A 461,373-nucleotide genomic window follows, 5' to 3' on the forward strand; every position below is an offset into this window, starting at 1 on the left:
TCGCTAGTAATCGCGAATCAGCATGTCGCGGTGAATACGTTCCCGGGCCTTGTACACACCGCCCGTCACACCATGGGAGTGGGTTGCACCAGAAGTAGATAGTCTAACCTTTGGGGGGACGTTTACCACGGTGTGGTTCATGACTGGGGTGAAGTCGTAACAAGGTAGCCGTAGGGGAACCTGCGGCTGGATCACCTCCTTAAATAGAAAGGCACAGAAGGAACTAGAGTGCCCACACAGTTTGTTTTCAAGAATCGGAACGCGGTCCAAGATTGGGGTCGTAGCTCAGCTGGGAGAGCACCTGCCTTGCACGCAGGGGGTCAGGAGTTCGATCCTCCTCGGCTCCACCAATAGATTGAGGGGATTGACCAGAACAAAGTGTTTTTGCGAGAGAGCATTTTATTCTGGTATAGCCGGAGTTCATTAACAAGATGGTAAAGAAGAAGAGGTAACACAAGCGATTGGTATATGCATCATATGATTTTGAGGTGATTGAGGTTATATGGTCAAGAAGAGAAGCGCAAACGGTGGATGCCTTGGCAGTAAGAGGCGAAGAAGGACGTGGAATCCTGCGAAAAGCTATGGGGAGCTGGAAACGAGCGTTGAGCCATAGATGTCCGAATGGGGGAACCCGGCTGCAGCGATGCGGTCATTTGCATTTGAATACATAGGATGCAAAGGCGAACTCGGGGAACTGAAACATCTAAGTACCCGAAGGAAAAGAAATCAAGAGAGATTCTCCAAGTAGCGGCGAGCGAACGGGGAGGAGCCTGGCGTGATTTATTATTGAATTGAGTAGAACAACTTGGGAAGGTTGGCCATAGAGGGTGAAAGCCCCGTATACGAAGGTTTGATGAGGAACTAGGCACGCGAGCAAGTAGGCCGGGACACGTGAAATCCTGGTTGAAGATGGGTGGACCATCATCCAAGGCTAAATACTACTTACTGACCGATAGTGAACCAGTACCGTGAGGGAAAGGTGAAAAGAACCCCGGAGAGGGGAGTGAAATAGAATCTGAAACCGTTTGCGTACAAGCAGTGGGAGCATTTCTTCGGAGGTGTGACTGCGTACCTTTTGTATAATGGGTCAGCGAGTTACTTTCAGTGGCGAGGTTAACTGAATAAGGGAGCCGTAGAGAAATCGAGTCTGAATAGGGCGATAGTCGCTGGGAGTAGACCCGAAACCGGGCGATCTAGCCATGTGCAGGATGAAGGTTGGGTAACACCAACTGGAGGTCCGAACCGGGTAATGTTGAAAAATTATCGGATGACGTGTGGCTAGGAGTGAAAGGCTAATCAAGCCCGGAGATAGCTGGTTCTCCCCGAAAGCTATTTAGGTAGCGCCTCGTGAATGATTACTGGGGGTAGAGCACTGTTTCGGCTAGGGGGCTGTCATGGCTTACCAAACCGATGCAAACTCCGAATACCGGCTAATTGAATCACGGGAGACACACGGCGGGTGCTAACGTCCGTCGTGAAGAGGGAAACAACCCAGACCGCCAGCTAAGGTCCCCAAGTACTAGTTAAGTGGGAAACGATGTGGGAAGGCATAGACAGCCAGGAGGTTGGCTTAGAAGCAGCCACCCTTTAAAGAAAGCGTAATAGCTCACTGGTCGAGTCGGCCTGCGCGGAAGATGTAACGGGGCTAAAACTAGTCACCGAAGCTGCGGATGTGCGCGAAGGCGCACGTGGTAGGGGAGCGTTCTGTAGGCTGAAGAAGGTGGATTGAGAAGTCTGCTGGAGGTATCAGAAGTGCGAATGCTGACATGAGTAACGATAATGTGGGTGAAAAGCCCACACGCCGGAAGTCCCAGGTTTCCTGCACGACGTTAATCGGAGCAGGGTGAGTCGGCCCCTAAGGCGAGGCTGAAGAGCGTAGTCGATGGGAACCAGGTTAATATTCCTGGACTTTTTATAAGTGGTGAAGTGGGGACGAAGAAGGCTAGGTGAGCCAGGCGTTGGTTGTCCTGGTACTTGCATGTAGGGGGGAAGACTTGGCAAATCCGGTTTTCCATAACTCTGAGGTGCGAAGTGGTTCTGACCTTTTGGTACAGAGAAGTCATTGATGCCCGGCTTCCAGGAAAAGCTGCTAGCCATAACTTATAGAGAACCGTACCGCAAACCGACACAGGTGGACAGGTAGAGAATACTAAGGCGCTTGAGAGAACTCGGGTGAAGGAACTAGGCAAAATGGTACCGTAACTTCGGGAGAAGGTACGCCCTTTCTGGTGATGGGATTTACTTTCAGAGCTGGAGAGGGCCGCAGAGACCAGGTGGCTGCGACTGTTTATTAAAAACACAGCACTCTGCAAATTCGTAAGAAGACGTATAGGGTGTGACGCCTGCCCGGTGCCGGAAGGTTAATTGATGGGGTTATCTTCGGAGAAGCTCTTGATCGAAGCCCCGGTAAACGGCGGCCGTAACTATAACGGTCCTAAGGTAGCGAAATTCCTTGTCGGGTAAGTTCCGACCTGCACGAATGGCGTAACGATGGCCACACTGTCTCCACCCGAGACTCAGTGAAATTGAAATCGCTGTGAAGATGCAGTGTACCCGCGGCTAGACGGAAAGACCCCGTGAACCTTTACTATAGTTTTGCACTGGACTTTGATGATGACTGTGTAGGATAGGTGGGAGGCTGTGAAGTGAGGACGCTAGTTCTCATGGAGCCGCCCTTGAAATACCACCCTGTTGTTATTGAGGTTCTAACTTGGTCCAGTAATCCTGGATGAGGACAGTGTATGATGGGTAGTTTGACTGGGGCGGTCTCCTCCCAAAGAGTAACGGAGGAGCACAAAGGTACCCTCGGTACGGTCGGACATCGTACCAAGAGTGTAAAGGCAAAAGGGTGCTTGACTGCGAGAGTGACGGCTCGAGCAGGAACGAAAGTTGGTCTTAGTGATCCGGTGGTTCTGAATGGAAGGGCCATCGCTCAACGGATAAAAGGTACTCCGGGGATAACAGGCTGATACCGCCCAAGAGTTCATATCGACGGCGGTGTTTGGCACCTCGATGTCGGCTCATCACATCCTGGGGCTGAAGCAGGTCCCAAGGGTATGGCTGTTCGCCATTTAAAGTGGTACGCGAGCTGGGTTTAGAACGTCGTGAGACAGTTCGGTCCCTATCTGCCGTGGGCGTAGGAAAATTGAGAGGAGCTGCTCCTAGTACGAGAGGACCGGAGTGGACGAACCTCTGGTGCACCGGTTGTCACGCCAGTGGCATGGCCGGGTAGCTAAGTTCGGACGGGATAACCGCTGAAAGCATCTAAGCGGGAAGCCTCCCTCAAGATGAGTTTTCCCATGAAGCCCGTTGAAGACTACGACGTTGATAGGCAAGGTGTGGAAGCGCAGTAATGTGTGAAGCTAACTTGTACTAATTGGCTGATTGTCTTGACCATATAATCTGAGTCACTTCAGAATATAAAATTGAATTGAATGCGTACAACGCATCGTGTAAACTCGGACTCTTTACCAAACCTGTGGCTTAATCGATAGCAATCAAAGCCTCAGGTAAACCAGTTTTCCTGGCGACTATAGCGATTTGGAACCACCTGATACCATCTCGAACTCAGAAGTGAAACATTTCCGCGCCAATGATAGTGTGAGGCTTCCTCATGTGAAAGTAGGTCATCGCCAGGGTTTTATTCTTTATAGCGGCTTACATGCCGCTTTTTTTTTATATACTTTCAAGTTTATCATTCTTAATGTTATCAATTGAGTCTAAATGAAAGGCTTCTTTTGCCTTGCGAGAAAAGGCCCAGAAAATGGCTTTGCAAGGCATGACGACATAAGGAGAAGCAAATCACGAGCAGACTAAAAAATAGAGATGCATGCAAGCTAAGGCCGTTCTAGGCAGTTAAAACTACTTTTTACAACTTCGGTAGATTATTGGTATACAAAAGCAGAAGTTTAAATGCATATTTTTGCTCTGGCAGAAATATTATGGGCGGCAATATCAAATTAATTGATAATGCCCTTTTTACAAATACTGAATTATCTGGCAGTGATTTTAAAGAAGCGTTCGGCAGTGAAACTTGAATACAAAGAACATCATCAGATTATGTAAAATATCTATCCTTTAATCTTATATAATGCCCGGCAGAATATTCAATGTGTTCTATCTCTTTTGTGGTCAGTTTTCTGATGGCTTGAGCGGGGCTTCCCAAATACAAATATCCACTTTTGAGTATTTTTCCCGGGGGCACAATGCTTCCTGCAGCCACCATGACATGTTTTTGTATGTGTACGGAGTCTAAAATTATAGAACCCATCCCAACGAGGCAGTAATTATCAATAGTGCAGGCATGTAAGACAGCTTTGTGTCCTACTGTGATTCCATGACCTAAAATTAATGGCCTACCACCAGGAGTGTAAGGGCCATCATGAGTGACATGAAGCACCGCACCATCTTGAATGCTGCAGGAGTGGTCTATTTGAATATAATTCACATCACCACGTATAACAGCCATAGGCCATACGGATACGTCATCTCCCAGGGTGACGTCGCCAATAACAGTGGATTGCGGATCAATATAAACTCGTTCACCTAATTTGGGGTGCTTGTCTTCAAATTTTCGAATAGAATCACTCATGTTTGTTTACACCATAGTTACAAATTCTTCAGCGCTGGTTGGATGAATGGCTACTGTATTATCAAAGTCTTTTTTACATGCGCCCATTTTTATGGCGACCCCAAAACCTTGCAACATTTCATCGGCGCTGTATCCGACGACATGCAAACCAATAATTTTCTCTTTTTTACCCAAGGTAACTAATTTCATAGCAGTAGGAGTTTTATCAATACTTAATGCATCATACATAGGGATAAAGCGGGTTTGATATATTTTAATTCTATTCATGCCATATTTTTCAATGGCCTCATGCTCGGTTAAACCAACAGAACCTGCTGGAGGATGGGAGAATACTACTGAACAAATATTATCATAATTTAAACAGGCATCAGGTTGATTCCCAAAAATTCGGTCTGCTAAACGTCTCCCTGCCGCTATTGCAACAGGAGTCAATGCGGGAGCATTAGTGACATCCCCAATTGCATAAACACCTTTAACGGAAGTATTTTGGAAAGCATCAACCAGGATCAATCCTTTGTCATCCATGTTAACTTTTATTTTATCAAGATTTAAATTGCCAGTTCTCGGCTTTCGACCTACAGCAGAAATAATGACATCAATATTTTCAATAACAGAGCCACTTTGGCACAAAATATTTTTTCTACCGTCGCTGTGCAGATGGATCCCTTGGGCTTTATGGTTTTGATGAATATAGATTCCTTGTTTTTGCATAATTTCCATTAAGGTATCACCAATCATATGATCAAAGCGACTCAGAGGTCGCGTGCCTCTCATTAGCAAGTGAGTTTCACTGCCGAGTGAGTTTAGGATTCCTGCTAATTCAACACCAATATAACCGCTACCAATAACCGCTACTTTAGCTGGTAATTTAGTTAATGAAAAAAAACCATCGGAATCAATAGCATGCTTTATGCCATTAATTGCCGGTAGAGCTGGCTCACCGCCAGTTGCAATAATAATGTGTTCTGCTTGATAAATAGTATGATCTATCGTGATAGAACTTTGATCGTGGAAAATACCTTTGCCTTGAATCAGAGTAATTTTGTGCTGTGAAAATCGTTTCGCATAATTTTCTCTTAACCGCTCAATATACGCATTACGTTTATTCACCAGTCGTTTCCAATCTAACTTGGCATTGTTTTCCAGGAAAAACCCATAATCAGGGGACTTATGGAGTGTTTCTGCAATGGATGAAGCATTGTACATAATTTTTTTAGGTACACACCCTAAATTAACGCAGGTCCCTCCTAAGTGGTTTTGCTCAATAACAGCTACTTTGGCTCCATACTGGGCAGCACGAACAGCACTGGCTATTCCGCCACTTCCTCCTCCAAGAACTATAAGGTCAAAATGTTTTGTTTTCATAGCTAATTAATAGGAAAATAAAATAATAGTATCAGGTCGTCCTTGGCCAACCAAGAGATTAATAAAATGAGTTTTATAAAAATCTAAAATATTTTTCAACTTCAACTGGATGGTTTTAGTTATGGTTGGTGTTGAAATCATGTATCAAGCACCAACTTGCCCAGATGTAACAGCAGCCTTATAGCCTCAAGTCAGCAAGGTATAGTACTGACAATAGAAATATAATGGTGAGATTATTGCTCTAATTTTAATAAAAGTTCCTTCCTGGTTTTTTCATCAACAAAAGCAGCCTCAATAGCCATACGGGTAATATCATTCATTGTGTCATCGCTATAACCATAAGATTTTTGAACCCTTTTGTATTCTTGAGCAAGTGTAGTACTCATAAAAGGAGGATCATCAGAGTTAATACTCACCTTAATTCCTGCTTCATAAAGTTTAGGGAAAGGATGACTATTCATGTCTTTGAATAACCCCAAAAATATGTTACTCGTGGGGCACACTTCCAATGCAATACCCCTATCTTTAACCATGGACATGATATCAGGGGAATCAATTACTCTAACCCCATGTCCAATTCTTTTTATTGGCAAGGTTTTCATTGCCTCCTCCATTCCTTTGGCAGAATCAAATTCGCCAGCGTGGACAGTGCATTCCAGTCCGGAATCTGCTGCTATCTGGTAAGCTTTGGTAAATAATTGAGGAGGAAATTTTGCCTCATCCCCACCTAATCCAAATCCTGTTACACAAGGAAACTTATCTATTGAAGCTTGCTTTGCCACGCGTTCGCATGCCTCTACACCAAAATGGCGTACGGCAGTAACAATAATTCTTCCAACAATATCAAATTGACTTTTAGCATCATCAATCGCTTGTTGAATTGCAGCTAAATGTTCCTTAGAGGGAATCCCACTGGATTGCTCTGCATGATCCGGGGAGTACATCATTTCAATATAGATGGCGTGTTCTTGAGCATTCGATTTAAGATAATCAAAGGTAATATCATAATAATCTTGTGGATTTTTAATGACGGATGCCAAGGTATCATACACCTTAAGAAAATCGAGAAAGTCTTTTGATAAGTAACTTTTTTCATCTGCCGCAATAAGACCATTAGGGAGAGTTAATTGGTTTCTTTTTGCCAGTTTTTTAGCCAGGTCAGGAGAAATAGTCCCTTCCAAATGCACATGTAATTCCGCTTTTTTCAAATTCATGATGTAACCTATTATTGTACTTGCAAGAAGAACAATGGTAACTTAGATAAAAAAACGATAAAATATATTTTTTTAAATAAAGTTATTTTGGATTGAGTATGAATACAGATGATATAAATAAAGCTTATGTCAGTCCTTACGATAAGTTTTTATATGAATTTGATGCAACCCATAAAAAATCAGCATCGCAACTGCAAGAAATTAAAAAGCATGAGCGTCTATTCAAAATGAGAGACGACAAAGACTATAAGATCGATCAAAGTGACATTTGGGAAGGGTTTTAAGCTTCCCAATTTAACAATCCTCATCGTTTAAAACAAAATTGCCATGCCAAATACTGATTCTCTCGGGAAATTGTATTCTGTGATCGAAGTAAGAAAAACCCATGAGTTGTCCGAGAGCTTTAGTTTAAAATCTATCCAACTAACTTTCTTATTTTGCTGTTGGAGTTGCACTTACATGGGTCTTTTCAGTTATTAGCTTTTTTGGATTACCCCAACAAAGCATGCAAAAGTTTATAGGATAAAATTGTTAAAATTGAGGCAGCGGGTAATGTCAGAACCCATGACATAAAGATATTACGGATGACAATGAGATTTAAAGCACCGATACCTCTTGCCAAACCTACGCCTAAAACAGCACCAACCAATGTTTGAGTGGCCGAAACTGGTATTCCTGTGCTAGTTGCAACTACTACTGTAGTTGCTGCAGAAAGTGTTGCGGCAAAAGCACGGCTGGGTGTTAAAGCGGTAATGGAACTTCCTACAGTTTCGATGACTTTTCTTCCATACATGAGAAAGCCAATTACTACCCCTAGGCAGCCTAATAAAATAATCCAGGAAGGATAATTATCTGCATCAAATATTTGATTGGAATGCATGACCAGACTATGGACAATACTTAACGGTCCAACCGCCAAGGCGACGTCATTGGAGCCATGGGCGAAAGCCATAGCGCACGCCGTCATTGCCATAAGCACAGCAAAATATTTTTCTACCTGAATAAATCGCTCCCTGCGCCTTATTTTATGATATTCAGGAATACGTTTAATAAAGATCATGCCCAGAATAGTAATTACTATACTGGTTGCCAGAGTTACTGCTAAATCCTGTTTTAAATTCAAGTGAATATCAAAATGGTTAAGTCCTTTAAATACAGTGATAAACGATAAGATAAAACCAATTAAAAAAAGATAAATAGGGATATATAGCTTGGCTTTAGTCAAGGGATTGCTTTTTACGAATATCGTTTGCTGTATACTAATGAACAAGGCGTAGGCTGTAATTCCAGAAATCAAGGGGGATGAAACCCATCCAATAGCGATTCGAGCCACTTGATTCCAATGTATTGCATCTGGACCCAAAACTATAGTACCAAAGCCAACCATGGAACCTACCAATGCGTTAGTTATCGAAACAGGAACTCCCAGGTAACTGGCAAGATTCATCCATATTGTACAGGCGAACAAAACGCATAACATGCCTTCGATGAGGATTAAAGGTTCATTAGAAAGCTGACTGGTATTGATAATCCCATCACGCATGGTTTCAGTGACTCCTTCACCTCCTAAAAAAGCGCCTGCAAATTCGAAAATAATAGCGATAAGCATGGCTTGACGGACGGTTACTGCCTTTGAGCCCATAGTGGTACTCATGACATTAGCCAAATCGTTGGCGCCGACCCCCCAGGTCATAAGAAAACAAAGAATAAGAGCAGCAAAAAGTAGGTAAATTGAATAATCCATGAGTGATAACTACCGGGCAATAAGAATTTGAAGTCGACCACCAACTGTCTGGGCATGGTCAGCCAATTCGCCAATCCATTGGACCAGTTTGTATAGAAAGATGACATCTATAGCAGGGAGTTCCTTTTCTAATTCAAAGATTTTATGCCTAATATCGGCAAGTTTTTCATCGCAGTCATGCTCGATTTCGTCTAATTTTACTATCATTTCTTCAACGATTTTGACTTCACTGCCTCTGAATCCGGTTTCAAGCAATTCATCCAATTCATTAATTGCTGTGCAGGCCTGTTTCGAGGCATCAAGACATCGACTTAAAAAAGGCATAAAAGACGGGATTAATTTTTTAGGTATGTCCATTTGCCTGCTTATAATTAAGCCAGCAATATCTTCTGCTTTATTGGCAATTCTATCTTGAGCGCTGAGCAACTCTAATATATCTGTGCGAGCAACTGGTAAAAATAAGCCAGTAGGTAGATGAAGACGCAAATCACGTTTAATCAGGTCTGCTTCTTTTTCAATAGTGATGATTTTATCCTTGATCTTGTTTGCAGTATCCCAATCATTTTTGAGCACTGCTTCAAAAAAAGGGTACAACTGTTTGGCACACTGATGTGCTTTGCGTATGTGTTGTTCAATGGGCTTTATTGGAGAAGGCCCGAACATATTGAATATACTACCCATAAATTTTGATCTCGGATAACAGAGTTTGAGGATTATACCTAAACTTTTTGAGGAACAAAACTACTACTTATCTATAGTGAGTACAGATTAAGAATTAAAGGCGGGACATTTATAATCTTGTGAGTCTATCCATTAGTGCTACAATTCAATAAAGGATTGTATAATTAAACTGGAACAACAGGAGTGTTTCTATGATTAAGCGGTGGCTATTAGTGATATTGTTAATCTCTGGCAACGCTTTTTCCCAACAGATGATAACCAAGGTCATCGAATTGAATTATTTGCAAGCAGATAAAGTTATTCAATTAATCCAGCCATTATTGCAGACTGATGAGAAAGTGAGTGGCTCGGGGCAAACATTAATTGTCAATGTAAGTCCTCAAACTTTAACACAAATCAGAAATGTATTACATAAGATAGACGTCCCGCCCGTTGTTTTTAACATAACTGTTTACCAAGGGGATCCCGAATGGTTAAGCTCACAAGATGGCAATGATGTTGTTTATAGCACACAACCACAATATGAGGTGCAGCGTAGTCAATCCGTTAAAGTCATGAGTGGGGAATCCGCTTTTGTCGCTACCGGTGAACAAGTGCCAGTAGTCACTTCAGTTGGTGTTGGTCTTTTAGCCACAGGAGTGTCTTACGAGCAGCATAATATTCAAAATGGTTTATTAGTACACCCTGTTTTGCAAGGTTCACAGGTCAAATTGACCGTGAGGAAAGTGCGAGAACAGGAAAATGTGGAGAGTGATCAACAATTTGATAATCAACAAATAGATACTACGATCATGGCACCATTGAATAAATGGGTTCCATTAGGTACAGCAGAAGGGGTTCAAAATACAGATTCTTCTTCTACTTCTTATACCGCTGGAAGACCTTTTTCGCAAAACTCAACTTTGTACATTAAGATATCAGTTGTCAAATCCATCCCTTCTGGAGCTACCAAATAAAATCATAGATTTCCTATTTCATAATAATTTTCAATATACAAGTTCTGTTAGCCATGAAATTCATAGTGGTTCAGTATTCTGGGCATATGCTCGTCCATATCGGTTTAAATTAAAATCAAAATGTAAAAATTAAAATCACACATGGTATATAATTAAAGTGAGCGGAGAGAATTTTGGGGGGCTTCTTATGGCAATTATCAGTTCACTAGCCAATCACTTATTGATTGCCATGCCTTCTTTAAAAGATCCAAATTTTGAAAGGTCCGTAGTCTATTTATGCGAACATAACGAGCAGGGGTCAGTAGGTTTAATGATTAACAGACCTTTACAGTTTCCATTATCTATTGTTTTTGAGCAATTGCAAATCGAACCTATTCGAGTAGAAAAAAATGGATTGCCTTTATTGTTTGGCGGACCTGTTCAACCAGAAAGAGGATTTGTTATTCATAAGCAAATGGGCGGATGGCGCTCCAGCTTGTTTTTGCAAGATGAGGTGACGGTTACCACCTCAAATGATATTATTCGTGCCATAGCTTATGACGAAGGGCCTAAAGATGTATTAATTACTTTAGGTTATGCCGCCTGGACAGAGCAGCAACTGGAAAGAGAAATTATGAGTAACACGTGGTTGGTTTGCCCTTATAAATCTGAAATTCTTTATGAAGTGCCCTTTGAAGACCGCTGGGAATATGCTGGATTAACACTGGGTGTCAAAATGAATCAACTTTCTTCTGATGCTGGCCATGCCTAAAGGTGTGTATTTAGGTTTTGATTTCGGTTATAAACGCATAGGAGTTGCTGTAGGGCAGCGGCTAACTTGTAGTGCCTCTCCCTTATCTACTATAGAAGCCAAGGCCGGAATCCCTGATTGGAATGCCATTCAGAAAGTGATAACCCAATGGAATCCACAAGCTTTAATTGTAGGTCTTCCTACCTGTATTGATGACAGTGAATTATACACAACATCAGCCGCTCGTCGTTTTGCAAAACAATTACATAAACGATTTACTTTACCTGTGCATTTGGTCGATGAACGACTATCGACAGTGGAGGCCAGAGGGTATTTGTTTGAGCAGGGAGGGTACCGTCGGATTAAAAAAGCTGAGGTAGATAGTATAGCAGCTTGTGTTATACTAGAGCAGTGGTTGCAACAATCAGAATAACTCAAAGAGTCTTATTCTTTTGAGCTAAAATAAAATTTGGCGGGGGAACATGAAGCATTTTCTTGAAATTAGTCAATTGTCATCTGAACAAATTGAATCCTTATTGCAACGAGCTTTATATTTTAAACATACAAAGCAATACCCTTCTTATTCCCAAAGTATTATTGCTAATTTATTTTATGAAAACAGTACCAGAACCCGGGTAAGCTTTGAGTTAGCAGAACGTCACCTGTCAATGTCTGTTGTGAATCTGGAGCTTCAGACTTCATCAGAAACTAAAGGCGAAGCGATTGAAGATACCATTAGAACGTTGGCTGCTATGGGTATCCAATATTTCGTAATTCGCCATAAGCAAGATGGGCTGCAGCAAAATTTAGCCAATAAGTTAGGTGATACAGTTCATATAATAAATGCTGGTGATGGAACTCATGCTCATCCAAGCCAAGCGATACTGGATATGGTGACAATAATCGAACAAAGGCCGCAACTAGATAAATTAAAAATTGCTATTTTGGGAAATATTAAACATTCACGCGTTGCTAACTCTTTCCAATGCATTTGCAGTAAATTGGGGATTGGTGAGTTAGTTCTGATTTCTCCAGAGATTTGGCAACCATCACAAATCCACTTTGGACGAGTAACTGATAATCTCAAAGAAGGTCTAGCGGATGCGGATGTGATAATTTGTCTGCGAGTTCAAAAGGAACGTTTGCTGGAAGATGATCATTTGGATTTGAATTTATATAGAGATAATTTTGCCCTTACTCAAAAAAGCCTGTCTTATGCAAAACCTGATGCTATGGTTATGCACCCTGGGCCTATGAATCGTGGAGTTGAAATTGATAGTGAAGTCGCTGATGGCAGCCAATCCTGCATTTTACAACAAGTTACTAACGGTGTTTATGCAAGGATGTCTATTCTTGAGTCGCTGATAGTGGGTTAAATATCTCTATATCCTGTCATGTGTTTTGTTTGGTTTCTCACAAGTTAGTGATTAATTAAAAAAAACCTTCAATCGACAATTCTTGTTCAGGAGTAAGTGGTTTACCTATATCAGCAGCACAAGCGTTTATTTTTAATTTTTCCCCTGCAGTGCCGACGCAATAAAGCATAGCTCCTTTAGCATTTATAATAAAGACTGTTATTTTCCCATGATCAGATTTTTTTGTTTTCGTAGCATGTACGCTAATTTTATAATTTAAAGGATTGGGGATTTTGTTTAGTTTTTCATTAAAGCAATGAGTAATATTTGAATTGATTTCTTCTGATGCATCATAGCATTGTGATAACAGCGATAACGCAGTATCTGTATATTGATCTGCCATTGCAGATTGCCACGGATAAAATACTAAAAACAGGAAATAAATTAGTCTTGCTATTCGCATGAAATTGTACTTTATTTAATTTATATGGTTAATTATAGATCTTATCTGGATATATTGGATAATAATTTTTTAAATTATTAATTTAAGCCGTCTCTATTGATTTGATAAATTTGTATCGGTGTATTTCCAGAGTAATATTTTTTCCGTTTGATAAAGCATTTTTTCTGTATTAAAAGACCTCACGTTTAACTATTATTGTATGTGACAGGAAACATCAAAATTATTTCATGTAGGTCTATTAAGGTAGGTCTATTAAGGTAGATCTATAGATAAAATTTGTCCTTGCGTCAGTGGTTTTCCTTGTTCTCCAGCACAGGCATTTATTATTAAAGTTTGTCCTGTGGTTACTATGCAGTAATGCATATATCCTGTTTTATCGACCATAAAGACTGGTATTCGCTCATTGGTGCCTTTTTCGTCAGTTTTAAAATTCATGATTAATTGAAAATCTTCTGCATTAGGCATAGCCTTAAGTTTATTGGTAACGCACGGGGTGAAGTCTTTACTAAGGTTTGCTGTTTCATCGTAGCATGATTTTATAATCGCTAGCGCATTATCTGTAGGCCTATTAGCTGCTGCAAATTGCCATGGTAACATTAATAAAATGCAATGAAATAGGAATCGGATGCTTCTCATAATGGCCCCGTAATTTATATTTATGTATAATTATAGGACAACTTTTTGGGTATGCGATTAATACTAAATTTTTTTTTATACCCAATCATTTAAGAAGAAATTCTATTTGGGCAAATGCAAGATTTGTTTATAGGATAAAGCCTGTTGCAGGTGTATTAGCCTGACTTTATTACATTCATTCATATCAGCAATGGTCCTTCCTACTTTTAGCAAACGATGATAACCACGAGCCGACAGTTTTAGTTTACTCATGACGTCTCTAAGAAACTGTTGCTCTTCTGATCCCAATTCGCAAACCATTTCGCATGTTTTAGAGTTTAAATTGGCATTGAGACTATTTTGTCGTGTTATTTGTATTTCATGCATTTTTATTACCTTTTCTCTGATAGCAGGACTTTGTTTTTCTGTATGAGAGTTTGGTTTAATTAACTCTTCTTGAGATAATGCGTGAATGGTAACCTGCATATCGATTCTATCTAATAATGGAGCAGATAGTTTTGCCAAATATCGGCTGATTCTATCAGGGGTACATAAGCAATTGGCTTGTGAGTTACCCCATTGACCACAAGGACAAGGATTCATTGCTGCGATTAATTGAAATTTGGCCGGAAACTCTATTTGTGCAGCTGCCCTTGAGATGCAAATATGCCCTGACTCCAAAGGCTCTCTAAGTGTCTCCAGTACTTGCCGGTTAAATTCGGGTAATTCATCTAAAAACAATACACCGTGATGAGCCAATGAAATTTCACCAGGTTTAGGCGGGTTGCCCCCTCCAACTAATGAGATAGGGGAAGCCGTATGATGTGGTGCGCGAAAAGGAGGTAAACGCCATTCTCTGAAATCAGGTAATTTGCCTCGAATTGAATTGATAGCCGCACATTCGAGAGCTTGTGTTTCGGATAGCTCGGGGAGCAAGGTACTAAATCTTCTTGCCATCATCGTTTTTCCACTGCCTGGTGCGCCACTTAGCAGAATACTGTGTCCTCCACAGGCAGCAATGACCATAGCATTTTTTGCATGATGTTGTCCCTTAATATCAGACCAATCCAATTCATGGTTATTTAATACAAGATCTGGTTTGCGGGGTAAGTTCTGTAAAGGAGTACCTTGGCATAGATAATCGCAAACTTCGCGTAAACTATTGGCAGTATAGACTTTGGGATGCCCGGTTAAAGAAGCTTCGGCAGCATTGGCATTCGCTATAATCAGATGTTGATTGTCTTTATGAGCTGCAAGAACAGCAGGAATAATGGCAGAAACCCCTCTAAGCTCGCCACTTAAAGCCAATTCTCCAATAAATTCGTGATTGGCAAGATTGGTAAGAGGAATTTGCTCTGATGCTGCGAGTATTCCTAATGCAATAGGCAAGTCAAAACCACTTCCTGTTTTAGGTAAATTGGCAGGACCAAGATTAACAGTAATTTTACGACACGGAAATTCGAATTGGCTATTTATAATGGCGCTGCGCACTCTGTCTTTACTTTCTTTCACGGCAGTTTCAGCAAGTCCTACCATAGTAAAACTTGGCAAGCCATTTGATAAATGGACTTCGACAGATACTGGTTGTGCGACAATACCAATAGTACTTCGCGTTTTGGTAAATGCGAGATTCATAAGATTTTTTCCTTATTATGTTGGACTTAAGTCAGCCAAATTTCCTATTGACGACTAATGGTTATTATTTTTTAATCTCTTGCTGCTCAATGAAACCTTCAAGCTGATGCTGCAATTGTTCCAATTTTTCTCGAGTTCTGGCAAGTACCTTACATTGCACATCAAATTCCTCACGAGTAACAAGGTCCATTCGGCTGAATGTTGATTGCAGTACTTCTTTAAATTTTTGTTGAATGTCTTTTTCAAAATTTTGTAGACTGGTAGGTAAGGTAGCGAAAAGCTTATTGGCTAATTCATCAAATTGCTTGGGGTCGAACATAGTGGCTCCGATTATTTTTGAATACAGTCTAGCAAAACTGTTGAATTACAACTATACCCAAGATGTTTTGAAAAGCAATAACATAAAAATTGCATACCACTAATATCATGGGTGTCTCTGCATTTAACGCGATGGAAAAAATATGAAAATGATCACTGCAATTATCAAACCATTTAAACTTGATGATGTACATGAATCTTTAATGGAAATAGGAGTGCCAGGAATTACCATATCGGAAACTCGAGGATTTGGGCGTCAAAAAGGTCATACCGAATTATATCGAGGTGCGGAGTACGTGGTAGACTTCCTCCCCAAAATTAAAATTGAGTTGGCATTGCCAGATAATATGGTTGAAGCAGCCATAGAAGCCATTTGCAAGTCTGCCTACACTGGTAAAATTGGTGATGGCAAGATTTTTGTTTATGCCTTGGAACAGGTAGTGAGGGTTAGAACAGGGGAAGTCGGTACAGACGCTCTCTAGAAGGTCATTTTAGGCCACGGGATTTCGCCAATAAATAGCTTTTTGGGTTATCACGGCATCAAGGGGGACATCCCAAGGTCGTGATTCAATATAATCAACTCGTTGAAATTGATAGGCGACACCTAACAGATGCGCTTTTGATTTATTAGCCAAGGTACGATCATAGTATCCTGCCCCCATTCCCAAGCGGGTACAGTAGGCATCGAAAGCAACCAGTGGCATGATAATCAAATCCAACTCGTCAACAGGTAAGGCTAATGCAATATCGACATCAGGTTCAGGGATATCGTACCTGTTCATTTTAAATGACGTGTTGGGATTAGCCGGTAAAAATGAAAGAGTAGAATCTTTATTTAATACCGGGAAATAACAATATTTACCCTGAAGAGGTGCGCTTTTCCAGAGAGACGTTAAATCAACTTCTCCATTAATTGCAAAGTACAAGGCTATTCGCTTTGCTTGCCGGTATTGTTCCAGCGAGCGGATACGAGTACAAATTTGATTGGAAGATGAGGTTCTGTAGGATACAGAAAGCTTGGATCTTACCTGTTTTATGGTATTTCTTAGAGCAATTTTATATTGGTCTGACATGATTTAGTATCGCTAATATTCTTTTTTATTATTAGATGGATTGGGCTTAAAGTTCAAGTGTTTATAGGTATCAATACGTTGTATTGTGCATTGAGTGATTGTAAATGCGCGATGTGATAAGTTTATAGCAAAAAATAATTAAAAACTACTAGGCAAAAAATTGAAAATGAGGTATATAGCCGTCCTGGAATCCTGTTCCATTTGAGCAATTATTTAATGTTACTTTTAATTCTTTGAGGGAATGTTATGAGTGACTTGTTTGAAGAAGATGAAGAAGAAGTAATCGAAGTTGTCGACGATTTTGATGATGTTGAAGTGGATACTGAAATTATAGAGGCTCCTGGTGTCAGTTTGGATGCACGCAGGCGACTGGAAAATATGTTGGAGGAAAAGCGATTGCGAGACGAATTGGATGATTTTGTAGATTATTAATTATGAGATCATAATGCCTACTCGTGTTATCGAAGAAAAAGGAGACGTGACGCCATCATTTGGAATTGATGATCGCATTTTTTTAGGTGAGGGATTATTTGAAACAATTAGAGTCAATAGTTCCAAGCCTTCCTATGCTTATAGGCATTGGGAGCGACTGGGCAATTCAGCTCGTCAATTAGGTATTCCTTTTGAAATTTCATTTGATGATTGGTTTGAGCACCTTATTCAAAAAATCCAAAAAGATAACTTGTATCATGGTGGGATTAAAGCCATTTTGAGTGGTGGTCCTGCCTCCAGGGGGTTGGCAGAACGAGGACAAGTCAGTCAATTAATTTTTCAGACTTTTAATTATTCAATACAAAAGCATCCTGTTCGGTTAATCAGCGTTAATTGGTTGAGGGATAAGGCTAATCCGCTTTATCGATTAAAATCAGTGAATTATTTAGAGGCAATTATTGCTCAACGCCAAGCGGTTGCTGTTGGAGCAGATGATGCCTTATTTTTCAATACAGAGAGTCATGTTACTGAAACAACTTGTGCCAATTTGTTCTTGATTGAAAATAACGTTTTGTATACTCCGCAAATAGAGGATGGTGTTTTACCCGGTATTACCAGGTCACTCCTCATTTCCCTTTGCCAGCAACACAACATTCCAGTGCAGGAAATATCACTAACGAAAAAAAGGGTTGAAGAAGCTGATGCTGTTATTTTAACCAATAGCCTGCAGGGTATCAGAAGGGTGCTTTCTCTGGATAGCATTGTTTTTGAAGTCAATCATCCAATTATCGATAAATTGGTTTTTTTATTAAACCAGGATGAATCTTGGTAAACCTCTCCTAGTTAAAAAAGACGGCTACCTTTTTTTCATTATTCTGATAACAAATAAGAAGAAAATCGCTAATCCGGTGAGAAAAACCCCGCCATTTCTATAAAAATGGCCTGGTCTTGTCAGGGCATCCATGCCGGCATAGCCGAAATAGGTATAAATAATTTCTGCAGGAATTAGAAAAATAAAAGTAGTAATCAAATAAAGACGAAATGATATTCCAGTTACTCCCAGACCATAATTGACCAGATTAAAGGGTACTATTGGAAATAATCGCAAGAAAGCCACAAAAACCCAGCCTTTTTCGTCTACTCCGGCAATCAATTTATTTAGTTTTTCACCCTTTTTGGTTGAGAACCAATCGTAAACCAAATGTCTTGTGATTAGAAATGCAAACGCAGCGCCACTGGTGGCTCCCAATAAATTAAGCAAGGTACCAAATACAGGTCCAAACACAGCTCCCCCTGCGAGAGTTAATACCATTGTGGGTAAAAGAAACAAAGTTGCGAGACAGTAGGTAATCAAGAAAAGAACAGGGGCAAGCCAACCCAGATCGTCTATATAATCAATGATCTCTAACGAATGATTATGAAAGACCACTGCGAAAATAATTAAAACTAATATGGCTAAAATGAAACAGAATGTCTTAATGGTTTTTTGTGTTAAAGTTAAGATGCCCTTCACTTTATTACAGGAATTAAGGACTCGCAAGCCTTCTCTCAATATTCTGAGTAAATTATCATAAAAACAGATATTGTTTTTCACTTAAATTTTTTTAAATAACATTAACATGATTTCATAAACCCATCTATTCAAATCGTTTTGAATCTTGCAGAATAAAAGTCAATATAGAGATAACTGATACAACACAATGACAAAAACAAATGAGGAAGGTTTAACCTGGAAGGAAAAACAAAAACAGCGGGCTAGAAAATGGATAAAAGCTTTTCTGGTAAAATGGTTTAAAGTGGAGGTTAAAGGACAGTATCAGCCCAATATTCATTCGGTCATTATTGCCAACAGAACTTCGGTCATTGATGTATTACTCCTGTCTGTATTTTTACCCGAACGATTAACGTTAGCTTTACACCCTAGTATGTTTAAAAAAATATGGGTAAAAACCTTATTGCTTTTTGCTGATGTCATAGTGGTTGATCCAGGCAGCGCTCGAGCTACAAGAATTTTAATCAGGGCAATACGGGCTGGCAAGCGTTGTCTTCTTTTTCCACAGGGATTGTTAAAACAGCAAGAAGATAGCCTAAAGGTATTTGAAGGGCCTGGATTGGTACTCCAAAAGGCAGGTGCCGAGGTAGTTCCGGTTCGTATTGAAGGGGCTGAGCGCAGTATTTTTTCTAATAGCAAAAATAAACATCGAATACGCTTATTTCCGAAAATTACTCTTCATATATTACCAGCTCAACAATTTGGTCAAGCTGAAAATACAGGTGTCGACAGAGAAGGTATCAGTTTACGTTTATTCCGACTAATAAGCGATTTGTCGTTTGCCAACAGTTTCAAGCCATATGTATTGTTTTCGGCTTTAATTGAAGGAGTGAGTATAGGAACTAAAAACAAAACTAAAATAGAAGATAATAGTCGTACTCCTTTAACTTATAGACAGTTCCTTGCTCGTTGTTTTATTCTGGGGCGCCAAATTAAAAAGCAAACGGCTATAGGCGAAACTGTTGGAGTAATGATGCCGACTACTATAGCTGGCATGGTCACTTTTTTTGCTTTACAAGCTTATAGACGAATACCTGCCATGTTAAATTTTAGCATGGGCTTTTATAACTTATATTCAGCTTGTAATACAGCAAGAATTAAATCAATTTATACCGCAAGACAATTCATAGAAACCGCCAAATTAGAACCCTTGGTAGAAGAGTTACAACAGGCGGGTATAAGAATTCATTATTTAGAAAATTTTAAATCAACCATTCATTTAGGTAACAAGCTGTCCGGGGTATTCAAAGGCTTCTTTCCCACTCTAAGCTACCGTTTTCTTGGTGACAAAATATCCCCTGATACAACAGGCATAATCCTGTTTACTTCTGGTTCTGAGGGAAAACCCAAAGGGGTTGCTCTTAGTCATGCCAATATATTGGCTAATTGTTGGCAAATGACTTCCAGAGTCGACTTTACTCCACGAGATGTTTTATTTAATTCCTTACCTATATTCCATTGTTTTGGCCTTACAGCAGGAAGTGTGCTTCCTTTGGTTAATGGTTTGAATTGTTTTTTCTACCCTTCCCCTCTTCATTATAAGGTAATTCCTGGATTGGTTTATCAAACAGGGGCTACTATTTTGTTTGGCACAGATACTTTTTTAACGGGTTATGCAAGGGCCGCGGGCAAACATGATTTCAACAGCGTCCGCTATATCTTTGCTGGCGCCGAGAAAGTGAAACCGGAAACCATTAGACACTGGAGCGAAGCGTTTAGGGCAAGAATTTATGAAGGCTATGGTGCTACCGAGGCATCGCCAGTCATATCGCTTAATTGTCCGTTGGCATCAGTACCGGGTAGTGTCGGAATGATTTTACCTTTTATGGATTTTAAAGTAGAACCAGTAGAGGGAATTGTACAAGGCGGGCGTTTAAAATTATGCGGACCCAATATCATGTTAGGTTATCTTGATGAGGATAAACCTGGGGTAATTATAGAACCTGAAGATGGTTGGCATGATACGGGAGATATCGTCACCGTGAATGCGGATGGATTCATTACTATAGCAGGTCGTGCCAAACGTTTTGCCAAGATTGCTGGTGAAATGGTATCTCTTACAGCGGTGGAAGGAATTGCAGCTTCAATTTGGCCTGAATTATTACATGCCGCTGTTGTGCAAAAATCGCCAAGAAAGGGGGAGCAAATTTTCTTATTTACTGAAGCAGAGTATGCAGATAAAGTATCATTTATAAAAAAGGTTAAGGAGAGAGGACAATCAGAGCTGCTTGTTCCTCATACTATTTATCCGGCATGCCAAATTCCTGTCTTGCCTTCAGGAAAAATTGATTATGTAACGCTTGAAAAGCAATTTTTAGAACAGAAAGAAACCATGGAAACAGTATAAATGAAATTGATATGTATAGTATTAGCCCTTATTTTAACCCTTATTGTCATTCTGTATTTATTTCCTCAAATCAACTTTCGAGAAATGCCAAAGGGATTAGTTGAGGGGCAATTGCCTGATGATAAGCCAAACTGGGTAAGTAGTTTGGTTAATGAATCGGACTCTCACTATATTGTTCCCTTGAAGGTTGAGAGCATGTCTGAATTGGCAGCATGCATTGAAAGTAAGGTTCCAGAATTGAAGATTCAGAAACAGGACGCTTCTCTTTTGATAGGGTATAGACAAAGCCGCATTTTCCATTTTGTTGATTGGTTATGCATCCATGCGGATGGGAATGTTATTTCAAGTGCAACCATGGGGTATTCTGATTTTGGCAAGAACAGAGAGTTGGTGGAGAAAATCAGATCCCAGTGTTCATAATTTATCTCAATCAGTCCATTTTAATAAATCTTTACCTGGTTATTGCAGTGTGCTTTAACCAGGACATCGGCGGGGAGAAAATCGAATTATCTTTTATAGATTTCAGCCACAGTTTTGGATAAACGTTGAGCAGAATAATTCAGCCAACGAGATTGAGCGATATATTGTATCCCTTCATTCAAGTTAAAGCGTCCAGTCGCAATTCTTGCTTTTATACTGTCAACCCCAAAAACAATTTCACAATCAGCAGGAGCATTTGCGCAAGCCGCTTCTACGATATCGAAGTTAATACGAATCGAATTATCAGGGGGAATAGCGCAACTGGAGGTCATTTCACAGGAATAGGAACCTATTGTCACAAATCCCAGATCATCGGAAGTATTAACAACGGTCAAATCTTGAGAAGCAAAGGCATTCAGGCTGCCTAAAGAGAATAAACTTGCCAAAAGTATCATGTTTTTTTTTCTCACAATACAACTCCTTTTTGTTTTAATGTATGGTTATTGAGTTCAAAATATTATTTTTTTAGTACATAACTCCCCGGGGCATCGATTATAGGTGTGAAATGCAAGTGATTAATATCAGGGGAATTAATGAGTCTTCCTGAATGCAATTTAAGCCAACTTAACCATTCTGGCCACCATGAACCTGAGTGTTCTTTGGATTTTTCAAACCATTCCTCAGCAGATAAATCCATGCTGTTATTGGTTCTGTAACCATATTTTTGCATGGTTGGTGGATTGATAATTCCTGCGATATGTCCAGATCCACCTAAAACGAAGCGTTTTGGCCCCTTCATTAATTCAAATCCTTTATAAGTTGTTTTCCAGGGGGCGATATGATCTTTTTGAGTGGATAGAAAGAAAGTGGGTGTGTCGATATTGGTCACGTCAATGGGGGTATGATTAAGACGAATTTTTCCAGGTTTGATCAAATTATTATGCAAATACATCCAGCGTAGATATTGAGAATGCATGGTTGCGGGCATATTAGTGGAATCGGCATTCCAATAAAGTATGTCAAAAGGAACCGGGTTTTTACCACGCAAGTAATTTTTGATGAAAAATGACCATATTAAGTCATTTGCCCTTAGGGAATTAAAGCTGGATGCCATAAATTTTCCAGCCAGATAACCCTTGGATTTCATTTCTTCCTCAAGTTTATTAATCTGCTGCTCGTCAATAAAAACAGCAATGTCTCCAGGATCACTAAAATCAATCATTGCAGCTAAAAAGGTTGCACTTCGAATGGAAAGATCCTCATTTGCCTTGTTGTAAGCTAAAAGAGTAGCTAGCAGTGTCCCACCTATACAAAATCCCAGTGTATTGACTTGTTTGACACGCAATTGTTTTCGGATTACTGAAATGGCTTCTCTGGGGCCCTCATTTAAATAATCATAGAAACTTTTATTGGCATACGCTTCATTAGGGTTAACCCAGGAAATAATAAAAACAGTAATGCCTTGTTCAACCAACCAGCGTATTAATGAATTATGCGGGCTTAAGTCTAAAATGTAGTATTTATTAATCCAGGGAGGAATGATAAGCAATGGTACGGATTTTACTTTCGCTGTTCGGGGGCAATATTGAATTAACTCCATCATGGAATTGCGAAATATCACTTTACCAGGTGTTGTAGCCAGGTTCTCACCGATTTTAAATGCTTCCGTATCCGTCATCTTAATAATTAATCTGGAAGATCCTGCTTCTACATCCGAAAGTAAATTATGCAATCCACGTAATAGGTTTTTACCATGGCTTTGTAATGTTTCTGCCATGAGCTGAGGATTCGTGTGGATAAAGTTAGCTGGAGATAGAGCATCAAGGTACTGCCTGGTAAAAAAACGTATGCGTTTGGCAAGATTTTCATCACCGTATTCCATATTCTCCAGTAATGAATTGATATGTTCATTGGCCAAAAGATAATGTTGGCTTAGTAAGTTAAAAAATGGATTGTTTATCCAATCTTCTCCATTAAAACGTTGATCGTTAATCGGAAGGGGTTTTCCTTCAAGCCAATAATTAAATTGTGCCTGAGCCAGGCTCAAGGCGTCTTCCAGGTAATTTAATTGCATTTGCCATACTTTTTCAGGATTTTTCAGAATGACAGCAATCAAGTTTTGGAAATGCTCCGTCAGATCAATGTATTGACTGATCAGCGATGAAAGCGGGATTGGTTTTTCTTTGAAGTCCGACATAATCTGCAGGCTTTTTTTAGCTACAGCCTGCATCAGTTCGCTTAGTTCAGTATCGTGAGTCATCCTGGCTCCTGAAAGCAAATAATCGAATCGCTTATTTTTATGGGTTTGTTTGTGTTTATCAAGAGTATTCTATATTAAATCCATAACGCATTATACACGGATGATGTGTTTATAAGACTATTCTACTTGTCACTAACTTATTGTAAAAAATATTAAAACGCTTGAAATCGTCAAGATAGAATAGAAGATTTTATTTGCTTCTTTCCTTGTCAATAAGGTAAAATCTTACTTTTATTGAATATAGAACTAAATTAGTACTATATTTATAATAAGGTAATAGAATTTTGCTTTCGATGATGGTATCAGAAAAACTCATTGAGATGATCAGGTGATATTGACTCACTAAGCAATTGTCAAATCCTTGTTCTTAATGAAGATATTCTTTTGCTCTATCTGAAAATAAGACTTATTTGGTACTAGATTATTCGTGTGGGGGGTGTTATGCTGCGCGTCAGTAAGTTAGCCGATTATGGAACAGTTGTAATGGTTTATCTAGCCAAGCATCCGCAGGAATTGTGCAACGCGCGAGATATCGCTTTACATACGCATTTAACGGTACCAACTGTTAGTAAGATTCTAAAACGTCTGACTAGTGCAGGGTTGTTAACTTCAGTTCGTGGTGTGTCGGGCGGATATAGACTGCAAAGACCGGCGGCTGAAATATCTGTGTCTCAAATCATATTTGCTTTGGAAGAGCACAGAGGTTTCACAGAATGTAGTATGCAACCTAATGATTGTTTTTTACAGGGAGTATGTACCATTCAGGGAAATTGGCGCTTAATAAGCCATGCGATAGAAACTGCTCTTGATAGTGTCAGTTTGGAAGCATTGGCAAAACCAACTCTTCCAACAAGGGATGTTGAGCGAGTTCGGCAATTAGCAAGTGGAGTAAATCGTGGCTAAAAGCAGTGAGCAACTAAATTCTCTGCTCGATAGAGAATATCAACATGGTTTTGTAACTGACATAGAAGTTGAAACTTTTCCTCCTGGATTGGATGAGGATGTCATTCGTCGTTTGTCTGCAATTAAAGGTGAACCTGAGTTTTTGCTTGAGTGGCGGTTGAAAGCATTTCGGCACTGGCTCACTATGCCTCACCCTGAATGGTCAAGCGTGCACTATGCTCCAATTGATTATCAGTCAATTTCCTATTACTCAGCACCTAAAAGTAAAAAGGATGCTCCTAAAAGTCTCGATGAGGTTGATCCTGAATTGTTAAAAACCTATGAGAAATTAGGTATCCCTTTAAGAGAACAGGAAATGCTGGCAGGCGTTGCTGTTGATGCCGTGTTTGATAGTGTTTCCGTTGCGACTACCTTTAAAGCGAAATTAGCTGAAAAAGGAGTGATTTTTTGTCCATTATCGGAAGCGGTACATCAATATCCTGATTTGGTCAAAAAATATCTGGGCTCAGTTGTCCCTTACAGGGATAATTTTTATGCCGCTTTGAATTCTGCTGTGTTTAGTGACGGATCATTTGTTTATGTCCCTAAAGGGGTGAGATGTCCCATGGAGCTATCTACCTATTTCAGGATCAATGCTGCTTCAACTGGACAATTTGAGAGGACACTTATTATTGCTGATGTTGACAGCTATGTGTCCTACCTGGAAGGGTGCACTGCTCCGATGCGAGATGAAAATCAATTGCATGCTGCAGTCGTCGAATTGATCGCGTTAGATGGGGCTCAAATAAAATATTCAACGGTACAAAACTGGTATCCTGGGGATAAAGAAGGTAAAGGGGGGATATACAATTTTGTGACCAAGCGTGGAGCTTGTCGGGGTAAGAAATCGAAAATTTCCTGGACACAAATTGAAACAGGTTCAGCCATTACCTGGAAATATCCCAGTGTGATTTTGCAAGGTGATGATTCTGTTGGAGAATTTTATTCTGTTGCCTTAACCAATAATTTTCAACAAGCTGATACAGGCACCAAAATGATTCATTTAGGGAAAAATACGCGCTCAACAATTATTTCGAAAGGGATAAGCGCCGGCCGTGCCCATAATGCTTATCGTGGATTGGTGCGTATCGCGCCAACAGCTACAAACGCACGTAATTATACTCAGTGCGATTCCATGTTAATGGGTAGTCAGTGTTCAGCGCATACCTTTCCTTATATAGAAGTCAAAAACCCAACGGCACAAGTAGAGCATGAAGCAACTACTTCAAAAATTAGTGAAGAGCAATTGTTTTATTGCCAGCAACGCGGTATCGATACAGAAGACGCGGTTTCCATGATCGTGAACGGATTTTGTAAGCAAGTTTTAAAAGAATTACCTATGGAATTTGCCGTGGAAGCAACGAAATTATTAGGTATAAGCTTAGAAGGGGCAGTAGGTTAATATGTTAAAAATTAAAGAACTCAATGTTGCTGTCAATGGGCAGTCTATTTTAAAAGGTATTAATCTTGAGGTTAAACCAGGAGAGGTTCATGCGATTATGGGACCTAATGGTTCTGGGAAAAGTACTCTCTCCAAGGTATTGGCCGGGCATCCTTCTTATGAAATAACTCGTGGTGAAATATCCTATTTGGGACAAAATTTGTTGCCCATGTCCCCGGAGGAGAGAGCACGGGCCGGTATTTTTATGTCTTTTCAATATCCGGTAGAAATTCCTGGTGTAACCAATATCAACTTCCTTAAGGCCTCAGTGAATGCGGTTCGCAAAGGGCAAGGGAGAAATACCCTTGATGCCATAGAATTTTTAAGTTTTATTCGAGAAAAATGCCAGCTTCTGGATATGGACGAAAGCTTTTTATACCGAAGTATTAATGAAGGATTTTCAGGCGGGGAAAAGAAACGTAATGAAATATTACAAATGGCCGCTTTGGAACCCAAGCTAGCCATTCTTGATGAAACCGATTCTGGCTTGGATATCGACGCATTACGAATTATTTCTCAAGGGGTTAATGCGATGCGTTCTCCTGAGCGCTCTATTATTTTAGTGACCCATTATCAGCGTTTACTGGATTATATTGAGCCTGATTTTATTCATGTATTGGCAAGTGGCCGTATTATTACATCAGGAGATAAATCTTTGGCGCTGGAACTGGAGAAAAAAGGTTATAGCTGGCTTGAAGAAGTGGAGCAGTTATGAGTGATATTTTGGATTATTATCAACAGCAAGCTCAATCAGGTGTATCGCAAATACCTTGGCTTGCGCAGTTGCAGTCTAAAGCATTAACTGATTTGAAGCGTCGTGGTTTTCCCAGTCGGTATGACGAGGAATGGAAGTATACTCTCGTTGACCCACTATTAAAGCAGTATTTTGTACAACCTGCTTCTACAGTAAAACCTGTTCTTAAAACTGTCTTTGACGATTCACCAGTCAAAAACCAGTTTTTAATACAAAATGGATTCATTTCCCAAGAGAATGAGTGGATTAACGCTCTGCCTGAGGGCGTGTTAATTCTGCCTTTATCTCTTGCTTTAATACATTATGCTGATTTGATTAAGCCCCACCTTGGAAAGATTTTAGAGCAGGAACATGGCTTTCATTATTTAAATACAGCGATGATCCAATGTGGAGTCTTTATTTATATTCCTGCGGGAATTTGCCTGGAACAACCCATCGTTTTAAAGCATAGGCAAGATCAAATGAACCAGGCTGTGCATTTAAGACATTTGATTCTTATGGAAAAAGAATCTCAGGCTACTCTTATTGAAGAATATCATGGCGAAGAAAACATTTGCTATTTCACTAACAGTATTACGGAAGTGTTTCTGGGAGCAGATGCGAAACTTAATCATTATAAAATTCAAAGAGAAAGTAAATCAGCTTACCATTTAGGCCATTTATCGGTTAAGCAATCCGCATCCAGTCAATTTTCCAGCCACTCTTTAAGTTTGGGAGGGAAGTTAGTACGTAGTGATATAAGCGTATCTATGCACGAAGAACATGCTCAATGCCTTATGAATGGAATTTACGCGCCAGGAGATGGGCAACATGTCGATCATCATACTGTGGTGCATCATTTGGTGCCTAATTGTCGAAGCGAGCAAGATTACAAAGGGATTTTAAAGGGGCATTCCAGAGCGGTATTTAATGGCAAGGTTATTGTAGCCAAAAATGCGCAACATACCGATGCCAAACAACAAAATAAAAATTTGCTTCTCTCCGCAAACGCAGAAATTGATACTAAACCGCAACTAGAGATTTTCGCTGATGATGTTTTATGTTCGCATGGCGCTACGGTTGGGCAACTCGATGAAGAAGCAATATTTTATTTGGCAACACGTGGTATTAGCAGAGACGAGGCTTCTCATTATTTAATCCAGGCGTTTGCCAATGATAATTTGCGCCTTATTCCAAATCGTGATTTGGCTGATTGGATGGGTCATTTATTAACTCAACAGTTGGGGTACGCAAATGAGTACTAATCTGTCATTAATGACATCTTTTGATGTCAACAAAATCAGGAAAGATTTTCCTATTTTGCACCAAAAAATCAATGAGTATGATTTGGTGTATTTTGATAACGCAGCGACGACTCAAAAACCCAAGACTGTGATTGATGCTATTGCTCAATTTTATGAGAATGATAATTCAAACGTACATCGTGGAGTTCATGCCTTGAGTGTCAGGGCTACGGAAATGTATGAGGCAGCCAGAGCGAAAGTAAAACGATTTATTAATGCCAGAACACCGAGAGAATGTATCTTTGTACGCGGTACAACGGAAGCCATTAACTTAGTGGCCCAGAGCCTTGTAGCCCCTCGTATATTACCCGATGAAGAAATTTTGATAACGCATATGGAACATCATTCCAATATAGTGCCCTGGCAAATGGTCTGTAAGAAAATGGGTTGCAAACTGCAAGTTGCCCCTATTTCTTTAAATGGCGAGGTAATACTTGAAGAATTTGAAAGAAAGTTAAATGAAAATACTAAAATGGTTGCAATTAATTACGCCTCCAATTCTTTAGGGACCATTAATCCTGTAAAAACAATGATTAAAATGGCACATGAAGTAGGGGCTAAAGTGTTGCTCGATGGGGCACAGGCAACGGCTCACTTGATTGTGGACGTTCAAGATTTGGATTGTGATTTTTATGCTTTTTCCGGACATAAAATGTATGGTCCCACAGGGATAGGTGTTTTATGGGGAAAAGAAGAATTATTAAATAGCATGACCCCTTATCAAGGCGGGGGTGAAATGATCAACTCCGTAAGTTTTGACGCAACAGAATACGCGGCCATCCCCCAAAAATTTGAAGCAGGCACTCCGAATATTGCAGGGGCAATTGGTTTGGCTGCTGCAATTGATTATATTTGGTCATTGGATTTGGATGCGATAGCCGAATATGAAGCACAATTATTAAACTATGCTACCAAGGCCATTGAATCAGTAAAAGGGTACAATATTATTGGAACGGCTGCCAACAAAGTACCCATTATCTCTTTTGTCCATGGAAAAATTCATGCCCATGATATTGGGACCATTCTGGATAGTGAAGGTATAGCGATACGCAGCGGACATCACTGTACTATGCCTTTGATGGATTTCTACGATGTTGCTGCGACTTCTCGTATTTCTATGTCCTTTTATAATACGTTTAAAGAAATTGATTATTGTATGGAAGCCTTACAACGAGTGAAAGAGGTATTTGCATGAGTATGGAGTTGCGGGAACTTTACCAGGAAATCATTATCGATCACAATCGTAATCCTCGTAACCATCATGCGATGGAGGATGCGACCACCGAAGCGAAAGGGTTTAATCCTTTATGCGGAGATAAACTAACGGTTTACCTCAAATTACAGGGTGATTTGATTAGTGATCTAAGTTTTGTAGGATGTGGCTGTGCTATCTCCCAAGCTTCTGCATCGTTAATGACTGATGCGTTAAAGGGCAAATCAATCAAAGATGCTCATGAGCTATTTCATCGTGTTCATCGAATGCTGACACAAGATGAAGAAGATTATTTGGTTTCCATGGATAAATTAACAGTTCTTGCTGGGGTTAAAGCATTCCCTGCCCGTGTTAAATGCGCTACTTTGGCTTGGCATACTTTGGAAGCGGCTTTAAATAAAGAAACAGAAGTGGTGAAGACAGAATAATTTTATGGCGATACGGTCGGCTCATGAAAGAATTTGTCTGTCTACCGCAGAATAGACCAGAGGCAACTCATGTTTGGTTTTAAGAAAAAACAGAGTAACGAATCAATAAAGGAAAGCGTTATCACAGCGTTGAGAGGAGTTTATGATCCCGAAATTCCTGTCAATATTTATGATCTGGGCTTGATTTATGATATTGCCGTTAATGACGAAGGCCATGTTCATATTCAGATGACGCTAACGACCCCGGGCTGCCCTGTGGCGCAAACCTTTCCAGGTACGGTGGAGCAGGCAGTCAATCAGGTTGAAGGAGTCAGCGATTGCACCGTTGAGCTCGTGTGGGAACCACCCTGGTCCCAAGACCGCATGACAGAGGCTGCTCGCCTGGAATTGGGAATCTTTTATTGATCATGTCTGATAACTCCTGGCTGCCTTCTGCTTCCATTCAATTATTACGTGCGCGAGCGGGGTTAATAGGTCAAATCCGTCAATTCTTTAATGAACGCCACTATCTGGAAGTGGAAACTCCTGTGATGGCGCGTCATGGGGTTACTGATATTTACCTGAGCAATATCAAAGCGATTTTCAGAGGTGAAACATACTATTTACAAACTTCCCCTGAATACCATATGAAACGGCTGTTAGCCGCAGGCAGTGGGCCTATTTTTCAATTGGCGCGAGTTTTTCGCGATGACGAGCTGGGGCGTTGGCATAATCCTGAATTTACTTTACTTGAATGGTATCAATTAAACATCGATCATCATGTTTTGATGGATGAAGTGGATTTATTGTTGCAAATTATTCTTAAATCTCAGCCCATGACCAGAAAAACCTATCAACAGGTTTTTGAAGAGGCTTGCGGCATTGATCCTTTTTCAACCTCAATAGAGCAATTAAACAAGATATTAGTACAGCATGATTTGGATGGAGTCTTATTTCCTCAAGAACAAGACAGGGATCAATATCTGTTTTTATTAATGAGTCATGTTGTGGAGCCTTTTTTGGCACAAGAGTCAAGCCCTGTTGCTGTGTATCACTTCCCTGCCTCCCAGGCTGCCCTGGCACAAGTCAACGAGAGTGTGGCTGAGCGCTTTGAAGTGTACTATCAGGGGGTTGAATTAGCTAATGGTTTTCATGAATTGACCGATGTTGAAGCGCAAAAAAAACGTTTTATGCTGGATCAGCAACACAGAAAGCAAAAAGGACTGACAGCAATGGAAGCCGATGCCTATCTTTTGGAAGCTCTGGATCATGGGTTACCACCGTGCAGCGGGGTTGCTCTAGGGGTTGATCGATTGTTGGCGCTTGCCTTAAAGCAGTCAAGCATAGAGAAAGTTCTCTCATTTGATTTTTCAAGAGCTTAAGCCAGAGACAATTAAGTATTAGTTCATCATTTTGGTTTTTTCACCCTAATGACTAAGTCTTAGGGGTGTTTATACTGGATAAAAAAAAGTGACTTCATGTTTGTTATAAAATAGATTGATCACTTTGGAATTAGGTATGGACTGAAAAGGTTTGATTGCCTTTAAGTCCGTTTTTCCTTGTAGTTTGATGGTAAAAATCAAATGTTTTGCTTTTTTTGATGCTATCCATTTTTTGATGAGGTTATAGGCTCTGTCAGGATAGCAGGCAACATCGGAAAGTACCCAGTCATAAGGTTCTTTGAGTTGTTCGGGCTCCAGGGCAAAGGCACTTTGCTTTAAAAATGTAACGCCAGGTAGGGTCATGATTTTCACATCCAGTTCCGCTTTATCGACGGAAGTGATTTGGGTTCCAAGAGATTGCATCACGTAAGTCCAACCTCCAGGGGATGCTCCCAAATCTAAAACTGTTTCACCGGGCTTGGGGTATTTATTTAACAGAAACAAGGCTTCCCATAATTTTAAATAAGCCCTGTTTGGAGGATTGACTTTGTCTTCGATAAAATAACATTGTCCATCCGGCCATTTTTTTAGTCGTTTGGCACTAAAGAGTAGTGTATTTCTATCAAGAAGACTAAATACACCTATGGGTGGAATGTCATGGGCAACCGGAAAGTGGGACATGAGTGATGTGCACTTGCGAAGTTGTTCCTCAATCAATCGCGATCGGCGAATTTCAGCAATAGGGTGCAAATACCAGAATTTTCCTGCTTGCCTCAATATTTTTGCTGCTTCTGAAATGGATTGAAATGGTATTATCTGAGGCTCAAGCCATACATCCAGTGCAAAACAAACATCAAGCTTCTGATGAGGAGAAAAAATCAGAGAGCCTATCCTGGTAGACACTTCACCTAATTCCTCAGAAAGTGCTTCTATAAATTCCGGTTTTGTCACATAGACAGTAGAGAAATGATTGGGCAGTTCCATGATAAATAGTGCTCACAGGTTAATAGCGACAAAGTCAAATGGGGTAATTTAGGCGATTTTTTATTCTTTTTCTATATTTTTGTCTGTATTGGCGTTTTACCCAGCCTCTTGCATAAGCAGCCTTTTCCATTTTACTGTCGCGATGTAAACGTTTCAGCAAAGCTCATTTACAACATGTAAACTTAGCTCCCAAAACATTCGCGCCTTGCCCTAAAGCAAAACAATCAGCTTATGCATGAGGTGTATTATTTACTATCATCCATCAGGGTTATTTCAATGCGCTCAATGGATTTGCCAGGATGCGAGCGTTTGAGACGAATAAAGCCCACTTCCGAAGTGGAATGAACGTGTGTTCCCCCGCAAGGTACTTCGGCAAAACCGTCTATTTTCCAAAACCGCCGTTGAGTTCTCACATCATGGTATCCTTTATGGATAACCAGATCTTGTCTAATGATTGCATTATATTCATCAAGCAGCTGGTCAAAAATAGAAGCGATATTAAAATTTGCTTTAAAATCTATTCGAGCTTTGAACTCCGAGATGTGGGCTCCAACTTTTTCAAGCATACTGGTTCTGGTGACAAGCTCCAGAACCAGTTCTGCCGCAAAATGAAGACGCATCAGCCGGTACCTTCGAGGCCAATCTATAGTCATAGTGATTGCATCATTGGGTGCAAGATTATGGCCATCGGGCAAGGTGTAATAAATAAGATTTCCATCTATTCGTGAACTGAGTACTTCAAAGCCATTGATGAACGTTCTATCGCTTTCCTGTCCTCCTGAAAATGAATACGCGATGGTTTTTTCTAATAGAATCTCGTTGTCATTAATTGAGATTACTTTTGTACCGAGTGTATACTGATAGGGGTTTGACCAAAAAATTTTTTCCATAGTTAAACTCCAGTCAATGAAGTCTTTTGCATAAACCCTGGAGTCGCATAAGCTCTTGTTTTGATATGAATCAATACAATAAGCAAACTGCCACATAAGGCACAGAATGGAATGAGTGACAAAGCCCATTGATACGAGTTGATTTCATATAATTTAAGTCCATTAGCGCTCATTTGTCCGCTCCAACTGCTATCCATTAATTTACCAATCAAAGTATGAAAAAAAGACCCTCCTAACATATTGATGCAGTTCAAGAAGGCGATGGTGACGCCTAAATACTCATAGGGAACCAAGGTAGAACCTGCGGCAAATACAATAACCTGATAGCAACACAACAGCCCAATTGCAAAGAAGAGCGTTCCCAGTTGCCACCAGTGAGGGATCGAGGAGTAAAGAAGTATCAGGAATAGAAATGCCAAACCAGCACCACAGGCTGCAATTACAAAGTAGTTACCAATTTTTTGACTGAGGAAGGCGAGCAATGGACCACCAAATATCATCCCTATAAAAATAAACGAGATGAGAAAGGCTGCGTCAGCTTTATTCAATCCATATTTGGCGATAAGATAAGGCACGCCCCATACGTCTGCGAATCCTTCCAAGGCTCCAACCATTAATAAATTAGCAAGAGCAAGGGCCCAGATGACCCATGAAGAAAATAAAAAGGAACATTGAGATAAATTTATTGTTTTTCTTTCTACTTGGGCACTATTTTGGGGGGAGCGCAAGATCAAAAGAGCACAGAATCCTAAGGTGATGGAGAAAATTGCCAAAGCAAGGCCAACCTGTTGTCCATTAAAACTCTGTATCAGGTGGGCAAGTGGTTTCCCTCCATAGATTGCTCCCAATAAGCCCACACTAAAGGAAAGCCCGATCATTTTGGAATACTGTGAATGGCTGAACCATTCTGATACCACTTTGGAGACGCCCAGGAAGCCAGCTGCAGAGCCTATGCCTATCAAAAACCTGCCTAAAAGGGCCCAGTAAAAATTATTGGTACCTATGAAAAGTAAAGTTCCAATGCCACATAATAGTGCAAAGGCAAATACAATGAAGCGAGCCCCAAATTTATCCAGCAGCAAGGCTACCGGGATTTGCATTCCAGCATATCCATAATAATAGAATGCGGCTATAAGACCAAAGCTTGCGGCATCAATTGAAAATTGCGCCATAATGTCTTGCATGGTTAACCCAGGCCAAAGACGTAATAAGAACTGAAAAGTAAAAAAAGATAATGGCAATGCCCACATCACCAACGAGACGTAAATATTCCTTGGTTTGAAACAGTTTTGATTCATGATGCCCTCCAGTTGAAACCAGTTAGTGCTAACTCTTTGGAAGCCTCCCTAGAGAGGCAGAGAATTAGCAATAGCTGACCGCTCTAGGGTAAAGAGGGCAAGATAATAATAATGATTGAAAGATTATCGGTAGACACAGAATCACCGCACAGCAAAACATTGGCATAAGAATTTGCAAAAAATTCATGGTATGTTTTATTGACTGGATGATTCATAATCTTTTCAGGTTGAGTTAATTTCATCTCTTGATGAATTAAATTAACAAATTGTGTTTCCATTTGTCAATAGGAGCGCTGCTGTTTTCAGGTATTGGATGTCATTTTAAACTCGCCAGGACTGAGGTATTCTATTAACATAAAGGATTCAATCACATTTTTTAGTGAAGGTACGACCGAATAGGAAACAGGACTTACGAAAAATCCCAAGGTTAAGGCAAAAAATATTTCTAATGAGGGAGTTTAGATAAACTAAATGACCAAATTATAAATATTTTTTAACGAAGAGATTGGGATTTTTCGTAAGTCCTATGAAATTAAATCATAAAATGGAATATTTTTAATGTATAACATCCTGTTAATTTTTATTGCATTCCTGTTGGTGCTTCTCAATGCCTTTTTTGTATCGGCCGAATTTGGGATGGTTAAACTCAGAACCACGCGAATTCAATCCATTAAAGAAAGTTACGGATTAAGAGGCCGTATTCTTGAGCAAGTTCATCAAAATCTGGATGCGTATTTATCAGCCTGTCAGTTGGGCATTACTCTTGCCTCATTAGGATTGGGTTGGATTGGAGAGCCTGCCTTTGCGGAGTTATTGGAGCCATTATTTATTGCTTTGGGCATTTCATCGGTTCATATCGTTACTATATCCTCTTTTTTTATTGCATTTTTTCTTATCTCTTTTCTTCATATTGTAATCGGTGAGCTCATGCCCAAATCCATTGCGATTCGGCAATCTGAATTGATTTCAATATGGACGGCAGTTCCTTTGTATTGGTTTTATTGGATAATGTATCCCGCCATTTGGTTGTTAAATAACTGTTCCAATTTTTTTCTCAAACTGTCTGGCATGGATGTAAAAAACGAATATGAAGGTTTTTATTCCAGTGAAGAGCTTAAATTAATTTTAAGTGGGCAGCATCTTCAATCGGAATTAAAGGAAGACGAACGTGAAATCCTGGAGCATACTCTCGATTTGGCCGAGTTAAATGTCACTGAGGTGATGCGTCCTGAAGATGAAATGATCATAATAGATATCAATGATCCATTCGAAACGATTAAAAATAAAATTTTAAAATATCGTTACAGTCGTTATCCTGTGTATGATTCCAAGGCTAAGGAAATGATTGGTGTAATCCATGTTAAGGATTTATTTGCCGATCTATTGCTCCAGAAAGACATTAATACCTTAAAACCTTATGTACGACCAGTACTTAAAGTCAGTCATAAATTACCCGCTATGGATTTGCTTCGTAAGTTCCGGGCCGGTATGCCTCATTTTGCTTTGGTATATAAACACAAATCGAGTTTACTTGGATTTGTAACTTTGGATAATTTGCTCCATGTACTGATTGGACGGATTAAAGACGAGTTTCATAAAACCCATGAAGATTGGGTAAAAAATGCGGACGGGACTATAACGACAAAAGGAGATTGCTCCCTTTATTCTTTAGAGCGGGCTCTTGATTGCGATATTACTTTATCGCCGGATGAAGAAGAACTGAATACACTATATGGACTTATCATTACGCGCCGAGGAAAATTACCAACCGAAGGTGAAATGATTCAATTTGTTGAATTTGATGCCTTGATTGAAAAAATACAAGATTCTTTTATAACCAAAATTAAAGTTTTCCCCAAGATCAAAAACCAGGAATAATATTTGCTCCGTGGTATAAAAGGTCAACTGGCAGCCTTTTATACCGAGCTCATTTAATCCAAAGTTGACATATCGATAACAAATCGATATTTCACATCTCCTTTTAGCAGTCTTTCATAGGCAGAATTTACTTCATGCATTTTTATTAATTCTATGTCTGCGGTGATCCCATGTGTCGCGCAAAAATCCAAAACTTCTTGTGTCTCTTTAATTCCACCAATCAATGAGCCGTTAATGCTCAGTCTTTTTAAAATAACAGGAAACATGGGAACTTCAAGCGGATCCGGCGGGAGTCCAACCTGGGTTAGTTTCCCATCTACTTTAAGAAGGTTTAAATATTGACCAAGATCATGTTTGGCTGAAACAGTATCAAGAATAAAATCGTATTGATTGACAAGTGCTTGCATGGCACTGCTGTCGGTAGACAAGACAACATTATTGGCGCCCAAATCCTTTGCTGCGTTTATTTTATTTTCCGAAGTTGTAAAAACTGTCACAAAAGCTCCCATGGCACGGGCTAATTTAACAGCCATATGACCTAGTCCTCCCAAACCGACGATGCCTACTTTACTCATTTTACCTACTTTAGCCCTTTTCAAGGGGGAGTATGTTGTTATTCCCGCACAGAGTAATGGCGCCGCAGCAGCCGGGTCGAGAGATTCATCAATTTTTAATACAAAATCGTCTTTAACGACAACATATTTGGAATAACCACCGTAGGTTACACCACCTAGATGATTGTCTTGACTATTATAGGTAAAAGTCGCCCCGGATTTACAATATTGTTCTTCATTCTGATGGCAATAGGAGCATTGACGGCAGGAATCAACCATGCAGCCAACGCCCACCAGATCTCCTGCTTTGAACCGGTGGACTTGATGTCCTACTTCCTTGACTCGCCCAATGATTTCATGTCCCGGGACCATAGGATAAAATGCTCCTCCCCAGTCATCATTGACTTGATGCAAGTCTGAATGGCAGATACCACAAAATAAAATATCTATTGCTACGTCCTTTATGCCAACAGGACGGCGTTCAAAAGTGAAAGGCTTTAAAGGAGCTCTCGCCTTGTAGGCAGCGTACCCAATAGTTTCCGACATTTTTGTCCTTAAAAAAATTATAATCTCTCCTCCTAATAATAGGCGAAGTCCCAAAAGCATTAGTTGATTGGTTTTTAATTTATCTGCAAAATTGTTCTAACCAACATTGTCCATAAGGATCACAAACTTCCATTTCTTCACAGGACGGCACATAATACCTTTGAACGGGTACGTTGATCACAACATTTGGTACAATCACATTGGGAACGATAATGTTTCTTCCTCCATTATAGTAATAAGTTCTATCGTAGTAGCCATATCCCCATGGATTATACACTCTGATATCATCTCCGTAATAGTGAACATTTCCTCGAGGAACACCGATAGTGATTCCTGGCCCATACCAGGCATGATTGGTGGTGTTGGCAAACAGTCCTAAAACTAATAAAAATATCTTGACTATATTATTCTTGTTCTTGTGCATTTTTCTATCTCACCAGGGACTGAAATGAAAGTTATTATCATAATGAAATTGTTGAGTTTTGCCAAATGAATTGATTTTTTTTTAACACGTGAGGTCGAAATTTCTTCAATGCTTGTTTTGATTAATAATTGCACATTATATTCTATAATTTTATATATATAATATAGTAGTAGAAGACTGGAAATAAAATGCACAAGTTAATTGAACTGGAAGGCATAGGCCCAAAATACGCTGAAATGTTAAAGCGAGTGGGGATTGAAAGTCAGGACGATTTGTTACGTGTTTGCAGTAGTCGCAGAGGACGTTTTAGGGTAGCTGAGCAAACAGGAATCAGTCATAAATTGATTTTAAAATGGACCAACCAAGCTGATCTTGCGCGCGTGAATGGCATTAATGAAGAATATGCCGAACTTCTGGAGCAGGCTGGTATTGACTCCATTCCTGAGTTAGCACATTGTAACCCTGAACAACTTTATAGCTCATTGAAAGAGAAAAATGAAAAATGTCATTTGGCGCTACACATACCTGGATTATCTCAAGTAGTCACCTGGGTTGAACAAGCAAAAAAATTACCAAGAGCAGTTTATCATTAAAGCCAATTCATATAGGATAAACTGGATAAGCCTTGTTATTTTTTAAGTTTTTTTGCCATGATTTGATCAAATAATTTTCGTTTTTCTTCAGTCAACTCGGCACGACGAATAGTCATCATTTCTTCAATACTCCCTTGCACACAATCGGGAGTTAAACGATCGGTGATTAACACTCCATTGAGATGATCAATTTCATGTTGCAAAACACGGGCATAAAAGCCATTTTCGATTTGTTGATGAACTGTCCCTTCTTCATCATAGTACTTTAGTTGAATTTCATCGTATCTTGGTACTTTGCCTGCTTTACTGGACACTGAATAACAACCCTCAAAATCACTAATAATACGAGTGTTTGGCAGAGGTTCGTAATTCGGATTGATTAAGATATGCATCGGATAAAGTTTTGCATTATTACGCAAAAGCTGAGCTTCTTCAGGGATATAAACTGCGATAATTTGTTTGGCAGAATTGACCTGTGGTGCTGCCAAACCAACTCCTCCCAATGTATATAATTTTTTTTTCATTGCTTCAATTAATTCTTTATCTTCTTGATTCAAGGGAAATTGAATATTTTCAGCCCGGGTTTTTAGCATGTGATGGTTTTCTTTTTTTTCTATAGTAATAATTTCTAAAGCCATGACTTGTGACATCCCTAATAAAAAGCTTATTAACATAAGAAATTGTTGCGATTTCTTTTTTATTTTCATTAATTTGGTGGGTAGCAAATACACTATTTCTCAGTTTTGGAGTGATAATGCCAATTATGCTTAAAACAGTAAAAAGCACCCGTCAAGACAATACGTTAGCATTTGCTTGCGCTGTGATACTGCTGGTTATTTTAACCCATAATCTAAAATTGTTTCCAGTGTTAGCCACATTGACCTTTGGACTGGTTTCCCGCCATGGGTGAATGGTATTCAATCCTTCACAACCAGGATTTGGCACATTAGGTGATTTGTTATTAGTACTATTGTTTGTATTTATTGCAGCAACCATAGAATGGCAAAGGGTTGTAACAGGTTTCTGGATAGGATTATCAATTATAACGATAAGGTTCATAGCAAAAATTGCAGGGATTAGTTTATTTGCTCATATCAGTGATATTTCATTTAGGAAGGGCGTCTTGACTGGTTTGGCTATGACACCTATCTCTGTTTTCGTCATTTTGATTCTTGAACAGAGTCGATATATTGGTATTAATTTGGTAGATACTTTGGCCCCACTGGCTATGGTTGCCCTAATTTTAGAAATATTGGGTCCAATAATGGTTCAACGCGCTTTAATTAAAGCGAACGAGATCCCTGCAATGAAGGAGTTTTGAAATGCGGGTGTGTGATAGTCCCCTTACGGTTGAGCGGGCAGCTGCTCTAGCTTGTTATATGCAAGCCCTTTGCAGTTATTTATTGGAAAATAAAGAACCTCCTCCTCATGAAGATGATTATCTTGTGTACAATTACAATCGTTTTCAAGCCTGTCGATTTGGTCTGGATGGAACTTTGGTGCATCCCAAAACTTATGAGCAAATTTTGCTTCGAGAAGATATTTTAACGACACTACGTCGATTAAAGCCTTATGCTAATCGCTTAAACAGTACTTTGGCTTTAGACCATATTTATGAAATCACTCACAAAGGCAGTGATGCCAGTTTTTTGAGAGAAAAATATACAGAAAATAGAACTCTTGAAAGTGTTGTCAATGAATCATTAAAGCAATTCAGAGATCCTAAATAATCGACTAGAATTGTAAAAAATCAAATAAGCTATTTTAGGCTACAAAATAGCTTATTGTTTTTCCCTAATCTTCTTTATACCCCATGGCGACTAATATACAAGCTCCTCCGGAAATGACATTAAGCTTGTGATCCAAACAATATTGAATGGCTGAGACACTCTCTGCTCCCGGTTGCATCCATATGTGTTTAATTCCTTTTTTGACTGCTTCCTTTACGACTTTTTCAGTGATGGATGGAGGAGTAATAATAGAAATACTTTGCACATCATCAGGTAAATCGTTTACTGAATGGGTAACAGGCAAGCTTTCAATCAGCGTTTCATGTGGATTGACAGGATAGACTTTTTTGCCATTCTGAAGATAGCATCGCAATACTTTGTTGCCGTATTTTGCTCTATTGGAGGAGGCGCCAACTACAGCAAAAGCAGGGGATTTCAAGAATACTTCTATCTGTTGATTAATCATGGGTAAATGGACTCCTTTAAATGGTATTTCCAGTATCTCTCATTAAACCAGGACTTTCGAAACACCCCAATCTCTTTGTTAAAAAAGTTTTTAAATCGGTCATTTAGTATATCTAAACTCCCCATTAAAAACATTTTTTGCCTCGACCTTGGGGTTTTTCGTTAGTCTTGTAAATATAGTTTATTTCATTTTTTTAATAAAATATTGACCCTCACGTAACGTGATAGATTATAATCATTTTGTTTTTTAGAGTTACAAAATGAAATTTTATAAGATTAAAGAAATCAGCAAACTGACTTCATTAAGTATTCGTACCTTACAATATTATGATGAAATTAATTTACTAAAGCCATCAAAACGGTCAGAGTCGGATTACCGACTGTATTCATCTGATGATTTATTACGTTTGCAGCAAATAACTACCCTGCGGTTCCTGGGGTGTTCACTTGCTTCAATCAAAAAAATTATCCAGCATCCTGATTTTAATCTGAAAAATTCACTTGCTCTACAGGCTGACGCTTTGGAGAAAAAAGCGGCGCAAATTAAGGAAGCGTCTACTTTGTTAAACTATATTGCAATGCAAATTGAAGCCGGGCAAGCAATCAATTGGTATAGCACAGCGCAAATTATTACTATTTTGGAGGCATCAATAATGAATAAGGAACTTGAAAGTACTTATCAGAATATAGCAAATCAGTCGGAGCTGGGGCAAACTTCAAATTATGATGATCACTACAATCCTGAAAGACTGTATCCTATCCCCAGGGCTCCAAAACGCCAGGAAATTAATTTAGATCCCAATTCCATCACTTTCCATGGTTTTGATTGTTGGAATCATTATGAGGTGTCCTGGTTAAACTCCAAAGGGAAACCTGTTGTTGCTATGGCTGTTATTTCTTATGATTGTCATTCTCCTTGGATTATTGAATCAAAATCATTAAAACTCTATTTTAACTCATTGAATAACACGACTTTCCCTAATGTTGAAACTGTTGTTCAAACTATCAGCAAAGATTTGAGTCAGTGTATTGGCTCTGAAGTGGCTGTTAATGTGTACCCCTTGTCAGAAATCGCTAATCAAACTATTTATGCTGCATTCAGCGGTATTTGCCTTGATGGGCTTGATATTGAATGCTCTGTGTATCATGTGACCCCTGGTTTTCTTTCAACTTCAACTGAAATAGTTGAAGAAGTACTGTATTCTGATTTATTGAAGTCAAACTGTCTGGTCACTAATCAACCGGATTGGGGAAGCGTTCAAATTGCCTATAAAGGTAAAAAAATAAATCATGAGGGCTTGCTTAAGTATCTGATTTCATTCAGAAATCATAATGAATTTCATGAGCAATGCATTGAACGGATATTTGCCGACATTATGCGATTTTGTCAACCTGAATCATTGACTGTTTATGGACGATATACAAGAAGAGGAGGCCTGGATATTAATCCCATCAGGTCAACAGAGCCTTGTTTTTTTGATGGGAGAAACATTCGTTTAATACGTCAGTAAAAGATAGTCACTATGTCCTCCATCGAGATAAGGAAATCCTCTGTGAGTAAATGATGAGGTATGATTATCATGTATAGAAAATATGTTATTATCAAGGCACAAGAAGATAAAAAGAGCCTCAATATGATTAATAAAGACATAGTTTTCATAGAAAATCCTACTGAAGACGATCACGGCGCAATCATTGATGGTATCAACCACTATGCCTCACAACGTGGTTTGCCAAGTACCGGAGGATATTTTTTTGCCATCTATGATACCAAGCAAAGCATCATTGCCGCTATATCAGGTTTTGACAATTTTGGACCCGCAGAAATTGGAGGATTATGGGTTGCGGAATCTTATAGAAACCAGGGATATGGAAAGGCTTTAGTCCAAAAAGCTGAGGAATGGGCAATGAAAAAAGGGTGTCAATCCATGACTGTTTTTACCCTTAAGGATTGGCCAGTTTGCTCATGGTATCAAAAATTGGGATTTACAATAGAATTTGAACGTACTGGTCACAGGAATCATTTGACAGGGTGCTATCTTATAAAAACAATCAATTAATCATGATAAAGATTAGGGGCTGTTGACAATTTTCCCCACCACCCTATGTGCCGCGGCTTGTCCGCGGCATCCAAACGATCTTGCTTACCGGCAAATATCTTCGTATAAATCACGCCATTCTGAATTTACCTGCTCGATTAAGTTTATTTTCCATTGACGAGGCCAATTTTTGAAACGTTTTTCACGTCTAGCAGCCTCAACGTAGCTTTGGTGTACTTCATAAAAGACTAGCATGTGTATATCGTAAGTGGCCGTGAATCCGGGGGCCACATTATTTTTATGTTCCCAAACACGCTTGATCAAATCGACTGTAGAACCGACGTACAGTGTCCCATTGCGCTTGCTTGCCATGATATAAACGTAAAATGATTTCACCCTGCTTCCTTGTTTAATATTGGACTCACAGGAATAATATCACCAGATATCGTTATTACACAGGTAGCCACATGATGAATTTTTGTTGTGTTTCCGCCTCTGGATTTGCCAATAGCTTCGTTCTCGATACTGCAAGTACCTGTACTGTGCTGATGAGCACAAACAATGCCCCCATCAATGAACTCCCATTCAAGATCTGGTTCTTGCACAAGTGCTTTAAAAAATTTCAACAATTTGTTTTTTAGTGACCAACGATTGAACTGTTGATAGATTGAATTCCAGCATCTAAATTCTTCTGGTAGATCTCGCCATGGGCAGTCAACACGCATACGGTATAACATGCCCTCAACCATCATTCGTAGATTGGGCTTGTCATAAATCCTGCGCTGCAACATCATATCCCTTAGCTTCGACCATAGCTCATCATTGAGCATAAGTCTTGGCATCGCAAACTCTTTTATGACCGGTTAGGACCGTTATAATATGAGTTTGCACCTCTTAATCAATAGGTTACAAAATAATTTAAACGCGGGCGTTATGCTGAACATCGTCTGGATGCCGAGGACAAGCCGCGGCACGTGGGGTGAATTGTCAACAGCCCCTAATGTATGTTTACAATTTAATAATTAATTTTCAATACATTACATTTTTCTTATGCTAAGATTGCCTGGAAATTTGTACCAATTCAGGCATAAATCTTAAATTTAATTCCACAGATTTACTCATCGCTGTTCGGTTGGTTCATCGCTGAAATCCATAGATTAAATAATAGAAACTTGGTTTTAAAGTTTATTTTGATTGATAGAAATCATGCATTAGGGAGGATTCATTAAATATGAAGAAATATCATCAATTATTTATGGGAATTACTTTACTGTTGTTTGGTGTATGCAATTATGCCGGCAGTGCAGGAACAGTTGAAAACAATGACCTTTTCCGAGTGTTCATTCCTAATTTAAAACCGGGATATGAATTTTCTGCGACAGCTTTTTATCTGCAACCGGGAGCGAATAATTTAGGTTGGGGAGTGATTACTACAGTACTGCCAATACCATCGCCTAATTGGCAGGTCGTTACTTTTAATCCAGATTATCAAGTGGGGTTTAATTTGGCAGGGCGTTATGTATTTGCCAATTCTGGAAGCGATTTGCAGTTAAACTGGTCACATCTGCGGACCAATGATACTGATAATGTCTTTGTGAATCCTACATCGCAATGGATCTCTCCTTTTTCTCAGACTGGTACTCCTCCTACTCCCTCTGGTCAAATAACAGGAGTAGCTTTATTAAAGCTTGCACATGCCAGTCTTGACTTTAATTATGACGCGGTTAATCTCGATGTAGGAAAATTTATTAACTTCGGTTCCAAATTACAGACAAGACTTTTTACAGGATTAAGCAGTGCCTGGATAAAAGAAGAGCTGATATCAACTTTTCGGGGCTTTTCACTCCCTATACTTTCGTTAAATAATACATCCACTTACAAAGGTGTTGGACCGAGATTAGGATTCAATAATAGTTATAATATTTCTCATGGGTTAAATTTGGTTGGACAACTCGCTGGCTCGGTCTTGTATGGCAGAATGCAACCAGCTCAATACCAATTCACAGGAACTTCTCAGCAATTGATTATCGCTGGAATCTATGTAAATCGTGAAGGGCTTGCTAATCCCAGTGTCAATCAACTGGTTCCAGCCCTGGATGCCAAAATTGGGTTAAGTTACCTTTACTCCTTGAAACAAAATTGGGATTTGAATTTTGAAGCCGGCTATATGGGAGCCTTGTATTTTAATCCTTTATCCAGTTATGAAACAAATACCAATGTCATTGCTTTGGATACCGGTTCTTTGTCTACATCGAGCGCCAAACACACACAGAGTAATTTTTCTGTAGGTGGTCCTTATATTACCGTCAGCTTAAGAACCTAAACGGAATTGTTTCAGTATCATGGCTTGATCTAACAACATATTGAAAACTGGATTTCCAATTTATGTAACCGTTGACACCATTGCGTGAACAGTTACCAATTTATTGTTAGATCAGGGGATGAACGATAATTGGTTTTTAGAAACATTTTCAGGAGTTTTTATTCTTCTTATTTGGCCCGAAAACAGGTGACGATGTGATCATTCACCATACCAATCGCTTGCATGTAAGCGTAGATGATGGTTGAGCCAACAAAGCTCATCCCTCGTTTTTTTAGATCTTTGGATAACGCATCTGATTCTTTGCTGGTTGCTGGTATCGCTCGTATGCTTTCAGGACGATTTATGATAGGCGTTCCATTAACAAATTGCCAAACGTAAGAATCAAATGATCCATATTCTTGCTGAATAGACAGAAAAACGTTCGCATTTTTTCTGGTAGAAAAAATTTTAAGTCGGTTACGGATAATTTCAGGATTAGTTAGTAAGGCACTTAATTCATCATCTGTCATTTGGGCTACGGCTTGCGGATTAAATTGTTTGAAAGCTTTCCGGTATCCATCGCGTTTTTTTAGTATAGTTTCCCAATTTAACCCCGCTTGAGCACCTTCCAGAATAAGCATCTCGAAATGTTTTTCATCATCATGAACAGGAATTCCCCATTCAGTATCATGGTATAGTTCATAATGGGGTTTGTTTTGTCCCACCCACTCGCATCGGTTTATAATGATATTTTGACTCATAACGTAATTTTTAAATTGGGTTAAAACTATTTAATCCTGGTAATGGTGGCATTTATAGCATTGGTCTACTATTCTTTGAGAACTATTCATTATGTTGTATTCGTTGTCAAGTAATGAAAGTTGTGAGGAAGTAGCTGCTTAACAGTATCAGGCCTTCTAAATAACTTCAATGCAACTTATTGATTTTAAGATTGAAGTTATTTAGAAGGCCTGAGTATAAATCAAATTGTTCTAAAAAAATCAAATTATAGGAGATTCTTATGACACAAGCTGCGTTTGGAGAATTTTGTTGGAATGAATTAGCTACTTCAGATGTTAAAAAAGCAAAGGATTTTTATGGTAAAGTCTTTGGTTGGCAATTTAGAGAGATTGAGTCAAAGGAAATGACCTACACTCTAATTCAGTGCAATGATAAGGAAATGGCTGGTATATGGCAAATTCCCAAAGATCAACAAAGTCAAATCCCCCCTCACTGGATGGCTTATATTTATGTCCAGGATGTATCAGAGGCTTTAAAAAAAGCAAAACAACATGGTGCTCAGGAAGTGAAAGGAATAACCCAGGCTGGTGAAATGGGACGTTTTGCTATTATAGTCGACCCGACCGGCGCACATGTCGCCCTATGGGAGTCCTTTGAATAATACAAAATAGACCGGTTATGCGAGAGGTCTATTGTAGTTTGTAGCGAATTCTCAGAGATTAAAAATTGTAAAAGCCATTGGGTTTATAATGTGATGTTTCTTGGTGCAATTACTTGCAATCCAATGGTTTTATGAAAAGGGATTACTATTGATTGCCTGATCTCGGTTAGTTTTTGGAAGTTTGTCAGGAGCCTCTGTCAGGATTTTATCCAATCCCCCATGTTTATTAATAATCTCCCCCAAGCGACCATCGGAAAGCGCTTTTCTTTCGGATGGATTTAGATTGCATCGTTCATGGCATGTGGGATCAAGGATTTTTTGTAACTTGCTTGCCGCACTTAATTTGACTTGGCGAGCTTTATGATTGAAATGATCCGTTCCAAAAATTAAATCCTGTATGAAATAAACGAAAGCCACTATACCTAGAAAATTATAATGATAACCCCATTCATTTTCTCTTTTGCTTATATATTGAGTAAGTTCCTTAAGGATAGGATGGGCAGTATTCGGTTTGGGCCGTTTGGGTGAAAAGATAGTCACTTGGGGAGGTTGACTTGATTTTTCTGTTGTCTTTTTCACAGGAGAATTTGATTGATGTTTGACCAACAACTCAGTTTGTTGACATGGAGAATAACCCTGTGGAGCAATTTGTTTAAAAACTCTATTACAAGTCTCATAAAGTTCATGATACTTGTTTTGAGAATCCGTATCTTTTGAACTCAGGTAATTGGAAGTGGCTTGGAACAAGGTCACACTTGAGATGAATTTACGATCATCAGGAAAACTACCCATCAGATGAGATAGAGGAATGTTCTTTAATTTTTCCTCTATGAGTTTTATTAACTCAAAATAGCGCTTAAACAGCGCAGGATCTTTTAAATAATCACATGCTTCATTAAAATCTTTAATTCCATATAGCTTGGCAGATGGGCTTTTACCTAAATTTTCCAATTGAGGAAAAATATACCATATCCAATGGCTTCTTTTTCTTCCGTCTCGTATTTCGCTGAATGCTTGATCGTAGCCACAAGTATTACTATTTTGAGCATTATGAAAACGATCGAGTCTTTTATTTCTGGCCATGAATTTTTCTCTTGATTTCATTAATTTTTATATTCACGAATCAGGTATTATGCATAAACTGCCTATTTATAAATCAATTATAACAAAGTTATAAAAAATTGTTATATTTGTTAACGAGTTGGTTTGGATATGGAATCAAAAGTTGTAGGTGCTTTTTCATTAGTTGTATCAGTGGTTTTCTGTTCTGCTATTTTTGTGTGCTCTCGAGAAGATGAGCCAAATAAAGTAAATCTGGAATCTAATGAGCTTACAGTACTTTCAGTTGGTGACAAAGCAGGCTCTTTATCGTGAACTGTTAATATATTTTTCACCTGTCTCGCAGGGTTTGAAGGACTGACTAACTCAAGATTTAATTGTTGCTCATAAACGTTTAATGCTTCATCCAAAACGGCGTCTTGGTGTTTCGCAGTTTCTTCTGCTTTTAATTGAGCATCCTCTATTTCAACCATTTTTTCAGCGGTCCACTTGATTAAACCTATAACCGCCATAACACTACCTACTGCAAACATGATAGGAACCATAATTGGAGGGGCGGCAATCACTCCAGCTACCACAAGTAAACCAGCGATTGATATTAAAGTACTGGCCGCTGCTATAGCAAAGGTACTGTAACTTAATGGCAAATTAATGGTAGATTTCAAATTGTCTCGTTCTATTTTAGCAAGCGGAGCTATGATTTCTTCTATGCTATCGTCGGTTTTGGTTATTTCTTTTTGTAATGATTTGATTTCGCTTAAAAGTTTGTTTTGCTCAGCTCTCTTTCCAGTTGGATTGATTAAAGCAATTTTATCTACAAGGGTTTTTAATTGCTCAGCGCGTTTAGCATAGAGTTGGTTTAGTTTGTAAGCGTCATTCTCTTTATTGTTTCCCGGGGTGATATTTTTTTTCTTAAGTACCGCATTAATGAAATTCAACTCTTCTTTTAATTGTTGCTGTTCCATTTTATTGGGATAAGACTTCTCAAGTTCATGTTGGAGTTCTATGGCACGAATTTCGAATAAGTCATTATATTTATCATTGTTTGGCTCTATACGTTTCGCTACAAGATCTATAAATTCTTTTTTCATTTTGTAGGAATTTGCCAATTGAAATTTTTCAGCAATTTTCCCAAAAAATCCCAATCCTTCCATGATAGTGACTGCGGAGGCGATTACTGTTCCAATAATTGCGGCAGCCAGTCCACCGAGCGTGATCGCTGTAATAGAAAGAGCGATAATAGCAGCGATTAGAAGGGATGATACAATTTTTTCAGCTATCGGTTTTTCCGGATCACTCACAATGGAGATTGATTTGGCTAGTGTGGCTACTAGTTGCATTATTCCACCCACGAGTGGAATTTGTCGGTAGTTGCTTAAAAAGGAAGCAATGACATTAAACACATGGCTAATCCCCGTTGTTATGGTTGATGCTGTGGTCGTTCCAGCATGAATTTGCTCGCCTAACGATTTGGATTGTGTAAGTTGCTCCTGAAGATTCTTTTTAAGAGTAATCATCTTGTCTGACAATGGGATGGGAGTTCGGCGGTTTTTGGTCATAAAAAGAACCCTAAAAGCATATAAAAAACTATATGAGTTATTTTAGTACATAATTTTACTTGTTAATTTCCCTTTTGGGAAGATATTTGTTTGGAATTTAAACAAAAAACCAGCTAAGAAGACCTTGGTATACTATTTTTATTGCCTCATCCATGTTGTTTTAATTATCGCTGGCAAAAGTTTTATAATGAATAGTATATTTTGTTTGCCAGTGCGAGGAAGGCACTTGTTTTGAATTAATGGAAAATGAAATAACTTTTTTACCTGCCAGGTAATTATTCTGGCTAAATAACAATCCAAATTCAGCGCTGTTTTCTATGAAAGGCGATAATAGAAAACCGGATTTTGCCATATTGGCAATGAGCCTGTATTGTCTTATGGTACCATTTTTTAATTCCAAATTGGCTTCAAGCTGATGAGGCTTGAAAAAGGTAGTCGCTAACATACCCCAGAACGTTGGTTGAATATCTATTTCGACAAAAAGAGGAATATCGGTATCGGGTATTTTAACTTGTTCTCCAATAGTATGAATTTCTGTTTTTAATGGCACTAAAGGCGTTACAGGTTTGTTAACTATTTTTTTCCTTAAAAATAAAAAATCATTTTCTAAGCGTACTGGTTGATAATGATTAATCAGCGTCGGCCAACTCATACCGTCTTCCATTGAAGGAATTCTATTGTCAATTGGTTCTACTTTAAAAATGATGTTATCCGGTTTGTTCTCACTCAAAAGGTAATTCTTATTGATTTTTGCCATGTTTGCAGTAAAAACGGAATAACTCTGAAAGATTGGCCTTGGTGACCATTGCATTCCTGATGCGATTAATGACGTTTGATTGTAGGAATAAATGTCGGTAGTACCTGGCAATATGGGAAAATTATCACGGGCTTTCAAATAATTCATAGTTAATGAAAAATTTTCTTTTAACCAGTTCTTGTTCTGGATTCTGTTTTTAAGACCATAATAAGCGGCGGTATAGGTGGAAATGACATTATCGCGAACGGATATTTTGGTATAGTGACCGTTGATATAACTCGCTGTATAAAGGGATAGAGCTAATAATGGGACTATTACTTTGTTGTTGGAATTGAAATACGGCAATAAAAAAGAGGCAAGCAAAACAGAGGTACCAGCGATAAAGGCATGGCCAAAATGTCTTGTGAATCCCATTTTATAAGACAGGAAAAGAACAACAAAATAGATACAAAATAGAAAGGCTTTGGATAATGGTGAGACCTTTTTTTGCAGGAGGATTGATAAGAGAATGCAAAAAGAGGTAATCCCAAATACTATTAGTTCTTTATTGTCTCCTTCGGTTGCCATGGCTTCAGTAAAACCAGAGGCAAGCGAGATAGTGTTACTGATATAAGCTGGCAAATGGAAAATAGACTGCCCGGATGCTATCCAAAAAAACAACATGGAAACTAGTGGAGAGGCCAGACAGAGCACAGCAAGAGTTCGCTGTTTATAAAGGCTCAAAAAGAAAGAACATAAGAGTATGGTAATAATACTTAATATCAAAAGAGAGCCCTTGATCAGCGGAAATAAACCGAATGGAGTGAAAAGTAAAGCAAATAAAATGAAGAAATTGCTTTTTAAGAATGTTTCTTTTCCAGAAATTTCTTTATGAATGAGCAAGCCAGTGATTAATGAATAGGAAAAGAACAAAGAATCCCGAGCATAAATCATACTGAAGAGAAGTATTGCAAAAGCAATACTCCAACGCCATTTAACGTCTTGCATTAAAAGAATAATAGCTATCCAGTAACACAAAGCCAAATACAAACTTCCCCCAACCATCATGAAATCTGTAGAAGGGTGGTAGAATTTGGTATAGATGGAAGAATAAGGTCCTAAGGTAAAGAAAATGTCTTTACCAAAAGCCAAACCTTGAGCAACCGCTTGATTGAGGCCTACTGCCCAAGAGGCATCAAGCCCGGGAGCTGGCATTTTCGGGGAGAGTGGAATAAAAACTGCGATTATAATAATGAGCAAAGCAAATTTTAATAACCAGTTCAAAGCGAGTGGAATTATTTTGAGGTTTGAAAAAGTCGTCGTTTGATAAGGATGAGCTTGGGTTCTAGTCATTTTGTTATAGGTGTATCATATTAAGCATCATATCATAGCATTCCTTACTGTTGAATTGACAAGGACTTTATCGCTTCCTTTTCTTCCCTATAAACAAAATGAGTCACAGTACCCACTAACTCTTCGTTTATCTCAAATAAACATAATAGACATTAAATAACAGGAACAAACCAAAAATAAAGAATATTACAGCTGCTATTTTTAGTCTCATTGGATTATCGACAAAGGATTGGCCTACTTTAACTGCAGTATCTGGACATAAAAATCTGATTAAACCACCGAGCAAGACTAACCATGCAAAAAGAGTAATAACAACAGGCCAGCCCATTACCCAGATATTATGACTGACTACTAAAAGCAAACCTGTAATCAAGGTTACTATAGCCATAATCAATTGCGCTCCGCGATGAGCTATAATCTCTGCCATAGCTGATTTTGCATGCTCATTATGGAATAATAAGAATAAGCTTACTATGATTAAATACCAGCCAATCACTGTGGCTAGAAATGTAGTTAACATATTCAAACTCCTTACAATGACCTCCTACTATAATTATAGCAATTTTGTGAGCTATGTGTCGGAAAGTTAAAGGAAAATTGAGGAATTAGCGGAATGATACGGTTTTGTTTTATTTGAAAATGGAGAGTAATCTAACATGATGAAAAAAATTAATTTATTCAAATTGCTTATGAGCTTTATTCTGGGGACAAGCACACTTCAGGCCGCTGGATTATCAACCCAACGTATTGAGCAATTATCTAATGACAGGGTAACGGTGTGGAAAACAATTATCTATCCCTCTTCAAAACAAGTTTTGCCCATGCATAGACATGATAACGATCGGGTTTTGGTCGCATTGACGGATGGGACATTGAAAATTACAAACAACAAAGGGCAAGTACACTATTTAAAATTAAAGAAAGGTAAGGCGTATTATCTCACCAAAGACGTTCCTAACGAATTACACAATGATGAAAACGTAACTAAACATCCAATTCAGGTGATGGTAATTCAATTAAATGATAAAGCCTGATTCAGGGTAAATGGGGAATCTGATGTTGTAATAGTATTTAGTTAGGAAAAACAATTTTAGTAAGAGTACTTGGATCTTACCGATGCGATCGTGATATCAGATCACATTATCAGCTAATTGGAGACTTACTTCCGTCCTTGTTGCTTATTATTTGTGCTATTATTTGATCATTGATTCATTCAGTGACAGGATTTCGAGAATGCATACTCAACGTGGATTGAAAGTAACGACAGACTCCATAGAGGTAGTAGATAGTATCAATTATTTTCACGAACAAGTATTAAGTTCCGGTCAAAATGCAATCCAAATTCTGGATGCGGCAAAAAAGCATAATGACAATTTATTAATTCAAACTTATGCGGCTGCTTTTTATTTGTATGCACAAGAAGATGCAGCGAATGAACAAGCCAGCAATTATTTGCAATCAGCATCCAGGTTATTAACATCAGCAAATCAACGGGAAAAATTAATTTTTGAAGCGGTAACTAGTTGGTCAAAGCGAGATTATGCCAATGCCATTAGCCTGTTAGTGACTGTGCTTGAAAAGTATCCCAGGGATACTCTGGCTCTTAAATTCGCAGAATGGCTTTTTTATTGTACAGGACAGGCTTTTAATGCGGAGTATTTTCTTAAAGTATGTGATAAGTGTGCTCAGGAGAATCAGGATGAATCGCATTTTTTAGCGATACATTCTTTTGCCTTGGAACTGTGCGGCCAATATTCCAAAGCCAGGGAAATGGCTGAAGAGGCAATTACAATGAATTTGTATACTCCTTGGGCACATCATACTTTAGCTCATGTATATTTATTAACAAATGATATCACTGGAGGTATCAATAGACTTCGAAATTTACAAACAACCTGGGAGGAAATTTTACCCTTGTTGAAAGGCCATAATACCTGGCATTTGGCATTATTTCATTTAGCGAATCGTAATGAAGAGGAAGTTAAAAAATTATACCCCCATATTGCAGGGGCAATGCCTGATACTGTACTTGAGCAGTTGGATACTATTTCCCTGTTATGGCGTATGGATATGGCAGGTTTACCGCAGGACAAATTATTAAATCAGACAGTAGAGCATCTGGGGACCCATCCTTTGGAATATTATACCGGGTTTACTAATGCTCATTTTATTTATGGTCTGGTAAGGGCAGGTTATAAAAACGAAGCGGATGAGTCTTTGAAAAGAATGAAGTCCTATGCTTGCTCGCCTTCTTCTGATGCTTTATGGGGTGATGTCGTTTTACCTTTGTGCCAGGGGATTTATGCTTTTGCCGATGCGGATTACAAGACTGCTTTGATGTTGATGGAGCCAGTGATTGGTGAGTGCACGCAATTGGGTGGAAGTGATGCACAGATAGAGCTTTTTTTTCAGACTTACTTGCTCGTATTGATGCATACTAAACAAGAAAATAAAGCGTTACAGTTTTTTTCTGAACATTTAAAGCATTATAATAATACGCTATTGAGTGACTGGTGGTTCCAATCGGCTAATAAAAATTAGATACATCGTGCTTAAGATTAAGATGTACATAATTATTGAGCATTCAATGCCGCTACTGATTTAGCCTGCATACAGGTCGGTTTGTTAATTTTCCCGGATGAAGGTAATTTGATTCTTGCCATGCCGCATTCGTCTGTTCTGAAAAAAGTGATACCTAATGTTTTCATGCTTTGCAACGTTTTGGAGTGTGGAAATTTGAAGCGATTATCAAATCCCAAAGATGCAATGGCATAAAGCGGGTTTACTTCCAGTAAAAATCGATAAGATGAGGAAGTCTTACTCCCATGATGAGGAACAACTAAAATTTCAGATGCCAACTGACTGCCATAGTTTCTTATCAGGTAGTCTTCAGCCGCTTTTTCAATATCTCCCGTTAATAAAACTCTGCCAGTCGAATTACTTACTTGTAAAATACAAGAGTTATTATTTTTTTTAGTGAAAGACTCCCTGATCGGTAAAAAACGAAAACTCACCCCATCCCATTGCCATTGAGGATATGAGTGACAATTACTTCCACGTTTATAAAAATGGGGATCATTCACTATTAATTGATTGACTTGCATCTCTTTTTCAATGGAGTTTAAGCCACCCTTATGATCTTTATCAGGATGGCTTATCACAATGTTATCAATGGTTTTTATTCCAGATGACCTAAAAAAAGGTATTATTGCCATTTGCCCTAAATCACTGCCTTGAAAAAATGAATCTCCCGTATCGTAGAGTAAAACATGGTGTTGTGTTTGTATCGCAACAGCCAGCCCTTGCCCAACATCCAAAATATTAATTAATGCTTCCCCCTGGTAAATTGCAGTATGAGGCGGAAATAAGGGAATGATAATCCAAAGGATCGCCAAGTGTTTGAATGGCTTGACAGGTAATAATACTCTTAAAAACAGACCTGCTGTCATAGCAAGCATCATTGTTACTGAGGTGATGGACAAGGTGATATTGATTCCTGCTATTTGCTCAACATACGTCAACCCTTTAAGTAACAGGGCAACAAACACGGCCAATGGTTTCATTAATATCCAGGACCAATCAAATGAACTCATAATCATAGTCATTAAAGCCAAGGGTACTATCAGAAAGCTGACTAAAGGTATGGCAAATAAATTGGCAAGAAATCCATTGATAGAGCCATAGGAGTACCAATGGAGAGTTAAAGGCATCAATCCAATGAGGCAGCTTAATTGTAATGCAAGTGTCTTTTTGTAGTTTTTCAGTGGCCAACGTTGGTGAGTCAATAGTAGACAGGCCACCGCAAGAAATGAAAAATAAAATCCTTGCAGGAATACAGCGTGGGGTTCAATGCACAAGACTAAAAATAAGGCATATCTCCATATTTGCCATTGGCTAAAACGTTGTTTTCCAATGGCGTATATTGTGTAAAGTACACAACCAATTAAAGCACGCTGTACAGGGGGTTCAAATCCGGCTAAAAAGGCATAGGGCAAGGCAGCCAATAATCCACCGATACTCGCTATGGTATTGGCTGGTAAGAATAAACAACAACGATAGCTCATTGACCAAAGCCATCTTATAACGATAAAGAAAACTCCAGAAACCAAAGCGATGTGCTCTCCTGATATCCCGAATAAATGCACTGTTCCTGTTCTTCGGAACAAATTCCAATGTTCGGGACTGATATGATGAGTGATATTTATCGTCAATGCTTCAATGATGCCTGCTGTTTCTGTATCAGGGGCCAGTTTTGTCAGCGCATCCGCTATTTTTTCACGTACAGTTAACCAACTGAAAGTGGAGGGGTGATTGCTAATTAGCTTATTATTCCCATAACGAATATAACCCGCCCAATGGATATGACGAGTTGCCAGGTAGCGTACATAATTAAAACCTCCCGGGTTGCGGAAATTACGAGGTTTTTTTAGTTTCACTGAAAGTTGCCATTGCTGACCAGCTCGTAAGGCCGGTGGTTTGTTGTACCAGGTCAATTGGATTAAGCCTTGAGCAGGTTTATTATTAATTTTTTCAATTGCAAAATGGAATTGAGTTTTGTTGGGACGTTGCATGGGGATGGAAGCAATTGTTCCTTCCAATTGTGCTTGAGTGATTACTTGCGTATCAGGCATTCTCTTGGGTGATACAATCCACTGGTGAATCAGGGCAAAGCCCCACCCGGCAAGGAAGAACAGGACAATCGGATATCTTGGTGTGATGTAAAAGAGTAAAGGAACTGCAAGAGTTAGATAAATATTATAGGTATAGGCATAAAGGATGCCTGTTAAAAAGCAAAAAATTTCCATTTCAAATTAAGTTGGACTTTCCATTACTGGCCAATCTACTCGAAATGAATCGTTTGTGTAAAGAGTTTTTTACAGAATTAACTGGGATTCCAGCATTCTGGTTGGGCATTAGCAGAGGAATCTACCGCTGTTTTTACATTGGCTTGATTGATTGACATGCTGGCGCACTTGGTATCAGTGGCTTGGGTTCCGACAGGGGTTGCGGTTAAGGTATAGGTTGTGGCTGTCAGGTTTGAAATATTGATAGTATAGTATCCATTCTGCGTTGTTTGCGGAAATGCTGGTAAGGCACCACACGCTGCAGCATAGGAAAAATTCTGTGAGTAACAGCGTTCTAAAATGATTTGATCTTGTGTCAATGTAGCATGAGCATCGGCACGACGGGACTTTTGGATATATTGTAAATAGGATGGATAGGCAATTGAAACCAGAATTCCCATAATGACCATGCTGATCAGAACTTCAACCAGGGTAAACGCAGATTGTCTCATGCGGTTATTCTTCATACAATGTCGATTACTAAGCATTTGGGTATCCTCTATTGAATTTGCCACCAGCCTATTTTTCTTGGTGTAATGTTAGGAGCAATAACCGTAGTTTGTGTTCCATCCGATTGTGTGATCAGAATGACCAGATTGTTATCTTTGTTAGGCCCTAGCACAGTGGGTGAGTTGGCATAACTGTTGGACAAGCCAATTCCAACTGGGTAGGCTCCATTATACTGATCGGCAATATCAAAACCTCCATCGCCGGAAATATCAAATCGCGCATATTGGAAAGCCCCGCCGTTTAAGAAATTCAGTTCCAGAAGCATGGATGTGAATCCAAAGCCGCACGAATTTAGAGGAGGAGTGTTTATTGTTGCAATGAATGCCCCGTTAATTAGTTCAGGTGTAGTAATTAGTCTTTGTCCTGCTATAGGCAGATCGGCAAACCACCCCACTTTGTTACTCCAATTGATGGTATTAGCAGTGGCTGTGATAATGTTTGTGGATAAACCTGAGGTAGCCGAGTTAACCAAAGTCAAAGTTTGTTGTTGGAGATTGGCACGAACATAAGGTACTGATGAAAGCGGCTTATCCCATACTCCATAAATGGTTTGTGTTTGGGTAGTAACTAAATCGGCTGTTGTCAGAAGTTGCCCGGTACCAAACACAACAAAAAGGCCTGGATTGCGAGGATAATTGGGATTCAATGTCACTAAAGGAGGTGTAGTGATAGGTTGCGGTGTACCAGAAGAGTCTCTTGCTTGAAATAATACGCGAGCACTCCAATTGGCAGGATCGGCGGAGGAAACATCGATTGCCCATAGATTGCCTTGTAAATCACCGGCATAAACTACAGTGATAGGATCGGCTTGTAGTCCATCTTTTTGTCCTAAAGCGACAGTTGACAATCCCTGGGGTAAATTGACATTACAAGCTGAGGGGACTGCCGCACAAAGATCAATTTTTCTTAGCAGGGTTCCCGTTTGAGGATCAATAGCATAAAATACGGATGTATTGTTAGTACTGTTGTATCCATTGCCAAAAAAGACCGCAAAACTTAATGAAGATGGACTTCCAGATCGAATTTGGCCTATTTGAGGTTTGCTATAAGTTAACCCTAAATCAGTATCTGTAAATTCCCATAGCACAGCATTGGCCACTCCTGGTTCAGAACTCAGGTTTGTCGGATTAGTGATGTCCAGGGCAAAGATGCTTTTACCACCCGCATTTTCACCTCCCACGAGAATTGTATGCCAGGAGCCATCCGAAAATTGTACATCAGCGCTTTCTGGAGATCCGTTAACAAAGAATAAATGATTTTGGTTGTAGAGAGGGGAGGTGAGTTGATGGAGATTATTAAACACAGCATTGGGAACAAAGGCAAAAAACTCTTCTCCGGTAGTCGCATTAAAGGCGTGGAGCATTCCATCATTTGCTCCTACATATAATATGGGTTGTCGATTGGCATTGGCTTTTGCAAAGTTAATGTAACTGGTTGTTAAATAAGGAGCGCTTGGGGAGCCAACGTAAATAACCTGGCTATCAATAATGTCTCCCAATACATGCGAGCGGTCACGGAATGTTCCTCCGTTTCGCTTTTCCAGAGCAGCATTGCCACGCAGATACTCTAATCGGTTTTCCCCTAACAGGTCATTTGGTTGTAGTTGTGCTTGTTGGGTTGCATTAATGTTTGCCCAGCGAAACGGTATTCCATCCGTCGCTACGGGATCCCAAGTTGCTATCTTTCGGTTAGTCGACCATCCCGTTCCTGATACTAAGGAATCAAGTGTCGATTGGGCTGACCATTGTATGGAGTTGGTTGGTTCTCCGGTATCTTCATCGAGTTCAATGGCTGTCAAATTACCTGTCCAATCCTGATAAGGGGTGTCTCTGGTTATAAAGTTGGCTTGATATTCCACGGTACTGCTGTCGATACGAGTTGAGCTGATGGCTGCAGCAGAAGTTGAAAAAGAGCCGTTTTGAATATTGGAGAGAATGGCATTCAAACTGCTTACCAGAGCTTCAGGGCTCGTTGCCGGGTAATAGTTTTCGGTTCCTCCGGCAACGGCCATTGCCCTAAGGGTTGCTGCTGCTTCTGGATTGATGTTAGGGTCCACACCAGCCCCCATGCCTATGACAAAAGTAAGCACACCATCGTTTTTTAAAGCCTTTATTTCATTGATTGCATCGGATAAGGCTTGACTGTTCGTGCTGTTCAGTGAGCCATCGGCATTAAATGTTGCGGTGACCCCATAACCGGTGGCAGCGGCACTGCCTAGTGGGGGCCAATACCTTGATTGGAGGTCTTGAGTTGGCAGGCCATCAGAAATTAATATGATGTATTGTTTTTGTGGGCAATTGCCACTGGTTGTCCCGACAGTCTTCATAAAACTTCGAGATCTGGTCAATAGTCCCGCAAGAGGGGATTGTACAGCAGCAGCTTTAATTTCAGTCGTGGATGTAGAGTTGGTTTCAGGTCGAAGATGAGGTAAAAACGCATTAATGGCATTAGTAACACTGGTCGTGGTTGGATTTGTTCCGGCTGTAGTCATATTGACTCGCATATTACCCGTGTTAAAAGATTGATTACTGTAGTAGCCAAAACCACGTTGTACATACATAACCTGCTGTGAAAAAGGGACAAAACCGGCGTTAGTGGGGGAGGAGGAAAAATTACCGATAGAGGGTCTTGTGTTCGCATAGGAAATTCTGATATTACCTTGGTTATAATTAGATATCGTATAGTTAGGAGGAAAAGGACTGGATGGTGTCGGTCCATTATAACTCACAAAAATCCCAGGAAACCCACTTCCAGCATAGAGTACGTCATTAATATCCGGATCATCACTGGAGTCACCAATTTGCAGATACTGGCTTGAAGAAACTAAAGTAGTACCATACAAGCTGCCAATGGATGAGCAGTTACTGGAAACAGTAGACGACGCGGAACCGTAATTATAACAAGGGTTAATTACATATCGATTTCCTGCTACTGGGGTGTTCGTGAATACAAAATCACTGCCGGGTGGCGACATGTAATAAACCCAAGTGTTATACGAGCTGATGTTACTTGTACTGTAGGTGCCCAATGCAAAGTCGGTGGTAGGCATGTAATTTTCAATAATGGCTTTGACTCCAGCTTTGGCCACATTGAGTCGGCTTGCACTGTTATCCACTTTATTCCCTCCCTGGATGACAGTATAAGGAGCCAAGCCGCTGGCATCAGGGCCTTGTACTGGCGGAGTGAAACCAGCGGGTACGGTATAATTCACAGGTGAACTGGAATTGTAAAGCGAACTTAAACCGGTTGACAGAGAGCCGGATCCAGTCATGATTGCCCCGCTCAAATTACCATCCATGGATTGAGAGTTACCTATGAGTATTAGCACTTGAGGATGAACCGGGCTGGCAATGATTAGAGGTATTTGTGGAATTGTTAATGGAACAGCATAAAGAGAAACAGAGGCAGACAATAAAATAGCTATAAATGTTCGGGGTAGAACTTTAATTGCTTTCTGACTTCCCTTTCTGATTAAATTCGAAAATTTTAAAGCGTCCATGATAGCCAAAACCTACTGTTGAATTTGAATTGTACTTTGTATGAGTACGGAACTATCCCCACTTGCTCCTGCTGATCGGGCAGTTATTCTGTAGACATTACTTGGTTTTTTCATATTCTGACCTGGCATAATAACGGATGGCAGTTTTTCAAGAAAATAGCTGGCTTGTGCCCCTGTATTGCCTTGAAAGCTGTTAATGACTGCCGAACCACTGGACCAGTTAATCGTTTTCCAAAGTGGAGTACTAGCGCTTTGGTCAAATAAATACATTCCATTATTAGTAGCGAGAAAACTCTGAGGATTATACGTACCATTGATGACCAGGTTAATGGCTTCATTAACGGCGCCTTCGGTTTTCTCAAAACTGATTTCGGAGTCGGTTGCATTGGTCGCAATCCGAGTTTGGGACGTGTTCTGTGATATCTGGGTCAGGGCCAAAACAGTAAGCATTGACATAAGCACAAGAGAAGTTATCAGGACATAACCCTGTTGTTTTGAATATTGACTTGTGGAGGTTACGTTCATGATATCGAGTTCCTCAAGTTGATGGTCAATTCAAACACATGCCTTAAGCGGTTATCAGCAGGTACTGTAACTTGTGTATCCAAAACGTTGTATTGTCTGGTAGTTAAGCTTCCTGAGCCGAGCTGACCTGCTATCAAAAATCCCAAGCGAATGGCATAGACCTGTGCCCAATTGGTAACAGCATTGGCAGAAACGTATCGAGTAATGACACCATTGTTACCAATGCCATACTGGACTTTCATTATTTCCACACCAGGAACCAATGGCTGTATAGTCCAGCTGTTGCCAACAAGAGAGGCGCGCATTAAAGCACTTTGCCCTCCTTGACCTTGACCCACAAAAAATGCAGTTTGTTGGATGGGAATGAATTGGGAGCCGGTTTGAAAATTGACAGGGAAAGCACTGCTTGCATTTTGCAGTACTCCAGCACCTGCATCATGAGTAATCGTGGTTCCTGCTACTCCAGTAATTTGAAATATTACGGTTTTACCACAATCAGAGACCGCTCCAAACATTCCAGAGGTAAGGGACATCCCACTAGTGCCTTGCACTACAAAGGTATTGCTGCCGGGATCAATCGTGGTTATTCCTGTTGGATAGCTATCTGGGGTGGAACCTATTACCACCAACACATCACTACCTTGTTGGGCATTACCAACAAGGGTGGAATCTAATGCGGGTGACCAATGACTGGCATTGGTGCTATTCGCAGAATTACTTTGAGTTATTGTGAAGCTCGCTCCGCTGCCATTATAACCCATAAGAATGGTTGGTGTTGTATTCAATATTCCCAATGGCCTTGGGCCACCAGCATTTAGACTGGAAACTGCTGTGATGATGGATCCACAGCCGGCAAATCCAGCCGATCTGATCATGGGTATGAGTAAATTGGATATCGCATTTTCAGTACTTTGAATCAGATCCTGAGAGTTCGATGCTTTGTAGAGTTGGGTTTGGGCGAGGTATATTTGTAAAATAGAATATGTGAGTATCAGCCCAACCAGGGTGGCTATCATCAACTCGACTAATGAAAATCCTTGTTGTAGTCTGTAGTTAATATTCATATCTGACTCTGTACTCTGAATTGAACGAAATTAGCAGTTCCTGATGAAGCGCTGCTAGCCCCTAACTCATTTTGCGCTTTACTATCATCCCATTGTACAGTGACCGTAATCACGGTATTCCCCGCCACACCCGAAAGAGCGGAGGTAATTGAACCACTTCCATTAGGCAGTTGCGACACCACTCTGGTGAGCCAATACCAGGTATCATATTGTGCCAGTTGATTTGGATTGCACACCGTTGCATTGCATAATACCGAAGGAGCACTGACAGGCGTGGGATATCCGTTACTGCCAATATTACTGACATTATAACTCCCATTAGATGCTGCTTCTGAATTCGCTCGAATTCTGTCAAAAATATCATAGATCGCCTGTACGGCTTGAAGTTTTGCATAACTGGAATTATTCGCTTTGTTGCTGACTATCAACATGCTGGCAATCCCTAACATACCAATGGCTAATATGACAACAGAAATCAATACTTCCAGCAAAGTCATTCCTTTGTATTTTGCGAATGTATCCATTCTGTTCATCATATTCTATCTCCATCAAGGGCAGTTTAGAGCCCCATTATTCCAGACAGCCTGGCCGGGTGTTGCTCCAGATTGGACAAATCCGGTAGCCAAAACCATTGCAGATCGGGCAAACGCATTTCCTCGGTTATCACACATAGTAAAGTTACTTTGGGTAGTTGATAATCCATGCGGGTCAAAAACAACACTGGATACATTAGATGTGATAACAGGGTCATTCACTGAGGTTTGGTGAGTTTTTAAAAGAGTGGGTGTGCCGGCTTCGGGTTGGGTCACTACTATCCATCCTGAGCTCCAGTTGGCGCCACATGCTGTTGAACCTGGTGAGCCTAACGGACATACTGCTACATTGACGGCCCGATCAAGTGCCACTCCGCGTGCATAATTTAATGAGCTTACCAATGAATCAATGTTTGAAGTCAAACGGTTATTCAAAATCATTGTCCTTAATGAAGGTACAATTAGAGTTAAGATGATGGCGAAAACAGATAGGGTGACTAATAACTCAACCAGTGTGAATCCTGCTATAGAAAGAGGGCTACTGTTAAGGGGGATTTCAGTATCAAAGCTGTCTTTGCAAAGGTGATTGTATATTATTTTTGTTTCTTTATTTTGTGCTATATTAGATTTTGTGGGCAACACACTTGTGTCCACACAAAATAATAAAGTAGCGACATTGCGCACAGTGAACCTTTGTGATTCCCTTATCACTTTGTTCAAAGCCTTATCCCTATCGTTTGATCAAACCCATCACATTGTAAATTATAGTACAAATTAGTTGATTTTTTTACACCTAGCTGTCGTGATTGTCGTAATGTTGGTTATCTTAATTTTAAGGATTGCATGTATACCGATGTTAAAGAGAGAGAATCATATAGCAGCTGGGGCAAGTAAACTGGCAGAAACTTTTTACAGCTCGAAGACTTCAAGGTGATTATGAATCCCAATCCATAAATGATTCTATATTTAAATCCGTTTCTTCTTCGACAGGTTTTTTTGTAAGCATTCGAGTTTTATGACAATGATAGTTGTCTTTGAATGTTTTTAGGGCGTCTTCCAGGTTCACAAAAGTGTAACCATTTTGTTTGTATAAATTAATAATATCAGGCAGGACATAGGCATTGAGTAAGTTAGCATGGATTAAGAGGATTTGAGCCTGGTCTGGATTGTGGTGATATTGTGTATGTTCTTCAGCTTTTAAAGTTTGTTGCCATATAAAGTCAAGATAAAATGGCTTCAATTCATCCAGGTAAGCTCGCCTTCCCAGTTCAGGGACAGATAATAAGCGTTGATTAAAGACAAAATCTTTGCTGTCAATAGTAATCGGAGCAACACGATAGTGATGTTTTTCAAGATAGCAGAGGATTTTATTTTTTTTATTTCCAGAGCTCATTGCCAAATAGGGATAGCGAAAATACTTGGGTTCAGTAAGGACAGGCGTTAAAAGAGAGTCTGCTTCTTTAATTTCCTGGATATATTCTTTTGCTTTAAGTTTGTTTAAATTCGCATGAGAGAAGGTATGATTGCCCAGTCCGAAACCTGCATCACGGAATTTATGGAGTATTTCCCAATTATCAGGCCTTACTTCTTTGGCAATGATAAAACCTGTTGCTGGCACTTTTTCATCTTTCATCGTATTCATCATCATATTCAGATGAAAGTTTCGGTATTCACCAACAAAGGGCAAATCATCAATAGTGATTGCTATGGCTTTTTTTTGAGCAAATACGTTGTTAAATCCTATCAGGAAAAATATTGAGAACAGTAGTAAATATCTCGTAACAGTCTTGATTTTCATGCGAAATTTAATATGTGTAAGGTCAATTGAGAAAAATATTGTCACTATTGTAACAAAAATTACGATGAATAGCTTATATTTAAGAATTTATTAAAATAAGAAATACAAATAAACAGCCTTGTTTTAAGAGTAAGGCTGTTTATGATAGAGAAGCGATGTTAATTTTTCAAATTAACTATACTGTCAGTTTACCACTTTCTTCCGCAGTATTTTGATCTTTTAAGTCATCCTCTTCGTCTTCCTCGGAAGTGGTTGGTGCCTTTTTAAACCAGCTACCTACATATCCAGTGACTGAACTCGCAATGGAATAACCCTCTTTTTTAGGTTTTAATGCTTCCAGCTCTTCTCTACGTTTGGTGACACAAGCTTCAATGGCATCAGTTCGACATGTTTTAATCATGTTTTGTATTAACGTCAAGACAGAAACCAATTGGAACCCAGCGATGTCTGAAAACATGTTGTTTTCTCGAATGGCTTCCTTGGTGATTTTTTTATTTGACTGTTCAGGACGTTCAATGACCATATGACGAATAAACTTATTGGCAGCAGCAATCAGTACTTCCTTGTCTTCACAACAATCTGCGTTGGCATGAAGTATCGTACTTAAACCAGTATGAATCACAGTAGCACTGATTTTATCGTTGCTTAATGGATCTTTTCCATACTCCTGGGCTATTTGGCCACGAACGATATACATTGCTCCAGCAAGAATTGCCATTTTCTCAGACGACTCAAGAGATTGGCCAGGGATCTTGTCCAGTTGTTCTGCCATCGTTTGTAAGAACTTCAGTTGTGCAGAGCGGGCTTGACTTAAAGCAGAAATTTTAGCCACGTTCTTATCAGAAAGTTCATCAAGAATTAATTGATGAAGAGCGCCTTTCATCTCATCCCATGATTTGAATTGCTCAACAATGGATGGGTCAATTTGTTTTTCCACATGGAAGCTATTCGCATTGGCTTTGGTTTTTCCATCAGAGGTTAATTTTGCCAAAGCACTATTTTCTACTGCTTCTTCTTGCTCATAACTCAATTTGGCTAAAGAGTATATCTTTTTTAATGAAAGGACTTGCAGGAAATGTTCCTTTTTTAAGCCTTTACGAGAATCGTTGTTTTCATAAATGAAATTTAAGAATTTGTTTAATCCTCTGTAAAACATAATGTTTTGTTCGGACGTTGGTATATTTTCATCAGTAATACCCATTCCATCCATTAAGCGAGTAAACAGTAAGCTGTTTTCTTTCTTTTCCATCACCCGCAGGTTATTTTCAACGTCTTTACAAACAAGCAGCATAGCGCCATAAAACACATGGACATAGCTGGACAATGAACGTGGTTTCAGTTCATCAATTTTTGCTTCCAATTGATTGAGAACAGCAGTCAGAAATTGAAGCTCTTCTTTTCTGGGGTTGGGAAGGTCTTCAATTTTGTCCTTTTTTTCGCGTTGAAGGATGATTTTAACGGTGTCGTTAAAATGACTTTTTAGTACATCAAATTCCTTTAAAACAAACGTCATGTTAGTCTCCAAAAATCCAAGTAAGATTAATGTAAGAAATACTTACAGTGGCCAGTGTAAACTAAACTTAAGCTGACGTCATGTATTTTCATTATACAATTTAAAAATATATAATAACCTTTCAAATTGGACGTGAAGGTCTATCAAAGGGGAAGGGTAGCTTAGGAAATAATTGGTTTTATGGAATTTATTCCTGGGAGCATTATATCTAAGGTAACCAGTGGCACACTCCAATTCTCCACTGAATGGTACTCGGATTTAGTGATTTAGATAACAGAGGTATATTTTGAGTTTCCAAATAGAAAAAGAAATCCAGCAAAAGTTCTTTAATTACACCTTGTTTGTATTGGTTTTTCTGCTGATATGTCGATTGGTTGCCAATTATTTTTTTCCTTTGTTTGATACGACCGAATCCCGCTACGCTGAAATTGCACGCAAAATGTTGGAAACAGGGAACTGGGTGACTTTGCAGGAGGATTATGGCGTTCCATTTTGGGCTAAACCGCCTTTATCCACCTGGCTGTCTGCTTTTTGTATGCAACTATTAGGTGTCAATGAATTTGCAGTCCGCTTGCCGGGTCTTTTACTGTCTATTGGTGTTTTATGGTTGATTTGGGGGCTGGCAAAAAAACAGAGTGGCTCAATGGCTGCCCTCTTGTCCTTATTAATACTGGCAGGGTCGCTTTATTTTTTCCTTGATGCAGGGACAGTGATGACTGATCCAGCATTACTTTTTTGTATCACGCTTGCCAGCGTCTCTTTTTGGCATGCGATGGTTTATGAAAACAAAATCTGGTCTTATGCATTTTTCGCAGGATTGGGCCTGGGTTTATTAGCAAAAGGGCCAATTGCTGTGGTATTGGTCGGAATGACTGTATTTTTCTGGGTTCTGCTACGTAATGATTGGATTAATCTATGGCAGAGATTCCCATGGATTAAAGGGACATTTATTCTTTTGTTAATTGCTATGCCCTGGTATGTTCTGTCTGAATTACGAACTCCGGGATTTTTAAATTACTTTATCTTGGGAGAGCATTTTCATCGATTTTTAACACCTGGCTGGTCTGGTGATAAATACGGGATAGTACATCATGTACCAAAAGGAACGATATGGTTATATGCTATAGCCGGTATCTTTCCGTGGAATATTATAGCAGGCAGATGGCTGGTGACACATGGAAAAAAACTACCCTCTCTATGCCAAAGTAAAGACGGATGGTTAAGTTATTTAATTCTTTGGATGATCACGCCACTTCTTTTTTTCACTTTTGCCAGCAATATTATATACCCCTATGTGTTTCCTTCTCTACCCGCATTTGCTTTGTTTTTTGCGGAAATTCTCAATCGTTTGAATTTGAGTCTGGAAAATTTGAAATGGGTATTAATTGCATCATTACTCTGTGGAGTTCTATTTTTGGCAGGAGCTTTTGTGCTTGGTGTAAAACCAGATCTGGTACCTAATACGCATAAACCAATTATTACTACTTGGTTAAATGAGAGGCCAACTGCAGGCAGCCATCTGGTTTATTGGGGATACAAGACGGATTTCTCTGCTGAGTTTTACTCGGGTGGTCAAGTGAAATCGGTTAAAAACCCAAGCGAATTATGTCAATTACTCTCTAACCATTTGGAAAACTATTTGGTTATCAATAGCAAAGAAACTCAGCAGATTCCCCGGGAATTAATTGCAAAATTGACACCCATCAACACATTCAGAGTTCATCAGGATACGTTGATATTGTTCTATTCTCCTGTGCTGACTTGTTGAGCAGTGGTTTCTAATTCCATCTCATAGTAAAGTAAAGCAAACGAAGCTGAAAATAATAAGTCTATGGCAAAATTATATTTCTACTATGCGGCTATGAACGCAGGTAAAAGTACCGTCTTACTACAGTCCAGTTATAACTACAGAGAGCGAGGTATGCAAACTCTGTTATTTACCCCAGCCATTGATACACGTTACCAATATGGAACTATCAGTTCACGAATCGGTTTAACTGAGCAGGCTTATGCTTTTAACAATACGGATAATCTCTATGTTTTAACTCAAGAATTTCAACTACAAGCCCAAAAATACTCGTGTGTCCTGATTGACGAGGCTCAATTTTTAACTCGAGAGCAAGTGTATCAATTAACTGAAATAACCGATCAAATGTCTATTCCCGTATTGGCTTATGGCTTGCGTACTGACTTTAGAGGTGAATTATTTCCAGGGAGTCAATTTTTACTCGCATGGGCAGACGAGTTAATTGAATTAAAGACAATCTGTCATTGTGGCCGTAAAGCAATTATGAACATGAGAATTGATGAAAATGGGGAAGCTGTTGTTGAGGGTGAGCAGGTATTAATAGGCGGCAATGAATCCTATGTTGCTACCTGTCGGTTGCATTATAAACGAAGTGAAGCAGGGATGACGTTTCCACGAAATAAATTGTTCAATAAAGATACCAATGTTTTTTAAGTTTTGTTATAATTTGTCGCAATTTTCAGACCTTAAATAAAGGAGAGATGGTGTCGCATTCTGTCGCAGTGGAATCGAGAGCTTTTGTTCCTCGTGGTGACTTTATGGCTTGGGTAGTTTGTCTTTCTGCTGGTCTTTTCTTTTTATACGAGTTTTTTCAACTCAATATTTTTGATGTCATTAATCAGTCGCTTCGAGAAGATTTCCATATAGATGCCACCCAATTAAGCTGGATGTCCAGTACTTATTTATGGGCTGATATCCTTTTTCTTTTACCAGCCGGTCTTATTCTCGATAGATTTTCAACCAGAAAAGTTATTCTGACCGCGATGTTTGTTTGTGTTGTTGGAACCATAGGATTTGCAATTACAGAATCATTTTTTCTCGCCTCGTTTTTCCATTTTCTCTCAGGAATAGGTAATGCCTTCTGTTTTTTATCTTGTGTTGTTCTGGTCTCTCATTGGTTTCCTCCCAGAAGGCAGGCGTTAGTCATTGGTTCATTAGTGACTATGGCCTTTATTGGTGGCATGATGGCACACACGCCTTTTGCGTACTTGAATGATTTGTTTGGCTGGCGGCGCGCATTGTTAATTGATGGGATTGTAGGAGCTTTCTTAATAGTATGGATATACATGATTGTGCGAGACAGACCTGAAGAGTCGCCAGCACATAAGTTAACCAATGAAGGTCAAGTACTATCGAGTTTCATGAAAGCTTTATCCAATAAGCAAAATTGGCTGGCAGGCTTGTATACCTCGCTACTTAATTTACCCATTATGGTTTTGTGCGCCCTATGGGGTGCGAGCTACCTGCAAGTGGCTCATCATTTGTCTGATATTGCGGCTAGCAATGTTGTCAGCCTTATCTTCATGGGTAGCGTTGTCGGTTGCCCATTGGTTGGTTGGTTATCTGATACTCAAGGGCGTCGTAAACCCTTAATGATTTTCGGAGCGATAGCTACTTTAATTACTACTATTCCCCTATTTATCAATGTGGTTCTGACTCAAATGAGTCTCAGTATTCTCTTTTTTGCTTTGGGATTATTTACCAGCACCCAAGTGATTTCTTACCCCTTGGTTGCTGAAAGCAATCAGCCAGAAAATACTGGTGCTGCAACTGGAATCGCCTCTGTCATTATCATGGGTGGGGGCGGCGTTGCTCAAGTTCTGTTTGGCTGGCTTATGACACATCACGCGGGAACAAATGTTACGGCGTATACGGTCAGCGATTTTCAATTTGCCATGTGGATGTTCCCTGTTGCCGCAATCGCAGGACTAGTTGCTGTCCTCATGACTCGTGAAACATACTGCAAGCGATAGAGAGGAGAAATAATGCAGGTAGTGGATGAATTTAAAGGATACGATATCAAAGCATCGTTAATGCCCTGGCTGGTTTGTTTTGCAGCGACCATGTTTTTCTTTTACGAATTTATTCAAGGAAATATGTTTGCTTCCATTGCAGCAAATATTATGCAGGATTTTCATATTCAAGCCGATAAAATGGCTTATTTATCGAGCATCTATTACTTGGCAAATGTCATTTTTTTGTTTATTGCCGGAATGGTTTTGGATCGGTTTTCAATTAAAAACACCATTTTAATTGCTATGTTTCTCTGTGTGGTCAGTACCTTTATCCTTTCTTATTCAGATTCTTTTTACGTGGCTTTATTTTGCAGGTTTGTGACTGGCATAGGGAGCGCATTTTGCTTTTTAGGCCCCGTGCGTTTGGCATCTCATTGGTTTCCACCTCAGCGTATGGCGTTAGTGACTGGCGCTATTGTAACCGTTGCAATGACAGGTGGAATGCTGGCGCAGTATCCTTTAACAAAACTGGTTCTATATGTTGGTTGGCGTCAAGCAGTTCAGGACGTAGGGATATTGGGTCTGGCCATGTTGGTTCTTATGTTTTTTTGGATTAAAGAAAGGCCTCAAGTCGCAGTCAAGAAAGAAGGAAAACCTATCAATGTGCTTGTGGCTGCAAGAAAAGCCTACTTAAATGCTCAAAATCTGCGTGCCGCCTTATACACTAGCCTTATGAACATGGCCATTGCGGTATTTGGTGCTATGATGGGGACTTTATATCTTGAACAGAGATTAGGTATTAGCCCTGACCAGGCAGCTATGATCAACGGTATGTTGTTTTTTGGAGCCATTATAGGTTCACCTTTGATGGGGTGGATATCTGATAAGGTAGGATTGCGTGTGCTGCCCATGAAAGGAGGGGTTCTTGCCTCTTTACTCACTTTGCTAGGGGTACTTTATTTACCTGTTTCAGTAACAATGATGGCTATATTGTTCTTTTTATTAGGATTGTTTACTTCAGCTCAAGTCATCAGCTATGCCTTGGTTGCTGAAAGTAGCCCCCCTATGATGACTGCAACGGCCGTCAGTGTCGTGTCCATATTAACTCAAGGCGGATATCTTATTTATCAAAACCTGTTTAGTACTTTATTGACGAATTATGGTGATGTTCGTTTGATTAATGGTGTGCCAGTCTATTTACTCGAAGCTTATCAGCATGCAGCAATCATTTTACCCATAGGGTTATTGATCGCGTTATTTTTACTATTCGGATTAAAAGAAACTCGTTGCCAACAAGTTGAGCATACAGTATGACCGGGCGAGTTTGTGTATTGGTAATGGATTCCTTTGGAATCGGAGCCAGCCTTGATGCTGCCCGTTATGGAGATGCTGGAGCTAACACCTTGGTTCATATTTATGAAGCCTGTATGCGAGGCGAATGTGATATTAATGGGGTTCGTCAAGGTCCTTTAATGCTTCCAAATCTTGCAGGCAAGGGGCTTTACCATGCAGCCATGGCAAGTTCGGGATTGCCTTTTATTGATTTGGCTACTTTAGCTATTCCCTCTGGATATTATGGATATGCAGTGGAGCAAAGCTTGGGTAAGGATACTCCAAGCGGTCATTGGGAAATGGCTGGAGTGCCTGTGACTTTTGAGTGGGGGTATTTCCCGGATAAACCTAACTGCTTCCCTAAAGAATTAATTTCAGAATTTATTAAGCAGTGCAATTTGCCAGGAGTTTTGGGAGAAAAGCATGCTTCAGGAACCACTATTATAGACGAGTTGGGTGAGGAGCATATTCGTACTGGTAAGCCGATTGTGTACACTTCTGCCGACAGCGTGTTTCAAGTCGCCGCACATGAAGAAGCATTTGGTTTGCAGCGTTTGTATGATATCTGCAAGATAGCTCGAAACTTGGTAGATCAATATCAAATTGGTCGAGTGATTGCTCGTCCCTTTATAGGTAATCCGGGATCATTTAAGAGAACGGGCAATAGAAAAGATTATGCTACTCCTCCTCCGGAAAAGACATTGCTTGACTTTCTAAAGGAAGTTGGCCGGGAAGTGATTGCTATAGGAAAGATTGCAGACATCTATGCGCATCAAGGGGTCACACAAGAAATCAAAGCAGATGGCAATATGGCTTTGTTTGATGCCACTTTATCCGCAATGAAAACAGCACCACAAGGTAGCCTGGTATTTACTAATTTTGTTGATTTTGATTCTTCTTATGGGCATAGGCGTAATGTAGCTGGTTATGCGCATGCATTAGAAGAATTCGATGCGCGACTGCCAGAATTAGATGCTCTATTACAACCTGATGACATGGTTTTTATCGCAGCAGATCACGGATGTGATCCGACTTTCCCAGGATCTGATCATACCCGAGAGCATATCCCAGTATTAGTGTATAGCCCCCAAGTAAATAGCAAATTTATTGGACGCAGAGATAGTTTCTCGGATATCGGTCAGAGTATTGCGGAGCATTTGCAATTATTATCCCCGCTCTCCCATGGCGTTTCTTTTTTGTAAAAACTCATGTTTTTTATATCTACTCCCTTATGGTCGTGGCTCGGATTATCGTTCAAACCGAGCCACGACCATAAGGGAATGGATATGAGATTAATATTTTGAGATATTAAGAACACTTAATTTTTCTCCCAATCCCCATTGATTTTTTACGTATCATCCCCATTTATCTCGTTTCTGCAATGTGATTGAGGATTATATTTTGGAACAATTTCATGGGACAACAATACTTTCAGTACGACGTGGTAATCAGGTGGTCATAGGCGGTGATGGGCAGGTTACTCTTGGCAATACCGTGATGAAAGGTAATGCACGCAAAGTTCGGAGATTGTATAAAGATAAAGTGATTGCTGGTTTTGCAGGAGGTACCGCTGACGCCTTTACTCTTTTCGAACGGTTTGAAGCAAAACTGGAAATGCATCAGGGGCACCTGATTAGAGCAGCTGTTGAATTGGCTAAAGATTGGCGAACGGATAGAATTCTGCGTCGATTAGAAGCAGTGCTGGCAGTAGCAGATAGTAAGGCTTCTTTAATTATTACCGGTAATGGTGATGTGATTGAACCTGAAGAAAGTTTAATTGCAATTGGCTCCGGTGGTCCCTTTGCTCAAGCTGCAGCAAGAGCTCTTATGGAAAACACACAGTTATCTGCCAAGGAGATTGTCCAGAAAGCTTTAACAATCGCTGGTGACATTTGTATTTACACTAACAACAATTTAACCATAGAAGAATTAAATGATGAAGGCAAATAACATGGTCATGACTCCTCGAGAGATAGTACAGGAATTAGATAAGCACATTATTGGTCAAGATGATGCAAAACGTGCCGTAGCGATTGCATTACGAAATCGTTGGCGTCGAATGAAAATCAAAGATCCAGTATTGCGCAATGAGATAATGCCTAAAAATATTTTAATGATAGGCCCTACTGGTGTTGGTAAAACGGAGATTGCAAGACGTTTGGCTAATTTAGCTAAAGCACCATTTATTAAAGTAGAAGCAACCAAATTCACGGAAGTGGGATATGTAGGGCGCGACGTCGATTCGATCATTCGTGATTTAACGGATATCGCAATCAAGCAAGAGCGTGAATTCGCTATGAAAAAAGTGGAGCATTTGGCAGAAGATGCGGCCGAAGAGCGAATCCTGGATGTTTTACTCCCTCCTGCTCGAGGGGCATTAACTCCCAGTGAGAAAAACACCACCGCTCGTCAAGTGTTTCGTAAACAATTGCGGGAAGGTGAGCTCAATGATAATGAAATAGAAATTGAAGTAGCCGCAACACCTGTTGGCATTGAAATTATGGCTCCTCCAGGTATGGAAGAGATGACCAGCCAATTGCAATCCATGTTTCAACAAGTTGGAAGTTATAGAACGAAAACTCGAAAAATGACCGTTGCCAAGGCAATGAAAATTTTGAGAGAGGAAGAAGCAGCAAAATTAATTAACGAAGAAGATATTAAGTTAAAAGCGATTGAAAGTGTTGAGCAAAATGGAATAGTGTTCATTGATGAGCTGGATAAAATCGCCAAACGTTCTGATTCTGTTGGTGGGGGAGATGTATCTCGTGAGGGTGTTCAGCGAGATTTATTGCCCTTGGTCGAAGGAACAACAGTATCGACAAAATACGGTATGGTAAAATCCGATCACATTTTATTCATTGCTTCGGGCGCTTTTCATGTGGCTAAGCCCTCTGATTTAATCGCTGAATTGCAAGGGCGTTTGCCTATACGTGTTGAGTTGTCAGCTCTCTCGGTGGAAGATTTTGTACGAATCCTTACTGAGCCAACTGCCTCTTTGACTTTACAGTATTCTGCATTGATGGAAACCGAAGGGTTAACTCTTACCTTTGATGAAACGGGTATTCGACGTATTGCGGAAGTAGCCTGGCAAGTAAATGAGCGTACGGAAAACATTGGAGCAAGAAGATTATATACTGTTATGGAACGTTTATTGGAAGTGGTGTCATTTGAAGCGACTGATAAAGCTGGTGAAACTGTACATGTCGATAAAACCTACGTAGATAAGAATTTAGGTCAACTAATCGCTGATGAGGATTTGGCTCGATATATTTTGTAAACTAAAACAGTTAAACTGAAATTAAGCATTAAATCTTTTTAACATATCAACTCGTTCTGGGATGATATTTCTTGAAGAAGGAAGTATCTCTCAAACGAGTCTAATTCCCTAATTAAACTATTTAAACATAAAACAAGATACTACGTTTATTATGTTCTGATATCATTATATACATGATGGCTGCTTTTATAAAAAATGTATGAAAACCAAGCGAATTATCCATCCCAATATTGATATTAGAAAATTTCCTGAAGTTACAGCAGACTTTTCCATGACCGATATTAGCATGGGAGATTTGCACGCGAATGCCTTGCTTTTTCTCAATATCCTTGTTCGCCAGGGAATAATTGATATTTCTCCTGAAAACTATGCCAAATTTGCTGAAATTTATACATTGCCAGAGCTTCAGGCAGATTTCTGGGGAACGGAAGCACCTATCTTTGCTGCTGAAAATAAAAAGGAGCGCTTGGAAGAAATCAAGAAACAATACAATGCATTAATTGCGCAAATCAAAATTATTAATACTAAAAAATTGGTTCGCTTAATAGGTGATGAATTAGTCGATCGCGGAGTTTTTGATTATTTCATCTTAAAATTATTACAAGCTTTGCATGATCAAGGCGCTGATTTTGAAATATTACTATCAAATCATGGAATTGAGTTTGTAGAGGCATGTGAACTATTCAAGGAAAATGGAAGCAAATTAGTCGCAAAACGATTGGGAAATATTCAGCATGGTAATTCATTTCATGCTTTGCAAGAAGCGATAGCAGCAGGTGCGATTTCAAATGAAGAAGTATTAAATATTTACCACCAAGTTTACAAAAAACACTTGAAAATCATTTCTTATTCATTGGATCCTGATGCAAATGAAATTAAAGTGTTTAGTCATGCTGGTATCGGTTTAAATCATATTCGAGGGCTTGCCCTAAAATTTAAAGTACCCTATTCAGAAGAGTCGGCTGTTGATTTGGCTAAAACAATTGATGCGATTAACAAAAAATTCGCAGAAAAAGCATCTGTGGGAGAAATTCACACGCTTTATACCCATGATATGATGTATAGAGGTTATGCTGGCGAATATTTAAATGCAACAGATGAAGTGGTTGCCGCAACGGTCTGGGGACGTGAATATGGAGATTTGATTCGAACATCTAAAAAATTTAAAGTCACATTTATTCATGGTCACGATAGTTACGATCCTGAAAAAGTAGAACATGTCACTTTAAATAATCAATTAGGCCAATTCCAAAATAATACAGGTGATTTATATCTGTATGCCACCAATGGCCTGAAAGCGGTTCTAACACAATATTTCAAACCAGATAATAAAGTTCAGAGCTCAAGGGAAAAAAATCAACCAGCTAAACCCAATGATTATGTTGTAAAAATCCACCATACAACACCATCATTTTTTAAAACTACTAATCCCAAGATGACATTCCCGGACAGCTACAAACAAATATGGGATAGTACAAAAGGGCGGTCCAATATCACCAGGATTAAGGCATTACTTAAAGATTATACTAAGGAAGACAGTATCTTTGGCTCGTTCTGGGGGTTAATATTCACATTGCACTGGGGAAGACATCATGTCAAATCCGTGCATCAGATTGCGCAAGCCAGATACAAATCTGTCGAAGCAATTCTCTCTGATTTGAAAGCACTTAAGCCAAGAGAAGGCGGTTCACTGGATAAACGTATTAAGTTTATTGAATCACAAATTATGGCTCAGAGACGTGATAATCCAGGTTCACAATTCAATTTGTAGTAGGTTTTTGTGTTGCCCAATTGCTTAAGTTATCATTCAGGTCTTAGAAGCCACCGATACAGGTTTCACATTGCATTGCAGGGGTATCTTGGCTCCTTTAATTGCCTGAAATCATTACATGAGGTTATTTGAGTACTGTTCCTGTCTTCTTGAATAATTCTTCCAGGTTAATATCCAGGGATTTTTTCAATTCTTCATTATGCCTTTTAAAGGCGGCTCTCCATTGTTCAGCCAGTGACGCTTTTGAATATTGCAGTTCCAGATGAGTTGGCAAGCGATAGGGTAACAATTGAGTTAAATCATAAAGAGTAACGTGATTGAGATCACGACTTAACATGTAATGCCCATCTGCGGTAGCATGGATTAGCTCATGATAAATCAGGGCATTGATCATCTCATCCACGTCCACAGCGAAAGGTTGTTTACTGGCATCCACCAGATCATTAAAGCTTAATCCTTTTCCATGTTGTTGCGCTAACCATAACTGATGCAGCCAAAGCAACGCATGTGAAAAGCCATCAAGGGATTTTCCGCCTCGACGCTGATGATGTACTGAAAAGGCATAACTGATTTCAGCACCTAACAAAGTTATAATCCATACCCAATAAACCCAAATGAAAAATATAGGCACTGTGGCAAATGCCCCATACAACAATTCATAGGTATTGTAGCGTATTAAATAGTAAGCAAATGCGTGCTTGGCTGATTCAAACAAGATAGCGGCAACTAAGCCACCCCAAAAAGCATGGCGGATCTTGACAGGGCAATTAGGGACTACCACGTACAAAAAAGTAAAGCCAATCAGTGAAAGAAAAAATGGGGAGTAGTGAAGAATGGTGTAAGGGGCTCCATGATCTGCCAGTATTGGCATGGAGAATAAGTAAGAGCTTGCTGCCAGACTCAAACCTAATAAAACCGGGGCAAGAGAGATGATAGCCCAATACAGTAAAAAGGCAGAGACACCATGTCGAGATGAACTCACTCTCCAGATTTTATTCATTGCTCGTTCAATAGTGAACATAACCAATAAAGCAGTACAAATTAGAAAAACTATACCCCAAATTGAGAGTTTTGATACCTGGGATGTAAATTGTTGCAAATAGCTTTGCACAATTTTGCCTGTAGCTGGAACGAAATTGTCAAAAATAAAATTCTGTACCGGCTCTGCCAAACCTTTAAATACAGGGAATGAAGAAAAAATCGCCAACCCCACAGACATCAATGGCACAACCGCCAGTAGGCTGGTAAAGGCCAATGCCGAAGCAATATAGGTACAATCGTCTTGTATGAAATGTTGGATAACAAACCGCACAAAGCGATCGCAGGAGTAGAATTTAGTTTTTACTTTATCTTTCCAATTCATGGATTAAATACAAGATTTTTATTGCATAACTATATCGTTTTATGCCTGTTTTTGTATAGACAGGATTTACGTAAAACTCAATCTTTTTGTTAAAAAAGTTTTTAAATCGGTCATATAGTTTGTCTAAACTCTCATGAACAAATCAAATGAATAAAAGGTTATTTATCTAATCATACAATTTAGCAATAACATAATACTTCTTTACAATTTTGTGATCATTCAATTTCTCTATCCAATCCAAGCAAGTCAATGGCATATATCAAAACTGTTAAAACAAAAAAACCTATAAAAACAATATATAATTATATCAATATGATTCAAATGTTTACATTTTTGTTACATTTATACCACACAGAAGCATAATCATTGAACTATTATTAATATGAATAATAGTAAACTTTGAGGACAGAACATGTTAGTTGAATCTGTTATCGGTATAGTGAGAGCCGTCAATGGATTGCTTGAAAAAGTAAATGCGCAAGGACAAGCAAGCCTGGTAAAGTCAGGTGCTCGATTAGAGGAAGGGGATGTACTTACTTTATTAAGTGGTGAGGCTTACATACAATTTATTCATGGGTTTCCTGAAGCACTTGCTTTGGGAAAACCGGTCAAGTTGGATGGTATTTCCCCAACACTGCAGTATGGTGTGGAAGATTTAAATGAACAACTAGTCCAGGAAGCGATAGCCAAAGGTATTGATCCTTCAGTCATACTTGATGTTCTCGGTTCAGCAGCAGCAGGTGCTGTAGCTGTAGGTTCAGGTGGTGATGCTTTTATTATCGATCCTTTGTTTGGTTTCGGACAGGTCACTGCAGGATATCCTACCGGTCCTATTTCCTTTGCTTATGAGGCAGATACTCAGCAATTATTTTGGTTTGTGCCAGAAGAGACAGGAGTGATTACAGAATCCGAATTGACTAGCGAACCTGAATCTATCCCGCAAATTCCTCAATTCACCACAAATCAAGCAGTGTTAACAGTCTTTGAGGATGCTTTGCCAAGTGGTATTCCTGATTCAGCAGGACAAGCAAGAATAGCAAGTTCTTCTTTAAGTTCTTTGCTCACATCTTCACCAGACGTTGCAGCTTCCTTTGCTTTTAACACGAATTACGGTGCGCTTCCTAAATTAACATCAGACGGCATAGATCTTGTCTATAGTCTATCGGCTAATAATCGTACCTTATCCGCGTCAATTCCTAATAATGGTCCAACCGTTATGCAATTTGAGTTGACAGCAGATGGACAATTAACTCAAACATTAATGGACTCGATTGATCACCCAACAGCTGATAGCGATGACAGCGAATGGATGAGATTAGACCTTTCACCTTTAATTGATGTGACTTTCACAAGAACAAGTGATGGCACAGTTTTAGAGTCAAGAACACTGCCAGCCAATGCAGTCATAGCCGGAATTCAAGATGATGTTCCTTTGGTCTCTGCTACCCAAATGACGAGCCTAGTGGATGAAGACGGCTTAGCAGGCGGCATTGCCGGTGGGGTTGGTGATGTGGCCGGTCAGGCGGTAGCGGCTTCAGGCAATGTGGCTGCCTTATTCCAAAGTGGCGCGGATGCCCCGCTGAGCTATTCTTTAAACCCCAACACCAGCGGCTTGCCGGCTTTAAGTTCCGGTGGTGTGGCTCTGACTTACGCGGTGTCCGGCAATACGCTGACGGCGTCTGCGAATGGCACCGACGTCTTTACTTTTACTCTGGGCAGCAACGGCAATTACACGTTCACCTTGCTGGCGAAGCTCGATCACCCTGCTGGGGCAGATGAAAACGACATTCTCATTAATTTAGGCTCTGTCATTAGGGCAACAGACAGCGACGGGGATACGGTAGTGGCTGCGGCCGATGGGCTTGTGGTTACAGTGGACGACGACACGCCGATTGCGAGCACGAACAAACTGACCGGTGTGGTGGATGAAGACGGCTTAGCCGGTGGCCTTGCCGGTGGGGTTGGTGATGTGGCCGGTCAGGCGGTAGCGGCTTCAGGCAATGTGGCTGCCTTATTCCAAAGTGGCGCGGATGCCCCGCTGAGCTATTCTTTAAACCCCAACACCAGCGGCTTGCCGGCTTTAAGTTCCGGTGGTGTGGCTCTGACTTACGCGGTGTCCGGCAATACGCTGACGGCGTCTGCGAATGGCACCGACGTCTTTACTTTTACTCTGGGCAGCAACGGCAATTACACGTTCACCTTGCTGGCGAAGCTCGATCACCCTGCTGGGGCAGATGAAAACGACATTCTCATTAATTTAGGCTCTGTCATTAGGGCAACAGACAGCGACGGGGACACGGTAGTGGCTGCGGCCGATGGGCTTGTGGTTACGGTGGACGACGACACGCCGATTGCGAGTGCAACGAAACTGACTGGCGTGGTGGATGAAGACGGCTTAGCCGGTGGCCTTGCCGGTGGCACAGGCGATGTGGCCGGTCAGGCGGTAGCGGCTTCAGGCAATGTGGCTGCCTTATTCCAAAGTGGCGCGGATGCCCCGCTGAGCTATTCTTTAAACCCCAACACCAGCGGCTTGCCGGCTTTAAGTTCCGGTGGTGTGGCTCTGACTTACGCGGTGTCCGGCAATACGCTGACGGCGTCTGCGAATGGCACCGACGTCTTTACTTTTACTCTGGGCAGCAACGGCAATTACACGTTCACCTTGCTGGCGAAGCTCGATCACCCTGCTGGGGCAGATGAAAACGACATTCTCATTAATTTAGGCTCTGTCATTAGGGCAACAGACAGCGACGGGGATACGGTAGTGGCTGCGGCCGATGGGCTTGTGGTTACAGTGGACGACGACACGCCGATTGCGAGCACGAACAAACTGACCGGTGTGGTGGATGAAGACGGCTTAGCCGGTGGCCTTGCCGGTGGGGTTGGTGATGTGGCCGGTCAGGCGGTAGCGGCTTCAGGCAATGTGGCTGCCTTATTCCAAAGTGGCGCGGATGCCCCGCTGAGCTATTCTTTAAACCCCAACACCAGCGGCTTGCCGGCTTTAAGTTCCGGTGGTGTGGCTCTGACTTACGCGGTGTCCGGCAATACGCTGACGGCGTCTGCGAATGGCACCGACGTCTTTACTTTTACTCTGGGCAGCAACGGCAATTACACGTTCACCTTGCTGGCGAAGCTCGATCACCCTGCTGGGGCAGATGAAAACGACATTCTCATTAATTTAGGCTCTGTCATTAGGGCAACAGACAGCGACGGGGATACGGTAGTGGCTGCGGCCGATGGGCTTGTGGTTACAGTGGACGACGACACGCCGATTGCGAGCACGAACAAACTGACTGGTGTGGTGGATGAAGACGGCTTAGCCGGTGGCCTTGCCGGTGGGGTTGGTGATGTGGCCGGTCAGGCGGTAGCGGCTTCAGGCAATGTGGCTGCCTTATTCCAAAGTGGCGCGGATGCCCCGCTGAGCTATTCTTTAAACCCCAACACCAGCGGCTTGCCGGCTTTAAGTTCCGGTGGTGTGGCTCTGACTTACGCGGTGTCCGGCAATACGCTGACGGCGTCTGCGAATGGCACCGACGTCTTTACTTTTACTCTGGGCAGCAACGGCAATTACACGTTCACCTTGCTGGCGAAGCTCGATCACCCTGCTGGGGCAGATGAAAACGACATTCTCATTAATTTAGGCTCTGTCATTAGGGCAACAGACAGCGACGGGGATACGGTAGTGGCTGCGGCCGATGGGCTTGTGGTTACAGTGGACGACGACACGCCGATTGCGAGTGCAACGAAACTGACCGGTGTGGTGGATGAAGACGGCTTAGCCGGTGGCCTTGCCGGTGGGGTTGGTGATGTGGCCGGTCAGGCGGTAGCGGCTTCAGGCAATGTGGCTGCCTTATTCCAAAGTGGCGCGGATGCCCCGCTGAGCTATTCTTTAAACCCCAACACCAGCGGCTTGCCGGCTTTAAGCTCCGGCGGTGTGGCTCTGACTTATGCGGTGTCTGGTAATACGCTGACGGCGTCTGCAGGCAGCACGCAGGTCTTTACCTTTACGCTCAACGCCAACGGCAATTACACGTTCACCTTGCTGGCGAAGCTCGATCACCCTGCTGGGGCAGATGAAAACGACATTCTCATTAATTTAGGCTCTGTCATTAGGGCAACAGACAGCGACGGGGATACGGTAGTGGCTGCGGCCGATGGGCTTGTGGTTACAGTGGACGACGACACGCCGATTGCGAGTGCAACGAAACTGACCGGTGTGGTGGATGAAGACGGCTTAGCCGGTGGCCTTGCCGGTGGGGTTGGTGATGTGGCCGGTCAGGCGGTAGCGGCTTCAGGCAATGTGGCTGCCTTATTCCAAAGTGGCGCGGATGCCCCGCTGAGCTATTCTTTAAACCCCAACACCAGCGGCTTGCCGGCTTTAAGCTCCGGCGGTGTGGCTCTGACTTATGCGGTGTCCGGCAATACGCTGACGGCGTCTGCGAATGGCACCGACGTCTTTACTTTTACTCTGGGCAGCAACGGCAATTACACGTTCACCTTGCTGGCGAAGCTCGATCACCCTGCTGGGGCAGATGAAAACGACATTCTCATTAATTTAGGCTCTGTCATTAGGGCAACAGACAGCGACGGGGATACGGTAGTGGCTGCGGCCGATGGGCTTGTGGTTACAGTGGACGACGACACGCCGATTGCGAGTGCAACGAAACTGACCGGTGTGGTGGATGAAGACGGCTTAGCCGGTGGCCTTGCCGGTGGGGTTGGTGATGTGGCCGGTCAGGCGGTAGCGGCTTCAGGCAATGTGGCTGCCTTATTCCAAAGTGGCGCGGATGCCCCGCTGAGCTATTCTTTAAACCCCAACACCAGCGGCTTGCCGGCTTTAAGTTCCGGTGGTGTGGCTCTGACTTACGCGGTGTCCGGCAATACGCTGACGGCGTCTGCGAATGGCACCGACGTCTTTACTTTTACTCTGGGCAGCAACGGCAATTACACGTTCACCTTGCTGGCGAAGCTCGATCACCCTGCTGGGGCAGATGAAAACGACATTCTCATTAATTTAGGCTCTGTCATTAGGGCAACAGACAGCGACGGGGATACGGTAGTGGCTGCGGCCGATGGGCTTGTGGTTACAGTGGACGACGACACGCCGATTGCGAGTGCAACGAAACTGACTGGCGTGGTGGATGAAGACGGCTTAGCCGGTGGCCTTGCCGGTGGCACAGGCGATGTGGCCGGTCAGGCGGTAGCGGCTTCAGGCAATGTGGCTGCCTTATTCCAAAGTGGCGCGGATGCCCCGCTGAGCTATTCTTTAAACCCCAACACCAGCGGCTTGCCGGCTTTAAGTTCCGGTGGTGTGGCTCTGACTTACGCGGTGTCCGGCAATACGCTGACGGCGTCTGCGAATGGCACCGACGTCTTTACTTTTACTCTGGGCAGCAACGGCAATTACACGTTCACCTTGCTGGCGAAGCTCGATCACCCTGCTGGGGCAGATGAAAACGACATTCTCATTAATTTAGGCTCTGTCATTAGGGCAACAGACAGCGACGGGGATACGGTAGTGGCTGCGGCCGATGGGCTTGTGGTTACAGTGGACGACGACACGCCGATTGCGAGCACGAACAAACTGACCGGTGTGGTGGATGAAGACGGCTTAGCCGGTGGCCTTGCCGGTGGGGTTGGTGATGTGGCCGGTCAGGCGGTAGCGGCTTCAGGCAATGTGGCTGCCTTATTCCAAAGTGGCGCGGATGCCCCGCTGAGCTATTCTTTAAACCCCAACACCAGCGGCTTGCCGGCTTTAAGTTCCGGTGGCGTGGCTCTGACTTATGCGGTGTCCGGCAATACGCTGACGGCGTCTGCGAATGGCACTGACGTCTTTACTTTTACTCTGGGCAGCAACGGCAATTACACGTTCACCTTGCTGGCGAAGCTCGATCACCCTGCTGGGGCAGATGAAAACGACATTCTCATTAATTTAGGCTCTGTCATTAGGGCAACAGACAGCGACGGGGATACGGTAGTGGCTGCGGCCGATGGGCTTGTGGTTACAGTGGACGACGACACGCCGATTGCGAGCACGAACAAACTGACCGGTGTGGTGGATGAAGACGGCTTAGCCGGTGGCCTTGCCGGTGGGGTTGGTGATGTGGCCGGTCAGGCGGTAGCGGCTTCAGGCAATGTGGCTGCCTTATTCCAAAGTGGCGCGGATGCCCCGCTGAGCTATTCTTTAAACCCCAACACCAGCGGCTTGCCGGCTTTAAGCTCCGGCGGTGTGGCTCTGACTTATGCGGTGTCCGGCAATACGCTGACGGCGTCTGCAGGCAGCACGCAGGTCTTTACCTTTACGCTCAACGCCAACGGCAACTACACGTTCACCTTGCTGGCGAAGCTCGATCACCCTGCTGGGGCAGATGAAAACGACATTCTCATTAATTTAGGCTCTGTCATTAGGGCAACAGACAGCGACGGGGATACGGTAGTGGCTGCGGCCGATGGGCTTGTGGTTACAGTGGACGACGACACGCCGATTGCGAGTGCAACGAAACTGACTGGCGTGGTGGATGAAGACGGCTTAGCCGGTGGCCTTGCCGGTGGCACAGGCGATGTGGCCGGTCAGGCGGTAGCGGCTTCAGGCAATGTGGCTGCCTTATTCCAAAGTGGCGCGGATGCCCCGCTGAGCTATTCTTTAAACCCCAACACCAGCGGCTTGCCGGCTTTAAGTTCCGGTGGTGTGGCTCTGACTTACGCGGTGTCCGGCAATACGCTGACGGCGTCTGCGAATGGCACTGACGTCTTTACTTTTACTCTGGGCAGCAACGGCAATTACACGTTCACCTTGCTGGCGAAGCTCGATCACCCTGCTGGGGCAGATGAAAACGACATTCTCATTAATTTAGGCTCTGTCATTAGGGCAACAGACAGCGACGGGGACACGGTAGTGGCTGCGGCCGATGGGCTTGTGGTTACGGTGGACGACGACACGCCGATTGCGAGCACGAACAAACTGACCGGTGTGGTGGATGAAGACGGCTTAGCCGGTGGCCTTGCCGGTGGGGTTGGTGATGTGGCCGGTCAGGCGGTAGCGGCTTCAGGCAATGTGGCTGCCTTATTCCAAAGTGGCGCGGATGCCCCGCTGAGCTATTCTTTAAACCCCAACACCAGCGGCTTGCCGGCTTTAAGTTCCGGTGGTGTGGCTCTGACTTACGCGGTGTCCGGCAATACGCTGACGGCGTCTGCGAATGGCACCGACGTCTTTACTTTTACTCTGGGCAGCAACGGCAATTACACGTTCACCTTGCTGGCGAAGCTCGATCACCCTGCTGGGGCAGATGAAAACGACATTCTCATTAATTTAGGCTCTGTCATTAGGGCAACAGACAGCGACGGGGATACGGTAGTGGCTGCGGCCGATGGGCTTGTGGTTACAGTGGACGACGACACGCCGATTGCGAGTGCAACGAAACTGACCGGTGTGGTGGATGAAGACGGCTTAGCCGGTGGCCTTGCCGGTGGGGTTGGTGATGTGGCCGGTCAGGCGGTAGCGGCTTCAGGCAATGTGGCTGCCTTATTCCAAAGTGGCGCGGATGCCCCGCTGAGCTATTCTTTAAACCCCAACACCAGCGGCTTGCCGGCTTTAAGCTCCGGCGGTGTGGCTCTGACTTATGCGGTGTCTGGTAATACGCTGACGGCGTCTGCAGGCAGCACGCCAGTCTTTACCTTTACGCTCAACGCCAACGGCAATTACACGTTCACCTTGCTGGCGAAGCTCGATCACCCTGCTGGGGCAGATGAAAACGACATTCTCATTAATTTAGGCTCTGTCATTAGGGCAACAGACAGCGACGGGGATACGGTAGTGGCTGCGGCCGATGGGCTTGTGGTTACAGTGGACGACGACACGCCGATTGCGAGTGCAACGAAACTGACCGGTGTGGTGGATGAAGACGGCTTAGCCGGTGGCCTTGCCGGTGGGGTTGGTGATGTGGCCGGTCAGGCGGTAGCGGCTTCAGGCAATGTGGCTGCCTTATTCCAAAGTGGCGCGGATGCCCCGCTGAGCTATTCTTTAAACCCCAACACCAGCGGCTTGCCGGCTTTAAGCTCCGGCGGTGTGGCTCTGACTTATGCGGTGTCCGGCAATACGCTGACGGCGTCTGCAGGCAGCACGCAGGTCTTTACCTTTACGCTCAACGCCAACGGCAACTACACGTTCACCTTGCTGGCGAAGCTCGATCACCCTGCTGGGGCAGATGAAAACGACATTCTCATTAATTTAGGCTCTGTCATTAGGGCAACAGACAGCGACGGGGATACGGTAGTGGCTGCGGCCGATGGGCTTGTGGTTACAGTGGACGACGACACGCCGATTGCGAGTGCAACGAAACTGACTGGCGTGGTGGATGAAGACGGCTTAGCCGGTGGCCTTGCCGGTGGCACAGGCGATGTGGCCGGTCAGGCGGTAGCGGCTTCAGGCAATGTGGCTGCCTTATTCCAAAGTGGCGCGGATGCCCCGCTGAGCTATTCTTTAAACCCCAACACCAGCGGCTTGCCGGCTTTAAGTTCCGGTGGTGTGGCTCTGACTTACGCGGTGTCCGGCAATACGCTGACGGCGTCTGCGAATGGCACCGACGTCTTTACTTTTACTCTGGGCAGCAACGGCAATTACACGTTCACCTTGCTGGCGAAGCTCGATCACCCTGCTGGGGCAGATGAAAACGACATTCTCATTAATTTAGGCTCTGTCATTAGGGCAACAGACAGCGACGGGGATACGGTAGTGGCTGCGGCCGATGGGCTTGTGGTTACAGTGGACGACGACACGCCGATTGCGAGTGCAACGAAACTGACTGGCGTGGTGGATGAAGACGGCTTAGCCGGTGGCCTTGCCGGTGGCACAGGCGATGTGGCCGGTCAGGCGGTAGCGGCTTCAGGCAATGTGGCTGCCTTATTCCAAAGTGGCGCGGATGCCCCGCTGAGCTATTCTTTAAACCCCAACACCAGCGGCTTGCCGGCTTTAAGTTCCGGTGGTGTGGCTCTGACTTACGCGGTGTCCGGCAATACGCTGACGGCGTCTGCGAATGGCACCGACGTCTTTACTTTTACTCTGGGCAGCAACGGCAATTACACGTTCACCTTGCTGGCGAAGCTCGATCACCCTGCTGGGGCAGATGAAAACGACATTCTCATTAATTTAGGCTCTGTCATTAGGGCAACAGACAGCGACGGGGATACGGTAGTGGCTGCGGCCGATGGGCTTGTGGTTACAGTGGACGACGACACGCCGATTGCGAGCACGAACAAACTGACCGGTGTGGTGGATGAAGACGGCTTAGCCGGTGGCCTTGCCGGTGGGGTTGGTGATGTGGCCGGTCAGGCGGTAGCGGCTTCAGGCAATGTGGCTGCCTTATTCCAAAGTGGCGCGGATGCCCCGCTGAGCTATTCTTTAAACCCCAACACCAGCGGCTTGCCGGCTTTAAGTTCCGGTGGCGTGGCTCTGACTTATGCGGTGTCCGGCAATACGCTGACGGCGTCTGCGAATGGCACTGACGTCTTTACTTTTACTCTGGGCAGCAACGGCAATTACACGTTCACCTTGCTGGCGAAGCTCGATCACCCTGCTGGGGCAGATGAAAACGACATTCTCATTAATTTAGGCTCTGTCATTAGGGCAACAGACAGCGACGGGGATACGGTAGTGGCTGCGGCCGATGGGCTTGTGGTTACAGTGGACGACGACACGCCGATTGCGAGCACGAACAAACTGACCGGTGTGGTGGATGAAGACGGCTTAGCCGGTGGCCTTGCCGGTGGGGTTGGTGATGTGGCCGGTCAGGCGGTAGCGGCTTCAGGCAATGTGGCTGCCTTATTCCAAAGTGGCGCGGATGCCCCGCTGAGCTATTCTTTAAACCCCAACACCAGCGGCTTGCCGGCTTTAAGCTCCGGCGGTGTGGCTCTGACTTATGCGGTGTCCGGCAATACGCTGACGGCGTCTGCAGGCAGCACGCAGGTCTTTACCTTTACGCTCAACGCCAACGGCAACTACACGTTCACCTTGCTGGCGAAGCTCGATCACCCTGCTGGGGCAGATGAAAACGACATTCTCATTAATTTAGGCTCTGTCATTAGGGCAACAGACAGCGACGGGGATACGGTAGTGGCTGCGGCCGATGGGCTTGTGGTTACAGTGGACGACGACACGCCGATTGCGAGTGCAACGAAACTGACCGGTGTGGTGGATGAAGACGGCTTAGCCGGTGGCCTTGCCGGTGGGGTTGGTGATGTGGCCGGTCAGGCGGTAGCGGCTTCAGGCAATGTGGCTGCCTTATTCCAAAGTGGCGCGGATGCCCCGCTGAGCTATTCTTTAAACCCCAACACCAGCGGCTTGCCGGCTTTAAGTTCCGGTGGTGTGGCTCTGACTTACGCGGTGTCCGGCAATACGCTGACGGCGTCTGCGAATGGCACCGACGTCTTTACTTTTACTCTGGGCAGCAACGGCAATTACACGTTCACCTTGCTGGCGAAGCTCGATCACCCTGCTGGGGCAGATGAAAACGACATTCTCATTAATTTAGGCTCTGTCATTAGGGCAACAGACAGCGACGGGGATACGGTAGTGGCTGCGGCCGATGGGCTTGTGGTTACAGTGGACGACGACACGCCGATTGCGAGTGCAACGAAACTGACCGGTGTGGTGGATGAAGACGGCTTAGCCGGTGGCCTTGCCGGTGGGGTTGGTGATGTGGCCGGTCAGGCGGTAGCGGCTTCAGGCAATGTGGCTGCCTTATTCCAAAGTGGCGCGGATGCCCCGCTGAGCTATTCTTTAAACCCCAACACCAGCGGCTTGCCGGCTTTAAGTTCCGGTGGTGTGGCTCTGACTTACGCGGTGTCTGGTAATACGCTGACGGCGTCTGCAGGCAGCACGCAGGTCTTTACCTTTACGCTCAACGCCAACGGCAATTACACGTTCACCTTGCTGGCGAAGCTCGATCACCCTGCTGGGGCAGATGAAAACGACATTCTCATTAATTTAGGCTCTGTCATTAGGGCAACAGACAGCGACGGGGATACGGTAGTGGCTGCGGCCGATGGGCTTGTGGTTACAGTGGACGACGACACGCCGATTGCGAGCACGAACAAACTGACCGGTGTGGTGGATGAAGACGGCTTAGCCGGTGGCCTTGCCGGTGGGGTTGGTGATGTGGCCGGTCAGGCGGTAGCGGCTTCAGGCAATGTGGCTGCCTTATTCCAAAGTGGCGCGGATGCCCCGCTGAGCTATTCTTTAAACCCCAACACCAGCGGCTTGCCGGCTTTAAGCTCCGGCGGTGTGGCTCTGACTTATGCGGTGTCCGGCAATACGCTGACGGCGTCTGCAGGCAGCACGCAGGTCTTTACCTTTACGCTCAACGCCAACGGCAACTACACGTTCACCTTGCTGGCGAAGCTCGATCACCCTGCTGGGGCAGATGAAAACGACATTCTCATTAATTTAGGCTCTGTCATTAGGGCAACAGACAGCGACGGGGATACGGTAGTGGCTGCGGCCGATGGGCTTGTGGTTACAGTGGACGACGACACGCCGATTGCGAGTGCAACGAAACTGACTGGCGTGGTGGATGAAGACGGCTTAGCCGGTGGCCTTGCCGGTGGCACAGGCGATGTGGCCGGTCAGGCGGTAGCGGCTTCAGGCAATGTGGCTGCCTTATTCCAAAGTGGCGCGGATGCCCCGCTGAGCTATTCTTTAAACCCCAACACCAGCGGCTTGCCGGCTTTAAGTTCCGGTGGTGTGGCTCTGACTTACGCGGTGTCCGGCAATACGCTGACGGCGTCTGCGAATGGCACTGACGTCTTTACTTTTACTCTGGGCAGCAACGGCAATTACACGTTCACCTTGCTGGCGAAGCTCGATCACCCTGCTGGGGCAGATGAAAACGACATTCTCATTAATTTAGGCTCTGTCATTAGGGCAACAGACAGCGACGGGGACACGGTAGTGGCTGCGGCCGATGGGCTTGTGGTTACGGTGGACGACGACACGCCGATTGCGAGCACGAACAAACTGACCGGTGTGGTGGATGAAGACGGCTTAGCCGGTGGCCTTGCCGGTGGGGTTGGTGATGTGGCCGGTCAGGCGGTAGCGGCTTCAGGCAATGTGGCTGCCTTATTCCAAAGTGGCGCGGATGCCCCGCTGAGCTATTCTTTAAACCCCAACACCAGCGGCTTGCCGGCTTTAAGTTCCGGTGGTGTGGCTCTGACTTACGCGGTGTCCGGCAATACGCTGACGGCGTCTGCGAATGGCACCGACGTCTTTACTTTTACTCTGGGCAGCAACGGCAATTACACGTTCACCTTGCTGGCGAAGCTCGATCACCCTGCTGGGGCAGATGAAAACGACATTCTCATTAATTTAGGCTCTGTCATTAGGGCAACAGACAGCGACGGGGATACGGTAGTGGCTGCGGCCGATGGGCTTGTGGTTACAGTGGACGACGACACGCCGATTGCGAGTGCAACGAAACTGACCGGTGTGGTGGATGAAGACGGCTTAGCCGGTGGCCTTGCCGGTGGGGTTGGTGATGTGGCCGGTCAGGCGGTAGCGGCTTCAGGCAATGTGGCTGCCTTATTCCAAAGTGGCGCGGATGCCCCGCTGAGCTATTCTTTAAACCCCAACACCAGCGGCTTGCCGGCTTTAAGCTCCGGCGGTGTGGCTCTGACTTACGCGGTGTCCGGCAATACGCTGACGGCGTCTGCGAATGGCACCGACGTCTTTACTTTTACTCTGGGCAGCAACGGCAATTACACGTTCACCTTGCTGGCGAAGCTCGATCACCCTGCTGGGGCAGATGAAAACGACATTCTCATTAATTTAGGCTCTGTCATTAGGGCAACGGACAGCGACGGGGATACGGTAGTGGCTGCGGCCGATGGGCTTGTGGTTACAGTGGACGACGACACGCCGGTTGCGAGTGCAACGAAACTGACCGGTGTGGTGGATGAAGACGGCTTAGCCGGTGGCCTTGCCGGTGGCACAGGCGATGTGGCCGGTCAGGCGGTAGCGGCTTCAGGCAATGTGGCTGCCTTATTCCAAAGTGGCGCGGATGCCCCGCTGAGCTATTCTTTAAACCCCAACACCAGCGGCTTGCCGGCTTTAAGCTCCGGCGGTGTGGCTCTGACTTATGCGGTGTCTGGTAATACGCTGACGGCGTCTGCAGGCAGCACGCCAGTCTTTACCTTCACGCTCAACGCCAACGGCAATTACACGTTCACCTTGCTGGCGAAGCTCGATCACCCTGCTGGGGCAGATGAAAACGACATTCTCATTAATTTAGGCTCTGTCATTAGGGCAACAGACAGCGACGGGGACACGGTAGTGGCTGCGGCCGATGGGCTTGTGGTTACGGTGGACGACGACACGCCGATTGCGAGTGCAACGAAACTGACCGGTGTGGTGGATGAAGACGGCTTAGCCGGTGGCCTTGCCGGTGGGGTTGGTGATGTGGCCGGTCAGGCGGTAGCGGCTTCAGGCAATGTGGCTGCTTTATTCCAAAGTGGCGCGGATGCCCCACTGAGCTATTCTTTAAACCCCAACACCAGCGGCTTGCCGGCTTTAAGCTCCGGCGGTGTGGCTCTGACTTATGCGGTGTCTGGTAATACGCTGACGGCGTCTGCAGGCAGCACGCCAGTCTTTACCTTTACGCTCAACGCCAACGGCAACTACACGTTCACCTTGCTGGCGAAGCTCGATCACCCTGCTGGGGCAGATGAAAACGACATTCTCATTAATTTAGGCTCTGTCATTAGGGCAACGGACAGCGACGGGGACACGGTAGTGGCTGCGGCCGATGGGCTTGTGGTTACAGTAGACGACGACACGCCGATTGCGAGTGCAACGAAACTGACCGGTGTGGTGGATGAAGACGGCTTAGCCGGCGGCCTTGCCGGTGGGGTTGGTGATGTGGCCGGTCAGGCGGTAGCGGCTTCAGGCAATGTGGCTGCTTTATTCCAAAGTGGCGCGGATGCCCCACTGAGCTATTCTTTAAACCCCAACACCAGCGGCTTGCCGGTTTTAAGCTCCGGCGGTGTGGCTCTGACTTATGCGGTGTCTGGTAATACGCTGACGGCGTCTGCGGGCAGCACGCAGGTCTTTACTTTCACGCTCAACGCCAACGGCAATTACACGTTCACCTTGCTGGCGAAGCTCGATCACCCTGCTGGGGCAGATGAAAACGACATTCTCATTAATTTAGGCTCTGTCATTAGGGCAACGGACAGCGACGGGGATACGGTAGTGGCTGCGGCCGATGGGCTTGTGGTTACAGTAGACGACGACACGCCGATTGCTGGTGCCATAAGCGTAGTAGCTGATGAGGACAACTTGCCGAGAGGTAATAATGATACAGCTTCAGGAGATGCTGCTCAAAGCAATTTAACTGGTACATTGCCTGTTAATTTTGGTGCTGATGGTGCTGGTAGTATTGATTTCCAAGGCATGCATGGTACAACAGCTGTTATAGGTAATACCAATATTACCTATAACTGGAATTCCGGAACTAATACATTGACAGCGTATAAAACGGGTGGTGCTCTCGGTATTGATGATGTGTTTAAGATAGTTGTAAATCCGAATACTGGAGCTTACACGTTTACGCTATTGGCTGCTATTAATCATCATGCTGTTGCAGATAATACCGAAGGATTGGTTGATCCATTTGTAAATCTTAATTACCGGGTTATTGATGGCGATGGGGATACTGCAATTGGAACTCTAAAAGTAACGATTGATGATGATATGCCTAAAGCATTTACACCGGAAGAAGGTTTTGTAACGAATCAAGCTGGTATTGTAAGAACATTTGATCTGGATTTTGATGCCAATATTGATAATAACGTCGGTGCTGATCAACCAGGTACAATTGCTTTTTCAGGTATCACTAACGGGCAACTTGTTACAGGGACAGTTGATGGTGTTCCTAATCAGACTTTAACCTCTGGAGGGTCTGCCATTCACTATTACGTGAGTGGTAATAATGTGGTTGAAGGCTGGATTAATGGTGGGCCTGGTGACGTGGGTTCCACAATTGTGTTTAGGACTACTTTGCAGCCGGATATGAACTATAACGCAAGTAATGACACCTATAAATTTGAAATCTTCCAGCCTATTAGTACATCAACGAATGTGAGCATTACAAATTTTAATGGGGTTAATGCAACTAGTAGAGAGTTCATATATCTTGAGAATGCTAGTGCCCCCGGAGAAGATATATTATTTTCTGCTTACATACGAAACGATAATGGCAGCTTTACTGATGCTACTGTTAATACAAGTACTCAAGGTATAGGCGTCAATAATCAAAATATGAATGATCGCGAGAATTTGCGCCTTGATTTTGTCAGGAATGCCTCTACTAATGGCACAACCTCCAATATGACTTATGAATACGATGATCATTATACCGTTAATAACTTTAGTTTTAAAATTGTTCAGGTTACAGGAAATCCTCCGGCAGGATCAATAGAAGTATGGGTTCGTGCTTATAATGCGGATGATGATGATCCAACTAACAATACAGTTAGTTCTGCAAATAATTTAGCGCATCAAGATGCATTGAGAGATGATCCGCAAGTAGCGCTCACACAAATTTTAGTGAATGGTGTGCCGGTTACTCCAACTGCGGTTAATGCTAGTGGTGGGTATTTAATTAGCGGCTTAAATTTAAATGATACGATAACACTTAGATCAGCTAATGGATATGATCGCGTAGAGATAGAAAACGCACGTTCGGGAGCTCATGGAGTTTCAAACTCCAGTTTAAATGGTGAAACATTTGATATTGGTTTATTCTCATACAATACAATTAAAACGACTCCTTCTGAAATCAATATTAATATGGGTCTCTCATTGACAGACTCAGATGGTGATAAAATAACTTCTTCAATAGAAATTAATCTGGCTCCTTCAGTATTTAAGGTCGGAGAAAATGTCGATGATACTTCCAGCTCTAATATTCTTCACCGCGTAGGAGGTGACACTGGTGTTGTCGATGGTTCTGGTGGTGCAGACATTTTGGTTGGTGATGTTGGCGGTGTAGAGATTATAGGTACTACTGCTCGAATTGCATTTATCTTGGATGAATCAGGTAGTATGGGTCAAAATTTCGGAGGAACAACTCGTTTAGAAGTGCTAAAACAAACAATGACTGATATATTGACAGAGTTAAGTAATACGCCTAATGCCAGTATTACAGTTCATTTAGTCAAATTTGCATCAGTAGTTAATGGTACAGGCACTTTTGAAATTACTGGTGGAGAATTGCAACAGGCTTTAGACTTTATATCTGGATTACAGATACAACAAGGTTTATTAGCTGGAACAAACTATGAGGCTGCTTTGGGGCAAACCATACAATGGTATAATAGTCAGTCTGGGACAGTAGATGTGCAACAAACTCTATTTTTTACTGATGGCGCCCCTACTTTTTATATGGATGGGAATAGTACTGAATATACGAATATTGCTCGTGTCTATGGAAATGGAAGCCAAACAGAGGAAGTTCTCTGGGAAAATCTGTTTGGTGAACATGCTGGAAATGAAGCAACATGGGATCGATTCAATCATCTTGGAGAATCTCATGATAGAGATTTAGATGGTCAGCAAAATTATTATGTTGACACAGATGGCGATGGCGATTTTGAGATTCCACAGACTCTTCCAAATGACCTGGTCAAAAGTGTTGCAGATACTTTCAATGAAGTAGACGCTTTGCAAGCGTATGGTCCTTTGCGTGCGGTTTCCATAGCGGATAATTTTAGCGTTTATTTACAAGAAATAGATAGTACAGGCCAACCTTATGTTGCTGACTCTCCTGAAGTGTTACAAGATATACTGGATGAATTAAATCCATTTAATGTTTTGCTTGCAGCGGGTAGTGATACCATTCAAGCTAATGAGGAAAATGATTTAATCTTTGGGGATGCGTTATTCACTGATAAACTGGCTGAAGATGAAGGTCTTGATTTACCTAAAGGATCAGGATGGGCAGTATTTGAAGAGTTGGAAGCTAATCATGGATGGAGTAGGCAAGATACTTTAGATTATATAAAAAATCATGCTGATGAACTTGGTAGAGAAACAGTACTTTCTAGTGGTAGTAAACGTTCTGGTGGACATGACACCATTAGCGGAGGTCAAGGAGATGACAGAATATACGGGCAGGAAGGCAATGATATCATTGACGCTGGTTCTGGTGATGATGTCATTGTGGGTGGAACAGGCAATGATACGCTCACCGGTGGCTCAGGCGCTGATCAATTCATACTTGTGAAAGGACAAGGAGGCGCCAGTGCAGGCGCAGCTCCGATCGACACTATTACAGACTTTGAAGTGAATATTGATAAGATTGTTATTAACGGTAATAACATTACTGGTGTCAGTGTATCTACCCCTGTCTCTAACACTTATACCATTACGGTTAATTATTCTGATGCTGCTACAGAACACTTTAAGGTGACATTGTCCAATGGCGCAGTTTTAAATGACTCTGGAAAGACTCATTTGAACGGCGTGGTTATAAGCGGTGGAACAGCTACTATTGATGGAACAATCGTTGGCGCTGTTTTGTATCTGGATTTGAATGCCAATAATCAGGAAGATGAAGGGGAAAGACTGGGTATCACCAATCAATATGGTCATGTGGAATGGTTCGTTGATCTCTCTAAATTCGATGTCAACGGTGATGGTCAGTATGTTATAGGCGAGGCTCGTGCTGTTCAAACGGGTGGTTTTGATATAGATACAGGTCTTAGCTATGAAATTAATCTTTACGGGCCAGTAGGTTCAGCAGTCATATCACCACTGACAAGCCTCTTGCAAGCGCAGTTAGAAGCTGGTATGGATTATGAGACAGCTAATGCTGCTTTGGTTGTGCGCTTGGGACTGCCTGAGGGAACACAAATTATCAGTTTCAATCCCATTACTGGCAGTGGTGAAGTCTTGGCTCAAAACGCAGGTGTAATGACTGCTGCCATTCAGTTTGCTGAAATAGCCGCAATACACTATTCAACTGATGAAAGCCATGTTTCATTCGCTGTCTTTGAGGCCATTAGTAAAGCATTACTTGATCTTCCGGAAGGGATAGTCGCTGATTTTAGCGATCGGGGTTTCTTACAGTCTATCTCACATCATCTGGGATTAGATGCTCAGGTTACATCGGATATCATTGATTATATGGCGACCAGCCAGAAAGCGTTAGAGAGCAGTATTTTGACTCTTGCGCCTGGTGAAGATGCTCTGACTGCCATCAGTAAGATACAGCATGTGACTCAAGGTATATATGCCCAAGCTATTGAAATGGCATTGATAGGATATTTACCATTAGATGCTCTTAAAAATATGAGTGCCGTTCTTAATGCTTATGCTGATGGAGATATTACGGATGAACAACTCAATTCCTTTGAAGATAAGCTTTCCGCTGTGGTTGTGAATTGGGAAGATAACAATGTTACAGACACATCTCATCAGGCTTCATTGCAAACAGAACATAATGTTGATGATTCTTCAGCAAAATCAGAGGTTAATGATGAATTAGCGCAAGAAGTTAATACCGTGATCACTGATTTTATGGATGAACATAATATTCCTGTGAACTATTATAATCAACAAGCTCAAATGGCTCAGGAAACACAAGAAGAACAACAGCCAACAGAGGCTCAGGCTGAAGAGACTACAATGCATGACGACGTTGTTCAAGATTTGTTGCTTGATGATCATAGCCTTACCATGCTGGCTAATAACCCCGAATTAAATGGTGGTAATGGCAATGATGTGCTGCATGGTACTACCGGAAATGATTTTATAAGAGGCGGCCAAGGAAATGATATGATGACAGGTGGCGGCGGTGTTGATACGTTTTTCTGGTTAAGTGGCGATGAAGATGGTGGTGTGGATACCATTACTGACTTCAAGGCCAATCCTGTTGATCAATCATCAGATGCCAGCGTCCTTAATTTAAGTGATTTGCTATCCGACGCGGATCTGGAAACCAATAGTTTGGATAATTATTTGAATGTTTCTACCACAGAAGAGGGTGACACAGCCATTAAAGTAGATCCTAATGGCAATGGAAACTTTGATGCTCCAGCGCAAACTATTATATTAGAAGACGTCGATTTAACAGCTGTTTTTGCTACCAACAATTCGCATGATATTGTGAATCAAATGATCGCTAATGGAAACTTGATAGTAGAACAGTAAGATGAGCTCATTGCATTGGTGAATAGGAAGTTCACCAATGTTTATAAAGTGGAAAATATCCTCGCGCCATTTTTCTCGCTGCTATATACTCATACGTTCATTCAATAATAAGCCTTGAAATTTATTTCGCGTTGTTAACATGATAAAAAAGGCAAGAAGCGCTATGGAGCAGTATTATGTCTAATCCTTATGTCTTGGTTTTATACTATTCCCGCACTGGAGCAACGGCACAATTAGCACAATATATCGCTCGTGGAGTGGAAAGTGTGTCTGGGATTGAAGCCAGGTTACGTACCGTGCCTCCTGTTTCTACCACCTGTGAAGCAGTGGATAAACCTGTTCCTGACTCTGGTGCAATTTATGTTTCTTTGGATGATTTGCGTCATTGTCATGGTCTGGCTTTAGGTAGCCCGACTCGCTTTGGTAATATGGCTGCTCCCATGAAGTATTTTTGGGATGGAACTACTTCTTTGTGGCTGGGAGGGGATTTGGTAAACAAACCGGCTTGTGTGTTTTCCTCTTCGGCAAGTATGCACGGTGGACAGGAGACGACTTTGATCTCCATGATGATTCCTTTGTTACATCATGGCATGATTTTATTGGGTGTTCCCTATACTGAAGCTACCCTAACCAGTACGAAGTCTGGTGGCACGCCTTATGGAGTAACTCATGTGGCTGGTGCTGATAACGATAATCCAATAAGTCAAGATGAGATCACGTTGGCTAAGGCTTTGGGGGAAAGACTGGGACGTGTAGCAATGAGACTGAAGGTTTGAGAGGGTTTGGCTGTTTATTTCCCCTCTCCCCAAAGGGGCGAGGGGATCCTTAATGAAACTAAAGCTTTCTTAAAGTTGATGGTTATGTGAGTTGATTGATACTGATATTTAAACAAAAACTCCCTCTCCCGCGAAAGAAATTGTATAAAAAATTAGGTTATGATTCGCGGGAGAGGGGTGGGGAGAGGGAAATAAGTGGTTCCAACTGATGCTAAATTATTGAAACAAGCAAAATCTCTCCGACAAAGGAGCACTGATGCTGAAAAATGTTTATGGTACTGTCTAAGAGCGCATCGATTAAAAGGATATAAATTTAAAAGACAAGTTCCTATTGGAAATTATATTGTCGATTTTGTTTGTATTCAGAGAAAACTGATTGTTGAATTGGATGGTGGGCAACATCTTTTAAATATAGAGTATGATCAAGACAGGAGTGCCTATTTTAGTTCATTGGGCTATAAGGTTTTGCGGTTTTGGAATGATGACGTGTTATTGAGAACAGGGGATGCACTTGAGAGTATTGTCAGATGTTTAGAAGAATCCTAAATTTGGTAAAATTAATATTTAACCGTTCAGTAATGACAGCGGAGTACCCTAAGTAATGAAAGTAATTAGTTTTAACGCCAATGGTATACGCTCTTCTGCTCGTAATGGGTTTTATGATTGGCTTGCGGGGCTGGATGCCGATTTTGTTTGTATTCAAGAAACGAAATCACAAGTCGAGCAATTAATTCCGGAAGAACTCTATTTCCCACGGGATTATTTTTGTGATTATTTTGATGCCGAAAAGAAAGGTTACAGTGGGGTAGCCATTTATTCCAAATATAAACCTGTGCGTATTGTGAAGGGGCTAGGGTTTGATTATTGTGATAAAGAGGGGCGTTATATCCAATTTGATTACCCTAAATTAAGTGTGGTTTCACTTTATTTGCCTTCTGGAACAAGTGGTGAGGATCGACAAGAAGTGAAATATGATTTTCTGGAGCAATTTGCCAGACACTTGATGAATTTAAAAAATGAAGGCCGAGAATTAATTATTTGTGGTGATTACAATATTGCCCATAAAAAGATAGATTTAAAAAATTGGCGGGGAAATCAGAAAAACTCGGGATTTTTACCCGAAGAGCGTGCCTGGATGGATGAGTTGTTTGGTACTATGGGGTTTGTAGACGCCTTTAGGGTACATAATCAGGAAGAAGAGCAATATACCTGGTGGTCTTATCGAGCTAGAGCCTGGGAAAAGAATGTCGGGTGGCGGATTGATTATCAGGTGATTACGCCTGGTCTGACGGAATATGTCGCGGACAGCCGAATTTTTCGCGAAGCACGTTTTTCGGATCATGCCCCTTTAATGATTGAATACAAGGGAGACTGGTGTGTTTAAACTCGCTAGCTGGAATGTTAATTCATTAAAAGTCCGTCTGGAACAGGTTTTGCAATGGCTTGAGTCTTCACAAGTTGATGTGCTTGCCATGCAAGAGACTAAGTTGACTGATGAGAATTTTCCAGCTGCTTCATTCACAGACAAAGGATATCAAGTCATTTTTTCAGGTCAGAAAACTTATAATGGGGTGGCTATTGTTAGTCGACATCCTCTGACAGATATTCAAACGGATATTCCAGAACTGGAAGATCCTCAGCGGCGTATCCTCGCTGCTACGGTAAAAGGAATAAGATTGATTAACCTCTATGTCCCTAATGGAGGAGAACTGACCTCAGACAAGTACCAATATAAACTGGATTGGTTAAAGAAAGTAACTTGTTTTATTCAACATCAGTTAAGCATTTATTCCAAAGTAGCAGTTGTGGGTGATTTTAATATTGCGCCTGAAAACCGGGATGTCCATGATCCAGTCGAGTGGGAGGGGTGTGTTTTGGTTAGTCCTGCTGAAAGACAAGCATTCATGAAGATACTTGATTTGGGTTTTCATGACAGTTTCCGTAATTTTGCTCAGGAAGAAAAGGCGTTTAGCTGGTGGGATTATAGAGCCGCAGCATTTCGACGTAATCGTGGTTTGCGCATTGATCATGTGTTATTGAGCCATGAATTAAATGCTTTATGTCGACAATCCAAAATTGATAAAGAGCCAAGAAAAGTAGAGAGGCCTTCAGATCATGCACCGGTTTGGGTTGAGTTAGAATTATAAATGTCTGAGCTGTTTGAGAAAAAATTGCTTTATGAGATCATTTCTGCTATTGTTTTGACTGATTTGTGTAGAGTATGGTGCTTGGCAATAGAGTCCAGGTGGCGATACTTATTTGAAACTAAAAGAGAGTGGTATTATGAAAGCATCAGTTCATCCTGATTATCAAACAGTTAAAGTAACATGCAGCTGTGGTGAAGTATTTGAAACTCGTTCTACTTTGTGTAAAGATTTGAACATAGAAGTCTGTTCAATGTGCCATCCTTTTTATACAGGCAAACAAAAGTTGGTTGATACTGGTGGCCGTGTTCAGAAATTCCGTGACAGGTATAATATGCGTACTGGACAAGCCAAATCAAAAGAATAATATTTTAATTCTTGAATTTTTAATAAAGGCACAAATTTTTTGTGCCTTTTCTCTAAGAGAGGATTAAAAATTCAAATTTTTAATATGATGTTTTCACCGCGTGATCTGAAATAGAGAGTATGCACTTTGGATAATGAAGTAATAAAGCAGCGGGCATTGGATTATCATGAGTTCCCTGTTCCTGGGAAACTCTCTGTTCATCTTACAAAATCGACTAATTCTCAAGATGATTTGTCTTTGGCCTATACGCCGGGTGTCGCTGCGCCAGTTTTAGCTATAGCGGAAGCGCCCGAAAATGCTTATCGTTTTACCAGCAAAGGCAATCTGGTTGCAGTGATGACCAATGGTACTGCAGTGCTAGGTTTGGGAAATCTTGGACCTTTAGCGAGTAAGCCTGTGATGGAAGGCAAAGCGGTATTATTTAAACGATTTGCCGATCTGGATGTCTTTGATATAGAAATCGATGCCGAGGATCCACAGTCTTTTATTGCTACAGCAAAGCGCATTGCCCCGACTTTCGGAGGCATAAATCTGGAAGACATCAAAGCTCCAGAGTGTTTTGAAATAGAACAGGCTTTGATCGAGCAGTTGAATATTCCTGTATTCCATGATGATCAACATGGTACTGCCATTGTAGTTGCAGCAGGCTTGTTAAACGCTTTGGAACTACAGAACAAGAAATTAAGCGACATTAAAATTGTCTGCATGGGCGCTGGAGCTGCTGGTATTGCTTCTATGCGACTTCTTGTGGCATTAGGGGCTCTAAAAAGTAATATGCTTCTTCTGGATACTAAGGGAGTTATTCATTCGGGCCGTGAGGATTTAAATCCCTATAAGTTTGCTTTTGCCAGAAATACTTCCTGTCGTACACTTGAAGATGCTTTGATTGATGCTGATGTGTTCATTGGCGTTGCTAGGCCAGATTTGCTGAATGCCCATTTATTAAGTTTGATGGCACCCAATCCAGTGATTTTTGCGTTATCTAACCCTGATCCTGAAATCAAACCCGAATTGGCTCATAGTGTGCGTAAGGATCTGGTGATGGCAACAGGACGAAGTGATTATCCTAATCAAGTTAATAATGTATTATGTTTTCCCTATATTTTTCGTGGTGCATTAGATGTACGTGCCACATGTATTAACCAGGCCATGCAAATTGCAGCTGTTGAAGCTATTCGTCAATTGGTACATGAGCCTGTTCCTCAGGTAGTGAAGGACAATTACCCAGGAGTTGTGAATTGGGATTTTGGACCTGACTATATTATTCCAAAGCCTATCGATCCTCGCCTTAAAGAGAGGGTCCCTGCTGCTGTAGCGAAAGCTGCGATAGCGAGTGGCGCGAGTCAATTTAAAAATTTATAAGGTAATAAATTCACCTTATAGAAGTAAGCAGTTTAGGTCTTATTAGCGTTTAAACAAAGGATATCTTGGAAAATTCTTTGAAAGCCATCGCTGGTTTTCTGGAAGACTGCAGGATGAGCTTTTGTGCGCTTATAAGATATGCTGGGATGCAGAAATGGGAAATAAAATTGGATTTAAAAATACTTGACTAATTGTTAAGGAGATAATTTTGCATACTGAAAACCGAACTAACTATGCAATGATAGGATGGCTACTTTGTGGGCTGGGGGCAATATTTTATAGTTATGAGTATTTGTTACGCATTGCACCAAGTGTAATGGAAAACGCTTTGAGGACTCATTTTAATTTATCGGCGTCTGGTTTTGGCTTCCTTTCTTCAATTTATTATGTAGCTTATGTTCCTATGCAATTGCCAGTTGGGGTTCTATTGGACAGGTATGGGCCGAAGAGACTGTTAACAATGGCCTGTTTGGTATGCGTTATTGGAACGTATATGTTTACTGGGACAACTATTTTCTGGGTGGCTGCAACAGGTCGCTTTTTAGTTGGATTTGGCTCCGCTTTCGCCTTCGTTGGGGTGTTAAAGATCGCTACTCTTTGGTTACCTGAAAACCGACTGGCTATGATATCTGGTCTGACGTCCGCATTAGGCCCTATAGGTGCTATGCTGGGCGATAACTTTCTGGAATTGTTCATCGTTAAAATGGGTTGGGTTAAGACACTTAACATGACCGCAGCTTTCGGTATTGTATTGACTTTAGTCTTGTGGGTTGGGATCAAGGATAGGAAGGGTCAGCACAGGCAAAGCGGAACAGTTCCCACTCTTAAGAAAGGGTTAGTTGATCTGGGAATTATTATTACCAGCCGGCAGATATGGGTCAATGGAATGTATGGTTGTTTAGTTTACCTGCCTACTACGGTCTTTGCAGAATTATGGGGTATTCCCTATTTACACCATGCCCATGGTTTAACTACCCAAGCGGCAGGATTAGCTAATTCCATACTGTTTTTGGGATTTATTATTGGTGCCCCAATAATGGGATATATTTCAGATCGCTTGTATCGACGTAAATTCCCAATGCTAATTGGTGCTAGTGGCGCAGCAATTGTCATGATGATGATTTTATATTTGCCCGGGTTAAATGAATCCAATATTCAGGCTTTAATGTTTTTACTAGGATTGCTTTATAGTGCCCAAGCTATAGTTTTTGCCGTGGGTAGAGAGTTGAGCCCTGGTGAAGCGGCTGGAACAGCAATGGCGGTGACTAATATGATAGTCATGCTCGGCGCAATGTTTTTGCAACCATTGGTAGGACATTTATTAGACTTCAGCTTATCAACTCATTTAAGTGATACTACTGGCATTGCAGTGGATAACATGAGTAAACTATATACTGTTGATGATTATCAGTTTGCCTTATCTATTATTCCATTAGGTATATTGATAGCAGCCATTTTAACTTTCTTTTTAAAAGAAACTCATGCAAAAGCACCTAAATAATATGACTACTAAAAAACAAATTTCATATGGTGTCCTGGTTTGTTTTATCGGGGCTGTTTTTTACTGTTATGAATTTATTCTCAGAATTGTTCCGGGGGCTTTGCAAACGGAGTTAAGTACGGCTTTAGGGCATATTTCTGCAACCACTTTTGGGCAGATTTCAGCCCTGTATTATTTTGCATATTCACCTATGCAAATGCCCGTAGGGATGTTAATGGATCGTTATGGGCCGAGACGACTTTTGACTTTTGCCTGTTTGTGTTGTGCCTTGGGCTCCTGGATGTTTACTTTGACCTGGTCGATTGTACTGGTGGGTATTGGTCGATTTCTGGTCGGATTTGGATCTTCCTTCGCTTTTGTTGGTGTTTTATCACTGGCTTTGCATTGGCTGCCCCGTCGTTATTTTTCTTTAGTTGCTGGTTTGATTACTACGCTAGGTATGTTAGGACTGGTTTATGGTGAAATCAAAATAACAGAATGGTCCGAGATCATAGGTTGGGATCATGTTTTAATGTACATTGCTATGATTGGTTCTGCACTATGTATCTTGACATTCTTTGTTGTTAGAGATGGTCCAGAAGGATATCAGCCTAATAAATATCCTTGGCCTGAGTTTTTTCATAATGTACTTAAAGTACTTATGTCTCATGAAGTGTGGCTTATTGGATTTGTTGGGGCCTGCCTTTATACTTCATTATCAGTATTTGGAGAGTTATGGGGTAAAACTTATTTGGAACAAGCTCATCATTTAACCAAAGTTGAAGCCGCAAAAACTGTTTCTGCTGTTTTTCTGGGATGGGCAGTAGGGGCTCCTTTGGCTGGGTACATATCTGATATCACGCGCAGGCGATTATTGCCTTTGGTGATTGGTGCGATAGTATCATTGGTATGCATTAGCTTTGTTTTGTATTGGCCTGGCCTATCCTATCTTACCTTGAACATATTGCTATTCTTGTATGGCGTTTTCAGTGCGACTGAAATTATAGTTTTTATTATGGCTAAGGAATGCAGCGGTGCCAAATTATCAGGGACAGTTTTTGCGGTAACCAATATGATTATTTCTCTTGCTGGTGCTGTTTTTCAACCACTCGTGGGAAAGTTACTGGATACATTTGGCGATAGCGGTATAGTGGCAGGTGAACATATCTATACTGTTGATGATTATCAAGTCGCACTTTCAATATTACCCATTTCATTACTTTTGGTAACTATTTTGGCTTTCTTTATTAAAGATAAGGACCACTCCAGTAATTCTTAATCTTAATTTTGGCAAAGGTCATCCTTGGCCTTTGTCAGTATGGGTGGTTGAATATCGCAACCAGCTCTTTGACGGGTAGCCGTAACTGACTTCTGCAGCTTATCCAGCGCGGCACATAAAAACTCTTTATCTGTGCCTTTTTGTAATAATGTCGTGTAAATTCAGTGTCATGATTCGATATGATGACAGGAATCCCTTTGGAGGCTGTTTCCCGAGCTAATTCGGCCAGTTCAATTTGATCTTCTAAAGAAAATATTTTTTGGTTATAGGGTAATGTTTGATTGTTTGCGGTTAGTGGCACGTAGGGTGGGTCACAGTAAATGACATCACCAGGTTCAGCTAAAGCAAAAGTGTTTCTAAAATCCCCGTGAATGAACTGGGCTGAAGAGCATTTTTTATAGAACAGCATCATTTCCTTGCGTGGAAAATAAGGTTTTTCGTAAAGACCAAAAGGAACATTGTATTTTCCTTTTGAATTGTATCGGCACAAACCATTATATCCATGCCGATTAAGATAGAGAAAAACTGCTGATTTTTGATTTGAATCCATTAAATTATTAAACTCACTTCGCAACTCATAATATTTTTCTTTGCAATTGGCTTCGGGAGTAAAATATTGTTGACAATAGTTTATAAAGGATTCGCCATTTATTTGCAGAACTTTGTAAATATTAACCAGGTCAGAATTGCTTTCGGCCAGTAGGTAGGATGAATAGCTGGTGTTCATAAAAACCACACCGGAACCGGCAAATGGCTCTATCAAACGCTGACCAGTTGGCAATGACGAGATAATTTCATTTAAACAATTGTATTTACTTCCTGCCCATTTCAGAAAAGGTCTGATTTTTGCCATAACTTATAGAATCAATATTTTAGAATGAAGTATCTCTTATTTTCAGGATAAATAACAGAATAATGAACACAGGTTCCTCATCTTGGATGAGGATTAATCCTTTAACTAGTTAATTTTGTTTTATAGCTTGCCAAATTTATATTGCTTAAAGTGATACCCAGGCTTTAAATTAATACATTATTGCAATAATGAGCAAGCCAATGGCAATGAAACCTATAAGTACTAAGGCTGTATTTCCTCCGGGAACCAAATGAGTTTCTGATGGCAATTGGCTACAGGTTTGCCTTCCTTTCCACGCCATGATAGCAGGTAATAACAGCAGTAAGATGACACAACAAACCCCAGCATAACTTAATGCATGCAGATAGATGCCTGGGTTAAACAACACAACTGCCAATGGGGGTAGAAATGTGAGAGCCAAGGTATACTTGCCTTGATTGCCAGATTTTTTAAGCTTTAATCCATCAGCAAGAAAATCAAATAATCCTAATGAAACTCCCAGAAATGCGGTAACCATACAGATAGAAGTGAAAAAACCAAAAAAACCACTGATCCACTGACTGCTTACCGATTGGCTAAGCGCCTCTGTGAGACCACTGGTTGCATGATCCGAGTTCATTAAGGACAATAAACCATTTTCTCCCTCGCGTGATATAACGCCCATAATCACAGCATCCCACACGATGTAGCAGAATAATGGGATAAGCGAGCCAAACAAAATAACCCGACGCAGACTACGAATATCATCTTTAAAATAATCACGTAAACTGGGCACAATGGACGCAAATCCAAAAGAGGTAACCAAGATCATGAGAGTACCAGTAAAGGCTTTCGCCGATCCACCTGTTAATCCGGCTGTTGATACATGCGGGCTGATAATGATAACCAATAAAACATAGACGCCTAGCTTGCCAAACATAAGCCCACGATTAACGTAGTCTACCGAGCGTATGCCACTATATACAATTAAACTGAACAAGGCAGTAAATATTACCGAGGTTATCCAATTGGGTAAGTTAATATGGGCCTTGTGCAGTAAACTGCTGAATACATCGCTTCCACCTGAAATATAGGCTGCCAGCAAGGTGTATAGAAGCAGAAGATACGTTATCCAGGCAATCACCTGGCCTGGTAGGCCCAAGGTTGATTTCGCCATTGAAATCATATTGCTGCCTGCCGGAAGCCGCAGATTTACCTCAAGAATTAACAAAGCTCCTGCGGTCATCACAAACCAGCAAAAAACCAGGAAAAATAATGAGTTTGCGAATCCCACCTCGGCTGTAGAGACAGGTAGTGCAAGCATACCACCACCAATCGAAGTGCCTACTATTAGTAATATACCGCCAATTAATTTTGAATTGATCACGAAGTATAACCCAAAAAACAGTACAAATATAGAACAAAATGATACTTTGTTCCTCAACAAAAGTCAACTTCCTTATCGCAGACATTAGCCATTTTCTCAGCTCAAATGGCCTAAACGTTCAATTTATGCATCCTGTCTATTAAGTTTTAATGTTTTACCTGCTAAAAAAGTAAAAAAGCCAGTAATAACATTAATCCATTTATTTAAAAAGTGTAATAAATTCATGTGTCAACAACGCTACAGAAACAATAATCACTGAGAACTGTGATATTTTACCCCCGGGAACCAAAAAGGGCGATTTGTAACGCTTTCTGCCAAAGTAACACATTAGGGCTGGCAATAATAGTAGTAATATGATGCAAAATATGCCGGCGTAGCGCAAAGCATAAATATAAGCCCCGGGATAATAAATGACGATGAGTAAAGGCGGCAAAAAAGTCAAAACAAATAAACCAAATCCATGGCGGCCTCGCTCACGCAATTTTAAGCCATCGGCAAGAAAACTAAATAAACAAAGTGATACACCTAAAAAGGCAGTTAACATACAAATAGAGGTAAAAAAATTAAAGAGGGCGCTGATTGTGGTATTTTCAACTTTATCAGTCAACAAACTGGCTAACGCGCTGGTTGTACGCGGATTTTGCATTAGACTTTCAAGTCCGCTAGTGCCTGCTGAAGGGAGCGAACCAATAATTACGGCATCCCAGGCTATGTAACATATCAAAGGTATTAATGATCCAATAAAAATGACTTTTTTTAATGTCTTAATGTCATCATCAAAATAATCTCTCAGATTTGGCACGATAATAGCAAAACCAAAGGAAGTAATTAAAATCATAATTGCGCCACCAATTTGTCGATAATCACCATGTTGAAAATAGTGAAATTCGATGTGTGGGGTAATCAGGATAACAAGTATGCAGTAAACGGCTAATTTACCGAACATGAGAGCGCGGTTAGCAACATCGACGGAATGGATGCCACCATATACCACCAGGCCAAAAATTAAAGTAAATAACGAACTTGCCTGCCAATCACTCAGATGCCAATTGACTTTGGACAATAGACTGTTCAATACATCAGCGCCGCCGGAAATGTAAGCGGAAAGCAAGGTATACAATAAGAAAAGGTAACTAATCCAGGCAGTAAGTAACCCATAATCGCCCAGAGTTGCCTTGGCCATGGAAACCATGTGTTTTCCTCTGGACAAATAGAGATTTGCTTCCAGGATGAAAAAGGCACCAAAGGTCATAAAGGCCCAGCAGATCAGAAGAAACAGAGAAGATTGCCAAAAACCGGTTGCTGCATTAGCTACTGGTAGAGCCAACATCCCTCCACCAATGGAGGTACCAACTATCAATAAGATGCCGCCTATAAATCTTGAACGCATTAATAAACCTTTATTTTACATAAGCCATTTGTGGTTGTGGTGGTTGAGCAGGACTTGTAAACCACTGGATCTCGATTCTTCTGTTCTGAGCGCTTCCATGAATAATAGCATTGTCAGAAATCGCATTCTTATCTCCATAGCCTTCTGCTTTTAGTCTTTTGGCTGCAATACCATTAGCCCAGAGAAAAGTCATCATTGTTTCAGCTTGCGCTTGAGAAAGTTTTCTCTTATGGCTGCGTGATCCGACATTATCAGTAAATCCGGCAACATAAATCGTACTTTGAGGATAAAAATTTAACAGCCTGATGACATTGTTTAAGCCAGGATAGCATATTTCATTAAGGCGGGGGCTGCTAAACATGAAATATTTGTCTGTAGGAATAATTAATGTTCTGGTATCCCCATATTCAACATACTGAATATCCTGTTTTTGCAGATCTCTGATAATTTTGCGTTTGCTGTCTCTGTAGATACTCGCAACCAGGCCTACGGTACCGCCAGCTGCTGCTCCAATAAGCGTTCCTGAAGCGGTACCACTGGCGATTACGCCAGCTACAGCTCCAATCCCTGTATCTACTCCAACTCTTTTAACAGATCGGCGATCGGGTTGAAAATTGTTATAAGGAGGATGAAAGCAGCCCGCAAGAAAGCAAATCATTAATCCATAACCAAGGATTCGTGTTTTAGCTAATTTGCGTGACATATCCACTCCTATAATCAATAATTTAATCATTATTAAGCATCTCATTAAATTTCGCAATCCAACGCTTTATATTTTTACAGGGCATATTAAAAAATGCCATTGCCAATCGAGAAAAATATTACTGTTCTTTAATTATTAACAACGATAAGAAATTAATCTTAAATGATCTTGAAAATCCCAATTATTTGTTGTGCGCATGTAGAATCATGTGATTTATCTTAAGAATTTGCCGTTTCTGATTGTATAGAGGTGTCTCTGGATGAATTTTGTTTTTATACCTCGCTACTTCGGTTTATTAACCAGGTTTTCTTTCTCAAAGAGCCTTAGCTTAAAACTATTTTTAAATGGTAAATTATGGCATTATGAGTTTTTATTTATACTTTCTTGATAAAAAATATAATGCGGGCAAAGGGTTAGTACGCCAAGTAATTCATGGAGAACTATATGAGTAAAAAAGCGATAGCAATAAGCATCGTCATCGCACTTTTTTTCATCACAGCAATTTGGTTCGCGTACGGCTTTGTCAAACAAGAAGAAAATCAAAATTGGCTTACCCTTTACGGAAATGTTGATATACGTGACGTCTCATTATCCTTTCGTGTCTCAGGACGTATTCTGTCTATGGCTGTTGATGAAGGAGCTCATGTTAAGAAGGGGCAAGTACTCGCCAGGCTTGATAAAGATACTTTCATAGCTAATCTGGAAATGGCGAAAGCACAATTGGAACAAGCGATTGCCAATCAAAAAAATGCAAGCAGAACTTATAAAAGACGTGAGCAATTGGTTGATAACGGCGCTGTTTCAAAAGCGCTTTTTGATGATTCTGTTGCGATGAAGGATTCGAGTAGCGCCGAAGTTTCTGTGGCTAAAGCGAATCTTGAGAAAGCTCAAATATCACTTAACGATACAGAAATTCATGCTCCTACTCACGGGACGATACTCACCAGAATTCAGGAACCAGGAGCCATTGTTAATGTTGCGGAGCCAGTTTATACCCTGGCTATTGATAATCCGGTATGGGTAAGAACTTACATTGATGAACCTTTTTTAGGTAAAGTTTATCCGGGACAGGACGCCTTGGTTTACACGGATTCCAATCCAGAAAAACCCTATAAGGGGCATATTGGTTTTATCTCTCCACAGGCAGAGTTCACGCCAAAAATTGTTGAAACAACTCAATTGCGAACTGATCTTGTCTATCGTATAAGAGTAGTCATTGATCAACCTGATAATGGATTACGGCAAGGAATGCCTGTTACAGTGAAAATCCATTTAAAAGCGAACTCATAGTAATGAATAGCTCAAAGCCACTTGTAAGTATTAATGGAGTCAGTAAATATTTTCCCGGAAACCTTGATCCTGCGTTAGATAATGTTTCTGCAACAATTTTTGAGGGGCAAATCACGGGTTTGGTTGGACCGGATGGGGCTGGAAAATCAACTCTTATGCGTCTTATATGCAGCCTGATGATGCCTACGCAAGGAACAATTACAGTAGATAATCTGAATACCCAAACGGACTCGGAAAAAATTCATGCGATTACCGGCTATATGCCGCAAAAATTTGGTTTGTACGAAGATTTGACCATTATAGAAAATTTGAGGCTTTATGCTGAACTTAGGAATCTGCATGGAGAGAAACGTGAAGAGCAATTTAGAACATTACTTAAATTTACAGCACTGGAGCCTTTTCAGAAACGTCTGGCAGGCAATCTCTCAGGAGGAATGAAGCAAAAGTTAGGACTGGCTTGTGCCTTAATGGGTGAACCTAAGCTCCTATTACTTGATGAGCCGAGTGTTGGCGTTGACCCAATCTCCAGAAGGGAGTTGTGGACTATGGTCCAGGGACTACTTGGAAAGGGTATGGGTGTTGTTTGGTCAACAGCTTATCTTGATGAGGCGGAAAAGTGTGATCAAATTCTTTTACTTAATGCTGGAAAGCCAATATACCATGGAAAACCGGGAGATTTTTTGCAAAAAACCAAAGACCGGACTTTTCAAATTTGCGGTGTTTCCCTGTTAAATCGTCGCCAAGCTCTAATGAATGCCCTTAATACTCCTGAAGTCATTGATGGTGTCATTCAAGGTAAGAATATTCGTATTGTCATTAGTGATAAAAAAATAAAGCCAAGTTTGGATGGTATAACTCGGGAACCTGGAGTTACCTTTCAAGATGTTGAACCGCGTTTTGAAGACGCTTTTATTGATAGTCTGAAAACTAAAATAAGCGGTCGCTCTTTATTAGCCGAGCATATTACTGAAAAGCCTCATAGTGACAAGCCTATCATCGAGGCTCGGAGCTTAACCAAACGTTTTGGCAGTTTTACTGCCGTTTCGAATAATGAATTTACAATCAAACGTGGTGAAATTTTCGGTTTATTAGGTCCTAATGGAGCCGGTAAATCAACCACATTTAAAATGATGTGCGGCTTATTGCAACCTACTCAAGGACAAGCTTTTGTGATGGGGCTTGATCTGAAAACTTCATCCTCAGAAGCAAGAAGCCGCATTGGGTATATGGCTCAGAAATTTTCACTATACAGTCACCTGGATGCGTTGCAGAACATGCGCTTTTTTTCTGGCTTATATGGGTTATCCGGAAAAAGGCAGGACGCACAGATTAACAGCATGATTGAAATCTTTGATCTTAAAAAACACTTAAAGCAAAATTCGGGCGAGCTTCCATTAGGATTTAAACAGCGTCTCGCCCTGGCTTGTGCCGTAATGCATGAGCCTGATGTGTTATTTCTTGACGAGCCGACCTCGGGAGTAGATCCATTGACCCGACGCGAGTTTTGGACACATATTAATGGTATGGTGAATAAAGGTGTGACTGTGATGGTAACCACTCATTTTATGGATGAAGCGGAATATTGCGATCGTATCGCTCTTATTTACAGGGGGAAAAATATTGCCACAGGAACACCTGATGATTTAAAAGATAAAGTACGTAGCTCTACATTACCCAATCCTACTTTAGAAGACGCTTTTATCGAGTTAATCCGATTGGATGAGTTGCAAGAGCCAGTACACTAACACAGGGAGAACAGTGGTTGAATATTCGCTTTCTAAAGGCTTTGGTCATTAAGGAAACTCTGCAAATTATCCGTGATCCCAGTACTATATTAATTGCCTTTGTATTGCCTTTAATTTTGCTTTTTATTTTCGGTTATGGTGTTAACCTGGACACTGATCAAGTCAAGTTTGGCCTGGCTTTAGAAAGTTACGATTCTTCGACAGTTAGTCTCTCTCAATCTTTTAGCAGTTCCCGATTTTTGGATGTATCCATTTCAACAAACAGACAAGAGTTTAGTCATGGCTTGGTTAATGGGGCAATTCGTGGTTTTATTGATATCCCTCAACGGTTTACTGCCAATAGCCTGAGTGGAAATCCCAAGCCAACTCTGCAAACTATAGTTGATGGCTCTTATCCGCAAGTTGCCGGTTTTGCAGAAAATTATGCGCTTGGGGCTTTGCAAACCTGGATTAGCTCTCAAGCTTATGAACATGGTCAACTGACGGTTAAGTCTGGTATTAATCTGGAGCCGAGATATTGGTACAACCAGGAGCTGAAAAGCAGAAACTTTCTTATTCCTGGCTCAATTGTTATTGTTATGACTTTGATTGGAACATTGCTCACCTCATTGGTCATAGCTCGTGAGTGGGAAAGAGGAACGATGGAGGCGATGATGGCAACACCAATTTCTATTGTTGACATCATCTTGGGAAAATTAATCCCCTATTTTGTGTTAGGGATGGGCTCGATGTTTTTATGCACCATTATTGCAACATTGTATTATGGAGTGCCTTTCCAAGGCACTCTTTTGGCGTTGACATTAGTATCAGCTGTTTTTTTAGTCGCGGCCCTGGGACAGGGATTATTAATTTCAACCCTTGCAAAAGACCAGTTTGTGGCTTCGCAATTGGCTTTAATGTCTGCTTTTTTGCCTTCATTTATTCTTTCCGGGTTTATATTTGAAATCAATTCGATGCCAAAATGGATACAACTACTCACTCATTTGTTTGCAGCACGTTATTTTGTGACAAGCCTGCAAACCTTGTTTTTAACAGGTAACATTTGGACTCTTTTGGTTCGTTGTCTCTTTGCGATTGCACTGATTGGATTTGCATTCTTTTTTATTACCGCGCATAAAACCAGAAAAAGGCTTGACTAATGGCAAGATTATCTCCAACAACAAGAATTATTGCTCTTGTCATTAAGGAAATATTGACTTTATTTAAAGATCCCAAGGGGCGAATTGTATTGATAGCTCCTCCACTCCTCCAGTTATTGATTTTTTCTTTTGCAGCGACTATGGAAATCAAAAATATTTCTATAGGCATCTTGAATCAGGATTCTGGAAAGCATGGTTATGAAGTGATTCAACGCTTTATAGGCTCACCAACTTTTTCGAAGGTGTTTTTTATTCAAAAACAGTCTGATATCAGGCCTATTATTGATAACCAGGAAGCAATGGTTGTAATGACTATCCCCCAAGATTTTTCTCGTAAAATTGAATCCCATTCACAAGCGAATATTCAGTTAATTTTGGATGGTCGACGTTCCAACGCAACGCAAATTGTAAATGGTTATATAAATAGTATTATTGAAAATTATGATCAGGAAATTCAAAAAACGAGTGGTTCAATCAAGACCCCTCCGGTGATGGTGACTCGTAGTTGGTTTAACGAAAATTTACTTTATCTTTGGTTTACCGTTCCTTCATTAATTTGCATATTATCCATGCTGATTTCTCTTGTTGTTACCGCTTTATCCGTAGCCAGAGAAAGAGAATTGGGGACTTTTGATCAATTATTAGTGTCACCTCTTACCCCCTATGAAATTCTTATCGGCAAGACCATTCCTGCCATTATTATTGGGTTGGCAGAAGGTTTTTTGATGTGGATTGCTGCGGTTTGGCTATTTGATGTTCCTTTTTATGGTTCGTCATTATTGATGATTTATGTTTTATTTATTTTTATTATGTCAACAGTGGGTGTTGGCCTATTCATTTCTTCTATGTGTAAAACCCAGCAGCAAGCTATTTTAGGCGTATTTATCTACATGGTGCCTGTTGTGACGCTTTCTGGTTACGCTTCGCCGGTTGAAAACATGCCGGAGTGGCTTCAGGATTTAACATGGTTTAATCCATTAAAATTCACCTTAATTGCAGTAATTGGTATTTTCTTAAAAGGTATGTCGGCTTTAGAGGTTTTTATCACAACGTGGCCACTTCTATTGGTAGCGGCTGTTACATTATTTATTGCGGGCTGGTTTTTTAAACAGCGTATGGAGTAAGAAACAGTATGGACAGAAAATTAGTGCTACTATTCAGTATTTCTTTTTTATTTGGCTGTACTGTCGGCCCTAATTATCAACGCCCCGACATTAAAATTCAGGAAAAATGGCCAACAAGCAAGGTGGAGAAAAAAAATTCCAGTGGGGCCCCTATTAATTTAACTTGGTGGAAATCATTCCGCGACCCCCTGCTTGACCGATATATTAATGAAGCAGCCACTAATAATCTTGATATCAAAATAGCAGAGGCTCGTATCCGTCAAGCTCGGGCAATGAAGCAAATATCCATTGCCAATTTTTACCCGCAGATCAATGGGTCGGCAATTACTAATTCTTTGCAAATCAGTAAAGGCACATTGGAGGGTATTTTTGCCGATTCTCCAACGTACACGCTTATTGATAGAAATCAATGGATATATAATTTAGGTTTTGATGCGCAATGGGAATTGGATTTATTTGGTAAAACAAGAAGAAAGGTTCAAGCAAGTAAAGCCAGCCTGGAAGAGGCTTATGAATCGCGCCGCACTATTTTATTATCTACGATAGCCGAGATCGCACGAAGTTATGTAGAATTACGCGGCGCGCAACAATTGTATGGTATTGCGCAAAAAAATGTGGAATTGCAAAGAAAAACGCTAACTCTTGTTCGTCAACGCTATACGGCAGGAGTTAGTAGTGAAGTCGATGTCTCTTTGGCAGAAGGCCAGTTAAAAAATACAGAATCTGTTTTACCTAATTATATTGCTCAAATACAGGCGAACGCTTATCAAATTGCGGTTATGCTAGGTAAAGATCCACAAGCAATTCTCAAAGATATTGCAAAACCCCAATCCTTACCCAAACCACCCCGTAAAGTACCTTTGGGATTACGTTCAGATATTCTGCGCCAGCGCCCAGACATAAGAGCGACAGAGAGGCAATTAGCGTCTGCTGTTGCTGAAATTGGCGTAGCAGTTGCTGACTTTTTCCCGCAATTTAATCTTTCTATTTCCAATCTTGCTTTTCAGAGTACCTCTGTTGATACCTTATTTCAATCCAGTAGTGGATTTTGGCTCATGGGCCCACAAGTCAGTTTACCAATATTTCATGGTGGTCAGATTAGAGCTAATGTTGAGAGTAAGAAGGCGGCTGCTCAGCAAGCAGCAATCCAATACAAAAAAGTTATCCTTGAGGCATTGCAAGAGGTTCAAAGCGCTCTTGTCCGTTATAGCCAATCGCTTGATACAAGCAATAGTTTGCATTCTGCAATCATCGCGAATGAAAGAGCGGTTCAATTTGCAAAAAAACGGTTTCAATATGGTGAAGATGATTATCTGGCGCTACTGCAATCAGAGGCTGCCCTTCTGAATGCTGAGACTCAGGAAATCAATTCAGAAGTGTCTTCATTGACCGCGTTAATCAGTCTATATAAAGCGCTTGGTGGAGGCTGGGAAAGTTTTGAGGTTTAAAGTCGGCTTAAACATCCGCGCATGCTCTAAAATCAGGAACTTTATCAATAAATTAATGTAATAAGTTATGGATATGGTAGGTCATTATCTTGAATCGTTCGGGCTGAAGAGGCATTTATGCCGTCTCGAAGCCTTGTATGGAATTTAATGTTTCGTACCAAGGCTTCGAGACGATGCTTACTCATCTCCTCAGCCCAAACGGACTCTGGATATCGACAGCTTCTTATATAATCCTTGTCCATTACGTTAAATTAGCAAAAGTCAGACGCGTAGCTCGCAAACGTAGAGCTGGCTATAGAACGATTTACGTTTACTACCATGAAAATATCTCTTACAAAGGTGTTAGAAACCTATTCATATCAGGCTGTTGGTTTAAACGGTACTGATAAACGATATAAAAGGCCATTACATTTTTTAGATAGTTTCTTGTTTCTTGCCAGGGGAGTGTTTCAATCCAGATATCGATTTCTTTTGGCGGATGATTTTTAAGCCAATAGACTACTTGTCTCGGACCCGCATTGTAAGCGGCAGCCACAAGAACAGGATGGTTGCTGAAACGTTTGGTTAAGTGCTGTAAGTAAGCAATCCCTATATTGATATTCTTTTGGGATAAAAACAATTGTTTATGATCCGAGTAGGGTATTTTGCTGGTTTTGGAAATAGCACTGGCCGTTTGCGGCATGACTTGCATTAGCCCTTTAGCACCAGCAGAGGATGTTACATCTTCTCTAAAACCACTTTCCTGACGAATAATAGCATATACAAGCTCAGGTGGTATGGCGTATTTGGATGCATATAGTTTTATTGTGTCTTTGTAGGCTAATGGAAATCTCAAGTCCAATTGATTATTGAGGGTGTCATTATTGCTTAAGTAAACTGATTTTCCGTGCCATTTTAGTTCGGTGGCTATCCAATAGACTAGAGCACTTGCTTCTTCTTTGGGTAGTTCACTAATAAAATCATTCAATAACCTTGATGCCTGTAGTAGTTGTTTGGAGTTGTAAAGATTTTTAACTTGCGCTATGACAGGCTGATAGGGTTTGAGAATCTCTTTGTTGGTAGTGGGTTTTTCATTATCAAAGCTGGGCCTTTTTTTCAAACGTTTGCTGGCCAGGAAACCATAATAATGTCTGTTTTTAGCCAGTGGCTCATAAATTTTAATCGCTTCTGCTTTTTTCCCTTGTTCTTCCAGGGAACGAGCTAACCAATATTGCCAACAAGGCATCTCTTTATTTGGCGCATTGTTAATTAATTTCTCAACTTGTTTCCAGTTGTTATTTTTCAGAGCAAAGCGTATTTGCCAATCGACTAACACATCGGTGTAGTATTCAGGTTTGATTTTGGCAAACCATTCTTGTGCATCAGCATGATTCCTCATGGCCTTATATAAAGCCAAATGCGCAAGAAAAGCTTGTTTTTGCTGCTCATTTAGCATGATTTTAGTTTTTTTCTCTTGCCATAATTTCAGCGCTTTATCCATGTTGATGGATACTAACCTTTTTAATCCATAAAGATAAAAGTAATCGTTTAATTTACCAGGGTTTAATTTGGAGATATTGGAAGGGTTTTCGTAAACACTGGTTAAATTTTTTATTTCTAAGTCGTGAGGTGTTTTATATTGTTTTAACAGATAACGAGCCAGATGAACATTACGGTTGTCCAGTGCCAGTGTTATACGTTGCGTAATGAATTTTTGATCAAAGTTATCTTGCTTTAACAGCAAAGCAAATAGGGTATTGCACGCTTGGGGTCTGGACTCTCCAGTTAACCAGATCGGAATAGAGCCTGCTATGGCTTCCTTATATAATCCTAAATTAAATTTGGCAATTTGAGCAAAGCATCTGAGGTTTATGTCGTTGGTGGGTTGATAATACTTATTATAATTTTCCCAATCCTTTATTCTAGCCAGTTCATATAACCATTTGTCGCGCAATTTATTCGCAAGGGGTGTGCTCTCTTTTACAAATTCCAAAAATTGTGGTGAGGGGTTGATAGGAAGCTGTTCATACCATGCAAGATAGCGATTAAATCTGTCCATGTAGGCTTGTCCAGATAAAGCAAACAAGTTTAAAGAACAGAGAAGCCCACATAAAAAAATTAATAATCTTTTCATAATTCCTCTTAATAAGTCTTGAGGGCAATTATTTGGCACTTTTAAATGCTTGCTAATTGTTCACGCATTAGATTAATGGTTTCACTATAGTTACTGCTATTGAATATAGCAGAACCTGCAACAAATTGGTTAGCTCCGGCCTGTGCTAATGAAGCAATATTTAGAGGTGTGACTCCGCCATCAACACAAAGATCGAGGTTTGGATGGTTTTGCCGAATTTTGGAGAGCTTGGGTATAACCTCAGGGATAAGTTTTTGACCTCCAAATCCTGGGTTCACTGTCATTACCAAAACAAATTTTAGATTATGGGCACACCAGGTTAGTATGTCGATTGGGGTAGCTGGATTAAACACTAAACCAGCTTCACATCCAAGGCTATTGATTAATTGCAAACTCCTGTCTAAATGAATGGTAGCATCTGGATGAATACTAATACGTTTTGCCCCTGCCTTGGCAAATGCTTCGATGAGCGTATCAACCGGGGTTGTCATCAAATGTACATCAATAGGCAAATTTGGAAATTTTTTGATTAAAGCGTCACAGAAAGCGGGGCCAAAGGTCAGGTTTGGTACATAATGGTTATCCATGACATCAAAATGAATAAAGTCAGCGCCGGCTTTCATAACGGCATCTACTTCCTCTCCTAAACGGGTCATATCCGCTGACAGTAAAGAGGGTAAAATTTGGAATGTCATGATTTAGTAATTCAATGGTTTGTTTTTATATATAATAAGCTGACTTTGGTAAACATTCCAGCATTACGATTTGGATTCTGATTGAGTTTTATTGTTTTAATCCTGGATTTGGACTGGAGCAAATCAAGATAACAAAATTCCATCCTCTCTGATTCGTTAGAGAGAGGATGGTATAGAATGCTTGATGTTTCGTGCTATGGAGTTTAAAGATTCAATTAATTATCTAATTTCAAATAAAATCGTCTGATTAAATAATCAATTGATAATTTTCCTGGGCCGGTGCATAAAAGCATTAAAATCATGATTCCCCATTGCATGTGATCGGTAAGCCCAACTGCACCATCCGGTGTCCACAAGAATTGATAAGAGAAAACTGCAAATAAGTTAAATAGAAAAAGTCCAAATAAAACAAGTCTGGATCCAATTCCCAAGGTAATCAGTACAGGAAAACCCAGTTCACAAGCTGTTCCCAGATACGCGGCAAAAGTAGGCGACATGACAGGAACCATGTATTCATTTTGGAATAAAGAGAGAGTTGCCTGCCAATTACTGATTTTGGTTAAGCCAGATAGAAAAAAGACTTGTGCGAGATAAAGGCGGGTTATAAGGATAAAAATTGGGGCAAGGAAATCAAAAATTTTATCAGCCAGCAGATAGGTTTTTGCTATAAGTGCTTTCATATAGCCTCCAGTGAAAAATGATTAATCCATTGATAACGAAGAGCCTTAGTTAGAATGTCACCAATTTTTTCTTCGTGAATCCATTTACTTAATTCTGTTACCACTTTTTGCCATGGTCTCTGGTTTCCAGAGGATAAATGTTCCAGAAAAAGATATTCCTCCTCACTAATTAGCATAATACAAGGTAAATCATTATGCTGATAAATAACAACTTTTTCAGGACAACCTGATATTTGTATTTGTTTATCCTGCTGAAAATAGTTCATAGCCCAAATTTGGTAAATAGGGTATTGAGAATGAAGTATTTTTAAATTGGGAGTCAGATGAAAACATAAAGCTTGAAAACTAATCTCGTCTAGGCAAGCAAAAGATTCAAAATCAAAAGATTTGGGCGGTGAGGCAAGTTTTAATGTGTGCCAATGCCATTCAATAAAGCATAACTCCTGTAAATAAGGCAGCTCTTTAGCAGGTTCAAAATTCGCAATAAATTGAGGAAGGCTATCTCCGTACTGATTAATGTCATATTGAGTGGATTCGCAATTATTGATATAGCGATGCAATAAAGCGTACCAGAAGTTTTCCCCGACCAAACGCATACAGAGAGGAAAAGTTGATTTCAAATGATTAAATAAAGTAGCATGGTGGCTTTCCATGTAGACACTAATACCATCAAAATTAGAAAGAGCGAGCCTGTTGTTTAAGGGATTTGATAGGGATTCCTCTCTGAATTGTGCTATCCATTCGTTTTGAATTGTTTCAAGCAGAGTATTATGCATAATGATTTATACCCCTCTCTGCTACACGTTTTATTATCGTTTTTGCTTTACGCATTTCCTCATACAGGAGTGAAAAATCAGGCAAGTCATTATCCCACTCTATAACTGTTGGCGTGTTTACAAAGAGATTTTGAGCCTTTTCATAAAGCTGCCAAACGTCTTGATATACTTTATCACTATGGCTATCCAGCAAATATCCTTCTTGTTTTGAAAATCCCCCTAGATGCATCTGCCATACGTTTTTGGTATTCATCGAATGAAGATACTTATCCGGGTCATCACCATGATTATACCAATTCACGTATAAATTATTGATATCCAATAAGATACCACAACCTGTAGCAGCGCTTAACTCATTGAGAAACTCGGCTTCAGATAATGTATTTTGTCGATAAGTGACGTACCTTGATACGTTCTCGTACATTATTGGCTGGTTTAGGTATTCCTGAACGCGGTTTGTTTTTTCAATAATGAATGAGAGCGTTTCTTCAGTATAGGGAAACGGTATCAATTCATGGGTAAAAAATTGATTGGCATGGGTCCAGCATAAATGATCTGATATTAGCTTGGAGTTTAAACAATGCGCCAAATCTTTTATTTGTTGCAAATATTGGTAATCAGGTTCAGAGGATGTGGCAATAGACAAACCGACACTATGCAAGCTCATTGGATAAAGTTCTGCAATTTTGAGCAATTGTTTAAATTGAATTCCTGATTGTTTCATGTAGTTATCAGCCAGGACTTCAAAATAGTCGACAGAGGGATGCTCTTTTAAAATATCGTCGATATGCTCAAGCCGCAATCCAATGCCTGAGCATCCAGAAAAAGGTGCGGCTTGATTAATAGAATTATTTGAATACATTCTAATTAGCTTTTAACTGTACCGTTAACAAGCTTTTCACAAGTACCTTTGGGTAGATAAATCCAGTCAGTTGTTGAACCATCTGTTTTAGATTGGCCAGCACAGGCATGTTGAGCTGTACCACAATCATTTTTTCCAGCTTTGGCCACGCCTTGGCATTTTTCCATATCATTTGGAGTATCTGCATTAGCAGGTATGGTAGCCATTGAAAGTCCAGCAGCCATCACGGCAGCCATTGTTATTTTAGAAATATTATTCATGATACCTATCCTTTGTTATATGTGATTAATCCATATGTTATTTAATAAACCCCTTGCCTAACCGGGCTCTTTCATTGTATTCCTGCATGCAAACACAGCTCCTCAAAATGCTTGTTTCTTGCTCTAAAAAATTAATCAGGTTAGGCAAGAGGTCTAATAAAATAACGTAGTTAGTATAGTACCATTTTTCGATTTGTGACAGGACATCAACTTATTTCTCAAAGATGAAAAAATATTTAACATGGTTTGTTTTTATTCCAAATAGGATAGAAAACATTTCTTGCATCTTTGCCTTATACTTAATAAATCACAGCAAAAGGAACAGGAGTATTGTATCATGGCAAAGGATATCAAAATGATTAATCTTGCTTTACAAGGAGGTGGTGCTCATGGAGCTCTTGCGTGGGGTATTATTGACAGACTTCTTGAAGATGGCCGTATTAATTTTGATGCCATTTCTGCAACGAGTGCTGGTGCTATGAATGCTGCTGTACTTGCCTATGGATTTGCAACCGGTGGAAAGGAGGGGGCTCGAGAAGCTCTGCATCAATTTTGGAAAATGGTGAGCGATGCCGGGCAGATATACAACCCACTTAAAAAAACTCCTTTGGAAGAACTATTGGGCATAGGGATTGAAAATTCAATGTCCTTTTTTATGTTTGATTTGATGACCAAAATTCTTTCTCCCTATCAATTTAATCCCTTAAACTTTAACCCACTTAAGGAAATATTAGAGAAAATTGTAGATTTTGAAAAAATTAAATCCTGTAAAAGCATTAAAATATTTATCTCAGCTACTAATGTTCGCACAGGTAAAATCAATGTATTTGATAATAAGAAAATTTCTGCTGATGCGGTTATGGCCTCTGCTTGCCTGCCTTTCATGTTTCAGGCAGTGAATATTGGCGAGGATTATTTTTGGGATGGTGGTTATATGGGGAATCCAGCTATTTTCCCTCTGATTTATAATTCCGAGTGCAGGGATATTTTAATTCTTCATATCAATCCTATTTATAGAGAGCATGTCCCGGATACTGCAGCCGAAATTCTAAATCGAGTGAATGAGATCAGTTTTAATTCTTCATTAATGCGGGAAATGCGGGCGATTGCTTTTGTTACCAAATTGATAGACAGTGGTTGGATTAAGGATGAATACAAAAACAACCTCAGGAAACTTTATTTACATGCCATTCGCGCAGATGTATCAATGGAATCCGCCTCAGTAGCCAGTAAGCTTAACCCCGAGTGGTCTTTTATTAGCCATCTTTATGAAGAAGGGCGCAAAAAGGGAGAAGAATGGTTGAAGAATAATTTTAAACATCTTGGAAAAGTGACCACTATTGATCTGGATGAATATTTATAATTTTATTATCAGAATGATAGTCCACAACATAATTTGAAATTTGCAGCTATAATTAAATCCAAAGTTATTAGAAATACAAAGATATTTTAAAAACTTTCTTGAAAGGGATTTTGATATGCAGCAAGAAGATCAGGCACAGATACCTCAAAACAGTCGTTCGTTTTCAAGAAACACGGCGAGGTGTTTCGACACTTTTATGGACACTGTTGACTTTCTTGGCCGGATTGGATGGCCTGTTATTGATTTGGCATTTCGAATATGGATAGCCCAGCAATTATTAGTTTCCGCAATACTTCTAACCAACCACTGGGATACTGCTGTCTATTTAGCTAAAAATGAATACCCGGTTCCATGGCTATCACCTGAATGGGAAGCTTTGTTAGGCATATTGGCACAGTTTGTAGGGGGGATTTCCCTGCTTTTGGGTTTGTTTACCCGATGCGGGGCGGCAGTTATTGTTGGATTCGCTGTCATGACTCAAGTCTATTACCAGCCTATCGATCTTAATTTGCTTTGGATTGCATTAATGTTGGGTTATGTGTTGCGAGGCCCAGGTCCACTTTCTCTTGATAATTTGTTTGAGCATGGGTTTAGTCGCAGTCCTTTGCCGTTTGCAATGTTGATTGTGACATTTGTAGATAAAACAAGAGAATTTTTTTCAAGCTTGTATTTATTTTCTTTACGTCTATGGTTAATGATTTCACTTTTACTCATTAATCAACACATACAAATAATTTCTCCTGATAAACTTCAGTCGTTGATGTCATGGTTGCCTCTAAGTTCAGCTTCCATCGTTTTTAACCATTTTTCACTATTCATGGCTATTTTTCTGGGGATTGGCTTAGCGACTCGAGTTGTTGCAATTCTTGGATTAATAGTGGTTCTATTGAGTTTTACTCCGGGAGTAACCGGTTTTTATTTATACTGGATGATGGTAATGGCTATCTTATTTATTTCGGGTCCTGGAATCTTGTCATTAGATCATTTGATCTTTCACACTTTGAAAAAACATTATCCCCAGCTTTCTGGAAAACCGGCATTTAGCCTGGATGGTTTACCTCGAGTAGTCATTATAGGTGCAGGTTTTGGAGGGATTGCCTGTGCTAAGGCACTACGCCATATGCCAGTCAAGATCACCTTGATTGATAGACACAATTATCATCTTTTTCAACCTTTTTTATACCAGATTGCCACCGGAAGTTTATCACCTGCCGATATCGCTATTTCAATTCGCTCTATATTTTTAGAACAATTTAATGCGGAAATATTGTTGGGTAATGTGACAGATATTAATAAAGAGGAACGCCTTGTCATAGCTGATAATTTCACAATTCCATATGATTATCTGGTGATAGCGACAGGAGCAACGCATAGCTATTTTGGCAAAGACAATTGGGCTCCTTATGCTCCGGGGTTAAAAACAATTAATGATGGAACCTCTGTTCGTAGCCGTATAATAAAATCTTTTGAACTGGCCGAGATCGCGGAAAGTGATGAAGAACGTAGACAATTGTTAAATTTCGTCATTGTAGGCGCTGGGCCTACTGGAGTTGAACTGGCAGGTGCCATAGCGGAACTAGCCCGCTTTGGGATAGTAAAAGAGTTTCGTCATTTTGATCCAGCATCAGCAAATATTATTCTGGTTCAGGCAGCACCACGGATTTTACCTACCTTTTCAGAACAAATATCGCAAAAAGCACAACGCTATTTGGAAAGTATGGGGGTTAAAGTTCTGGTGAATAGCATGGTTGAGCAAATTGATAACGATGGTGTGATTATTAATAAAGAAAGAATTTATTCAAAATCAGTTTTTTGGGCCGCAGGAGTTGCGGCTTCCCCTGCATCAAAATGGCTTCAAGTCGAAGCAGATCCGGCGGGTCGTGTGAAAGTGAATGACGATCTCACAGTCGCCAGGTACTCCAATATTTTTGTCATTGGAGATACGGCTGCTTCGAATGCCTGGAATGGCAAGCCGGTACCAGGTATTGCACCAGCCGCAAAACAAGGCGGTGCTTATGTAGCTAAAGTCATAACGAAAAGAGTTTATAATAACAACTCAAGATATAAACCATTTAAATATATTCATTACGGTAGTTTGGCTACAGTAGGTCGTAAAGCCGCTGTTGCAGAATTTGATCATTTTAAAATCAGTGGAGAACTGGCATGGTGGTTTTGGGGTGGGGTCCATGTCTTTTTTCTGGTTGGTTCTCGAAATCGTTTAAGTGTCATTTTAAATTGGCTTTGGTCTTATTACACTTTTCGTGCCAATAATTTGCTGATTACCGATGATTCATTGAATAAAAAAAACAAATCCGGGATGAGTGAGGTATAGGGCTCATTGAATATAATAAGGAAATACAAAGGGAGTGATTAATGGATAAGTATCTTTCAGCAAATTCTCTAGAAGGTGTTATCGATAATGAATTTAATATGCCAGCACCACGTTGGTTAAATACTTACCCGGCTGGACCATATCGATTTATTAATCGTGAATTTTTTATTATTGCCTATGAAACTGATCCAGAGCTTTTGCAAGCTATACTGCCTCCTGATATGGAGTTATTGGAGCCGGTAGTCAAATTTGAATTTATACGCATGCCTGATTCAACAGGATTTGGTGATTACACCGAGTCAGGGCAAGTGGTTCCGGTGAGATATAAAGGAGAAGAGGGTGGATTCACCATTTCAATGTTTCTTGATTGCCACGCCCCAATTGCTGGTGGTCGGGAAATATGGGGTTTTCCAAAGAAACTGGCCAAACCCAAATTGTTTGTTGAAGAAGACACGCTCATTGGTATTCTTAAGTATGGAAGTATTGATATTGCCATTGCAACTATGGGATATAAACATCGCCCGCTGGATACGGAAAAAGTATTGGAGTCAGTAAAAAAACCTGTATTTTTGCTTAAGAACATTCCTAATGTTGATGGTACTCCCTTAGTTAATCAATTGACCAAAACCTATATGACTGATGTTACAGTGAAAGGAGCATGGACCGGACCAGGTAGTCTTGAGCTTCATCCTCATGCATTAGCCCCTATCTCCAATCTTTATATTAAAAAGATTGTATCCGTTTCACATTTTATTACGGATTTGACCTTACCTTATGGAGAAGTGGTTGCAGATTATTTGGCCTAGAATAAGAAGCTATTCCTAAAATAGTGGAAAATCATATGAATAAACGTCCGATACAAAACACGGCCGTCATAGCAGCTGCTTTAGGAGCTGCTATTGCTTCTATATACGCCTATACTGATTGGCTTTCATCAGATGATATCACAGTAAAAAGAGAGCGTTGTTATAATGTGGCAAGAGCAGGGAAAAACGATTGCGCTACTTCCCAACATTCTTGTGCTGCGCAATCAACAGTAGATCGTGATCCAGAAGCATTTATCATGTTACCTAAAGGATTGTGTGAACGCATAGTGGGGGGAAGGAGTGGCTAGTTACTCTAAGTTACCTCTTCGTATCAGGAAAGAGATAGAAGCCCAACAATATACTGGTGAATTATTGGTTGCTGGTGTGCAGTTGGGTGTCATTATATTATTAAGCATTATTAATTTTTTTTCTTCGGCTGGCTATTCACCTGGCGCACCGGTGCAATCTTCATCCCTCGGTTTGTGGCTATTTGCTATTTTGGTATTGGTACGATTATGGTTTGTTTACACTAATCAATTAAATCCAATCTTTCTGGGATTTTTTATTGTTGCCGAAATGGCTTTGTTATTATTTATTATTTGGACTTATTATTTACAGTTTGAAACCACACCAACGATTAATCTTAAAAATCCGCATATTAACTATGTTTATATTTTAATTGCTTTGCGTGCGCTTCGATTTGAGCCTGGATGGGTAATCCTTTCAGGCTTTACTGCAGCTCTTGGCTGGGGGATTATTGCTTGGCAAACTTTATCCAGTTCGGGTATGAATGTGATTACATGGGATTATGTGACATTCGCATCAACACGGAGTGTCTATTTGGGAGCTGTATTTGATGTCATATTGTCTGTTTTACTGGTTACTACCATCATTGCCTTGGTGTTGACGCGTGCGAAACACACTCTTTTTCAAGCAGTGGAACAAACTAGCGCCGCAAAAGATTTATCACGTTTTTTTGATACAAGTGTGGTCGAAAAGATAACAACATCTGAAAAGTCATTGCAAGCTGGCTATGGCGAGCTCCGTCAAGCAGCGATTATGTTCATTGATATGCGAGGATTTACCAAAGCATCAGTGAAACTGTCTCCTAGTGAATTAATCGGACTGTTAGCGGAATACCAACGTTTACTGGTTCCGATTATTCAAAAGAATAATGGCAGCATTGATAAGTTCATGGGAGATGGTATTTTGGCAAGTTTTGGCGCTGTGACCCCTTCAACTACTTATGCGGCAGATGCATTAAGGACTGTGGATGAAATTGTAGCATCAGTAGATGTATGGAGTGAAAATCGCCGTAAAAAAGAACAGATAGTGGTTGGTGTAGGAATCGGTCTTGCTTCGGGTGAAGTAGTCGTTGGTGTCATAGGTTATGAAAATCGTTTGGAATATACCGTAATTGGAGAAGCTGCCAATTTGGCTGCCAAGCTTGAAAAACATAATAAAGAAGAAAAAACACAAGCTTTGACTACCCGGGATACATTTTTAGAAGCGGTAAAACAAGGTTATGAGAACAAGATACCTAAAAAGGAATTGAATGCAAGAAATGTAGGTGGTGTGGGAGAACCATTGGATTTAGTGGTTTTGGCAAAATAATGTGTGCTTATCATCACTGTCATTCAGGACAATTGTTAGTGTGATGATTAGAATTAATAAAAGAATGTTCCAATAATTCATTTTTTAGTAAAAATTGTAATGCAGTGAGCAAATCAAAATCGGAGTTATTTTCCAAAGCATTTTCGTAGGCGCACCCAAGTGAGGTTCCTGCTTTTATATGGCATAAGAATTGAAACAAGTCTTGAGTAATCCAATGAGTAATTATTTGATCATTTTGACGAGATATCACTGCGTAACTTGGTATTTGTTGAAAATCAATGGAATCTGTTTCCTGGGGATTTTCTATCAGATTAAAAATATTCTTTAAATAATAAGGGGATGAATATAAAAATACGGAAGGATTAAATAGCAAAGTCAATTTTTCTACTCGCTCATTTAAGTGGTTTTGCAGTATTCTGGGATCAAAAACAAGATAATCCCGCGAACAATAGCTTAAATGTTTTAACCATTCTATTTCTGCAATATCTTTCAGATAAAGAAGGTGACTAACGGTTGGATTATTTTTTAAAAACAGAGGAAATTTTTCGCCCCAATCATCTAAACAATTGGTTGTTGGCAAATTATTTTTATCCTGGACAAAGAGTAATGCCAAACCATCCGCACATTCTTTTCCAACCAATTTCCAAATGGCTGGAAAAGTAATTTCCAGGGAATGACGCAGATTCTGCAAAATGGTATTACGATAAATGTTGAAACGGAATTCATTAGTAATTTCGTTAGGGCAAAAGTACGCAAAAATGGCAGTATTTTGTTGATTTAATACCGTGTTTAGAAAAAATTCCTGTATTTGTTTAATTGTAGGCATAACAGGCAGATTTCCTGGCTTCATTTAATAAAACCTCTAACGAGGGGATTTCTGTATCCCATTCTAACAAAGTGGGAACAAGACCTGTGTAATTTATTGCATATCGATATAAATCCCACACTTCGGGACACACATAATTATTGTGTGTGTCTATCCGCAAGAAATTCACGTTGTCCTGATAGGCAATAGAATGGCCTGCCAGATGAATTTCTTGTACTGCCTCATGTGGAATTTTTTGGATATATTGATAAGGATCCCAATTGTGATTTGAACAGGAAACATAGATATTATTTATATCCAATAAGAGTTTAGCCTCAGTACGCTTGATTATTTCTGCCAAAAAATCTGGCTCTGAATACGATGAAGTCTGATATTCCAAATAAGAAGCGGGATTTTCAATTAATAAGGTTCTCTTTAAACAATTTTGTACTCTATCAATGTTATTGCTAATAATGGTCAAACTTTCCTCATTATAGGGAATAGGTAATAAATCTGGTAAATAAGTATTCGCTACGGTACTCCAGGACAAATGATCGGAAAGTAAAACAGGTTGAAAGCGGTCAATGAGAGTTTTAATTCGATTTAAATGTGCCATACAGGCTCCCTCTGCAGACCCTAAAGAGAGCCCAATTCCATGGAAGCTAAGTGGATAATGTTGACTGATAGAAAATAGAAGCTCTAACAAGGGTCCTCCCTCGAGCAGGAAATTTTCTGTGTGTACTTCCAGCCAATCAATATCAGGTTTTTCTTCTAATATTTGCGTATAATGCGGCGCTCTTAAACCAATACCTATCATAGCGCCATTTATGATTTTATGCATGATGTATCTTCATCCGATTCGAAGTCGTATTGAGTATATGCAAAACTATGTCAAGGATTTGATGACACACTCAGGGCAAAATCATAGTAAATAATGACAAAAATATGTGCAAATTTATAGAGTATTACGGCTCATAATCAATTTAAATTGTTATGATCTTGCTCTGTTAACGGATTAATGTACTCTTGAGGCGTTTCGAACGCAATGGTCTTGGTGAAAGCTATTTTCAATGGGCGTTTTAAATCATAAATGTTTTTTAATTCAGTGTAAAAATTAACCGCAATATTGAGTATTTAATCACTTTATGAGATAATACTTATTTATTTCGCAACTTGCAATTTTAAAAATTGCCTCCATGTTGTAGAAGTAATAACAGTCTTGCTCATGTTTTTAGGGAGTGTCTTATGAGTCAAAATTGGCCTACCAGAGATAAAGATTTGCAAACGGCGCGAGTCATAATGGAAGAGTATGCTAATGAACGTGACAGTGATTCATTAGGTCTTTTCGAGATTGTCGTTGATCAAAATGAAAAACGCATGAATTTCCGTTTATCCGGTTGGGTAGTTATTTTGGCAAAACATTTTACTTCTTTATATGGAGCTAGTCAGGGTGATTATGTTACAAGGCAGGTTATTAGTCGCTGCATTACTCAAGGCCAAACTCTGCATTAAAAGTTAAAGATCAGCCCTCTAACTGGAACGGCCGTATTTGGTTCATCTTGAACGAAAATAATCCTTCAAAAGGCTCACATAGCCATCTATGCTGTGCTTTTTCAGGATTATTTTGGCTCTTCCCCAAATCCGACCGTTAGATGATAGTTAAACATGAGGGTACTAATCTATTACGCGTTAATGTGATTATTCAGCTAGTAATGAATGATTAAGAGCAATTTTTGCGGCAATTGCCATACATTTTACTCTTAAAAATTCATCATGTACTTGTTATAATTTTCTTTGTATTTATCCGAGCGCTGGTATTTTATCAATGCGTCATTTAGCGATTTGAGTAATTCAGAGTTTTCCCGATTTACTGCAATTCCCAAACCATAACCAATCAGCATAGGACTGCCAATTACCAGAAGCCTTCCTGATGAATTGGCAGACCAGTATAAAGCAGCAGGATTGTCCATCAAAACAAAATCTATTTCATTTGCGCTCAATGACTCAAGCATTTCTTCCGTTCTGTCAAACTCTACTATGACGGGGTCTATTATCCCCATCCTTCTAATCTCCTGACTAAAGACCGTATTTTCTTCTACACCGATTCGTTTACCTTTTAAGAGCATTAAACTAAACGGTTGATGAGTATTGTGTATATTATTTGTAAGAAATCTGGAGTAACTCAATAAATAGGGCATGCTGAAATTAACCAGGCTTGAACGTTCGGCAGTAATAGACATCGCGCTGATCGCTACATCAATTTGTTTGTTAGTCAGGGCAGGAATTAATTGTCTGAATCTCATGACTTGAAAATTACAAGAACGTTTCATTATCTTGCATAGCTCGTTCATGGTTGCAATATCATAACCAAAGAGTTCATTATTGGTTCCTTGCATGATAAAGGGAGGGTAAAAGCCTCCTACACCTACTCTTAAAGGCTCGTCTTGAGCGTGGAGAGGTGAAATCAGGAAAATGAAAAAAAACAATAATCCCTTAATAAATTTCATTGGTATCTTCACTAAAATATTATTAGAGTCTTTCATAAGAGTATAACGTCCAATAGGAGTTTTAAAGTATTAAATGTAAAATAAATTGATTAATCCTATGATATGGTTAGATTTTTACATTAAGAGTAGTATATTTTATGTCCCAACAGAGTGATATTGAAACATTGATTTCTACAAAATCCTGGTTGCTTGAAAAATATGTTGCTCCTTTGCACCATCCGTTGAGAGAAAGTGTCGAAAAGTTGATACTTGTAAGTGATTATGCCTGCAGACAAATTAAATTATTGATCACTCTTTTAGAAAGTGATTCCTGTCGTTCCCTATGGTCTCGAGAAAACTACTTTTATGCAATTCAGCAAATAAGTCTGGAATTATCTCAAGCCCAGTATATGCAGGAATTGCGTCGGTTTCGTCATACCCATTTTTTGCGCTTGTTATTACTTGAAATAGCTGGTTTGAGTTCTACTGAAGAGGTTATGCAATCCTGGTCGGATCTTGCAGATTCTATCATCTTGCGTACTTTAAAATATATTGAATCTTCCTTGTTGAGTCGTTACGGGGTACCCAGAAACAATGAGGGTAGAGAGATACAATTGTATACTCTCGCCATGGGAAAACTGGGTGGAAGAGAGCTTAATTATTCGTCTGATATTGATTTGATTTTTGCCTACAATGAGGTGGGTAGTACTGATGGTGAGGAGCAGATTGCCAATCAGCACTATTTTAGCAAGATGGTGCAAACATTTGTTCATTTATTACAGAGTGTAACGCCTGATGGTTTTGTATTTAGAGTGGATTTAAGATTACGACCCAATGGAGATAGTGGCCCTTTGGTTTCCAGTTTTGCAGCCATGGAAACCTATTACCAGGAGCAGGGGCGTGATTGGGAACGTTATGCCATGGTTAAAGCGCGAGTTGTTGCTGAAGATTTGAATGAATCATTTCCATGGTTTGATCGTTTAATCATCCCGTTTGTTTACAGGAGGTATGTGGACTTTGGTGTGATTGAGTCTTTGCGAGGGATGAAGGCTATGATAGAACGCGAGGTGCAACTTAACCCTCTATTGAATGATATTAAACGAGGCCGGGGTGGTATTCGGGAGATAGAATTTATTATTCAGAACATTCAATTAATTCGCGGAGGAAGATTACCTCAGTTGCAAGTTCAAAATGCTATGTTAGCGCTTAGGGTTATAAAAAAGGAAAAGTTATTACCCCGGTGCGATGCTTTAAAACAAGCATATCTTTTTTTGAGAAAATTGGAAAATGTTCTGCAGAGTTTGAACGATCAACAAACTCATTCCATACCTGAAGATCAGTTAAAAAAAGTACAGATAGTTTATGCCATGGGATTTACTGACTGGGAACAATTTTCCAATAAATTACAACAATATCAACGAATCGTTAGTAATTTCTTTCATTCCATTCTTGGCAAGGTCGATGATTATGAAGACGAAAAGAGACTGTTAAGTAATCAATTATTTAGCCTTTGGCAAGGTCATGTTGAAAGTAATATGGCAGTGAATTTATTGATTAGTTTAGGGTATGAAAATGCACAACATTGTTACCAAATGCTCCATGCTTTCCGACATGGGCCACGTTGCAGAAGATTACCACAGGGAGCCCGCATTCGCCTTGATCGTTTTATGGTTTTATTACTTACAGAATTGACTTATTGCTCCAAAACAGATGAGGTTTTATTACAAGTAATTCATTTGCTTGAAAATATTGTGGGAAGAAGCGCTTACCTTGCGTTACTTACTGAAAATCCCCATGCGCTAAGGGAATTATTATTTTGGTTTGTGAATAGTCCTTTTATTTCTTCCCTGTTTGTTAGCCAACCTTTTTTATTGGAAATCTTGTTGGATCAGGAAAAGGATTGGCATCCTGATTCATTATCTCAACTGGAGCAGATAATAGCTGAAAAATTAGAGCATACTAATGATGTGGAGTTGCATGAGGAAATACTGCGTCAGTTTAAATTAACGAATTGGATGGTCGCTGCCAGGGCGGAATTGTACGGATTATGCGACGCTGTGCGCATAGGAAAATTTCTGTCTGATGTAGCTCAAGTGATTGTCAATCAAGTTTTAATTATGGCAAGCAAACAGTTATGTGATCGTCATCCTGAAATGGCTCGAATTCAATCACGGTTTGCCATTATAGCTTATGGAAAACTGGGCAGTCGGGAGATGAGTTATGCCTCAGATCTCGATTTGGTTTTTTTGCATACTGCCAAACCATCTGAAGAAGCGTTAGTTACCCGATTAACTCAAAAAATATTGCATATGCTAACTACTCGTACTCAAATGGGGGTTTTGTATCATGTTGATACGCGTTTAAGACCTTCCGGGGCAGCAGGCTTGTTAGTCAGTCATGTTGATGCTTTTGTTGAGTATCAAAAAAACCAGGCCTGGACATGGGAACATCAAGCTTTGTTAAAGGCGAGGATATTATCGGGAAATTCAAGAATCAAAAATCGGTTTACCCAACTAAAAAAATCAGTCTTGATACTAGAGAGAGACAGTAAGCTATTGCAACAGGACGTATTAACCATGAGAGCTAAAATCGATCAATTTCAAGAATCAGATGAGGTAAAGCTTGCTCGGGGTGGATTATTGGATCTGGAGTTTTTGGTTCAATTTCTTGTATTGAATCATGGGGATCCCAAGTTTTCAAGTTATACTAATACTTTAAGCCAACTTAAACATTTATTTTTATCGGATGTGTTAACGAAATCTCAATTTATAACTTTAAAGAAGGCGTATCAGTATTTTCATTATTTGATGCATCAGAAAATTGTACAACCAGTTGTTATTAATGATGACGAAATGCAAAACGCAGTGTCTTCACTTTGCAAAGAGCTTTATCGGTATTAGAGCGTGTTGTGACAATTCAATCTATAAATAAATCATAATAAGACCTCTTGCCTAACCTGATTATTTTGTTTTAGGGCAAGGCGCTAATGTATTGAGGAGCGAAGTTTACATGCAGTAAATGAGCGCCGCAGAAACGTTTGCAACTCAGCAATAAAATGAAAGAGGCAGGTTAGGCAAGAGGTCTAATACAGATCCACTGGTAATATGCTCTGGCACATAGTAATAAATTCTACTTTCAGTTACTCTTTAATTTTCAGGGAATTTTTTTACTATTATGCAAGCTAATTATTATGATACTTATCAAAAAACAGGAGTTTTCAGTGACGAATTTTTCGGACAGTTTTTAAGAACTCTTGGTAAATGTTATGTGCAGTGTGCTGATGTTGGTGAATGTTATGCAACAATGTCCAAAATAACTGATAAGGATGGGGAAAGTTGGTATAAGGCATGGTATGAAATGGCTAATATACTTAAGACCAAAGCTAATACCAGTTGGGAGGCTAATCACTTTTTAACGGCAGCATATACTTACCTGCGTGCCACAGAATATTACCGGACAAGCGAGTTTTTTTTACGAGCCAATCCTGATGATCCACGCGTGATTCCTTGTTTTGATCAATTGCAATTTTGTTTTGAACGAGCAATGTCTCGCTTGCATCCCGCATCTAAAAAAGTATGGATACCTTATGATGATCATACATTAGGTGGTTATTTATTTTTCAGCGATCAATCTCCTAAAGCAACTTTGATAGTACCAGGAGGATACGATAGTACTTTTGAGGAAAGTTATGCTCTCGTTCCTGCTGCACTTTTACATGGATATCATATTTTGATTTTTGATGGTCCGGGACAAGGGCATGCTTTGCGTCGGCAAAAGCTGTATATGAGAGCAGATTTCGAACATGTTATTTCTCAGGTTTTGGACTGGCTAGATGAGCAAAATGGACTAGGGACTTCCAATTATGTACTCATTGGCAGGAGTTTTGGCGGTTATCTTGCACCAAGGGCGGCCTGTAGTGAAAAACGATTGGCCGCATTAATCTGTGATCTAGGGCAAATGGATATTGCAGGCTCACTGAATAAAATGTTACCTCCAAACCTCATGATGTTATTAAAAGAAGGAAGAGCTGAAGAACTTAATGCCTGCTTTTATCAATTGTTCTTGGAAAATCCAATGAAAGAATTTTATTTCAAATCAAGAATGTATACACACGGTTTGACTTCTTCTTTTGACTATTTGCAGGCATTATCCGCCTACACTTTTGTTGATAGGGTACAAGAGATCACATGTCCCACACTGGTCTGTGATAATCCCAGCGACAGGATATCCAATCGTGGGAATACACTATACGAAGCTTTGCGTTGTGAAAAAACCTATGTGATGTTTGAAGCCAAATTGGGGGCAGGTATGCATTGTGAAGCAGATGCCAATGGCCAGTTTCAACAAGTTATTTTTGATTGGCTGGATGAGAGATTTACCAATTAGTGGATATCCCAATCGTTATTGCTTTGCCGATAGGATGACTAATACTGATGACAAAAGGATAAGAGGTATGAGAATAGGGATCGCAATCCTGGTTGTATTAGTTTGTTGTACATTGCAGAGTTGTAAAAAAGAAAAATCACCGTATCAAACTACAAGCTATGTTGAGTCTCAGTTATTTATTGTATCAAGTCCGGATGGTGGATATATAAAAGAATGGTATGCTAATGAAGGTCAATTATTGCATAAAGAGGATAAAATTTTAACCCTTGATGGCATAAATTCAATCAAAGCGCCCGCAGACGCTGTTGTGACTGAGCGTTATTACTTAAAGGATGAATACGTACCTCCTAATTTCCCCATTGCGAGTCTTTCTCTGCCCTCTCAAATGAAAATCCTGTTTTATGTTCCCGAAAGCCATTTGGACAAAATTAAATTAGGTAAAAAAGTTCAAATTTTGCTTAATGAAAAAAAATATTCAGGCAAAATAAGCTTTATATCCAATCAGGCTGAATATACTCCTGATGCTGTTTTTAGTGACAAAAATCGTTATAAATTAGTATACAAAATCAAGGCGGATCTATCTCACGGATTAAGGGATTTATTAAAAATAGGTCAGCCTGTGGAAGTCAATTATGAGTAAATGGGGCTCAAAGCAAATCATTATCGATGTATTCGGATTAGCTAAATCATTTAATGGCATCAACGCAGTAGTGAACTTGAATTTACAAATCCAGGAAGGAACAATTTTTGGTTTTTTAGGGCCAAACGGTAGTGGGAAAACGACCAGTTTACGATTATTAAGTGGATTAGTAGTTCCTGATAAAGGCCAAGGTAAATGTCTTAATCTGGATTTAATGACACAAACCAAGTTGATCCAGGCTCAAATTGGTTATATGCCACAGAATTTTTGCCTTTATCAAAATCTGACTGTTTATGAAAATCTGGATTTTATCGCAAGAATATATCAATTAAAAAACAGGAAAGAGAGACTGAAGGAAATCATTGAATTACTGGCCTTAAGTGACAACCAGAAGCGTATTACTGCTACTTTATCAGGAGGTTGGAAGCAACGGGTTGCTTTGGCCGCTGCTTTATTGCATAAGCCTCGTATACTTTTGTTAGACGAGCCAACTTCAGGTATTGATCCTCAATCGCGTTTGTTAATTTGGGATCATATACAAAGTATAGTATCCAAAGGAGTTACTGTTTTACTCAGCACACAGCATATGGATGAGGCAGAAAGATGCCATCAATTGGTTTATATGTCTGCCGGAGAAATCATAGCACGTGGATCAGTTATTGAAATTATTCAATCGACAGGCATACACTCCTGGGTTGTTAAAGGTGAGAATTTCTCCAGATTAAAGGACATATTAGTAAATAACCCCGCAATTCAAATGATTGAAAAGGGTAATGAAATGCGCATCAGCTCAATAGTTGATGATATACATCAAGTATTGGATCCTTCCGTGTTGAACAATTATGAAATCGAAAAAGCAGATACTACTTTAGAAGACGCTTTCATTTATAAAATTATGAAAGAAGGGAGTCCAAAGTGAAGAGTCATTTTTCAATGCAACGTTTGTGGGCTATCATCCGCAAAGAATTCCTATTGATGAAACGTGATCCTGCTACTATCGTGATTATGGCTATCTTACCTTTGATTTTAGTCTGTATTGCCGGATATGCCATAAATACCTACCCCCAAAAAGTTCCCACAGTTTTGATCAATTTTGATAATACTGATGTAACGCGTGAACTGATTCGAGAGATACAAAATACAGGGTATTTTTCATTTGTGGCTTCAATGAACGATTCAGAGTCAGCCCATCATTTCTTGAAGACAGGAAAGGCGCTCCTGGTATTGACTATTCCTGCGAATTTTACCAAAGCACTTCGCCGAAACCAAAAACCGGCTCTTTTATTGGAGGACGGCAGTATCGATGCTCTTGCTTCAGGTAGGGCTATCATTGCCTTAGCGGGATTGAAATCATCGTTTTTAGAGAAAATTGGTCAAAAGGGTATAAATATTCCCCTGCAGAGGCCGGATTTTCAAATCATAAACCACCGATTATATGATCCGGATCGTGTGACTCAATTTTATGTGGTTCCCGGGATGATCGGTTTGGTGCTCATGTTAACGATGTTGCTGATAACTGTAGTTGTGGCATTTAGAGATGTTCAGGGCGGTACGATTGAATATTTATTAGCATCACCGACTCGCCCATCAGAAATTTTATTAGGAGAAATTCTTTCCTATATTATCATTGGTTATTTACAATTAAGTTTTGGTCTTATCTTGTCTTATTATTTATTCCATGTTCCGTTTATTGGCGCTCCTTTCCTTTTATATTTATGCACCTTACCTTATATTATTGCGGAGTTATCGTTGGGTTTAACTATAGCAACTTTTTGTACATCCCAATTTGAAGCGGTGCAAGTGATCAATGTTTTCATTGCCTTTTCTATTTTGTTAACCGGGTTTACCTTTCCGATATTTGGAATGCCTGAATGGGCACAATATTTAGGATTATTTTTACCATTGACGCATTTTTTTAAGATTATGTTTGGCATTATGTTAAAAGGAAACAATTTTGGTGAAATTTGGGCTAATTTATGGCCACTACTAGCGTATTGCCTTGCAATGATCTCTTTGGCAACATGGCGATTTAAGAGGCATTTTGTGCGATAGAAGATACATCGAGAATCATATTGACAAATGGTTGATTCATAATCTGAGCCGCGACCGTGAGGAAGCGGACAGATGAAACATCTTTTCAGAGATAAAAAATTTTAATTTAATGCAATTTCCTCAGACTAAAGAAGCATATAAATCATAATCGTCGCTGTCAGTGATAACAACTTCAGCGAAAGATCCTACAGTAATCCCGGATATTTTAGGCAAATAAACCAGACCATCGATTTCAGGAGCATCGCTTTTACTTCGAGCTATGATTTGATCGTTGTTTATCTCATCAATTAAAACGGTTTGAGTACTACCAATTTTATTTTTTAATTTATTACGGCTAATTTCTGCTTGCACTTGCATAAAACGATGATAACGTTCTTCTTTAATGTCTTCAGAAACAGGATTATCCAAATCATTGGCTTTGGCTCCCTCAACGGGTGAGTATTTGAAACAACCGACCCTGTCTAATTGTGCCTCTTTAAGGAAGGCTAGTAATTCGGAAAACTCCTCTTCTGTTTCACCAGGGAAACCTACAATGAATGTGGAGCGTAATGTAATATCAGGGCAAATTTCTCTCCATGAAGCAATCCGCAATAAGGTATTTTCACTACTTGCGGGTCTTTTCATCGCTTTTAATATGCGTGAATTGGCATGTTGTAATGGTATGTCCAGGTAAGGCAAAATCAGGCCATCGCGCATTAGAGGAACAATATCATCAACATGGGGATAGGGATAAACATAATGGAGTCTCACCCAAATTCCTAATTCGCCTAATTGTTCGCATAGATCGTAAAAACGGGTATTGACTGTTTTTCCTTGCCATTCGACTTGCTGATAACGTGTATCCACGCCATAAGCACTGGTGTCTTGTGAGATAACCAGTAATTCTTTAACTCCGGCTTGTTTTAATTTTTTGGCTTCAGTAAGAATTTGAGCCATTGGATAACTTTGCAATTTCCCTCTCATCGTAGGGATAATGCAAAAAGTACATTTTTGGTTGCATCCCTCTGATATTTTTAAATAAGCATAATGGCGAGGTGTCAGTTTTATTCCCTGTGGGGGAATGAGTTGTGTAAATGGGTCTGCAGGAGGAGGCAAGTGTTGGTGTACCGCATTGACTACTTCTTCGTAGGCATGTGCGCCACTGATATGCAGGACATCAGGACAGGCATTTTTAATTACATCCGCTTTAGCTCCTAAACATCCAGTAACGATCACTCGCCCGTTTTCAGCCATCGCTTCTTTAATCGTGTCCAGTGATTCTTGAACAGCGCTGTCAATGAAGCCGCACGTATTAATTACAACGACTCCAGCATCCTGATAAGTGGGGACTAACTCATAGCCTTGCGCTTTAAGTTGAGTAATGATTCGCTCTGAATCGACCAATGCTTTGGGGCATCCTAAACTTACAAATCCTACTTTATGATTCATAAACTTCTATCTGTAAAAAAAATGAACTAATTATACTGCCTAATCGTTTAAGTGTCGACTGATTTCATACAAAAGTATCAACGATTCCTTTAGTTCGCATCAATGTTTTTTATTGTTTGCATGAATTCATCGGCGTTAAACTCACCAACTTTTTTCAAATTATTGAGTTGTACGCCCTGAGCATTAAAAAAGATAAAGGTCGGAGGGGCTACTACACGGAAATGCTGCATTAATGCTCTATCATTTTGATTATTGGCAGTCACATCCACTTTTATAACGATAAAATGGCTCAATGCTTTTTGTACACGAGGGTCTTTGAACGTGGTGTTTTCCATCACTTTACATGAGGCACACCAGTCAGCATAAAAATCAAGCATCACTGGTTTTCCAAACGCTTGTTTTATAGCCAGTTCAACACTTTTAACAGATTGGGCTCTAGCCGATTCAAAAGCGTTGGTTGCAGTAGGAGCTGCTTGCAAATTGGCTAAAGGCTGTAAAGGGTTCGAAGATCCCATACTAGCCCCAATGAGAATTAGCAATCCATAGGTTAATAAAATGATCCCAATGCCTTGGCATAGCTTTTCCTGATTTGTGTTGGCTTTGGTTAAAGCGCCTGAGTAAATACCAGAAAAAATCAGGAGACAAGCCCATAGTCCCATGACCAGACCTGCTGGTAAAATGCGTGCCATCAGATAAATAGCGACAGCAAGTAGTAATATGCCAAAAAAAGCTTTAACAGCATTCATCCAGCTTCCTGATTCGGGTAGCCATTTACCAGCAGAAGTTCCTATCAACAGTAATGGAGTACCCATGCCGAGGCTTAAGGTAAACAGAGTGACACTGCCGAGTAATACATTTCCGGTTTGTGCTATGTAGGTTAATACTCCAATTAATGGTGCTGTGACGCATGGTGACAGAATGAGAGTGGACAAACATCCCATGATGGCTGCACCAAGATAGTGCCCGCCTCGTTGTTCACGACTTGAACCCACTATTTTGCTTTGCCACGCATCAGGTAGTTTGAATTCATAAAAGCCAAACATGGACAAGGCCAGTAAAACGAATATCAGACTGAACAGACTGATAGCCCATGGTGACTGCATACTGATTTGTAAATTGGCTCCAAGCAGAGCAACGACAGCGCCCACAACGGCATAAGTGACGGACATGCTGAGCACGTAGCTTAATGACAGGAAAAACGCTTTTTTCGTGGTTGCAGTTTTTCCATGACCAACAATAATACCTGAAAGGACAGGAACCATGGGAAGTATACAAGGCGTGAAAGACAGGAGCAGACCAAACCCGTAAAATATAAGCAGAATCATTATCCAATTATGATTCGCAAAAATATCAGCAATGTCTTGTTCCGATTTTTCAGGTTTTTCAAGGGTGGTTTCCTCTGGTGCCTTCAATGTTTCCAAATCAACTTGGGAAAGGGCCAGTTTATCGTCAATTGTCAGTTTGATTTGTTTTACTTCGGGGGGATAACAAAAACCATCATCAGCACATCCTTGAAAACGCAAATTGACTATTGTTTCCCCAGGGGTAATGCCCAGTACTCCCACAGGAAGAGTGAGTTGATTGCGATAAACCTTAAAGGTTCGTCCTTGTTTATCCGTTTTGGTTAAGGGGGTGGGGAAGCGAAGAGTTCCAAGCTGTGCTATGTCATCATTATCGGAATTTAATTGAATACGGTCGCTATATAAAAAATACTTGGGCAAGATATCCCATTGTATGGCAAAGGTATTAGGATCTATTTTTTTTACATTAACCTTAAATACTTCAGCGGCTGGCAAGGGCTCGGCATGAACAAAAAAGGAAGTTAAAAATAATAGGGATAATAAGGGCCATTTTTTCATTCGATATCTTTTACTGTTACTAATAAACATTATTGTAGACTCTGTAATCCCAAATCCAAAATTTTTTTTGATTTTACCCTTGAAAGTTTGTTTCTTGTCCCCATATCGCTGTCATCGGTATTGTTTGTCCTAAGGAAAGCAATACTTAAATGATTTAAAGTTTAATTTAATCAGGAGAGAAAAGTATGAAAATTCGTCCTTTACACGATCGCGTTGTTGTTCGTCGTATGGAAGAAGAGCGTACCACTGCTGGTGGTATTGTTATTCCAGACAGTGCTACCGAGAAACCTATGCGTGGCGAGATCATTGCAGTTGGCGCTGGCAAAGTATTAGAAAACGGTGATGTTCGTGCTTTAGCAGTTAAAGTAGGTGATGTGGTATTGTTTGGCAAGTACTCTGGTACTGAAGTTAAAGTTGATGGAAAAGAATTAGTTGTGATGCGCGAAGACGACATCATGGGTGTAATCGAGAAGTAATCTAATTGTTTAAAGGAGACAATGATAATGGCTAAAGAATTACGTTTTGGTGATGACGCTCGCCTACAAATGCTTGCTGGCGTCAATGCATTAGCAGATGCAGTTCAAGTTACTATGGGTCCACGTGGCCGTAATGTTGTATTGGAAAAATCTTATGGCGCTCCTACTGTAACCAAAGACGGTGTGTCTGTTGCCAAAGAAATTGAGTTTGAGCATCGCTTCATGAACATGGGCGCTCAAATGGTTAAAGAAGTGGCTTCTAAAACTTCTGATACCGCTGGTGATGGTACTACTACTGCAACAGTATTGGCTCGTTCTATTCTTGTTGAAGGTCACAAGGCAGTTGCTGCTGGAATGAACCCAATGGATCTCAAACGCGGTATTGACAAGGCAGTATTAGCAGTTACCAAAAAATTACAAGCTATGTCTAAGCCATGCAAAGACAGCAAGGCTATCGCTCAAGTTGGAACTATTTCTGCTAATTCTGATGAAGCGATTGGTGCTATCATTGCTGAAGCAATGGAAAAAGTTGGTAAAGAGGGTGTTATTACCGTTGAAGATGGTAATGGATTGGAAAATGAGCTTTCTGTTGTTGAAGGTATGCAATTTGATCGCGGTTACATTTCTCCATACTTCATCAACAACCAACAAAACATGAGCTGCGAACTTGAGCATCCATTCATTTTATTGGTTGACAAAAAAGTTTCCAGCATTCGTGAAATGTTGTCAGTACTTGAGGGTGTTGCCAAATCTGGACGTCCTTTATTGATCATTGCAGAAGATGTTGAAGGCGAAGCTTTAGCTACTCTGGTAGTTAACAATATGCGCGGTATTGTAAAAGTGTGTGCTGTCAAAGCGCCTGGTTTTGGCGATCGTCGCAAAGCGATGCTGCAAGACATTGCTATTTTGACTAAGGGTCAAGTTATTTCTGAAGAAATTGGCAAGAGCCTGGAAGGTGCTACTCTGGAAGATCTTGGTAGTGCTAAGCGAATCGTTGTTACCAAAGAAAACACTACTATCATTGATGGTGAAGGTAAAGCAGCTGAAATTAATGCTCGTATTGCTCAAATTCGTGCACAAATGGAAGAAACCACTTCTGATTATGATAGAGAAAAATTACAAGAGCGCGTTGCTAAATTAGCTGGTGGTGTTGCTGTTATCAAAGTTGGCGCTGCTACAGAAGTTGAAATGAAAGAGAAGAAAGCTCGTGTTGAAGATGCTCTTCATGCTACTCGCGCTGCAGTAGAAGAAGGTATTGTTGCTGGTGGTGGTGTTGCCTTGATTCGTGCTCAGAAAGCTCTTGATGCATTGAAAGGCGATAACGACGATCAAAATATGGGTATCAATATTTTACGTCGTGCTATTGAATCTCCAATGCGCCAGATTGTTACTAACGCAGGATACGAAGCTTCTGTTGTAGTAAACAAGGTAGCTGAACATAAAGACAACTACGGTTTCAATGCTGCAACTGGTGAATACGGTGATATGGTTGAGATGGGTATTCTTGATCCAACCAAAGTAACCCGTATGGCTCTGCAAAATGCTGCGTCTGTAGCTAGCCTGATGTTGACTACTGAGTGTATGGTTGCTGACCTGCCTAAGAAAGACGAAGGTGTTGGTGCCGGAGATATGGGCGGCATGGGCGGAATGGGTGGCATGGGCGGAATGATGTAATTTTCTCCCGGTTATCCAATAAAAACCCGCTGTAAAGGCGGGTTTTTTATTGATGTCAATTTTGTTCTTTAACTATTTTGAACTATTCTTAATAACGTGAATAAATAACAAGGAAAGAATAATGAGTAAAGTAATTAAAAAGCTGGAAGTTGCGCTTGCTGATACTTATGCGTTGTACCTGAAAACACAAAATTACCATTGGCACGTTACCGGACCTCAATTTAAAAGTTTGCATGAATTATTTGAGATGCAATATAAAGAACTGGCGGAAGCAGTGGACCAAATTGCAGAACGCATTCGAATTATGGGTCATAAGGCTCCCGCAACCTTTACTGAGTTTAATCAATTGAAAACGATTAAAGATGGTGATTCCGGATTGAGTGCTAATGAGATGGTCAGTGAGTTAGCAAAAGATAATATGATGATAGTAAAAGATTTGAATCAGGCAATTAAAATTGCTCAGGAAAATGAAGACGAAGGTACTGTGACTATACTAAGTGATCGGGTTGCTGCTCATGAGAAAGCTCATTGGATGTTATCAGCCTCAAAGGAAAAGAAATAAAATATTCATTTTTACTATTTGCATGTAAGTATCAGCTGATATGGAATCAGTGCCTGTCTTCAAGTAATGGGATGTTTACAAAAAACTTCAAAAGCCATAAATGGATTTTATACGCTGCCAATATGGAACAATTTGTGTTTGTTAAACATCCTCATTCATTAAGTTTCCAAATTATCTTCCAGAGTAATAATTCATTCTTGTATGAATGAGAGCGTAGTCGTAAAATGATCGACTCATTCATTTGGCAGCACCATTGGCTAAGGATTGCTTTGTGTTTCGATTTTTATTTCCTCTCAGTCTTTTTATAAGTTCGATTCTTCTATTCAGTATCCAACCCATGGTTGCAAAAACAATACTTCCAATTTATGGGGGAACACCAGGTGTGTGGACAGTTTGTGTGCTTTTTTTTCAATTTATTCTGCTTATTGCATATGGCTATGTATGGCTTTTAAGCCAGATTAAGAGGCCAGCCATTTGGCGTTTAATCCATATGGTTGTGGTTGTTTTAAGTTTTACTGCATTTCCATTGCTGTTTCATCCTGCCACGAGCGATGGACAACCTGAATGGGTGATTCTAAATAATTTGTTAATGCAACTGGGTTTACCTTTGTTAGTGATTGGGGCTTCTGCTCCTCTATTACAATTTGCCTATAGCCAGACAAAAAGCAAAGGAGCTTCAGACCCTTATTATTTGTATATATCCAGTAATCTTGGAAGCTTGAGTGCCTTACTTTTTTATCCATGGGTTATCGAGCGATTTATTGGTTTGACTCATCAATTTTATTTCTGGAACTTTGGATTTGGTATTTATTTGCTACTTTTGGTGACGGTCTTATTTTTTACAAAATACCAACCCTCCATGTTAGCTGAAAAAAAAGAAGTGGATTTTTTGTCTTGGCAAGAGATAGCCTATTGGATTTTTTTGAGTTTTGTCCCGTGTAGTTTGATGCTAGGGGTTACTTTATATATCACTACTGATGTTGCTGCAACTCCCTTATTTTGGGTTTTGCCTTTAGCGCTTTACCTTTTGTCATTTGTCTTTACCTTTACAGCCAACCCCCTTATTTCACAAAAATGGCTTTCTCGTAATTGCCTGTTTTTTCTGATTTTTACAATTCTTGGGTTCATTTTTGGGGTTAGTCAAATCAGAGTGTGGCAATTGGTGCTATTTAATTTATTAAGTTTTTTTATTTTGGCTTTGCTGTGTCATGGCCAGTTGTTTGCACGAAGACCTAAACCACACAAACTCACTTTGTTTTATTTTTGCTTGTCCATCGGAGGAGTTTTAGCCGGGATATTTAATGGAATTTTAGCGCCAAATTGGTTTAATTATGTTTACGAGTACCCTTTAGCCATTTTATTAAGTTTATTTGCTCTTCCACTGCCAAAAACTAACCGAGGATGGTGGGTGCCATTAGTTGTTTTGGGTTTGCTGTCTCTGCATTATTTCATTCCTACCGTTCCCTGGTTTAAAAGTATTACAACTTTTCACATCCTTGCTATTTTGGCGCTTGGAATTATTGTGATTTGGCATCGCAATAAAATGAATCTTGTACTATCCATGCTCATTTTATTTGTTTTCCTTTATTTTCCTCCGTTGCAAGACAAACAGATTTTGCTCAAAGAAAGAAATTTTTACGGTGTCAAGCAAGTCTTCAAAAAGGATGATGTGCATGCATTAATAAGCCAATCAACCCTGCATGGGATGCAAGTAATGAATGGGGAAAGATCAAGTTATGGAACAAGCTCCTATTATGGAGCCATAGCCCCGATTGTCGATATTCTGAAGAAGGAGTTTCATCCGCTTTCTGTGACGATTATGGGATTGGGGGCAGGAACGCTGTTGTGCCAATTTCGGGCAACAGATTCCGTAAAGGTTATTGAGATTGATCAACAAGTAATTGATTTAGCTAAAAATAATAAATTATTCACATACATACGTGACTGTTCTCCATCAGCCGAGATTATTAAACAGGATGGTCGATTGGCCTTGGTGAATATGCCAGATGCTTCGCAGAATTTACTAATTTTGGATGCGTTTAATTCAGATGCTATTCCTGTCCATCTGATGACACTTGAAGCATTCACCTTATATAAGAGGAAAATTGTCGACAATGGAGTTATTTTGGTTAATCTAAGTAACAGACATCTGCAAATGCTCCCGGTAATTAATGCAATTGGACGTTCTTTGGATATGATAACTTTATTTTTAGCGCATAAGGGCGATAAGAAATTGGGGCAATTTAACTCAGAATGGGCTTTGCTTACCTCGAATCAATCCTTGGCGTTTCAAGTAATGAAAGGAACGAACTGGAAATTTGTGGCAAATGATGATCTGTTTTTATGGACTGATGATTACTCTAATATTATTCCCTTGTTGAAATGGTAAAGTAAAAAGATAAACTATCCAATTCATTTGTAGTCTTGACCTATAGTGATGCGGCTATCTATATTACCAATTGCCAACACACGCTTGGCTTATATTTCAGCAAGGTTTCCTTTTGTCTCTAGCCAGACTTTTCTATCTGCCGCTCGTTTTTTGTTGAGCATCATATCCATAATGGCTTCCGTTTGCTCTTCATCATCAAGAGTCAGTTGTACCAGACGTCTTGTATTGGGATCCATTGTGGTTTCTCTAAGCTGAATGGGATTCATTTCACCTAATCCTTTGAATCGTTGAACATTCACTTTTGATTTTGTGGTTTGAGTGAGATGTTGAACGATTCTATTTTTTTCCTCATCATCCAGGGCATAGTGAATCAGCTTTCCTGCATCGATTCGATAGAGAGGGGGCATGGCTACAAAAACGTGACCTGCTTTAACCAGAGGTTTGAAGTGCTTTAAAAACAAAGCGCATATTAATGTGGCAATATGAGCTCCATCAGAGTCTGCATCGGCAAGAATACATATTTTCCCATAGCGAAGACCTTCAAGATCACTGGAGCCAGGGTCTACGCCTATAGCAACAGAAATATCATGAATTTCCTGGGAAGCCAGCACTTGTGAAGAATCCACTTCCCATGAGTTAAGTATTTTTCCACGTAGGGGTAAAATGGCCTGATAATCTTTATTACGGGCTTGTTTGGCCGAACCACCTGCGGAGTCTCCTTCAACCAGGAACAGTTCTGCTTGACTTAAATCCGTTTGCAAGCAATCGGCTAATTTCCCAGGTAAAGCAGGTCCCTGGCTGACGCGTTTGCGTGCAACTTGTTTGGCTTGTTTTAGTCGTTTCTGTGCGCGTTCTATTGCCAGGGCTGCTATGGCTTCGCCTTGATTGCGATGCTGGTTCAACCAAATTGCGAAAGCGTCTTTTATGACATTACTGACGAGTCCTGAGGTTTGACGTGAGCTCAATCGCTCTTTGGTTTGCCCTGCAAATTGTGGCTCTTTCATTTTGACTGACAAAACGTATTGGCATGATTCCCATAGATCATCCGCGGTCAATTTTACTCCACGAGGAAGAAGGTTTCTCAGCTCACAAAATTCAGACAGGGCTTCAAATAATCCTGAACGTAATCCATTGACGTGCGTGCCGCCTTGTATTGTCGGGATTAAATTCACATAACTTTCATTTAAATTGCCATTGGCAGAGTCTGACCAGGCTAAAGCCCAATCAACGGTTGCTTCATCACTTTTGAATTCGCCGGCAAAAGGTTCTTCAGGCAAATAATCCTCAGGCAAGGTTTGCCTCAAATAATCAGTTAAACCTTGTTCATAACACCAGTTCATTTCCTCATTGGTGATTTTATTGATAAAGGTCATGGACAAGCCACTACATAATACCGCTTTTGCTCTCAATACGTGAGTCAGGTGTTTTACAGAAATTTTTGTGGTATCAAAATATTTGCCATTAGGCCAAAAACGTATAACAGTACCGGTATCTCTTTTTTTTGTAACCCCGGTCTCATTTAATTCACATAATTTGTCACCATTAGCAAAGGTCATTTGATAAATAATCCCATTGCGCTTTATGGTAACGTCAAGTCGTTCTGACAGGGCATTTACCACGGACACACCAACACCATGCAAGCCACCAGAAAAGCTGTAATTTTTATCTGAAAACTTACCTCCGGCATGAAGTCGGGTCATAATAACCTCGACACCACTTAAGCCTAGTTGAGGATGCAAATCGACGGGCATACCTCGGCCATCATCCTCGACTTCAATGGAACCATCTTCATGTAATGTAACAATAATACGGCTGGCAAATCCTGCAAGGACTTCATCCACGCTATTATCAATCACTTCCTGAGCCAAATGGTTAGGACGTGTCGTGTCGGTATACATACCGGGACGTCGTTGAACAGGCTCAAGACCACTTAAGACTTCAATCGCTTCCGCAGTGTAGTTTTCTGACATGGGTATTCACTCAAATATTAATTGTACTTATTCTATCATAAACATTCTTTTGCTCAGAGTGGTATGGTATTTTTATTGCTACTATCACCCTTATCTTGTTAGAGTGTAGTTATCATTATTTGTGGCAAATTCCATGCAAAATACCGCTGAAATTACTCAACTGTCAGTTGCTTTTAAAAGCCCTGATAAAACAGTTCTTGCTTTGGATAAATTAAGTTTTAGTCTAAATCCAGGGGAGACTTTGGTTTTATTGGGAGAATCCGGGTGTGGCAAATCATTAACTTCATTGGCCATGATGAGATTGCTGCCCAGAGCGGGAGTCTACGGGATTGACAGTCAAATCAATATTCACGGCGAAGATATCTTAAACTTACCTGAGAAAATGATGAGGGAGTTAAGGGGGCGCAGGCTTGCGATGATTTTTCAAGAGCCAATGACTGCTTTAAATCCCGTACTAACGATTGGAGAGCAGATAGCTGAGGTTTTAAAAAGGCATCAGTCATTGACAAAAGATCAAATAAGAGAACGAGTGATATTGTTATTGAATGAGGTAGAAATGCCTCAACCGCAAATCAGAGTTTATCAATATCCGCATCAATTGTCTGGCGGGCAAAAACAGCGTGTAGTTATTGCCATGGCGTTGGCTTGTGAGCCAGATATCCTTGTTGCTGATGAACCTACTACGGCTTTGGATGTGACTATCCAGGCTCAAATACTGGCGTTACTAAAAAAAATACAAAAGAAACATCATATGAGTTTGTTATTAATTACTCATGATTTGGGTGTGGCTAAAACTATGGCTGATAGGATTTGTGTGATGTATGCAGGGCAGGTAGTAGAACAAGCGTCAGTAAACGATTTTTTTTCAAAAGTGAGTCATCCCTACGTTCAGCAACTTTTGGCATCCTTACCTTCATTTGCAAAAAGAAATGAGAAACTGTCTATTATTACCGGTACGGTACCTTCTTTAGAATCCATGCCTTCAGGTTGTCGTTTCCATACGCGTTGTATTTATGCTTTTGAACGATGTCGCCATGAGGAACCTCAATTACAAGAAGTGGAACACCGTGTATTGAGGTGTCATTTGTATCCTGATATTAAAGAATTGCCATTACTGGATAAAAATAAAATCAGCTGGGTTCCTTCTGTTGAAAAAGAAGAGGTCGTGTTCACAGTAGATGATTTATCAGTTCATTTTATACATAAACAAGGATTTTTGAGTCGTAAGAGAAACATTTTCAAAGCGGTTAATGGTTTGTCGTTTACCCTGTCCAGAGGTAAAACCTTGGCCTTGGTTGGAGAGTCGGGCTGCGGGAAAACAACAGCATGCCGTGCCTTGCTGAGGTTATTGCCGGTTGCAGGAGGAAAAATTCGTTATAAGGATAGAGATGTATTGTCTATGACAGGAAGTGCGTTAAGAAGATACAGAAAAAAAGTACAGATTATTTTTCAAGATCCCTTTTCTTCTATGAATCCACGCATGACTGTTGGAGAGATCATCGCTGAAGGGATGTATGCACAAGGGATGAAGCCTTCTTACATCAGGAAACAACAAAAATCCCTAATTGAGCAAGTTAACTTACCAAGTACCAGTTTGCATCGATACCCCCATCAGTTTTCCGGTGGACAAAGACAACGGATCTGCATTGCGAGAGCTTTGGCGACAGAGCCTGATATTTTAATCTGTGATGAGCCAACCAGTGCCCTTGATGTATCGGTTCAGGCACAAATTCTTAATTTATTAAAGGAATTGCAACAACAAAGAGGTATTTCCTATTTGTTTATAACCCATAACATGGGGGTCGTCTCTTATATCGCTGACGATGTATTAGTCATGAAAGACGGCTTGGCTGTCGAATATGGTTCATGCGAGAAAGTACTTCGGCAACCCGTACATCCTTATACCAGGCAGCTATTAAATGCTGTTTTGGACATTGAGTAATATTTCAAATTTTCTTTCACATTTATCTGCTACATTTTATGCAGCTTATATATAATGAGGGCATTCTATTTTTCAGGGAATTCAGGGCATGAAAGTCACTCGAAATCAATTAAATTTCAAAGGTGTAAAGGAATTTACTGGTAATTCAACAAGAAATGATGATAAAGTTGAGTTCATTAATAAAGAGCTCAAACTCTTAAAGGAGTTAATCGAGTTCAATATCCTGAAGGGAATCGATGAAAACAAATCACAATCCTTATTTGATGCAGTGATTGCGGCAGTGGAAAAGGCTGGTTTGGATGTCGAACATGAATTGCTCATACAATTTATTCGAGCCACATCAGCGATTATCGACTCCAAAGCGACTGACCTTCCTGAGTTGGTTTCCTTATTAACGGTACTCATCAAATCGAGTAATAATTGCGACAAATCAGAATTGATTAGATATTGCTGTCTTATCAATAAGTTTGAAAAAACGGATGACAAAACTTTAGCGCAATGGATAAAAATTCTGACTGCGCTTGGGGAAAATGTTGAGGCTGAAAAAGCCAACTTATTATTCGATGTTCAGTCTCGGCTTGAGATCCATAGTGTCTTATTAGAAGATATTTCTTCTTTATTTAACTATCCTCCTTACCCTACATTAGATGTTTTTTCCGAGAAATTGCATGAATATTCGAGAGAATTAAAATTATATATTGATTCATTTGATAGAGATCCAGCCGAAACCAGGGCTTCCAAAGTAAATCAAGAAGGCATTCTGCTTAAAACGAGAGAGCAAATTCTTAATGAGCAATTTGATACAAGTCAAATTCAAGAAGTTGTTGCCAAGATTCAAAATGTTGATAATGGTGCGGGTTTATCTTGTAAAGAACAATCTGAATTGGCTCAACAAGTCGTGTTTATCAATGCGATAGGCAAGGATTTCCCTCTAAAAGTAGCGAATGCAAATTACACTGATTTAACCCAATTAAGCAGGAATAAGTTACGGGAATTGTCTGATTTGTTAATTACGGAGATGAGAAGGCTGGATATTAGCAAAGAGGATAAATTGCGAACTCAATTGAAGTTAGTCGCAGTGATGCGAGAGCAGTATTTTCGCAGTACCGGCTTATTTTTTGATACTACACAAATTATTTCTCTTTTATTGTCTTTACATCATCAAGAACAAAATGTGTTGATGGAAGTCAGTCGTAATGAAAACTCAAGTGCTCCACCTGCAGCAGTCCTTGCTGCTATGCAATGGGTCCTTGCGGAAGGTGGTACAGTCGACGTGTGTTTTGCAAATCACGTATTAATAGCTCATGATTATCTTGAAACAGGTGATAGAGATTTCTTTACCTATTTAGGTATCCCTTCCTCTGTGGTAGAGGCGAATTCTGAGTTTGGTACTTACCAGGTTGGTGGTATTAATTACTCCACTCTTTCTGATTTGACTTCCTATCGTTCTCACGCAGCGATAGAGGATGAGGAACTGTCTATAGATAGATACGGCTATCCTGTTTCCAGCCACCTCATTCTTAATGACATTGATTTTTCTAATGTAGACGATAGAACTTTATCTTATTCTTCTTCACTGCTTGATGATTATAAAGGAAAAGGACGTGTCCTTAGGATTACAGAAATAGATGAAATCGCTGGTGAAGTGGTTGGGCAAACCAGCCGATTCGATATGGCTGTGGGTTATCGGATTTTTCCTGCCAGGAAGAATTTGCGAGAAGAATTAAATACGCAAAATTTAGCTGATGCACGAAGAGAAGAAGCAGTTAAACAGTATGTCATTCAATCTGTTTCTAATATTCAACAAGTGGTATTAAATCAATTGGAAGAATGGCAAGCATTTTTGCATTTAATTTACCCCAAGTCAGAATGGAGACAGCTGAATAATGAATTATTTGTGCAAAGAAACGATTTGATTGATTCGCTAAAGAAGCAATGGACAAAATGTTTGGAAGATTCTGATCCTAAAAAAATATATCCAAACCCCTATGTTCGCAGGGATGTTTTTCAGCGCATACAAACCAGGGAATTGGAAAAGGCAATTCAAGTCTATGAGAAATCCGTTTCCAGCATTTGGAGTCTAAACCGAGAGCAGTTGAAAGCAAAAACAGAAAATAGATTCTCCAATGACTCTGTCAATGCATTACGTTGTAAATATTTGCAAGAGGTCGATTTAAGTGAACAAATAAAGTGGAGTAAATTATCAGCTCGCTTAAAGAAAAAAGAAGCAGCACAAGAGAAAAAGCGCAGTCATCGTCACCTTGAGTCCGCAGTAGAAGTAACTGGTGCTATGTTAAGCTACCATGATGGTGATTTAGAACCCTACCGATTAGCTTTTGTGAACAGCCAACTGAACTTGTGGATCAGGGATATTAGCAAAGAAATCAATAACTCCTCGTTGCCTGGCAGTGTTAAACAAGGGCTAATAGAGAGGACTAATAATGCAGATAACTTTCTTGCTCTCGAGTTGTTATTAATTGATTATGAAAGCAAATGGTTAGACAAGGAGAAATTGAGCGAAAAATTCCGCATGCAACCAATTATCAGTGACATGCTGAGAGTGTATCAGCTAGCAGGATTTGAAGAACATAAAGAACTTCAGATTTTAAAAGAAACATATCTAGATAATACAGCAGCACAAATCATTCATCATCTTGATATGACATTGGCTTGGGCTAAGCCTGAAAACAGAGGGCCTGAGTATTGGATTGAGCGGACAGCAGTAAAAAAAGCAGCGAATGAAATACTGGCTCAGGCCAATGAAGTAAAACAAGCGAGAGATTCTTTTTCCAAACAGGCAGCTATCAAAAAACTATATAGGGCCTTATGCAAACATCAAGCTCAATTGGAAGACGTTTGGATTTTTTCATTTGGTCACAAAAATACACGTGATTTGATCAATCAAACATTAAATACCATGGATGGTTTGACTGTCCTCGGTAGAGAGGAAGGGGCGCTGGATGTTAATTTTATTCAGGAGTGTAAAGAAGAGGCACAATACTATTTATTGCAAGAGAAATACAACTCTATTTTAGAAGAGTTTGAAAAGAATAACAGTCAGATTTTAAATGCCAATTCTGACTGGCGAGCGGTTAAAAGGCAACTTCAGCAAACGCAAAATGGGAATTGCAAGGTTTATACATTGAATGAAATGTATTATGTTCTTTGTAAAAAAATCAGTGAATTATCCATTTCATATTCCTTATTGCGTGAGCCTTTGGTGCAATTACGAGGGATGATTCGTACTCTTTGGAATAGTTTTCAGGAAAAACACCAGGATATCATTGATGAATCAAAATATTTTGCTTTTAAAGCGCAAAAAATTAAGGAAGAGTTAGAGGGAGTTGAAGGATATTCCGTCTTTAACGTGAAAATAAAAAAAGGATATACAGGATTTAATGAGTATGTGGAGTTAATTATTGAAGGAGAGGGGACATCCCCATTATTCGAAGGATTTATGCAATATAAATCCCGGTTAACAGAATTAACACAGGCGTATCGGCAGTTAGAGTTTTCTCTTAAGCAAAATAAATTAGAGATTCGGAATCTGAATAGAATTCATGCCAAACAGTTACCTTTATTGAAAGAGTACACCAGGAGCAATATCGAAGTAGACTTGTTTCCAGAGCAATGCCGAAGCAAGGTGAAGGAGATTCTAGCATTAAAGGAGTGGATTAATGGCCAAATACCTGAAGACCTCAGCCAATTTCCTGAAGACATGCAAAATCATTTTCTTGACAGAAATAGCTTAAAAACTATGGATAGAACCACGATGACTATGGAACAAATTGATGAGATAAAGGATGGGCAATTAAAAGCCGATCTCGCAGAATTATACAATAAAATGCACAAGATAAATGTGGAAGAATCGAAATCATGGCTTTCTGCTGTGGCCAACAGGATTGTTGATTTGATTCCCAGTTTTTTCAGGCAAGAAGAGACAGAGGATGATTGGAGATATCAATTTAATGAATTACAAGGACGTTCGGATAGCATTTTGCAATCCTTGTTGACTAAAAAAATAATGGCAAAATATGATGCCTTGATTAAGGAATTGGTTTTAATTCAACGCAATCTGGTACAGCAGCTGGACTCTGGTAACAAAAAAATTCAATTTTTAAGAGATAAGATTCTTGAAGAAGAAAGGAAAACCAATGCCATTATCAAGCGTTTTGATAACCTCAATGATTTTTATGATTTTGAGGCTAAACTAAAACGTTTTAAAGCCGTACCACCAACAAATCCAGTAAATCAGGCTCCAATAGAGTCTAAAAATATATCGTCTTCTTACGATGAGAAGGAATTTCCCAATCCTGAAGCAGAGTTTCAGGAGGATACTTTAATGCAACCTCTAATGGTTTTTAATATGTAATGTGAGTGATGGATAAGATCGGTTGTTATCCCGAACCGTTGAGGCTGAGGAGATGCCTAAGCATTATCTCTAAGCCTTGGCCACAACATTAAATCCCATACAAGGCTTCGACACCTAAGCTTGAACGAAGCCGGGATATCCACTGGTTCTTATACAATCCTTATCCATAAGTCCTGTATTATTGGCATATCTTTAATGCGGTTCGGGTTAATTTTTAATCCGAACCGCATTGTTAAAATACAGATAATGCAGGGGGAGTAGAGTGAAAAATATTATTTATTATTAATTAATTCAATAATAAAGTTAATTGCCTCATTCAGATTAATTAGTTGCGTTTCGCTTGAAGTTCGAGCTTTGTACTCAACACAACCTTGCTCCAGATTTCTCTCACTGACCACTAATCGGTGAGGGATTCCTATTAAGTCATTATCAGCGAATAATACACCAGCTCTTTCATTACGATCATCAAGTAATACATCAATACCATGAGATTTGAGTTGCTGATAAAGTAACTCTGCTTGTTCTTTAACTGCCTGTGATCTCGCACCATTAAGAGGAATAATATTGACTTGGAAAGGCGCTAAAGCTTGAGGCCAGATGATTCCATGTTCATCATGGTGTTGTTCAATCGCAGCAGCAACTACACGAGTGATCCCTAATCCATAGCAGCCCATGATCATGGTTTGTAATTGTCCTTGCTCATTGATAACAGATGCATTCATGGCTTTGGCGTATTTATCACCTAATTGGAAAACGTGCCCTACCTCTATTCCACGACAACAGCGAAGTGTTCCTTTCCCATCAGGGCTTGGATCACCTTCCTTAACATTGCGTAAATCATAGGCATCATCGTATTTTGCATCTCGCTCCCATGCGGCATTGATAAAGTGTTTATCTGCCTGATTGGCACCGCAGACAAATGCAGACATGGCCAAGGCATGATGGTCAGCAATGACAGGAATATTTAACTTGATTGGCCCTATGGAACCCAAGGGAGTTTTTAGCGTTTTTAAAATCAGTTCTTCATCAATAAAAGACAAGGGAGAGTAGACTAAGGGATGCTTTGTCGCTTTGACCTCATTGAGTTCATCGTCTCCTCTCAAGACCAGAGCCACCATAGGATGTTCCTTGCCTTTGACAATCAAGGTTTTGATGGTTTGATTATTCGCGATACCAAGGAAGTTGGCCACCTCATCGATTGTTTTTTGATTTGGGGTATCGACTAATGTGATTGTTTCAACACATGGTTTGTTCGCTTTGGGTGGTTTTAAGCTGGTCGCTTGTTCAATATTCGCGGCATAGTCACTGGAGTCACTATAAAAAATCAGATCTTCACCTGATTCGGCCAATACCTGAAACTCATGAGAAGCAGATCCGCCAATTGCTCCTGTATCGGCTTCAACTGCCCGATATTTGAGTCCCATTCTATCAAAAATCCTGCAATAGGCTTGATACATATCCTTATAGGTTTCTTGCAGGCTTTCAAGACTGAGGTGGAAGGAGTAAGCATCTTTCATAATAAACTCACGGGCCCGCATTACCCCGAATCGTGGCCTGATTTCATCGCGAAATTTGGTTTGAATTTGATAAAAATTGACTGGCAATTGTTTATAGGATTGCAATTCATTACGCATAATATCGGTAATGACTTCTTCATGGGTAGGCCCAAAGCAATACTCTCTTTGATTACTGTCTTTCATGGTTAGTAGTTGACCACCAAAGGACTCCCAACGTCCTGTCTCTTGCCATAATTCAGCAGGCTGTACAGATGGCATAAGCAGTTCCATTGCGTGAGTTTTGTTCATCTCTTCCCGAACTATATTTTCAACTTTACGAAGTACTCTAAGGCCAAGTGGCATCCAGGTATAAAGTCCTGAGCCAAGCTTACGAATCATTCCTGATCTTAACATTAATTGATGGGATGCTATTTCTGCATCGTTGGGAGTTTCTTTTTGAGTGACCAAAAACCATTGAGATGCGCGCATATCTATTCCTGGATTTCTATAAATAATCAAGGTGGATATTATATACTTATCACCATTCAATTTGCGATATGTTTAGTTTAAGTCCTTAGTTTCTCCGCCTTTCTTAAAAGACCATATTTGAGTCACACTGTTCTATAATTATTAGTAAAACAGTACTTTTAATTGGTAAAAATCATGCCAAATCTACCTGGTTTATATTTTCTTCAAGCTTATCCACGTGAAGAAATATGGAGATTATTTGTTGATGGACGTTTCTGGTCAAAAGAAAATGGGTGGAAGGGCTATGAATCACGAGAACCAGGATGCCTTAATGCCGCTCTGGAGAGTTTGTGCTCTATTGCATTGCAAGTTGAGAAATCAGATGAGGAATTTGAATTAAGCGTTGATTTAATAAAGAAGATACACAAGAAGTGTGGAAAAAAGGTGGAGGAATTACAGGAAAAAAATCCAGGTGAAATCAGAACAGATGAACCTGTTTCATTTGGTATTCCAGCTGGCCGGGCTTCAATTAAGGGTATTGAAGAATTCCTGAGCTTTGCCTTTCTTACAGAAGGCGAAGCTGAATTTGGCCCGGGCAAAGCTGGTCCATTTGGCCCAAGCTTTAATAAGAACTATTTTAAAAATCTGAATCGAGAGCAAATACCCGAACTTGCCAAACAAATCTATGTCGATATGTGCAAATATGGGCATAGTAATACCAATCATTTCTATCTTGCGGTAATGAAAAATGTGGATCTCTACCTGGAAAAAATTACTCAATCTTACAATCAGGAAATAAAAACCGCTGAAACGCTTGATGAAAAACTTAAAATTATCGTTAAGCACATTCGAATGTATGAAGTATTGCATCCCTTTAGAGACGCTAATGGCCGAACTTTTGTCAATAATTTATTAAATATTCTTTTAATGCAACAAGGTTTACCGCCAGCAACGTTTTATGAACCTAATGTTTTTGATTTATATAGCGCGGATGAATTAGTGGTTGTTGTGAAGGAAGCCATTTTTAATACGGTAGAAATTATTGAAAAAAGTAAAAAAAAGGATCCTGTTTTTTTATATGGTTATCATTCAAGCCTGGAAGATCAAACCAAATTTCGTGACATGCTGGATAGTCCAGCGTACGAAAAAATAAGACATATGGATTTTTCAGATTTAAATCCGGAGAAGCTGCAATCGAATGCTCAAAAATGTTTATCGTCATTAAATGAGCAATATCCATTACATAGAGGCGCAATCTATCTTAGTGATCCCAGTGATATAAAATTATTATTATCACATTGCAATGAATCTGAAATTAATCAACGCATAGAGCAAGGAGCGCCACCTCTTTATGTAGGCAAAACTCCTGCTCATTTAGCTGTGCTCTCAGGGAATATGGCAATGATTGATGAGCTTATTGCAAAAAAAGCGGATTTATCTCTTCAGGATTATGACGGTAAAACTGCACTTCACTATGCCGCAGAGTCTGGAAATATGCAAATCATGGGCAAAGTACTAAAAGTCGTGTTAAGCCAGGAAAATGCCATCAAGGTATTAAACATCAAGGATAATCATGGCAAAACAGCATTCCATTATGCTGCTGAATATGGAACTCCCGAGTTAGTATCAGCTTTGACAACCACAGAGGTTATTCAGATCAATGAACCCGATAACAGCGGTACTTCAGCAATAACCTTGGCATATAAAAATCATAAATTGAAAATTTTTGATGAACTATTAAACTCAGGGGCCGATATTAGTAATGAACTTTTAGAGGCAGTATGGGCTAGAAAGGATAAAGAAACATTAGGTAAAATTATTGCTAAAAATGAGAAAATTCTTTCGAACAAAGAAGCTTTCAGAATCGCTATTTCTTTAGGAAGCATAAATCTGGTTAAAAAATTCTTACATGCCGGGGTAGATATCGATATACCTTTGACTAAAGAAAAAGCAACGCCGCTAATGTTATCTATAAATTCCGGTAATCCGAAATTGGTCAGTTATTTATTGAAAAAGGGAGCTAATACGCGTTTAACCGATACCAGTGGCAATACTGTCCTGCATTATGTTTTTTATTCAAAAGCAGAAAACAGAGAAGCTTTAGCGAGTATCATAACAGAGAAAGATAAGGAGTTAATTAATCAGCCAAATACTAATGGAAATCCACCTCTTTATAATGCCGTGGTAGTTAATGATTTGAAAATGGCAACAATTTTACTAGAACAGGGGGCAAAGGTCGATTTCGAAGATAGGCTTGGAAATAATATTTTGCATAGTGCGATGCGAAGATGTGATTTGCCGATCATACTGGATATTGTCAAGAAAGACAGTAGCTTACTTCATAAAAGAAACTCTGAAGGAAGAAATCCCTTTCACCAGGCATTGCATGAGATGCATACGTTTCCATCGTCAAAAGAAACAGAAGAAATCCACTTTATGAATTTAAGTGATTTTCTTTTAAAAGAAAAAGTGGATTTAAATAAAAAAGATATTCAGGGAAAAACAATATTAGATATTGCGTTATCCAAGCAGTATTTTCACTTAGCTGTCAAACTGATGAAGGCGGGTGCTCATACCAATATCTCTTCCCCATCAAAATTTCTTAAAAATTCCGATGCCAATTCTATTTTGGAACGTCCTTTTAAATTTAAGAACGATTTAAAGAAAGAACTCGATAAAAATTCGCTAATTGCTATGTCACAAATTAATGATTTGTACGTCCAAATCAAAAATAACAGGATTAGGACTCCCACAGGCTATGCCCCGAAAGAAGGAGTGTCTTTTTTTAAAGGAAAATCAAACGATGCCAAAGCACGTGATGAGGTTTTATCGGTTTTAAAGGAACTCTACGATAGTAAACTTACAGAGATACTCGGTAATCTTCCTGGCGAAGGAGTGGAGGAAATCAAAAGAAGTCAGAAACTTTTTGACACTGAACTAAAATTATTAATTAAAAATCAGGACATTTCGAGGAAAGTCGATAAAAAATCCATTCAGGAAGCAGTTGGTACATCCTTGAAAATAAAATGGTAAGAACTGCTATTTGAATGCCTTTTTATTATCTATTTCGCTCTCCAATAATTGCAACTCGATTTTTCTGTGAAATGCCTTGTATAATTTATTTTGGTTTTCCCCAAACAATGTTTGGAAAACTCCGGTTTTTGGTTTTATTTCACTATCCAGCATAGATAATAGCAATTTAATATCATTTTTTTCCAGAGAGGATTCCTTGAATAAATAAGAACTCAGATCATCTAAGCGTTCCTGATAACTCTTTTTACTATCTAAACCTGTGGAAATACGAAAATAGTGAGTTAAGACAGCCTGAGTTTTATCAAGGGTTTCTTTTTTAAAAGCTCGTTCAAAATGAGCTTCAGAAATTGGGCACTCGATTTCAGGTTGTACCATTTCAAGTGACAGACGATAAAATGCTTCTTCTAAATCAGTCTCAGATTTTATCGTTGCTTTAAATAGTGGCGCCAGGATTTGATGTTTCTCAGGGTAATTGATAAAACCTCGTATGAGCTCATCTAAATGATAGGGAATGCGCGTTACATTGATGGTTGAACAATCCCCAACGGTACGACTTTTTAAATCTTGCATTACCATCTCCAGGGGGATTTCAATGTTTTCAAAATAAGTGATTCCATCGCTCAAACCGTCTTCAAAGAGAATTGCTTTTAATGTCCGTGCTGTTTCCGTATTGCCTGTCTTGATAAAATGTTCCAGGACTTCATTAACAGTTTTGACAGATTTTTCCTGGAAGTGTTGTTGTTCTATTTCATGAATTAATTTTATTAATGTATTTCTGCGCTCCAAACTGCGGGACATAGCACGATGGGTAATGATACGAGCAATATCAAATGAGGAGGGGTAGGGGATATCTATCAATTCGTCAAATAGCGTTTTGAAATATTCTTTATCTACTCCTATATCCCGACGGTCATTGGTTTGAGAAATCAAACTGGTTTTCAACTCCCCCCAAATCCCATCAGTCATGGATACTATAATATCACCTTCAGCGAGTTGGAATGTTTTCCTGACAAGCAGTGTGTCTTTATCCGCAGTTTTTGCCAGGGCTTGCAGGGATGGTGGAGTCCAGGTACCAAATCCTCTATATATGTGGCATGCGGATACCATATGTTTTATCTTAAAACGTTTATCCAGGATAATAATTAGTCCATCACCAATATTTGCAAATTCGCCAACGTATCCCTTTCCCTGATTATATTGATAGATAAAAGCAGCCATCGAAGCTTCCGAGTTTTGCAATTTTTTCGGTGCTGTTTGATTTTTTTCGGAGGCTTTTGGTTGGGTAATCAAGTGTAGCGTTGCATCGATATTTTGCTCACAATTCAAAAAATCCTCACAACTGGAATGAGATACACTGTGTATATTATCGTCTTCCTCCTGATCACCATTTCCGCCACCCAGACCATCAGTAATTGCGACTCTTGCACCGTTAATAATACCCGTTGCATCAGTAGTCACTAACACGCCTGAGGAATCGAGTATGGCATCATGCTCAATGTCTTTCTCTTGATGAGAAAGGCTGGAACCAATAATAATGGCATGATTATGACTTTGATTTACAGAATAAAACCGTTCTGATAAAAAGCTTGATAAATCTTTTGTTTGGTCTTTTGCAATGGATTGTGAAAAAATAATTTTTTTCCCGGTGATAATTTTATCTCTCATATTGCAACTCGTAAAAACAAGCTTATTCTCATTAATAATATAGCGTAACTTCATATGCCAGGCTTAATGGCTTGCAGAAAATCTTATGCCTGGCTTGAGAAATGTATTTCTTTCCAGTGTTTTTACAATTTCAAAAAAGTTTAACTTGCTTTGGCTTCCAAAAGAATAGTTTCAAATTTTTGAGCCAGGAGCTTATTTTCGTCTCCATCCAAAGTAGATAGCTCTTCGGTATATGTTTTACAGATAACCTTTCCGCTACTTACATCATAAATAGCACCAACCATCCCTATCTCATTGCTGTTTATCATAGTCCGTAAAATATCACTTTTTTTATAAATGTTCTGTAAGGTATTCGCAACATTTAATTCAGTGACATGATTTACAAAAGTTTGATTTTTTCCGTTACGTTCTGTTGTAGTTTCTTTTTCTGCATTAACTGCAGGTTTTATTTTAGAGAGTAATTGGGTGATATGACCCTTTTCAATACCATCGCAGGCAGATTGAATGGCCCCGCATCGGGTGTGTCCCAGGACCATGATAAGCTTCGCGCCAACTACATTACAGGCATATTCTATGCTGGCCAAAATATCATCATTAATCACATTGCCTGCTATACGTACACAAAAAAGATCACCGAAGCTCATATCAAAGATGGTTTCTACAGGAACTCTTGAGTCAATACAGGCCAAAACAACAGCAATTGGATGTTGTGTTTTTGCAGTATATTTTATATCGATTTGGTTTGATCGATGAATCCGGTTATCGCTTAAAAAGCGTTGATTTCCTTCAAGCAGTATATTTAATACTTGTGCTGGTGTCAGGTTAGACTGAACGTCATAGGTTGTAACTGTAATGAAATCGATGTAGTTATGAATTTTATAGTGTTCCTGAAATCCGGTGAAATTTAAAGAAATTTGTTTACTGCCTGCTAACTCTTCTTTCAATTCATTAAATAACTCCAGAATTTCCTTATCAATGTATTGAGAATAACGTGCGTCTATAATCAATTGAGAGTGTCTGGGTAATGTATCCAATTCAGCGACCAGTGCGGCTTTGTTAAGAAAAGTCATTTGCTGGGGAAGCATCAAACGGTATGTCGAACCATTTGGATAAATTTCCTTAATGATATCAATACGAGCTTGACTATTGGATTTTAATATATAAAAGAGGCTGATGGCCAAACCGATTAATATACCTGCAAGAAGATTGAAGGCAATAATACTGATCACGGTCACGATGAAGGGAATAAATCGATCGCTGCCTTGTGAAAAGATATTAATATAGATGGCAGGTTTGTTTAATTTATAACCAGTGTAAATTAAAATCGCAGCGAGAGAAGATAAAGGGATTTTATTCAATGCGCCAGGTATCAACATGACAGCAAACAAGATAAAGAAACCATGGAGTATGGCTGAAAATTTGGTTTTTGAACCGGCGTGGATATTGATGGAGGTTCTGACAATGACTGATGTAACAGGAATACCTCCTACCAAACCTACTGTTAAATTACCTAAACCTTGAGCAACCAATTCCTGATTAGTTGGACTGTGCCTTCTTTTTTTATCTAACCTTTCTGACGCTTTGAGATTAAGCAGCGTTTCCAAAGAAGCAACGATACATATGACTAGCGCATAGAGATAGACTTTAGGATTAGTCCAGGCGGACCAGTCAGGGTACTCAAGATGACTGAAAAATTGGAAAAAACCATTAGTATCAGGGATGTTAACCAGTTGAGGCGAGTTTTGCACTAGGCTGGAGTTTGTCCAGATGAACAGCTCATTTAATAGTATTCCTGCCAGTACCACAAGGATAGGGGCGGGGATTTCTTTCAGAATTTTATTCTTGGTCATATCAAAGTAGATTAAAATAGCCAATGAAAGCGTAGTAATGATTAGTGCGCCTTCATTAATATGCTGAGATAAAGCCAACAAGGGACTTACTGTAAATCCTTCTGTTGTTTCCAATAAATGCGTTTTAAGTTCATCAAAATCTGATGAGAGGGTGAATGCGAGGGGTAATTGCTTAATGATTAGCAGAATCCCAATAGAGCATAGTAGTCCTTGGACCACATTGGAAGGAACGTAATCTGCAACAAATCCTGCTCTTAATGCGCCTATAATCAGTTGTAAAACGCCCGCGATGGTAAGAGCCAATAAAAAGGTATTAAAATCACCAAGTTGTGAGATCGCCGCCAATACGACGGCTGCCATACCCGCTGCAGGTCCGCTGACACTAACCTGTGAGCCGCTGAATATACCCACAACAATACCGCCAATAATTCCACTTAATATGCCAGAAAAAAGCGGCGCGCCGGAAGCCAGAGCAATACCTAAACATAAAGGAATCGCCACGAGGAAAACAACTATTGCGGCAACAAAATCAAATTTTAAATAACGTTTAGAGTAGATACGAAATAGACGCAAGTTAACTGTATTTCTGTTAATCATAATCTAAAAGTTCCTTTATTTTGAATTCAGCATCAGGTTAATAATACAAAACCACGGGTAATCTGATAATTTGAAAGCCTATTTTTGTATATTTCACGCCATTTGTCAAAATAATAAGCTTGTTTTGTGTGCCAATTATTTCATTATATTGCAAAAATGAAAAGAAATATTAGATAATAATTTTCATAAGTCAAATTTTTTCATTCTCCAATTCAAATTCCTGAGCATTAAAAACTTCTTCATATTGGATTGGCAGAGCAGTTTCAAGGCCAGCTTCCAAATTTTTAAAATTCCAAAGATTTTGATCCATTAATTGACTTGGCTTCAAACTTTGCAGCGCATGAAGCATGTTACTGGGGACTTTTGGGTTTTCAATCGCCAGTTGATCAATGAGTGAGGCAACTTTTTTGCGCATCAGATTTTCTTGAGATCCACAAAGATTACATGGGATAATTGGAAAGGCTTGTTCTGATGCAAACGTCATAATATCTTTTTCCTGTACATAACACAGTGGTCGTATGACTATATGCTTTTTATTATCACTTAACAATTTGGGCGGCATGGAACGTATATCGCCATTATATAGAATGGACATCATCAATGTACGAATCAGATCATCACGATGGTGCCCCAATGCTATTTTATTAAATCCGTGCTCTTCAGCATATCTATAGATGATTCCACGTCTCAAACGGGAACACAAAGAACAGTAGGTTTTGCCTTCAGGAATTTTTTCCTTCACGATACTGTATGTGTCTCGGGTTAGTATTTCATGAGGAATGGATTTTTCAGTTAACCATTGACGTAAACAGGCATCATTCCATCCTGGTTGGGCTTGATCCAGAGTAAAAGCAAAAATTTCAAATTTGTTTCCTGATTTGATCCTGAGCTGGTTAAGAATTGTTAATAGTGTGAATGAATCTTTTCCACCAGACAGGCATACCATCACTCTGTCACCACGCTGGATCATATTAAAATCAGCTATGGCTTTACCTGCATAATGAAGTATTTTTTTTTCAACTAAAGAAGGATTGGAAGACATAAAACAACCTAAATTTGTTATTTGGAGGTTTTGTTATCTACTGGTGAAAATCCATTGACACGTGTAGTTGCTAACCATGAGTTAATCTGTTCGAGATCATTAACGTTTAAAGTCCCTGCAAGGTATTTCAGGGTAAGTATGGAATTAATCAAGTCGTATTGATCTCGGGCTAATTGTTCCTGTGCTTCAAACAATCTTTGTTGGGCATTGACCACATCCACCATGGTTCGAGTGCCTACTTCAAATTGAGCCTCGGTACTTTGCAAAGAATTTTGCACAGAAATAACTGTTTGTCTGTCCGCCTTTACCTTACTTATCCCATCAGTGATGGTATTGAAGGCGATGCGGCTGTTTACAATGACGTCCCGATACGTTTGTTCCAGTTTTTCACTCGTTGACTGAAAGTTATATTGAGCTTGACGAGTCTGCGCTTGAACCAAGCCTCCTTGAAAAACAGGAAAATTCATCGCGATTGCAATATTAGCCTGGGTTTGCTTTGATGGAATAAAAACAGTATTGCCGGATGCATTATTATGTATTTGGCTTGCGTTGCTCTGTAGTGAAAAAACTGGCCAGTTACCCGCAGAGATTGCTTTTACATTGTCTTTTGCCACCTCAAGATTATATTTTGCAGCATATAATTTATAGTTTTGTTTAAGTCCAGTATCTATCCATTGATTCACGTCATTTGGTTCTGGCTTAACGAGTGGAATTTTACTGTCTTTGAGTGGCGCGAGTGTTTCATATACGTGATTGGTTAGTTTTCGCAAATTTTCACTCTGGTTAATCTGATTATTGCGGGCAGCGATAACTGTCGCTATGGATTGATCGTACGCCGCCTTTGCTTCATAGACAGAAGTGATGGCATCAAGGCCAACTTGAAAACGTTGAGTTGCTTGATCATATTGTCTTTTGTTCGCCCGTTTTTTTGCTTCGGCAAAGTCTAATGTATCTTTGGCAAACAGGACATCAAAATAGGCTTTGGCTGTTCTTAGAATTAAATTCTGTGCTGCATCATTGAAACTGGCTTGTGCTGCTTTAACAGACGCTTTGGCCTGGGCTACTTTGGCCCATGCCTGATAGTTAAACAGCGCCTGAGAAGCATTGACTTGCCACAAATAACTTCCATAGTATTGATTGGCACTAAACGCTCCGGCAACCGCATCCTGATAATTGCGGCCAGCTTGTGAACCAAGGCCGACTTGAGGGTAAAGAGCCGCACGAGCTTGAGGAATGGCTTCGGTGCTGGACATATAGTTATCATATGCCTCTTTAAAGATTGTATCGTTCTCCAGGGCTTGTTGATAGATATCCATTAGGTCTGTTGCAAACACATGGGTTGAAACACCTAACGTTAAAATCCAACAAAACAGAGACTTTCTCATTCGAGTTTTCCCTAGAAAACAAATTCTTTCGGTTTCAACTGATCTACCAGAGGAGGTATATCCGTTTCAAAAAGCATGGATTCTGTCCAGATTGCATTATGATCCAACTGAAAAAGATAAGCTTTCATTACAGGGGATTTACCAAGGATTGCGAACAACTTGCCACCAGGTAAAATTTGTAGTTTATGGGTATCTGTCAGTTTTTCCATGGCACCAGTGAATACGATAACATCGTATGGTGCGCTTTCCAACCATCCACGACAAGCATCTCCTGTAATTAATTCAACATTAAGACAATTATGTTCTTTGAGTTTGCGTTTTGCATTGGCAGTGAATTCAGAATAATAGTCAATACTGATTACTTTTTTACATAATTTACTCAGTAAAGCCGTCATAAAACCGGTCCCTGTTCCCACTTCCAGCACAGTTTCATGGCCTTTAAGATCAAGCGCTTGTAAAATTGTTCCTTCTTCCAGTGGAGTTAACATCCTTTGACCATGGGCCAAGGGAATTTGCATGTCTGAATAAGCAAAGTGAGAGAAAGGTTCAGGAACAAACTCATGTCGTAAGATCTCATCGTATAAGTCGAGGATGGATTCATTTAATACATCACCAGTTCGTAACTGTTGTTTGATCATGTTTATGCGTGCACTGTGATTCATTTGCTCTACCGTCTTAATAATCATTGGATAGGTTAAAACTTTGAAGCAATTTTAGCAAGAATTCAGCTTATGTCTAAGCATTAATGTTTGAAAGTGAAATTTTCTTGAAAATATCTCATGGTGAGAATGTTTAAAATTTGGTATTATTTATGAATTTATCCAGACATACAGGAGATTATAGTGCTTGAGCGATTCATTAATTATTTGCAAAATGAACTTGAAACACTCAAGGCGGAGGGCTTGTACAAATCAGAGCGTGTTATTTCCAGCCAGCAGCAAGCTGATGTGAAAGTTAACGAAAGAGAAGTTATTAATCTTTGTGCAAATAACTACCTGGGTTTGGCCAATGATCCTGAGTTAATAGCTGAGGGGCAGGCTGCTTTAGCCAAGTATGGGTATGGCATGGCTTCTGTTCGTTTTATTTGTGGAACACAAACCCCGCATAAACAACTGGAACAAAAAATCAGCCATTTTTTAAGTAAAGAAGACACTATATTGTATTCTTCCTGTTTTGATGCCAACACTGGGTTGTTTGAGACATTACTGACAGAAGAGGACGCTATTATCAGCGACGCTCTCAATCATGCGAGTATTATTGATGGAGTCAGGCTGTGTAAGGCAGCCCGGTATCGCTATGCCAATAATGACATGAAGGCTCTGGAAGAGCAGTTAATTGCAGCAAAAAATGCGAGATTTCGTTTGATTGCAACGGATGGTGTTTTTTCAATGGACGGTATATTGGCTAACTTACCTGCCATTTGTGAACTGGCTGACAAGTATGACGCCATGGTGATGGTTGATGATTCCCATGCCGTTGGTTTCATGGGCAAGACGGGTAGAGGAACACCGGAGCATTTTGGAGTTAGTGATAGAGTCGATATTATAACGGGTACGCTTGGTAAAGCCTTAGGGGGTGCATCAGGAGGATACACTTCGTCGAATCAAGTCGTTATTGATTGGTTGCGCCAACGATCCAGGCCTTATTTATTTTCCAATACATTGGCACCCGTTATTGCTCATACTTCTTGTGTGGTACTCGATAAATTGTCTACAAATAACTCCCTTGCTGAAAAATTAAAGCGCAATAGTCATTATTTCCGTGAAGGAATGACACAGTTAGGTTTTGAGTTAATCCCGGGTGAACATCCTATTATTCCCGTCATGTTAGGAGATGCCAGTTTGGCCGGGCGAATCTCTAATCGCTTATTGGAGTTGGGCGTCTATGTTGTAGGGTTTTCCTACCCAGTGGTACCAAAAGGTTTGGCTCGGATTCGTACCCAAATGTCTGCAGCCCTTGAATTGCATCATTTGGATAAAGCCTTGAAGGCGTTTGAAAAGGTTGGTAAGGAATTTTCTGTAATCTAGAACCACATTACTTTACATTTCACAACCTGATATTTTTTAGGATGAATTGCGAAATGGTGGTATTACCTAATTAATTTGAGGTATGACAATGAAATCATTGGTTAAAGCAAAAAAAGAGCCTGGAATTTGGATGCAAGACATTCCTGTTCCTGAGTACGGGGTAAATGATGTTTTAATAAAAATTAAAAAGACTGCAATTTGTGGTACAGATATCCATATTTATTCCTGGGATGAGTGGGCGCAAGCGACAATTCCTGTTCCTATGACGGTAGGTCATGAATTTTATGGTGAAATAGTAGAGATAGGAAAAGAAGTCCAAGGTTTGAAAGTTGGACAAAGAGTTTCTGGTGAAGGTCATATTACCTGTGGTTTTTGCAGAAATTGTCGTGCCGGCAAGCGTCATTTATGTCGTAATACCCTGGGAGTGGGGGTGAATCGACCAGGATGCTTTGCTGAGTATCTGGCGCTGCCTGCGACCAATGTCATTGCTCTCCCCGATAACATTACGGAAGAGCAAGCGGCTGTTCTCGATCCTTTTGGAAATGCTGCTCATTGTGCATTGGCATTTGATGTTGTAGGTGAAGACGTTTTGATTACTGGGGCAGGCCCCATAGGCATAATGGCTGCAGCCATTGTAAGGCATATTGGTGCACGACATGTTGTTATCACCGATGTTAACGATCATCGATTGGAACTGGCCAGGCAAATGGGTGTTAGCCGAGCGGTCAATGTCAAATACCAAAAATTAAGTGATGTGGCTAATGAGCTGGGAATGCTTGAGGGGTTTGATGTTGGTCTGGAAATGTCCGGGAATCCTATGGCATTAAACGACATGATGAAAGCGATGAATCATGGTGGACACGTGGCTTTATTGGGTATTCCACCACAAGAAACCCCTATAGATTGGAACCAGGTTATTTTTAAAGGATTGGTTATTAAGGGTATTTATGGTCGAGAAATGTTTGAAACTTGGTATAAGATGATTGCCATGTTACAAAGTGGTTTAAATATTTCTCCTGTTATTACTCATAATTTCCCAGTAGATGAATATCAGCACGCTTTTCAAATTATGGCATCCGGCCAGTCAGGGAAAGTCATACTGAACTGGTAGTATTGTCTGATAAAAGGCTGATTATAGAGAGTTGGAGCGATTATGGCGCAGTATATTTTCACTATGAATAGAGTGAGCAAGATTGTTGAGAACCAAAGATTTATTTTAAAAGATATTTCATTAAGTTTTTTTCCCGGGGCAAAAATTGGTGTATTAGGACTAAATGGTTCTGGAAAATCTACCTTATTGCGGATTATGGCTGGTGTTGATACGCAATACGAAGGCGAAGCAAGGCCTCAACCAGGAATTAAAATTGGATATCTTGCTCAAGAACCCGAGCTTGACTTAAATAAAACTGTGCGCGAAGTAGTCGAGGAAGGTGTTGCAGAAATTAAGGAGAAACTGTCTCGTTTTGATGCAATTAGCATGCGTTTTGCAGAACCAATGAGCGATGATGAAATGAATGCCTTGTTAACAGAGCAAGGTGAATTGCAAAATGAAATAGAAGCTTGTGGTGGCTGGGATTTGGAGAGAAAGCTTGATGTCGCTGCTGATGCATTAAGATTACCAGAGTGGGATGCCATAATAGGAAAACTATCCGGCGGTGAACGCAGACGTGTTGCTCTTTGCAGATTGTTGCTATCAAGTCCTGACATGTTGCTTCTTGATGAACCTACCAACCATTTGGATGCAGAAAGTGTTGCCTGGTTAGAACATTTCCTGGAAGAGTTTCCTGGCACTGTGGTTGCAATTACCCATGACAGGTATTTCCTGGATAATGCGGCGGAGTGGATTTTAGAATTGGATCGGGGTGAAGGTATCCCTTATAAGGGGAACTACAGTTCTTGGCTCGAACAAAAAGAAGCACGGTTGAGTATGGAGAAAAAGCAGGAGGATGCTTTGCAACGTGCTATTAAAGCGGAATTGGAATGGGTTAGAACCTCGCCCAAAGGACGTCATGCTAAAAATAAAGCCCGCTTGGCTCGGTTTGAAGAAATGAATTCTAAAGAATTCCAAAAGCGTAATGAAACCAATGAAATATATATCCCACCCGGTGAGCGCTTAGGCGATTTGGTTCTGGAAGGTGAAAAAATATGCAAATCCTACGGTGACAGGATATTAATAGATAATTTTGATTTCAAACTTCCCAAAGGTGGTGTTTTAGGCATTATTGGCCCCAATGGAGCAGGTAAGTCTACTTTCTTAAAAATGTTAACAGGGCAGGAAGAGCCAGACAAAGGTGTCATTCGTATTGGAGAAACAGTGAAGTTGGCTTATGTTGATCAGATGCGGGACAATCTAAATCCCAATAATTCGGTGTGGCAAGAAATTTCAGACGGCCATGACATTATGCAGATAGGTAATTTCCAAATGCCTTCACGAGCTTATGTTGGGCGTTTTAATTTTAAAGGGACGGATCAACAAAAGAAAATTTCTCAATTGTCTGGAGGAGAGCGTAACCGGGTTCATTTGGCAAAATTATTGAAAAGTGGCGGGAATGTTTTGCTACTTGATGAACCCAGTAATGATTTGGATGTTGAGACATTGAGAGCTTTGGAAGAGGCCATTCTTAATTTTCCAGGTTGTGCTATAGTGATTTCTCACGATAGATGGTTTTTAGATAGAATTTGTACCCATTTGATGGCTTTTGAAGGAGATTCACAAATAACCTTTTTCGAAGGTAATTACAGCGAGTACGAAGCGGATAGAAAGCGTCGATTAGGTGATGAGGCTAACAGACCATCACGAATTAAATATCGAAAATTAAGTGATTAATTAGGGCCACCAGCTTTTACTATTGTGGAGATAAAATTTAAATGAAAAAAATTTATTGGGCAGTTATTTTAATGTGCCTCGGATTAACTTCGTGTGTTGAGTTTGATGAGTCAACCTTAATTACTGATGATGCCGGTTATGTACACAGAACCGTTCATTATTTAAGGGATAAAAGAGGACGTAATTATTTCCCAATGCAAATTAAAGCGCCAGGCGAAAGATTATTTGTTTTTGATCCTAAAGCATCTGCCTGGGCGGCCTACGATGAAGAAGGTCAGCGTGTCATGACAGGAGCTGGTTCTGGCGGAATAGATATTTGTGAAGAAAATCCAAATCAATCTTGCAGGACGATAACCGGAACATTCAGGATTTATAACAAACGAGGTATTGATTGTCGTTCGGGTGAATACCCTGTCGATACGAAGGGCGGGGCTAAAATGCCTTACTGCATGTATTTTTACAGAGGATTCACTATTCATGCGGCTTATGAAGTTCCAGAGCACCCATCAAGTCATGGTTGTGTCAGGGTTTTCCCCAGCGCCGCCAAATGGTTGAACGAAGAGTTTATGCGAGTTGGAACGAAAGTAATCGTATTAGCCTACCCAGATCAGAATGGGGTGAAAACTATGTCCTCATTGGAAAAAGTAAATTAAAATTTGGATGGTTCTTGTTATAAATACATGACTATCTGAGAGAGACACTTTAATTTTTAAAGTGTCTCAGTTGAATTGCTTGTCATTGTAAATGGAATGGAAATTTAAGTAATGGATTATATAACCTCTTTTACTCCCTACCTAAGCGCCATTGGTGGATTACTGATTGGCCTAAGTGCTGTCCTTTTTTTGTGGTTGAACGGTCGTATAGCAGGTATCAGTGGAATGATACACGGAATTTTTCCACCTGAAAAACCATTCCCAGTATGGCGTATTGCCTTTTTACTTGGTTTAGCAGCTGCCGGATTGTTCTATTTCGTGAGCCCTGCCATTCAGTTTCCTTTAAGGACACATTATCCTGTTTTCCTATTATTAATTGGTGGATTTTTGGTGGGTTTTGGAACCCGAATGGGACAAGGTTGTACTTCTGGGCACGGGGTATGTGGACTGGCCAGATTTTCCAGGCGTTCTTTCATAGCGACATTGCTTTTTATCTTATCGGCAGTGATTACTGTTTATCTGATAAGACATGTGGGAGGATTATATTAATGTATAACATCATGTCATTTCTATGTGGTTTGTTATTTGGAGCCGGGTTGACTATTTCAAATATGATCAATCCTAACAAGGTATTAAATTTTCTTGATATCAATGGATTTTGGGATCCGAGTTTACTGATTGTAATGGCTGTTGCTGTCACCGTAACTTTTTTGGGGTACAAACTGATAAACAAATTTGATAAACCAATATTGTGTAATCAATTTTATTTACCCGAGAAGAAAAGCATTGAGAAAAAATTAATCTTGGGAAGTATCATTTTTGGAATTGGTTGGGGTGTGGCTGGATACTGCCCAGGCCCATCCATTACTGCCTTGGCTACCTTTAATTCAGATCCGGTTTATTTTGTGATTGGGCTAATAGCAGGATCATGGTCTTATTACTGGTTATTTAAAAAGAAAAATATTCAAAAATAAAACTCTGAAATTTAATACTCTCAGAGCGTACGAAAAACCACATCTCTTTGTTTAAAAATGTTTTTAACTCAGTCATTTAGTTTATCTGAACATACTCATTAAAAACAGTTTTTGCCTTGACCTTGGGTTTTTGGTACGTCCTGACTCTTATATTCCAGCTTTTGTTTACTAGAGCAAGTCTCTCGTATCTACACCTGGAAGATCACCCCTCGATTTTAACTTTAAGATCCAAAACATTGGCATTAATTGTCACCCGGCCTGTAGTAAAGGGAACGGGTACATTGTTTACCTTGGCTTTGTTTTGGATGCTGGGATTAGAATACACATGTCCCAAGATAAGTTCCATGGAAGCATGTTCCGTAAAACGGTAGTCACCAATCAATCCAAGAAAATATTGAGTATCGGAAGGGAAAACGATGGTTCTAAGGCCATCTTCTTCAGGACCATCATCGATCATGCCTGCCAGCGCAATGCCTAATTTATCAGAGACTTGTTTACGTATCGCGGCAAGATAAGCATAAGAGGTATCGAAATGCATATCAAAAATAAAATTGGTAAATGGAGGTGGTGCTGCTGTGTTATAAAGTCTCACTTTTTGATTGGCGTTCCATTCGCTTTGAAAAACCTGTAGGTTGATGAGCCATTTGGGATTAAAAATATGGACATAACTGGCAACCGTTGTTGCTGGCATATAAAAACCGAATTGGAAATCAGGGTTGGCAGCTAATCCCAGATAACTGGTTCCGGAAGTATTTTGGCGAATTCTTGAATAATAAGTGATACCAAGGAAATTGGTATCATTCACTGCATAATTAATCCCCAAATTATAACCCACACCAAAACTAGAGGATCGGTTAATTAAATTCGCATAAGTGGATTGGCCAGTAGGAAAAGCCCAATTGACTTCATTCTTTAGCAGTACATTAAAGTTTATGCCACCACCAATTTGTAATTTTTTGCTAATCGCATAGGATATTTTGGGGCTTAGATCCACATCGGTCAGGTAATTTTGGGTCGCAGCATATCTTGTAAAAGCGTCGTTTCCCCAATCAAGATTGGAATTAAAAGGTTCGGTAAGATCTACTGCAACTACAGTCTTATCATTGAGGCGCTTGGCAACTCGACCATATGGCCAAACAATATAAGTACGCGAGTGATTAACTCCTGAGTCGTATTGAAACGTATTAAAATTTAAGGCGCTTCCCTTAAATTGCAAGTCAGCATAAGAACCGGTTCCTCCAATAAGCAAGATACCATTTTTTACTTTGAATAAGTCAGCAGGGTTGTTATAACTAATTCCTGCAAAATACTGTATCACATTCGCCTGGGCATTGAGAGTCAACAGGCATAATACTCCTGTAAATATTAATCGCATGATATTTCCGTGATTTTGGCAGCATTCTTAATGGAATGCTGCACTAATTGTTGAATTTAATTCTGGGTATTTGTTGTAGAGTCACTCGGAGGTGAGTTGGTTGATGTCCCAGTCTGTATTTCTGTATTGGTTTTGTTGGCATTATTTGTTGTATCACCAGGTGTTTGAGTTTGAGGAGTTGAGGTATTTGTAGTTGATGGAGTTGTATTAGTCGATGAATTGGTTTGTGGAGTATTAGCTGCTGTGCGTGGCATAGCAATCATTTGGTTGATGCCCAAATCACCGCTAATTTTTCGCCCTACAGTTAGATTGACGTTAAGTAATTGGGTTACCTTTTCCTTATCATTTTGATAGACAACTTGTAATGGTATAGTAATTTTCCATTGATTTTCTATAGCTTCAGTAACCTGTGGTTGACCATCAATTTGGCTGCTAACATGCAATTTTTGTGATTTAATGGCATCGAGATTACCTGATTTCTGTAATGCTGAATTAAAACTTAGCCATCCTTGATCTGTAAAGCAGGTTTGTAATCTTTGCAATTGAGCATCTACAGTAGCCGGGTCAAAATCAAATGACTGGATTATTGCTTTCTCTGCCCAGGTTAAAACTAGAGATTGATCTATTGTTTTTGTTTCGGCGGATATTTTGTAATCACAATTAATAACAGGTGCTGTTTGTTGTGAGGGAATTTGCTGTTGAGTAGGCTGCTGTGTCGTTTGTTGCTGTGTTGGTTGATTTTGCGAATTATTCTGGGTATTGGGGTTAGATTGTGGTTCACCGGACTGGGTCGATTGATTTGGTTGATTGTTTTGAATAGCTTGAGTCGGTTGTTGCCCGTTTGACTGCACGGGTTGGTTCACCTGATTTTGTTGAGAGTTTTGATTTGTGGCAGGAACCTGATTCGTTGACTCGGAAACTACATTAGTGCCAGTGGAGGATGAATTTTGAGATGATATCTCTTGTTGAGTTGCTTCAGAGTTCGCTTGAGTAGTGATTAGAGCAAATAAAGCACCCCACAGCACAGTTTTCTTCATGAAATATACTCCTCAATTAGTATCTAACAATTCTGCGATAATAAGTGCCGCTAGTCTAGCAGTTTTTTGTTCTGAATCTAGTGGCGGCGAAAGTTCTGCTATATCTAAACTTATTACTTTGCCACTTTGTATGAGGTATTTCAACAGGGGCATTATTTGCCAGGGAGAAAGACCCAGTGCTTGTGGGGCGCTTACACCTGGGGCGTAGCATTCGGCGAGAACATCCAGGCATATCGTTAAGTAAATGTAATCCAGATTGAGGATAAAATCATCAAGAAACGCAATTTGCCATGCCTGACTTTGCTCATAAATGTCTTCTGCTGACAGATAGCTCACATTTAATTCTTTCGCTTTTTCAAAAAGAGAAGGGGTGTTGCCAAATTTTTGAACACCAATGCAGCAATAATGAAAAGGCATTTTTTTTTCTTCGCAATAGGTGGCAATTTGAGAGAAAGGGGTACCTGAGTTTCCTAACTCTCCTTTTCTATAAGGGCGTATATCAAAATGGGCATCAAAGTTGATAATCCCTAATTTGGGATAGAGTGAGGACAATCCTTGATAGTGTGCCCAGGCTATTTCATGCCCTCCTCCAAAGGCACAGATCTGATGACCATTTTGATGGCAAAAATGAATTATTTGAGCAAATTGAGATTGTGCCAGTTCCAATTCATCGTTTTCACATACAATGTTTCCCAGATCTACATAATGCTTGTTATTATGGCATGGTAATTTGGCAAGTTGAGTTTTAATTTGATCGGGACCTAATTTTGCCCCTGTTCTGCCTAAATTACGTTTAATTCCGGCATCACTGGCAAATCCAAGAAATAGGGTTTTCTTGTCTTTGGTTACTAATTCATTTTGATTGTCAATAAAAGTAATTTTTTGAAAAAAACGTTCCTGATTGGCTGTGTCCTTTCTGCCTTGCCAAAGAGCAGGATTGGCGGGTCGATAGTTACTTAAATTATCAAACATCAAGTTCTCCTTTTTATGATATGGCTAGTTTCCAAGAGAAATACTAAATTCTCAAGATCTTCATTCATTTTTAATAAATTAGGGTATGACCTCGAATTAATGTACTGTTTATTTCTTATGGATAACAGCACAATGACACAGGCTATTGTAAATGTTTCTAACACGGAGCAAGTTGAGAAAAACCTATCCAAACTGTTTGTGGCAATGCTATTTTGGCAACCAGAAAAGCAACCTCTGTTGCAAAGACACATTACTCCTCATGCAAGAACATTGTGCAAAGCGCGCGAGCAAGTTAAATGGATGGTCAAAGATGGGGGTTTCTCCCCGGCACATCATCAGTTACTTGCATCGATGGTGTCTGTGGTGGATGAGAACAGCAGCACACTGGTTATACCAGGACTTGCTTTTATGGTTTTAGGCTCATGCTGGGATGAGCATGTGGCGGCTTACGCCGCCCAGCTTCTTCATCAACATGATGTCAATTCGGTCAAATCTGAGACACTTGCTGATGATTATCTAGCGTCATCTGGTCTTCAAGTTGCGATTTGAGATCGATAAAATCGTTTGTTCTTACTTTACATAATGCTGTCATGGCAACCAAATCGAGCGACGCGCGGCCATCCCGAGGCAATCCACCCACCATGAGGCCCGCCAACGGCGACCGGGCCTTTATATATCGCAAAATCAACCGACAACTTAGAAACCCCATTAAACCAATTTTCATCTTTTCCAGTAGTCCAATTATAGAATTGTTTTGATGAATTTGGCTGTGAGATAAACTTAGGAACAGGGTAAAATGGTTCATTAGAACAGTATTCATCTACAACATGCATAGGTAGTCGTTTTTGCGCAGCTCCAACACCTTCTCGCCATTGCTTATCAATGGTCTCCCAATTTTTAGCTCCTGGTTCGTTTATCGAATCCACTTGCGTTTGCAGCTCTTTGATGATGGTATTATTGAAATCAAAATGCGTTTCAGTGATTGCTTTCCCATTAAGCCTATAAGTGACACCAATTGTGTTCACTTTGTTGTATTGAGCAAGCAATTTTTCGAATACCTTTTTGCCTTGTTTCTATTCACTTAGGATAATTTATGAAGGGATTGTACGCGAAACAATTGAAAGACTAAATGGCTAAGTGATTTTAATTTGGACATAAAGAGAGCGCGATCAGAACTATTCTTACATTAATTCGAGGTCACACCTTAAAATTGGGCAGTTCAGAAGATCTTTCCTTGCTCTAAAATAAAACGTGCAGGTTATGCAAGAAGTCTAATGTCTGGTATTATTTCACCTATTGTTTTCTATATTGATGAGGAAATTGTGTATCTCATTACTGGTGGGGGTAGTGGCATAGGAAAAGCTTTGGCGTTTGCTTTGGCAAAGCGCAATAAACAGGTGTTCATTGTGGGGCGCAGGGAAAATGTACTGCAAGAAACCGCTTCTTTGTCTTCAAATATTCATTATTTATGTGCGGACGTATCCACTCCTCAAGGCAGAGAGTTAATCAAATCCAGTTTAAGTGCTACTCCTCAAATTAATGGTTTGATAAACAATGCAGGAACTCTGGAACCCACCCTTCTTTTAAAAGATGTTCCTTTTGCAAAGTGGCATCAGGCATTAAATACCAATATAGACACGGCACTTTTCCTGCCACAACTCTTGTATGATAAATTGTCAGGCGGCCGAGTGTTAAATGTTGGATCAGGTGCTGCTTATTTTCCTATCAAAGGATGGGGAGCCTATTGTGTATCTAAAGCGGCCTTGTCTATGTTAACGCGATGCTGGCAGATTGAATCCGATTCACTTGCCTTTGCCAGCGTGATGCCTGGAATTATCGATACTCATATGCAGGCGATAGCTAGAAATGGACTCAACCTTGATCCAGAGCAGGTCAATTTTTACAGACGCTTAAAAGAACATAATCGTTTGATATCACCCGAGACAGTAGCAGAATTTTTTATTTGGCTGCTGTTGGATATTGATAAAGAAACGTATGTATCCAAAGAGTGGGATATATATGACACAACTCACCATTCTGCCTGGTTGAAACCTCCTCACCAAGTACTTCATTGGGAATTTTAATGTTTGCCTGTGATGAATTATTGTTAAATGCAAGCACAATTGATGCCAAAGGGTTACAACTTTCTAATCAGGCCATTGCTATAAGAAAAGGCAGGATAGAATGGTGTGGCTCTCAGGATCATTTACCTGTCCATTTTCAGGAACGTGCCAAATCAAGAAAGGATTGTCACGGCCAATTAATTACCCCGGGATTAATTGATTGTCATACTCATTTGGTTTATGCAGGCCATAGGGCGGCAGAATTTCGATTAAAATTGGAAGGAGTTACTTACGCTGATATTGCCAAATCAGGTGGCGGTATATTATCAACAGTGAAAATGACACGAGATGCCTCTGAAGAAGAGTTAATTGGCCAATCATTACCAAGACTTCTCGCCCTAAAAAATGAAGGGGTAATGACTGTTGAAATTAAGTCAGGCTACGGCCTTGATTTGCAGAATGAATTGAAAATGCTCAGAGTTGCCAGGCAGTTAGGGCAAATGACAGGAATCAGGGTGAAAACAACGTTTCTGGGAGCGCATGCTGTAGGGCCTGAATTTAAAGGAAATAGCCAGGCTTATGTCGATTTTCTTTGTAATGAGATGTTGCCAGCAGCTAAAAATATGGATTTGGTGGATGCCGTGGATGTTTTTTGTGAATCCATAGCTTTTTCCTTAAGACAGACCGAGCAAATTTTTCAAGTCGCCAAGGATTTAAATTTGCCAATAAAATGCCATGCTGAACAATTATCTAATATGGGAGCCAGTTCTTTGGCTGCTGATTATGGCGCATTATCCTGTGATCATCTGGAGTTTTTGGATGAAAAAGGCGCATTAAGTATGGCAAAAGCTAATACGGTCGCTGTTTTACTTCCAGGTGCTTTTTATTTCCTTAGAGAAAAACAAAAACCACCCGTTGAGATATTGCGAGGGGTTGGTGTTGGTATGGCTATTGCCACGGATTCAAACCCGGGTTCTTCTCCAACGACTTCCTTGTTATTAATGATGAGTATGGCCTGTCAATTTTTCTCTATGTCTATTCCTGAAGTGTTATCTGCAGTAACCTATCAGGCTTCCAGAGCTTTAGGGTTAGAAAGGGATATTGGGAGTATTGAGGTGGGCAAGATTGCTGATTTGGTTTTATGGTCTATAAAAGATAGTGCTGCACTATGTTATTATTTTGCTTATCCATTACCACATCAAACGATGGTGGCTGGTCAGTGGATATCCTGAGAGGATACTTGATTGGAGATAAACAATGCCGATACAAATGAATTTATTCAATAAAATTGGTCTGATGTTTGGACTATTATGTTATTCGTTTCTTGCCTCAGCGATTACAACAGAGGTTATTAAAAAAGAAACAGCGGAGTATTTGTTAGATGTAAAATATCCTCAGGGATTTCAAAATAACGGAGTAAATCAGGCGGTAAAAGAATTTATTATTAATCAGCAAAAAAGTTTTATGAATGAATTATCTGAAGATGCTGATACGCCAGCGGATGCTCCAGGTAAAACCGGTTTAAATATTACTTATGCAATTCCTTATCAATCAGCTAATGCTCTAAGTGTTCGGTTTAATATTTCCATCTATCATCGTGGCGCTGCTCATCCCTCAAATACCGTAAAGGTACTCAACTTTATCAAGAGTCAACCTGTACAGTTGTCTGATTTGTTTGTGCCGGGTTCAGATTATTTGCAGCCAATCGCTAACCTTGCTAAAAAAGAAATCACAGCCAAGAAAATTTCAGATGAAAACTGGATTAAAGAAGGAACTAAACCTACGCAGGAAAATTATAGTATTTGGCATTTTACCAAAAACGGGATTGCAATTGTTTTTAATACATACCAGGTGGCAGCTTATGTTTACGGAGAGCAAACAGTGGATGTCCCATTGTCACTAATTTCTGCTATGGTAAAACCGGAAATTTCCAAAGCAGTGTGGGGTAATTGATGTCTGATACTCCATTTATTGCAGCGAATAAAAAAGTAGCTGAACTCACTTTAAGAGTCATTATCCTGGCGATAATTTTGACAGTTTTACTGGCCATGTCCAATGCTTATCTGGCGCTTAAGCTCGGTATATTAACCTCCGCTTCAATTCCTGCCGCTATTATTTCCATGGGGATTTTGAGATTCTTTAAAAATTCAACCATTCTTGAAAACAATGCGGTTCAAACGGCAGCCTCTGCGGGTGAAGCTGTTGCAGGTGGTATTGTTTATACCATTCCAGCACTTATTATCATTGGGTTTTGGAACCACTTTGATTACGTCACTAACTTTTTTATTGCTGTTTGTGGTGGCATCCTGGGCGTTTTGTTTTCTATTCCTTTGCGCCGCATTCTCGTTAATGACCAAAGTCTGAAGTTTCCTGAAGGAAGGGCAATTGCGGAAGTTTTGAAATCTTCAGCAGACAAGGTTGGTATTAAAGACATTTTTCTTGGCGGGGTTGTAGGCGGACTTATCGAGTTATTGCAAGTTGGTTTCAAAGTCATTGCGAGCAGCTGGAACTATTGGTTTGTTGTAAAACGCTCTCTGTTTGGTTTAGGTGCTGGTTTCTCTGCAACTATGATAGGTGCCGGGTATCTTGTCGGCCATGATATGGCGATCAGCATTTTTCTTGGGGCAGTCATATCGTGGTTGATTGCTTTACCCATAACCAGTCAGTTTTACCCTGATTTTTTAAACGAATATCCCGCAGAACAAGCGACCACTTTGTTATGGAACAGTGAAATGCGCTATTTAGGGATAGGGGCCATGTTGTTTGCCGGTATTTGGACCTTTATAAAATTAGTGAAGCCACTCACCAGAAGTGTCAAGACATCATTTAGAACTTATATGTCCAAGAGCAAGTTCAGAGAACAATATCCTCGCACTGAAAAAGATATTCCCATGCCATTTATATTGATGGGAATTGGATTGATGGCAGGAATACTTTTCTTGTTCTTTCAAATCATTTTTCCATTAGGGCAGGTGGGACTGGAGAATGATTTTTCACCTACCATTGTGTTTATTGGTGTTATTTATGTTTTAGTTGTAGGTTTTTTATTCTCAGTAATTACAGCCTATTTTTCCGGAATGGTAGGAGTTACTGCAAGTCCTGGAAGTTCAGTGGTTATCTCAGGTATGCTTTTTGCCGCATGGTTGTTGCTTTCAGCAATTAATCACCTATTGCCTCTTCCATTAAGTGCACATCAAATTCAAGCTGCAGAAGCCATTACTATTATTATTGGTGCGGTAGTTACGGGTATCGCTGCTATCGCTAATGACAACACACAAGATTTAAAAGTGGGACAATTAGTTGGGGCTACTCCATGGAAACAGGAGGTCATGTTGCTGTTAGGGGTTGTTATTTCTGCTTTGGTTATTCCTCCAGTCATGCAGATTTTATTTAATGTCTATGGTATAGCAGGAGTAATGCCTCGTGCTGGAATGGATATAACCCAATCGTTACCCGCTCCGACAGCCGCATTAATGGCAGCTATCACCGAAGCCGTATTTAGAAACTCATTGCCCTGGAATATGATGTTGGCTGGCTCATGCATTATTTTGTTGGTTATTTTTCTTAATCGAATTTTGAATATAAAACGCTTTCTTAATGTATCTATTTTAGGTATTGCCATTGGTATGTACTTACCTCTTTCCTCATCAGTCCCTTTATTTATTGGAGGAATGATCGCCTTATTTGTTCAAAATCGTTTAGGACGAGTGAAAATTAACTCAGAAGAATCTACCAGTAGAAAGCAAAAGGGTACTCTTATTGCCTGTGGCCTGGTAGCTGGGTCAGCGATTATGGATGTGCTACTGGCTATACCGTTTTCTATTTTTCATAGCCCTGATGCGTTACAACTGGTAGGGCCATCGTGGAAACAATATGGAGTGTATTTAGGAGTCTTTTCTACTTTTCTTTTGGCATGGTGGATAAGTCATCGTGTCTGTAGAAGCAAAATTTGAGCTCAATGAAGAGGTCATTTTGACCATTTTATATCTTTTCTTTTAGGTTGTGCCACGCGAGCAGCCAACCTTAAAGGTGTTGTTTTTTGGATGTTTATTGAATCCCAAACCATCCGCCGGTATCTCCGCCTGCCCAACAACTGTTATTTTGACAGGCAGGAATCTTTTCAGCACAAAGCTGTTTGAATTGATAAGCAGCACTGATGTCTTGATTTTTATATCCATCAGGCTGGCAAATTCGGGCATCATATTGTCCTTTGACTCGAATTTGTCCCATGACAGAAATGGTTGGAGAAATGGCGTAGACACCAGTGTTATGTGAATAACAAGCAATATAGCATCCTGGATAATCTGCATAGCTGTTGTCGGTTGGTAAGAGTACCTTTTTTGCTCCCGGGTAAGGATGATTGACAACTCCAGCGCCCTCAATGACGTAAACAGGAAACGGTGAAGGGAGCAGCTCTTTATTGGAGTTGGGAATATTCTCAGATAGATCAATAGCGAAAGAGCTCGTAGTTAATAAAATACCAGGAATAATATACAGTATTTTTTTCATTACTATTCCCTCCAAAGGCAATGCCTTAATATTGATCATTCAGGGTTATAAAAGTTAAATATGTGCTTTTTGTATTAAACATATCTTACATTATAGGTTATTTTCATGTGAGGGTCTGAGGAACCAATTTTTACCTTCGACCAGGCGTGCAATCATCATACTGCAAGCACTATTACTTGTTACGTTGACCATTGTCGCTATGGGATCAATGATAATACTGATGGCAGCAACAGCAATTAAAACAGAAGGCGGAAAACCATATACTGATAAAATTAACAATTCTCCCAGCATCCCCCCGCTAGGAATTGCTCCCATCACTGTGCCCACCAACAAAGAAACCCCCAACGCCATCAAAAGAACGGGCAAGCTGGTAAAAGGTAAATGAAATATCCCGAATAAAAAGGCAATTTTAAAAATACCACCCATGACTGATCCATCTTTATGAATTATGGAGCCTAAGGGTATTGATGTTTCATAGATTTCAGCAGGAATTCGCATGGATTTGGTTGCCATTAAATTGGCAGGAATACTGGCGGCACTACTACAAGTTGCTATTGAGGTCGCTACAGGAAGGAAAATATTTCTCCAGAATAGCCGGATACCCTGAAATTTTCCCGCCAAATAAGCATACGCAGTTAACGCGAAGAAAAAGTAGAACACGGAAGCCGTATAGTAGAGTATGGCAATGCGTAAATAATTTCCCATTAATTGGGGGCCAATTTCACTTACTATTACTGCAAAATAGGCAAAAAAACCAATAGGAGCATAATACATAATCAAGCGAAATACTGACATGAATACTTCTTCTCCTGCTTTTAAGAAGGAATTGAAAATTGCTCCTTTTTCTTTGGAATAAACTACAGCTAATCCTACTAAAATTGAAAACAGTATTAATGCCAGAATATGCTCATGGGAAAATAATTTTGAAAATTCAGGTACAGTAAAAATCTCTATCAATCGATCAGAGATATTTGTCGGGGAGAGTTGCTTTGAACTTTCCAAGAGGACAGGCATGTTTTGCGCTGGAGGGAAAAGTAATACTATGAAAAGGGCATAAACTGCAGCGACTATTCCTGTAAATAAGAATACCACTGCCATTGAGTAGAATATTTTACCTAATTTGCCAATGGAGCCAGTTCTTGCAATGGCTGAGGATACACTAAAAAAAATAAGAGGAACGATAGTAGTAAAAATCAAATTAAGAAAAATATCGCCAAAGGGTTTTAACCAGGCAACGTTTTGATTGAAGGCATATCCTGTTAAGCCACCAAGTAGAATAGATAACAGCAAAATGATGGGAAAAATATAGGATTTAAGCGTATTGAATTGAGTTGCCACGAGAAGACATCCTTTCTTTAAAATAATCGGGTTTACGCCATTTGTTCCTTACAGTCACGTATAGAATAATGATTTAAGTTGAACCATGACTGTAAGGAGGAGGCTATTAGAGAACATTAAGTCATAATGATTCAATCCTGATTTTATGTTGCAACAGTTTATCTTTAGCCTGTTGAGCCTGAGCTAATTTTTCCTTTTCTTTGGCAATGATTTCTTCAGGTGCTTTATCAGTGAATTTAGGGTTATTTAATTTACCCTGAGCCAGATCGATATCTTTATTCAATTTGGCAAGTTCTTTATTCAGTCTTGATAACTCTGATTCCTTATCAATCAAATCTGCCATTGGAATCAACAGCTCAATTTCACCTAATACCGCAGTGGCTGAAACAGGAACTTTCTCATCAGGAGCAAGATAATTAATATTATCTATCTTGCTCAGCGTTTTGAGTATTTTTTCATACTTTGCGACACGCTCCTTTAATTCAGGAGTGATATTGCGTATATATAAAGGTATTAACTTGGCGGGTGAGATAGACATTTCACTGCGTATGGTTCGTAGTGACTGAATGGCTGACTTTAACCAATCCAATTCTTCCTCAATAGCGGGATTTATGAATTCCTCATTGACTTTGGGATAAGTGCTTAGCATGATACTGACCCCATTTTCACTGGTAAATTTGGTGGTTTTTTGCCAAATCTCTTCTGTAATAAATGGCATCAAAGGATGAAGAAGCTTCAATATTTGATCAAGAACATGAATTAAAGTTCTTCGCGTCCCTCTTTTCATTGCACTTAAAGCCTGTTCATCTTGTAGTATGGGCTTGGATAACTCCAGATACCAGTCGCAGTACTCGTGCCAGACAAATTCGTATAGCGTATTAGCCAGGAGATCAAACCGGTAGGTTTCAAAATAGTGATGCACCTTACTCACTGTATTTTGTAGACGGGATAGTATCCATTGATCAGCTGGGCTGTATTGAAATGCGCCATCTCCGAAATCAATTTGCTCTTCGTCTGTATTTAATAAGACATAGCGAGCTGCATTCCATAATTTATTGCAAAAATTTCTATAGCCTTCGACTCGTCCTAAATCAAAGCGCACATTACGTCCAGTTGATGCAAGAGAGCAGTAAGTGAATCGCAGTGCGTCTGTTCCATAAGCACTGATTCCTTCGGGGAATTCCTTACGAGTAGCTTTTGTAATTCTGTCACGAACCGAGTTTAACATCAGATTAGAAGTTCGTTTGGCTATTAAAGAATCCAGATCAATTCCATCTACAATATCCAGTGGATCCAGTACATTCCCTTTGGATTTAGACATCTTGTGCCCCTCACTGTCGCGAATCAAACCAGTTATAAAGACTTCTTTAAAAGGAATTTTTCCAGTGAACTTTAGCCCCATCATGATCATACGGGCAACCCAGAAAAATATAATATCAAATCCGGTGACAAGGACAGAAGTAGGATAAAATTGTTCTAATTCGGGAGTACGCTCAGGCCAGCCTAATGTTGAAAAAGGCCATAGTGCTGATGAAAACCAGGTGTCAAGAACATCTTCATCTTGCTTCAGGGGGGTAGATTGTTCAATTTTATATTTAAAACGAACGTCATTTTCACTGTAGCCTACATAAATATTACCATGATTATCATACCACGCAGGAATTCTATGTCCCCACCATAGTTGGCGGCTGATACACCAGTCTTCGATATTATCCATCCATTGGAAATAGGTTTTATCCCAAGTCTCGGGAATAAAGCGAATGTCTCCTTTTTTTACAGCGGCGATAGCAGGTTCTGCCAATGGCTTGGTTTTGACATACCATTGATCAGTTAATAAAGGCTCGATGATGACATTCGATTTTTCACCTCGAGGTACCTTTAATTTATGAGGTTCAGTTTTGGCCAGTAAACCTTCCTTTTCCAAATCTTTGATGATTTGTTCACGGGCAACAAATCTATCCATCCCTTGATATTTTAAGGGGGCGTTTTTATTAATTGTCCCTTTCTTGGTTAAAATATTGATTTGGGGTAATTGATGACGTTTGCCTACTTCATGATCGTTAAAATCATGAGCAGGGGTAATTTTTACACATCCACTCCCAAATTCCTTGTCGACGTATTCATCCGCAATAACGGGTATTGTTCTATCACATAATGGCAGATGAACTTGTTTTCCAATAAGATGTTTGAAACGTGGATCATCGGGGTGGACGGCAACAGCGGAATCACCAAGTAAGGTTTCCGGGCGTGTGGTAGCAACTATCAGAAATTCTTCGGAATCAACAACAGGATAGCGAATGTGCCAAAGAAAACCATCTTCTTCTTCAGAGAGAACTTCAAGATCTGAAACAGCAGTGCCCAGTTTGGGATCCCAATTCACCAGGCGGGTTCCTCGGTAAATAAGTCCTTCTTCGTAAAGCTGTACAAATACCTTTTGTACAGCAGCGGACAATCCTTCATCCATAGTGAAACGTTCTCTGTTCCAATCGACTGAAGCACCTAAACGTCTCATTTGTTGCGTGATGGTATTACCGGATTCTTCTTTCCATTGCCACACTTTATCCAGAAATTGTTCACGAGTGAGATCTTTTCTTGATAGACCTTCAGCTTCCAGTTGACGTTCAACAACAAGTTGAGTTGAGATGCCGGCATGATCAGTACCTGGCTGCCATAAAGTCCTATCACCAAGCATGCGATGATATCTGGTTAATGCATCCATTATAGTGTGTTGAAAACCATGCCCCATATGGAGGCTTCCTGTTACATTAGGCGGCGGAAGCATAATACAAAATCGTTTACCCTCACCACGTGGTTGAAAGTAATGATGACTTTCCCATTTTTTATAAATGGCTTGTTCTATTGCTTCCGGAGAGTAAGTTTTATCCATCATCGTATAGCCTGTACTGGTAAAAACTTACAATTTTATCATAGAGTATGGGAATTTAGCCATTTTAAAAAAACAGGAACTCAGGAAAAAATCATTATAGTCCCACGAGTTTTAAAGGACCGCTTCCCTACTTACCGCTGCTTATCAGCAGTATCACAAAGGGCGACTGGAGGCTTCGGACAGGCCGAAGCACGTAGGCTGTTTGATGAATTATTTAAAGATCAATAGGATTTATTACGCAAAAGTCGAATGTCGAATTACTGTATCTCCACAGGTTCGTTTGGTTTGTGTCGATGATCTTCCGCTAAATAGGTATATAAAGTAGGTACTACAAACAGGGTAAAACAGGTACCTATTAATAAACCTGTGGAGATAACGAGCCCTATGTCGAATCGACTTGCAGCTCCAGCGCCACTGGCAATAAGAAGAGGAATTACCCCAAATACCATGGCAGCTGTGGTCATTAATATAGGTCGTAATCGAATTCCAGCGGCTTCTTCAACAGCAGCTCGTTTATCAAGATTTTTTTCACGTTGCAAATGATTGGCAAAATCTACTATCAATATTCCATGTTTACTGATGAGTCCGATTAAAGTAATCAAACCAACCTGGGTATAGATATTAATTGTAGCTACTCCCAGGTTAAGCGGGATAAGAGCACCACAGATGGACATGGGTACGCTAATCAGGACAATTAAAGGATCGCGAAAACTCTCATACTGTGCTGCCAGCACTAAAAAGATAACAACAATAGCAAAAAGGAATGCAAAGATGAGAGCACTTCCTTCTTGCATAAATTGCCTGGACTCTCCTCCATAATCATAAGTAAATCCTTTGGGCAAGACTTCCTGGGCTGCTTTTTGTAAAAATTCCAAACCTTGGCCCAATGTCTTGCCTGGCGTCATCACCGCCTGAATTGTTGCAGAGTTGAGTTGTTGGAAATGGGTCGCTGCATTGGGTTGAGTTTTTTCGGTTGGGGTTACTACTGTGGATAATGGAACCATAGTGCCGTTCAGCGTTTTCACATAAATTTGGCCTAATTGTTCTATAGTAAGGCGGAATTTGCGTGCCAGTTGTGGGATTACCTGGTAGCTTCGACCTTCCAGATTGAAGTAATTGATGTAGTTTCCGGATAGGGCACTTGTCAGGCTGCTTCCAAGCGCTCTCATATCCAGACCCATTTCGGAAGCTTTTGCTCGATTGATGCTAAACTCCACCTGTGGTTGATTAAATTTAAGGGAATTGTCTATGTAAATGAACAGCCCGCTACTCCTGGCTTTTTCAGTTAGCTTGTTTGACACATCCATTAAACTCTGGAAATCATTAGTTGTCTTAATCACAAATTGTACGGCAGGACCGCCACCGCCGCCAGGAAGGGGAGGTGGGACAATAGCGAAAGCATTAAGTCCTGCAATTTTAGATAACTCTTTCTGTAAAGGTTCTTTTAGAGCAAACTGACTTTTTTTCCTTTGATCCCATGGTTTCAAAACCATTCCTGAAATAGGTTGGCTCATGTTAACCGTAAAATAGTTTTCTGTTTCAGGAAAACTTTTATAAATGGCATCAAAGGGTTTTGTAAAGGCTTCTATATAATTCAGGGTAGCGTATTGTGGTGCAGTGGCCATTACAAAAAAGAAGCCCTGATCTTCATCCGGTGCGGTTTCAGCGGCTGTGTTCGAATATAAATAGGGCAACATTAAAATCACCACCCCGGCTAACAGCAACATCATTTCTCGAGTGTTCAATAAGCTATGAAGTGTATTCTGGTAAACGCGTTTCAATTTGTTAAAAAACTCATCCAGAAAAATAGCAAATTTTCCACTAGTGGCTTCTGCGGATAAAATCTTGGAGCACATCATGGGAGACAGCGTTAAGGCAATAACCCCTGAAATAATAACCGCACTTGCCAGAGTAAAGGCAAACTCCTTGAACAAAGCACCAGTTAATCCGCTCATAAATCCTATCGGTGCGTAAACAGCCGCAAGGGTAATCGTCATTGCGATAACCGGGGTAGCAATTTCTCGGGCGCCTATTATTGCGGCTTCAAAAGGAGTTTTCCCTTCTTCCAAATGGCGATGCACATTTTCTACCACTACAATGGCGTCATCCACTACCAATCCTATTGCCAAGACAAAAGCAAGAAGGGTAAGCAAGTTGATACTGTAGCCTAGTATGAGCATCAAAGTACAAACACCAACCAATGACAGCGGAATGGTTACTACAGGAATAAGCACTGAACGAACGGAGCCTAAAAATAAAAAGATAACGATGATAACAATGACTGCGGCTTCAATGATGGTTTCCATTACTTCATGGATAGATGCTCTAATGAATGCTGTTGCATCGTAGACTATTGTGCCAGTTAGTGACGGCGGGAATTCTCTGACTATCGAAGGAAACAATTTTCTTGCGTCGTTGATTACTGTGAGTGGGTTAGCCGTTGGTGTTGGAGTGATCGAAATAAAGACTGCTTTTTTACTGTTGAAAGTCACTGAGCTATCATAATTTTGTGAACCCAGCTCCACTTTAGCGATGTCCCTAAGCCTGATTATTGACCCCTTATCACTTTTTACGATCAATCTTTCGAATTCGTCGACATTATTCAAATCAGTTTTAGCCGTCACATTGATGGCTACGTATTCACTTTTAGTATTTCCGGCTGCGGTTAGGAAATTGTTGCTGGCTAAAACAGCAGATACATCTGCTGGAGTGACGTTAAGTGCTGCCATTTTAATTGGATCCATGAATATTCGCATGGAGTAGGTTTGGCCACCTAAAATATCAGCTTTGGCTACTCCATCCACTGTTTGCAGCTGGGGTTGAACGACGCGGGTAGCATAGTCAGTAATTTGTTGAGGAGTCATATCCTTACTGTCCAGACTAATGTACATCAATGCCGTTGACGAATCTGATTTTTTCAAGATAACGGGTTGTTGTGACTCTTTAGGTAATTGATTAAGAGTTTGTTGCACTTTACTCATGACATCCGTAAAAGCAATTTGAGGATCGAAATTAAGCTTGATATTGAGGGTAATTGTGCTAAGGCCTTGTTGGCTGGATGAGGTCATATAATCTATTCCTTCAGCACTAGCAACGGCGCTTTCAAGAGGAGTCGTGATAAATCCAGCTATGAGTTCAGCGTCAGCGCCAGGATAACCGGTCATTATGGTTATTACTGTATTCTCCATTTTAGGGTATTGGCGAATTTGCATTTTATAGATGGAATTTATCCCGAATAGAAAAATCAACATACTGACCACTATGGAGAGAACCGGGCGCTTGATGAATAGATCTGTGAATTTCATAAGTTATCCTGCACAAAACTGACCATGATCTTAGTCGGTGGTAAAGAACAATAAGCCATATTATTAGGGCATGCCACTATTACAAAATATTTTATATGCTGAATTACCAACACGATCTATTGCCCCATTTGATTGGGGTCAATGTCTGTATCGAGTTTAACACTGTTGTTAATAACAACAGGTGTACCATTTTGTAATTTCAAGTCACCGGTGCTTACGACCAATTGACCTGCTTTAATGCCTTTCCTGATAACCGTGTAATTTCCCTGTTGCTCTCCGGTAGTTACGAATACCCGGTTTACAATCAACTGGTCGGTACCATCCTTATTTTTCTTCCCTTCTTTGCTTTTTTCAATGACATAGACAGCATTTCCATAGAGACTATACGAAATTGCTGTGGAAGGAACGATGATTGTATGGGGCTCTGCGGGTTGATCCACTTCAATAGAAGCAAACATGCCAGGTATAAATACAAAATTTCGTATTTTATTTTGTTTGTTTAATTCTGAACTACAGGCCACAATCAGCTTATCCCCTCTGACTTGTTTACGTGTTTTGACAAGTGGGGATTTGGTCGGATCTTGTATTGCATCAGCAGGGCAGTTCGGTAATAGAGCTTGTACTTGAACATTATGGGTAGTCAGGTCTACTTTAGAGTTTATTGCATGGATGATTCCCTCAAAGAGAATATTGGGAAATTCCTCGACACGGAAGGTCACAGGCTGGTTAAGATGAATTCTTTTGTAATATTGCTCTGGCAAGTAAAATTCCAGGTAAAGAGGATCCAGTGATTGTAAAGAAACTATGGAGGTTTGCCCGGGAGTGACGTATTGCCCCAGGTTTACCTGGCGGATACCCAGCCGACCAGAAAAAGGAGCTCCTATGTGTTTTTGTTTAATTTGTGCCTGAATCTGCTCCACTTTTGCTTGAGCCTGTTGTAAGTTGGCTTTGGCTTCATCAACACTTGAGCTTGGTGTAGCTCCGCGCTTAAACAGGTCGGTTTGTCGTTTGTAACTGAGCTCTTTAAGGGTCAATTCTGACTGGTTAAATTTGAGCAGGGCTTGATCGATGCTGTCATCAATAGTAATTAACGGCGCGTCTTTTTCTACATATTGTCCTGATTCAAAATGAATTTGAACTACATTACCAGAAGCTTCTGAGTTGACATCAACTCCGTTGATCGCAACGAAATTACCTACGGCGTCTATGGTTGGCTTCCAATCCACTTCTTGAGCAACGGCAGAAGAAACACTAACAGCAGGAGGCGCATAACTGGCGAAGAATTGTTTAATCATGTAAGCCTTAATTAGATTAAAAGCTATGATTCCACCGAAAACTACCAACAAGATTATTCCCATGATAGTCAGTCGCTTATTCATTATCTTCCCCTGTTAATGCTTGAAAAAATTATAATTTAGCAAATATAACATAAACATGTACTTTATCATCTTATTGTTTAAGATGACTTGTTATTTTTAATATTTTCTTAGTGGTTTACCCTTCTTCCCTAATCAAATTAAACTGTAATGAACTTTGGTTTTATGGGTACAAAAAAATCCTATTGACTAAATTGAATACTTTGGTACTATGCAGCTTCCATCTTACTAAGGGGAAGCTCATGAAGTTAAAGTCATTGTTATTTGTTGTATGTTTCAGTTTATTTTCTAACGTGTTTGCTGCAAATCTTCACTTACATCCCAAGGCTGATAATGCAGACAAGAAATCAATACAAAAGAGCGTAACTTATCCTGGTTACTGCCAAATTGAAATCATTAACCAAAGCTTCACAGATGTCCGTGTATTTGGTACGTTTGATGATGGCACAACTATAGATTTCAATATCTATCGTTATGAGTCACCTCATTACATAAGCTTGTTCTATAATTTCTATTGCCATAGTGGTATGTACATTACTATTACATCACCTTATTACACTATTTATTCCGGTTGGACCAATGTAAATAGCACCATCCGTGTTGTTCCTTACTTGAAAGAAGCTAAGGCTGAGTTGTCAACCAGATAATTCATAAAAATTCGGGAAAGCTCAATGATTCGGGAGCTTTCCCTTCCTTTGAGGAGTTGTACATGAAATACCTCATTCCCTGCGTTTTATTGTTTCCTTTACTTAGTTCCTGCACTGTTATCCAAGAAGATTTTTATCAGCCAGAATATTTAGGGCCTGCTCCTCGCGTAGAGGTGACTCCTTCTTATCCCCAGGGACATTATCATCGACATTACAATCAGCGATATCATAGTAATAATCGATACTATAGTGCGCCAAGAGGGAAGGTTTATTATGAGCATGCAAAATCTCAAGGACATGCTGTGGTAGTCACTCCACCCCCACCACAAGCCAGAGTTGAAGTTCAGAACAATGTTCACGGACATAATGCGAATAATGGTCAGGTGCATGGACATACCCAAGATAATGGTAATGCGCAAAGCCATCCTGATTCTTCTAATGTTCATGGACACGATAGTTCCAGTCCTGAGGAACAGAAAAAAATTCATGGCCATGGTTAACAATTTAAACTACTGAATACAGGACACTTTTTTCTTCCAAGAACTAAAATTGTACTATTATCTTCTTCGTATCCAGGTAATTTTTGTGATACTCTAATAACGTTTTTATCTTTAAGGAGCCTCTATGCGCGACTCACTTAAGATGTTATTAGTGGGATCCATATCGATGATAATTATTGCGTGTGCCGCTTCTCCTTTGTCGGAAAGTACAGGGGAATATCTTGATAGTTCAACGACTACTGCCAAAGTGAAGGCCAGTTTGGTCGATGAATTGGGGACTACAGGATTTGCAGTAAAAGTAAAAACATATAAAGATCAAGTGCAATTAAGCGGTTTTGTCGATTCTCAAAGAATAAAACAAAGAGCCGGAATTATTGCAGCTGGCGTAGATGGTGTAAAGAGTGTTCGTAATGACCTTATTATAAAAACAAGGTAAAGATAACCTTCCAACCAAGGAACATTCATGTTTGACGAAAGTTATACTATAAAAAATTTTGATGATGTTCTTTTTAAAGCAATTTCTGATGAAAAACGACGCCAAGAAGAACACATTGAATTAATAGCGTCTGAAAATTATGTCAGCCCGAGAGTATTGGAGGCTCAGGGTTCAGTGTTAACCAACAAGTATGCTGAAGGATATCCAGGCAAGCGATATTATGGAGGTTGCGAGTTTGTTGATATCGCTGAAGATTTAGCTATTTCAAGGGCAAAATTACTTTTTGGTGCTCATTATGTCAATGTGCAACCCCATTCAGGATCACAAGCAAACGCAGCGGTTATGATGGCATTATTGTCTCCAGGTGATACTTTTATGGGCATGGCTTTACCTCATGGTGGGCACTTGACTCATGGATCAAAGGTTAATTTTTCAGGTAAATTGTATCATTCTGTCGAGTATGGTGTTGATAGCAATACGGGATTAATCGATTATGATGCTGTGGAGAAACTTGCCCTTCAACACAAACCCAAATTGATCATCGCTGGTTTTTCAGCTTATTCCAGGATTCTGGATTGGGCCCGATTCAGAGAAATTGCCGATAAGGTCGGCGCTTATTTAATGGCGGATATCGCTCATGTGGCGGGTCTGGTAGCGGTAGGATTATATCCTTCCCCTGTTCCTTATGCTGATGTTGTGACGACAACAACTCATAAAACCTTAAGAGGACCTCGTGGTGGTTTAATTCTTTGCAAGGAAAATGAGGAAATTGAGAAAAAGTTAAATTCTTCTGTGTTTCCTGGTATGCAAGGCGGGCCATTAATGCATGTTATTGCAGCCAAAGCAGTGGCTTTTGCAGAAGCTTTATTACCTGAATTTAAAACCTATCAACAACAGGTTTTAGTCAATGCCAGAACCATGTGTACTGTGTTGCAAAGCAGGGGATATGATATTGTTTCTGGTGGTACTGATAATCATCTTTTGCTAGTGGATTTGATTAATAAAGAAATAACAGGTAAAGAAGCTGATGCTGCTTTAGGCAGGGCTAATATAACAGTCAATAAAAATTCGGTTCCCAATGATCCTCGCTCACCTTTTGTAACGAGTGGTTTACGCCTGGGTACTCCTGCTGCAACCACAAGGGGCTTTAAAGAAAGAGAAATTACTTTATTATCTAACTGGGTAGCGGATGTCCTTGATAATGTTCATGATGATACCAATATTTCAAGAGTGAAAACCCAGGTATTGCTTCTCTGTCGTGAATTTCCGGTTTATGCCTAATCATGTATTGTCCATTTTGCCATGCGGAAGAAACAAAAGTAGTGGATTCACGTCTGGTTGCGGATGGTGCTCAAGTTCGCAGAAGACGTGAATGTTTGGAATGTCATGAGCGGTTTACTACTTTTGAAACCGCCGAATTGATTATGCCATTGATTATAAAGCGTGATGGAAGAAGAGAACCATTTCATATTGATAACTTACGTTCCGGCATGTTGAGAGCTTTGGAAAAACGGCCTGTCAGTGTTGATGATTTGGAAAAGGCAATTATTTCTATTACTGAGGAAATTCGAAGAAGAGGTGAGCGAGAGATCGATTCCCAAGTGGTTGGCGAGTTGGTCATGAAGGAATTGTTCAGGCTTGATCATGTAGCCTATGTGCGTTTTGCATCTGTATATAAACGCTTTAAAGATGTTAGTGATTTTAGACAAACAATTGATCAAATGAAAAATGAAGATAAGGAAAAATCTTAGATAAAATAATGTGAAGGGCTCACTTTTCTTGTTGTTAGTAGAATAATATGAGGTAATTGTGGAAAAACAATCAATTCGTGGTAAAAGACGAGCTCGAAAATTTGCATTGCAAGCCCTTTATCAATGGCTAATGTCTGGTACAGATCTTCATGAAATTGAAGCTCAATTCAGAACAATTAATAATATGGATAAAGTAGATGGAGAGTATTTCTGCCGCTTGCTCTATGGCATTCCTGCCCATGTAGAGGCTTTGGAGGCCAGTTTAATACCTTATTTGGACAGAGAAATCAATGCATTGAATCCTATAGAGCATACTGTATTGAGAATCGGGTCTTTTGAATTGTTTTATTGCCCTGAGATACCTTATAAGGTCATTCTTGATGAATCAGTATCATTGACCAAAGAGTTTGGTTCACAAGAGGGATATCGTTACGTTAATGGAGTACTGAATAATTTGGCAAGACAGGTTCGGTCTGTTGAAATCAGTCTTGATAATGAATGAATTTACCCTGATTGATCATTATTTTAAATCCATTCCAATCAAGAGAAATGATGTTCTTTATGGGATAGGAGATGATGCTGCTTGCTTGCAGATTCCCGAGAGAATGCATTTCTTAGTCAGCACTGATACGTTGGTTTCAGGCATTCATTTTCTTCCGCAGTGGGATCCCTATGATATAGCCTGCAAAGCGGTAATGGTCAACATTAGCGACATGGCTGCCATGGGCGCACAGCCTTGTTGGGTAACCCTTGCATTGACCTTGCCGGAATTGAATCAAAGCTGGCTTGATCCCTTCGCAAGAGGAATAAAAGATTCCCTCAGTTTATATAATGTGGATTTGATTGGTGGAGACACGACTAAAGGCCCGTTATCAATCACCTTGACTATCATGGGGCTCACACCTCAGGGGCAATCAATCAGGCGCTGTGGGGCACAAGCAGGTGATGTCATTATGGTTTCAGGACAATTGGGGGCTGCCGGACTAGCTGTAAAATTGCTGGATGGGCATAAAAAAGTGAATGCAAAAGATAAAATAGAATTAATGAATAAGCTATTGCATCCGAAACCACGTGTGGATTTATGCTATTTGCTTAGAAAATATGCTACTTCAGCAATTGATATCTCAGATGGACTAAGCTCTGATTTAAATCATATTTGTGTGGCAAGTGGTGTAGGAGCCAATTTGTTTGAAGAAGCAATTCCCATGCATCCTTTATTAAATCAATATTGTCCTGAACAAGCCCTTGACTTGGCTCTTTCCGGAGGTGATGATTACGAATTATGTTTTACCGTTTCAGCACAACAGCTGGATTCTTTTAATCGGGAGCTTAAAAAGGAAAATCTGGTTTGTTTTCCCATCGGTGTAATAGAGGAGAAACCAGGATTAAGAATACAATCGGCTGGTAGTCCAAGTAAAGAGTTGCAACCTGGAGGCTATTCACATTTTTAAATCCTGCCTCTATAGTATGATAATAAAAATTAAAGACAAAATTCGATTCTAAAACGATGTGATAGCGATATTTAGGTTGAGGAGCAAACATGAACCAAGTCAATTTGGCAAATCGAGTATGGCAAGATCCCATTTACTTTATCGCTTTTGGTTTTGGTAGCGGATTGATGTCAATTGCTCCAGGCACATGGGGGACGTTAGCTGCGGTTCCGCTCTATTTGTTAATGATAAATGCCCACTGGAGCGTTTATCTGTTATGGACTGCCCTGGCGTTTGTTCTGGGGGTTTGGGTCAGTGATAAAGTGACAGAAGATCTTGGGGTACATGATTACAAAGGTATTGTGTGGGATGAGGTAGTTGGCTATTTATTAACTATGTTTTTAGCTCCCAAAGGAATATCATGGATGTTAACCGGTTTTATTCTGTTCCGTATTTTTGATATTTGGAAACCCCAACCGATACGTGCTATCGATCAAAAAGTCCAGGGTGGATTAGGTATCATGCTGGACGATGTTTTAGCGGCAGTTCCTGCCTGGTGCATCATGCAAATCCTGGTTTGGAGCTTTGCTTGATGAACGACAATCATAAAGAGCTGATTAGCATAGGGTTAACAGTCAGTATCGTTCTATTCTCGCTTTATATTGTTCATAAATTCATTCCTTCCATGATATGGGCTGCTATTATTGTTATAGCCACTTATCCTTTGTATACCAGATGGCGTAAATTATTTGGTAACAAACACAACACATCCGCATTCTTATTTACAACACTGATGGGCTTGCTGTTCCTGATTCCCTTGAGTTGGCTAATAGGGATCCTTATCAAAGAGTCTCAATTATTTATCAATTTTTTGCAGCATATTAACAAGGAAGGTGGAGCAGCACCTGAGTTTTTTAAAAATATCCCTTTGGTTGGGGATGATTTGATTCAATATTGGGATGTGAATATTGGTAAGCCGGGAAGCATCAAGGAATTTTTATCGAATTTGCATTTAACGTTAACCCCTACCAGTTATTACATCAAGCAAATTGGAGTCAATTTGGCTCATCGCAGTTTTCAAGTAGGATTTACCCTTTTAACGCTCTTTTTCTTCTATCGTGATGGGGATAAATTACTATTACAAATTCAGCATATAGGAGAATATTGTTTAGGTGACCGATGGTTCCGTTATTCCGACAGGCTTCCCAGCGCATTGCGAGGTACTGTGAATGGAACTATTGTTGTGGGTATAGGAGTAGGGATATTAATGGGTGTTTGTTATGCCTTGGTTGGGTTTCCAGCTCCCACATTGACTGGATTTATTACCGCATTGGCGGCGATGATACCTTTTGTTGTTCCCATTGTTTTTATAATAGTCGCTTTGATTTTACTTTCCGTTGGCAGTTTGATTGGAGGGATCATTGTTCTTGTTTGGGGAACTTTGGTTATGTTTGTTGCTGATCATTTTGTAAAGCCAGTTCTTATCGGTGGGGCGATACAATTACCTTTCCTGGCTGTTTTGTTTGGTATTTTGGGAGGAGTGGAAACTTTGGGTTTGCTTGGCCTGTTTCTAGGGCCTATGGTGATGGTTTTATTTGTGACCTTGTGGCAGGAGCCCCAAGGCCACAAGAGAACATCAGGTTGACTTGTCAAAGGTAAAGTTGACACCCACATTAAATGTGCTGAGTGTATATCGGCTGTTGTTAAAGTCAGACAGACTACTGGTCGTGAGAAAGCGGAAGTCCATAGCAAACCAGGCAAAATCATCCATCAGATACCCTACTCCTACAATGCCCTGTCCAGCTCCTGAGACCATGGTAGTGCTAAATCCAGCAGAAGCTGGCAGATTGCGGGGTGTTGTTTTTACAAAATTATTTCTGTTTTGAATACGTACCTGTCCTGCGCCTATTCCAATATAAGGTACATAAGTACTTTCCTGTACAGAACTGAAAAAATCATAATACAAATTGAGCAAGCCATAGAGTGCGGCACTGCTTCCATCATAACCTAGTCGATTTACTTCAAAAGCTGAAGGACAAACACCTGTTGGAGTTAGAACATTAGGACTTTGTAAAGTACAGGAACTTATTGTGAAAGGACCAGTTGAAATTCTGTTATAGAGTACCTCACCCTCTATGCGGTAGTGACTTATTTTATAACCTAAAACAGCGCCTCCTCCTCCAGAAACAGGACTATATTCCACATTGGCAGTAATGGTTCGATTGGGCTCGATAAATATGAGATCTTCACCAGAAGGGCCATGACTGATTTCACCAAATATTCCAACGTAGAAGCCTTGGGGCTGGTTGAAAGCAAAAGTTGAACCGCTTAATAACAAACCGGATAATACCGAGAGTTGAATTAACTTCTTCATTGTGCATCCTTACTTATAATTTCCTTGATCAAAACGGTATATTGCTCCCACGCTGGCTAAATGAGCCTGGTAGGTTTTTCCAAAATTACTCGAATTATCGGTTGCGATATAGCGGTAAGCCAAATTTGCTGCGTAATTTTCGGAGAAATTATAAGTTAATCCTACAGTTCCCTGGTAGGCAAAGGCACTGTCGTTGGTGGTAAAGTAAGACGGTCTAAAAGGACCTATGCTGTCAAGCTCTGCTCTAAGAGAGGCATAGCCGATTCCCAATCCAATAAATGGTGCTATGGCTGGTAACATATCAGGGCAATCATAGTAAATATTGGCCATGATAGTGTTGGCGGAAGTAAAACCGGTAACACCAAGCTGTGTGATAAAGTTAAGATTAAACTTTCTGGCTTCACCTCTGAGATAGGTGTATTCTACTTCATAGCGGATTGGGTTACTTTGATATCCTACTCGTCCCCCGGCGTTATAGCCGTTATTGTATCCCACTTCATCACGGAATACCCCATAGGCGAAATTGTATATGTTTGGGGTGATATAGGTATAACCCCCAAATGCGCTGGCATACCACCCGTCTACAGGTACTGCAGCAGAAGCAATACCAGTAGCTAATATAGCTGTTGTAAGTAATGTGATTCTCATGACATCCCTTTTTATTATTATTATTTTTTAACTGAATCATGTTAGCGGTTTGTCTTAAATTTGCAAGTTTTCTATTGTGCTTTATTGAGCAATTTAAATTTTAAATTTCAGTTAGTTCAATGATTTTGTTGCTTGTATAAAATTCTGATTAAGGTAAGATGAAATTTGGACAAGGAACAAGGAGCGTATATGCCACCAAAGGATGGAAAAGAATTATTGGATATAATCGACAATTTAAACGAATTTGCCGAAAAATTATTAAGTCGCATTGCTGATGAATCCGATGAAGGATGTAAGCAATTAGTTCATGTCTTAGAATCTGCCCGGGCACGATATAACAAACCCATTGAATCATGGCTTAAAGGTTGGTTTTACCAGTTTACCAGAAAACGCGGACAAGAAATTGATATGGCCATTAAAGGCATGGAAGCTTTCCCTGATGCCTACACTCGCTTGCAGGAGTTTAAGTTATTGGTTGGGAAAGGAGAGTGGGAACATGGATCGTTTAATTATTATTTATTTGATGAGCTTATCAAGTCAGTTCCAGGCTATAAACCATTAGAAAGTGAGTTAGTCCATCCAATTATTTTGAAGCTCAGACAAAAAATAAATAAAAGAATTGACGAGTTTATGTCGCAGTATCTGGCTACGCAAAAATTAATAGAAGCTCGAAAACAGGAACTGTTACAGACACATCAAAGTGCTCACAAATTTATCGATAATGTTTCAATTACCAATGACCTGGAAGCAGCTAAAAAAACAGCCAAAGAAAATAAGAGTGTTATACAATTTTGTTTGATTTTTGAAAGCAATATTTGGAAGCTTTCCTGGATAGATGCAACAGGGAAAGTGTATGCTTTGGAGCCTGGAGAAGAATTAATCCAAATTCTAATAGATGGAAAGATTAAGGATATCGTTAAGGATAATAATCTAAGTGCCTTGCATTTGAAGCATCTTAAACAGGAATGTATAAAAGCCAGAGAAATGCTTTTAGGACGAGTTCAACTACTCATTAATCCGAAAGATCTGAGAACTCAAGTTGAGTTGACTAATGATATGTTAAAAGAAAATGGTACTTCTGCTACATTTGTTTTGCGCGGTAAACCTAATGAGTATTCGCTCTGGTGGATAAATACATTAGGTCTTGCACATGAAATTTCATTAGAATCCTATGCATCAATGAAAACATGGTTAAATGATCAAAGTCATCCATTAAAGGAAGAACACATTTCTCAACTTAAGACTTATTTATTGAGTGTAAATACTATCAAGTCCATTGATGTCAAGGAAGACATGAAGGAATTTAAAGCTCAATTGCAAGAGTGTTTAGCTGCTGGACCAAAATCTAAAAAAATATCTCCTGTCAGTAGCGCAAGCAAAACGACCAATGCCAAAAAACTTGATTTGCGTTTATTTGGAGACGTTGAACGTTGTTTGAAGAATCAGTTAACTGAAAGGCAAGAAGAAAGGGTTGCTACACAAGAACCTGGTAAAATTAATTTAGATAAATATGAGAATATTGCTACTTTGTTTGGTAATAGAGCTAAAAACATGGAGCAACACGAAGGACAACCATCAAAACCAAATGATAATCCATATATAAGATCTATTTGATGTATAACTGTCAGTAGCTGCCTTGAATTTTATTTCAAGGCAGTTCAAATTCATTGATTAAAACCATTGGTGATAGGGTATCTCCAGTCTTTACCAAAGGCCAGATTACTTATCTTTATTCCTGGCGCAGCCTGACGTCTCTTGTATTCGTTACGTTTAATCAATTGAATGATTTTATTGACCACTTGAGGTTTAAATCCTTTGGCAATGATTTCAGAAGGGCTTAAATTCTGTTCCATATAAGCCATGATAATGGCATCCAGTTCACTGTATTCGGGTAAACTGTCCTGATCAGTCTGGTTTGGTTTTAATTCAGCAGAAGGAGGTCTGGTAATAACTCGCTTGGGAATAATCAATGATATCTTGTTTCTATATCTCACTAATTCATACACTTGGGTTTTTAGCACATCTTTTAATACGGCAAATCCACCCGCCATATCTCCATATAAAGTGGCATATCCTACAGCCGTTTCACTCTTGTTGCTGGTTGTAAGCACCATTTTTCCTGTTTTATTTGACAAAGCCATAAGCAGCATCCCACGTATTCTTGCCTGAATATTTTCTTCTGTGGTATCTGGTGACAACCCTTTAAAAACAGGATGAAGTGTTTCAATCATGGATTGAAACACAGGTTCAATCGGTATAATGGAATGTGCAACTTTAAGATTGCTTAATTGTTCCAATGCATCTTCATTGCTAATTGACGCGGTATATCGCGAAGGCATCAGAACAGCATGGACTTGCTCGGCTCCGAGCGCATCGACCGCTATTGCTAAAGTCAAGGCAGAATCAATACCACCTGAGAGCCCAAGCAGTACACCCGGGAAATTGTTTTTCCTGACGTAATCTCTGGTACCACAAACCAGTGCCTTATATATGAGCGCTTCTTTGTCGAGATATGGGGTGATTGATCCGTTTACTTTGTTACCGTCTATATGGACAGTGCATAAGCTTTCTTCAAAGGCGGGAGACAGGGCACGGATGGTGCCTTGATTGTCCATAGCCAAGGATTGCCCATCAAAAAGCAAATCGTCCTGACCACCTATTTGATTGACATAAATAATGGAAATACCCTGTTGCGCATAGGATTTTAAAAGCTCTTCTCTCAGCTGGTATTTACGATAATCAAAGGGGGAGGCGTTTAGACTGACTAAAATGGAAATACCACTTTTAAGTAAATCGTCTACAGGGCCTTTTTGCCATAAATCTTCGCAGATACAGAATCCTAACTTGTGATTTTTAATTGATAAAACACAGGGATCTTTTTTACCAGGAGTAAAATATCTTGCTTCATCAAAAACTCCATAATTTGGCAATTTTTGCTTATGATATTCTCTAATTTTTTGTCCTTGATAAAAAATGCTGAAGCTATTGTAGCAATCATCTGTGTGCATCATTGGATGTCCGACAATGACATAACAATTCTTGACGCTATCCTGAATATTCTGGAGATTGAGCATTATTTTATCATGGTATTCTTTACGAAAAAGCAAATCTTCTGCCGGGTAACCGGATAGAGTTAATTCGGGAAAAATAATCACATCATGGTTTGCCTGATGGTTTTGGATGACATCAATAATTTTTTTTGCATTCGCGTCAATAGCTCCAACTGTCGGATTAATTTGAGCCATCAGTACTGTCAAAGGTGCGTTCATGAAAATCTGTCAAGTAATTTGTATATTGGAATTGTAGCTTAGGGGACCTTGATATGGCTACAGATTAAGATGATGGTATTCACGTTAATTGACGAATTGTTTTTTCCGCTCCCTGATGGTCGAGGCTCGGATTATAGCTCATTCTGAGTCAGAGAGGGCTATAGTTCAAACCGAGCCGCGACCATCAGAGAGCGGGATAGCACAAACGCAATGCGAATAATAGAATCAACTCTTTATGACAGGATTAATATTCTATAATTGTCAAAAAGCGTAAAAAATGACTACAATATACGATTTTTCCTGGACAAACCCGCAGCATGTTAAATGAAGCAATATCAAAAATGCCAGAGGCTTTTGAAGCTAAAATATTGCTTCGTGGTGAAGAATACTTTCAAAAAGGCCAGGTGCTGAATATTCGCTTAAGTGACGGCTTGTTGAAAGGAAGAGTGAAGGGAAGCTCGAGTCAGATTTATGATGTCCATATGGATTTAAAATGGTGGCCTTCAAAACCTTCTCGATGTTCATGTTCTTATCAATATAATTGTAAACACGCTGCAGCTTGCCTTTTTGCATTACGAGACAGAGAAAAAATAAATCTGGAGTCACTGCCTTCTAATAAGCTAGACAGGAAATTGGATGTTTGGTTAAAAAATTTACGAGCGCAAGAAGCATCGGAAATAAAAAAGGAAGAGGCAACACACCATCTGACTTATTTGATTGATCTCAAATTGCGGGGTCATGAGCACAAGGTAAGCATTAAATTAGCTTTAGCCAAGTTATTAAAACGAGGCGGTTATGGAAAAAAAATAATCTTTAATACTCTGGCTAATTCAAAAAAACAACATTTTATGGGCGATGATAATGACATTGTGGCTCAATTGTTATTTAAATGTCATGTATCCGGCTGGTTTGATAATCTTTTAATTCGAAACACTGAGCTTCTTGATAAGATCATTGCAACCGGAAGGGCATTTTTTATTGAAAATGAAGATACCTCGATACAAAAGGGAGAGACTCTGACTGGTGAATGTCAATGGATTTTATCCTGGAATGGCAATCAGATTTTAAAGTTAAGGCATGATAATCAGAATATTGAGCCATTATTATTGGATGAAAGTTGGTATTTTGATATTAAAAATGCCGTCATGGGTCACTTAAATTCTCCCTATCCCATCAAACAACTCCGCCATTTGTTGGAAGCACCGCCTATTCCTCTTGATCAAGCCGAGTTATTGGCTAAAAAAATGTCTAAAAATTGCCCTGAATTCCCCATGCCCAATGTGTACAATCAAAAGGAAACGAAACAACTACAACCAGTTCCTGTTTTAATTCTCGATGCAGCAACCGAAGGGGAAGAAGACAGATGGATTGATGATGGAGAGGCAAATAATTCTCTTTATATAGCAAAAATCTTTTTTGATTATGAAGGATTACTTGTTCCCTTTGCAGAAGAGTGTGAAAAAGTTGTGTCTTTAAAAGGAGATGTATTAGTTGAATACCAACGTGATCAGGAATTTGAGGATTTAAAAATTGAAGAGTTGAAAAACTCTATTGATTTGAGACCATTTCATCAATGGGAAAAATATCATTGGAATTTACCCGACCACTCTTTTTTTATTTTAAAGGATGTACAAATCGTTTCAGACTTGGAAAGCCTTTACCATCAATCCTTACCCTACTTAAAAGTTCATGGATGGCGTGTAGAGTTTGCAAGCCCTTTTTATCAAGAGATTGTTTCTGCTGACGAAGTGGAGTGGTATTCCGATATACAGGAAAGTACAACCGATTTTTTTTCTTATCAATTGGGTATTTTGGTTGAAGGCAAACCAGTGAGTATTGTCCCGCTGGTTGCGGATTTGATTCAACGTTATAAAGGGAGTGATTTAGATAATTTGCCTGATGAACAGCTGGTCAAACTTCCATTGTTGGATGGTCGTTTATTGCAATTACCTATGGGGCGAATTAAGCCATTGGTGCGTTTGTTATTACAGTTTGGCTTGCGTCAAATTGATCAAAATCAGCAATTGCAGATTAATAAATATCAACTGGTGTTAATGCAGGAAGCTGAATTGGCTATTGCTGCAACCAAATCACGTTGGCAAGGTGCTGAATCATTAAGAGAAGAACTAAGGAAGCTCGTCAGATTAAATGATCTGCCAGAAATAAAAGTTCCAGCTGGTCTTCAAGCTCATTTGAGGGATTATCAACACTACGGGTTAAATTGGTTACAATTTTTGCGGACTAGTCGTTTTAATGGTGTATTAGCCGATGATATGGGGCTTGGCAAAACAGTGCAGACTCTTGCTCATTTACAATATGAGAAGGAACAATCTAGGTTAACTAGAGCCAGTTTAATCATAGCGCCTACCAGCCTTGTTGGTAACTGGTTTGCTGAAGCCAAGCGATTTACGCCGGAGATCAGAGTATTGATTTACCATGGAAGTGACAGACATCAGGATCATTTTGATGACTATGACTTAATTATTTCTACCTATGGATTAATCCAAAGGGACAAAGAAAAATTTGTTGGTTATCCTTTTTATTATCTCATTTTGGACGAAGCGCAATTCATTAAAAATGCACGGACAAAAACGACACAAATCATTCAGCAATTAAAAGCTTCGCACCGTTTATGTCTTACTGGAACTCCGCTGGAGAATAATTTAGGCGAACTCTGGTCTTTATTTCATTTTTTAATGCCGGGGTTATTGGGTGATGCCAAGCAATTCAGGCTTTGGTTCAGAACGCCTATAGAAAAATATGCCGATATGGGAAGAAGGGATTTGTTAGCAAAAAGAGTGCAACCTTTTTTACTACGCCGGACCAAAAATCAGGTAGCTAATGAACTACCACCCAAAACGGAGATAACTCGTACTATAGAGTTGGTTGGTGCTCAGCGAGATCTTTATGAGGCTATCCGCATGAGTATGGAGAAAAAGGTGAGAGATGCCATAGCAAGGCAGGGATTGGGGAAAAGTCATATATTATTACTTGATGCCTTATTGAAATTACGACAAGTGTGTTGTGATCCAAGATTGTTATCTATGTCTGAAGCGGAGATCGCTCACGGTACTTCATGCAAGCTCGATGCATTGATGGAATTACTTAATAATTTGGTTGAGGAAGGAAGGCGAGTGCTGGTATTTTCACAATTTACGTCGATGCTCAAGCTTATTGAGGAATTATTAATAGTCAAGCAATATGATTATTTGAAATTGACGGGACAGACACAAAACAGACAAGCGCTGGTCGAGCAATTTCAGCAAGGTGATACGCCAATATTTTTAATTAGTTTGAAAGCAGGAGGCACAGGACTTAATCTGACTCGTGCTGATACAGTGATTCATTATGATCCCTGGTGGAACCCTTCTGTTGAAGACCAGGCTACTGACAGAACTCATCGAATAGGCCAGGAAAGCCCTGTGTTTGTTTATAAGTTGATTACATCAGGTACTGTAGAAGAGGCGATTCTTGGTATGCAAGAGAAGAAAAGACAATTAGTGGAAGGGATCTTGTCCGCGGATGCTTCCAGGTCAATGATTTTGAGTGAAGAAGATTTAAATCAATTTTTTATGCCTTTATGAATAAAAATAACGGTTGATTATCCGCTCCCTTATGGTCGCGGCTCGGTTTGAACTAAAACCCGACCTGGTTCGAAGTGAGCCATAATCTGAGCCGCGACCATAAGGTCATACTCTTATACATAAGTATTAATCCATGTAAAATTCATATTTTTTATATGGAACTTACATGGCTAGTTGTGAATGGATTATTAATGAATCCAAGGAAGCGAACTTCGGTGATAAGCGGTTAGATAAGCGTTATGGAGATATCTTAAGCGGGTTACTTGGCTCACCAAATGCAAGCATTCCAACTACATTTCAAAGTTGGAATGAAACACTGGCAGCCTACCGGTTTTTTAACCATGTGAATGTAAATCCGGAATCAATTCTTTTACCCCATTCTGAAGCGACACTAGAACGTATAAAAGCAGAAAAGATAGTGTTAATTCCCCAAGACACAACAGAGGTAGAGTTTACAGGTAGAAAATCATTGTCAGGCATGGGTTATCTCTCCAACGAGAGAAGCCAGGGATTATATTTACATCCAAGCATTGCATTTACGCCAGAACGAGTTTGTTTGGGCGTAGTAGAAATGCAGCATTGGATAAGAAAAGAGATTGGTACGAGGAATAGTAGAAAGGGAAAGTCAATTGAGGAAAAGGAAACCTATTGTTGGCTTAAGGGCTATAATGCAGCGAATAAAATTGCACTGGCAGTACCCAATACAATGGTTGTCAGTATTTCCGATAGAGAGGGAGATATTTATGAGGTTCTTGAAAAACTTCCCTCCGAAGAAAATAAAGCCTATTGGCTTATACGTTGTCAGCATGATAGAGCTGTTTTGAATGAAGAAACAAATCAATTCGAGTTACTTCTTAAAAAAGAAGTTAGCAAAGCTTGTGTTCTTGGCACCATAGAGTTTGAAATTCCCGCAGGCACTTCCTATAGAAATTGCAAAAAAAGACATACTCGAAAAGCCCGTAGCGTTAGACAGGAGATTCGTATATGTAGTGTTTCTTTAAGGCCTCCTCGCCGAAAAAGCAAAAAATTGAACGCCATTGAAATTCAGGTTGTACACTGCAAAGAAATAAATACACCAGAAGGGGAGCAACCCGTTGAATGGTTTCTAATCACAAGTGTACCGATAAAAACACTGGATCGGGCAGTCGAAATTGTTAATTGGTATTTATGTAGGTGGTTAATAGAAATGTACATAAAAATTTTAAAGAGTGGATGCAAGATAGAGGAATTACGATTTGAAACTTACGAGGCTACTCTTAATTGCATCGCTTTTTATATGATAGTGGCATGGCGGGTATTTTATTTAACAATGTTGGGACGAACTTGCCCTGATATAGACTGTACAACAGTCTTTGAAGATAACGAATGGCAAGCCACTTATGCTATGGCAACAAAGAAAAAACCACCAAAAAAACCACCTAAACTTTATGAAATTATTTTAATGATCGCAAAATTTGGAGGACATTTAGGAAGAGGCTCTGATGGCTTCCCTGGAACAAAAGTCATGTGGATTGGTCTACAACGCATGAAAGATTTTACTTTGGCTTGGGAAACCTTTCATACATTGAGTTAGAATAACTTAGGTATAAGAGTATGACCATAAGGGAGCGGATAATGAATCTCAATGTTCACCACAAATATTTATTTAAAGATTTCTGTAGCAAAGTTATCTGTCATGGCTTATGCTTTATTACAAGCTCTTGTATAACTTGAACTTTGTATCCCGACAGGATGCACAGTTAATACAAGAAGCATACTGATTCAATCACGGAGATTAATTATGAAATTATGGAAAGTGTTATGTAGTTTTGTAATTGCTGTATGTTATTTACCATTAGCCTTTGCAGCATCACAGTCTCCTGCAGGTACATGGACAACCATTGATGATAAAACAGGAGCGAAAAGAGCTGTAGTCAGCCTTAAGGTAACAAATGGTACTTTAAGTGGTACTATCGTTAAAGTATATCCACAACCAGGTGATACCGGAATTTGCTCTAAGTGCCCTGGTGCATTTAAGGACAAAAAAATTCAAGGTTTGACTTTTGTTTGGGGATTAAAAGATGAAGGCAATGGTGTTTGGAGTGGTGGCTCTATCCTCGATCCCAAAACAGGAAAAATTTATAAAGCCAAAATGACAATGCAGGGCAATAAACTGTATGTCAGAGGGTATTTTGGAGTATCTGCTCTGGGACGTACTCAAACCTGGATTCGATAAGTAGTTTTTAAGAATGATTTTATATATAATGCGGGGTAGCGCTTTCTCTCGCTTTTGAGGCGATGAGCACTATCCTGCATTTTGTTTTTAGTGTTATTATCATTTGAAATTAGATTAAGAATGTCTTTAAATAGATTGTCTTCCCAATAAATAATTTCTCAAATAAATTGTTATTACCATGCTTGATTTGCAAATATCTAAAAAAACGGTCGATCCACTAAAACGTCCCCCACATTCTGTAGAGGCTGAGCAATCCATCATTGGTGGTTTGATGCTCGATAATCAAGTTTGGGATAAGGTAAGCAATAAATTATGTGAAACCGATTTTTATCGTACCGAGCATCGAATTCTTTTTAGAGCCATTTCTGCTTTAGCCAAAAAAGATCAACCCTTTGATGTGGTGACGCTTCTTGACGCTTTGAAAACGCATAACGAGTTAGATGATGCTGGTGGAGAAGCTTATTTATTTGAGTTAGCTAATAACACTCCAAGTGTAGCGAATGTGACTGCTTATGCGGATATTGTGCGGGAAAAGTCAGTCCAGAGGCAACTGATAGCGGTAGCAACAGAAATTGCCGATTCCGCTTATAATCCTGCCGGAAGAGAAGTGCCTGAGCTATTGGATATGGCCGAAACCAAAGTATTTGCCATTGGTGAGCAAACTGCTAGTGATGGCGGACCAGAAAATATTAAATCCATCCTGGTACGGGCAGTAGAGAAAATAGATGCTCTCTATCATAATGGTGATGCGATTACAGGTCTTGCTACAGGCTTATCTGATTTGGATGAAATGACATCGGGTTTGCAGCCTTCTGACCTGATTATTGTTGCTGGCCGCCCATCGATGGGAAAAACAACTCTGGTGATGAACATGGCAGAACATGCGGCAATTAAAGCCGGTAAACCAGTATTGGTTTTCTCTATGGAAATGCCAGCAGATTCTCTGGCAATGAGAATGATGTCTTCCTTAGGGCGAATTGATCAGCATCGGATTCGTACAGGTAAATTAGATGATAATGATTGGCCACGAGTGACTTCCGCTGTGCATATGCTTTCTGAGGCCCCTTTGTTCATAGACGATACTCCTGCTTTAAGTCCCGGAGAAATGAGGGCCCGTGCCAGACGTTTAGCAAAGGAACACGGTTCGTTGGGGCTTATTGTTGTCGATTATTTACAATTAATGAAAGTCCCTGGGTTTAATGCAGACAATAGAACAGCGGAAATCTCCGAAATTTCTCGCAGTCTTAAATCACTGGCAAAAGAGTTGCAGGTTCCGGTAATTGCATTATCTCAGTTAAATAGAAGCCTGGAGCAGCGAGCAGATAAGCGGCCTGTGATGTCAGATTTGCGAGAATCAGGAGCAATTGAGCAAGATGCTGACTTAATCTGTTTTATTTATAGAGATGAAGTATATAATGAGGACAGTCCTGATAAAGGTACTGCTGAAATCATTGTTGCCAAGCAAAGAAATGGACCCATAGGCAAAGTCAGGGTGGCCTTTTTGGGTAAATACACACGATTTGAAGATTTGGCATTTAATGGTTATCAAGGGGTAGAATAGGGTGTCAAGACCTACACGTTTAGTGATAGAGCCCAGTGCTTTATTGCATAATTTATCTCAAATAAAGCATTTGGCTCAAGGCAAAAAAGTTATTGCTATGGTAAAGGCCAATGCCTACGGATGTGGCGTCAGGGAAGTTGCTCCTGTTCTTGATGGGCGTATTGAGGCTTTTGGAGTAGCTTGTCTTGAGGAGGCCCTTGCTATTCGAGCTTTAGGCGTTGAAACCCCGTGCATTCTCTTTCAGGGAGTATTTAGCTCCGATGAGTTGTTAGTAGCCGTTGAGAACAATTTCGCCTGTGTTCTTCATCACCCACAGCAGCTCGAGTGGCTAATCAATACTCCGTTGCCTCAACCGATAAAAGTATGGGTTAAGGTAAATACGGGCATGCACAGACTTGGATTTAAAATCCATGAATTGCAAACAGTCATGGATGCATTACAAACTTGTATTTGGGTTGATAAAAACATAGGGTTAATGACTCATTTGGCTTGTGCAGATGAGCCCCACCGCCCTGAGAATCGTCAACAGATCTCTTTGTTTCAAGAGATATCCATACCTGGATTTCACCAACGCAGTATCGCTAATTCGGCCGCGATTATTTCATTCCCTGATTCCCAGGCTGATGTGGTGAGGCCAGGGATTATGTTGTATGGCGTTTCCCCATTTGCCAATCAAAATGCTCGGGATTTAGGTTTAATCCCTGTTATGCGTTTTATGTCAGCTATCAGCGCGATTCATGATAACCCATCTTTTGCTCAGGTTGGCTATGGTGGAACTTGGAAAAGCGATAAACCTTCAAGAATCGGTATTGTTGCAGCAGGTTATGGTGATGGGTACCCAAGACATATTTCCGAAAAAACGCCGGTTTGGGTGAGGGGGAGGGAAGTGTGTGTTGTTGGCCGGGTTTCTATGGATATGCTGACTATCGATTTGACAGAGCATCCTGATATTGAGATCGGCGATGCGGTTGAGCTTTGGGGGACACATGTTTTAGTGGAGCGTATTGCCAAATCAGCAGGTACAGTTGGATACGAATTATTATGTCAAATTTCGGAGAGAGTCCGTTACAAATAAGTTATGGATAATAACTGTTCGTGATGGTAGAATGACAACCGATTTTGTAACTCTTTAAACAGGTGAACTGTAATGAAAAAATTGATTGTTGCATCATTATCCCTATCATTTATGCTAGGTGGCTGTGCCTCAATGAACAAAGAAGGTGTAGGTACAATTACAGGCGGTGTGGTAGGTGGATTACTTGGTAGCCAGTTTGGTGGTGGTTCAGGTAAGGTTGCAGCTGCAGGAGCAGGAGCATTATTAGGAGCTTACCTGGGTGGTCAAATTGGAAAAACAATGGATAAGGTAGACCGACTTGAAATGCAAAGAGCACTTGAAACAGCTCCAACAGGTAAAGCAGTTGCATGGTCAAATCCGGACACTGGATACCGTTATACTGTCCAGCCAACGAGAACGTATTATAACGCCCAACAACCTTGCCGTGAGTACATTACCAAAGCCATGATTGGTGGTAAAACCCAACAGATTTATGGTAAGGCCTGTCGTCAAGCTGATGGTTCCTGGCGTGTTGTGAATTGATGAATTGATTAAGATTGTTGGGTTATGCCCAACAATCTTATTTTAATAATCAAATGTGATAATCTTTTATAATAGCTTTCTTAGTCCCATTCGGTGAGCTTAATACTCTCTTTTTGTGCTATATTTATACAGCGAGTTACTAATTTAGTATTAATCAGGGAGAGTGAAATGGCTCACTTAATTCATAGCGTACTGCCGGTCCCACCAAGGAAAATCGCTTATATTCATCCTGATGATAGTGTCAAAGAATGTATTAAACAGATGGTTGAAAAAGATATAGGTGCTTTAGTCGTTTTCGATAATGATACCAACCTGATTGGTATAGTGAGTGAAAGAGACATACTTCGTGGTTATTTTCATAAGAATCTAAGTTTGGAAACTGCAAAAGTATCTGATGTTGTTTATACCAACGTCACGATCTTAAGTCCACATGATTCAGTAGAGAAAGCCATGCAAGTGATAACTGAAACGAAAAGAAGACATGTATTAATACAGGAAGGGAGTGAGTTATTAGCTATATTGTCCATAGGGGATTTGCTGTACCACGTATTGGAAGATAAATTGCGAGTGATAGAGCATTTGGAAAATTATATTCATTCCTGATGTTGAATCTCTTATTTCAAGTTTACATTTTATTACTCTAAACGAGGTAGACTTGTTTGTACTATTTCATACAATCGATCCTAAGTGCTATAGTATTCATTTAAAAGAAATATAATGAAAACCATGAAGCCAATGATTCGATTGACGGTGTTATTTCTGATGCTCAATTTTAATTTATGGGCAGTAAATTACTCATCTCCCTGGTATACAGAAGAAAAAGGTAAAGGGCTTGTAATTAATGTGGAGTTATATCTTTCTTCTACTTGTCCTCATTGTCATAAGGCCGATGAATTTTTCAAAGAAATTGAAAAACATTATCCCTGGCTGCATGTACAGCGTTATATTATTGATAAAGATAAAAACGCTTTGAAACGTTTTGGCGATTTATTGACAGAGCTTAACCGATATGATTTTGCGGTTCCATCTATATTTTTTTGTAATTCTCGTTGGGTAGGGTTTGCCTCTGCACAGACAACCGGAAAGGATCTGCTCAATGGCATAAATTATTGTAAAGAAGCAATCATTAAAAATGGAAGATTGACTCCTGCGACCGAGAGTGTTTTAAACAGATGGGGAAATGCTAACTTGTTTGATGCGAATATCACAGGAAGCCCTTCCTCAAATACATTTATTTTTGCTGTAGCCTTAATCGATGCGATCAGTCCATGTGCTTTATTTACTATTGCTGCATTTTTTGGTCTTTTATTTATGATAGAAAAGCGAAAACTGCAATTTATTAGCGGTTCCCTATTTATTTTAACCGTTGCTGGTGTTCATTATTTTCAACAAGTTTATCCTACCCTGTTTTTTGAGTCGCTTTCATGGTTTCGTATTCCGGCTGCATTGGTAGGGCTTTTTGCTTTTTACTTCGCTGGTCAATATTATAAAAAACGTTCTATCCAACCATTATTTATTGTTTTGGCCTTTTTATTGGCATTTACAGTTCCAATGTTTCAACAAACCTGTTTGATGAATTGGTCTTATGTTTTTGAACAATGGCTACATAACCAAAATCTATCAGGAGTACAGATGGCGTTATATCAATTTGCTTATCAACTTATCTATATCCTTCCTTTAATTATCCTGATGTTCCTCTATTGGGTTCTAATGAAAATTCGTTTTTTCGAAAAATTGAAGGCAAAATTACCTACTATAGGTTTCTTATATATTTTAGCTATCGCACTCTTGTTAATCATTTATCCCTATGCCCTGTCTAATTTGGCATTATCATTGTTTTTAATTGTTTCGTTAGGTATTTCTGGTTTGTTACTGAATTGGTTTAATGCTTCTAAAATGACATGAGGAGCGAATCGGCATAAAATAAATTATAAATTCTGAATATCTTCATTTTATGACATACAATTAAGTTAGGTTAGGTTTTGAAGCTAATCGCTTATGGAGAAGTTCTCATCATGGATGATAATAATTCAGAATATAAGCATTTATTTCCGATTGTTGTGGAAGTAGCGGAAGGAAAGACTTACAAATGGTGTGGTTGTGGCAAAAGCAAAACTCAACCTTTCTGTGATAAAGAGAATTGTGGAGATAAAGCGGTCTCTTTCATAGCAGATTTGACTGAAGAGGTTTGTTTTTGCAATTGCAAACAAACCAAAAACCCTCCTTTTTGTGATGGATCGCATGCAAAGGTTTTGCTTGAAGTGGTTAAAAACAGGCAAAATAAATGAACAGGAAAGGACGTCTTAAATGATAGATCATGAATTAAAGAAAAAAATTGTTAATACAATCAGCCAATATGAGCATAAATGTGACAAGATGCAAAGTCAAATTAATACGCTCAGAAGTGTAATTAATCAATTGATTATTAATCCTATTGGAATCAATTATGAGTTAGACGATCGCCTTTCACAATTAAGAAATTATTTGGATACTGAATTTGAACCCGCTGTCATAGAAAAAAAAGTGAAACGTTTGGCAGAAATGCTTTCTAAAATACAAAAGAAAAAAATGGAAAACTCTCGTTTGGTCAATGGACTAATCAAACAGGGGGTTGAATCGATTGGTCGTATTGCCAATAAATCTCAGGATAAGAGAGCCGTTACAAAATTACAAAAAATGCTGGATACCGAGATGGAAAGCCATGCCATTTTGGTTCATTTTAATCAAGTTTTAACTCAATGCGTTTCTTCCGTGATTAAGGAACTGGAGGAGTTGCCGCAAATTACAAATGTCGATAGCTCCAAAAAAAAATTTCAATATGAGATTAGTTTAAAAGTAAATGACAGCTTGCAACAATTACTTAACCATTTATCCATCCCTCAGGATTTGGACTCCAAGAGAGGAAGCATAAAAACGAATTTGGAACATGCACTCACTGATGAAGAGCTCAGTACCATTATTGACAGTTTGACGGAATTAGTCGTTGAGTCATTTAATGTTGAGCAAAACCGATTCAAAGGTTTTCTTCAACAGTTAACCAATCAGTTAAATGATTTCGATCTCTACTTAAGAGCAACAGATAATACTCGCAAGAAGGCCTCTGAAGACAGTCGGCAATTAGAATTCGGAATTCAGGATAACCTCGATCAAATCAAAAACCATCTTGATACCTCGAAAACGATTGAAGAATTGTCCTTAAAGGTAAGTCAAAATATAAAAATGATTGGTGATCGCTTAAAAGAGTATCGGCATAATGAAGAAATGAGGGAGAAAGAGTATGCAAAACAAGTATCTGAGTTACAAGCAAGATTGCAGGAATCTGAGCAAAATGCTGAAGAAATAAAAAATTTGCTGTCTTTTCAGAAATACAGAATTAACCACGACAGTTTAACAGGCTTGCCGAACAGGGAATCTTATGATGAGCATATCCTGGATTCATTCCAGCGCTGGAAACGAAGTTCAAGCGTGTTATCTCTTGCTGTGTGTGATATCGATCATTTTAAACGTATTAATGATAATTTTGGCCATCTTGCAGGAGACAAAGTTCTTAAAAAGGTTGCTATGATTTTTAAATCGTCAATCAGGACTGTTGATTTTATCGCTCGAATAGGTGGTGAGGAATTTGTATTTATCTTTGAACGAACCAACAGTAAAGAAGCCCTGGGAACTTTGGAGAAATTACGTAAATTAGTTGAAGATTGTTTGTTTTATTATCGCGACAAAAAGGTAGATGTCACCGTTTCTTTTGGGTTAACTACGGTAACCGAAGGTGATGATATTGAATCTTTGTTTATGCGGGCAGACAATGCCATGTATAAAGCTAAAAATGCAGGAAGAAACAGGATTGAAGTACTATAGAGGAATATATTTCCAACTATTTTTTATTATACTATTTTCAGGGCAAATTCAGTTCAAAAAATGATTTTGCTCTGATACCAATTTTAAATGAACTTGATCTTATCTTTATGATTTGGGATCATCATAACTCTTTGTATTTCGGATGGCATCATGAGCAAATTGATCGATATTCCAATCGTTGTGGAAAGTGGACAAAAATATAAGACATCTCAGGGTGTGACAGCTATTAAAGATGGAATAAAATCATCAGGTCAAAATCATGAACGACTGCCAAAACCAAAATGGCTACGCATAGTCAATCATACAACTCCAGCTTATAGCCAGGTTAAAGAGCAAGTGCAAAAACATCGCTTGGCAACAGTTTGTGAAGAAGCGAAATGCCCAAATATCTCAGAATGTTGGTCTCATGGGACTGCGACTATCATGTTAATGGGGGCAGTATGTACCCGGGCTTGCCGATTTTGTTCTGTGGATACAGGAAATCCACATGGCTGGCTCGATGCGCAAGAACCCGAGAATACCGCGGAAACTGTTGCCTTAATGAACCTGGATTATGTGGTTTTAACTTCAGTTAATCGGGATGATTTACCTGATGGAGGGGCGAATCATTATGCCAAAACCATTAGAGCAATCAAAAAACGTTCTCCCCGAACTAAAGTCGAGGCGTTAACACCGGATTTTCAAGGCAGTGAAAGAGATGTTGCTGTCTTGCTGGATAGCGGTGTTGATGTTTTTGCCCAAAACGTAGAAACTGTTGAGCGCTTGACTCACCCAGTAAGAGACAATCGAGCAGGCTATCAGCAAACCTTAAATGTTCTGGCTTTTGCCAAGCAATATCGACCTGATGTTCTCACCAAAACCAGTTTGATGTTGGGATTAGGTGAAACGGATGAGGAAATTGTACAAACCATGGATGATCTACGTGCCCATCATGTGGATATTTTGACTTTGGGTCAATATTTGCAACCGACTAAGAATCATTTACCTATAGCGCGTTATGTAACTCCTGAAACTTTTTCTGAATTAAGGCAAATTGGATTGAAAAAAGGCTTTTTTGAAGTGGCTTCTGGCCCACTGGTTCGATCAAGCTATAGGGCTGACCGAGTGTTCAAACGGGATAATTTGGGACTTGATGTTTGAGATTAGTGCGCTGTTTGTGTTTTTCTAATTCTATTAAACCGTACATGCTGATGAGGTGCGAAGCACCGTCTCGAAGCATACTCGAATGCCACAACGTCTATTAATGTTACGCTAACTCAATACCCCGTTTTTTCATGATCTTATGTAAATAATAAGCCAGGAAATACATCAGAATACCAAGCCCCAAAGCACTAATACCCATAATCAAATAATAATTTTTATAATAAGGCAAACTTTCAAGAGCAGAATTAATATTCTCTGGGATGGCGACCCAACCTGCAATTCGTCCTGAAATAGCATTGGACATGGAGCTGGCTAAGTACCATACGCCCATAGCAAAGGCAATCGCACGCCCATCACAATACAAGCCAATCATGCTAAGGCCGATCGCACTGACCCATAATTCGGCAATTGAGATTAAAATGTAGGTCAAAGCGATGTAGTTACCATCCACTAATCCATTGATTGCATTTTGGGCAGCAAAGGCCATAATCAGCAGGGCGATGCCAGAGAGAATCGTGCCAGCGGCAAATTGATAGGGAATCGTAAAACGCGAAAAAAACCTGTAGAAACGAGGGAGTTGACTTCCAATTAATAAAATGAGCAAAGGATTTAGCATTTGGTATTGAGCAGGAGAAATTTTAAACCAAAGAAAACTCAGATCAGAATTGTTTTCTGCAAATAATACCAAAGTACTGTTCATTTGATTGTATATGATAAAAAATACGATGGCTTCTATTATCAGCAATACGGCGATCATTTGTTTACTGCGAGTTTCGCCTTTAAGCATAATGGTTTTAATTAAAAACCAGAGAATTCCTATAGCACATCCTGCGCCTATTAGTGTGCTGGCGATATAAACATGAGTATAGGCATATAAAGTAAGAGAATAGATAGCTGCTATATAGGCAATGAGTCGCACTATACCCTGATTGGAAAATTTGGATTTATCCATTCCCCAAATAACATTACTATAAATGGAGTAACGTTTCGCAAAATTCAAGGCAGCGATGGATTTGCCAATAAAAGTCAAGGTGAGTACTGAAAGTGGGCCATAACGACTTTCCAGGAGAACTGGCGCGATCATGGTTGCCAGCAGTGCCCCCACATTAATGGCCATATAATAATAAGTCATAGCGGATTTGGCTTTGATGGCATCATCCGAATAAATGTGAGAAACCATACTCGATGCTGTTCCCATTAATAGGGAGTTTGTAGCAGGAATAAAAGCAAAAGCCATGATAAATAATTGATCCCCAAGAGAACTAATTGTGTACCCACTTAACATGACCAGTAAATAAGCACACGCCAGCATGATGCTGCCCAAGAGAATAGATCTTCTGACACCAATAATATTATCGGCCATATACCCGCCTAAAATAGGCATCAGGTAGCCTGTGGCTTGAGTTACACCAATGAAAGCGTAGGCTTTGGCTTGACTGTAACCCAACCCCTGGGCGATCAAGGGTCGAGTTAAAAATAAAACCAGAATTGTATTCAGAGCATAGACAGAAAACTGGCTCCAAAAAGTAATAAAAATAATATTATTGGTTTGTTTTTGACGAAGACTTAGTTCTGGAAGATAATTTTTAACTGCTTGAGAAATCAATTTCACACCTCATTCCGTTTTTTCTAACCTACGGTTCAAGATTATCACTTCTTGGCAAGAACTACATCAATAATATGAGTGTCATGGTAGGGAAAAGTAAATATCCTACTGAAAAGCCGTTTAAGACGCTGAATTAAAAAATATTTTGGCAGCATACGTATTGATAGAGTATTAAGAAACCAGGTGCCTTCTATTCCAAACAGTGCCAATTCATCAATGTTATTAAGGGTAATGGGTATTTCAATACGTTGATGATCCAAAATATTAAATTGATGTTGCTTAAATGCCAGCAAGAGTTCGTCGAGATTGGCAGCAACGGTCGTATTTTTGACTATGGATTTATAGTAGTGACCAACAACTCTGCTTAAAATAGTATCCTGAGCAATAAAGTTAGCCAGTTGTTGTTGTGCTACAGGAAAAGAATCGTAGGTTGTTGTGATTAGAGAAAAGTGGCCGTTGGCACGCGTTAAGTATTTGGCTTCATCAAAGAGCACATTAATGGGGATATAAGCATTAATAAAATGAGCCAGAACCAAGTCCTGGCTATGTGCAGGCAAAAATTTGTTGGCTTCTGCAGCGCTACCTTCGATGGTCGTTAAAGGAAGTGCTTCACTTGCTCGTTTTAACATTTCTGATGAAACATCAATGCCCGTGAAATCAGCGGTTGGCATTAAGTGATGTAATTTTTGCAAAAAAGATCCATTGCCAACACCCAGATCAAGGATTTTATAATGAGGCTTGAGCCCCAAATGAAATTTCCTCATCTGTTCTATGGCAACGTGATGGCTTTCGCTAATTGAACCAAAACGATTAGCTGTCGCGTAATTTTCAGCGATTTGGTTATACATGGCCTTCAAGGACATGCAAAATTCCTATTTAATACGATTTATCAAGTATATCCTTAAATGGGGGCAATTGGCGACTGTTGATTTTGACAAATCTTTTGTTGTTATTAAGATTTATACAACGAAAAGTAGGATTTGTTTAATACCTGGTATTTTTATTGTATACTGCCCTTTTTTATATGATATTTTAATAGTTGGGATTGTAATTGATATGAGCAAAATTTACGCACCAAAACCTATAGACATGGCAGATTTCCAGCTTCCAGCAGAGAAGCTTAATGCTAAATATGGGTTACCCAATAAGGTGGAATTTTGCAAAAGCTGTGTCATCTCAAATCAAAGACCTAATTCTGCTGTTGAATATGAGCATAAGAAAGAATCAAAAAAGAACACTATTCATTTTGATGAACATGGTATTTGTGATGCCTGTCGAGTTGCTGAACGTAAAAAATCAACTATTAATTGGGAAGAGAGAGACAGGCAATTGAGAGAGCTTTGCGATCGGTTTAGAAGCAAAGATGGTTCCTATGATTGCGTTGTTCCCGGTTCTGGAGGAAAGGACAGTTTTTATGCTGCTCACATTTTAAAGTATAAATACGGGATGAACCCCTTGACTGTGACTTGGGCTCCCCATATGTACACACCTTGGGGGTGGAAAAATTTTCAATCCTGGATACATGCTGGCTTTGATAACTATTTATTCACTCCCAACGGAAAAGTACACAGATTATTAACCAGACTGGCCGTTGAAAATTTATTCCATCCTTTTCAACCTTTTATGATTGGTCAAAAGGCTTATGCTCCCAAAATGGCTTTATTGCATAAAATTAAACTGGTTGTTTATGGAGAAAATGAAGCAGAATATGGTAATCCAATAGGGGATACTGAATCTGCGAAAAGAGACTGGAAATATTTTACCGCACAAGATAAAAGCAAAATCTTTTTAGGCGGTACTTCTGTACAAGAGCTAAAAAGTGATTTCGGTTTAAATGATAATGATTTGGATGCTTATTTACCCGCTGATCCACAACAAATTGAAGAGCAACAGGTAGAGGTTCATTACTTAGGATATTACCTGAAATGGCATCCACAAAGTTGTTATTATTATGCTGTGGAACATGGCGGTTTCGAAGCTTCTCCCGAACGAACTCCTGGAACTTACAGTAAATACAATAGTATTGATGACAAAATTGATGATTTTCATTACTACACCACTTTAACCAAGTTTGGTATAGGAAGAGCAACCTACGATGCTTCCCAGGAAATACGTTCTGGAGATATTACTCGTGAAGAGGGAGTTGCCTTGGTCAAACGTTTTGATCAAGAGTTTCCTGAGCGTTTTGCTGAAGAAATTTTTAAATACTTGAGTATTAATCCTAAAGAATTTCCAATTGCTTCTCAAATGTTTGAGCAGCCGATTATAGACAGAGCTTATTTTATGGCTTTGGCTGATACCTTCAGATCTCCTCATTTATGGAAAAAGGAAGGCAAGCAATGGATATTGAGACATCAAGTAACTAATTACGAAAAACAAACTAGAGATTATCTGGAGACAGTTTAATGGGTAATATCCGTTTAATTGCAAGACTTGATATCAAAGGTCCTAATCTAATTAAGGGAGTGCATTTAGAGGGTCTAAGGGTTGTCGGAAATCCCAATGAATATGCTATGTCATATTATGCACAAGGCGCTGATGAATTGATCTATATGGATACTGTTGCTTCCTTGTATGGGCGTAATAATTTGTCAGAAATTGTAAAAAATACGGCTGAAAATGTGTTTGTACCTATCACTGTTGGAGGAGGTATTCGCAGTGTCGATGATGTAAAGCAATTGTTGCGTTGTGGTGCAGACAAAGTGGCCGTTAATACCGCCGCAACCAAAAATCCTGCTCTCATATCTGACATCGCTAGAAGATTTGGCTCGCAATGTATGGTCTTATCAATCGAGGCTAAGCGAGATACAAATGGAAGATGGGAAGTCATGACAGATAATGGTCGTGAACACACGGGAATGGATGTTGTCGATTGGGCTCGTAATGGAGAGGAGTTTGGGGCTGGTGAAATTCTCCTCACTTCTATTGATCAGGAAGGCACTCGTAAAGGCTTTGATCTGGAATTAGTGAAACAAGTTTCTGAAGCGGTTTCAATTCCAGTGATTGCCAGTGGTGGAATGGGATGTTTGGACGATTTAGTTGATGTTGTTCGTAGTGCTAACGCTGATGCAGTTGCGATGGCGGATGTATTGCATTATAAGCGACTTAGTTTGTCAGAGATACGAAATTATGCATTGGCCAAAGGTATTCATGTGAGAACAATATGAGTTCAGTTTCAATTGTAGATTATGGTATTGGTAATTTATTAAGCGTAGCAAGAGCATTCCATTATTTTGATACCCCAGTTCATTTTGTAAGTACTCCGGAAGAAATTATGAAGGCTGAGCGATTGGTCTTGCCGGGAGTGGGCGCATTTGCGGATGGAATGAAAGGATTAACCGATTTAGGTTTTGTAGAACCTATTAAACAATTTGCACTTAGTGGTAAGCCTTTTTTAGGAATTTGTCTTGGTATGCAATTGATGTTGACTAAAAGCATGGAGTTTGGTGAACACGAAGGACTTGATTTAATCAATGGAGAAGTAGTCTGTATTCCATTACATGGAGTTGATGGACAGCGACATAAAATTCCACATATTGGTTGGAATGAATTGGTTACAACTCCTTATGGTGGAGATTGGTCTGATACTATTTTAAACAATCTACCAATAAATTCATCAGTATATTTCGTCCATTCCTATATGGCTGTGCCAAGTAATCCAAACACAAGATTGGCAGATACTTTATACGATGGTCAGCCTATTAGTGCTGTTATAAACGATGGCAATATTTATGGATGTCAATTCCATCCAGAAAAAAGTGGAGAAGTAGGATTAAAGATCATCCAGCAGTTTTTACAAATTTAGGACGCAAGAAGTGAGAGTTTTAGCGATAATACCAGCAAGAGCTGGATCCAAAAGGCTACCAGGAAAAAATATAAGATTACTTGCTGGTAAACCACTTATCGCTCATACTATAAATGCGGCTCTACAATCCAATTGCTGCGAACAAATCGTAGTTTCAACTGATTGTCGAGAAATAGCTGATATCGCAATTCAATATGGAGCCTCTGTGCCATGGCTAAGGCCACACTCCTTAGCTGATGATTCATCAGATGTAGTATACGCCGTTATTGACTTGTTGAATAATTATAAGAAAATCAACGTGTTTTTTGACAGCGTTTTACTTCTGCAACCTACCTCCCCTTTTAGAAAACCTGAGACAATTAGAAAGGCCGTTCTAATGCATAGAGACATTGGTAATAGTGTTGTATCTATCAATAAAGTTAGCTTTAAACCTTCTTGGTATAGGACAGTAGATGATCTAGGTAACTTATGTTCCCCTAATATTTTTAGAAATTCTGATGATTCTGAAGAAGGTGAACCCATTTATAAACTAAATGGTGCAATTTATATAGCTACTACCGAACAGATCATATCTAATAAGTCATTTTATAGTAATCCAACAAAGGCGCTGCTTATGGATAGTCCAAGTGAATCTATAGATATAGATACTCCAATGGATTGGGCATTAGTAGAAAAATTAATTGAACTAAAAGAAGAGATACTATTATGAGTTGTTTTATAATTGCAGAGGCAGGGGTAAATCATAATGGTGATCTTCAATTGGCTAAAGAATTAATTTATGCAGCCAAAGAGTCAGGAGCTGATGCGGTAAAATTTCAGACTTTCAAAGCTGACTCCCTGGTCAATAAAACAGTAGAAAAAGCGGAATACCAAAAAAATAATGCTCCAGAATCGACTACTCAGTATGAGATGCTTAAAGCTCTGGAGCTTACAGAAGAGGATCATTATTTATTAAGTGAATTAGCTAATTCACTGAGCATTGAATTCATGTCAACTGGTTTTGATGAACAAAGCATCGATTTTCTTATTTCCCTAGGGGTAAAACGATTAAAAATCCCTTCTGGTGAAATTACTAACATCCCATATTTACAGCATTGCGCCAGTAAAAAATTACCCTTAATCATTTCAACAGGGATGTGTGATTTGGAAGAAGTAAGAGCGGCCATAGACACAGTAAAACCCTACTATGGAAACTCTTTAGCGGATTATCTGGTTTTGTTGCATTGCACCTCTAATTATCCGGCTGCTTATCAGGACGTGAATTTGAAAGCCATGCAGACATTAGCTGACGAATTTCAATTGCCTGTGGGTTATTCTGATCATACTTTAGGTATTTTGGTGCCAACACTAGCAGTTGGAATGGGCGCTTGTGTGATCGAAAAACACTTTACAATGGATAAATCTCTTCCTGGTCCGGACCATCTTGCTTCTATGAATCCAGAGGAAATGAAGAGTTTAGTGCAATCCATCAGAGACGCTGAAACAGTTTTGGGAAGTGGTGAAAAAAAACCGTCGGATAATGAGTTGCCGATAAGAGCTTTGGTCAGAAGAAGTGTGACTTTAAAACGTGATTTGGTTAAAGGAGCTCAAATCAGTAAAGAGGATTTGATCCTGCTAAGACCTGGTACTGGAATAGCACCGTCAGAAATATCAAAAATTGTAGGCTCTCGATTAAGTATGAATTTGTCTGCGGGTACTACTTTGTTATGGGAACATATTGAAGCGTGATGACCAGAAAAATAATTTATGTTACAGGTACTCGCGCTGATTATGGACTGATGCGGGAAGTACTAAAAAGATTGCACCATTCAGCAGACATTGACTTATCGATTTGTGTCACTGGTATGCATCTTGATGCTTTGTATGGGGATACAATCAACGAAATTAAAGCAGATCAATTCTCAATCTGCGGCATTATTCCTGTTGATCTTGCCAATACCCAGCATGGTTCTATGGCAAAAGCTATCGGTCATGAGCTATTGGGATTCACCGAGGTATTTGAACGTGAAAATCCTGATGTCGTTTTATTGCTGGGAGATAGGGGTGAGATGTTGGCTGCAGCCATAGCCGCTGTACATTTAAATATCCCTGTTGTACATCTGCATGGAGGAGAGCGTTCTGGAACTGTTGATGAAATGGTAAGGCATGCGATTTCCAAATTATCTCATTATCATTTTGTCGCAACAGAGGCATCCAAACAACGCTTGATTAGAATGGGTGAGAAAGAGGAAACCATCTTTCTAGTTGGTGCTCCGGGTTTGGATGAAATCATGCAGTATAAAACGTCTGCACGTGATGTGTTTAATCAAAATTATAGATTTGATCCTGACAAAAAAATCTGCTTATTAATTTATCACCCAGTTATTCAAGAAGTTGACTCAATTAAAATCCAATTTCAAAATGTGATTCAGGCAGCACTTGCATCTAATTTACAAATTATTTGCCTTGAGCCGAATTCAGATACGGGTGGCCATTTCATTAGAGAAGTGATTCAGGAATATACTCATCATCCTGATGTTAGAATTATCAAGCATTTGCATCGCCCAGAATTTATTGATTGTCTTGCAAATTCTGATGTGATGCTGGGAAATTCCAGTAGTGGCATAATAGAAGCAGCTTCATTTAACTTGATAGTAGTTAATGTTGGAAGCAGGCAAAATTTAAGAGAGCGCAGCGACAATGTCATTGATGTTGGTATCACTTATGATGCTATTTTGACGGGGCTAAGAGAGGCGTTAAGTAAACCTGAAAAGAAATACTCGAATTGTTATGGGGATGGAAAAACAAGTGAAAGGTGTTATCAACTATTAAAAACTATCCCTTTGCATTCACAAATATTGAATAAATGCAATGCATACTAAATTAAAAATAATAGGATGTGGTGGACACTGCAAAGTGGTGATTGATGCCCTATCACTGACTAGGCACTCTTTACAAATTTCACTTTGCGATAGTAATAAGAGTTTGTTGGGTCAAGAAGTGTGTGGAGTATTGGTTGATTCGACGATGGATAGTTTAGCTGACTATGTCGGCTATGTTCACGTCAGCATTGGAAACAATCAGGTCAGAAAGAATGTTATAGATTTGATGAATTCCAAAGCAAACTTGTTTACAATTATTCATCCGGCTGCCATTATTGCGAGCTCAGCGAGTCTCGGTCTTGGTTCCTTTATCGCAGCACAGGCAATACTCGGTCCTGATTGTGAGGTGGGTGAGGGATGCATCATTAACCACAGCGCTGTTGTGGATCATGAAGTGATAGTTGGTTCCTATTCCCATATCGCGCCTAATAGCACCTTAGGCGGGCGAGTCAGGGTTGGTGAGAGAGTTCTGGTTGGGGCTGGAGCAGTTGTTTTGCCTGGTGTGACTATAGGTGATGGTGCAACAATTGGGGCTGGCTCAGTCGTTGTAAAGGATGTAAAAGAGAATACTGTTGTAAAAGGCGTACCCGCAGTCTAAAAGGAATAAAATGATTACTATCAAAGAATTATACATAAATAAACAAGAAAGCCTGAAAACTGCCTTGAGTAAGCTGGATGCTACGGCTCAAGGTGTGTTATTTCTGGTAGATAGTGATGAGTGTTTGATAAGAACGGTTACAGATGGTGACATTCGAAGATTACTATTAAAAGGATTCACATTAGATTCTACATTAGAGGAATTATCAGAGCATTCATCAAAAGCTTTACCTGTTTCTGCTACAATTCAGGATGCTTACCATTTAATGCAGGAATATGAACTAGATCATATCCCGGTTATTGATGAGAGCAATCGCCCCATACGCTTAATCCACAGGAGAGAACTCTCTTCCAATATTCTGCTTTCCTCGCCTCATATCGGTGAGCATGAACAGCAATACGTGCGGGAAGCTTTTGCAACCAACTGGGTCGCTCCTTTAGGGCCTAATGTAGATTCTTTTGAGAAAGAAGTTGCGGAATACATTAATACAAAATCGGCTGTGGCTTTAAGCTCAGGAACAGCGGCTATTCATCTGGCACTGGTATTACTCGATGTGAAGCCAGGGGATATTGTGTTCGCATCCAGCTTTACTTTTGTAGCGACAGTGAATCCTATTTTGTACCAAGGTGCGACCCCGGTATTTATTGATTCTGATTTGGATACCTGGAATATGTCTCCAATTGCTCTTGAGCGAGCATTACGAGAATGTAAAGCAAAAAATCAAATGCCGAAAGCAGTTATTATTGTTAATTTATATGGGCAAAGTGCTAATTACGATGCCTTATGCCAATTATGCAATGAATACAATGTGCCAATTATAGAAGATGCAGCGGAGTCTTTGGGGGCTACTTATAACAACAAGCACAGCGGGACTTTCGGCAAGTTAGGTGTGTTTTCATTTAATGGCAATAAAATCATTACTACTTCTGGTGGTGGCATGTTGGTGTCTGAAGACGAGAATCTGATACAAAGAGCAAGATTTTTATCAACTCAGGCTCGCGAACCAGTGCCTCATTATGAGCATACTGTGGTTGGGTATAATTACAGGATGAGTAATGTGCTTGCCGGCATAGGCAGAGGGCAACTAAAAGTATTAGAAAAACGGGTTAAGGCAAGACGAGCTATTTTTGATCGATATAAGCAAGCCTTGGAATCTTATCCATTTATTAACATGATGCCAGAGATAAATAATGGGTATAGTACTCGTTGGTTATCGACATTGGTTATCAAACCAACACCAAACAAGATAAGACCGGAAGAAGTCATCGAACAACTAAAACCATTTAATATCGAAGCAAGGAGAACATGGAAGCCTATGCATAGACAGCCTTTATTTGCAGGCTCTAAATACTATCCTCATGATGAACAATTTAGTGTTTCAGATTACTTGTTTGATCATGGTATTTGCCTTCCTTCCGGGTCAAATTTGAGTTCTAGAGATATCGATAGAGTGATTCATTGTTTGTCTGATATTTTCAAATCCAAACAAAATGTCGCAGAGGTTGTATAGCTATTATGAATGAAAATAAAGTATTAAATGAAACTGTTATTAAGGCTGGCGATATCCAGCCACTCAAAACTTATTTAAAAGATCTATGGCATTACAGGATGTTGTTATGGGTTTTCACTGCACGGGATATTAAGGTTAGGTATTCACAAACTATCTTAGGCCTTGGATGGATAGTTTTATCTCCATTAATTACTGTAGGTGTTTTTACCTTTGTATTTGGATTTATGATAAAAATTCCTACAGATGGTTTGCCATATCTTTTATTTTATTTGGTTGCTATTATTCCCTGGTATGCTTTTATGGCAATGATAAACTTAACCATGGGGTCGGTAGAAGGTAATGCAGGCTTGGTCTGTAAAATTTATTTCCCAAGGTTATTGCTAGGCGGCACATACACTTTATCAGCGGGTGTTGATTATCTTGTTGGTTTTGGCTTAATCATACTTTGTGCTAGTATTTATCACATACTGAATTATCATTTATTTGTATTATTTCCATTGCTATTTTTCATTCAAGCGATGTTTGCAATGGGATTAGGGCTGATGCTCGCTCCCTTTAGTACTCGATATCGTGATTTGAAATTATTTGTACCACTGGCATTACAATTCTATTATTTCGCAAATCCAATTCTGTATCCTATATCTGCTTCTCCCCCTTGGTTACGTTTTTGGTATGAGTTCAATCCTATGAGTATGGTGATTTGTGCATATAGAGATGGTTTAAAGGGGAATTGGCCTAATCCTGAACAATTTATTTTTGGTTTTTCAGTTGCAATTATAGTATTTGTAGTTGGATTTAACATTTTTCGAAAACATGAACAATCTTTAGTAGATGCATTATGAACTGGATTTTAAGAGTAGATAATTTAAGTAAGGTATATAGGTTAGGTGCCGGCGCTACACAGCATGGTACTATATATGAACAAATATCCAAAAAGGTGAAAAGGTTATTGCCTCGCAAAAATAATAAAGCAAGCCTTGATGATGAGAATACTCAAAAATCCTCAGCCAAGGTGGTTGTTTCAGATTCGCAAACTGAAGGATTACCTCCTGGTTTTTTTTGGGCGTTAAAGGATATTAATTTCCAAATATCACCTGGCGAACGCATAGGTTTAATAGGACAAAATGGTTCAGGAAAGAGTACTTTACTGAAAATTTTATCCAGAATAACTACTCCGACTTATGGTGAATTTAGATATAAAGGCCATTTAATCAGTTTGCTTGAAGTGGGGACTGGTTTTCATCCAGAATTGTCTGGGCGTGAAAACATCTACTTAAATGCGGCCATTAATGGCATGACCAGGCAGCAAATTAATCTTCGTTTTAAGGATATAGTTGAATTTTCAGAATTAGGTAGCCAGATAGAGACCCCGGTAAAACGCTATTCTTCAGGAATGTATATGCGACTTGCATTCTCTGTAGCCGCTTTTCTTGAATCTGAGATATTGCTTATTGATGAAGTCCTGGCGGTAGGTGACCAGGATTTTCAGAAGAAATGCAAGGAAAAAATGCTGGAAGTTGCAAATGATGGCCGGACAGTTATTTTTGTAAGTCATGACATGAATGCAGTAGAGTCTATTTGCAAAAAAATTATAAAACTGTCTCATGGGACAATTGTTGAATTTAAAGACATCGAAACTAATAAAGCTGATAATTCAAATTCAGATAAAAATAATAATTTACCAGTTCAAAATGAAACTACACAAACGTCATCAATAATATTGAGCTCAGCTCCTTTAGGAAAGGGGGTGTTATGCGCAGAGCAAAATTGGCGTGATAATTTAATTAGTGCTCCTCAAATAAAAGATAGAGTTCAAATTTATTCTTTAAAACTTTTGAATAATTCAGGGAGTATTCAAGATAAATTTACTGTAAACGAAGAAATTATTGTTCAAATTCAATTTGAAGTGAAACAGAAGAGTTCCAGAGTTTGTGTAAGGCTGGATTTATCTTCGGTGGAAGGGGTTAAATTATTTTCAACAATGGATAGTTTATCAAATTCATCAGACTGCAGGAGAGAATTGGGGGTTTATACTGAAACGTTAGTTATTCCTAAAGAATTCTTAAATGAAGGTCAATTCTTAATATCAATTATCATTACAGATTTGGATACCATCGATCAAGAAATTAGGTGTCTGGATTGTTTATCTATGAAAATAATAGATGATCAAATGCCGTTTGGAGTGAGGGGTAACTGGTCAGGTCCGTGGCCCAGTAGTTTATTAAGACCAAATTTGGTTTGGAATGTTGAGTTGCAGAAATCTCTTGAAGACCTTGCCTCTGAAGAAGAGAATAATCAAGAATTATTAGTAGTAGATTAAGGGTAATTATATTGAATATAAGCGAATACAAAACTTCATTGATTTGTTTATTTTTGATCTTACCAGATAGTGATATCTCGAATGGATAAAATTGAGCTACAAAGAAATACTTTGTTATTTGTGCATGTCTCGACTCATTTTAAAGAAATGATACGTGTTGCTCGATTGATGAAACAAAATGGTACTTATAATCCGTATATATTTTTTTATGTAAAGTATGAAGGGGTCAAAAGAGATATCGAGCAATGTCAATCTGAAGGCGTTAGTTTTATTACTTACTTTGATTTAAATGCTTCCAGGCAATCCGGTTTTAATTTGAAACTTCAACTGTTGAGATTTTTTTTAAAGTTATCGTTAAAATTTTTGGAAGTCATTAGTTATATTTTAAAGCCATTTGTTTTTCTTTTTAAGTGTTTATTTTATTTTCCTGGAAAATTTATTAGCACTGAGAAAAATCAATTAACTTTCAAAAAAAATAAGAGATTAGAAGCCTTATTAATATTTTGTTATAAAATGGCTTGGTATAAGTTCCCCTTTTTTTTACCACCAATTTCTCGAGCAGCATACGATTATAGTAAATACATGGATAGAGTATTAGGACAATATCAAGTTAAGTTGTTAGTATTTCCTGAACATAATTTATTTTATTTTACCCAGCTCATTGTTTATATTGGAAAAAAATATAAGATTCCTTCTATTATTGTCCCATTTACTATTGCAAATACAAAAGAATGGGCGGAAACTTTCTACAACAAACCATCTCTATCTTTATCGAAAATTTATAATAAAGTGTTGTCTATTGCGTTCCCACATTGGGTTTATTGCTATAAGAACAGACAAATGATTTTGCCAGTTGATTTGATATTACTACATGAGATGTTTCGCATTACACCTAAAAACCCGTGGTTGTTGAATAGTGGGGAGATTGATTTTCTTGCTTTAGAAAGCGATGCAATGAAGGACTATTATATATCAGCAGGTTTGGAAGAAAAATATTTGAAAGCTACGGGAGCCTTATATAATGATGAATTGTTTAGGAAATTACAAGATGCTGATTCACATAGAATAGATTTATACCACTTTCTTGATATGTGCCCTTCCAAGCCTATGATTCTGTGCGCATTACCCCCAAATCAATGTGATTCCAGACAAAATGTTATTGAGTTTTTAGATTATACAGAAATTGTAAAATACTTATTAGAACAACTATCTCATTACGCCAAAGAATATAACATAATCATTAATTTGCATCCGCGTATCAACTTTTCCTCAGTAGAATTCATAAAGGATTACCCGGTAAAAATATTTTATGGTGATATTGCTGAAATAATTCCTTTAAGTGCTATTTATGTGTCAGTTTGTTCAGCAACTATTAGAATGGCGATTAGCTGTGGCATACCAGTTATTAATTATGATCTGTATCGATATGAATACGATGATTATGATGATCTGAAAGGGGTTATTACAGTGTATAATCGCGCTGAATTTTCAAGTATTTTGGAAAAACTGGCTAAAGAACCAGGCTTCTATGCTCAAATAAAAGAAGCGCAATTGAGGGACAGTGAAAAGTGGGGGCAATTAGATGGAAAGGCAGGACGAAATTTATTAAACGAAATTAATCTCCTTTGGGCATGAATGTTTTTTATTTTTACTTTTTGGTGGCCGTATGAATGTAATGGACACAAGAATACCTGAGGTTAAAATTATTGAACCAAAGATTTATGGTGATGAAAGGGGTTTTTTTTATGAGTCTTTTCAAGCCAAACGATATGGGGAGTTATTAGGAATAACCGATCATTTTGTACAAGATAATTTTTCAAGATCGCAAAAAGGGGTGCTAAGAGGTCTGCATTATCAAAGTCAACAAACCCAGGGAAAACTGGTTTCAGTTTTAGCTGGTGAAGTGTTTGATGTTGCCGTGGATATTAGGTTAGGCTCGCCTACTTTTGGGCAATGGGTTGGAGTGATACTTTCTGGGGAAAACAAAAGGCAATTTTGGATTCCTAAAGGGTTTGCTCATGGGTTTTATGTTTTGAGTGCGGTGGCTGATTTTGCTTATAAATGCACAGATTATTACCATCCTGAAAGTGAATTTTCCATTCATTATCTTGACCCGCAATTAGCTATTGATTGGCCGTTAGGGGATCAGGTTCAATTGTCCTCAAAAGACGCTGCAGGCAAGCTTTTAAGTGTAATAGATACTCAACTTTTACCGAGATATCAATCGTAAATGAAAATACTGGTTACAGGTGCTAAAGGGCAAGTTGGTACCGAGATTGTCAAATATTTTTCTTCTTCTGAGCACGAAGTGTATGCTTGTACCAGAGATATTCTTGATTGTTGCAAGCTTGATCAGGTTCATGATGTTTTATTGGAAATCGAACCGGATCTTATCATTAATGCAGCAGCGTATACGGCAGTGGATATGGCAGAGGACGAGTCTGATTTGGCTCATATCGTGAACGCTGAGTTTGTAAGTCGACTGGTGAATTATTGTAGCTTGAAAAATATCCCTTTGCTCCATTTATCAACTGATTATGTATTTGATGGAGAAAAGAATGGGTCTTATCATGAAACCGATAATCCAAACCCATTAAGTGCCTATGGGCGTACCAAATGGGAAGGGGAACAGGCGATTTTGTCCCAGCTAAAACAGTATATTATTTTACGAGTTAGCTGGGTATTTGGTAAGCAGGGGAAAAATTTTGTAAAAACAATTTTAAGTTTGGCTTCCAGCAGAAAAGAATTGAATATTGTTGCAGATCAATGGGGAAGACCTACTTCAGCTCGCGATATAGCAAGAGTACTATTTGAAATAGTACAGAAAATCAGCCATTCTTCCTTTGAATATTGGGGCATATACCATTATGCGGGACAGGGTGTCACAAATTGGTATGAGTTTGCCAATGCATTTCTTAAGATAGCAAAAGAGAAGCGGCTTCTCTTGACCTTAAACAATCTAAATCCGATTAAGACAGAAGAATATCCTACAAAGGCAATAAGACCAAAAAATTCAGTACTTGATACAACAAAGATAGAAACAATATTGGGTATAAAAAGTTGTAGTTGGAAAAATGATTTGCCAGATGTCATCGACAATTTTACTAAAAAATAAGAATCACACTATGAAAAATCGAATTAACAATCTTTTGGTAACTGGAGCTGCAGGCTTTATAGGAAGTAATTTTGTTAAATTTATGATCGGTAAATATCCGGCGATCAAGATAGTTAGTCTGGATAAATTAACCTATGCAGGAAATAAAGCCAATTTGAGCGGAATAGAAGAATGTCAAAATCACCTTTTTGTGCAAGGAGACATATTGGACAAAAATCTGGTGTTGTCCTTATTAAGGGAACATGAGATAGATACTCTTGTACATTTCGCAGCGGAATCCCATGTGGATAATTCCATTGATAATCCGCAAATATTTCTTGAAACCAATGTGATTGGAACTTTTACTCTGTTAGAAGCGGCAAGAATTTATTGGTTGAATGAAAGACAATGGGATAAATCAAAGTGTCGGTTTCATCATGTATCCACCGATGAAGTGTATGGTTCATTAGAAAAAGAAGAGCCTGCATTCACTGAAAAAAATTCTTATCAACCCAATTCCCCCTATTCAGCTTCCAAAGCAAGTTCTGATCATATAGTCAGAGCTTATCTTCATACTTATGGATTACCTGTTACTACTTCCAATTGTTCGAATAATTACGGGCCTAATCAACACAAAGAGAAGTTGATTCCTAAAGTAGTACAGGCTTGTGTGAATCAGCTCCCTATTACTGTCTATGGCAATGGATCAAATGTTCGCGATTGGTTGTACGTCATGGATCATTGCGAAGCAATTGATGCAGTTATTCAAAAGGGAATGGTTGGGGAAGTTTATAATATAGGTGGTAATAACGAACTGGATAATTTAAGTTTGATAAAAATGATTTGTCAGATGATGGATGATTTTAAGCCTATGGAAAAACCATATGACTCATTGATTACCTTTGTTGAAGACAGAAAGGGTCATGACAAGCGATATGCCATAGACAATAGTAAAATTCAAAAGGAATTGGGTTGGGCTCCACAAGGTGATTTTATGCACAAATTATCAAATACAATTAAATATTACTTAACTCGGTATGAGCAGGAAATTAGTGTTTAATAAATTGAAAATAATCAGGTAACATATACTTTATTTTAATCATTAGAAACAGCATGAAGCGTCAGACAGAATTATTATCATGGAATTTGCTTCAAAAGGAAGCAAATAGAGTTCGTTCAAATTCCAGTTCCCAACCATACTTTGTTGTGGACTCTAACAATTTTGAATCCAGGAAACAGCTCAATGGTATTGAGTACGACTATTCCAGACAGCGAGTAAATAGAGCTATCATTGATTTACTTATCAATTTGGCAGATGAAGTTAAATTATCAGAAAAAATTGATAACTTGATCAAGGGTAAGAAGGTTAATACTAGCGAAAACAGGGCGGCTCTGCATACTGCACTGAGAGATTTAGGTAGTAAATCAATACTGATTGACGGACTGGATATCATGTCCGACGTGATCAATTCGCGTGAAAAAATTAAAATCGTGTCTAATCAGATTAGGAAAAAGAAGTGGCTGGGTTATTCAGGGTTACCAATAACTGATATTGTAAATATAGGCATTGGCGGCTCAGATTTAGGTCCTCGTGTATGTATCCACGCCCTATCTAATTATATTTCCAAAGAGTTTAATTACCATTTTATCTCAGATGTTGACCCGGCTAGTTTCAACGATGTTATTGCAAAAATTAATCCTCAAACCACCTTATTCATTGTTTCCTCCAAATCATTTACTACAAAAGAAACGCTATTAAATGCCAGAAAAGCTTTTGCATTGTATGAGGATATGACTTCTATCGATCAACATTTTATAGCTGTAACAGCTCATCCGGAAAGAGCTTATCAAATGGGTATTAGAACTGTGTTACCGATTTGGGATTGGGTTGGTGGTCGGTTTTCTTTTTGTTCCGCAGTGAATTTAATTACTGCCATTGCAATTGGTTATGAACAATTTGTTGAATTGCTGGCGGGTGCCCATGATGTTGATACTCATGTCCAGTTTACTGATTTTAAAAATAATATACCTGTGCTTATGGCTTTAATCGGTGTATGGAATAACAATTTTTTGAATATTCATAATTTACTTATCCTTACCTATTCCAAAAAACTGGAATACTTTGTTCCTTATGTGCAACAGCTGGATATGGAGAGTAATGGGAAATCCATTGATGTGAATGGAAGAATGGTAGATTACGCCACTGGACCTATCGTTTGGGGTGGATTAGGTAATCAGGCACAGCATAGCTATTTTCAATTATTATGTCAGGGTACGCATCGATGTGTTGGCGATTTTATTACTTTGAAAACTAATGATGAGCATGAGATTAATTCCATGTGTCATTATAAAATGAAAGTGTTAAGTGAGGGAATTCAAACAAATGAAAATCCTTATGGATATATTCCAGGCAACATGCCAATGAATCATCTTATTTTGTCAGATTGTTCTCCTTATACATTAGGGGCGTTGGTAGCACTCTATGAACATAAAATCTTTGTACAAAGTGTGATATGGAATATCAACCCGTTCGATCAGCCAGGTATTGAAAGCGCAAAGGGTGCTCACAGAGAAATCACATTATCAAGCGAATCATAAAGGGGCGATAAATGCTATAAAATAGGTTAATTATTAAACAAAATTTTATATTTTGTTCACTATATCAACGTATTCTAATGTATTACCGCAATAAACTTGATAATATTTAAGGCTATTATTTGTTCGAAGAAAAAGAGAGAGTAGGCGCTATATAATGAAAGGTATTATCCTGGCAGGTGGTTTTGGCACAAGACTTTATCCTCTGACAAAGTCTATTAGTAAGCATATGATTCCGGTTTATGATAAACCAATGATTTATTATGCCATCTCTACATTAATGTTGGCTAATATCAGGGAAATACTGATTATTTCAACGGAAGAGCATCTTCCACTGTATCAAAATTTATTAAATGATGGCACCCAGTGGGGTGTTTCATTTAACTACATTGTGCAAAATGAACCAAAAGGGATTGCGGAAGCATTCATTTTAGGCGAAAAATTTATTGGTAATGATTCTGTTTGCCTGGTTTTGGGAGATAATATCCACCAAGGCAGAGGTTTTTCTGAATTATTAGAAAATGCAAAGTCAAAATTAAATGGTGCAACTGTTTTTGCCTATTATGTCGATAAACCCCAAGCCTATGGTGTGGTGGAGTTCAATGAGAAGCAACAAGTCCTATCCATAGTGGAAAAACCAGCACAGCCCAAATCCAACTACGCGGTAACCGGATTATATTTTTATGATAATCAAGTCATAGAAATTGCCAAGAGTTTAAAGCCCTCTGGCAGAGGGGAGCTTGAAATAACCGATATCAATCAGTTTTATTTATATGAAAACAAACTGGATGTTCAGATTTTGGGAAGAGGTTTTGTCTGGCTGGATATGGGTACACCAGAAACCCTGTTATCAGCAAGTAACTATATCTGTACTATCGAACAGCGACAAGGTTTGAAGATTGGATGCCCTGAAGAAATTGCGTGGCGTATGAAGTTTATTAGTGATGATGAGTTACTGTGCAGGGCTAGAGAGCTAAATAAAAGTAGTTATGGTCAATATCTTGCAGAACTGCTCAATCATAAACGATTTTAAAAGCCATAGGTAATATAGTGACAAAAATATTAGTGACAGGCGCAACAGGTTTTATAGGCAGTAGCTTGGTTCCTGCTCTTATTGCTGCAGGCTATGAGGTTCGTTGTGCTGTGTGGCAAAAAAATCAATACATGCCTGTTGAGCAAGTTGAAATTGATAAGCTGGAGCAAGTAACGGATTGGTCAGAGGCTTTGGATGGAATTGATATCGTTATACATCTGGCTGCGCGAGTCCATATTATGAAAGAGGATACATCCTCCTCTCTGGAGGAGTATTGCAAAATAAACAGTATCGCCACAAAGAATTTTGCTGAACAAGCTGCAAAACATAAAGTAAAGCGATTTGTATTTTTAAGTACGATTAAGGTAAATGGCGAGGTGAGTTCGCCAGAGAATCCATTTTCTGAGAAAAGTTCTGTCCAACCAAAAGATTCCTATGCTCAAAGCAAGCTGGAAGCAGAACTCTATTTACAAGAGATTAGTGAACATAGTGAAATGGAAGTGGTTATCTTGAGACCACCACTGGTGTATGGACCAGGAGTAAAAGCCAATTTTTTAAAATTATTGAGTATGGTACAAAAAGGATGGCCATTGCCTTTTGCCAGTGTAAATAACAAGAGAAGTTTTATTTTTATTGATAATTTAATTTCGGCTATTCTAATGGTAATGACACATCCTAAAGCAGCAAACCAACTTTATCTTGTGGCAGATAATGAATCTTGGTCTTTAGCTGATTTATTGTCTATTCTGGCGCAAAACATGAAAATCAATTTAAGATTGTATCGTTTACCTACAACTTTATTAGCTGCTCTGTTCAAAATTTTAGGCATGAGTAATTTAAATACTCGCTTGTTGAGTTCTCTGGAAATTGATAATTCGAAAATTATTTCAGAGTTAGGTTGGGTGCCACCAGTCGACTCATGTGAAGGCTTAAAAAAAACAGCAGTTTGGTATCAATATGAATATAATGCTTAGTGTTATTTTTATACTGTCATCTATTGTCTGTACCAAACTATTTTGTGGTATTGCACAAAACTCAAAGTTAATCGATAAACCCAATGACAGAACTCTACATTTGAAACCAACGGTGAGAGGTGGGGGCATTGTATTTATTGGTTTGTCTTTATTAATTTTGCCTGTTATTTGGTACTTTACAGGTACGTTTTATAAAGAGTCGGTGTTTTTATTGCTGTGCATTCTTTTAATAGCCGGGGTCAGTTTTTTTGATGATATATATGATCTCCCTATCAAGATTAGGCTGGGAGTGCAATGCATTGTCGCTTTCATTTTGGCTGTATTCATGAGGCCAGAAAAACTGGATTTTATACTTTTTTCATTGAATCATGACTATATAATAATTCCGTTCATTTTTTTTATGGTTATTTGGGCCATAAATCATTTTAATTTTATGGATGGTCTGGATGGTTTTTGCACATTACAGGCTATTTATTTGTTGGCTTGCTATTTTATTTTATTCAATGTACATCATGCTCTCGCTTACCAGGAGTTTTGTTGGGTATTGATATGCAGTTTGGCAGGATTTTTATTTTTTAATTTCCCTCCAGCGAAGATATTTATGGGGGACGTAGGCAGTGCCTCATTAGGATTAATTATTTTTTCAATGGCATTAATTGCTCAGCAAAAATATCAAATTCCCGTGATTTATTGGTTTATGTTGAATAGTCTGTTTCTCTTTGATTCATCAGTGACTTTACTACGAAGAATGATGAATAAGGAGCGATGGTTCGCTCCACACAAAAAGCATGCGTATCAACGATTGAAACAATATGGAATAGATACACGTTTCATATTGTTAATACAGCTTACTGTAAATGGCGTGATTGGGGTAATAGTACTATTAAGTTGGATACAGAAAATTACCGAACCATTTGCACTGCTCTTATTGATTATATGTTTGATTAGTTACTATCTGTGGATTGAAAAATTGTACCCTATGAATGCTAAATTTACCTAGCTAGCTTAGATGAAAACATATTTTTAATATTGTAGAGGACACTTTACAATATTTGAAAAATATGAAATTATGCCGAGTTATTTTTATCCTATAAGTCTTGATTGATATGAATGTGCTCCCAGTTGAATCATTCAAAATATTATTCGTTGTCCAGCGCTTATCCGATTTTGTGGAAATGAAGAGGGCTGCAGTTAGCCTGAAAAAATTTGGCTATAAGTGCTATATTCTTTTTTGCGGTGTTGATTCTCCGCCACATGATTTAATAGTCCTAAAGGAAATTGAAAAAAGCATTGATAACGATGAAATTGATGGCGTTGAGGTTACTAATAAAGAGCTGGTAAAGGATTCTGAGGAATCAAATTGTACAGTTCCGGAAAAGAAGATCAAATCAAGCTCAAAATCTAATTTAAGAGAGATTCTAAAATGGATAAAAGATTGGTATAAGAAATACACAACAAAGCTGTCTCAATTAAAAATTAAAAAACCTAGAGCATTAAGACCCCCTATTACCTTCATTGGTAGATTGTGTCATTATTTTAAATATCTACAATTTCTGGTGGGGTCAATAATCTATGTTGTGGTTCATTTCAGTTTATCTTTAATGTATCTTCCAATATTTTATGTACCAGTAATTTATAGATTTAATTATTCGCAGTTTAGAAAAATTGTCAAATCAGGCCAATATAAATTAATTATTTTGCCAGAAGACATTGTTGGGAAAGTAACTCCTTTGATAATCAAATCTGGCCATTCATTAAAAATCCCCAGTATCATACTTCCATATACCATTGCAAATCAAACAGAAGCATTTCAAGCACTGAAAGACCGAGAAGAGTTTCAAGTAAAGCATCATTTTTTTAATAAAGTAATTGGAAAATTATGTCGTTCATGGGTAATGAAGGATGAAACTCGGCGAGTATTAAGATTACCTGCTGAACATGTAATTGGCCATCTGATAACCAGATCCTCACCACCAGATCCCTGGATGATGAATAGTGGTTATGCTAATGTGATAGCGATTGAAAATGAGAAAATGTTTGAATACTATCGTAATAGTGGTATACCTGCTTCAAAAATGAAAATTACAGGGGCTTGTTATGATGATAATTTGGCCTATTATTGCTTGAACAAAGAAAGTGAAAGAAATAAGTTGTATCAAGAGTTGGGTATAAAAAGTAATAAACCTCTTTTCCTGATAGGGGGGTTCCCAAATCAAATTACCGCAAATCCTCCGGGTTTTGATTTTGAAGACGCAGATGATGCAGTGAATTTTATTGTTGAATGTCTTGATGTATTTAAAAAGGATTATGAAATTATTTTTCGACCTCATCCAAATTTTTTAGAATTATCTGATTATTTTAAGAAAAAGAATATTTTAGTCACCCAAATAGATACTGCGCGTTTAGTCGCATTATCTGATATTTATTTAGCTTTCGCTTCTGCAACGATTCGTTGGGCAATCTCGTGCGGTGTTCCAACGATTAATTATGATATGTTTTACTATGATTTTTCAGATTATAAAGAAGTCAATGGTGTGCTTAATGTTTGTACTAAAGAAGAGTTTAAACAAGCGATAAATAGCATGAGTGAACCCGAACAATTTATGGTTATTAAGAAACAACTGGATACAGAAAAGAGAAAGTGGGGTAATTTGGATGGAAAATCAACTTACAGAATCAATGAGTTGGTTAAGGAATTAATTCATCTTAAAAAAGTACCTCGAAAAGCGTCATAACTTTGTAGTAAGGGTGATTATGAAGAATTTAAGCGTTGCAATAATAGGTGCAGGCCGAATGGGACGTGAGCATATTAAGGCATTTCGATCTGTTCCAGGAGTTCGAGTAACTGGTTTATTAAGCCGAACACATGAAAAAGCAGTGGCTTTGGCAAGTGAGTTTGACATCCCTTATGTTGCAGGGTCAGTTGAGGAGTTAAATAACCAAACTAAAGCAGATTTAGTAGTGGTTGCTGTTCCTGAGCTTGAAGCGAATCAAATTGCTAAACAATGTTTTCAATATGATTGGTCCGTGCTGCTGGAAAAACCTGCCGGATACGATTTGATGGATGCTCATGACATTGCAGAAGCGGCATTACAATCTACCAAGCCTGTCTATGTAGGATTAAACAGAAGATTTTATTCCAGTTCTATGCAAATTCGTGAGCGTCTTGATGCAAAAAGTGCTGACAAACGATTTATCCACATTCAGGATCAACAAAGTTTTGAAGAAGCAAGAGCTTGCCAGCATCCTGAGAAGGTTGTACAAAAGTTTATGTACGCTAATTCAATCCACACTATTGATTTGATTCGGTTCTTTGCAAGAGGTGAAATAACGAAGGTAGTTCCTGTTATTCCCTGGAAAAAGGAAGAAACACAGATTGTGATTAGCTATGTAGAATTTGATAGTGGGGATCATGCATTATATGAAGGAATTTGGAAGGGACCAGGTCCCTGGGCTTGTAGTGTCAGTACTTCAAGTATACGTTGGACAATGCAGCCTTTAGAAAAGGCACGTTATCAAAATGTCAATGAAAGGACAGTCCATGATTTAACTTTGGATGATATCGATCAACAATTTAAAGCCGGATTTTATAAGCAGGCTATTGAAGTTTGCAAAGGCGTTAGGGGCGAGGCCAATAAGGCTATAACCTTGATGGACAGCTTAAAAACCATGGATTTAATTCATAGGATTTTTGGTGAATAATCAAAGCAAGTGAATATTTTAGGAGAATCTATTTAATGATTACTTATCCAGGAGAGGTTAACTTTTCCCAATATAAGCTTGATAGTAAACCAGAAGAAACATTTTATGGTTTGCCGAATGAGGTGATGTTTTGCAAAAAATGCACCTATAGCAATCAAAAGCCTAATTCAGAAAAGGAATACAAACACACGATTGACGCGAAGAAGCCTACGATCAATTTTGATGAAGAGGGAGTTTGTTCAGCATGCCGAGTAGCGGAAAAGAAAAAAGCGGTAGACTGGGAACAAAGAAAAAGAGAATTAAAAGAGTTATGCGATAAATATCGGAGCAAGACGGGTCATTACGATTGTCTTATTCCTGGTTCAGGCGGTAAGGACAGTTTTTATACGGCGTATATGTTAAAATATGAGTATGGAATGAATCCCTTAACGGTGACATGGGCTCCCCATATTTATACTTCTTGGGGGTGGAATAATTTCCAGGCATGGATACATGCTGGATTTGATAACTATCTGTTTACTCCCAATGGTCAAGTGCATAGATTGCTTACCAGATTAGCACTGGAAAAGTTATATCACCCATTTCAACCTTTTATACTTGGTCAAATGTACTATCCGCCAAAAATTGCAATGGATTTGAATATACCATTGGTGTTTTATGGAGAGAATCCATCCGAATATGGCAATAATGCCAAGGAAAATGAAAAAGCGACGAAGGACATCAGTTATTTCACCGCGAATGATATTTCCAATATTTATCTTTCTGGGATATCAGCGCTTGAATTGAAGGAAGAGTTTGGTTTAACTGAAGTAGAGCTACAGCCTTATATTCCGCCTAATCCCAACAGACTTGCTGAGAAAAAGATAGAGGTGCAATATCTGGGATATTATTTACCATGGCATCCGCAAGAGTGTTATTACTTTGCTGTAAATCATGGTGGATTTACGCCATCCCCTGAACGTACGGCAGGTACCTATAGTAAATACAGTGGTATAGACGATAAGATTGATGATTTGCACTATTATACAACCTTTATCAAATTTGGTATTGGTCGAGCAACTTACGACAGTTCTCAGGAAATTCGCAATGGGGAGTTGGTTCGCGAAGAAGGAGTGGCTTTGGTAAGGCGCTTTGATGGTGAATACCCGGAGCGTTTTGAGAAGGAAAATTTTGAGTATTTAAGTATTGATTCGAGAAAATTACCCATAGCAGCTAAACAGTTTGAGCAACCCAGAATGGATAGGGAATATTTTGAGAGATTGACTAATCGGTTTAGATCACCGCATCTTTGGGCGTTTGATAACGGGCAGTGGGTATTGAGACATAGAGTTTCTTAATAGTAAAAATATCAAAAATTATTGAATTACAAAAGATGATTACAATATATGCAAATGGAAATTACTATTAATCAACTCATGTCTCTAGTGATAAAGCAATTAGAGACTTTGTTTTTTCTTGAGGATGAAGAAAAAAAGATTGTGTCTGATATGATAGGATATGCACTGAAACGTTGTGAGTTTTGTTTTTCAAATACAGATAATAAGTATTACAAAAAAAACGATCAAACATATTTTAGTCCATACCATTCTGGCCAATATACTATTTTTTTGTATTATTTATCTAATTCATTATTTGAATATTTACCTAATCTTACCACGCTTGCAGATCGGATTTACTATTTAAATAAAACCCTCAATGGATTGGATTTATTTTATGAAGTTAAAATGCCAGCAATTTTTATGTTGGATCATCCTGTTGGTAGCGTTTTAGGACGAGCAAAGTACGGTGATTATTTTGAGTTTAGTCAAAATTGCACCGTTGGAAATAATAAAGGTGTTTATCCAACAATCGGTAATCATGTGCGCATGCAGTCAGGGTCTAAAATTGTGGGTGATTGTAACATAGGCAACAATGTCGTACTGGCGGCAAACACTTATATTAAAGATACAAACATCGAAGATAATTCTGTGGTTTTTGGAAGTTCACCTAATCTGATTGTTAAGCCCATATCCTCAATAAATCAATTCTAAATTTTAGCATCATGATATTTTTTTGTTTACTTTTAGTTAAGGTTTAATCATGCTAATCTCTATTTTTTATTCGTAAGTTATCTAATATGCAGGAAAGAATAGCAGTGATAGCAGCGCATCCTGATGATGAGGCACTGGGATGTGGTGGTTCTTTATTAAAATATAAACATTTTGGTTATGAAATTCATTTATTATTCATGACAGATGGCATCTCTTCGCGTTCAAACTCTACAGATTCAGAGTTTTTAACTAGAAAAAATGGTTATCAAAAAGCATTAGATTTCTTAAAACCAACTTCTTTTGAAAATCTATCGTTTCCGGATAACCAGTTAGATACTGTTTCTATATTAGAGATTACAAAACACGTGGAAAAATTTATTGCGAGAACTCAACCTACCCTTGTATTGACACATTTTTGGAATGATTTAAATATAGATCATTGCATTACAAACCGTGCAACTTTGACAGCTTGCAGGCCAGGAGCAAACAATTTTGTAAGAAAGATTTTATGTTTTGAAATCCCGTCAAGTACTGAATGGGCTATTGGAGATCAAAAATTCAATCCTAATTATTATATTAATATTACAGACTGGATAAGTCATAAGTTAGAATATTTAAAATGTTATGATGATGAAATGCGTGAATTTCCTCATGCACGTTCCTACAATAATATTATCAGCATGCACGAGCATCATGGAGCTTGCGTGAATGTTAAGAGCGCAGAAGCTTTCTATCTGCTTAGAAGCCTGGATTCTTATTAGTGGCTATGAAAATATTTTTTCGTGTTGATGCTTCTGAAAGTATTGGTATTGGGCATTTAAAACGTTGCCAAGTATTGGCAAAGCAATTTATTAAAAAGGGAAGTGAAGTTACGTTTTTTAGTACCAGAGAAACACAGCAATTCTTACCAGTCAATTCAAATGATATCCAATATCAATTTATAGAAGATTTTTGGTCCACATCTTTTTTGCAACAAGCACTAAATTCCGATTTATTTATTGTTGATCACTATGCATTAGGTATTGAATTTGAACAGGAAGTTTCTCAAAAATTAAATACTAACATTTTAGTAATTGATGATTTTAATCATAGGCCTCATTACTGTGATTATTTATTAAATCAAAACTATGGTTTTTCTCCCGAGAGCTACAAAGGTCTAATACCTGAGTTTTGTAAACTATTTCTTGGCCCCACTTATGCTTTATTAGATGAAATATACAGTCAATATCGTCAGGATAAATTTTTTCCAGAAAATGAGGTAGAAAATATATTAATTAATTTTGGAGGTACTGATCCTTATCATTTATGCACTTTTGCATTTGAAGCAGTTAAGGAGCTTGGCTACAAGAGTAGGATAGATATTGTTTTGGGGCATTCTCCAGAGCAAAAAAAAGTGCTTGAAAGACTTATCCAAAACACGACTCCTCAAGTAGTAATGCATGATTATATACCATTGGCACCGTTAATTAGCAGATCAGATTTAATTATAGGGGCAGGTGGAAGTTCTTCTTGGGAGAGATGCTGCCTTGGAAAACCATCGATTATTATTAGTACAAGTCCAGATCAGATGTTAGTAGCAGAGAGATTAGATAATGCGAGCGCTTTAATTTATTTAGGGCATTATGATATGATTGGCAAGCAAAAGCTTGCCAATGCTATTTCTGAAATATCTAATAATCATATACTAAGGAACCTTATCGCTTCTAATGCTCACAAATTATGTGATGGACTAGGAACTCAAAGATTAGTTGAGGAAATTTATGCAGAGTATTAAGATAGGTAATCGTTATATAGGTTCAAAGAATCCATGTTATCTAGTAGCAGAAATTGGAATAAATCACAACGGAGATATGGAGCTTGCTAAGCATACAATTCTTGCCGCTAAAGAGGCAGGTGCTGATTCAGTTAAGTTTCAAAATTACAAGGCTGAAGATTTCGTAATTAATAAAGAAATCGAATATGAATACCTATCCCAAGGTAAAGTGATTCGAGAATCACAGTATGACATGTTTAAACGCTATGAACTCGATGCTACCCAGTTAATTGAACTTAAAGAATTTTGTGACAAAGTTAATATTGATTTTCATTCAACGCCAACGAATAGAGAGGGTATCGAACTTCTTAAATCAATAGGTACAAAAGTTTTAAAAAATGGTTCTGATTATTTAACCAATCTGGAGCTAATCAGAGATATGGGGTACTCTGGATTACCTACTGTACTTTCTACCGGAATGGCTTATGCCAGTGAGATTGATGAAGCTGTAAGAGCTTTTAAAAATACAGGTAATACTCAGCTTATTCTTTTGCATTGTACTTCTCAGTATCCTACCCCTGCTCATGATGTAAATCTTCACAAAATTCAATCGCTAAAAAGTGCTTTTGATTGCGTGGTTGGATTTAGTGATCATACCGAAGGTTCTTGTGCAGCGATTGCTTCTATTCCAATGGGTGTAAGCTGGATTGAAAAGCATTTTACTTTAGATAAATCTTTACCAGGACCCGACCATCGTTTTTCAAGTTCACCTGCTGAATTTAAACAACTTGTTGACGGTATACGCTATGTAGAACAGGCTTTAGGGACTACTCAACTTGGTCCTACATATTCTGAATATCAATCGAGAGATAATTTTCGTTTGTCTTGTGTAGCAATAAGGAATTTATCTAAAGGTGATTCTATTAAAAAAGAAGATATTCAATTCCAACGTCCGGGTAATGGTATTCCACCTAAAAATATCGATATTATTCTTAATAAAGTTTTAAAAAAAGAAATATTAAAAGGACAATTAATTTCTTATGAGGACTTTGTATGAAGTGTACCTTACGGGAATTTAATCTGAATGATGCGGAGCTATTATTTTCTTGGCGGAATGATCCCGTAATTTATTTGAAATCATCTAGAAAGGAACCAGTCACATTAGACGAACACACCAAGTGGTTTAATGAAATGCTCCATTCTGATGAATCGCATATTTTTATTATGGAATGTGATGGAAAGCCTATCGGTCAAATCAGATACAATCGTAATGAAGACGACAGTTTAAAGTTATCAATCTTTCTTATTCCAGAATTTCAACATAAAGGTATTGGATCAGAACTTTTATTGGATTCTTTTACTTTATTGAAGCAACACGATAAACCTATAAAAATTGTAGCGGAGGTCTTGGTTGAAAATACCCCGTCACATCTTTTTTTTCAAAAACATAGTTTCACGTTAGATACTACTTTCAGTAATAAGAGTATTATTCGTTATGTCAAAATTATTTAGGGTTTTTATGTTATGCATGTTGTAGTCATTATCCAGGCAAGAATGACTTCCACAAGATTACCTAACAAAATTATGCTCCCTCTAGGAGATAAAACTGTGTTAGGGCAAGTCCTTACGCGTTGTAAAAAAATCAAAGGAGTCAATGAAGTTTGTTGTGCTATTCCAATTGGTAAAGAGCATGATATTTTGATAAATGAAATTAAAAAATATCAATGTACTGTTTTTAGGGGTTCTGAAAGTAATGTGCTGGAAAGGTACTACCAAGCAGCGAAAGTTACAAAAGCAGATATTATTATGAGGATTACCAGTGATTGTCCTCTTATTAATCCAGAAGTTTGTTCACAAGTATTAAAAAGGCATATTGAAAATAACTCGCAATACACCTGTAATAATATGGTGCCTTCTTGGCCTCATGGTTATGACTGCGAAGTATTTGGTATAGAACAATTGGAAGAGGCAATGAAATATTCTACTCTACCAGAAGATTATGAACACGTGACTGAATGGATGCGTCGTAGCCTCAAAGTAGATAATTTTATAAATCCTGCTGGTAATCAATATCATCATCGACTGACTTTGGATACGATGGAGGATTATATTAGGCTACAAAAGATTTTTGCGGAATCATGGAATGACGAGGATATAATAGAATGATCATAACTTGTTCTGCTTTGTTAACTGATGGATTTATTTGAGTAGGTTTTATATGAACACGATGATTTGGGATAATAAATATGCTGCGGGAGAATCTCTTAATAAATATCCATGGGATAAAGTAGTTAGTTTTATTTTTCGATATTACCCACGTCATAAAAAAAGAAATGAAATAAGAGTATTAGAAGTTGGATCAGGATCCGGTTGTAATCTTTGGTTTTGTGCTCGTGAAGGTTTTGATTGTTATGGTGTGGATACCTCTATGGTTGCTGTTGAACATGCTAAAAACTGGTTTTCAAGAGATGGACTTAAGGGGGAGTTTAAACAAGGTAATTTTTATCCATTAGAATATCAAGATAATTTTTTTGATTTAGTGATTGATAGAGGTTCGTTAACTTGTGTTTCTAAAGCAGACTGTGAAATTGCGCTTAAAGAAATTTATAGAGTATTAGAATCAGGAGGCTATTTTTGTTTTAACCCATACTCTGATTTACATACCTCATTTAAAGAGGGCATTACTTTGGAAGATGAACTGACTGAAATTTCTTCCGGAACACTTACAAATGTTGGAAAACTGAAATTTTATAATGAGGTAGAAATATATGATTTGGTGCAATCAATTGGATTCCAGATTGAATCGATAAAACTCATAAATGAAGATTATTTTGAGTCAAAATCTATAAAACACGTTCATGCTGAATGGTTTTTGATTTTAAGGAAATAATAATGTTTAAAAACTATCATGAACGAAATCGTTTAGTCTACCTTGAAAGCCTTAGAGTTCATCGTGAGGGTCACCGGGCTGTTAATTGGGGAAGCGAAACCTCACAACAAAAACGATTTGATGTTTTAACTAAAATTGCAAATGATGTATTTGAATCCAGTATCTTAGACGTAGGATGTGGAATTGGTCATTTGGTTGATTTTATTCTTGCTCGAGGTTTTAGTGGAACATATCTGGGGATTGATCTGCTTGAAGAAATGATAGTTAAAGCCAAATCCAGGCATCCTAAGATGAGTTTTGAAAATAATAGTATCCAGGATTACAAAGAGAAATCTTTTGATTATGTATTTATGAGTGGTATTTTTACAGTTGCAAACGAAGAGGCACTAAAATTTCTTATCATGGAAGCTTTTAGAATAGGCAAGAAAGGAGTTGCATTTAATACGTTAAGTGCGTGGGCAAATGAAAAAGACCCTGATGAATATTATGCTGAGCCTGGGAAAATTCTAGAATTTTGCTTTACACTTACGAGTAAAATAGTGCTAAGGCATGATTATCTTCCTCATGATTTCACAGTTTATTTATATAACACTTAGATCATGAAAGGAATGATTAGCCAACCCAGATATTTGCCTACATTCAATTATCTGCAAAGAATTTACCAATCTGAAATATTTGTGATACTTGATGATGTTCAGCATCAGCGTCGTTGTGTAGAGCATCGAAATAAAATAATTAATAATGACAAGGAGTTTTGGCTTTCAATCCCTATTGAACGCAAAAAGACAAGTAGGCCTTTAATTCAAGATATGATCATTCAATCAGACTTCATTGAAGAGCATCATTTAATAATAAAACAAGCCTACTCTAAATGCAGATATTATGAAGATGATTTGTTTAAAAAAATTTATAACTTGCAGCAATTCAATTTTGTTGCTTTTTTTCAAGACAGTATAAAAAATATTTTTGATTTGTTTAATTTGGGAATGCCTGAAATTATTTTGAGCTCTACCTTAAATACAGAATCTACCGGTTCAAAAAAATTGGCTGAGATATGCAAAAAAACAGGCATTAATTTATATATTTCAGGACCAAATGGTAGGAATTACCTTAAAGATTCTGATTTTCAAAATACTCAGGTACTATTTCATGATTTTTTATTTCCAACCTACTTACAAACATCAAAAGTATTTATTCCTTGGATGTGCTGGTTAGATGGATATTTTAATGAAGGAAGAGAGTTTGTTTATAAGCAAATTACGCAGCCAATGAATCTTATTAACTAATTAGTTACCAATATTGATTTGATTCACTAGACAACTCAGATTATCATTTGTTTTTTTAGAGAATTGTAATGAAAATAAATTGCATTATATTTGGACTAACCGGTTTAGATACGTCCCCCATAGTACGATCTATCAAGAGTCATCCTGATTTTAATAATGTCATTTGGTTTGGAGTATTTGAAGGTAATGACATTAATATTTGTGAAGTGTATAAATACAATACTGACTATGATTATTCTCTTTCACTTCCAGAGGCTTATCTTAATACTATGCAAGAAGCTTTAGGAGATTTTTTAATTAGTTCTTCCAGAAGATCAGAGGCTCAATTTAATTCAAAAGAATATATTTTAAATTTTAATTCAAATTATGAATATTTTCATCAATTTGCTCGTTATTGCTATTTTATCTATAAGCTAATTACAGAAAATGACATTAATCTTATCATTATAGATACTTTTCCTCATACTAGTATCGATATTTTACTCCACCAGGCGGCTAATTACTTTAATATAAAAACACTTTTTCTATATCAGGCTAATATACCTAATCGTTTTTTCTATTTTTCTGAATTGAAAAATAAGAAACCTGATTTTTCTCTCTATTATTGCGATGAAGCAAGGCCTATAAAGCATGAGGAAAGTGATTATAAAATCAATGAGCCTAAGCAGCCTTTTTACATGGTTGATTATTCACATCTGTTCTATGATGAAAAGAAATTTTTTGAAGATATACAATCCGTATACAGATTAGAAAAAGCTAAGGGCATTTTTTTCAGAGCCAAATCCAAGCTAAAACTCCTCATGCAGAAGGCTGATTTCTTATTAAATCGTTTTATGCCTCGTTTATACTCAAAGCTGTATAAAAAATTATTAGAAAAACTCGTCAAAAATCTTTCAGCAGATCAAACAATTAAAAAGCCAGTTACCTCAGTGAAGTTGTTTGCAAAATATTTAACAAAAAATTTTTATGATTTACCTAAGGCGGAAGCAGCGACTTCTGCCTTGCTCAAAAGCATTAAATACAGGACTTATATTGAAACGTTGAATGCAATCTCTCACAAGGAAGTTGATATGCAAGTGCCATATGTCTATTTTCCTTTGAATTTTCAACCGGAATTAACTACAGAATGTTTAGGTGGCTTCTACAAGGATATTATTTCGGCTATAGAAAAAATACGTGTTTTAATACCTAAGGATTGGTCAATTTATGTGAAAGAGCATTGGCCTCAGTTTGAATTTGCAAGAGATCCAGTTTTTTTCAAACGCCTGCAATCAATACCTAATCTAGTCATGATCGATCGTTATTTTTCATCTCTTGATTTGATTAAAAGTTCTCAATTTGTTGCGACAGTTAACGGAACAGTTGGTTGGGAAGCCTTACATTTAGGGAAAAATGCAGTAACTTTTGGAACTATATATTATCAAGGATTACCAGGAGCTTTTCTGTATTCTCCTGATTTGAAATTGGAGGATATTTTGCAGTTTAAAATAGATAAGGCAACACTTGAACATTCCATTAATAAACTTATTAACAGAATGGAGTATGGTGTTGTTAGCGCTGATTTGTCAGCATTTGTAGAAAATTTTGATGCTTTAGAAAATGCAAAATTAGTTCGAGATTTTATTCGCAATTTTTTCTATAAATCTGTCAAGGAAAATCATCATCAAGAGAATTTAATATATGAAGCTTAAAAAAATAGATTTTTTAGAGTCTGCTGCTTACTCCGCTTGGCCTAAACGATTATTAGGCTTAGATAGCTGGCAAAAAAAAGAAAGAAATAATAATCAAATCTTAGATGAATATGAAAACTACTGGTATAAAAAAGCATTGATGTTGTGGGGAAAATATACCGAATCAAATGATAATCCTTCAGTAGGACGATTTTTTAGGTTTCTTGATGAAGAAATAAAAAATCAAATCATTCAAAATAGCGAAATTTATGGTGTATCAAAAGATGAGCATTTAATTAGTATTAATCAAGAGCTTTATATTACAAACTGGTCGACTTTAAATTCACTTTATGAAAACTTGCTTATTGATACTATAGCTAGCTATATCAATCAGTACCAATCATGTAGCCTCGTGGAATTAGGATGCGGTACTGGAAAAAATCTTTTTGGTCTCTATCAAAAACTTCCTATAAACCAAATTATTGGCGGAGACATTTGTGAAAATGCATTAAAATTAGCGAATGCAATTACTAATCATTTTAATATTTCGGGTTGTTTTAAATTTTTTGATTATTACCAACAGGATTCATTATTTAAATTAGTTGATGATATGAATGATAAGTATATTCTTTTTACTTCTCATTCAATTGAACAAATACAACTAGGTAAAACAAATTTAGTTGAGCAAATTAGAGAGTTGAACTATAAACCTGAAATCATTATTCATTTTGAACCTATTCTTAATCCAGAGGACCCATCATTGTTTCATCAATTACAGCATAAATATAATAACCATAATTTATATAATTCAGATTTACTGGATACTATGCTAAGACACCAAAACAATGGTGATATTAGAATTATTGATTATAAGAAAGATGTATTGGGAACTAGCGCCTTTAATTCAACAAGTATTCTTGTTTGGCAATGCGTCTAGAATTTAACTATTTGAGAGCTTGTTATGATAAAAAATTTTTTTTCGCATGTTCCTGATTTGAATCAAAAAACTATATTAGTCACTGGTGGAACAGGATCCTTTGGTGTTAACTTCTTAAAAAGAATTATTGAACGTTTTTCTCCAAAAAAATTAATTATTTTTTCGCGGGATGAATTAAAGCAATATGAGTTGGCTATTCAATTTCCAGAGAAAAAATACCCTTTCATTCGTTATTTTATAGGAGATGTGCGTGATTATAATCGTCTCGAGATGGCTTTTCGAGACGTGGATATTGTAGTACATGCAGCAGCTTTAAAACATGTTTCTATCGCTGAATATAACCCGTATGAGTGCATTCATACGAACGTAATAGGTGCAGAAAATATTGTAAGAGCAGCTCTGAGAAATCAGGTAAAAAAAGTAATTGCCTTATCAACCGATAAGGCTGTAAACCCTATTAATTTATATGGTGCCAGCAAATTAGCTGCAGAAAAAATATTTGTTGCTGCAAACAATATTCGAGGAAGTGACCCTACTATTTTCTCAGTTGTGCGTTATGGAAACGTCATAGGATCTCGTGGAAGTGTATTACCACTTTTCAGAAAATTAATTCAGGAGGGTGCAAAATCCTTACCTATAACGGATCCTCGCATGACACGTTTTTGGATTACTCTTCCGCAGAGTGTAGATTTTGTATTATCTTCAATAGCGATGATGCAAGGTGGAGAAATTTTTATTCCCAAAATCCCAAGCATGAAAATTATTGATATTGCACAATGGTTTTCAAGTGAGATTGATACACATACTATTGGTATTCGCCCTGGTGAAAAATTGCATGAATGGCTTTTAACAGGTGATGAATCGAGTCAGACTATTGAGTTGCCAGATCGATATATCATTGAACCATTTTGTGAGGGCCCATATAAGTCAAATGAACAGAATCCAAGAGTGAAAAAAGGATACATTTATTCAAGTGAAACCAATTCAGAATGGATTGAGCAAAATCAATTTCAGGAGTGGTTAAATGAATGATTGGATTCCTTATGGCCGTCATGCAATAGATGAAAATGATATACAAGCTGTTATAAATGTCTTAAAAAGTGATTGGCTTACTTGCGGGCCGGCAGTTGAGCAATTTGAAAATAAAATTTGTGAAGTGACACAGGCTGATTATGCTGTCGCATGTTCTAATGGGACTACTGCATTGCATCTTGCGCTTTTAGCGCTTGAAATTAAAAAAAGGGATCAGGTTATTGTCCCTGCTATTACATTTCTTGCAACAGCAAATGCTGTGCGTTATGTTGATGCAGAAGTCGTTTTTGCTGATGTAGATCCAGAAACTGGCTTAATGACAGCGGAAACTCTGGAAAGAGCCATACTAAACGCAGAATCCAGAGCTGATATAAAAGCGATAATCAATGTGCATTTTGCAGGTCAATGTGAAAATTTAGAAGAAATTGCGGCAGTTGCCAAGAAATATAACCTAAAAATAGTGGATGACGCTGCACATGCCATAGGGACAAAATATGTTAACAATGAAGGAGTGATTAGTCCAATTGGTTCGGGTCAGTATTGTGATCTGGCTACTTTCTCATTTCATCCGGTTAAAACAATAGCTCTTGGAGAAGGAGGAGCTATCACAACAAAAAACTCGATTTTGGCTGAAAAAGTAAGAATGTTAAGAAGTCATGGCATGATTAGAAATGAAAAGAATTGGGAGAATAAAATCCAGGCATATGATGAATATGGTAATGTTAATCCTTGGTATTATGAGATGCAGGAAATTGGATACAACTATCGTGTGACTGATATTAGTTGTGCTTTAGGCTACAGTCAGTTACAAAAAATAGACAATTTCAAGGATGCACGTCAAAAAATTGTTAACTATTATGATGACCATTTTAAGGGCAGTTATTTTCAGGGGATCAAAAAGAATATTTTTTCTCAAACGGCTTGGCATTTATATATACTACGCACTAATTTTAAACTACTAAATAGGAGTAGAGCGCAGGTGATGAAGTATTTAGCCGAGCATCAAATTGGCACTCAAGTTCATTACATCCCTGTTTATCGACAACCTTATTATGAAGCAAGATATGGAAAACAAAGTTTGCCGGGAGCGGAAGCCTATTATGAAACGTGCTTGAGTATTCCTTTATTCGTTAACCTCAGGAATGATCAACAAGAATATATTATTCATAAAATAAAATCTTTTACTAAGTAACATTATATTACTGGTATAAATAATGTCGCTATTGCAGTGGGAAAAAAGTAAATAGTTGTAATCTGATAAAAACAATTTTAATTATCATTTCCTTTAGTTGTTTATCATAAAGCGGGATTTTATAAACAAGCTGTAAGCGTGTTAGGGCAAAGTTAATAGGGTTATAACCCTGAGGACAGCTTAAAAAACTATGGATTTCATACATAGGATTTTTGGTGAATAATCAAAGCAAGTGAATATTTTAGGAGAATCTATTTAATGATTACTTATCCAGGAGAAATTAACTTTTCCAAGTATAAGCTTGATAGTAAACCAGAAGAAACATTTTATGGGTTGCCGAATGAGGTGATGTTTTGCAAAAAATGCACCTATAGCAATCAAAAGCCTAATTCAGAAAAGGAATATAAACACACGATTGACGCGAAGAAGCCTACGATCAATTTTGATGAAGAGGGAGTTTGTTCAGCATGCCGAGTAGCGGAAAAGAAAAAAGCGGTAGACTGGGAACAAAGAAAAAGAGAATTAAAAGAGTTATGCGATAAATATCGGAGCAAGACGGGTCATTACGATTGTCTTATTCCTGGTTCAGGCGGTAAGGACAGTTTTTATACGGCGTATATGTTAAAATATGAGTATGGAATGAATCCCTTAACGGTGACATGGGCTCCCCATATTTATACTTCTTGGGGGTGGAATAATTTCCAGGCATGGATACATGCTGGATTTGATAACTATCTGTTTACTCCCAATGGTCAAGTGCATAGATTGCTTACCAGATTAGCACTGGAAAAGTTATATCACCCATTTCAACCTTTTATACTTGGTCAAATGTACTATCCGCCAAAAATTGCAATGGATTTGAATATACCATTGGTGTTTTATGGAGAGAATCCATCCGAATATGGCAATAATGCCAAGGAAAATGAAAAAGCGACGAAGGACATCAGTTATTTCACCGCGAATGATATTTCCAATATTTATCTTTCTGGGATATCAGCGCTTGAATTGAAGGAAGAGTTTGGTTTAACTGAAGTAGAGCTACAGCCTTATATTCCGCCTAATCCCAACAGACTTGCTGAGAAAAAGATAGAGGTGCAATATCTGGGATATTATTTACCATGGCATCCGCAAGAGTGTTATTACTTTGCTGTAAATCATGGTGGATTTACGCCATCCCCTGAACGTACGGCAGGTACCTATAGTAAATACAGTGGTATAGACGATAAGATTGATGATTTGCACTATTATACAACCTTTATCAAATTTGGTATTGGTCGAGCAACTTACGACAGTTCTCAGGAAATTCGCAATGGGGAGTTGGTTCGCGAAGAAGGAGTGGCTTTGGTAAGGCGCTTTGATGGTGAATACCCGGAGCGTTTTGAGAAGGAAAATTTTGAATATTTAAGTATTGATTCGAGAAAATTACCCATAGCAGCTAAACAGTTTGAGCAACCCAGAATGGATAGGGAATATTTTGAGAGATTGACTAATCGGTTTAGATCACCGCATCTTTGGGCGTTTGATAACGGGCAGTGGGTATTAAGGCATCAGGTTTTTTAGTGCCTTAAGATCCATAAGATGTCCTTAAGTCTCTAAGTCCTGCGGCTTGTCCGCAGGCTCCGGGGGTAAGGATCGTGCGAACAAGCCGTAGAATGAAGGCAAAGAAAGAGTTAAAATATATTTTATTCTCTCTACAACCCTTGTCAGTAATCGATAGAAGAAGCTTCAGATGAATTGTTACAGAATATCAAGGATATGAGTTGATTAATCATTTCAATAGACCAAGCATTTTAGCAATTATTCCTGCACGAGGAGGCTCGAAGAGATTGCCTCGTAAAAATACACTGAATTTAAGAGGTAAACCTCTGCTGGTGCACACTATACTTGCTGCTAGCCATTGTGATTTAATTACTGATGTTGTAGTGTCAACTGAAGATGATTTGATCTCCAATGTTGCTTTTGGCGCCGGAGCAAAGGTTATCGATAGACCATTGGAGTTAGCTGGTGATACAATATCAAATGAACACGTTGTAAAGCATGTAATAAAAACCTTCAGTGAAACCAGCTACTTCCCTGACTATATTGCTTTATTGCAGCCTACTTCTCCATTAAGAACGGCATTTCATTTAAAACAATGCTTAGAACAATACTTAGCCTCAGAGATGAAAAGTGTTATGAGTGTTTGCAAAGTTGAACATCATCCTGGAAAATGTATTCGTATTAAAGATAATCAGGCTTTTCCTTACACTTGTTTGGATGACGTCGAAAGAAGAACTCAGGACCTGGAAGAAGTATATAGGCAAAATGGAGCAATTTACGCTTTAAAAACAACGGATTTTCTTGAGCAATTAAAATTTTATCAGTCTCCTTGCCTACCCTATGTGATGAGTATGGAAGACAGTATTGATGTTGATAACAAGCTTGATTTGCAATTTTGTGAATTTTTGCTTTCGGAAAAAGAAAAACACGATAAGGTTAATAATCATGTCTGCTAACTATCAAAATTTCCAACATTACATCACAGAGGGATGGTCAAAAAACCCAAAGGAAATTTTTAAATTCCTCGATTTCTTTATTGCCCAAGAAAAAAGGCATGCATCCATTTCTTTGCTTGATGTAGGTTGTGCTACTGGTGAATTAATTTATTTTCTTTCTGATCGTTATCCCCAATTTCGCTATACAGGAATTGATGTTTTTGATGATTTGATCGAGCAGTGCAAAAAGTTACAACCGGATAAGGAATTTTTAAAAGCTTCAATTCTGGAATTACCTGATACTTTATACCATCAATTTGATATTATTACTGTAGTCGGAGTTATGTCCATTTTTGATGAATCCGAATTACAAATATTCTTCTCAAATTTATTTAAAGCTTGCCGTCCGGGTGCAACAATTTACATATTGTCGCCCTTCAACGAATTTGGCGTCGATTGTGAAATAACTCATAGAAAAAGAAAGAAAGGTGTCAAAGGAGATTGGGAAAAAGGATGGAATGTATTTAGTAAGGAAACCATTGGAGAATTGATACAAAACCAATGCAATCAATGGAGTTTTCATCCTTTCAGAATTCATTTTGATTTGAAACCGAAAGAAGATCCTGTTCGGACCTGGACTATGAGAACTGAAACAAATGAAAGACAACTTACTAATGGTTTAAAGCTGTTAATTGATCACTATTTATTAAAAATATCACTCTAAATTTATGAGGATACTATTGTGGAAAGAGAATTTAAACTTGGGAATTTTAATGTAAGTACTCAAAGCCCACCAATTTTTTTAGCTGAAGTTGGAAGCTATTTCAATGGTGATTATCAACTTGCCAAAAACATGGTTGAATCGATTATAAAAGCAAGTGCAATGGTTCCGAAACAACCTGTTGTCCTAAAAACAGAAATTTTAAATGACCCTGAAATTTGTCTTCCCAGTGATCTTTTGGAAACTTATACTTCCAAAGATGGTCAAGTTAAAAAAGAGAATTATAGAGAACTGATTGAGCGTAAGGCGATGCCTTTGGAAAAGTATGAGCAATTATTCTCTATTGTTAGAAACGCATCCATGCCATTTATAGTTTCTGTATATGATTTTACTGCAGTAGATTTTGCAACTCAGCATGGTGCCTGTGCGTTAAAAATTGCATCTGCTAACATAGTACATATCCCTTTAATTCGTTACGCAGCACAAAAAGGCTTGCCTTTACTTATTGATACAGGCAGATCAACTATTGCTGAAGTATTTAATGCGGTTAATACGGCACGAGTTGCTGGCTGTGAAGATATTATTATTCAACACAGTCCAGATGGACATCCTGCTTTACCTGAAGCACATAATCTCAGGCTTTTACAAACCTATTCGCAGGCATTTAATCTCCCGGTTGGTTTATCTGATCATCATAATGGTCTGGAAATGTTGTATGTTTCTGTTGCATTAGGCGCTTCAATTTTGGAAAAAGGAGTTCATGTATATCCTGAAGAGCTTGATCAAGATATTTCTCATTCGATGAGTCTGGATGACTTACCTGATGTTTTGCAAAAAGTATATGATGTCTGGGAATCTTTGGGTAGTACTGAGCGTAATCCAAGACAGCAAATCAAAGGGGTGATTGGTAGCTCACAACGTCAATGTGTTGTAGCAAAAAGAGATATCCAACCTGGTGAAACACTTACATTAGATAATGTAAGATTTGCTTTTCCATGTCTTGGCATACCCGTACAACACTGGGATTTAGTTAATGGAAGCTGTTTTATTTCATCAGTAAAAGCAGGTAAACCCATCCAATGGTCTGATATTAAAAGAAATGATTCTTAAAAACCCAACTTGGCAGACCTTAATTCCAGGTCTGCCTGATTATGTACCTCTTGATTCTAATCAGGCAGAGAGCCTGTTAGGAAAAGTGCAGTTGAGTGGCGTTGTCTATCAGGTATGTTTTGAAGATCAATTATCTAACTTTTATTTGATTAAAGAATGGCAAAGCGGAAAAAAGTATTTTGTTAAGTGCTTTCAAGAGGAGCATTTTGAGCATTATCAACAAGCCGAACATTTAGCTCGATGGTTACAGATACAAGGGGTAAATACAAACTCTGCTTTGTCATCAGACTTGAAGAGTTATTACCTCTATCCTTTTCTTGATGGGGAACGATTAAATACGTCAATTGATGTTCTCAAAAAACTGGGAGGTTCTCTTGCTAAAATGCATAAGGCACTCAGAAATTATCCTTTACAAGAGGGTATTATCACTAGAACAAATAACCGAATATCGAAGTTAAATGAAATACGTGAACAAATTGCGAAAGGGGCAATTAAAATTGGTCCATTTCCTGATTATGTGAGAAATTTGGCTTTAAATAGTGATTTGAATTTTACCCAAGGTGCTGATTTCCAAGCTATACATGGGGATTTACATCCCGGAAATATGATGAAAGTTGATGGGGATGTCTATTTTTTTGATTTTGAGGATGCTCTCCACAGTTATTTGCCAATAATTTATGAATTAGCATTGATATTAGAGCGCATGGTGTTTATAAGATATGAATCGGTTGATTATATTCTCGAATTAGGAAAGCATTTTATGGTTGCCTATTTTGAAAACGGTGGCTCTTATTCGTATCTGGAAACAGACAGGTTTGCTTTATCAACAATTGCTCTTCGCTCATTATGTGTTCTTACCTTATGTGAAATGGAGGGAAATATCATATATGAACAGGAATGGCGCAAATTTTATACGCTATCTGAATTAGCTAAAAAGATGCAAACTATTTTTAACAAAATTCTACAGGTGTAAATTTATGTCCAGAAAGCGAATTCTGGTATCATCCAGGGATGTTGGGGCTGCTATTAATATCATTGAAATTGTGAAGTTGGCCAAGTCCAATCCTGATTGCGACTTTTTTTTATATATTCAACCTCCTGCAGCCCAATATTTTTGTAATCACAATTTAGAATATGAGTTAGTACCGAATCTTATAGCAAGGCAGCAAGACAGCAAGGAAGCGAATCTTATACTGAATTATGCTGGCGAAATATTGGAAAAAATAAAGCCCGATATTATTTTATGTGGTTTATCTACACCAGGTGATGCTGGTATTGATGAAGCATTGATTACTGTTGCCAAGAATAAAATTCCGACCGTAGTGATGCAAGATTTCTGGGGCGAAGTTAATGATTTTTTCGGTGTGTGTGCAGATTATTATTTTTGTTTGGATCAGGAAGCAAAAATATTAACAGAGCAGCGATATGATAGTAAAGGCCTAGTCATAGGCTCACCACGACATTCTTGGTATAAATCATTAGAACTTATTCATCTTAGAAAAGAATTAAGGAAAAAAGCTGATTTATCAACCGAAGATATGGTCATCGGTTTGTTTGGTCAGTCATTGCACCATATTCCAGGATATAAAGAAACATTGTTAGAATTTTTATCTCTGGTACCTCAAGCCTGTCCGGAAGCTACTATTGTATACAGGCAGCACCCGCGGGAGAGCAATGAACAAGCGCTGAATACCATTAGGTTACTAGAAAATGCAAAAATATCATTTCGATTGATAAAAGATGAAAAAGTCGAACATACATTGATATTATGTGATGTGGTTTGCAGTATTTTGTCTAATTGCCTTTATGATGCAAGCTATCTAAATTACTTTTCATCAAGTCCTTTTATCAGTCCAATTGCATTATGTTACAAAGATGATCTATTGAATCATTTGAATAATTATAACATGCTTAAGGCATCACCCTATAAGGCAAAAAATATCGCACATGTATTTGATTCCCAAAAACCAGATAGACATGATTTACAATATTTATTTTCTGACAGTGGTAAAAAAGAATTTTGGATGGCGAGTAAAAAATTGGAGAACCCTGAATATGCAGCCTCTAAAGCAGGAGAAATTTTGCTAAAAATTGCTAGCGGAGTTGAGACATAGTTGGGGATATTTATGGTTTCTATGAATAAGGTATTGAAGAAAATATTGAGTTTTTGTTATGGTAAGCTGGTTAATAGAAAACCAATTGCTATTTATGTCAACTCTTTTACAGATGCGCCTGTACTTGCAATGTTGGCTTGTCAACTTATTGTAAAAAAAGAGAATGTAATTTTTGTTCTGGCAGAACAGAATGAAAGCTTGGTCTCGAGAATTTTATCATTTATAAATGATTTTAATGGAATGTTCGTCTTTTTAAGTGAATTGAATGTTCATGAGAAAAAGGACTTATCTGATAAAGTGAAAGAAGTAGAAAATAGATATCAAAAATATAATTTGAATTTTGATATCCTTCGGGCTTTATATATTAGTTTAAGTGAAGAGTTATCAAAGTTTGAAGAATTTTTTATGACGCATAAACCTAAACTATTGATTGTTGGTGAGGATGGAATATCCTCTAATGCTTGTTTAATTCAAGCTGCTAGATCGAAGAAAATTCCAATTTTAGATATACCATATGGATATGGAAGTTACATGGATTTGGAAAATTCACTGGATCAAAAAAGCAAAAATGAAGAATTATATCACTCTGATGATGGAGCAGGTTTGGCTGTAAAAGATAAATTTCCTCATTGGATTAAAAAAGGTAAATTTTCGGGTTCTATTTTGTTAAATCCTTATTTCATTTTGGCGCGTGAAGAATTGCAAATAAAATTATATAACCCTTGGACCGTTCATGGTGGGTATGCAAATGTTCTTGGTGCTGAAAGTAAAGTCATGCTTAATCATTATTTAAAGGAAGGGGTGCAACCTAAGAAGCTAGTGCTGACTGGTTCACCATACTGTGATTACTTGAAAACTTGTTTAGATCTGAATAATAGAAATCTGGAGACTTCAAATAATCATAATCTAGACAATCAAAAGTCTATTTTAGTTTGCTGGCCTCCAAGTTATCATAATGAGCGGTCAAAGTTATGTGAATTTGATACCTATGAAGATCTTACTTCAGCAGTATTTAAATTTTTAAGCCAGCTAAAAAATGTAACAGTAACAATTAATCTTCATCCTGCTGTTCAACCAGAATTCAAAAATTTTGTTGAAAGTTTTAACATAAATATTAGTACTTCTTATATTCTTGATGAACTGGTAAAACATGATATTTATATCAGTTGTTATTCTAGTACCGTACGTTGGGCTATTGCACTTGGAAAGCCAGTGATTAATTATGATTTTTATCAATTTAATTTGAATGAATATGACGAGGCACCAGGCGTTTTAAAAGTGTCGAAACAAGAAGAATTTGAGCATGTAATGAAACTGGTTTTAGAAAAGGATCAATATATTAATGAAATACAAACATCACAAAAACAAATTTCAACAGACTGGGGAATGATTGACGGATTAAATTTTGAAAGAATTTATAAAGAAATTAATAAATTAACTTTGTAAATATCCAATTTATAAAAATCTATATTTTCTGATGTCCTTATTCGAGTAATCAATAAAAAGCCTTGATTCATTGACAATCGAGAAAGTTGTTTTTATTAGAAATTACTTATCTGATTTAGAGGTGGTAGATCCAAATAGGTTCTGTTTCAGTTCAATAATATCTTCTGGGTGTCTATTCTCCCATTTAATTAGTTCTAATCGATCATTTTCTAATTTTCTCTGAATATTATCTTCTTTAAGTAAAGTGGAAAAATCACTAATCACAGATTCATCTTTTAAACTTAATACTATTGATAATATTAGATTTCCTAATTCATTTTTAAAGTGTTGTGGATCCCAAAACCAACGCATTTTAGTCCGGGCATCATCTTTGTCTGGAAGTTGTTCGGTTGTAATGGAATTAATATTATTAAAACCCCATAAAGAAAACTTTGTGTCGGGGTATTTTTGATTATGATCTGCTATTAATGTCATCAACTCTTTTTGCCATTGTTCATAAGTATCCCATAAATTTAACAATTTATAAGTTTCCAAAAGCCTGACATGTTCTGGTGCAAGTATAAGAATTAATTCAGTATGATTCTTTTCGCAAATCGCTATGATTTTTTGTAAATAGGCAATGGTGTCAATTCCTTTTTCAGGATCAGTAAAACCAAATTGATTATGTGGTAAGGGCAATAAAGAGGTTTTACTATAACTTTCTGTATACAAAAAATTATTCTTATAACCTTTTAACTGTTGTATTTGCTCTTCTCTATAATCATGGACGAGTTGCCCGTTACTCAAAAAAGCATTTCTTTTGTGCTGGTTTTTTATAGTTTCCAAACTGGCTTTTAATGCATCAAAAGAAAGCAAAGTAGAAATAATAGTATTTATGGCAAAAGGATTTTTATCTCCATTGACATCGACACGCAGTAATGATTCATTAAAATCATCTCTGTTCTCGACATAAGCATTAAACATAAAAAAATTAACTACTAAAACGACTTTTTTGATGCGTTTAATTGCTTCAGCATGTTGCAGATAGCGCATTACTTCGTAAATATTTGCTCCGCTCAAACCAAGGTTATAAACGTGAGAGTTATCCCATGCAGAAAAATCTGGGTCGAGGCCTGTTTCAGCAGTAGAAGAGCCTAATATCAGATATTCCGGTCTTTTCCACTCTATCGCTATTGCTTTGCTAAGACGTAAGTGCGATGTGACTTGTGGCTTTTGACTGAATTTTTGAATAGGCAGTGATTTATAAATATCGTACGGATTAACTAGCCAGTTAAACAACATAATAAACAAACCAAATAATAGAAGGAATGTCAGATAATAAATGGAAAATTTTTTAAAGTGATTCAATTAAGTTCACCTTAGAATTTATAATATAAAAACTCACTGATATGCCCCAAAGACAGTAGTGAAAGCAAAGTTAAAATGGCACAAACTGCTGCAGTGAATGCATTAGGTGCCCAATACAGTTTCTTAATGTGATACGGCTCAATTTCTCCTGGGTAAGTCTCAAGTGCGGGATTGTATCTATAGAGTAGTTGTTGAGTGTTAGGTCCTAAAAATATGATTAAACCGGTTATAAATAAAAGGGCAAATAAGCGTTGTAATTGCCCAAAATTAAATACGCTACTAGATAACGAAATATTCTTAAATAATGCAGTTAAAATGTGACTACTAGCCATGAAAGTCTCTGCACGGAAAAATATCCAGGCTATCATAACAGCCAGAAAGGTAATGATTTGAGCAAAAAAATTACCGATAAATTTCTTTGTGGGGAAAAATTGAAAATAGTGTTTTTTTAACTGAAGCCATAAGTGATTGATCACTAGATAAAAACCGTGCAATAAACCCCAAATAATAAAAGTCCATCCAGCGCCATGCCAAATGCCGCCTATAATCATAGTTATCATCAGATTAACATATCGATTAATATTGTCTTTGCGGTTTCCACCTAATGGGATATAGATATAGTCCCGTAAAAAACGAGATAAAGTCATATGCCAGCGGCGCCAGAAAATAATAATATTACGCGCTTTGTAAGGTGAATTAAAATTCAGAGGAAAAACGATACCAAAAAGGCGTGCTAATCCTATTGCCATATCAGAATAGCCTGAGAAGTCAAAATACAATTGAAAAGTATAGGAAATACTTCCACACCATGCTTCTATAAAAGTAACGGGTTCTTTGGATGCTACGCTAAAGACAGTATTTGCATAAGGCGCCAAAGAATCAGCAATGATAGTTTTTTTAAAAAGGCCGATAGAAAAAATAGTCATCCCGACAGCACAATTTTCCCAGCTGAGCAATTTTTTTCTTCTATTTTCGAACTGAGGCATTATTTCCTGGTGATGAAGTATCGGCCCTGCCATTAAATGAGGAAAAAATGTGACGAATAAACCGTAGTTTATAAAGTGAGGCACCTTAATTTGTTTTCTATAGCAATCTGTGAGATAAGCAATTTGAGTAAAGGTAAAAAAAGAGATGCCTAGTGGCAAGTCTCCATTAATTAATTCTAGAGGTTGATTAAGTAATAAGTAGAAATTAGCCAATAAAAATTGGCTGTATTTAAAGTAAATAAGTAAAGATAAATTGCCAATAAGTCCTGCATAGAAGAACCTTCTATTGACTTTCTCCATCAATAAACTGATGAGAAAATTAAATAATATTGAGATTAATAAAAGTGGCAAATAGTAGAAATTCCAATATCCATAAAAAACAATAGATGTTAAAAAAAGAAATAAGATTGTTTCGGAGCGTTTATGGCTCAGTTGAAACAGAAAAAATAGTACAAAAGTTATTGGCAGGAAGAGGAAAAGAAATGAATAAGAGTTAAAGAGCATTATTTAAATTTAACATAAAAAATAAGGTAAATTAATCTACACAATAATTGAGAGGGGCGCGCAACAACTAATATAAAAATATATTCAAGTGAGTAATGATTTACCAGCAGGTGAACCCACCATCAACTATGATATTTTGTCCTGTAACATAGGTTGAGGCATCTGAAGCCAGGAAAACTAATGCGCCTAGTAATTCATCAAATTTACCCATTCTCCCTAATGGTACTTTACTTGAGTAATTTTTAATAAAAGTGTTATTTTGACCACTTTCAATTCCGCCTGGTGTTAAAGTATTAACACGTATACTGTACTTGGCTAAATACGTAGCCAGATATTTCGTCAAACTCAATACAGCACCTTTTGATGCAGAATAGACAGCAGGAGTGTTAATTTCCACCCCTAAATATTCTGAACCTTTATAGATGCTTTGATCGGGCGCAACAACTCCATAGATAGAGCTCGTTTGAATAATGCTCCCTCCGGTATTTTGCTTTATCATTTCTTTACTTACAGCTTGAGCTACAAGAAACATTCCATCTAAGTTAACAGACATTACTTTTCGCCATGTTTCTAAATCATACTCTTCAAATGAAGCAAAAAATTTATGCAAATTATCCGTCTTGGTTGCTGCGTTATTTAAAAGTATGTCAATTGAATTAAATTTGGCTTTTACTGTTTCCACCATGTGAGCAATATTAATTTTATCAGTTACATCACATCTCAATGGAAGAACTTTTGCATCTGGAAACTCTTCAAGAATTGACTGGCATACCTGTTCCGCTTTTTCAAAGCAAACATCGGCAACAGCTACCTTAGCGCCATTTTTTGCGAGTTCTCGACTAAAACCTTTGCCGAGGATCCCAGCTCCGCCTGTGATAACCGCAGTTTTATTCGTAAGATTAAACAATGGCAGCCCCTTATTTAATGTTGAATGTAATTTGTTCCATAGGCTTTAACGAAGATAATTGCCTTATGAGTTTCATCGTGCTGATTGTTTCAGACGGTAGTATAACAGGCATTTTCTTCTTAACCATCAGTTGCATATTTTTAATTGTTCGTTTAAACGCAGTAAAATTATCATGAAGATCGTAGTGATAATGATTATTGGTACCATAAAATGAAAGATGGAAGGTTTTACCAACTTTTCCGAGGCAGGTTAGATTAAATATAACATTGTTTTCCAGTGTGAGATTATAGGATTCAAATGATGCAGGAAGACGAACTGCTGAAATTATTTTGCCTAATCCCATGCCATTGATGGCATCAATAAGATGAATACCATATTTTTCAAGGTTATTTAAAACAACGCCTTGAATTAATTTTAGTTCCCCAAGATCTAAATCGTTGTTTCTAATTAAATCCAGTTCTTGAGCGTAACGCATCCCAGAGGTGCTCATGAGCAAGCCACTATTTAAGTATTTTTCAAAATAATTTAATTCATCAATATTTAAGGTCAGTGGCTTGTCAATAAAAACTGGTATACCATGTTCTAAAAATGGCTTGGCCATTTTGTAGTGAGTTTGATAATCATCTCTGGCTATGAAGACCAGATCTACTTTGCCTATCATCTCTTCATAATCATCAAGTGCATAAGTAATTTTACTTGCTGCACATAATTGTTGGGTTAAGTTTTTGTCTTGAGTCCATGCACAGGTGACTTGCAGATCATGAAAGTCAAAAGCATCTCTAGGCTGCTTTTCCAGATAATTTAGAATAACAGGCCAGCCTGCTGCAATAAAGGCATCAGGCTCATAGCCATTAATAATAGCGGAGAAAGAAAAAGGGTGGCCGTTTCCTTCACTGTACCCTAGAATACCCGCTTTCATCACCATACACCCCAACCACCATCAACGCATATATTTTGACCTGTTATGTAAGATCCTGCTTCTGAGCATAATAATATTGCGGCACCTTTTAATTCATGAGGCTTCCCAATTCTATTGAGTGGGTTTTTGCTGTTTAGACGCTGAATAAAATCAGGATTTTCTTTTTGAGTACTTTCAAATGGAAATGGGCCAGGACTTATGGCATTTACTCTGATTTGGTGAGGTGATAAAAAGCTTGCCAAATATTTAGTGAGCTGAATTAAACCTGCTTTAGCAGCTCCGTAGCTTGGAGGGTTAGCAAAGCGCTCACTATCGTATAATCTATAATCGGGAGCAACATGTCCATACATAGATGCAATATTAAGAATATTCCCTTTTTTCTTCTTTAAAAGAGGATAGGCTCGTTTAATTGTCCTGAATACTCCATTCAGACATATCTCGATATCCAGATTCCAGTCTTCATCCGAGATGGATTCAAAAGTATTTTTGCGACCTGACCAGCCGCAATTAACTAAAATATCCAGTCCATCAGGAAATAATTCATTAACTGTATGCATAAATTGATCTATCGATTCAGGATTAGAGATATCTACAGAGAGGGAAGTGAAAATGCTATGTTTAAAATTTTCAGCTAGATAATTAGTATAATTTTGACATTTTTCCAGACTACGGCTAGCGATGATAACATTAGCTCCCTGTTCGGCAAAGGCATGAGTTATTTCACTGCCTAATAACCCTGCTCCTCCTATCACTAAAGCGGTTTTACCTCTCAATGAAAAAAGATCAGATAACCTCGGTGCTGTTTCTGGTTTCGAATAAGACATTTGCTACCACCAAATCTTTACTTGTATCAATATCAATTACAGAACTTCCATCTAGAATTTCTGCACCCATTTTTCCAAATAGGACACTTGGTCCTTCATTGGGGAAAGTCCTTAGGTTGAAAGCATAAACAACTCCATTAAGCTGATAGGCTTTTGGTAAATTTTGTCTTGAAATCCATGGTATCGCACCTTTAATATAAGGCTCTGGCTGGCCATCTTGAATAGACCAAATTCGATGAGGATTTACTTCAGCTTCATTAAAAGTAGCAATCGAATCCAGATCTTCATGAACTAAACGGTACAGGCATTTTTGTATGATTTCTTTAGTCCGAAAAGGGGATGTTGCTTCTAACAAAACCATGTAGTCAGGAAGATTATTTTCAGCACTAAGAATTGTGCGGTAATATCGTATTACGTCAGCAACAAGTGCTGTGTCTGTAGCCAAATAATCTGGTCTATGTTGGATAGTAACATTATAGGATTTGGCAGTATTTGCAATATTCTGATCATCAGTTGATATTATAATTTCATCGATTTCAGGAACTTCTGATGCCACTTCAATAGGCCAGGCAACTAAAGGTTTTCCACCAAGTAGGGCGAGATTTTTATTGATAATGGATTTGCTTCCTCCTCGCACAGGTATAAAGGCAACGATCCTTTTGTTATTTATCATTATAAGATTATTAGTTATTATTGAAGTGTTCGAATTATAATCTTGTAAAATTATTAAAGCAAGAATAGGGTTTTTGTATTATTTTTTTAAATAGAATCTTAGTGGATTCTTAATGGTTTCCCATAATTTTTTTGATAAGTGGAGATTACTTAAAATTAGGAAACGACTTAATATTCCTATTCTTACTAACCATGTAGTGGCAATAAAGGAATCTTTCTTAAAAAATTTATTATGATATCGCCACATTCCCTTTGCTTTATATCCCAGGACTCTAATAGGAATTAGTTGAGTGCTATAGCTTTTTATATGAGTAACTTTTGTTTGAGGGGTGAAAATAATTTTCCATCCTCCTTGAATCACTCTATAAAACCAATCGTAATCTTCGCAATAAAGAAAATATTTCGCGTCAAGAAGACCTATATCATCTAAAGTTTCTTTTCTGACAAACATACAAGATCCTGAAATCAATTCTACTTCTAGAGGATGATCAGGTAAAGGCTTATCAGAGAGCAAGTAGCCTGAAAACTTGGGATTATTTGGAAATATTTTTCCTAACTTGAACATTTGATTAAATACTCTGGCAGGTGTTGGGGTAAGTCCTCTGCATCCTGATTGTTCTGTTCCATCCGGATTGGTTACGAGACAACCTGCCATTCCTGCGTCAGGATAATCATTCATCACTTGAAGCAGGTGTTCAATGGTGCTTTCGTTAATAAAGCAATCTGGATTTAAATAGAGTATGAAGGGTGTTTCTATCATAGGATATACAGCATTATTAGCTGCTGAAAAACCCAGATTGGCATGATTTTTATGAATATGAATATCTTGATTATCCTGGTATGCGTTATGCAGCAGGTGCAAGCTATCATCAGATGAGGAGTTATCGGAAACAATTATTTTTACCGGGACGGTACTGGCTAATACTTGTTTGATACATTTCAGCAACATTTCCCCTGAATTGTAATTAACTATAACGACTGTGACTAAGTTTTTTACCATGGTAAACCTTTATTCAGGATCTTGAGCAGATATAAGGAATTTATTTTTCGCGATTTTTGGATTATTTTGCGTTGTCTAAAAACTCTTTGCAAACCTTTTATCGCATCAATTTTTGATTTTAAAATGATTGATGTTTGTCCTCTGAAAATAAATAGCAGAATGGTAACGGTATTTAATAAAAGATGTAATGGGAAACTTAGAAGCAATAGAGAAATAGGCATATTTTTAAAATAAGTCCAAACCAGGTTACGATGTCCATGATAGGTATAAAAATCGCTATGTCTTTTTGTTGTCGCAGAACCGGTATGTTCAACCATTGCTTTAGGAACATAAGCTCCTTTATAACCTGAAAGCCATAAACGGAATGCTAAATCAATGTCTTCATAATAGCAAAAGTAATCCTCATCAAATCCCTGTACGTTATGGAACGCATCACGGCGGTATAAGGCTGCAGCAGCACAAGGAGAAAAAATCTCTGCAATATTGCCAGGATCCTGATGAAGTGGTTTTCTGTGATTTCTACGCCAGGCTTTTCCACTGATATGATAGCAATCTCCGGTGCCATCTAATAAATGGGGTTCTTGCTCACAAAGTAATTTTGAGCCCAGGAAAGCAAACTGTGGGTATGCATGGATGGTGTTTACCATTTCCTCAAGCCATTCTTTATGGGGATAGGCATCAGGATTAAGTAATGCAATCCAATTGATTTCTGGAGATAAGTATTCCATTGCACGGTTGTTACCAGACGCAAATCCAAGATTTTTGTCATGTTTAATGATTGTTAAGGGTAAATTCAGACTAGAAATCTCTTGGGGGATTTCTTCATGGCTTGCGTTGTCAAAAATGATAACCTGAGAAGGTTTATAGGTTTGATCAGCTAGCGCTCGAGCTGCTTTTAACAGATATTTCCCAGAGTTGTAGTTAATAATGATGACTCCAATATTAATAGAGTGATCCGTATTATTGTTAGATAAGTAACTCACGATCCTGTTTCCAATTTGGGAGAGCATTAATCATATTGATGTATAAATTATTGCTTTCTATAAACCAACTCATTTTTTCAATTGAAAAATATTTATTCACAAGCTCTTGTGTCAGCACGTGCTTTACCTGTTTGCCATAGATGTACGGTAGAGAGATAGAGGAATAAGATACTGATAACACTTCACATCCTTGTACTAAACTTTCTGCCAATTCAATAGGGAGATGATAATATTGCTTGTCTACTATCTGTATGTTGTAATTTTCTTTTAACGTATTAATGATTAATGAAAATAAATCAGGATTATGTGCGGGATGGGGTTTTAAAATAACAGTACTGCCCATGGTAGCGTATTTTGATAGAATGTCTTCATAAAGTGCTATTTCATTATCTATTGTGGTTAGTTTGGATTCTGTGAAATTGCTGAGCATGAGCAGATAGCATGGATTTGGGCTATTTTTAATTAAGTCTTGCATATGGGTCTTAAATTCAGGGATACAATTAGCAAGATCGTTAACACATTTTGTTAAATCATCTCTAGAAATAATAGAGAAATCGCATTGAGTTAAAAAATCTTTCCCAGGATCACAGGGGATAGCTAATATAGCTTGTTGAGCTTGTAATTGATATTTTTTTGCCGGGTAGATTAATTTTCTTTTTAATCTTGCAAGTATATTGTGCAGTATTATTCTTTTTTTATTAATAATTTGGTACATAAATCGAGAGAAATAAGTCTGGGTATAGACTAATCCCAAGGCATCACCATAACAAATACGTTTCGCATGAGGAAAGGCGTGCATCAATGTCTGGTTCCAAAAATCACTACTGATGTCATGCGAAAAGAAGAATTCATCAAATTCGTATTTTTTTAGCTTACGATGTATTAATTTTGCTCTTAATCTTACTGGTAAGTAGGTGATCAATTTGGCGTGTTTGAATAAAGAGTAGCCTGATAAAACAATGGAGTTAGGTTCACTACTAACTAATGATTGAATATGTGAAATTTTAAGGGAATTAAATGGTATATGTGGTTTGGTAAGAATTATCAAAGGTTTTAACGCAGACTTGTTTATTATTTTGTTATGTCGATAAGCTGCAATAGCTGGTATTAATTGATTAATGTGATCAATACTGATTAAGGTGGGTTTATTCATAGCATGGCTAATTCATTTATTAATATCATACAAGTTTTTGTCAGCATTATCCGCTCCCTTACGGTCGCGGCTCAGTTATGATCGTAGTTCTTTTTTAACAGCAATCCGAGCCGCGACCGTGAGGGAGCGGATAGAATCACACTCCATAGATCATACTCAAGGAACTAGGTAAATGGATAATCCATTTCGCTATTTAATTTGTTTTCTAATAAAAATTCCTTTAAAGGGCCTAATAGTTGCAAATGATGCTGCATGGAAATTTCGTAACTTGTCAGGTTGCAACGGCCAGTTTCTAACAGGGTAGTGACTAGTTCAGCAGTGAGCATGCTTTGAAAAGGTATGGGTGCATTAACTTCTTCCCATTTCCAGTCTTGTTCCAGGCTTGTTTGCCATGCTTTTTGTTCCCATTCTCTTGAAATTACACGCAGGTTATGGTTGTAAATTTCAATTTGAATAGGCGCCATGCCGCTGTTGTCACAATGCAAAAATGCAGTACTCCCATTTTCAAATCGGGCGATTAAAGTTCCGGTTAACTCAAAATAACCTTTTCTTTTACTCGGTATAATTTGCTTATCAAGATATCGGGTATCAATTTCAAATTGATCACTTCCAGTGATATAGGCTAAATGATCAAGATAATGGATTGCATTCGTGACCAGACCATATTGACTTCCGTTTACATGGTATTGTACGACTTCATTTTTAAATGCAGTATTTAAATGCTGATAATACGGCATCATTCTCATGGTGCAGTTAACCCAGACTTTCGTATCTTTTGAAGATAATTGTTTAGCAATATCATAATAATCTTGCTCTTGGGTAAATAATAATTTTTCAAGAACCAGATGTTTCACTTCTGTTTTATCTAATAAATTTTCTATGATAGTTCTGCGGCTGTTTGCTGTGCTGGCAATAATCGCTATATCTACTGATTGATGATTCGGTATGCTTTGTGAATAACTAATTTTATGTTTTACATCTTGAATAGTGGCTTCAAAGCGGTTTTTTGCTGTTTCAAGTGACTCAAGGCTGGGGTCAATTACGTCTATTTCTATTTCCTGATTAAGTAAATTAAGTGATTGTAAATGTCTGCTGCCAAGTTGCCCTGCACCAATGATTACTATTTTATTCATGATAGAGTATTTTGATTAGTTATAAATTGTTGAGCATTTTAGCTGACTTGTTTGTTTAATTCCACAGTTGTTATTTGGTGATTCTGTGTTTTAGATATTTGTTCAGATAACCATTTGGCTAATACTCGGTGTCCTTGCTCGTTAAAATGTGACAAGTTCATAAAGTTATTTTTTGAATAGTTAAAACTGGGTGTCAGGCAATGAATTTTAGAAAATTTCTTGCATATTTGATGAATATCCTCCAATTCGTTATGAATATCAGATACTTTAAATTGAGTTTGTTTTATACCATTTTTATAGATTGGGGAAACAAAAAAATAGACATGGTCAGCAATGGCCGAGGAAGATGAAAATAAAGAATTTAAGAACGCTGTGTAATTAGGTAATTTTCTTTTAAAATCACTGTATTTTTCGGAGTAGCTGTCAGGTAAAGAAGCGAATGAATACTGATGCTCCATTTTTTTATCGGGAGCGTATAACCTGTTTAATTCCAGATTGGTAAGTAGATTGATTCCATGAGGATGCAGCAAATAAAAGTGACTATAAGAGTTGTTAATAAAATCAAACCAATGTTTGTTTTTATCTTGGGTGATTGAGTATGATGATGCAGTAAAATTAAATAGATTAATTTCAACTATCAAGGTATCCAAATGTATTTTGTGGGTTTTTAAATAATTAATATGAGTTAGGATGTCTTGACCGCTTTCTCCTATTCTTGAAGCATTCAGAATAGTATAATTTGGAAAATATTTAGCCATAAAATGGGTGTAGGTTTCTTTGGCGAGCAGGTCATATCCATATGAAAATGAGGACCCCAATATTAGCATGATGGGTTTGCCGGGCGATTTTAATTTTTGATTCAAATACGCTTGAGTAAGAAATATTTGTTCCTTAGCTTCGTAGTTTCTCACATTAATTAAATTTTTATTATAAAAATAAGAAGTCAAACTACCAAGGAAGTAACTCCAAAATAAATGGGTAAATATTAGCCCAATAACTATTGTGATAACATATTTATAATAAATTTTTTGAATCATTTCTTTATGTCATTGTATTAAAAATTAAAATATAAAAAAGTACTTGGTGTTTGAGATATAGTGGTTATTGAGAAGTAAGCTAATATTCCCAGAGAAAAACCATACCAAATACTTGGTGTCCATAATAATTTATTTGTGATTGCGCCTGAAGCGGAACTACCAGATTCCTTAATTGGATTATCTAATATCGCATTAGTGTTTTTCATGATTTCTATAGTGTTTGGCAGGATAGCGCAAATTGTCAGGCCTGCTAATAGAAATAATCCAAAAAAGATATAATTTAATAAAGTAAGCAATCCTGCTGTACCGAAGAAATGATGATGAATATGAAACATGCCTTTATAGAAGTTTTCGACAGTTCCAAAATTGTCGGCACGAAATAAGACCCATCCAAGGACTACAAGAAAGAATGTGAAGGTAATGGAAAGGTATCGCAATATTTGCGAAGTTGTTTTTGAGTTTATCTTAAAATGGAAACTGTTTGAAAACTTGTTTTTGAATGCATGCCACCCATGATTCAAAATAAGTAAGCTACCATGATAGGTGCCCCATAAAATAAATGTCCATCCCGCACCATGCCAGAAACCTACAATAATCATTACAATGAATAAATTCAGGTACTTGCGAAAGGCCCCTCGTCTCCCTCCGCCAAGAGGGATATATAAATAATCTCTGAAAAAACGTGATAAGCTCATATGCCATCTACGCCAAAAGTCAATAATATTGATTGCTTTGTAAGGAGAGTTAAAATTTACCGGTAATTTAATTCCTATCATATAACTTAGGCCTATTGCCATTTCTGAGTAACCAGAAAAGTCAAAATATAATTGCAAGGTGTAGCCTATGGCACCAATCCAGGCGTCTACAAAAGAAAGGTCATATCCTTTTCCAGGTAAATCAAAAATATAATTTACTTTGGGGGCGATGGTATCAGCTAAACAAACCTTCTTAAATAACCCAATGATGAATATAGATAATCCTATTATAAAGTAGCGCATGATCGGAAATTGTTTTATCGCTACAATTTTTTTAAATTGAGGCATGACATCAGAGTGATGAATAATTGGGCCAGCTATTAAGTGGGGAAAATAAGTAACAAATAATGAGTAGTTAATGAAATTAAATTCCTTTACTTTTCCCTGGTAAGTATCAACTAAATAGGCTATCTGTGTAAAAGTGAAAAAGGAGATGCCAAGAGGTAAAATAATGTTCAGATAGTTAAAGTGGGTATTGGCTACAACATTGAAATTTTGTATAAAAAAATTCATGTATTTAAAATAAAAAAGGGCGCCAAGATTGCAGACTATTCCAAGAATTAAAAAGCTCTTCCTATAGAAAAGGTATTCGCTTCTACTGATTAACTTGCTAATTAAATAATTAAAACTGATAGAGGCCATTAACAATAGAAGATAATTTGGGTTCCACCAACCATAAAAAATTAGAGAAAAGATTAATAACCATGGAGTGACGCCTGATTTAAAGTAATAAATGAGAAAATAACTTCCAATTAGCGCAACTGGTAAATAAACAAATAAAAACAAATACGAATTGAATAACATGCTATCTGTTTTGATGGAATTAAAAGGCAAATCATAATTTAAGTTTCCATAAATTGCTACATAAAGTATACTAATTTAATTATATTGCTCCTGATTATTTTCATCAGTTTTTTCAAGTATTTGTTTTTTATCGTTAGTACGGAGATTTAATGATTTTTCATCAGCTTTTTGATCAAGACTCTTGTACTTATACCTACCTCATAGGCTCCACTGATTGCAAGCACGCAATAATCATTGATCCCGTAAAATCACATGTTTCAAGCTACATTAACTTGATTAACGGGTTGGGATTAAATTTGGTTGCCGCTATAGATACCCATCTGCACGCTGATCATATTACCGGATCTGGCCCATTAGCTCATTTAACCGATTGTCATTCTATGATGGGAATTGAGACAGAGGCAAAATTTGTGCAAGTTAAATTTTGCGATAATGAAATTCTCAATTTTGGCAATATTAAAATAAGAGCGATGCATACTCCAGGCCATACTCCAGACTCCTATTCTTTCATACTGGAGGACAAAGTATTTACTGGCGATACTTTATTAATTAACGCTACAGGCCGCACCGATTTTCAAAATGGTAGCGCTAGCGAACAGTACGATAGTCTATTTAATAAGCTTCTAAAATTACCTGATTTTATGAAGGTCTATCCGGGGCATGATTATAACCAGAAACATTACAGTACTATTGAACAGGAAAAGAAATATAATCCCAGATTGCAGGTAAAATCCAGGCAAGAGTATGTTGAAATGATGGGTAATCTGAATTTGTCTTTTCCTAAAAACATGCATTTTGCAGTCCCTGCCAATTTGAATAACGGACTAACTGAGCAAGAAATTAATGCTTTCGTTTAAATAGTAGTATATTTTATTTACCAGTTTATTAATTCGATTAGTAAACTGGAAATTTTCCGAATTTCATTGTAAATTCATTCTTTTAATATCGTATCTATTTGATTTTAAATACGTATTTTTATATTGTTTGAGTTTATTGCAGGAAAATAAACTTGTTTTTCTTTTTGAGCCCGGTTTATTTATAATTGAGAGTTTTTGATATTAGGGAATGTTGAACGGTTTTATGATGAATTTATGACAAGGAATTTATTAATTTTTCAACTCATTTTTGCAAAAATTAAACGCAAATTTATCCATTACTTAATATTCCGTTAATAATCAGAGTGTACAATGTGATCCAAGCAATAAATTTTGCTTAAAATTTGTTCATATTGTAGTTGCCAAGAACACCATGGAAGCGTTCTATGGAGAAGTAGGTAGCTGCTATGTTAGGGAGATTTTAGTCATGTTGATTTTGACTCGGCGTATAGGTGAAACATTAATCATAGGTGATGATGTCAATATTACTGTTTTAGGTGTAAAAGGCAATCAAGTTCGCTTAGGGATTAATGCTCCAAAAGATGTTTCTGTTCATCGCGAAGAAATTTATTTGCGCATACAACAAGAAAAAGAATCTGATGATTCAGAACAAGCAGTATAAATCGATTTCCACGCAGTTCATCCAGTTCCGAGTACTTAAAAATACTCGGGACGAACCTTAAATCCCCTCTTGTACTATATTTTCAAGATAGCTTATTGGCTCTTGCCAGGTTGTAGTGAAGTATCGCCTGATGAAAGATAATGACAGATTCCCTTGTCATCTTTTAACATCAATTGTCCTGAAAGATTTACACCACAAGCAACTCCTGACATGAGGCCTGAGGATTGTGAAACGGTAATGTATTTCCCTGCCAGGTAATCAACAGCATTCCATTCACTCATAAAATTATCGAGGTCAGTATTCATAAATTTATTTAAATATTGTTCCAGGTGCACAATAAGGTTGGCAATTAGAAAATTACGATTGTACTGTTGTTTAAAGATCTCGTACAAAGAACACCATGGTTTATCTGGTAAAGGATGATGTTCTGTATCTGTATTGACATTTAGGCCTATTCCAATGATGACTTGTGCGCTACTATTGGATTCTGCCATGATTTCAATAAGACTTCCGCACAATTTTTTGTTACCCCAGAGTATGTCATTCGGCCATTTGATTTTGATATCTTTTGAATTGCTTAAGGTATTTAAAAAGGCTATCAAGGCCAAACTTGAAACAAGACTTAAACCAGAGAGTCGAGAAAGATCACAATTAAAATTCCATCGGGTAGAGCAGTATATATTCTCCCCAAAAGGAGAGTGCCAGTGTCGCCCAAAGCGACCCCTTCCTTGGGTTTGCATTTCAGTACAACAAATTTCAACTACGGAGCTTGAGGGTAGATCTTTCAGGTATCGGTTGGTTGAGTCAATTGATGTGAATAAATGCAGTTTAAAAGGTTGGCCAAATCCTTGGTTGTGTAATTGCTTGGTAATTTCATCAGAGTCTAACAGGATTAAAGGCTTTGACAATTGGTATCCTTGATGGGGTATGCGGATAACAGGTATACCCAAATCATTAAGCTGATTGATTTGTTTCCATACCGCTGAGCGACTGATTTTTAAAGCGTTTCCTAGTTCACTCCCACTATGACATGCTCCATCGCCCAGTATTTGCATTAAAGTATGTTGAGAAGTATTAAATTGAAACATAATTTAAAATTTTAAACTAATATTTTGTTGAAGTTGTACTATCCCATGACGAATTTCTCTAACAGAAGGGTGATAGCATAAAGCGCCACTGCAGCATACTTCGGGCATAAATGAGCGTAACTGCCAGGTCATATTATGCAAGGGATCATCAACCAATTGTTTTGTTGGGAAATTGGTAGGTACATGAAATTCTTTGGTTGGATAGGAGAGACCTAAACCACTGGCTTTGATGAATGCTTCCTTTTGCGCCCATATGTGAAAAAATAAGGCTGGCTTAAGTGATTGGGGTGCTTTTTGTAGTTCGTGGTACTCTTGCTCGGAAAACAAATTTTTACCTATGCCTTCATAAGGTCGGGCTGAATATCTTTCAATATCCACTCCAATCGGATAGGTTTTGCCTACCGCTAACATGGCTGTTTCACCCGTATGACTGATATTAAATTGTAACTTTTGCGAGTTAATCACATTGGGCTTGCCATGGGCATTGTAAGTAAACTCCAATCGTTCAGGAGACATATTAAGATATCTGGCCAGGATAATTCTTAAAGTCGCTCTGGCGTTGGTAAAACGTCTTTTATGGCGATGAAAATAAAAACGATCAGCACGGGAACGTTCATCAGCATTCAATAACTGATAGGCGCTATGCAATTCATAGTCTAACGAGAACTGCCAAAGATCAATACGTGACTCATTTAAAATGCAGTTTTGCGTGTTTAATGGAGTAAATCCTGTAATTATCATCTGTTGTATCTGAAATCTGGCATCGATTAACGGTTAAGAGTATCATATACCAAAGATGTTTAATTCACCAAAGAGTAATCAATGACCCGACAATTTTTGGAATTTGAACAACCGATTGAAGAGTTGAATCAAAAAATTGAAGCACTGCGTATGGTTGGCAGTGATAATGAAGTTAATTTAAGTGAAGAAATAGCTCGACTTGAAGCAAAATGCTCGGAGTTAACAGAGAATATTTTTTCCAGGCTTGAGCCATGGCAAATCGCTCAGATGGCCAGACATCCTTTAAGGCCGCAGACTACTGACTACATTGAGCGAATTTTTACTGATTTTCAGGAGTTGCATGGTGATCGCAGTTATTCTTCAGCTCCTGCAATTATCGGAGGCATGGCGCGATTAAATGGAGAGCCTGTCATGGTGCTTGGTCACCAAAAAGGTAAACGTACCAAGGAAAAAGTATATAGAAACTTTGGTATGGCAAGACCCGAGGAATACAGAAAAGCGCTGCGCTTGATGAGGATGGCTGAAAAATTCAAAATGCCTGTAGTCACATTTATTGATACAGCTGGAGCTTATCCTGGCATAGGCGCTGAAGAGCGTAACCAGTCAGAAGCCATTGCACGCAATCTTTTTGCTATGTCCCGCATTAAAACCCCAATTGTCTGCATTGTTACAGGAGAAGCTGGTTCAGGTGGCGCCCTGGCTATTGGGGTCGGTGATAAAATTATTATGATGCAATTCAGTATTTATTCAGTCATTTCTCCTGAGGGGTGCGCCTCAATCCTTTGGAAAGACGCTTCCAAAGCGAGTGAAGCCGCGCGTGCTATGGGAATTACTGCAGACAGAATATTCGAAAATGGACTGGTTGATATGGTAGTTCCTGAGCCTTTAGGGGGAGCACACCGAGACGTCGATGAGATGGCAAGTCGCTTGAAGAGATTATTAACGAGCGAACTCCAATCTTTGAAAAAGATGCCTTTGGATCAATTAATTGAACTAAGGTATCAAAAATTTATGGCAATGGGTGCTTGTGACTAGACCTTTGTTAAGTCCCGAATGGGTAGCTCGCCTTAAGAAATTCAAGAAGTTGCTAGTAGGGTTCAGTGGTGGTCTGGACTCTACAGTACTCCTACATGTTCTTGCCTCATCTCCTGCTTTATGTAATCAACTCTTGGCTGTGCATATTAACCATGGAATTAGTGGAAATTCGCTGAACTGGCAAAGGCACTGTGAGCAATTGTGCCTGGATTTAGGTATTGCTTTTATTGCCAAAGCGATTGAATTTAATCGTGCTGCAAATGTTGAAGAAGCAGCACGCAATGCGAGATACGATTTTTTTTCCTCTTTATTAGAGGATAATGATTGTCTGGTTTTGGGGCATCATCTTGATGATCAAGCAGAAACAGTTCTTTTGCAACTGTTTCGCGGTGCGGGAGTTGATGGGCTGGCTGCCATGAAGGAATGCAGTAACTTGGGTGCCGGACAGTTAGCAAGACCATTTTTGACCTGCCCGAGGGGAGAATTAGAGCATTATGCTCGCATTCATGAATTAAAATGGATAGAAGACGAAAGCAATCAAGATACAAAATACTCTCGTAATTATCTGCGCCATCGGGTAATGCCATTATTAGTTGAAAAGTGGCCGGGAGTAGTAGGTAATATTTCTCGAGCGGCAACTCATTGTCAGCAGGCAAAAGCAAATCTTGAGGTATTGGCTATAAAGGATTGTCCTGATTTGTTAAACGCTACTGATCATTTGCTGATTGAACCCCTAAAAGGACTTGAATTTGAGCGGATTACAAATGTTTTAAAGTTTTGGCTTAAAAAAAATAGAATTCAATTGCCTTCGTCGAAAACGTTCCACCGTATTATTTATGAAATAATCTTTGCAAAGCTCGATGCCATGTCAACAGTGAGTTGGGGGCAAATACAAATACGCCGTTTTAAACAACATCTTTATTTGCTTAAAGCAGACAATGGCAATTTACCAATAGTTATTGAATGGCAACACTTTCCAGATTCTTTAAGGTATCAAGATGCCAATATTAATTTGTCTGCAGTAAAAGCCCAAAAGGGATTAATGATCCCCAAAGATACACAAATAGAAATTCGATTCAGGAAAGGGGGGGAAGAGTTTTATTGGCATGGGCAAACCAAAAATCTAAAAAAATTATTTCAGGAATGGCAAGTTCCCCCGTGGGTAAGGGATCGAGTTCCATTGGTTTATATTAATGGACAATTGGCCTGTGTAGTCGGTTATGCAGTGAGCGATTTGTTTTTTACTACAAATCCTCTGGAAGCATGGTCTATAGTTAATAAATCTTAATGTCAAGAATCTCTGCTCTCTTACGGTCGCGGCTAGGCTTTAATCATAATTCAATTTAATAATCTGATTAATCATCCGAGCCGCGACCGTGAGGGAGTGGAAAACAGATTATTTTACAAATTTTCCACAACAAAATTTATTTCAAAAATAATTAGTTAGTGTGGTATCCGTTTATTCCATTAACAAGTCCTAAACCAAATGGAAATGGTGAACTAATGACATCTGACTCAGTGATCCCACTCACCTATTTTATTACCTTTACTTGTTATGGAACATGGTTGCATGGAGGCAAATCAACTTCAGTTGATTACTACAATAATATACCAGGAACTGAATTTATCCCTTATGATCGAAGGCGGTTATATCAGGTAAAAAACCTCATGCTGGAAACACCTTATTCCCTGGATGAATTAAGGCGTCACATTGTTTTGCAAGCAATTTGTGAAGTGTGCAGATATCGTCAATGGGTATTACTGGCTGCTCATGTCAGATCAAATCATGTACATCTTGTTATCCACGCCCAACTTTCTCCTGAACAAGTAATGAATAAAGTAAAAGCATACGCATCGCGTTATTTAAATAAAGCTGGACTGGATGATGGTAGAAAGAACAGATGGACCCGTCATGGAAGTACACGTTATCTTTGGAATGAGGAAGAAATTGAAGCAACGATTCAATATGTTGTTTATGAACAAGGGTTGCCAATGGCTGTATTTGAAAATAAAAATAGAGTATTCGGTGTTGAAATTTGATCTATCCGCTCCCTTATGGTCGCGGCTCGGTTTTAATCATAATTCAATTTCATTATCCGAGCCGCGACTGTAAAGGAGCGGATTACATTTAAACCAAACTAAATTATTCCTTCAATTTTTTTATAGCTTTTAATACTATACATCATTATCAAATATGTTTATTCTGCGCAAATTCGAATAGGGTGAAATTAATTTCTATTATTTATGTCTGATACTCATTGCGAAAGAAGCTACAGAACAAAACTTCTCAAACAGGGTTTACTTGGTATATTCATCTTATGCTTGGTTTTTCTGTTTCTCGAATCTTTTTCAAGATGGATAGCATCTACAAGTACAGCTCCGTTTGGTGAGAACATTAGAAACGATCAGAAAATGATTGTGAGTGATTCCATCAGGCAAGGTATTGTTGCTATTGGTGATTCCATTATTGCCAGAAGTTTTTATCCCGAACTTTTTTCTTCTTTGTTGACTAAAAATTTTTCCAAATCCTATGAAGTATATAACATAGGAGTCGAAGGCTCAGGAATTCTCCATCATCGGGCACACTTAAGATATTTATTGAGAAGGAATGTCAAACCAGATTTTGTGATTATGAATGTGTCTGTTCACAATCTTAATTTGAATAATTTTGCCTATGATACTAATGATCACATTATAGAACCAGCATATCAAGATAATAATTCTTTAGATTATTACACTCGTTGCTTTGTAGTGGACAAACCAACAATAGCCTCAAAAATGTACTGTAAGATTGCAGAATATTCTTATTTTTTTCGTTTAATCCGTTATTATCATCAACAACTAAATAATAGTTTACAAGCCTTATTGCACACCCAGCGCTTACGTGTTGATAATTTATTCATTAAATATCCTGCAGTTTCAAAACAAGGTTTCTCACCTAATTTTGGGAGTCTTACCGAACAATCAGTGAATACCCCCAGAATGCTTGAATTTTTAAGATATGAATACAGACATGTGTTTGCTAATTTTAATTTGGGTACCGATGGATTAGACAGTATCATCGATGATCTGAATAACAATTCAATTAGAGTGATCTTAGTCTTGGCGCCAGTTTATCATCCAGTAACTCGCAAGATATATGATGAATTCAATTTGCCATCTAATAGCACTATAGTCAGTGCGCTAGAAAATTATGCCCTAAGGAAAAATGTCGCTTTTATAAATTTATTTGAGGAATGTCAGGATCCTGTTTATTTCCAGGATCCAGTGCATCCTAATATCTATGGCGCTGTAAAGATAACCACATTGCTAGCGCAAAAAATTATCAACAAACAATTTGTAGGGCCTGACGGGTATTTGGATAAGGAATTGTTTCAATACCTAAAAAGCAATAATGAGAACAAAGCATGAATTTTGTCACTTTTCAGTTCGTTGTTTTTTTAGTTATTACGGTCATTGTCTTTATGATGATGTCTCCCTATTATCGGAAATATTATATTTTGCTTTGCAGCTATTTTTTTTACGGAACCTGGAGTGTTCCCTTAATCAGCGTCATCTTGTTTTCAACCTCGGTAGATTATTATCTGGGTAAAAAAATCTATAAAAGTCATTCCAAAACTCATAAAAAGCTCTATTTGACTTTATCCATTTTGGTTAATTGCTCCATTCTGGTTTATTTCAAATACATGAATTTTTTTATTTCCAGCATAGATGCCATTGGCTTTAGTTTCGGAGCAACCCATCTTTTGTTAAATCCTATGCATATTATTTTGCCTCTCGGCGTTTCTTTTTATACGTTTGAGGCGATCAGTTACATTGTAGATATCTATAGAGGGGAAAAGCCGGCTAGTAGCTGGTTAAACTATAATTTTTATATTATGTATTTCCCGCATCTGATTTCAGGACCGATCGTCCGTTATAAAGAACTGCACGCTCAATATGAGAATAAAATGGAATTACCTGAAACTTCGCGTTTAAAAGAGGGATTTCAGTTATTACTTTATGGCTTTATTTTCAAACTGATTATAGCTGATTCAATGGCTTCTATCTCAGATCCCTTGTTTGATAAGTATCAGACAATCGGTCATCTGGAGTCCTGGTTAGCCAGTATTGCCTTCACTATACAGATTTATTTTGATTTTCTTGGATACACCCATATTGCACGAGGTGTATCATTATTTTTTAATATTAAATTACCTGTTAATTTTAATCATCCTTATAATGCGCGCAATATCAGTGAATTCTGGCAGCGTTGGCATATCACTTTGTCATTATGGATTCGGGATTACTTATATATTCCTTTAGGTGGCAATAGAGGTCGTTTGCATCAAACAGTGAATAATTTACTAATTACTATGTTTATTGCTGGTTTATGGCATGGAGCTTCCTGGAATTATGCCATTTGGGGCATATACCATGGTTCTCTATTAGCTATTTATCATGTTTTTCGGTTTTATTGCATCAAAAGAAATTTACAAACTGAAAACCAATTGATGAAGATTGGTTCAATTATAATGACTTATTCATTCGTCGTGATAGGCTGGGTGATATTTAGATCCACTTCATTTGAACAGGCATTTACCATTCTCGGCAAGATGTATGATATTCCTGGTTTCGTGCAGGAATTTACCATGAATCAACGTGCTTCGGCTTATACCGATTCATTGTTTTATCTCGTGGGTATGTTCGCTTTATGCTTTATAGGGCCGACTATGAAAGCAATTGAAACGAAAGTCTTGTCAGCTGTACAGCCATTCTGGATTAAAAAATGGCTCTATTCGCTTTCAATTTTTACGGTGTTAATTTTTATGTTTTCCCCTGTGAAACCATTTATTTATTTTGTTTTTTAATTAGGTATTTGGTTGTCGGCTCCCTCACGGTCGTGGCTCAGTTTTTAATTATTATTTAATTTAATCAGCTGAGCCACGACCGTGAGGGAGCGGATATAGATAACTAACACTCAGGCAAATTAACAGCCAATCCACCCATGGACGTTTCCTTATAGATGCTTTGCATATCCATGCCGGTTTGTTTCATCGTTTTGATGACTTTATCCAGAGAGATTTGATGTTGGCCGTCACCTATAAGAGCCATTCGGGTTGCATTAACGGCTTTCACCGCACCCATGGCATTTCTCTCTATGCAGGGGATTTGTACCAGACCCAGGACGGGATCACAGGTCATTCCCAAATGATGTTCCATGGCAATTTCCGCAGCATTTTCAACTTGCTCAATGGTGCCGCCAAGGACTGCTGTCAAACCTGCGGCTGCCATAGAAGAGGCAACTCCAACCTCACCTTGACATCCCACTTCAGCACCAGAAATTGAAGCGCCTTTTTTATAAAGGATTCCAATTGCTGCGGCAGTTAAAAAATAAGTGTAGATGTCTTCATTGCTCATTCTGTCATGAGCTTGCTGACAATACTTAAGAACAGCAGGGATAATTCCCGCAGCTCCATTTGTCGGGGCTGTGACAATTCGTCCTCCTGCTGCGTTTTCCTCATTGACAGCCATGGCATAAAGATTCAGGTGATTCATAATATCTGATTGTTCAAAAATACTTTTGACACCTTTTTGTTCTATTAGTTTTCTATACAAATCAGGTGCCCGTCGCTTTAAATGAAGGCCACCAGGAAGCACTCCATCATGTTTGCAACCGTTATTGATACAGTCATCCATTACTTTGGCAATGTCCAGAATTCCTTTATGAATTTCTGCTGTACTTCTCCATGTTTTTTCATTGACCAACATCAATTCAGCAATGGTCAAGTGGTGTTTTTTGCATAATTTCAATAATTCAGTCGCTGTTGCAAAAGGGTAGGGTGGGGGATTGGTATCAGCTGTTGATTTATCAAAGTCTTCTTCAGTCGTAATAAAACCGCCGCCAATAGAATAATAGACTTGATTAATAAGTAGATTACCGTTTCCATCAAAGGCAGAAAAGCGCATCCCATTACTGTGTTTGGGCAATAATTCTTTTTGTAGAAATAAAAAATCAGTCGCTTCATGAAAAGAAATTTCTTTCTTGCCGGCCAAATTGAGTACATGAGAATTAAGGATTTCATGCATTCTTGGGATCATGGAGGCAGGATCAACTGTCTCTGGTGCTTTGTTTTCAAGGCCATTTAAAATGGCTTTATCAGTACCATGCCCCTTCCCAGTCAACGCCAGCGAACCATAAAGTTCTACTTTTACTCGTTGAGTTTTGTCAAATAGATTTTTTTGTTCCAGCAATTGCAAAAAAGCATTGGCAGCTAACATAGGACCTACCGTGTGTGAACTTGATGGCCCAATTCCTATAGAAAATAAATCAAAAACACTAATGTTCATCGCCGTTTAAATCTCTTGTTCAATATTAGGGGCAAGTGTAGAAGGATATTACCTTTTTGTCCATTATATAATTAAATGATAGCTTATGACTGGTAATTTTACGCAAATTTAGGCAGAATTAGTGGGCGATTTGTTTTTGTTTTATTTTGCTCAATTTATTGTGCAGTATGAGAACTTAAGTGTAAGACTAAAAGGGGATTGTTTATGAAGATGAAATTGGTGACTGCAGCTGTTATGGGGCTTGCAATGTCAACAGCAATGGCTGCAACCGATGCCACATCATTAGCTACTGACAAGGATAAGTTGTCTTATAGCATTGGTGCCGATTTGGGAAAGAATTTTAAAAATCAAGGCATTGATGTTAGTCCGGAAGCATTGGCTAAAGGCATGCAAGACGCTATGAGTGGCGCTCAATTGGCTTTAACCGAACAGCAAATGAAAGACGTTCTTAACAAATTTCAAAAAGATTTGATGGCAAAACGTACAGCTGAATTCAATAAGAAAGCAGATGAAAATAAAGTAAAAGGGGAAGCCTTTTTAACTGAAAACAAAAACAAGCCAGGCGTTGTTGTATTACCAAGTGGTTTGCAATATAAAGTAATCAATGCTGGAAATGGTGTTAAACCTGGTAAATCGGATACAGTGACTGTCGAATACACTGGTCGTCTGATTGATGGTACCGTTTTTGACAGTACCGAAAAAACTGGTAAGCCAGCTACTTTTCAGGTTTCACAAGTTATCCCAGGATGGACAGAGGCTTTACAATTGATGCCAGCCGGATCAACTTGGGAAATTTATGTTCCTGCAGGTCTTGCTTATGGACCCCGTAGCGTTGGCGGACCTATTGGCCCGAATGAAACTTTAATATTTAAAATTCACTTAATTTCAGTGAAAAAATCATCTTAAGATTTTGTAAATTAAAGTCATGCAAAATGCATCCTTCTCATTTAGAGAGGGGTGCTCTTTTATAAAGAATATTAAGCTTCATAACAGGTGTCAGCCTAACGCCACTAAGGAAATTAGAATATGTCTACTTTTAAAGGCCTTGACTCATACTGAGTGAACAAAGGAATGAACAAGCGCCTGTTTATTGTTTTCATCTTAGGTTTTTCTTCCGGGTTGCCTATGGCATTAATCAGTAGTACCTTGCAAGCATGGTACGCTAATAATGGCATGTCAGTACTCGCGACTGGAGCTCTAAGTTTAGTCAGCCTACCTTACGCTTATCGCATTTTCTGGGGTCCCATTCTGGATCGATATTCTTTATTTCATTTAGGTAAAAGGCGAAGCTGGATCCTCACTATGCAGGTGCTGCTGCTTTTGGGTTTTAATCTCATGGCTTGGTTTATTCCATCTCAATATCCTAAGTTGATGGCATTTTTAGCTTTAATTTTAGCTTGTTTTTCAGCCACTCAAGATGTGGCAATTGATGCTCATAGAGCAGAATATCTTCCCCCTCAAGAATATGCATTGGGCGCGTCTTTGGCTGTATTTGGGTATCGATTGGCTCTTTTATTATCTGGTGGATTGGCTTTGGTAATGGCAGAAAAACTGGGTTGGGCATTTACTTATCGCTTTATGGGATTTGCAATGGCAATAGGTATGCTGGCAGTATTTACCAGCAAGGAACCCTCTACTGAAACAAAAGAAAAAAGTAATTTTCTTATTTCATTCATTGCGCCAGTTAAAGATCTTTTAAGTCGTCCCGGGATTATTTATCTTTTTTTATTTGTATTTTGTTATAAATTGGGCGAAGCATTCACTACGACAACAAGCGGGATAGTGATGCCTTTTTTGATTCAAGGCTTGGGTTTCTCCCTCGATACCATTGGCTATATCAATAAGATGCTTGGAATAGTTTCTATCTTGTTAGGTGGTTTAACGGCGGGTTTTTTATTAATGCGATATTCCTTGTATCGCGCATTATTTTTCTTTGGCTTGCTACAAGCATTGACCAATGTCCTTTTTGTCATATTGGCAATGTCAGGAAAAAATATTGTGCTATTAGCAATCGCAGTGTTTTCAGACAATTTCGTCGCAGGGATGGGATCTACTGCATTGGTTGCTTTGTTCATGCGATTGGTAAATAAACAGTTTACAGGAACGCAATTTTCTATACTAGTCGCATTATCAACTTTACCCCGAATCATTTCAGGCCCAGTGGCGGCAACGATTCAAATACATATCGGCTGGGTAGGTTTATATCAGTTGTCTATTGTTTTTGCTTTGTTTTTTATACCGTTTTTGATATTGATAAGAGAATATACAAAAGAAATACCGCAACAGGATTTAGAAATTGAAAAGGCAGGAGAGTTCAATCCTATAAGATAATTGGGCACTAAAGTGGAATACTAATTTACGTAACTTTTTAAACGGGATTAGTCAATTTATCGTATGTAGAGAGACTTGTTTATTTATTATAAGGAATAATGGGAATGATTCGAAATTTGGCAAAACAAGCTGCTAACAGATTAGGCATATTAACGAAGCAAAAGGTAATTCATACTGAACTTATAAAGATAAATACAGCCGAAAAAACTGATGTTCGTGACTCCATTAATATCTCTAATTCAATTAACATCTCCAATATTAATGATTACCTAAAGTTAGAAATCGAGCGTCTAGATTATTTTGGTATCGAGGAGTTGCAAGTTTTAGATAATATTTTTTCACAGTTGCCGGATGAAAATACAAAAATTGCTGCTGCAAAAATGCTCATCGAGTTTTTTTCAAAATTCCCGGAAAAAGCCAGATTAATTGCCGGTTCCTATTACTATCTATCATTAATGCCTTTATCAATAGTTAGTTATCTAATTTTTATTACCGCCAATTACAGCATGGGCAGGGCATCATGGTCTTTAAAAGCGGCAAAAATACTGGCAGAGCAGTGGTCAAATTTTTTAAGTACTATAATTCTGGCTCGAATACTTAGGGAATGTGAAGGGTTGGATTCGGAACGTATGGTTCTTGAAAATGAATATCTTAAAGAGAAAGATATAGTTATTTTTTATAATCTTATAAGCAATTTAATTGATAGTGATCGAGTAGAGGATGCAAACAAAGCGATTGAAACTATAAGACCTCTGGTAGAGAAAGAGCTTGCTGAAGAAATAGATACAGTCAAAAAAAATCAAATTATGCTTGAGCAAGGTATAAAAAATGATTTATTCGCTCCAGAAGGTGACAATGATATATACACTGACGAAATGTGTCGAAATTATTGGACATCATATTATGAAAGTTTTGTTACACGTAGAGAGCATGTACATGGAGATCGCTTGATACTTAATCATTTTCTTAAGTGGATTAAATCTGTTGAAAATGATGTGGATATAGTATTAGATTTTGGAACATTATGTGCTCAACCTCTATACGAAGCATCTATATTAACACCACGAATTCAATTTATAGGCACTGATCGACAGAAATTTATAGCTGAAATGAATTCTGAAGCTTATCCCGCACCTAATCTCTCTTTTGATCATGGTGATATTTTTGAAGTTATGGAGAAAGTAGGAGGTTTACCTGGTCGTAAAGCACTTGTACATATTAGAACAACATGCACATTATATCCAAAATTTGTCGAAGAATTATATAATTATGCAAGGAAATTTGGTTTTACACACATATATATGATTGAAAATGCTGGATTGGTTCGGTCACAACTCAAATTTATTGATTTTAAGAGTATGCAAGAGAAAGCACTTGTCACCAAACATCGTTTAAATATTCATAATTACCGTGAGCAGCTGGAGAATGCCGGCTATTGCGTAAATAAATTTCATAGGCTTGCTGCACCAGGTTTATGGCGAGGCGAACATCCTGCCAATTATCTCGGGTCTCAGTATGAAATTCATGCTATAAGTAGATAGTTTAATAAGTTGGGGATAAGTCAGTATACTGAATCTTTATAGTGTATTGTTAATTATCCCCTAATTACAATTTTCATCATAATAAATTGTATAACTTTGTTTCTTTATTTCTTGAAAAATTGAATAAGCAAATACATTGAAAGCGAAGATTAAAAAACCAATGAAATTTTGTTGGTGTAATAAAAATAGATGCTGTGAATAAGGTTTTGAGTTCTATCCTAAAAAGGATGAATTAAGTCTTATTAGATGATTTTAGCTCTTGCATCAGCCAAGCATATGCTTGGGTAATGTCCTAGTGTTATGGTCTGTAGTTTTTTATCCCATTGAAATCGAAATAGGAAAACTTTCACGATAAGCATGGCACTTTCCATCTTCTATTTCTTAAAGATCTAATCTTTGTATCTGTAAGCAGATGTAGTGCCCTCAACTAACAGCGACCAAGAGGTCTAGGGCAATAAAAAATCTTACCCAAGATCTTATCCAAAGTGGCTGTGGTTATATACGAAAAATAACGAATTGTTGAGAGGTGTTTGAGAATTAGAAGTCTGTATTATTACAATATAAATAAAGAAGTTATGTGCCGTTTTGAACCAATGAGAACTGTTAAAAAATTTTTCATTGGTACCGAGGGTGGGACTCGAACCCACACGGTGTCACCACCACCGGATTTTGAATCCGGCGCGTCTACCAATTCCGCCACCCCGGCACGCGCGGTCATTATAGCAAAGAAATAAATTCTAACAATGGTTTAGTTCATTTATTATTTAAAAAATTACATGGTTGTTCGCGTTTTTGCCTATTAATTTGACAATCACTCGAGCTTTATTAAATAATGAGATCATATCAAGAATGAATTGGGATTATCGGGATTAGAATGGATGGAGTTTTTATGAAAAAATATTGTTCTACAGTGTTAGTTTTGGCTTTAGCTCATACCAGTTTGAGCGCTTATGCCCATACATGTCCTGATCCTCAAACCACGTCATTACAATGGGGAGTTCCTCCATCGCCATGGGTAGAAAATCCTTTTTCCCCAAATAGTCCCCAGGGGGAAGAAAATACTCGTTTCGTACGGGCTAATATTTTAGTCGCTGGTTATGGTCAGGGTGTGACTTGTACTTACAGAAACTCTGTGGGTGATTATTCTATCTTATGGCAGGTGCGAACCAAAATACCCGCTCGAGCTGATTATAGCTGGATAGAAACTATGGGAGGGTATGTCTGTACACGGGGTTTGAATGAATGTCAGTTTTATGTGGCTGATCCTTCAGCTTGATGTGGATTTAACTGAGGGAAGTTTTAATATCCACTCCCTAACGGTCGCGGCTCGGATTTAGTTAGTCCTGTTGATGGAAAACCGAGCCGCGACCGTTAGGGAGTGGATAATAATATACTAATATTTCCGGTACCCGCTTTTCTAATACGTTTTAAACCCTGTCTTCAGTGATATTAATCATCATCTCCAAGGCTTTTTTGGCATTATTAATAACCCATTGTTGATCATTGACTGGGAGTCTGTTTCTGGTTCCTGTGAATTCATTGACCACGTCACCCGCTTTTACTTCGTTATAGGTCATAGACTTACCCTGACGAAGTAAATCAAGGAGGGCTACAAGATGGGGAGGGTCATTGCGAGACATGGTTGCACAGCCACATCCAACTCCTTTTTCAGTGTCTTTTTTAGGGGCTTCAGCAAGGTTTACAACATGAATCCCAATGTTTTTACAATATTGCTTTAAGTTTTCTACCATGTGGTTTTCAGTACCGATGGCATAATGTTTTGTACCTGCTTTGTCATGTACTACCTGGTCCCATATAAAAGCGGTGGAGCCTGAATAATCAGCCACTTTAATGACATCATTACGACATTCAGGATGTACAATAGTCGTGTATCCCTGGCTTTTCCAATAGTCACACATTTCAGGTTGATAATGGGTATGAACTGCGCATTGACTTGCGAATAAAATTAACTCGGCTTTATCAAATTGCTTGAGGGTTTTTTGGTCTTGCGCGGGCAGTGAATAATTAGCGCCAGCAGTTCCTCCAGGCCAATAAGCGAGATTTTTAATTCCCAGCCAGTAAGCAACATTTTCTCCCATGTGTTGATCAGGAATAAACAGAATTTTCTTGTTTTGCTTTTGAGCCCATTGAAAAATTTTTTTAACATTGGAACTTGTGCAAACAGCTCCTCCCTGGGCGCCTGTCATGGCTTTCACACGGCCAGAGGTATTCATGTAGCAAACGGGTAAAATATTTTCAGCACCATAGCGTTTATTTAAATCAAGGAAAGCAGGCTCAACCATAAAGTCTTTGGCAAGCATTTCCATAGTGCATCCTGACTTGGGATTGGTGATGTAGACGTGTTGATTTTCATTAGCCAAAATACTTATGGACTCTGCCATAAAATGGACTGCTGATTCTACTATGACTGATTTTTCAGGGTTATTCGCAGCCATCAAAGCCAATTGGTAGGAGTCACCAATTTTACCTCCGAATTGCTCAATTAATCGAACAATTTCTCCACCCATATAATAATGTGCAAGGAGCAACAGTTTGTTACCGAAATGATTTTGGGCTTTAGTAAGATAAGGTTTCATCCAATTTAAAACAGTCGTCAGCTTTCTATCGGGTAAAGCCTGATACTCCTGCGCATAAGGAATAAAATCTTCTTGATACCAATCTAAAGGATAATCGCTTTGGCAAATAGCCATATCATTACGAATGGTCATCAGGGTCGCTTCGGGTTGGTAAATAGTTGAATTTTTAAACATTAAATCTACCTCTAGTCATTAGGGACCTGTGGGAAGGTTTTCTATCATTATCGTTAATCGGATAGCTTTTACCTGGCTATCCTGCTAATGAACTGTCTGCCTGTCCCAGTTTTGCTATACTTTCCTGGGCTTTGACATTTTTATTGGGGAAATCTTCACGAAAATGTCCACCACGTGATTCCCTTCTGGAAAGTGCTGCTCTAACAATCAATTCTGCATTAAGAATGATATTCCTTAACTCAATAAAATCTCTGGTAATGCAATGTTTCCAGTAATATTCTTCGATAATTTTCTTACGTTTCAATATTAATTGTAGTAGATCTTCTAGGCCTGCTTCGGTGCGCACAATACCCGCATAGGAAGTCATTTCACCCCTTAACCCTCTCCATTGAGCGTTGATTTGGCTGGCTCTTCTTGCATTCACTTCACCTGGAGAGCTCCAGCTGGGGATATGATCGATAAGTTTCAACGGGGTAGCAATGTCTTTGAGTGTACAGCGTGCCGCATTGGAACCCATGACCAAGGCTTCAAGTAAGGAATTACTTGCCAGCCTGTTCGCACCATGCAATCCAGTAAAAGCCACTTCACCGATAGCGTATAATCGTGCCAGATCAGTGCGGCCGTCCACGTCAGTAAGAACACCACCACATTGGTAATGAGCAGCCGGAACGACAGGAATTAAATCCTGGCTCATATCAATTCCAATAGATAATAAGGTTGAATAAATTTGTGGGAAACGTTTTTTCAGGAAAGACTTGCTTTGGTGAGAAATATCCAAATGCACATATCCAGCCTGGCCTCGCTCAATTTCACTAAAAATAGCTCTTGCGACGACGTCTCTGGTCGCTAACTCCATCTGGTCAGGTGCATATCGTTTCATAAAACGTTCGCCTGTTTCAGGATTTTTAAGCAAAGCGCCTTCGCCTCGAACTGCCTCAGAAATTAAAAAATTGTTGATCGAATGATGGTGTAAAAGGGTAGGGTGAAATTGATAAAATTCCATATTGCCTACACGGGCACCGGCCCTGTATGCCATCGCAACACCATCGCCTGTTGCAACCATAGGATTGGTAGTATACCTATAGGTTTTGCCGGCGCCGCCGGTGGCTAAAATAACGCATTTGGCAAGAAATGTGTGAATGCGATTATGCTGGCAGTCTAGTATATAGGCTCCTAAAACTTCACCTTGATTATCTGTCCGGTGAGGATGATATTGGGTAATCAGGTTAACAGCCACGTGATGTTCAAAAAAATGAATTTGTTGATATTCCCTTGCCAAATGATTGAGGGTTTGTGTTAGCGTGAAACCAGTCTGATCGCCACAATTAAAAATGCGCCGGTGCGAATGGCCACCTTCTTTGGCAAGATGGAATCGGCCATCACTGTCTTTTTTAAATTGAACTTTATATTCATCAAGTTGTTTTATAATATCCGGCCCTTGGCGGATTATAAACTCCACCGCAGGTAAATAGCACAGCCCATCTCCAGCTAATAAAGTATCGGAAATATGAGACTCCAGAGAATCTTCTGGCAAAATGGCAGCAGCAATCCCTCCTTGAGCATAGCGACTGTTACACTCAATGGACTCTGCTTTGCTGATTAACGCAATGTTTAGCCTGGGTTGGATAGCTAAAAGCCGCAGACAATAATGTAACCCTGCTAACCCTGTCCCAATGACAAGAACATCGAATTCGAATGATTGGCCTTGTTGTGAGAGCTGATCACTCATGAAAAAGCCTTGACCAGTTGGGTTGCAAGACCTGTGTAAGTCTCTGGAGTTAATTTCATTAACTCTGCTTTTGCTTCCTCGGGAATAGACAGGGCTTTAATAAATTGTTTAAGGTTTTCAGCGTCTATCATTTGTCCTCGCGTAAGCGCTTTTAATTGTTCATAAGCATTGGGCTCATTGTAACGGCGCATGACCGTTTGTACGGCTTCTGCTAAAACTTCCCAGTTTTCGGATAAATCTTTTTGTAGGGCTGATTTATTGATTTGTAATTTGTCATTGCCTTTGGCTATTGAATAATAGGCAATTAAACTATAAGAGAAAGCAACCCCCAAATTACGTAAAACAGTCGAATCAGACAGATCTCGTTGCATGCGCGATTGAGTTAATTTATTGGCAAAATGAATAAATAAAGCGTTAGACAGACCTAAATTACCTTCAGCATTTTCAAAATCTATGGGATTTACCTTGTGCGGCATGGTTGATGATCCGACTTCTTCGGCGATTGTTTTTTGCTTAAAGTAGCCAAGAGAAATGTAATTCCAAATGTCTTGGGTATAATCCAGAAGAATATTATTAATTCTCACCATAATCTGGGAGACTTCTGCTATACCATCATGTGGTTCAATTTGAGTGGTATAAGCGTTAAAGGATAAACCTAACGAGGTAACAAAATTAGCGCAATGTTTACGCCAGTCCACTTCTGGATAGGCTGCTACATGAGCATTGTAATTGCCAACAGCTCCATTAAATTTGGCAGGGATTAATACTTCTGCCAATTGTTGCTGTGGTCGTTTAAGGCGAGCTACGAAATTGACCAATTCTTTGCCCATGGTGGTTGGTGTTGCTGGTTGACCATGAGTTCTTGAGAGCATCGCGACGTCAGCATGCTGTTTACCAAGAAGAGTAATGCTTCCCATGATCTCGGCTAATGTAGGTTGTATGACTTGAGCTATCGCTTGTTTGATCATTAAAGCATAAGCCAGGTTATTGATGTCCTCTGAAGTGCAGGCAAAATGTATGAAAGCAATGTAAGATTTGAGTTGTTCATTTTCCAGAAATTTATCCTTCAGATAATACTCTACAGCTTTTACATCATGATTGGTTTGTTTTTCAAATTCTTTTATTTTTTCAGCTTCTGACTCATTAAAATTAGAAATAAGATCAGATAAAAACTTACGTGCTTTATCATCTAATGGGGGAACTTCTTGAATAGTATCGTTAGCAGCCAAAGATTCAAACCACTTGATTTCGACCATTAAACGATAATACGTTAATGCAAACTCACTAAAATAGGGACTTAATGCTCTGGTTTTATTTACATAACGACCATCTATGGGTGAAATCGCGTTTAATGCAGTAAGTGTCATGATAGGTAGCTTATTCCGATATTAAAGCGTATATAATATTAGATGCAGAACAAGATGTGAATTAAAGCGATAAATATTATAGAAAATTAGCGTAAATTTGTTCAAAATGTGTATAATAATGACCAAGTTTTTAATGGGTCAGGTTATTATTTATGAACACGATCGTAGAATCGTATCGAGCCGGTTTATTTCAAAAAAAATATTGGCTACAAAATATTATTTCCGGGTTAATTGTTGGTGTGGTTGCCTTACCTTTAGCAATGGCTTTTGCAATAGCTTCCGGGGCTAAACCGGAACAAGGGTTATATACGGCTATCGTTGCCGGATTAATAGTCTCAATTATGGGTGGGAGCAGAGTTCAAATCGCCGGCCCTACCGGTGCTTTCATTGTAGTTCTTTCCGGGATAACGGCCCAATATGGTATTCCAGGGTTACAAATAGCGACTTTAATGGCTGGCTTTATCCTGGTTCTATTTGGTTTTGCCCGTTTGGGAACGATTATTAAGTTCATTCCCAGCCCAGTAATCATCGGATTTACTTCAGGGATTGCTGTCGTGATTTGGGTGGGGCAATGGCAATATTTTTTTGGGTTACCTGCAACTGGAAACGGACATTTTCATGAAAAATTTTGGCATTTACTTCAGTCTTTTCCTCACTTGAATATCGCAACTACTTTTTTAGGTATTTGTGCTTTAATTATCGTGTTGTATTCCAGTAAATTACCAGGACTAAAGCGTATTCCTGGCCCTTTGGTTGCCTTGGTACTGGTTACAATCATACAGTCATTGGCGCACTTTGAGGGAGTTGCTACGATAGGAAGTCTGTTTGGAGGAATACCGCAAGGCTTGCCTGCTTTCACCTGGCCGGACATCACAATGGCTCGACTGATTGAGTTGACTGGGCCAGCCTTTGCCATTGCAATGTTAGGAGCAATAGAGTCCTTATTGTCTGCTGTGGTTGCCGATGGGATGAGTGGAACCAGACATCATTCGAATAGAGAATTAGTCGGTCAAGGGATAGCTAATATTGTAGCGCCTTTGTTTGGTGGTTTTGCAGCCACCGGAGCGATTGCCCGCACGGCCACGAACATTCGCAATGGGGGGAATAATCCTCTGGCAGGGATTATACACAGTATTACTTTGATTTTAGTCCTATTGTTCCTGGCTCCTTTGGCAGTGGATGTGCCTTTGGCGGCACTGGCTGCTATCTTGTTTGTGGTTTCGTGGAATATGAGTGAAGCCCGCCACTTTATTAAATTAATTCGAGTAGCTCCTCGGGCTGATGTTGTTATTTTACTGGTTACTTTTTGTCTTACGGTGTTTGTTGATTTGGTCGTTGCCGTCAACGTAGGTGTCATCATTGCCGTATTGCATTTCCTGCGCCGAATGGTTAACAGCATTCAAATTCAGCGTATGTCAGAAGGACAATTATCCCAAGAGATGGCACAAGAAAAGAATTTTGAGTTGCCTGAAGGGGTCATGGTGTATGTTATCGAGGGGCCATTTTTCTTTGGTGCTGTCGAAACATTTCAGAGTGCGTTGGCTAATACCTATACTGATCCCGGAACTTTGATCATCAGAATGCGTTGGGTTCCCTTTATTGATGTCACCGGTTTACAGGCTATGGAAGAAATTATTTTGAATTTGCAAAAGCGTGGAGTAAGAGTTTTGCTCAGTGAGGCCAATCCGTTGGTTGAAGCGAAACTCCGTAAAATGGGAATTGTTCAATTACTTGGAGAGCAAAATTTTTATAAGGAATTTTCTCAGGCCCTTGATGTTTGTCAAATCAATGATGCTAACAGAAAGAGTCAATCTCCCTACGAAGTGGCGAAGCCTTTGGCTTCTGTTGCTCAGTGATCAGCCTGGTTATCCGTTCAGGCTGGGGAAGCGTTTAACCCATCTCAAAGCGTGTGTGTCAAAACCAGTAAGGCTTGAGACAGTGCTCAAGCGCTTCCTCAGCTACCTTAGCTTGACACTATGGCGGCATTTTACCGAGCCTGCTGGTTGATGCATTTTAATGGAGAACTATCCAATTATTATATTTAGTATTTTCATATAATCGTCGTGTTTAAGTGAGCAACTTGCTATATAATCATTAATAAATAAAGTTAATCCTGCTTGTTTCGCTACTGGCGATTGGCCTTGTTGTATCTCTATAGCCAAACATAAAGCGGCAAGCAGGGAAGCCATATGTTCGATGATTGTTTTTATAAGTAGAGTTTGCTCCTCATGATTGACTGATTTCATGGTTTTTATTGTTGCATCTAACTCATTGATCTTGTGGAAAAATAATGCTTTATAAGGATTGATATCATGAATTTGCTCCAGAAGTTGCCGCAAATGGGTAATGAATAATTCATCAATTGCAAATTTATGCATATCTCTGAGTGTTTGCATCCATAATGTAAAATGCGTCCCTTCCCAATTTTCACAAACGATACAGTCTCTTAATAGTCTTGGTAGTGAAGAAAAGCTCTCTATGGTGCCGTTTCCTGCCAATAAATCGAGGCTATGATGTATATTGTCCACGGAACGTTTGGCTGTAAAGTACTTGTTGATATTGGCGAGAGTACGTAACAAGAGTTGTTGTGATTTCGCCTGTTGAGGCTCCGGAATTGTATCCAATTCATCCTGGCAACGAATCATATGAAACACACTGGCTAACATAGCCAGGTTTTCTGATTTTATTTTAGCCAAACTTTCTTTTACCAGAGAGTATTCAATAATAGGATGGTTAAATGCCAGACGGTTTTTAGCATAATAATAAGCAATCTGATAGGCGCGACGAGACATACCCAAGACTGAGAAGGAATTGAATATCCTTGATAAATGCAACACATTTTCCATAACCAAATGGATTCCTTCCACCACATCACCCATAGGGTAGGCTAGCGCTCCTGCAAAATCTATTTCTGCTGTTGCCATGGAGCGGGTACCAATTTTTTGTTTTAATCGACGAAGATAGTAGTGGTTGAGGCGCCCATCGTCGAGGCGGCTGGGCACTAAAAACAAACCCAGCCCTTTAGTTCCGGGAGTTTCCTCATCGAAACGAGCTGTCATTAAAATTAAATCGGCATTCGCATTGGAGCAAAACCATTTTTCACCCGAGATGCGCCATTGATTTTGCTCATCCTGATAGGCACGGGTTGCATTGGCGCCAACGTCAGAACCACCTTGAATTTCAGTTAAGAATTGAGCCCCAGTAAAATTGTTACTAAAAGAAGGATGAGTAAGTTTATCCAAATAATGTTGAGTTTTCTCCAGTTGCGAATAATGATTTAAGACACGTATTACACCCGCAGAACAAGCAATAGGGCAGTTGTGTCCTGCTTCCCCAGCATGAGATGAGAGCAGAAACAAACTCAAGGTTTTTTTCATTTGTCCTGGCTTTAGCAAATATTGCATGAGATTGGAACCGTAAATAATATCCCCTGATCGAATATAGGCAGGATGGTGGATTACCCGATCATCACGTTGTCCGATTGCATTGTATTGTTCAATTTTAGGTAAATTGGCATCGAGGTTGTTTTCCATAACGGTTAGCTCTAATTCTTCAGCTACTGTTTTGGAAAATTGACTCAATTGATGAATAAAATCCGGTTCATCAGGAAAATGAGTTTTGTAGGTGTGCATTAGGCACGACTGCTCGAGCAGTATGTTGTCTTTGAGTTGCTTGTTCCATAACGTGAAATGGTCTCTTGCTGTTTCATACGCATTTTTTATGTTCATTCCCTCACCCTGACGTACTTAAATATTTCTTAAAAAATTGTAAAAGAGATTGTTGATCAATCATTTCCCGGGTTTCGCTTGCGCTCAACCCAGGCGATTTTACCGAATGAATACCAATTTACCCTATCATGGGTTGAAATTTATCAGTGACGTCCCCGGACAAATGTTGATAAACATTCAGGGCGATTGGTTGATAAAGAGAGTCAAAATCGATGCTATCCATTAAAATCACTCTTAATGCAGCCTCATTAATGCTGCGGAAATAAATCGTTTTGGTAGGGATGTCAAAAACCATACTCAACTGAGTTGGGGAAGAAGTGCCAGGTGTTTGAGTAACAATATTTAAGCCGTTGAAAGCATAAGCAATGTGTTCTTCTTTCGCAATAAAGCCGGGAAGTTTTTTTAGATAATGCGCTGCTCTTACAAAACGGGAATTTGAATCATATCCACCTGGCAAAGCTTTAGAGCCCCCATGGTCCTGGTATTCTTCAAGAAGAGCCAATGACGACTTATAGTCGGTATTGGTTAGTACTGGAGTAGTCAAGTTGTCTTGAGTATGAATCACCAGTTTACCATCCAGGTATTCAAAAACAGCAGATTTTCCTTCAGCATCGCTCACCATCAAGTGAACGTTCATGGTTATTCCCCGGTAGGTGTCTGCAACTAATTGATAATTTGAGCTGTCATCTATTACTTCTTGTACCGTTTGAAAATTATCTAAAATATACTCAACCCATTCAGTAGTTTTTAAAGCGGGAAGCTCAGAATGACTGGGATATCTTGAGGAGTCAAGCATCAGTATCGAAGCGGTAAGCCCTTTTTCATTCATTCCATCAGCAGATGGTCCTGCTTTAAAGCGGTTTCCGCCGTGAAATATGACACTTCCATATTGGCTTTTCCAGATTAATGGATGCATGCTGTGGTAATCTACACTGGAAACCATCGTAGTATTACGAGGATGAATCACAAAGGCTCCTTCCCGGTATTTCCAGTCCAAATTGACTGCGACAGTTGCGGGCTTGTTTTTATTGAACACTAAGGCAGAACAGGCTTCGCTGGTGAAGGAGATAGTATTTAAAGATAAGGCAATCGATATTAGTCCTATGCGTTTAAACATTTCAAATCCTTTTGCTTATTATACTCTTGGAACAGGTTTGCTTACCCGTTCAACCCTAAAACATGGACAGCAAGATATCTTACCGCATAGTACATATACTTGTCATTTTTTGTGAAAATGTTGATATTTTGACCTCTATAAAAATGAAATACAGGATAAGTTCTAATTCCAATAAAGTAACAATTTAAGTAGAATGTTCTCTATTTTATGAATTTGGGGCGGTTATGACTGTTAAAAGACATACTATAGATTTGGCACATCTTGGCATGCGCGATTTGGAACAGGTCGGTGGTAAAAACTCTTCTCTTGGTGAAATGATTAGTCATCTGTCATCAGCAGGTGTTTCCGTGCCGGGAGGATTTGCTACAACTGCTGATTCTTTCAGAGAATTTTTGTCCCAAAACGGCCTTGACAAGAAAATTTACGACAAGTTGACCGCTCTCGATACGGATGACGTCCACCAACTGACAGTAGTGGGAAAGCAGATCAGGGAAATGATTATAGATACACCATTCACTTCGGAATTTGAACAGGCAGTTCGCTCCTCCTATCAGAAACTTGCTCAAGTGATTGGCCATGATAATTTTAGTGTTGCAGTAAGATCTTCTGCTACCGCTGAAGATTTGCCCGATGCTTCTTTTGCAGGTCAACAGGAAACTTTTTTAAATGTGAAGGGAGAAGAAGCGGTATTGGCTGCAATTAAACAGGTATTTGCCTCTTTATTTAATGACAGGGCAATAGCTTATCGTGTACATCATAATTTTGCTCATAACGAAGTAGCTTTATCTGCTGGTATTCAGCAAATGATTCGCAGTGATTTGGCGGTAAGTGGTGTTATGTTTACCATGGATACTGAATCTGGTTTTGATCAAGTGGTATTTATCACCTCATCTTATGGTTTAGGTGAAATGGTTGTTCAGGGCGCTGTAAATCCAGATGAGTTTTATGTCCATAAACCATGCCTTGAAGCCGGTAAACCAGCAATCATCCGTCGAAACCTGGGCAGTAAGGCGTTAAAGATGGTTTATTGCGATGACCCTTCTCTTGAAAGGCGTGTTAAAACAGTCGATGTAGACCCTGCTGAACGATTATTGTTTTCCTTATCCAAAGAAGAAGTCGAGCAACTGGCGAATCAGGCGCTTATTATTGAAAAGCATTATGGCCGTCCCATGGATATTGAATGGGCGAAAGATGGGGTCAATGGTAAATTGTACATCCTGCAAGCTCGTCCGGAGACTGTAAAAAGCAGGGATAACAAACAAATGCTTGAACGATATACGTTGCAAAAAAGAGGTGACATATTAACTGAAGGCCGCAGTATAGGTCAAAAAATCGGTCAGGGTAAGGCAAAGGTTATTAAAGATATTAATGAAATGCACAGGGTTCAACCTGGCGATGTTTTGATATCCGATATGACTGATCCGGATTGGGAACCTGTCATGAAACGTGCTGCTGCAATCGTTACCAATCGCGGCGGCAGAACTTGTCACGCAGCCATTATTGCTCGTGAATTAGGGATTCCCGCAGTTGTTGGTTGTGGTGATGCAACAAAAACGATTAAAGATGGTGATGAGGTGACTGTAAGCTGTGCGGAAGGCGATACAGGGTTTGTCTATTCCGGTTTGTTACCCTACGAGCAGGAACGTCTTGATGTAGAAACGATGCCCGAATTACCCATGAAAGTGATGTTGAATGTTGGAAACCCTGAAAGAGCCTTTGCATTTCAATCAATACCTAATTCCGGAGTGGGTTTGGCACGTCTTGAGTTTTTAATTTCCAACACGATAGGTATTCACCCTAAAGCGCTTCTGGAATTTGATATGTTACAGGATGAGGAACTTAAGCGATACATTAAAGAAAAGACAGTAGCGTATGATTCACCCGTTGAATATTACATCGAAAGGTTAAAAGAGGGTATAGCGACTATTGCAGCCGCTTTTTATCCCAAACCTGTGATAGTCAGGCTTTCAGATTTTAAATCGAATGAATACGCCAATCTTGTTGGTGGCTCATTGTATGAACCTCATGAAGAAAATCCTATGCTTGGTTTTCGTGGTGCCTCGCGTTATGTTTCTTCAAGTTTTTCTGAGTGTTTTGCTCTTGAATGCAAAGCAGTAAGACGAGTCAGGGAGGAAATGGGTTTAGATAATGTTGAGGTCATGATTCCTTTTGTCCGAACAGTTTCTGAAGCCAGTAATGTCATCGAAGTATTAAAAAAGCATGGTCTGGAAAGAGGAAAATGCGGGTTAAGAGTGATTATGATGTGCGAGTTACCTTCCAATGCCTTGTTAGCCAGTGAATTTTTGCAGTATTTTGATGGTTTCTCCATAGGATCGAATGATTTAACTCAATTGACTTTAGGTTTGGACAGGGATTCAGGTTTGGTTGCTTCACAATTTGATGAACGCAACGATGCGGTCAAAGCGTTATTGCATATGGCTATTTCAGCTTGTAAAAAGGAAGGCAAATACATAGGGATTTGTGGTCAAGGCCCTTCAGATCATCAGGATTTTGCTCAATGGCTGATGAAGGAAGGGATTGAGAGTGTTTCTTTAAATCCGGATTCTGTTTTGCAAACGTGCTTGTTTTTAGCTAAACAATCGATGAATTGATGAATTAGAGTGTGCGGGCAATTCGGTTTTGAAATAGTTAATCTGATGATTTGGGAACTATCTGAGGCATTCCTATGTTTTGGGTGGTGGCAGATAGCCCTCAATGATAGAGTTTTTTGAACAACTAAGATTGTTTTGGCTGTTAGTCATGGAACTACTTGTGATGGTAAAGTGTTGCAACTCGAAATTCCCTTGCATTTGGGAGAAAGCAACCTATTAAGCTTATAGGATAAAGCAGTATGAGTAATTCAAAATGGTGGTTTCTTTTAGCCTGTTTCATTCCTGCTATTACTTTTGCGTCTGAGGGGGGAGAACATTCAGATCCAGTCACTTCTGTTCTTCTGGGCGTCACTACTATCTTATTTTTAGCTATTATTGGTCGGTATTTAGCCAGACTTCTTAATCAACCAGGCGTTCTTGGTGAATTGCTGATAGGGATGATAGTGGGGAATCTCTCTTATCTTTTTGGAAGTGAGTTGGTTGTGATCCTCCGCGAAGGTTCTGCTATTTATGATGTTGTCAAAGAAATGTTAGCAGGAATTTCTCTAAATCAGGCCGTAACTCATGTTATCCATAATTCCTATTACGCTAACCAGGTAATTCACGCCTTAAGTGGAGCAGAGGGAACGGAATATCTTAAGATTGCCTATGTCGTTGATATTTTCTCACGTTATGGTGTCATATTTCTTCTGTTTATGGTTGGCCTTGAGACGTCTCTTTCTGATTTAAAAAAAACTGGCAAAGAATCCATTCTCGTTGCGGTGATCGGTATCGTTGCACCAATGATTTTAGGATTTGCAGTGGCTTGTTTTATTATACCTCACTCAAATTACAAGATTAATTTATTTATCGGCGCTACCTTGAGTGCTACCAGTATTGGTATTACAGCAAGTGTACTTAAAGAGATGAATAAACTCAGTACTCGGGAAGCAAGGACAATTCTTGGGGCGGCCACTTTGGATGATATTTTAGGCCTGATCATTTTGGCGGTGGTCAGCAGTATCGTTATTAGTGGTGCTGTAAGCATCATGGTGGTAATGAAAATTATCATTTTAGCACTGCTATTTTTTATTGGTAGCTTGTTTATAGGGCCTTTTATACTTCGTAAGGCAGTTGATTTATTTCGCTTTCTGGAGCCTTGGGAATCCAAGTTGTTTATCTCATTCCTCTTTATTATGGCATTAGCCTGGTTGGCTTCATTTATACAGTTGGCTGCTATAATTGGGGCTTTTGCTGCCGGAGTAATTTTGCACGACGATTATTTTGGAGAGCAAAAAGCTCACCATAAAGATCATCGCAGCATTCATCATTTGGTATCTCCATTGGAAACCATTTTGGCTCCAATGTTTTTTACTCTGATTGGCATACAGGTCAAATTAGAAACTTTTTATGATTGGAATGTCATTGTTCTAGCAGGAGGGTTATCGGTAGCAGCCATTCTTGGCAAGCTGCTTAGTGGCTTGGGCGCTAGCCGCCGGGATGACAGATTGCTTATTGGCATAGGAATGTTACCTCGTGGGGAGGTGGGATTGGTTTTTGCTTCTATCGGCAGAACTATAGGAGTAATAAGTGATAATTTGTTTACCGCAATTGTATTGATGATCATGATCACAACCTTTATTGCGCCACCTTTATTAAAGATGCGATATGCCAAACCAAAAGAGGATAAGAAAGCATGAATAATGTTTTATCGCAGGTTACATTCGATGTAAAACATGCTTTGCAGGAGGATGTGGGCAATGGTGATGTGACAGCAGCTTTGTTGCCTCAGCAGCTGATTGTAGAAGCAGAAATTATATCAAGAGAGCCAATGGTTGTTTGTGGGCAGCCATGGGTTAATGAGGTTTTTAAGCAAGTTGATAATACGGTTGAAATGGAGTGGCGGGTTTCTGAAGGAGATTTTTTAAGTACGCCAGCTACTTTATGTATCATTCATGGTATTGCCAGCAGTATTTTAACCGCAGAACGTACTGCGTTAAATTTTTTGCAAACCCTTTCAGCTACTGCAACACAAACTTATCAATATGTTCAGCAATTAAAGGGTACCAAGGCAAAACTTTTAGACACACGCAAAACAATTCCAGGACTTCGATTAGCGCAAAAGTATGCTGTTTATTGTGGTGGCGGGTTAAATCATCGCATGGGACTTTATGATGCATTTCTAATCAAAGAAAATCATATCAAAGCCTGTGGTTCAGTTGCTCATGCTATCAGTCTGGCAAGGAAAACCGATAAACACTTACTGGTTGAGATTGAAGTGGAAACCCTCGAGGAGTTGCAAGAGGCTTTGGATGCTCATCCTGACAGGATATTATTGGATAATTTCACTCAAGATATGCTTGAACAAGCGGTCAAAATGAATCATCCCAAGTACTGTGAATTGGAAGCTTCTGGCGGCATTAATATCAATAATATCGCAGAAATTGCTCAAACCGGAGTGGATTTTATTTCTGTCGGATCTATTACCAAATCAATTAAAGCAATTGATTTGAGCTTATTGATTAGGGAAACATTATGAGTCCAAGTATTGTTTTTACCGGGGGAGGTACTGCCGGACATGTGACTCCAAATATCGCGTTGATTAAGGAGTTTATAAAAGAAGGCTGGAATGTGGAATATATCGGCTCTGTTTCCGGAATTGAAAAGGAAATGATTAAGCCACTCGACATTCCTTTTCATGGGGTCAGCAGCGGTAAATTGCGCAGGTATTTCAGTTTGAAGAACTTGCTTGACCCTTTCAAAATTATTTTGGGAATTGTCCAATCTTTTTTTCTATTTTATAAAATCAAACCGGATGTGGTTTTTTCAAAAGGTGGTTTTGTAGCTTTTCCTGTAGTTGTTGGTGCTTGGTTAAATCGAATTCCCATCGTAGCTCATGAGTCCGATATGAGCCCAGGGCTTGCGAATCGCCTGTCTTTTCCTTTCGTCAATAAAATATGTCTTACTTTTGATGCTGGCAAAAAGTACTTTAAGCGCCAGGATAAAATAGAAGTGACAGGTACCCCAATTCGTCAACAGTTATTGACTGGCAATCGAATGAAAGGATTGGAGTTGTGCGGATTTAATTCCTCGAAACCTTGCCTGCTTGTAGTGGGAGGAAGTTTAGGAGCTGGTTCGATTAACAGTTGTATTCGAAGCGCTTTGAAGCAATTGATATCAGAATTTCAAGTCATTCATCTTTGTGGCAAAGGAAAACTTGATTCTTCATTGGTTGGCATGGAGGGATATTGTCAATTTGAATACGCTAATGAAGAGTTGGCTGATCTGTTCGCTGCTTCTTCTGTGGTGATCTCTCGGGCAGGAGCCAATTCATTGTATGAAATATTAGCATTAGGAAAACCGCATATTTTAATTCCAATCTCTTCGCAAGTGAGCAGAGGGGATCAAATTCAAAATGCAAAGTACTTTCAGGGATTAGGAATCAGTGTTGTGATTCAGGATGAGTTATTGAAAACAGAGACCTTATTACAGGCAATACAGGAAGTAATGCAAAAAAAGGATGAAATAGACAATAAAATCAAAGCGTTAAAAGTTGAATCTGCCGCTGATAAGATTGTGGCAATTATCAAGGAGCAAGCACATGTTCAAACCCCAAGGATTGTATGATTACATATGCCAACAATGGCAAGAAGAGATATTGCCAAGTTTATGTGACTACATAAAAATCCCTAATAAATCGCCTCACTTTGATGCAAAATGGGAAGAACATGGTTATATGGAGCAAGCGGCTAATCACATCGCTAATTGGTGTAAGGCCCATGCTCCCAAAGGGATGACACTGGAGATTGTTCGCCTGAAAAATAGAACTCCATTACTATTTATGGAAATACCAGGCCAAATTGATGACACTGTGCTACTTTATGGGCATTTGGATAAGCAACCTGAGATGTCAGGCTGGAGTGACGATTTACATCCATGGAAACCTGTATTGAAAAATGGATTGTTATACGGAAGAGGAGGAGCAGATGATGGATATTCCGCTTATGCCTCACTCACGGCTATTCGCGCCTTGGAACAACAAGGTTTGCCATATCCTCGTTGTGTATTAATCATTGAAGCGTGTGAGGAAAGTGGCAGCTACGATTTGCCTTTTTATATTGAACTGCTAAAAGAGCGTATTGGTAAACCATCATTGGTTATTTGCCTTGATTCCGGGGCAGGTAATTATGAGCAGTTGTGGATGACAACGTCATTGCGTGGTAATTTGGTGGGTAAATTAACGGTTGAATTGATTAGTGAAGGCATTCATTCAGGGAGTGCCAGTGGTATAGTGGCAGACAGTTTCAGAGTAGCCCGGCAATTGATCAGCAGAATAGAAGACGAATACACCGGAGAGATTAAATTGCCTCAGTTGTATTGTGATATTCCTGATGAGAGAATAAAACAAGCGAAACAATGTGCGGAAATTCTAGGTGAGCAAGTTTATAGTGAATTTCCATGGATAGATTCTGCCAAACCCGTTATTCAAGACAAACAGCAATTAATATTAAACAGGACATGGCGACCTGCCTTGACAGTGACTGGCGCGGATGGTTTTCCGGCTATAGCTGATGCAGGGAATGTGATGCGTCCTGTGACGTCTTTTAAATTATCTATGCGTCTTCCACCCCTGGTTGACCCGGCAGTAGCTTCTGTCGCAATAAAAGAATCCTTGACCCAAAACCCTCCTTACAATGCAAAGGTTGATTTTCAAATACAAAATGGAGGTTCCAGAGGATGGAATGCTCCTTTACTTTCCGATTGGTTAGCGAAAGCGGCATCTGAAGCATCAATGACTTATTATGATAAACCCGCTGCCTATATGGGGGAAGGGGGAACAATTCCATTTATGAGTATGTTAGGAGAGCAATTCCCCAAAGCACAATTTATGATAACCGGTGTTTTAGGCCCCCATTCCAATGCCCATGGCCCGAACGAGTTCCTGCATTTGGACATGGTAAAAAAACTCACCTCCTGTGTATCGTACGTTCTTTATAGTTTTTCACAGAAAAAATAATTTGAAATTGGCTAGACTCTTGTTTGAAAAATTGAGATACTCGCTCGCGGCTCTGGAACGAGCCGTATAGTCCAACAATTAGGAGAAATTTATGAAAGCAAGACTCATTGCTATTTTTTTGTCATTTATTGTTATCCCTCTCTCTTCTCATGCTGAGAACGAGCCTCAAAAAATACCGGCTAAACAAGTCATTGTTAAGGGTAAAATTAACCTTAATACAGCGGATGTTAATTCTTTAACAGGCTCTTTTAAGGGGATAGGAAAAAAACGGGCTGAAGCTATCATTGCTTATAGAGAAAATCATCAAGGTTTTAAATCTCTGGAAGAGCTTGCTGAAGTCAAGGGTATTGGACAGCGCTTTGTAGATAAAAATAGAGAAAAATTGAAAGAAATATTCGTAATTAATTAATTCAAGTGCAATATAAAACGTAAATCATGTTTTATAGCGTAAATGAGCTTGATCCCATACGAAAGCATTGCTTTTACTATGGGATCCGGTTAAAAGCAGATGTAAGGTGTATAAAATTCTTATGCTGCAACTGTCGATTTTTATCCAAATATAGGATAAAGTAGCAATCAAAAAAACAACGGGGTAGTACTGCGTATGTTCAGGAAATTAAGAGGCGTGTTTTCTAGCGATTTATCAATCGATTTGGGAACGGCTAATACATTGATTTACGTAAGAGATAAGGGGATTGTTCTCAATGAACCTTCTGTAGTGGCATTGCGTAATGAATCAGGCCAGAAGCGTGTCGCCGCTGTTGGTCTTGAAGCCAAACGCATGCTGGGAAGAACCCCTGGTAATATTAATGCGATAAGACCTATGAAAGATGGGGTTATTGCTGACTTTTTTGTTACTGAGAAGATGTTACAGCACTTTATACACAAAGTGCATGAAAACAAATTTTTACGACCCAGTCCGCGAGTTTTGGTCTGTGTTCCTTGTGGTTCTACGCAAGTGGAACGTAGGGCAATTCGTGAATCTGCAATGGGTGCTGGTGCTCGAGAAGTATTCCTTATTGAAGAGCCAATGGCTGCGGCATTAGGATCCGGAATGCCCGTTGAAGAAGCTAGCGGTTCCATGGTAGTTGATATAGGCGGTGGTACCACAGAAGTGGCGATTATTTCTCTAAGCGGAATCGTTTATCACCAATCAGTACGTATTGGTGGCGATAAATTTGATGATGCAATCGTATCCTACGTACGCCGTAATTATGGAACCCTCATCGGAGAAACAACTGCTGAGCGTATTAAGCATGAAATTGGTTCAGCTTTCCCGAGTCGGGATTTATTTGAGATCGAGGTACGAGGTAGAAATCTTGCAGAAGGTGTGCCACGTAGCTTTACTTTAACAAGCGCTGAAATCTTGGAAGCACTACAGGAACCTCTATCAGGGATAGTTGGCGCGGTTCGGGCTGCTTTAGAACTTGCTCCACCCGAGTTAGCTGCAGATATTGCTGAAAGAGGTATGGTTTTAACAGGCGGAGGTGCTCTGTTGAAAAATATAGACACCTTGTTGATGGAAGAAACTGGATTACCTGTATTAATAGCTGAAGATCCATTAACCTGCGTTGCGCGTGGTGGTGGTAAAGCTCTAGAAACCATGGATTTGCGCGGCGGTGATTTCCTCTCAACAGAATAATAAACATAATAGATTATTTGCCAAGGGCGGACACAGTTCTCTAGGATTTGTGTTTGCCCTTGCTTTTTCTATTCTTCTGATGTTTTCTGATTATCATTATCGATACCTGGATTTTGTTCGCAGCGGTTTTTCACTAATAGTTTCCCCCTTGCAATATGCAGTAGATTATCCTGTTCGAGTCATAGGCTGGGTTCAGTCATTGGTTAGCGCCAAAAAGGCACTGATAGATGAAAATATGCGTTTAAAATACAAGCAAACAATGCTGGAAGCTGAATTGCAAAAATTAATCGTTATTCAAAGGGAAAATTCGCAATTAAAGGAATTATTATTGACTTCATCCAAGGCTGATATGAGAGTCATGGCTGCCCAAATACTTGCTGTTGATACAAGCCAGGCAAGGCAGGTCGTCGTCTTAAACAAAGGCACACGTGATGGTGTCTACGTGGGACAACCAGTGCTGGATGCCAAGGGAGTGATGGGGCAGGTTATTGATGTAGGACCGATGACAAGCACTTTATTGCTGATTTCAGATTCAAAGAGTGCTGTGCCAGTAAGAAATAATCGAACCGGAGAGCGCGCAATTCTTGTAGGTACCAATGATATTGAAGAGCTATCTTTGATTAATTTACCGAAAACGTCTTCTATTCATCCAGGTGATGTGCTAGTAACGTCCGGTTTAGGCAGAAGATATCCTGAGGGTTACCCTGTAGGCCGCGTTGAGGAAGTTAAGAGTATTCCCGGTGAAGATTTTGTCAAAGTCACAGTGAGCCCTGTTGCATTATTGAATCGTAACAGGTTGGTGTTATTGATTTGGCCTGATAGTGAACAAGAAGAGTTAACTGCTCAAATTAATGAGCGATTGAATGCTGAGGAGACTACAGCATGAGTGCGCTTCATATTCGTTTAGGATTGGGGTTTGTCGCGGCGCTTGCTTTATCAATACTGCCGATGCCAGAGTTAATCTCAATTTTTCGACCTCCTTGGGTATTATTATTAGTTTTGTATATTGAATATTATTTACCAGGTAAATTTAAACTAACCGCTTTGTTGATAGCTGGCTTATTACTGGATGTGCTCTTGTCAACCGTGATCGGTGAACATTCATTCGCATTGCTATTAGTAACCTGGATAGCGTCAACTAAATCCAGGCGAGTTCAGTTTTTCTCGCTAATCCAGCAAGTTTGCCTGGTAGGGTTCTTTTGTTTTCTATATCAATCAATTATTTTATTTATTGATGCTCTGTTAGGTTTTAATTATAACCTGGTAATGCCTGTGACAAGTGCCATTTTGGGTATGATTATTTGGCCCTGGATCCGAGTCTTGGGTGATTCTTCCTTGTTGACTCGCTCAGTTTATCGTTAATCAGGTTGATAAGCTTATATTCTCCAGGCTTGAGTTCATCTAACTGCCAATCACCAATCCGGTGTCTGATTAAACGTAAAGTAGGAAAACCGATAGCGGCAGTCATTTTTCTTATTTGATGATTTTTTCCTTCTCTTAATATAATTTCTAGCCAGGTGGTTGGTATATTTTTCCTTTCTCTTATTGGTGGAATTCGTGGCCAGATTTTTGGCTCTGAAATCAATTTAGCCTCGGCAGGTAAAAAAGTAATATCTTTGATAACCAGGCCTTTTCGTAACGGTTGTAAATCTTTGTCTGTAGGAGCACCCTCTACTTGAACCCAGTAATATTTCTTTTTGTCAAATTTTGGGTGGGTTAGCCGATGTTGTAATTTTCCATCGTCAGTTAAGATAAGCAAACCTTCACTTTGTTTGTCCAGACGTCCAGCCGCATAAAAACCGGGAAATTTAATAAATGCCGAGAGAGTTTGTTCGGGTAATTCGCCAGTAAATTGAGTCAGGATTCCATAAGGTTTATTAAAAAGTATTAATTGCGGCATTTTGTGATTGCTTTGATAGTGGAAATTAATGATAAATTTTTTGGTTATTGACAGCAACCGCTTTATTGCATCATTTATCCGTTTCCTGTTGATTGTAATTTAAACCAAGATTGATTTTTTATGGCCAATCACTATACAATTACACAATTTTATTCATTACGGTGACTCTTATTCATGAAATGGGTATTGGTTGTTATGGCAATTATCGCTCAAACAAGTTGTGCAGTGAATCATAGAGTTATGGTCGGGGATGAGCCTGTAATAATTCAACAAACCAAAGGTCAAGGCAAGACCTTTGTTCATGTACACCATAATGAACAAACTGCATTAAAAGCTGCAAAAGCTGTCATTAGAAAAGAGGGTGGAAGTCTTATTACGCTTATTCATTCCGGCGGTCGAAATATAGTATTTCACTTAAATAACCAACGTTATGAATTTGACCCCAATCGCATTTTTACTGATAAAGGGATCAAAAAAACCTTGGTGCAATACAGTTACTATACTCCTGAAGCGCATCAGGAAGTGAAGAAACTTGCAGACAAAATTAAGGCGTTACTACCAGAGGGTAAAGTAATCGCTGTTCATAATAACTCATCCTATTCCTTAAAGGATTATTTACCAGGACATGAACTTGCCAAGGATGCAAAAGCTTTGTATATGAATCCTGACAATTATTATAGAAACTTTTATCTGGTCACTAAATTAAGTGACTATTTACGTTTAAAAATGCAGGGTTTTAATGGTGTTTTGCAAAAACCTTCGGCTACAGATGATGGATCTTTATCAGTCTATCTCGCTAAACGTGATTATATTAACGTTGAAGCCGGTTACGATCAGTTGGCAGAACAAATTAAGATGTTGCTTCATGCCTAGTTCCAATCTGAGCTAACTTAGCTAAAAATAATTAATAGTCGTAATTGATATTTGGGAAACCTGATTATCACATGCTATCATTAATTTCTCTAAATTTATGGAGTCGTCAATGACATACGATAAAATCAAAGTGCCTGCCCAAGGCGAAGCTATTACTGTTGCTGCTGACCTTTCACTTCGTGTTCCTGATAATCCAATTATTCCTTTTATTGAGGGTGATGGTATTGGAGTTGATGTAACACCTCCCATGATCCGTGTTGTTGATGCTGCAGTTCAAAAAGCATATGGCAACAAGAGAAAAATTGCCTGGATGGAAGTTTATGCTGGGGAAAAGGCTACTAAGGTTTATGGTGGCGATCAATGGCTTCCCAAAGAAACTCTGGATGCCATGAAAAAATATGTGGTTTCAATTAAAGGCCCTTTAACTACCCCCGTTGGTGGCGGTATACGTTCATTGAATGTGGCTATTCGCCAGGACATGGATCTCTATGTTTGTTTACGTCCAATTCGTTATTTTAATGGTGTTCCAAGTCCAGTCCGGGAGCCATGGAAGACCGATATGGTTATTTTCAGGGAAAATTCTGAAGATATTTATGCTGGTATTGAGTGGCAGGCAGATACTCCAGAAGCTAAAAAAGTGATTCAATTTTTAACTCAGGAAATGGGGGTCAAGAAAATTCGATTCCCTGAGCATTGTGGTATTGGTGTAAAGCCTGTTTCCAAAGAAGGTACCACTCGACTTGTCAAAGCGGCAATTCAGTATGCGATAGACAATGACCGCAGTACTGTGACTTTGGTACACAAAGGCAATATCATGAAGTTTACTGAAGGGGCTTTTAAAGATTGGGGGTATCAGGTTGCCCGTGATTCTTTTGGTGCAAAAGAATACCAGGGTGGGCCATGGCTGGAATTTAAGAATCCTAAAACCGGTAAGCAGATTATCATTAATGATGTGATCGCGGATGCCTTTTTGCAACAAATCCTGTTAAGACCTGAAGACTATAGTGTCATTGCTACATTAAATTTGAATGGAGATTATATTTCTGATGCGTTGGCTGCTCAGGTTGGTGGAATAGGTATAGCTCCTGGAGCGAACATTAGTGATCAAATGGCTGTGTTTGAAGCAACTCATGGAACAGCACCTAAATACGCTGGTCAGAATAAAGTGAACCCTGGTTCTATTATTCTTTCGGCTGAAATGATGTTACGTCATATGGGGTGGTATGAAGCGGCTGATTTGATTATCAGCGGTATGGAAGGCGCGATAGAAGCCAAAACCGTAACTTATGATTTTGAACGTGGCATGCAAGGAGCGACGTTAGTAAGCAGCTCTGGTTTTGCAGACGCCATGATTAAGCATATGTAAACCGAGGAATTATCACATGTTCTTTCTGAACAATGCATATTGACCATTCAGTTTCTATAGCTTTACTGAGTGTCAATACGTTGTTCATGAAAGACTGGGATTATCCTTTCAAGATTATTGGTAGTATCTTTAACCATTAGGTTTATCAATCTTACGAGTTCATGGGAATTGAGTAGGAACTTTATGCATGGTAATAGTGATGCAACGCCACTGATTAGCGGTAGCTCAATCTCTTAAGAAAAACTTAGTGGTAAGTAACAAATAGTACACATTTGAGTGAATCGTATCTAATCACTATGCTATTGATTATTTCAATGACTAAATTTTTCATTAAAATTAGCTAAATTTACTGGCCAAATGCGTGTAGGGAGTCTATAAAAATAGTAAGAGGTTGTTAGTTATGAGCAGGCAAAATTTAGAGGAAATCATACAAACCGGGATAGCTGATACAGAGCTTAGCACAGAAATTAGCACAGCTATTAAACGGCCAAGGAAGTATAAGGTTTTATTGCTCAATGATGACTATACGCCAATGGATTTTGTGGTAGAGGTACTGAAGCACTTTTTTCACTTAAATGAGGAGATTGCGATTCAGGTGATGTTACAGGTTCATTTTCAAGGGAAGGGGGTTTGTGGAGTGTTTACACGAGACATAGCAGAAACAAAAGTCGCCCTGGTAAATGAATACGCCAGAATGAATCAACATCCATTATTATCTAGTATGGAACCGGAGTAAACTGGTGGTGGGTTGGTAAGGAGCAATGACAATGTTAAATAAAGAACTAGAATTCACCTTGAATCTAGCTTTCAAGGAAGCAAAAGAAAAGCGTCATGAGTTCATGACTGTTGAACATTTGCTGTTGTCTTTGCTTGATAATCCAGCAGCAGGAAATGTATTACAGGCTTGTGATGCGAACATCGAGGCATTACGCCGTGATTTAATCGAATTCATTGATGAAACAACCCCAAGAATTCCTGAAGATGAACTGGACAGGGAAACTCAACCAACATTAGGTTTTCAAAGGGTTTTACAGCGCGCGGTATTTCATGTGCAATCAGCAGGTAAAACTGAAGTCACTGGAGCTAATGTATTAGCTGCGATTTTTAGTGAGCAAGAAAGTCAGGCTGTGTATTTTTTACGACGTGAAAACATTACCCGCCTTGATGTGATTAATTATATTTCTCATGGAGTATCAAAATATCAAAATAACGATATGCATGAAAACATGAATTCCTCTATGGACGAAGATATGATGACCCCTGAGGGTAATGAATCTCCGCTCGATAGTTATTGCACTAATCTTAATAGACGTGCAAAACAAGGCAAGATAGATCCGTTGATAGGACGTCATGAAGAGATACAAAGAACCATTCAAGTGCTTTGCAGACGTCGTAAAAATAATCCTTTATTAGTTGGCGAGGCAGGTGTAGGTAAAACGGCTATCGCAGAAGGTTTAGCCAGACGCATAGTGGATGGCGAAATTCCAGATTCCATAAGAGGCTGCGTTGTCTACTCGCTTGATTTGGGTGCGCTATTAGCTGGAACAAAATACAGAGGGGATTTTGAAAAACGCTTGAAGGCTGTACTCAAACAGTTAGGTCAGCAAGAAGGAGCCATTTTATTCATAGATGAAATTCACACGATTATTGGCGCAGGTGCTGCATCTGGAGGGGTCATGGATGCTTCCAACCTGATTAAACCATTATTGGCAAATGGTGAATTGAAATGTATTGGCTCAACGACCTATCAGGAATATCGTGGAATATTTGAAAAAGACAGAGCCTTGGCAAGACGATTCCAAAAAATTGATATTTCAGAACCAACAATCGATGAAACTTTTGAAATATTAAAAGGATTAAAAGGCAAATTGGAAGCTCACCATGGAGTAAAATTTTCAATTCCTTCATTAAAAGCGGCAGCAGAGTTATCTGCGAAATACATCAATGATCGGTTTTTGCCTGACAAAGCGATTGATGTGGTGGATGAAGCAGGCGCTTATCAGAACTTATTGACGGCAAATAAACGTAAAAAAATTATTAGCGTGACTGAAATCGAGAGTGTTGTCGCAAAAATAGCTCGTATCCCAATTAAAAAGGTGTCTGCACGCGACAAAGATACGCTGCGCAACCTGGAACGTGATTTAAAGTTATTGGTGTATGGCCAAGATCAGGCAATTACTGCACTGGCTTCAGCTATCAAATTGGGTAGATCCGGACTTAGAGAGCCTCAGAAGCCAGTAGGCTGTTTCTTGTTTGCCGGACCAACTGGTGTTGGAAAGACAGAAGTAACAAGGCAGCTGGCTAATGTGTTAGGTATAGAGTTGTTACGTTTTGATATGTCAGAGTACATGGAAAAGCACACTGTTTCCCGTTTGATTGGAGCACCTCCTGGCTATGTAGGGTATGATCAAGGTGGTTTATTGACTGAAGCCGTTACTAAGAACCCACATGCTGTTCTGTTACTTGATGAAATTGAAAAAGCACATCCTGATGTCTTTAATTTGTTGTTGCAGATAATGGATCATGGCACTTTAACCGATACTAACGGTCGTCAAGCTGATTTCAGGCATATCATACTTGTAATGACCAGTAATGCAGGAGCAAGTGAAATTGTTCGTAACTCCATAGGTTTTTCAACGCAAGACAATACCAATGATGGATTGGAAGCAATTAAAAAGCAATTTAGCCCAGAGTTTAGAAACCGTTTGGATGCTATTATCAATTTTGCTCCGTTGGATACACAGACTATAGGATTAGTCGTTGACAAATTCATTATGGAGTTGGATGAACAATTAAGTCACAAAGGTGTCACTTTTACAGTTGATAAGTCAGCCAGGGAATGGTTGATGGAGCATGGTTATGATAAAGCCATGGGAGCAAGGCCTATGGCAAGGTTGATTCAGGAAAACATCAAAAAACCGCTTGCTGATGAACTATTGTTTGGTAAATTAATGCATGGTGGTCATGTCACTTTGCGAGTTAAAGACGGTAAATTACATTTTGATAGTCATGACCATAGAGAAGGTGTTTGTTAAACTGGAACCATCTTCAGTTCTGTACATGACAAATTTTTTGTTATGTACAGACAAAAATCATAATCATCGAGAGATAACAATTGCCTAACATGCTTATGGGCATAACAGGCAATCATCATCAAGATTACTTTTTGTACCACTAAACGAATATTATTCCTTTTTGCCTTGTTACAATCTCGCTTAATTATCGATATAATATTTATTTTGAATTGATATAGAGCCATGCTATCCGTAATCATTATCACTAAAAATGAAGAAGCCAACATAAGGCGGTGCTTGGAGTCTGTTCATTTTGCAGATGAAATCATTGTATTGGACTCTGGTAGCACAGATAATACATTAGCTATAGCCAGGGAGTACACGGATAAAGTATTTTCAACAGATTGGCAAGGCTATGGTATCCAAAAGGATAGGGCTTTACGGAAGGCTAAAGGAGATTGGGTCTTAAATCTTGATGCTGATGAATCAGTCAGCTCGGAATTGCGTCAGGAAATATTACAGGCCATTTCAGCGGATACAGCAGATGCATTTCGTATTCCTATACAAATGATTTTTTATAATCAAGTTTTAAAATATTCAGGAAGCCCTAAAAGGCATATACGATTATTTAAAAGAGAGAATGCTTCTTATAGCAAAGACATCGTTCATGAAAAAGTATTGATTCCTGCCAATGCGAGGGTGGGAAAACTAAAAAAACCAATTTGGCATCATTCTTTTCAAGATGTAAATCATGTACTTTACAAACTTAACAAATACTCTTCTTATAGTGCCAAAATTCGTATAGAGTCCAATGAAAATGCTGGATTGGTAAAAACTTTTTTTAGTGCCCTATGGATGTTTGTCAGGTGTCTTTTTTTACAGAAAGGATTTTTAGACGGTAAGGCAGGCTTTTTATTTGCAGTGTTTGGGGCGCAAGGTGCTTTTTATCGTGGGGTCAAGCAAATATATAAAGACAAGGATATTAATAAATTACCCGGTGTAAATCTTATAGAAGAGGAAAAATAGTGCGATTAAATATAATGGATGCCAAGGGTATTTTATTAGCTCCTTTTTTCTTTATTTTATTTATGTTTTTTATTCCGATCAGCCCTACGATAAAATCTGTTTGTTTTATTTGCAGTTTAATTGCGGTATTGATTACTCCACAATACAGAAAACATATTTTTTATGCCTATAATACCTTGTGGGGACGCGCTGCATGTTGTTTATTTCTCTTTGTCGTTATTGCAAGCTTATGGAGCCCCGCTCCCTATTCAATGCAATGGATGGTCATTGGTAAATATTGTAAATTAATTTATCTCCCTATTTTAGCAACTGGTTTTATTAATCCTAAAGTGAGGACCTGGAGTATCAATAGCTATTTAGCTGCTATTTTTATTACTTGTGTTATTTCCATATTGAAAGCTAAAAATATTATTGCGTCTGAAGATCCTGGCGAGGTTTTCTATAATCATATTATTACCGGTTTTATGGTGGCATTAGCAGCCTATTTAACAGGATTGCTGGCTTTTCAAAGTTGGGGCTGGTTACGAGCTATTTATATTTTCATGATGCTGTTAACCAGTTATCAAGTACTTTTTATAAATACTGGAAGAACTGGTTACTTAGTCTACTTTATTTTGATGTTATTGCTTTTGATACAAAAATTAAACTTCAAACAGGCATTGGCAGGGATTATTATTTTTAGCGGTATTATTGCCTTGGCATATCACCATAGCCCTGTGATGCAAACCAGAATTTATGATTTAATCCAGGATATCAAATTATTAAAGCAACACAATAAAAATACATCGATAGGCTATAGAATGCAGTTTCATCATTATGCCAAGCAATTGATGATGCAACATCCTCTGATTGGAATAGGTACAGGCGGATTTAAATACAGTTACTCACGAGACATCCCTGTTCCCAGTTGGGGTAAAGAGCTGACGGATCCGCACAGTCAGTACTGGATGACTTTAGCTGAACAAGGGTTAATTGGCCTCGGGCTTTTAGTTATATTTTTAGCGAGTTTGTTTATTACATCGTTTCAATTGACTAGCTCAAGACCTATTCTTTTAGGCGTTTTATTTTCTTTTTGTATAGGTTCAATTTCCGATACTATTTTATGCTATTCAACGGCAGGTTATTTGTTGATAGTGATGAGTGCCCTATGCTTTGGCGAGTTGATTGAAAAGCGCAGAGTTAACGAAGTAGAAGAAGACCATCTTGCTCCTTCATCAACCCATACTCCAGCAGCTGTAACTCAGAGCTAATCAATAAACAGAAATTTGCTCTACAGGTTTTTGTAATGAGCATTCTTCCGAAACATACCCATCATTGCAAACTACAAGACCTGATGAATTTAATTGTGGATAGACTCCGCCATGCCATAAACAACATCCCATAAGAAGTTGTAAATCCATTACAGCATGACGAGTGCAATAGCAAGTTGAATAGAAACCATTATTGCAAACAAGACGACCAGCAGAAGAATCACAATAATTTATCCCTCCCATTCTACTGCAACAACCATCAACAGCAAATACAGGGGATGCTGATAAAGCAAACACACTGGCTAGTAAAAATGCTTTTGGTTTCAATATCTTCATCGTGGTTCTCGATTGGTTTTTATTTTTAAGAATAGCATAGAGTTGAATGGATTATTAGTGGAATATAACTAAATGATTAACAATAATCCGGGATAGATTTCTAATGAATAACTAGTGAGAAAACCTGATAATAGCCCAAACAAGTGACCTTGCCAGGATACGCCTTTTTCACCTGGGAAAATTCCCAGAAAAATACCTGCAAAATAATACAGGCTAAGCAGACCAAGAATAATAGTGGTTAAGGTACCGGTTTGGTAAATGTTATATACCAGCAATCCCCAGTAGCCTGTAATTAAACCACTGGCCCCTATGTGTATACCGCGTTTAGCAAAACACCAAATCATTGTTCCGCTAAAAAGGGTTATCATTATTGTGACAATCAAATAATAATGAACCCCATTAATCAAAATAAAATTACTTAAAACCAGTAAGGGGATGGAGTTAAAAAATAAGTGATTAAAGTTAGCGTGAAGTAAAGGCGCCAATAGTATCCCCGGAAGGCCCAAAATATGTCTTGGGATAATGCCAAGAAGTAAAATTTTATTACTAATAAAATGACTAACAAAAAATATTGACCAGGGAATTAGTAGTATTATCCCTAAAGTTTTCAGGTTATTTTGTGTCTGAGTGACAATCACATTTAAACTGGTCGTTAATTCGTTAATCATGATTTTGTCGTTGCATCTTGTGTTGATTTGTTTGATTTTTTATCTGGTGTAATCGGAGCAACTGTGATTTTACGAAACGGTACAAAAAGTAAAGGCTCAACCAAGGTTTGGTTAACTACCATAGTCCAGTGAAGATGGGGGCCTGTTACTCTTCCTGTCATACCAACCAATCCAAGCTCTTGCCCTTGTTTGACAGGTTCTCCTGTTTTAACTAGAATTTTGCTGAGATGAGCATAAACTGAGAATACTCCCATGCCATGATCAAGTATAACAGTATTGCCTGTGAAAAAATAATCACCGGTGTCTGCTACAATCCCCTGATTTACCGCATACACTGGTTTCCCCTGGTCAGCGGCGATGTCTAGTCCAGAATGTGGATCCCTTGGCTGCTTATTATAAACTCTTTTTAAACCAAACAAGCTGGTTACAGGCCCTCTCAGAGGCGCTGTGAATTGTTTCTCAAATGGATTAGCGTTTGAGTAATTAGCAAAAATTTGGGTTAATTTTTTGGTTTCTTTTTCAATGCGGATTAAATCTTCAGGTTGGGGGTCCACTTTACTTATGTCTTTTATATTTAAAAATTGGGTATTGTAAAATTTTTCACTAACATGAAAGGGAATGGAAGCTTTAATGGGTTTTGTCACGTTGATGTATTGAACAGAGTTGGTATTTTTAAGAGGGATTGCAACGATTAACAACCATTGCCGGGGTTGGGGGCTGGGAAGAACAGGGATACGTTTCCCCTCAAAGTAAGCTTCAGGCTTCTGATTTATATCTATAGGAATAATAGTGAGCCCGCCATTGACAGAATGGTTTTCTGGCAGGGCCAGGGCATAGGATAGCTTGGCTGAATTCACCAATATAAATAGACAGACTAATGAATGTAGTAGTTTCTTCATGATTTCAATCAATCCTTAATTTGGGTGACCTCACAAGCAAGACTACCTTTTGCTAAACGGATATCAATAGTATCTCCAATTTGTGCTTGTTGGGCAGTAAAGAGTATTTTTTGGTTTTTGCTCACAATGGCATACCCTCTATCTAGTGTAGCCAAGGGACTTACAGCATGCAAAGTGGACAGATCAGTAGACAGTTGATTTTTCAGTTGGTTTACTTTTATGCGAATCTCTTGGGTTAATTGCATTATTAATTGCCGTAGTTGGGTTTTAGTTCGTTCAATTTGTGTTTTTGGATTGTTTGCTTGTAATTGCGTTGAGAAAAGATTTACTTTGTTAATTTTTAAGTTAATAAATTGCGTAATAGCAGATATCAACTGTCTCTCCAGGTAATCTACCGTTTGCCAGTATGTTGAGATGGTGTGTCTTGGTGAGGCAATTTTATCCATCAAATGATTAAGTTTTAATTGTAATCCTTTGACTAGTCTGATGATGGCATCATGCAATCGAGAAATAGCAGTATCAAGAATATTGAATAATTCGATGCGGCTTGGGGTAACAGCTGCAGCGGCCGCAGTAGGCGTTTCCGCACGATAATCTGCTACAAAATCAGCAATGGTGAAATCTGTTTCATGACCAACACCAGAAACAACAGGAATTGAGCTGATTGCAATTTGTCGAGCAAGGTATTCATCGTTAAATGCCCATAAGTCTTCAATGCTCCCACCGCCACGCGCCAGGATGAGAACTTGACATCGATTATGGTCATTAGCCAGTTTTAAGGCTTTGACTAGTTGTTGAGGAGCGGTTTGCCCCTGTACCTCACTCGGGTAAATAATAATTTTGGCTATTGGGAATCGACGGGCCAGAGTCGAGAGAATGTCCTGGATGGCTGCTCCAGTAGGTGATGTAATGACTCCAATTGTTTCGGGTATTCTGGGCAGTGGTTTTTTTCTTTCAGGATTGAACAAGCCTTCGTTGGCCAGTTTGATTTTTAACTCTTCAAATCGTTGGTAGAGAACTCCAATTCCTGCTTCAACTATCTCTTCAACAATAAGTTGATATTCTCCCCGAGCTTCATAAAGACTTAATTTACCGCTGGCAACAACTTGTTGACCATCATTAAAATTTCTAAGCACAGAACCGGAGTGTCTATTTTTAAAAAACGCACAACGAATTTGCGCTGCACTGTCTTTCAGGGTGAAATAGTAGTGTCCTGAAGAGGGTTTACTTAGATTGGAAATTTCACCTTCGACATGCACAAGACCTATTTCATTTTCAAGAAAACCTTTCACTTGTCTATTTAGTTGGCTCACGGTCAGTATTGGTAATTGACTACTCATGGTGGCAAAATTCCATCAAATCAAAAGGTTATTAATATTAATAACACATTAAAAGAAATAAAATTATATTGTAGTAAGGCGTTATTTCATTTAAGGTTATACGTTACTATATAGCTAATTAATAAAATAACAATAATAAGGAATGAGGAATGAGAAAGGCGCTGTTTGTAGCTGCATTGCTAACTTCTTCCTACGCTACTGCCGATACTCTCTATGAAGCAGTACAATATGGCATGATCGCTAACCCCGATATTTTACTGAATACTGCAAAAGGTTTGTCAGCAAAACAGGCAATTGATAAAGCAAAGGGTGCTTTATACCCTTCTATTGATGTGACTGGCGGATTTGGTCGTCAAAGAAGCGTTAACCCAACCTCTGCAGCGATAGACGATACCCCCAGTACTACCCTAAATATAGTTGAATCAGCTGTGGAATTAAGGCAACGATTGTTTGCTGGTGGTGGAATAATTAATGAGGTTAAGCGCAATCAATACCTTACTCAGGCCCAAAAATGGAAAACTCAGGGTATCGCTGAAGATTTGGCGTTGGAAATTACCAAAAATTATTTTGCTGTGTTACTGCATGAGCGTTTATATGCTTACTCCATCGAAAATCTTAAAGCACATAAAGCGGTTTTTAAGATGATAAAAGAACGGGCTACCGCCGGGATTACCAGAGCGGCAGAAGTCGATCAGGCTAATGCGAGGTTGGCTCTCGCTGAGGCTAATAAAATAAGTGCTTTGGCTGATTTGCAAGAGGTTAAGATTAATTATGCAAAAACAGTAGGTAAATGGCCAGAGAATCTTCAAATGCCTCGTGTTCCAGCAAGGAACAGTTTACCTAATAATTTAGCCAGGATTATAGAAAAAGGACTGGATAATCACCCAACAGTGAAATCAAGTTACGCTGATATCAAAGAAGCTAAGGCTCAGTATGATGTTGCCAGAGCAGCCTATTACCCGGAGGTTAATCTGGTTTTGAATAGCTCAAAAAACAAGAACCTGGGTGGTCTCATCGGTCCCAATGATTCGGACACGGTGGCTGTAAGAATGAATTACAATGCATTTCGTGGTGGTGCTGATGCCGCGCGTATAAGAGAAACCGCTTATCAAGTCCAGGAAGCTTATGAAACAAAAAATAGAACACTACTGGAGTTGAAAGAAACTATCCGTTTAGCCTGGAATGCTTATGTTGCCTCGGCCTTGCGCATACAGCCTTTGAAGCAACACGTTATGGCATCAAGAAAAACACGTCTTGCCTATCAAGATGAGTTTAAGGTGGGTAAAAGGACACTCCTCGATTTACTCGATTCTCAAAATGAATATTATCAATCACAAATTGAACTGGCTCGGGCAGAAAATGATGAGGTACTTTCCCGTTATAGAATTCTGAATGGTATGGGTTGTTTATTAAAATATTTGAATTTGAGATTGCCCGTAAATGTGGTTAATAATGACGTGTTCTCGTCAGCTCAGACCAATATTTTATTGAATAGAAAAATGGATGAGATTCCTTATCCTAATAATACGGATAATCCTATGGTTCTCACTCATCCTGTTAAGAACATGGAGAAAACTCGTTTAACCAAGTCGATGGTGGATAAAAACACGACTTATCCTCAGCAAATAACGCCGAAGCTATGGTATATATCAGCAGGCTCTTTCAGAAATAGAAATAATGCTATGGCTTTGGTTAAACGGTTAAATGGATTAGGCTTTACTGCCTTCATGAGCCCTTATAAAGATCTACTATCCGTTTTTGTTGGTCCTTATGAATACAGAGGGCATGCTGGTAATGGAATGGAAAGACTAAAGGAATTGGCGCATGTTGAAGGGGTCTTGGTTACTTTCAAAGAGCCGCCAAAAAAAGCTTAGTGCTATAGCTGAGGAGCTTCAGAGTGTTATTTTAGAGCTATTGCTTTTTTTGCGGCAGATGCTTTTAAAGATTCGCAATAGGGCTGACTACTTCTCTTTAAAAGCTTCTGCAGCTCAAAAATCAAACAGCCTGAAAGCTGGTATTTTGAAGTTTCTTCGATATAAGCCAATTTTATCCACTTGGGTTGGCTTGATGTTTTGCTATGTAACAAGCATTTCCACTCAAGCCGCACCTCTAATCAATGTAGAAAAAATTCAGAAATTGGCGCAATCCTATCAGGGAGACACGCGGAAACGGTTTAACGCATGGGCAAATTTAATTCAATCGCTTAAAAAAAAGCCAGTAAAAATACAACTGGAAAAAGTAAACTCTTTCTTTAATCAATTTAATTATGAAACTGACCCAATAACTGGTGCAAGTGATGATTATTGGAAATCACCAGTAGAATTTATTGTTGATGGGGGAGGTGATTGTGAAGATTTTGCCATAATAAAATATTTTACATTAGTCGCTGTTGGTGTTCCTTCTGACCAGTTAAGAATTACTTATGCTGCTTCCCTTACTCTAAACCAGGCCCATATGGTGCTGTCTTTTTACCCTACTCCTGAATCAGAACCGCTAATCCTTGACAGTTTGGAAAGTAAAATTCTGAAAGCTTCGGCAAGGCCTGATTTGAAACCAGTTTATAGCTTTAATGCAGAAGGTTTATGGCTTGCCAAAAAAAGAGGAGAGAGTTCATTGATGGGCGACTCAAAAAGTTTGGGCAAGTGGGATGATCTAATGAAACGTATGGAATAAAAAAGGTGATAGACCATGACATTAACTAAGAAAATGGCTGTAGGTGTGCTGATCATGTTGTTATTCGTATTTATAGGAACTTATTTGATTACTATGAATAACGCTCGTAATTTTTTTATCCAACAACTTGAAAGCAACGCTCAAGACACCGCGACATCATTAGGTCTGTCTTTATCCCAATCTTTAATCAATCATGATGTAGCTACCATGAATTCCATGGTTAAAGCTGTTTTTGACAGGGGGTATTTTTCATCAATTAAGGTAAAAGACATAAAAGGAAAAGTTATCATTTTAAAGAAACAATCGCCACAAGAAAGTGATATACCACAATGGTTTGTCAACTTGATAAAATGGCCATCGACTGAAAAGTCATCCTTAATTATGGATGGATGGATGCAAGCAGGAGTTGTTTTAGTAACCAGTGATCCAAGCTATGTTTACGCCTCTTTGTGGCGTAATGCCGTAGAAATGGTAAATGCTTATCTGATTTTTGCATTAGTCGCTTTGGTTCTATGCTATTGCTTTATAAGATATTTATTACAACCTTTAAAACGGGTAACTGCCCAAGCGTTAGCCATTTCAGAACATGAGTTTCCTGTAGAAACAAAGATTCCCAAAACCCCTGAATTGAGGCAAGTTACCTTGGCTATGAATCAAATGGTTACTAAGATCAAATCGTTATTTCAGGATCAGTTGAAACAAACAGAATCCCTTAGAACACAGGTGTATCAAGATGCACTAACAGGAATGAGCAATCGCCGTTACTTTTTACAGCACTTGGCTCTGATTCTGGATAATGAAGATGAATTTATTCCTGGTTATGTTGTGATGCTGGTCATAGATGGCTTGGATGAGCTAAATCAGAAGCAAGGGTATCAACAAGGGGATCAATTGGTACTAACTGTAGCTAAAACATGTAAAAACTATTGGAAACAATCGTCTGTTAGCGCGCTGGCAAGAATTAATGGCACGACCTTTGCCTTGATTAGCCATGAAAGGGATCCTCTGGTTTTTGAAAAGGAGTGCAGGGAGTTTGAGCAAATTTTGAATCAAACTATTACTGATATCAAAATTTGCAAAACACACATGGGGGCTGCAAGTTATTTTCTCCATCAACCTATCTCCAATCTATTGTCTATGGTAGATCAAGCGGTTAAAAAAGCTCGCGATACAGGCGTATTTTATTGTCAGAAAGAGCATGATACTTATAAATATCCCCAGTTTATTAGTGGAGATGAAATTAGAAATTCTTTAGAACAGAAAAAAATAAATTTGTATGCGCAGGCAGTCACGGATGGTAAGAGTTATTTGCATAAGGAAGTGTTTGTTCGAATTCGCAATCAGGAAGGGGAGGAGTTAGGTGCGGGTTATTTTATACCCGTTGCTGAGAAACTAGGTTTGGCTTATCTAATTGATCAGTATGTGCTCAATGAATTAGCCGATCTGGATATTGCAAATCACACTAATTTTGCTCTTAATATTTCAGAAGATACTTTGGCAAATAAAGTCAATAGCACTGGTTATTTGCGGCAATTAGAAGCTATTCCTGAAGTTGTCTTGAAAAATCTCTCATTGGAAATTAATGAAGCTCATGTTTTGTCACATTTTTCAAACTCCAAGTCCTTTATCAAACAAGCCAAAAAATTGGGGGTGAAAATTGGGGTTGATCGTGTGGGTATTAAATTTTCTCCATTGCATTATTTAAGCGATTTAAACATAGACTATTTAAAACTGCATGGGAGTTTAGTGACAGATATTGATGAAAATGAAAGTAAACAGTTCTTTATACATTATTTTAATGAAATGGCTAAAACAATGGATATCGCGGTAGTAGCAACTCAAGTGGAAAGCGAGGCTCAATGGCAAGCTTTACAAATAGTCCACGTACCTTGGGGGCAGGGACGCTTTTTGTCTTCAGTAGAATTAATAAAATAAGGAGACGCGAAACAGATTGCTCCGAATGCATAAAAATGACTTCCTGAAAGGCCTTAAACCCGCTATGTGCCTCTGTAAAATGCTATAAGAATAAGGTATGATAAAAATTCAAATAATTACAATAATAATATTAATATGAACTATTTTGGCAATCTGCAAATACGTTTTTCTAAATCGTTTTTATTGTTGTTGATTGTTAGTAGTTTAACAGCTTGTGTGGATTTGACGGGCGCACGAAATACTTATATCAAGAAAGAAGAGCAACCTGCAGTTTCTCATATCCCTAACAAGAAGTCCAAAACACAAAATATGTCATCAAAAAAAGGCGAAGTGCATACGATGCTTGGCGGCTTGGGAATTTTCAGCAAGGGGATGTACACACTTCGTGATAAAGTGTCTGAAAAATACCATATCACGGCTCATAGTACGATGTGGTATAACGCTGGAGCGGTAAGCCGGTATATTATTGACCATTATTATAAAGAAAAAGATCACAAACCAATTATTTTAGTGGGGCATTCTTTAGGCGCTAATGAACAAATCAAAGTGGCTCGAAATTTGAATGCCGCCGGTGTTCCTGTTGATTTGCTAGTGACTGTCGATGCGGTATCACAAACTATTGTGCCTCCTAATGTTAAATATGCTTTGAATGTATATAAACCTGGTTTCGTACCGATGTTTAGCGGGTTAAAACTCAGAGCGGTAGATCCTCAATTGACCAAAATTGACAATGTCAATGTTGATTCGATAAAAGGGATAAAAGTAAATCACTTTACAATTGATAAAGACGAAATTTTACAAGCAATGATAATGGATAAAGTTGATAAGGTGTTAGTTGATGGAAATAAAAAGGGTGCTTAAGGATCGTTTATCTGCCCGTGTTTGTGTTATCGGTGCTGGTCCTAGCGGTATTGCCGCCATTAAAAATTTGCAAGAACACGGCATTACCAATGTTACTGTTTTTGAAAAAAACAATCAAATAGGTGGCAATTGGGTTTACGATGAGCAAAATGAGCATTCCAGTGTTTATGAGACGACCCATATCATCAGTTCAAAACGGTGGTCTGAGTTCGAAGATTTCCCTATGCCTGTTGATTACCCGGATTATCCCTCGCACTCCCAGCTTTTAAAATACTTTCAGAACTATGTGGAGCATTTTCAATTAGCTCGATACATTCGTTTTAACACAGCAGTACAAAGGGTACATCGATTGGATGATAATACATGGCATGTTATCTATGAGGATGCCGAAGGAACTCATGAAGCCTGCTATGACTATTTGCTGGTAGCGAACGGCCATCATTGGGATCCCTTTATGCCAGTATATCCTGGAGTGTTTGACGGGGAGATGCTTCATTCTCACCAATATAAAAAAGCTTCCATTTTTAAAGACAAGCGAGTGTTGGTTGTTGGTGGGGGCAATTCAGCCTGTGATGTCGCTGTTGAAATATCGCGAGTTGCTCCTGGAACTTGCATTAGCATGCGTAGGGGATATCATATTTTCCCCAAATTTATTTTTGGTAAACCAACGGATGTGGCAGTAGCTAAAATACAATGGATGCCATCCTGGTTAAGGCAGAAGTTCATCAGCCTGGTTATTAGAGGATTGCAAGGCCGATATGCCAAGTATAAACTAATGAAACCTGATTGTGGACCATTGGAAATTCATCCAACTATTAATTCCGAGCTCTTGTATTTTATTCGCCATGGCAAAATACACCCTCGTCCCGGTATCTCGAGATTTGAAGGCAACACAGTTCATTTTACTGATGGAACCCAGGGGGAGTTCGATACGGTTATTTTCGCTACAGGTTATCAAATCAGTTTTCCGTTTTTCGATAAAAATTGTATTGATTTTAGTAACTCTACCACCATACCTTTATATCGAAAAATGATGCATCCCGAGTTTGAAAATTTGTATTTTATTGGTCTATGCCAACCTCAAGGTTGCATTTGGCCTTTGGCTGATTATCAATCAAAAATAGTAGCCCGTATTATTGCGGGAACTTTAAAACGTCCTGATCAATTACATCAAAAAATAGCCAAAGAGATTAATAAACCCCATCACCGATTTAAATCTCACATGCGCCATGCTTTAGAGGTCGATTATCATATTTTCAGAAGAGAATTATTAGAAATGCTAGGCCAAAAACCTAAGAGACTGAAATCCTGTTCCTAGCTCTTTATGATTATGGGAATATTATAACCCGGATGATCACATCAGCTCTATGTCAGTTCGCCTTTATCATGATTTCAATATCGGACATGGTTTACAGATTAATTTCAGATGATTGGCGTTTTAATAAAGAACACATCAATTGTTCGACATTGTTACGGTGAGGATTTTCCTGTAACAGTATGGCTTTGGTTCTGTCTTCACAATATCCTTTAACTTCTTTATCGGGCAATATGTAAAATCTTTTTTGTTCCACTTCTCTTACTATATGTTCCGCAACTTCAATGGCCGGACGGGAATGAGCTAATAATTCATTTAATTGGCTATTAATAGGTGAATTATCAAATTTTGCACTGTTGGATAATAATGAGGTATCTGTAAAAGAAGGAAATACCACAGAAATATCAACAGGTTTTTTAAGACGATTCAAATCAAAATATAATGATTCCGATAAGGCAAGTACGGCATGTTTTGACATAGAATAAGCACTCATTTGTGATCCTGTGCACAAGGCATACATACTTGCTGTGTTGATGATATGCGAACGAAAATTCTGTTTGAACAAATAAGGTGAGAATGACCGAATCATATTAACCATCCCATACAAATTCACTTCCATTACCTGACTAATATCGCTAGATTGTAACTCCCAGGCTGGAAGTAATTTGCCCATGATTCCTGCGTTATTAAAAATCCAATCTATTTGTCCGAATTGTTCATAAACAAATTGTGATAATTGTTCTACTTCAATGGATTGGGTAACATCACAGGGAACAGAAATTACTTGATTAGGAAATTCTCTCAAGAACTCTGACATTTCTTTGTTAAGTTTATCTGCATTATTATCCACCATAATCACAGTTTTCTCTTTTTGGAGACAAACTCTACATAAAGCAAGCCCTATTCCACTTGCTGCTCCTGTGATAATAACTACGTTCATATGCTGTCCCTTAATAAAATCGGATCAAATATTCTAGATGACGGCTGTTTTGCAAACATTAAATTTTAAAAAAATAGTCTGATGCTTGGCAATGCTTACAGGAAGTGTATCATGGGAAGGCCACTGTATTCATTCACGGATTACAGATTTCACAATCCCATACCAAAATATCTCTAAAACTGGAATGTTTAAGCCCCCTTGATTAGCCCAATAGTTTAATATTCATGAATTATTGTCTACAGTTATTTATATGCCATTGCTTTTTTGAAAGGTTAAAACATGAGCCTTAAGCGAAAAATAGCTGTAATTGGTTTAGGTTATGTTGGTTTAACCTTAGCTGTTGCTCTTGGCAGGATTTCAAGGGTGATAGCTTATGACAGTAATTTATCTCGAGTTTTGGAACTTCAAAAAGGCCATGATAGAAATTTGGAAGTTGAAGATGATGCTTTAGTTGTAAGTGATCTCCTATTAACATCCGAACCAAAGGAACTGGAAAATTGTGATTTTTATATCATAGCCGTTCCAACTCCATTGAATAAAAACAGGCAGGTTGATTTCTCAATGTTGTTTGATGCAACAAAATTGGTTGGAAAATGTCTCAAAAAGGGAGATATTGTTGTTTACGAGTCGTCTGTTTATCCTGGAGCTACAGAAGAGCAGTGTATTCCGTTACTTGAAAAAAGCTCCAAATTAGTTTGTGGCGAGGGTTTTTCTGTAGGCTACTCTCCGGAACGTATTAATCCCTCAGATCAAGAGCATGTTCTTCAAAACATAGTGAAAATTGTTTCTGCCACTGATAGAGATACTTTGAATATTATCTCGGAAGTGTATAACAGCATAATTAACGCAGGAGTTTTTCCAGTTTCCTCCATACGCGTCGCTGAGGCGGCAAAGGTTATTGAAAATGCGCAAAGGGATATCAATATAGGTTTTATAAATGATATTGCTGTCATGTTGCATCATCTTGGCATTGATACAGCGGAAGTGATCCAGGCAATGAAAACCAAATGGAATTATATCCCTTTTCAACCTGGATTAGTGGGTGGTCATTGTATCGGAATTAATTCATATTACTTGATGTACAAAGCGGAGGAGATTGGATATTACTCAAACCTTATTATGGCGGGAAGGCAGATTAATGAATCCATTGCAAAATTTATCGCAGAACAAACCATAAAACAGTTAATTCGCCAGGGAAGTGCTGTAAAAAGGGCGCGAATTGCAATTTTAGGATTAACCTATAAGGAAAATTGTTCTGATCTCCGCGACACCCGAGTAATTGATATTATTAGAGAATTACAATCCTATGATACCGAGCTATTTATTCATGATCCTATCGCTGATGCTGTAGCCGCAAAGAAACATTACGGTATCGAACTGCAATCCTGGGAAAATCTTAATGATCTGGATGCCATGATTTTTACTGTGTCACATCAATACTATTTGACTATGGACAGACATGAAATAAAAAATAAATTAAATTGGCGCGGCCTTATCATGGATGTAAAAGAAATTTTTAATTATGAAGAGTTCAAGGATACTGGAATTTTACTCTGGAGGCTATGAATGGCACATATATTAATTACCGGAGGATGTGGTTTCATAGGTTCTCATCTTGCTGCCTTTCATTTAGAACAGGGAGATGAAGTTTTGGTTGTAGATAATATGAGCTCGGGATCTATAACTAATTTGCGGTTGTTTCAGGATAATCCACTCTTGCGCATTGAAAATAAAGACATTCTATTTTGGGAGGACTTGCCTAAAGCGACTAAATGGGCTGATCGAATCTACCATATGGCTGCGATTGTTGGTGTCTTTAAAGTGCTTTCAGAACCTGTTAATGTGATTAAGACAAACATATGGGGTGCTCAACGTTTGCTGGAAACAATCACTGAAAGCGGCTCGCTTGCAAGAGTTTTACTGGCATCCTCTTCTTCAGTTTACGGAGCAATAAAGCGCCCAGATCTTAATGAAGAAGATGATTTGGTAGTTAAAATGAAAAATTACTCTCTATCAACCTATATGATCAGTAAAATTACTCAAGAAGCAATCGCTCTGGCTTATTATAAATCCTATCAAATTCCCTTAACTTTAGTCAGAATGTTTAATGTCATTGGACCTAAGCAAACTGGAAGATATGGAATGGTTGTTCCAAGATTTGTGCAACAAGCTTGCAATAATGAGCCAATCACCGTCTTTGGGGATGGAACCCAAACACGCTCGTTTTGTGATGTCAGAGATGCCGTAAAGGTCATGGATTTATTGCTGCACATCAACAAATCTGTTGGTGAAATTGTCAATGTGGGGAATACCCAGGAAATTTCAATTAGTCAATTGGCCGATTTGGTTAAAAAACGCACAAAATCACGATCAAAAATTCAATATATTTCTTATGAAGAAGCCTATGGACCAGGGTTTAGAGATACTACTCAAAGAAAGCCGGATTTAAGTAAACTTTATAGCATGATTTCCTATAAACCCATGTGGACTTTGGAAAATACCATAGATGATCTCGCCTCGGCATATCGAGGCATACAACAATAATGATAAAGGATTAATGCTGGATGCGAATTTTATTTATCAATACAGGTCCATGGGGTACAGGAAGCTTTACTGTCATTAAAGGCTTATCTAAACAATTAATTAAATCAGGGCATCAAGTAAAAATTTTTTTCCCTGATTCCAATTTCGAATCTGTAGATAAGGATGAATATTATAAAAATACTCACATTTATAAAATATGGGAGTTTCCAATTAGCAAAGATTCAGTTGCTATTCCTACTTTTCCATTAATGATTACGGACCCACATCCCCGAAATCCAAATGCCATAACTTTTAAGAGTCTTACAGAACAACAAATTGCATTCTATGAGCAACAACTGACTCATGAGCTAAAACAATTGATTCAAGAATTCCAGCCTGATGTTATTGAATGTCATCATATTTGGTTAAGTAGCTGGGTATTGTATCAGATGAATGTGAATTATACTGTTGTTGCACATCATAGCGATCAATTGGGTTTGAAATATTATCCAGCGATTGCAGAAAAGGTATGTGCCAGTGCACATGGAGCCAAAAAGATTATTGCAATTTCCGAATCAGTTAAGCATGAGGTAATGCGCCTTTATCACATTCAGGAAAAGCAAATCGTAGTTCTCTCGAATGGGTATGATGATAGCATTTTTAAAAAACGGCCTGTTATGAGAGACTCTGTTCTAGCTGAGTTAGGAATTCACATAGAACCGGGTATTCCAATAATCAGTTTCGCAGGAAAGATATCTCGCACCAAGGGAGTGGATTTTATACTGGCAGCGAATAAATTGTTACAAACCCAGGTCAATGTCCATTTTATCATGATGGGTTCAGGTTCTATTGAAGAATTCTGTGCGAAATTAGATCCTGCACGCATCGATTTGAATAATATGCATTTTATAGGTCAGCAAATCCCTGAAAGGGTAGCTAAAGTGCATAATATTTCTAAATTAAGTGTGATGCCTTCACGCAGTGAAGGTTTTGGGATATCATGTTTAGAAGCTATGGGATGTGGGCTACCAGTTGTTGTGACACGTTGTGGTGGTCCTGAGCAATTTGCAGTAGGTAAAATTCTTGAGAGGAAGGACCCTGTTTTACTCGCCCAAGCCATATTGGATTTGCTGGCTCTTTCTGAGGTTGAATATCATAATTTAAGCCTGGAAGCCACACATGCAGCAGAGCAATACAGTTGGGAACGGATTACAAAACAGCATATTAAACTGTATGATGAACTGTTGAATCATAAAAATTAGTGTTATGATGACTTAGATAAAAAATGAAGTTTAATTTCGTTACAGGATAACAACAGAATAATTTTTCTGTCAAAATAAGGATCATTGTGAGTTTTAAACTTGTTCTCTCATCATTCATCTTATTGGTTTTTTTTCAGTCTGAAATTTGCTTTGCGGATCCCAATCAAATTAAAACCACTACAACTCTGGAAGAGATTAAAGCTGCTTATAAAAAGAAAAATTTCGATCAAACGATTAAACTGAGTCAGGATTATTTAAGAGCCTTCCCTAAGGATGTTGATGTTTCTCTGTATAAAGGATTAGCTTTCAGTCAATTAAATCAATGCGATAAGGCTATCTCTGTTTTTAACCCTGTTTTGGATAGTTATCCACAATATCTGGATGCCAGATTAGGCTTAATTAATTGTCTTTTAAAAAGTAATAGTTATAGTCAAGCTCTTGAAACAGTTGACCAAGGACTGACCATTAATTCTCATCATAGTGAACTCTTATTTTTGAAGGCCAAAATCTTATTTTTACTGAATAGAAAGCAAGAAGCCAAGGCAGTTTTAAATCAAAATTTGAAATATAATCCTGGAAATCAACAATCAATCCTATTGTTAAACAATATGGAGAAGGAAGAAAAAAGTGAGAGCGCCAAACAGTTTGTCAATGAGATGAGCTCAACCCAAACGTCCAAAAGAGTCCTGCTCGCAGGCAGAAGAAACTTGGAATTAGTGACAGATGAAGTCAAACGTCCTAAATTGATAATGGGAGTTTTTACGGACAACATGTCTGTTAATATCCCCAGACAATATTGGAATTTGTCCAATTTCTACGGTTACTGGGTTAATTCTTTAGGAGCTTTTGGTGGCTCAGTGAATTATGCTACGCGCTATAATCAGAATGCGACACAATTCGAAGTAGATGCTTATCCTAATATTGGCAAATATGCAACTCTGGATTTGACCTATGCTTATGCCAATAAGCCTGAGTTGTTTCCTGATGAATTGGAGAGTGGAGAACTGCATATTTATTTCCCTTATGAAATAGATGGCTCCTTTGGTGGCGCGCACAGGGAAATTGCTCATTTTACTCTTAATTCAGTGACAGGAAGTATTAATAAATTCATAGGCAATTACTATTTTAATTTTCGCCCAATCCATTTTATTCCTGGCTCAGGTCCAACTTCAACTTTATATCGCTTTGGAGTACGTCGATATGGGGAGGATCCCAATCAATACATTGGATTTGTATATATGGATGGAACATCGCCAGATTTAACGGATTTATTAACAGTTGATTTTATTAAAATAAAGGATCGATTGTTTCTTTTCGAGGTTCAGCAACCGCTTAATAAAACAATTTCTATTCAATATGGAATAGGTTATGAGGAAATGTTGTATCCCAAACAACTTCTTCGCACATTAGTGCATTTCGATCTTGGATTAAAAGCGGGTTTCTTGTGATGATAATAAATGAACTTCAATTCAGTCTCATTATTTATTTTATCACGATTGAATTTATTATTATTTTATCTTTTATAATTGCTTCCTATATTTCAAAATTATATTTTTTTATAAAGAAAAGAAGAAATAAAAAGGCTTATGATAACTTACAAGACCTCATTCTCCAAAATAAACCTATTCCTTCCTATTTAGCAAAAAATGTTGAAATAGGGTTACGTGTATTAAAAAAAATTAAACCAGAAGATGTTCCTGACTGGGAAGAAAAGAGAATTGAAATCATACGTGATCTAATGTTACCCCAAGCACGTCAGTTCATTAATAGAAGGTCATGGGAAAAAAGATATCTTTTAGTATTGTGTTTTGATTATTATATTAGCTCTAAGGACTATAGCTTACTTATCAAATTAATTAAGGATAATAACCTAATAATTAGTTTTAATGCCATGAGAGTTGCTTCGAAAATAGGGCATCCCGAGCTTTTAAAAGAAATATTAGAGCGATTGAAATCTGAGGCCCATATTTTTCATGCTTTTGCAATTCATTCATTGGCGGCATCCCCTGAGTTGATCAAAATTATTGGAGAAGTATTAACTTCAACGGATAATCCTTGGCTGAAAAAAATTTGTTATGAAATATTGCGAGTGACAAGCAGTATTCCTGAGTATTTTGATATTACCAAAGCTGATTGCTATAACGAGAATATTAATGTTCGCCTTGCCGCTATTCGTGTTTTGCCATGCATAGATAAAAATCGTTATCTTGATACTTATAAACAACTTATTCATGATAAAAATTGGATAGTTCGTAATGTTATTGTGAGGACTTTAGGGGAGTTACAAGATCCTGCCTCCCTGGATCTATTAAAAAGCTCACTAAAAGATAAAGAATGGTGGGTTAGAACGAATGCTGCGAAAACTCTGTCATATTATGGTGTTTTAGGCCAAAAAATTCTTCAACAATATAAAGATGACAGGGCAAAAACGACTACCGGTGAAGCAGATTATTTTTTAAAAATTCAACAAACCAGGAATGAAGCGGATGATGATTAATCTTCTTGTTTTTATTAACTTGTGTATTCTTTGCTATTTTATTTTTTCCCTGGTTGCTTATACTATTCTTTTAATTTATTCTTTTCCTGAAATCATAGCCAGCTATAAACTATCAAAATACACCAATATTTATTCGATTATAAATAAAAAACATTTGCCACCAGTAACGGTGCTTATACCGGCTTATAAAGTGGGGCAAACTCTTGCAAATGCTGTTTGGTCTGCTTTGAAATCAGAATATCCAAATCTCTATGTCATTGTTATTTTGGATGGTGATCCCGACGGTAAAACTTTTAATGCAATCACAGAAATTTTTAAATTTGAAAAGCTTGAACTTATCAATGAAGAGCCTATTAAAACAGCGAAGGTAAATCAGGGATATATCTCTAAAACACACTCCCACCTTATGTTAATCGATAAAGAGCATTTTGGGGTAGGTGATGCTTTGAACGTTGGATTAAATTTATGTTTTACTCCTTATGTTATGGTTTTGGACGCCGATTCCGTCATGGAACCAGATGCTATATCAGAAATGATTCATTATATGCTTAGTAATGAACATACTATTGCCGTTGGTGGAGGAGTGTATTTGTTAAATGATTGTAAGGTGCATCAAGGGAAAATTGTTGAAGCTAACTTACCAAAAAGATGGATCTCAGCATTACAAATTAATGAATATATGCGGTCTCATTTATTTAATCGTACCGCATGGAATCGTTTTGGTGGCACTATGTCTTATTCTGGGACAGCGACTCTTTTTCAGCGTCAAGCACTTTTAAATGTAAATGGTTTCGATACCAGTAATTTTTCACAAGATGCAGAAGTTATTATAAAACTCCATGAATATTACCGTCGTAACAAGATAGATTATCGGATAGGGTTTACTCCAAAGGCTGCTATCTGGACAATGACACCAAATAATATCAAATCGTATACTATACAACAGAATCATTGGAGAAGAGGTCTATTGCGCTCTACTCTTCGTTATTGGTATATGTTTCTAAACCCCCGTTATAAAATACAGGGTTTGATCAGTTACCCTTTCTATATGTTACTTGAAATCCTGGCACCTTATGTTGAATTTACAGCTTATGTTTGTGTATTTATCGCATACTATATTGGGATTCTAAATGGGTATTCTGCGTTGCTTTATATGATTCTCGCCTGGGGATTCAGTTCTTACCTCAGTTTAGCCAGTGCCTTTATTAATCTGATAACCTTTAACAAATATCGTAAATTTAATGATGTACTTAAAATTTTTGGTTTATCCATAATAGACATGGTAGGTTTCAGACAGTATTTGACTACAGTTAAAGTATGGGCTTCATTTCACTACATCATTAATAGAATATCAGGTAAGCCTCAATAGAATAAAAAGATAAATTTCTACTCGAATTTAAAATTATGATGAATAAGATACATTAAAAGAATTTGCTATAATTTAAATAATCTAGCAACTGATAGATGATATGAGAAATAACATTGAAACACCAGAACAACCAATTGAGTATCCAGAGGAGCCATCAGAGTACCCTGAACAACCTTTAGAGTATCCTGATAATCCAGAGCCTTTGGAGCCAGGCTATCCTGAATTACCAGAGCCCGAGCCAGTCCAAATACCGGAGCCCGGATTTGAGTAATTGCAATTAATTATGCATCAGTTCCTGTAATGCTTTCCCGATGTTATCAGCTCTCATTAAACTTTCTCCAATCAAAAAGGCATTAATTCCATGGGATTGCATTAATTTTATGTCTTCACGGGTGTTAATTCCGCTTTCGGTAATAATAATTTTATCTTTAGGGGCCAGTTGTTTTAATTGGATACTCAACTGAATGTCTGTTTTAAAGGTGTGAAGGCTGCGGTTGTTAATGCCTATAAGAGGGGTAGGTAAGCGTAAGGCTCTTTCTAACTCATCTTGCGTGTGGCTTTCAACCAAAACAGACATTTTAAGTTCTTGAGCCAGTTGGCAAAAATCCATTAATTGCACATCATCCAATAAGGCGACAATCAACAAAATACAATCAGCGCCCAAGACGAGACTTTCGTAGATTTGATAAGAATCAATAATAAAATCTTTACGTAATACGGGTAAAGTACTTTTTGATTTTGCCAAGGCTAAATAATCCGGATGACCCTGAAAAAACTCAATATCCGTTAAAACAGATAAGCATCTTGCACCATGCTGAGTATAAGTTTTGGCAATTTCTGCAACATTAAAATCTTTTCGAATTAAACCCTTGCTTGGAGAAGCTTTTTTTATCTCAGCGATGATTGCCGGGGAAGCATTGGATTTTAAAGCGGTTGTGAAGTCACGTATTTCTCCCGGCCGTTGTTTTGACAGAACATGCAAAGGTTTGTTCTTTTTCGCGACTGCAATTTCCTCTAATTTATGCTGAGCTATGCGTTCTAGGATACTATTCATGATTTGATTCTTTATTTAAAGTTTGAGTCAATAAACGAAGTTTGTTAAAGCAATCATTTGCCTTACCACTATCAATAGCAATTCTTGCTTCCTCTATGGCCGCATCAAACGATATATCATCTTTGGCACAATAAATGGCTGCGGCAGAATTGAGAAGGACTATATCTCGAGCTGGGCCAGAATCACCGGAAAGTACTGATTGAATCAAATGCAGACTTTGTTCCGGTGAGTCCACTATGATTGCATCTAAAGAAGAATGCTTTAGACCATAATCTTCAGGAAAAATGAACCATTGCTTAAAATGTCCATCACGGTATTCAACCACTTCGCTTTTGGCCGCAATACTAATTTCATCCAGTCCATCCTGGGAGCTTATTACTAATGATCTTTCACTACCCAAATTAGCCAGAACAGTGGCTATTGTTTTGAGCCAACTCGTAGAAAATACACCAACAACTTGTCGTTTTACCTGAGCCGGGTTAATCAGCGGGCCAAGTAAATTAAATAAAGTCCTTATTCCTAATTGTTGTCTTGCAGCTCTCGCATGTTGCATGGCAGGATGATAATGGGGAGCAAACAAGAAAGCCAATTGACATTGGTTCATGCAGTCTTGTACATGTAAGTCAGAAAGATTGAGTATAAATCCAGCTTGTTCTAATAGATCAGCGCTGCCACTTCGGCTTGAAACAGAACGGTTACCATGCTTTGCAACCTTTATCCCTGCCGCAGCTGCTACAAAACCACATGCTGTCGATACATTAAAAGTATTTCTTCCATCTCCGCCAGTGCCAACTATATCAATGAGATTATTTCCTAAATCTATTTTGTGGGCTAATTGTCTCATGACTTTAGCAGCTGCAGTAAGCTCATTGACGGTTTCGCCTTTCATGCGCATTAATACCAGAAAGGTTGCAATTTGCACATCACTAAACTCACCTGTCATACAAGCATGGATGATCTCTTGCATCTGTTCTGAGCTCAAATCCTGTCGGGATAGAAGCTGTTCAAATAGAAGTTTGGGTTTCATAACGTAAAAAATTCTCGAGTATTTGTAAGCCAAATTGACTTAATATGGCTTCAGGATGAAATTGTAGACCAAAAAGAGGAAATTGACGATGTGATATTGCCATTATTGTATTGTTTGCCCATGCATCTATCGAAAAGCAATTGGGCAAGCTCATGATATCTACAGCTAAAGAATGATACCTTGTCGCTTGAAAGTGATTCGGTATTCCTTTAAATAAGCCCTGGTAATGATGGGTAATTTCTGAAGTTTTACCATGCATGATTTCTGACGCTGGAATAATTTTACCTCCAAAAGCCTGAGCTATGCACTGATGGCCAAGACAAATACCCAATATCGGGGTATGTCCATGAAATTCCTTAATAACTTCTATAGAAACTCCTGATTCATCAGGAGAGTTGGGGCCTGGTGAAATGACTATGTATTGTGGAGCTGATTTTCGGATAGCATCAATTTGAATTTGGTCATTTTTAAAAACGACCACTTCTTGATTCAGGCTCTGGAAATACTGGACCAGGTTATAAGTAAATGAATCGTAGTTATCAATAATTAGCAACATAATATAATTAAAAATGTATTTTTTAAATTAGGCTACAAAGCAAATTCTTCACCCAAATAGACTTGCCTTACTTGCTGATTGGCGAGTATGGCTTCCGGGGTTCCTTCGCAAAGAATTTTTCCCTGACTGACAATATAAGCGCGTTCACAAATGTCTAAAGTCTCTCTTACGTTATGATCTGTAATTAAAACCCCTATGCCTTTATCGCACAAATGCAAGATAATTTTTTTGATATCGATTACAGAAATTGGATCAACTCCTGCAAAGGGTTCGTCAAGTAAGATAAAGGATGGCTCTATTGCCAGAGCTCTTGCAATCTCAACACGCCTTCTTTCACCGCCAGATAATGCCATGCCCAAGCTGTTTTCTATGTGGGAAATATGAAACTCTTGTAAGAGGAGATCCAGCTTTTCTTCCCGCGTTTGATCATCTAAATCTTTTCTTAGTTCCAGAATTGCCATGATATTTTCGGCAACAGTAAGCTTTCTAAAAACAGAGGCTTCTTGCGGAAGGTAACTAATACCGTGCCTTGCTCTCAGATGCATAGCATCTTGAGTTATGTCTTTTCCGTTAAGAATAATGTGACCTTCATCACAGGATTGCAGACCTACAATCATATAAAAACAAGTGGTTTTACCCGCTCCGTTAGGACCCAACAACCCTACACATTCACCTTGCTTAATGTGAATGCTGACACCATTAACAACCGTTCGGCCCTTAAATGATTTTTTTAATTGTTTGGCTTCTAGTAAACTCATGATTTCTTTTCAGGATAAATAATGATTGTCGTTCTTGTTTTTTCGTCACTATGAGATAAAACATGTTGTTCCTGAGTATCATAACTAATTTTGGCCGCTGAAAGAGAGTTGGGTCCCTGCTCTATGCGAGCGTTCCCTATTAATTCGATTAAATGTTTGAGCGGGTAATATTTTATAGTATCCGCATAGGCATGGAATGGGGGTTTATCCGGGGCTGTTGTAGTCCAATAATGAGCTTGCTTATCTTTAGAGCCTTCAGCGATAGCTAAAGTAAGCTGATTTTTGGCATCCCCTTGAGTAATGGCTTTTGCTGCACGTAAATTGGTTGAGCCTTGAACGAATTCAACATTTCCTATATAGACTCCCTGATGGTTTTTTTGATTTAAATCCGCTGAATCAGAAACCACTTGCACCATTTTTTCCTTATCAAACGGAAGGGCGTTTCCTGAAATAGAGCACAACATCAACAATAACAGTATAATGTATTTAACCTTTAGCTGGGTCATAACTACCTCTGGCTTTATGGAGTAACTCTACTCTTTTCTCATCCAAATAGGCATTCATTCCAGTAGACTGTATAATATTGCCTGGTTGTTCAAAGGTTACAAAAAGACTTGTTGTTGCTTTTTTTTCCTTGGGGTAATAAGTGATTTCTTCAGTTTTTAAAGTACTTTCCCGAGTGCTTTCCCCGGGACTTTGATGAACCACTACTTGCTCGATAAATGTAATTTGTTTACCACCGTCAAATGATTTTGCCCGTAATGAATTGATTTCCCATGCCGGTTGATTGTCTTGCTTAATAATAATATGAGGGTTTTTAAGCAAATGAAGATTATTGTTAGGAATATATTCTACCTGTGGAGTGGTTAATAAGTTAATTAACACACCTTCTGAATTAAATTGCTTTACGGTAAGCTGCGAAATCGTTGTGTCAACTTCATTTGACAACGTTTTCTTATTGATAATAGCCTGATTAAAATGAGCATAATACCAACCCGAGCCTGCTAAAACAAGCAAGGTCAAGAATAGCCAAATTGCTTGCTTGGTAGTATTCATTGTTTTAAATAGCCTGTGATTGCTAATTCTGCTTTATTTTGTGCGTTAAGAATTAAGTCACATAATTCACGAACCGCACCTCGACCACCAGTTCGCTCTGTCCTCCAATCCGCAAATTCGAGAACCTGAGGCACGGCATTACTCACCGCAACACCTAATCCCACTTGTTGTATTAAAGGTAAGTCAGGCAAATCATCACCAATATAGGCGAACTCTTCATCATTGAGGCCTAATGTTTTTTTTAGATGTTGGTAAGCGTTACGTTTATCAACCTGACCTTTATAATAATGAGTTATACCTAATTGCTCCATTCGATGGTCAACCACAGTGTTTTGTGCAGTGGTAATGATTGCGACTTGTATCCCGGCAGCCATTAATAATTTTAATCCCATTCCATCTTGTACATGGAATGATTTCAGTTCATTACCGTGATTATCAATGTGAAGAAGACCATCACTGAGCACACCATCGACATCACAAATAAGACATTTAATTTTTTTCGCTTTTTCCAATAAGTCGTTCATTCTTTTCTCTATATATTAAAAAACACCTGCTTTTAGCAAGTCATGTAAATGGAGTACCGCATAAGGTCTATTATCATTTTCAACTACCACCAGGGATGTGATGCTATATTTTTGCATGATTGCTAAAGCTTCGGCAGCCAACATGCCTTTAGGAATGGTTCTGCAGTTTTTAGTCATGACGTCCTTAATTAAAGTGGTGTTGATATTAAATTGACGTGTCAATGTTCGACGTATATCTCCATCAGTATATACACCCACTAAATAGCCATGCTTGTCTACAACACAAGTCATTCCCAGTTTTTTATTCGTGACTTCAATTAAAGCGTCACTCACTGTGGCGTTTTCATTCGCTAATGGAAGTTGCTCTCCTGTATGACATAAATCATCTATTCTTAGCAAGAGCTTTTTGCCAAGTGTTCCTCCTGGATGGGAAAGGGCGAAATCTTCTGCGCTAAATCCCCGTGCTTGTAAAAGAGATATAGCCAATGCATCTCCCATAACCAGCGATACAGTAGTGCTGGTTGTTGGAGCAAGACCTAGTGGGCAGGCCTCTTGTTTAATACTGACATCTATATTGATATCGGCCGATTTAGCCAGAGTTGATTGTTTATTACCGGTCAATGCAATTAAGGGTACTTCAAGCCTTTTTAATAATGGAAGCAACGTAACTATTTCATGGGTATTACCCGAATTGGAAATGGCAACAACTATATCCTGACGGGTTATCATGCCTAAGTCTCCATGACTTGCCTCCCCAGGATGCATAAAAAAAGCAGGGCTGCCAGTGCTGGAAAAAGTAGACGCCAGTTTATTAGCTATGTGGCCAGATTTCCCCATGCCTGTGACGACAATGCGCCCTTTGCATGATAAGAGTAATTCACAAGCTTTTTCAAAACGTTCATCAATTCGTTGAGTTAGCTCAAATACAGCTTGTGCTTCAGTTTCAATAACTGCTAGTCCAAGTGTGCAAAAGTTCATAGGCCGTTGCGTTGTAATTTTGTTTGGCTTTCATTCTAACATAATGCATTTAAATGATGTACCCTATATTTGAGTAACTGATACAATTGTGTAATATTTGAATAGGTTGTTGGTATCTTAATACGGTTTAATATGTAGTGCTTATAATATTATTTTTGGATTAAATAAAATCCAGTTTTCTCTCTTTTTGCGAAAAATGAATTTTATTTGAATTTTATGAACAATTATTGAAAAAATTGGTTGTGTAAAAAAAATTTTATAAAGTTTTTTTTAGTGGAAACGCAATTATTAAACACATTTTTATTTATCCAGTATATACTTCATTAAAGAGATAAAAAAGCATTACCTGTCTTTGATAGATATCGAACTGACATCATTACCCGTTAAAATAATAATTGGATAATAAAGCATGCCTGATAATTGGGTTGAAATAAAAAATCTATTCTTTAGCCTTGATGATCGCTGCATTTTTGATGGCATTGATATGGTAGTGAAACAAGGCAAGATTACCGCTATTATGGGACCCAGTGGTTCTGGAAAGACTACTTTACTGCGGTTAATTGGTGCGCAATTAACGCCTGATAGTGGCCAAATTTATGTCAATGGCCAGAATATCCATCAATTATCCCGCAAAGCGCTTTATGAAACCAGGCGAAACATGGGATTGCTTTTTCAAAGTAGTGCCTTATTTACTCATCTTTCAGTATTTGAAAATGTTGCTTTTCCACTAAGAGAACATACTGAATTAAATGCATCCATGATAAGAAACATTGTATTAATGAAACTAGAAGCCGTTGGTTTGCGTGGAGCTGCGCATCTAATGCCTGCTCAATTATCCGGGGGGATGTGCAGGCGAGTTGCATTAGCCAGAACCATTGCCCTTGACCCTGTGTTAATGATGTATGATGAGCCTTTTACGGGGCAAGACCCAATTTCTATGGGAGTATTGGTCAGGTTAATACAACGATTGAATCAATTATTGCATACTACTACTATTATCGTATCTCATGATGTTGAAGAAACGTGTTCAATAGCAGATTACATCTACTTAATATCAGGAGGTAAGATTATAGGTCAAGGTACGCCGGAAGAATTAAAGCGATCTATTGAACCTCAGATAAGACAGTTTATGCATGGAGAAGCGGATGGGGTAGTTCCATTCCATTATCCGGCGAAGCCGTATACAGAGGAGTTATTAAATGCTTGATACAATCGCGCGCTTGGGTAATCGAGGTGTACGAGCCTTACAAGGTATTGGCAGTTCAGGACTGTTTTTATTTTCTATGTTGTTTAGAAAGCCTAATGTTTTGAGGTTATGGCCATTAGTACGTTATCAGCTTTATTTTATCGGTGTATTGTCTTGTTTAATTATTGTGGTATCAGCCTTGTTTATTGGTATGGTAGTAGGGCTTCAGGGGTATAATACGTTACAAAAATTTGGTGCTTCAAGTCAATTAGGCCAATTATTAGCTTTAAGCGTCGCCAGAGAATTAGGACCTGTAATCAGCGCTCTATTGTTTGCAGGGCGTGCTGGGTCGGCTCTTACAGCTGAAATTGGCTTAATGAAAGCAACAGAGCAGTTATCCAGTATGGATATGATGGGAGTGGATCCTTTAGGAAGAGTGGTTTATCCGCGTTTTGTAGCAGGATTTATAGCGTTACCTATACTTGCTTTGATTTTTTCTGCAGTAGCTATATATGGTGGTTATTTTATTGGTGTTTACTGGTTAGGTGTGGATGCAGGGAGTTTTTGGTCTAATATGCAAGCTGCAGTAAATTTTCGTATAGATATCTTAAGCGGGATTATAAAAAGCTTGGTTTTCGCATTTGTGGTCACCTGGATTTCTGTATTCCAAGGTTTTGAGTGTGTGCCAACAGCTGAAGGCATCAGTCATGCTACAACTAAAACTGTAGTATACTCATCGCTTGCTGTATTAGGTCTTGATTTCTTGTTGACTGCAATGATGATTGGAGATTGGTAAATGAAAAAGCAACGTTATGTGGACATTAGTGTAGGAATCTTTATGTTGCTTGGGCTGCTTGCATTATTAGTAATGGCGATGAAAGTGAGTAACATTACTGATTTTATGTCCGATAAAACCTACCGTGTCACAGCAGATTTTACTGATATCGGTGGTTTAAAAGTGCGAGCTCCAGTGACCGTTGCGGGTGTTCGTATTGGTGAGGTCAGTCGAATTGAGTTACAGCCAGGTGAGCTCAATGCAAGAGTGACTATGACTTTGAATAGTGATAAAAAGATTCCTTATGAGGATGCGTCTGCACGAATTTTGACCGAAGGCTTGCTTGGTTCGAATTATATTAGTATTGTTCCCGGTTTTGACGAGGACGGTGACAAAGAGCATCCCTATTTACGTGATGGAGATACCATTGCAAAGACTCAGGAAGCAATTATTCTTGAAAATCTTATAGGCCAATTATTATTTAATATAAAAAAATAGGTGAACCATGAGAGTTTTTAAAACAATTTTATTCGTTGTATTGACGACATTATCTCAAGCAATGGTTGCTCAAACCTCTCCTATTCCTATGTTAGAACGTGCTGCTAATCAAATTATTTCTGTTCTTAAAGAAAATAAAGCACGTTTGAAAAGTAATCCTGAGATTATTTACAAAGCAGTTGAGGAGAATCTAGTACCTAACGTTGATGTGGCGGGTATGTCTCGTTCCGTTCTGGGCAGGCAAGCCTGGAGTAAGGCAACCGAAGCGGAAAGAATTCAGTTCTCAAAAGCATTTACTCGCTTGGTGATTCGTACTTATTCCAGCCCATTGGCCCAATATTCCGATGAAACAGTGCAGTTTTTACCCTTACGTGGTTCTTTAAATAGCCGGTTTATTCGTGTAAATAGCGTGATTGTGCGCTCTGCGGGGCAAAACATACCATTGAGTTATAGTCTTGTATCCAAGAATGGGAAATGGAAAATTTATGATATCAGTGTTGAGGGTGTTAGTTTGTTGCAAAGTTTTAGATCGCAATTTGCACAGGCACTGCAACATTCAAGTATCAGTCAAGTGATTAAGGAAATGCAACAAAAACAAATTAAGAAGGCTTCCTGATTGTGGAAATTAATAACTTTAAACCTGGCGCTGAGCTTACATTTAAATCAGTGGTATCGGTTCGTGACAAGCTTTATAAAGCTTTAATGGACGATACCAGAGAAAAATTTTGCCTTGATTTAAGCGAGGTGACTCATTGCGATAGTGCTGGGCTTGCTTTAATTATTGAAGCTAGAAAATTATGTAAACAAAGTAATAAGGTTTTTGAAGTAATAGGAATATCTCCTGAAACTCAATCCCTGGCTGAATTCTGTGGAGTGAAAACTATTTTACAAACATCTTGAAACAATTCTGAGTCAGAGCTATTTATTATTCCATAGAACTTATCCCTTTAGAGCGCTAGGATCTATCGACATTTCTACTATCTTGGCTTTAAAACGTTGGTTTTCTGTGCTCCGTTGCTTAAAAATCAAGGTCTTGAGTTTCAAGCCAGAGAAAAGTTAACAGACTCTAGTTGTCCTCCTGAATTGATAAATTCCCCTGAATTATGAGGTAATGTTGTGACAAGCGAAAAAATCCAAATCTATAGAAAATGAGGGAATACACGGAATTTTTGATAATGATTTAGTCGTATCTATTAATTTTTATCAATAAAAGTATAAAAAATTTGTATTTATTTTAATTAGTGAGCTAAGTTTATGTTAAGTAATGAAGAAATTGAACAAAGACTTAATGAAATTGACGATGTATTTTATGTCAAGGTAGAAGGGGATGGTTATCAATATCAGGTAACTGTAGTGACCGATATCTTTCTTAATAAGTCTAAAGTAGCGAGACAGCAATGGGTTTATGCCCAGCTTAAAGACTTTATTACCACCGGTAGGCTTCATGCTATCAGTATGAAGACATGGACAAAAGAAGAATGGGGGAAGCAACATGGATAAATTATTGATTAATGGTGGTAAAGCATTACACGGTGAAGTAGTCATTTCAGGAGCAAAAAACGCTGCTCTTCCAATCATGGCTGCCAGTCTATTAGCCAGTGATCATGTCACCATATCTAATGTACCTCATCTTAAAGACATCACCACCATGATGGAACTGTTAGGCCAATTAGGAGCTCATTTAATTGTTGATGAAAAGATGAATGTTCAGGTTGATTCCAGCCAAGTCAATGAATTTGTCGCTCCTTATGATCTGGTCAAAACAATGCGTGCTTCCATTTTGGTATTAGGCCCAATGCTGGCTCGCTTTGGTAAGGCAGATGTTTCTTTACCTGGTGGATGTGCCATTGGAACAAGACCAGTTGACCTGCATTTAAAAGCATTAAGAGCTATGGGGGCTGACATTACTGTTAAAAATGGGTACATTAATGCTCGTTGCAAAAAAGGACGTTTGCAAGGTAAACGCTTGATGTTTGACACAGTTACTGTCACAGGAACTGAAAATGTATTAATGGCCGCTGTGTTGGCAGAAGGCATTACGACAATTAAAAATGCTGCGCGTGAACCAGAAGTGGTGGATTTGGCTAATTTTCTGATTCAAATGGGAGCGAAAATAAGAGGCGCAGGTACTTCAACTATTGAAGTGGAAGGTGTTGAGTCATTAAACGGAGGGACTTACTCAGTCATGTCCGATAGAATAGAGGCTGGCACTTATTTGGCTGCTGGGGCACTTACTCGTGGTCAAGTTACAGTTAAGAAAGTACGTCCTGATACTTTATTGTCCCAATTATGTAAATTTGAAGAGGCAGGCGCAGAATTAACTATTGGTGAGGACTGGGTTAGTTTAAATATGCATAACAAGCGTCCTGAAGCGGTTAATATTTCTACCGCCCCTTACCCTGCATTTGCAACGGATATGCAGGCTCAATTTATGGCAATGAATTCTGTAGCAGAAGGTTCTTCAACTATTGTAGAAACTATTTTCGAAAACCGGTTTATGCATGTTCAAGAGTTACAGCGAATGGGAGCTAATATCCAACTTAATGGAAATACAGCCATCGTTCATGGTGTAGAAAAATTAACAGGCGCACCGGTTATGGCTACTGATTTAAGGGCATCAGCCAGTTTGATTCTTGCGGGCCTGGTCGCTGAAGGAGAAACAGTAGTTGAGCGCATTTATCATGTGGATAGAGGTTATGAGCGAATAGAAGAAAAATTATCTCTATTGGGAGCAGACATTAAGAGAGTTTCTGACAGGTGATTACAAGAGATGAATTAGGCCTTTTTTTGCTGGATTTCCTGAATTGTTCTCAATACCAGGATTACGCGCCTAATGGAATTCAAGTCGAAGGCAAAGAAAACATCAAACGTGTCTGTACGGCAGTCAGTGCATCAGAGGATGTGATTTCCCAGGCTATTGAGCGGCAAGCTGATGCACTGTTGGTTCACCATGGTTATTTCTGGAGGGGTGAAAACCCGGTTATTTCCGGGATGAAACGTCGTAGAATCGCCAAGCTATTAGGTTATAACATGAATTTGTTTGCTTATCATTTGCCTTTGGATTGTCATCCCGAGTTAGGGAATAATGCCAGCTTGGCGAATTTGCTGTTAATAGATTCCCCTGAGATGCACAAGGTCAATAATACCGCCAATCTGCTTTGGTCTGGAAAATTATCAAAGTCAATGAACAGCGAACAATTTTCCAGTTTTTTAGAACATAAACTTGGTCAGTATCCTGTACATATTGCGGGAAATGAAAAAATGATTCATTACATCGCATGGTGCACAGGTGCAGCCCAAGACTTTATAGAAGAAGCTTATCAACTTGGAGTTGATGCTTATTTAAGCGGTGAGGTTTCTGAACGAACGTTCTATCAGGCTATGGAATTAGGCATACAATATTTTTCCTGTGGTCATCATGCTACGGAGCGTTTCGGTATTCAATCCCTCGGAGTTTATCTTGCAAACCATTTTGATTTGGAACATTGGTTTATAGATAGTCCTAATCCGATTTAAAAAGAACGGACTTACGAAAACCCCAATCTCTTTGTTAAAAAATGTTTTTAACAAAGAGATTGGTTTTTTTTGTAAGTCCTGAAGAATAGATCAGGATGAAATTGATGGAGTAAGTATTGACTGGAAGGAAGCCAAGAAAACTATACTTGCATTTTGCCATCAACAATATGGATCACTCTGTCTGCTGTAGCGGCAAAATTAACATCATGCGTTACGATGATCACTGCTCTTCCATATTCATGAGCAAGTTCTTTTAGTATATTTTGCACATTGGTACTTGAAGCGGTATCAAGATTTCCAGTTGGCTCGTCTGCCAGGAGCAATATGGGATCATTAGCCAGAGCTCGTGCAATAGCGACGCGCTGACTTTGCCCTCCGGAGAGTTGTTTAGGTAATTTTGATAATTGATCTTCTAACCCTAAGCTGGTTAAAAGTTTGGTAGCCCGGTCTTTCATTTCCCCCAGACTTAGTTTTCCTAAACGTTGCATAGGCAACATCACATTCTCCAGGGCTGTAAATTCAGGTAATAGAAAATGGAATTGAAAGACATAACCAATTTGAGTTAAGCGCAACCTGGTCAGTTTTTCTTCCTCATAAGTTGAAACCTCTTCATCATTGAGCCAAATTTTTCCTTTAGAAGGTCTATCAAGCAAGCCTAGCAAATAAAGCAGTGACGATTTGCCAGAACCTGAGGGGCCAGAAATTACTAAAAACTCACCTTCTCTGACTTCGAGATTTATCTCCTTGACTAAAGTGACTAGAACTTCACCTGATAGTTGACGCGAAAGCTCTGTTGTTTTTATGACAATGTTGTTCACATTCCCCCTCCTCGCAGGATATCAACTGGATGAACAAGCGCTGCCTTATGAGCAGGAAGAACTGCGGCTATGATTGAGGCGATCATCGCAAAAGCTGTTGCGATGGCAAATTGTAAGTAACTCCAATCGAGTGGCATATTAATCAATTCTGAACTTCCAGGTGGTTTGAATTGGACTTGCATGAGGCTGTACATCAGTCCACTTCCCAAAGGTAGTCCTAACAAACATCCAACAAGTCCAAGAAGAAAACCTTCTATGATAAAAATAAATTGAATATCCTGTTTCTGAAAACCGATTGATTTAAGTATGGCAATGTCCCTGTGCTTTTCCATTACTACAGTCGAAATAACATTATAAATTCCAAATGCAGCAACAATTAAAACAGCGCTAACTACGCTATACATAATGATATTTCGAATGACAAGTGTATTGAGCAAATCTTCCGATTTTTCCTGCCAGGAAATGGTTTTATAGCCTATCTCCTTTTCAATTTGAGCAGCAATTTCATAGGCCTGATAGGGGTTAGGCAGTTTTATAATAACGTTATTAGCGCGGTTAGGTCGGTTTAATAATGCTTGAGCCCGTTTAATACTAATAAAGGCTTGATTGGTATCAAAATCTGAACGTCCAGTGCGAAATACACCAAGAATTTTAAAAGTACGTATTTGGCCATTGGGTGCTGTCACAGTGATGTTATCATCTTTTGTGAGAGATAATTTACGCAAGAGTTCACTTCCCAGGACAATGCCATCGGAATTCACTATGAGATCATCAATCGAACCTGAAAGCATATAATTTTCGATAGTGGAAACTTTTTTTATCTCTTCAGGGATCATCCCATTCAAAGTGATTGAATAGTCTTTGCCCGCATAACTAATCAAGGCTTGCCCAATTAGGACAGGAGAAATAACAATTCCCGGGAGGGTAAGCGATAAATTATCTATTGTTTGTTCATACCCTCGAATTCCACGAGGTTCTGTTAATGGTTTTACACTGCGAATTTCAATAGCGCCTTGTTTGTATAGCTGTTGAATAGGTTGTATCCGAGGGTTTCGATATTCATCGATAATCGTAATATGAGGTGAATTATCCACTAAGCGCCTGATAAAATCTTTTTCAGATCCCTGCATCAGTGACGAAATTGTTAAAAAGAAGGCTACTCCCAATACAATTCCCATCAAAGAAACCAGGCTTTGTCGTTTGCGCGCAAGTAAATGTTTTAAAGCAATTTTTAAAAATAGCTTCATTATTCTTCCTGTTTCACAAGAATGAAACGTACTTTTTGTCCTTTTTTTAGCTTATGATCAGGTTTTAAGACAACCAGATCATTAATACTCACTCCGTTTAAAATTTCGATTTGTTTCAATCCTTTTGCGCCAATACTCACTGTATGTTGAGTGAGTTTCCCATCATCCTGTACAAGCCAAATTTTGTTTTCAGAAATACTGCTCACAGGCAGCAATAAGGCATTTTTCTTTTCATGGACAATAATATTGGTTTCAGCGGTCATACCAATTAATAAAGGATTATTTTCTATGAAGCTAATACGAACTCTATAACTTCTGGCTATTGGATCGCCTTTGGGGGTGATACTTTTTACGTGGCCATAAAAAATTTGATTTGGAAAAGCATCTGATCTGATCATCACTTTTTGCCCGACTCGGACCAATACAATGTCTTCTTCATCGACTTCAGCTGAAATTCTTAGGGGAGCACAGCAAGCAAGCCAAAATACTGGTTGATTTGCCGGGATTAGTTGCCCAACTTCACCGTCACGTTTAATGATACGACCATCTGCAGGGGCTATCAGTTGTAAGTAACTGATTTGAGCTTGTATCCTGCGTACTGCGGCGCTGGCAGCTTGCCATTCAGACAAGGTGCGATCATATTCATCTTTAGAAATGACTCCTTTTTTAACTAATTGAGCATTCCTATCGTATCTTATTTTTGCTAATTTTTCATGTTCTTTCAGTTCCTTTAAGTTCTGTTGCAAGTGTTCATCTTCCAGACTGGCTAATATCTGCCCCTTTACTACTTCTGAACCTTCATCTGCATTCAATTTGATAAGACGGGCTGTGTTTTGTGCGGCAATTGGCATCATGACAGTTGGTTCGACAGTTCCTGTGGCATAAACCGCTTGAATTGCAGTTCCATAAACAGGATGTACAACCTTGACCGTTCCAATTATCCATAAGTGGCTAATAAGCCCCATTATTGCAATTAAGGCTAAGCCTGAGACTGCAAAAATTAAATATTTTTTCATAAACGACTAGCCTATAATATGGGCTTTTAAAATGATGGTTGAAAAACTTATTTCATCAGAACTTATGCACCCCCCAATCTCTTTGTTAAAAAATGTTTTTAATTCAGTCATTTAGTTTAGATTAACTTCCCATTAAAAACATTTTTTGCCTTGACCTTGGGGTTTTTCGTAAGTTTTGTTCCTATGCTATTTATAACATTGTTTATAACCTTTGAAAAATTATCTTGATGGAGTCATTTTGTCTTTGGTACTCTTTAAATCATAGGCAGATATAGAAATCGCACTGGTTACAGTACTATTAAAAGAAGAATAAATCTCTCTTGTGCCTCCCAGTCATCCTACGCTAACATGTGCTAATACTTGGTAATGGATTGTTATAATGAGCAATTTTAGAAATTTCCTGGTTTTTATACTTTTATTTTTTTCTTTTTGCGGCCAGTTAGCAGCTTCAAGTAAACAGAATTTGGCATTTAGGAATTTTTGGCATCCTACTTATTTAGGGCAACGTCTTGATTACTGCACTTTAGATGGGAAAGAGTGTGGAAAGGATGTAGCGAACCGTTACTGCCAAATGCTGGGTTATGACTACTCCACTCAAAATGTCATTGCCTACAACGTAGGTTTAACCAATTATCTGGGCAGCAGAGCTCAGTGCAAAGGATGGCGTTGTAATGGTTTTATGACGATAGTTTGCGCTATTGGTTTATCACATACCCCTCCCAAACCGTATCATTATCGAGAGAAGAGATTTGCTGTACCCCGTTATAATGATTACCGGGTGGATTGGTGTTTGGAGCGCAATAAAGGTTGTGGTAAACAAGCAGCGAATTCTTTCTGTAATCGTATGGGATATATGCAAGCCAAGAATTTCGTTAAACAGACTCAAGTGAGTGCTACGAAGACCATAGGAAGCCAGGAATTATGTTTTGGCAATCAGTGTAATGCGTTTAAGATGATTATCTGTTATAGATAAAGCAATGGATTAGGCCGGTGATAGCTATGAAATTTAATGAGTATCAGGTTAGCTTGGTAATTTTTTAATTATAGAAATATGGTCTAATTCGATAGATTTTATGACGGTTAAAATAAAATTGTGACAATTATTTGACAGTTATTCATTATGTGTCCGATACTTTAAATTAAATGACTCAAACTTAAGGATAGGTTTATGAGGAGCAATGACAGGATTTATATTATCGATGATAATAAAGAACGTTGTGACAAGCTTCGGACTATTTTTGATTTTATAGGTCAATCCTCTGAGGTTACTCAATATGACAATTGGCAATTGAGTGTTAATCCTAATCCAAGTGTGATAGTGCTTGGAGCGTGCACCTCTTTTGAAAAAACGATGGATGAATTGGATGCATTAGTGAAACGATTTCCAAAGATTCCTATATTGGTTATTGACGCTGTGCTTTCTACATCTGAATGTGCAGACCGAAATGTTGTTGATTGTTTGTCATTTCCATTCAGCTACGCAAAAATGCTTAAGTCACTCCATAGATGTCAAATTGCTAAAGAGGCGGTTAAATTTATCACAGCTGGTACCCATAAAACCCCTTTGTTTAGAAGTTTGGTTGGAAATAGTGAAGGTATTCGTCAAGTTCGCAAATTGATAGAGCAAGTAGCTGATACGGAAGCCAGTGTGCTGATTTTGGGTGAATCAGGTACGGGTAAGGAAGTTGTGGCTCGTAATATTCATTCCCTTTCGTCTCGAGCAAATAAACCATTTGTCCCCATAAATTGTGGAGCAATCCCGGGCGAATTATTGGAGAGTGAATTATTTGGTCATGAAAAAGGTGCGTTTACAGGAGCCATTACATCAAGGCAAGGGCGGTTTGAGCTGGCCAATGGAGGAACTCTATTTCTGGATGAAATAGGAGATATGCCATTAGCTATGCAGGTTAAGTTGTTAAGAGTTTTACAAGAACGTTGTTTTGAAAGAGTAGGTTCAAATAAAAGCATTGAAGTGAATGTTCGGATCATTGCTGCTACACATAGAAATTTGGAAATTGCTATTCAAGAAGGGAAGTTTAGAGAAGATTTGTTTTACAGATTGAATGTATTTCCCATCGAAATGCCGCCGCTACGTAATAGAAGCAGTGATTTATCACTTCTTTTTAATGAGCTGGTTTCTCGAATTGAAGGTGAGGGCAGACCTACCGTTCGATTAATGCCCGATGCCATGGATGCTTTATGCGAATACAGTTGGCCAGGAAATGTGAGAGAGTTAGCTAATTTGGTGGAGAGATTATCTATTCTTTACCCTAATGGTATTATTGGTAAGAGTGATTTACCTCATCGGTTTCAAGGTGAATTCAAGCCATCCTATCCAGAGGTATCTGGATCAGAGCGTGAAACTCTGTTGCAAATAATAAAACAGGAATCAGTAGCCAATGCAGAAGGCATTGATTTAAAAGAACATTTAGTGAAGACAGAACTTGCTTTAATTAGCCAGGCTTTAGACGAGTCAGATTGGGTTGTTGCTCATGCAGCCAGCTATCTCAACATGAGAAGAACCACTTTGGTTGAAAAAATGCGCAAATACGGCTTAACACGACCGGAAAGAATGGAACGATAGATATCCTGATTACATCATATTATCTATTCGTTTTTTGCACAGGATTAATTCTCTTTTTCCTGTGTTTCTGCTGTATTTGATTCAGGTTTGTTTTCTGTTTTTGCTTCGGGCTGCTTGCTTTCAGCTGCCTTATCTTCAGCAGGTTTTTCTTCGGTACTAACAGGTTGCGCTCTTTTTTGCTTATAATCCTGAATTATTTCGCTTACGCTGGCTTTAATTCCTTTAAATAGTTTCGCAGTCATTGATGTTAATTCATTAAGATCTGGTAACTTCGATTTGAAATCACTCATGTCTTACTCCTCAGAAAAAAATTGTTATTCTTTAATTATATACCGAGATTTAATTTTTGGTTAATGGCAGATTTTGCAAATTTTTGCAGAGTAATTCATTAAGTTCTATGGATATCATCCACCTTTGAGCCTATGAGAAATCGATCTCGTTTCCTGTTTAAATCCATGGATGAATGAGTCTCATTGCCGGTTTAAGCAACTTACTGATAATTGGCAATTTGGCATGGACGGTTAATTTAAACGCATTAAACTCTGCCATTTTTTCTATTAAGTATTCATCACTTGTAGCTAATTTATCAACGAGCCGGAGATCAAAAGCGTCTTTTGCTATCCAATGTTCACCAGTTGCAACTTTGTCTATGTCAAGTTGACTTCTATTTTTAAGAACATACTCTCTAAATGCGGTATGTATTTTTTCCAAATCTTCCTGAAACTTTTTTCTACCTTTTTCTGTATTTTCTGCAAAAAGTGTTAAGGTCCTTTTGTATTCCCCAGCAGTTAATAACTCAACATCAATGTTGTTTTTCTTTAACCAGCGATGAAAATTAGGAATTTGAGCAACTACGCCTATAGAGCCTATTATTGCAAATGGGGCAGCAATTATTTTATTTGCTACGCAGGCCATTAAATATCCGCCGCTGGCTGCCATTTTGTCTATGCTGACAGTCAAAGGAATTTTTTTATCACGGATTCGCTGTAACTGGGACGCAGCAAGTCCATAACCATTGACGGCCCCTCCAGGGCTTTCCAACCTTACTAAAACCTCATCCTCAGGTTTTGCTATACTTAATACCGATGTGACTTCATCTCTTAGTTGTTCAACTTGGGTGGCTTTGATATCACCGCTGAAATCAATGACATAAAGAACCGGGCGCTTTGTTTTATCTTTTTTCTTTTTTCCGGGTTTTTTTCCTAAAATCTCTTTATTCATTAAGGCATTCAGGTGCTCATACTCTTCATTAAGAGAGGTAATTTCCAGTTTGGGTTTGGTTTTGCGACCCATAGAAAATATACCTGCCAGAAGAATGAGTAATGCGATGACGAGAGTGATGCATTTTAAGAGAAACATGCCATATTCACTAAGGAATTCCATCATATACCTTTGCAAAAAATAAAGCAGATTATGGCGATCATCCACTCACTTCGCAAGCAAAAATTAAATAACTTTTCACGAAGGCATTGGGGATTTTTCTTATGTCCTGTTATAGTTAGCCGAGTGTATCTAAAAATAAAGTGTTTTATGCTTGATGTGATTGAACTTGATTTTGACTATCATGACCAGCCCTTGTTGCAACAAATTTCTTTTCATCTTCCTGCTGGAGGCTTATTGCATTTAAAAGGTTCCAATGGAGCAGGAAAAACGACTTTACTTAAATTAATCGCGGGTTTGCTTAATCCTGAAAAGGGAGAAATTCTCTTCGAAAGGCAATCTATAAAAAAAGATCTATGCACCTATCAAAAGCAATTATGTTTTGTGGGGCATAGATCAGGGATTAATCCATATCTCACGCTAAGAGAGAATTGTTTATTTGATATCAATTATTCTCCATATGCATCAAGTATTCCGGAGTTATGCAGGTTATTTAATTTGGAACATCTAATTGATCACCCATGTGGATTACTTTCCTCAGGACAAAAACGACAAGTAGCTTTATTAAGATTATGGATGTCAAAAGCAAAATTATGGTTGCTTGATGAACCTTTGGTTGCTCTTGATGAGTTATCATTAGTTACGATTATCACAAAAGTCCAGGAGCACAGAGAAAAAGGGGGGGCTGTATTATTGACTTCTCATCAGGATTTGCCTTTAAACAAGGCGGATTATGAGGAGTATCATCTATGAATTTCACACTGCAATTATTCGCAAAACAGTTCCGGCGTGAACTATTAATCCAGGTGCGGCAAATCAGATATTTGGTTAATTCATGTTTATTTTTTTTAATGTTGTTGTTTATTTTCCCACTTACCTTAAGGCCAGAATTGATGTTGATGCGGACGTTTGCTCCCGGATTGGTGTGGATGGCTATTTTGTTATCCATGCTTCTTTCCTTAGAACGTTTGTTTCAACAAGATTATGAACAAGGGGTTCTTGAACAGTGGCTAGTTTCAGGGCAACCATTAAATCTACTTGTGACAGCCAAAGTTATGGCACACTGGTTGATATCGGTGACACCACTATTATTATTATCTCCCTTGATTGCAATATTATTTTCATTCAGTGTTTGGGAAACATGTATATTGTTATTGAGCCTTATTTGCGGGACGCCTGCCATATTATTTTTATGTGCGCTTGCAGCAGCTTTTGGTATAGGGATAAATCAGCGTGGAGCTTTGATGGCATTGATTCTATTGCCATTAACTTTACCTTTATTAATATTTGGCAGTGGTACTTTGAGCGTTGCCATGCAAAGTTTGCCGGTTAGCGGCTATCTGGCTTTATTATTGGCAATGTCTCTGTTGGCAGTTGGTTTTCTACCCTATGCGATTGCTGCTGTGATACGTATTAGTCATGTAGACTGAGTCTTGAACTAAATTTTGTGATTGTTTTGATGCGTGGTAGAATCCTTCTTTTTGATTTTATTGTTTCCTATGTGGAAGATATTGTATCAGTTGGCATCGCCAAAAAATTTTTATAACTACGCAGGACGTATCATTCCATGGTTGGCTGTCAGTGCTTTGACTACCATGGCTATTGGTATGGTTTGGGGATTGGTATTTGCCCCACCGGATTATCAGCAGGGGGATGCATACCGAATAATTTATGTTCATGTACCCAGCGCTTTTTTGTCAATGGCATTGTATGCCTGGATGGGGTTTCTAGCCATTTTATTGTTGGTGTGGCGTATCAAAATGGCAGGACTTTTGATTCATAAAGTCGCGCAATTAGGAGCCTGCATGGCATTTCTTGCTTTAATTACAGGGAGCATTTGGGGTAAACCCATGTGGGGTGCATGGTGGGTATGGGATGCTCGCCTGACCTCAGAATTAGTGCTTTTGTTACTCTATCTGGCAATTCTTGCCACTTACCAAGCGGTAAAAAATAAAGAAGATGGAGATAAAATAATAGCAATTTTAGCCTTGGTGGGCTTAATTGATTTACCAATAATTCATTATTCCGTTTATTGGTGGAATACTTTACATCAAGGTGCGACTTTATCTGTGTTTGCCAAACCCAAAATTGCTCTTAGTATGTTGTATCCTTTGTTACTCACTTTACTTGGTTTTTTCTTGTATTCCTTATGGATTATTTTGGAAAAAGCTCGTAATGAAGTCTTATTCAGGGAGAGAAAGCAATCATGGGTTAAAATTCAATTTGAGGAAGAGTCTGATGAATCAGTTTTTTGAATGGTTGACGATGGGCGGGTATTCTATCTATGTTTGGCCTGCTTATGGCTTGGTTTGTGTGGTTTTAGGCATGAACATTTTAGCAATAAAGTGGCAAAGAACTCACACGCGCAAAAAATTACAACGTTGGTTTAAGAGATAGGTTAAATGACCCCTGTACGGCGACGCAAATTATTTATCTTACTGTTTACCCTGTCTGTTTTATCTGCAGCAGCAGCCCTGGTTCTATATGCCTTAAGACAAAATATCAGTTTATTTTACACTCCCACACAGATTGTTGCGGGAGAAGCACCAGCAAAACGCCACATCCGGGTTGGGGGAATGGTGGAAGCAAACAGCATAGTACGTGCCCAAAAAGGGTTGGATGTCCAGTTTAAAATTACGGATTTTGAAAACACAATTGTTGTCACCTACTCAGGGATACTTCCTGATCTATTTCGAGAGGGGCAAGGAATAGTTGCAGAAGGGGAAGTCACTGATAATCATCATTTTCGTGCGGTACACGTTTTGGCAAAACACGATGCCAATTATATGCCACCTCAAGTAAAGTCTGCTTTGGCTGATAAGGTGAAAAAATGATAGCGGAATTAGGGCTGTTTTGTTTGATTTTGGCTTTAGTGGCTTCTTTGATGTTAGCTTTGGTGCCATTAGCTGGTTTGCGATGGAATCGAAAAAACTGGATTGACTCTTCCAGGAATTATGTCGTGTTGCAATTTTTATTTGTGACATGTGCTTATCTATGTCTCACGGCCTGTTTTTTGATGGATGATTTTTCAGTGATCTATGTGCTGAATAATTCCAGTTTGTTGCTCCCATGGTTTTATAAATTTTGCGCTGTTTGGGGTGGGCATGAAGGTTCCATGCTGTTATGGGTCGCTATCCTAAATTTTTGGATGATCCTGGTTTGTTTTTTTAGCTCAAGCCTTGATAAGGAAATGCGTGCTCGGGTATTAGTTATTTTAGGTTGGCTAAGCATTGGTTTTATTCTTTTCTTGCTAATCACTTCCAATCCTTTCTTACGCCAATTTCAAGTATTGAATACACAGGGCCGTGATCTGAATCCATTGCTGCAAGATCCTGGCTTTTTATTTCATCCTCCTATGTTGTACATGGGGTATGTAGGGTTTTGTGTCGCTTTTGCTTTTGCTATTGCCGCTCTATGGGCAGGGAAAGTGGAAACAAGTTGGTCTAAATGGACCAGACCCTGGACTCTGGCTGCCTGGTGTTGTTTAACAGCGGGAATTACTTTAGGCAGTTGGTGGGCTTATCGGGAATTAGGTTGGGGTGGTTGGTGGTTTTGGGATCCTGTAGAAAACGCTTCTTTTATGCCTTGGTTGGTGGGTACGGCTCTATTGCATTCTTTGGCAGTTACCGAGCAACGCCAGCAATTTAAAGCGTGGACCATGTTGCTTGCAATCGCTGCTTTTTCTTTAAGTTTAATTGGTACTTTTCTTGTTCGCTCTGGAGTTTTAACCTCAGTTCATGCCTTTGCCGTTGATCCACAACGGGGATTATATATCTTAGGATTTTTGTTATTTGTCATTGGGGGTTCTTTAACATTGTTTCTTTTTAGAGCCCAAACCTTACAAGTTAATAAACATCCTGGCTTATTATCCCGAGAAAGTGCGTTGTTGTTAAACAATGTGTTTTTAGTGGTTATTATGCTGACGGTATTAATGGGCACGGTTTATCCGTTGCTGGTGGAAGGGTTGGGATTAGGCAAATTATCTGTTGGAGCACCCTATTTTAACGCGGTATTTGTTCCATTGATGATCCCTTTATTGCTGCTAATGGGCTTAGGTATCCATTTGAAATGGCAGAATGATTGTTGGAAGAATGTTTTCAGGAAGCTTAATCGTATTTTTTTACTCAGTCTGACACTGCCTGTCATTTTACTCTTCTGTACTTCAAGTGAAATACATCTTACAGCCCTTTTGGGATTAATTTTGGCTTTTTGGGTTTTGTTGAGTACTGCCAATGCGGCTTATCACAAAATAAGGGATAGAGGGGTGGCAGGAGTTGGACAGGCTTATTGGGGGATGGTTTTGGCCCATTGTGGTGTCGCAGCAACAGTGATTGGCATTGCTGTATCTTCAGCTTATGGTGTACAAGATGATGTACGTATGTCTCCTGGCAAGCAAATTAATCTGCTAGGTTATCGCATTGGGTTTATCAGCCAGACTCCATTGAATGGTCCAAATTACAAAGGCACAAGGGCTGAGTTTGCAATACAATATCAGAATAAAACCAAGCAAATTTTTCCTGAAAAAAGAGTGTATATCATTGGACAAATGCCAATGACTGAGTCTGCGATTGATGTTACTCCTTTTCGAGATATTTATATTGCTTTGGGGGAACCATTGTCTGAGGATGCCTGGTCGGTACGTATTTATTATAAACCGTTGGTCCGGTGGATTTGGGCTGGAGGATTTATGATTTTAGCTGGGGGCTTTTTGGCGTTAACAGACAGAAGGTATTATAAAAGAAGGCGAGTGCCGGTAAGGACAGGTCAGGAGATAAAGATATGAAAAAAATAGGATGGCGTGTTATTCCTGTCGCTATTTTTTGTCTTCTGTGTTTTTTCCTCTGGCGAGGTCTATCTTTGGATCCTCATCATTTACCTTCAGTTCAAATTGGAAAGCCATTACCAGATTTTAGCTTACCTGAGTTGCAAAATCCTGATTCTACTTTTAGTGCAATGAACTTTCATAATCAGGTCGTTTTGCTTAATGTTTGGGCAAGTTGGTGTGAGGCTTGTATTGAAGAGCAAGTGTTTATGTTGCAACTAGCAAGAGAAGGCGTACCTATCTATGGTTTAAATTATAAAGATAAACCGGAACACGCGAGAGCATGGCTTGCACAATGGGGCAACCCTTATCGACTCATAGGCCAGGATTCAGAAGGTAAAGTCGCTATCGATTTAGGTGTATATGGGGCGCCTGAAACTTTTGTCATTGATAAGAAAGGAATAATTCGTTACAGACATGTCGGGATAATGAATCAGAAGATTTGGTTAACTGATATTTTACCTTTAATGAGGAATTTGGAGAAATCATAATGAGAGTATTCCACTTCTGTTTTAAGGTGATTTTATTGCTGCTATTAATACCCGTTGCGTTTGCAAATAGTATGTATCCATTGGACTCAGCAAGACAAGAAGCACAATTTAACCATCTTTTAAAAGATTTGCGTTGTTTGGTATGCCAAAATCAGGATTTGGCAGATTCAAATGCTCAATTAGCGAAGGATTTGCGTTTTCAGGTTTATGAATTAGTGAAAGAGGGCAAAAGTGATACTGAAATAAGGGAGTATCTAACCGCACGTTATGGGGATTTTATACTATTTAAACCGCCCGTTAAGAGCGTGACTCTTTTATTGTGGTTTGGCCCATTTCTGTTTTTATTGATTGGCTTTATTATTTTTTGGCGTACATGTTTTAAGCGAAATTCTCATGAATGAATGGTGGTTAATTATTTTATTAGTTGTTTTAGCCGTTTTTGCATGCACTCTTATTATTTATCCTTTGCGGCGTAATCGTTTGGTAAGTTTGTTGCTAGCCCCCATTATTTTTATAATCGTTTTTACAGGGTACTATTTTTGGGGTGATTTTGCTCGCTGGCAAGAGTATCTGCATCGAAATGAGGCTCAGGAGCTAGCGCAATCGATGCTCAAATCCATTAAAAGCCCTCAGGAATTAATCGACAAACTGAAGGCCAAGTTGGATGTTCAGCCTGAAAGTGCCAAGGGTTGGTATTTGTTAGGCAGATTATACAGCAGTCAAAAGGATAACCAAAATGCTTCCCTCGCATTTGCAAAAGCCTACCAGCTTAAACCTGAAGACGAGCAATTTGCAGTCAATTATGCCCACAGTTTATGGCAATTAAGCAATCAACAGTTCAATCCTGATATTTTAGAAATTTTTCATACCTTATTAAAAAACAACCCTAGGCAACCGGATGCTTTAGCCATGCTTGCGATGCATGCCTACTTAAGTCATGATTATGAAGCTGCAATTAATTATTGGCAACGGCTACTCCAGTTGGCACCAGAGCAGTCAGAAGAAGCATTGGCTATTCGCAAGGCAATAGCAAAAGCTGAGAAACAAATTAATAGAGGGAGAAAGAAGAGTGACAGATAAAGTTTACCAAATCGTGGAGTTAATTGGGACTTCGCAAGAAGGAATTGAAAAAGCGATTGATAATGCAATAAAGCAAGTGGCTAAAACGCATGGAAAATTGGATTGGTTTGAAGTAGTAGAAACAAGAGGTTTCATTGATGATAATAAAGTGAAATATTATCAAGTGCATTTAAAAGTGGGTTGTAATGTTTAATCAAACAGGAGTTGTTAACATTTCATTGTTTTGTTGATAACAAAAAGGTGTAAATATGAAAAAACTACTATCGGCGTCTGTTATTACATTGATGATCACCGGATGCGCAGCTATTCCAGCAGATCCTCAAGCTGAACGTATTATTGCAAGCCCTAATCCCGCACCGAAAGGGTGTAAGTATGTGGGCCAAGTCGTAGGTAATCAGGGTAATTTCTTTACTGGAGGCTTTACTTCCAATCGCAATTTGGAAGAGGGAGCGATGAATGATCTTAAGAATAAAGCAAGCAAAAAAGGGGCAAATTACATTCAATTGGTGACGAACCGAGCTGGTGTAACGGGTTCTATGAGCGGTTCATTTGACCGTCAAGGCGGTTTTATCAGTGGAGGTTCAGAACAAACCAATGTGACTAATCTGGGTAATGCCTATATTTGCCCGCCAAAGGCAATAGGTTTAGAGTAGAATTATTCCAGAAAATTTTCTTTTATATCCCGGATTAGGCATGAAGCCTGGATCCGGGAATTAACAGGATGTGAATGCAAGCGGTCTAATTAAGTTTTGGAAATATAAGGATTGTCTTTAATATAAAATCTTAATAACTCATTAGCCCATTCTTTAGCATAATGAACCCCAATTCTGGGTTTTTTTACAATGGTGAAATCAGTTGGGTTGTTTGGCTCAGCAATATAAAAATCATCGCTTAATAGATCACGATGATTCAGTTTGGAGTCAATGCGCATGGCTTTGGATAATAACCCTGGTCCTTGAGTTCTGTCTTGAATGTTTTTGATAGGCTCCAGGGCACGTATTAATACGGCAGAACCTATCCCTTCCTTTTCGGTGACTACGTTCATGCAATAATGCATGCCGTAAATTAGATAAACATACGCATAGCCTGCCGGACCAAACATGACTTTAGTCCTTTTAGTCAATCCTTTCGATGAATGGCAAGCCAAATCATGTTGCCCAAGGTATGCTTCGACTTCTACTATGCGCCCAATCCTCTCTTCCAATCCATAATGATGAACCAAATATTTGCCTAAAAGTTCTTTTGCAACCAGAACAGTATCACGCTCATAAAAAGATCTTGGTAATTTACGCATGGCGCAATCTCACTCGACTTCTGAAAATTCGTTTAAGGCTTCAAGAAAATAATGGCCATAACGGGCTAGTTTATGTTGCCCAACTCCAGATACATTCAATAGTTGTCTATTGTTTTTAGGTTTTAATTGAGCCATTTCATGTAATGTAGCATCACTGAATATCATAAATGGCGGTTTGTTTTCTTCATCTGCCAACTGACGTCTTAAAGCACGAAGTGTTTCAAATAATGGGTTACTTTCAGGTTTATAGGAAGTATTCTGCTTTCCTTTCTTTTTACTGCTATTCAAGTCCTGGTTAGGAATGGTTAATGAAATGCGTTCTTCGCCTTTTAGAAGGGGAATTGCTTTTGGGGTCAAGCGTAACACATTAAAATGATTCATGTCCTGTAAACAATAATTTTTATGAATTAATTGCCAGGCAAGATGCTTCCAATAATTGGCAGACTTCTCTTTGCCAATTCCAAAGGTACTTATGTGCTCATGTCCAGATTGTTTGATTTTTTCAGTTAAACTGCCCCTGAGTACATCGATAGTATGAGTTAAACCATAGCTTTGTTTTAATCGATAAATACACGATAGAAATTTTTGCGCATCTTCTGTCACATCGGCTGTTTGTGGTGGGCTATCGCAGACATCACAGTATTTGCATTCTGTATCACAGGGTTCGTCAAAATAGCGTAATAAAATTTGACGACGACAATGTGACGCTTCAGCAAAAGCAAGCATATGATTTAATTTATTGGTTTCTATATGTCTTTGTTCATCAAGAGGAATATTCATGATCCAGGATCTCAACCGAGCGCTATCCGCAGCATCATAAAGCAGGAGTGCTTTAGCTGGTAATCCGTCACGTCCTGCACGCCCTGTTTCCTGGTAGTAGCTTTCGATGCTTTTGGGTAAATCATGGTGAACAACAAAGCGAACATTAGGCTTGTCAATACCCATTCCAAATGCAATAGTCGCTACCACAATATCAATACGATCATATCTGAAAAGGTTTTGCACCTCACGCCGCTCTGCATGAGACAGCCCAGCATGATAAGCACGTGCTTTAAATCCAAGTTCTTGTAATTTCTCCGTAAGATGTTCGACGGTGTGACGGGTTCCACAATAAATAATTCCAGATTGTTGGGTATCCGATTGTAAAAACTGGTTTAGTTGTTTTACTGCATTTGTTTTAGAAATTACTTTGTAATGGATATTAGGTCGATTGAATGAAACAACGTATTTTTTGGGTTGATAATTCAACTTGGTAACAATATCTTCACGTGTTTGATTATCTGCAGTCGCTGTCAATGCAATCATTGGAATATCAGGAAAATTGGTTTTAAGTAAACCTAAACAAGCGTATTCGGGTCGAAAATCATGCCCCCATTGCGAGATGCAGTGCGCTTCATCAATGGCAAATAATGAGATAGTACATTCAGACAGCCTATCTAAAAAAGAGGTGCTAATCAGGCGTTCTGGAGCAATATAGAGTAAATCCAATTCATTATGATGTAATTGATTTAGTACATTTCTTGCTTCTTCGGCAGTTAAGGATGAGTTGTAGTACGCGGCGCGAACACCTTGCAGTTTCAGTGCGGCGACTTGATCTTCCATTAACGCGATTAAGGGAGACACTACAATGCCAACACCAGGGCGGACGATAGCGGGAATTTGATAGCAAAGAGACTTCCCACCGCCAGTGGGCATTAAAACCAGTACATCTTCGCCAGAAATGACATCATCAATTATTTTTTCCTGCGGAGATCTAAAGGAATCAAATCCAAAATATTGTTTTAAAACAGCCAATGCTCTTGGATTTATAATTGATGGTTGCGCTGAAGTTCCCATGTAATTATTCTTATTGTCTTTCCCAGGCGCTAAAAATTCGCAATAATATCATTTTTTAAGAAAGCGTCATAAATAAATCCAATGACTAAAATTAATAAATCTAAGGATGGTCTATGCATTTTAATTTCACTGATGAACATTTGGCATTTCGAGAAATGGCCTCCGAGTTTGCTCGTAACAAATTGGCTCCAATGGCAGATTCCTGGGATGAACAGGGTTATTTTCCAATCGAAATTTTAAGAGAAGCGGCCCAATTAGGTATGGCGGGAATGGTAGCCCGGGAAGATATAGGTGGTGCTCAGCTCTCTCGTTTGGATGCAGCACTCATATTTGAACAATTAGCTACTGGTTGTATTACAACGAGTGCTTATCTTTCCATCCATAATATGGTTACTTCATTAGTCGACCGCTACGGTAGTGAAGAGATTCGCAAGAAATGGGGGCCAAAATTAACCGCTATGCAAGTGATAGCGAGTTATTGTCTTACAGAACCTGAATCCGGATCTGATGCGGCTTCTTTAAAAACCCGTGCAGTAAAAGAGGGTGACTATTATGTTCTTAATGGCGCGAAAGCATTCATATCAGGTGGAAGTGTTAGCGACGTGTATTTATGTATGGTACGGACAGGTGATGAATCCCATCATGGCATCAGCTGTTTGTTAATTGAAAAGAACACCTCTGGACTGACGTTTGGAAAACTGGAGAAGAAATTGGGTTGGCGAAATCAGCCAACTTGTATGCTATATTTTGAAAATTGTCGTGTGCCAATTGCCAATCGTGTTGGTGAAGAAGGGATGGGTTTCAAAATTGCGCTGAATGCTTTAAATGGAGGCCGAGTTAATGTTGCTTCCTGCTCATTAGGAGGGGCTCTTGCTTGCCTGCGCATGAGCCAATCTTATATGCATGAGCGCAAGCAGTTTGGTAAACCTTTAACTCAAATGCAAGCCCTTCGTTTTTATTTTGCGGATATGTTAACAGATTATGAAGCAGCAAGGCTGATGGTTTATAGGGCGGCAACAGCAATGGATAATGATGATCCCAATGCGCCAATGTATTGTGCGATGGGCAAGAGGTTGGCTACCGATGTCGCATTTCGTATTAGCGATAAAGCCATGCAATTGCATGGAGGTTATGGATACCTGCGAGATTATCAAATTGAAAGAATATTTAGAGATTTGAGAGTTCATCAAATTCTTGAAGGGACTAATGAAATCATGCGTGAAATTATAGCGAAAGCAAGTTTGGATGAAGAGTATTTTATAGAGTAATCACAGGGGATTATTGATGAATTTAATTGAACAGGATATAGATAATAACGGGATCTTAACTTTAACTTTGAACAGACCAGAGAAACTCAATGCTTTAAGCACAGATGTTCTGAGTGCATTAAATGAATTATTCTTTCAAGCGAAATCCAATCCGAGAGTCAAAGCATTATTGTTAACAGGAAATGGCAAAGCATTTTGCGCTGGGGCTGATATTAATCGACTGGCTGAATGTAACGCTCAAACTGGTTATGAATTTGCGTGCCAGGGACAAGAGGTTTTTCGACTTTTGGAGACGATGGGGAAACCTTCACTTGCGGCAGTGAATGGTTTTGCTTTTGGTGGCGGATGTGAGTTAGCAATATCTGCAACCCTTAGAATCGCTTCAAATAAGGCAATGTTTGGTCAGCCTGAGGTAAAACTAGGTGTTATTCCCGGGTATGGTGGTACACAGCGATTGGCTCGACTAATTGGTAAAGGGCGAGCGATGGATTTATGTTTGACCGGGCGCTTTATAGATGCAGGCACTGCCTTAAACTGGGGTTTGGTGAGTGAAGTAGTCGAACCAGAGAATTTATTAACCCAAGGAAAAAATATTCTAAAGGGAATATTAAGCATGGCTCCTTTAGCAATTGCCAGTGTGATGGAAGTGATTGATCATGGTTATGATTTATCACTGACAGAGGCACTCCATTTGGAAGCAATTCATTTTGCAAAAGTGTGTGCCACAGAAGATAAGAAGGAAGGAGTAGCTGCGTTTCTTGACAAGAGAACTGCAGATTTTAAAGGGGTTTAATTATGACTGAAGAGGTGTTGTTTTCTCAGGAAGGTCAATTGGGATTCATTACTTTAAATCGACCAAAAGCTTTGAATGCATTAACTTTATCAATGATCATGGCGTTGCAAAAGCAATTGTCAATTTGGAAAGAAGATCATTCTATTAAAGCAGTCGTCGTGCAAGCGGTTCCAGGCAATGCTTTTTGTGCAGGCGGTGACATTCGTTGGTTATATAACGCAGGCCGGAGTAAAGACTCTGAGCAAATGCAGTTTTTTTGGCATGAATACAGGTTAAACCATTTTATTCATCATTTTGGTAAACCTTATATTTCTTTGCTGGATGGGATTACTATGGGAGGGGGAGTCGGTATTTCTTTACATGGAAGCCACCCTGTTGCCAGTGAGCGTTTTGTATTTGCAATGCCAGAAACAGGAATTGGTTTTTTTCCTGATATTGGTGCCAGCTATTTATTAAACAGATGCCCAGGGTTTTTAGGAGTCTATTTAGGGTTAACCGGAAATAAATTGGGTCCTCATGATGCCAGGAAAGCTGGATTAGTGAAACAGATCGTTTTTGCAGAGCAAATGCAGTCAATGATTGAGGCATTAAAAAAAGAAGATTTATCAGAAGATGCCTTCAATCGTGTCGATCAATGTATTTCTTCTTTTGCAAGTGATGCTATGCCTACCGAGGCAAGTCAAATCAAACCCTTGATCGATGTTTGTTTCTCCAGGCCTACTGTCGAACTAATAAGAGATTCCTTACAAAGCACGGAGGGTGTGTGGGCTCTTGGAGTGGACAATACCTTGCTGCAAAAATCGCCTCTGAGCCTTAAGATCACTCTTGCGCAAATCCAAAAAGCCAAAGGTTTATCTTTAGCAGAATGTTTAAAAATGGATTTCGATCTGGCCAGTCACTTCATGAAAGGCAGTGATTTTTATGAAGGAGTTCGCTCTTTATTGATTAATAAAGATAAAAATCCTCAATGGAAACCGTCCAGTTTGGAGCTGGTGACTGAATCTATGGTAGTGAGTTATTTTGAAAGCTCATCTTTCGGGTTGGAATTAATGGTTCTCTAATGTGTATTGATTATCTCCCTTAGGGTTGTAACAGAGTTTAAAGGCAGCCTAAGGGAGCAGTTAAAAGTAATCATTCAAATATGCTATCTCCAATCTCTACATCTAAAGAGTTTCAAGATTCCGGTTGTAAGCAGCGGTGGTTACTGTACCTATTACAATTATGAGTGAAATAATATTTCAGATTAGACACAAATATCTGCTCGCCGTTTTCCATAAGGAAAATTCGCTCAGGTTGCAATTCGACAAAATTTGAATCCATTAAAATGGCTTGATAAACGCTTGAGGCATTAACGAATATCCACTTATCCAGGAAAGGTAGAATTTTATTGGGATCATTGGTAAAAAAATTTTGATAGATATCAGCAAACAATTTATTTCTCATTTCATAATTGCTTTTGAAGTAGAAATTGCTGCGATCTTGCTTATATTCCACGAAAGGTGGTTTATTAGGATTTTTTTTCATTCCCGCCGAGATGGTTAATGCAACAACAAGAGCTTTTGCGGGTTCAAATGTCAATGGTGTGCCTAACAGATTGGAACCGTTATTTTTTGCCAGGTAAGTTTCTAATAATTCAACGGCATCATCCGTTAGTGGATCTAAATAACTATTGATGAGGAAATCAGTGGCGATATTGGTGTCCGGATTATAAGTGCAGCTAATATAAGTATTGTAGGTAAATTTATCAGGAGTAAAAGGAGCTACGATTTTTTCAAGGATTGCTTCATGTACTTGATCGCAGTCTAGTTGTTGTGATTCCAGCGAACCGGAGATACGAATAATTTGAGTGGGATAGTCAATGCTTCTGACATTGGGTTGAAGTAAATTCAGGTGAGTCGATTCACTGGAATAGGATTTTACAAGAGCATTTTTACTTGGTGGAATTTTCGTTAGAAAGACATCTCCTTTGTCATTTTCGGGTTGGCTGAATGCACAAACGGGGAGTAAAACCAGTGGAGCAATAAAATGATTGAATCTCATAGCAAACTCCTTTTTAAATTAAATCCTTTAATTTAAAGAACCAGTTTAGCAGGGAACAGAATGGATCAAATTTTAATCATAAGTGCTCGCATGAAAACAGGTCCTAATTTTGAGTATACAGCAATGATTCCAATTGGCTATATCATGGATAAGGAAAGTTTTTTGCAGTGACAAAGGTAGCGCTCTCCTGGTAATAATAGAGCGCTACTAACTGATTGCTAAAGTGTCCTGGATCAGTTCATTTAGGATGACTAAGTTCCAGTGTGATTCAATAATCGTGCTGCTTGAAATTCTTCCTGTTTTGTATTTGGCGTTGTTTGTTTTGGTTTTTTATCAAAAAGGAAACTATAATTTTCAGCATTGATAACTTCTTGCTGGGGTTCAACCGTCAGATCTTTTTGAGAGTAGGTTTTTGCAATTTTTATAATATACTCCATGTCTTCGTCGAGATATAAACCAGATTCAATCTCATCACGCTCAAATTCCAAACGGTAACGGTCATCAAGTTGTGTATTGCGATTAATGTGCATGTAGATACCGCCGGCGGTTAAAGCAGCACACGTAACAGAAGCAAAGGCGGCGGGAATCGCTATTGCTATAACTGGCGATACAAAGAGTACAGGAGGCAGAAACATGCTAATACCGCTTAAAACAATTAATCCAACCAATGCTCCCAGACCAATAAGAGGTACCTTAGTAAAACCAAATAAATTTCTATCAGAGTTCGCATACCATGCTGCTCGCTCTTCATTAGTCGGGCACATGTAGTTTAAACCTGTTCTTTGATAGTCATTAGACCCTATCCAGTAAAAATTTTCCTCAGCATCTATATATTCACGTGCTTTTTTACGGGCATAAAATTCTGCACCAACTGCAATTAATGGCATTGCAATCATCATTGCTGGTAATAGGAAGGTCGCCATTGGTACAAAAAAAGCCGTAATCGTAGCCGCAACAGTAAATAGCAAGGTTGCTAGTACCACTGGGCCGAAAGTTGCAGCGACACCCCATGCTATTCCTTGAGCTACTTTATCGTTTGTTCTTAACAGACTGGTTTGTTGGGATTGGTGGCCTAACAGGAAATAGGGCAAGTTGGCATGCGTTGCAAAAATATCGTTCACCACGCCATAAAGAATTCCACTTAAATAAGCAGAGGCACCCACAAATAAACCAGTCGTGATGGCTGTCAACCAAAAGGGAGCGGTAAAAAAAGCTGTGGAGATAAACAATAGAATCATTACAGCAGAAATACCAACACCAAAAAATCCATAGCGCAGTAATTTATGCAACACATCGTCCTGTGGCAATTCCTGGCCTAATAGTCTTGGGTTTCGGTACAATATTCTGTATAAACCATGTTGTTTTAAATAGTTGACTGTAGAACCATCTTTATCTTTTGATTCTAATTCAATAATAAATTTATTAACGAGTTGAATGGCTTGACTTAAATTATTTTCATCACTAAGTTTTAATTGATAATTTTCTATTAATTGATAGATTTCATGTTCTATGGAAAGCTGTTTTTTGGCATCCTCAAGTAATAAATTCAAAATTTTTATTTGTTGTGATTCATTAAATTCCTGTTTTCCGTATTGTTGCATTGATTTTCTTAATTCTGATTCTGACGTTGACATATAGGGCTCCATAAAAAAGCACGTATTATATCAATAAAACCCAATGTGGTAAATTTATAGTTAAATAGGTTTGAAATTATATCTTATGGGTTAATAATAACCTTTCTTAATAAAACACCTATGGTTTTTGGATTACTAACGAAAAAATTGTTAGTTTTGTACTTTTCCTTTACAATTCACAGCAATTAATTACTTATTTAGAGATTCACATGTCTGATTTTTATCAAGACTTTAATAAAAGGCGAACTTTTGCAATTATTTCTCACCCTGATGCAGGAAAGACCACTGTAACTGAAAAATTATTGCTTTTCGGAGGAGCTATTCAGCTGGCAGGTACGGTTAAAGGCCGTAAAGCAGACAGGCATGCCACTTCTGATTGGATGGAAATGGAAAAAGAAAGAGGGATTTCGATTACTACTTCGGTAATGCAGTTTGTACATAATCAACATGTCATCAATTTGCTTGATACCCCCGGCCATGAAGACTTTTCGGAAGATACGTATCGTACTCTGACAGCTGTAGATTCTGCTTTAATGGTCATTGATGTGGCCAAAGGGGTAGAAGATCGGACTGTAAAATTGATGGAAGTTTGTCGGTTACGTGATACACCTATCATGACTTTTATCAATAAGTTGGACAGGGAAGGGCGAGAGCCTATTGATTTGCTCGATGAAGTAGAGTCTGTTTTGGGCATTCAATGTGCCCCAATTACCTGGCCAGTTGGAATGGGAAAACGCTTCAAAGGAATTTATCACCGCTATCAGGATATTATTTATTTGTATCAGCAAGGCAGTAATGCAAAAAAAGTAGAGGCTACGCAGATTAAAGGTTTGGACAATCCTCAATTGGATGAATTGATTGGTGACAGTGCAAACGAACTCAGAGAAGAAATTGAATTAGTCAGAGGGGCATCCCACGAGTTTAATTTAGAAGATTATCTCGCAGGCAAAATGACCCCAGTGTATTTTGGTTCAGCAATTAACAACTTTGGTATTAAGGAATTGCTGGATGATTTTGTCGAATATGCGCCAGGCCCTCAACCGCGAGCAACTCATGAGAGGGCGGTTTATCCCAATGAAGAAACATTTTCCGGCTTTGTTTTTAAAATTCAAGCCAATATGGACCCCAAACACAGAGACCGAATTGCCTTTGTGAGAGTTTGTTCGGGTTCTTATAAGAAGGGAATGAAATTAAGTCATTTGCGTATAGGAAAAGAAGTGCAAATTTCCAATGCCTTAACTTTTATGGCAGGCGATCGATCACACACGGAGCTTGCTTTGGCTGGTGATATTATTGGTTTGCATAATCATGGCACCATTCGTATTGGTGATACTTTTACACAAGGTGAGCAATTGAAGTTTACTGGAATCCCTAATTTTGCTCCTGAATTGTTTAGGCTTGTCAGGTTGAGAGACCCATTGAAGAGTAAAGCCTTACTTAAAGGATTAATTGAATTATCTGAAGAAGGCGCAACCCAGGTATTTAGGCCATTAAACAGCAATCAGCTAATATTAGGGGCTGTTGGGATATTACAATTTGATGTGGTAGCGCATAGACTGAAACATGAATACAAAGTCGATTGTATTTATGAATCAGTCAATGTGACTTGCGCTCGGTGGGTTTATTCTGAGGATGATAAAGCAATGAGTGAGTTTCGTACCAAAGCATACGATTATTTGGCTTTGGACGGAGGAGATATGCTGATGTACCTGGCACCTACGAAAGTGAATTTGACAATGGCAGAGGAACGTTACCCCAAGATTAAATTCTGCGCTACTCGAGAACATTGATGAATCGGTGTTTCGGTACCAATCTGAGAGAATTGGAATTCACACCCCATTACCGTTTGGCATTGGGGTGAGAGCAGCTCAATTCTTTATGCGGTACAAGTCGCTTTGAGCATATGCGGTCCAAAATTAGTGATTTGAACTTTTGCTCCAGATTCCGCGCTTAGTTTTAAAATATCTCCGGAATGAACTGTCACTTGCATGGTATTCCCTTTAGAGAGCGTGACACCATTAATTTTACCAGCTTTTGCCAGTGCTTCTGCAAAAAGTTCATTGGAGGGATCTTCGCTGGTAATTTTACAATCGGCTGCTACTTCCCAATACAAATAATTAACAAAGACTTGAGGTTCATTAGGTGGAAACTCGTATTCAAGAGTTACTCCAGCCTGGAGCGTGTGAGTCACAGTTGAATAAGTGTTTGAACTAAATGTTGCCACTGCGCATAACAACGTAAAGCCGATTTTTCGTAGCATAGATATATCTCCATTATGAAAAATTAACGGGCTAAGATACATTTATTTTGCTTCGTTGGCAAATTAAAAGGCATTTGCTTGGTTTGAACCGGGTACCCACCCCGTCAGAAATTATTGTTTTTATTTTGAAAGGGTTATATTTCTCCCAGAGCCTTAGCGATTGATTCAGTCATTACTTTGGCATCACCAAAAAGCATATAGGTGTTGTCGTGAAAAAATAAATCGTTTTCTACCCCGGCATAACCAGGAGATAAACTGCGTTTGACGAATAAGACTGTTTTGGCTTTTTCAACTTCCAGGACAGGCATTCCATAGATTGGGGAGGCGGGATCGGTTTTGGCCGCAGGGTTGGTGATGTCGTTTGCACCAATTACGTAAGCCACATCACAGGTAGCAAAATCTCTGTTAATTTCACTTTGTTCAAAGACTCTGTCATAAGGAATATTGGCTTCAGCAAGTAATACGTTCATATGGCCAGGCATGCGTCCAGCAACAGGATGTATTGCAAAACGAACACGAATAGAATGGGATTCCAGAGCATCAACAAGCTCTTTGACGGCATGTTGGGCATGTGCCACTGCCATTCCATATCCAGGAACAATGATAACATCCTTGGCATTACTTAACAGAAATGCTGCGTCTTCGCCGTTGGCCTGTCTTACATTGCGTAGCTCATTGCCGGAATGGGCTTGTTTCGTGTTCCCAGAACTGCTTATTCCACCAAAAATAACATTAAAGATAGAGCGATTCATGCCAACGCACATGATATAACTTAAAATTGCCCCGCTGGCGCCAACCAGAGCGCCTGTGATCACTAACAGATGATTACTCAGCGTGAAACCTATTCCTGCTGCGGCCCAACCTGAGTAGGAGTTCAGCATGGAAATAACGACAGGCATATCAGCTCCACCAATAGGAATAATGAGTAAAACACCAATAAGAAAGGCCAATCCTGCCAACAGGTTAAAGAGAAACAGGTTTTGATTGGTTACAAATAGAATGAGTAAAACCAGGATTGTTAGCCCTATTAGTAAGTTGACATGGTTTTGAGCATAAAATCGAACTGGAATGCCCGATATGATTCCTTGTAATTTTAAAAAGGCAATGACTGAGCCTGAAAAAGTAATGGCTCCGATTATTAACCCCAAACTCATTTCAATAAGACTTGCGGTAGCAATCGCTCCAGGTGTACCGATTTGAAAAGACTCGGGAGATAAAAAGGCGCAGTAGGCTACCAGAACGGCCGCCATACCTACTAAAGAATGAAAAGCGGCAACCAGTTGTGGTATGGCTGTCATGTTTATCTTCAAAGCAATGATAGTTCCTATTATTCCGCCGCCTGCTATTAATGCGATTAATAGAATATGATGGTAGGTGGTGGGCATCATCAGGGTGGATCCCACTGCCAGGATCATACCCAGAATACCGAGAAGGTTCCCTCTTCTTGAAGTAGCAGGACTTGCCAGTCCTTTTAAGGCCAAGATAAAGCATATTGCTGCCAATAAATAAAACAGTGGAACTATTGAATTCATTACTGATTCCGTCCTTTAAATCATTATTTTTTATACATGCGAAGCATGCGTTGAGTTACTACAAAGCCACCAAAAATATTGATTGAAGTAATAAATATGGCTATGCCGCCTAGCCAGGTGATGCTTCCAATCAATTCACTTCCTGCAGCGATTAAAGCACCAAGTATAATAATACTGGAGATGGCATTGGTGACTGACATTAAGGGTGTATGTAAAGCCGGTGTTACTTTCCAAACCACATAATAACCTACAAAACAAGCCAGTACGAAAATGGTTAATATCGTAATATAAGGATTACCAAGTGTATGAATCTCAGGCATTTTGTTTCTCCTTTACTTCCTGAAAGGGTAGGTAAGTTCCTTTATGACAAAGAACGGCTTGCTGGATAATCTCATCATCAGGATTTAAGTTAAATTCAGCCGGATTTTTTGCTAAAAGATTTATAAGATGAACCAGATTATTAGAATAAAGGTCACTTGCTGTAGCGGGGACGAGACCTGCCATATTACTCAATCCCACTATAGTAACTTCGCCATGTTTAATGATTTTATCCGCAACACTGAGTTCACAATTTCCACCTCGAGAGGTTGCGAGATCAATAATCACAGAACCAGGTTTCATTTGCTCGACAGTTTTTTTGTGAAGTAAAACCGGGGCTTGACGTCCGGGTATCAATGCTGTGGAAATGACGATGTCTGCAGTTTTTGCATATTGATCAATGAGCTCAGCCTGAAGTTTTTTATATTCTTCACTTGTTTCTGAAGCATATCCACCAGCTGTTTCACTATCTTGTTCCTGCATTACCTCTATGAATTCAGCGCCTAGGCTTTCAACCTGTTCTTTGGCTGCCTTTCTTACGTCAAAGGCATAAACTACAGCGCCTAAACGTTTCGCAGTAGCTATGGCTTGTAAGCCAGCGACTCCTGCGCCAAGAATGAGTACTTTGGCCGGTTGAATCATACCTGCGGCAGTCATCATCATAGGGATGGCTCTATGAAATGTTGCCGCAGCTTCCAAAACTGCCCTGTAACCAGCCAGGTTAGCCTGAGAGGATAGGCTATCCATGCTTTGAGCACGGCTTATCCTGGGAATGAGATTCATTGAAAATAATGTCATTTGCTGATTCAGGCACCACTTAACAAGTGGGCTAAGAGGATTGTTGTCTATGTGGCCAATTATCAGAGAATCTGAGGGTAAGCCATTTAAGTTTTTAGGATCAGGTTCATTAACACATAAAAGAATTTGAGTTTTTTTGAGTAAAGTACTTTTGCTGTCAAAAATTGTTGCACCAGCTTTTTCAAATTCTTCATTGGCAAAATCTGAGCTAAGCCCCGCGTTTTTTTCAATCCCTACGTCATAGCCTAGTTTTATGTATTGTTTGGCCGAGTTGGGAGTAATGGCTACTCGCGTTTCCTGAGCTGATTCCATTAAGGTTGCAATCATCATGGGAAAATCCTTATTACCGTTATTATTCTATCCTATTGTAATTTAGAATAATTTTCTACAGCATAAACTACCAATTTTGGATCTTTGAATCTGGACGAGTGAGGAATTAAAAAAGAAAAGGGCGTAATAAATACGCCCATGGTGTTAGTATGTTATAGACAGCAAGATTGAGTGCAGTCCTGTTCAAAACGGTGGATTCCTCCGGAGTGCTTTTGGCTTCTCAGTCTAGTCTGAGCTTGCTCACCACACTCTCAATCTGGCTTCCAGACTTGTACTGTTGGCTGAACAATGTTTGCCGTCTATGTTTCAATATTAGGCTAATGTTGTAATTAATTCCACTCAATTGCACTTATAAATTGCAAAAATTTTGTTAAACACCCAATCTTGATTGTTATGCTTTCCTACTGAAGAGTGCGCCACTAAAGATCGATGAAAAGGGTTTTCTGGAAGCATAGTTAGCATTTCCGGTTCTTAAGAATATTTGAGTAAAATATATTTTTCCTTTTTCATCTCGAGCTATGCCTATGCCCGTAAGATCATAGTTACCAACAATATTTCTTTTGTGTCCCGGGCTACGTAACCAGTTTTTGACGACATCCTGGGCATTTTTATAGTTGTAAGCCACGTTTTCCGCTCCTGCATTTGAGTTTTTAATTTGTGTGTGTAATTTATCAATGCGCTTATTAAAATATTTGTGGCCGAAAGGTATCGCGTGTTTTGCCATATCCATGGAATGAATTTTCGCTTCCTTTACGATGCGGTTATCCATTTTGAGAGGCGATAAGCCATGCTGTTGTCTGTAATTATTGATGTAAACTAATATTTCATTTTGAATGGCGGTGTCATTCACCGTGTTTTTGGGTTGTGTGGCAGCATAAGTAGGGAAGAGAAAACAATGTACAAGTACACCTAATAAGGTTATTGATTTAATTTTTATCAGATTCATAGGAAATCCTCATAATTTATTATTAAAAATAAAGGAATTATTTTGATCTGAATGGTTACTAAAAAACACGCTTTTGTCCAGTGGTTGGGAGAACTAAAAATACACCGAAAGTATATTATTTAATTTTCTTGAGTTTAATTTTTATATTATGGTGTGTTTGTTTCCGTATGACTTCGCGCGCTATACTTTCAATCTATGCGTTTAAATATCTCTGCATTCGATGCAATGAAATCTGACCATTATAGCTACTTTTGGGTTTATATTTTTTTACTTAGTTTTTCAATGGCTTCATCAATTTCTTCAACTTCACCAGAATAATGGTAATAAATACGGTTTTTGCTGCAATCGATGATCCCTAGTGGTTCTTTAGGCTGGTTATCAAATTGTTTAAAGATCCAGAAAATGGCCTGAGAATTATCATTTTTTATTTCTTTTAACAGATCAATCATCTTGTTTTCTTCAATTTCAGAATGTGTACAAACCAGGCCTGTTGAAGAAAGAGTAATTTTATAGGCGATATGTTTTTCTTTCATGATGATACTCCATTTAATTCATCATCTTAAAAACGATTGTAAAAACAAACTATAAAGCTTAACTGATTAAATTATAGTCTCTAATAAATAAGAAAGATAAAAAATTATGAACGGACTAATGCAGAAAAGAATCGAACGATTGATGAGTACCAAAAAAAGTATAAAAAGTCACCAATAACAGAAAATAAAGCGCAATGTATGTTAAGACTCTATGAGATTGACAATGTACTATAATTTTAAAGAGTGGACATTAATTTATGGACATTGGATAAAATGACTTCATCCAAGCATTACAAGGAAAGTATGACCTTGCTCGTTGAGGGATCTCTAAGAGCAATTCCGTTCAATATCATTTTGGCTACATTGCTTGCCATTGACCTGGCTTATAATAATGTGCCTGCATTAATAATAGGGGCATGGATATTTGGTATTGTCTTTATAAGCTTGGTAAGAAGTTATTTCTGCTGGAAAATAATTAAGAGGGGAGTAGAAAAAAATAGAATTCAAGCCACTTTGATCGAGTTTTTCCTTCTTACATTTGTTACGGGCAGTATATGGGGCGCGTGTTACTTCATTACACTGCCTTATGTAAATGATCTGCATGAATTTATTATTATTTTAGTGTTTGGTGGAATGTGCGCAGGCGCGATCGCTTCTCTGTCTATTTATTTACCAGCTTATTATGCCTATGTTTTTCCAATGCTTTTACCAGTCATTGTTTATAATTATGCCTTGTTAGATGTCGATAGAACGATGTTAGCAACCATGTTTCTAATATTTATTGCCATGCTTATTATTTCTGCAAAGATTAATCATAGATTGCTCAATGAAAATTTTCGATTATTCAATGAAAAAGAACTATTAATCAATGAATTGAAAGTAATGTCAATCACTGATTCTTTGTCGGGGTTATATAACAGGAGATATTTTGACAACATATTTCCACAAGAGTTTAATCGAGCAAGACGCAATCAATATTTTTTAAGCCTGGTATCAATAGACATAGATAATTTTAAATTAATCAATGATAATTTGGGGCATCCTTTTGGCGATAAAGTCCTGATTAGCATCGCTGATTTATTAAAAAAAATATTTCGACGTTCAAACGATATACTGTTTCGGCTTGGCGGAGACGAATTTGCAATAATCATCGCTAACCAGCCGATTAAAGAAACAATATCTCTTTGCCAAATAATTAAAAATCCTTTTAAAACAGAAAATTTGAACCATACTTATGATTCAAACGAGAAATTACTCATGAGTCATGTCACTTTAAGCATAGGAATTGCTTATATTCATTTTGAAAGTTCAGTCAGTATAGAGCGTGCAATTACTGCAGCGGATAAGGCATTATATCAAGCTAAAAGAAAAGGAAAAAACCAAATTGTAGTAAAAAAACTACTTTAAGAAGATGATATTCTATCTTTAACAGAGATGGCAGCCTGGAAGCTGCGTCGTACCTTAATGGATTATAAGTTGACAGTAAATCCTAATAAAATTCCATGTAATACAGGGATATTTGAAACACTGCCGGTTTTTGAGCTCACGTTTAATTTGACGTTAGGATCGTTACCAAAAACGCCCTGATACAGCAAGCTCAAACTGGCCAAAGCGGTGATAGGATAACCAAAACCAGCTTGAATTTCTCCGGCTAATTGTGAAATTTCATTGATAGGGTAGAGATCAACTTGCCAAGACCTGTAAGCGACACCACCTTTTAATTGTGCAAAAAAAGAACTCCCAAATAAGGGGTCGCTTTTGGCGGTAACTAATAAGTCCAGCATTGGACTGAGGTTGGTTTCTACCGGTAGCCATCCAAGGACTGATAAGGTTTCTCGCGGAATATTCAATCGCATTTTATTGCCATTTTGGACCCCAAGCTCTAAACCCAGAGCAATATCTCCACTCAACATTAATTCATTAGCCAGAGCCAATCGGCCTAAAGCGGTTTTGCCATCTTTTGAGTACATGTGCTGGTATCTGCCACTTCCAAAACTGGCAATAATTGTCCATGGTTGGTCTTGAGAGGTGGGCTCAGGATAGTAACCATCAGCAAATACGTTGATTGATAATAAAATTCCTATTGCAATTAGTTGTAATTTCATTTTCATCTTTCATATCCCTGATTGAATTGGTTGGTTCTGAAAGCAGTTTTACCAAAAGAATCTTATATGAGCCAGCTGTAGTCTTTACACAATGGATATAATTTACTGCTTTATGCAACTCAATGAAAGCGGCAATTATAGCCTTATACCCTGTGAAGGATAACCAGGAATTGTAATTTGGCGGAGAGAGAGGGATTCGAACCCTCGATACGTTGCCGTATACACACTTTCCAGGCGTGCGCCTTCGACCGCTCGGCCATCTCTCCAACCGGGCAAGCTTATACTTGTCGGCAAATAAAAGCAAGACTGTGATAACTATTAAAAGAGGTTTTCCATCACAAAGATAATATATTTTATTTTTGTATGGGAATAAATTGTATCGCTTTATTTGAGTTTTAATCCAATGTACTCGTTACTTCAGTGTTCAATTAGTGTTGATTATGTGCAAAATCAAGTGTATTATTTTTCAATTTTTTAGGAGTAAGGTTAATGACACTGCAACATTCCATACAAAAAGGGGTATCTGATTTTAGTTTTATTATTGGCACAGGTCTAAAGTATGGTGGTGCTGGCGGTCTTTTAGTGATGGCTGTTGTAGGAACGGTTGCTATTGATCTTGTCTTGCTTGCTGCTGCAGAAAAACATCATAACAGTTTTTTGACAGGATTTGTGTTAGGCTCAATGTTTTCCAGAGGTAACTTGGATCCGGTTCCACTTTTGATCGCGTCCCCCATCACATCAGCTGTTGCTGTTGTGTTATCTGTTGCCTTGGGCGTTCCCGGGGTCGGTCTTGCGATACTGGCTGGATGGACTTTGGCTGGCACTTTATTGGCTGTTGGTATGGGCTTGGAAGCGTTTGCCAAATCCATTAATCCTGAACCTTCATCTGAGTCAGATTACAATTCTTGTTTGTGCTTTAACTAATAGAGCCAAGAGGGGAGAGCAGGTTATTTCCCCTCTTAAAACAGTTTATCAGAAAATTATTTTTATAAATATTGTATATACTATATAGTAATAATGGTTCATTAAATCTTAGGATTGAATCATGTACTTACGTTTACTCGCCCTATCTGCATTGTGCTTTGTGACTAGCCCAATTTGGTCTTTCACATGTATCTATACTTTGGTTAAAGACAATTGTTGGACTGATTATGATGTTACTGTCGATGTCATTGAAGATTCTACGTCAAAAACTTTGTTGACAATTACCGCTCCCAAAGGAAAATCATGGGCTAGAGGTACTTTCAATTGTGAGGCTGCTGAAGGGTTGAGATATGTCGCTCAATTTTCGCCTGTCTTTTGGCAAAATGATGTCGGAAAAACATACCCGGCATTAAGGAATTGGTATTTACCAGAAAAAGCGAATCCTGGAGATTTGGCCTGGACTATCCCCGTTTGTTTTCCGGCAGATTTTGCTCAAGTTCCCTTTCCACCCAATGTAGCAGGAAACTGTAAATGCAACTTCAAGAACATTCCTGATCCCAAGCTTTAATTTTAAAAGCTAATGCGTAGCGGGGCATAGCCAGAGAGAATATCTTTGTGTATGATTTTATGCTTATTTTGTGATGGAGCGAGTGATTGATTACAATAAGAAACAAAATCGGACAAATGCTGATTATGGGATTTCATGGTTCCGAGCTGCATGATAATAGTCCGGTTGCTCAATGGTTATCTAATGATGGTCTCGGCGGAGTGTTGTTATTCGACAAAGATCTATCCACAGGGATTTATGGCAAGAATTTAAGGAATCAGGCTCAGATAAGGCAATTGATTCGACAGCTTAATCGTTATGCATCAATGATTTCAGGAGGTAATGACAATCTGCCTTTATTTACTGCGATTGATTACGAAGGTGGAGTGGTTGACAGACTAAGCAAAATAGAAGGCTGTCCGCCTACTATGAAAGCCAGGGAACTTGCAAAGTTATCCAGTGATGATTTTGATGAAGAAGTAACTCAAATGGCTATGACGTTGCAGTCATTAGGTTTTAATTTAAATTTTGCCCCGGTTGTTGATTTAAATTTAAATGCTCATGCAGGGATTATTGGAAACCTGGGAAGAAGCTTTTCTTCTAACCCAGAGGTAACTATTCGTTTGGCCAAGCAGTTCGTTGATGTTTTCAGTCGTTATGGTATTGCTTGTGCGTATAAACATTTCCCCGGCCATGGCAGCGCCACTGGAGATACACATGAGGGATTTGTCGATGTTACAGAAACCTTTCAAACCGATGAGCTAATTCCTTATCGAAGTTTATTAAAAGACCTGTCTAACCCTATCATGGTAATGACGGCACATGTGATCAATAAGCATTTGGATAGTAAGGGATTGCCAGCAACTCTGTCCTACGACGTTTTAACGTTATTGTTACGTCAAAGCATAGGATATGACGGGGTCATTATCAGCGATGATTTGCAAATGCATGCCATTTCAAATCACTATTCATTAGAAGATGCTCTTTGTCTTACCATCAATGCCGGGGCTGATATGGTCATATTTGCCAATCAGCTTGGAACTATTACCGCACCGGAAGTTATAGATGTGATTGAAAAATTGGTAATTAACAAGCAAATTCCCTCTCAACGTATTGATGAGGCGTACAGAAGAATAGTACGTCTGAAGCAACAAATTATATGCAGTGCATTAATCAATACGTAATGCCCATGCCAAGTGGTAACTGGCGGGTTTATGAAACATCAAGTTACCACTGTAACTCCGCCCATTTGAGAGGCGCCATCTTCTTTTTCAGCATGAACAGATACAATTGTTTGAGATGGGGTTTGAAGTATTTAATTAGTATCTATATGGTGTGTTCTGTGAAGAATATAACAGGACTTACGAAAAACCCCAATCTCTTTGTTAAAAAAGTTTTTAATTCAGTCATTTAGTTTATCTAAACTCCCTCATTAAAAACATTTTTTGCCTTGACCTTGGGATTTTTCGTAAGCCCTGTATTATTGACTCAGTTTATTTATCCTATTGACTAGAAGAAAAATCGTGTTACAATATGTACTCTAAATGAACAGTTTTAGCTATGGGTGATGACTTTTATGTCAATTCAATCATTATATTATTATAATTCCTCATTATTTCACTCCATATATCAAGCCATCTGTTGTTGCTGCTAATCATACTTTGCTTAAATAATTAACTAAAGTTTTAAGGATTCAGCTATGTGTGCAGCACACCACCAAAAGAATAAATATATTTTTAGTACCCCACTAATTTATGCAGCGATGATTGGACTTGGGATAATAAGTGGATTATCCGATTTGCCTTTTTTAAAAGAAACAGGGCTTTTAATTTCTGATTTGTTTATTAAATTGTTCAAGTGCATTAGTTTACCTATTATTTCCTTGTCGATTATTGTAACTCTGGCAAACTATCAAACGGATAGTTTGATGAAAAGTGTATGGCAAAGAACAATTAAATATACTTTTGCTACAACTTTAGTTGCAGCATTAATCAGCTGTTTTCTATATATTTTGATTCATCCAAGCACTGTTCAAGTCAACTTGGATGCGGCGAACCCAAAATCCACCAGCAGTTTGGGATATCTTGGCTATTTGAGTAACATGATACCGACTAATTTATTATCTCCATTCCTGGAGCAACAGGTTATGGGGGTATTGTTGCTTAGTATTGTTATCGGTTTTGCTGTTCGTCAAATACCGGAGACAGAGCCACGTGAAACTATTATTCGATTTTTCCGCGGCGCTCATGGGATGTTTTTAGTGATGACCAAATGGATAATTAAATTAATACCTTTGGGGTTATTCGGGTTCATTACTTCTACTGTAATTCAGTTGCGATCGGGTATGGATATTAAAGGGATAGGTCAATACTTGATGATTATTGTTTTAGCTAATTTGATACAAGGATTAGTCATTCTGCCTTTATGGCTGAAATCAAATGGTATTAAACCATTATCTTCGATGCGCGCAATGTTACCTGCGTTATCTGTTGCTTTTTTTTCCAAGTCATCTGTCGGTACTTTGCCTGTTACAATGAATACTGTAGAGGCTAATTTAAAGGTTAACCCTCAAATCAGTCGTTTTGTTTTACCATTATGCACAAGCATTAATATGAATGGATGTGCCGCATTTATTTTTGCCACAGTCATTTATCTTATGCAAAGTCACGGCATCCAGGTTTCTTATGCTACTATGGGGATATGGGTTTTAGTATCAACTATAGCGGCAATAGGTAATGCCGGCGTTCCTATGGGCTGCTTTTTCTTAAGCGTTAGTTTACTCTCCAGTATGAATGTGCCTATCACGCTTATGGGAGTTATTCTTCCCTTCTATGGTTTGATTGATATGTTGGAAACTGCCTTAAACGTATGGTCTGATGCTTGTGTTACCAAGGTTGTTAATGATAAAGCAGAAGGTGGTGATGGAGTGGTGGGCATTAGACCAAAAGAGCGTTCATTATTAAATGCCGAGTTAGGTTAAAGCCAGCAAATCTTCAAGCACAAATGAGTATAGCTTACATATAAGTCTCCAGAAAGTTTTTTGGAGACTCAATGTCTATGAAATCAGCTCACTACCTGGAACGGCCGTATTTGGTTCATCCTGAACGAAAATAATCCTTCAAAATTCTCACATAACTATCTATGCTGTGCTTTTTCAGGATTATTTTCATCCAAACTGAACTCAAATCCGACCGCCAGAGGATATTTAAAGATGAGGTTACTAACCTATTACTGTAATTTGGATTGTTGGTGCGAACCCTCATTACAGAATTGGCTTGATTAATCAATTAATAATTTCTCACAGATTGAAAAATACATGGTTTCAAGTGTATTCAAATCCTGTAGAGAAGTGCATTCATTAACCTGATGAATGGTTGCATTTACCAGTCCCAGCTCTATAACCTCAACCCCATAAGGTGCTATAAAACGCCCATCTGAAGTTCCACCACTTGTTGAAAGCTCGGGGAGAGTCCCAATATGTTCAAGCACTGTTTGTTTGCAACTTTCTAGCAATATGCCTTTATTCGTTAAGAATGGTTCGCCATTTAATCGCCATTCTATAGCGGGGTTAAGATTATGGTGTGTAAAGGCATTAATTACTCTCGTTTTTAACGACTCGTCTGTTTGCTCTGTCGAATATCTAAAGTTCAAATGCAGATTTAATTCGCCTGGGATAATATTACCCGCATGCCCTCCACAATGAATATAAGTTATTTGCATGGAGGTAGGAGGAAAATAAGCATTGCCATTATCCCATTGCATTGAAGTGAGTTCGGCTAATACGGGGCTAATTCTATGAATTGGATTGTCAGCCAAATGCGGATAGGCAACATGACCTTGCTTTCCACTCAGATGTATTTTGGCACTTAATGATCCACGCCTTCCAATTTTGATGATATCACCAGCTTTCAAGCTGCTTGAAGGTTCACCTACTATGCAATAATCAATAACAATCCCTTGCTGCTCCAGTTTTTGCATCACATAAGGGGTGCCCAAATTAAATTCATCGCCTTCTTCGCCACTAGTGATCAGAAATCCTAGTCTGCCTGGAAAGGAAGGATAAGTTTTAATAAATCTTCTGGCCATGTGCAACATACAGGCCAGGCTGCCTTTCATATCAGCAACCCCACGACCATAGAGCACGCCATTTTTTTCTTCGAGCGAGAAAGGGTCTGTATCCCATTTTGATACTTCAGCAACAGGAACTACATCGGTATGGCCTGCGAACACCAATAAAGGCCCAATTTTGCCATAGCAGGCAAAGAAATTGGATACAGGCCCATTATTCAGTTGTTGACAAGTAAATCCCAATTGCTCCAGAAATTGAATCATGTATTTTTGGCAGCCAGCATCTTCTGGTGTAATAGAAGGAAAACGAATGAGGTCAGTCAGAATTTGCTTAATATCAGTCATCTTGATTGGCTCTTAGTAAATCATTAATGCTTACCTTCGCGCGAGTTTTTTCATCCACTTGTTTCACAATGACAGCACAATATAAACTGTGGCTTCCATCATGACTTGGCAAGTTACCTGCAACAACTACTGAGCCAGCCGGAATTCTGCCGTAGCTTACTTCGCCAGTGATTCGATTGTAGATTTTAGTGCTTTGGCCTAAAAATACTCCCATTGATATGACGGAGTTTTTTTCTACGATAACCCCTTCCACTATTTCAGAGCGGGCACCAATAAAGCAATTGTCCTCAATGATGGTTGGGTTCGCTTGTAATGGTTCTAAAACACCTCCTATACCTGCGCCGCCAGATATATGTACATTTTTTCCTATTTGGGCACAAGAACCAACAGTTGCCCAGGTATCAACCATTACCCCTTCATCAATATAAGCACCTATATTGACATAAGAAGGCATTAAAACTGTATTTTTGGCAATATATGCTCCACGCCGCACCATGGCATGAGGAACAACTCTTACCCCTGATTGTTGAAATTGCTCATTACTACAATCCGTATATTTTAGCGGTATTTTATCGTAAAACTGGCAAAACCCCGCATCTATGATTTGATTTGGGAAAAGTTTAAAGGATAAAAGAACTGCCTTTTTAAGCCATTGATGAACTGTCCATTCACCATTTATTTTTTCAGCGACTCTGAATTGGCCATTATCCAGACCACTGAGAACTTCATTAATGGCATTGATCAAATCTGAGGAGGCTGTGTCGAGCGATAAATTTTGACGGTTTTCAAAGGCTTGTTCAATTAGAGCTTGAAGTGAGTTCATGTTTTATTCCTGTAAAGAGGCTATTAAATTATCTTTTATTGCCCATTGTTCATTTAACCATTCTTTGAATGCATTTTGTGCCTGAAAATCGTTAATAAGATTTGCCGATGTAAATTGTGCAGGGATAGGGAGTTGACGAATAATGATTTTAACTTTCTTGACTCGTTTACAAAGAAAATCCCAGAGAGAATGGTTTTTTTCCGCATAAACGATAGTGACGTCAATCAGGCTTTTTATCTGTTGTCCCATCGAGTTAATGATAAAACTAATACCGCCTGCTTTGGGTTTCAATAAATAATTATAAGGGGATTGTTGCTGTTCTTTTTTTACTTTAGTAAAACGGGTTCCTTCTACAAAATTCATAATAGAAGCCGGGGTTCTTTTAAAAGTTTCTATGGCTTTGCGAGTTGAAATTATATCTTTTCCTTGTTTATGAGGGTTTTTAGCCAAATACTCCTTACTATACCGCTTCATAAAGGGGCAACCCATAGCCCACCAGGAAAAGCCAAGTAGAGGAATCCACTTTAACTGATCTTTGATAAAAAATTTTAAAACGGGTATTTTTCTGTTAAATAAACGTTGAAGAATGACAATATCCAGCCAACTTTGATGATTGGCAACGACTAAATACCAATCTTTAGGAGTTAAATTATTTAACCCGGAGATTTCCCAATGTATTTTTTGTGCTTTAGCCACATAAAAGTTATTTATTCCACACCAAAAAGTAGCAATCTTATCAACACAACGAGTGCAAAGGGATTGCCAGTTTTTATTAGGAAATAATTTTAATAATCCAACAAATAATATGGGGATAAAACAAAGAGTAGTGGACACTATCAATGCGAAAATAGCCATAATCGCATGGAGTTGCCCGCCATTTTGTTTATTTTTTTGCATGAAATACTTCTCCTATACACATCTGCCCTGGTTCTTTTTAACAGTCAGAACCAGGATTTACATCTTTTAACCTAAAGCATGCTCCAGATCGGCACGCAGATCATCAATGTGTTCAATACCAACTGATAATCTTATGAAACCATCTTCTATGCCCAGGGCTTTGCGTTGTTCGACTGGAATAGAGACATGGGTCATAATTGCAGGATGCTCAATTAAACTTTCTACACCCCCCAGGCTTTCAGCCAAAGTAAATAATTCGCAGCGAGCTAAAAATCGTTTGGCATCTTCAAGACTACCTTTAAGTACCAAAGATATCATACCACCGAAATCGTTCATTTGTTCCTTGGCAAGAGAATATTGCGGATGACTTTTTAATCCGGGATAAATGACTTTTTCAATCTTGGGGTGGCTGCTAAGCCAGTTAGCCAGATGGTTAGCGTTTTCACAGTGCCTTTGCATACGAACGGATAATGTTTTTAAGCTTCTCAGAACCAGGAAACTGTCGAAAGGGCCAGCTACAGCGCCGCATGAATTTTGCAAAAAAGCAATTTTATCAGACAACACTGAATTGTCACCGACCACAACGACACCACTGACTACATCAGAATGTCCGTTCAGATATTTGGTTGCTGAATGAAGTACAATGTCAAATCCGAGTTCAAGCGGGCGCTGAATCCAGGGAGTTGCAAAGGTGTTATCGGCAACTGTAATCAAATTATGTTTTTTTGCAATAGCGGCGATTTTTCGTAAATTAGCTAGCTTTAGCATGGGATTGGAAGGGGTTTCCAGCCATAGTAATTTTGTCTTCGGAGTTATTGCAGCCTCAATATTCTCGGGTACTGACATATCAATAAAAGAAAAGGATAAATTAGAAGTTCGGGTTTTTACTTTATCAAAAAGCCGGAAAGTTCCTCCATAAAGATCATCCATGGCAACGACGTGATCTCCTGAATCTAATAAATCAATAACCGTATTGATTGCAGCCATGCCCGAAGCAAACGCAAATCCTTTTTGGCCTGATTCAAGGCTTGCTATGCAATCCTCATAGGCTTTTCTGGTGGGGTTTTGGGTGCGTGAGTATTCATAGCCAAGATGTTCGCCAGGGGCAATTTGCTTATAGGTGGAGGTAGCATAAATAGGGGTCATCACGGCCCCTGTACTTTGACATGGTTCTTGCCCAGCATGAATTGCACGTGTATCGAAATGAGTCTTATTCATTTTTTATTCCCATAAAAATATTTAAATTCAAAGAAATACCAATAAGCAACCAGAGTATTGATTAAAAAATATACTTTCGGTGCTTTTTTTGCTAAAGTTCATAGTATAAATGCCGATATTTTTATAGAGTCATTCTAGAGAGGGATGCATGCGTAGGCAAGAAATCAATTATGAAAAAGTTGCCAAGGCCGCAGAAAAAATAAAAAAAAGAGGCATAGAGCCGTCTGTTAATGAAATTCGTGACGAACTTGGTTTAGTTGGGAACCATCCGCAATTATCAATTTTGCTGGAAGGGTGGTATCACAATCAACCAGAATTTAAAAGAAAAAGTCACACACCTTTGACTAAGAATATTAATTTAAATACCGATGAAATTCGCGAAAAAAATGTAGAGCTTGAAAAATCAATTTCACTGCTACGGGCAACACTCGAATCCACCGCAGATGGTATTATGATGGTTAATGGACATGGAGCCGTTGTCGATTGGAATCAAAAGTTTGTAGAAATGTGGCGAATTCCTTCTTATATGATGGAGTCGGGAAAAGAAAGTATCAGTTTTGAATACATACTTGAACAACTTATTGATCCGCAATCTTTGATTGCTGATGTGCAATATCTTTATCAAAATCCAGAGTGGCAAGGTGAATTACCTGAGCTTCATTTCAAAGACGGTCGGATTTATGAGCGTTTTACACAGCCTCAGCGTGTGGGCTCACAAATAGTGGGGCGAGTATATAGTTTCCGTGATGTTACTCAAAAGAGGATGGCTCTCGATGAGTTGAGAATACGTGAACGTGCTATTGAAGCCAGTACACATGGTGTGGTGATTATTGACGTAACAAAAAATGAAAACAAAGTCATTTATGTCAATCGAGCTTTCGAAAGAATCACGGGATATGGGGAGCAACATGCTTTAGGGAAAGGTTTGCTTACTTTGCTGGGTTCAAATTTGGAGGAGGTAAACCATAAACGTATTGAACTGGCAATTAGGGAAAGCAAAGAAGAAACAATTGAAATGGAAAGCATAAAACGAAATGGAGAATTCTATTGGTGTGAAATCAGCGTTGCTCCTGTTAAAGATTCTTTTGGCTATGTAAAACATTATATTTGCATTTTAAATGATGTGACTCAACGACGTGATATGGAAGATCAACTGTTGCTGCAAGCAACTTATGATTCCCTGACTAATTTACCGAACCGTGTCTTACTGATGGATAGAGTGGAGCAGGCCATTCTACAAGCAAGAAAGAACAAGGCAATTTTGGCTTTTTTATTTTTGGATTTAGATCGGTTTAAACTGACTAATGATACTTTGGGACACAGTATGGGGGATAAATTATTACAAGCTATTGCCAATCGATTACTCATTGTTACAGAGGATTTTGATACTGTTGCCAGATTGGGGGGCGATGAGTTTGTGATATTACTTACAGACATAGATAATATGCTGGAAGCCGAAACAATTGCACAAAATATTTTAAAAATTATAGAAAAACCTATTCAAATAGATCAACATAGTTTGAAAATTACAGGTAGTTTGGGAATCAGCTTTTATCCCCGAGATGGTGATGATTACGAATCTTTGATGAAAAGTGCTGATTTGTCTATGTATCATGCGAAAGATACTGGAAGAAACAACTATCGTGTCTACGAACCTGAAATGAATAGGCGAGTCATTAATCATATGCAATTAGACAATGCGTTAAGGGATGCTTTAAAAAATGATGAATTATTTCTGGTTTATCAACCATTGATTGACTTAAAGCAATCCAGAGTAGTCGGATTCGAGGCTTTAATGAGATGGCATAGCAAAATATTGGGACTGGTTAGTCCGGCGGATTTTATACCCATGGCAGAAGAAAATGGCATGATTTTGGAAATGGGTGAATGGGCAATGAAGCAAGCTTGCATACAAGTAAAAGAATGGCATAAAGCTGGCTTTAAAAACTTAAGTATTGCGGTGAATCTTTCTGGACGGCAGTTTCGACAAAAAAACTTGCCGGAGGTTGTATCACGAGTATTAAAAAGCTCTGGTTTGCAATCGAGATTTTTGGAACTCGAATTAACTGAAAGCTTGTTGATAGAAGATATTGATCACGTTGTAGATACTATGTATGCATTGAAAGACATGGGAACCAAGTTAGTTATTGATGATTTTGGTACAGGTTACTCAAGCTTGTCTTATTTAAAACAATTTCCCGTAGATAAACTGAAAATTGATCGTTCGTTTATCACTGAAATGGTAAGCAATCAGAATGATGCGGCTATTGCTAAAGCGATTATTAACCTGGGCCACAGTTTAAATCTTCAGGTTCTTGCGGAGGGCGTTGAAAATGAATTTCAAAGAGACTTTATAACATCTCATGGATGTGACTATGCTCAAGGATATTTTTTTAAGGCTCCTGATACTCCAGAAAATATATTAGAATTTTTAAAAAGTTTATCTGAATCGAAAATAAAATAATAACTAATTCATTAAGTTGAGAATTCCTGATTTCAATAAAAACTCAAATCCCATCATAAATCTCTCCAGATCGGTATGTTTTTTGCAAGCAAAGGTTAAATTAATCAAGTAGCTTCTGTTGGCTTTGTTTATTTTATCTTTCATGTTGTTTATATGAAGGGCAAGTATATAGAACAACTCAAAACGACAGGTTGAGCCTGAGTTTTACTTTTATTCAAGCAATATATTGCTTGAATTTGTGTATTTTTTAAGGAGATTCGGAATAGATGTCGTGCTGATATAGAATGGGTTGGGAGGATAAATGAAGCACATTACCATAATTGGAGCCGGGTTAGCGGGAACTTTGTGTGGTTTATATCTTGCTAGAAGAGGCTATGAAGTAGAGTTGTTTGAATCAAGACCAGACATTCGTAATAGTCCGACTGATTATGGACGCTCCATTAATCTTGCTTTGTCATGCAGAGGAATTACCGCTTTAAAAGCAATGAACCTGTTAAGTGAAGTAAATAAAATTATGGTTCCAATGCGGGCAAGAGCTATTCACGAAGCCAATGGCGAGGTTCACTATCAACCATTTGGACGTCACATTGATGAATATATCAATGCTATTTCTCGCTCTGATCTCAATGCCTTGCTTTTAAATAAAGCGGAATTATGCCCTAACATTAAATTACACTTTAATATGAAATTGCACTCTCTTGATATTCATAATAAAAAAATTAAATTTGAAAATAAAAATGGTGATTTTGTTGAGGCCTCATATCATAGACTAATTGGAGCAGATGGTGCGCCGTCTCATGTAAGGGATATGCTGAAAAATGAAGGGATAGTTAGTGCAAGCAGAGATTTTTTATCTCATGGATACAAGGAGCTTTCAATTAGCAAAAAACATACAAAAGGGATGGCTAGAGAGCATTTGCATTTATGGCCACGTGATTCGTTTATGCTATTAGGTAACCCTAATCCTGACGATTCAATTACAGGTTCTTTGTTTTTAGCTAATGAAGGGAAAGACAGTTTTGCTGAACTAAATAACGAAGAAAAATTACATTTATTTTTTAAAACACAGTTCCCGGATGCCTATGCAGCTATGCCAAATTTGGTTCAAGAATTTTTTGGTAATCCTACTGGACATTTGAGTACTATCCAATGCTCACCCTGGTACTATAAAGACGAATGCTTATTAATAGGTGATGCGGCACATGGGATAATTCCATTCTTTGGGCAAGGAATGAATAGCGCATTTGAAGATTGCCGTATTCTTGATGAATTACTGGATGAATACCAAGACGATTGGTCGCGGGTGCCCCCTGTTTTTTATGAACAAAGAAAAGTGAATACCGATGCGATAGCGAAAATGTCCATGGATAATTATCATGAGATTCATTCGGACATAAGAAATCCAAAATTTATTTTACAAAAGCAGATTGAACGGGAACTCATGTTGCGATACCCGGAACATTATGTTTCCATGCATGTTTTGGTTATGTTTACCAATACCCCGTATGCTAAAGCGATGGCAATAGGAGAGTTACAATCTGGCCTTTTAGAGCAAATTTGTTTCCCAATAACTGATATTAAGGAGTTAAATTGGCAGGAAGTAGAGAAATTACTTAGCATATATGACAAAAAATTGGCGAAAATTATTTGATTTAATTTATGTCATTCATTTTAAATGAAATTTATAGTCAAAGTTTTGTCAGAAAAGATGGATTCAGGGACATTTTTTTGTCGCTACCTGAGGGTTATTAGCGCAAAGAATAAAAAAATAACTTAATTTTTGTTATATTATTGAGCATTTTGACCAAAAAGATGGCACACCTTCTGCAGTATAAACTTGTCTAAATAAAGTTTATATGGAGTCTGTTATGAAAACTGTTCAAGCCTATATTGATTCAAAACAACATGAGTTCATGAATCATCCTTTCTTCAACATTTTAGAAGAATTAAATAGTATAGAAGAAATCAGTTATTTTGTCCCGGAGTTAACATTTTGGGCAATGACTTTTCAAGATATACTTCGAATTAATGAAGAAAGAGTAACTGATCCTTATTTAAAGAAAGTAGCTCGACATCACAGATTAGAGGATGCAGGACACGAAAAATGGTTTTTAAGTGATAAAAAATACATGGGTGAAATATGTGATAACAAGGCCTGTGATCGCGATGATGTTGCCTGGCTATACAGTAAGGATTCCCAATTGGTACGTGATGCTGCCTATTCTATTATGTCTGAAATTTATAAAATAGAGGATGAAAATCTGAATATTGTCTTGCTGTTGACCCTGGAATCATCAGGACATGTATTTTTTGAGAAAGTTGTCAAACAAGTTAAAAAGACGGGTGAAGATAAAAATCTGAAATACTTCTCAAGTTCTCATCTTGAAGTAGAATTAGCACATGCTTTATTTGAAGAGGAAATGGAAAGAAAAGTATATTCCAGAAGATTACCAATTAGCACTCGTAGAGAAGCACTAAGGATGGTAGATCGTTGCTATGATGCATTCAGCAAGATGTTTGATGGATTGATTCTTGCTTGCAATAAACGATTGGAATTGGCAAAAGAAAGGAATCAACATGTCGCAAAATCAGTGGAGCTTAGAGAAAATCAAGCAGTATAAGGAAGATACCGGACAAGCATTGCTCAGTGATGAGCAATCGCTTGTTTTATTTGGTCAGGATTTTGGCAAGCTCATTCAATCACAGCCGGTAGCTGTGTCTGCCCCTCAAAATATAGAGTCATTGCAATCATTAATTTTATTCGCCAATCAATATCACTTACCAGTGACTATTCGTGGTAATGGTTTAAGTCAAGGTGGCCAATCATTACCTGTTCCTGGAGGACTAACAATTTCTATGCAGTCTTTCAACAAGCCACTTGATTTGAGTGAAGATCTCATCTGGGTTGAGGCTAATACCAGTTGGAAGAATCTGCTTGAAAAATCACTACTGAAAAATAAAGCCCCCTATGTGCTGCCTTATAACTGTAATTTGTCGGTTGGGGGTGTTTTATCTGCAGGAGGAATAGGAGCTTCCTCTTTTAAATACGGTGTTATTAATGCTTATGTTTCAGCATTGGAAGTGGTTGATGGTTTGGGGAGAAAGCAAATCGTTGAAAAAAACTCACCTCTATTTCAAGCCTGCCTTTCAGGGCAAGGTCGATTTGGTGTCATTACCAAGGCATGTATTCAGTTACGATCAGTTCAGCCACGCGTCAAAACTTTCTTTCTGGTTTATGCAGATCAGAATCAATGGTTTGAAGATATTTATAAAATACAGGGTAAAGTCGATTATATGGAGATATTTTGCTCTCCTTCAATTCAGGGAGCTCGATTGAAAGAAGATAAACGTGTTCCCATGGCTTATTGGTTGTATGGCTTGCACCTATCTGTTGAATATGATCGGCATGCAGAAGATATTTTAGGGCAGTTAAAGCCATGGAATGTCCTGAATATACAGGAAGAGAGTATTTTATCTTATTTTTTAAGGCATAACTCTCGCTTTGATATGATGAAGTTGACAGGGCAATGGGATTTGTTACATCCTTGGTATGAATGTTTTGTTCCTACCTCATTTTTAACAGGAGTACTTTCCCAACTGTTAGAGGAGTTACCGCTTCACTATGCCAGTTTGGTTCATGTTGTTCCAATTGCCAAGCAAAAAGCCGGGTTTATGATGTTACCAGACTGCGATTCAATTTGTGAATTTATGATTTTAAATCCAGGGGTACCTTATTCCCTAGAGGAAAGTTGCCTGAAGGCTATCGAGAATCTCGATAAGCACTTGCTGCAAAATAATGGTAAACGCTATTTATCAGGATACTTAGGTACAGAATTACCAGACAACTATTGGCTAAAGCATTTTGGAGAAAAATACGACTCATGGGTAGGTTTGAAAAAACAGTATGATCCAGCAGGGATTTTTTCATCGATGTTACATCATATATAAAAAATAGTATTGTGCAAACTCATGCTTCGTAACAGATATCAAGGCATGGTGGTCGATCTGATGCATAAAGGTATGAATTCAGCCTGGATAAAGATATATTATCTACAGGGCTTACGAAAACCCCTATCTCTTTGTTAAAAAAAGTTTTTAATTTGATCATTGAGTTTATTCTAAGTCCCTTCATTAAAAACATTTTTTGCCTTGACCTTGGGATTTTTCGTAAGTTCTGATCTAGTGATCTTGAAGTGAGGGTGATAAAGATCTATTTTGTGGTAGGATGCTATATATCAATATTATTTAAAGAGAAGGATGAATTTGTTTTGATAGGTTTAACTGGGATTGGCAACGTATGAAATTTGATATTCAATTTTTGTTTTCAGCCAATTACGCTAAATGGATAATCATTAGTTTAATATCCCTGTTTGGTATTTTGATTATTTTTGAATGGATTTCCTTATTTTATCCATTGACTTATGTTAGGGCTATCCCGGTTTCAAATACAAAATCTATTACTGGAATGAGAGAAGAGAATCTCAATTATATTTTCAATACGTCCTTATTTGGAGTTTATGTTCCTGCAGACTTGAATGAGGATAATGTAAAACAATCAATGCTGAATGTTACTTTGGTCGGTATTCTTTTTGCGGACAAGATAGAAGAGTCTCAAGTGATTATACGATCTGCCAGTGGGGAAGAAAAAACCTATAATGTAGGAGATAAGATACCTGGTGGTGCAACAATTAAACGTATTATGCCAGGAGGAGTGCTTGTGGAAAGAGATGGCACTTTAGAAAGTTTAAGTCTTCCGAAAAATGATTTAACCTTTGAACCTGTCGCTAAGCCTTTAAAAGAGGAATAAATGGCATGCAACGCATCTTTAAGTTATTCATTCTAGTAATTTTTATTCCTATGATGGCTGCCTGTATTCATAGTACCTTAAATTTACGAGAAGGAATCCAATGCTTTAAAGCACAGGACTACAGGAAGGCATTCATTCGTTTAAAACCGGAAGCTGAAAAGGGAAATCCAGATGCTCAGTATGCTGTAGGTTATATGTATTATTATGGTAAGGGTGTGGTAGAAGATAGAAAAAAAGCCCGTTTCTGGATAACCTGTGCTGCAAGAGCAGGTCAGCCAGACGCCATAGTTGCTCTTGGAATTCTTGATCGTCAAGCAAGGCGGGATAGAGAACTATTTCAAGATAATAATTTGCAACATTTTCCCGTTGATAATGGTTTATAAGTTTTTTACTTTAAGCTAATTTCCTTGATTCAAATGCTTTCTTAAAAACCTGGGTAAACCAGGCCAGGTTAGTTTTAGCTAACTGTGTGCGTTAATAATCAAAGAAGCCATGTAACAAAAATACACAAGCAAAAGTATCCCCCCAGGCCAGGAGGATGTCTTTTTTTGATAATAGTAATTTAAAAACAATAAAAGTAAGGTAATGGAAAGCATCACTGGCATATCACGCCATAATACGACGCTGCTAATTTTAGTTGGGTTTAGTAATCCCGGTAGAGCTAAGATTAACAACAGGTTATAAATATTTGAGCCAATTATCGTACCTATCGCTATAGAGTCTTCTCCTTTGATAGCGGCAACAAGGGACGTTGTAAGTTCTGGCAAGGAGGAACCTATAGCAATAATGGTCAAGCCAATGGTGAATTCACTTATACCAGCCCATTTTGCAATTTCAGATGCATTATAAACCAGGTATTTTGAACAAATAGGCAGAATCAATAAACCTATTGCGATACTCAATAAATTAGAGGGTGTTGAACGATAGGATAGTATCGCGGGTCTAAATTCATTAACTGATAAATCTCTTTTAGGCGAGTGACTAGCTAAATAAATGAAATAACAGAGTACTGCTATACATCCGATCAAAAAAAGGCAACCATCAATTGTACCCAAATAACCGTCAAGTATTAAGCTGTACGCAAACAGCATGACAATTATCAATATTGGGTATACTTTTTTTAGTTTATTGAAATGAAAAGAGGTTGGTTTGATAAGGATTATAATCCCTAAAATTAAGCCAATATTTGCTATATTTGAGCCAATCGCATTTCCAATTGCCAGGTCATTTTTATCTTTTAAGGAAGAAATGATTGAGATAAATAATTCGGGGGCACTGGTACCCAATGCAACAATAGTTAAACCAATCATAAGGGGGGATAATTGAAAACGAATTGCCAGCCCTGAGGCACCAGCAACCAAATGATTGGCAGCCCAAAGAAGGGCAATAAAACTGATAATCAAATTCAGAATAGGGTTCATTTTTGTACTCGATATTTTTTAGTGATAATAATACGAGAATGGTTTATAGGATATAACTTATAGATATTAAGTGTCACTTTATATTCAGGTTTTGCCAGGAGCTCATGTAATCATCATGTTAATTAAAAAATGCTTGTATATCATGAAGCGGGGCGAGTTCAGTGATCAAACGTTGTAATTAAGGAGTTTATGGATGTGTTGCCAATTCTTCAAGCTACATACCAAGAATGATTTGCGGCATGTAGCCTTGAAGAACAAGCCGTGAGCATTTATTAATGAATAGCCAATGAAGGTGGTTGAATTTCTTCAGTTGGCAGATGTTCTATCTCTAGAGTTTTCTGCTCGGTTGATTTAGTTTGAGATGCAAACATCAGCATACCCATGGCTGCAAGAATGACGCCCAGGATTTGTACGGCACTCTCAAGCTTGAATGATAGGGTAGTGTCGCCGGACTCTGAGTCTACTTTGAGAGTATTGCCGATTAGACCGTTAATACCCTTTATCACATCTTCAGGTTGTATACTTTTGATCTTTTCACACACAGCCTCATTTGCAGCCTTTGAAACATCCTGGGTAAAACGCTCAACAGCACCATTAAAATGCTTGGACAATACCTCTATACTTTGTTCAGAATTTACGCCAATATTACCCAACAATTTCTGCATTATACCGGTACTGCCAGCCAGAGTGGTATTTGCCTCAGTTTTTTTCTTTGTGCTTAAAGTAGGGCTAGATACATCTTCAATGTCAGGGTTGTTTGTGGATAAATCATTACCATTATCTTTGGTGGTGTCATTGGAAGAAGACAAAGCATTCAACATTCCTTGTTTCAAACGATTAACAGCAGCTTTTATGACTACTTCGCCAATAAACTCTTCTGTTGACTTCTTTAAATTACTCCCCACTTCAACAACTCTATTTTTAATTTCAGTTGAAAAATTATTTATGACACGTGAAACAGCAGATAATATTGACATAATGTTTACCTCTCTTGTTAAGTGCAAATAAATAATAAGAAGAGAACATTAAGTGAACATTAAGAAATTGTTAAGATTGAAACATTTCTTTACAAAAAAATGTAAATTAAAAGTAATTGTTCATTATTTATTAAATAATGAATAAATAAATTATTTGTAAAGATTTTGTTAGATTGATATCGGCTTATGCGGACTTAACAGTTTATACACCTTTTGGTGGTTTTAAAACGGTTCTTCGCTAGGCGCCAGTCTCCATTAATTTGGTTAGTATCAAGGTGGTTGGTTTGGCTAGACCTAATGTTGGCAAGGTTTCTTTTGTAAACCATTGTCCTCTGGATTCAGAGATAAAATTATTCGTAGACTCTATTCTTATGCCCAATGCTGTTATTTCCAAATGAAAATGGCTGAAGCTGTGTTTAAACCGGGTAATTAGCTTTGGGCTATCTCCCTGCAACTTGTAAAAGAGTTGGATATGCTCAATCGGGCAAGTTTGATTATTTATACTGGGTAAACACCATAAGCCTCCCCATAACCCTGTAGGAGGTCTTTTTTCCAGATAAACCTGATTTTGTTCATTATGCAACACCAAGAACTGTTGGGATAATATTGGGCGCTGTTTCTTTATTTTTTTTGTTGGATAAAGATGTTGCTTTTTATTATGAAAGGCCAGGCAATGATTTTTAACAGGACAACGCAAACAATGGGGATTTTTATTTGTGCAGCATGTTGCACCTAAATCCATAATTGCTTGTGTATAATCCGCACATCGTTCATTGGGCATACAAGAAGACGCAAGCCCCCATAGTTTTTTTTTAACCTGGGCTTGTTCAGGCCAACCTTCGATTAAAAAAAATCGAGACAATACTCGTTTCACATTACCATCTAAAATAGCAGCTGGTTTATTAAAAGCTTGTGAAAGTATCGCTGCTGCTGTCGATGGTCCTATTCCTGGCAGTTGAACTAAAATGTTCAGATCTTCAGGAAATACGCCATTATACTGGTCACTAATGATTTTTGCTGTGTTGTGAAGATTTCTGGCGCGACTGTAATAGCCTAACCCCGACCATAGAGAGAGCACTTCATCCTCTTCTGCATTAGCAAGTAAAAAAATATCAGGGAAATGTTCTATAAAACGATTAAAGTAGGGAATAACAGTTTGAACTTGAGTTTGTTGTAACATGATTTCTGATACCCAAACTCTGTAGGGAGAGCGGGGTAATTGCCATGGCAAATCTTTGCGTCCATGCAAGTCATACCAATCAAGCAGTAATTGACTGAAAAGTTGATTTAAAGAGTTTGTACTCAATGGATTAGCTCTTTAAGTGGTTTTTGTATTATTTTTAAAGGTTTTGTCAGAGCCGATTTGATCGCTAATGAACTTAATACAGGGCTAATTGCTTTAAAATCTGGCAAAACTATGGGATTTTCAACTGTGCCAGATACTACCAGTGGGAAATAGCCGCCCAATGCTTGTTGAATTTTTTGCAAAGTATTGTCTGTACTATTGTCGTTTAACGTGGCCTTAATATTGGAGTTTATTTCTTGATTTAGCAGATTAATTCTACCTTCTCCATTCACCTGGAGTTTGTCAGTCTGCAGCAAAAATGAATCACTGCTAATTGCTCCGGTTTGTAACTGGAATTTAAAATTTGCTAATTTAAATTTGGTATTGCCTTGCGTGTTTTTATTTTGATCCCAATCCGCTGATTGAGTCAGTTTTTTTATGTTATCTGGAGTTTCAGTCATAAGCGAATTAAGTTTTACTTTTAGATTATTAAGTAATTGATCAAGATTAATATTATAGACTTCTCCATCTTTAAGCGTAATGGTTCCTTTACTAACAAGACTCTCAATACTGAGTGCTTTCAATGGTATTGAGGCATGAATTGAGTAATCTAAATTACCGCTAATTGCAGGATGTTTTAATAAAGAAGTGATTAATTGTTTTCCATCTAAATTGGTTGCAGTTTGATTAATTAACAATTGTTGTGTAGCGATGACATAGTCCATATCTCCTATCGATTCCCCATTATAGAGTGACAAAGTAAGTGGATTAAATTGGATATCTCTTTTATGAGTTTTAAGAGTGGTATTGATTTTTTTGATAGCAAATTGATTCAATAAAATATTTTGTATTTGCAGTTGGCCTTCTATGGAAGACTTACTAATTCCTGAATTGAGTTCATCAATAATTGAGGGTGATAGACTAACTCGACCTTTAAAATTAATATTAGCTTTGGCTGTCTGTAAAAAAGCAGCATCAGTCAGCTTGGCTTTAATCTGTACTGAAAAGGGCGAGTTTTTTAAATTAAATTGCTCTGCTCCGATTTGAATATTTTTTAAGACAGTAGAATGCCCCTTACTGTTAAGGATAATTTGTCCATGGCTTAATAATAATTTTTGAATGGCAAATTGCTCATTGGGGTACGTTGTGGTGTTGTATTGATTAGCTTTTTTTTCAGAAGAGAGTGGCTTTTCATTATTTTCTTGATTGATAAATAATTTTAGGCCATCAATGTTAATTTCACTAAATACAAAATGCCCTTTCAACAAAGGAGTAATTTTTAAATTTAATAGCAATGTATCAATCAGAAGAGAATAATTATCATTTAAATTTTCATTACCTATATGTATCTTATTGAATTTGAGCCCAGGTCTTGGGAACAATTGCCAGGAAATGGTCCCATCAATTTGGCTTTGCTTATGAGTGATTGCTGTGATTTTATTACTAACCAATTGCTTAATGGTTTCGGGTTTAATATTTTTTGCTAAAATCCATAAAGTAATTGATACAAAGATCATTAAAGCAGTAAAAGCGAGTAGAATTTTTCCTAGCAATTTCATGGGATAGAACCAGAGTTTAAAAACCAAAGCATATAGATAAAGGAGTTTCTGTCAAGGAGGATTTAAGACTATAGGTGTCTATTCTAACAAATTGGAAAAATATTCTCAAAAAAATTCTGTTTAACTATTGAAACTATCATATATGCAAATTAGACTGAATAAGAGAGATTTTTTTTTGGACTTTTGAGTTAATGTATTACCAGAATTTTGGTTGATGTACTTAATCTTGGTTCTAAATTTAACAATATCAGGGAATTTTTAAGTCTTTGAAAGTCAAGTGTGACTTCATGCGCATTTGTGAATAAAACTCTGTATTAGTCAAGATAGTGACTAAGATTCTAAATTGAGATGAGACGTTGATTTTAATAGTTGAGATGTAATCAGGAGGAGTTAATTAAATCAAGGAGAGCCTCATGCCTCAAAGACAATCTGAGATAGTAGTGTTGAAGCCTACTAATTTATTTTTATCCTTTCTAGCGTCACAATTACCGGAAGCTAATTTACCCAGCTTAAAATTATTGCATACTGACAATACGGCTTATGTTATTCCCAAGCATGATTCTGACGATGGTACTCTTAACGAGATCGAAAAGCATTTTACTACAATGTTCAGACATGAAATTTGTCGTTGGTTGGGGCGTTCTGCACATAATGAAATTGAAACAAGTTTTCTTGATTTTCTGTGTTGTTTTAAATTTGAGTTACATTCTCATATTATTTTAATGGAACCCTCTTTAAAAGAAGGGCACCAGATGTTGAATATCAAGCCTCGTTCAGCGCTTTTAGAGTGGATGAAATGTGCTGTTGAAGATCAAGAAGGCCTTTCTGATGTTATGAGTCGGGTGAATTTGGCTCAGATAGCGGAAAACTCAACGGTTATTGTTAAAAACTTCACAACTATCAAAGATGTAAAGCCATTTATAAAACAGTATTTTAAGCCAATATTTGAAACGACTATGAGCCGGATAAGCGGTCAATCAGTACAATGGCCACAAGTCAATTCATTTCAATCTTTCAGCCGGTATTTTGCTGTTGAAATACACACCCAATTGATACATTTGCACTATTAAGGAGTTGACTATGGAACCAGTGACTATAGCCCTCATCTGTGCGGCGTCGTTTGGAGCAGTTGTAGCGTTATCCGCATTTATCAGACAGCTATTATTAAGTAGAGATAAAAATTTAAATGATGAAGCACAGAGAAAAGCAATAAATCAGGAGGCCGGTGAACTCGAGAAAATGAGAGAGCAGATGCAAAGCAATAAACGATTTGATTCTCATTATAAAGTTCTTGGCGCGAATAAAGATGCGATTATCTACCTGGATAATAAAATTGAGGATATTTTACGTAAAAAAGCTCACTTAGTGGAGCGTTATGCACAAGTATCTCTCAAGGAATCAGGGGCCATAGTTGAGGGTGGGATCTCGACAGAAAGAAAGGATGCCTGTGACAGGTTAAAGAAGGAGATAGATGAAGAAATAAAATTCTATGATAGTGAATTGCTGCACCTGCAACAAAGGCGAACTTCATTGTGGGATACTCATACGGATTTACAAGAATATTTGTTGGGTCAGGAAAAGTCTCGCAATGAGAGTCTGGATCATCTCTACAAGCAACATACAGCACTTTTAGAAAAAATATATATTCGGCATACTGATGACAGTGAAAATATTGCAAAACAAAGTATTGATGCAGGAACCACCTCATTTAAGGCGATTATTTTGGCGCCTATACAATTCTTGCTGCAATATTTTAATATTTCATCAGGTATTAATTTTGACCAATCTAAATTGGAGAATGCTGCGCGAGATGATGTTGATAAAACTGAAAGTGATATCAATGATTCTGAGAATAGCGATGATGAGATTTATAGCGATACCGATGCCAATTCTGACGATGAGTCTAATCGTTCAGATAATGAAGACTCTCGGGATGAGTCGGATTCTGAAAATGATTCAAGACTAATTTTTGCATAAAAATTAATCTTTTGAGTTAATTGGTGACATCTATGAAAGGATATATTACAATACAATGCTTGTACTTAATGATATTCCTGGAATAATTCATGAAAGTCTTTTGTCTGGGTTTGGGCTTACCATTAACATGGAAGGTTTGAGTTTAGAGACAGCAGACATAAGATTTATGTGTCTGTTTTTTCTAAACATAGTATTAGCTAAAAAAGGATTAAACAGTGGTCTACATAAAACGAGATAAGGATGGTCGGATTTGTGCAGTATATAACCAGAAGACCTCAGATGTAACGGAGCAAATTGACATTAATGATGCAGAATTTGTTGATTTTTTGTTGCGTTGTGAGAGCGACGAAAAATTAAAATTTCTACAATCCGATTTGCAATTGATTCGTGTACTTGAAGATTTGATTGATGTTTTAATAGATAAAAATATCATTACTATTACAGATTTTCCACAATCAGTAATTGATAAATTATTAGCGCGACAGGCATTTCGCAAGAGATTTGCAAGCCGTGCAGGTATGGAGTTAAATGGAGATGATGAGACAACAACGTAACTTATTACTTATCCCTTTTATTTTATGTTTTATTCTGGCAAGACCTGTTTTTAGTTTAAACCTGGATGCTCTCCTTCCAGATGAACGAAATACAGTTGAAGTATTTCAAAAAGCCTCATCCAAAGTTGTTTATGTTCATCGATTGGCAAATGCTACTGTTCAGCGTCGTTACTCATTACAAAAAACACATATTCCTGATGGGGCAGGCTCCGGTATTATTTGGGATAACAAAGGCCATGTTGTAACCAATTTTCATGTCATTAACGGTGCTGATGACATAGCAATTACTTTGGGAAATATGACTGTCCCTGCCAAAGTGATTGGTTCAGAGCCTCGCAAGGACATTGCAGTCCTTGAAATTAAATCACCTAAGGCTCTGAATTATTTGAAATCATTTCAGCCCTTTGAAATAGTCTCTCTTAATGATCTGATCGTTGGGCAAAAAGCGATTGCGATTGGGAATCCTTTTGGGTTGGATCATAGTTTATCAAAGGGAGTGATTTCTGCTTTAGGTAGAAAAGTACCAGGTATAGGTGGGGTAACAATTTATGATATGATTCAGACAGATACCCCTATCAATCCGGGTAATTCAGGAGGTCCTCTATTAAATAGCGCAGGCCAATTAATTGGTATGAACACCATGATTTATTCACGATCTGGTTCTTCTGCAGGTATTGGTTTCGCAGTTCCCGCGGAAGATATTCAGAAAATTGCATCTCAAATTATTAATCATGGTCGAGTGGTATTGTCTGGTATCGGTATTCAACGAGTTGAGCCACATCTTGCGGAAAGGCTGGGAGTTAAAAAGGGTATTTTGATTGCTGATGTGGTGCCTGGAACTCCTGCAGACAAATTGAAGTTACGAGGTACTCACAGAGATCAATGGGGGCGTATTGTTTTAGGGGATGTTATTGTAGGTGTGAATGCACATCCTGTCCCAAATTATGATGCCCTGTATAATTTGCTCACGGAAATTAAGGTGGGAGAGCAAATTACTGTTTCAATAATAAGGCATGGTAAGAAAATGGATGTCAAAATGAAAACAATTGATATTGCAGCGCTTTAACTCTCTTCATTTTTTCTAACTATTATTTCCCCGGAAAAGAATTATGCCTCAATCCGGGGTTCACTCACTTTTCTTAATGCTATATGATATAGATCAATAAATAGAATGAGGCTATCAGGATGTTACTAAATAGAGCGGATTCTCTTTTGGTCTTGATTGATGTACAGGAAAAACTAACCCCGGCAATATTAAATCTCGATCTTTTTTTAGCTCGATGTGAATGGTTACTAAAATTAGCCAGAAAACTGGACGTGCCTGTTCTAGCTAGTGAACAATACCCTAAAGGTTTAGGTCGAACCGTTTCTCCTTTAAGCTCTTATATCAATCAAGAAGAATGCATTGAAAAAATTCATTTCTCATGCATGCAAGAACCACAATATATTAACCTCCTGAAAGGATATAATAAAAACCAGCTTATTCTTATCGGAATTGAGGCTCATGTATGTGTGCTTCAAACGGCCATAGAAATGAAGGGCTATGGATTCGAGGTCTTTGTTGTTGTAGATGGTGTGAGCAGTCGCTCTGAGTTTGATTTAAAATACGGTCTAAAAAGGATGAAACAGAATGGGATCCATTTGATAACCGCTGAAATGGTACTGTTCGAGTGGTTAAAACAAGCAGGTACGCCAGAATTTAAAGCGATTAGCAAAGAATTTTTACAATAGACCATTTGCATGGCCTGATTATTTCCTTTTATTGCTGTGTTGCAAACGTTTCTTCGGTACTCATGTACTGTATGTAAGCTTCCTTCCTCAAAGCGGTTTTGTGCTTTGCCTTAAAAAATAAGCAGGTTTGCCAAGAGGTCTAATAGAATACTGTTTTTAAGTAGAATAAGAAAGTTGGAAATTGAAACCGTAGAATTTTGGAGAGAAAATGAATTTCGATAATCAGATTGCACTAGTAACTGGTGGTGTCTCAGGTATGGGTAAGGCTTGTGTACAATACTTACAACAGCATGGAATGAAAGTTGTGGTCTGGGATAAACAGGAAGGCACCTCAAATGAGGCGGAATTGTATGTTGCTTGTGATGTAACCAGTGATGAATCTGTTGAAAAGGCAATGCGACAAACTATCTCTCAGGTAGGAGTACCAAGGGTTTGTATCAATTGTGCGGGAATTGCTCCGGCAAAACGCATGGTAGGAAAAGAAGGGCCAATGCCTTTGGAATCATTTAGACAAGTAATAGATGTCAATTTAATAGGTACCTTCAACGTCATGCGAATAGCTGCACATGCCATGTCAGGATTGGAGTTAGACAACAAATCTCAGGAACGGGGTGTCATAATCAATACAGCTTCCATTGCTGCTTTTGAGGGACAAATAGGACAGTCTGCTTATAGTGCGTCAAAGGGAGGAATAGTATCAATGACCTTGCCAGCAGCACGTGAATTAGCTCAATTTGCAATAAGAGTAAATACAATTGCGCCGGGGTTAATAGCAACTCCTTTACTTTTAAATATGCCTCAAGAAGTTCAGGACAGTTTGGTTGCAACAGTGACTTTTCCCAAACGCCTGGGCAGACCAGAGGAATTTGCTTCACTAGTAGGTCATATTATTGAAAACCAGATGATTAATGGAGAGGTAATTCGTTTGGATGCGGCTCTCCGTATGCGTTGAGCGGCTATGCCTGGCGCATCATACTGGAGAGCTATTTTAAAAAATACTAGGGGTTATATTTCTTATGCTTCTTCATGGTGACTGCTTTCGGAAGGGGTTTCCAAATTCCCGTTAGAAGTGTAAACACTCACAGCATTAGATTTATTTCCCGACAAGGCGTTGACAATTTGTTGACGGGTATACATGTTATTCGCTATGACTTGTCCATTAATGGTATTTAACTCACGACATAGGTTTAATTTCTCTGCAAGAGTATTATTTAAATGATTGATTTGAATGCCATCTTCTGTAGCGCAATTTTTGAGAAAATCAGACAACAGGAGTCCATGAGGTTTGTCGCCGGGATTTGATTCTTTTATAAGATCTACACGTTGTTTTGCACTAGCCTCTAATTTAGTTGATAATTCCTGTTTTTTCTCAGCTAATGTCTCCAGCTGATTGAATTGACTGGTAGAAAGTATCTCTTTTTCTTCAGATAATAAAGTATTGAGTTCTTCTACCCAGCTAATTTCCTGTTCTAATTGGGTTATTAATGTTTTTGCTTTATTGTTATTATTCATCGGGTCGCCCTGCAGTTTAAACCATCTCTACACTATTTAACATGCCATGTGCAATCTTGCTGCTATCAATTTCATACTGCCCGGATTGAATTTCAGCTTTGAAATACAATACACGAGCCTCATTGATTTCAGGTAAATCTTTAAGAGATGCTTTTAAAGCTTCCAGTTGCTTCGATGTACTACTTAAATTGACGCTATCAGTAGAGTTATTTTCCAGAACAGGGCTTTTGACTTCCTTGTGATTTGCATTGATACGATTGTCCATATCGATATGCCTTAAATTGGCAGAGTCATTAATTTGGTTAACCATATGAATATCCTCAATCGTATTTATCATGATTATCGGCTCCTTTTGCAATTTCTTTAGTAAATTAAGGTTGATTTTTAATCCTTTTTCCAAATTTTTTCTTAAAAATTAAAACATTAGTTAAAAAATAACTTTCACGGTTTTCTTTCCTGTGACTTGAGCTTCAATAATTCGTTTTGAGGAAAGATTTTTTACTTTTACAGAGTCTCCTAGCGCTCCCTCATCCATTGCAATTCCATCCATACTCACTGTTAAGTTGTCATGAGCGGCTATTATAGATACCTGTTCTCCTTTATGGACCAGTTTGGCTAATTCAATATTGAAAGGGTTTAGTGGGCTATTAGGCGTGATATCATGCTTGCAAACCAATCCAATAAGCTCTTTACTGTCAGTAAAATATCCTTGTTTCAGTTTTTGAACATCAAGCTCGGTTTGATATATATCTGAATTACTAATTTTTGTACCTTTCAGTAAAGCTCGTTTTGCCACAAGTACAGATTTAAATATAGTTATTTTGACAGGTATATATAAGGTCCAGTGATTGTTTTCCTCCAAACATTTGATTCCCATGGTACTGGTATTGAGCATGGGTGTTTGATAAGGGTTAAATACTTCAAGTTTATTATCATCACAAACTTTTAAGTTTAGGCGAGGATCAATATTATCCGCCGTAACCTGAATTTTACCTTCAGTATAGTTTGATAATTCATTGAGGGCGTATTGTTCTATTTTATTTTTTAATAATTCGAGAGACTGACTTGATTCTGAAAATAAACTGGTGCTTGCAAAAAATAAGAAAAAGCTTAGTATGCACTTTTTCACGACATAAACTCCCTTAGTCTATTGATTTTTTATATTGAAACGCAGCGTGTCCCAAGCAAGTATTGCGCCAATTTTAGGAGTATATCATGAGACCTTGTTATTTTGTTTGTATATTGGCTTTATTTATGTTTGCGATGCCAGGGTACTCTGAGAATCATCATCCTCAAGAGTTTCTAAAGTCAATTGCTGGCACAAAGGATGAAGGGGAAAAAATTTTTAATCATTTTTGTGTTAATTGCCATGGAACGAAACCAATGATTTCTTTAGGAGCCCCTGAAATTGGAAATGAAAGAGCATGGGGGGCAAGATTGAAACAAGGAATGGAAGTGCTTTTTAAACACACCGATGAAGGGTTTAATGCCATGCCTCCCAGAGGAGGATGCTTTGAATGTACTGATAAACAGCTGATTCTAGCTATCATTGCGATGGTTCCCAAACAGGCTCAAAAAGGACTATTAAACAACCTGTTGGATCACAAAGAATACAAACAGTAAAAAATTTTTATAAAAAAGCCTAAACTTATTCAAACTGCTCCCGATATAGTTAAAAAGAGAAAGAGGGAGATAGAAAGTGAAAAAACAAATACTGTTAGTTCCGGTTTGTGTCTTGGCTGCCTCTTGTGCATCCATGGATAGATCAACGGCCATAGTCGATGATGCGGGTTATACCCATTACACTATGAGTATGGAGTCCGATAGAAAGGGTTCTAATTACTTTCCTGAGAAAAGACAGGCCACAGGAAAAAAAGTATTTATTTTTGATCCTAAAGCTACTGCCTGGGCAGCTTACGATGCTCAGGGTAACCGAGTTAAAACCGGTAGTGCTTCAGGGGGAAAAGATTTTTGTGAGGACGTTGGCAGACCCTGTCGGACGGTAACAGGCAGCTTTAAAGTTTATTCCAAGAAAGGCGAGGAGTGTACCTCCAGTATCTATCCAATAGAAACTGGCGGTGGAGCAAAAATGCCTTATTGCATGCATTTTCATGGTGGTTATTCAATACATGCTGCCTATGAAGTTCCCAACTATAACGCAAGTCACGGCTGTATCCGGGTTTTACCAAGCGCTGCAAAATGGTTAAATCAAAACTTTATTGACGTAGGAACTTCGGTAATCGTTAAACCTTATTAATAAGTAAAGATTCTCCACTACTCCCCGCTAATTGCGGGGTTTTTTTATTGGATGATTTTATTATCTCGTGCAGATAAAAAGGACAAAAGTTTTGTGTAAGAAGTTCCGCTAAAATTTGAGTGCATTAGGCTCGGAAGCGGATTCGGCAATAATTTGAATCGAGAGTCTAGATGATCTCAATCCATGGCTATTTCTTTGCGGGATTGCTGAAATATGGTCTAAGACCTATAATCACCAATTACTAATTATGCCATTTAAAAAGTAGATCTTAATAATGATTCTGTGTATTGATGTAGGAAACTCTCATATATATGGTGGAGTATTTGATGGAGATGAGATTAAACTCCGGTTTCGTCATACTTCCAAGGTAAGTACTTCGGATGAATTGGGCATTTTTCTTAAAAGTGTTTTACGTGAAAATAATTGCTCTCCTGAGACAATTAGAAAAATTGCTATTTGTTCAGTAGTACCTCAAGTGGATTATTCATTGCGCTCAGCCTGTGTGAAGTATTTTTCAATAGATCCGTTTTTATTACAGGCAGGGGTTAAGACTGGATTGAATATCAAATATAGAAATCCGATTGAGGTTGGAGCCGACCGAATTGCAAATGCTATTGCTGCCACTCATAGTTTTCCTAATCAAAATATTATTGTTATTGATTTTGGTACAGCAACTACTTTCTGTGCTATTTCTCATAAAAAAGCTTATTTAGGTGGTGCTATTTTGCCAGGTCTTAGATTATCTGCCGATGCTTTGTCAAAAAATACTGCAAAATTACCTTCTGTTGAAATTATCAAGACTGAGAGTGTGGTAGGGCGTTCTACCATAGAAAGCATTCAGTCTGGAGTATACTATGGCGTTCTTGGAGCATGTAAAGAATTAATTCAAAGAATACATCATGAAGCTTTCAATGGTGATAAAACACTAATTTTAGCAACAGGAGGATTTGCGTCTTTATTTGATAGGCAGGGTCTTTATGACCATCTTGTGCCAGATTTAGTTCTCCAGGGGATACGATTAGCAGCTATGATGAATACTGCCTGAGCAGTGAAATGTTTTTGTTGATATCATATATAACTCTTCTAAATAGACCTTCTGCATAACTGTCTCTTTCATTTTATCGCTGCATTGCAAACGTTTTTGCGGTGCAGCATGAAAACTCCGCTCCTCAAAACGTTTGCAACTGGCTCTAAAACAAAATAATCAGGTTATGTAAGAGGTTTAGTAACAGTTCAACATATAACTGTTAATTACTTAATCTTTAAGATTAAATTAATATCATAGTTTGCCTTTTCCCCTTTAATTCATAAAAAAAATTAACTCAAAAGTGGTATTTCAGCTTGACGTGTGTAGAAATGTGTTCCTATAGTGTAGAAAAGTGGGTTAAAATAATAAAAAAGTGGAGAATTGTGGGAGAGTAATTCTCCTTCACTTGGGAAAAGATATGTTTCGTGGAATTAATGCCATCACTATAGACACTAAAGGACGCCTAGCTATTCCGACGCGTTACAGAAGTGCCTTGGGTGTAGAGGATAAAACTCCTCTCGTGGTGACTATTGATACAGAAGAAACCTGTTTGCTCCTTTATACGGCAGCACAATGGCAAATTATTGAAGACAATTTGCAAAAGCTACCAAGTTTCAATGCCGCAGCTAGAAGAATTCAACGCCTGTTAATTGGACACGCTACTGATGTGGAGGTTGATGCTAATGGACGAGTACTTTTACCAACAGTTTTAAGAAATTATGCAAAGTTAGAAAAAGATGTCGTGATGATAGGCCAGGGAAATAAATTTGAGGTTTGGAATAAAGAATTATGGGAATCCAAACGTGAGCAATGGCTAGCAGAAGAGGCTTCCATGACGGATGGGTTACCTGAGGAAATGAAAACGTTTTCTTTATAACGGAAAGAGAAATGGCAAAGCATCAATCTGTTTTATTACATGAATCAATCAAAGGCCTGGCTATAAAAGCTGACGGTATCTATTTTGATGGAACTTTTGGCCGAGGTGGTCATAGCCGCGAGATTTTAAATCATTTAAGCGACAAAGGAAGATTGTTTGCGATAGATAAGGATCTCGATGCTATCCAATATGCCAAGGATTATTTTGGTTTGGACAAACGATTTCAAATTTTTCACGGTTCGTTCGCAAATATCAAGGAATTTGCATCTCAGGCAGGAGTAATTGGAGCGGTTGATGGTATTTTACTTGATCTTGGGGTGTCTTCGCCTCAGTTGGACAATCCAGAAAGAGGTTTTAGTTTTATGCTGCAAGGTCCTCTCGATATGCGAATGGATTTAACTCAATCAATTAGTGCGGCCAATTTTATCAACGAAGCAGAAGTCAACGAACTGGCTCATGTATTCAGGACTTATGGTGAGGAACGATTTGCAGGCAGGATTGCAAAAGCCATTGTTGATGCAAGAAAACTAAAACCGATAACAACCACTTTGCAATTGGCAGAAATTGTTAAAGAAGCAAATCCCAAATGGGAAAAACACAAACATCCGGCGACACGGGTATTTCAAGCGATTCGAATACATGTCAATCAGGAATTAACAGACTTGACTAATTGTTTAGAGCAATGTCTGGAGGTATTGGGTCCCGGAGGACGTCTTGCGGTTATCAGTTTTCACTCTTTGGAAGACCGAATAGTCAAACAATTTATGAGAGATAAGGAGCAAGGCAACAGGCCGCCTGCTGAAGTTCCAATCAAATACGAAGAACTAAAGACCAATTTTAAAAAAGTAGGTAAAGCAGTCAAGCCACAGAGTGACGAAATAAAGGAAAATGTTAGATCTCGAAGTGCAGTACTTAGGATAGGGGAGAAATTAGCATGAACGCTGCAGCGAAAGTCATTAATCAAGGTAATTTATTTAATGGTCAATTGGCAGATATGCAAATGTCAAAATCACTCTATATGTTGATAGTATTGTTAGCTGCCGTACTAGTCAGTGCTTTTGCAGTCATATATAGCACTAATTCCTATAGATTAACTCTCAGTCAGGTACAACAAGAGGAACAGCAAACGCATTTTTTACAATTGCAATGGGGGCAATTATTATTGGAGCAGGCCAGTTTGGCAACTCCAGCTCGGGTTGAGGAATTAGCTAGAGAAAAATTAGGAATGACTTTACCAACTTCAGCCAATACGTACTTATTGCATCCTCAATAAGTGAGTGGTTTTGGAGTAGCCACGTGTTGCCTACAGCTCGGTACTGAGCAGCTAGCGTAGCAAAGCTACGATTTGAACAAGTGATTAGGTGTATTTAGGAGGAAATCACCTCGAAAAAATTGAAAGCTTCATGTACACTTACACGTCATTAATCTTCTTTCCAGGGCGTCATGGAAGACTAAGTGTAAAATAGCCTGATAAATCCCAGGCAGGTATAGGTGCCTTAAGTTTGTTTAAGGTAATTTTGAGGAAGAGATTTCAGAAAGATTTCCACAAATTTTTTGTTTCGTGCATAGTAATACTATTGATGAGTAGTCATATATGAAAAAAACACACCATTTTGCCAGATTGGTTACTGTCGCTGTTTTTTTCTCATTGATTTTGGCTATTTTAATATGGAGAATGGTTGATCTTACTGTTCTGCATAGGCAGTTTTTGCAGGGGCAGGGCGATGCGCGCAGCATCCGGGTTATAGATATTCCTGCCTATCGAGGTATGATTACTGATAGAAATGGCACTCCGCTTGCTGTGAGCACACCGGTTGAATCAGTTTGGGTCAACCCAAAGGAATTTTCTCCGGATGAAGAACAGTTTATGCAATTAGCTAAATACCTGAACTTGGCCCCTAAAGAGTTAAGTAGAAAAATTGTCCAAGCTGAAAATCGCGAATTTGTTTATTTACAAAGACAGATACCTCCAACACTTTCGAAAAAGATAGAGGCTTTAAAAATCCCGGGTGTTAATTTTCAAAAAGAATTCAAGCGTTATTATCCAGATTCAGATAGCATTTCTCCATTAATTGGATTTACCAATGTCGATGATCAAGGCCTGGAAGGCATTGAGCTGGCCTATCAAGACTGGCTTATGGGTGTTGTTGGCAAAAAGAGAGTAATCAAAGACCGATTAGGACGAGTGGTCGAAGACTTGGGTGTTTTGAAGGAACCACGCCCTGGACATGAGTTAACTTTAAGTATAGATAGACGATTACAATATTTAGCTTATAGCGAACTAGGTAAAACGGTCGAAGAGTTTTCTGCCAAATCCGGGTCAGTCGTTGTAATTGATGCTGAAAATGGCGAGATTCTGGCTGTGGCTAATGTTCCATCTTATAACCCTAACGCACGTGGGCATTATGATAAGGAAACCTATCGAAATAGAGCGTTAACCGATACTTTCGAACCTGGGTCTGTCATTAAATCATTCAGTATCGCCAGCGCCTTGGAAACCGGCTTATTTACTCCGAATACCATTATTGATACTAACCCGGGATGGATGACTGTTCATGGCCGAACAGTAAGAGATATCCATAATTATGGTGTTTTAGATGTTACAGGAATATTGCAACACTCGAGTAATGTGGGTGTTACTAAAATGGTATTATCCAGTCCAGCTGAACAATTAATCGGATTTTTACAAAAATGTGGATTTGGGCAACGCTCTGAATTGGCATATCCAGGAGAAAGTGAAGGGGGGATAGTAAAAGCCAAGGATGCAAACCCGTTCGTTTTAGCCACACTGGGTTTCGGTTATGGCTTGTCTGTTACTGCACTTCAATTAGCCAAGGCCAATTTAATTTTTGCAAATAAAGGGCGATTAATACCTGTGACTTTAATTCACAATGATACTCCCGGTAATGGTATTCAAGTTATGCAACCTAAAACTGCTGAAAATGTATTATTGATGATGGAAGCGGTTATGGATAAAGGGACAGGTAAGGGAGCAAAGATCCCGGGTTATAGGGTGGCTGGAAAAACTGGAACAGCACGAGTTGCCGGGAAAAATGGCTATAAGGACAGAAAATACACTGCCAGTTTTATTGGTATAGCGCCGGTTTCCAAACCAAAATTTGTAGTTGCCGTTATTATTCATGAGCCTTCGCGAAAAGGTTATTATGCTGCCTCTGTGGCAGCACCGTTATTTGCAAAAGTCATGTCAGGTGCTTTACGCTTATTCAATATTCCAACTGATGAGCTGGTTAGTTAAAGAGAATAGGAGCCAACTTTGTGAAACTAACTCAATTATTAGAGCCGTGGATTAAAAAGGACATTATTGATGGTACTGTTAGTGACATAAAAAATGATAGTCGCCTGGTGAAACAAGGGGATTTATTCGTCGCTTATCCTGGGGCAGTTTCCGATGGTCGATTATATATAGAAAAAGCAGTAGCATCAGGCGCTGTAGGTGTGGTTTATGAGCCCGATATGTTACCCCTTGGAATTACGTTACCAACAACAATTCCCTGTATAGCTATTCCCCAATTGGCTGAAAAATTAGGAGAAATAGCAAAAAGGTTTTTTAATAACCCCTCCAAATTTCTTGATTTAACGGGGGTAACTGGTACTAATGGTAAGACGACTATTGCTTATCAGTTGACACAAGCACATGATTTACTCGGGCAGCGCTCAGCTTACATTGGGACTATAGGGCAGGGCAAGGTGGATGCCTTAAAACCTTTGGAAAATACTACGCCAGATGCCCTTTGCTTGCAGAGGTTAATGCATCAGTATAAAGAGGAGGGCATTAAACAGGTTTGCATGGAAGTATCTTCCCATGCGTTGAGCCAGCATAGAGTGGATTCTCTGGAATTTAGACAGGCTATCTTTACCAATTTAACGCTCGATCATCTGGATTATCACCAAACTATGCAAGCTTATGGGGCTGCAAAATCTAGGTTGTTTGAACGAGCAGAGCTTCAATGGGCTATTATTAATCAGGATGATGATTTTCAAGATCTCATGAGTAATGTACTAAAGACCCATGTAAAAAAAGTGACTTATGGCATGCATCAAAGCTGCGATGTGCAAGCACTCCAATGGAATATGGATATCACAGGAACAGAAATTGAAGTCAAGTCTCCCTGGGGCCACCATCTTCTAAAGATTAAAGCACTGGGAAAGTTTAATATTTATAATAGCTTGGCTGTTTTTAGCAGCTTGCTCGCCAGTGGGTATAAGCCAGAAAAAGTGGTGCAAGTTATGGCTGAATTAAAAGCTGCTCCTGGTCGGATGGAAATTGTAGCTCAATCTCCTTATGTTCTTGTTGATTATGCTCATACCCCCGATGCGTTGGAAAAAGCTCTTATCACTTTAAAACAAATAAACAAAGGGAAGTTGTGGGTTGTATTTGGTTGTGGTGGAGACAGGGATAAAACCAAGCGGCCTATTATGGGAAAAGCAGCCAGCATGTACGCCGATAATATTGTAATTACCAGTGATAATCCAAGAAGTGAAGATCCGGAAATTATTTTAAATGAAATTGCTTGTGGCATTCCTGCTTCCGCGCCCGTCTCTAAACTGGTGAATAGGGAAGAAGCAATTGCTTATGCTTTAAGAAAGGCCGAACATAACGATATCATATTAATTGCAGGAAAAGGACATGAATCGTATCAGCAGATTGGGAATACAAAACATGTTTTTTCTGATCAGGAGGTAGTAAGACGTTTGATGAATAATTAAAATTCCAGGAGAGGGATTAATTATTAGAAACAGGCGCTTACGCCTTGACCTAATAAAGGATATTTTTTTATTAAATCAAAATCAAAATAAGTTGTGAAATCATGACGCTGATGATGATTTTTGCGAAGAGTCAAGAATGCTGCGGAAAGATTCTCAGCTTGTTTTAACTGTAATGTTTCATGAATTGGGTTATAAATTGATAAAGCCAACTCTCTCCAGTCGCTGTTTTCATTTAATCTATAAGGTTTTTCAGGGGTTGCAAATTGGGGGTATGGAAGACCAAGCATTTGATGCAATTTCCGGCTTATAATTGCGACTGCAGCAAATTTAGCCTCCAGGCTGTGTCCTGCAATATGTGGTGTGCAAATAGTCGCTTTGGAGACAATCCGGTTATCTATATAAGGTTCGTTATTATAGACATCAGTGCAATAAAGCAGGGTAGAGCCAATATGTAAAAGGGCTTCTTCATTAACAATTCCTCCCCGGGAAGCATTGATGATAATACAGCCAGGTTTTAATTTCTTGAGAAAATCCTGATTAATTAAATTAAGGCTGGGGTAGGGAGAATCGCTATGTAATTCAGCATGGACACATAAGAGGTCACATTCATAAAGATCTTCAAGAGAGCAACTTTGAAAAGAAGTATCTCTGGTAACTTTGGGTGGATCATAAAGGCATAATTGAAATTCGGCAGCATTTAATCGTTCATAAACTTTAGTACCTACTTGCCCTAAACCTATAATTCCTGCTGTTTTACCTTGAATAAGTTGCTGTTTATCTAAATAGGCAAGGCACGCTACAACATAGTCAGCAACTGATATGGCATTGCATCCTTTGGCATCAATAATAGATATGTTTTGCGATTCTAGAAAAGGAAAATCAATATGATCGGTTCCACTGGTTGCGGTTGCAACAACTCTTATTTGGTGGTTTTTTAGTAAAGCACTATTGATTTTTAGTGTTGAACGACAAAGAAGAATATCCTTATGATGAAGTAACTCTGTAACTTCATCCGCATTATGATACAAGGTCAGGTTAAATGGTGGTGGAAAAGCACTATCCAATCCTGGCAATAAAGCATCTGCTAGAATGTTCATAAATTAAAAATCGCGCTTAAAACATATAATGAACCGTAGATGAGGGGAGTGAGTATATATCCCAATACATTAGTAAAAATTAATACAATCAATATTAAAAAACCGAATGGTTCTAATTTAGCATAGGCGATAGCTTGTCTTGCTGGCAATAGATTTATTACGACTTTGCTGCCATCAAGGGGTGGAATAGGGATTAAGTTTAAAAAGGCAAGAATCAAATTAATCATCATTCCTGCTCTAGCTGTAACAAGCAAGAATAAAGCAGCCATTGAACTTTGAGGATTTAAGAAAGTTGCTATTTTAAAACATCCAGCCCATAGGAATGCCATTATCAGATTAGTCAACGGCCCTGCAAGCGTTACCAATATCATATCTCGGCGTGGTTTTCGCAGTTGGCTCTGGTTAACCGGAACCGGTTTTGCGTAGCCAATTACGAAATTGAAGTTTGTTATCACGCCAATTAAAAGAGGCAATAGAACAGTGCCTATTGGATCAATGTGTTTGATAGGGTTTAATGTTAATCGACCGAACATTTTAGCTGTATTGTCGCCGCAGCGGTAGGCAACGTAACCATGTGCTAACTCATGAAAAGTAATAGCTAACAATACTGGTAAAGCCCAAATACATATTTGTTGGATTAACGTGAATTCTGGCATTAATATTCTGATGTGTTTAATGAAGTCTCTGATTTTAACGAATTCTACTCATTAATAACAAGGGTTGATGAAAAATTGTGTGAGTGCCAAGGTCTGTGTACATTTCGCTAGCTTGTGTCGAAAGCCTTGATTTTCTAGCGCCGTCTCAGAGTATACATAGAGGTATGTGAGTAACCGAGCACAAAAAATCAAGACTTCTCAGCCAAGATAGTAGAAATGTCAACAGACCTTAATTTTTATTAATAACACGGGGGTCTTGGCTAAATCGAAAGCATCTTATATGATTCCATTTGATATGAGGATTTATAAGGCTTGGTTTTGATGACGCAATTTGAGAAAACTTTTGATGTGATGAAAAAATTCTGGGTAATAATAATCTATATTACCCTTGTCGTTCTCTCTTATTATTTTGTAGATAGGGCATTAGCTATTTATTTTCATAAACTCGATCTTCGAGTAAATTTTCATGCGTTAACATATTTGACGGCTTTGGGAAAATGGAAGATTTATGTGGTATTGTTTTTAATCATAGCATTATATTTTCGATACATTAAGCAAAATAAAAAGTATGAAATCAGATCCTGGTATTTATTTGGCTGTGTTTTGCTACCTAATTTATTGACTTTTGTATTAAAAATCAGCCTTAGCCGCGCTCGACCAGATCTCTTGTTTGATAATAGCCTTTATGGGTTTTATTGGTTTCAGCTCAATGACAATTATTGGTCATTTCCATCAGGCCATTCTATTACTATAACTGCTTTGGCTGCAGGATTGGGATTTCTCTTCCCAAGATATTTTTTCCTGCTTATGGGAGTAGCATTGCTTGTCGCTGCTACCAGGGTTATTTTATATCATCATTATTTAAGTGATGTTATGGCTGGATTTTATATCAGTATGTTGCTTGTTGGTTTATTTACGCGGTATTTGCAAAGGAATCACTATCTCAATAAAGTAAATTAGACTCTATAACTCGTAGTCAAATTTATTAAGGGAGTAATTATGACTATAGAAAGGGAATTAAAAAATTTCGTAAGATTGTATGCGGAATGGGATACAACTAATAATTGTTATAAATCCCAATTAGATAAGGATACCTTATTGAGATTGGAAAGAGATTTTGCAAGATTTATTAACCAGCAATTATTGATAGATGGTCCAGAAAAAGAAAAAATCGTTAAAAATTATAAAAGACTAACTCTCTGCTTTCACCCTGATCATGCTTCAGGGTTTTCACCAGAAGTGGCTTGGCTTGAGAAGAATTTATCTCAGAGCATGAACAATGGAGCATGTTTCAAGATACTTGGTTTGTGTTATGAAAAGTTAATTTCACCTGAAAAATTCAAAGATAGTGGTTTAGGAGATATCAAAAGCAAGGATGATTTTAAACAATGGCTGGAGAGTTTAAGATCCAAGGCGACCACCTATTCTGGTCAGAGCTTTTGTAACAGTTTGATAGATTTATTAGATCAATCCAGTGGTTTTTTTGATGATACTGGTAAAATAAAACCCAAAGGACTCAGGGTTTTACTTCGATTTATTCCAGTAGTATTTGCCAGTTATGGTACTTTTCTTTTTGCCGAAGAGTTGTTTGCTATTTATGCGCTCTATTTTATTTTATTGAAAGGAGGGCAGTATCTGGAGAGTACTGAATCCAGTCAGTTAAAAAAAATAGGCAGTACGTTGCAAGAAATCAGTATTATTACTGCAACTGCATCGACTACCCTGTTAGTTCGCTTGCTTGAAATGACTTTTTGGGCATCGCGCCAATTTCTTGATGTGAGTATACAAATCGGTTCTGCAATTTTAAAACCCATGTTACCCGCTCCTGAGACTAAGGAAAAGTCAGAGTTTGATACAGCAGCCAATTTATGTAGAGATTTAATCTTGGCTAGCCATAATACCAGCGAGGGAATGCAATTCAAAACACCGGAATTAAAAGTCATTTCTGCGCCACTTGAATCTTACCTTGGTTTAAACGCGCAGCAATTTTTTGGTGACTTGAGAATAGGTCGAGAGAAACGTTTAAAAGTAGAGGCATTTTTATTCAAGATGAGAGTATTGGATTCTCTTCCTAGTCCTTTGGAGGAGAAATTGGTAGAAGCTCAAAAAGAGCTGGATAAGATAAAGAAGGATACTAAGGTTTTTACGAGCAATACAGCAAAAGCAGTTAAAGAAGCAGAACAGGTTATCTCCATGTTACAAGATCCTGATTCTATGCAATTGGTGGTTTATAAGGGAACTTAACAGCAGTTTATAAGCAAGTATCTCATGTTTATATTTTATATGAGTTGAGTTTTGTCCTAATCAGCACCAAATTATTAGACAGATAAAAATAGAGAAGGGCTTGATTTCGTATGACTTAATTAGAATGAATTAGCTTTATGCTCTAATTAAAAACAACCTCTTGAATTTGTACCCCTATCTCTGGCAAGATGCAGGCTGATTTGATATTCCAGTGAGGAACCATGAAAATACTCGTGGCTGTAAAACGTGTAATAGACCCTTATGTCAAGATTCGAGTGAAATCGGATAATTCAGGAGTTGAAACTCAAAACATCAAGATGGCAATGAATCCATTTGATGAAATAGCCATTGAAGAGGCATTGCGTTTGCGAGAAAAAAATTGGGCAACGGAAGTGATTGCTGTAAGCATTGGCTCTGATAGCTCTCAAGAAACCTTAAGGCACGCTTTAGCTTTGGGTGCGGATAAAGCCATTTTAGTTCGAACAGAAAAATTATTCGAGAGTCTAAATATCGCCAAGATATTAAACAGTATCGCAGTTAATGAGAAACCGGATTTGGTTTTGATGGGTAAACAATCGATAGATGGTGATAATAATCAAACTCCTCAAATGTTGGCTGCATTATTAAATTGGCCACAGGCTACCCATGCATCAAAACTCATTCCTAATCATGATCATCTTGAAGTGGTGAGAGAAATTGATGGTGGTTTGGAGACACTCAAGGTGCAGCTGCCAGCAGTAATCAGTACCGATCTGCGTTTAAATGAGCCCAGATATGCCAGTTTGCCAAATATTATGAAGGCTAAACGCAAGCCTCTTGACATTATTGATCTGGATTCGCTTGGCTTATCTCTTAAACAACACGTTGAAATATTAAAGGTTAATGCCCCGGCAACAAGAAGTGGTGGTGTCATACTTGATTCTGTGGCTGCATTGTTGGATAAATTACAACATGAAGCCAAAGTGCTTTAATTAAGGAGAAGAGATGGGCACTTTAGTTTTAGTTGAACATAATAATCAGCAGTTACATCCAGCAACCCGTAATACACTGTCCGCTGCTATAGAACTCGGTGATAAAATTACACTACTGGTGGTTGGTTATCAATGCCATTCAGTAGCAGAAGAGGCGGCCAGGCTGGAAGGAGTGCAAGCTGTTTTGCATGTAGATAATCCTTGTTACGAATATCAATTGGCTGAGCCAGTCAGCGATTTGGTAGTGTCTTTTGCACATTCATTCAGTGCTATTTTAGCTCCTTCCAGTACTTTTGGGAAAAATATATTGCCCAGAGTTGCCGCGCAACTTGATGTGACTCAGATATCTGATGTTAGCAAGATAATTAATTCAGATACATTTGAGCATCCTGTTTATGCTGGGAATGCTATAGAGACTGTACGTGTTTTAGATCCATTAAAAGTAATGACTATTAGAACTACAGCTTTTGACCCCATCACATCAAACCAGGAAGCATGTTGCATAGAAAGCATTGATAAGGAATTTGAAGCCAAAGGGAGTCAATTTATTCGTCATGAATTAAGTAAATCAGAGAGACCGGATTTAGGTAGTGCAAAAATAGTTGTTTCTGGTGGTAGAGGGCTGCAAAGTGCAGAAAAATTCAAACTAATTGAAGAGTTAGCTGATGCTTTGGGTGCAGCAGTAGGAGCATCCAGAGCAGCAGTCGACGCCGGTTTTGTTCCTAATGATTATCAGGTTGGTCAAACTGGGAAGGTAGTGGCTCCTATGCTTTATATTGCCGTGGGTATTTCTGGAGCAGTTCAACATTTAGCAGGTATGAAGGACTCAAAGGTTATCGTTGCAATTAATAAAGACGCAGATGCACCTATTTTTCAAATTGCGAATTATGGGTTAGTAGGTGATCTGTTTGAACTAGTTCCACAATTAATAGAACAATTAAAGAATCGATAAGAGGTAACAATATGTTAGTAGGGGTACCAAAAGAAATCAAATCGCATGAAAACAGAGTAGGACTTGTTCCCTCGAGCGTTAGAGAAATCATTAGAGCAGGAAGTGATGTGTTGGTAGAGAAGGGAGCTGGGCTCGGCATAGGCATATCGGATGATGATTACAGAAATGCCGGGGCTGAAGTAGTTGACACCGCTGATGACGTATTTGCCAATGCGGAATTAATAGTCAAAGTAAAAGAGCCTCAGCCTGTTGAATGTAAACGGTTGCGTGAAGGACAAACTTTATTTACTTACTTACATTTGGCTCCTGATCCTCATCAAGCTCGTTTATTAAAAGAATCAGGGGTTACAGCGATAGCTTATGAAACTGTAACACAGGATGATGGAGGATTACCTTTACTTACTCCCATGTCTCAAGTGGCTGGACGTATGGCAATCCAGGCCGGAGCACATTGCTTGGAGATGGCTCAAGGCGGTAGCGGTATATTGTTAGGCGGTGTACCAGGTGTTGCTGCGGCCAATGTAGTGGTCATTGGTGGTGGTGTGGTAGGAACAAATGCTGTTCGCATGGCAATGGGTATGGAAGCTCGTGTTATTGTGCTAGATCGTTCCCTGCAACGTTTAAATGAATTGGATTTTCAGTTTGGTTCTAAACTTAATACAGTCTATTCCACTGCAGATTCCATAGAAAAATATGTATCCAGCGCTGATTTAGTGATTGGTGCTGTATTGGTACCAGGTGCAGCAGCCCCTAAATTAGTGACTCGCTCTATGCTGAGCTCAATGCGTCCTGGGTCTGTTTTAGTGGATGTTGCTATTGATCAAGGAGGTTGTTTTGAGACGAGTCGTGCAACAACCCATCAGGAGCCTACTTATGTAGTCGATAATGTAGTGCATTATTGTGTAGCAAATATGCCTGGTGCTGTACCCAGAACATCAACATTTGCTTTAAATAATGCCACATTACCTTTCATTTTAAGTATTGTCACCAAAGGGGTTAAGCTGGCTTTATTAAGCGACCCGCATTTGCTTAATGGTCTCAATGTTCACCAAGGTAAAATCACTTATGAGGCTGTTGCTCGTGATTTAGGCTATGAATATACTCCAGCTGCAGCTGCTTTATCAGGACGATAAGTTTAAAACCCGTATTACAAGCTGAATACGGGTTTTGGGCTTCATCAGAATATTTCAAATTAAAATAAACTTTCTTCCACTGGCGCTAGTTCTTCTTCCTGTTGATCATTGTGTGCATTATAGACAGGACCTTGATCCTCTTCTGATGGAACCTCATTTTGTCGAAAATACTCAATAATACCATTTTCCTGGTTAGATTTGGCGAGCAAGCCACTAACAGGGTCTATTCGAACAGCAATAACATTTTCAGGTTGCTTTAACTCAACCTCAGGTTTGTCTTTTAATGCTACTTTCATAAAATCGATCCATAGCGGAAGAGCGAGATTTGCAGCATATTCATGTAATGATTTGGGATTATCAAAACCAATCCAGGTTGTTACTACCAAATTAGGATTAAAGCCGGCAAACCAGGCATCTACTTGATCATTAGTCGTTCCTGTTTTACCAGCGATGTCCTGACGATTTAATACTCGCGCAGCACGTCCAGTGCCATGCTGTATTACATCTCTTAATGCCGTATTCATTAAGAAGGCAATATCTTCAGAAATAACGCGTGGTGCCAAGGTAGAGGCATCAACTTTGTCTTTATCGCAAGGGTCACATACAATACTTGGTTTGGCTTGTAACAGAATTTTGCCATCAGCATCTGTTATATGGTCAATGAGGTAGGGCTCTACTTTATAACCACCATTAGCAAAGACTGCATAAGCAGTGGTTAAATCCATGGGGCTAATGGACAAACTGCCCAAAGCAAGTGATAAAGCTCTAGGTAATGACTTTTTATTAAAGCCAAAACGAGTCAAGAAATCTATCGTATAATCGATACCTATATCATCAAGAATTCTTATGGATACCAAATTTTTAGATTGAACTAGTGCCTGTTTCAGACGTGTAGGGCCATTGAATTTTAGATTCACATTGTGTGGTCGCCATAAATTCGGTTGGCTGGGATCATCCACAACGATGGGAGCATCATTAATTAAAGTAGCAAGATTATAACCATTGTTCAGAGCGGCAGCGTAAACAAATGGTTTGAAGCTGGAGCCTGGTTGTCTGCTGGATTGAGTAGCTCGGTTGAATTTACTTTTTGAGAAGTTGAATCCTCCAACCAAAACTTCAATGGCGCCATTTTTAGGATTCATAGCAACCATGGCAGATTCTGCTTCAGGAATTTGCGCAAGTTGCCAGGATTTTTCTGTGGAGTGTACATAAATTATATCGCCTGCTGCTACCACTTGTTGTGCTTTGGTTGGCGATTTCCCAACCCAACCTCCTCTTTTTAGTGCCGGCCTGGCCCAGGACATACCCTCCCAGGGAATAATAATTATTTGTCCGTTTTGCAATGCCGCAGTTGCTTCTTTTTCTCTTACCTCAGTGACAACTGCAGGAGTCAGGCTATTCAGCTCTGGATATTGCCGTAAATATTTTTGCCTAATCTTGGGAGATTGGCTATCTTTTTCACCTATATTAGCAATTGGACCTCTGTAACCATGCCGATGATCGTAAGCAATCAGATTTTTTTCTACTACTTCATTGGCGGTATTTTGTAATTTGCCATCAATAGTTGTATATACCTTATATCCCTTGGTGTATGCTTCGGGGCCAAAATTATCGTATAAAGACTGGCGAATCATTTCAGCAACATAAGGTGCTTTCACCTCAATCTTAGTTCCATGGTATTTTGCAGTTATTGGTTGATTGACTGCATTTTGATATTGTTCTTCATTGATATAATGTTCTTCCAGTAACCGCTCTAATACATGATCACGACGTTTTTTTGCAGCAAGTGGGTTAGCAATAGGATTCTGAGTTGAGGGGGCTTGAGGAAGTCCTGCTATCATAGCCAGTTCAGCCAGATTAAGGTCCTTAAGGGATTTTCCAAAATAAACCATGGCTGCCGCTCCAACGCCGTAAGCCCGATTACCCAGATAAACTCTGTTTAAATAGAGTTCCAAAATCTTTTCTTTACTTAATTCCCTGTCAATCTTGATGGCAAGCATAATTTCATTGAATTTCCGTAAAAATGTTTTTTTACGGCTTAAGAAAAAATTACGAGCCACTTGCATGGTGATCGTACTACCGCCTTGAGATTTGGTTCCGGTTTTGAGCATGCTTACTGCAGCCCGGCCCAATCCCATAACGTCTACACCAGGGTGTTCAAAAAATCGTTGATCTTCTGTTGCAATTAATGCATGAATGAGCGTAGGGGGAATTTCATCATAAGTTACGGGAATACGTTTTTTTTCACCGTACTCCTGAATTAATAAGCCTTCTTTGCTGAATATCTGTAATGGTACTTGTAACTGTACAGTTTTTAATGAATCAACATTAGGCAATTGACTTTCGAGATAAAGGTATAGAAGGCTGCCAGCCACCATTAGGAGAAAAAACAGGCTCATCAGCGCCCAAAGACCTTTACGCCAGAAGTATGCCATTTTTTTCATAGAATTTCATTTTCGTTAAATGTGAATAGTGCAATATTATACAGCGAATCTATATAATATTGCGAGGTTTGCAAGGGAAAAAACTGGATTTAAATACTATTTTGCGCCTCACGCAGATGGGGATAATCATTGAGAAAGCGCCAATAGACTTTAATCCCCATGGCCATTACCCATAGAAAAGGATTGATTAGACTGGGTAACTGTTGTATCAGAGGACTTAACCCCTGGTAAATCAGTCACATCGATCATCGTTTGTTGTTTGGATTGAGCGCCCAGTTTTGCATTGTAAAACAGAGAGCCATAGCCTAGAGGTAAGACCGGATTGAAAACGGGGCGAGGAGTGGTGCTGCTGCGAGTTAGCTCGCTTACTCTCTCTTTCAGTTTCTCTATTTCTTTATCCTTCTCCAGAATTGTAGCTTGTTGTTCTATGATTGTTTTGTTATCTGTTTCGATTTGTTGTGTTTTTGTTAAGAGTTCATTTTCTTGCTTTTTGCTACCTTCAATCAGGATTTTCGTTTTCTCCAAAAGTTCAGGTACCAATAGAGCATTTTGATGTTCTTCACATAAAGAGTCTGCAAGCGTTTTAATTTCTTCATCAGAAGAGCATTCTGCTGTATTTTTAGAATTAATATGAATGTTCAAAGCTTCTAAAACTTCTTCTTTGATCAAATTGCCTGAATTACAAAACTCTCCACCCACGTATCCATCATTTTTCACGCCTGAAAGAGAAATGCTGGCTTCAGAATTTTCAGAAGCAGAAGTATATCTTACTTCATAAGTTTTACTTTTAGGTGTGATCATTAATTGTTTGAGATCAATTAAAAGTTGAGTGATCTGTTTTTTATATTCTTCCAGTTTAGATGGCTCAAATGAATTTTTTCTATCCAGCATGGATTTTAGAAAAAGAACCTCATTTAAAATAAAATGCAAGAATGGTTTTCTGTCAGGATAACCTTTGGTGCAATTTTGTATTAACTCTTCAAGGCGCCCTTTACATTCAACGTCTTTATCCTGAATAATTTCTTTAGCCAAAGCAAGTGCTTTTCTTCTTAGGAGAATGGGATTGCTTTCAACTATTAATTTGTTTAATACTTTAGGCTGGCTGTCATGATACCGAATGATTACGGAAGTCAGTGTATAGAGTAACTCTTCTAACCTAGTCATATGTAAAGCTCCTTTTTATAAAGCTAAAAATCTAAATGTGGAAATCCCCTACAACTTGGTATTTCACTATATTGAATGTTTTGCATAAGTGCAAGTGCCTATTAACTGATACATTATTTGAAAAAATCATACAAGTAGAGGGGTTGTTTTACAGTTTTATTGAAAGAATATAAAACCTGATTTGATTGTGAAATGATGATTGATATCATGAAATTTGATAGGGAATTGATTGAAGACAGAAATAGAAATGCGTGTATCAATTTTAGATTGATTATAGAGCTTTTACCCCAAGTAACGAGTAAAGTGATTCCAATTTATATTGGCTTACGCTAACATTAATTATTCAATAGTTAGGATAAGTTCTAAATAATTAGGAGTGCTTTTGGGCTGCAGGGAAATATACAGGGAGATTATATAAGTGCTCAAATTGCTTAAACCTAAGCATCGTTCAATTCTTGGCATTGACATTAGTTCTTCAGCAGTGAAAATTTTGGAAATTTCAGGTTCCGGAGAGCAAGTTTGTGTTGAAGGATATGGTCGTGAAGAAATACCTGCCTCTGCTCTTGAAGGGAATATGATCAAGGACGTCGATGTAGTAGCGAATTGTATCAAAAAATTGGTAGAAAGGTTGAAGTTTACATCTAAAAATGTGGCATTGGCTGTACCTGATTCGGCTGTTATTAGCAAAGTAGTGCAAATTAATGAAGGATTGACTGACCAGGAAATGGAAGAGCTTGTCGTTATTGAAGCGGATAAGTATATTCCTTACCCAATAGACGAAATAAATCTTGATTTTGAAGTGTTAGGTCATTCTGCCAAGAATTCAGCGCTACTTGATGTTTTAATCGTGGCCTCAAGGGCAGAAAATGTTAATAGTCGTGTTGAAGCAGCTCATAGAGCTGGCTTGGAGCCTAAAATCGTTGACGTTGAATCTTATGCAGTAGAACGTTCAGTGCAACAAATTGCTCAAGAATTGCCAGCAGGTGGACAAGACAAAATTATAGCGATAGTAGATATTGGAGCCAATTACACTCATTTATTTGTTTTGCATGGCATGCGATTAATCTTTTCAAGAGAAGAAAAATTTGGTGGCATGCAGCTTGTTGAAGCTATTGCAGAACATTATCATATGAATTTAGAGCAGGCTATTGCCCTAAAGAATCAGGGTAAATTACCAGAGGACTATGAATCTGCTGTATTAGAGCCTTTTAAGGACATGATTCTTTTGCAGATCAAACGCACTTTGCAGTTTTTTTATTCTACCAGTCAACATGGATTTGTAGACCATATTTTATTAGCTGGAGGAATGGCAAGGCAACCAGGGTTGGCAGCGCTTATTCAAGAACAGTTAGGAGTGACTACTACAGTAGCAAATCCGCTATCCTATATGTCTTTTGGTAAAAAAGTGAATTTGGATGCCATTAATAATGACGCGCCTACACTGATGGTGGCTTGTGGGTTAGCTCTAAGGCATGTCGAGTAAAAAATGACTGAGATTAATTTATTACCATGGCGTGAGCAAAAACGGGAACAGGAAAAGAAATTATTCACGACCATGTTATTGATAGGGATTATCGTTGCTGCGGCAATTGTTTTTTTAATGAATTCTTATGTTTCCCATTTAATAAGTAATCAAACGCAACGGAACCAGATTTTACAGAAAGAAATTACAGCCTTAGATGAGCAAATCAAGGAGATCAAGGCATTAAAGCAAATCAGAGAAGGTCTGATTTCGAGAATGTCTATCGTGCAGAATCTGCAATCAACAAGAACTTTAATGGTTCATTTATTTGATGAGTTAATTAAAATTACTCCTCCAGGAATTTACATAACCAAGATGCAAAGAGAACATGATGTCGTAACACTCTGGGGGTATTCTGAATCGAATACAAGTATTTCTATTTTGATGAGAAATATAGAGGCCAATGTCTGGATACAGAGTCCCGTACTTACTGAAATTAAAAAAATTGTTGAAAAAAAACAGTCTCCAAACAATGAATTTAAATTAAGTTTTGTGCTTAAACCCAAATATTAGGCTGATAAAAATCATGGATACAGTCAATTTAAGTGAATTAACTCTGGAGAATGTCGGCCAGTGGCCAATGCCGGTTAAAATCGGAGTCATTTTAGGCATCAGTATATTGATAATTGGATTGGGATATTGGCTTATTGTTAAGCCAAATTTTGAGCAATTGGATACACTGGAAGCCCAGGAAATTGCTTTGAAAACAGAGTTTGAAAAAAAGCAACATCAGGCAGCAAATCTACAAGCCTATCGTAATCAGTTACAGTTAATGAATGAACGCTTTGGAACCATGCTAAAACAACTCCCGGCAAAAAATGAAATGCCTGGGCTTTTGGAAGAAATATCTAAAACAGGGATCGCATCGGGTTTGAAATTTGAATTGTTTGCACCACAACCTGAAGTAGTGCATGATTTTTATGTGGAGTTACCTATAAAAATTACGATTGTCGGATCCTATATGCAATTAGCAAGATTTTTAAGTCGTGTTGCTGAAATGAACAGAATCGTGACTTTGCATGAATTTAGTGTTGAGGGGGTATCCTCCGGGGATGGTAAAACGGTCTCTCAGGATGAATTGGTGATGGGTATCACTGCTAAAATATACAGATATCGGGCACAATGACAATTAAATACAACCAAATTCCTATATTAGACGTTTGTGGAAATTCTTTGCGCACTTCATTCAGCGCAGCGAATTTCCGAAAAAGTCTATTGATGGGGTTGTTAGTTCTATTACTTAGCTCCTGTTCTGGTGATAACAGTGATCTTGTTAAGTACATCAATGAAGTGAAATCAAGGCCAGGCAGACCTATCGAGCCTATTCCCAAATTTGCCCCTTTGCCAATTTTTAGATTTCCAGAAAACGACAACAGGCGAAATCCATTCAAGCCTATTGATCAAAAAAAGAGGAATGATATTTATGCTCCCGATAAAAAGAGGCCGAAGCAGCCTTTGGAATCTTTTCCTCTGGATGCTTTAAAATTCGTAGGTACTTTAAAAAAAGACAACGAAATTTGGGCTCTGATTAAGCAACCTGATGGACAGATTAGCCGTGTGAGGGTTGGAGATTATATGGGACAAAATTATGGTCGTATTGTTTTGATTAAAAATGATCTCATTAAACTGGAAGAAACGGTACAAAAATCAGGGACGTGGGAAAAACAGTCCACCACAATTAATTTGGATACTGGCAAGCAGGAGTGAGGCGTGAGAAAAATTATCGCGATTTTGATATTAATTAGTGCCAGTTTGAGTGTGGCATATTCTAAAGATAACTCTCTCATTTCAGTAAAAGTATTACCATTGCCTGAAAACAGAGTACGTATTGATTTTCAATTTTCCAAACCCTTAAAGCAACTGCCTGCAAGCTTTATTACTCAAAAGCCCCCACGTCTGGTATTGGATTTTATTAGCACCGATATGCAAATTCCCGCCGATCAGAAAACTAAAACCATTCAATTAGGCTCATTACATAGTTATAACATTGTTGCAGTCAGGGATAGGATAAGGGCCATATTGGAATTGGATCGTTCAGTGTCCTATTCTGGCAGTACGGCAGGTTCTGTTTATAGCCTTGTCCTGAATGGTAAAAGCAATGATTTGTTTGAGAATAGCAAAGAGGTATTCATAACTAATCAGATTGTGAATGCAAAGCATGAAATTAAAAGAATTGATTTTCGTGGTATAGAAAAGCAAGGTGGTAGAATCTTAATTGATGTTTCTGATACTGGTATTCCGATTGATGTGACTCAAGTTGGAAAAGAAATAGTCGTTAATTTCCTGAATACCAGGATCCCTTTGAATTTAATGAAACGGTATGATGTTTCTGATTTTCACAGCCCTGTTCAGATTATCACGATGCAACAGGAAGGCAAAAAAGTTCGTATGACCATCCTCAGTAAAGGGGATTACGGCCATTTTGTTTATCAGGTCAATAAACAATTTATGGTTGATGTGTTTCCTTTAACTGCGGAAGAAATTCGCCAGGCCAAATTGAAGAAACAGGTATTCACTGGCAAACGCATTTCTTTGAATTTCCAAAATATTAGTATTCGAGCTGTGCTTCAGCTGCTCGCAGATTTTACCGGAATCAACATGGTTGTCAGCGACAAAGTGCAAGGAGATATTACGCTTAGATTAAATGATATCCCCTGGGACCAGGCTCTGGATATTATTTTAACAACACAAGGGTTAGATAAGCGTAGAAAGGGCAATGTCATGTTGATAGATACCAAGGCTTCCATGGATAAAATGGAGGAAGAGCAACTCAAAAGTCAACAGACAATTGAAAAGCTCGAGCCTATCCGTTCTGATTTAATTCAGATTAATTATGCAAAGGCAGCAGATATTGCTGTTTTGATCAAGGATAAGCAAAATTCCTTATTATCAGATAGAGGAAAGATAAGTGTCGATGCTAGAACAAATACAATCTGGATTCAGGATACTGGCACCAAAATTGAGGAAGTAAGAGAACTCATAAAGCAATTGGATATCCCTGTTAAGCAAGTACTTATTGAGGCGAGGATTGTTGAAGTAACTAAAGATTTTAGTCAAGATATTGGGATACGCTGGGGTGTATCAAGGCCAACTCACTTAAGTGGTACACTTGAGGGTGCCAACGAGTTAGCCAGAGGCACAGCACCAGCCAATGTTGTCCCTTTGGAAAGACGGTTAAACCTTGATTTGGCAGCTGCCCCTTTAACTGGAGCTACACCCGCCTCGGTAGGTATTGCGCTAGCCAAGCTTAATGATAATATTCTACTTGATCTGGAATTGTCTGCCTTGGAAAGTGAGGGGCGTGCTGAATTAATATCCAGCCCGCGCCTGATTACTACGAATCAACAAGCAGCAGTCATCGAGTCTGGTGAAGAGATTCCCTACCAGGAAGCGACATCAAGTGGAGCGACTGCTGTAGCATTTAAAAAAGCGGTTTTGAGTTTGAAAGTTACCCCGCAAATTACCCCGGATGGTAAAATTTTGATGGATTTACAGATAAATCAGGATACTCCTTCTCCACAAACATTCCTTGGGGTTCCAGCAATAATAACAAAAGAGATTCAGACGAATGTTCTGGTTAATAATGGACAAACCATAGTGCTTGGGGGTATTTACAAGCAAGATAAGAATAAGGTAATCAATAGAATTCCTTTCTTTGGTGAGTTACCTGTTGTTGGTATTTTATTTAGTAATAGACAAATCACATTGAAAAATGAAGAATTACTTATTTTTATTACACCAAGAATAATAACGAATGCTTTATCGATTACAACGATAGAAGGACGTGAAAAAGATGTTTATAAATAATTAAGATTGGGTTAACGTTATCTCATTAAAAAGATAAAAAACATTAATTCAATAGAAGTGCCTCAAACTGGTGAACATGTTATAATTAAAATATAACACGTTATGATGTAATGGCATTTTGAAAAATATTTGCTCATCAGCAATGGGTTAAGTAAAGTTGAAGTATCAACTTCATTGATGGCAGCAAGGTGCAATAAATAATTTTATATGGGTAATTAATGGTTATCCGTTGTAGAATATCAGAAGTATTTTAGATGGTAATTGGATGTATTCCTAATTTGTGTTATTTACTTTAAATTCTTCAAATTTAAGGTCTTGTGTTATTCTATCGAGGCTGGTGGAACAGTAAATATCATGAAATCAACTAAGACGTGTATCTAATTTGTTGTTATAATAGCATGGCTAATTATGACAATTCAGTAGAAGAGGTAAGTAAAAAAAAATGAGCATAGTTAAAGTACGAAATATTTTTCTCATTGGTCCGATGGGTGCTGGTAAAAGTACTATAGGACGTGCTTTGGCAAAGGAGCTCAAACTAGAATTCTATGATTCAGATGAAGTAATTGAGGAGCGTGCGGGCGCAGATATATCATGGATTTTTGATATAGAAGGTGAGGAGGGATTTAGACGTCGAGAGCAAAAGGTAATCGACGAATTGACTCAAAAGACTAATATAGTATTAGCAACGGGTGGCGGGGTCGTCATTACTCCTGAAAACAGGAATGCCCTGGCAGGTCGTGGCACAGTGATTTATCTCAAAACATCTTTGCAACAGCAATTTGAAAGAACAAAACGTGATACCAAACGTCCTTTATTACAAACAGAAGATCTTGAGGGGCGCCTGGAGTTGCTCAGAGATGAGCGAGAGCCTTTTTATGACGAATTGGCAGATGTCAGTTTTGAAACAGATAAATTGACTGTAAAAGCTGTTGCAAACAATATAATAAAATACTTATATGGCGAAGTTTGAACTTTATGCCGAAGTTGATGTTTCGATTTCAGGTCATCAATATCCAATAATTATTTGCCGCAATGGATTAATTCATCCTGATTTAATTAATCGTTTTATCACTTCAAAACAGGCGCTTATTGTTACTAATCGAACAGTGGCTCCCTTGTTTCTAGGTTATTTGCAATCTGTTTTATCATCAATACAATGTGACGTTGTTATACTGGAAGACGGTGAAGAGTATAAAAATCAGCGCAGTTTATTCACCATTTATGACTCTTTAATTCAAAACAAACATCATAGAGACACCACAATCATTGCTTTGGGTGGTGGAGTAATTGGTGATATGGCTGGTTTTGCCGCTTCTACTTACCAAAGAGGGGTTCGATTTATTCAGCTGCCTACTACGTTACTAGCTCAGGTTGATGCTTCAGTTGGTGGTAAAACAGCGATTAATCATCCTGCAGGTAAAAATATGATTGGTAGTTTTTACCAACCTCAAGCCGTCATAATTGATTTAAATACCTTAAAAACATTACCTGAGCGTGAGTTTCGTGCGGGTATTGCAGAGATGATAAAATACGCCTTGCTTGTTGGTGGTTCTTTCTTTGACCGAATTCAAGGCGCTCTTCAGCAAGGGCTAACAGTAGACAGTCCCGAGTTGCCACTACTGATAGCAGAATGTTGTCAAATTAAAGCTAAAATTGTAGAGCAAGATGAAAGGGAATCCGGGCTGCGTGCTTTGCTTAATCTGGGACATACTTTTGCTCATGCGCTGGAAACGTATACCGATTATAAAAAGTGGTTACATGGGGAAGCTGTTGCCATAGGTTTATATTGTGCGGCCGTATTATCAGAAAAAAAGGGCTTACTAGATAAATCAATTGTAGGCCTGGTTGAAAAAATGCTTGTACATGCTGGGTTGCCTCATAAGATTCCAAATTCCATAGATTTAATGCAATTAAGAGAATTGATGAGTTTAGATAAGAAAATTAAAAATAATTGTTTGCGTTTTATAATGATAAAAAAACCAGGTGCTTGTTATATTGATGATTCCGTTACTGACGATTGTTTGCACAACGCACTGATTAATGTGGTAGAAGGAGAATAAAAATGATAGATGGAAAGGAGCCTCTTGAGGAAGGAGTTGCCAATCAACCCAGAACCCTGTTTAAACCAGGAGCGTGGCTTGCAAAAGTTGATTTCATTAATCATTTAATCCTATTTAATAATGTACTAATAACCATTTTGTCAGAGAAAGAAGGTGGGAAAACTTGTTTTAATTCTTTGTTGAAAAGTAGTTTGAATCAACAAATTAAATCAGTATCTTTTAAGGCAAAGCCACCATTTAACAGTCAAGAGATTATCAATGAGCTTGCCAGACAGTTGCATCTTAATAATAAGGATAACAATATTGGTACTCTTGCAGCACAAATTAATGAAAGAAAAGCACATGTTTTGCTGATTATTGATGATGCGCATCACTTACCTGAAAGTTTTATCAAGGAAGTGATGATAATTATAAAAAACCAGGAAGATTTTGGATTTTTTCATCTTTGTTTAATTTCTGATTATTCTATCGTTGCGACATTGAATAATCTCGCTGTTGAGCCATTTAATAATTTAATCCATACAATAGAGCTGGGGGCATTAAGCGAGGCTGAAACCAGAACTTATGTATTACAACGAGCAATGGCGTCTCGTTTAATTAACAGGCCACTCACCGATGCTCAATTTAAACAGTTCTATCACTTGACCAAAGGGAATTTATCAAAAATCAATACCAACCTAGAATTGTTTTTATCCAAGTGCTCCAATAAAAAACATAACAATAAAACAACTATTTTAAAAGGAATAAGTATAGCTACAAGCCTCGCTATTGTTGCAGGATTATCTTATTTTTATTTTGATAACTTGTATAAAGTTCATAATAATACTCCCAAATTACCGGATTTAGCTTCTGTAACAACACTTCCGCCCATAAAAGACCTTATTAAAAAAACTCCCGCACAACACTCTACTCCTACACAAGACTCTGTAAGCTATATTGCTTCGTGGGAAGATTCTTCGACGAGGCAATTAGTGCATTATGGCTTACCCAAAAAACAAATTTTAGATGATTTTATGGATGAAGAGGATAGTCTTAATACAGTTGCTGTTGTGGATAAAGTCGTTGTCATTCCAAAACTTAAAGCTAAAAATATTTCGGAGCAAGTCGCACAAGTGGCGGTTAGTCAGTCAAAATTACCGCCTATTTCCCAGTCATTACAAACAAAGTCAGTCAGTGATAAACCAAGTGTCAAAAAAATTAATGGTAAGCTGTTTACTATACAATTGGCTGCCAGTCATAAAGTAGAAGATATCAACAGGTTTAAGAACCAAAACAAATGGTTATCTCAGGCAAAAGTTAGACATTTTACCAATGCGAAAGGCAGTTGGTACATATTAACTGTCGGTGAATATGAGAGTAGAAATCAAGCTTTGTTGAATATAAAAAAACTACCAGGAGAATTAGCCAAGCTCAATCCTTGGATACGCTCTGTAGAGGGGCTTTCCAACATTGGTTAGAATAAGAGAATCGGTTTGTGTATAGTTGTGGGCTATTTACTGATCCTGGGAAAATAGGCTTAAATCTGCTAATCTTAACTTAGCTATCAGAATTTTAAGGAGAAAATGATGTATAAAAGGGTTTTGTTTGCTACTGACTTTGATGAGGTTGGGGTGCGAGCAGCTGAGAAAGCTAAAAAAATTGCTGACGAGAATGGTGCTGATCTGATCTTGGTTCATGTTGTTGAGCCTATTCCCGCTTATGCTTACCCAGGTTTTGCAGGATTTGCTGAAGTAGAAATGTCTATTCGTGAGCAAGCTGAAAAAGAGCTGAATGAATTGGCAGAAAAACTGGGTGTCGATGAAAAGCATCGTTTTATAGAGTTTGGTTCAACTAAAAACGAAATCTTAAGGGTAGCGAAAGAACATAAAATTGATTTAATTGTGACAGGAAGTCATGGAAAACATGGCCTTTCTTTATTATTAGGTTCAACCGCTAATGCAATCCTGCATGGTGCTGAATGCGACGTCTTAATTGTAAGACCCAAAATAAGCCACTAAGAACACCGCTAATTCAAGAAGCCTGTATTACCTTTGGGTAGTACGGGCAATGCTTTATAGATTTCTCAATATCTCAGAAAACCAGTATACTATGTGTTTTTTATTCTTCTGATTAAAACGATTAATGAAATTGTTACGTGGTTCTAATCATTTTGCTTTATTTGATAAGGGTGCAGTTGCCACTATTGGTAATTTTGATGGCGTGCATTTAGGCCATCAGCATTTGATTAAGGTGCTAAGAGCAAAGGCTGATGAGATGAACTTGCCTTTAGTTATTTTATTGTTTGAGCCTCAGCCCAAAGAGTATTTCCAAAGAGAAAATGCACCAGCCCGACTTTCTACCCTGAGAGAAAAGATAGATGTCTTGAACTTATGTCAGGTGGATTACATCTATTGTGTTAAGTTTGATGCAAGACTGGCTCAAACTACTGCCTTCAATTTTGCGCAATTTTATTTATTTGAAGCATTGAAAATACGCTACCTTCTGGTTGGCCAGGATTTTCGTTTTGGTAAAAACAGAGAAGGTGATGTTAATTTACTCAAAACTCTAGGTGCCCATTATTCATGTGAAGTGACAGTGCAATCGGATTTTCTTATAGAAAATGAAAAGATTAGTTCGACGAGAATTAGAGAAGCGTTGCAAGAGGGGAATTTGCATTTCGCAGCCAAGTTGTTGGGAAGACCATACAGCATGTGTGGACGGGTCATAAAAGGTGATGGTCGTGGCCGTCAATGGGGGATACCGACAGCAAACCTTGGCATGCATCGTTTATCGATTCCTTTGCAAGGCGTTTATGTGGTGCAAGTCCATATCAATTCGAAGGCCTATTTTGGCGTTGCAAATATTGGGAAGAGGCCAACAGTAGCTGGATCCAAAAATATTTTGGAAGTCCATTTATTTGATTTTCATGGATCTCTTTATGGTCAGTTATTGCAAGTAATTTTCTTGCACAAACTTCGAGATGAAGTTAAATTCTCAAGTGTGGAGTCGTTAATCACTCAGATTAATAGTGATATCCTGTTGGCAAAGACCTATTTAAAACAGAATTGGCTTCATAGTGAGATTGACTCATCGAATGATGTTGTGAATGGAATCAGTGATACAGTGTAATTTACCTATAATCGGGGTATTTTTTTGTAAGCTCCCTTTGGCTGTGTAGATGAAACAGAATAAGGGCATTTAAAATTATCAAAAACTTAATGATTTGGCAGAGTAGGCACCTATGGCAGAATACAAAGATACTTTAAACCTTCCAAATACTGCATTTCCGATGAAAGCAAGTTTGTCAGTGCGAGAACCTGAAATGTTGGCAGATTGGCAAGCAAAAGGAATTTATCAGAAAATTCGTAAAGCTCGTGTTGGAAGTAAACGCTTTATTTTGCATGATGGTCCGCCCTATGCCAACGGGCATCTTCATTGTGGACATGCGCTCAATAAAATTCTTAAAGATATTATTATTAAATCAAAAACGTTTAGTGGTTTTGATGCTCCTTTTGTCCCCGGTTGGGATTGTCATGGCTTGCCTATAGAGTTGAATGTAGAAAAAAAGGTAGGTAAAGCCGGAATCAAAATTACACCCAGGGAGTTTCGTGCCAAATGTCGAGAATATGCTGCAAGTCAAATTGATATACAAAGAGAAGAGTTTCAACGTTTGGGAGTCTTGGGAGACTGGTATAATCCTTATGTGACTATGGATTATCATTATGAGGCCAATATAGTACGAGCCTTGGGCTTAATGATTAAAAATGGTCATTTACAACAGGGTTTTAAACCTGTTCATTGGTGTATCGATTGCGGATCTGCGTTGGCTGAAGCTGAAGTGGACTATGAGGATAAAACCTCTCCATCCATTGATGTGGCATTCGTAGCAGTAAATCCATCAGAGTTCCTTAAGTGCTTTGGAGCTCAGTCAGCGCTGAAACCATTAATTCTGCCTATTTGGACCACGACTCCATGGACATTACCAGCTAACGAAGCAGTTTGTTTGCATCCTGAAATTGATTATTCACTGATTGATGCTGGTAACACCTATTATATCGTGGCCACTGATTTAGTTGAATCGGTTATGGCGCGTTATGGAATCAGCCATTACAAAACATCGGGTTCCACCAAGGGGCGAGTTTTTGAGCATTTTAAACTTCAACACCCATTTTATAAGCGTCAGGTTCCCGTAGTTCTTGCCGAGCATGTGACAACAGAGTCAGGTACAGGTTGTGTGCATACAGCACCAGCTCATGGCCCCGATGATTATTTGGTAGGTCAGTCATATCATTTGCCGTTAATAAATCCTGTCATGGCCAATGGATGTTTTGCTGAGGATGTAGAGTTATTTGCGGGTCTTTCCGTATTGAAGGCCAATGAGAATATTCTAACAGTTTTATCGGAGCGGAGTGTTTTGTTAGCTAATGAATCTATCAGACACAGTTATCCGCATTGTTGGCGACATAAATCGCCAATGATATTTCTGGCAACTCCCCAGTGGTTTATCTCAATGGATAAATCCAATTTGAGGCAAGCAATAATCAATGAGATCGATAAGGTTAACTGGGTACCTGACTGGGGTAAGGCTCGCATTAGCAATATGGTTGAAAATAGGCCTGACTGGTGCATATCAAGACAGCGATCTTGGGGAACACCTATGCCATTGTTTGTACATAAAACCACCAGAGAATTGCATCCTGACACTCTGGAGTTAATAGAGAAAGTGGCTGTAATGATTGAAAAATCAGGTATAGATGCCTGGTTTGATCTGGATGGTTCTGAATTGCTTGGCGATGATGCCAAATACTACGATAAAGTCACAGACACCATGGACGTGTGGCTAGATTCCGGAATATCACATTTTAGTGTTTTAAAGCATAATAAAGATTTGGATTTTCCGGCAGATGTCTATTTTGAAGGATCCGACCAGCACAGAGGTTGGTTTAATTCCTCATTAACAACTGCAGTCGCAATGTATGGAGTTGCTCCCTACAAAACCGTATTGACTCATGGATATACCGTTGATGCCGAGGGGAAAAAACTATCAAAGTCTAAAGGAAATTATGTCGCTTTGGATAAATTAGTAAACCAGCATGGTGCCGATATTTTAAGATTATGGGTAGCATCAACTGATTATCGTCATGAGGTCAGTATTTCTGAGGAAATCATTAAACGCAATGCGGATGCTTATCGAAGAATTCGTAATACAGCGCGATTTTTATTAGCTAATTTATTTGACTTTAATCCAGCCAGCGATTGTATTGACGCCAAAGAATTGTTAGAACTGGACAGGTGGGCTCTAAAGCGTTGCCAACTTTTACAAGAAGAAATAATTGCTGCCTATGAAAATTATCACTTCCATTTGATTTACCAGAAAATCCACAATTTCTGTGCAGTGGATATGGGTAGTTTTTATTTGGATTTGATAAAGGACAGGCAATACACCACAGCAAAAGACAGTATAGCAAGACGCTCTTGCCAGACAGCGATGTATCATATGGTCAAAGCTTTCACTATTTGGTTAGCGCCTATCTTATCTTTTACTGCTGAAGAAATATGGCAAACAATACCTGGAAACAATAATGAATCTGTTTTTATTGAGCATTGGTATGATGCTTGGCCGACTATTGACGCAGTGAATATGGATGATTGGGAACAACTGCATATCATTCGTGATGAAGTGAACAAGGCTCTGGAAGAAACCAGACAAAGAGGTGAAATTGGTTCTGCTTTGGCAGCCGAGGTAACTGTTTATGCCGATGCCAAGGTATTACCTAAGTTAACGCGTTTAGGCGAGGAATTGCGGTTTTTATTGATTACCTCAGGAGCAAAAGCGTGCCCAATCAATCAATCTCCCAAAGGATTATCTGTTACCGATTGTGGGGTATCAATACAGGTTATAGCCAGTGTTCATGAAAAGTGTGCGCGATGTTGGCATAGAAGGGCAGATGTTGGTCAAAATCAAGAGCATCCTGAACTATGTCTGCGCTGTGTAGGCAATATCAGCGGATATCATGAAGAGAGGCGTTACATATGAAAAAATGGCCTTGGCTTACACTTAGTATTTTAGTAATTATCTGCGATCAGGTAAGCAAATATTGGGTTGGAGTCTGGTTAACTCCATATAAACCTATGCCTGTTATGCCTATGTTGAATTTTACTTTAGCCTTTAACACAGGAGCTGCTTTTAGTTTTTTAAGCGGTGCTGGTGATTGGCATAGGTGGTTTTTTGCAGGGTTTAGTTTTGTAATGAGTATTATTTTGCTGATCTGGTTAATACGTACTCCAGAACAGGCAAGATTTCAATCTCTTGGGATAAGTCTTATTCTGGGGGGGGCTTTAGGCAACTTGATTGACAGAGGGCTTTATGGTTATGTGATTGATTTTATTGATGTTTATTATAAACACCACCATTTCGCTACTTTCAATCTGGCCGATAGTTCTATTTGTATAGGAGCTGCAATTTTAGTTCTGGATTTGTTGATTCGTAGGGAATAGAATGCCAGAGACTGGTTAGTAAATAATAGAGCTGGAGGAGAGGTTTAATTTCTTAACCCTGTTTTGAGTCAAAATGACACACAATTATTTGTCATGTGTTAATGGAAAACTTTGCTTTCAGGTTTGAGTCAATTTATTTTCAGATAATTGATTGTCCTAACCTTGCTAATCCATTCAGTTGCTTTTGATCAGGGTTATGGATAATTACTGCTGCTACAGATGGCAAATTTAGGAAAAATTCGGCTTCATTCCATTCAATTTCAGCAGGGAACAAATTTAATCCTGGCAAATATTTGCTGAGAGCATTACAAAATGCCAGATTGGCAGGGTATGGACGTACTTGTTTAAATCCAATATTCGCTGCCGCCATGGCTTCTGAAATAGTAGCCACACCTGGGAAATAACACATCGAATAAACACTTGCTGTTTGAGCAATAGCGGTTAAAAAGCCGGGGCTGGATGCAAAATATACACCCGCTTGATAGCATTGCTCTAGTTGTTGAGTATCAATTATGCCACCGGCCCCAATTTTTAGAGATGGGTATTGGGTTTTAATATTTACCAATAAATTGGTATCGGCTGAATTGATCTCTACCAAATCAAAATCGGAACTTGCAATTTGATCGAGCCTGTCAAATAAAAAATTATCGATATCCAGTGATATGATCACAGATTGATTACCTAACATTTTTTCAACAATCATGTTTATTCCGAAGATTCTGCAATAATCTTTCAATGTTAGAAGACTTGTTGATTGTTGGCAAGTATATTGATAAGAAAAACAACAATTTGTTTGATGATGATAGGGGATTTTTAGAGCACCCTGAATTATGATTTTCATATAATCCAGGGTAGGGAGATGATAGATAATTCAACCTTATGAGGTTTTGAATGGAGATAAAGAAGGAGTCGGGTTAAATCGTTGCTCAAGGACCTCATCTGTTTTGCTTCTTATAGAAGTAACACTGGGTTTAGTAGTGTCTACCCCATATTGTTCCAGAGTTTGCAGCATGCGTTGCATGGTTTGAAACGGAATTGATCCAGAGCGTGGTACTTCCTTGAGTAGTTCACCAGTAAAATAAGTACGTGCTTTTGGATCGGCAATTTTGATACTGAGAGCTAGAAGATCATTAAAGGTCACTTTAACGTCTTCATTTTTTCTCATTTCATCTATCTTCGTCTTGAAAAAAGTAGTCACTGACGCCAAGCTTGGGGTTGGTTTCGGTGAAACCGTTGTACTTCCTCCTGAAGGTGTTAAAACAGGTGATTCGGTATCTAAAGTTGGTTGGTTTAGTTGATTTAAAGCAGCTCCAACGGTAGATTGAAGTCTACTTAAATCATTGGCTATTTCCGTTTTTTCTTTTGCATGGTCTTCCAATTGTTGCTTCGTCTCTTCAATTCGTTCTTTATGAACGGTTGTTTCCAAGCCTTTATTATGATGTACTAATTTTTTCACTGTCATTGGTGTTTCATACTGAAGTCTATGAAAATCATGTTCAGCCTTTTTTTGTTTTTCCGGGCTATCTTTGATAGATTCCCAGTCTTCACCTTGTTTTAAAAGATAAAATTTGCCATCTTTTTCAAGTATTTTTTGTTCTTTATGGATAGGATAGAATTTACCACCTAAATTAAACAGTTGTTGATCTTTGCCTATCACGTAATGTGCATCATTTAATGAGTCCACTTTCTCCCCTTTCTCATTGAAAAAGGATTTTTCCCTTTTATGTACTGAGAGCATATCGTGCAGATTTGCCAATTTTAAATTTAAGCCATTATGCTTATGCAGTAATTTGGTAGCTTCCTCATTATCTTTTGGATCTGGGCTCATCACAAGATCGTTTATTTTTTCCAATTGTTTTTCCATTTCCAAACTAAGCTTATGAATTAGTGCCTCCATCTTGATGGCTGCGAGATCTTGTTTAGACTGGCTATAATCTTGTTGTGCTTTTTCTAACGCTGCGGGATCCTTTTTAATGGCATCCCATTGGCCTTTTTGTATGAGATAAAATTGACCTTCATGTTCTACTACTTCCTGGTTTTTATTAATGGCCAGTTGAGCGTCTTTTAATGAATTAACCGGTTTACCTTTTTCATTAACATAGGATTTTTCACCTGTATGAGCGTCATGCAATACTTGCAGGTTAGCCATCTTTGCTTTTATGTCTTGATGTTCACGCATTAAGGATTGAACAGTTTTCTCATCGCCTTTATGCTTTTCCATCAGTTGTGTGAGTTTCTCACTGTCTTTGTTGAATGCTTCCATTTTTTCTTTAATTTCGGAAAGTGATAACTCTTCAGAAGAAGTGAGAAGTTTATCAAACCCTTCCAGGTTTTCTTCATAAGTATTGTATTTGTCTTCAAGATCTTTGCCTTGACGTTCCAGTTTATCCAGCTTTTTCTCTAATTCTTCGCCTTTCTTAATATGTTCTTGGGCACGTTGAATAGCTTTCTCATATTCATCCAGCATTTTCTGAAATTCTTGATTGGCTTGTGAAGTGGATGACGTGGATTGTTGAGTTGGCTTGCTTGCTTTCTCAGCATTTTTTATGGCTTTTTCATTGTATTCGCGAATAACTTCTTTAACTTTTTCTGCAGCATGGGATTTTTTGGATAAATACCAAAGGAACAAAGCGGCCATTAATTGGCGTTTAAAAAGCTCATGAGCCATTCTGTCCTGTTGATTTTGCAAATTGATGTTTCTTTGCAAGGCCATTTGGGCACCTATCTCAGCCATTACGTCTTTACCTGCTGGAGATAAAAGAAACTTTTTCACTTGAACGGCATTTTTTAATCCTTCACGACCTAGGTTGATGGTGGAACCACGGTCTTCCTTAGCCTGTGGGTCAAGTAAACTGGATTCTATCCATTTCTCAAATGACGTTTTAAAGGGCTTGACTGGCTCATTGGGTTTAGGCTCTTTTTTACTGGTGGACATTGAGAGTTTGTCTTCTTTTTTATTATCTTCAACCCGCATTTTTTCAACAACAGTTTCCTTTTCCTTGGTTTTTACGGATTCGACACTCTCTTCTGATGTTTTAACTTGATGTGATTTTTTATCTTTTGCCATAAATAGGATCCTTAATCAATCGCCCCCAGTTATCTTATATTATACACAATATTGACCAATAAAACATCAGTTTATTCATGTTTTAACAAGATTATGCCATTTACAATCTTTGCCATCGTTAGTTTAAAATACGCTCATGATCAGTGCCGGCTTCTTTACTGGTTATTAATATTTCATCTTAGAAGCAAGTTTCATAATTTGCAAACAAAAAACCATGGCATTAATGTGATAAGTAATGAAAGTACTTAGATAGTCAGTGTATGTTTTTGAGGTATTGTGTCCGATGCTTGTGTGACGTCATGAAACAGGCCTGGAAAATTCGGTTGTTGGGATTCTTGATTGTCTCTGGCTTTATTGAGGGAATGACTTTCGTCCAGTAATAAATTACGTAGCAGGCAGTGACTGTCTGAATGGGGAATTAATTCGCAACGTCTGGGATCATTGAAATAGTATTGATTATCATGCACTGTTTTGTGTGCCAGTATATCCTCATCATGGAATGCCCATTGATATATTTTTCCTCGATTTATTTCTATTAAGGAAAGCAAATATTGTTTTAATTCACCTGCTTTGATATCTATGTGGTTACATAAGGTAGTCAGTCCATAAGCGCTTGCTGAGAACAAAATTCCTGCTGAGTGATCCCAAATCTGTCCAAAGTGATAAAGGATAGTGCCGGTAGAATAAGCAGTTAGTCGGGAAATTGGATTGATAACAGATAAACTTATTCTGATTGTTAGTGAAAGAGTATCTATTAGAGGGAGAATCAAAATATTTTTAATCAACTGAAGTGGGGGTAAAAAAATCAACCTTATGCTGTTAATGCCTAAGTTTGTGATTGGATTATTAGAGAAATTGCCAAATGGTGAAGTAAATCCATAAAGAGGGGAAAGTGTAAATTCAGATATGAAGTTATTTGTGGAGGGACGTTCTGCTATATCGATGAGTAATTTTCCAATAGCACTGAAATTACCTAATACCGACAGTGATTTGCGGAAAAAATTGGTAATTCCTCTAAAAGGGACGTGAATTAAAAGCGAACTGGCCTCAAGTAAAGGGATAGTTAAAATAGCTAAAATAAGATCAACACCTGCGGCCAATGTTTGTTTACCCAGTTGTTTTATCAATTTGCCACTTTTTTTCCAGCCGTTAATAAATCCATCAAAAAAACCATAGTAAAAACCTTCAAAAAAAGGTGCAACCAATAATTTTCCAATATTGATAATATTCTTGCAAAACCACTTGCAAGTCCCAAGGAACCAGTCATCACCCGGATGCATAATGGTGTCATAAATAGCCGCTCCTCCTTTACCGCCAAGAGCCGCGTAGTTGGTATAGGGGAAGTCGCCCATTTCATGTTGTAGTGAAGGAATCGCCTTTGTTAAACCATAACCAAGGCTAAGCGCTAAAGAAACAATGATAGCAATTTCTGCCGGATCCTCTTTCAGGACAGAGACCGCATCGACAAAAAACTTATCCAAATTACCACTAACCACCATACCTTGCCAGAGGGTTGCGGAGGCAGAAATAGCTTCTGAAGTTTTCCCATGATTCATTAAGCGAGCTAATTTTTGAACAGGCTCAATTCCATAAATCAAGCCGCTTAAGTGCAGCTTTTTTAAAATGTCAGTGAGAACATTGGGCGCAAGTACTGCGCCTGCGCCATAGACATAAGCTGCCATAGCAAGAGTTCCAATCATAGGGTTGCGTTCGCTAGTGTCTATAAAAAATCCTGCTAAATGACGTACTACATCCAAAGCTCTGTGTAAGGGATTTTCATAAGTATGCAAGGTAGGGGGATGATTCGCTCTTGCAATGACATAGGGGCTGTTGTTGATCTGATCACTAATGAATTCTTCCAAGGTTTGGCCATTCGCGAGGAGACCTTGATTTTGTAGGGCTTCATGCAGAGAGGTACGTTTAATTTTCTTGGATTTTGGATGTTGATCCATTTTTGAAAGATGTTGCTTCGGAGCATGAGTGGCATGCACATGATTAAAAAACTCTTCATGCAGGTCATGTACAATGAATTGACTCATACTTTTGTAAAAACCTTTAAAAAAATCAGGTATACGGGAAATAAAAGCCTTGAACCGTAGGCTGACTCTTTCAGGCAGGTAAAGATGTCTTTTGCTAATTTGACTTAAAATGTATAAATCCTCTCCATCTGGTAAAGGATAAAAGAGTTGATCATGAATAAAATATTTGAGATGAACCAGTTTATTTTCGAGTCTTAACAGGACAGTATTTTTTGTGGGCACAATAACCCAGTTACCATTAGGTAAGTGGCTTAGTAATCTTTTCGCTTCTTTTATACTGCTTACTTCAGCCTGTTGATCGGCCTTATCTACTAAATGGTTTACCATTGCAGCCAGATTGTTATAACCTCGTTGAGGAAGTCCTTTGAGTTTGTAGTAAGGCGTTATTTTGGTAATGGATACTCCATCAGAGCGTTTTTGTATTTCAGTTTTATGACCAGGTTTTATTGTGATTGCCAGATAATTAATCCAATCGTGACCGTCATGCCAGAGTTTACTAATGAATCGTTCCAGTTTTGCAAAACGATTGGCCGGGATATCGTTTAACGCTGGTGCAGGGCAGAGTTGGTATTGCTGGCAGATTACCCTAAGCGCATCGTCAAGATCTTTACTACTGTGCCCGATATGGATTTCACTATCCCAAACAAAACAAGGAGTAACCGGTTTTCCAAGCTGCGTCTTGGTCACTTTGGTAAAGTCCATTTGATCCTGGCGAGAAACAGAAAAGACCCGATTAAATCGATAATGCTGTGCTGTTTTGTGCGCATCATACAGCATATAACCAAAACTTCCTTCTGAAACAACAGGATTATTGGCGATCATTCGATTTTCATTCTGGCAGTGTTCAATTATGGAAATGACTTTTCTTCTTAATTCCTCTTGTCCAGCATGATCATGAGGTTTTAATTGTCTTTCTTTTTTCAAGAGATGGCTTAGGGAACGTATGCAAGCATTAGCCAGGTTAATTTTTTCTTGCTGCTCCGGACTTAGAGGTTTTTTATAGCTTTGAGCTTGAATTTTATAGCGGTTAACTTGATTTATGACATCGGCAACTAGTGAGGATAGCCTTTCTCCCGGAAGAGTTTTTAACAGTTCGGGGTTATGGGTGAAAAGCATCAGTTGAACTGTTTTCTTGTTGTGGTTGGCTATCAAGCGCAGTCTGTCTCCTCCAGGAAGGAGGTATTCCATATTATAATTACCATAAAATACTGTTCCAGCTTCGTGGCTGAAAATACTTCCGGTGATAGTTGGCATCGCTTTGTGTGTGTGCGGAGTAACTCTTAGTGGAATAATAACTTGAGTTTGGCCATCAGTAATTTCAAAATCAGGCATAAAGATTTATTTGGTTTAAAATAGGGTAAAAGGACACTGTCATTAATTTTTAGTGATTTTTTATCGCTTAAGTTGGTGGCTGAAAAAAAGTAAAGTCCACTTAAGCTAAAATAAAACAAAATCGTTTAATTTAATGCCATTAATGCACAGGGTACTCGAATTGGAACAGAAATAGCAAGTCTATTTAATGAAAAATTTGGTATCTCTGGAAGTTTTATGATATGGCTGTTAGAATGTTTTAAAAATAAACAGGAATCAAGATTAATGAGTAGTTATTGTGGCTATATTGCTTTAGTTGGCAGGCCAAATGTTGGCAAATCAACCTTATTGAATCGTATTTTGCAGCAAAAATTAAGTATTACCTCCAGAAAACCACAAACCACGCGCCATAGTATTTTAGGAATTCGTACAGCGGGTGAATTTCAGTTTGTTTATGTAGATACCCCAGGTATTCATCAGAGTAATACGAAAGCAATTAATCGCATGATGAATAAAACAGCGATTAGTGTATTACGTGATGTGGATGTGATTGCATTTCTGGTTGATGGAACGCATTGGAAAGATGAAGATGAGTATGTATTGAATTTAATCCAACAAGCTAAAGTTCCATGCATTCTGGTAGTTAACAAGGTGGACAAGATAACTGATAAAGCACAACTTTTGCCCTGGATAGAGCAAATAAGCCAGCGATATCAATTTGCAGCTATTATTCCTTTATCGGCGAAAACTGGTTTGCAGGTGGATGAATTGGAAGGCAAATTAAAGACTTATTTGCCAGAAGGACCTCATTTGTTTCCGGACGATCAATTCACTGACCGATCTACGAAATTTTTATGTGCCGAATTGCTTCGTGAAAAAATTTTCCGTTTTTGTGGACAAGAATTGCCTTATTCTGTAACAGTAGATATAGAATCATTTAAGGATGAGGGCAATTTAATTCGTATTCATGCCTTAATTTTAGTAGATAAGGATAATCACAAGCGCATGATCATTGGGGATAAGGGTCAAAAATTAAAAGAAATGGCAACCAATGCCCGCTTGGACATGGAAAAAATGTTAGATAAAAAGGTTTTTTTACAATGCTGGTGTAAAGTAAAGTCAGGCTGGTCTGATGATGAGAGAATACTGAAGCAATTGGGATATGACCACTAAATCGCTGAATGCCTGGGTGATTCATAAGCAATGGTCTGGAGATACCAGTGCCAGACTAAAGCTTTTTACTAAAGAACTGGGATTAATTAGTTGCCTTTGCAAGGGCGGGCGAACTCCGAAGAAACAGTCGTTACTTCAGGCTTTTATTCCTCTATGGATTAGTATTGAAGAGCGGTATGATCAATATTACGCACGAAACATTGAAAGTACTTCTTCCAGATTGGATCTTGAGGGACATTCTCTTTTTTCAGGCCTGTACATCAATGAGTTGCTCTATTATACGCTGAGTCCGGATTTTCCTGATCCGGATTTATTTGATGCTTATTTGTTCACCTTAAATGGTATAGCCCTGGCTAGAGAAAGAGAGGTAATAGAAGCTTTGCTGCGTCGCTTTGAATGGTCTTTGCTTAAGGCTTGTGGATACACCTTTTCATTTCTTCATGAAGCGCGAACGGGAGAGTTAATTGTCCCCGGTTCTCGTTACCAATTTGTAGCTGGAGAGGGATTTATTTTAGGTGGCGATAAAAAAATACTGGGTGAACATTTGCTTGCTATTGCAGCAGATAATTTAAGTGAAGCAGCCTATCTAAAATCAGCAAAATTCATTATGCGTCAGGCAATAGATCATCTTTTGGGGGGACGAGAAATCAAGGCCCGGGCCTTGTACGGACCAAGCTGAGATAGCGGTATGAGCCTTAAATATTTCTTTGCATCAAATCAGTTTAGACTTTATTCGAACTCTATTATGTGATGTTGGGACGGGATAGATTCTCGATTTCTGCCTCAGGATTTTGTTCCTGGATTTTAATAAATCCAATCTGTGCTTTCAAAGTACCCTTAGGATTAAGCTTATTACCCAATGAAGCGGCAAGATTATCTAATCTATCAACCAAAGTGTTTGAAGTAGTGTAATTACCTGCATCAATTTCCTTAACAATGTCATCAACCACTTTGACATGGTGTCTATTCCAATGAAAGGTGAAAATTCGTTTGAATTTGGCCCACCAGGTGTTTCCCCCTTTAGTATAATCATCTAGGACAGCTCTAATAGCATGAATTTTTTTGTATTCCATATCATCTCTGTGGAGCTGATGGCGAGGGTTATTCATAATCTCTTGAAAAGCATTTCGCCATAATTCATGATAAGCAGCAAAATTTCTGGGGATTGTCGCAGAAACAGGTCTTCGTGTATTAGGACGTTGGTTCTCTGCGCGTACTTCTTGCCTGTCAGTTCGCGCAGGTGTACCAGTATAGGGGGTTAGCTGGCCTGTTCGAGTGGAAGTAAGACTCTCGTCAAGAGCTGACTGATAATTCACTGTGGCGGGAAAAAGGCTGCGATTATAAGCAAATTGCTCTTTGGGAACTGCCAAGGCTTGTTCAGGAGGATGTCCCATGCCAACGGCCCAAGGATCAACGATTAATGTTCCCATTGGAAACGTCTCAGCGGTTAATTGTTGTGGAGGTTGAGGGAGTCTGCTTCCTTTAGGAACGAGCAAGGTAATGTTATGTAGATACCGTCCATTACTGTACATACTTCCTATAACAGCAACATCATACTGAGCTCTTATTTGCGGATCATCTAACAATACTCCTGCAGCATGGTAAGCAAAATTGCTGCATTCGGAGACACGAACTGCCTCACCATCAATTTTAAAACTTGATTTTTTATTTCTTTGCTGAGCAAATTTAATATATTCCTGAGCTGATTTAGGAGTTAAGAGTTGTGGAACTCCCCATTGACTAAAAGGTGGTGTTCTGGATAAGGGGTTTGTACTGTATTTTTGGTATCTTTGTCCGCTAGCTATGCCTTCAGGAGTCCGAGCAAGGCAGTGTGGAAAATTCCCAATGTCAGCAACAACAAATTTTTGATATTGTTCTTGCTTCAGTCTCTCTTGTATCTGTTGGGGGGCAATAGCCATAAATTACTCCAATAACTGATTTGAGCTTGTTGTGGCGGTTATTTCTTAACCATGATTTCTTTAAATTAAATATAGCACCCTTCTTATAGGGTTGATTAAAAATTAACCTTTTGGGTTGTTGTTTTTACTTAATATTCATCATGATAATCATGCTTTCATGATTAATTCGGTGCTTTATTTAAGTCTTTATCGCTTTCTGGTGTCTCTTGACAATTTGACATACAACTGAGAAAAGTAAATTTTTGCAAAAACTTAAATACACTATGGGGACTTGCGAATTTCTTAGAATGATTTAGTTCATCTGTTTCTTGCACTTCAATCGGATTACCGATTAAATCGAGGTCCGTTATCCTGGCATTGGTTTCAAGTATTTTTTTACCTTTTGCTGTAATTTGGTTACCGCCGAGATGAAGAACACTTAGAGAAGTATTGTTAGCAAAATGAGGTGTTGCTTTATCGCTTATCGCGTTTTTTCCCAGAATAAGTAAAGTAAGTTGATTTTTTTGGGCTAATTCAATAGCTCCAACATCAGAGATATCGCAAGCACTTGCAATCAGTTCTTTCAGGTTTATGCTGGCTGCTAATGCTATCGCCCCCTCATCTTCCAGACTATTGAAGCAGAGATCGATTTTTTTAAGATTGGATTGAGCAAGATAGCCTGCCCCTACTTTGGTAATCTTATTATAAAGTGCATAGAGGGTTATCAGTTTTGCGTTGGTAGCTAAAGCCTTAATTCCATCGTCACCAATGTTGTTAAAACTCACATCTAAAGTAGTAATGTGACTATCTTCTGATAACGATTGAGCACCTTCCTGGCCAATATTATTATGACTAATGTTAAGGAATGAAACCGATGTTTTATTAACAAAAAGCTTTACACCGCTGGCTGTAATATCATTATGCGATAGGTCAAGACTGGTTATGGCAGGATGATTCTGAAGAAATTCGCATAGCAGAGGGATGTCATTATCTGTAAGATTTAAAAAGGATAGTGTGAGTTGATTATGATTTTTATCATAGCCTTTTTCTAACTCCGATAATGTTAACATCCTACACCATGTTCAATTATAATTAAAATTGTTTAATATTTTACTTAAATCAGAGAAAGTTATCAAGATTTATATTCACCTTATGATGATTTAGGGAAATGTGATCTGCGCCTATTATTCAGATATCAGTTTGACTTCAATATCATAATTTCTTTAAAGTGGTAGTGAAAAAGTAAAGTATAGAAAGTATGGTTAAATGCTTTACGTGGTAACGTTTAAACGGATTGAAACAAGGTAACGTGAATGGCAGTTTGTTAAGAACTGCATTATACTCTTCATTTTATATTTTTTGGTGCAAAATGAATAAAGAGTTATTGTTAGGTGTTAATATTGATCATATAGCAACCCTACGGCAAGCACGCGGAACTCGTTACCCTGATCCCGTGCAGGCAGCAATGGATGCTGAAGAAGCAGGGGCAGATGGAATCACTTTGCATATGCGCGAGGACTTACGGCATATTCAGGCACGTGATGTCCGATTGATTAAACAGGTTCTGCAAACACGTATGAATCTTGAGTTGGCGGTTACAGAAGCCATGCTGGATTTTGCTGAGGAAATTTCTCCTGAGCATGCTTGTTTAGTGCCCGAAAAACGGGAAGAATTAACTACAGAAGGTGGATTGGATATTTTGACTCACCGGAAAGTGGTGGAAAGGGCAGTGCGTCGCTTACAATTAATAGGAAGTGAGGTTTCTTTATTTATTGACCCGGATAAAGAGCAAATAAAAGCAGCCGTTGATGTTGGTGCACCGGTTATCGAATTGCACACAGGCTGTTATGCTGATGCCACTTCAGAGGAAAAACGGCATTATGAATTACAACGAATTAAAGAGGCGGCTGAATTTGCCGCCAGTTTGAATTTGGTAGTGAATGCCGGTCATGGGTTGCACTATCATAATGTTAAACCAATTGCAGCAATTAAAGAGTTAAATGAACTTAACATAGGACATGCCATTATTGCCAGAGCTTTATTTTGTGGATTAAAAGAGGCAGTAAGACACATGCGCCAATTAATGCAGGAAGCGAGACTTTATGTCAACAACTGATGTCATTGTTATCCGTATCACTGGCGATTCTGGTGACGGAGTACAATTGGTAGGGGAACAGTTAACCATTAGTGCGGCTCTGACAGGACGTGATGTGCGGACTATGCCTGATTTCCCAGCGGAAATACGAGCTCCTGCTGGAACTGTAGCCGGCGTCTCGGGGTTTCAGTTGGCGATGGCGGAAAGAGCTATTTTTACTGCTGGAGAGTCATTGGATGTTTTGGTGGCTTTAAATCCTGCCGCATTAAAAAACTCGCTTCAACATTTGAACCAAGGCGGTTTATTGATCATTAATGAGGACAGTTTTCAGGAAAGAGATTGGCAAAAAGCAGGTATCGATAAGAGCTTCCTGGATAATTGCCGAGAACATTATCACATTGTGGCTTTCCCATTAATTACTCAAACGGTACAGGCAGTTGAATCAATTAACCTTACAAAGCCACAGGCTGTCAAAACCAAGAATTTTTATATCTTAGGTTTGGTTTTATGGTTGTTTGACTTGTCCACAGACACTTGCCAGACTTTTATCGCAAAAAAATTCAAAACAAATCAGGCTATAGCCAAAGCTAATGAATTGGCTTTGTTAGCAGGATACAATTATGCCATGACTTTGGAGCTCGCCCGTCGCGATTATATGCTGGGGGAGGTCAACAGACAGTCAGGTGAGTACAGGCAAATCACTGGAGTTGAAGCAGTAGGGTTAGCTCTGGCAACCCTGGCTACTCAAACTCAAATTCCTTTGTTGGTGTCAGGTTATCCTATAACACCAGCTTCTGCTATTTTACATGAATGTGCTCGATTATCTGATTATGGTGTTCAGTTAATACAAGCTGAAGATGAAATTGCCGCCATTTGCTCTTGCATAGGTGCTGCTTATGGTGGTCGTTTGGCTCTGACCTGTACTTCAGGACCTGGCCTTGATTTAAAATGTGAAAGTCTTGGCCTGGCTGTAGTGACAGAGCTGCCCTTGGTGTTGGTGGATGTGCAAAGAGCAGGTGCTTCAACAGGATTGCCTACAAAAACCAGCCAGAGTGATTTAAAGCAAGCTTTGTACGGTCGCCATGGTGAGGCTCCTTTACCAGTGATTGCAGCTCAATCTCCTGCTGATTGTTTTAATACAATTATTGAAGCGTTCAGGATAGCCATCAAGTACATGACTCCGGTTATTGTCTTACTTGACGCCTATTTGGCGAATGCGGCGGAACCCTGGGAAATTCCTGCTTTGGATTCGCTTAACATGCCAAAACTTGAGTTTAATCGTTTTACCAAACCTTATCATCGGGATGAATTTTTAAGTCGAAGCTGGAATGTTCCAGGTACTTCAGGCTTTATTCATCAAATTGGAGGCTTGGAAAAACAAGGCGATGAAGGACGAGTAAGTTATGATGCGGAGAATCATCAAAAAATGGTGACTACGCGTGCTGAGAAAATAAAGGGTATTGCAAGAGATTATCCTGCCTTGGTTGTTGAGGGTGAGACTACTGCTTCCATGCTTGTTATAGGTTGGGGTAGTACTTTTGGCAGTTTAAAGTCTGCTGTGCAACAGTGTCTTGAACAGGGATTACCGCTTGCCTATCTGCATCTGCGCCATCTTAACCCTTTGCCTGATGATTTGGGCTCTTTACTGAAAAAGTATGACAAGGTATTGGTTGCTGAATTAAATTCTGGCCAATTATGTCAACTCATCCGGGCAGTTTATCTGGTCGATGCCCAATCGATTAGCCAATCCAATGGTCAACCTTTTAGTGTTAATCATTTGGTAAGTGCCATTAAAGCGGAAGCCAACTATGAACAGCAATTATAAACGTGAAGATTTTGTCAATGAAACAGAAGTTCGCTGGTGTCCAGGCTGTGGTGATTATGCCATTTTGGCTGCTTTGCAAAGAGTACTTCCTGAGTTAGGCTTGCCTCCTGAGCAACATGTCTTTGTCTCAGGCATAGGTTGTGCAGGACGGCTTCCCTATTATATGAACACTTATGGATTTCATACTATCCATGGTAGGGCTACAGCAGTAGCAACTGGTTTAAAGGCGATGCGAGAGGATTTATGTGTCTGGGTTATCACTGGAGATGGGGATGCACTAAGTATAGGCGGCAATCACTTGCTGCATATTTTAAGGCGTAATGTCAATGTCAATATCCTTCTGTTTAATAATCAGGTTTATGGATTAACCAAGGGGCAATTTTCACCAACTTCTCAGAAGGGACAAGTGACTAAAACATCACCCAAAGGAGTGACAAGCGAGCCAATTAATCCAATCATGATCGCGTTGGCTTCCGGAGCCAGTTTTGTAGCCAGAGCAGTTGATAAAGATCCTGTCCATTTGGCTTCAGTGCTTAAAAAGGCTTATGAGCATAAGGGATGCTCTTTTGTTGAAATATATCAAGATTGCAATATTTTTAATCATGGTGCTTTTGATGATTTTGCAGTTAAAAGTAACCGGGCTGAAAACACCATCATATTAGAGGATGGTCAACCACTTATGTTTGGCGCTCAAAAAGAAAAAGCGCTACAGTTGGATGGTGAGCAATTTGTTCAAGTTTCAATTGAGGAAAAAACACTTTATAAGCATGATGAGAAAAATGTAATTAGTGCCATGCGGTTAGCGCGATTGACGTTCCCTGATTACCCAGTGCCTCTGGGAGTCTATTATCAAAAGGAACGCGAGCTTTTTACTCTGAATCAGGAAGTAAAGAAAAAACCGGAAGATTTGCCAGAACTTTTTAAAGCCAAGGCAAGTTGGAAACAAAGTTAATTTCATATCGATTGATAATACCTCTGGATTTTACATTCTAATTATTAGTAACTGCTCACGCGGTATGAGAGTTTTTCTGCTTGCAAGCCTATTCATTTGAGTTGTCTTTCGCCTTCGCCGGAAAAGACAGAGGACTGCATATACCTGAATTACATACCCCGTGAACCGTTACAATTGAATGGCAGAGGTTGTCCCAGTTAATTACTTTAGTACTTTATAGATAAATTGCCTTGTACCTGATCAGCGCCTCCATGTTGAAATGTTCTGTCACATTTCACACTTAACAATTGATCGATAAAAAAATCCCGGCATACAGCCGGGACTCAGGTAGAGGAGACGATATTGATTAGTCGCGACCTGAAAAAGCGCTTAACAGGTTCAGCAGGCTAACAAATAAATTATAAATGGAAACAAACAAACCAATTGTTGCCATGATGTAATTGGTTTCTCCTTCATGAATAATGGCGCTGGTTTGTAACAGAATCAGTCCAGATGAAATCAGTACAAAAGCAGCAGAAATCACCAATTGCAAGGCTGGTATTTGTATGAATATTCCAGCGATCATCGCCAATAAGGCAACCATAACACCAACAAACAGGAACCCTCCCAGGTAGCTAAAATCTTTTTTCGTTGTAAGAGCATATCCTGATAGAGCAAAAAAGATCATTCCTGTGCCACCTAAAGCAGTTGCGACTATTTGCGGGCCATTTGAAAAGCCTGTTATGTAATAGTTAAGTAATGGGCCAATGGTGTATCCTAAAAACCCTGTAAAAGCAAAGACACTTACCAATCCCCAAACGCTATTTCTTAGGGCTTGAGTTAGAAACATCAAACCATAAACGCCAACTATCATTAATAGTGGATTCATTGGGCGAGCTCCACTAATAAAGGCAAAATAGGCAGTTAATGCGCTAAATATGAAGGTTAAACTTAGCAGTAAATACGTGTTGCGCAATACCTTATTGGTTGCGAGCACAGATTCTCTTTGTTGACCAAGTATGGTGATATCATTTCGGTTCATTGTTCAGAACTCCAGTTATTTATTATCAGTTTAGCATATCTATGGCCAAATTTCCTATTTTTCAAGCCGCATCACTTGAAAATTATGTAATAAAATTTACATATAGACCTGTAGACAATTTATTATTAAAGCGAAAGGGCTGTCATGTCAATTTTGTTTTGGGCTTATGTCTAACGATATAGTAAGATGAAAATTATGAATGTCATTTAGGAAAAAGGATGAATCGAGTAGCGCTTATACAAATGGTATCATCAGCCAAAATAGCAGATAATTTACAACTCATCGAACAATATTTAATTCAAGCCAGGGAACAGGAAGCCAGTTTGGTTGTACTACCTGAGAATTTTGCTTTCATGGGGATGAATGAGCGAGAGAAGTTGCACATTGCCGAACATTATGGTCAAGGTCCTATACAACAAAAAATGAGTGAGCTGGCGAGAGATCTAAGGTTATGGATAATTGCGGGAACAATCCCCTTGAAAAGTATGGGTTCAAAGGTAAAAGCAAGTTGTATAGTTTATGATGATGAAGGCTTAAATGTTGCCCGCTATGATAAAATCCATTTATTTGATGTTAGAGTTTCTGAACAGGAAAAACACCAGGAATCGTTAACCATAGAAGCAGGAACAGATATAGCGCTTGTGGATACCCCAGTGGGGAAAGTTGGGTTAACTGTCTGTTATGACTTACGTTTCCCGGAATTGTACCAATATTTAATGCAAAGAGGCGCACAATTATTTTCAGTTCCCTCTGCTTTTACTGCGATAACTGGAGCTGCGCATTGGGAGGTTTTACTCAGAGCAAGAGCAATCGAAAACTTATGTTATGTATTAGCTCCCAATCAGGGTGGAATTCATGAAAATGGGCGTCATACTTACGGACATAGTATGGTGGTGGAACCATGGGGTAAGGTGTTGGCTCAAAAAGAAGAGGGGCAGGGAGTAATTCTCACAGATATTGATTTAGAGAGATTGTTGCAGTTGAGAAAACAATTTCCGTGTGTTGAACATCATGTTTTAATGTAAAAGGTATATAAATGATAAAATCTCTTGCGATAGCGAAAAATATTTTATTGACACCAGCTTCCCTGGATGAAGTCGGCATAGAAAAATTATTCAAGACCATGTTTAATCGTAACGTCGATGATGCTGATCTTTATTTCCAAAGTTGTAGTTATGAATCCTGGTATCTGGAAGATTCAGAGGTTAAAAGCGGTAATTTTTCTCTGGATAAGGGGGTAGGGATAAGGGCTGTAAGCGGTGATAAAACCGGCTTTGCCTATTGTGATGATATCTTGCTGCCTTCCATGCTTCGTGCTGCTGATGCAGCTCGTTCCATAGCCCTTTCTGGTTCAAAAACAGTACCTGCCGTCAAGGTATTAAAGGCTCCTGTAAATCGATATGACAATTTAAATCCTTTGGAAGGAATGAGTAAACAGGAAAAAATCGCTTTATTGGAAGCCATTGACAAAGAAGCGCGTAGTCTTGATCCCCGGGTGATACAGGTTAATGCTTCCTTAACTGGTTGCTATGAAGTAGTGATGGTTGCCAATATGAACGGGCAGATGATGGCTGATGTAAGGCCATTGGTTAGCATTAATGTCAGTGTTATTGTTGAAGACAGTCATGGTAGAAGAGAATCGGCACGATCGGGCGGTGGTGGACGAGTAGCCTATTCCTATTTTACCGAGAAGGAAAATGCATTGAGTTATGCGCGTGAAGCTGTACGGGAAGCATTAACCAATTTGCAAGCGGAACCTGCTCCTGCCGGAACTATGCCAGTTGTTTTGGGCCCAGGATGGCCAGGGGTACTTCTTCATGAAGCCGTTGGACATGGTTTAGAGGGTGATTTTAACCGCAAAGGATTATCCGCTTTTTCAGGTAGATTGGGTCAGCAGGTTGCTGCTGCGGGCGTTACAGTAGTAGACGATGGTACTTTAGAGAGTCGACGTGGTTCTCTGACTATAGACGATGAAGGGACGCCTTCACAATGCACCACTTTAATTGATAATGGAATTTTAGTGAATTATATGCAGGACAAGTTGAATGCCAAACTTATGGGAATGCAATCAACAGGTAATTGTCGCCGTGAATCCTATGCTCATGTTCCTATGCCGAGAATGACCAATACTTATATGCTGGCAGGGCAGTATGACCCTCAGGAAATTATCCGGACTGTAAAGAAAGGATTGTATGCAGTGAATTTTGGAGGTGGGCAAGTTGATATTACCTCAGGCCAGTTTGTGTTTTCTGCGAGTGAGGCTTATTTAATAGAGAATGGCAAGATTACAAAACCTGTGAAAGGTGCCACTTTGATTGGCAATGGTCCTGATGTGATGAAAAAAATAAGCATGATTGGTAATGACTTGGCATTGGATAGAGGGATTGGTGTGTGTGGCAAAGAAGGACAGTCTGTTCCTGTTGGCGTAGGACAACCTACCTTGAAAATTGATGCTTTGACGGTTGGCGGGACCAAGTAAGAAAATACCAGTTTGGCATTGTACTTCATTTGATTTTTGGATTTAGTGACCTCCCATGCCAAACAACAGGAAGTGGATTAATTTAATGAGAGCGTAACCAACTATTTACAGGAGTTATTCTTGACAGATCAATACCCTAAAATTGGTTTGGCTTTAGGAAGTGGATCAGCACGAGGCTGGGCTCATATCGGCGTAATTAAAATGCTCAAGCGATTGGGGGTAAGGATTGATTGTGTCGCAGGATGTTCAATAGGCGCATTGGTTGGCGCTATTTATGCCTGTGACACTTTAGACCTGTTTGAACAATGGGTGTTAAAGCTTAATAAAAGAGAAATGGCTAAACTCATTGATGTGAGTTTTTCAGGTGGCGGAGTTATCTCTGGCAGTAAGTTGATGACTTTTTTCAAGGATTTTGGCCTTGAAAAAAATATTGAGGAGCTCCCGTTAACTTTTAGTTCAGTTGCTACTGATTTGAGTACAGGACGTGAGATATGGCTCAGTAAAGGTTCTCTTGAGCTTGCAATTCGCTCATCCATGTCTTTACCTGGTTTATTTACCCCACAGCATTATAAGGATTGCTGGTTAGTCGATGGAGGTTTAGTTAATCCCGTCCCTATTACGTTGTGTCGAGCTATGGGGGCAGATGTTGTAATCGCTGTCAATTTAAATCATGATTTGTTAAGAGTACCTCCAAGCACAACAGAACACCCGGGTTTTTTTTCAGTTCTTTCAGGTCAGTTTGATAAAATGATAAAAAAAATAATGGGAATCAGTGATGGGCCTGGATATTATGATGTCTTGACCAGAAGCATCAAAATAATGCAGGACCGGATAACACGGGCAAGAGCGGCAGGTGATCCTGCTGATTTGACTTTGGTTCCTCAATTAGGAAACATCATGCTTTACGATTTTCATAAAGCAAAAGAGGCGATTTATGAGGGTGAAAATTGTGTTTTGCGAGAAAAAAGTAATATTTTACAACTAGTTGGTCTAGAATAGTAGTTAAACAAGCTTAAGGAAGAGCCATGCAAAAAGAATCCAATTCCAATTCATTATTTGACTTACTGTTGAAAAATGAAAGAAATGCGGCAGATCGAGTGTATTTAAGACAACCAAAAAATGGAGTTTGGCATGAATACACCTGGTCGGCAGTCATGCTGCAGGCCAGAAAAGTAGCTGGTTTTTTACACCATCTGGGGTTAAAAAAAGGCGACCACATTTCCATCATTTCCAAGAATTGCGCAGAATGGTTTATCACAGATTTTGGAATTCATATTGCTGGCATGGTCAACGTTCCACTATTTGCCAATCAAAATGAGGAAAGTGCGCATTATGTTTTAGAGCACGGGGATGTGAAACTGGTTTTTGTGGGCAAACTGGATGATCATCAGCGAGTCAGACAGTTTATCCCTAAGAGTTATCGCACAATTGGTTTTGATTACCATAAAGATTTGCAGGTCGATTACGAATGGTCTGATGTTCTGAAAAGTGAACCTATGATTAACCTGGTGGAACCAGAGCCAGATGCATTATACACCATTATTTATTCATCCGGGACTTCAGGGGCGCCTAAAGGGGCTATGTATACTAATCAATCCATAGCCAATTATTTGACAGTTTTCCCCAAAGACTTACTTAGAATAAGAGAATTGGAACATTATAAATTAATATCCTATCTTCCCTTGGCTCATGTCTATGAACGCTCTGCAATCCAATTAGGCAGTGTTACCATTAATGCAACGGTATCTTTTGTTGAAAGTCTGGAGAAATTTGCAGAGAACTTAAGAGAAGTCAGTCCCACCTTTTTTACTGCAGTTCCACGCATTTGGGGGGTATTTAAGCAAAAAATCGAACAAAAATTGCCACCAGCCAAATTGAATTTGTTATTAAAAATTCCTCTTATATCCAGTTTGATAAAAAGAAAAATCATTCATAGTTTAGGATTAAGTGAGTGTACTAATTGTTTTAGCGGAGCATCTCATCTGCCAATATCCATCATTGATTTTTTTGAAAAACTGGGAATTTATATTCAGGAAGGATATGGTCAATCTGAGAACTTGGCTTATGCTACCTTATCGATGTTAAATGAGAGAAAACGTGGTTACGTAGGTACTCCAAGGTTGGAAGTTGAGATAAAAGTAGGCGAAGAGAATGAGTTGCTTATGAAATGCCCTTGCCTAATGACAGGTTATTATAAAAATGAACAAGCGACTAAAAATGCTTTTACAGAAGAGGGTTGGTTGCGAACTGGTGATGTCGTTGATGTTGATCATGAAGACAGAGTTAAAATATTAGGCAGACTTTCTGAGAACTTTAAAAATCAGACAGGGGAATTCATTGCCCCTTCACCAATAGAAAAACTGTTTTCAGTGAATCCTATGTTAGAACAACTGTGCCTGGTGGGTAGAGAGTTACCTAGTAACGTTTTGTTGGTCACCTTGAATGAAGGAGTGCGTTTGGCTATGCCAAAAGAGGAAATTACTCACTCATTGCAGGAAACATTAAAGCAAGTCAATTCCAGGCTGGTTAAATACGAAAAAGTCAGTCACATCCTTGTGCTAAAAGATGCCTGGACTACTGAAAACGATAAATTAACTCCTACATTGAAAGTAAAGAGAAGGGTAGTTGAAAAGGATTATGCTGATTTAATCCAAAAGGCACTACAGCAATCTCAGTCAATCGTTTGGGAGTGAGGAGACAGTTTATTTAATAAAGAACTGATTTCAAATATTCGTTCCTCTGATGACGTACTGTCTAAAGTAAAACGCAGACGTTGCGGTCCTTCCATTTGATAGCGTTTGGCGTGTACTTGTATGAGGCTGATTAGTGTTCCTGGGTCAATCGATGGTTTTTCACTAAAATCCAATTTACCTTGTTGAGCACTGGCACTTATTTTTTGAATGCCGAGCTGTTCTGCTTTTAATTTTAATTCAGTAATCAAAAACAGATGTTTAACTGGTTGGGGGAGTAAACCAAACCGGTCTATCAGTTCTATTTGTAGTTCTCTAAGTTGTTGAGGGGTTTTTGCATTAGCAATTCTTTTATACATTATGAGTCTATTGTGTATATCACCTATGTAATCTTCAGGAATGATCGCACTAATTCTCAAGTCAATTTCTGGCCCTTGATGCATGGGTGCTGATAATTCCGGAGTTTTGCCCGCCTTTAAATCATTAACGGCGCGGTCAAGCATTTCCATAAATAAATTAAATCCTATGGCATGCATATTACCACTTTGCTCTTCACCAAGGAGTTCTCCTGCTCCACGAATTTCCAGGTCGTGAGTTGCCAAGGTGAATCCTGCTCCCAAATCTTCTAGAGACACAATGGCTTCAAGGCGTTTCACTGCGTCTGGCGTTAATAGTTTTTCATTTGGAGTTAACAAGTAAGCGTAGGCTTGGTGATGAGAGCGTCCAACGCGGCCACGTAATTGATGGAGCTGGGCTAATCCAAATTTATCCGCGCGATCAATAATAATAGTATTGGCTGTAGGAATATCGATCCCTGTTTCAATGATCGTTGTGCAAACCAGGACATTAAATCGGTGATGATAAAAATCAGACATGATGCGCTCTAATTGCCTTTCCCGCATTTGCCCATGTGCGCTTTGAATTTTTGCTTCGGGCACTAAAGCTTCCAGATCCTGGCAAACTCTCTCTATCGTTTGGACATTATTGTGCAGGTAAAATACTTGTCCTCCCCTTAATATTTCACGCAGTATGGCTTCTCGTATGGTGAGATCATTTTTTTCTTGCCAAAATGTTTTAATCGCCAAACGCTTGGCTGGTGGTGTTGCAATAAGTGAAATATCTCTGATTCCTGCCATGGCCATGTTCAAGGTTCTGGGAATTGGGGTAGCAGTCATGGATAAAATATCAACATGAGTGCGTAGCGATTTAATATGTTCCTTCTGTTTCACTCCAAATCGATGCTCTTCATCAATAATCAATAATCCCAGATTTTTGAAAGAAATGTTGTTTTGGAATAATTTATGGGTTCCAATCACAATATCTACTTTACCTGATTGTAATGCGGCAAGGACTGCTTCGGACTCTTTATTACTGCGAAAGCGTGATAATAATTCAATGTTAACCGGAAACTCTGCAAATCTATCACGAAATGACTCAAAATGTTGTCCTGCAAGCAGTGTGGTTGGAGCAAGGATACAGACTTGTTTTCCATTTTGTACCGCTACGAAGGCAGCACGCATGGCGACTTCTGTTTTACCAAATCCTACATCACCACAGATTAGGCGATCCATCGGTCTTGGCGATTGCATGTCCTTAATAATTTGTTCAATTGCCTGAAGTTGATCTGGGGTTTCTGTGAAGGGGAAGCCACTGGCGAATTTTATATATTCGGATTGATTGAAATCATATTGGTGTCCTGGTTGAGCTTCCCTTTTAGCATAGAGATCCAATAATTCAATAGCAACATCATGAATTTTCTCGGCTGCTTTCTTTTTTTCCTTTTGCCATTGATCAGAACCCAGTTTATGCAAAGGGGCATGCTCACTATCAACACCAGTGTAGCGGCTTATCATATGCAGAGAAGTGACCGGCACGTAGATTTTGTCATCACCTGCATAAGCAAGGACCAGGAATTCACTGGGGGTACCATTGGAGTCAATGTATTGCAACCCTTGATAGCGTCCCACGCCAAATTGAAGATGTACCACCGGAGCGCCTAATCGGAGTTCGGCCATATCTCGT

At 38.8% G+C, this 461,373-nt stretch carries 398 protein-coding genes, 3 tRNA genes, 3 rRNA genes and 5 pseudogenes (2 of these 409 cut by a window edge); 261 read left to right on the forward strand and 148 right to left on the reverse strand.

Features of this window, described 5'->3' with window-relative positions; genetic code table 11:
- The 4 genes from EL201_RS02965 to rrf all read left to right on the forward strand — a co-directional run.
- Positions 1-202: ribosomal RNA gene (locus EL201_RS02965) — 16S ribosomal RNA — on the forward strand; it begins 1,342 nt to the left of the window's first position.
- A gap of 72 nt (positions 203-274) precedes the next feature.
- Positions 275-350: transfer RNA gene (locus EL201_RS02970), tRNA-Ala, on the forward strand.
- A gap of 154 nt (positions 351-504) precedes the next feature.
- Positions 505-3,397: ribosomal RNA gene (locus EL201_RS02975) — 23S ribosomal RNA — on the forward strand.
- Positions 3,398-3,522: 125 nt separating this feature from the next.
- Positions 3,523-3,638 (forward strand): 5S ribosomal RNA (gene rrf / locus EL201_RS02980).
- Together the 16S, 23S and 5S rRNA genes with 1 tRNA gene alongside form the textbook arrangement of a ribosomal RNA operon.
- Before the next feature lie 419 nt (positions 3,639-4,057).
- Here rrf and EL201_RS02985 read toward each other — a convergent pair.
- From EL201_RS02985 to EL201_RS02995, 3 genes are all read right to left on the reverse strand, one after another.
- Positions 4,058-4,591: a gamma carbonic anhydrase family protein gene (locus tag EL201_RS02985; protein ID WP_027223629.1), complete on the reverse strand. Its 534-nt coding sequence runs from the start codon at positions 4,589-4,591 to the stop codon at positions 4,058-4,060.
- Positions 4,592-4,597: 6 nt separating this feature from the next.
- Positions 4,598-5,956, reverse strand: a complete 1,359-nt coding sequence (gene gorA, locus EL201_RS02990) for a glutathione-disulfide reductase (RefSeq protein WP_027223630.1) — start codon at positions 5,954-5,956, stop codon at positions 4,598-4,600.
- A gap of 233 nt (positions 5,957-6,189) precedes the next feature.
- Positions 6,190-7,170 carry an adenosine deaminase gene (locus EL201_RS02995; RefSeq protein ID WP_027223631.1) on the reverse strand — a complete coding sequence of 327 codons (981 nt, stop codon included), beginning with the start codon at positions 7,168-7,170 and terminating at the stop codon, positions 6,190-6,192.
- 98 nt (positions 7,171-7,268) lie between these two features.
- Here EL201_RS02995 and EL201_RS03000 point away from each other — a divergent pair, with 98 nt between their 5' ends.
- Positions 7,269-7,454: a CBU_0585 family protein gene (locus tag EL201_RS03000; protein ID WP_027223632.1), complete on the forward strand. Its 186-nt coding sequence runs from the start codon at positions 7,269-7,271 to the stop codon at positions 7,452-7,454.
- A 206-nt stretch (positions 7,455-7,660) separates the two neighbouring features.
- Here the strand turns inward: EL201_RS03000 and EL201_RS03005 are convergent, their stop codons facing one another.
- Positions 7,661-8,914, reverse strand: a complete 1,254-nt coding sequence (locus EL201_RS03005) for an inorganic phosphate transporter (RefSeq protein WP_027223633.1) — start codon at positions 8,912-8,914, stop codon at positions 7,661-7,663.
- Between the two features lie 9 nt (positions 8,915-8,923).
- A complete protein-coding gene (locus EL201_RS03010) occupies positions 8,924-9,595 on the reverse strand; it encodes a TIGR00153 family protein (protein WP_027223634.1) in 672 nt (223 codons plus the stop codon).
- Positions 9,596-9,786: 191 nt separating this feature from the next.
- Here EL201_RS03010 and EL201_RS03015 point away from each other — a divergent pair, with 191 nt between their 5' ends.
- The 4 genes from EL201_RS03015 (at position 9,787) to EL201_RS03030 (ending at position 12,657) form a co-directional block, all read left to right on the forward strand.
- On the forward strand, positions 9,787-10,551 hold the full coding sequence (locus EL201_RS03015) for a type II/III secretion system protein (protein ID WP_027223635.1): 765 nt from the start codon (positions 9,787-9,789) through the stop codon (positions 10,549-10,551).
- A 187-nt stretch (positions 10,552-10,738) separates the two neighbouring features.
- Positions 10,739-11,302 (forward strand): YqgE/AlgH family protein, encoded by a 564-nt coding sequence (locus EL201_RS03020; RefSeq protein WP_027223636.1) that lies wholly within the window; start codon positions 10,739-10,741, stop codon positions 11,300-11,302.
- Entirely contained in the window at positions 11,295-11,714 is a 420-nt protein-coding gene (gene ruvX / locus EL201_RS03025; protein WP_027223637.1) for a Holliday junction resolvase RuvX, read from the forward strand. The genes EL201_RS03020 and ruvX overlap by 8 nt, the downstream gene beginning before the upstream one ends.
- A 49-nt stretch (positions 11,715-11,763) precedes the next feature.
- Positions 11,764-12,657, forward strand: coding sequence for an aspartate carbamoyltransferase catalytic subunit (locus tag EL201_RS03030; protein WP_027223638.1), 894 nt, complete (start codon positions 11,764-11,766; stop codon positions 12,655-12,657).
- Positions 12,658-12,712: 55 nt separating this feature from the next.
- Here the strand turns inward: EL201_RS03030 and EL201_RS03035 are convergent, their stop codons facing one another.
- The 4 genes from EL201_RS03035 to ubiK all read right to left on the reverse strand — a co-directional run bounded on the left by EL201_RS03035 (position 12,713) and on the right by ubiK (position 15,668).
- Positions 12,713-13,039, reverse strand: coding sequence for a hypothetical protein (locus tag EL201_RS03035; RefSeq protein ID WP_027223639.1), 327 nt, complete (start codon positions 13,037-13,039; stop codon positions 12,713-12,715).
- 312 nt (positions 13,040-13,351) lie between these two features.
- Positions 13,352-13,735 carry a hypothetical protein gene (locus EL201_RS03040; RefSeq protein WP_027223640.1) on the reverse strand — a complete coding sequence of 128 codons (384 nt, stop codon included), beginning with the start codon at positions 13,733-13,735 and terminating at the stop codon, positions 13,352-13,354.
- A gap of 102 nt (positions 13,736-13,837) precedes the next feature.
- Positions 13,838-15,349 carry a YifB family Mg chelatase-like AAA ATPase gene (locus tag EL201_RS03045; RefSeq protein WP_027223641.1) on the reverse strand — a complete coding sequence of 504 codons (1,512 nt, stop codon included), beginning with the start codon at positions 15,347-15,349 and terminating at the stop codon, positions 13,838-13,840.
- Between the two features lie 64 nt (positions 15,350-15,413).
- On the reverse strand, positions 15,414-15,668 hold the full coding sequence (ubiK, locus tag EL201_RS03050) for a ubiquinone biosynthesis accessory factor UbiK (protein ID WP_027223642.1): 255 nt from the start codon (positions 15,666-15,668) through the stop codon (positions 15,414-15,416).
- Positions 15,669-15,810: 142 nt separating this feature from the next.
- Here ubiK and EL201_RS03055 point away from each other — a divergent pair, with 142 nt between their 5' ends.
- Positions 15,811-16,149: a P-II family nitrogen regulator gene (locus tag EL201_RS03055; protein ID WP_027223643.1), complete on the forward strand. Its 339-nt coding sequence runs from the start codon at positions 15,811-15,813 to the stop codon at positions 16,147-16,149.
- A gap of 9 nt (positions 16,150-16,158) precedes the next feature.
- On the opposite strand, the gene EL201_RS03060 is transcribed toward EL201_RS03055, so the two are convergent.
- Positions 16,159-16,740 (reverse strand): 5-formyltetrahydrofolate cyclo-ligase, encoded by a 582-nt coding sequence (locus EL201_RS03060; RefSeq protein ID WP_027223644.1) that lies wholly within the window; start codon positions 16,738-16,740, stop codon positions 16,159-16,161.
- A gap of 246 nt (positions 16,741-16,986) precedes the next feature.
- On the opposite strand from EL201_RS03060, the gene EL201_RS03065 reads away from it, so the two are divergent.
- Positions 16,987-17,172: a PA3496 family putative envelope integrity protein gene (locus EL201_RS03065; RefSeq protein ID WP_010946331.1), complete on the forward strand. Its 186-nt coding sequence runs from the start codon at positions 16,987-16,989 to the stop codon at positions 17,170-17,172.
- A gap of 13 nt (positions 17,173-17,185) precedes the next feature.
- Positions 17,186-18,004 carry an aminotransferase class IV gene (locus EL201_RS03070; protein ID WP_027223645.1) on the forward strand — a complete coding sequence of 273 codons (819 nt, stop codon included), beginning with the start codon at positions 17,186-17,188 and terminating at the stop codon, positions 18,002-18,004.
- 24 nt (positions 18,005-18,028) lie between these two features.
- Here EL201_RS03070 and EL201_RS03075 read toward each other — a convergent pair whose 3' ends face one another.
- Positions 18,029-18,712 (reverse strand): TVP38/TMEM64 family protein, encoded by a 684-nt coding sequence (locus EL201_RS03075; RefSeq protein WP_050598322.1) that lies wholly within the window; start codon positions 18,710-18,712, stop codon positions 18,029-18,031.
- A 160-nt stretch (positions 18,713-18,872) separates the two neighbouring features.
- Here EL201_RS03075 and EL201_RS03080 point away from each other — a divergent pair, with 160 nt between their 5' ends.
- On the forward strand, positions 18,873-21,071 hold the full coding sequence (locus tag EL201_RS03080) for an AMP-binding protein (protein ID WP_027223647.1): 2,199 nt from the start codon (positions 18,873-18,875) through the stop codon (positions 21,069-21,071).
- Entirely contained in the window at positions 21,072-21,491 is a 420-nt protein-coding gene (locus EL201_RS03085; protein ID WP_027223648.1) for a DUF1499 domain-containing protein, read from the forward strand.
- A gap of 86 nt (positions 21,492-21,577) precedes the next feature.
- On the opposite strand, the gene EL201_RS03090 is transcribed toward EL201_RS03085, so the two are convergent.
- Positions 21,578-21,961, reverse strand: coding sequence for a hypothetical protein (locus EL201_RS03090; RefSeq protein ID WP_027223649.1), 384 nt, complete (start codon positions 21,959-21,961; stop codon positions 21,578-21,580).
- 47 nt (positions 21,962-22,008) lie between these two features.
- Positions 22,009-23,751, reverse strand: a complete 1,743-nt coding sequence (locus EL201_RS03095) for a PHA/PHB synthase family protein (RefSeq protein ID WP_027223650.1) — start codon at positions 23,749-23,751, stop codon at positions 22,009-22,011.
- Positions 23,752-24,192: 441 nt separating this feature from the next.
- Between EL201_RS03095 and EL201_RS03100 the strand changes: the two genes are divergently transcribed.
- The 8 genes from EL201_RS03100 to epmA all read left to right on the forward strand — a co-directional run bounded on the left by EL201_RS03100 (position 24,193) and on the right by epmA (position 31,173).
- The gene (locus EL201_RS03100; protein WP_011214819.1) at positions 24,193-24,654 is read left to right on the forward strand and encodes an SUF system Fe-S cluster assembly regulator; all 462 of its coding nucleotides are present in this window, start codon (positions 24,193-24,195) and stop codon (positions 24,652-24,654) included.
- Complete coding sequence (gene sufB, locus EL201_RS03105) at positions 24,647-26,095, forward strand: Fe-S cluster assembly protein SufB (RefSeq protein WP_027223651.1); 1,449 nt, start codon at positions 24,647-24,649, stop codon at positions 26,093-26,095. The genes EL201_RS03100 and sufB overlap by 8 nt, the downstream gene beginning before the upstream one ends.
- A 1-nt stretch (position 26,096) precedes the next feature.
- Positions 26,097-26,849 (forward strand): Fe-S cluster assembly ATPase SufC, encoded by a 753-nt coding sequence (gene sufC, locus EL201_RS03110; protein WP_027223652.1) that lies wholly within the window; start codon positions 26,097-26,099, stop codon positions 26,847-26,849.
- On the forward strand, positions 26,846-28,132 hold the full coding sequence (gene sufD, locus EL201_RS03115) for a Fe-S cluster assembly protein SufD (RefSeq protein ID WP_027223653.1): 1,287 nt from the start codon (positions 26,846-26,848) through the stop codon (positions 28,130-28,132). The genes sufC and sufD overlap by 4 nt, the downstream gene beginning before the upstream one ends.
- Positions 28,122-29,366 carry an aminotransferase class V-fold PLP-dependent enzyme gene (locus tag EL201_RS03120; protein WP_027223654.1) on the forward strand — a complete coding sequence of 415 codons (1,245 nt, stop codon included), beginning with the start codon at positions 28,122-28,124 and terminating at the stop codon, positions 29,364-29,366. The genes sufD and EL201_RS03120 overlap by 11 nt, the downstream gene beginning before the upstream one ends.
- Positions 29,363-29,812, forward strand: a complete 450-nt coding sequence (gene sufU / locus EL201_RS03125) for a Fe-S cluster assembly sulfur transfer protein SufU (RefSeq protein WP_027223655.1) — start codon at positions 29,363-29,365, stop codon at positions 29,810-29,812. The genes EL201_RS03120 and sufU overlap by 4 nt, the downstream gene beginning before the upstream one ends.
- A gap of 69 nt (positions 29,813-29,881) precedes the next feature.
- Positions 29,882-30,217 (forward strand): SUF system Fe-S cluster assembly protein, encoded by a 336-nt coding sequence (locus tag EL201_RS03130; protein ID WP_027223656.1) that lies wholly within the window; start codon positions 29,882-29,884, stop codon positions 30,215-30,217.
- Between the two features lie 2 nt (positions 30,218-30,219).
- Positions 30,220-31,173: an elongation factor P--(R)-beta-lysine ligase gene (gene epmA, locus EL201_RS03135; RefSeq protein ID WP_027223657.1), complete on the forward strand. Its 954-nt coding sequence runs from the start codon at positions 30,220-30,222 to the stop codon at positions 31,171-31,173.
- A gap of 69 nt (positions 31,174-31,242) precedes the next feature.
- On the opposite strand, the gene EL201_RS03140 is transcribed toward epmA, so the two are convergent.
- The 4 genes from EL201_RS03140 to EL201_RS03155 all read right to left on the reverse strand — a co-directional run bounded on the left by EL201_RS03140 (position 31,243) and on the right by EL201_RS03155 (position 34,623).
- Positions 31,243-32,157 carry an SAM-dependent methyltransferase gene (locus EL201_RS03140; protein WP_027223658.1) on the reverse strand — a complete coding sequence of 305 codons (915 nt, stop codon included), beginning with the start codon at positions 32,155-32,157 and terminating at the stop codon, positions 31,243-31,245.
- 245 nt (positions 32,158-32,402) lie between these two features.
- On the reverse strand, positions 32,403-33,047 hold the full coding sequence (locus EL201_RS03145) for an alanyl-tRNA editing protein (protein WP_027223659.1): 645 nt from the start codon (positions 33,045-33,047) through the stop codon (positions 32,403-32,405).
- Between the two features lie 2 nt (positions 33,048-33,049).
- Positions 33,050-34,345, reverse strand: a complete 1,296-nt coding sequence (locus tag EL201_RS03150) for an MFS transporter (protein WP_027223660.1) — start codon at positions 34,343-34,345, stop codon at positions 33,050-33,052.
- Between the two features lie 83 nt (positions 34,346-34,428).
- Positions 34,429-34,623: a hypothetical protein gene (locus tag EL201_RS03155; RefSeq protein ID WP_027223661.1), complete on the reverse strand. Its 195-nt coding sequence runs from the start codon at positions 34,621-34,623 to the stop codon at positions 34,429-34,431.
- Positions 34,624-34,903: 280 nt separating this feature from the next.
- Here EL201_RS03155 and EL201_RS03160 point away from each other — a divergent pair, with 280 nt between their 5' ends.
- Positions 34,904-36,223, forward strand: coding sequence for a hemolysin family protein (locus EL201_RS03160; RefSeq protein WP_027223662.1), 1,320 nt, complete (start codon positions 34,904-34,906; stop codon positions 36,221-36,223).
- 53 nt (positions 36,224-36,276) lie between these two features.
- On the opposite strand, the gene EL201_RS03165 is transcribed toward EL201_RS03160, so the two are convergent.
- Together EL201_RS03165 and EL201_RS03170 are read right to left on the reverse strand one after the other, a co-directional pair.
- Positions 36,277-37,323, reverse strand: a complete 1,047-nt coding sequence (locus EL201_RS03165; RefSeq protein WP_027223663.1) for an NAD(P)-dependent alcohol dehydrogenase — start codon at positions 37,321-37,323, stop codon at positions 36,277-36,279.
- 79 nt (positions 37,324-37,402) lie between these two features.
- Positions 37,403-37,747: a hypothetical protein gene (locus EL201_RS03170; protein WP_027223664.1), complete on the reverse strand. Its 345-nt coding sequence runs from the start codon at positions 37,745-37,747 to the stop codon at positions 37,403-37,405.
- Positions 37,748-37,935: 188 nt separating this feature from the next.
- Here EL201_RS03170 and EL201_RS03175 point away from each other — a divergent pair, with 188 nt between their 5' ends.
- Positions 37,936-38,340 carry a DUF4332 domain-containing protein gene (locus EL201_RS03175; protein WP_027223665.1) on the forward strand — a complete coding sequence of 135 codons (405 nt, stop codon included), beginning with the start codon at positions 37,936-37,938 and terminating at the stop codon, positions 38,338-38,340.
- A 35-nt stretch (positions 38,341-38,375) separates the two neighbouring features.
- Here the strand turns inward: EL201_RS03175 and def are convergent, their stop codons facing one another.
- On the reverse strand, positions 38,376-38,978 hold the full coding sequence (gene def / locus EL201_RS03180) for a peptide deformylase (RefSeq protein WP_027223666.1): 603 nt from the start codon (positions 38,976-38,978) through the stop codon (positions 38,376-38,378).
- 104 nt (positions 38,979-39,082) lie between these two features.
- On the opposite strand from def, the pseudogene EL201_RS03185 reads away from it, so the two are divergent.
- Together EL201_RS03185 and EL201_RS03190 are read left to right on the forward strand one after the other, a co-directional pair.
- A pseudogene (locus EL201_RS03185) lies at positions 39,083-39,661 on the forward strand (cation:proton antiporter); the annotation flags it as partial.
- Positions 39,654-40,070, forward strand: a pseudogene (locus EL201_RS03190) (glutamate--cysteine ligase family protein); the annotation flags it as partial. The pseudogenes EL201_RS03185 and EL201_RS03190, both read left to right, overlap by 8 nt.
- A 64-nt stretch (positions 40,071-40,134) precedes the next feature.
- Here the strand turns inward: EL201_RS03190 and EL201_RS03195 are convergent.
- Complete coding sequence (locus tag EL201_RS03195; RefSeq protein ID WP_027223668.1) at positions 40,135-40,536, reverse strand: CoA-binding protein; 402 nt, start codon at positions 40,534-40,536, stop codon at positions 40,135-40,137.
- 259 nt (positions 40,537-40,795) lie between these two features.
- On the opposite strand from EL201_RS03195, the pseudogene EL201_RS15790 reads away from it, so the two are divergent.
- The 3 genes and pseudogenes from EL201_RS15790 to EL201_RS03205 form a co-directional block, all read left to right on the forward strand.
- Positions 40,796-40,948 (forward strand): annotated as a pseudogene (locus EL201_RS15790) (MerR family DNA-binding transcriptional regulator); the annotation flags it as partial.
- Positions 40,949-41,188: 240 nt separating this feature from the next.
- A complete protein-coding gene (gene queF / locus EL201_RS03200; protein ID WP_027223669.1) occupies positions 41,189-42,046 on the forward strand; it encodes an NADPH-dependent 7-cyano-7-deazaguanine reductase QueF in 858 nt (285 codons plus the stop codon).
- Positions 42,047-42,115: 69 nt separating this feature from the next.
- A complete protein-coding gene (locus EL201_RS03205; protein ID WP_050598317.1) occupies positions 42,116-42,595 on the forward strand; it encodes a GNAT family N-acetyltransferase in 480 nt (159 codons plus the stop codon).
- A gap of 84 nt (positions 42,596-42,679) precedes the next feature.
- On the opposite strand, the gene EL201_RS03210 is transcribed toward EL201_RS03205, so the two are convergent.
- Positions 42,680-42,970 (reverse strand): GIY-YIG nuclease family protein, encoded by a 291-nt coding sequence (locus EL201_RS03210; RefSeq protein WP_027223670.1) that lies wholly within the window; start codon positions 42,968-42,970, stop codon positions 42,680-42,682.
- A 74-nt stretch (positions 42,971-43,044) separates the two neighbouring features.
- Positions 43,045-43,416: pseudogene (locus EL201_RS03215) on the reverse strand (transposase); the annotation flags it as partial.
- A 389-nt stretch (positions 43,417-43,805) separates the two neighbouring features.
- On the opposite strand from EL201_RS03215, the gene EL201_RS03220 reads away from it, so the two are divergent.
- Positions 43,806-44,897 (forward strand): Lpg1974 family pore-forming outer membrane protein, encoded by a 1,092-nt coding sequence (locus tag EL201_RS03220; RefSeq protein WP_027223671.1) that lies wholly within the window; start codon positions 43,806-43,808, stop codon positions 44,895-44,897.
- A gap of 167 nt (positions 44,898-45,064) precedes the next feature.
- Here EL201_RS03220 and EL201_RS03225 read toward each other — a convergent pair whose 3' ends face one another.
- Positions 45,065-45,637, reverse strand: coding sequence for a DNA-3-methyladenine glycosylase I (locus EL201_RS03225; protein ID WP_027223672.1), 573 nt, complete (start codon positions 45,635-45,637; stop codon positions 45,065-45,067).
- 260 nt (positions 45,638-45,897) lie between these two features.
- On the opposite strand from EL201_RS03225, the gene EL201_RS03230 reads away from it, so the two are divergent.
- Positions 45,898-46,278 (forward strand): VOC family protein, encoded by a 381-nt coding sequence (locus tag EL201_RS03230; RefSeq protein WP_027223673.1) that lies wholly within the window; start codon positions 45,898-45,900, stop codon positions 46,276-46,278.
- 129 nt (positions 46,279-46,407) lie between these two features.
- On the opposite strand, the gene EL201_RS03235 is transcribed toward EL201_RS03230, so the two are convergent.
- From EL201_RS03235 to EL201_RS03250, 4 genes are all read right to left on the reverse strand, one after another.
- Entirely contained in the window at positions 46,408-47,361 is a 954-nt protein-coding gene (locus tag EL201_RS03235) for a DUF1810 domain-containing protein (protein WP_027223674.1), read from the reverse strand.
- A 110-nt stretch (positions 47,362-47,471) separates the two neighbouring features.
- On the reverse strand, positions 47,472-48,896 hold the full coding sequence (gene sidA / locus EL201_RS03240; protein ID WP_027223675.1) for a T4SS effector SidA: 1,425 nt from the start codon (positions 48,894-48,896) through the stop codon (positions 47,472-47,474).
- 160 nt (positions 48,897-49,056) lie between these two features.
- Positions 49,057-50,985 (reverse strand): hypothetical protein, encoded by a 1,929-nt coding sequence (locus tag EL201_RS03245; RefSeq protein ID WP_027223676.1) that lies wholly within the window; start codon positions 50,983-50,985, stop codon positions 49,057-49,059.
- A 127-nt stretch (positions 50,986-51,112) separates the two neighbouring features.
- Entirely contained in the window at positions 51,113-51,505 is a 393-nt protein-coding gene (locus EL201_RS03250; protein WP_027223677.1) for a membrane protein, read from the reverse strand.
- A gap of 136 nt (positions 51,506-51,641) precedes the next feature.
- Here EL201_RS03250 and EL201_RS03255 point away from each other — a divergent pair, with 136 nt between their 5' ends.
- Together EL201_RS03255 and EL201_RS03260 are read left to right on the forward strand one after the other, a co-directional pair.
- Positions 51,642-52,019: a cupin domain-containing protein gene (locus EL201_RS03255; RefSeq protein WP_027223678.1), complete on the forward strand. Its 378-nt coding sequence runs from the start codon at positions 51,642-51,644 to the stop codon at positions 52,017-52,019.
- A gap of 199 nt (positions 52,020-52,218) precedes the next feature.
- Positions 52,219-53,526 carry a tetratricopeptide repeat protein gene (locus EL201_RS03260; protein ID WP_027223679.1) on the forward strand — a complete coding sequence of 436 codons (1,308 nt, stop codon included), beginning with the start codon at positions 52,219-52,221 and terminating at the stop codon, positions 53,524-53,526.
- 32 nt (positions 53,527-53,558) lie between these two features.
- Here EL201_RS03260 and EL201_RS03265 read toward each other — a convergent pair whose 3' ends face one another.
- From EL201_RS03265 to EL201_RS03305, 9 genes are all read right to left on the reverse strand, one after another.
- Positions 53,559-55,790, reverse strand: coding sequence for a DNA internalization-related competence protein ComEC/Rec2 (locus tag EL201_RS03265; protein WP_027223680.1), 2,232 nt, complete (start codon positions 55,788-55,790; stop codon positions 53,559-53,561).
- A 77-nt stretch (positions 55,791-55,867) separates the two neighbouring features.
- A complete protein-coding gene (locus EL201_RS03270) occupies positions 55,868-56,317 on the reverse strand; it encodes a type IV pilin protein (RefSeq protein WP_027223681.1) in 450 nt (149 codons plus the stop codon).
- 11 nt (positions 56,318-56,328) lie between these two features.
- Positions 56,329-59,838, reverse strand: coding sequence for a pilus assembly protein (locus EL201_RS03275; RefSeq protein WP_027223682.1), 3,510 nt, complete (start codon positions 59,836-59,838; stop codon positions 56,329-56,331).
- Positions 59,839-59,850: 12 nt separating this feature from the next.
- On the reverse strand, positions 59,851-60,363 hold the full coding sequence (locus EL201_RS03280) for a pilus assembly PilX family protein (protein ID WP_027223683.1): 513 nt from the start codon (positions 60,361-60,363) through the stop codon (positions 59,851-59,853).
- Positions 60,360-61,427, reverse strand: coding sequence for a PilW family protein (locus EL201_RS03285; RefSeq protein ID WP_027223684.1), 1,068 nt, complete (start codon positions 61,425-61,427; stop codon positions 60,360-60,362). The genes EL201_RS03280 and EL201_RS03285 overlap by 4 nt, the downstream gene beginning before the upstream one ends.
- Complete coding sequence (gene pilV, locus EL201_RS03290; protein WP_027223685.1) at positions 61,424-61,963, reverse strand: type IV pilus modification protein PilV; 540 nt, start codon at positions 61,961-61,963, stop codon at positions 61,424-61,426. Before pilV ends, EL201_RS03285 begins: the two co-directional genes overlap by 4 nt.
- 12 nt (positions 61,964-61,975) lie before the next feature.
- Complete coding sequence (locus tag EL201_RS03295) at positions 61,976-62,680, reverse strand: GspH/FimT family pseudopilin (RefSeq protein WP_027223686.1); 705 nt, start codon at positions 62,678-62,680, stop codon at positions 61,976-61,978.
- Between the two features lie 214 nt (positions 62,681-62,894).
- Positions 62,895-63,758: a polysaccharide deacetylase family protein gene (locus EL201_RS03300; protein ID WP_027223687.1), complete on the reverse strand. Its 864-nt coding sequence runs from the start codon at positions 63,756-63,758 to the stop codon at positions 62,895-62,897.
- A gap of 175 nt (positions 63,759-63,933) precedes the next feature.
- On the reverse strand, positions 63,934-65,283 hold the full coding sequence (locus EL201_RS03305; RefSeq protein ID WP_080273326.1) for a lpg0634 family Dot/Icm T4SS effector: 1,350 nt from the start codon (positions 65,281-65,283) through the stop codon (positions 63,934-63,936).
- Between the two features lie 274 nt (positions 65,284-65,557).
- Here EL201_RS03305 and EL201_RS03310 point away from each other — a divergent pair, with 274 nt between their 5' ends.
- The 8 genes from EL201_RS03310 (at position 65,558) to wip (ending at position 75,413) form a co-directional block, all read left to right on the forward strand.
- Positions 65,558-67,039, forward strand: coding sequence for an ArnT family glycosyltransferase (locus tag EL201_RS03310; RefSeq protein ID WP_027223689.1), 1,482 nt, complete (start codon positions 65,558-65,560; stop codon positions 67,037-67,039).
- 63 nt (positions 67,040-67,102) lie between these two features.
- The gene (locus EL201_RS03315) at positions 67,103-67,732 is read left to right on the forward strand and encodes a thymidine kinase (RefSeq protein ID WP_027223690.1); all 630 of its coding nucleotides are present in this window, start codon (positions 67,103-67,105) and stop codon (positions 67,730-67,732) included.
- A gap of 47 nt (positions 67,733-67,779) precedes the next feature.
- Complete coding sequence (locus EL201_RS03320) at positions 67,780-69,051, forward strand: MFS transporter (protein ID WP_080273327.1); 1,272 nt, start codon at positions 67,780-67,782, stop codon at positions 69,049-69,051.
- Between the two features lie 12 nt (positions 69,052-69,063).
- Positions 69,064-70,347 carry an MFS transporter gene (locus EL201_RS03325; protein ID WP_027223692.1) on the forward strand — a complete coding sequence of 428 codons (1,284 nt, stop codon included), beginning with the start codon at positions 69,064-69,066 and terminating at the stop codon, positions 70,345-70,347.
- Positions 70,344-71,567: a phosphopentomutase gene (locus EL201_RS03330; protein ID WP_027223693.1), complete on the forward strand. Its 1,224-nt coding sequence runs from the start codon at positions 70,344-70,346 to the stop codon at positions 71,565-71,567. Before EL201_RS03325 ends, EL201_RS03330 begins: the two co-directional genes overlap by 4 nt.
- A gap of 199 nt (positions 71,568-71,766) precedes the next feature.
- Positions 71,767-72,315, forward strand: a complete 549-nt coding sequence (hslV, locus tag EL201_RS03335) for an ATP-dependent protease subunit HslV (RefSeq protein ID WP_010946377.1) — start codon at positions 71,767-71,769, stop codon at positions 72,313-72,315.
- Position 72,316: 1 nt separating this feature from the next.
- Positions 72,317-73,642, forward strand: a complete 1,326-nt coding sequence (gene hslU, locus EL201_RS03340; protein WP_027223694.1) for an ATP-dependent protease ATPase subunit HslU — start codon at positions 72,317-72,319, stop codon at positions 73,640-73,642.
- A gap of 199 nt (positions 73,643-73,841) precedes the next feature.
- The gene (wip, locus tag EL201_RS03345) at positions 73,842-75,413 is read left to right on the forward strand and encodes a Dot/Icm T4SS effector Wip (protein ID WP_027223695.1); all 1,572 of its coding nucleotides are present in this window, start codon (positions 73,842-73,844) and stop codon (positions 75,411-75,413) included.
- Between the two features lie 124 nt (positions 75,414-75,537).
- On the opposite strand, the gene EL201_RS03350 is transcribed toward wip, so the two are convergent.
- Positions 75,538-76,776 carry a YihY family inner membrane protein gene (locus tag EL201_RS03350; protein WP_027223696.1) on the reverse strand — a complete coding sequence of 413 codons (1,239 nt, stop codon included), beginning with the start codon at positions 76,774-76,776 and terminating at the stop codon, positions 75,538-75,540.
- Positions 76,777-77,188: 412 nt separating this feature from the next.
- Between EL201_RS03350 and rtxA the strand changes: the two genes are divergently transcribed.
- The 9 genes from rtxA (at position 77,189) to EL201_RS03395 (ending at position 103,382) form a co-directional block, all read left to right on the forward strand.
- A complete protein-coding gene (gene rtxA / locus EL201_RS03355) occupies positions 77,189-95,974 on the forward strand; it encodes an enhanced entry virulence factor RtxA (protein WP_061773202.1) in 18,786 nt (6,261 codons plus the stop codon).
- A gap of 176 nt (positions 95,975-96,150) precedes the next feature.
- Entirely contained in the window at positions 96,151-96,750 is a 600-nt protein-coding gene (gene wrbA, locus EL201_RS03360; protein ID WP_027223698.1) for an NAD(P)H:quinone oxidoreductase, read from the forward strand.
- 195 nt (positions 96,751-96,945) lie between these two features.
- Entirely contained in the window at positions 96,946-97,296 is a 351-nt protein-coding gene (locus EL201_RS03365) for an endonuclease domain-containing protein (RefSeq protein ID WP_027223699.1), read from the forward strand.
- Between the two features lie 55 nt (positions 97,297-97,351).
- Positions 97,352-98,134 (forward strand): exodeoxyribonuclease III, encoded by a 783-nt coding sequence (locus EL201_RS03370; RefSeq protein ID WP_027223700.1) that lies wholly within the window; start codon positions 97,352-97,354, stop codon positions 98,132-98,134.
- A complete protein-coding gene (gene xth, locus EL201_RS03375) occupies positions 98,127-98,897 on the forward strand; it encodes an exodeoxyribonuclease III (protein WP_027223701.1) in 771 nt (256 codons plus the stop codon). Before EL201_RS03370 ends, xth begins: the two co-directional genes overlap by 8 nt.
- 136 nt (positions 98,898-99,033) lie before the next feature.
- Entirely contained in the window at positions 99,034-99,261 is a 228-nt protein-coding gene (rpmE, locus tag EL201_RS03380; RefSeq protein WP_010946387.1) for a 50S ribosomal protein L31, read from the forward strand.
- A gap of 126 nt (positions 99,262-99,387) precedes the next feature.
- Positions 99,388-100,623, forward strand: a complete 1,236-nt coding sequence (locus EL201_RS03385; protein ID WP_027223702.1) for a malic enzyme-like NAD(P)-binding protein — start codon at positions 99,388-99,390, stop codon at positions 100,621-100,623.
- Between the two features lie 208 nt (positions 100,624-100,831).
- Positions 100,832-102,124, forward strand: coding sequence for an MFS transporter (locus EL201_RS03390; RefSeq protein ID WP_027223703.1), 1,293 nt, complete (start codon positions 100,832-100,834; stop codon positions 102,122-102,124).
- Positions 102,105-103,382 carry an MFS transporter gene (locus tag EL201_RS03395; protein WP_027223704.1) on the forward strand — a complete coding sequence of 426 codons (1,278 nt, stop codon included), beginning with the start codon at positions 102,105-102,107 and terminating at the stop codon, positions 103,380-103,382. Before EL201_RS03390 ends, EL201_RS03395 begins: the two co-directional genes overlap by 20 nt.
- A 34-nt stretch (positions 103,383-103,416) precedes the next feature.
- On the opposite strand, the gene EL201_RS03400 is transcribed toward EL201_RS03395, so the two are convergent.
- The 4 genes from EL201_RS03400 to cmpA form a co-directional block, all read right to left on the reverse strand.
- Complete coding sequence (locus tag EL201_RS03400) at positions 103,417-104,235, reverse strand: Dam family site-specific DNA-(adenine-N6)-methyltransferase (RefSeq protein WP_027223705.1); 819 nt, start codon at positions 104,233-104,235, stop codon at positions 103,417-103,419.
- 169 nt (positions 104,236-104,404) lie between these two features.
- Entirely contained in the window at positions 104,405-105,601 is a 1,197-nt protein-coding gene (locus EL201_RS03405) for an amino acid permease (RefSeq protein WP_027223706.1), read from the reverse strand.
- Positions 105,602-105,800: 199 nt separating this feature from the next.
- Positions 105,801-106,991 carry an amino acid permease gene (locus EL201_RS03410; RefSeq protein WP_027223707.1) on the reverse strand — a complete coding sequence of 397 codons (1,191 nt, stop codon included), beginning with the start codon at positions 106,989-106,991 and terminating at the stop codon, positions 105,801-105,803.
- Positions 106,992-107,001: 10 nt separating this feature from the next.
- Positions 107,002-107,694 carry a C-OmpA-like family protein CmpA gene (gene cmpA, locus EL201_RS03415; protein ID WP_027223708.1) on the reverse strand — a complete coding sequence of 231 codons (693 nt, stop codon included), beginning with the start codon at positions 107,692-107,694 and terminating at the stop codon, positions 107,002-107,004.
- A gap of 444 nt (positions 107,695-108,138) precedes the next feature.
- On the opposite strand from cmpA, the gene EL201_RS03420 reads away from it, so the two are divergent.
- The 5 genes from EL201_RS03420 to EL201_RS03440 are packed head-to-tail and all read left to right on the forward strand — an operon-like array spanning position 108,139 to position 114,440.
- Positions 108,139-108,984, forward strand: a complete 846-nt coding sequence (locus EL201_RS03420; protein WP_027223709.1) for an efflux RND transporter periplasmic adaptor subunit — start codon at positions 108,139-108,141, stop codon at positions 108,982-108,984.
- A gap of 2 nt (positions 108,985-108,986) precedes the next feature.
- Positions 108,987-110,729, forward strand: a complete 1,743-nt coding sequence (locus tag EL201_RS03425) for an ATP-binding cassette domain-containing protein (protein ID WP_027223710.1) — start codon at positions 108,987-108,989, stop codon at positions 110,727-110,729.
- Between the two features lie 17 nt (positions 110,730-110,746).
- Positions 110,747-111,868 carry an ABC transporter permease gene (locus EL201_RS03430; protein ID WP_027223711.1) on the forward strand — a complete coding sequence of 374 codons (1,122 nt, stop codon included), beginning with the start codon at positions 110,747-110,749 and terminating at the stop codon, positions 111,866-111,868.
- Positions 111,868-112,992, forward strand: a complete 1,125-nt coding sequence (locus tag EL201_RS03435; protein WP_027223712.1) for an ABC transporter permease — start codon at positions 111,868-111,870, stop codon at positions 112,990-112,992. Before EL201_RS03430 ends, EL201_RS03435 begins: the two co-directional genes overlap by 1 nt.
- Positions 112,993-113,000: 8 nt before the next feature.
- On the forward strand, positions 113,001-114,440 hold the full coding sequence (locus EL201_RS03440) for an efflux transporter outer membrane subunit (RefSeq protein WP_027223713.1): 1,440 nt from the start codon (positions 113,001-113,003) through the stop codon (positions 114,438-114,440).
- A gap of 331 nt (positions 114,441-114,771) precedes the next feature.
- On the opposite strand, the gene EL201_RS03445 is transcribed toward EL201_RS03440, so the two are convergent.
- The 6 genes from EL201_RS03445 to EL201_RS03470 all read right to left on the reverse strand — a co-directional run bounded on the left by EL201_RS03445 (position 114,772) and on the right by EL201_RS03470 (position 119,826).
- On the reverse strand, positions 114,772-116,553 hold the full coding sequence (locus tag EL201_RS03445) for a transglycosylase SLT domain-containing protein (protein ID WP_027223714.1): 1,782 nt from the start codon (positions 116,551-116,553) through the stop codon (positions 114,772-114,774).
- A 41-nt stretch (positions 116,554-116,594) separates the two neighbouring features.
- A complete protein-coding gene (gene rpe / locus EL201_RS03450; RefSeq protein ID WP_027223715.1) occupies positions 116,595-117,248 on the reverse strand; it encodes a ribulose-phosphate 3-epimerase in 654 nt (217 codons plus the stop codon).
- 215 nt (positions 117,249-117,463) lie between these two features.
- Positions 117,464-117,928, reverse strand: coding sequence for a DoxX family protein (locus EL201_RS03455; RefSeq protein ID WP_027223716.1), 465 nt, complete (start codon positions 117,926-117,928; stop codon positions 117,464-117,466).
- Entirely contained in the window at positions 117,925-118,704 is a 780-nt protein-coding gene (locus tag EL201_RS03460) for an HvfC/BufC family peptide modification chaperone (RefSeq protein WP_027223717.1), read from the reverse strand. Before EL201_RS03460 ends, EL201_RS03455 begins: the two co-directional genes overlap by 4 nt.
- Positions 118,697-119,566 (reverse strand): MNIO family bufferin maturase, encoded by an 870-nt coding sequence (gene bufB, locus EL201_RS03465; RefSeq protein ID WP_027223718.1) that lies wholly within the window; start codon positions 119,564-119,566, stop codon positions 118,697-118,699. The genes EL201_RS03460 and bufB (EL201_RS03465) overlap by 8 nt, the downstream gene beginning before the upstream one ends.
- Before the next feature lie 5 nt (positions 119,567-119,571).
- Complete coding sequence (locus tag EL201_RS03470) at positions 119,572-119,826, reverse strand: BufA1 family periplasmic bufferin-type metallophore (RefSeq protein ID WP_010946406.1); 255 nt, start codon at positions 119,824-119,826, stop codon at positions 119,572-119,574.
- 337 nt (positions 119,827-120,163) lie between these two features.
- Here EL201_RS03470 and EL201_RS03475 point away from each other — a divergent pair, with 337 nt between their 5' ends.
- From EL201_RS03475 to EL201_RS03495, 5 genes are all read left to right on the forward strand, one after another.
- Positions 120,164-121,189, forward strand: a complete 1,026-nt coding sequence (locus EL201_RS03475) for a patatin-like phospholipase family protein (RefSeq protein WP_027223719.1) — start codon at positions 120,164-120,166, stop codon at positions 121,187-121,189.
- 115 nt (positions 121,190-121,304) lie between these two features.
- A complete protein-coding gene (locus EL201_RS03480) occupies positions 121,305-123,521 on the forward strand; it encodes an FAD-dependent oxidoreductase (protein WP_027223720.1) in 2,217 nt (738 codons plus the stop codon).
- Between the two features lie 41 nt (positions 123,522-123,562).
- Entirely contained in the window at positions 123,563-124,327 is a 765-nt protein-coding gene (locus tag EL201_RS03485; RefSeq protein ID WP_027223721.1) for an acetoacetate decarboxylase, read from the forward strand.
- A gap of 35 nt (positions 124,328-124,362) precedes the next feature.
- Entirely contained in the window at positions 124,363-124,635 is a 273-nt protein-coding gene (locus tag EL201_RS03490; protein WP_027223722.1) for a BufA1 family periplasmic bufferin-type metallophore, read from the forward strand.
- Entirely contained in the window at positions 124,628-125,941 is a 1,314-nt protein-coding gene (locus EL201_RS03495) for an adenylate/guanylate cyclase domain-containing protein (protein WP_027223723.1), read from the forward strand. The genes EL201_RS03490 and EL201_RS03495 overlap by 8 nt, the downstream gene beginning before the upstream one ends.
- A gap of 19 nt (positions 125,942-125,960) precedes the next feature.
- On the opposite strand, the gene EL201_RS03500 is transcribed toward EL201_RS03495, so the two are convergent.
- Positions 125,961-126,767: an HvfC/BufC N-terminal domain-containing protein gene (locus tag EL201_RS03500; RefSeq protein WP_027223724.1), complete on the reverse strand. Its 807-nt coding sequence runs from the start codon at positions 126,765-126,767 to the stop codon at positions 125,961-125,963.
- Complete coding sequence (gene bufB / locus EL201_RS03505) at positions 126,754-127,587, reverse strand: MNIO family bufferin maturase (RefSeq protein ID WP_027223725.1); 834 nt, start codon at positions 127,585-127,587, stop codon at positions 126,754-126,756. Before bufB (EL201_RS03505) ends, EL201_RS03500 begins: the two co-directional genes overlap by 14 nt.
- Before the next feature lie 404 nt (positions 127,588-127,991).
- Between bufB (EL201_RS03505) and EL201_RS03510 the strand changes: the two genes are divergently transcribed.
- Entirely contained in the window at positions 127,992-128,258 is a 267-nt protein-coding gene (locus EL201_RS03510; protein ID WP_027223726.1) for a hypothetical protein, read from the forward strand.
- Between the two features lie 248 nt (positions 128,259-128,506).
- On the opposite strand, the gene EL201_RS03515 is transcribed toward EL201_RS03510, so the two are convergent.
- Positions 128,507-129,253, reverse strand: coding sequence for a transporter substrate-binding domain-containing protein (locus EL201_RS03515; RefSeq protein ID WP_027223727.1), 747 nt, complete (start codon positions 129,251-129,253; stop codon positions 128,507-128,509).
- 137 nt (positions 129,254-129,390) lie between these two features.
- Here EL201_RS03515 and glnE point away from each other — a divergent pair, with 137 nt between their 5' ends.
- From glnE to EL201_RS03540, 5 genes are all read left to right on the forward strand, one after another.
- Positions 129,391-132,132 carry a bifunctional [glutamate--ammonia ligase]-adenylyl-L-tyrosine phosphorylase/[glutamate--ammonia-ligase] adenylyltransferase gene (gene glnE / locus EL201_RS03520; RefSeq protein WP_027223728.1) on the forward strand — a complete coding sequence of 914 codons (2,742 nt, stop codon included), beginning with the start codon at positions 129,391-129,393 and terminating at the stop codon, positions 132,130-132,132.
- 274 nt (positions 132,133-132,406) lie between these two features.
- Complete coding sequence (locus tag EL201_RS03525; protein WP_027223729.1) at positions 132,407-133,618, forward strand: alpha/beta hydrolase family protein; 1,212 nt, start codon at positions 132,407-132,409, stop codon at positions 133,616-133,618.
- Positions 133,563-134,258 (forward strand): HlyD family secretion protein, encoded by a 696-nt coding sequence (locus EL201_RS03530; RefSeq protein WP_232007075.1) that lies wholly within the window; start codon positions 133,563-133,565, stop codon positions 134,256-134,258. The genes EL201_RS03525 and EL201_RS03530 overlap by 56 nt, the downstream gene beginning before the upstream one ends.
- On the forward strand, positions 134,251-135,177 hold the full coding sequence (locus tag EL201_RS03535; RefSeq protein ID WP_027223731.1) for an ABC transporter ATP-binding protein: 927 nt from the start codon (positions 134,251-134,253) through the stop codon (positions 135,175-135,177). Before EL201_RS03530 ends, EL201_RS03535 begins: the two co-directional genes overlap by 8 nt.
- A complete protein-coding gene (locus EL201_RS03540; RefSeq protein ID WP_231955135.1) occupies positions 135,174-136,310 on the forward strand; it encodes an ABC transporter permease in 1,137 nt (378 codons plus the stop codon). Before EL201_RS03535 ends, EL201_RS03540 begins: the two co-directional genes overlap by 4 nt.
- 120 nt (positions 136,311-136,430) lie before the next feature.
- On the opposite strand, the gene rimO is transcribed toward EL201_RS03540, so the two are convergent.
- Both rimO and dsbD read right to left on the reverse strand, forming a co-directional pair.
- Complete coding sequence (rimO, locus tag EL201_RS03545) at positions 136,431-137,738, reverse strand: 30S ribosomal protein S12 methylthiotransferase RimO (RefSeq protein ID WP_027223733.1); 1,308 nt, start codon at positions 137,736-137,738, stop codon at positions 136,431-136,433.
- An 89-nt stretch (positions 137,739-137,827) separates the two neighbouring features.
- On the reverse strand, positions 137,828-139,597 hold the full coding sequence (gene dsbD / locus EL201_RS03550; RefSeq protein WP_027223734.1) for a protein-disulfide reductase DsbD: 1,770 nt from the start codon (positions 139,595-139,597) through the stop codon (positions 137,828-137,830).
- Between the two features lie 185 nt (positions 139,598-139,782).
- Between dsbD and groES the strand changes: the two genes are divergently transcribed.
- The 4 genes from groES to EL201_RS03570 all read left to right on the forward strand — a co-directional run bounded on the left by groES (position 139,783) and on the right by EL201_RS03570 (position 144,698).
- Entirely contained in the window at positions 139,783-140,073 is a 291-nt protein-coding gene (gene groES / locus EL201_RS03555) for a co-chaperone GroES (RefSeq protein WP_010946424.1), read from the forward strand.
- Between the two features lie 24 nt (positions 140,074-140,097).
- On the forward strand, positions 140,098-141,747 hold the full coding sequence (gene groL / locus EL201_RS03560; RefSeq protein ID WP_197712603.1) for a chaperonin GroEL: 1,650 nt from the start codon (positions 140,098-140,100) through the stop codon (positions 141,745-141,747).
- Positions 141,748-141,868: 121 nt separating this feature from the next.
- Positions 141,869-142,309, forward strand: a complete 441-nt coding sequence (locus EL201_RS03565) for a Dps family protein (protein WP_010946426.1) — start codon at positions 141,869-141,871, stop codon at positions 142,307-142,309.
- Positions 142,310-142,580: 271 nt separating this feature from the next.
- Positions 142,581-144,698 (forward strand): fused MFS/spermidine synthase, encoded by a 2,118-nt coding sequence (locus EL201_RS03570; RefSeq protein WP_027223736.1) that lies wholly within the window; start codon positions 142,581-142,583, stop codon positions 144,696-144,698.
- Between the two features lie 89 nt (positions 144,699-144,787).
- Here EL201_RS03570 and parE read toward each other — a convergent pair whose 3' ends face one another.
- Positions 144,788-146,668, reverse strand: coding sequence for a DNA topoisomerase IV subunit B (gene parE, locus EL201_RS03575; protein WP_027223737.1), 1,881 nt, complete (start codon positions 146,666-146,668; stop codon positions 144,788-144,790).
- A gap of 133 nt (positions 146,669-146,801) precedes the next feature.
- Here parE and EL201_RS03580 point away from each other — a divergent pair, with 133 nt between their 5' ends.
- Entirely contained in the window at positions 146,802-148,610 is a 1,809-nt protein-coding gene (locus EL201_RS03580; protein ID WP_027223738.1) for an ABC transporter ATP-binding protein, read from the forward strand.
- Positions 148,611-148,698: 88 nt separating this feature from the next.
- Positions 148,699-152,982: a hypothetical protein gene (locus EL201_RS03585; RefSeq protein ID WP_027223739.1), complete on the forward strand. Its 4,284-nt coding sequence runs from the start codon at positions 148,699-148,701 to the stop codon at positions 152,980-152,982.
- Positions 152,983-153,254: 272 nt separating this feature from the next.
- On the opposite strand, the gene EL201_RS03590 is transcribed toward EL201_RS03585, so the two are convergent.
- Positions 153,255-154,967, reverse strand: a complete 1,713-nt coding sequence (locus EL201_RS03590) for a proline--tRNA ligase (RefSeq protein ID WP_027223740.1) — start codon at positions 154,965-154,967, stop codon at positions 153,255-153,257.
- Between the two features lie 162 nt (positions 154,968-155,129).
- Here EL201_RS03590 and ankX point away from each other — a divergent pair, with 162 nt between their 5' ends.
- Positions 155,130-157,979: a Dot/Icm T4SS effector AnkN/AnkX/LegA8 gene (ankX, locus tag EL201_RS03595; protein WP_080273339.1), complete on the forward strand. Its 2,850-nt coding sequence runs from the start codon at positions 155,130-155,132 to the stop codon at positions 157,977-157,979.
- A 6-nt stretch (positions 157,980-157,985) separates the two neighbouring features.
- Here the strand turns inward: ankX and EL201_RS03600 are convergent, their stop codons facing one another.
- The 5 genes from EL201_RS03600 to EL201_RS03620 all read right to left on the reverse strand — a co-directional run bounded on the left by EL201_RS03600 (position 157,986) and on the right by EL201_RS03620 (position 165,180).
- Positions 157,986-159,698, reverse strand: a complete 1,713-nt coding sequence (locus EL201_RS03600) for a phosphocholine hydrolase Lem3 (protein ID WP_080273340.1) — start codon at positions 159,696-159,698, stop codon at positions 157,986-157,988.
- Between the two features lie 86 nt (positions 159,699-159,784).
- The gene (locus tag EL201_RS03605) at positions 159,785-162,091 is read right to left on the reverse strand and encodes a bifunctional SulP family inorganic anion transporter/carbonic anhydrase (RefSeq protein WP_027223743.1); all 2,307 of its coding nucleotides are present in this window, start codon (positions 162,089-162,091) and stop codon (positions 159,785-159,787) included.
- A 190-nt stretch (positions 162,092-162,281) separates the two neighbouring features.
- A complete protein-coding gene (ttcA, locus tag EL201_RS03610) occupies positions 162,282-163,133 on the reverse strand; it encodes a tRNA 2-thiocytidine(32) synthetase TtcA (RefSeq protein WP_027223744.1) in 852 nt (283 codons plus the stop codon).
- Between the two features lie 17 nt (positions 163,134-163,150).
- Positions 163,151-164,518 carry a TolC family outer membrane protein gene (locus tag EL201_RS03615; protein WP_027223745.1) on the reverse strand — a complete coding sequence of 456 codons (1,368 nt, stop codon included), beginning with the start codon at positions 164,516-164,518 and terminating at the stop codon, positions 163,151-163,153.
- A gap of 11 nt (positions 164,519-164,529) precedes the next feature.
- Positions 164,530-165,180, reverse strand: coding sequence for a protein-L-isoaspartate O-methyltransferase family protein (locus EL201_RS03620; protein WP_027223746.1), 651 nt, complete (start codon positions 165,178-165,180; stop codon positions 164,530-164,532).
- Between the two features lie 180 nt (positions 165,181-165,360).
- Here EL201_RS03620 and EL201_RS03625 point away from each other — a divergent pair, with 180 nt between their 5' ends.
- From EL201_RS03625 to EL201_RS03650, 6 genes are all read left to right on the forward strand, one after another.
- Positions 165,361-166,545, forward strand: a complete 1,185-nt coding sequence (locus tag EL201_RS03625; protein ID WP_027223747.1) for a glycine C-acetyltransferase — start codon at positions 165,361-165,363, stop codon at positions 166,543-166,545.
- 88 nt (positions 166,546-166,633) lie between these two features.
- Positions 166,634-167,656: an L-threonine 3-dehydrogenase gene (tdh, locus tag EL201_RS03630; protein ID WP_027223748.1), complete on the forward strand. Its 1,023-nt coding sequence runs from the start codon at positions 166,634-166,636 to the stop codon at positions 167,654-167,656.
- A 42-nt stretch (positions 167,657-167,698) separates the two neighbouring features.
- Entirely contained in the window at positions 167,699-169,372 is a 1,674-nt protein-coding gene (gene ettA / locus EL201_RS03635) for an energy-dependent translational throttle protein EttA (protein WP_027223749.1), read from the forward strand.
- A gap of 41 nt (positions 169,373-169,413) precedes the next feature.
- On the forward strand, positions 169,414-170,025 hold the full coding sequence (locus EL201_RS03640; RefSeq protein ID WP_027223750.1) for a L,D-transpeptidase: 612 nt from the start codon (positions 169,414-169,416) through the stop codon (positions 170,023-170,025).
- Positions 170,026-170,136: 111 nt separating this feature from the next.
- Positions 170,137-170,574, forward strand: coding sequence for a YeeE/YedE family protein (locus EL201_RS03645; RefSeq protein WP_027223751.1), 438 nt, complete (start codon positions 170,137-170,139; stop codon positions 170,572-170,574).
- On the forward strand, positions 170,574-170,999 hold the full coding sequence (locus tag EL201_RS03650; RefSeq protein WP_027223752.1) for a DUF6691 family protein: 426 nt from the start codon (positions 170,574-170,576) through the stop codon (positions 170,997-170,999). The genes EL201_RS03645 and EL201_RS03650 overlap by 1 nt, the downstream gene beginning before the upstream one ends.
- Before the next feature lie 202 nt (positions 171,000-171,201).
- Here the strand turns inward: EL201_RS03650 and EL201_RS03655 are convergent, their stop codons facing one another.
- From EL201_RS03655 to hutG, 3 genes are read right to left on the reverse strand one after another with little or no spacing between them, the layout of a single operon-like run.
- Positions 171,202-172,374, reverse strand: coding sequence for an OmpP1/FadL family transporter (locus EL201_RS03655; RefSeq protein WP_011214917.1), 1,173 nt, complete (start codon positions 172,372-172,374; stop codon positions 171,202-171,204).
- 56 nt (positions 172,375-172,430) lie between these two features.
- Positions 172,431-173,411 (reverse strand): DotI/IcmL family type IV secretion protein, encoded by a 981-nt coding sequence (locus EL201_RS03660; RefSeq protein WP_027223753.1) that lies wholly within the window; start codon positions 173,409-173,411, stop codon positions 172,431-172,433.
- 12 nt (positions 173,412-173,423) lie between these two features.
- Positions 173,424-174,383 carry a formimidoylglutamase gene (gene hutG, locus EL201_RS03665; RefSeq protein ID WP_027223754.1) on the reverse strand — a complete coding sequence of 320 codons (960 nt, stop codon included), beginning with the start codon at positions 174,381-174,383 and terminating at the stop codon, positions 173,424-173,426.
- 132 nt (positions 174,384-174,515) lie between these two features.
- On the opposite strand from hutG, the gene EL201_RS15800 reads away from it, so the two are divergent.
- A complete protein-coding gene (locus EL201_RS15800) occupies positions 174,516-174,932 on the forward strand; it encodes a hypothetical protein (protein WP_027223755.1) in 417 nt (138 codons plus the stop codon).
- Here EL201_RS15800 and EL201_RS03675 read toward each other — a convergent pair.
- A pseudogene (locus EL201_RS03675) lies at positions 174,871-175,456 on the reverse strand (F-box protein); the annotation flags it as partial. The gene EL201_RS15800 and the pseudogene EL201_RS03675 sit on opposite strands and share 62 nt — an antisense overlap.
- A gap of 201 nt (positions 175,457-175,657) precedes the next feature.
- Here EL201_RS03675 and EL201_RS03680 point away from each other — a divergent pair.
- Genes EL201_RS03680 through EL201_RS03695 form a run of 4 tightly spaced genes read left to right on the forward strand, consistent with a single transcriptional unit; the run spans position 175,658 to position 180,399 of the window.
- On the forward strand, positions 175,658-176,467 hold the full coding sequence (locus EL201_RS03680; protein ID WP_027223756.1) for an SDR family NAD(P)-dependent oxidoreductase: 810 nt from the start codon (positions 175,658-175,660) through the stop codon (positions 176,465-176,467).
- A complete protein-coding gene (hutI, locus tag EL201_RS03685; protein ID WP_027223757.1) occupies positions 176,467-177,678 on the forward strand; it encodes an imidazolonepropionase in 1,212 nt (403 codons plus the stop codon). Before EL201_RS03680 ends, hutI begins: the two co-directional genes overlap by 1 nt.
- A 25-nt stretch (positions 177,679-177,703) precedes the next feature.
- The gene (locus EL201_RS03690; protein ID WP_027223758.1) at positions 177,704-178,399 is read left to right on the forward strand and encodes an RsiV family protein; all 696 of its coding nucleotides are present in this window, start codon (positions 177,704-177,706) and stop codon (positions 178,397-178,399) included.
- Positions 178,399-180,399: an OPT family oligopeptide transporter gene (locus EL201_RS03695; RefSeq protein WP_027223759.1), complete on the forward strand. Its 2,001-nt coding sequence runs from the start codon at positions 178,399-178,401 to the stop codon at positions 180,397-180,399. The genes EL201_RS03690 and EL201_RS03695 overlap by 1 nt, the downstream gene beginning before the upstream one ends.
- 94 nt (positions 180,400-180,493) lie before the next feature.
- Here EL201_RS03695 and EL201_RS03700 read toward each other — a convergent pair whose 3' ends face one another.
- The 5 genes from EL201_RS03700 to EL201_RS03720 form a co-directional block, all read right to left on the reverse strand.
- Positions 180,494-180,955, reverse strand: a complete 462-nt coding sequence (locus tag EL201_RS03700; protein WP_027223760.1) for a hypothetical protein — start codon at positions 180,953-180,955, stop codon at positions 180,494-180,496.
- 90 nt (positions 180,956-181,045) lie between these two features.
- Positions 181,046-182,293 (reverse strand): dicarboxylate/amino acid:cation symporter, encoded by a 1,248-nt coding sequence (locus EL201_RS03705; protein WP_027223761.1) that lies wholly within the window; start codon positions 182,291-182,293, stop codon positions 181,046-181,048.
- Positions 182,294-182,414: 121 nt separating this feature from the next.
- Positions 182,415-185,180 carry a valine--tRNA ligase gene (locus EL201_RS03710; protein WP_027223762.1) on the reverse strand — a complete coding sequence of 922 codons (2,766 nt, stop codon included), beginning with the start codon at positions 185,178-185,180 and terminating at the stop codon, positions 182,415-182,417.
- 257 nt (positions 185,181-185,437) lie between these two features.
- A complete protein-coding gene (locus EL201_RS03715; RefSeq protein WP_027223763.1) occupies positions 185,438-188,485 on the reverse strand; it encodes an efflux RND transporter permease subunit in 3,048 nt (1,015 codons plus the stop codon).
- Between the two features lie 116 nt (positions 188,486-188,601).
- Positions 188,602-189,864, reverse strand: a complete 1,263-nt coding sequence (locus tag EL201_RS03720) for an efflux RND transporter periplasmic adaptor subunit (protein WP_027223764.1) — start codon at positions 189,862-189,864, stop codon at positions 188,602-188,604.
- A gap of 239 nt (positions 189,865-190,103) precedes the next feature.
- Here EL201_RS03720 and EL201_RS03725 point away from each other — a divergent pair, with 239 nt between their 5' ends.
- The 9 genes from EL201_RS03725 (at position 190,104) to EL201_RS03765 (ending at position 196,270) form a co-directional block, all read left to right on the forward strand.
- Complete coding sequence (locus EL201_RS03725) at positions 190,104-190,508, forward strand: hypothetical protein (RefSeq protein WP_010946459.1); 405 nt, start codon at positions 190,104-190,106, stop codon at positions 190,506-190,508.
- A gap of 62 nt (positions 190,509-190,570) precedes the next feature.
- Positions 190,571-191,008, forward strand: coding sequence for a hypothetical protein (locus EL201_RS03730; protein ID WP_027223765.1), 438 nt, complete (start codon positions 190,571-190,573; stop codon positions 191,006-191,008).
- Between the two features lie 124 nt (positions 191,009-191,132).
- The gene (locus EL201_RS03735; protein ID WP_027223766.1) at positions 191,133-191,444 is read left to right on the forward strand and encodes a BON domain-containing protein; all 312 of its coding nucleotides are present in this window, start codon (positions 191,133-191,135) and stop codon (positions 191,442-191,444) included.
- Positions 191,445-191,471: 27 nt separating this feature from the next.
- On the forward strand, positions 191,472-192,725 hold the full coding sequence (gene glyA, locus EL201_RS03740) for a serine hydroxymethyltransferase (RefSeq protein WP_027223767.1): 1,254 nt from the start codon (positions 191,472-191,474) through the stop codon (positions 192,723-192,725).
- 2 nt (positions 192,726-192,727) lie between these two features.
- Positions 192,728-193,195 (forward strand): transcriptional regulator NrdR, encoded by a 468-nt coding sequence (gene nrdR / locus EL201_RS03745; protein ID WP_010946463.1) that lies wholly within the window; start codon positions 192,728-192,730, stop codon positions 193,193-193,195.
- Positions 193,196-193,253: 58 nt separating this feature from the next.
- Positions 193,254-193,697, forward strand: a complete 444-nt coding sequence (gene nusB, locus EL201_RS03750; RefSeq protein WP_027223768.1) for a transcription antitermination factor NusB — start codon at positions 193,254-193,256, stop codon at positions 193,695-193,697.
- Positions 193,690-194,646, forward strand: a complete 957-nt coding sequence (gene thiL, locus EL201_RS03755) for a thiamine-phosphate kinase (RefSeq protein ID WP_027223769.1) — start codon at positions 193,690-193,692, stop codon at positions 194,644-194,646. Before nusB ends, thiL begins: the two co-directional genes overlap by 8 nt.
- Before the next feature lie 89 nt (positions 194,647-194,735).
- On the forward strand, positions 194,736-195,218 hold the full coding sequence (locus EL201_RS03760; protein ID WP_027223770.1) for a phosphatidylglycerophosphatase A family protein: 483 nt from the start codon (positions 194,736-194,738) through the stop codon (positions 195,216-195,218).
- Positions 195,218-196,270, forward strand: a complete 1,053-nt coding sequence (locus tag EL201_RS03765) for an AI-2E family transporter (RefSeq protein WP_027223771.1) — start codon at positions 195,218-195,220, stop codon at positions 196,268-196,270. Before EL201_RS03760 ends, EL201_RS03765 begins: the two co-directional genes overlap by 1 nt.
- Here the strand turns inward: EL201_RS03765 and EL201_RS03770 are convergent.
- Together EL201_RS03770 and EL201_RS03775 are read right to left on the reverse strand one after the other, a co-directional pair.
- On the reverse strand, positions 196,262-196,999 hold the full coding sequence (locus tag EL201_RS03770; RefSeq protein WP_027223772.1) for an outer membrane beta-barrel protein: 738 nt from the start codon (positions 196,997-196,999) through the stop codon (positions 196,262-196,264). The genes EL201_RS03765 and EL201_RS03770 overlap by 9 nt on opposite strands.
- A 9-nt stretch (positions 197,000-197,008) precedes the next feature.
- Positions 197,009-197,647: an outer membrane protein gene (locus EL201_RS03775; protein WP_027223773.1), complete on the reverse strand. Its 639-nt coding sequence runs from the start codon at positions 197,645-197,647 to the stop codon at positions 197,009-197,011.
- A gap of 165 nt (positions 197,648-197,812) precedes the next feature.
- On the opposite strand from EL201_RS03775, the gene EL201_RS03780 reads away from it, so the two are divergent.
- Positions 197,813-199,261 (forward strand): hypothetical protein, encoded by a 1,449-nt coding sequence (locus EL201_RS03780; protein WP_080273345.1) that lies wholly within the window; start codon positions 197,813-197,815, stop codon positions 199,259-199,261.
- Positions 199,262-199,311: 50 nt separating this feature from the next.
- Here EL201_RS03780 and EL201_RS03785 read toward each other — a convergent pair whose 3' ends face one another.
- Positions 199,312-200,916 (reverse strand): NAD+ synthase, encoded by a 1,605-nt coding sequence (locus EL201_RS03785; RefSeq protein WP_027223775.1) that lies wholly within the window; start codon positions 200,914-200,916, stop codon positions 199,312-199,314.
- Between the two features lie 317 nt (positions 200,917-201,233).
- Between EL201_RS03785 and EL201_RS03790 the strand changes: the two genes are divergently transcribed.
- The 11 genes from EL201_RS03790 (at position 201,234) to lipA (ending at position 214,871) form a co-directional block, all read left to right on the forward strand.
- Positions 201,234-204,500, forward strand: coding sequence for a DEAD/DEAH box helicase (locus tag EL201_RS03790; protein ID WP_027223776.1), 3,267 nt, complete (start codon positions 201,234-201,236; stop codon positions 204,498-204,500).
- A 166-nt stretch (positions 204,501-204,666) separates the two neighbouring features.
- Positions 204,667-206,073, forward strand: coding sequence for an IS4-like element ISLpn6 family transposase (locus EL201_RS03795; protein WP_027223777.1), 1,407 nt, complete (start codon positions 204,667-204,669; stop codon positions 206,071-206,073).
- 207 nt (positions 206,074-206,280) lie between these two features.
- Positions 206,281-206,715, forward strand: a complete 435-nt coding sequence (locus EL201_RS03800; RefSeq protein WP_032829049.1) for a DUF2147 domain-containing protein — start codon at positions 206,281-206,283, stop codon at positions 206,713-206,715.
- Between the two features lie 178 nt (positions 206,716-206,893).
- The gene (gene dnaB, locus EL201_RS03805) at positions 206,894-208,276 is read left to right on the forward strand and encodes a replicative DNA helicase (protein ID WP_014843547.1); all 1,383 of its coding nucleotides are present in this window, start codon (positions 206,894-206,896) and stop codon (positions 208,274-208,276) included.
- Between the two features lies 1 nt (position 208,277).
- On the forward strand, positions 208,278-209,351 hold the full coding sequence (gene alr, locus EL201_RS03810; protein WP_027223779.1) for an alanine racemase: 1,074 nt from the start codon (positions 208,278-208,280) through the stop codon (positions 209,349-209,351).
- 72 nt (positions 209,352-209,423) lie between these two features.
- Complete coding sequence (locus tag EL201_RS03815) at positions 209,424-209,873, forward strand: RT0821/Lpp0805 family surface protein (protein WP_027223780.1); 450 nt, start codon at positions 209,424-209,426, stop codon at positions 209,871-209,873.
- A gap of 168 nt (positions 209,874-210,041) precedes the next feature.
- A complete protein-coding gene (locus tag EL201_RS03820) occupies positions 210,042-210,476 on the forward strand; it encodes a CBS domain-containing protein (RefSeq protein ID WP_027223781.1) in 435 nt (144 codons plus the stop codon).
- Positions 210,477-210,590: 114 nt separating this feature from the next.
- Positions 210,591-211,778, forward strand: coding sequence for a glutaredoxin family protein (locus EL201_RS03825; RefSeq protein WP_027223782.1), 1,188 nt, complete (start codon positions 210,591-210,593; stop codon positions 211,776-211,778).
- 110 nt (positions 211,779-211,888) lie between these two features.
- A complete protein-coding gene (locus tag EL201_RS03830; RefSeq protein WP_027223783.1) occupies positions 211,889-212,161 on the forward strand; it encodes a CDGSH iron-sulfur domain-containing protein in 273 nt (90 codons plus the stop codon).
- 19 nt (positions 212,162-212,180) lie between these two features.
- Complete coding sequence (locus EL201_RS03835; RefSeq protein ID WP_027223784.1) at positions 212,181-213,731, forward strand: GGDEF domain-containing protein; 1,551 nt, start codon at positions 212,181-212,183, stop codon at positions 213,729-213,731.
- A 150-nt stretch (positions 213,732-213,881) separates the two neighbouring features.
- On the forward strand, positions 213,882-214,871 hold the full coding sequence (gene lipA, locus EL201_RS03840; protein WP_027223785.1) for a lipoyl synthase: 990 nt from the start codon (positions 213,882-213,884) through the stop codon (positions 214,869-214,871).
- Between the two features lie 106 nt (positions 214,872-214,977).
- Here lipA and EL201_RS03845 read toward each other — a convergent pair whose 3' ends face one another.
- Positions 214,978-216,486: a peptide MFS transporter gene (locus tag EL201_RS03845; protein ID WP_027223786.1), complete on the reverse strand. Its 1,509-nt coding sequence runs from the start codon at positions 216,484-216,486 to the stop codon at positions 214,978-214,980.
- A gap of 38 nt (positions 216,487-216,524) precedes the next feature.
- Positions 216,525-217,343 carry a class I SAM-dependent methyltransferase gene (locus tag EL201_RS03850; RefSeq protein ID WP_027223787.1) on the reverse strand — a complete coding sequence of 273 codons (819 nt, stop codon included), beginning with the start codon at positions 217,341-217,343 and terminating at the stop codon, positions 216,525-216,527.
- Between the two features lie 193 nt (positions 217,344-217,536).
- On the opposite strand from EL201_RS03850, the gene EL201_RS03855 reads away from it, so the two are divergent.
- The 41 genes from EL201_RS03855 (at position 217,537) to EL201_RS04055 (ending at position 259,627) form a co-directional block, all read left to right on the forward strand.
- A complete protein-coding gene (locus EL201_RS03855) occupies positions 217,537-218,886 on the forward strand; it encodes an N-acetyl sugar amidotransferase (RefSeq protein ID WP_027223788.1) in 1,350 nt (449 codons plus the stop codon).
- Positions 218,886-219,647 carry a glycosyl amidation-associated protein WbuZ gene (gene wbuZ, locus EL201_RS03860; RefSeq protein ID WP_027223789.1) on the forward strand — a complete coding sequence of 254 codons (762 nt, stop codon included), beginning with the start codon at positions 218,886-218,888 and terminating at the stop codon, positions 219,645-219,647. The genes EL201_RS03855 and wbuZ overlap by 1 nt, the downstream gene beginning before the upstream one ends.
- Positions 219,644-220,285, forward strand: a complete 642-nt coding sequence (hisH, locus tag EL201_RS03865) for an imidazole glycerol phosphate synthase subunit HisH (protein WP_027223790.1) — start codon at positions 219,644-219,646, stop codon at positions 220,283-220,285. Before wbuZ ends, hisH begins: the two co-directional genes overlap by 4 nt.
- Before the next feature lie 10 nt (positions 220,286-220,295).
- A complete protein-coding gene (locus EL201_RS03870) occupies positions 220,296-220,994 on the forward strand; it encodes an acylneuraminate cytidylyltransferase family protein (RefSeq protein ID WP_027223791.1) in 699 nt (232 codons plus the stop codon).
- Positions 220,991-222,013, forward strand: a complete 1,023-nt coding sequence (legI, locus tag EL201_RS03875; protein ID WP_027223792.1) for a N,N'-diacetyllegionaminate synthase — start codon at positions 220,991-220,993, stop codon at positions 222,011-222,013. The genes EL201_RS03870 and legI overlap by 4 nt, the downstream gene beginning before the upstream one ends.
- Entirely contained in the window at positions 222,013-223,146 is a 1,134-nt protein-coding gene (neuC, locus tag EL201_RS03880) for a UDP-N-acetylglucosamine 2-epimerase (RefSeq protein WP_027223793.1), read from the forward strand. Before legI ends, neuC begins: the two co-directional genes overlap by 1 nt.
- Entirely contained in the window at positions 223,136-223,744 is a 609-nt protein-coding gene (locus tag EL201_RS03885) for an acetyltransferase (RefSeq protein ID WP_027223794.1), read from the forward strand. Before neuC ends, EL201_RS03885 begins: the two co-directional genes overlap by 11 nt.
- A 10-nt stretch (positions 223,745-223,754) precedes the next feature.
- On the forward strand, positions 223,755-225,254 hold the full coding sequence (locus EL201_RS03890) for an aminotransferase class I/II-fold pyridoxal phosphate-dependent enzyme (protein ID WP_027223795.1): 1,500 nt from the start codon (positions 223,755-223,757) through the stop codon (positions 225,252-225,254).
- A gap of 5 nt (positions 225,255-225,259) precedes the next feature.
- The gene (locus tag EL201_RS03895) at positions 225,260-226,096 is read left to right on the forward strand and encodes an ABC transporter permease (RefSeq protein WP_027223796.1); all 837 of its coding nucleotides are present in this window, start codon (positions 225,260-225,262) and stop codon (positions 226,094-226,096) included.
- Complete coding sequence (locus EL201_RS03900; protein WP_050598319.1) at positions 226,093-227,574, forward strand: ABC transporter ATP-binding protein; 1,482 nt, start codon at positions 226,093-226,095, stop codon at positions 227,572-227,574. The genes EL201_RS03895 and EL201_RS03900 overlap by 4 nt, the downstream gene beginning before the upstream one ends.
- An 81-nt stretch (positions 227,575-227,655) precedes the next feature.
- Entirely contained in the window at positions 227,656-229,209 is a 1,554-nt protein-coding gene (locus EL201_RS03905; protein ID WP_027223797.1) for a hypothetical protein, read from the forward strand.
- A gap of 31 nt (positions 229,210-229,240) precedes the next feature.
- On the forward strand, positions 229,241-229,804 hold the full coding sequence (gene rfbC / locus EL201_RS03910) for a dTDP-4-dehydrorhamnose 3,5-epimerase (protein ID WP_027223798.1): 564 nt from the start codon (positions 229,241-229,243) through the stop codon (positions 229,802-229,804).
- On the forward strand, positions 229,805-230,689 hold the full coding sequence (gene rfbD, locus EL201_RS03915; RefSeq protein ID WP_027223799.1) for a dTDP-4-dehydrorhamnose reductase: 885 nt from the start codon (positions 229,805-229,807) through the stop codon (positions 230,687-230,689).
- 10 nt (positions 230,690-230,699) lie between these two features.
- The gene (rfbB, locus tag EL201_RS03920) at positions 230,700-231,728 is read left to right on the forward strand and encodes a dTDP-glucose 4,6-dehydratase (RefSeq protein WP_027223800.1); all 1,029 of its coding nucleotides are present in this window, start codon (positions 230,700-230,702) and stop codon (positions 231,726-231,728) included.
- Positions 231,729-231,781: 53 nt separating this feature from the next.
- Complete coding sequence (pgi, locus tag EL201_RS03925) at positions 231,782-233,266, forward strand: glucose-6-phosphate isomerase (RefSeq protein WP_027223801.1); 1,485 nt, start codon at positions 231,782-231,784, stop codon at positions 233,264-233,266.
- A 154-nt stretch (positions 233,267-233,420) separates the two neighbouring features.
- Positions 233,421-234,296, forward strand: a complete 876-nt coding sequence (gene rfbA, locus EL201_RS03930; protein ID WP_027223802.1) for a glucose-1-phosphate thymidylyltransferase RfbA — start codon at positions 233,421-233,423, stop codon at positions 234,294-234,296.
- 17 nt (positions 234,297-234,313) lie between these two features.
- Positions 234,314-235,270 carry an NAD-dependent epimerase/dehydratase family protein gene (locus tag EL201_RS03935; protein ID WP_027223803.1) on the forward strand — a complete coding sequence of 319 codons (957 nt, stop codon included), beginning with the start codon at positions 234,314-234,316 and terminating at the stop codon, positions 235,268-235,270.
- Positions 235,254-236,270: an MraY family glycosyltransferase gene (locus EL201_RS03940; protein WP_027223804.1), complete on the forward strand. Its 1,017-nt coding sequence runs from the start codon at positions 235,254-235,256 to the stop codon at positions 236,268-236,270. The genes EL201_RS03935 and EL201_RS03940 overlap by 17 nt, the downstream gene beginning before the upstream one ends.
- Positions 236,271-236,376: 106 nt before the next feature.
- Positions 236,377-238,005, forward strand: coding sequence for a hypothetical protein (locus EL201_RS03945; RefSeq protein ID WP_027223805.1), 1,629 nt, complete (start codon positions 236,377-236,379; stop codon positions 238,003-238,005).
- Positions 238,006-238,024: 19 nt separating this feature from the next.
- Positions 238,025-238,972: a Gfo/Idh/MocA family protein gene (locus EL201_RS03950; RefSeq protein WP_032829051.1), complete on the forward strand. Its 948-nt coding sequence runs from the start codon at positions 238,025-238,027 to the stop codon at positions 238,970-238,972.
- Positions 238,973-239,007: 35 nt separating this feature from the next.
- Entirely contained in the window at positions 239,008-240,309 is a 1,302-nt protein-coding gene (locus tag EL201_RS03955) for an N-acetyl sugar amidotransferase (RefSeq protein ID WP_061777635.1), read from the forward strand.
- Between the two features lie 48 nt (positions 240,310-240,357).
- A complete protein-coding gene (locus EL201_RS03960; protein ID WP_027221121.1) occupies positions 240,358-241,002 on the forward strand; it encodes an LbetaH domain-containing protein in 645 nt (214 codons plus the stop codon).
- 86 nt (positions 241,003-241,088) lie between these two features.
- Positions 241,089-241,763 carry a PIG-L deacetylase family protein gene (locus tag EL201_RS03965; protein WP_027221120.1) on the forward strand — a complete coding sequence of 225 codons (675 nt, stop codon included), beginning with the start codon at positions 241,089-241,091 and terminating at the stop codon, positions 241,761-241,763.
- Positions 241,764-241,768: 5 nt separating this feature from the next.
- Positions 241,769-242,776 carry a UDP-2,4-diacetamido-2,4,6-trideoxy-beta-L-altropyranose hydrolase gene (pseG, locus tag EL201_RS03970; RefSeq protein WP_229310349.1) on the forward strand — a complete coding sequence of 336 codons (1,008 nt, stop codon included), beginning with the start codon at positions 241,769-241,771 and terminating at the stop codon, positions 242,774-242,776.
- Entirely contained in the window at positions 242,763-243,812 is a 1,050-nt protein-coding gene (locus EL201_RS03975) for an N-acetylneuraminate synthase family protein (protein WP_027221118.1), read from the forward strand. Before pseG ends, EL201_RS03975 begins: the two co-directional genes overlap by 14 nt.
- Positions 243,809-244,267, forward strand: a complete 459-nt coding sequence (locus EL201_RS03980) for a GNAT family N-acetyltransferase (RefSeq protein ID WP_027221117.1) — start codon at positions 243,809-243,811, stop codon at positions 244,265-244,267. Before EL201_RS03975 ends, EL201_RS03980 begins: the two co-directional genes overlap by 4 nt.
- A gap of 12 nt (positions 244,268-244,279) precedes the next feature.
- The gene (locus EL201_RS03985) at positions 244,280-244,921 is read left to right on the forward strand and encodes a cytidylyltransferase domain-containing protein (protein WP_050598252.1); all 642 of its coding nucleotides are present in this window, start codon (positions 244,280-244,282) and stop codon (positions 244,919-244,921) included.
- Between the two features lie 52 nt (positions 244,922-244,973).
- Positions 244,974-245,645, forward strand: coding sequence for a class I SAM-dependent methyltransferase (locus EL201_RS03990; protein WP_080272284.1), 672 nt, complete (start codon positions 244,974-244,976; stop codon positions 245,643-245,645).
- 2 nt (positions 245,646-245,647) lie between these two features.
- Positions 245,648-246,241 carry a class I SAM-dependent methyltransferase gene (locus EL201_RS03995; protein WP_027221116.1) on the forward strand — a complete coding sequence of 198 codons (594 nt, stop codon included), beginning with the start codon at positions 245,648-245,650 and terminating at the stop codon, positions 246,239-246,241.
- A 12-nt stretch (positions 246,242-246,253) separates the two neighbouring features.
- Positions 246,254-246,931: a WbqC family protein gene (locus EL201_RS04000; protein ID WP_027228611.1), complete on the forward strand. Its 678-nt coding sequence runs from the start codon at positions 246,254-246,256 to the stop codon at positions 246,929-246,931.
- Positions 246,932-247,137: 206 nt separating this feature from the next.
- Positions 247,138-248,622, forward strand: a complete 1,485-nt coding sequence (locus tag EL201_RS04005; RefSeq protein WP_231955143.1) for a capsular polysaccharide export protein, LipB/KpsS family — start codon at positions 247,138-247,140, stop codon at positions 248,620-248,622.
- Positions 248,612-249,538, forward strand: a complete 927-nt coding sequence (locus EL201_RS04010) for a class I SAM-dependent methyltransferase (protein ID WP_027221114.1) — start codon at positions 248,612-248,614, stop codon at positions 249,536-249,538. The genes EL201_RS04005 and EL201_RS04010 overlap by 11 nt, the downstream gene beginning before the upstream one ends.
- 57 nt (positions 249,539-249,595) lie before the next feature.
- On the forward strand, positions 249,596-250,570 hold the full coding sequence (gene pseB, locus EL201_RS04015; protein WP_231955149.1) for a UDP-N-acetylglucosamine 4,6-dehydratase (inverting): 975 nt from the start codon (positions 249,596-249,598) through the stop codon (positions 250,568-250,570).
- Positions 250,563-251,762: a UDP-4-amino-4,6-dideoxy-N-acetyl-beta-L-altrosamine transaminase gene (gene pseC, locus EL201_RS04020; protein WP_027221113.1), complete on the forward strand. Its 1,200-nt coding sequence runs from the start codon at positions 250,563-250,565 to the stop codon at positions 251,760-251,762. Before pseB ends, pseC begins: the two co-directional genes overlap by 8 nt.
- Positions 251,763-252,020: 258 nt before the next feature.
- Positions 252,021-253,322, forward strand: coding sequence for an N-acetyl sugar amidotransferase (locus EL201_RS04025; RefSeq protein WP_061777636.1), 1,302 nt, complete (start codon positions 252,021-252,023; stop codon positions 253,320-253,322).
- Positions 253,323-253,522: 200 nt separating this feature from the next.
- Positions 253,523-254,257 carry an acylneuraminate cytidylyltransferase family protein gene (locus tag EL201_RS04030; protein ID WP_050598254.1) on the forward strand — a complete coding sequence of 245 codons (735 nt, stop codon included), beginning with the start codon at positions 253,523-253,525 and terminating at the stop codon, positions 254,255-254,257.
- Complete coding sequence (locus tag EL201_RS04035; protein ID WP_027221131.1) at positions 254,247-254,960, forward strand: class I SAM-dependent methyltransferase; 714 nt, start codon at positions 254,247-254,249, stop codon at positions 254,958-254,960. The genes EL201_RS04030 and EL201_RS04035 overlap by 11 nt, the downstream gene beginning before the upstream one ends.
- Before the next feature lie 18 nt (positions 254,961-254,978).
- On the forward strand, positions 254,979-256,067 hold the full coding sequence (locus tag EL201_RS04040) for an N-acetylneuraminate synthase family protein (protein WP_027221132.1): 1,089 nt from the start codon (positions 254,979-254,981) through the stop codon (positions 256,065-256,067).
- Positions 256,057-257,040 carry a phosphotransferase gene (locus EL201_RS04045; RefSeq protein WP_027221133.1) on the forward strand — a complete coding sequence of 328 codons (984 nt, stop codon included), beginning with the start codon at positions 256,057-256,059 and terminating at the stop codon, positions 257,038-257,040. The genes EL201_RS04040 and EL201_RS04045 overlap by 11 nt, the downstream gene beginning before the upstream one ends.
- Before the next feature lie 4 nt (positions 257,041-257,044).
- Positions 257,045-258,181: a hypothetical protein gene (locus tag EL201_RS04050; protein WP_027221134.1), complete on the forward strand. Its 1,137-nt coding sequence runs from the start codon at positions 257,045-257,047 to the stop codon at positions 258,179-258,181.
- A gap of 12 nt (positions 258,182-258,193) precedes the next feature.
- Positions 258,194-259,627, forward strand: coding sequence for a hypothetical protein (locus EL201_RS04055; protein WP_027221135.1), 1,434 nt, complete (start codon positions 258,194-258,196; stop codon positions 259,625-259,627).
- 102 nt (positions 259,628-259,729) lie between these two features.
- On the opposite strand, the gene EL201_RS04060 is transcribed toward EL201_RS04055, so the two are convergent.
- The 12 genes from EL201_RS04060 to EL201_RS04115 form a co-directional block, all read right to left on the reverse strand.
- Complete coding sequence (locus EL201_RS04060; protein ID WP_027221136.1) at positions 259,730-260,974, reverse strand: hypothetical protein; 1,245 nt, start codon at positions 260,972-260,974, stop codon at positions 259,730-259,732.
- Positions 260,975-260,985: 11 nt separating this feature from the next.
- Entirely contained in the window at positions 260,986-262,464 is a 1,479-nt protein-coding gene (locus tag EL201_RS04065) for an MBOAT family O-acyltransferase (protein WP_027221137.1), read from the reverse strand.
- Positions 262,465-262,564: 100 nt separating this feature from the next.
- Positions 262,565-263,371, reverse strand: a complete 807-nt coding sequence (locus EL201_RS04070) for an SDR family oxidoreductase (RefSeq protein WP_197712598.1) — start codon at positions 263,369-263,371, stop codon at positions 262,565-262,567.
- Positions 263,372-263,381: 10 nt separating this feature from the next.
- Positions 263,382-264,296 carry a Gfo/Idh/MocA family oxidoreductase gene (locus tag EL201_RS04075; RefSeq protein ID WP_080272872.1) on the reverse strand — a complete coding sequence of 305 codons (915 nt, stop codon included), beginning with the start codon at positions 264,294-264,296 and terminating at the stop codon, positions 263,382-263,384.
- Positions 264,290-265,114: an SDR family NAD(P)-dependent oxidoreductase gene (locus EL201_RS04080; RefSeq protein WP_032828796.1), complete on the reverse strand. Its 825-nt coding sequence runs from the start codon at positions 265,112-265,114 to the stop codon at positions 264,290-264,292. The genes EL201_RS04075 and EL201_RS04080 overlap by 7 nt, the downstream gene beginning before the upstream one ends.
- Positions 265,074-265,787: an acylneuraminate cytidylyltransferase family protein gene (locus tag EL201_RS04085; RefSeq protein WP_071974629.1), complete on the reverse strand. Its 714-nt coding sequence runs from the start codon at positions 265,785-265,787 to the stop codon at positions 265,074-265,076. Before EL201_RS04085 ends, EL201_RS04080 begins: the two co-directional genes overlap by 41 nt.
- A 78-nt stretch (positions 265,788-265,865) precedes the next feature.
- Positions 265,866-266,786: a glycosyltransferase family 2 protein gene (locus EL201_RS04090; protein WP_050598257.1), complete on the reverse strand. Its 921-nt coding sequence runs from the start codon at positions 266,784-266,786 to the stop codon at positions 265,866-265,868.
- Positions 266,780-267,769 carry a glycosyltransferase family 2 protein gene (locus EL201_RS04095; protein WP_231955152.1) on the reverse strand — a complete coding sequence of 330 codons (990 nt, stop codon included), beginning with the start codon at positions 267,767-267,769 and terminating at the stop codon, positions 266,780-266,782. The genes EL201_RS04090 and EL201_RS04095 overlap by 7 nt, the downstream gene beginning before the upstream one ends.
- Complete coding sequence (locus tag EL201_RS04100; RefSeq protein WP_027221141.1) at positions 267,753-268,922, reverse strand: polysialyltransferase family glycosyltransferase; 1,170 nt, start codon at positions 268,920-268,922, stop codon at positions 267,753-267,755. Before EL201_RS04100 ends, EL201_RS04095 begins: the two co-directional genes overlap by 17 nt.
- A gap of 164 nt (positions 268,923-269,086) precedes the next feature.
- Positions 269,087-270,055, reverse strand: a complete 969-nt coding sequence (locus tag EL201_RS04105) for a Gfo/Idh/MocA family oxidoreductase (protein WP_027221142.1) — start codon at positions 270,053-270,055, stop codon at positions 269,087-269,089.
- Positions 270,056-270,093: 38 nt separating this feature from the next.
- Positions 270,094-271,092 carry a hypothetical protein gene (locus tag EL201_RS04110; protein ID WP_027221143.1) on the reverse strand — a complete coding sequence of 333 codons (999 nt, stop codon included), beginning with the start codon at positions 271,090-271,092 and terminating at the stop codon, positions 270,094-270,096.
- Positions 271,093-271,109: 17 nt separating this feature from the next.
- Positions 271,110-272,360 carry an MBOAT family O-acyltransferase gene (locus EL201_RS04115; protein WP_331708816.1) on the reverse strand — a complete coding sequence of 417 codons (1,251 nt, stop codon included), beginning with the start codon at positions 272,358-272,360 and terminating at the stop codon, positions 271,110-271,112.
- Positions 272,361-272,800: 440 nt separating this feature from the next.
- Here EL201_RS04115 and EL201_RS04120 point away from each other — a divergent pair, with 440 nt between their 5' ends.
- Together EL201_RS04120 and csrA are read left to right on the forward strand one after the other, a co-directional pair.
- Entirely contained in the window at positions 272,801-273,508 is a 708-nt protein-coding gene (locus tag EL201_RS04120) for an MBL fold metallo-hydrolase (protein WP_027221145.1), read from the forward strand.
- Positions 273,509-273,953: 445 nt separating this feature from the next.
- A complete protein-coding gene (csrA, locus tag EL201_RS04125) occupies positions 273,954-274,148 on the forward strand; it encodes a carbon storage regulator CsrA (RefSeq protein WP_011213314.1) in 195 nt (64 codons plus the stop codon).
- Positions 274,149-274,240: 92 nt separating this feature from the next.
- On the opposite strand, the gene EL201_RS04130 is transcribed toward csrA, so the two are convergent.
- Complete coding sequence (locus tag EL201_RS04130; protein ID WP_027221146.1) at positions 274,241-275,236, reverse strand: biotin--[acetyl-CoA-carboxylase] ligase; 996 nt, start codon at positions 275,234-275,236, stop codon at positions 274,241-274,243.
- Between the two features lie 3 nt (positions 275,237-275,239).
- Positions 275,240-275,977, reverse strand: coding sequence for a 4'-phosphopantetheinyl transferase family protein (locus tag EL201_RS04135; protein WP_027221147.1), 738 nt, complete (start codon positions 275,975-275,977; stop codon positions 275,240-275,242).
- Positions 275,978-276,058: 81 nt separating this feature from the next.
- Here EL201_RS04135 and EL201_RS04140 point away from each other — a divergent pair, with 81 nt between their 5' ends.
- The 5 genes from EL201_RS04140 to EL201_RS04160 all read left to right on the forward strand — a co-directional run bounded on the left by EL201_RS04140 (position 276,059) and on the right by EL201_RS04160 (position 281,862).
- On the forward strand, positions 276,059-277,012 hold the full coding sequence (locus tag EL201_RS04140) for an acetyl-CoA carboxylase carboxyltransferase subunit alpha (RefSeq protein ID WP_027221148.1): 954 nt from the start codon (positions 276,059-276,061) through the stop codon (positions 277,010-277,012).
- Positions 277,005-278,300 carry a tRNA lysidine(34) synthetase TilS gene (gene tilS, locus EL201_RS04145; RefSeq protein WP_027221149.1) on the forward strand — a complete coding sequence of 432 codons (1,296 nt, stop codon included), beginning with the start codon at positions 277,005-277,007 and terminating at the stop codon, positions 278,298-278,300. The genes EL201_RS04140 and tilS overlap by 8 nt, the downstream gene beginning before the upstream one ends.
- Before the next feature lie 215 nt (positions 278,301-278,515).
- On the forward strand, positions 278,516-279,052 hold the full coding sequence (locus EL201_RS04150; RefSeq protein WP_027221150.1) for a transposase: 537 nt from the start codon (positions 278,516-278,518) through the stop codon (positions 279,050-279,052).
- A 372-nt stretch (positions 279,053-279,424) separates the two neighbouring features.
- Complete coding sequence (locus tag EL201_RS04155) at positions 279,425-280,423, forward strand: DUF1574 family protein (RefSeq protein WP_229310325.1); 999 nt, start codon at positions 279,425-279,427, stop codon at positions 280,421-280,423.
- Positions 280,420-281,862: an MBOAT family O-acyltransferase gene (locus EL201_RS04160; RefSeq protein ID WP_027221152.1), complete on the forward strand. Its 1,443-nt coding sequence runs from the start codon at positions 280,420-280,422 to the stop codon at positions 281,860-281,862. The genes EL201_RS04155 and EL201_RS04160 overlap by 4 nt, the downstream gene beginning before the upstream one ends.
- Positions 281,863-281,965: 103 nt before the next feature.
- Here the strand turns inward: EL201_RS04160 and EL201_RS04165 are convergent, their stop codons facing one another.
- Positions 281,966-283,342 carry an L-serine ammonia-lyase gene (locus EL201_RS04165; protein WP_027221153.1) on the reverse strand — a complete coding sequence of 459 codons (1,377 nt, stop codon included), beginning with the start codon at positions 283,340-283,342 and terminating at the stop codon, positions 281,966-281,968.
- A 204-nt stretch (positions 283,343-283,546) separates the two neighbouring features.
- On the opposite strand from EL201_RS04165, the gene mip reads away from it, so the two are divergent.
- The 3 genes from mip to EL201_RS04180 all read left to right on the forward strand — a co-directional run bounded on the left by mip (position 283,547) and on the right by EL201_RS04180 (position 287,214).
- Positions 283,547-284,248 (forward strand): macrophage infectivity potentiator Mip, encoded by a 702-nt coding sequence (gene mip, locus EL201_RS04170; RefSeq protein ID WP_027221154.1) that lies wholly within the window; start codon positions 283,547-283,549, stop codon positions 284,246-284,248.
- 165 nt (positions 284,249-284,413) lie between these two features.
- Complete coding sequence (locus EL201_RS04175; protein ID WP_027221155.1) at positions 284,414-285,673, forward strand: AmpG family muropeptide MFS transporter; 1,260 nt, start codon at positions 284,414-284,416, stop codon at positions 285,671-285,673.
- A gap of 104 nt (positions 285,674-285,777) precedes the next feature.
- A complete protein-coding gene (locus EL201_RS04180; RefSeq protein ID WP_027221156.1) occupies positions 285,778-287,214 on the forward strand; it encodes a hypothetical protein in 1,437 nt (478 codons plus the stop codon).
- Positions 287,215-287,833: 619 nt separating this feature from the next.
- Here EL201_RS04180 and EL201_RS04185 read toward each other — a convergent pair.
- Positions 287,834-287,920, reverse strand: a tRNA-Leu gene (locus EL201_RS04185).
- Between the two features lie 183 nt (positions 287,921-288,103).
- On the opposite strand from EL201_RS04185, the gene EL201_RS04190 reads away from it, so the two are divergent.
- Complete coding sequence (locus EL201_RS04190; protein WP_027221157.1) at positions 288,104-288,490, forward strand: DUF3757 domain-containing protein; 387 nt, start codon at positions 288,104-288,106, stop codon at positions 288,488-288,490.
- Between the two features lie 151 nt (positions 288,491-288,641).
- Here EL201_RS04190 and nadA read toward each other — a convergent pair whose 3' ends face one another.
- The 3 genes from nadA to purB form a co-directional block, all read right to left on the reverse strand.
- The gene (gene nadA / locus EL201_RS04195) at positions 288,642-289,985 is read right to left on the reverse strand and encodes a quinolinate synthase NadA (protein ID WP_027221158.1); all 1,344 of its coding nucleotides are present in this window, start codon (positions 289,983-289,985) and stop codon (positions 288,642-288,644) included.
- Positions 289,986-290,061: 76 nt separating this feature from the next.
- Positions 290,062-291,714 carry an L-aspartate oxidase gene (gene nadB / locus EL201_RS04200; RefSeq protein ID WP_027221159.1) on the reverse strand — a complete coding sequence of 551 codons (1,653 nt, stop codon included), beginning with the start codon at positions 291,712-291,714 and terminating at the stop codon, positions 290,062-290,064.
- The gene (gene purB / locus EL201_RS04205) at positions 291,711-293,081 is read right to left on the reverse strand and encodes an adenylosuccinate lyase (protein WP_027221160.1); all 1,371 of its coding nucleotides are present in this window, start codon (positions 293,079-293,081) and stop codon (positions 291,711-291,713) included. The genes nadB and purB overlap by 4 nt, the downstream gene beginning before the upstream one ends.
- A gap of 152 nt (positions 293,082-293,233) precedes the next feature.
- Here purB and EL201_RS04210 point away from each other — a divergent pair, with 152 nt between their 5' ends.
- Complete coding sequence (locus EL201_RS04210; protein WP_027221161.1) at positions 293,234-294,937, forward strand: SulP family inorganic anion transporter; 1,704 nt, start codon at positions 293,234-293,236, stop codon at positions 294,935-294,937.
- Between the two features lie 168 nt (positions 294,938-295,105).
- On the opposite strand, the gene EL201_RS04215 is transcribed toward EL201_RS04210, so the two are convergent.
- Entirely contained in the window at positions 295,106-296,809 is a 1,704-nt protein-coding gene (locus EL201_RS04215; protein ID WP_027221162.1) for an acyl-CoA dehydrogenase family protein, read from the reverse strand.
- 118 nt (positions 296,810-296,927) lie between these two features.
- Complete coding sequence (locus tag EL201_RS04220) at positions 296,928-297,926, reverse strand: linear amide C-N hydrolase (RefSeq protein ID WP_027221163.1); 999 nt, start codon at positions 297,924-297,926, stop codon at positions 296,928-296,930.
- 224 nt (positions 297,927-298,150) lie between these two features.
- On the opposite strand from EL201_RS04220, the gene ppsA reads away from it, so the two are divergent.
- The 9 genes from ppsA (at position 298,151) to mreD (ending at position 308,538) form a co-directional block, all read left to right on the forward strand.
- On the forward strand, positions 298,151-300,538 hold the full coding sequence (gene ppsA / locus EL201_RS04225; RefSeq protein ID WP_027221164.1) for a phosphoenolpyruvate synthase: 2,388 nt from the start codon (positions 298,151-298,153) through the stop codon (positions 300,536-300,538).
- Positions 300,539-300,777: 239 nt separating this feature from the next.
- Positions 300,778-302,217, forward strand: coding sequence for a cation:proton antiporter (locus EL201_RS04230; RefSeq protein ID WP_027221165.1), 1,440 nt, complete (start codon positions 300,778-300,780; stop codon positions 302,215-302,217).
- The gene (gene nadC / locus EL201_RS04235; protein WP_027221166.1) at positions 302,214-303,056 is read left to right on the forward strand and encodes a carboxylating nicotinate-nucleotide diphosphorylase; all 843 of its coding nucleotides are present in this window, start codon (positions 302,214-302,216) and stop codon (positions 303,054-303,056) included. Before EL201_RS04230 ends, nadC begins: the two co-directional genes overlap by 4 nt.
- The gene (locus tag EL201_RS04240) at positions 303,053-304,144 is read left to right on the forward strand and encodes an undecaprenyldiphospho-muramoylpentapeptide beta-N-acetylglucosaminyltransferase (protein ID WP_027221167.1); all 1,092 of its coding nucleotides are present in this window, start codon (positions 303,053-303,055) and stop codon (positions 304,142-304,144) included. The genes nadC and EL201_RS04240 overlap by 4 nt, the downstream gene beginning before the upstream one ends.
- On the forward strand, positions 304,119-305,534 hold the full coding sequence (locus EL201_RS04245) for a M20 family metallopeptidase (protein ID WP_027221168.1): 1,416 nt from the start codon (positions 304,119-304,121) through the stop codon (positions 305,532-305,534). Before EL201_RS04240 ends, EL201_RS04245 begins: the two co-directional genes overlap by 26 nt.
- Positions 305,535-305,625: 91 nt before the next feature.
- Positions 305,626-305,943, forward strand: a complete 318-nt coding sequence (locus tag EL201_RS04250; protein WP_027221169.1) for a ComEA family DNA-binding protein — start codon at positions 305,626-305,628, stop codon at positions 305,941-305,943.
- A gap of 195 nt (positions 305,944-306,138) precedes the next feature.
- Positions 306,139-307,176, forward strand: a complete 1,038-nt coding sequence (locus EL201_RS04255; RefSeq protein ID WP_011213320.1) for a rod shape-determining protein — start codon at positions 306,139-306,141, stop codon at positions 307,174-307,176.
- Positions 307,154-308,062, forward strand: coding sequence for a rod shape-determining protein MreC (gene mreC / locus EL201_RS04260; RefSeq protein ID WP_027221170.1), 909 nt, complete (start codon positions 307,154-307,156; stop codon positions 308,060-308,062). Before EL201_RS04255 ends, mreC begins: the two co-directional genes overlap by 23 nt.
- Entirely contained in the window at positions 308,059-308,538 is a 480-nt protein-coding gene (gene mreD, locus EL201_RS04265) for a rod shape-determining protein MreD (RefSeq protein WP_027221171.1), read from the forward strand. The genes mreC and mreD overlap by 4 nt, the downstream gene beginning before the upstream one ends.
- On the opposite strand, the gene EL201_RS04270 is transcribed toward mreD, so the two are convergent.
- Positions 308,474-309,076, reverse strand: a complete 603-nt coding sequence (locus tag EL201_RS04270; protein ID WP_027221172.1) for a pseudouridine synthase — start codon at positions 309,074-309,076, stop codon at positions 308,474-308,476. The genes mreD and EL201_RS04270 overlap by 65 nt on opposite strands.
- A 174-nt stretch (positions 309,077-309,250) precedes the next feature.
- On the opposite strand from EL201_RS04270, the gene EL201_RS04275 reads away from it, so the two are divergent.
- The 6 genes from EL201_RS04275 to EL201_RS04300 all read left to right on the forward strand — a co-directional run bounded on the left by EL201_RS04275 (position 309,251) and on the right by EL201_RS04300 (position 316,605).
- The gene (locus EL201_RS04275) at positions 309,251-309,949 is read left to right on the forward strand and encodes a hypothetical protein (protein WP_027221173.1); all 699 of its coding nucleotides are present in this window, start codon (positions 309,251-309,253) and stop codon (positions 309,947-309,949) included.
- Between the two features lie 97 nt (positions 309,950-310,046).
- Positions 310,047-311,315, forward strand: coding sequence for an NADP-dependent isocitrate dehydrogenase (gene icd / locus EL201_RS04280; protein WP_197712599.1), 1,269 nt, complete (start codon positions 310,047-310,049; stop codon positions 311,313-311,315).
- 400 nt (positions 311,316-311,715) lie between these two features.
- Positions 311,716-312,051 carry an ATP-dependent Clp protease adapter ClpS gene (gene clpS, locus EL201_RS04285; RefSeq protein WP_027221175.1) on the forward strand — a complete coding sequence of 112 codons (336 nt, stop codon included), beginning with the start codon at positions 311,716-311,718 and terminating at the stop codon, positions 312,049-312,051.
- Positions 312,052-312,082: 31 nt separating this feature from the next.
- A complete protein-coding gene (clpA, locus tag EL201_RS04290; protein ID WP_027221176.1) occupies positions 312,083-314,350 on the forward strand; it encodes an ATP-dependent Clp protease ATP-binding subunit ClpA in 2,268 nt (755 codons plus the stop codon).
- A gap of 222 nt (positions 314,351-314,572) precedes the next feature.
- The gene (locus EL201_RS04295) at positions 314,573-315,355 is read left to right on the forward strand and encodes a glycosyltransferase family 2 protein (protein ID WP_027221178.1); all 783 of its coding nucleotides are present in this window, start codon (positions 314,573-314,575) and stop codon (positions 315,353-315,355) included.
- Positions 315,355-316,605 (forward strand): O-antigen ligase family protein, encoded by a 1,251-nt coding sequence (locus EL201_RS04300; RefSeq protein WP_027221179.1) that lies wholly within the window; start codon positions 315,355-315,357, stop codon positions 316,603-316,605. Before EL201_RS04295 ends, EL201_RS04300 begins: the two co-directional genes overlap by 1 nt.
- Here EL201_RS04300 and EL201_RS04305 read toward each other — a convergent pair whose 3' ends face one another.
- The 4 genes from EL201_RS04305 to xseA all read right to left on the reverse strand — a co-directional run bounded on the left by EL201_RS04305 (position 316,606) and on the right by xseA (position 319,848).
- Positions 316,606-316,941, reverse strand: a complete 336-nt coding sequence (locus tag EL201_RS04305) for a hypothetical protein (protein ID WP_027221180.1) — start codon at positions 316,939-316,941, stop codon at positions 316,606-316,608.
- 68 nt (positions 316,942-317,009) lie between these two features.
- The gene (locus EL201_RS04310) at positions 317,010-317,609 is read right to left on the reverse strand and encodes a rhomboid family intramembrane serine protease (RefSeq protein ID WP_027221181.1); all 600 of its coding nucleotides are present in this window, start codon (positions 317,607-317,609) and stop codon (positions 317,010-317,012) included.
- On the reverse strand, positions 317,606-318,508 hold the full coding sequence (locus EL201_RS04315) for a M23 family metallopeptidase (RefSeq protein ID WP_027221182.1): 903 nt from the start codon (positions 318,506-318,508) through the stop codon (positions 317,606-317,608). The genes EL201_RS04310 and EL201_RS04315 overlap by 4 nt, the downstream gene beginning before the upstream one ends.
- 8 nt (positions 318,509-318,516) lie before the next feature.
- Entirely contained in the window at positions 318,517-319,848 is a 1,332-nt protein-coding gene (gene xseA, locus EL201_RS04320; protein ID WP_027221183.1) for an exodeoxyribonuclease VII large subunit, read from the reverse strand.
- Between the two features lie 149 nt (positions 319,849-319,997).
- Between xseA and EL201_RS04325 the strand changes: the two genes are divergently transcribed.
- From EL201_RS04325 to EL201_RS04345, 5 genes are all read left to right on the forward strand, one after another.
- A complete protein-coding gene (locus EL201_RS04325; RefSeq protein WP_027221184.1) occupies positions 319,998-321,722 on the forward strand; it encodes a TolC family outer membrane protein in 1,725 nt (574 codons plus the stop codon).
- Between the two features lie 193 nt (positions 321,723-321,915).
- A complete protein-coding gene (locus tag EL201_RS04330; protein ID WP_331708817.1) occupies positions 321,916-322,521 on the forward strand; it encodes a transglutaminase-like cysteine peptidase in 606 nt (201 codons plus the stop codon).
- 15 nt (positions 322,522-322,536) lie between these two features.
- Entirely contained in the window at positions 322,537-324,456 is a 1,920-nt protein-coding gene (locus tag EL201_RS04335) for a bifunctional diguanylate cyclase/phosphodiesterase (protein WP_027221186.1), read from the forward strand.
- 135 nt (positions 324,457-324,591) lie between these two features.
- The gene (locus EL201_RS04340) at positions 324,592-325,317 is read left to right on the forward strand and encodes a hypothetical protein (protein ID WP_027221187.1); all 726 of its coding nucleotides are present in this window, start codon (positions 324,592-324,594) and stop codon (positions 325,315-325,317) included.
- Positions 325,295-326,635 (forward strand): flavin-containing monooxygenase, encoded by a 1,341-nt coding sequence (locus tag EL201_RS04345; protein ID WP_027221188.1) that lies wholly within the window; start codon positions 325,295-325,297, stop codon positions 326,633-326,635. Before EL201_RS04340 ends, EL201_RS04345 begins: the two co-directional genes overlap by 23 nt.
- 91 nt (positions 326,636-326,726) lie before the next feature.
- Here the strand turns inward: EL201_RS04345 and EL201_RS04350 are convergent, their stop codons facing one another.
- The gene (locus EL201_RS04350; RefSeq protein ID WP_027221189.1) at positions 326,727-327,572 is read right to left on the reverse strand and encodes an SDR family NAD(P)-dependent oxidoreductase; all 846 of its coding nucleotides are present in this window, start codon (positions 327,570-327,572) and stop codon (positions 326,727-326,729) included.
- A gap of 279 nt (positions 327,573-327,851) precedes the next feature.
- Here EL201_RS04350 and EL201_RS04355 point away from each other — a divergent pair, with 279 nt between their 5' ends.
- The 7 genes from EL201_RS04355 (at position 327,852) to EL201_RS15630 (ending at position 335,494) form a co-directional block, all read left to right on the forward strand.
- Entirely contained in the window at positions 327,852-329,138 is a 1,287-nt protein-coding gene (locus EL201_RS04355; protein WP_027221190.1) for a nucleotide sugar dehydrogenase, read from the forward strand.
- The gene (locus tag EL201_RS04360) at positions 329,139-330,116 is read left to right on the forward strand and encodes an NAD-dependent epimerase/dehydratase family protein (RefSeq protein ID WP_027221191.1); all 978 of its coding nucleotides are present in this window, start codon (positions 329,139-329,141) and stop codon (positions 330,114-330,116) included. It abuts the gene before it with no gap.
- A 20-nt stretch (positions 330,117-330,136) separates the two neighbouring features.
- Positions 330,137-331,357 carry a glycosyltransferase family 4 protein gene (locus EL201_RS04365; RefSeq protein ID WP_027221192.1) on the forward strand — a complete coding sequence of 407 codons (1,221 nt, stop codon included), beginning with the start codon at positions 330,137-330,139 and terminating at the stop codon, positions 331,355-331,357.
- A gap of 86 nt (positions 331,358-331,443) precedes the next feature.
- Complete coding sequence (locus EL201_RS04370; protein ID WP_050598259.1) at positions 331,444-332,805, forward strand: YaiO family outer membrane beta-barrel protein; 1,362 nt, start codon at positions 331,444-331,446, stop codon at positions 332,803-332,805.
- The gene (locus EL201_RS04375) at positions 332,805-333,854 is read left to right on the forward strand and encodes a HEAT repeat domain-containing protein (protein ID WP_027221194.1); all 1,050 of its coding nucleotides are present in this window, start codon (positions 332,805-332,807) and stop codon (positions 333,852-333,854) included. The genes EL201_RS04370 and EL201_RS04375 overlap by 1 nt, the downstream gene beginning before the upstream one ends.
- Positions 333,844-335,223 carry a glycosyltransferase family 2 protein gene (locus tag EL201_RS04380; protein ID WP_231955158.1) on the forward strand — a complete coding sequence of 460 codons (1,380 nt, stop codon included), beginning with the start codon at positions 333,844-333,846 and terminating at the stop codon, positions 335,221-335,223. The genes EL201_RS04375 and EL201_RS04380 overlap by 11 nt, the downstream gene beginning before the upstream one ends.
- A gap of 100 nt (positions 335,224-335,323) precedes the next feature.
- Positions 335,324-335,494, forward strand: a complete 171-nt coding sequence (locus EL201_RS15630) for a hypothetical protein (protein ID WP_162839342.1) — start codon at positions 335,324-335,326, stop codon at positions 335,492-335,494.
- 6 nt (positions 335,495-335,500) lie between these two features.
- Here the strand turns inward: EL201_RS15630 and trpC are convergent, their stop codons facing one another.
- Genes trpC through EL201_RS04420 form a run of 8 tightly spaced genes read right to left on the reverse strand, consistent with a single transcriptional unit; the run spans position 335,501 to position 341,176 of the window.
- The gene (trpC, locus tag EL201_RS04385; RefSeq protein ID WP_027221196.1) at positions 335,501-336,277 is read right to left on the reverse strand and encodes an indole-3-glycerol phosphate synthase TrpC; all 777 of its coding nucleotides are present in this window, start codon (positions 336,275-336,277) and stop codon (positions 335,501-335,503) included.
- Entirely contained in the window at positions 336,270-337,304 is a 1,035-nt protein-coding gene (gene trpD / locus EL201_RS04390) for an anthranilate phosphoribosyltransferase (protein WP_027221197.1), read from the reverse strand. Before trpD ends, trpC begins: the two co-directional genes overlap by 8 nt.
- Positions 337,282-337,860: an anthranilate synthase component II gene (locus tag EL201_RS04395; RefSeq protein ID WP_027221198.1), complete on the reverse strand. Its 579-nt coding sequence runs from the start codon at positions 337,858-337,860 to the stop codon at positions 337,282-337,284. The genes trpD and EL201_RS04395 overlap by 23 nt, the downstream gene beginning before the upstream one ends.
- A gap of 32 nt (positions 337,861-337,892) precedes the next feature.
- A complete protein-coding gene (lptB, locus tag EL201_RS04400; protein ID WP_027221199.1) occupies positions 337,893-338,618 on the reverse strand; it encodes an LPS export ABC transporter ATP-binding protein in 726 nt (241 codons plus the stop codon).
- A complete protein-coding gene (gene lptA, locus EL201_RS04405; RefSeq protein WP_027221200.1) occupies positions 338,615-339,124 on the reverse strand; it encodes a lipopolysaccharide transport periplasmic protein LptA in 510 nt (169 codons plus the stop codon). Before lptA ends, lptB begins: the two co-directional genes overlap by 4 nt.
- Positions 339,105-339,674: an LPS export ABC transporter periplasmic protein LptC gene (gene lptC, locus EL201_RS04410; protein WP_027221201.1), complete on the reverse strand. Its 570-nt coding sequence runs from the start codon at positions 339,672-339,674 to the stop codon at positions 339,105-339,107. The genes lptA and lptC overlap by 20 nt, the downstream gene beginning before the upstream one ends.
- Positions 339,671-340,198, reverse strand: coding sequence for a 3-deoxy-manno-octulosonate-8-phosphatase KdsC (gene kdsC, locus EL201_RS04415; protein ID WP_027221202.1), 528 nt, complete (start codon positions 340,196-340,198; stop codon positions 339,671-339,673). Before kdsC ends, lptC begins: the two co-directional genes overlap by 4 nt.
- Positions 340,199-340,213: 15 nt before the next feature.
- Positions 340,214-341,176: a KpsF/GutQ family sugar-phosphate isomerase gene (locus tag EL201_RS04420; protein WP_027221203.1), complete on the reverse strand. Its 963-nt coding sequence runs from the start codon at positions 341,174-341,176 to the stop codon at positions 340,214-340,216.
- A 409-nt stretch (positions 341,177-341,585) separates the two neighbouring features.
- Here EL201_RS04420 and EL201_RS04425 point away from each other — a divergent pair, with 409 nt between their 5' ends.
- From EL201_RS04425 to EL201_RS04460, 8 genes are all read left to right on the forward strand, one after another.
- The gene (locus EL201_RS04425) at positions 341,586-342,383 is read left to right on the forward strand and encodes an ABC transporter ATP-binding protein (protein ID WP_027221204.1); all 798 of its coding nucleotides are present in this window, start codon (positions 341,586-341,588) and stop codon (positions 342,381-342,383) included.
- Complete coding sequence (mlaE, locus tag EL201_RS04430) at positions 342,376-343,158, forward strand: lipid asymmetry maintenance ABC transporter permease subunit MlaE (RefSeq protein ID WP_027221205.1); 783 nt, start codon at positions 342,376-342,378, stop codon at positions 343,156-343,158. Before EL201_RS04425 ends, mlaE begins: the two co-directional genes overlap by 8 nt.
- Complete coding sequence (gene mlaD, locus EL201_RS04435) at positions 343,159-343,635, forward strand: outer membrane lipid asymmetry maintenance protein MlaD (RefSeq protein WP_027221206.1); 477 nt, start codon at positions 343,159-343,161, stop codon at positions 343,633-343,635.
- 7 nt (positions 343,636-343,642) lie between these two features.
- Positions 343,643-344,251, forward strand: coding sequence for an MlaC/ttg2D family ABC transporter substrate-binding protein (locus EL201_RS04440; protein ID WP_027221207.1), 609 nt, complete (start codon positions 343,643-343,645; stop codon positions 344,249-344,251).
- Between the two features lie 2 nt (positions 344,252-344,253).
- A complete protein-coding gene (locus EL201_RS04445) occupies positions 344,254-344,535 on the forward strand; it encodes an STAS domain-containing protein (protein WP_027221208.1) in 282 nt (93 codons plus the stop codon).
- A gap of 354 nt (positions 344,536-344,889) precedes the next feature.
- Positions 344,890-345,135, forward strand: coding sequence for a BolA family protein (locus EL201_RS04450; RefSeq protein WP_027221209.1), 246 nt, complete (start codon positions 344,890-344,892; stop codon positions 345,133-345,135).
- Positions 345,128-346,396: a UDP-N-acetylglucosamine 1-carboxyvinyltransferase gene (gene murA, locus EL201_RS04455; protein WP_011945960.1), complete on the forward strand. Its 1,269-nt coding sequence runs from the start codon at positions 345,128-345,130 to the stop codon at positions 346,394-346,396. The genes EL201_RS04450 and murA overlap by 8 nt, the downstream gene beginning before the upstream one ends.
- Entirely contained in the window at positions 346,393-347,151 is a 759-nt protein-coding gene (locus EL201_RS04460) for a Nif3-like dinuclear metal center hexameric protein (protein WP_027221210.1), read from the forward strand. Before murA ends, EL201_RS04460 begins: the two co-directional genes overlap by 4 nt.
- A gap of 140 nt (positions 347,152-347,291) precedes the next feature.
- Here EL201_RS04460 and EL201_RS04465 read toward each other — a convergent pair whose 3' ends face one another.
- Genes EL201_RS04465 through EL201_RS04475 form a run of 3 tightly spaced genes read right to left on the reverse strand, consistent with a single transcriptional unit; the run spans position 347,292 to position 350,232 of the window.
- Positions 347,292-347,969, reverse strand: coding sequence for an ABC transporter ATP-binding protein (locus EL201_RS04465; RefSeq protein ID WP_027221211.1), 678 nt, complete (start codon positions 347,967-347,969; stop codon positions 347,292-347,294).
- Complete coding sequence (locus EL201_RS04470; protein WP_027221212.1) at positions 347,966-349,216, reverse strand: ABC transporter permease; 1,251 nt, start codon at positions 349,214-349,216, stop codon at positions 347,966-347,968. Before EL201_RS04470 ends, EL201_RS04465 begins: the two co-directional genes overlap by 4 nt.
- A complete protein-coding gene (locus EL201_RS04475; protein ID WP_027221213.1) occupies positions 349,216-350,232 on the reverse strand; it encodes an efflux RND transporter periplasmic adaptor subunit in 1,017 nt (338 codons plus the stop codon). Before EL201_RS04475 ends, EL201_RS04470 begins: the two co-directional genes overlap by 1 nt.
- A gap of 379 nt (positions 350,233-350,611) precedes the next feature.
- Here EL201_RS04475 and EL201_RS04480 point away from each other — a divergent pair, with 379 nt between their 5' ends.
- Both EL201_RS04480 and EL201_RS04485 read left to right on the forward strand, forming a co-directional pair.
- A complete protein-coding gene (locus EL201_RS04480) occupies positions 350,612-351,205 on the forward strand; it encodes a hypothetical protein (RefSeq protein WP_027221214.1) in 594 nt (197 codons plus the stop codon).
- Positions 351,206-351,400: 195 nt separating this feature from the next.
- Positions 351,401-352,816 carry a sigma-54 dependent transcriptional regulator gene (locus tag EL201_RS04485; RefSeq protein ID WP_027221215.1) on the forward strand — a complete coding sequence of 472 codons (1,416 nt, stop codon included), beginning with the start codon at positions 351,401-351,403 and terminating at the stop codon, positions 352,814-352,816.
- 44 nt (positions 352,817-352,860) lie between these two features.
- On the opposite strand, the gene EL201_RS04490 is transcribed toward EL201_RS04485, so the two are convergent.
- On the reverse strand, positions 352,861-353,106 hold the full coding sequence (locus EL201_RS04490) for a hypothetical protein (protein ID WP_027221216.1): 246 nt from the start codon (positions 353,104-353,106) through the stop codon (positions 352,861-352,863).
- Positions 353,107-353,263: 157 nt separating this feature from the next.
- Positions 353,264-354,199, reverse strand: a complete 936-nt coding sequence (gene sohB / locus EL201_RS04495; RefSeq protein ID WP_027221217.1) for a protease SohB — start codon at positions 354,197-354,199, stop codon at positions 353,264-353,266.
- A gap of 147 nt (positions 354,200-354,346) precedes the next feature.
- Between sohB and ccmA the strand changes: the two genes are divergently transcribed.
- The 11 genes from ccmA to EL201_RS04550 all read left to right on the forward strand — a co-directional run bounded on the left by ccmA (position 354,347) and on the right by EL201_RS04550 (position 361,242).
- A complete protein-coding gene (gene ccmA, locus EL201_RS04500; protein ID WP_027221218.1) occupies positions 354,347-354,949 on the forward strand; it encodes a heme ABC exporter ATP-binding protein CcmA in 603 nt (200 codons plus the stop codon).
- Entirely contained in the window at positions 354,946-355,626 is a 681-nt protein-coding gene (gene ccmB / locus EL201_RS04505) for a heme exporter protein CcmB (RefSeq protein ID WP_032828801.1), read from the forward strand. The genes ccmA and ccmB overlap by 4 nt, the downstream gene beginning before the upstream one ends.
- 69 nt (positions 355,627-355,695) lie before the next feature.
- A complete protein-coding gene (gene ccmC / locus EL201_RS04510; RefSeq protein WP_027221220.1) occupies positions 355,696-356,451 on the forward strand; it encodes a heme ABC transporter permease CcmC in 756 nt (251 codons plus the stop codon).
- On the forward strand, positions 356,435-356,593 hold the full coding sequence (ccmD, locus tag EL201_RS04515) for a heme exporter protein CcmD (RefSeq protein ID WP_027221221.1): 159 nt from the start codon (positions 356,435-356,437) through the stop codon (positions 356,591-356,593). Before ccmC ends, ccmD begins: the two co-directional genes overlap by 17 nt.
- A 5-nt stretch (positions 356,594-356,598) precedes the next feature.
- Positions 356,599-357,030, forward strand: coding sequence for a cytochrome c maturation protein CcmE (ccmE, locus tag EL201_RS04520; protein ID WP_027221222.1), 432 nt, complete (start codon positions 356,599-356,601; stop codon positions 357,028-357,030).
- Positions 357,027-358,979 (forward strand): heme lyase CcmF/NrfE family subunit, encoded by a 1,953-nt coding sequence (locus EL201_RS04525; RefSeq protein WP_027221223.1) that lies wholly within the window; start codon positions 357,027-357,029, stop codon positions 358,977-358,979. The genes ccmE and EL201_RS04525 overlap by 4 nt, the downstream gene beginning before the upstream one ends.
- The gene (locus tag EL201_RS04530; RefSeq protein WP_027221224.1) at positions 358,976-359,509 is read left to right on the forward strand and encodes a DsbE family thiol:disulfide interchange protein; all 534 of its coding nucleotides are present in this window, start codon (positions 358,976-358,978) and stop codon (positions 359,507-359,509) included. The genes EL201_RS04525 and EL201_RS04530 overlap by 4 nt, the downstream gene beginning before the upstream one ends.
- The gene (locus tag EL201_RS04535) at positions 359,509-359,910 is read left to right on the forward strand and encodes a cytochrome c-type biogenesis protein (RefSeq protein WP_027221225.1); all 402 of its coding nucleotides are present in this window, start codon (positions 359,509-359,511) and stop codon (positions 359,908-359,910) included. Before EL201_RS04530 ends, EL201_RS04535 begins: the two co-directional genes overlap by 1 nt.
- Complete coding sequence (locus tag EL201_RS04540) at positions 359,903-360,589, forward strand: tetratricopeptide repeat protein (protein WP_027221226.1); 687 nt, start codon at positions 359,903-359,905, stop codon at positions 360,587-360,589. Before EL201_RS04535 ends, EL201_RS04540 begins: the two co-directional genes overlap by 8 nt.
- The gene (locus tag EL201_RS04545) at positions 360,579-360,782 is read left to right on the forward strand and encodes a dodecin (protein WP_011213332.1); all 204 of its coding nucleotides are present in this window, start codon (positions 360,579-360,581) and stop codon (positions 360,780-360,782) included. Before EL201_RS04540 ends, EL201_RS04545 begins: the two co-directional genes overlap by 11 nt.
- Before the next feature lie 55 nt (positions 360,783-360,837).
- Positions 360,838-361,242: a DUF4156 domain-containing protein gene (locus EL201_RS04550; RefSeq protein ID WP_027221227.1), complete on the forward strand. Its 405-nt coding sequence runs from the start codon at positions 360,838-360,840 to the stop codon at positions 361,240-361,242.
- 89 nt (positions 361,243-361,331) lie between these two features.
- Here EL201_RS04550 and EL201_RS04555 read toward each other — a convergent pair whose 3' ends face one another.
- Both EL201_RS04555 and recQ read right to left on the reverse strand, forming a co-directional pair.
- Positions 361,332-361,883 (reverse strand): DNA-3-methyladenine glycosylase, encoded by a 552-nt coding sequence (locus tag EL201_RS04555; RefSeq protein WP_027221228.1) that lies wholly within the window; start codon positions 361,881-361,883, stop codon positions 361,332-361,334.
- A 9-nt stretch (positions 361,884-361,892) separates the two neighbouring features.
- Positions 361,893-363,719 carry a DNA helicase RecQ gene (gene recQ / locus EL201_RS04560; protein ID WP_027221229.1) on the reverse strand — a complete coding sequence of 609 codons (1,827 nt, stop codon included), beginning with the start codon at positions 363,717-363,719 and terminating at the stop codon, positions 361,893-361,895.
- Between the two features lie 113 nt (positions 363,720-363,832).
- Here recQ and EL201_RS04565 point away from each other — a divergent pair, with 113 nt between their 5' ends.
- Genes EL201_RS04565 through EL201_RS04575 form a run of 3 tightly spaced genes read left to right on the forward strand, consistent with a single transcriptional unit; the run spans position 363,833 to position 366,841 of the window.
- Complete coding sequence (locus EL201_RS04565; RefSeq protein WP_027221230.1) at positions 363,833-364,987, forward strand: acyl-CoA dehydrogenase family protein; 1,155 nt, start codon at positions 363,833-363,835, stop codon at positions 364,985-364,987.
- A 16-nt stretch (positions 364,988-365,003) separates the two neighbouring features.
- Positions 365,004-365,780, forward strand: coding sequence for an enoyl-CoA hydratase/isomerase family protein (locus EL201_RS04570; RefSeq protein WP_027221231.1), 777 nt, complete (start codon positions 365,004-365,006; stop codon positions 365,778-365,780).
- A gap of 2 nt (positions 365,781-365,782) precedes the next feature.
- Entirely contained in the window at positions 365,783-366,841 is a 1,059-nt protein-coding gene (locus EL201_RS04575; RefSeq protein WP_027221232.1) for an enoyl-CoA hydratase/isomerase family protein, read from the forward strand.
- Between the two features lie 112 nt (positions 366,842-366,953).
- On the opposite strand, the gene EL201_RS04580 is transcribed toward EL201_RS04575, so the two are convergent.
- A complete protein-coding gene (locus EL201_RS04580; RefSeq protein ID WP_027221233.1) occupies positions 366,954-367,820 on the reverse strand; it encodes an Lpg0189 family type II secretion system effector in 867 nt (288 codons plus the stop codon).
- Positions 367,821-368,071: 251 nt separating this feature from the next.
- Complete coding sequence (locus EL201_RS04585) at positions 368,072-369,454, reverse strand: hypothetical protein (protein WP_027221234.1); 1,383 nt, start codon at positions 369,452-369,454, stop codon at positions 368,072-368,074.
- A gap of 209 nt (positions 369,455-369,663) precedes the next feature.
- Between EL201_RS04585 and EL201_RS04590 the strand changes: the two genes are divergently transcribed.
- Positions 369,664-371,244 (forward strand): peptide chain release factor 3, encoded by a 1,581-nt coding sequence (locus tag EL201_RS04590; protein WP_027221235.1) that lies wholly within the window; start codon positions 369,664-369,666, stop codon positions 371,242-371,244.
- Between the two features lie 86 nt (positions 371,245-371,330).
- Here the strand turns inward: EL201_RS04590 and EL201_RS04595 are convergent, their stop codons facing one another.
- From EL201_RS04595 to EL201_RS04620, 6 genes are all read right to left on the reverse strand, one after another.
- Positions 371,331-371,714 (reverse strand): hypothetical protein, encoded by a 384-nt coding sequence (locus EL201_RS04595; RefSeq protein WP_027221236.1) that lies wholly within the window; start codon positions 371,712-371,714, stop codon positions 371,331-371,333.
- Between the two features lie 134 nt (positions 371,715-371,848).
- Positions 371,849-373,246 (reverse strand): NAD(P)(+) transhydrogenase (Re/Si-specific) subunit beta, encoded by a 1,398-nt coding sequence (locus tag EL201_RS04600; RefSeq protein WP_027221237.1) that lies wholly within the window; start codon positions 373,244-373,246, stop codon positions 371,849-371,851.
- Positions 373,247-373,269: 23 nt separating this feature from the next.
- Positions 373,270-373,566, reverse strand: coding sequence for a proton-translocating transhydrogenase family protein (locus EL201_RS04605; RefSeq protein WP_027221238.1), 297 nt, complete (start codon positions 373,564-373,566; stop codon positions 373,270-373,272).
- Entirely contained in the window at positions 373,559-374,692 is a 1,134-nt protein-coding gene (locus EL201_RS04610) for a Re/Si-specific NAD(P)(+) transhydrogenase subunit alpha (protein ID WP_027221239.1), read from the reverse strand. Before EL201_RS04610 ends, EL201_RS04605 begins: the two co-directional genes overlap by 8 nt.
- A gap of 391 nt (positions 374,693-375,083) precedes the next feature.
- Positions 375,084-375,638 (reverse strand): CAP domain-containing protein, encoded by a 555-nt coding sequence (locus tag EL201_RS04615; RefSeq protein WP_027221240.1) that lies wholly within the window; start codon positions 375,636-375,638, stop codon positions 375,084-375,086.
- Positions 375,639-375,895: 257 nt separating this feature from the next.
- Positions 375,896-376,171 (reverse strand): hypothetical protein, encoded by a 276-nt coding sequence (locus tag EL201_RS04620; RefSeq protein WP_027221241.1) that lies wholly within the window; start codon positions 376,169-376,171, stop codon positions 375,896-375,898.
- Positions 376,172-376,444: 273 nt separating this feature from the next.
- Here EL201_RS04620 and EL201_RS04625 point away from each other — a divergent pair, with 273 nt between their 5' ends.
- Positions 376,445-377,578, forward strand: coding sequence for a GGDEF domain-containing protein (locus tag EL201_RS04625; RefSeq protein WP_027221242.1), 1,134 nt, complete (start codon positions 376,445-376,447; stop codon positions 377,576-377,578).
- Between the two features lie 62 nt (positions 377,579-377,640).
- Here EL201_RS04625 and EL201_RS04630 read toward each other — a convergent pair whose 3' ends face one another.
- A complete protein-coding gene (locus EL201_RS04630; RefSeq protein WP_011945986.1) occupies positions 377,641-378,282 on the reverse strand; it encodes a hypothetical protein in 642 nt (213 codons plus the stop codon).
- A 172-nt stretch (positions 378,283-378,454) separates the two neighbouring features.
- Positions 378,455-378,542 (reverse strand) — tRNA-Ser (locus tag EL201_RS04635).
- 223 nt (positions 378,543-378,765) lie between these two features.
- Between EL201_RS04635 and EL201_RS04640 the strand changes: the two genes are divergently transcribed.
- The 4 genes from EL201_RS04640 (at position 378,766) to EL201_RS04655 (ending at position 382,727) form a co-directional block, all read left to right on the forward strand.
- Positions 378,766-379,200, forward strand: a complete 435-nt coding sequence (locus EL201_RS04640) for a hypothetical protein (protein ID WP_013101237.1) — start codon at positions 378,766-378,768, stop codon at positions 379,198-379,200.
- Between the two features lie 121 nt (positions 379,201-379,321).
- Positions 379,322-379,768: a hypothetical protein gene (locus tag EL201_RS04645; RefSeq protein WP_027221243.1), complete on the forward strand. Its 447-nt coding sequence runs from the start codon at positions 379,322-379,324 to the stop codon at positions 379,766-379,768.
- A gap of 86 nt (positions 379,769-379,854) precedes the next feature.
- Complete coding sequence (locus EL201_RS04650; RefSeq protein WP_027221244.1) at positions 379,855-380,931, forward strand: glycoside hydrolase family 3 N-terminal domain-containing protein; 1,077 nt, start codon at positions 379,855-379,857, stop codon at positions 380,929-380,931.
- A gap of 515 nt (positions 380,932-381,446) precedes the next feature.
- Positions 381,447-382,727: a dicarboxylate/amino acid:cation symporter gene (locus EL201_RS04655; protein ID WP_014326844.1), complete on the forward strand. Its 1,281-nt coding sequence runs from the start codon at positions 381,447-381,449 to the stop codon at positions 382,725-382,727.
- A 299-nt stretch (positions 382,728-383,026) separates the two neighbouring features.
- Here the strand turns inward: EL201_RS04655 and dapE are convergent, their stop codons facing one another.
- From dapE to EL201_RS04675, 4 genes are all read right to left on the reverse strand, one after another.
- Positions 383,027-384,160 (reverse strand): succinyl-diaminopimelate desuccinylase, encoded by a 1,134-nt coding sequence (gene dapE / locus EL201_RS04660; RefSeq protein WP_027221245.1) that lies wholly within the window; start codon positions 384,158-384,160, stop codon positions 383,027-383,029.
- Complete coding sequence (gene dapD / locus EL201_RS04665; protein WP_014326845.1) at positions 384,153-384,983, reverse strand: 2,3,4,5-tetrahydropyridine-2,6-dicarboxylate N-succinyltransferase; 831 nt, start codon at positions 384,981-384,983, stop codon at positions 384,153-384,155. The genes dapE and dapD overlap by 8 nt, the downstream gene beginning before the upstream one ends.
- 3 nt (positions 384,984-384,986) lie before the next feature.
- The gene (locus tag EL201_RS04670; protein ID WP_010946624.1) at positions 384,987-385,880 is read right to left on the reverse strand and encodes a 1-acylglycerol-3-phosphate O-acyltransferase, YihG family; all 894 of its coding nucleotides are present in this window, start codon (positions 385,878-385,880) and stop codon (positions 384,987-384,989) included.
- A 66-nt stretch (positions 385,881-385,946) separates the two neighbouring features.
- The gene (locus tag EL201_RS04675) at positions 385,947-387,098 is read right to left on the reverse strand and encodes a trans-sulfuration enzyme family protein (RefSeq protein ID WP_027221246.1); all 1,152 of its coding nucleotides are present in this window, start codon (positions 387,096-387,098) and stop codon (positions 385,947-385,949) included.
- Between the two features lie 148 nt (positions 387,099-387,246).
- Between EL201_RS04675 and EL201_RS04680 the strand changes: the two genes are divergently transcribed.
- The 6 genes from EL201_RS04680 (at position 387,247) to EL201_RS04710 (ending at position 394,752) form a co-directional block, all read left to right on the forward strand.
- Positions 387,247-389,562, forward strand: a complete 2,316-nt coding sequence (locus EL201_RS04680; RefSeq protein ID WP_027221247.1) for an EAL domain-containing protein — start codon at positions 387,247-387,249, stop codon at positions 389,560-389,562.
- A 301-nt stretch (positions 389,563-389,863) separates the two neighbouring features.
- The gene (locus EL201_RS04685; RefSeq protein ID WP_027221248.1) at positions 389,864-391,213 is read left to right on the forward strand and encodes an FAD-dependent oxidoreductase; all 1,350 of its coding nucleotides are present in this window, start codon (positions 389,864-389,866) and stop codon (positions 391,211-391,213) included.
- Between the two features lie 217 nt (positions 391,214-391,430).
- The gene (locus EL201_RS04690; RefSeq protein WP_011213338.1) at positions 391,431-392,183 is read left to right on the forward strand and encodes a hypothetical protein; all 753 of its coding nucleotides are present in this window, start codon (positions 391,431-391,433) and stop codon (positions 392,181-392,183) included.
- A complete protein-coding gene (locus EL201_RS04695) occupies positions 392,140-393,510 on the forward strand; it encodes an FAD-binding protein (protein ID WP_011945996.1) in 1,371 nt (456 codons plus the stop codon). The genes EL201_RS04690 and EL201_RS04695 overlap by 44 nt, the downstream gene beginning before the upstream one ends.
- A 349-nt stretch (positions 393,511-393,859) precedes the next feature.
- Positions 393,860-394,369 (forward strand): type II secretory system protein LspC, encoded by a 510-nt coding sequence (lspC, locus tag EL201_RS04705; RefSeq protein ID WP_010946630.1) that lies wholly within the window; start codon positions 393,860-393,862, stop codon positions 394,367-394,369.
- Positions 394,370-394,374: 5 nt separating this feature from the next.
- Complete coding sequence (locus EL201_RS04710) at positions 394,375-394,752, forward strand: tetratricopeptide repeat protein (protein WP_010946631.1); 378 nt, start codon at positions 394,375-394,377, stop codon at positions 394,750-394,752.
- 78 nt (positions 394,753-394,830) lie between these two features.
- Here EL201_RS04710 and EL201_RS04715 read toward each other — a convergent pair whose 3' ends face one another.
- The 4 genes from EL201_RS04715 to EL201_RS04730 all read right to left on the reverse strand — a co-directional run bounded on the left by EL201_RS04715 (position 394,831) and on the right by EL201_RS04730 (position 399,611).
- Complete coding sequence (locus EL201_RS04715; RefSeq protein WP_011945997.1) at positions 394,831-395,790, reverse strand: calcium/sodium antiporter; 960 nt, start codon at positions 395,788-395,790, stop codon at positions 394,831-394,833.
- 272 nt (positions 395,791-396,062) lie between these two features.
- Positions 396,063-396,794 carry a Dot/Icm T4SS effector Ceg18 gene (gene ceg18 / locus EL201_RS04720; RefSeq protein WP_072401792.1) on the reverse strand — a complete coding sequence of 244 codons (732 nt, stop codon included), beginning with the start codon at positions 396,792-396,794 and terminating at the stop codon, positions 396,063-396,065.
- 211 nt (positions 396,795-397,005) lie between these two features.
- On the reverse strand, positions 397,006-398,073 hold the full coding sequence (gene mutY, locus EL201_RS04725; protein WP_027221249.1) for an A/G-specific adenine glycosylase: 1,068 nt from the start codon (positions 398,071-398,073) through the stop codon (positions 397,006-397,008).
- On the reverse strand, positions 398,070-399,611 hold the full coding sequence (locus tag EL201_RS04730) for an AsmA family protein (RefSeq protein ID WP_011946000.1): 1,542 nt from the start codon (positions 399,609-399,611) through the stop codon (positions 398,070-398,072). Before EL201_RS04730 ends, mutY begins: the two co-directional genes overlap by 4 nt.
- A 413-nt stretch (positions 399,612-400,024) precedes the next feature.
- Here EL201_RS04730 and EL201_RS04735 point away from each other — a divergent pair, with 413 nt between their 5' ends.
- From EL201_RS04735 to EL201_RS04765, 6 genes are all read left to right on the forward strand, one after another.
- Complete coding sequence (locus EL201_RS04735) at positions 400,025-400,681, forward strand: hypothetical protein (protein ID WP_010946636.1); 657 nt, start codon at positions 400,025-400,027, stop codon at positions 400,679-400,681.
- Positions 400,682-400,691: 10 nt separating this feature from the next.
- Entirely contained in the window at positions 400,692-401,588 is an 897-nt protein-coding gene (locus tag EL201_RS04740; RefSeq protein WP_011213341.1) for a hypothetical protein, read from the forward strand.
- A 215-nt stretch (positions 401,589-401,803) separates the two neighbouring features.
- Positions 401,804-402,142 (forward strand): hypothetical protein, encoded by a 339-nt coding sequence (locus EL201_RS04750; protein WP_013101252.1) that lies wholly within the window; start codon positions 401,804-401,806, stop codon positions 402,140-402,142.
- Complete coding sequence (locus EL201_RS04755; protein ID WP_013101253.1) at positions 402,117-403,208, forward strand: S1C family serine protease; 1,092 nt, start codon at positions 402,117-402,119, stop codon at positions 403,206-403,208. Before EL201_RS04750 ends, EL201_RS04755 begins: the two co-directional genes overlap by 26 nt.
- 119 nt (positions 403,209-403,327) lie before the next feature.
- Positions 403,328-403,873 (forward strand): hydrolase, encoded by a 546-nt coding sequence (locus tag EL201_RS04760; protein ID WP_011946003.1) that lies wholly within the window; start codon positions 403,328-403,330, stop codon positions 403,871-403,873.
- Between the two features lie 208 nt (positions 403,874-404,081).
- Positions 404,082-404,825, forward strand: coding sequence for an SDR family NAD(P)-dependent oxidoreductase (locus tag EL201_RS04765; RefSeq protein WP_010946640.1), 744 nt, complete (start codon positions 404,082-404,084; stop codon positions 404,823-404,825).
- A 62-nt stretch (positions 404,826-404,887) separates the two neighbouring features.
- Here EL201_RS04765 and EL201_RS04770 read toward each other — a convergent pair whose 3' ends face one another.
- From EL201_RS04770 to flgA, 3 genes are all read right to left on the reverse strand, one after another.
- Positions 404,888-405,385 (reverse strand): flagella synthesis protein FlgN, encoded by a 498-nt coding sequence (locus tag EL201_RS04770; RefSeq protein WP_011946004.1) that lies wholly within the window; start codon positions 405,383-405,385, stop codon positions 404,888-404,890.
- A 16-nt stretch (positions 405,386-405,401) separates the two neighbouring features.
- On the reverse strand, positions 405,402-405,722 hold the full coding sequence (gene flgM, locus EL201_RS04775) for a flagellar biosynthesis anti-sigma factor FlgM (protein ID WP_011946005.1): 321 nt from the start codon (positions 405,720-405,722) through the stop codon (positions 405,402-405,404).
- 90 nt (positions 405,723-405,812) lie between these two features.
- Entirely contained in the window at positions 405,813-406,514 is a 702-nt protein-coding gene (gene flgA, locus EL201_RS04780) for a flagellar basal body P-ring formation chaperone FlgA (RefSeq protein WP_011946006.1), read from the reverse strand.
- 86 nt (positions 406,515-406,600) lie between these two features.
- Here flgA and EL201_RS04785 point away from each other — a divergent pair, with 86 nt between their 5' ends.
- From EL201_RS04785 to EL201_RS04820, 8 genes are all read left to right on the forward strand, one after another.
- Positions 406,601-407,008, forward strand: coding sequence for a c-type cytochrome (locus EL201_RS04785; RefSeq protein WP_011946007.1), 408 nt, complete (start codon positions 406,601-406,603; stop codon positions 407,006-407,008).
- A 76-nt stretch (positions 407,009-407,084) separates the two neighbouring features.
- Entirely contained in the window at positions 407,085-407,642 is a 558-nt protein-coding gene (locus tag EL201_RS04790) for a L,D-transpeptidase (RefSeq protein ID WP_011946008.1), read from the forward strand.
- Between the two features lie 274 nt (positions 407,643-407,916).
- Positions 407,917-408,687, forward strand: coding sequence for a type III pantothenate kinase (locus EL201_RS04795; protein ID WP_027221250.1), 771 nt, complete (start codon positions 407,917-407,919; stop codon positions 408,685-408,687).
- A gap of 400 nt (positions 408,688-409,087) precedes the next feature.
- Positions 409,088-409,546 carry a division/cell wall cluster transcriptional repressor MraZ gene (gene mraZ / locus EL201_RS04800; RefSeq protein ID WP_027221251.1) on the forward strand — a complete coding sequence of 153 codons (459 nt, stop codon included), beginning with the start codon at positions 409,088-409,090 and terminating at the stop codon, positions 409,544-409,546.
- 11 nt (positions 409,547-409,557) lie between these two features.
- The gene (gene rsmH, locus EL201_RS04805) at positions 409,558-410,484 is read left to right on the forward strand and encodes a 16S rRNA (cytosine(1402)-N(4))-methyltransferase RsmH (RefSeq protein WP_027221252.1); all 927 of its coding nucleotides are present in this window, start codon (positions 409,558-409,560) and stop codon (positions 410,482-410,484) included.
- Positions 410,481-410,819, forward strand: a complete 339-nt coding sequence (gene ftsL, locus EL201_RS04810) for a cell division protein FtsL (protein ID WP_011213345.1) — start codon at positions 410,481-410,483, stop codon at positions 410,817-410,819. The genes rsmH and ftsL overlap by 4 nt, the downstream gene beginning before the upstream one ends.
- Before the next feature lie 321 nt (positions 410,820-411,140).
- A complete protein-coding gene (locus EL201_RS04815; RefSeq protein ID WP_027221253.1) occupies positions 411,141-412,802 on the forward strand; it encodes a peptidoglycan D,D-transpeptidase FtsI family protein in 1,662 nt (553 codons plus the stop codon).
- Positions 412,803-412,822: 20 nt separating this feature from the next.
- Complete coding sequence (locus tag EL201_RS04820) at positions 412,823-414,274, forward strand: UDP-N-acetylmuramoyl-L-alanyl-D-glutamate--2,6-diaminopimelate ligase (protein WP_027221254.1); 1,452 nt, start codon at positions 412,823-412,825, stop codon at positions 414,272-414,274.
- A gap of 23 nt (positions 414,275-414,297) precedes the next feature.
- Here the strand turns inward: EL201_RS04820 and EL201_RS04825 are convergent, their stop codons facing one another.
- Together EL201_RS04825 and EL201_RS04830 are read right to left on the reverse strand one after the other, a co-directional pair.
- The gene (locus tag EL201_RS04825; RefSeq protein WP_027221255.1) at positions 414,298-415,371 is read right to left on the reverse strand and encodes a 4-phosphoerythronate dehydrogenase; all 1,074 of its coding nucleotides are present in this window, start codon (positions 415,369-415,371) and stop codon (positions 414,298-414,300) included.
- Entirely contained in the window at positions 415,368-416,027 is a 660-nt protein-coding gene (locus EL201_RS04830) for a site-2 protease family protein (protein ID WP_027221256.1), read from the reverse strand. Before EL201_RS04830 ends, EL201_RS04825 begins: the two co-directional genes overlap by 4 nt.
- 321 nt (positions 416,028-416,348) lie before the next feature.
- Here EL201_RS04830 and EL201_RS04835 point away from each other — a divergent pair, with 321 nt between their 5' ends.
- The 5 genes from EL201_RS04835 to ald all read left to right on the forward strand — a co-directional run bounded on the left by EL201_RS04835 (position 416,349) and on the right by ald (position 421,327).
- Positions 416,349-416,987, forward strand: a complete 639-nt coding sequence (locus EL201_RS04835) for a phosphatase PAP2 family protein (RefSeq protein WP_027221257.1) — start codon at positions 416,349-416,351, stop codon at positions 416,985-416,987.
- A gap of 39 nt (positions 416,988-417,026) precedes the next feature.
- Positions 417,027-418,271: a hypothetical protein gene (locus tag EL201_RS04840; RefSeq protein ID WP_027221258.1), complete on the forward strand. Its 1,245-nt coding sequence runs from the start codon at positions 417,027-417,029 to the stop codon at positions 418,269-418,271.
- Between the two features lie 221 nt (positions 418,272-418,492).
- Positions 418,493-419,242: an electron transfer flavoprotein subunit beta/FixA family protein gene (locus EL201_RS04845; RefSeq protein ID WP_027221259.1), complete on the forward strand. Its 750-nt coding sequence runs from the start codon at positions 418,493-418,495 to the stop codon at positions 419,240-419,242.
- A 13-nt stretch (positions 419,243-419,255) separates the two neighbouring features.
- A complete protein-coding gene (locus EL201_RS04850; protein ID WP_027221260.1) occupies positions 419,256-420,194 on the forward strand; it encodes an electron transfer flavoprotein subunit alpha/FixB family protein in 939 nt (312 codons plus the stop codon).
- 11 nt (positions 420,195-420,205) lie between these two features.
- A complete protein-coding gene (gene ald, locus EL201_RS04855; RefSeq protein WP_027221261.1) occupies positions 420,206-421,327 on the forward strand; it encodes an alanine dehydrogenase in 1,122 nt (373 codons plus the stop codon).
- 59 nt (positions 421,328-421,386) lie between these two features.
- Here ald and EL201_RS04860 read toward each other — a convergent pair whose 3' ends face one another.
- Complete coding sequence (locus EL201_RS04860) at positions 421,387-423,771, reverse strand: penicillin-binding protein 1A (protein WP_027221262.1); 2,385 nt, start codon at positions 423,769-423,771, stop codon at positions 421,387-421,389.
- 150 nt (positions 423,772-423,921) lie between these two features.
- Positions 423,922-424,935, reverse strand: coding sequence for a hypothetical protein (locus EL201_RS04865; RefSeq protein ID WP_027221263.1), 1,014 nt, complete (start codon positions 424,933-424,935; stop codon positions 423,922-423,924).
- Between the two features lie 418 nt (positions 424,936-425,353).
- On the opposite strand from EL201_RS04865, the gene EL201_RS04870 reads away from it, so the two are divergent.
- From EL201_RS04870 to lspA, 12 genes are all read left to right on the forward strand, one after another.
- On the forward strand, positions 425,354-426,418 hold the full coding sequence (locus EL201_RS04870; RefSeq protein WP_027221264.1) for a pilus assembly protein PilM: 1,065 nt from the start codon (positions 425,354-425,356) through the stop codon (positions 426,416-426,418).
- A 3-nt stretch (positions 426,419-426,421) separates the two neighbouring features.
- Positions 426,422-426,970, forward strand: coding sequence for a PilN domain-containing protein (locus EL201_RS04875; protein ID WP_027221265.1), 549 nt, complete (start codon positions 426,422-426,424; stop codon positions 426,968-426,970).
- 13 nt (positions 426,971-426,983) lie between these two features.
- On the forward strand, positions 426,984-427,583 hold the full coding sequence (locus EL201_RS04880; protein ID WP_027221266.1) for a type IV pilus inner membrane component PilO: 600 nt from the start codon (positions 426,984-426,986) through the stop codon (positions 427,581-427,583).
- Complete coding sequence (locus EL201_RS04885) at positions 427,580-428,164, forward strand: pilus assembly protein PilP (protein WP_027221267.1); 585 nt, start codon at positions 427,580-427,582, stop codon at positions 428,162-428,164. The genes EL201_RS04880 and EL201_RS04885 overlap by 4 nt, the downstream gene beginning before the upstream one ends.
- Positions 428,165-428,167: 3 nt before the next feature.
- Positions 428,168-430,264 carry a type IV pilus secretin PilQ gene (gene pilQ, locus EL201_RS04890; RefSeq protein ID WP_027221268.1) on the forward strand — a complete coding sequence of 699 codons (2,097 nt, stop codon included), beginning with the start codon at positions 428,168-428,170 and terminating at the stop codon, positions 430,262-430,264.
- A 442-nt stretch (positions 430,265-430,706) separates the two neighbouring features.
- Positions 430,707-431,234, forward strand: coding sequence for a shikimate kinase AroK (gene aroK / locus EL201_RS04895; RefSeq protein ID WP_032828804.1), 528 nt, complete (start codon positions 430,707-430,709; stop codon positions 431,232-431,234).
- Entirely contained in the window at positions 431,221-432,324 is a 1,104-nt protein-coding gene (aroB, locus tag EL201_RS04900) for a 3-dehydroquinate synthase (RefSeq protein ID WP_027221270.1), read from the forward strand. Before aroK ends, aroB begins: the two co-directional genes overlap by 14 nt.
- Before the next feature lie 2 nt (positions 432,325-432,326).
- Positions 432,327-433,781 (forward strand): SPOR domain-containing protein, encoded by a 1,455-nt coding sequence (locus EL201_RS04905; protein ID WP_027221271.1) that lies wholly within the window; start codon positions 432,327-432,329, stop codon positions 433,779-433,781.
- A 108-nt stretch (positions 433,782-433,889) separates the two neighbouring features.
- Positions 433,890-434,321, forward strand: coding sequence for a universal stress protein (locus EL201_RS04910; protein ID WP_027221272.1), 432 nt, complete (start codon positions 433,890-433,892; stop codon positions 434,319-434,321).
- A 124-nt stretch (positions 434,322-434,445) separates the two neighbouring features.
- The gene (gene ribF, locus EL201_RS04915; protein ID WP_027221273.1) at positions 434,446-435,432 is read left to right on the forward strand and encodes a bifunctional riboflavin kinase/FAD synthetase; all 987 of its coding nucleotides are present in this window, start codon (positions 434,446-434,448) and stop codon (positions 435,430-435,432) included.
- Positions 435,433-435,544: 112 nt separating this feature from the next.
- Positions 435,545-438,340 carry an isoleucine--tRNA ligase gene (gene ileS, locus EL201_RS04920; protein ID WP_027221274.1) on the forward strand — a complete coding sequence of 932 codons (2,796 nt, stop codon included), beginning with the start codon at positions 435,545-435,547 and terminating at the stop codon, positions 438,338-438,340.
- Positions 438,337-438,801 carry a signal peptidase II gene (gene lspA / locus EL201_RS04925; RefSeq protein WP_027221275.1) on the forward strand — a complete coding sequence of 155 codons (465 nt, stop codon included), beginning with the start codon at positions 438,337-438,339 and terminating at the stop codon, positions 438,799-438,801. The genes ileS and lspA overlap by 4 nt, the downstream gene beginning before the upstream one ends.
- A 139-nt stretch (positions 438,802-438,940) precedes the next feature.
- Here the strand turns inward: lspA and EL201_RS04930 are convergent, their stop codons facing one another.
- From EL201_RS04930 to EL201_RS04940, 3 genes are all read right to left on the reverse strand, one after another.
- Positions 438,941-439,504 carry a multidrug DMT transporter permease gene (locus EL201_RS04930; RefSeq protein ID WP_027221276.1) on the reverse strand — a complete coding sequence of 188 codons (564 nt, stop codon included), beginning with the start codon at positions 439,502-439,504 and terminating at the stop codon, positions 438,941-438,943.
- 174 nt (positions 439,505-439,678) lie between these two features.
- Positions 439,679-441,868 carry a hypothetical protein gene (locus EL201_RS04935; protein ID WP_027221277.1) on the reverse strand — a complete coding sequence of 730 codons (2,190 nt, stop codon included), beginning with the start codon at positions 441,866-441,868 and terminating at the stop codon, positions 439,679-439,681.
- Positions 441,869-442,113: 245 nt separating this feature from the next.
- The gene (locus tag EL201_RS04940) at positions 442,114-445,239 is read right to left on the reverse strand and encodes a hypothetical protein (protein WP_027221278.1); all 3,126 of its coding nucleotides are present in this window, start codon (positions 445,237-445,239) and stop codon (positions 442,114-442,116) included.
- Between the two features lie 216 nt (positions 445,240-445,455).
- Between EL201_RS04940 and era the strand changes: the two genes are divergently transcribed.
- Complete coding sequence (era, locus tag EL201_RS04945; protein ID WP_027221279.1) at positions 445,456-446,391, forward strand: GTPase Era; 936 nt, start codon at positions 445,456-445,458, stop codon at positions 446,389-446,391.
- A complete protein-coding gene (recO, locus tag EL201_RS04950) occupies positions 446,381-447,070 on the forward strand; it encodes a DNA repair protein RecO (protein ID WP_027221280.1) in 690 nt (229 codons plus the stop codon). Before era ends, recO begins: the two co-directional genes overlap by 11 nt.
- 64 nt (positions 447,071-447,134) lie before the next feature.
- Here recO and EL201_RS04955 read toward each other — a convergent pair whose 3' ends face one another.
- Positions 447,135-448,310, reverse strand: coding sequence for a DUF5617 domain-containing protein (locus EL201_RS04955; protein WP_027221281.1), 1,176 nt, complete (start codon positions 448,308-448,310; stop codon positions 447,135-447,137).
- 161 nt (positions 448,311-448,471) lie between these two features.
- Positions 448,472-449,359: a leucine-rich repeat domain-containing protein gene (locus tag EL201_RS04960; RefSeq protein WP_027221282.1), complete on the reverse strand. Its 888-nt coding sequence runs from the start codon at positions 449,357-449,359 to the stop codon at positions 448,472-448,474.
- Positions 449,360-449,658: 299 nt separating this feature from the next.
- Here EL201_RS04960 and pdxJ point away from each other — a divergent pair, with 299 nt between their 5' ends.
- From pdxJ to EL201_RS04975, 3 genes are read left to right on the forward strand one after another with little or no spacing between them, the layout of a single operon-like run.
- A complete protein-coding gene (gene pdxJ, locus EL201_RS04965) occupies positions 449,659-450,405 on the forward strand; it encodes a pyridoxine 5'-phosphate synthase (protein WP_027221283.1) in 747 nt (248 codons plus the stop codon).
- Complete coding sequence (locus EL201_RS04970; RefSeq protein WP_027221284.1) at positions 450,392-452,209, forward strand: 2-oxoacid:acceptor oxidoreductase subunit alpha; 1,818 nt, start codon at positions 450,392-450,394, stop codon at positions 452,207-452,209. The genes pdxJ and EL201_RS04970 overlap by 14 nt, the downstream gene beginning before the upstream one ends.
- Complete coding sequence (locus EL201_RS04975) at positions 452,193-453,161, forward strand: 2-oxoacid:ferredoxin oxidoreductase subunit beta (protein WP_027221285.1); 969 nt, start codon at positions 452,193-452,195, stop codon at positions 453,159-453,161. Before EL201_RS04970 ends, EL201_RS04975 begins: the two co-directional genes overlap by 17 nt.
- 346 nt (positions 453,162-453,507) lie before the next feature.
- Here the strand turns inward: EL201_RS04975 and EL201_RS04980 are convergent, their stop codons facing one another.
- A complete protein-coding gene (locus EL201_RS04980) occupies positions 453,508-454,182 on the reverse strand; it encodes a Bax inhibitor-1/YccA family protein (RefSeq protein ID WP_027221286.1) in 675 nt (224 codons plus the stop codon).
- A 218-nt stretch (positions 454,183-454,400) separates the two neighbouring features.
- On the opposite strand from EL201_RS04980, the gene EL201_RS04985 reads away from it, so the two are divergent.
- The 4 genes from EL201_RS04985 (at position 454,401) to EL201_RS05000 (ending at position 459,354) form a co-directional block, all read left to right on the forward strand.
- A complete protein-coding gene (locus tag EL201_RS04985) occupies positions 454,401-455,207 on the forward strand; it encodes a carbon-nitrogen hydrolase family protein (RefSeq protein ID WP_027221287.1) in 807 nt (268 codons plus the stop codon).
- Positions 455,208-455,218: 11 nt separating this feature from the next.
- The gene (tldD, locus tag EL201_RS04990; RefSeq protein WP_027221288.1) at positions 455,219-456,661 is read left to right on the forward strand and encodes a metalloprotease TldD; all 1,443 of its coding nucleotides are present in this window, start codon (positions 455,219-455,221) and stop codon (positions 456,659-456,661) included.
- A gap of 120 nt (positions 456,662-456,781) precedes the next feature.
- Positions 456,782-457,660, forward strand: coding sequence for a patatin-like phospholipase RssA (gene rssA, locus EL201_RS04995; protein ID WP_027221289.1), 879 nt, complete (start codon positions 456,782-456,784; stop codon positions 457,658-457,660).
- Between the two features lie 26 nt (positions 457,661-457,686).
- On the forward strand, positions 457,687-459,354 hold the full coding sequence (locus tag EL201_RS05000; protein ID WP_027221290.1) for an AMP-binding protein: 1,668 nt from the start codon (positions 457,687-457,689) through the stop codon (positions 459,352-459,354).
- On the opposite strand, the gene mfd is transcribed toward EL201_RS05000, so the two are convergent.
- A protein-coding gene (gene mfd / locus EL201_RS05005) for a transcription-repair coupling factor (RefSeq protein ID WP_027221291.1) crosses the window boundary here: on the reverse strand, positions 459,333-461,373 show its 3' portion. The gene runs 1,421 nt beyond the window's last position; only the last 2,041 of its 3,462 coding nucleotides appear in the window; the start codon falls outside the window, past its right edge; the stop codon is at positions 459,333-459,335. The genes EL201_RS05000 and mfd overlap by 22 nt on opposite strands.

It is taken from the genome of Legionella pneumophila subsp. pascullei (assembly GCF_900637585.1).
Taxonomy (GTDB): Bacteria; Pseudomonadota; Gammaproteobacteria; order Legionellales; family Legionellaceae; genus Legionella; species Legionella pascullei.

Bases quoted from the DNA above. Each gene is read 5' to 3' on its own strand.
- EL201_RS02985 (WP_027223629.1), bottom strand. From the start codon at position 4,591: ATGAGTGATTCTATTCGAAAATTTGAAGACAAGCACCCCAAATTAGGT.
- gorA (WP_027223630.1), bottom strand. From the start codon at position 5,956: ATGAAAACAAAACATTTTGACCTTATAGTTCTTGGAGGAGGAAGTGGC.
- EL201_RS02995 (WP_027223631.1), bottom strand. From the start codon at position 7,170: ATGAATTTGAAAAAAGCGGAATTACATGTGCATTTGGAAGGGACTATT.
- EL201_RS03000 (WP_027223632.1), top strand. From the start codon at position 7,269: ATGAATACAGATGATATAAATAAAGCTTATGTCAGTCCTTACGATAAG.
- EL201_RS03005 (WP_027223633.1), bottom strand. From the start codon at position 8,914: ATGGATTATTCAATTTACCTACTTTTTGCTGCTCTTATTCTTTGTTTT.
- EL201_RS03010 (WP_027223634.1), bottom strand. From the start codon at position 9,595: ATGGGTAGTATATTCAATATGTTCGGGCCTTCTCCAATAAAGCCCATT.
- EL201_RS03015 (WP_027223635.1), top strand. From the start codon at position 9,787: ATGATTAAGCGGTGGCTATTAGTGATATTGTTAATCTCTGGCAACGCT.
- EL201_RS03020 (WP_027223636.1), top strand. From the start codon at position 10,739: ATGGCAATTATCAGTTCACTAGCCAATCACTTATTGATTGCCATGCCT.
- ruvX (WP_027223637.1), top strand. From the start codon at position 11,295: ATGCCTAAAGGTGTGTATTTAGGTTTTGATTTCGGTTATAAACGCATA.
- EL201_RS03030 (WP_027223638.1), top strand. From the start codon at position 11,764: ATGAAGCATTTTCTTGAAATTAGTCAATTGTCATCTGAACAAATTGAA.
- EL201_RS03035 (WP_027223639.1), bottom strand. From the start codon at position 13,039: ATGGCAGATCAATATACAGATACTGCGTTATCGCTGTTATCACAATGC.
- EL201_RS03040 (WP_027223640.1), bottom strand. From the start codon at position 13,735: ATGAGAAGCATCCGATTCCTATTTCATTGCATTTTATTAATGTTACCA.
- EL201_RS03045 (WP_027223641.1), bottom strand. From the start codon at position 15,349: ATGAATCTCGCATTTACCAAAACGCGAAGTACTATTGGTATTGTCGCA.
- ubiK (WP_027223642.1), bottom strand. From the start codon at position 15,668: ATGTTCGACCCCAAGCAATTTGATGAATTAGCCAATAAGCTTTTCGCT.
- EL201_RS03055 (WP_027223643.1), top strand. From the start codon at position 15,811: ATGAAAATGATCACTGCAATTATCAAACCATTTAAACTTGATGATGTA.
- EL201_RS03060 (WP_027223644.1), bottom strand. From the start codon at position 16,740: ATGTCAGACCAATATAAAATTGCTCTAAGAAATACCATAAAACAGGTA.
- EL201_RS03065 (WP_010946331.1), top strand. From the start codon at position 16,987: ATGAGTGACTTGTTTGAAGAAGATGAAGAAGAAGTAATCGAAGTTGTC.
- EL201_RS03070 (WP_027223645.1), top strand. From the start codon at position 17,186: ATGCCTACTCGTGTTATCGAAGAAAAAGGAGACGTGACGCCATCATTT.
- EL201_RS03080 (WP_027223647.1), top strand. From the start codon at position 18,873: ATGACAAAAACAAATGAGGAAGGTTTAACCTGGAAGGAAAAACAAAAA.
- EL201_RS03085 (WP_027223648.1), top strand. From the start codon at position 21,072: ATGAAATTGATATGTATAGTATTAGCCCTTATTTTAACCCTTATTGTC.
- EL201_RS03095 (WP_027223650.1), bottom strand. From the start codon at position 23,751: ATGACTCACGATACTGAACTAAGCGAACTGATGCAGGCTGTAGCTAAA.
- EL201_RS03100 (WP_011214819.1), top strand. From the start codon at position 24,193: ATGCTGCGCGTCAGTAAGTTAGCCGATTATGGAACAGTTGTAATGGTT.
- sufC (WP_027223652.1), top strand. From the start codon at position 26,097: ATGTTAAAAATTAAAGAACTCAATGTTGCTGTCAATGGGCAGTCTATT.
- sufD (WP_027223653.1), top strand. From the start codon at position 26,846: ATGAGTGATATTTTGGATTATTATCAACAGCAAGCTCAATCAGGTGTA.
- EL201_RS03120 (WP_027223654.1), top strand. From the start codon at position 28,122: ATGAGTACTAATCTGTCATTAATGACATCTTTTGATGTCAACAAAATC.
- sufU (WP_027223655.1), top strand. From the start codon at position 29,363: ATGAGTATGGAGTTGCGGGAACTTTACCAGGAAATCATTATCGATCAC.
- EL201_RS03130 (WP_027223656.1), top strand. From the start codon at position 29,882: ATGTTTGGTTTTAAGAAAAAACAGAGTAACGAATCAATAAAGGAAAGC.
- epmA (WP_027223657.1), top strand. From the start codon at position 30,220: ATGTCTGATAACTCCTGGCTGCCTTCTGCTTCCATTCAATTATTACGT.
- EL201_RS03140 (WP_027223658.1), bottom strand. From the start codon at position 32,157: ATGGAACTGCCCAATCATTTCTCTACTGTCTATGTGACAAAACCGGAA.
- EL201_RS03145 (WP_027223659.1), bottom strand. From the start codon at position 33,047: ATGGAAAAAATTTTTTGGTCAAACCCCTATCAGTATACACTCGGTACA.
- EL201_RS03150 (WP_027223660.1), bottom strand. From the start codon at position 34,345: ATGAATCAAAACTGTTTCAAACCAAGGAATATTTACGTCTCGTTGGTG.
- EL201_RS03155 (WP_027223661.1), bottom strand. From the start codon at position 34,623: ATGGAAACACAATTTGTTAATTTAATTCATCAAGAGATGAAATTAACT.
- EL201_RS03160 (WP_027223662.1), top strand. From the start codon at position 34,904: ATGTATAACATCCTGTTAATTTTTATTGCATTCCTGTTGGTGCTTCTC.
- EL201_RS03165 (WP_027223663.1), bottom strand. From the start codon at position 37,323: ATGTCGGAAACTATTGGGTACGCTGCCTACAAGGCGAGAGCTCCTTTA.
- EL201_RS03170 (WP_027223664.1), bottom strand. From the start codon at position 37,747: ATGCACAAGAACAAGAATAATATAGTCAAGATATTTTTATTAGTTTTA.
- EL201_RS03175 (WP_027223665.1), top strand. From the start codon at position 37,936: ATGCACAAGTTAATTGAACTGGAAGGCATAGGCCCAAAATACGCTGAA.
- def (WP_027223666.1), bottom strand. From the start codon at position 38,978: ATGGCTTTAGAAATTATTACTATAGAAAAAAAAGAAAACCATCACATG.
- EL201_RS03195 (WP_027223668.1), bottom strand. From the start codon at position 40,536: ATGATTAATCAACAGATAGAAGTATTCTTGAAATCCCCTGCTTTTGCT.
- queF (WP_027223669.1), top strand. From the start codon at position 41,189: ATGAATAAGGAACTTGAAAGTACTTATCAGAATATAGCAAATCAGTCG.
- EL201_RS03205 (WP_050598317.1), top strand. From the start codon at position 42,116: ATGTATAGAAAATATGTTATTATCAAGGCACAAGAAGATAAAAAGAGC.
- EL201_RS03220 (WP_027223671.1), top strand. From the start codon at position 43,806: ATGAAGAAATATCATCAATTATTTATGGGAATTACTTTACTGTTGTTT.
- EL201_RS03225 (WP_027223672.1), bottom strand. From the start codon at position 45,637: ATGAGTCAAAATATCATTATAAACCGATGCGAGTGGGTGGGACAAAAC.
- EL201_RS03230 (WP_027223673.1), top strand. From the start codon at position 45,898: ATGACACAAGCTGCGTTTGGAGAATTTTGTTGGAATGAATTAGCTACT.
- EL201_RS03235 (WP_027223674.1), bottom strand. From the start codon at position 47,361: ATGGCCAGAAATAAAAGACTCGATCGTTTTCATAATGCTCAAAATAGT.
- sidA (WP_027223675.1), bottom strand. From the start codon at position 48,896: ATGACCAAAAACCGCCGAACTCCCATCCCATTGTCAGACAAGATGATT.
- EL201_RS03245 (WP_027223676.1), bottom strand. From the start codon at position 50,985: ATGACTAGAACCCAAGCTCATCCTTATCAAACGACGACTTTTTCAAAC.
- EL201_RS03250 (WP_027223677.1), bottom strand. From the start codon at position 51,505: ATGTTAACTACATTTCTAGCCACAGTGATTGGCTGGTATTTAATCATA.
- EL201_RS03255 (WP_027223678.1), top strand. From the start codon at position 51,642: ATGATGAAAAAAATTAATTTATTCAAATTGCTTATGAGCTTTATTCTG.
- EL201_RS03260 (WP_027223679.1), top strand. From the start codon at position 52,219: ATGCATACTCAACGTGGATTGAAAGTAACGACAGACTCCATAGAGGTA.
- EL201_RS03265 (WP_027223680.1), bottom strand. From the start codon at position 55,790: ATGGAAATTTTTTGCTTTTTAACAGGCATCCTTTATGCCTATACCTAT.
- EL201_RS03270 (WP_027223681.1), bottom strand. From the start codon at position 56,317: ATGCTTAGTAATCGACATTGTATGAAGAATAACCGCATGAGACAATCT.
- EL201_RS03275 (WP_027223682.1), bottom strand. From the start codon at position 59,838: ATGGACGCTTTAAAATTTTCGAATTTAATCAGAAAGGGAAGTCAGAAA.
- EL201_RS03280 (WP_027223683.1), bottom strand. From the start codon at position 60,363: ATGAACGTAACCTCCACAAGTCAATATTCAAAACAACAGGGTTATGTC.
- EL201_RS03285 (WP_027223684.1), bottom strand. From the start codon at position 61,427: ATGAATATTAACTACAGACTACAACAAGGATTTTCATTAGTCGAGTTG.
- pilV (WP_027223685.1), bottom strand. From the start codon at position 61,963: ATGATGAACAGAATGGATACATTCGCAAAATACAAAGGAATGACTTTG.
- EL201_RS03300 (WP_027223687.1), bottom strand. From the start codon at position 63,758: ATGAAAATCAAGACTGTTACGAGATATTTACTACTGTTCTCAATATTT.
- EL201_RS03315 (WP_027223690.1), top strand. From the start codon at position 67,103: ATGGCAAAATTATATTTCTACTATGCGGCTATGAACGCAGGTAAAAGT.
- EL201_RS03320 (WP_080273327.1), top strand. From the start codon at position 67,780: ATGGTGTCGCATTCTGTCGCAGTGGAATCGAGAGCTTTTGTTCCTCGT.
- EL201_RS03325 (WP_027223692.1), top strand. From the start codon at position 69,064: ATGCAGGTAGTGGATGAATTTAAAGGATACGATATCAAAGCATCGTTA.
- EL201_RS03330 (WP_027223693.1), top strand. From the start codon at position 70,344: ATGACCGGGCGAGTTTGTGTATTGGTAATGGATTCCTTTGGAATCGGA.
- hslU (WP_027223694.1), top strand. From the start codon at position 72,317: ATGGTCATGACTCCTCGAGAGATAGTACAGGAATTAGATAAGCACATT.
- wip (WP_027223695.1), top strand. From the start codon at position 73,842: ATGAAAACCAAGCGAATTATCCATCCCAATATTGATATTAGAAAATTT.
- EL201_RS03350 (WP_027223696.1), bottom strand. From the start codon at position 76,776: ATGAATTGGAAAGATAAAGTAAAAACTAAATTCTACTCCTGCGATCGC.
- rtxA (WP_061773202.1), top strand. From the start codon at position 77,189: ATGTTAGTTGAATCTGTTATCGGTATAGTGAGAGCCGTCAATGGATTG.
- wrbA (WP_027223698.1), top strand. From the start codon at position 96,151: ATGTCTAATCCTTATGTCTTGGTTTTATACTATTCCCGCACTGGAGCA.
- EL201_RS03370 (WP_027223700.1), top strand. From the start codon at position 97,352: ATGAAAGTAATTAGTTTTAACGCCAATGGTATACGCTCTTCTGCTCGT.
- rpmE (WP_010946387.1), top strand. From the start codon at position 99,034: ATGAAAGCATCAGTTCATCCTGATTATCAAACAGTTAAAGTAACATGC.
- EL201_RS03395 (WP_027223704.1), top strand. From the start codon at position 102,105: ATGCAAAAGCACCTAAATAATATGACTACTAAAAAACAAATTTCATAT.
- EL201_RS03400 (WP_027223705.1), bottom strand. From the start codon at position 104,235: ATGGCAAAAATCAGACCTTTTCTGAAATGGGCAGGAAGTAAATACAAT.
- EL201_RS03410 (WP_027223707.1), bottom strand. From the start codon at position 106,991: ATGCGTTCAAGATTTATAGGCGGCATCTTATTGATAGTTGGTACCTCC.
- cmpA (WP_027223708.1), bottom strand. From the start codon at position 107,694: ATGTCACGCAAATTAGCTAAAACACGAATCCTTGGTTATGGATTAATG.
- EL201_RS03420 (WP_027223709.1), top strand. From the start codon at position 108,139: ATGAGTAAAAAAGCGATAGCAATAAGCATCGTCATCGCACTTTTTTTC.
- EL201_RS03425 (WP_027223710.1), top strand. From the start codon at position 108,987: ATGAATAGCTCAAAGCCACTTGTAAGTATTAATGGAGTCAGTAAATAT.
- EL201_RS03435 (WP_027223712.1), top strand. From the start codon at position 111,868: ATGGCAAGATTATCTCCAACAACAAGAATTATTGCTCTTGTCATTAAG.
- EL201_RS03440 (WP_027223713.1), top strand. From the start codon at position 113,001: ATGGACAGAAAATTAGTGCTACTATTCAGTATTTCTTTTTTATTTGGC.
- EL201_RS03445 (WP_027223714.1), bottom strand. From the start codon at position 116,553: ATGAAAAGATTATTAATTTTTTTATGTGGGCTTCTCTGTTCTTTAAAC.
- rpe (WP_027223715.1), bottom strand. From the start codon at position 117,248: ATGACATTCCAAATTTTACCCTCTTTACTGTCAGCGGATATGACCCGT.
- EL201_RS03455 (WP_027223716.1), bottom strand. From the start codon at position 117,928: ATGAAAGCACTTATAGCAAAAACCTATCTGCTGGCTGATAAAATTTTT.
- EL201_RS03460 (WP_027223717.1), bottom strand. From the start codon at position 118,704: ATGCATAATACTCTGCTTGAAACAATTCAAAACGAATGGATAGCACAA.
- bufB (WP_027223718.1), bottom strand. From the start codon at position 119,566: ATGTATTCAAATAATTCTATTAATCAAGCCGCACCTTTTTCTGGATGC.
- EL201_RS03470 (WP_010946406.1), bottom strand. From the start codon at position 119,826: ATGAATAATATTTCTAAAATAACAATGGCTGCCGTGATGGCTGCTGGA.
- EL201_RS03475 (WP_027223719.1), top strand. From the start codon at position 120,164: ATGGCAAAGGATATCAAAATGATTAATCTTGCTTTACAAGGAGGTGGT.
- EL201_RS03480 (WP_027223720.1), top strand. From the start codon at position 121,305: ATGCAGCAAGAAGATCAGGCACAGATACCTCAAAACAGTCGTTCGTTT.
- EL201_RS03485 (WP_027223721.1), top strand. From the start codon at position 123,563: ATGGATAAGTATCTTTCAGCAAATTCTCTAGAAGGTGTTATCGATAAT.
- EL201_RS03490 (WP_027223722.1), top strand. From the start codon at position 124,363: ATGAATAAACGTCCGATACAAAACACGGCCGTCATAGCAGCTGCTTTA.
- EL201_RS03500 (WP_027223724.1), bottom strand. From the start codon at position 126,767: ATGCCTACAATTAAACAAATACAGGAATTTTTTCTAAACACGGTATTA.
- bufB (WP_027223725.1), bottom strand. From the start codon at position 127,587: ATGCATAAAATCATAAATGGCGCTATGATAGGTATTGGTTTAAGAGCG.
- EL201_RS03510 (WP_027223726.1), top strand. From the start codon at position 127,992: ATGAGTCAAAATTGGCCTACCAGAGATAAAGATTTGCAAACGGCGCGA.
- EL201_RS03515 (WP_027223727.1), bottom strand. From the start codon at position 129,253: ATGAAATTTATTAAGGGATTATTGTTTTTTTTCATTTTCCTGATTTCA.
- glnE (WP_027223728.1), top strand. From the start codon at position 129,391: ATGTCCCAACAGAGTGATATTGAAACATTGATTTCTACAAAATCCTGG.
- EL201_RS03525 (WP_027223729.1), top strand. From the start codon at position 132,407: ATGCAAGCTAATTATTATGATACTTATCAAAAAACAGGAGTTTTCAGT.
- EL201_RS03530 (WP_232007075.1), top strand. From the start codon at position 133,563: ATGGCCAGTTTCAACAAGTTATTTTTGATTGGCTGGATGAGAGATTTA.
- EL201_RS03535 (WP_027223731.1), top strand. From the start codon at position 134,251: ATGAGTAAATGGGGCTCAAAGCAAATCATTATCGATGTATTCGGATTA.
- rimO (WP_027223733.1), bottom strand. From the start codon at position 137,738: ATGAATCATAAAGTAGGATTTGTAAGTTTAGGATGCCCCAAAGCATTG.
- dsbD (WP_027223734.1), bottom strand. From the start codon at position 139,597: ATGAAAAAATGGCCCTTATTATCCCTATTATTTTTAACTTCCTTTTTT.
- groES (WP_010946424.1), top strand. From the start codon at position 139,783: ATGAAAATTCGTCCTTTACACGATCGCGTTGTTGTTCGTCGTATGGAA.
- EL201_RS03565 (WP_010946426.1), top strand. From the start codon at position 141,869: ATGAGTAAAGTAATTAAAAAGCTGGAAGTTGCGCTTGCTGATACTTAT.
- parE (WP_027223737.1), bottom strand. From the start codon at position 146,668: ATGTCAGAAAACTACACTGCGGAAGCGATTGAAGTCTTAAGTGGTCTT.
- EL201_RS03580 (WP_027223738.1), top strand. From the start codon at position 146,802: ATGCAAAATACCGCTGAAATTACTCAACTGTCAGTTGCTTTTAAAAGC.
- EL201_RS03585 (WP_027223739.1), top strand. From the start codon at position 148,699: ATGAAAGTCACTCGAAATCAATTAAATTTCAAAGGTGTAAAGGAATTT.
- EL201_RS03590 (WP_027223740.1), bottom strand. From the start codon at position 154,967: ATGCGCGCATCTCAATGGTTTTTGGTCACTCAAAAAGAAACTCCCAAC.
- EL201_RS03600 (WP_080273340.1), bottom strand. From the start codon at position 159,698: ATGAAGTTACGCTATATTATTAATGAGAATAAGCTTGTTTTTACGAGT.
- EL201_RS03605 (WP_027223743.1), bottom strand. From the start codon at position 162,091: ATGATTAACAGAAATACAGTTAACTTGCGTCTATTTCGTATCTACTCT.
- ttcA (WP_027223744.1), bottom strand. From the start codon at position 163,133: ATGTCTTCCAATCCTTCTTTAGTTGAAAAAAAAATACTTCATTATGCA.
- EL201_RS03615 (WP_027223745.1), bottom strand. From the start codon at position 164,518: ATGAGAAAGTCTCTGTTTTGTTGGATTTTAACGTTAGGTGTTTCAACC.
- EL201_RS03620 (WP_027223746.1), bottom strand. From the start codon at position 165,180: ATGAATCACAGTGCACGCATAAACATGATCAAACAACAGTTACGAACT.
- tdh (WP_027223748.1), top strand. From the start codon at position 166,634: ATGAAATCATTGGTTAAAGCAAAAAAAGAGCCTGGAATTTGGATGCAA.
- ettA (WP_027223749.1), top strand. From the start codon at position 167,699: ATGGCGCAGTATATTTTCACTATGAATAGAGTGAGCAAGATTGTTGAG.
- EL201_RS03640 (WP_027223750.1), top strand. From the start codon at position 169,414: ATGAAAAAAATTTATTGGGCAGTTATTTTAATGTGCCTCGGATTAACT.
- EL201_RS03645 (WP_027223751.1), top strand. From the start codon at position 170,137: ATGGATTATATAACCTCTTTTACTCCCTACCTAAGCGCCATTGGTGGA.
- EL201_RS03650 (WP_027223752.1), top strand. From the start codon at position 170,574: ATGTATAACATCATGTCATTTCTATGTGGTTTGTTATTTGGAGCCGGG.
- EL201_RS03655 (WP_011214917.1), bottom strand. From the start codon at position 172,374: ATGCGATTAATATTTACAGGAGTATTATGCCTGTTGACTCTCAATGCC.
- EL201_RS03660 (WP_027223753.1), bottom strand. From the start codon at position 173,411: ATGAAGAAAACTGTGCTGTGGGGTGCTTTATTTGCTCTAATCACTACT.
- hutG (WP_027223754.1), bottom strand. From the start codon at position 174,383: ATGTTTGATAATTTAAGTAACTATCGACCCGCCAATCCTGCTCTTTGG.
- EL201_RS15800 (WP_027223755.1), top strand. From the start codon at position 174,516: ATGACACAGGCTATTGTAAATGTTTCTAACACGGAGCAAGTTGAGAAA.
- EL201_RS03680 (WP_027223756.1), top strand. From the start codon at position 175,658: ATGTCTGGTATTATTTCACCTATTGTTTTCTATATTGATGAGGAAATT.
- hutI (WP_027223757.1), top strand. From the start codon at position 176,467: ATGTTTGCCTGTGATGAATTATTGTTAAATGCAAGCACAATTGATGCC.
- EL201_RS03690 (WP_027223758.1), top strand. From the start codon at position 177,704: ATGCCGATACAAATGAATTTATTCAATAAAATTGGTCTGATGTTTGGA.
- EL201_RS03695 (WP_027223759.1), top strand. From the start codon at position 178,399: ATGTCTGATACTCCATTTATTGCAGCGAATAAAAAAGTAGCTGAACTC.
- EL201_RS03700 (WP_027223760.1), bottom strand. From the start codon at position 180,955: ATGAAAAAAATACTGTATATTATTCCTGGTATTTTATTAACTACGAGC.
- EL201_RS03710 (WP_027223762.1), bottom strand. From the start codon at position 185,180: ATGGATAAAACTTACTCTCCGGAAGCAATAGAACAAGCCATTTATAAA.
- EL201_RS03715 (WP_027223763.1), bottom strand. From the start codon at position 188,485: ATGAAATTCACAGATCTATTCATCAAGCGCCCGGTTCTCTCCATAGTG.
- EL201_RS03720 (WP_027223764.1), bottom strand. From the start codon at position 189,864: ATGAATAAGCGACTGACTATCATGGGAATAATCTTGTTGGTAGTTTTC.
- EL201_RS03725 (WP_010946459.1), top strand. From the start codon at position 190,104: ATGAAGTTAAAGTCATTGTTATTTGTTGTATGTTTCAGTTTATTTTCT.
- EL201_RS03730 (WP_027223765.1), top strand. From the start codon at position 190,571: ATGAAATACCTCATTCCCTGCGTTTTATTGTTTCCTTTACTTAGTTCC.
- EL201_RS03735 (WP_027223766.1), top strand. From the start codon at position 191,133: ATGCGCGACTCACTTAAGATGTTATTAGTGGGATCCATATCGATGATA.
- glyA (WP_027223767.1), top strand. From the start codon at position 191,472: ATGTTTGACGAAAGTTATACTATAAAAAATTTTGATGATGTTCTTTTT.
- nrdR (WP_010946463.1), top strand. From the start codon at position 192,728: ATGTATTGTCCATTTTGCCATGCGGAAGAAACAAAAGTAGTGGATTCA.
- thiL (WP_027223769.1), top strand. From the start codon at position 193,690: ATGAATGAATTTACCCTGATTGATCATTATTTTAAATCCATTCCAATC.
- EL201_RS03760 (WP_027223770.1), top strand. From the start codon at position 194,736: ATGAACCAAGTCAATTTGGCAAATCGAGTATGGCAAGATCCCATTTAC.
- EL201_RS03765 (WP_027223771.1), top strand. From the start codon at position 195,218: ATGAACGACAATCATAAAGAGCTGATTAGCATAGGGTTAACAGTCAGT.
- EL201_RS03770 (WP_027223772.1), bottom strand. From the start codon at position 196,999: ATGAAGAAGTTAATTCAACTCTCGGTATTATCCGGTTTGTTATTAAGC.
- EL201_RS03775 (WP_027223773.1), bottom strand. From the start codon at position 197,647: ATGAGAATCACATTACTTACAACAGCTATATTAGCTACTGGTATTGCT.
- EL201_RS03785 (WP_027223775.1), bottom strand. From the start codon at position 200,916: ATGAACGCACCTTTGACAGTACTGATGGCTCAAATTAATCCGACAGTT.
- EL201_RS03790 (WP_027223776.1), top strand. From the start codon at position 201,234: ATGTTAAATGAAGCAATATCAAAAATGCCAGAGGCTTTTGAAGCTAAA.
- EL201_RS03795 (WP_027223777.1), top strand. From the start codon at position 204,667: ATGGCTAGTTGTGAATGGATTATTAATGAATCCAAGGAAGCGAACTTC.
- EL201_RS03800 (WP_032829049.1), top strand. From the start codon at position 206,281: ATGAAATTATGGAAAGTGTTATGTAGTTTTGTAATTGCTGTATGTTAT.
- dnaB (WP_014843547.1), top strand. From the start codon at position 206,894: ATGCTTGATTTGCAAATATCTAAAAAAACGGTCGATCCACTAAAACGT.
- EL201_RS03815 (WP_027223780.1), top strand. From the start codon at position 209,424: ATGAAAAAATTGATTGTTGCATCATTATCCCTATCATTTATGCTAGGT.
- EL201_RS03820 (WP_027223781.1), top strand. From the start codon at position 210,042: ATGGCTCACTTAATTCATAGCGTACTGCCGGTCCCACCAAGGAAAATC.
- EL201_RS03825 (WP_027223782.1), top strand. From the start codon at position 210,591: ATGAAAACCATGAAGCCAATGATTCGATTGACGGTGTTATTTCTGATG.
- EL201_RS03830 (WP_027223783.1), top strand. From the start codon at position 211,889: ATGGATGATAATAATTCAGAATATAAGCATTTATTTCCGATTGTTGTG.
- EL201_RS03835 (WP_027223784.1), top strand. From the start codon at position 212,181: ATGATAGATCATGAATTAAAGAAAAAAATTGTTAATACAATCAGCCAA.
- lipA (WP_027223785.1), top strand. From the start codon at position 213,882: ATGAGCAAATTGATCGATATTCCAATCGTTGTGGAAAGTGGACAAAAA.
- EL201_RS03850 (WP_027223787.1), bottom strand. From the start codon at position 217,343: ATGTCCTTGAAGGCCATGTATAACCAAATCGCTGAAAATTACGCGACA.
- EL201_RS03855 (WP_027223788.1), top strand. From the start codon at position 217,537: ATGAGCAAAATTTACGCACCAAAACCTATAGACATGGCAGATTTCCAG.
- wbuZ (WP_027223789.1), top strand. From the start codon at position 218,886: ATGGGTAATATCCGTTTAATTGCAAGACTTGATATCAAAGGTCCTAAT.
- hisH (WP_027223790.1), top strand. From the start codon at position 219,644: ATGAGTTCAGTTTCAATTGTAGATTATGGTATTGGTAATTTATTAAGC.
- legI (WP_027223792.1), top strand. From the start codon at position 220,991: ATGAGTTGTTTTATAATTGCAGAGGCAGGGGTAAATCATAATGGTGAT.
- neuC (WP_027223793.1), top strand. From the start codon at position 222,013: ATGACCAGAAAAATAATTTATGTTACAGGTACTCGCGCTGATTATGGA.
- EL201_RS03885 (WP_027223794.1), top strand. From the start codon at position 223,136: ATGCATACTAAATTAAAAATAATAGGATGTGGTGGACACTGCAAAGTG.
- EL201_RS03890 (WP_027223795.1), top strand. From the start codon at position 223,755: ATGATTACTATCAAAGAATTATACATAAATAAACAAGAAAGCCTGAAA.
- EL201_RS03895 (WP_027223796.1), top strand. From the start codon at position 225,260: ATGAATGAAAATAAAGTATTAAATGAAACTGTTATTAAGGCTGGCGAT.
- EL201_RS03900 (WP_050598319.1), top strand. From the start codon at position 226,093: ATGAACTGGATTTTAAGAGTAGATAATTTAAGTAAGGTATATAGGTTA.
- EL201_RS03905 (WP_027223797.1), top strand. From the start codon at position 227,656: ATGGATAAAATTGAGCTACAAAGAAATACTTTGTTATTTGTGCATGTC.
- rfbC (WP_027223798.1), top strand. From the start codon at position 229,241: ATGAATGTAATGGACACAAGAATACCTGAGGTTAAAATTATTGAACCA.
- rfbD (WP_027223799.1), top strand. From the start codon at position 229,805: ATGAAAATACTGGTTACAGGTGCTAAAGGGCAAGTTGGTACCGAGATT.
- rfbB (WP_027223800.1), top strand. From the start codon at position 230,700: ATGAAAAATCGAATTAACAATCTTTTGGTAACTGGAGCTGCAGGCTTT.
- pgi (WP_027223801.1), top strand. From the start codon at position 231,782: ATGAAGCGTCAGACAGAATTATTATCATGGAATTTGCTTCAAAAGGAA.
- rfbA (WP_027223802.1), top strand. From the start codon at position 233,421: ATGAAAGGTATTATCCTGGCAGGTGGTTTTGGCACAAGACTTTATCCT.
- EL201_RS03940 (WP_027223804.1), top strand. From the start codon at position 235,254: ATGAATATAATGCTTAGTGTTATTTTTATACTGTCATCTATTGTCTGT.
- EL201_RS03945 (WP_027223805.1), top strand. From the start codon at position 236,377: ATGAATGTGCTCCCAGTTGAATCATTCAAAATATTATTCGTTGTCCAG.
- EL201_RS03950 (WP_032829051.1), top strand. From the start codon at position 238,025: ATGAAGAATTTAAGCGTTGCAATAATAGGTGCAGGCCGAATGGGACGT.
- EL201_RS03955 (WP_061777635.1), top strand. From the start codon at position 239,008: ATGATTACTTATCCAGGAGAGGTTAACTTTTCCCAATATAAGCTTGAT.
- EL201_RS03960 (WP_027221121.1), top strand. From the start codon at position 240,358: ATGCAAATGGAAATTACTATTAATCAACTCATGTCTCTAGTGATAAAG.
- EL201_RS03965 (WP_027221120.1), top strand. From the start codon at position 241,089: ATGCAGGAAAGAATAGCAGTGATAGCAGCGCATCCTGATGATGAGGCA.
- pseG (WP_229310349.1), top strand. From the start codon at position 241,769: ATGAAAATATTTTTTCGTGTTGATGCTTCTGAAAGTATTGGTATTGGG.
- EL201_RS03975 (WP_027221118.1), top strand. From the start codon at position 242,763: ATGCAGAGTATTAAGATAGGTAATCGTTATATAGGTTCAAAGAATCCA.
- EL201_RS03980 (WP_027221117.1), top strand. From the start codon at position 243,809: ATGAAGTGTACCTTACGGGAATTTAATCTGAATGATGCGGAGCTATTA.
- EL201_RS03985 (WP_050598252.1), top strand. From the start codon at position 244,280: ATGCATGTTGTAGTCATTATCCAGGCAAGAATGACTTCCACAAGATTA.
- EL201_RS03990 (WP_080272284.1), top strand. From the start codon at position 244,974: ATGAACACGATGATTTGGGATAATAAATATGCTGCGGGAGAATCTCTT.
- EL201_RS03995 (WP_027221116.1), top strand. From the start codon at position 245,648: ATGTTTAAAAACTATCATGAACGAAATCGTTTAGTCTACCTTGAAAGC.
- EL201_RS04000 (WP_027228611.1), top strand. From the start codon at position 246,254: ATGATTAGCCAACCCAGATATTTGCCTACATTCAATTATCTGCAAAGA.
- EL201_RS04010 (WP_027221114.1), top strand. From the start codon at position 248,612: ATGAAGCTTAAAAAAATAGATTTTTTAGAGTCTGCTGCTTACTCCGCT.
- pseC (WP_027221113.1), top strand. From the start codon at position 250,563: ATGAATGATTGGATTCCTTATGGCCGTCATGCAATAGATGAAAATGAT.
- EL201_RS04025 (WP_061777636.1), top strand. From the start codon at position 252,021: ATGATTACTTATCCAGGAGAAATTAACTTTTCCAAGTATAAGCTTGAT.
- EL201_RS04035 (WP_027221131.1), top strand. From the start codon at position 254,247: ATGTCTGCTAACTATCAAAATTTCCAACATTACATCACAGAGGGATGG.
- EL201_RS04045 (WP_027221133.1), top strand. From the start codon at position 256,057: ATGATTCTTAAAAACCCAACTTGGCAGACCTTAATTCCAGGTCTGCCT.
- EL201_RS04050 (WP_027221134.1), top strand. From the start codon at position 257,045: ATGTCCAGAAAGCGAATTCTGGTATCATCCAGGGATGTTGGGGCTGCT.
- EL201_RS04055 (WP_027221135.1), top strand. From the start codon at position 258,194: ATGGTTTCTATGAATAAGGTATTGAAGAAAATATTGAGTTTTTGTTAT.
- EL201_RS04065 (WP_027221137.1), bottom strand. From the start codon at position 262,464: ATGCTCTTTAACTCTTATTCATTTCTTTTCCTCTTCCTGCCAATAACT.
- EL201_RS04075 (WP_080272872.1), bottom strand. From the start codon at position 264,296: ATGGTGATGAAAGCGGGTATTCTAGGGTACAGTGAAGGAAACGGCCAC.
- EL201_RS04080 (WP_032828796.1), bottom strand. From the start codon at position 265,114: ATGTCTTATTCGAAACCAGAAACAGCACCGAGGTTATCTGATCTTTTT.
- EL201_RS04085 (WP_071974629.1), bottom strand. From the start codon at position 265,787: ATGATAAATAACAAAAGGATCGTTGCCTTTATACCTGTGCGAGGAGGA.
- EL201_RS04090 (WP_050598257.1), bottom strand. From the start codon at position 266,786: ATGGTAAAAAACTTAGTCACAGTCGTTATAGTTAATTACAATTCAGGG.
- EL201_RS04100 (WP_027221141.1), bottom strand. From the start codon at position 268,922: ATGAATAAACCCACCTTAATCAGTATTGATCACATTAATCAATTAATA.
- EL201_RS04105 (WP_027221142.1), bottom strand. From the start codon at position 270,055: ATGAATAAAATAGTAATCATTGGTGCAGGGCAACTTGGCAGCAGACAT.
- EL201_RS04110 (WP_027221143.1), bottom strand. From the start codon at position 271,092: ATGATTCAAAAAATTTATTATAAATATGTTATCACAATAGTTATTGGG.
- EL201_RS04115 (WP_331708816.1), bottom strand. From the start codon at position 272,360: ATGAATTTTTTTATACAAAATTTCAATGTTGTAGCCAATACCCACTTT.
- EL201_RS04120 (WP_027221145.1), top strand. From the start codon at position 272,801: ATGATTTTTCATCAGCTTTTTGATCAAGACTCTTGTACTTATACCTAC.
- csrA (WP_011213314.1), top strand. From the start codon at position 273,954: ATGTTGATTTTGACTCGGCGTATAGGTGAAACATTAATCATAGGTGAT.
- EL201_RS04130 (WP_027221146.1), bottom strand. From the start codon at position 275,236: ATGTTTCAATTTAATACTTCTCAACATACTTTAATGCAAATACTGGGC.
- EL201_RS04135 (WP_027221147.1), bottom strand. From the start codon at position 275,977: ATGATAATTACAGGATTTACTCCATTAAACACGCAAAACTGCATTTTA.
- EL201_RS04140 (WP_027221148.1), top strand. From the start codon at position 276,059: ATGACCCGACAATTTTTGGAATTTGAACAACCGATTGAAGAGTTGAAT.
- EL201_RS04150 (WP_027221150.1), top strand. From the start codon at position 278,516: ATGACATCTGACTCAGTGATCCCACTCACCTATTTTATTACCTTTACT.
- EL201_RS04155 (WP_229310325.1), top strand. From the start codon at position 279,425: ATGATTGTGAGTGATTCCATCAGGCAAGGTATTGTTGCTATTGGTGAT.
- EL201_RS04160 (WP_027221152.1), top strand. From the start codon at position 280,420: ATGAATTTTGTCACTTTTCAGTTCGTTGTTTTTTTAGTTATTACGGTC.
- EL201_RS04165 (WP_027221153.1), bottom strand. From the start codon at position 283,342: ATGAACATTAGTGTTTTTGATTTATTTTCTATAGGAATTGGGCCATCA.
- mip (WP_027221154.1), top strand. From the start codon at position 283,547: ATGAAGATGAAATTGGTGACTGCAGCTGTTATGGGGCTTGCAATGTCA.
- EL201_RS04175 (WP_027221155.1), top strand. From the start codon at position 284,414: ATGAACAAGCGCCTGTTTATTGTTTTCATCTTAGGTTTTTCTTCCGGG.
- EL201_RS04180 (WP_027221156.1), top strand. From the start codon at position 285,778: ATGATTCGAAATTTGGCAAAACAAGCTGCTAACAGATTAGGCATATTA.
- EL201_RS04190 (WP_027221157.1), top strand. From the start codon at position 288,104: ATGAAAAAATATTGTTCTACAGTGTTAGTTTTGGCTTTAGCTCATACC.
- nadA (WP_027221158.1), bottom strand. From the start codon at position 289,985: ATGTTTAAAAATTCAACTATTTACCAACCCGAAGCGACCCTGATGACC.
- nadB (WP_027221159.1), bottom strand. From the start codon at position 291,714: ATGAGTGATCAGCTCTCACAACAAGGCCAATCATTCGAATTCGATGTT.
- purB (WP_027221160.1), bottom strand. From the start codon at position 293,081: ATGACACTTACTGCATTAAACGCGATTTCACCCATAGATGGTCGTTAT.
- EL201_RS04210 (WP_027221161.1), top strand. From the start codon at position 293,234: ATGAACACGATCGTAGAATCGTATCGAGCCGGTTTATTTCAAAAAAAA.
- EL201_RS04215 (WP_027221162.1), bottom strand. From the start codon at position 296,809: ATGAACATAAAAAATGCGTATGAAACAGCAAGAGACCATTTCACGTTA.
- EL201_RS04220 (WP_027221163.1), bottom strand. From the start codon at position 297,926: ATGTTTAAACGCATAGGACTAATATCGATTGCCTTATCTTTAAATACT.
- ppsA (WP_027221164.1), top strand. From the start codon at position 298,151: ATGACTGTTAAAAGACATACTATAGATTTGGCACATCTTGGCATGCGC.
- EL201_RS04230 (WP_027221165.1), top strand. From the start codon at position 300,778: ATGAGTAATTCAAAATGGTGGTTTCTTTTAGCCTGTTTCATTCCTGCT.
- nadC (WP_027221166.1), top strand. From the start codon at position 302,214: ATGAATAATGTTTTATCGCAGGTTACATTCGATGTAAAACATGCTTTG.
- EL201_RS04240 (WP_027221167.1), top strand. From the start codon at position 303,053: ATGAGTCCAAGTATTGTTTTTACCGGGGGAGGTACTGCCGGACATGTG.
- EL201_RS04245 (WP_027221168.1), top strand. From the start codon at position 304,119: ATGTTCAAACCCCAAGGATTGTATGATTACATATGCCAACAATGGCAA.
- EL201_RS04250 (WP_027221169.1), top strand. From the start codon at position 305,626: ATGAAAGCAAGACTCATTGCTATTTTTTTGTCATTTATTGTTATCCCT.
- EL201_RS04255 (WP_011213320.1), top strand. From the start codon at position 306,139: ATGTTCAGGAAATTAAGAGGCGTGTTTTCTAGCGATTTATCAATCGAT.
- mreD (WP_027221171.1), top strand. From the start codon at position 308,059: ATGAGTGCGCTTCATATTCGTTTAGGATTGGGGTTTGTCGCGGCGCTT.
- EL201_RS04270 (WP_027221172.1), bottom strand. From the start codon at position 309,076: ATGCCGCAATTAATACTTTTTAATAAACCTTATGGAATCCTGACTCAA.
- EL201_RS04275 (WP_027221173.1), top strand. From the start codon at position 309,251: ATGAAATGGGTATTGGTTGTTATGGCAATTATCGCTCAAACAAGTTGT.
- icd (WP_197712599.1), top strand. From the start codon at position 310,047: ATGGAGTCGTCAATGACATACGATAAAATCAAAGTGCCTGCCCAAGGC.
- clpS (WP_027221175.1), top strand. From the start codon at position 311,716: ATGAGCAGGCAAAATTTAGAGGAAATCATACAAACCGGGATAGCTGAT.
- clpA (WP_027221176.1), top strand. From the start codon at position 312,083: ATGTTAAATAAAGAACTAGAATTCACCTTGAATCTAGCTTTCAAGGAA.
- EL201_RS04295 (WP_027221178.1), top strand. From the start codon at position 314,573: ATGCTATCCGTAATCATTATCACTAAAAATGAAGAAGCCAACATAAGG.
- EL201_RS04305 (WP_027221180.1), bottom strand. From the start codon at position 316,941: ATGAAGATATTGAAACCAAAAGCATTTTTACTAGCCAGTGTGTTTGCT.
- EL201_RS04310 (WP_027221181.1), bottom strand. From the start codon at position 317,609: ATGATTAACGAATTAACGACCAGTTTAAATGTGATTGTCACTCAGACA.
- EL201_RS04315 (WP_027221182.1), bottom strand. From the start codon at position 318,508: ATGAAGAAACTACTACATTCATTAGTCTGTCTATTTATATTGGTGAAT.
- xseA (WP_027221183.1), bottom strand. From the start codon at position 319,848: ATGAGTAGTCAATTACCAATACTGACCGTGAGCCAACTAAATAGACAA.
- EL201_RS04325 (WP_027221184.1), top strand. From the start codon at position 319,998: ATGAGAAAGGCGCTGTTTGTAGCTGCATTGCTAACTTCTTCCTACGCT.
- EL201_RS04330 (WP_331708817.1), top strand. From the start codon at position 321,916: ATGTTTTGCTATGTAACAAGCATTTCCACTCAAGCCGCACCTCTAATC.
- EL201_RS04335 (WP_027221186.1), top strand. From the start codon at position 322,537: ATGACATTAACTAAGAAAATGGCTGTAGGTGTGCTGATCATGTTGTTA.
- EL201_RS04340 (WP_027221187.1), top strand. From the start codon at position 324,592: ATGAACTATTTTGGCAATCTGCAAATACGTTTTTCTAAATCGTTTTTA.
- EL201_RS04345 (WP_027221188.1), top strand. From the start codon at position 325,295: ATGGAAATAAAAAGGGTGCTTAAGGATCGTTTATCTGCCCGTGTTTGT.
- EL201_RS04350 (WP_027221189.1), bottom strand. From the start codon at position 327,572: ATGAACGTAGTTATTATCACAGGAGCAGCAAGTGGAATAGGGCTTGCT.
- EL201_RS04355 (WP_027221190.1), top strand. From the start codon at position 327,852: ATGAGCCTTAAGCGAAAAATAGCTGTAATTGGTTTAGGTTATGTTGGT.
- EL201_RS04360 (WP_027221191.1), top strand. From the start codon at position 329,139: ATGGCACATATATTAATTACCGGAGGATGTGGTTTCATAGGTTCTCAT.
- EL201_RS04365 (WP_027221192.1), top strand. From the start codon at position 330,137: ATGCGAATTTTATTTATCAATACAGGTCCATGGGGTACAGGAAGCTTT.
- EL201_RS04375 (WP_027221194.1), top strand. From the start codon at position 332,805: ATGATAATAAATGAACTTCAATTCAGTCTCATTATTTATTTTATCACG.
- EL201_RS04380 (WP_231955158.1), top strand. From the start codon at position 333,844: ATGATGATTAATCTTCTTGTTTTTATTAACTTGTGTATTCTTTGCTAT.
- EL201_RS15630 (WP_162839342.1), top strand. From the start codon at position 335,324: ATGAGAAATAACATTGAAACACCAGAACAACCAATTGAGTATCCAGAG.
- trpC (WP_027221196.1), bottom strand. From the start codon at position 336,277: ATGAATAGTATCCTAGAACGCATAGCTCAGCATAAATTAGAGGAAATT.
- trpD (WP_027221197.1), bottom strand. From the start codon at position 337,304: ATGAAACCCAAACTTCTATTTGAACAGCTTCTATCCCGACAGGATTTG.
- EL201_RS04395 (WP_027221198.1), bottom strand. From the start codon at position 337,860: ATGTTGCTAATTATTGATAACTACGATTCATTTACTTATAACCTGGTC.
- lptB (WP_027221199.1), bottom strand. From the start codon at position 338,618: ATGAGTTTACTAGAAGCCAAACAATTAAAAAAATCATTTAAGGGCCGA.
- lptA (WP_027221200.1), bottom strand. From the start codon at position 339,124: ATGACCCAGCTAAAGGTTAAATACATTATACTGTTATTGTTGATGTTG.
- lptC (WP_027221201.1), bottom strand. From the start codon at position 339,674: ATGAATACTACCAAGCAAGCAATTTGGCTATTCTTGACCTTGCTTGTT.
- kdsC (WP_027221202.1), bottom strand. From the start codon at position 340,198: ATGAACGACTTATTGGAAAAAGCGAAAAAAATTAAATGTCTTATTTGT.
- EL201_RS04420 (WP_027221203.1), bottom strand. From the start codon at position 341,176: ATGAACTTTTGCACACTTGGACTAGCAGTTATTGAAACTGAAGCACAA.
- EL201_RS04425 (WP_027221204.1), top strand. From the start codon at position 341,586: ATGCCTGATAATTGGGTTGAAATAAAAAATCTATTCTTTAGCCTTGAT.
- mlaE (WP_027221205.1), top strand. From the start codon at position 342,376: ATGCTTGATACAATCGCGCGCTTGGGTAATCGAGGTGTACGAGCCTTA.
- mlaD (WP_027221206.1), top strand. From the start codon at position 343,159: ATGAAAAAGCAACGTTATGTGGACATTAGTGTAGGAATCTTTATGTTG.
- EL201_RS04440 (WP_027221207.1), top strand. From the start codon at position 343,643: ATGAGAGTTTTTAAAACAATTTTATTCGTTGTATTGACGACATTATCT.
- EL201_RS04450 (WP_027221209.1), top strand. From the start codon at position 344,890: ATGTTAAGTAATGAAGAAATTGAACAAAGACTTAATGAAATTGACGAT.
- murA (WP_011945960.1), top strand. From the start codon at position 345,128: ATGGATAAATTATTGATTAATGGTGGTAAAGCATTACACGGTGAAGTA.
- EL201_RS04470 (WP_027221212.1), bottom strand. From the start codon at position 349,216: ATGAAGCTATTTTTAAAAATTGCTTTAAAACATTTACTTGCGCGCAAA.
- EL201_RS04475 (WP_027221213.1), bottom strand. From the start codon at position 350,232: ATGAAAAAATATTTAATTTTTGCAGTCTCAGGCTTAGCCTTAATTGCA.
- EL201_RS04480 (WP_027221214.1), top strand. From the start codon at position 350,612: ATGAGCAATTTTAGAAATTTCCTGGTTTTTATACTTTTATTTTTTTCT.
- EL201_RS04485 (WP_027221215.1), top strand. From the start codon at position 351,401: ATGAGGAGCAATGACAGGATTTATATTATCGATGATAATAAAGAACGT.
- EL201_RS04490 (WP_027221216.1), bottom strand. From the start codon at position 353,106: ATGAGTGATTTCAAATCGAAGTTACCAGATCTTAATGAATTAACATCA.
- sohB (WP_027221217.1), bottom strand. From the start codon at position 354,199: ATGGAATTCCTTAGTGAATATGGCATGTTTCTCTTAAAATGCATCACT.
- ccmA (WP_027221218.1), top strand. From the start codon at position 354,347: ATGCTTGATGTGATTGAACTTGATTTTGACTATCATGACCAGCCCTTG.
- ccmB (WP_032828801.1), top strand. From the start codon at position 354,946: ATGAATTTCACACTGCAATTATTCGCAAAACAGTTCCGGCGTGAACTA.
- ccmC (WP_027221220.1), top strand. From the start codon at position 355,696: ATGTGGAAGATATTGTATCAGTTGGCATCGCCAAAAAATTTTTATAAC.
- ccmD (WP_027221221.1), top strand. From the start codon at position 356,435: ATGAATCAGTTTTTTGAATGGTTGACGATGGGCGGGTATTCTATCTAT.
- ccmE (WP_027221222.1), top strand. From the start codon at position 356,599: ATGACCCCTGTACGGCGACGCAAATTATTTATCTTACTGTTTACCCTG.
- EL201_RS04525 (WP_027221223.1), top strand. From the start codon at position 357,027: ATGATAGCGGAATTAGGGCTGTTTTGTTTGATTTTGGCTTTAGTGGCT.
- EL201_RS04530 (WP_027221224.1), top strand. From the start codon at position 358,976: ATGAAAAAAATAGGATGGCGTGTTATTCCTGTCGCTATTTTTTGTCTT.
- EL201_RS04535 (WP_027221225.1), top strand. From the start codon at position 359,509: ATGAGAGTATTCCACTTCTGTTTTAAGGTGATTTTATTGCTGCTATTA.
- EL201_RS04540 (WP_027221226.1), top strand. From the start codon at position 359,903: ATGAATGAATGGTGGTTAATTATTTTATTAGTTGTTTTAGCCGTTTTT.
- EL201_RS04550 (WP_027221227.1), top strand. From the start codon at position 360,838: ATGAAAAAACTACTATCGGCGTCTGTTATTACATTGATGATCACCGGA.
- EL201_RS04555 (WP_027221228.1), bottom strand. From the start codon at position 361,883: ATGCGTAAATTACCAAGATCTTTTTATGAGCGTGATACTGTTCTGGTT.
- recQ (WP_027221229.1), bottom strand. From the start codon at position 363,719: ATGGGAACTTCAGCGCAACCATCAATTATAAATCCAAGAGCATTGGCT.
- EL201_RS04565 (WP_027221230.1), top strand. From the start codon at position 363,833: ATGCATTTTAATTTCACTGATGAACATTTGGCATTTCGAGAAATGGCC.
- EL201_RS04570 (WP_027221231.1), top strand. From the start codon at position 365,004: ATGAATTTAATTGAACAGGATATAGATAATAACGGGATCTTAACTTTA.
- EL201_RS04575 (WP_027221232.1), top strand. From the start codon at position 365,783: ATGACTGAAGAGGTGTTGTTTTCTCAGGAAGGTCAATTGGGATTCATT.
- EL201_RS04580 (WP_027221233.1), bottom strand. From the start codon at position 367,820: ATGAGATTCAATCATTTTATTGCTCCACTGGTTTTACTCCCCGTTTGT.
- EL201_RS04585 (WP_027221234.1), bottom strand. From the start codon at position 369,454: ATGTCAACGTCAGAATCAGAATTAAGAAAATCAATGCAACAATACGGA.
- EL201_RS04590 (WP_027221235.1), top strand. From the start codon at position 369,664: ATGTCTGATTTTTATCAAGACTTTAATAAAAGGCGAACTTTTGCAATT.
- EL201_RS04595 (WP_027221236.1), bottom strand. From the start codon at position 371,714: ATGCTACGAAAAATCGGCTTTACGTTGTTATGCGCAGTGGCAACATTT.
- EL201_RS04600 (WP_027221237.1), bottom strand. From the start codon at position 373,246: ATGAATTCAATAGTTCCACTGTTTTATTTATTGGCAGCAATATGCTTT.
- EL201_RS04605 (WP_027221238.1), bottom strand. From the start codon at position 373,566: ATGCCTGAGATTCATACACTTGGTAATCCTTATATTACGATATTAACC.
- EL201_RS04610 (WP_027221239.1), bottom strand. From the start codon at position 374,692: ATGATGATTGCAACCTTAATGGAATCAGCTCAGGAAACGCGAGTAGCC.
- EL201_RS04615 (WP_027221240.1), bottom strand. From the start codon at position 375,638: ATGAATCTGATAAAAATTAAATCAATAACCTTATTAGGTGTACTTGTA.
- EL201_RS04620 (WP_027221241.1), bottom strand. From the start codon at position 376,171: ATGAAAGAAAAACATATCGCCTATAAAATTACTCTTTCTTCAACAGGC.
- EL201_RS04625 (WP_027221242.1), top strand. From the start codon at position 376,445: ATGACTTCATCCAAGCATTACAAGGAAAGTATGACCTTGCTCGTTGAG.
- EL201_RS04630 (WP_011945986.1), bottom strand. From the start codon at position 378,282: ATGAAAATGAAATTACAACTAATTGCAATAGGAATTTTATTATCAATC.
- EL201_RS04640 (WP_013101237.1), top strand. From the start codon at position 378,766: ATGACACTGCAACATTCCATACAAAAAGGGGTATCTGATTTTAGTTTT.
- EL201_RS04645 (WP_027221243.1), top strand. From the start codon at position 379,322: ATGTACTTACGTTTACTCGCCCTATCTGCATTGTGCTTTGTGACTAGC.
- EL201_RS04655 (WP_014326844.1), top strand. From the start codon at position 381,447: ATGTGTGCAGCACACCACCAAAAGAATAAATATATTTTTAGTACCCCA.
- dapE (WP_027221245.1), bottom strand. From the start codon at position 384,160: ATGACTGATATTAAGCAAATTCTGACTGACCTCATTCGTTTTCCTTCT.
- dapD (WP_014326845.1), bottom strand. From the start codon at position 384,983: ATGAACTCACTTCAAGCTCTAATTGAACAAGCCTTTGAAAACCGTCAA.
- EL201_RS04670 (WP_010946624.1), bottom strand. From the start codon at position 385,880: ATGCAAAAAAATAAACAAAATGGCGGGCAACTCCATGCGATTATGGCT.
- EL201_RS04675 (WP_027221246.1), bottom strand. From the start codon at position 387,098: ATGAATAAGACTCATTTCGATACACGTGCAATTCATGCTGGGCAAGAA.
- EL201_RS04680 (WP_027221247.1), top strand. From the start codon at position 387,247: ATGCGTAGGCAAGAAATCAATTATGAAAAAGTTGCCAAGGCCGCAGAA.
- EL201_RS04685 (WP_027221248.1), top strand. From the start codon at position 389,864: ATGAAGCACATTACCATAATTGGAGCCGGGTTAGCGGGAACTTTGTGT.
- EL201_RS04690 (WP_011213338.1), top strand. From the start codon at position 391,431: ATGAAAACTGTTCAAGCCTATATTGATTCAAAACAACATGAGTTCATG.
- EL201_RS04695 (WP_011945996.1), top strand. From the start codon at position 392,140: ATGTCGCAAAATCAGTGGAGCTTAGAGAAAATCAAGCAGTATAAGGAA.
- lspC (WP_010946630.1), top strand. From the start codon at position 393,860: ATGAAATTTGATATTCAATTTTTGTTTTCAGCCAATTACGCTAAATGG.
- EL201_RS04710 (WP_010946631.1), top strand. From the start codon at position 394,375: ATGCAACGCATCTTTAAGTTATTCATTCTAGTAATTTTTATTCCTATG.
- EL201_RS04715 (WP_011945997.1), bottom strand. From the start codon at position 395,790: ATGAACCCTATTCTGAATTTGATTATCAGTTTTATTGCCCTTCTTTGG.
- EL201_RS04730 (WP_011946000.1), bottom strand. From the start codon at position 399,611: ATGAAATTGCTAGGAAAAATTCTACTCGCTTTTACTGCTTTAATGATC.
- EL201_RS04735 (WP_010946636.1), top strand. From the start codon at position 400,025: ATGCCTCAAAGACAATCTGAGATAGTAGTGTTGAAGCCTACTAATTTA.
- EL201_RS04740 (WP_011213341.1), top strand. From the start codon at position 400,692: ATGGAACCAGTGACTATAGCCCTCATCTGTGCGGCGTCGTTTGGAGCA.
- EL201_RS04755 (WP_013101253.1), top strand. From the start codon at position 402,117: ATGGAGATGATGAGACAACAACGTAACTTATTACTTATCCCTTTTATT.
- EL201_RS04760 (WP_011946003.1), top strand. From the start codon at position 403,328: ATGTTACTAAATAGAGCGGATTCTCTTTTGGTCTTGATTGATGTACAG.
- EL201_RS04765 (WP_010946640.1), top strand. From the start codon at position 404,082: ATGAATTTCGATAATCAGATTGCACTAGTAACTGGTGGTGTCTCAGGT.
- EL201_RS04770 (WP_011946004.1), bottom strand. From the start codon at position 405,385: ATGAATAATAACAATAAAGCAAAAACATTAATAACCCAATTAGAACAG.
- flgM (WP_011946005.1), bottom strand. From the start codon at position 405,722: ATGATAAATACGATTGAGGATATTCATATGGTTAACCAAATTAATGAC.
- EL201_RS04785 (WP_011946007.1), top strand. From the start codon at position 406,601: ATGAGACCTTGTTATTTTGTTTGTATATTGGCTTTATTTATGTTTGCG.
- EL201_RS04795 (WP_027221250.1), top strand. From the start codon at position 407,917: ATGATTCTGTGTATTGATGTAGGAAACTCTCATATATATGGTGGAGTA.
- mraZ (WP_027221251.1), top strand. From the start codon at position 409,088: ATGTTTCGTGGAATTAATGCCATCACTATAGACACTAAAGGACGCCTA.
- rsmH (WP_027221252.1), top strand. From the start codon at position 409,558: ATGGCAAAGCATCAATCTGTTTTATTACATGAATCAATCAAAGGCCTG.
- ftsL (WP_011213345.1), top strand. From the start codon at position 410,481: ATGAACGCTGCAGCGAAAGTCATTAATCAAGGTAATTTATTTAATGGT.
- EL201_RS04815 (WP_027221253.1), top strand. From the start codon at position 411,141: ATGAAAAAAACACACCATTTTGCCAGATTGGTTACTGTCGCTGTTTTT.
- EL201_RS04825 (WP_027221255.1), bottom strand. From the start codon at position 415,371: ATGAACATTCTAGCAGATGCTTTATTGCCAGGATTGGATAGTGCTTTT.
- EL201_RS04830 (WP_027221256.1), bottom strand. From the start codon at position 416,027: ATGCCAGAATTCACGTTAATCCAACAAATATGTATTTGGGCTTTACCA.
- EL201_RS04835 (WP_027221257.1), top strand. From the start codon at position 416,349: ATGACGCAATTTGAGAAAACTTTTGATGTGATGAAAAAATTCTGGGTA.
- EL201_RS04840 (WP_027221258.1), top strand. From the start codon at position 417,027: ATGACTATAGAAAGGGAATTAAAAAATTTCGTAAGATTGTATGCGGAA.
- EL201_RS04845 (WP_027221259.1), top strand. From the start codon at position 418,493: ATGAAAATACTCGTGGCTGTAAAACGTGTAATAGACCCTTATGTCAAG.
- EL201_RS04850 (WP_027221260.1), top strand. From the start codon at position 419,256: ATGGGCACTTTAGTTTTAGTTGAACATAATAATCAGCAGTTACATCCA.
- ald (WP_027221261.1), top strand. From the start codon at position 420,206: ATGTTAGTAGGGGTACCAAAAGAAATCAAATCGCATGAAAACAGAGTA.
- EL201_RS04860 (WP_027221262.1), bottom strand. From the start codon at position 423,771: ATGAAAAAAATGGCATACTTCTGGCGTAAAGGTCTTTGGGCGCTGATG.
- EL201_RS04865 (WP_027221263.1), bottom strand. From the start codon at position 424,935: ATGACTAGGTTAGAAGAGTTACTCTATACACTGACTTCCGTAATCATT.
- EL201_RS04875 (WP_027221265.1), top strand. From the start codon at position 426,422: ATGACTGAGATTAATTTATTACCATGGCGTGAGCAAAAACGGGAACAG.
- EL201_RS04880 (WP_027221266.1), top strand. From the start codon at position 426,984: ATGGATACAGTCAATTTAAGTGAATTAACTCTGGAGAATGTCGGCCAG.
- EL201_RS04885 (WP_027221267.1), top strand. From the start codon at position 427,580: ATGACAATTAAATACAACCAAATTCCTATATTAGACGTTTGTGGAAAT.
- aroK (WP_032828804.1), top strand. From the start codon at position 430,707: ATGAGCATAGTTAAAGTACGAAATATTTTTCTCATTGGTCCGATGGGT.
- aroB (WP_027221270.1), top strand. From the start codon at position 431,221: ATGGCGAAGTTTGAACTTTATGCCGAAGTTGATGTTTCGATTTCAGGT.
- EL201_RS04905 (WP_027221271.1), top strand. From the start codon at position 432,327: ATGATAGATGGAAAGGAGCCTCTTGAGGAAGGAGTTGCCAATCAACCC.
- EL201_RS04910 (WP_027221272.1), top strand. From the start codon at position 433,890: ATGTATAAAAGGGTTTTGTTTGCTACTGACTTTGATGAGGTTGGGGTG.
- ribF (WP_027221273.1), top strand. From the start codon at position 434,446: ATGAAATTGTTACGTGGTTCTAATCATTTTGCTTTATTTGATAAGGGT.
- ileS (WP_027221274.1), top strand. From the start codon at position 435,545: ATGGCAGAATACAAAGATACTTTAAACCTTCCAAATACTGCATTTCCG.
- lspA (WP_027221275.1), top strand. From the start codon at position 438,337: ATGAAAAAATGGCCTTGGCTTACACTTAGTATTTTAGTAATTATCTGC.
- EL201_RS04930 (WP_027221276.1), bottom strand. From the start codon at position 439,504: ATGATTGTTGAAAAAATGTTAGGTAATCAATCTGTGATCATATCACTG.
- EL201_RS04935 (WP_027221277.1), bottom strand. From the start codon at position 441,868: ATGGCAAAAGATAAAAAATCACATCAAGTTAAAACATCAGAAGAGAGT.
- EL201_RS04940 (WP_027221278.1), bottom strand. From the start codon at position 445,239: ATGCCTGATTTTGAAATTACTGATGGCCAAACTCAAGTTATTATTCCA.
- era (WP_027221279.1), top strand. From the start codon at position 445,456: ATGATATGGCTGTTAGAATGTTTTAAAAATAAACAGGAATCAAGATTA.
- recO (WP_027221280.1), top strand. From the start codon at position 446,381: ATGACCACTAAATCGCTGAATGCCTGGGTGATTCATAAGCAATGGTCT.
- EL201_RS04955 (WP_027221281.1), bottom strand. From the start codon at position 448,310: ATGGCTATTGCCCCCCAACAGATACAAGAGAGACTGAAGCAAGAACAA.
- EL201_RS04960 (WP_027221282.1), bottom strand. From the start codon at position 449,359: ATGTTAACATTATCGGAGTTAGAAAAAGGCTATGATAAAAATCATAAT.
- pdxJ (WP_027221283.1), top strand. From the start codon at position 449,659: ATGAATAAAGAGTTATTGTTAGGTGTTAATATTGATCATATAGCAACC.
- EL201_RS04970 (WP_027221284.1), top strand. From the start codon at position 450,392: ATGTCAACAACTGATGTCATTGTTATCCGTATCACTGGCGATTCTGGT.
- EL201_RS04975 (WP_027221285.1), top strand. From the start codon at position 452,193: ATGAACAGCAATTATAAACGTGAAGATTTTGTCAATGAAACAGAAGTT.
- EL201_RS04980 (WP_027221286.1), bottom strand. From the start codon at position 454,182: ATGAACCGAAATGATATCACCATACTTGGTCAACAAAGAGAATCTGTG.
- EL201_RS04985 (WP_027221287.1), top strand. From the start codon at position 454,401: ATGAATCGAGTAGCGCTTATACAAATGGTATCATCAGCCAAAATAGCA.
- tldD (WP_027221288.1), top strand. From the start codon at position 455,219: ATGATAAAATCTCTTGCGATAGCGAAAAATATTTTATTGACACCAGCT.
- EL201_RS05000 (WP_027221290.1), top strand. From the start codon at position 457,687: ATGCAAAAAGAATCCAATTCCAATTCATTATTTGACTTACTGTTGAAA.